The organism is Streptomyces sp. NBC_01003 (assembly GCF_045162695.1).
GTDB lineage: Bacteria > Actinomycetota > Actinomycetes > Streptomycetales > Streptomycetaceae > Streptomyces.
Map to the genome: position 1 here is coordinate 6,195,343 of NZ_CP108707.1, position 457,773 is coordinate 6,653,115.

402 protein-coding genes, 11 tRNA genes, 4 pseudogenes and 1 riboswitch (2 of these 418 cut by a window edge) are annotated in these 457,773 nt (G+C 70.0%); of the genes and pseudogenes, 223 read left to right on the forward strand and 194 right to left on the reverse strand.

The window, feature by feature from the left end; translation table 11 throughout:
* The 5 genes from OG698_RS28270 to mycP (OG698_RS28290) all read left to right on the forward strand — a co-directional run.
* A protein-coding gene (locus OG698_RS28270) for a xanthine dehydrogenase family protein molybdopterin-binding subunit (protein ID WP_406106271.1) crosses the window boundary here: on the forward strand, positions 1-995 show its final stretch. The gene continues 1,336 nt to the left of window position 1, outside the view; 995 of the gene's 2,331 nt are visible here — the last part of the coding sequence; the start codon falls outside the window, past its left edge; its stop codon occupies positions 993-995.
* 270 nt (positions 996-1,265) lie between these two features.
* On the forward strand, positions 1,266-1,835 hold the full coding sequence (locus OG698_RS28275) for a hypothetical protein (RefSeq protein WP_406106273.1): 570 nt from the start codon (positions 1,266-1,268) through the stop codon (positions 1,833-1,835).
* A complete protein-coding gene (locus tag OG698_RS28280; protein ID WP_406106275.1) occupies positions 1,835-3,478 on the forward strand; it encodes a hypothetical protein in 1,644 nt (547 codons plus the stop codon). The genes OG698_RS28275 and OG698_RS28280 overlap by 1 nt, the downstream gene beginning before the upstream one ends.
* A 3-nt stretch (positions 3,479-3,481) precedes the next feature.
* Positions 3,482-4,861: a type VII secretion-associated serine protease mycosin gene (gene mycP, locus OG698_RS28285; RefSeq protein ID WP_406106277.1), complete on the forward strand. Its 1,380-nt coding sequence runs from the start codon at positions 3,482-3,484 to the stop codon at positions 4,859-4,861.
* Positions 4,862-4,872: 11 nt separating this feature from the next.
* Positions 4,873-6,192, forward strand: coding sequence for a type VII secretion-associated serine protease mycosin (gene mycP, locus OG698_RS28290; RefSeq protein ID WP_406111326.1), 1,320 nt, complete (start codon positions 4,873-4,875; stop codon positions 6,190-6,192).
* 10 nt (positions 6,193-6,202) lie between these two features.
* On the opposite strand, the gene OG698_RS28295 is transcribed toward mycP (OG698_RS28290), so the two are convergent.
* From OG698_RS28295 to OG698_RS28310, 4 genes are all read right to left on the reverse strand, one after another.
* The gene (locus tag OG698_RS28295) at positions 6,203-8,281 is read right to left on the reverse strand and encodes a protein kinase domain-containing protein (RefSeq protein ID WP_406106279.1); all 2,079 of its coding nucleotides are present in this window, start codon (positions 8,279-8,281) and stop codon (positions 6,203-6,205) included.
* Positions 8,282-8,325: 44 nt separating this feature from the next.
* The gene (locus OG698_RS28300; protein WP_406106281.1) at positions 8,326-10,545 is read right to left on the reverse strand and encodes a protein kinase domain-containing protein; all 2,220 of its coding nucleotides are present in this window, start codon (positions 10,543-10,545) and stop codon (positions 8,326-8,328) included.
* A 9-nt stretch (positions 10,546-10,554) separates the two neighbouring features.
* Positions 10,555-11,493, reverse strand: coding sequence for a serine/threonine protein kinase (locus OG698_RS28305; protein WP_406106283.1), 939 nt, complete (start codon positions 11,491-11,493; stop codon positions 10,555-10,557).
* Between the two features lie 166 nt (positions 11,494-11,659).
* Positions 11,660-12,334: a hypothetical protein gene (locus OG698_RS28310; protein WP_406106285.1), complete on the reverse strand. Its 675-nt coding sequence runs from the start codon at positions 12,332-12,334 to the stop codon at positions 11,660-11,662.
* Between the two features lie 159 nt (positions 12,335-12,493).
* Between OG698_RS28310 and OG698_RS28315 the strand changes: the two genes are divergently transcribed.
* From OG698_RS28315 to OG698_RS28330, 4 genes are all read left to right on the forward strand, one after another.
* Positions 12,494-12,664, forward strand: a complete 171-nt coding sequence (locus OG698_RS28315; protein ID WP_406106287.1) for a hypothetical protein — start codon at positions 12,494-12,496, stop codon at positions 12,662-12,664.
* A 72-nt stretch (positions 12,665-12,736) separates the two neighbouring features.
* Positions 12,737-13,207: a hypothetical protein gene (locus tag OG698_RS28320; RefSeq protein WP_406106289.1), complete on the forward strand. Its 471-nt coding sequence runs from the start codon at positions 12,737-12,739 to the stop codon at positions 13,205-13,207.
* A 26-nt stretch (positions 13,208-13,233) separates the two neighbouring features.
* Complete coding sequence (locus tag OG698_RS28325; RefSeq protein WP_406106291.1) at positions 13,234-15,489, forward strand: hypothetical protein; 2,256 nt, start codon at positions 13,234-13,236, stop codon at positions 15,487-15,489.
* Entirely contained in the window at positions 15,490-16,155 is a 666-nt protein-coding gene (locus OG698_RS28330) for a hypothetical protein (protein ID WP_406106293.1), read from the forward strand. It begins immediately after the preceding gene.
* A 127-nt stretch (positions 16,156-16,282) separates the two neighbouring features.
* Here the strand turns inward: OG698_RS28330 and OG698_RS28335 are convergent, their stop codons facing one another.
* The 10 genes and pseudogenes from OG698_RS28335 to OG698_RS28380 all read right to left on the reverse strand — a co-directional run bounded on the left by OG698_RS28335 (position 16,283) and on the right by OG698_RS28380 (position 27,902).
* Complete coding sequence (locus tag OG698_RS28335) at positions 16,283-16,801, reverse strand: hypothetical protein (RefSeq protein ID WP_406106295.1); 519 nt, start codon at positions 16,799-16,801, stop codon at positions 16,283-16,285.
* A gap of 104 nt (positions 16,802-16,905) precedes the next feature.
* Positions 16,906-19,182, reverse strand: a complete 2,277-nt coding sequence (locus OG698_RS28340; protein ID WP_406106297.1) for a hypothetical protein — start codon at positions 19,180-19,182, stop codon at positions 16,906-16,908.
* Between the two features lie 5 nt (positions 19,183-19,187).
* Positions 19,188-19,622 carry a hypothetical protein gene (locus tag OG698_RS28345; RefSeq protein ID WP_406106299.1) on the reverse strand — a complete coding sequence of 145 codons (435 nt, stop codon included), beginning with the start codon at positions 19,620-19,622 and terminating at the stop codon, positions 19,188-19,190.
* A 238-nt stretch (positions 19,623-19,860) separates the two neighbouring features.
* Positions 19,861-20,224: pseudogene (locus OG698_RS28350) on the reverse strand (Uma2 family endonuclease); the annotation flags it as partial.
* A 280-nt stretch (positions 20,225-20,504) separates the two neighbouring features.
* A complete protein-coding gene (locus tag OG698_RS28355) occupies positions 20,505-21,062 on the reverse strand; it encodes a hypothetical protein (protein WP_406106301.1) in 558 nt (185 codons plus the stop codon).
* A 177-nt stretch (positions 21,063-21,239) separates the two neighbouring features.
* Positions 21,240-22,334, reverse strand: a complete 1,095-nt coding sequence (locus OG698_RS28360) for a hypothetical protein (protein WP_406106302.1) — start codon at positions 22,332-22,334, stop codon at positions 21,240-21,242.
* Positions 22,335-22,395: 61 nt separating this feature from the next.
* Positions 22,396-24,666, reverse strand: a complete 2,271-nt coding sequence (locus OG698_RS28365) for a hypothetical protein (RefSeq protein WP_406106304.1) — start codon at positions 24,664-24,666, stop codon at positions 22,396-22,398.
* Positions 24,667-24,713: 47 nt separating this feature from the next.
* The gene (locus OG698_RS28370; protein WP_406106306.1) at positions 24,714-25,178 is read right to left on the reverse strand and encodes a hypothetical protein; all 465 of its coding nucleotides are present in this window, start codon (positions 25,176-25,178) and stop codon (positions 24,714-24,716) included.
* A gap of 276 nt (positions 25,179-25,454) precedes the next feature.
* Complete coding sequence (locus OG698_RS28375; RefSeq protein ID WP_406106308.1) at positions 25,455-26,030, reverse strand: Uma2 family endonuclease; 576 nt, start codon at positions 26,028-26,030, stop codon at positions 25,455-25,457.
* 1,356 nt (positions 26,031-27,386) lie between these two features.
* Positions 27,387-27,902 carry an ATP-binding protein gene (locus tag OG698_RS28380; protein WP_406106310.1) on the reverse strand — a complete coding sequence of 172 codons (516 nt, stop codon included), beginning with the start codon at positions 27,900-27,902 and terminating at the stop codon, positions 27,387-27,389.
* A gap of 22 nt (positions 27,903-27,924) precedes the next feature.
* On the opposite strand from OG698_RS28380, the pseudogene OG698_RS28385 reads away from it, so the two are divergent.
* Together OG698_RS28385 and OG698_RS28390 are read left to right on the forward strand one after the other, a co-directional pair.
* Positions 27,925-28,320 (forward strand): annotated as a pseudogene (locus tag OG698_RS28385) (helix-turn-helix domain-containing protein); the annotation flags it as partial.
* Entirely contained in the window at positions 28,312-28,449 is a 138-nt protein-coding gene (locus OG698_RS28390) for a DUF397 domain-containing protein (protein WP_406111328.1), read from the forward strand. The pseudogene OG698_RS28385 and the gene OG698_RS28390, both read left to right, overlap by 9 nt.
* A 4-nt stretch (positions 28,450-28,453) precedes the next feature.
* Here OG698_RS28390 and OG698_RS28395 read toward each other — a convergent pair whose 3' ends face one another.
* The gene (locus tag OG698_RS28395; protein WP_406106312.1) at positions 28,454-28,963 is read right to left on the reverse strand and encodes a hypothetical protein; all 510 of its coding nucleotides are present in this window, start codon (positions 28,961-28,963) and stop codon (positions 28,454-28,456) included.
* Between the two features lie 353 nt (positions 28,964-29,316).
* Entirely contained in the window at positions 29,317-29,532 is a 216-nt protein-coding gene (locus tag OG698_RS28400) for a hypothetical protein (protein WP_406106314.1), read from the reverse strand.
* Positions 29,533-29,881: 349 nt separating this feature from the next.
* Here OG698_RS28400 and OG698_RS28405 point away from each other — a divergent pair, with 349 nt between their 5' ends.
* Complete coding sequence (locus OG698_RS28405; RefSeq protein ID WP_406106316.1) at positions 29,882-30,511, forward strand: TetR-like C-terminal domain-containing protein; 630 nt, start codon at positions 29,882-29,884, stop codon at positions 30,509-30,511.
* Positions 30,512-31,897: 1,386 nt separating this feature from the next.
* Here OG698_RS28405 and OG698_RS28410 read toward each other — a convergent pair.
* The 3 genes from OG698_RS28410 to OG698_RS28420 all read right to left on the reverse strand — a co-directional run bounded on the left by OG698_RS28410 (position 31,898) and on the right by OG698_RS28420 (position 34,764).
* Positions 31,898-33,970, reverse strand: a complete 2,073-nt coding sequence (locus tag OG698_RS28410; protein ID WP_406106318.1) for a hypothetical protein — start codon at positions 33,968-33,970, stop codon at positions 31,898-31,900.
* Positions 33,971-34,033: 63 nt separating this feature from the next.
* The gene (locus tag OG698_RS28415) at positions 34,034-34,390 is read right to left on the reverse strand and encodes a hypothetical protein (RefSeq protein ID WP_406106320.1); all 357 of its coding nucleotides are present in this window, start codon (positions 34,388-34,390) and stop codon (positions 34,034-34,036) included.
* A gap of 302 nt (positions 34,391-34,692) precedes the next feature.
* Positions 34,693-34,764: transfer RNA gene (locus tag OG698_RS28420), tRNA-Cys, on the reverse strand.
* A 192-nt stretch (positions 34,765-34,956) separates the two neighbouring features.
* On the opposite strand from OG698_RS28420, the gene OG698_RS28425 reads away from it, so the two are divergent.
* The 4 genes from OG698_RS28425 to OG698_RS28440 all read left to right on the forward strand — a co-directional run bounded on the left by OG698_RS28425 (position 34,957) and on the right by OG698_RS28440 (position 40,904).
* Positions 34,957-36,462 carry an MFS transporter gene (locus tag OG698_RS28425; protein WP_406106322.1) on the forward strand — a complete coding sequence of 502 codons (1,506 nt, stop codon included), beginning with the start codon at positions 34,957-34,959 and terminating at the stop codon, positions 36,460-36,462.
* Positions 36,463-37,068: 606 nt separating this feature from the next.
* A complete protein-coding gene (locus OG698_RS28430; protein WP_406106324.1) occupies positions 37,069-38,877 on the forward strand; it encodes a DEAD/DEAH box helicase in 1,809 nt (602 codons plus the stop codon).
* 410 nt (positions 38,878-39,287) lie between these two features.
* A complete protein-coding gene (locus tag OG698_RS28435) occupies positions 39,288-39,929 on the forward strand; it encodes an IclR family transcriptional regulator (RefSeq protein WP_406106326.1) in 642 nt (213 codons plus the stop codon).
* Between the two features lie 177 nt (positions 39,930-40,106).
* Positions 40,107-40,904 (forward strand): S16 family serine protease, encoded by a 798-nt coding sequence (locus OG698_RS28440; protein ID WP_406106328.1) that lies wholly within the window; start codon positions 40,107-40,109, stop codon positions 40,902-40,904.
* Positions 40,905-40,917: 13 nt separating this feature from the next.
* Here OG698_RS28440 and OG698_RS28445 read toward each other — a convergent pair whose 3' ends face one another.
* From OG698_RS28445 to OG698_RS28465, 5 genes are all read right to left on the reverse strand, one after another.
* Entirely contained in the window at positions 40,918-41,886 is a 969-nt protein-coding gene (locus tag OG698_RS28445) for a glycine betaine ABC transporter substrate-binding protein (RefSeq protein ID WP_406106330.1), read from the reverse strand.
* Positions 41,883-42,746, reverse strand: a complete 864-nt coding sequence (locus OG698_RS28450) for an ABC transporter permease (RefSeq protein WP_406106332.1) — start codon at positions 42,744-42,746, stop codon at positions 41,883-41,885. Before OG698_RS28450 ends, OG698_RS28445 begins: the two co-directional genes overlap by 4 nt.
* A complete protein-coding gene (locus tag OG698_RS28455) occupies positions 42,743-44,035 on the reverse strand; it encodes a betaine/proline/choline family ABC transporter ATP-binding protein (protein WP_406111330.1) in 1,293 nt (430 codons plus the stop codon). Before OG698_RS28455 ends, OG698_RS28450 begins: the two co-directional genes overlap by 4 nt.
* 4 nt (positions 44,036-44,039) lie before the next feature.
* Positions 44,040-44,687, reverse strand: coding sequence for an ABC transporter permease (locus tag OG698_RS28460; RefSeq protein WP_406106334.1), 648 nt, complete (start codon positions 44,685-44,687; stop codon positions 44,040-44,042).
* 131 nt (positions 44,688-44,818) lie between these two features.
* A complete protein-coding gene (locus OG698_RS28465; RefSeq protein ID WP_100594293.1) occupies positions 44,819-45,289 on the reverse strand; it encodes an Lrp/AsnC family transcriptional regulator in 471 nt (156 codons plus the stop codon).
* Between the two features lie 122 nt (positions 45,290-45,411).
* Between OG698_RS28465 and hppD the strand changes: the two genes are divergently transcribed.
* From hppD to nthA, 4 genes are read left to right on the forward strand one after another with little or no spacing between them, the layout of a single operon-like run.
* Positions 45,412-46,566, forward strand: a complete 1,155-nt coding sequence (gene hppD / locus OG698_RS28470) for a 4-hydroxyphenylpyruvate dioxygenase (protein ID WP_399973420.1) — start codon at positions 45,412-45,414, stop codon at positions 46,564-46,566.
* Positions 46,567-46,601: 35 nt separating this feature from the next.
* Positions 46,602-46,886: an SH3-like domain-containing protein gene (locus tag OG698_RS28475; RefSeq protein ID WP_100593958.1), complete on the forward strand. Its 285-nt coding sequence runs from the start codon at positions 46,602-46,604 to the stop codon at positions 46,884-46,886.
* Positions 46,879-47,154 (forward strand): SH3-like domain-containing protein, encoded by a 276-nt coding sequence (locus OG698_RS28480; RefSeq protein ID WP_100593959.1) that lies wholly within the window; start codon positions 46,879-46,881, stop codon positions 47,152-47,154. Before OG698_RS28475 ends, OG698_RS28480 begins: the two co-directional genes overlap by 8 nt.
* A complete protein-coding gene (gene nthA, locus OG698_RS28485) occupies positions 47,154-47,741 on the forward strand; it encodes a nitrile hydratase subunit alpha (protein ID WP_399973426.1) in 588 nt (195 codons plus the stop codon). Before OG698_RS28480 ends, nthA begins: the two co-directional genes overlap by 1 nt.
* A gap of 25 nt (positions 47,742-47,766) precedes the next feature.
* Here the strand turns inward: nthA and OG698_RS28490 are convergent, their stop codons facing one another.
* On the reverse strand, positions 47,767-49,443 hold the full coding sequence (locus OG698_RS28490; RefSeq protein WP_406106338.1) for a tetratricopeptide repeat protein: 1,677 nt from the start codon (positions 49,441-49,443) through the stop codon (positions 47,767-47,769).
* A 108-nt stretch (positions 49,444-49,551) separates the two neighbouring features.
* Between OG698_RS28490 and OG698_RS28495 the strand changes: the two genes are divergently transcribed.
* Positions 49,552-50,922: an FAD-binding oxidoreductase gene (locus OG698_RS28495; protein WP_399973430.1), complete on the forward strand. Its 1,371-nt coding sequence runs from the start codon at positions 49,552-49,554 to the stop codon at positions 50,920-50,922.
* A gap of 56 nt (positions 50,923-50,978) precedes the next feature.
* Here OG698_RS28495 and OG698_RS28500 read toward each other — a convergent pair whose 3' ends face one another.
* A complete protein-coding gene (locus OG698_RS28500; protein ID WP_406106341.1) occupies positions 50,979-51,458 on the reverse strand; it encodes an SsgA family sporulation/cell division regulator in 480 nt (159 codons plus the stop codon).
* A 221-nt stretch (positions 51,459-51,679) separates the two neighbouring features.
* On the opposite strand from OG698_RS28500, the gene OG698_RS28505 reads away from it, so the two are divergent.
* Positions 51,680-53,251, forward strand: a complete 1,572-nt coding sequence (locus OG698_RS28505) for an RDD family protein (protein ID WP_406106343.1) — start codon at positions 51,680-51,682, stop codon at positions 53,249-53,251.
* Positions 53,252-53,349: 98 nt separating this feature from the next.
* Positions 53,350-54,090, forward strand: coding sequence for an RDD family protein (locus OG698_RS28510; protein WP_406106345.1), 741 nt, complete (start codon positions 53,350-53,352; stop codon positions 54,088-54,090).
* A gap of 36 nt (positions 54,091-54,126) precedes the next feature.
* Here OG698_RS28510 and OG698_RS28515 read toward each other — a convergent pair whose 3' ends face one another.
* On the reverse strand, positions 54,127-54,462 hold the full coding sequence (locus OG698_RS28515; protein WP_406106347.1) for a hypothetical protein: 336 nt from the start codon (positions 54,460-54,462) through the stop codon (positions 54,127-54,129).
* Between the two features lie 396 nt (positions 54,463-54,858).
* Here OG698_RS28515 and OG698_RS28520 point away from each other — a divergent pair, with 396 nt between their 5' ends.
* Both OG698_RS28520 and OG698_RS28525 read left to right on the forward strand, forming a co-directional pair.
* Positions 54,859-57,255: an immune inhibitor A domain-containing protein gene (locus tag OG698_RS28520; RefSeq protein WP_406106349.1), complete on the forward strand. Its 2,397-nt coding sequence runs from the start codon at positions 54,859-54,861 to the stop codon at positions 57,253-57,255.
* 122 nt (positions 57,256-57,377) lie between these two features.
* Entirely contained in the window at positions 57,378-57,749 is a 372-nt protein-coding gene (locus OG698_RS28525; protein ID WP_383084586.1) for a hypothetical protein, read from the forward strand.
* A gap of 124 nt (positions 57,750-57,873) precedes the next feature.
* Here OG698_RS28525 and OG698_RS28530 read toward each other — a convergent pair whose 3' ends face one another.
* A complete protein-coding gene (locus OG698_RS28530) occupies positions 57,874-58,458 on the reverse strand; it encodes an isochorismatase family protein (RefSeq protein ID WP_406106351.1) in 585 nt (194 codons plus the stop codon).
* Between the two features lie 73 nt (positions 58,459-58,531).
* Complete coding sequence (locus OG698_RS28535; protein WP_406106353.1) at positions 58,532-59,875, reverse strand: nicotinate phosphoribosyltransferase; 1,344 nt, start codon at positions 59,873-59,875, stop codon at positions 58,532-58,534.
* Between the two features lie 81 nt (positions 59,876-59,956).
* Here OG698_RS28535 and clpS point away from each other — a divergent pair, with 81 nt between their 5' ends.
* The 7 genes from clpS to OG698_RS28570 all read left to right on the forward strand — a co-directional run bounded on the left by clpS (position 59,957) and on the right by OG698_RS28570 (position 64,877).
* Positions 59,957-60,274, forward strand: a complete 318-nt coding sequence (gene clpS, locus OG698_RS28540) for an ATP-dependent Clp protease adapter ClpS (RefSeq protein ID WP_100593970.1) — start codon at positions 59,957-59,959, stop codon at positions 60,272-60,274.
* A gap of 35 nt (positions 60,275-60,309) precedes the next feature.
* Positions 60,310-60,915, forward strand: a complete 606-nt coding sequence (locus OG698_RS28545) for a DUF2017 domain-containing protein (RefSeq protein ID WP_406106355.1) — start codon at positions 60,310-60,312, stop codon at positions 60,913-60,915.
* 358 nt (positions 60,916-61,273) lie between these two features.
* Entirely contained in the window at positions 61,274-62,749 is a 1,476-nt protein-coding gene (locus tag OG698_RS28550) for an amino acid permease (protein WP_406106357.1), read from the forward strand.
* A 119-nt stretch (positions 62,750-62,868) separates the two neighbouring features.
* On the forward strand, positions 62,869-63,285 hold the full coding sequence (locus tag OG698_RS28555) for a M67 family metallopeptidase (RefSeq protein ID WP_326775551.1): 417 nt from the start codon (positions 62,869-62,871) through the stop codon (positions 63,283-63,285).
* A 115-nt stretch (positions 63,286-63,400) separates the two neighbouring features.
* The gene (locus tag OG698_RS28560) at positions 63,401-63,505 is read left to right on the forward strand and encodes a putative leader peptide (protein WP_324903250.1); all 105 of its coding nucleotides are present in this window, start codon (positions 63,401-63,403) and stop codon (positions 63,503-63,505) included.
* A gap of 137 nt (positions 63,506-63,642) precedes the next feature.
* A complete protein-coding gene (locus tag OG698_RS28565; RefSeq protein ID WP_116512756.1) occupies positions 63,643-63,921 on the forward strand; it encodes a MoaD/ThiS family protein in 279 nt (92 codons plus the stop codon).
* Between the two features lie 5 nt (positions 63,922-63,926).
* Positions 63,927-64,877, forward strand: a complete 951-nt coding sequence (locus OG698_RS28570; RefSeq protein ID WP_390012461.1) for a PLP-dependent cysteine synthase family protein — start codon at positions 63,927-63,929, stop codon at positions 64,875-64,877.
* Positions 64,878-64,968: 91 nt separating this feature from the next.
* Here OG698_RS28570 and OG698_RS28575 read toward each other — a convergent pair whose 3' ends face one another.
* Positions 64,969-65,421, reverse strand: coding sequence for a type II toxin-antitoxin system PemK/MazF family toxin (locus OG698_RS28575; RefSeq protein WP_399973459.1), 453 nt, complete (start codon positions 65,419-65,421; stop codon positions 64,969-64,971).
* A gap of 208 nt (positions 65,422-65,629) precedes the next feature.
* Between OG698_RS28575 and OG698_RS28580 the strand changes: the two genes are divergently transcribed.
* Entirely contained in the window at positions 65,630-66,382 is a 753-nt protein-coding gene (locus OG698_RS28580) for an MBL fold metallo-hydrolase (protein ID WP_406106361.1), read from the forward strand.
* 65 nt (positions 66,383-66,447) lie between these two features.
* On the opposite strand, the gene OG698_RS28585 is transcribed toward OG698_RS28580, so the two are convergent.
* Positions 66,448-67,713, reverse strand: coding sequence for a PTS transporter subunit EIIC (locus tag OG698_RS28585; RefSeq protein ID WP_406106363.1), 1,266 nt, complete (start codon positions 67,711-67,713; stop codon positions 66,448-66,450).
* Positions 67,714-67,962: 249 nt separating this feature from the next.
* Positions 67,963-69,249 (reverse strand): PTS transporter subunit EIIC, encoded by a 1,287-nt coding sequence (locus OG698_RS28590; protein WP_406106365.1) that lies wholly within the window; start codon positions 69,247-69,249, stop codon positions 67,963-67,965.
* A gap of 141 nt (positions 69,250-69,390) precedes the next feature.
* Between OG698_RS28590 and OG698_RS28595 the strand changes: the two genes are divergently transcribed.
* The 4 genes from OG698_RS28595 to rdgB all read left to right on the forward strand — a co-directional run bounded on the left by OG698_RS28595 (position 69,391) and on the right by rdgB (position 71,675).
* Positions 69,391-69,711: a PTS glucose/sucrose transporter subunit IIB gene (locus OG698_RS28595; RefSeq protein ID WP_264484677.1), complete on the forward strand. Its 321-nt coding sequence runs from the start codon at positions 69,391-69,393 to the stop codon at positions 69,709-69,711.
* Between the two features lie 90 nt (positions 69,712-69,801).
* Positions 69,802-70,539 carry a ribonuclease PH gene (gene rph / locus OG698_RS28600; RefSeq protein WP_329573197.1) on the forward strand — a complete coding sequence of 246 codons (738 nt, stop codon included), beginning with the start codon at positions 69,802-69,804 and terminating at the stop codon, positions 70,537-70,539.
* A 109-nt stretch (positions 70,540-70,648) separates the two neighbouring features.
* Positions 70,649-71,047, forward strand: coding sequence for a hypothetical protein (locus tag OG698_RS28605; protein WP_399973471.1), 399 nt, complete (start codon positions 70,649-70,651; stop codon positions 71,045-71,047).
* 22 nt (positions 71,048-71,069) lie between these two features.
* The gene (gene rdgB / locus OG698_RS28610) at positions 71,070-71,675 is read left to right on the forward strand and encodes an RdgB/HAM1 family non-canonical purine NTP pyrophosphatase (RefSeq protein WP_406106368.1); all 606 of its coding nucleotides are present in this window, start codon (positions 71,070-71,072) and stop codon (positions 71,673-71,675) included.
* A gap of 53 nt (positions 71,676-71,728) precedes the next feature.
* On the opposite strand, the gene OG698_RS28615 is transcribed toward rdgB, so the two are convergent.
* From OG698_RS28615 to bcp, 5 genes are all read right to left on the reverse strand, one after another.
* A tRNA-Leu gene (locus OG698_RS28615) sits at positions 71,729-71,801 on the reverse strand.
* Positions 71,802-71,853: 52 nt separating this feature from the next.
* Positions 71,854-72,516, reverse strand: coding sequence for an HNH endonuclease (locus OG698_RS28620; RefSeq protein WP_406106370.1), 663 nt, complete (start codon positions 72,514-72,516; stop codon positions 71,854-71,856).
* On the reverse strand, positions 72,513-73,166 hold the full coding sequence (locus tag OG698_RS28625) for an HNH endonuclease (RefSeq protein WP_406106371.1): 654 nt from the start codon (positions 73,164-73,166) through the stop codon (positions 72,513-72,515). Before OG698_RS28625 ends, OG698_RS28620 begins: the two co-directional genes overlap by 4 nt.
* Positions 73,167-73,316: 150 nt before the next feature.
* Positions 73,317-74,828 carry a glycine betaine/L-proline transporter ProP gene (gene proP / locus OG698_RS28630; protein WP_406106373.1) on the reverse strand — a complete coding sequence of 504 codons (1,512 nt, stop codon included), beginning with the start codon at positions 74,826-74,828 and terminating at the stop codon, positions 73,317-73,319.
* Positions 74,829-74,970: 142 nt separating this feature from the next.
* A complete protein-coding gene (gene bcp / locus OG698_RS28635) occupies positions 74,971-75,438 on the reverse strand; it encodes a thioredoxin-dependent thiol peroxidase (protein WP_406106375.1) in 468 nt (155 codons plus the stop codon).
* Positions 75,439-75,567: 129 nt separating this feature from the next.
* Between bcp and OG698_RS28640 the strand changes: the two genes are divergently transcribed.
* From OG698_RS28640 to OG698_RS28650, 3 genes are all read left to right on the forward strand, one after another.
* On the forward strand, positions 75,568-75,906 hold the full coding sequence (locus OG698_RS28640; protein ID WP_100593986.1) for a DUF3618 domain-containing protein: 339 nt from the start codon (positions 75,568-75,570) through the stop codon (positions 75,904-75,906).
* A gap of 99 nt (positions 75,907-76,005) precedes the next feature.
* Positions 76,006-76,308 carry a co-chaperone GroES gene (locus tag OG698_RS28645; RefSeq protein WP_199841797.1) on the forward strand — a complete coding sequence of 101 codons (303 nt, stop codon included), beginning with the start codon at positions 76,006-76,008 and terminating at the stop codon, positions 76,306-76,308.
* A 73-nt stretch (positions 76,309-76,381) separates the two neighbouring features.
* Positions 76,382-76,442: riboswitch (guanidine-III (ykkC-III) riboswitch) on the forward strand.
* Between the two features lie 31 nt (positions 76,443-76,473).
* Positions 76,474-76,794 carry a DMT family transporter gene (locus OG698_RS28650; RefSeq protein ID WP_406106377.1) on the forward strand — a complete coding sequence of 107 codons (321 nt, stop codon included), beginning with the start codon at positions 76,474-76,476 and terminating at the stop codon, positions 76,792-76,794.
* Between the two features lie 59 nt (positions 76,795-76,853).
* On the opposite strand, the gene OG698_RS28655 is transcribed toward OG698_RS28650, so the two are convergent.
* Positions 76,854-79,103: a transglycosylase domain-containing protein gene (locus tag OG698_RS28655; RefSeq protein ID WP_406106379.1), complete on the reverse strand. Its 2,250-nt coding sequence runs from the start codon at positions 79,101-79,103 to the stop codon at positions 76,854-76,856.
* A gap of 207 nt (positions 79,104-79,310) precedes the next feature.
* On the opposite strand from OG698_RS28655, the gene OG698_RS28660 reads away from it, so the two are divergent.
* The 4 genes from OG698_RS28660 to OG698_RS28675 are packed head-to-tail and all read left to right on the forward strand — an operon-like array spanning position 79,311 to position 82,776.
* Complete coding sequence (locus OG698_RS28660) at positions 79,311-80,123, forward strand: ABC transporter permease (protein WP_406106381.1); 813 nt, start codon at positions 79,311-79,313, stop codon at positions 80,121-80,123.
* 10 nt (positions 80,124-80,133) lie between these two features.
* A complete protein-coding gene (locus OG698_RS28665) occupies positions 80,134-80,934 on the forward strand; it encodes an ABC transporter permease (protein WP_399973876.1) in 801 nt (266 codons plus the stop codon).
* A 6-nt stretch (positions 80,935-80,940) separates the two neighbouring features.
* Positions 80,941-81,930 carry an ATP-binding cassette domain-containing protein gene (locus OG698_RS28670; protein ID WP_406106383.1) on the forward strand — a complete coding sequence of 330 codons (990 nt, stop codon included), beginning with the start codon at positions 80,941-80,943 and terminating at the stop codon, positions 81,928-81,930.
* A gap of 9 nt (positions 81,931-81,939) precedes the next feature.
* On the forward strand, positions 81,940-82,776 hold the full coding sequence (locus OG698_RS28675; RefSeq protein ID WP_406106385.1) for a DUF1707 domain-containing protein: 837 nt from the start codon (positions 81,940-81,942) through the stop codon (positions 82,774-82,776).
* Between the two features lie 40 nt (positions 82,777-82,816).
* Here the strand turns inward: OG698_RS28675 and OG698_RS28680 are convergent, their stop codons facing one another.
* Positions 82,817-84,139, reverse strand: a complete 1,323-nt coding sequence (locus OG698_RS28680) for an SGNH/GDSL hydrolase family protein (protein WP_406106387.1) — start codon at positions 84,137-84,139, stop codon at positions 82,817-82,819.
* Between the two features lie 299 nt (positions 84,140-84,438).
* Here OG698_RS28680 and OG698_RS28685 point away from each other — a divergent pair, with 299 nt between their 5' ends.
* Positions 84,439-85,767 carry a DUF445 domain-containing protein gene (locus OG698_RS28685; protein WP_406111333.1) on the forward strand — a complete coding sequence of 443 codons (1,329 nt, stop codon included), beginning with the start codon at positions 84,439-84,441 and terminating at the stop codon, positions 85,765-85,767.
* Here the strand turns inward: OG698_RS28685 and OG698_RS28690 are convergent.
* A complete protein-coding gene (locus tag OG698_RS28690; protein WP_406106389.1) occupies positions 85,697-87,013 on the reverse strand; it encodes an MFS transporter in 1,317 nt (438 codons plus the stop codon). The genes OG698_RS28685 and OG698_RS28690 overlap by 71 nt on opposite strands.
* 71 nt (positions 87,014-87,084) lie before the next feature.
* Here OG698_RS28690 and OG698_RS28695 point away from each other — a divergent pair, with 71 nt between their 5' ends.
* The 3 genes from OG698_RS28695 to OG698_RS28705 all read left to right on the forward strand — a co-directional run bounded on the left by OG698_RS28695 (position 87,085) and on the right by OG698_RS28705 (position 89,134).
* Positions 87,085-88,143 (forward strand): GlxA family transcriptional regulator, encoded by a 1,059-nt coding sequence (locus OG698_RS28695; protein ID WP_406106391.1) that lies wholly within the window; start codon positions 87,085-87,087, stop codon positions 88,141-88,143.
* Between the two features lie 105 nt (positions 88,144-88,248).
* Positions 88,249-88,692: a hypothetical protein gene (locus OG698_RS28700; RefSeq protein ID WP_399973501.1), complete on the forward strand. Its 444-nt coding sequence runs from the start codon at positions 88,249-88,251 to the stop codon at positions 88,690-88,692.
* Positions 88,693-88,735: 43 nt separating this feature from the next.
* Positions 88,736-89,134 carry a VOC family protein gene (locus OG698_RS28705; protein WP_406106393.1) on the forward strand — a complete coding sequence of 133 codons (399 nt, stop codon included), beginning with the start codon at positions 88,736-88,738 and terminating at the stop codon, positions 89,132-89,134.
* A 19-nt stretch (positions 89,135-89,153) separates the two neighbouring features.
* Here OG698_RS28705 and OG698_RS28710 read toward each other — a convergent pair whose 3' ends face one another.
* On the reverse strand, positions 89,154-89,459 hold the full coding sequence (locus OG698_RS28710) for a hypothetical protein (protein WP_399973503.1): 306 nt from the start codon (positions 89,457-89,459) through the stop codon (positions 89,154-89,156).
* Positions 89,460-89,674: 215 nt separating this feature from the next.
* On the opposite strand from OG698_RS28710, the gene OG698_RS28715 reads away from it, so the two are divergent.
* From OG698_RS28715 to OG698_RS28740, 6 genes are all read left to right on the forward strand, one after another.
* Positions 89,675-90,079: a WXG100 family type VII secretion target gene (locus tag OG698_RS28715; protein ID WP_406106395.1), complete on the forward strand. Its 405-nt coding sequence runs from the start codon at positions 89,675-89,677 to the stop codon at positions 90,077-90,079.
* Between the two features lie 187 nt (positions 90,080-90,266).
* Entirely contained in the window at positions 90,267-90,578 is a 312-nt protein-coding gene (locus OG698_RS28720) for a WXG100 family type VII secretion target (protein ID WP_406106397.1), read from the forward strand.
* Positions 90,578-92,293, forward strand: a complete 1,716-nt coding sequence (locus OG698_RS28725; RefSeq protein WP_406106399.1) for an RNase A-like domain-containing protein — start codon at positions 90,578-90,580, stop codon at positions 92,291-92,293. The genes OG698_RS28720 and OG698_RS28725 overlap by 1 nt, the downstream gene beginning before the upstream one ends.
* Before the next feature lie 14 nt (positions 92,294-92,307).
* Positions 92,308-92,961 carry a hypothetical protein gene (locus tag OG698_RS28730; RefSeq protein WP_406106401.1) on the forward strand — a complete coding sequence of 218 codons (654 nt, stop codon included), beginning with the start codon at positions 92,308-92,310 and terminating at the stop codon, positions 92,959-92,961.
* Complete coding sequence (locus OG698_RS28735) at positions 92,958-93,266, forward strand: RNase A-like domain-containing protein (RefSeq protein ID WP_406106402.1); 309 nt, start codon at positions 92,958-92,960, stop codon at positions 93,264-93,266. Before OG698_RS28730 ends, OG698_RS28735 begins: the two co-directional genes overlap by 4 nt.
* A 34-nt stretch (positions 93,267-93,300) precedes the next feature.
* Complete coding sequence (locus OG698_RS28740) at positions 93,301-94,002, forward strand: contact-dependent growth inhibition system immunity protein (protein WP_406106404.1); 702 nt, start codon at positions 93,301-93,303, stop codon at positions 94,000-94,002.
* A gap of 14 nt (positions 94,003-94,016) precedes the next feature.
* Here the strand turns inward: OG698_RS28740 and OG698_RS28745 are convergent, their stop codons facing one another.
* A complete protein-coding gene (locus tag OG698_RS28745; protein WP_406106405.1) occupies positions 94,017-94,640 on the reverse strand; it encodes a hypothetical protein in 624 nt (207 codons plus the stop codon).
* A gap of 183 nt (positions 94,641-94,823) precedes the next feature.
* Between OG698_RS28745 and OG698_RS28750 the strand changes: the two genes are divergently transcribed.
* A complete protein-coding gene (locus tag OG698_RS28750; RefSeq protein ID WP_406106406.1) occupies positions 94,824-95,240 on the forward strand; it encodes a DUF4440 domain-containing protein in 417 nt (138 codons plus the stop codon).
* A 143-nt stretch (positions 95,241-95,383) separates the two neighbouring features.
* On the opposite strand, the gene OG698_RS28755 is transcribed toward OG698_RS28750, so the two are convergent.
* Together OG698_RS28755 and OG698_RS28760 are read right to left on the reverse strand one after the other, a co-directional pair.
* Positions 95,384-95,602: a DUF397 domain-containing protein gene (locus tag OG698_RS28755; protein ID WP_406106408.1), complete on the reverse strand. Its 219-nt coding sequence runs from the start codon at positions 95,600-95,602 to the stop codon at positions 95,384-95,386.
* Positions 95,602-96,450: a helix-turn-helix domain-containing protein gene (locus OG698_RS28760; protein ID WP_406106409.1), complete on the reverse strand. Its 849-nt coding sequence runs from the start codon at positions 96,448-96,450 to the stop codon at positions 95,602-95,604. The genes OG698_RS28755 and OG698_RS28760 overlap by 1 nt, the downstream gene beginning before the upstream one ends.
* Positions 96,451-96,656: 206 nt before the next feature.
* Between OG698_RS28760 and OG698_RS28765 the strand changes: the two genes are divergently transcribed.
* Positions 96,657-97,415: an ATP-binding protein gene (locus OG698_RS28765; RefSeq protein ID WP_406106411.1), complete on the forward strand. Its 759-nt coding sequence runs from the start codon at positions 96,657-96,659 to the stop codon at positions 97,413-97,415.
* Here OG698_RS28765 and OG698_RS28770 read toward each other — a convergent pair.
* From OG698_RS28770 to OG698_RS28785, 4 genes are read right to left on the reverse strand one after another with little or no spacing between them, the layout of a single operon-like run.
* A complete protein-coding gene (locus OG698_RS28770) occupies positions 97,332-98,435 on the reverse strand; it encodes an AAA family ATPase (protein WP_406106413.1) in 1,104 nt (367 codons plus the stop codon). The genes OG698_RS28765 and OG698_RS28770 overlap by 84 nt on opposite strands.
* Positions 98,432-100,306 (reverse strand): DrmB family protein, encoded by a 1,875-nt coding sequence (drmB, locus tag OG698_RS28775; protein WP_406106415.1) that lies wholly within the window; start codon positions 100,304-100,306, stop codon positions 98,432-98,434. The genes OG698_RS28770 and drmB overlap by 4 nt, the downstream gene beginning before the upstream one ends.
* Positions 100,303-103,467 carry a helicase-related protein gene (locus OG698_RS28780; RefSeq protein ID WP_406106417.1) on the reverse strand — a complete coding sequence of 1,055 codons (3,165 nt, stop codon included), beginning with the start codon at positions 103,465-103,467 and terminating at the stop codon, positions 100,303-100,305. Before OG698_RS28780 ends, drmB begins: the two co-directional genes overlap by 4 nt.
* The gene (locus OG698_RS28785) at positions 103,464-105,089 is read right to left on the reverse strand and encodes an NERD domain-containing protein (protein WP_406106419.1); all 1,626 of its coding nucleotides are present in this window, start codon (positions 105,087-105,089) and stop codon (positions 103,464-103,466) included. Before OG698_RS28785 ends, OG698_RS28780 begins: the two co-directional genes overlap by 4 nt.
* 560 nt (positions 105,090-105,649) lie before the next feature.
* Here OG698_RS28785 and OG698_RS28790 point away from each other — a divergent pair.
* The 4 genes and pseudogenes from OG698_RS28790 to OG698_RS28805 form a co-directional block, all read left to right on the forward strand.
* A pseudogene (locus OG698_RS28790) lies at positions 105,650-106,381 on the forward strand (sigma-70 family RNA polymerase sigma factor); the annotation flags it as partial.
* 252 nt (positions 106,382-106,633) lie between these two features.
* Positions 106,634-108,709, forward strand: a complete 2,076-nt coding sequence (locus OG698_RS28795) for a transcriptional regulator (protein WP_406111335.1) — start codon at positions 106,634-106,636, stop codon at positions 108,707-108,709.
* Positions 108,706-109,704, forward strand: a complete 999-nt coding sequence (locus tag OG698_RS28800; protein ID WP_406106420.1) for a hypothetical protein — start codon at positions 108,706-108,708, stop codon at positions 109,702-109,704. Before OG698_RS28795 ends, OG698_RS28800 begins: the two co-directional genes overlap by 4 nt.
* Positions 109,701-110,633 (forward strand): DUF6339 family protein, encoded by a 933-nt coding sequence (locus OG698_RS28805; RefSeq protein WP_406106421.1) that lies wholly within the window; start codon positions 109,701-109,703, stop codon positions 110,631-110,633. The genes OG698_RS28800 and OG698_RS28805 overlap by 4 nt, the downstream gene beginning before the upstream one ends.
* Here OG698_RS28805 and OG698_RS28810 read toward each other — a convergent pair.
* From OG698_RS28810 to OG698_RS28850, 9 genes are all read right to left on the reverse strand, one after another.
* Positions 110,626-111,723 (reverse strand): DNA cytosine methyltransferase, encoded by a 1,098-nt coding sequence (locus OG698_RS28810; RefSeq protein ID WP_406106422.1) that lies wholly within the window; start codon positions 111,721-111,723, stop codon positions 110,626-110,628. The two genes, OG698_RS28805 and OG698_RS28810, sit on opposite strands and share 8 nt — an antisense overlap.
* A gap of 70 nt (positions 111,724-111,793) precedes the next feature.
* On the reverse strand, positions 111,794-112,474 hold the full coding sequence (locus tag OG698_RS28815; protein WP_406106423.1) for a DNA cytosine methyltransferase: 681 nt from the start codon (positions 112,472-112,474) through the stop codon (positions 111,794-111,796).
* Entirely contained in the window at positions 112,471-112,719 is a 249-nt protein-coding gene (locus OG698_RS28820) for a hypothetical protein (RefSeq protein ID WP_406106424.1), read from the reverse strand. The genes OG698_RS28815 and OG698_RS28820 overlap by 4 nt, the downstream gene beginning before the upstream one ends.
* Positions 112,720-112,832: 113 nt before the next feature.
* Positions 112,833-115,787 (reverse strand): Z1 domain-containing protein, encoded by a 2,955-nt coding sequence (locus tag OG698_RS28825; RefSeq protein ID WP_406106426.1) that lies wholly within the window; start codon positions 115,785-115,787, stop codon positions 112,833-112,835.
* A 16-nt stretch (positions 115,788-115,803) separates the two neighbouring features.
* Entirely contained in the window at positions 115,804-116,709 is a 906-nt protein-coding gene (locus tag OG698_RS28830; protein WP_406106428.1) for a PD-(D/E)XK motif protein, read from the reverse strand.
* 67 nt (positions 116,710-116,776) lie between these two features.
* Positions 116,777-118,309 carry an ATP-binding protein gene (locus tag OG698_RS28835; RefSeq protein WP_406106430.1) on the reverse strand — a complete coding sequence of 511 codons (1,533 nt, stop codon included), beginning with the start codon at positions 118,307-118,309 and terminating at the stop codon, positions 116,777-116,779.
* A 109-nt stretch (positions 118,310-118,418) separates the two neighbouring features.
* The gene (locus tag OG698_RS28840; RefSeq protein WP_406106432.1) at positions 118,419-118,865 is read right to left on the reverse strand and encodes a very short patch repair endonuclease; all 447 of its coding nucleotides are present in this window, start codon (positions 118,863-118,865) and stop codon (positions 118,419-118,421) included.
* Positions 118,866-119,241: 376 nt separating this feature from the next.
* Entirely contained in the window at positions 119,242-120,282 is a 1,041-nt protein-coding gene (locus tag OG698_RS28845) for an SEC-C metal-binding domain-containing protein (protein WP_406106433.1), read from the reverse strand.
* Positions 120,283-120,322: 40 nt separating this feature from the next.
* Positions 120,323-120,772, reverse strand: a complete 450-nt coding sequence (locus OG698_RS28850) for a DUF3592 domain-containing protein (RefSeq protein ID WP_406106435.1) — start codon at positions 120,770-120,772, stop codon at positions 120,323-120,325.
* 247 nt (positions 120,773-121,019) lie between these two features.
* Here OG698_RS28850 and OG698_RS28855 point away from each other — a divergent pair, with 247 nt between their 5' ends.
* The 4 genes from OG698_RS28855 to OG698_RS28870 all read left to right on the forward strand — a co-directional run bounded on the left by OG698_RS28855 (position 121,020) and on the right by OG698_RS28870 (position 124,151).
* Positions 121,020-121,814 carry a class E sortase gene (locus OG698_RS28855; protein WP_406111337.1) on the forward strand — a complete coding sequence of 265 codons (795 nt, stop codon included), beginning with the start codon at positions 121,020-121,022 and terminating at the stop codon, positions 121,812-121,814.
* Between the two features lie 112 nt (positions 121,815-121,926).
* Positions 121,927-122,238, forward strand: a complete 312-nt coding sequence (locus tag OG698_RS28860; RefSeq protein ID WP_100594022.1) for a DUF6412 domain-containing protein — start codon at positions 121,927-121,929, stop codon at positions 122,236-122,238.
* A 134-nt stretch (positions 122,239-122,372) separates the two neighbouring features.
* Positions 122,373-123,167 carry a YidC/Oxa1 family membrane protein insertase gene (locus tag OG698_RS28865; protein WP_406106436.1) on the forward strand — a complete coding sequence of 265 codons (795 nt, stop codon included), beginning with the start codon at positions 122,373-122,375 and terminating at the stop codon, positions 123,165-123,167.
* A 126-nt stretch (positions 123,168-123,293) separates the two neighbouring features.
* Positions 123,294-124,151 carry a fumarylacetoacetate hydrolase family protein gene (locus OG698_RS28870; protein ID WP_406106437.1) on the forward strand — a complete coding sequence of 286 codons (858 nt, stop codon included), beginning with the start codon at positions 123,294-123,296 and terminating at the stop codon, positions 124,149-124,151.
* A gap of 111 nt (positions 124,152-124,262) precedes the next feature.
* Here OG698_RS28870 and OG698_RS28875 read toward each other — a convergent pair whose 3' ends face one another.
* Positions 124,263-124,727 carry a heme-degrading domain-containing protein gene (locus OG698_RS28875; protein ID WP_406106438.1) on the reverse strand — a complete coding sequence of 155 codons (465 nt, stop codon included), beginning with the start codon at positions 124,725-124,727 and terminating at the stop codon, positions 124,263-124,265.
* Positions 124,724-125,833, reverse strand: a complete 1,110-nt coding sequence (locus tag OG698_RS28880; RefSeq protein WP_406106440.1) for a Gfo/Idh/MocA family oxidoreductase — start codon at positions 125,831-125,833, stop codon at positions 124,724-124,726. Before OG698_RS28880 ends, OG698_RS28875 begins: the two co-directional genes overlap by 4 nt.
* A 40-nt stretch (positions 125,834-125,873) precedes the next feature.
* Here OG698_RS28880 and OG698_RS28885 point away from each other — a divergent pair, with 40 nt between their 5' ends.
* The 11 genes from OG698_RS28885 to OG698_RS28935 all read left to right on the forward strand — a co-directional run bounded on the left by OG698_RS28885 (position 125,874) and on the right by OG698_RS28935 (position 136,813).
* On the forward strand, positions 125,874-127,145 hold the full coding sequence (locus OG698_RS28885) for an ROK family protein (protein ID WP_406106442.1): 1,272 nt from the start codon (positions 125,874-125,876) through the stop codon (positions 127,143-127,145).
* A 122-nt stretch (positions 127,146-127,267) separates the two neighbouring features.
* Positions 127,268-128,260, forward strand: a complete 993-nt coding sequence (locus OG698_RS28890) for a hypothetical protein (protein WP_406106443.1) — start codon at positions 127,268-127,270, stop codon at positions 128,258-128,260.
* A gap of 91 nt (positions 128,261-128,351) precedes the next feature.
* Complete coding sequence (locus OG698_RS28895) at positions 128,352-129,110, forward strand: GntR family transcriptional regulator (RefSeq protein ID WP_356273168.1); 759 nt, start codon at positions 128,352-128,354, stop codon at positions 129,108-129,110.
* A 186-nt stretch (positions 129,111-129,296) separates the two neighbouring features.
* A complete protein-coding gene (locus tag OG698_RS28900; RefSeq protein ID WP_266563860.1) occupies positions 129,297-130,352 on the forward strand; it encodes an ABC transporter ATP-binding protein in 1,056 nt (351 codons plus the stop codon).
* Positions 130,345-131,217 (forward strand): 2-aminoethylphosphonate ABC transporter permease subunit, encoded by an 873-nt coding sequence (locus OG698_RS28905; RefSeq protein ID WP_406106445.1) that lies wholly within the window; start codon positions 130,345-130,347, stop codon positions 131,215-131,217. The genes OG698_RS28900 and OG698_RS28905 overlap by 8 nt, the downstream gene beginning before the upstream one ends.
* A complete protein-coding gene (locus OG698_RS28910; protein ID WP_406106447.1) occupies positions 131,204-132,001 on the forward strand; it encodes an ABC transporter permease in 798 nt (265 codons plus the stop codon). Before OG698_RS28905 ends, OG698_RS28910 begins: the two co-directional genes overlap by 14 nt.
* Before the next feature lie 38 nt (positions 132,002-132,039).
* Positions 132,040-133,101 carry a 2-aminoethylphosphonate ABC transporter substrate-binding protein gene (locus OG698_RS28915; protein WP_406106448.1) on the forward strand — a complete coding sequence of 354 codons (1,062 nt, stop codon included), beginning with the start codon at positions 132,040-132,042 and terminating at the stop codon, positions 133,099-133,101.
* A 139-nt stretch (positions 133,102-133,240) separates the two neighbouring features.
* Positions 133,241-134,020 (forward strand): HAD-IIA family hydrolase, encoded by a 780-nt coding sequence (locus OG698_RS28920; protein ID WP_406106449.1) that lies wholly within the window; start codon positions 133,241-133,243, stop codon positions 134,018-134,020.
* Between the two features lie 98 nt (positions 134,021-134,118).
* Positions 134,119-134,682, forward strand: a complete 564-nt coding sequence (locus OG698_RS28925; protein ID WP_406106450.1) for a hypothetical protein — start codon at positions 134,119-134,121, stop codon at positions 134,680-134,682.
* Positions 134,683-134,694: 12 nt separating this feature from the next.
* The gene (locus OG698_RS28930; RefSeq protein ID WP_406106451.1) at positions 134,695-135,381 is read left to right on the forward strand and encodes a class F sortase; all 687 of its coding nucleotides are present in this window, start codon (positions 134,695-134,697) and stop codon (positions 135,379-135,381) included.
* Positions 135,382-135,775: 394 nt separating this feature from the next.
* The gene (locus tag OG698_RS28935; protein WP_406106453.1) at positions 135,776-136,813 is read left to right on the forward strand and encodes a glycoside hydrolase family 6 protein; all 1,038 of its coding nucleotides are present in this window, start codon (positions 135,776-135,778) and stop codon (positions 136,811-136,813) included.
* Positions 136,814-136,876: 63 nt separating this feature from the next.
* On the opposite strand, the gene OG698_RS28940 is transcribed toward OG698_RS28935, so the two are convergent.
* The 4 genes from OG698_RS28940 to OG698_RS28955 form a co-directional block, all read right to left on the reverse strand.
* Positions 136,877-138,814 (reverse strand): galactose oxidase-like domain-containing protein, encoded by a 1,938-nt coding sequence (locus tag OG698_RS28940; protein WP_406106455.1) that lies wholly within the window; start codon positions 138,812-138,814, stop codon positions 136,877-136,879.
* Positions 138,811-140,736 (reverse strand): glycosyltransferase family 2 protein, encoded by a 1,926-nt coding sequence (locus OG698_RS28945; protein WP_406106457.1) that lies wholly within the window; start codon positions 140,734-140,736, stop codon positions 138,811-138,813. Before OG698_RS28945 ends, OG698_RS28940 begins: the two co-directional genes overlap by 4 nt.
* A gap of 510 nt (positions 140,737-141,246) precedes the next feature.
* Complete coding sequence (locus tag OG698_RS28950; RefSeq protein ID WP_406106458.1) at positions 141,247-141,957, reverse strand: FadR/GntR family transcriptional regulator; 711 nt, start codon at positions 141,955-141,957, stop codon at positions 141,247-141,249.
* A gap of 277 nt (positions 141,958-142,234) precedes the next feature.
* Positions 142,235-142,308, reverse strand: a tRNA-Lys gene (locus OG698_RS28955).
* Positions 142,309-142,494: 186 nt separating this feature from the next.
* Here OG698_RS28955 and OG698_RS28960 point away from each other — a divergent pair.
* From OG698_RS28960 to OG698_RS28990, 7 genes are all read left to right on the forward strand, one after another.
* The gene (locus OG698_RS28960; protein WP_406106460.1) at positions 142,495-143,814 is read left to right on the forward strand and encodes a peptidoglycan-binding protein; all 1,320 of its coding nucleotides are present in this window, start codon (positions 142,495-142,497) and stop codon (positions 143,812-143,814) included.
* A 156-nt stretch (positions 143,815-143,970) separates the two neighbouring features.
* The gene (locus OG698_RS28965; RefSeq protein ID WP_406106462.1) at positions 143,971-145,215 is read left to right on the forward strand and encodes an SPFH domain-containing protein; all 1,245 of its coding nucleotides are present in this window, start codon (positions 143,971-143,973) and stop codon (positions 145,213-145,215) included.
* An 11-nt stretch (positions 145,216-145,226) separates the two neighbouring features.
* Positions 145,227-145,868 carry a nucleoside/nucleotide kinase family protein gene (locus OG698_RS28970; protein ID WP_406106463.1) on the forward strand — a complete coding sequence of 214 codons (642 nt, stop codon included), beginning with the start codon at positions 145,227-145,229 and terminating at the stop codon, positions 145,866-145,868.
* An 80-nt stretch (positions 145,869-145,948) separates the two neighbouring features.
* Positions 145,949-146,545: a lytic polysaccharide monooxygenase gene (locus OG698_RS28975; RefSeq protein ID WP_406106465.1), complete on the forward strand. Its 597-nt coding sequence runs from the start codon at positions 145,949-145,951 to the stop codon at positions 146,543-146,545.
* Between the two features lie 98 nt (positions 146,546-146,643).
* Positions 146,644-147,084: a DUF3592 domain-containing protein gene (locus OG698_RS28980; protein WP_399973613.1), complete on the forward strand. Its 441-nt coding sequence runs from the start codon at positions 146,644-146,646 to the stop codon at positions 147,082-147,084.
* 12 nt (positions 147,085-147,096) lie between these two features.
* Positions 147,097-147,522, forward strand: a complete 426-nt coding sequence (locus OG698_RS28985) for a DUF3592 domain-containing protein (protein WP_406106467.1) — start codon at positions 147,097-147,099, stop codon at positions 147,520-147,522.
* A gap of 52 nt (positions 147,523-147,574) precedes the next feature.
* Positions 147,575-149,242, forward strand: coding sequence for a long-chain-fatty-acid--CoA ligase (locus tag OG698_RS28990; RefSeq protein WP_406106469.1), 1,668 nt, complete (start codon positions 147,575-147,577; stop codon positions 149,240-149,242).
* A gap of 37 nt (positions 149,243-149,279) precedes the next feature.
* Here OG698_RS28990 and OG698_RS28995 read toward each other — a convergent pair whose 3' ends face one another.
* Entirely contained in the window at positions 149,280-150,116 is an 837-nt protein-coding gene (locus OG698_RS28995) for an SDR family oxidoreductase (protein WP_406106471.1), read from the reverse strand.
* Between the two features lie 109 nt (positions 150,117-150,225).
* Between OG698_RS28995 and OG698_RS29000 the strand changes: the two genes are divergently transcribed.
* The 3 genes from OG698_RS29000 to OG698_RS29010 are packed head-to-tail and all read left to right on the forward strand — an operon-like array spanning position 150,226 to position 152,563.
* Complete coding sequence (locus OG698_RS29000; protein WP_383084726.1) at positions 150,226-150,657, forward strand: winged helix-turn-helix transcriptional regulator; 432 nt, start codon at positions 150,226-150,228, stop codon at positions 150,655-150,657.
* Complete coding sequence (locus tag OG698_RS29005) at positions 150,654-151,919, forward strand: sensor domain-containing protein (protein WP_406106472.1); 1,266 nt, start codon at positions 150,654-150,656, stop codon at positions 151,917-151,919. The genes OG698_RS29000 and OG698_RS29005 overlap by 4 nt, the downstream gene beginning before the upstream one ends.
* Positions 151,904-152,563 (forward strand): response regulator, encoded by a 660-nt coding sequence (locus OG698_RS29010; RefSeq protein WP_399973629.1) that lies wholly within the window; start codon positions 151,904-151,906, stop codon positions 152,561-152,563. The genes OG698_RS29005 and OG698_RS29010 overlap by 16 nt, the downstream gene beginning before the upstream one ends.
* Positions 152,564-152,725: 162 nt before the next feature.
* On the opposite strand, the gene OG698_RS29015 is transcribed toward OG698_RS29010, so the two are convergent.
* The 6 genes from OG698_RS29015 to ehuB all read right to left on the reverse strand — a co-directional run bounded on the left by OG698_RS29015 (position 152,726) and on the right by ehuB (position 156,947).
* Positions 152,726-152,799 (reverse strand) — tRNA-Lys (locus OG698_RS29015).
* A gap of 61 nt (positions 152,800-152,860) precedes the next feature.
* Positions 152,861-153,619, reverse strand: coding sequence for an IclR family transcriptional regulator (locus tag OG698_RS29020; protein ID WP_406106474.1), 759 nt, complete (start codon positions 153,617-153,619; stop codon positions 152,861-152,863).
* A gap of 197 nt (positions 153,620-153,816) precedes the next feature.
* Entirely contained in the window at positions 153,817-154,587 is a 771-nt protein-coding gene (gene ehuA, locus OG698_RS29025) for an ectoine/hydroxyectoine ABC transporter ATP-binding protein EhuA (RefSeq protein ID WP_406111339.1), read from the reverse strand.
* A gap of 34 nt (positions 154,588-154,621) precedes the next feature.
* Positions 154,622-155,239 carry an ectoine/hydroxyectoine ABC transporter permease subunit EhuD gene (ehuD, locus tag OG698_RS29030; RefSeq protein ID WP_406111341.1) on the reverse strand — a complete coding sequence of 206 codons (618 nt, stop codon included), beginning with the start codon at positions 155,237-155,239 and terminating at the stop codon, positions 154,622-154,624.
* A 47-nt stretch (positions 155,240-155,286) separates the two neighbouring features.
* The gene (gene ehuC, locus OG698_RS29035; protein ID WP_406106476.1) at positions 155,287-156,033 is read right to left on the reverse strand and encodes an ectoine/hydroxyectoine ABC transporter permease subunit EhuC; all 747 of its coding nucleotides are present in this window, start codon (positions 156,031-156,033) and stop codon (positions 155,287-155,289) included.
* Positions 156,030-156,947, reverse strand: a complete 918-nt coding sequence (gene ehuB / locus OG698_RS29040) for an ectoine/hydroxyectoine ABC transporter substrate-binding protein EhuB (protein ID WP_406106478.1) — start codon at positions 156,945-156,947, stop codon at positions 156,030-156,032. Before ehuB ends, ehuC begins: the two co-directional genes overlap by 4 nt.
* Before the next feature lie 109 nt (positions 156,948-157,056).
* Here ehuB and OG698_RS29045 point away from each other — a divergent pair, with 109 nt between their 5' ends.
* On the forward strand, positions 157,057-157,557 hold the full coding sequence (locus OG698_RS29045; RefSeq protein ID WP_372562648.1) for a DUF3830 family protein: 501 nt from the start codon (positions 157,057-157,059) through the stop codon (positions 157,555-157,557).
* Here OG698_RS29045 and OG698_RS29050 read toward each other — a convergent pair.
* The 3 genes from OG698_RS29050 to OG698_RS29060 are packed head-to-tail and all read right to left on the reverse strand — an operon-like array spanning position 157,544 to position 160,232.
* Positions 157,544-158,947, reverse strand: a complete 1,404-nt coding sequence (locus OG698_RS29050; RefSeq protein WP_406106479.1) for an amidase — start codon at positions 158,945-158,947, stop codon at positions 157,544-157,546. The genes OG698_RS29045 and OG698_RS29050 overlap by 14 nt on opposite strands.
* A gap of 57 nt (positions 158,948-159,004) precedes the next feature.
* Positions 159,005-159,892 carry a D-2-hydroxyacid dehydrogenase gene (locus OG698_RS29055; protein WP_406111343.1) on the reverse strand — a complete coding sequence of 296 codons (888 nt, stop codon included), beginning with the start codon at positions 159,890-159,892 and terminating at the stop codon, positions 159,005-159,007.
* 52 nt (positions 159,893-159,944) lie between these two features.
* Complete coding sequence (locus OG698_RS29060; protein WP_406106481.1) at positions 159,945-160,232, reverse strand: hypothetical protein; 288 nt, start codon at positions 160,230-160,232, stop codon at positions 159,945-159,947.
* Here OG698_RS29060 and OG698_RS29065 point away from each other — a divergent pair.
* The 3 genes from OG698_RS29065 to OG698_RS29075 all read left to right on the forward strand — a co-directional run bounded on the left by OG698_RS29065 (position 160,231) and on the right by OG698_RS29075 (position 162,966).
* Positions 160,231-161,049: an aspartate/glutamate racemase family protein gene (locus OG698_RS29065; RefSeq protein WP_406106483.1), complete on the forward strand. Its 819-nt coding sequence runs from the start codon at positions 160,231-160,233 to the stop codon at positions 161,047-161,049. The two genes, OG698_RS29060 and OG698_RS29065, sit on opposite strands and share 2 nt — an antisense overlap.
* Entirely contained in the window at positions 161,046-161,777 is a 732-nt protein-coding gene (locus tag OG698_RS29070) for a decarboxylase (protein WP_399973646.1), read from the forward strand. The genes OG698_RS29065 and OG698_RS29070 overlap by 4 nt, the downstream gene beginning before the upstream one ends.
* A 97-nt stretch (positions 161,778-161,874) precedes the next feature.
* Positions 161,875-162,966 carry an LLM class flavin-dependent oxidoreductase gene (locus OG698_RS29075; protein ID WP_100594058.1) on the forward strand — a complete coding sequence of 364 codons (1,092 nt, stop codon included), beginning with the start codon at positions 161,875-161,877 and terminating at the stop codon, positions 162,964-162,966.
* A 73-nt stretch (positions 162,967-163,039) separates the two neighbouring features.
* Here OG698_RS29075 and OG698_RS29080 read toward each other — a convergent pair whose 3' ends face one another.
* A complete protein-coding gene (locus OG698_RS29080; RefSeq protein WP_406111345.1) occupies positions 163,040-164,938 on the reverse strand; it encodes a putative bifunctional diguanylate cyclase/phosphodiesterase in 1,899 nt (632 codons plus the stop codon).
* Between the two features lie 346 nt (positions 164,939-165,284).
* Here OG698_RS29080 and OG698_RS29085 point away from each other — a divergent pair, with 346 nt between their 5' ends.
* Positions 165,285-166,592 (forward strand): M6 family metalloprotease domain-containing protein, encoded by a 1,308-nt coding sequence (locus tag OG698_RS29085; RefSeq protein ID WP_406106485.1) that lies wholly within the window; start codon positions 165,285-165,287, stop codon positions 166,590-166,592.
* A 365-nt stretch (positions 166,593-166,957) separates the two neighbouring features.
* Here the strand turns inward: OG698_RS29085 and OG698_RS29090 are convergent.
* From OG698_RS29090 to OG698_RS29120, 7 genes are all read right to left on the reverse strand, one after another.
* Positions 166,958-167,031: transfer RNA gene (locus OG698_RS29090), tRNA-Lys, on the reverse strand.
* Positions 167,022-167,648 (reverse strand): bifunctional DNA primase/polymerase, encoded by a 627-nt coding sequence (locus tag OG698_RS29095; protein WP_406106487.1) that lies wholly within the window; start codon positions 167,646-167,648, stop codon positions 167,022-167,024. Before OG698_RS29095 ends, OG698_RS29090 begins: the two co-directional genes overlap by 10 nt.
* A 143-nt stretch (positions 167,649-167,791) precedes the next feature.
* Positions 167,792-168,145, reverse strand: a complete 354-nt coding sequence (locus OG698_RS29100; RefSeq protein ID WP_329573260.1) for a hypothetical protein — start codon at positions 168,143-168,145, stop codon at positions 167,792-167,794.
* Between the two features lie 88 nt (positions 168,146-168,233).
* The gene (locus OG698_RS29105) at positions 168,234-169,610 is read right to left on the reverse strand and encodes an AAA domain-containing protein (protein WP_406106489.1); all 1,377 of its coding nucleotides are present in this window, start codon (positions 169,608-169,610) and stop codon (positions 168,234-168,236) included.
* Positions 169,607-171,205 (reverse strand): hypothetical protein, encoded by a 1,599-nt coding sequence (locus OG698_RS29110; RefSeq protein ID WP_406106491.1) that lies wholly within the window; start codon positions 171,203-171,205, stop codon positions 169,607-169,609. Before OG698_RS29110 ends, OG698_RS29105 begins: the two co-directional genes overlap by 4 nt.
* Positions 171,196-172,386 (reverse strand): hypothetical protein, encoded by a 1,191-nt coding sequence (locus OG698_RS29115; RefSeq protein ID WP_406106493.1) that lies wholly within the window; start codon positions 172,384-172,386, stop codon positions 171,196-171,198. Before OG698_RS29115 ends, OG698_RS29110 begins: the two co-directional genes overlap by 10 nt.
* Entirely contained in the window at positions 172,298-173,314 is a 1,017-nt protein-coding gene (locus tag OG698_RS29120; RefSeq protein WP_406106495.1) for a phosphatase PAP2 family protein, read from the reverse strand. Before OG698_RS29120 ends, OG698_RS29115 begins: the two co-directional genes overlap by 89 nt.
* A 224-nt stretch (positions 173,315-173,538) precedes the next feature.
* On the opposite strand from OG698_RS29120, the gene OG698_RS29125 reads away from it, so the two are divergent.
* Positions 173,539-174,144, forward strand: coding sequence for a histidine phosphatase family protein (locus OG698_RS29125; RefSeq protein ID WP_399973664.1), 606 nt, complete (start codon positions 173,539-173,541; stop codon positions 174,142-174,144).
* Positions 174,145-174,381: 237 nt separating this feature from the next.
* Here OG698_RS29125 and OG698_RS29130 read toward each other — a convergent pair whose 3' ends face one another.
* The gene (locus tag OG698_RS29130) at positions 174,382-175,779 is read right to left on the reverse strand and encodes a tetratricopeptide repeat protein (RefSeq protein ID WP_406106497.1); all 1,398 of its coding nucleotides are present in this window, start codon (positions 175,777-175,779) and stop codon (positions 174,382-174,384) included.
* Between the two features lie 288 nt (positions 175,780-176,067).
* Here OG698_RS29130 and OG698_RS29135 point away from each other — a divergent pair, with 288 nt between their 5' ends.
* Both OG698_RS29135 and OG698_RS29140 read left to right on the forward strand, forming a co-directional pair.
* Entirely contained in the window at positions 176,068-176,505 is a 438-nt protein-coding gene (locus OG698_RS29135) for a hypothetical protein (RefSeq protein ID WP_406106499.1), read from the forward strand.
* A gap of 78 nt (positions 176,506-176,583) precedes the next feature.
* Positions 176,584-177,465: a spermidine synthase gene (locus OG698_RS29140; RefSeq protein ID WP_406106501.1), complete on the forward strand. Its 882-nt coding sequence runs from the start codon at positions 176,584-176,586 to the stop codon at positions 177,463-177,465.
* A 4-nt stretch (positions 177,466-177,469) separates the two neighbouring features.
* On the opposite strand, the gene OG698_RS29145 is transcribed toward OG698_RS29140, so the two are convergent.
* Complete coding sequence (locus OG698_RS29145; RefSeq protein WP_406106503.1) at positions 177,470-178,003, reverse strand: hypothetical protein; 534 nt, start codon at positions 178,001-178,003, stop codon at positions 177,470-177,472.
* 119 nt (positions 178,004-178,122) lie between these two features.
* Here OG698_RS29145 and OG698_RS29150 point away from each other — a divergent pair, with 119 nt between their 5' ends.
* From OG698_RS29150 to OG698_RS29160, 3 genes are all read left to right on the forward strand, one after another.
* On the forward strand, positions 178,123-178,830 hold the full coding sequence (locus OG698_RS29150; protein ID WP_326775632.1) for a response regulator transcription factor: 708 nt from the start codon (positions 178,123-178,125) through the stop codon (positions 178,828-178,830).
* Positions 178,827-180,227 carry a sensor histidine kinase gene (locus OG698_RS29155; RefSeq protein WP_406106505.1) on the forward strand — a complete coding sequence of 467 codons (1,401 nt, stop codon included), beginning with the start codon at positions 178,827-178,829 and terminating at the stop codon, positions 180,225-180,227. The genes OG698_RS29150 and OG698_RS29155 overlap by 4 nt, the downstream gene beginning before the upstream one ends.
* A 173-nt stretch (positions 180,228-180,400) precedes the next feature.
* Entirely contained in the window at positions 180,401-181,876 is a 1,476-nt protein-coding gene (locus OG698_RS29160) for a cellulose binding domain-containing protein (RefSeq protein WP_406106507.1), read from the forward strand.
* Positions 181,877-182,072: 196 nt separating this feature from the next.
* Here OG698_RS29160 and OG698_RS29165 read toward each other — a convergent pair whose 3' ends face one another.
* The 4 genes from OG698_RS29165 to OG698_RS29180 form a co-directional block, all read right to left on the reverse strand.
* Positions 182,073-183,548: a GH1 family beta-glucosidase gene (locus OG698_RS29165; RefSeq protein ID WP_406106509.1), complete on the reverse strand. Its 1,476-nt coding sequence runs from the start codon at positions 183,546-183,548 to the stop codon at positions 182,073-182,075.
* A gap of 64 nt (positions 183,549-183,612) precedes the next feature.
* On the reverse strand, positions 183,613-184,518 hold the full coding sequence (locus tag OG698_RS29170; protein WP_406106511.1) for a carbohydrate ABC transporter permease: 906 nt from the start codon (positions 184,516-184,518) through the stop codon (positions 183,613-183,615).
* The gene (locus OG698_RS29175; protein WP_406106513.1) at positions 184,515-185,546 is read right to left on the reverse strand and encodes a carbohydrate ABC transporter permease; all 1,032 of its coding nucleotides are present in this window, start codon (positions 185,544-185,546) and stop codon (positions 184,515-184,517) included. The genes OG698_RS29170 and OG698_RS29175 overlap by 4 nt, the downstream gene beginning before the upstream one ends.
* Positions 185,543-186,871, reverse strand: coding sequence for an ABC transporter substrate-binding protein (locus tag OG698_RS29180; RefSeq protein ID WP_406106515.1), 1,329 nt, complete (start codon positions 186,869-186,871; stop codon positions 185,543-185,545). Before OG698_RS29180 ends, OG698_RS29175 begins: the two co-directional genes overlap by 4 nt.
* Before the next feature lie 254 nt (positions 186,872-187,125).
* Here OG698_RS29180 and OG698_RS29185 point away from each other — a divergent pair, with 254 nt between their 5' ends.
* Positions 187,126-188,172: a LacI family DNA-binding transcriptional regulator gene (locus tag OG698_RS29185; RefSeq protein WP_383084790.1), complete on the forward strand. Its 1,047-nt coding sequence runs from the start codon at positions 187,126-187,128 to the stop codon at positions 188,170-188,172.
* A 102-nt stretch (positions 188,173-188,274) separates the two neighbouring features.
* Here OG698_RS29185 and OG698_RS29190 read toward each other — a convergent pair.
* From OG698_RS29190 to OG698_RS29205, 4 genes are all read right to left on the reverse strand, one after another.
* Positions 188,275-188,347, reverse strand: a tRNA-His gene (locus OG698_RS29190).
* 121 nt (positions 188,348-188,468) lie between these two features.
* Positions 188,469-189,071 (reverse strand): oligoribonuclease, encoded by a 603-nt coding sequence (orn, locus tag OG698_RS29195; RefSeq protein WP_266670785.1) that lies wholly within the window; start codon positions 189,069-189,071, stop codon positions 188,469-188,471.
* A 10-nt stretch (positions 189,072-189,081) separates the two neighbouring features.
* The gene (locus tag OG698_RS29200) at positions 189,082-190,293 is read right to left on the reverse strand and encodes a helix-turn-helix domain-containing protein (protein WP_399973700.1); all 1,212 of its coding nucleotides are present in this window, start codon (positions 190,291-190,293) and stop codon (positions 189,082-189,084) included.
* A 407-nt stretch (positions 190,294-190,700) separates the two neighbouring features.
* Entirely contained in the window at positions 190,701-191,006 is a 306-nt protein-coding gene (locus OG698_RS29205; protein WP_406111347.1) for a hypothetical protein, read from the reverse strand.
* Between the two features lie 381 nt (positions 191,007-191,387).
* Here OG698_RS29205 and OG698_RS29210 point away from each other — a divergent pair, with 381 nt between their 5' ends.
* Positions 191,388-191,912, forward strand: a complete 525-nt coding sequence (locus tag OG698_RS29210) for a universal stress protein (RefSeq protein WP_326775641.1) — start codon at positions 191,388-191,390, stop codon at positions 191,910-191,912.
* A 148-nt stretch (positions 191,913-192,060) separates the two neighbouring features.
* On the forward strand, positions 192,061-192,630 hold the full coding sequence (locus OG698_RS29215; RefSeq protein WP_406106519.1) for a GPR1/FUN34/YaaH family transporter: 570 nt from the start codon (positions 192,061-192,063) through the stop codon (positions 192,628-192,630).
* 128 nt (positions 192,631-192,758) lie between these two features.
* Here OG698_RS29215 and glmS read toward each other — a convergent pair whose 3' ends face one another.
* Positions 192,759-194,576, reverse strand: a complete 1,818-nt coding sequence (gene glmS / locus OG698_RS29220) for a glutamine--fructose-6-phosphate transaminase (isomerizing) (RefSeq protein WP_406106521.1) — start codon at positions 194,574-194,576, stop codon at positions 192,759-192,761.
* A 17-nt stretch (positions 194,577-194,593) separates the two neighbouring features.
* Positions 194,594-194,851 (reverse strand): hypothetical protein, encoded by a 258-nt coding sequence (locus OG698_RS29225; RefSeq protein WP_399973705.1) that lies wholly within the window; start codon positions 194,849-194,851, stop codon positions 194,594-194,596.
* Between the two features lie 212 nt (positions 194,852-195,063).
* On the opposite strand from OG698_RS29225, the gene OG698_RS29230 reads away from it, so the two are divergent.
* Positions 195,064-196,644, forward strand: coding sequence for a purple acid phosphatase family protein (locus OG698_RS29230; protein WP_406111349.1), 1,581 nt, complete (start codon positions 195,064-195,066; stop codon positions 196,642-196,644).
* A gap of 47 nt (positions 196,645-196,691) precedes the next feature.
* On the opposite strand, the pseudogene OG698_RS29235 reads toward OG698_RS29230, so the two are convergent.
* A pseudogene (locus OG698_RS29235) lies at positions 196,692-196,784 on the reverse strand (Tat pathway signal sequence domain protein); the annotation flags it as partial.
* Between the two features lie 103 nt (positions 196,785-196,887).
* On the opposite strand from OG698_RS29235, the gene OG698_RS29240 reads away from it, so the two are divergent.
* On the forward strand, positions 196,888-198,582 hold the full coding sequence (locus tag OG698_RS29240; protein ID WP_406106523.1) for a beta-N-acetylhexosaminidase: 1,695 nt from the start codon (positions 196,888-196,890) through the stop codon (positions 198,580-198,582).
* A gap of 84 nt (positions 198,583-198,666) precedes the next feature.
* Here the strand turns inward: OG698_RS29240 and OG698_RS29245 are convergent, their stop codons facing one another.
* The 10 genes from OG698_RS29245 to OG698_RS29290 all read right to left on the reverse strand — a co-directional run bounded on the left by OG698_RS29245 (position 198,667) and on the right by OG698_RS29290 (position 211,652).
* Complete coding sequence (locus OG698_RS29245) at positions 198,667-200,439, reverse strand: IucA/IucC family protein (protein WP_406106525.1); 1,773 nt, start codon at positions 200,437-200,439, stop codon at positions 198,667-198,669.
* Positions 200,436-200,996: a GNAT family N-acetyltransferase gene (locus OG698_RS29250; RefSeq protein WP_406106527.1), complete on the reverse strand. Its 561-nt coding sequence runs from the start codon at positions 200,994-200,996 to the stop codon at positions 200,436-200,438. Before OG698_RS29250 ends, OG698_RS29245 begins: the two co-directional genes overlap by 4 nt.
* Entirely contained in the window at positions 200,993-202,273 is a 1,281-nt protein-coding gene (locus tag OG698_RS29255) for a lysine N(6)-hydroxylase/L-ornithine N(5)-oxygenase family protein (RefSeq protein WP_406106529.1), read from the reverse strand. The genes OG698_RS29250 and OG698_RS29255 overlap by 4 nt, the downstream gene beginning before the upstream one ends.
* On the reverse strand, positions 202,257-203,708 hold the full coding sequence (gene desA, locus OG698_RS29260; protein WP_406106530.1) for a lysine decarboxylase DesA: 1,452 nt from the start codon (positions 203,706-203,708) through the stop codon (positions 202,257-202,259). The genes OG698_RS29255 and desA overlap by 17 nt, the downstream gene beginning before the upstream one ends.
* 154 nt (positions 203,709-203,862) lie before the next feature.
* Positions 203,863-204,750, reverse strand: coding sequence for a siderophore-interacting protein (locus OG698_RS29265; RefSeq protein WP_406106532.1), 888 nt, complete (start codon positions 204,748-204,750; stop codon positions 203,863-203,865).
* Positions 204,751-204,755: 5 nt separating this feature from the next.
* Positions 204,756-205,805, reverse strand: coding sequence for an ABC transporter substrate-binding protein (locus OG698_RS29270; protein ID WP_406106534.1), 1,050 nt, complete (start codon positions 205,803-205,805; stop codon positions 204,756-204,758).
* 109 nt (positions 205,806-205,914) lie between these two features.
* On the reverse strand, positions 205,915-207,075 hold the full coding sequence (locus tag OG698_RS29275; protein ID WP_406106536.1) for an acyl-CoA dehydrogenase family protein: 1,161 nt from the start codon (positions 207,073-207,075) through the stop codon (positions 205,915-205,917).
* Positions 207,076-207,080: 5 nt separating this feature from the next.
* On the reverse strand, positions 207,081-208,076 hold the full coding sequence (locus OG698_RS29280; protein WP_406106538.1) for a hydroxymethylglutaryl-CoA lyase: 996 nt from the start codon (positions 208,074-208,076) through the stop codon (positions 207,081-207,083).
* Complete coding sequence (locus tag OG698_RS29285) at positions 208,073-210,010, reverse strand: acetyl-CoA carboxylase biotin carboxylase subunit (protein WP_406111351.1); 1,938 nt, start codon at positions 210,008-210,010, stop codon at positions 208,073-208,075. The genes OG698_RS29280 and OG698_RS29285 overlap by 4 nt, the downstream gene beginning before the upstream one ends.
* 19 nt (positions 210,011-210,029) lie before the next feature.
* On the reverse strand, positions 210,030-211,652 hold the full coding sequence (locus tag OG698_RS29290) for a carboxyl transferase domain-containing protein (protein ID WP_406106540.1): 1,623 nt from the start codon (positions 211,650-211,652) through the stop codon (positions 210,030-210,032).
* A gap of 97 nt (positions 211,653-211,749) precedes the next feature.
* Here OG698_RS29290 and OG698_RS29295 point away from each other — a divergent pair, with 97 nt between their 5' ends.
* From OG698_RS29295 to OG698_RS29310, 4 genes are all read left to right on the forward strand, one after another.
* Positions 211,750-212,337, forward strand: coding sequence for a TetR/AcrR family transcriptional regulator (locus OG698_RS29295; RefSeq protein WP_100594093.1), 588 nt, complete (start codon positions 211,750-211,752; stop codon positions 212,335-212,337).
* Positions 212,338-212,482: 145 nt separating this feature from the next.
* Complete coding sequence (locus OG698_RS29300; RefSeq protein WP_100594312.1) at positions 212,483-213,640, forward strand: acyl-CoA dehydrogenase family protein; 1,158 nt, start codon at positions 212,483-212,485, stop codon at positions 213,638-213,640.
* Positions 213,641-213,676: 36 nt separating this feature from the next.
* Complete coding sequence (locus OG698_RS29305) at positions 213,677-214,558, forward strand: acyl-CoA thioesterase (protein ID WP_383885249.1); 882 nt, start codon at positions 213,677-213,679, stop codon at positions 214,556-214,558.
* A 66-nt stretch (positions 214,559-214,624) separates the two neighbouring features.
* Positions 214,625-215,623, forward strand: a complete 999-nt coding sequence (locus OG698_RS29310; protein ID WP_406106541.1) for a cation diffusion facilitator family transporter — start codon at positions 214,625-214,627, stop codon at positions 215,621-215,623.
* Here OG698_RS29310 and OG698_RS29315 read toward each other — a convergent pair.
* On the reverse strand, positions 215,607-216,404 hold the full coding sequence (locus tag OG698_RS29315; protein ID WP_406106543.1) for a phosphatase: 798 nt from the start codon (positions 216,402-216,404) through the stop codon (positions 215,607-215,609). The two genes, OG698_RS29310 and OG698_RS29315, sit on opposite strands and share 17 nt — an antisense overlap.
* A gap of 62 nt (positions 216,405-216,466) precedes the next feature.
* Entirely contained in the window at positions 216,467-217,966 is a 1,500-nt protein-coding gene (locus OG698_RS29320; RefSeq protein ID WP_406106544.1) for a helix-turn-helix domain-containing protein, read from the reverse strand.
* A 178-nt stretch (positions 217,967-218,144) separates the two neighbouring features.
* Here OG698_RS29320 and OG698_RS29325 point away from each other — a divergent pair, with 178 nt between their 5' ends.
* From OG698_RS29325 to OG698_RS29335, 3 genes are all read left to right on the forward strand, one after another.
* A complete protein-coding gene (locus OG698_RS29325; protein ID WP_406106546.1) occupies positions 218,145-219,623 on the forward strand; it encodes a sodium:solute symporter in 1,479 nt (492 codons plus the stop codon).
* Between the two features lie 72 nt (positions 219,624-219,695).
* Positions 219,696-220,667: an agmatinase gene (gene speB / locus OG698_RS29330; protein ID WP_406106547.1), complete on the forward strand. Its 972-nt coding sequence runs from the start codon at positions 219,696-219,698 to the stop codon at positions 220,665-220,667.
* A gap of 102 nt (positions 220,668-220,769) precedes the next feature.
* On the forward strand, positions 220,770-222,443 hold the full coding sequence (locus tag OG698_RS29335; protein WP_406106549.1) for a thiamine pyrophosphate-binding protein: 1,674 nt from the start codon (positions 220,770-220,772) through the stop codon (positions 222,441-222,443).
* Between the two features lie 97 nt (positions 222,444-222,540).
* Here OG698_RS29335 and OG698_RS29340 read toward each other — a convergent pair whose 3' ends face one another.
* Positions 222,541-222,855, reverse strand: a complete 315-nt coding sequence (locus tag OG698_RS29340; RefSeq protein WP_406106550.1) for a hypothetical protein — start codon at positions 222,853-222,855, stop codon at positions 222,541-222,543.
* Positions 222,856-222,997: 142 nt separating this feature from the next.
* Between OG698_RS29340 and OG698_RS29345 the strand changes: the two genes are divergently transcribed.
* From OG698_RS29345 to OG698_RS29360, 4 genes are all read left to right on the forward strand, one after another.
* Positions 222,998-223,921 (forward strand): serine hydrolase, encoded by a 924-nt coding sequence (locus tag OG698_RS29345; protein WP_406106552.1) that lies wholly within the window; start codon positions 222,998-223,000, stop codon positions 223,919-223,921.
* Positions 223,922-224,055: 134 nt separating this feature from the next.
* Positions 224,056-227,787 (forward strand): ABC transporter ATP-binding protein, encoded by a 3,732-nt coding sequence (locus tag OG698_RS29350; RefSeq protein WP_406106553.1) that lies wholly within the window; start codon positions 224,056-224,058, stop codon positions 227,785-227,787.
* 94 nt (positions 227,788-227,881) lie between these two features.
* Positions 227,882-228,274: a hypothetical protein gene (locus tag OG698_RS29355; RefSeq protein WP_406106555.1), complete on the forward strand. Its 393-nt coding sequence runs from the start codon at positions 227,882-227,884 to the stop codon at positions 228,272-228,274.
* Positions 228,275-228,375: 101 nt separating this feature from the next.
* A complete protein-coding gene (locus OG698_RS29360) occupies positions 228,376-229,803 on the forward strand; it encodes a S28 family serine protease (protein WP_406106556.1) in 1,428 nt (475 codons plus the stop codon).
* 15 nt (positions 229,804-229,818) lie between these two features.
* Here OG698_RS29360 and OG698_RS29365 read toward each other — a convergent pair whose 3' ends face one another.
* The 3 genes from OG698_RS29365 to OG698_RS29375 all read right to left on the reverse strand — a co-directional run bounded on the left by OG698_RS29365 (position 229,819) and on the right by OG698_RS29375 (position 233,691).
* The gene (locus OG698_RS29365; RefSeq protein ID WP_406106557.1) at positions 229,819-230,442 is read right to left on the reverse strand and encodes a hypothetical protein; all 624 of its coding nucleotides are present in this window, start codon (positions 230,440-230,442) and stop codon (positions 229,819-229,821) included.
* 111 nt (positions 230,443-230,553) lie between these two features.
* Positions 230,554-232,407, reverse strand: a complete 1,854-nt coding sequence (locus tag OG698_RS29370; RefSeq protein WP_406106558.1) for a glycoside hydrolase family 3 protein — start codon at positions 232,405-232,407, stop codon at positions 230,554-230,556.
* Between the two features lie 342 nt (positions 232,408-232,749).
* On the reverse strand, positions 232,750-233,691 hold the full coding sequence (locus OG698_RS29375; protein ID WP_406106560.1) for a LysR family transcriptional regulator: 942 nt from the start codon (positions 233,689-233,691) through the stop codon (positions 232,750-232,752).
* A gap of 157 nt (positions 233,692-233,848) precedes the next feature.
* Between OG698_RS29375 and OG698_RS29380 the strand changes: the two genes are divergently transcribed.
* Both OG698_RS29380 and aroA read left to right on the forward strand, forming a co-directional pair.
* Positions 233,849-234,823 (forward strand): EamA family transporter, encoded by a 975-nt coding sequence (locus OG698_RS29380; protein WP_406111353.1) that lies wholly within the window; start codon positions 233,849-233,851, stop codon positions 234,821-234,823.
* On the forward strand, positions 234,810-236,045 hold the full coding sequence (aroA, locus tag OG698_RS29385; protein ID WP_406106562.1) for a 3-phosphoshikimate 1-carboxyvinyltransferase: 1,236 nt from the start codon (positions 234,810-234,812) through the stop codon (positions 236,043-236,045). Before OG698_RS29380 ends, aroA begins: the two co-directional genes overlap by 14 nt.
* Before the next feature lie 24 nt (positions 236,046-236,069).
* Here aroA and OG698_RS29390 read toward each other — a convergent pair whose 3' ends face one another.
* Complete coding sequence (locus OG698_RS29390; RefSeq protein ID WP_406106564.1) at positions 236,070-236,870, reverse strand: sugar phosphate isomerase/epimerase family protein; 801 nt, start codon at positions 236,868-236,870, stop codon at positions 236,070-236,072.
* A gap of 357 nt (positions 236,871-237,227) precedes the next feature.
* On the opposite strand from OG698_RS29390, the gene OG698_RS29395 reads away from it, so the two are divergent.
* Entirely contained in the window at positions 237,228-238,658 is a 1,431-nt protein-coding gene (locus OG698_RS29395; RefSeq protein WP_406106566.1) for an alkaline phosphatase family protein, read from the forward strand.
* Between the two features lie 43 nt (positions 238,659-238,701).
* On the opposite strand, the gene OG698_RS29400 is transcribed toward OG698_RS29395, so the two are convergent.
* A complete protein-coding gene (locus tag OG698_RS29400) occupies positions 238,702-239,766 on the reverse strand; it encodes a LacI family DNA-binding transcriptional regulator (protein ID WP_399973791.1) in 1,065 nt (354 codons plus the stop codon).
* Positions 239,767-239,953: 187 nt separating this feature from the next.
* On the opposite strand from OG698_RS29400, the gene OG698_RS29405 reads away from it, so the two are divergent.
* The 3 genes from OG698_RS29405 to OG698_RS29415 are packed head-to-tail and all read left to right on the forward strand — an operon-like array spanning position 239,954 to position 243,077.
* Positions 239,954-241,111: a Gfo/Idh/MocA family protein gene (locus OG698_RS29405; RefSeq protein ID WP_406106568.1), complete on the forward strand. Its 1,158-nt coding sequence runs from the start codon at positions 239,954-239,956 to the stop codon at positions 241,109-241,111.
* Entirely contained in the window at positions 241,108-242,247 is a 1,140-nt protein-coding gene (locus tag OG698_RS29410) for a dihydrodipicolinate synthase family protein (RefSeq protein WP_406106570.1), read from the forward strand. Before OG698_RS29405 ends, OG698_RS29410 begins: the two co-directional genes overlap by 4 nt.
* 32 nt (positions 242,248-242,279) lie before the next feature.
* A complete protein-coding gene (locus tag OG698_RS29415; RefSeq protein WP_406111355.1) occupies positions 242,280-243,077 on the forward strand; it encodes a sugar phosphate isomerase/epimerase family protein in 798 nt (265 codons plus the stop codon).
* Positions 243,078-243,098: 21 nt separating this feature from the next.
* Here OG698_RS29415 and OG698_RS29420 read toward each other — a convergent pair whose 3' ends face one another.
* The 6 genes from OG698_RS29420 to OG698_RS29445 all read right to left on the reverse strand — a co-directional run bounded on the left by OG698_RS29420 (position 243,099) and on the right by OG698_RS29445 (position 249,751).
* Positions 243,099-243,563 carry a DUF937 domain-containing protein gene (locus OG698_RS29420; RefSeq protein ID WP_406106571.1) on the reverse strand — a complete coding sequence of 155 codons (465 nt, stop codon included), beginning with the start codon at positions 243,561-243,563 and terminating at the stop codon, positions 243,099-243,101.
* A gap of 247 nt (positions 243,564-243,810) precedes the next feature.
* Positions 243,811-244,200 (reverse strand): D-ribose pyranase, encoded by a 390-nt coding sequence (gene rbsD / locus OG698_RS29425; RefSeq protein ID WP_406106572.1) that lies wholly within the window; start codon positions 244,198-244,200, stop codon positions 243,811-243,813.
* Entirely contained in the window at positions 244,197-245,096 is a 900-nt protein-coding gene (locus tag OG698_RS29430) for a ribokinase (RefSeq protein ID WP_406111357.1), read from the reverse strand. The genes rbsD and OG698_RS29430 overlap by 4 nt, the downstream gene beginning before the upstream one ends.
* A 59-nt stretch (positions 245,097-245,155) precedes the next feature.
* Positions 245,156-247,102 carry a substrate-binding domain-containing protein gene (locus OG698_RS29435; RefSeq protein WP_406106573.1) on the reverse strand — a complete coding sequence of 649 codons (1,947 nt, stop codon included), beginning with the start codon at positions 247,100-247,102 and terminating at the stop codon, positions 245,156-245,158.
* Entirely contained in the window at positions 247,092-248,681 is a 1,590-nt protein-coding gene (locus OG698_RS29440; RefSeq protein WP_406106574.1) for a sugar ABC transporter ATP-binding protein, read from the reverse strand. The genes OG698_RS29435 and OG698_RS29440 overlap by 11 nt, the downstream gene beginning before the upstream one ends.
* The gene (locus tag OG698_RS29445; RefSeq protein ID WP_406106575.1) at positions 248,678-249,751 is read right to left on the reverse strand and encodes a LacI family DNA-binding transcriptional regulator; all 1,074 of its coding nucleotides are present in this window, start codon (positions 249,749-249,751) and stop codon (positions 248,678-248,680) included. Before OG698_RS29445 ends, OG698_RS29440 begins: the two co-directional genes overlap by 4 nt.
* Before the next feature lie 284 nt (positions 249,752-250,035).
* Between OG698_RS29445 and OG698_RS29450 the strand changes: the two genes are divergently transcribed.
* The 3 genes from OG698_RS29450 (at position 250,036) to OG698_RS29460 (ending at position 254,402) form a co-directional block, all read left to right on the forward strand.
* Positions 250,036-250,620, forward strand: a complete 585-nt coding sequence (locus OG698_RS29450; RefSeq protein ID WP_406106576.1) for a hypothetical protein — start codon at positions 250,036-250,038, stop codon at positions 250,618-250,620.
* 55 nt (positions 250,621-250,675) lie between these two features.
* The gene (locus tag OG698_RS29455) at positions 250,676-252,979 is read left to right on the forward strand and encodes an ATP-dependent RecD-like DNA helicase (RefSeq protein ID WP_406106578.1); all 2,304 of its coding nucleotides are present in this window, start codon (positions 250,676-250,678) and stop codon (positions 252,977-252,979) included.
* Between the two features lie 133 nt (positions 252,980-253,112).
* Positions 253,113-254,402 carry a citrate synthase gene (locus OG698_RS29460; RefSeq protein WP_326712911.1) on the forward strand — a complete coding sequence of 430 codons (1,290 nt, stop codon included), beginning with the start codon at positions 253,113-253,115 and terminating at the stop codon, positions 254,400-254,402.
* A gap of 656 nt (positions 254,403-255,058) precedes the next feature.
* Here OG698_RS29460 and OG698_RS29465 read toward each other — a convergent pair.
* The 3 genes from OG698_RS29465 to OG698_RS29475 form a co-directional block, all read right to left on the reverse strand.
* Positions 255,059-257,419, reverse strand: a complete 2,361-nt coding sequence (locus OG698_RS29465) for a heavy metal translocating P-type ATPase (RefSeq protein ID WP_406106580.1) — start codon at positions 257,417-257,419, stop codon at positions 255,059-255,061.
* 91 nt (positions 257,420-257,510) lie between these two features.
* Positions 257,511-257,828, reverse strand: a complete 318-nt coding sequence (locus OG698_RS29470) for a heavy-metal-associated domain-containing protein (protein ID WP_399973821.1) — start codon at positions 257,826-257,828, stop codon at positions 257,511-257,513.
* Between the two features lie 116 nt (positions 257,829-257,944).
* Positions 257,945-258,895, reverse strand: coding sequence for a PrsW family intramembrane metalloprotease (locus OG698_RS29475; protein WP_406106582.1), 951 nt, complete (start codon positions 258,893-258,895; stop codon positions 257,945-257,947).
* Positions 258,896-259,054: 159 nt separating this feature from the next.
* Here OG698_RS29475 and OG698_RS29480 point away from each other — a divergent pair, with 159 nt between their 5' ends.
* Entirely contained in the window at positions 259,055-260,089 is a 1,035-nt protein-coding gene (locus tag OG698_RS29480) for a zinc-dependent alcohol dehydrogenase family protein (protein WP_406106584.1), read from the forward strand.
* A 16-nt stretch (positions 260,090-260,105) separates the two neighbouring features.
* Here OG698_RS29480 and OG698_RS29485 read toward each other — a convergent pair whose 3' ends face one another.
* The 3 genes from OG698_RS29485 to OG698_RS29495 form a co-directional block, all read right to left on the reverse strand.
* Entirely contained in the window at positions 260,106-260,687 is a 582-nt protein-coding gene (locus OG698_RS29485) for a GNAT family N-acetyltransferase (RefSeq protein WP_406106586.1), read from the reverse strand.
* Between the two features lie 98 nt (positions 260,688-260,785).
* Positions 260,786-260,983 carry an AlpA family transcriptional regulator gene (locus tag OG698_RS29490; protein WP_100594124.1) on the reverse strand — a complete coding sequence of 66 codons (198 nt, stop codon included), beginning with the start codon at positions 260,981-260,983 and terminating at the stop codon, positions 260,786-260,788.
* A 262-nt stretch (positions 260,984-261,245) separates the two neighbouring features.
* A complete protein-coding gene (locus OG698_RS29495) occupies positions 261,246-262,148 on the reverse strand; it encodes a sugar phosphate isomerase/epimerase family protein (protein ID WP_406106588.1) in 903 nt (300 codons plus the stop codon).
* A 142-nt stretch (positions 262,149-262,290) separates the two neighbouring features.
* Between OG698_RS29495 and iolC the strand changes: the two genes are divergently transcribed.
* From iolC to OG698_RS29525, 6 genes are all read left to right on the forward strand, one after another.
* Positions 262,291-263,274: a 5-dehydro-2-deoxygluconokinase gene (gene iolC, locus OG698_RS29500; protein ID WP_406106590.1), complete on the forward strand. Its 984-nt coding sequence runs from the start codon at positions 262,291-262,293 to the stop codon at positions 263,272-263,274.
* Complete coding sequence (locus OG698_RS29505) at positions 263,271-264,224, forward strand: deoxyribose-phosphate aldolase (protein WP_406106591.1); 954 nt, start codon at positions 263,271-263,273, stop codon at positions 264,222-264,224. Before iolC ends, OG698_RS29505 begins: the two co-directional genes overlap by 4 nt.
* 30 nt (positions 264,225-264,254) lie before the next feature.
* Positions 264,255-265,064 (forward strand): 5-deoxy-glucuronate isomerase, encoded by an 810-nt coding sequence (iolB, locus tag OG698_RS29510; protein WP_383084975.1) that lies wholly within the window; start codon positions 264,255-264,257, stop codon positions 265,062-265,064.
* Complete coding sequence (gene iolD / locus OG698_RS29515) at positions 265,061-266,926, forward strand: 3D-(3,5/4)-trihydroxycyclohexane-1,2-dione acylhydrolase (decyclizing) (protein WP_406106593.1); 1,866 nt, start codon at positions 265,061-265,063, stop codon at positions 266,924-266,926. Before iolB ends, iolD begins: the two co-directional genes overlap by 4 nt.
* A 42-nt stretch (positions 266,927-266,968) precedes the next feature.
* Complete coding sequence (gene mmsA / locus OG698_RS29520; protein ID WP_406106595.1) at positions 266,969-268,480, forward strand: CoA-acylating methylmalonate-semialdehyde dehydrogenase; 1,512 nt, start codon at positions 266,969-266,971, stop codon at positions 268,478-268,480.
* A gap of 460 nt (positions 268,481-268,940) precedes the next feature.
* The gene (locus OG698_RS29525; RefSeq protein WP_100594129.1) at positions 268,941-270,359 is read left to right on the forward strand and encodes an APC family permease; all 1,419 of its coding nucleotides are present in this window, start codon (positions 268,941-268,943) and stop codon (positions 270,357-270,359) included.
* 3 nt (positions 270,360-270,362) lie between these two features.
* On the opposite strand, the gene OG698_RS29530 is transcribed toward OG698_RS29525, so the two are convergent.
* Positions 270,363-270,797 carry a GNAT family N-acetyltransferase gene (locus tag OG698_RS29530; RefSeq protein ID WP_406106598.1) on the reverse strand — a complete coding sequence of 145 codons (435 nt, stop codon included), beginning with the start codon at positions 270,795-270,797 and terminating at the stop codon, positions 270,363-270,365.
* Between the two features lie 115 nt (positions 270,798-270,912).
* On the opposite strand from OG698_RS29530, the gene OG698_RS29535 reads away from it, so the two are divergent.
* The 5 genes from OG698_RS29535 (at position 270,913) to OG698_RS29555 (ending at position 278,576) form a co-directional block, all read left to right on the forward strand.
* Positions 270,913-273,687 carry an alpha/beta fold hydrolase gene (locus tag OG698_RS29535; RefSeq protein WP_406106600.1) on the forward strand — a complete coding sequence of 925 codons (2,775 nt, stop codon included), beginning with the start codon at positions 270,913-270,915 and terminating at the stop codon, positions 273,685-273,687.
* Entirely contained in the window at positions 273,684-274,547 is an 864-nt protein-coding gene (locus OG698_RS29540; protein ID WP_326775685.1) for an ABC transporter permease, read from the forward strand. Before OG698_RS29535 ends, OG698_RS29540 begins: the two co-directional genes overlap by 4 nt.
* Before the next feature lie 149 nt (positions 274,548-274,696).
* A complete protein-coding gene (locus OG698_RS29545; protein WP_406106601.1) occupies positions 274,697-276,322 on the forward strand; it encodes a von Willebrand factor type A domain-containing protein in 1,626 nt (541 codons plus the stop codon).
* Positions 276,323-276,608: 286 nt separating this feature from the next.
* Positions 276,609-276,749 (forward strand): hypothetical protein, encoded by a 141-nt coding sequence (locus tag OG698_RS29550; RefSeq protein WP_199841787.1) that lies wholly within the window; start codon positions 276,609-276,611, stop codon positions 276,747-276,749.
* Between the two features lie 90 nt (positions 276,750-276,839).
* A complete protein-coding gene (locus OG698_RS29555; RefSeq protein ID WP_406106602.1) occupies positions 276,840-278,576 on the forward strand; it encodes an ABC transporter ATP-binding protein in 1,737 nt (578 codons plus the stop codon).
* Here the strand turns inward: OG698_RS29555 and OG698_RS29560 are convergent.
* On the reverse strand, positions 278,573-279,535 hold the full coding sequence (locus tag OG698_RS29560; protein WP_406106604.1) for an aldo/keto reductase family oxidoreductase: 963 nt from the start codon (positions 279,533-279,535) through the stop codon (positions 278,573-278,575). The genes OG698_RS29555 and OG698_RS29560 overlap by 4 nt on opposite strands.
* A 22-nt stretch (positions 279,536-279,557) precedes the next feature.
* The gene (locus OG698_RS29565; protein WP_406106606.1) at positions 279,558-280,037 is read right to left on the reverse strand and encodes an SCP2 sterol-binding domain-containing protein; all 480 of its coding nucleotides are present in this window, start codon (positions 280,035-280,037) and stop codon (positions 279,558-279,560) included.
* Between the two features lie 218 nt (positions 280,038-280,255).
* On the opposite strand from OG698_RS29565, the gene OG698_RS29570 reads away from it, so the two are divergent.
* The 3 genes from OG698_RS29570 to OG698_RS29580 all read left to right on the forward strand — a co-directional run bounded on the left by OG698_RS29570 (position 280,256) and on the right by OG698_RS29580 (position 283,983).
* On the forward strand, positions 280,256-280,849 hold the full coding sequence (locus OG698_RS29570; protein WP_406111359.1) for a TetR/AcrR family transcriptional regulator: 594 nt from the start codon (positions 280,256-280,258) through the stop codon (positions 280,847-280,849).
* Positions 280,850-281,005: 156 nt separating this feature from the next.
* Positions 281,006-282,979, forward strand: a complete 1,974-nt coding sequence (locus OG698_RS29575; protein WP_406106607.1) for an AMP-dependent synthetase/ligase — start codon at positions 281,006-281,008, stop codon at positions 282,977-282,979.
* 359 nt (positions 282,980-283,338) lie between these two features.
* Positions 283,339-283,983: a MerR family transcriptional regulator gene (locus OG698_RS29580; protein ID WP_406106609.1), complete on the forward strand. Its 645-nt coding sequence runs from the start codon at positions 283,339-283,341 to the stop codon at positions 283,981-283,983.
* Between the two features lie 11 nt (positions 283,984-283,994).
* Here the strand turns inward: OG698_RS29580 and OG698_RS29585 are convergent, their stop codons facing one another.
* Positions 283,995-284,627, reverse strand: coding sequence for a class I SAM-dependent methyltransferase (locus OG698_RS29585; protein ID WP_406106611.1), 633 nt, complete (start codon positions 284,625-284,627; stop codon positions 283,995-283,997).
* A 178-nt stretch (positions 284,628-284,805) separates the two neighbouring features.
* On the opposite strand from OG698_RS29585, the gene OG698_RS29590 reads away from it, so the two are divergent.
* A complete protein-coding gene (locus OG698_RS29590; protein ID WP_406106612.1) occupies positions 284,806-285,438 on the forward strand; it encodes a DedA family protein in 633 nt (210 codons plus the stop codon).
* Between the two features lie 156 nt (positions 285,439-285,594).
* Positions 285,595-287,787, forward strand: coding sequence for an MMPL family transporter (locus OG698_RS29595; protein ID WP_406106614.1), 2,193 nt, complete (start codon positions 285,595-285,597; stop codon positions 287,785-287,787).
* Positions 287,788-288,119: 332 nt separating this feature from the next.
* Here the strand turns inward: OG698_RS29595 and OG698_RS29600 are convergent.
* Positions 288,120-288,192 (reverse strand) — tRNA-Arg (locus tag OG698_RS29600).
* A 277-nt stretch (positions 288,193-288,469) separates the two neighbouring features.
* Here OG698_RS29600 and OG698_RS29605 point away from each other — a divergent pair.
* The 4 genes from OG698_RS29605 (at position 288,470) to OG698_RS29620 (ending at position 294,570) form a co-directional block, all read left to right on the forward strand.
* A complete protein-coding gene (locus OG698_RS29605) occupies positions 288,470-290,119 on the forward strand; it encodes a dynamin family protein (RefSeq protein ID WP_406106615.1) in 1,650 nt (549 codons plus the stop codon).
* Positions 290,116-292,065: a GTPase gene (locus OG698_RS29610; protein ID WP_406106616.1), complete on the forward strand. Its 1,950-nt coding sequence runs from the start codon at positions 290,116-290,118 to the stop codon at positions 292,063-292,065. Before OG698_RS29605 ends, OG698_RS29610 begins: the two co-directional genes overlap by 4 nt.
* 198 nt (positions 292,066-292,263) lie before the next feature.
* The gene (locus tag OG698_RS29615; RefSeq protein ID WP_406106617.1) at positions 292,264-292,833 is read left to right on the forward strand and encodes a single-stranded DNA-binding protein; all 570 of its coding nucleotides are present in this window, start codon (positions 292,264-292,266) and stop codon (positions 292,831-292,833) included.
* A gap of 321 nt (positions 292,834-293,154) precedes the next feature.
* Positions 293,155-294,570 carry a Cys-Gln thioester bond-forming surface protein gene (locus tag OG698_RS29620; protein ID WP_406106619.1) on the forward strand — a complete coding sequence of 472 codons (1,416 nt, stop codon included), beginning with the start codon at positions 293,155-293,157 and terminating at the stop codon, positions 294,568-294,570.
* A gap of 210 nt (positions 294,571-294,780) precedes the next feature.
* Here the strand turns inward: OG698_RS29620 and OG698_RS29625 are convergent, their stop codons facing one another.
* The 11 genes from OG698_RS29625 to OG698_RS29675 form a co-directional block, all read right to left on the reverse strand.
* A complete protein-coding gene (locus OG698_RS29625; protein ID WP_406106620.1) occupies positions 294,781-296,043 on the reverse strand; it encodes a tyrosine-type recombinase/integrase in 1,263 nt (420 codons plus the stop codon).
* Complete coding sequence (locus tag OG698_RS29630) at positions 296,043-296,243, reverse strand: helix-turn-helix domain-containing protein (protein WP_393701838.1); 201 nt, start codon at positions 296,241-296,243, stop codon at positions 296,043-296,045. The genes OG698_RS29625 and OG698_RS29630 overlap by 1 nt, the downstream gene beginning before the upstream one ends.
* 2 nt (positions 296,244-296,245) lie before the next feature.
* Positions 296,246-297,619 (reverse strand): replication initiator protein RepSA, encoded by a 1,374-nt coding sequence (gene repSA, locus OG698_RS29635; protein WP_406111361.1) that lies wholly within the window; start codon positions 297,617-297,619, stop codon positions 296,246-296,248.
* A 133-nt stretch (positions 297,620-297,752) separates the two neighbouring features.
* On the reverse strand, positions 297,753-298,067 hold the full coding sequence (locus tag OG698_RS29640; protein ID WP_406111363.1) for a SpdD-like protein: 315 nt from the start codon (positions 298,065-298,067) through the stop codon (positions 297,753-297,755).
* Positions 298,068-298,096: 29 nt separating this feature from the next.
* The gene (locus tag OG698_RS29645; RefSeq protein WP_227295273.1) at positions 298,097-298,252 is read right to left on the reverse strand and encodes a hypothetical protein; all 156 of its coding nucleotides are present in this window, start codon (positions 298,250-298,252) and stop codon (positions 298,097-298,099) included.
* A gap of 10 nt (positions 298,253-298,262) precedes the next feature.
* The gene (locus OG698_RS29650) at positions 298,263-298,454 is read right to left on the reverse strand and encodes a mobile element transfer protein (RefSeq protein ID WP_406106622.1); all 192 of its coding nucleotides are present in this window, start codon (positions 298,452-298,454) and stop codon (positions 298,263-298,265) included.
* A gap of 18 nt (positions 298,455-298,472) precedes the next feature.
* Complete coding sequence (locus OG698_RS29655; protein ID WP_406106623.1) at positions 298,473-299,150, reverse strand: DUF2637 domain-containing protein; 678 nt, start codon at positions 299,148-299,150, stop codon at positions 298,473-298,475.
* 3 nt (positions 299,151-299,153) lie between these two features.
* Positions 299,154-299,339 (reverse strand): hypothetical protein, encoded by a 186-nt coding sequence (locus OG698_RS29660; RefSeq protein ID WP_406106624.1) that lies wholly within the window; start codon positions 299,337-299,339, stop codon positions 299,154-299,156.
* A 79-nt stretch (positions 299,340-299,418) separates the two neighbouring features.
* Positions 299,419-300,786, reverse strand: a complete 1,368-nt coding sequence (locus OG698_RS29665; RefSeq protein ID WP_406106625.1) for an FtsK/SpoIIIE domain-containing protein — start codon at positions 300,784-300,786, stop codon at positions 299,419-299,421.
* A gap of 2 nt (positions 300,787-300,788) precedes the next feature.
* Positions 300,789-301,145: a hypothetical protein gene (locus OG698_RS29670; RefSeq protein WP_406106626.1), complete on the reverse strand. Its 357-nt coding sequence runs from the start codon at positions 301,143-301,145 to the stop codon at positions 300,789-300,791.
* Positions 301,146-301,284: 139 nt separating this feature from the next.
* Entirely contained in the window at positions 301,285-302,064 is a 780-nt protein-coding gene (locus OG698_RS29675) for a GntR family transcriptional regulator (RefSeq protein ID WP_406106628.1), read from the reverse strand.
* 18 nt (positions 302,065-302,082) lie between these two features.
* Between OG698_RS29675 and OG698_RS29680 the strand changes: the two genes are divergently transcribed.
* Entirely contained in the window at positions 302,083-302,550 is a 468-nt protein-coding gene (locus tag OG698_RS29680; RefSeq protein ID WP_406106629.1) for an NUDIX hydrolase, read from the forward strand.
* A 480-nt stretch (positions 302,551-303,030) separates the two neighbouring features.
* On the opposite strand, the gene OG698_RS29685 is transcribed toward OG698_RS29680, so the two are convergent.
* Both OG698_RS29685 and OG698_RS29690 read right to left on the reverse strand, forming a co-directional pair.
* Positions 303,031-303,396, reverse strand: coding sequence for a hypothetical protein (locus OG698_RS29685; protein WP_406106631.1), 366 nt, complete (start codon positions 303,394-303,396; stop codon positions 303,031-303,033).
* Between the two features lie 474 nt (positions 303,397-303,870).
* Positions 303,871-304,176: a hypothetical protein gene (locus OG698_RS29690; RefSeq protein WP_406106632.1), complete on the reverse strand. Its 306-nt coding sequence runs from the start codon at positions 304,174-304,176 to the stop codon at positions 303,871-303,873.
* 308 nt (positions 304,177-304,484) lie between these two features.
* Between OG698_RS29690 and OG698_RS29695 the strand changes: the two genes are divergently transcribed.
* Together OG698_RS29695 and OG698_RS29700 are read left to right on the forward strand one after the other, a co-directional pair.
* On the forward strand, positions 304,485-304,853 hold the full coding sequence (locus OG698_RS29695) for a restriction endonuclease (protein ID WP_406106634.1): 369 nt from the start codon (positions 304,485-304,487) through the stop codon (positions 304,851-304,853).
* An 86-nt stretch (positions 304,854-304,939) separates the two neighbouring features.
* Positions 304,940-305,941, forward strand: a complete 1,002-nt coding sequence (locus OG698_RS29700) for a hypothetical protein (RefSeq protein ID WP_406106636.1) — start codon at positions 304,940-304,942, stop codon at positions 305,939-305,941.
* A gap of 1,526 nt (positions 305,942-307,467) precedes the next feature.
* Here the strand turns inward: OG698_RS29700 and OG698_RS29705 are convergent.
* The 4 genes from OG698_RS29705 to OG698_RS29720 all read right to left on the reverse strand — a co-directional run bounded on the left by OG698_RS29705 (position 307,468) and on the right by OG698_RS29720 (position 311,864).
* The gene (locus OG698_RS29705; protein WP_406106637.1) at positions 307,468-308,397 is read right to left on the reverse strand and encodes a hypothetical protein; all 930 of its coding nucleotides are present in this window, start codon (positions 308,395-308,397) and stop codon (positions 307,468-307,470) included.
* Positions 308,398-308,983: 586 nt separating this feature from the next.
* On the reverse strand, positions 308,984-309,667 hold the full coding sequence (locus OG698_RS29710; RefSeq protein ID WP_406106639.1) for a hypothetical protein: 684 nt from the start codon (positions 309,665-309,667) through the stop codon (positions 308,984-308,986).
* Between the two features lie 649 nt (positions 309,668-310,316).
* Positions 310,317-311,060, reverse strand: coding sequence for a GntR family transcriptional regulator (locus OG698_RS29715; protein WP_406106640.1), 744 nt, complete (start codon positions 311,058-311,060; stop codon positions 310,317-310,319).
* Between the two features lie 522 nt (positions 311,061-311,582).
* Complete coding sequence (locus tag OG698_RS29720) at positions 311,583-311,864, reverse strand: hypothetical protein (RefSeq protein WP_406106642.1); 282 nt, start codon at positions 311,862-311,864, stop codon at positions 311,583-311,585.
* 79 nt (positions 311,865-311,943) lie between these two features.
* On the opposite strand from OG698_RS29720, the gene OG698_RS29725 reads away from it, so the two are divergent.
* From OG698_RS29725 to OG698_RS29740, 4 genes are all read left to right on the forward strand, one after another.
* Positions 311,944-312,702, forward strand: a complete 759-nt coding sequence (locus tag OG698_RS29725) for a GntR family transcriptional regulator (RefSeq protein WP_406106644.1) — start codon at positions 311,944-311,946, stop codon at positions 312,700-312,702.
* Between the two features lie 200 nt (positions 312,703-312,902).
* Positions 312,903-314,567 (forward strand): energy-dependent translational throttle protein EttA, encoded by a 1,665-nt coding sequence (gene ettA / locus OG698_RS29730; protein ID WP_326712961.1) that lies wholly within the window; start codon positions 312,903-312,905, stop codon positions 314,565-314,567.
* On the forward strand, positions 314,567-315,007 hold the full coding sequence (locus OG698_RS29735) for an acyl-CoA thioesterase (protein ID WP_399978273.1): 441 nt from the start codon (positions 314,567-314,569) through the stop codon (positions 315,005-315,007). The genes ettA and OG698_RS29735 overlap by 1 nt, the downstream gene beginning before the upstream one ends.
* Positions 315,004-315,678, forward strand: a complete 675-nt coding sequence (locus tag OG698_RS29740) for a hypothetical protein (protein WP_406106645.1) — start codon at positions 315,004-315,006, stop codon at positions 315,676-315,678. Before OG698_RS29735 ends, OG698_RS29740 begins: the two co-directional genes overlap by 4 nt.
* 39 nt (positions 315,679-315,717) lie before the next feature.
* Here the strand turns inward: OG698_RS29740 and OG698_RS29745 are convergent, their stop codons facing one another.
* The 4 genes from OG698_RS29745 to OG698_RS29760 form a co-directional block, all read right to left on the reverse strand.
* Positions 315,718-316,674, reverse strand: a complete 957-nt coding sequence (locus OG698_RS29745) for an ABC transporter ATP-binding protein (protein WP_384244389.1) — start codon at positions 316,672-316,674, stop codon at positions 315,718-315,720.
* Between the two features lie 88 nt (positions 316,675-316,762).
* The gene (locus OG698_RS29750; RefSeq protein WP_406106648.1) at positions 316,763-319,537 is read right to left on the reverse strand and encodes an FtsX-like permease family protein; all 2,775 of its coding nucleotides are present in this window, start codon (positions 319,535-319,537) and stop codon (positions 316,763-316,765) included.
* Between the two features lies 1 nt (position 319,538).
* Entirely contained in the window at positions 319,539-322,898 is a 3,360-nt protein-coding gene (locus OG698_RS29755; RefSeq protein WP_406106650.1) for an ABC transporter permease, read from the reverse strand.
* 141 nt (positions 322,899-323,039) lie between these two features.
* Complete coding sequence (locus tag OG698_RS29760) at positions 323,040-323,444, reverse strand: globin (protein ID WP_406106652.1); 405 nt, start codon at positions 323,442-323,444, stop codon at positions 323,040-323,042.
* A gap of 220 nt (positions 323,445-323,664) precedes the next feature.
* Here OG698_RS29760 and OG698_RS29765 point away from each other — a divergent pair, with 220 nt between their 5' ends.
* Positions 323,665-324,651, forward strand: coding sequence for a methyltransferase domain-containing protein (locus OG698_RS29765; protein WP_406106654.1), 987 nt, complete (start codon positions 323,665-323,667; stop codon positions 324,649-324,651).
* Between the two features lie 11 nt (positions 324,652-324,662).
* On the opposite strand, the gene OG698_RS29770 is transcribed toward OG698_RS29765, so the two are convergent.
* The 16 genes from OG698_RS29770 to OG698_RS29845 all read right to left on the reverse strand — a co-directional run bounded on the left by OG698_RS29770 (position 324,663) and on the right by OG698_RS29845 (position 343,607).
* On the reverse strand, positions 324,663-325,931 hold the full coding sequence (locus tag OG698_RS29770) for an FHA domain-containing protein (protein ID WP_406106656.1): 1,269 nt from the start codon (positions 325,929-325,931) through the stop codon (positions 324,663-324,665).
* 35 nt (positions 325,932-325,966) lie between these two features.
* Positions 325,967-327,298 (reverse strand): vWA domain-containing protein, encoded by a 1,332-nt coding sequence (locus tag OG698_RS29775; protein WP_406106657.1) that lies wholly within the window; start codon positions 327,296-327,298, stop codon positions 325,967-325,969.
* Positions 327,299-327,378: 80 nt separating this feature from the next.
* Positions 327,379-328,704, reverse strand: coding sequence for a PP2C family serine/threonine-protein phosphatase (locus OG698_RS29780; RefSeq protein ID WP_406106659.1), 1,326 nt, complete (start codon positions 328,702-328,704; stop codon positions 327,379-327,381).
* A 4-nt stretch (positions 328,705-328,708) separates the two neighbouring features.
* Complete coding sequence (locus OG698_RS29785; protein WP_406106661.1) at positions 328,709-331,270, reverse strand: tetratricopeptide repeat protein; 2,562 nt, start codon at positions 331,268-331,270, stop codon at positions 328,709-328,711.
* Positions 331,267-332,583: a hypothetical protein gene (locus OG698_RS29790; protein WP_399977951.1), complete on the reverse strand. Its 1,317-nt coding sequence runs from the start codon at positions 332,581-332,583 to the stop codon at positions 331,267-331,269. The genes OG698_RS29785 and OG698_RS29790 overlap by 4 nt, the downstream gene beginning before the upstream one ends.
* An 84-nt stretch (positions 332,584-332,667) precedes the next feature.
* On the reverse strand, positions 332,668-333,672 hold the full coding sequence (locus tag OG698_RS29795; RefSeq protein WP_406106663.1) for a glutamate ABC transporter substrate-binding protein: 1,005 nt from the start codon (positions 333,670-333,672) through the stop codon (positions 332,668-332,670).
* 17 nt (positions 333,673-333,689) lie between these two features.
* Positions 333,690-335,075 carry a hypothetical protein gene (locus OG698_RS29800; protein WP_406111365.1) on the reverse strand — a complete coding sequence of 462 codons (1,386 nt, stop codon included), beginning with the start codon at positions 335,073-335,075 and terminating at the stop codon, positions 333,690-333,692.
* Positions 335,076-335,364: 289 nt separating this feature from the next.
* On the reverse strand, positions 335,365-335,841 hold the full coding sequence (locus OG698_RS29805) for a hypothetical protein (protein ID WP_406106664.1): 477 nt from the start codon (positions 335,839-335,841) through the stop codon (positions 335,365-335,367).
* A complete protein-coding gene (locus OG698_RS29810) occupies positions 335,838-336,350 on the reverse strand; it encodes an RNA polymerase sigma factor (RefSeq protein ID WP_406106665.1) in 513 nt (170 codons plus the stop codon). The genes OG698_RS29805 and OG698_RS29810 overlap by 4 nt, the downstream gene beginning before the upstream one ends.
* The gene (locus OG698_RS29815; RefSeq protein WP_406106666.1) at positions 336,340-336,804 is read right to left on the reverse strand and encodes a DUF3995 domain-containing protein; all 465 of its coding nucleotides are present in this window, start codon (positions 336,802-336,804) and stop codon (positions 336,340-336,342) included. Before OG698_RS29815 ends, OG698_RS29810 begins: the two co-directional genes overlap by 11 nt.
* Positions 336,805-336,886: 82 nt before the next feature.
* Positions 336,887-337,879 (reverse strand): N-acetylglucosamine kinase, encoded by a 993-nt coding sequence (locus OG698_RS29820; RefSeq protein ID WP_406106668.1) that lies wholly within the window; start codon positions 337,877-337,879, stop codon positions 336,887-336,889.
* The gene (locus OG698_RS29825) at positions 337,870-339,135 is read right to left on the reverse strand and encodes a 6-phospho-beta-glucosidase (RefSeq protein ID WP_406106669.1); all 1,266 of its coding nucleotides are present in this window, start codon (positions 339,133-339,135) and stop codon (positions 337,870-337,872) included. The genes OG698_RS29820 and OG698_RS29825 overlap by 10 nt, the downstream gene beginning before the upstream one ends.
* 8 nt (positions 339,136-339,143) lie before the next feature.
* Positions 339,144-340,061 (reverse strand): carbohydrate ABC transporter permease, encoded by a 918-nt coding sequence (locus OG698_RS29830; protein ID WP_406106671.1) that lies wholly within the window; start codon positions 340,059-340,061, stop codon positions 339,144-339,146.
* Positions 340,062-340,066: 5 nt separating this feature from the next.
* Positions 340,067-341,002, reverse strand: coding sequence for a carbohydrate ABC transporter permease (locus tag OG698_RS29835; protein WP_406106672.1), 936 nt, complete (start codon positions 341,000-341,002; stop codon positions 340,067-340,069).
* A gap of 17 nt (positions 341,003-341,019) precedes the next feature.
* Positions 341,020-342,357 (reverse strand): ABC transporter substrate-binding protein, encoded by a 1,338-nt coding sequence (locus tag OG698_RS29840; RefSeq protein ID WP_406106673.1) that lies wholly within the window; start codon positions 342,355-342,357, stop codon positions 341,020-341,022.
* A 71-nt stretch (positions 342,358-342,428) separates the two neighbouring features.
* A complete protein-coding gene (locus OG698_RS29845) occupies positions 342,429-343,607 on the reverse strand; it encodes an ROK family transcriptional regulator (RefSeq protein ID WP_356081464.1) in 1,179 nt (392 codons plus the stop codon).
* Positions 343,608-343,793: 186 nt separating this feature from the next.
* Between OG698_RS29845 and OG698_RS29850 the strand changes: the two genes are divergently transcribed.
* The 5 genes from OG698_RS29850 to OG698_RS29870 are packed head-to-tail and all read left to right on the forward strand — an operon-like array spanning position 343,794 to position 348,040.
* Positions 343,794-344,354 (forward strand): RNA polymerase sigma factor, encoded by a 561-nt coding sequence (locus OG698_RS29850; protein ID WP_327577648.1) that lies wholly within the window; start codon positions 343,794-343,796, stop codon positions 344,352-344,354.
* Positions 344,351-345,310 carry a zf-HC2 domain-containing protein gene (locus OG698_RS29855; RefSeq protein WP_406106675.1) on the forward strand — a complete coding sequence of 320 codons (960 nt, stop codon included), beginning with the start codon at positions 344,351-344,353 and terminating at the stop codon, positions 345,308-345,310. The genes OG698_RS29850 and OG698_RS29855 overlap by 4 nt, the downstream gene beginning before the upstream one ends.
* Positions 345,307-346,083, forward strand: coding sequence for an ABC transporter ATP-binding protein (locus OG698_RS29860; RefSeq protein ID WP_406106676.1), 777 nt, complete (start codon positions 345,307-345,309; stop codon positions 346,081-346,083). Before OG698_RS29855 ends, OG698_RS29860 begins: the two co-directional genes overlap by 4 nt.
* Positions 346,080-347,447, forward strand: a complete 1,368-nt coding sequence (locus tag OG698_RS29865) for a hypothetical protein (RefSeq protein WP_406106678.1) — start codon at positions 346,080-346,082, stop codon at positions 347,445-347,447. The genes OG698_RS29860 and OG698_RS29865 overlap by 4 nt, the downstream gene beginning before the upstream one ends.
* Positions 347,444-348,040, forward strand: coding sequence for a hypothetical protein (locus OG698_RS29870; RefSeq protein WP_406106679.1), 597 nt, complete (start codon positions 347,444-347,446; stop codon positions 348,038-348,040). The genes OG698_RS29865 and OG698_RS29870 overlap by 4 nt, the downstream gene beginning before the upstream one ends.
* A 77-nt stretch (positions 348,041-348,117) precedes the next feature.
* Here the strand turns inward: OG698_RS29870 and OG698_RS29875 are convergent, their stop codons facing one another.
* Positions 348,118-348,654, reverse strand: a complete 537-nt coding sequence (locus OG698_RS29875; protein WP_100594167.1) for an HNH endonuclease — start codon at positions 348,652-348,654, stop codon at positions 348,118-348,120.
* A gap of 259 nt (positions 348,655-348,913) precedes the next feature.
* On the opposite strand from OG698_RS29875, the gene OG698_RS29880 reads away from it, so the two are divergent.
* A complete protein-coding gene (locus OG698_RS29880; RefSeq protein WP_406106681.1) occupies positions 348,914-349,975 on the forward strand; it encodes a mechanosensitive ion channel family protein in 1,062 nt (353 codons plus the stop codon).
* A 30-nt stretch (positions 349,976-350,005) separates the two neighbouring features.
* Here the strand turns inward: OG698_RS29880 and OG698_RS29885 are convergent, their stop codons facing one another.
* Positions 350,006-352,981 (reverse strand): beta-N-acetylglucosaminidase domain-containing protein, encoded by a 2,976-nt coding sequence (locus tag OG698_RS29885; RefSeq protein WP_406106683.1) that lies wholly within the window; start codon positions 352,979-352,981, stop codon positions 350,006-350,008.
* A gap of 320 nt (positions 352,982-353,301) precedes the next feature.
* Between OG698_RS29885 and OG698_RS29890 the strand changes: the two genes are divergently transcribed.
* The 3 genes from OG698_RS29890 to OG698_RS29900 are packed head-to-tail and all read left to right on the forward strand — an operon-like array spanning position 353,302 to position 355,907.
* Positions 353,302-353,547: a hypothetical protein gene (locus OG698_RS29890; RefSeq protein WP_406106684.1), complete on the forward strand. Its 246-nt coding sequence runs from the start codon at positions 353,302-353,304 to the stop codon at positions 353,545-353,547.
* Entirely contained in the window at positions 353,548-355,647 is a 2,100-nt protein-coding gene (gene malQ / locus OG698_RS29895) for a 4-alpha-glucanotransferase (RefSeq protein ID WP_406106685.1), read from the forward strand.
* Positions 355,648-355,667: 20 nt separating this feature from the next.
* Positions 355,668-355,907, forward strand: coding sequence for a hypothetical protein (locus OG698_RS29900; RefSeq protein WP_100594172.1), 240 nt, complete (start codon positions 355,668-355,670; stop codon positions 355,905-355,907).
* Between the two features lie 152 nt (positions 355,908-356,059).
* On the opposite strand, the gene OG698_RS29905 is transcribed toward OG698_RS29900, so the two are convergent.
* Entirely contained in the window at positions 356,060-356,632 is a 573-nt protein-coding gene (locus OG698_RS29905; protein WP_406106687.1) for a TetR family transcriptional regulator, read from the reverse strand.
* A gap of 151 nt (positions 356,633-356,783) precedes the next feature.
* On the opposite strand from OG698_RS29905, the gene OG698_RS29910 reads away from it, so the two are divergent.
* Positions 356,784-358,244 carry an FAD-dependent monooxygenase gene (locus OG698_RS29910; protein ID WP_406106689.1) on the forward strand — a complete coding sequence of 487 codons (1,461 nt, stop codon included), beginning with the start codon at positions 356,784-356,786 and terminating at the stop codon, positions 358,242-358,244.
* Between the two features lie 39 nt (positions 358,245-358,283).
* On the opposite strand, the gene OG698_RS29915 is transcribed toward OG698_RS29910, so the two are convergent.
* The gene (locus OG698_RS29915; protein ID WP_406106691.1) at positions 358,284-358,784 is read right to left on the reverse strand and encodes a MarR family winged helix-turn-helix transcriptional regulator; all 501 of its coding nucleotides are present in this window, start codon (positions 358,782-358,784) and stop codon (positions 358,284-358,286) included.
* A gap of 155 nt (positions 358,785-358,939) precedes the next feature.
* Between OG698_RS29915 and OG698_RS29920 the strand changes: the two genes are divergently transcribed.
* The 5 genes from OG698_RS29920 (at position 358,940) to OG698_RS29940 (ending at position 363,313) form a co-directional block, all read left to right on the forward strand.
* Complete coding sequence (locus tag OG698_RS29920; protein ID WP_406106693.1) at positions 358,940-359,926, forward strand: EamA family transporter; 987 nt, start codon at positions 358,940-358,942, stop codon at positions 359,924-359,926.
* A 40-nt stretch (positions 359,927-359,966) separates the two neighbouring features.
* Entirely contained in the window at positions 359,967-360,932 is a 966-nt protein-coding gene (locus OG698_RS29925; protein WP_406106694.1) for a DMT family transporter, read from the forward strand.
* A gap of 4 nt (positions 360,933-360,936) precedes the next feature.
* On the forward strand, positions 360,937-361,842 hold the full coding sequence (locus tag OG698_RS29930; protein WP_326775737.1) for a LysR family transcriptional regulator: 906 nt from the start codon (positions 360,937-360,939) through the stop codon (positions 361,840-361,842).
* A gap of 89 nt (positions 361,843-361,931) precedes the next feature.
* Positions 361,932-363,080 carry an allantoicase gene (gene alc / locus OG698_RS29935; protein ID WP_406106695.1) on the forward strand — a complete coding sequence of 383 codons (1,149 nt, stop codon included), beginning with the start codon at positions 361,932-361,934 and terminating at the stop codon, positions 363,078-363,080.
* A gap of 86 nt (positions 363,081-363,166) precedes the next feature.
* Positions 363,167-363,313, forward strand: coding sequence for a hypothetical protein (locus tag OG698_RS29940; protein ID WP_406106696.1), 147 nt, complete (start codon positions 363,167-363,169; stop codon positions 363,311-363,313).
* Positions 363,314-363,400: 87 nt separating this feature from the next.
* Here OG698_RS29940 and pepN (OG698_RS29945) read toward each other — a convergent pair whose 3' ends face one another.
* The gene (pepN, locus tag OG698_RS29945) at positions 363,401-365,971 is read right to left on the reverse strand and encodes an aminopeptidase N (RefSeq protein ID WP_406106697.1); all 2,571 of its coding nucleotides are present in this window, start codon (positions 365,969-365,971) and stop codon (positions 363,401-363,403) included.
* Between the two features lie 124 nt (positions 365,972-366,095).
* On the opposite strand from pepN (OG698_RS29945), the gene OG698_RS29950 reads away from it, so the two are divergent.
* A complete protein-coding gene (locus OG698_RS29950; protein WP_406106698.1) occupies positions 366,096-366,611 on the forward strand; it encodes a DUF1203 domain-containing protein in 516 nt (171 codons plus the stop codon).
* Positions 366,612-366,658: 47 nt separating this feature from the next.
* Here OG698_RS29950 and OG698_RS29955 read toward each other — a convergent pair whose 3' ends face one another.
* The gene (locus OG698_RS29955; RefSeq protein WP_406106701.1) at positions 366,659-367,675 is read right to left on the reverse strand and encodes an aspartate-semialdehyde dehydrogenase; all 1,017 of its coding nucleotides are present in this window, start codon (positions 367,673-367,675) and stop codon (positions 366,659-366,661) included.
* A gap of 195 nt (positions 367,676-367,870) precedes the next feature.
* Here OG698_RS29955 and OG698_RS29960 point away from each other — a divergent pair, with 195 nt between their 5' ends.
* The gene (locus OG698_RS29960; RefSeq protein WP_399978023.1) at positions 367,871-368,392 is read left to right on the forward strand and encodes a sigma-70 family RNA polymerase sigma factor; all 522 of its coding nucleotides are present in this window, start codon (positions 367,871-367,873) and stop codon (positions 368,390-368,392) included.
* A 1-nt stretch (position 368,393) separates the two neighbouring features.
* Positions 368,394-369,113, forward strand: a complete 720-nt coding sequence (locus OG698_RS29965; RefSeq protein WP_406106703.1) for a hypothetical protein — start codon at positions 368,394-368,396, stop codon at positions 369,111-369,113.
* 132 nt (positions 369,114-369,245) lie between these two features.
* On the opposite strand, the gene OG698_RS29970 is transcribed toward OG698_RS29965, so the two are convergent.
* Positions 369,246-372,560, reverse strand: a complete 3,315-nt coding sequence (locus tag OG698_RS29970) for a S8 family serine peptidase (protein ID WP_406106705.1) — start codon at positions 372,558-372,560, stop codon at positions 369,246-369,248.
* A 276-nt stretch (positions 372,561-372,836) separates the two neighbouring features.
* Between OG698_RS29970 and OG698_RS29975 the strand changes: the two genes are divergently transcribed.
* The 3 genes from OG698_RS29975 (at position 372,837) to OG698_RS29985 (ending at position 376,598) form a co-directional block, all read left to right on the forward strand.
* Positions 372,837-373,292 carry an NUDIX hydrolase gene (locus OG698_RS29975; RefSeq protein WP_406106707.1) on the forward strand — a complete coding sequence of 152 codons (456 nt, stop codon included), beginning with the start codon at positions 372,837-372,839 and terminating at the stop codon, positions 373,290-373,292.
* A gap of 213 nt (positions 373,293-373,505) precedes the next feature.
* The gene (locus OG698_RS29980; RefSeq protein ID WP_406106708.1) at positions 373,506-375,308 is read left to right on the forward strand and encodes a TIGR03767 family metallophosphoesterase; all 1,803 of its coding nucleotides are present in this window, start codon (positions 373,506-373,508) and stop codon (positions 375,306-375,308) included.
* A gap of 135 nt (positions 375,309-375,443) precedes the next feature.
* Positions 375,444-376,598, forward strand: a complete 1,155-nt coding sequence (locus tag OG698_RS29985) for a serine hydrolase domain-containing protein (protein WP_406106710.1) — start codon at positions 375,444-375,446, stop codon at positions 376,596-376,598.
* Positions 376,599-376,640: 42 nt separating this feature from the next.
* On the opposite strand, the gene OG698_RS29990 is transcribed toward OG698_RS29985, so the two are convergent.
* Positions 376,641-377,732 carry a hypothetical protein gene (locus tag OG698_RS29990; RefSeq protein WP_406106712.1) on the reverse strand — a complete coding sequence of 364 codons (1,092 nt, stop codon included), beginning with the start codon at positions 377,730-377,732 and terminating at the stop codon, positions 376,641-376,643.
* A 189-nt stretch (positions 377,733-377,921) separates the two neighbouring features.
* Entirely contained in the window at positions 377,922-380,501 is a 2,580-nt protein-coding gene (pepN, locus tag OG698_RS29995; protein WP_406106713.1) for an aminopeptidase N, read from the reverse strand.
* A gap of 153 nt (positions 380,502-380,654) precedes the next feature.
* Here pepN (OG698_RS29995) and OG698_RS30000 point away from each other — a divergent pair, with 153 nt between their 5' ends.
* Positions 380,655-381,287 carry a DsbA family protein gene (locus OG698_RS30000; RefSeq protein WP_389477433.1) on the forward strand — a complete coding sequence of 211 codons (633 nt, stop codon included), beginning with the start codon at positions 380,655-380,657 and terminating at the stop codon, positions 381,285-381,287.
* Positions 381,288-381,290: 3 nt separating this feature from the next.
* On the opposite strand, the gene OG698_RS30005 is transcribed toward OG698_RS30000, so the two are convergent.
* From OG698_RS30005 to OG698_RS30020, 4 genes are all read right to left on the reverse strand, one after another.
* Positions 381,291-381,509: a hypothetical protein gene (locus OG698_RS30005; RefSeq protein ID WP_399978045.1), complete on the reverse strand. Its 219-nt coding sequence runs from the start codon at positions 381,507-381,509 to the stop codon at positions 381,291-381,293.
* A gap of 132 nt (positions 381,510-381,641) precedes the next feature.
* Positions 381,642-382,283 (reverse strand): superoxide dismutase, encoded by a 642-nt coding sequence (locus OG698_RS30010; RefSeq protein ID WP_406106715.1) that lies wholly within the window; start codon positions 382,281-382,283, stop codon positions 381,642-381,644.
* Positions 382,284-382,421: 138 nt separating this feature from the next.
* Positions 382,422-383,846, reverse strand: coding sequence for an amino acid permease (locus OG698_RS30015; RefSeq protein ID WP_406106717.1), 1,425 nt, complete (start codon positions 383,844-383,846; stop codon positions 382,422-382,424).
* Positions 383,847-383,962: 116 nt separating this feature from the next.
* Complete coding sequence (locus tag OG698_RS30020) at positions 383,963-385,336, reverse strand: amino acid permease (RefSeq protein WP_406106719.1); 1,374 nt, start codon at positions 385,334-385,336, stop codon at positions 383,963-383,965.
* A gap of 265 nt (positions 385,337-385,601) precedes the next feature.
* Here OG698_RS30020 and OG698_RS30025 point away from each other — a divergent pair, with 265 nt between their 5' ends.
* Entirely contained in the window at positions 385,602-386,180 is a 579-nt protein-coding gene (locus tag OG698_RS30025) for a biotin transporter BioY (RefSeq protein ID WP_326775755.1), read from the forward strand.
* Here the strand turns inward: OG698_RS30025 and OG698_RS30030 are convergent.
* The 3 genes from OG698_RS30030 to OG698_RS30040 all read right to left on the reverse strand — a co-directional run bounded on the left by OG698_RS30030 (position 386,107) and on the right by OG698_RS30040 (position 388,226).
* Positions 386,107-386,337 carry a BBE domain-containing protein gene (locus OG698_RS30030; RefSeq protein ID WP_406106721.1) on the reverse strand — a complete coding sequence of 77 codons (231 nt, stop codon included), beginning with the start codon at positions 386,335-386,337 and terminating at the stop codon, positions 386,107-386,109. The two genes, OG698_RS30025 and OG698_RS30030, sit on opposite strands and share 74 nt — an antisense overlap.
* Positions 386,322-386,684, reverse strand: coding sequence for a hypothetical protein (locus OG698_RS30035; RefSeq protein ID WP_406106722.1), 363 nt, complete (start codon positions 386,682-386,684; stop codon positions 386,322-386,324). Before OG698_RS30035 ends, OG698_RS30030 begins: the two co-directional genes overlap by 16 nt.
* A 78-nt stretch (positions 386,685-386,762) precedes the next feature.
* Positions 386,763-388,226 carry an amino acid permease gene (locus OG698_RS30040; protein ID WP_406106723.1) on the reverse strand — a complete coding sequence of 488 codons (1,464 nt, stop codon included), beginning with the start codon at positions 388,224-388,226 and terminating at the stop codon, positions 386,763-386,765.
* 174 nt (positions 388,227-388,400) lie between these two features.
* Between OG698_RS30040 and OG698_RS30045 the strand changes: the two genes are divergently transcribed.
* Entirely contained in the window at positions 388,401-388,886 is a 486-nt protein-coding gene (locus OG698_RS30045) for a ribose-5-phosphate isomerase (RefSeq protein ID WP_329573388.1), read from the forward strand.
* A gap of 152 nt (positions 388,887-389,038) precedes the next feature.
* Positions 389,039-389,851: an Fpg/Nei family DNA glycosylase gene (locus OG698_RS30050; protein ID WP_406106725.1), complete on the forward strand. Its 813-nt coding sequence runs from the start codon at positions 389,039-389,041 to the stop codon at positions 389,849-389,851.
* Positions 389,852-389,876: 25 nt separating this feature from the next.
* Here OG698_RS30050 and OG698_RS30055 read toward each other — a convergent pair whose 3' ends face one another.
* Entirely contained in the window at positions 389,877-391,106 is a 1,230-nt protein-coding gene (locus OG698_RS30055) for a GNAT family N-acetyltransferase (protein ID WP_406106727.1), read from the reverse strand.
* 148 nt (positions 391,107-391,254) lie between these two features.
* Here OG698_RS30055 and OG698_RS30060 point away from each other — a divergent pair, with 148 nt between their 5' ends.
* The gene (locus tag OG698_RS30060) at positions 391,255-392,403 is read left to right on the forward strand and encodes a PP2C family protein-serine/threonine phosphatase (RefSeq protein WP_406106728.1); all 1,149 of its coding nucleotides are present in this window, start codon (positions 391,255-391,257) and stop codon (positions 392,401-392,403) included.
* A 131-nt stretch (positions 392,404-392,534) separates the two neighbouring features.
* Here OG698_RS30060 and OG698_RS30065 read toward each other — a convergent pair whose 3' ends face one another.
* The gene (locus OG698_RS30065) at positions 392,535-393,716 is read right to left on the reverse strand and encodes a cation:proton antiporter (RefSeq protein WP_406106729.1); all 1,182 of its coding nucleotides are present in this window, start codon (positions 393,714-393,716) and stop codon (positions 392,535-392,537) included.
* Between the two features lie 239 nt (positions 393,717-393,955).
* On the opposite strand from OG698_RS30065, the gene OG698_RS30070 reads away from it, so the two are divergent.
* The 3 genes from OG698_RS30070 to OG698_RS30080 all read left to right on the forward strand — a co-directional run bounded on the left by OG698_RS30070 (position 393,956) and on the right by OG698_RS30080 (position 395,608).
* Positions 393,956-394,747 (forward strand): ABC transporter ATP-binding protein, encoded by a 792-nt coding sequence (locus OG698_RS30070; protein WP_406106730.1) that lies wholly within the window; start codon positions 393,956-393,958, stop codon positions 394,745-394,747.
* 187 nt (positions 394,748-394,934) lie between these two features.
* Positions 394,935-395,168, forward strand: a complete 234-nt coding sequence (locus OG698_RS30075; protein ID WP_406106732.1) for a hypothetical protein — start codon at positions 394,935-394,937, stop codon at positions 395,166-395,168.
* Complete coding sequence (locus tag OG698_RS30080) at positions 395,162-395,608, forward strand: HD domain-containing protein (protein ID WP_406106733.1); 447 nt, start codon at positions 395,162-395,164, stop codon at positions 395,606-395,608. Before OG698_RS30075 ends, OG698_RS30080 begins: the two co-directional genes overlap by 7 nt.
* A 90-nt stretch (positions 395,609-395,698) precedes the next feature.
* On the opposite strand, the gene OG698_RS30085 is transcribed toward OG698_RS30080, so the two are convergent.
* Positions 395,699-396,847 (reverse strand): acyltransferase family protein, encoded by a 1,149-nt coding sequence (locus OG698_RS30085; RefSeq protein WP_406106735.1) that lies wholly within the window; start codon positions 396,845-396,847, stop codon positions 395,699-395,701.
* A gap of 535 nt (positions 396,848-397,382) precedes the next feature.
* On the opposite strand from OG698_RS30085, the gene OG698_RS30090 reads away from it, so the two are divergent.
* Positions 397,383-397,577, forward strand: a complete 195-nt coding sequence (locus OG698_RS30090) for a hypothetical protein (RefSeq protein WP_100594330.1) — start codon at positions 397,383-397,385, stop codon at positions 397,575-397,577.
* A 77-nt stretch (positions 397,578-397,654) separates the two neighbouring features.
* On the opposite strand, the gene OG698_RS30095 is transcribed toward OG698_RS30090, so the two are convergent.
* A tRNA-Gly gene (locus OG698_RS30095) sits at positions 397,655-397,725 on the reverse strand.
* Positions 397,726-397,866: 141 nt separating this feature from the next.
* Between OG698_RS30095 and OG698_RS30100 the strand changes: the two genes are divergently transcribed.
* From OG698_RS30100 to clpX, 5 genes are all read left to right on the forward strand, one after another.
* Positions 397,867-397,943, forward strand: a tRNA-Pro gene (locus OG698_RS30100).
* A 151-nt stretch (positions 397,944-398,094) separates the two neighbouring features.
* Positions 398,095-399,483 (forward strand): trigger factor, encoded by a 1,389-nt coding sequence (gene tig / locus OG698_RS30105; RefSeq protein WP_399978079.1) that lies wholly within the window; start codon positions 398,095-398,097, stop codon positions 399,481-399,483.
* A 341-nt stretch (positions 399,484-399,824) separates the two neighbouring features.
* The gene (locus tag OG698_RS30110; RefSeq protein WP_399978278.1) at positions 399,825-400,433 is read left to right on the forward strand and encodes an ATP-dependent Clp protease proteolytic subunit; all 609 of its coding nucleotides are present in this window, start codon (positions 399,825-399,827) and stop codon (positions 400,431-400,433) included.
* A gap of 53 nt (positions 400,434-400,486) precedes the next feature.
* The gene (locus tag OG698_RS30115) at positions 400,487-401,146 is read left to right on the forward strand and encodes an ATP-dependent Clp protease proteolytic subunit (protein WP_100594205.1); all 660 of its coding nucleotides are present in this window, start codon (positions 400,487-400,489) and stop codon (positions 401,144-401,146) included.
* Between the two features lie 155 nt (positions 401,147-401,301).
* A complete protein-coding gene (gene clpX / locus OG698_RS30120) occupies positions 401,302-402,588 on the forward strand; it encodes an ATP-dependent Clp protease ATP-binding subunit ClpX (protein WP_326775765.1) in 1,287 nt (428 codons plus the stop codon).
* A gap of 82 nt (positions 402,589-402,670) precedes the next feature.
* Here clpX and OG698_RS30125 read toward each other — a convergent pair whose 3' ends face one another.
* Positions 402,671-403,642: a hypothetical protein gene (locus OG698_RS30125; protein WP_406106738.1), complete on the reverse strand. Its 972-nt coding sequence runs from the start codon at positions 403,640-403,642 to the stop codon at positions 402,671-402,673.
* 185 nt (positions 403,643-403,827) lie between these two features.
* On the opposite strand from OG698_RS30125, the gene OG698_RS30130 reads away from it, so the two are divergent.
* Positions 403,828-406,458, forward strand: coding sequence for a valine--tRNA ligase (locus OG698_RS30130; RefSeq protein ID WP_406106740.1), 2,631 nt, complete (start codon positions 403,828-403,830; stop codon positions 406,456-406,458).
* Between the two features lie 110 nt (positions 406,459-406,568).
* On the opposite strand, the gene OG698_RS30135 is transcribed toward OG698_RS30130, so the two are convergent.
* Positions 406,569-407,237: a hypothetical protein gene (locus tag OG698_RS30135; RefSeq protein WP_406106741.1), complete on the reverse strand. Its 669-nt coding sequence runs from the start codon at positions 407,235-407,237 to the stop codon at positions 406,569-406,571.
* A 117-nt stretch (positions 407,238-407,354) separates the two neighbouring features.
* A complete protein-coding gene (locus OG698_RS30140) occupies positions 407,355-408,353 on the reverse strand; it encodes a rod shape-determining protein (RefSeq protein ID WP_406111367.1) in 999 nt (332 codons plus the stop codon).
* 133 nt (positions 408,354-408,486) lie between these two features.
* Here OG698_RS30140 and OG698_RS30145 point away from each other — a divergent pair, with 133 nt between their 5' ends.
* The 10 genes from OG698_RS30145 (at position 408,487) to OG698_RS30190 (ending at position 420,915) form a co-directional block, all read left to right on the forward strand.
* A complete protein-coding gene (locus tag OG698_RS30145) occupies positions 408,487-409,998 on the forward strand; it encodes a bifunctional folylpolyglutamate synthase/dihydrofolate synthase (RefSeq protein WP_399978091.1) in 1,512 nt (503 codons plus the stop codon).
* Positions 409,999-410,004: 6 nt separating this feature from the next.
* Positions 410,005-410,358, forward strand: coding sequence for a DUF4233 domain-containing protein (locus tag OG698_RS30150; protein WP_329573401.1), 354 nt, complete (start codon positions 410,005-410,007; stop codon positions 410,356-410,358).
* 49 nt (positions 410,359-410,407) lie between these two features.
* Positions 410,408-410,821 carry a nucleoside-diphosphate kinase gene (ndk, locus tag OG698_RS30155; RefSeq protein WP_100594213.1) on the forward strand — a complete coding sequence of 138 codons (414 nt, stop codon included), beginning with the start codon at positions 410,408-410,410 and terminating at the stop codon, positions 410,819-410,821.
* A gap of 315 nt (positions 410,822-411,136) precedes the next feature.
* Positions 411,137-412,156: a rod shape-determining protein gene (locus tag OG698_RS30160; protein ID WP_059131610.1), complete on the forward strand. Its 1,020-nt coding sequence runs from the start codon at positions 411,137-411,139 to the stop codon at positions 412,154-412,156.
* 144 nt (positions 412,157-412,300) lie between these two features.
* Complete coding sequence (gene mreC, locus OG698_RS30165; protein ID WP_406106744.1) at positions 412,301-413,251, forward strand: rod shape-determining protein MreC; 951 nt, start codon at positions 412,301-412,303, stop codon at positions 413,249-413,251.
* Positions 413,252-413,263: 12 nt separating this feature from the next.
* On the forward strand, positions 413,264-413,938 hold the full coding sequence (mreD, locus tag OG698_RS30170) for a rod shape-determining protein MreD (protein WP_406106746.1): 675 nt from the start codon (positions 413,264-413,266) through the stop codon (positions 413,936-413,938).
* A 46-nt stretch (positions 413,939-413,984) separates the two neighbouring features.
* Positions 413,985-416,165 (forward strand): penicillin-binding protein 2, encoded by a 2,181-nt coding sequence (mrdA, locus tag OG698_RS30175; protein WP_406106748.1) that lies wholly within the window; start codon positions 413,985-413,987, stop codon positions 416,163-416,165.
* Between the two features lie 6 nt (positions 416,166-416,171).
* Entirely contained in the window at positions 416,172-417,368 is a 1,197-nt protein-coding gene (gene rodA / locus OG698_RS30180; protein WP_406106749.1) for a rod shape-determining protein RodA, read from the forward strand.
* Positions 417,369-417,440: 72 nt separating this feature from the next.
* Positions 417,441-418,952 (forward strand): CHAD domain-containing protein, encoded by a 1,512-nt coding sequence (locus tag OG698_RS30185; RefSeq protein ID WP_406106750.1) that lies wholly within the window; start codon positions 417,441-417,443, stop codon positions 418,950-418,952.
* A gap of 31 nt (positions 418,953-418,983) precedes the next feature.
* On the forward strand, positions 418,984-420,915 hold the full coding sequence (locus OG698_RS30190; RefSeq protein WP_326775774.1) for a TIGR03960 family B12-binding radical SAM protein: 1,932 nt from the start codon (positions 418,984-418,986) through the stop codon (positions 420,913-420,915).
* A 64-nt stretch (positions 420,916-420,979) separates the two neighbouring features.
* Here the strand turns inward: OG698_RS30190 and OG698_RS30195 are convergent, their stop codons facing one another.
* Positions 420,980-424,111, reverse strand: coding sequence for a phosphocholine-specific phospholipase C (locus OG698_RS30195; protein WP_406106752.1), 3,132 nt, complete (start codon positions 424,109-424,111; stop codon positions 420,980-420,982).
* Between the two features lie 146 nt (positions 424,112-424,257).
* Between OG698_RS30195 and OG698_RS30200 the strand changes: the two genes are divergently transcribed.
* From OG698_RS30200 to OG698_RS30235, 8 genes are all read left to right on the forward strand, one after another.
* Complete coding sequence (locus OG698_RS30200) at positions 424,258-425,751, forward strand: hypothetical protein (protein WP_406106754.1); 1,494 nt, start codon at positions 424,258-424,260, stop codon at positions 425,749-425,751.
* A 46-nt stretch (positions 425,752-425,797) separates the two neighbouring features.
* A complete protein-coding gene (locus OG698_RS30205) occupies positions 425,798-426,604 on the forward strand; it encodes a TIGR03936 family radical SAM-associated protein (protein ID WP_406106756.1) in 807 nt (268 codons plus the stop codon).
* Between the two features lie 237 nt (positions 426,605-426,841).
* A complete protein-coding gene (locus OG698_RS30210) occupies positions 426,842-430,723 on the forward strand; it encodes a ribonuclease E/G (RefSeq protein ID WP_406106758.1) in 3,882 nt (1,293 codons plus the stop codon).
* A 218-nt stretch (positions 430,724-430,941) separates the two neighbouring features.
* Positions 430,942-432,294 carry a phospholipase D-like domain-containing protein gene (locus OG698_RS30215; protein ID WP_406106760.1) on the forward strand — a complete coding sequence of 451 codons (1,353 nt, stop codon included), beginning with the start codon at positions 430,942-430,944 and terminating at the stop codon, positions 432,292-432,294.
* Positions 432,295-432,509: 215 nt separating this feature from the next.
* Positions 432,510-432,830 carry a 50S ribosomal protein L21 gene (gene rplU / locus OG698_RS30220; RefSeq protein ID WP_055566950.1) on the forward strand — a complete coding sequence of 107 codons (321 nt, stop codon included), beginning with the start codon at positions 432,510-432,512 and terminating at the stop codon, positions 432,828-432,830.
* 14 nt (positions 432,831-432,844) lie between these two features.
* Positions 432,845-433,099, forward strand: coding sequence for a 50S ribosomal protein L27 (rpmA, locus tag OG698_RS30225; protein WP_100594223.1), 255 nt, complete (start codon positions 432,845-432,847; stop codon positions 433,097-433,099).
* Positions 433,100-433,291: 192 nt separating this feature from the next.
* Positions 433,292-434,728: a GTPase ObgE gene (gene obgE, locus OG698_RS30230; protein ID WP_100594224.1), complete on the forward strand. Its 1,437-nt coding sequence runs from the start codon at positions 433,292-433,294 to the stop codon at positions 434,726-434,728.
* A gap of 26 nt (positions 434,729-434,754) precedes the next feature.
* Complete coding sequence (locus tag OG698_RS30235; protein WP_406106762.1) at positions 434,755-434,901, forward strand: hypothetical protein; 147 nt, start codon at positions 434,755-434,757, stop codon at positions 434,899-434,901.
* A gap of 66 nt (positions 434,902-434,967) precedes the next feature.
* On the opposite strand, the gene OG698_RS30240 is transcribed toward OG698_RS30235, so the two are convergent.
* On the reverse strand, positions 434,968-437,055 hold the full coding sequence (locus OG698_RS30240; protein WP_406106764.1) for a hypothetical protein: 2,088 nt from the start codon (positions 437,053-437,055) through the stop codon (positions 434,968-434,970).
* A 369-nt stretch (positions 437,056-437,424) separates the two neighbouring features.
* Here OG698_RS30240 and proB point away from each other — a divergent pair, with 369 nt between their 5' ends.
* From proB to OG698_RS30265, 5 genes are all read left to right on the forward strand, one after another.
* Positions 437,425-438,531, forward strand: coding sequence for a glutamate 5-kinase (gene proB, locus OG698_RS30245; protein WP_406111369.1), 1,107 nt, complete (start codon positions 437,425-437,427; stop codon positions 438,529-438,531).
* A gap of 174 nt (positions 438,532-438,705) precedes the next feature.
* Positions 438,706-439,167: a hypothetical protein gene (locus OG698_RS30250; RefSeq protein WP_399978132.1), complete on the forward strand. Its 462-nt coding sequence runs from the start codon at positions 438,706-438,708 to the stop codon at positions 439,165-439,167.
* A gap of 62 nt (positions 439,168-439,229) precedes the next feature.
* Entirely contained in the window at positions 439,230-440,513 is a 1,284-nt protein-coding gene (locus OG698_RS30255) for a glutamate-5-semialdehyde dehydrogenase (protein WP_406106765.1), read from the forward strand.
* Between the two features lie 78 nt (positions 440,514-440,591).
* Positions 440,592-441,179, forward strand: a complete 588-nt coding sequence (locus tag OG698_RS30260; RefSeq protein ID WP_406106767.1) for a hypothetical protein — start codon at positions 440,592-440,594, stop codon at positions 441,177-441,179.
* A 101-nt stretch (positions 441,180-441,280) separates the two neighbouring features.
* The gene (locus OG698_RS30265; protein ID WP_406106768.1) at positions 441,281-442,354 is read left to right on the forward strand and encodes a hypothetical protein; all 1,074 of its coding nucleotides are present in this window, start codon (positions 441,281-441,283) and stop codon (positions 442,352-442,354) included.
* A gap of 12 nt (positions 442,355-442,366) precedes the next feature.
* Here the strand turns inward: OG698_RS30265 and OG698_RS30270 are convergent, their stop codons facing one another.
* On the reverse strand, positions 442,367-443,455 hold the full coding sequence (locus OG698_RS30270; RefSeq protein WP_406106769.1) for a M48 family metallopeptidase: 1,089 nt from the start codon (positions 443,453-443,455) through the stop codon (positions 442,367-442,369).
* Between the two features lie 107 nt (positions 443,456-443,562).
* On the opposite strand from OG698_RS30270, the gene OG698_RS30275 reads away from it, so the two are divergent.
* From OG698_RS30275 to OG698_RS30320, 10 genes are all read left to right on the forward strand, one after another.
* Positions 443,563-443,727, forward strand: coding sequence for a hypothetical protein (locus OG698_RS30275; RefSeq protein WP_199841791.1), 165 nt, complete (start codon positions 443,563-443,565; stop codon positions 443,725-443,727).
* Positions 443,728-443,880: 153 nt separating this feature from the next.
* Positions 443,881-444,045, forward strand: coding sequence for a hypothetical protein (locus OG698_RS30280; protein WP_199841792.1), 165 nt, complete (start codon positions 443,881-443,883; stop codon positions 444,043-444,045).
* A 47-nt stretch (positions 444,046-444,092) separates the two neighbouring features.
* Positions 444,093-444,755: a nicotinate-nucleotide adenylyltransferase gene (gene nadD / locus OG698_RS30285; RefSeq protein WP_399978140.1), complete on the forward strand. Its 663-nt coding sequence runs from the start codon at positions 444,093-444,095 to the stop codon at positions 444,753-444,755.
* 16 nt (positions 444,756-444,771) lie between these two features.
* Positions 444,772-446,478 (forward strand): LytR C-terminal domain-containing protein, encoded by a 1,707-nt coding sequence (locus tag OG698_RS30290; RefSeq protein ID WP_406106771.1) that lies wholly within the window; start codon positions 444,772-444,774, stop codon positions 446,476-446,478.
* 124 nt (positions 446,479-446,602) lie between these two features.
* Positions 446,603-447,061, forward strand: a complete 459-nt coding sequence (gene rsfS / locus OG698_RS30295; RefSeq protein WP_406106773.1) for a ribosome silencing factor — start codon at positions 446,603-446,605, stop codon at positions 447,059-447,061.
* On the forward strand, positions 447,058-447,735 hold the full coding sequence (locus OG698_RS30300; protein ID WP_406106774.1) for a histidine phosphatase family protein: 678 nt from the start codon (positions 447,058-447,060) through the stop codon (positions 447,733-447,735). Before rsfS ends, OG698_RS30300 begins: the two co-directional genes overlap by 4 nt.
* A gap of 97 nt (positions 447,736-447,832) precedes the next feature.
* Positions 447,833-447,905, forward strand: a tRNA-Ala gene (locus OG698_RS30305).
* Positions 447,906-448,205: 300 nt separating this feature from the next.
* Positions 448,206-448,430 carry a hypothetical protein gene (locus OG698_RS30310; RefSeq protein WP_406106776.1) on the forward strand — a complete coding sequence of 75 codons (225 nt, stop codon included), beginning with the start codon at positions 448,206-448,208 and terminating at the stop codon, positions 448,428-448,430.
* A 3-nt stretch (positions 448,431-448,433) separates the two neighbouring features.
* The gene (locus tag OG698_RS30315; RefSeq protein WP_016643127.1) at positions 448,434-448,667 is read left to right on the forward strand and encodes a hypothetical protein; all 234 of its coding nucleotides are present in this window, start codon (positions 448,434-448,436) and stop codon (positions 448,665-448,667) included.
* 135 nt (positions 448,668-448,802) lie between these two features.
* Positions 448,803-448,875: transfer RNA gene (locus OG698_RS30320), tRNA-Ala, on the forward strand.
* Between the two features lie 77 nt (positions 448,876-448,952).
* Here the strand turns inward: OG698_RS30320 and OG698_RS30325 are convergent.
* Together OG698_RS30325 and OG698_RS30330 are read right to left on the reverse strand one after the other, a co-directional pair.
* The gene (locus tag OG698_RS30325; RefSeq protein WP_406106778.1) at positions 448,953-450,542 is read right to left on the reverse strand and encodes an NADH-ubiquinone oxidoreductase-F iron-sulfur binding region domain-containing protein; all 1,590 of its coding nucleotides are present in this window, start codon (positions 450,540-450,542) and stop codon (positions 448,953-448,955) included.
* Positions 450,539-451,678: a cytochrome b/b6 domain-containing protein gene (locus OG698_RS30330; protein WP_406106780.1), complete on the reverse strand. Its 1,140-nt coding sequence runs from the start codon at positions 451,676-451,678 to the stop codon at positions 450,539-450,541. Before OG698_RS30330 ends, OG698_RS30325 begins: the two co-directional genes overlap by 4 nt.
* 603 nt (positions 451,679-452,281) lie before the next feature.
* Here OG698_RS30330 and leuS point away from each other — a divergent pair.
* The 4 genes from leuS to OG698_RS30350 all read left to right on the forward strand — a co-directional run.
* Entirely contained in the window at positions 452,282-455,182 is a 2,901-nt protein-coding gene (leuS, locus tag OG698_RS30335; protein WP_406106782.1) for a leucine--tRNA ligase, read from the forward strand.
* A 137-nt stretch (positions 455,183-455,319) separates the two neighbouring features.
* Positions 455,320-456,066, forward strand: coding sequence for a hypothetical protein (locus OG698_RS30340; RefSeq protein ID WP_406106784.1), 747 nt, complete (start codon positions 455,320-455,322; stop codon positions 456,064-456,066).
* A 63-nt stretch (positions 456,067-456,129) separates the two neighbouring features.
* Positions 456,130-456,975 (forward strand): DegV family protein, encoded by an 846-nt coding sequence (locus tag OG698_RS30345; protein ID WP_326775791.1) that lies wholly within the window; start codon positions 456,130-456,132, stop codon positions 456,973-456,975.
* 526 nt (positions 456,976-457,501) lie between these two features.
* Positions 457,502-457,773 carry the beginning of a helix-hairpin-helix domain-containing protein gene (locus OG698_RS30350; protein WP_406106787.1) on the forward strand. It continues 574 nt past the right edge of the window, so the window shows 272 of its 846 coding nt (coding positions 1-272); it begins with the start codon at positions 457,502-457,504; its stop codon lies off the right edge, out of view.

Sequence of the window (457,773 nt, forward strand, 5' to 3'; positions counted from 1 at the left end):
CGGGCGAACCGGGCGCGGTGCGCCGCGGCGTCGGCTACGGCCTCGGCATGGTGCACATGCTCGGCGCGGAAGGCACCGACGAGGTGTCGACGGCGACGGTGAAGGTCCACGACGGCGTGGCGACGGTCATCTGCGCCGCCGTGGAAACCGGCCAGGGTTTTACTACTTTGGCGAGGCAGATCGTCCAGGACACCCTCGGCATCGACGAGGTCCAGGTCGCCCCGGTCGACACGGACCAGCCGCCGGCCGGCCCCGGCTGCCGCGGCCGCCACACGTGGGTCTCCGGCGGAGCGGTCGAGCGCGCCGCGAAGATGGTCCGCACCCAGCTTCTCCAGCCCCTGGCGCACAAGTTCGGCATGTCCACGGAGCTGCTCCAGATCGCCGACGGCAAGATCACGTCGTACGACGGAGTCCTGTCGACGACGGTCACCGAGGCGATGGACGGCAAGGAACTGTGGGCCACGGCCCAGTGCCGCCCGCACCCCACCGAACCCCTCGACGCCGACGGCCAGGGCGACGCCTTCGTGGGCCTCGCGTTCTGCGCGATCCGCGCGGTGGTCGACGTGGACATCGAACTCGGTTCGGTGCGGGTCGTGGAGCTTGCGGTCGCCCAGGACGTAGGCAGAGTGTTGAACCCGGCCCAGCTGGCGGCCCGTATCGAAGCGGGCGTCACGCAGGGCGTGGGCGCGGCCCTCACGGAGAACCTCCGCACCCCGCGCGGCCTGGTCCGCCACCCCGACTTCACGGGCTACGCACTCCCCACGTCCCTGGACGCCCCCGACATCCGCATCGTCAAACTGGTCGAGGAACGGGACGTGGTGGCCCCCTTCGGAGCGAAGGCGGCAAGCGCGGTCCCGGTGGTCGCATCCCCGGCGGCAGTGGCCTCAGCGGTCCGCGCGGCCACGGGCCGTCCCGTCAACCGCCTGCCGATCCGCCCGCAGGCGGCGGTGGTGACGTCGACGGCGACCCCGGCCATGGCGACGTCAACGGAGTGAAGCTCCAAGCCCCCATTACCCATTGCCCGTTGCAACTTGTGACGTGACGTGTCGTTGTGTGACGCGATGTCGATGGACTCTGCAACGGGCGGCGTGTGAACTGACAGTGCGTTTGGCTAGAGTTGTTGTCGAGACTTCGTAGACGAGGGCGCCGGCCGATGACCTTCGGCGGGCGACGCGACGGGGCGAGCGGTCTGAACGACGCCGGCCACCGCCGCTCGACGAGCGGTCTGTACGGGACACGGGGACGCGGGGAACGGGGAGGACGCGATGGCAGAGGCAGCGGACAAGGGCGGCGGCAGCGACGGCTCGCCGTGGGCCTTCTTCGGCGTACTCGGAGCGGTGGGGGCGGCTCAGGCGGCGGTGGGCGAGGTCGTCACCGAGCTGGAGTCGTTCACTAAGTTCCAGCAGCGGGTGGATGAGCTGATCAAGGATTTGAAGGAATCCCCTGCCGGTCCCAGGAAGGTCGGCCAGGAGGCCCTGGCGCGAGCGAAGTTCGGTGGCGGGCCGAAGGGTTGGCACGAAGCGGATGGCGTGTCCTCTCAGTACGACACGGTGATCACAGATCTGGAAAACCTCTCGAAGCTTCTCTCGGACTCGATAGAGGCCATGGGTATCGCCGTCCTGGCCTCCCACAAGGGTTACAACAACGTGGACATGGACGTACGGCGGCGGATGGCCGCGATCAGCGCCGAGGCCACCCACCACTGGGGTGGTGAGTACAACCCGGAGAAGGAGAAGCAGGAGTCGGAAGGAAAGTCCAAGGGGGCGGCTCACGCCGACGGGTCGGACAAGCCCGAGAAGGACACCAATAAGGGCTACAAAGCGGGGAATGCGTAATGGCCGGACAGGGCAAGAAGACTCGGTTCGACGGCATGACGCACGAGCAGATGCTGGCCTGGCTGGATGAGGCGGACGCCGGCACGGTCCAGGCAGCGGCGGACAAGCTTGCCTCCGCAGCCAAGGAGATCCACAGCATCGCTGAGGAGCTCAAGATCCGTCCCCAGTGGGTGAAGTGGAAGGGCGAAGGCGCCGATTCGTTCCGTGTGTGGGCGGGCAAACTGGCCAACGCCACCGTGGCGTTGGGCGACTACAGCCAAGACTCGTCGAAGTGGCTCGGACACGCGGCCGAGGCGATCGGCAAGGCCAAGACGTCGGTCCCGCGTGACAAGAACGTCGACGCCAACATTGACTCGGCCCGCTCCGCGCACAACGACCCGGACGCGCAGACGATCCTGTCGAAGAATATGGCGGTTCGTCAGCAGACCGCAGACGAAATGGAGAAGCTGGGGCAGGCGTACTCGCTCTCCACCTCGCAGATGGCTGCGGCGAGGAAGCCGGACCAACTCAAGTTCCCGCCTCCGCCGACGGACATCCAGGACCCGGACCGCGCGAAGCTGGACGGGGGCGGTTACCGACAGCGACCGGGAACCGGCGCTCAAGGAGCAACTGACGGGGGTGCTTTCGCCTCGGGTGGCGCCCACAGCAGCGGTGCGAGCCCGGCAAGCCACGCCACCGCGACGGGTAGCACGGGAGTCGATCGCGGGGGTCTGGAGAACGCGCCGTTGCCCGCTGCGCATGGGAGCGTCGCACCTCCCGCACGCATGGGCGTCGACTCTGTCGGTGTTCTTCCTGAAACTTCGCATACGCCCTCACCGACGACGAGCGGCCCACCTGTAGGTCCGAACCCGGTCAACCCCGGGCCGAGCGGAAATCCCGCTCCGGGTCTCATCCCGCCCGTCGCCTACGGAAATGGCGCAGGCCGTGGGCCAGGCCCTGCTGTCGGTTCTGCACGCGGGCTCTCCCCTACAGCCGGTGGCGGCAGTACGCAACGACCGACCAGTCCGACGGCGTCCGGCGCCACAGGCCGCCCGTCGAACACCGGTGGGCGCGGACCGATGATGCCTGGCCAGAACCAGACAGCCGCAGGGCGTCCCGGCACGCCTGGACGTTTGCCGACCACCAATGGAGTGGCGGGCGGCCGCCCGCAGCCCGCAACGGGCAGACCCACTACAAGCATTCCGCGCGGCAAAGTCATGGGCGGCGAAAGCGCCACTGGCGGGCGCAACGCTACGACAGGTCAGGGTCCGGTAGGCGGCAGCAGGCCCAGTACGACGGGAGCGGGCCCTCGCGGGGGCACGGGTCGGCGAGTCGGCGGAGCGACTGGAGACAACGGCGGAATCGTCGGCGGCCGGGCGCAGCAGCAGAGTCGTGCCAATGCCCGCACCTTCAGTTCGGGTGGCTCCGGCTTGGTACGCGGTCAGGGCGGACCGAACAGCACATCGTCCGACGAGTCACAACGCTCAGGCCAGACAGGGCGCAGCGGGGTGCCACCGCATGGCTCCCGTCCTGGACCCGGCCGCGACGAGAAGCCGGAGGAGCGTCCTGGCTACGTCACGGAGGACGAGCAGACCTGGACGCCGGACGACCGGCGTAACGTGCCCTCGGTAGTCGACGATCCCGCGAAGAACAGCGAAAGGTAGCGCATGACCACCACCAGCTCACGTCGCAGACGCCGCAGCACAGGCGCTTCGGCCTTCCTGGGCCTGCTGTTGGTGGGTACCGCGACAGGTCCCGCTCACGCGGACACCACTCGGTCCGAGCAGTGGTTCCTCGACACCATGCATGCCGAGAGCATGTGGAAGACGAGTACCGGCGTGGGCATCACCGTCGCGGTGATCGATACAGGCGTGGACCCCCAGAATCCGGACCTCAAGGGCCGGGTTCTGCAGGGCAAGGATCTCGCCGAGGGGCTGTCGGGAGACGCACACACCGACTACGACGGCCACGGTACGGGTATGGCCGGTCTGATCGCGGGCACCGGAGCGTACAGTGGTGGCCAGGGTGCCTTCGGGCTGGCGCCGGGCGCCAAGATCTTGCCGATCCGACTGCCCGACGGCTCGAAGGCCAACAACGGAGCCGCCGCGGACGCCCAGTTCCTTAAGGCCACCTCTACCGGCATTCGCTATGCCGCGGACCACGGTGCGAAGGTCATCAACGTCTCGCAGGGTGTCGAGGATGATTCGGAGCAGCTGACGGAGGCCGTCGAATACGCCCTGAACAAAGGCTCGTTGGTCTTCGCCGCGGTAGGGAATACCGGAGACGCGGGCAACGATGTCCAGTTCCCTGCGGGTACGCCGGGCGTTGTGGGCGTGGGCGCGGTGGGCAAGGACTTGAGCAAGACAACGGAATCGCAGCACGGCACGCAGGTGGACATGTCGGCTCCGGGCGACAAGATGCTGCATGCCTGCGGTGGCGGGACCGGGTTGTGCGAGACACACGGCAGCAGTGACGCCAGCGCATTGGCGTCCGCGAGCGCGGCCCTGATCTGGTCCAAGCACCCGGACTGGACGAACAACCAGGTTCTCCGGGTCATGCTCAACACCATCGGTGGCCCCGTGGACGGCGCGAAGCGCAACGACGGCATCGGTTATGGAATCGTCCGCCCCCGCATCGCCCTGAAGACCCCCGGCGACCCCGGCCCGGCCGGCAAGTACCCGCTGCCGGACTACCCGGTCGTGGCATCCAAGCCACCCGCTGCCAAGCCCTCCAAGGGCGCCCAGGCCCCGGACGACACCAACTCCGCCGCGCCGGCCGCCGCGTCCCAGGGCGACGACAGCAACACCCCGCTCTGGATCGGCATCGGCGTGGGTGCCGCCACCCTGGTCGCCGCGGGAATTGCCATCCCGGTCCTCCGTAACCGCAGGCGCCGCAGCGCCCCACAGCCGCCCGCATACCCGCACGCCCAGGCTCCCGGTTCCGGGCAGCCGCCGTATCAGGCGTACAGCGCGCCCCAGAATCACGCCGGCAGTCACGACCCGAACTCGTTGTACGGCGGCCCGCAAGGACCGGGCCCCTCTGCGTGACAGCGACATTGATGGACGGGCACCGGACACGTTCCGGCAGGCTCCAGCGCGTAGCGGCAACCGCGGCCCTCGGCCTGTTGCTGGCGGGTGTCGCCGCCGCCCCCGCTCACGCGGAATCGATCCGATCCCAGCAGTGGTACCTGGACCGAATGCACGCCGAAGAGATGTGGAAGGTCAGCACGGGTAAGGGCGTTACCGTCGCCGTCATCGACACCGGGGTGGACTCCACAAACCCGGACCTCGTCGGCAGAGTTGTGCCGGGTTTGGACCTCGCGCCCCGTTCGCCTGGCGACGAGCGGACCGACTACGACGGGCACGGAACCGGAATGGCCGGTCTGATCGCGGGGACCGGCGCGTACGGCGGTGGGCGAGGGGGGTTCGGACTGGCACCGGGCGCCGAGATCATGCCCATTCGCATTCCTGATATCAATGACGCGAACAGCCGGGGTGAGCTGGCGACGAAGGACAACCCTGTCTTCGCGAAGGCCATTCGCTACGCGGCCGATCACCACGCCCAGGTCATCAACGTTTCCCAGGAGTTGATTGAAGGCTCGTCCGAGTTGACCGCGGCGGTGAAGTACGCCATGGGCAAGGGGTCCCTGATCTTCGCGTCGGTGGGCGAGGGCGGTGACGTCGGCAGCACCCTGAACTACCCGAGTGCAACGTCTGGCGTAGTGGGCGTCGGTGCTGTGAATAAGGAAATTTTCGCGACCGCCACGTCTCAGAAAGGCGAACAGGTCGACGTATCCGCCCCCGGTGTCGACATGGTTCACGCGTGCGGGACCAAGATGAGCAAGACCGGCTTCTGTAAAACGGCCGGGACGGGAGACGCCACTGCCCTTGCTTCCGCCAGCGCGGCCCTGATCTGGGCCAAGCACCCGAACTGGACCAACAACCAGGTGCTTCGGGTCCTGGTCAACACCAGTGGCGGTCCGACGGACGGCTCGAAGCGTAACCACGCCATCGGATACGGAGTCGTACGCCCGCGCATTGCCCTGCCCCAGCCCGGCAACCCCGGTCCGGCCGGCAAGTATCCGCTGCCGGACTTCCCGGTTCCCGAGGTGATCACGTATCCGTCACCGAAGGCATCGGGCGCTGCGGCGCAGACCGCCGCCGAGGAGAGCGACAGCGACGCTTCGCTGGGGATCGGAATCGGCGTAGGCGCTGCTGTGCTGATCGGCGCGGGCGTCGCCATTCCGTTGGTTCGACGTCGTCAGCTGCGTGCGTCGCCGCCCCCGCCACATGTGCCCAGCCCGCCGCAGTCTCCCCAGTACACCCCGTGGCCCGCCCCGAACCACCCCGGCGGCGGGACCCCGTCCAGCGGACAGTAGGAGCCCGAGATCAGAAGACCGACAGAGCCGTGACCGAGTTGCCGTGTTGCACGAAGACGCGATTGCCGCCCGCCGCCACGTCGAGGTAGTCCGTCTTGGGCAGGTCGTACGCCCACCTGGCCTTGCCGTCCTCGATGTTCATGGTGCTGACCTGCGCAGAGTCTTCCCTGTACAAGTAAGCCCACAGGCCGCTTCCTTGACGTAGTACAGGGCTGAAGTAGCTCGCTTCACCCAGCGTCGACCAGACCTCGGATCCGTCCTTCATGAGGATGCGCCGGGTGTGGTCCCCGTCGTTGGCGTAGATCGAGTCCCCGTACACCAAGGGCGGCCCCCACGCCCTCGCGCCGAGGCGATACGGGGGCTGGGACTCCCACAGCTTCTTCCCGTCCCGCAGGCGACGCGCCGTCAGGGGCTCGCCGTTGAGGTAGACGACTCCCTTGTGGACGGCCGGAGCGATGTCCAGATCCGTCGTCTGCGGGAACGACCACACCGGATGGCCGTCGCCGGTGGCCATGGTGAGGATGCCGCCGTCGTCCCCCACGAACACCAGTAGCCCGTCACCGATGACCGCCCGGTACTGGACCTTTCCGCGGTATTCGGCCGGGAACTTCGACGTCCAACGGATCTTTGCGTCGGAACGGCTGATACTGCGCAGCTGGTCGTCATCGGTGAGTACGTACACGGCTTCGTCGTCCGCGGCGACGAGCGCTTTCGCCCCCGCCGACCGGCACGTCCACTTGGGTCGGCCGGTGGAGGCGACGAACGTGTGGAGCGTTCCCTGCCCGTCGGCCATCGCCACCAGCTGGTCCGACAGAGAGAGGCACCCGGCCTTGACCTGCGCCTCGGGCACCGTCCACCGCCGCTTTCCGTTCCTGACGTCGTGCGCGCTGTATCCGCCGCTCACGGACGCGAAGACGATGACGTCCCGTACGGCAAGCAGGCCCCCGTGTGCGGCGTCCATCACGTCGGCTGCGTTCCACAGGCTTGTGGGCTTGCCGCCCGCCCCGGTGTCGAGCGTGGCCTTGGGCGTGCGCACCGGCGGCGGAGCGTAGAAGGGATCCTTGCTTTGCTGTGCTTCCTTCTTCCTCCGCGCGCCCAGCCACCAGGCGGTCCCGCCGCCTCCTGCTGCCAGTACCGCGCCGCCTGCGGCGAAGCCGGTGATCAGCCGCCGCCGGGTCAGGTTCGGGGCGTCCTCCGGCGAGACCTGAGTGGTCAACTGCCGTGCGTCGGCCTCGCGTCCCTTGATCGTCTCGGCGAGTGGCCCGTGCCGCCAGACCCGACGGGCCTTCCCGGGCTCTTCGAATGCGGTCGTGATCTGGCCCGGCGTGGGCCGTGCCGCCGGATCCTTGGCCAGGCACGGAGCGATCAGCGTTGTCAACTGCGGTGAGATTCCGTCGAGGTGGGGCTCTCCGTGCACCACCTCGTACTGGACGGTGGCGACATGCCCGCCGCCGTACGCCGGCCTGCCCCCGGCCGCGTAGACCAGGACCGCGCCCAGCGAGAACACGTCCGCTGGGGGCGAGACGCGCTGTCCGAGGACCTGCTCGGGCGCGCCGTAGCCGGGGGTGACCGGGACCTGGCCGGTGGTGGTGAGGGTGAGGCCGTGCTCGGGGCGGGCGATTCCGAAGTCGATGACGCGCGGTCCGCTCGACGTCATGACGATGTTCGGCGGCTTGAGGTCGCGGTGGATGAACCCGGCCGCGTGGATGTCCGCGAGGGTGCGGGCCAGCGAAGCCGCGAGGGCCCGTACAGCGGATTCGTCGAGCGGGCCGTGAGAGGCAACGGCCCGGTCGAGGGTCGGCCCGGCGAGGAACTCAGTGGCGATCCACGGGCGCCCACCCTCGGTCTGCGCCCCCAGCACCGCGGCGATTCCCGGACTCCGTACGGCGTGCGCGGCCTGTGCCTCGCGGACGAAACGATGTGCCAGATGGGTGTCATGGGCGAGTTCGGGACGTAGCACCTTCACGGCCGCGAGCGTCCCGGCGTCGTCCCGGCCGACGTAGACCTTGCCCATTCCGCCCTCGCCCAGGACGCCGAGCAGACGGTACGGGCCGAGGCGGAGGGGGTCGCCGGTGCCGAGGGGATTCATGAGGGCTGGCTTTCTGGCGTAGGGGAGAGGGCGTTATGGACGGGTCATGTGAGTGGGTACGCGGCCACGGAGTTGGCTGCGACCGCGATGATGACGCCGTTCTGCTCGTCACCGAAGAACCGCTCGCCGGAAGTGACATAGGTCCGAGCGACGGTGTGTGAGGTGAGGCTGATGGCTCTGAGCGTCACCCCGTTCTTGTAATACGCGTACCGGGTGCCGATCACGGGACGGCAGGTCGTGAAGGCATTGCCCGCGAGTTCGCTCTTCTCCGCCCATCGCTGCTTTCCGGTGCGCGGGTCCACGGCGACCAGGCCGGCCCCGTCCACGGCTGCGTACAGGACACCCGATTTGAGGGCCGGGGGGCTGTAAGTCTCTCCGTACCCGTGGGCAGGCCGGGAGTTCCAGACCTGCCGACCGTCACGCAGGCGCAGGGCCCGCAACTGCCCGGCGCCCAGGTAGACGAGAGAGTCGTCCGCCGCGATGCTCTCGCGTACGGTCTCGGGGTCGTCGACGGGATAAGGCTCGTCCCAACTGACCACACCTGTACGGGAGTTTCGTATCACGACCCGTACGGAACCCTCCTCGCGCTCCTGAAACGTAATCAGGCGGTTGCCGACGACCTGCGCCGAGAGGAAGTGCAGTCGCTTGCTGTCGTCGGGCCGCGACGGCAGAGGCCGCGCCCACAAGGTCTTGCCGGTGTGGCCGTCCACGGCCCGAAGGGTCCATTTCTGGCTCGCGCGGAACTCGCCCGCGCCACTGGGCGGGTCCGCGCCGTCCCCAACCGCCAGGTAGAGGACCTCGTCGGAGACGCACAGAAGCTGGTTGCCCCTGAGACGGCCGTTGCTGTCGGAGAGGCGGGCGACCGTGGCGAGCACTCCGCCGCCGTCGCTGCTCACGCTGTGAATCTCGAGTGGGGGTTGCTTCTGCTTCGAGTCCGGGTCGGGCTCCTCGATGCGGTACACCTTGCCGTCGGCCACGGCGTACTGCCAACTCCCCGCTCCGCTGATGACGCTCCACTTCGCGACGCCGGTGCGCGGTGCAAGCCCGGCGAGGCCTCCGCGGTCCATGAGGACGGTGCCCGGAACGGGATGAGGAACGAGCGGGCCGAGTTCATGCTGGCGGTCGCGGTCCGAAACCTTCCACAAGGGGGCGAGCCCTGTCGTCCGCTTGGCGGTCGCGCCGTCATTGGCCTGCGCACCGTGAGGCCCGGGGCTGGCTTCCGCCCCGGACTGGCCACGCCAGTACCAGAACCCTCCTGCTGCCGCGGCGACGCCTGTTACGCCACCACCTCCGAGGGCCAGGAACCGACGCCGCGAGACGGCGGCCGGCTTCGTAGGCACCAGTGGGGGAGTTCCCTCAGCAGGCGCCGCCATCCTTCGCGCCACCACCCCCCACACCTCACTCGCCCGACGCCCGATCTCCGCTAGGAGCGTGTCCGGGAGATAGTCGGCGAATTCGCCGCTGCCGTCGTGGAGGTGGGTCGCGATCTCGGCCGTGGTGGGGCGCAGGCCCGGGTCCTTGGCGAGGCAGCGTGTCAGCAGGGGGACGAGCGCGGGCGGTACGTCGCCGAGATCCGGCTCCGCGTACCGCACCCGGTACAGCAGGTCCGCCGGCTGGCCCTGCCCGAACGGGCCGTGGCCGGTCGCCGCGAAGACCAGGACTCCCGCGAGTGCGAACACGTCGCCGGCCGCGTCGTGTTCCTGCCCGGTCGCCTGCTCGGGGGACATGAAGGCGGGCGTGCCGACGGCGGCGCCGGTCCGCGTGAGCCGGGCGTCCCCGATCGCCCGGGCGATTCCGAAGTCGATGACCTTCGGCCCGTACGCGGTGACCATGATGTTGGACGGCTTGAGGTCGCGGTGGACGACATCGGAGCGGTGCAGCTGCCCGAGGGCGTTGGCGAGCGCGGCTCCCAGAGCCCGGACCGACGCCTCCGGCAGGGGGCCGCTCCACTGGACGGCGTCGTCAAGCGGCGGGCCGAGCACGTACTCGGTGGCGAGCCACGGCGTCTCCGCGTGCGGATCGGCGTCCACAACCTGAGCCCCGTACCGGCCGCCGATGACGCGCGCGGCATCGACCTCCAGACGGAAGCGGGTACGGGAATCCGGATCGGCGGCGATGCGCGCGTGCATGGTCTTGAGCGCGACGGTACGGCCGCGGGCCGTGCGCCCGAGATAGACGGTGCCCATGCCGCCGCTGCCGAGGCGGGCCAGGAGCCGGTACGTGCCGAGGGCGACGGGGTCGTCGTGCGTGAGAGGGGAGGGCATCGGTCGCTGTCAGTCCTGAGGGCGGGCGGTCGGGGCGAGCGCGTCGGGCTCCGACGCGAGCAGCGCCGCCGACTGATGCGCGATGGCGGCGATGACGCGGGCCGGCAGCCAGCCGGGCCCCAGGAGGGCGGTGGCGCGTGACCCGGTCTGCGTGGCGACGGGTGATGTGGAGGCCGGGGTGAACGCCTCCTGCAATTCCGCGAGTTGAGGCCGCTCGCCCGGGTCGCGTGCGAGGCACCGTCCGATGACAGTCCGTAGCGCCGGCGGCAGCTCGTCCCGTTCCGGGGCTGTGGTGCCGGTTGCGGCGTACGCGAGGGTCGCGCCGAGCGCGTATACGTCGCCCATGGGGCGTGGCCGCCCGCCCGCGGTCTGCTCCGGCGGCAGGCTTCCCGGGTCGAGTCCGGGGAGACCGGAACGCGCGGTGCCGTCGGGAGCGGCAGCCCGTACGGCTCCGAAGCAGGTCAGACGGGGGCCGTCGGCAGCGAGGAGTACGGCGGCGGGGGAGACGCCCGCGTACGTCAGGTTCTGTCCGTGCGCGATGGCGAGGGCCTCGGCGAGAGCGGCACCGACGGCGCGGACGGTGCGCTCGGGGAGCGGGCCGCCGTGCACGGCGAGCGCCGTGGGCAGAGGCAGCGCGGGCACGTACGGGCGGGCGTGCCATGGAGCGTCCCCGGGCTGGGTCAACTCCGTGGCGGGCGAGACCCATGGCCCCACTAGGTACCGGGAGGCGTTGGCTTCGACCATGAAGCGTTGGGCGTCGGCGCCGGCGAGCGGAACGCTGAGGAGAACGGTCCGGTCACCGTCCGCGCTACGGGCGATGTAGCGGGTCTCGGGGACGGGGGCGGCGCCGCGGGAGGAGGGGGCGTCGAGGCGGGTGATGACGGTGTAGGGACCTGTACGCCGAAGGGCCTGACCGCCGCTCCTCACCCCTACCTCTGGCGTGCGCATATGCAACTGTCCCCCCGTCCGTTTCAACTGCTCGGCGAGACTACTAGAGGGGCGGAAGGGGGCTGAACGGGCAGCTGGTGGGGTGGTTGGGCTGCGGTGTACAGAACGATCGCACCGGCACCGCAACCCTCCTCGACCGGCCGCCGCGAGACCGGAGGCGGCGCCCTCACCCGACGTCAGGCGCCGCCTCCGGCAGGTTCTCCGCGTCGGCGCACTGCCGGATGTCCTGGGCGGCGTGCCGGGCGGTGTCGGCGGCGAGCGCCGCCGCGCTGGCGCGTACGGCGCCGTCCTTCATGTCTGTTCCGCTGCCGCCTACGCCGACCGTGACTGACAGAAGTTCGTCGCCGCCCGAACGGACCGGGCAGTTGACGAAGAGGTGGGCGCCAGAGCCGTTCAAGTACCCGATCGCGTCCCCGAGCATCAGCGGCGTATGGCCGGACTTGCGGGCATCGCGCTCGGCGTCGGCGCGGGTGTAGTCGCCACCCTGGAGCAGCCGGTACTCGACGTCTACCTTCGCCCCTCCGCCGCTCAGCAAGCACTGTCCAAGTGCCCAGCCCCGCATGGCGTCCTGACTGTGCCCGGCGGAGGCGAACTTGTAGGCGTTCCGCTCCTGGAACTTCTCGCCGTGCTCAGGCATGAGGTCCTTCACGGCCGCGCCGGGCAGCGACTTTTCGCACACCTTCCCGGGTACCGCCACGGCGGGCTCCTCGTCGGGCCACAGCAGCCAGACGCCTGCCCCAGCCGCCAGAACCAGCAGAACGCCCACGACGACGGCGGTGACCCTCCAGGGGCGGCCGCGCGCCGGGAGGGAAGCCGTCGCGGTGGGGGCTGTTTCCGTCATGTCCTCATCCTGTGGACCTGTACCTGGCGTGCGCACGCGAAACCGATCCCCCTGCTTGCTTCAAGAATCCTGCGAGCGTGATGGTTATGAGCGTTGGTGAAGAGTACGCATCCCAGAATGGTTCAACTTCGAGTCATCTATCGCACGCTGCTCCAGCCCATGGTGCCCACCACCGCTCCAGCCAACCCGCCTCTTACCATGATCGGCATGGCAGGGGCTGATTTTTATGAAGATTCGCACAGTATCTATGCAATTGAATTGCGAATAAAAGCACTCAACTCGAATCACGGGCAATATCGGACATTGCTCAATCGTTGGCAATGCTTGTGAGCGAGTGTGGTGGCTCGCTAGGTTGGCGTGGAGTGTGACTGGTCCTAGTACTCGGCACGGGGGAGCGTCCGGGTGGCATGGGAAGAGTGGGAGCAGCTCAAGGCGCAGGCTACTGACCGGAGTTCAGCCCATATGCGGCTGAATCAACTGGCAGACGTGGGCGGTAGCGGTGAGCAAGGCCTGATGGTCTATCAAGATGATCTGGGGGCTGTCGGGCATGAGGCTCACGAGCTTCATGGTGATCTCCATGCGCAGGCGGACATCGACGGCATGGGTGCGGACAAGCACGGCAACGGTTCCACGACGCGGGCCGCGGCCGAACTCAAGGCGCAGAATTTCGCGATGGGTGGAGCGCTGTCGCAGACCGTCAAGACGTGGGGCAGCCAGGTGGAGTCGCTGCTGCAAGCCTGCGCCCATATTTCGAACCACCTGAACTACTCCAAGAAGGCTCATGCTCACGACGACGCGATGATCGCGGCGTCAGTGAGGCACGCTGACGGTTCGACCATGTCAGTGTCGGAGCTCAACAAGTACTTCAAGTAGCGGGGGCTGCTGTGTCAGGCGTCACGATGACGGACCTTGCGGAAGTTGATCTCAGCAAGCTGGAGGCCAGCGTCGCCGACTGGAAGACAGTAGTAGGCAGACTGAAGGATCTGGCGGACAGAGCCGAGAGGGGCCTGCAGGCCAAGGCGGAATCCGCACGATGGACCGGAGTGAACTCGGATGTCACGCGGGCCTTCGTGGGGAAGACGGCCAAAGAGTTCCGGGATGCTCATGCCGAGGCAGACAGCATTTTCAAGGTTCTTGACGACGCCCACACCGAACTTGTGGGTATCCAAAAGAAATTGAAAACGGCCATCGGGAGCGAGGCGACGGAACTTGGCGTCAAGGTCGAGGACTACGGAAATCAAGACGGCGCCGCGACGATCCACGTCTTCTTCCCGCATGATCGCACCACGGATGACAGCCACACTCAGGATGAGCTCGACAAGGCCCACGGTTTGGCGACCCATATCGCCAACCTCGTAGCTCACGCCCAAGAAATCGACGCCTCTGTTACTCGGGCGCTGCAGAAGAGCTACGGAAAGGACAAGCACGACTTCGGGCATGAGACGTACGCATCCCTGGATGACGCTGAGCAGCAGCGCGCCACGGAGTTGGCCAAGCTCGGCCCGAAGATGAGCGACAAGCAGTTCACCGAGTTCAACTCCATCATGAAGTGGAACGCGACCGACGCAGACTTCACCACCGCCTTCTACAAGTCCCTGGGTGGGCCTGAGAAGACCCTTGAGTTCTACGGGCGCATGTCCCTCGATGGCACCGACGGGGACGACAAGAGCCGGCTGGCCTTGACCCGGCAGCTCCAGCACAACATGGGAACTGCGCTCGCCACTGCGACTGACTCTCACAACAAGCCGCATCTGTCGGACAGTTGGAGGTCTCAGTTCATGCGTCTGGGCACCAAGTCGATAGAGCTTGAGCCCGGCGCCATGAATCAGCCGTACGGCTATCAGATCCTCGGCGGTCTCCTGCGATACGGAGAATACGACCCAAAGTTCATCAATCCCATTGCGGAACACGTGGTTCAGCTGCATCACAAGGACCCGAACTTCTTCATGATGAACAAGCCGGAGAGCAGGGCTGACCTCGACTATGGGTTCAATCCTTCCGGAAAGGACGGGGCGGGTTACGACCCGTTGGGCAGCGTGCTGGAGGGTCTCGGGCACAGTCCGGCAGCGGCAGAGCAGTTCTTCTCGGACTCGTACACACCTACGGTCTACAACGAGGACGGCACTGTCGCGCACGGAAAGAGCCTTGGCTACACGTACTTCGACGAGCTGACCAAAAAGGACTTCAAGTGGCCGGCCGACACACTGGAAGGGCCGGGCGCCGCTGGTGACGAAGACATGAAGCGGGTCCACGGGTACGGAAAGGACGCATTGGGGCACGCGCTGGAGGCTGCAACGACAGGCGTTCCCTACGGAAGCGACGGCCCGACTCCGCCGCACTCCGAGAAGGGCGCGGCGATCTTCCACAACATCGTCGAACGCTACGGGACCAGTCCAGCAGATCTCGATGACTCTCCGATGCGGGACAGTCTGGGGAACATCACTGCCGACTACATGCGGGACGTCCAGGGTGGTTTCAAGGGCGATCCCTCCACCGTGGCCACGCATGGCGCGAGCGCTAATCTTGGAGCGGCTGTCGGAAATAACACTGGTGGGCTCCCTCCCGAAGCTCTCAAAAACTTCCTGACTGCAGTTGGGAAGGACCCTGATGCCAATGGCGCTATCCTCGCTTCGCAGCAAGCTGTCACAGCTGAGTTGGTGAATGGAGCGATCAAGGATGGGCAGGGCTACGGCTATGTCTCCGACAACGTCGGAAATGAGACCCAGCCGGGCGCGCGTATTGCCGGAATAATGGCGCAATCCCGCGGTGACGCGATCTACGACGACAAGATCGCCGACGACGCAAAGTTCAACGAAGGGCTGGGCACGGCGGATAAGTGGGTCGGGCGGATCATCGGGATGGGGGTGGGCAAGATCCCCGTTGCGGGTGATGCCGTGGGTTGGGTCACCGAAGACATCCAGGAGTCCGTGGTGTCGAACTACACCAGGGATTCCAGTGCCCAGGCCAGCATGGACAAGGACACCTACATCGAAGGGCAGCAGGCGTCGTCAGCGCAGGCCATTTATGACGCTACGAAGAGTGGTGCCCTCGAGGCGGGATACTCCGCAGACCGGGCTGACACGCTTGCCGAGCATGCGAAGAACGAGGCCCTTGCCAGCTACGGGCTCGGGATGCAGGGGGCGGGGAGAAAGTAGATGAATACGGTCCCGAAGGTTCGGCGATTCCGTAAGTCGTGGCTGCTTGCCGGGCTCTCGGTATTGGTCATCATTGTGGGGGTGCTTGTCTGGTCCTCCCGGTCTTCCGGCAAGAAGGTAGTGGCGATCCCTGGCAGCGTGTGCCAACAGGCATTGCCGAGTAGTGACATTAAGGCGCTCTTGCCCAAGGAGGGGGAGGAGTTCAAAGAGGTTCCGATAACTACAGGATTCGCGCTCCCGGCGGAACCCTCCGTGCATGGGGGTGGAGGGAGTTGTGACCTGTCTGGGGGCGGACAGGCGATCGGGATTCAATACAATCTCCTCCTCGATGGATATCCGGACGAAAAGATTCAGAAGGATGCGGCACGAGCGGGCTTGAGGGCCCTCAGTCTCGGTGAGGCGAAGGGGTACGTGGGGCAGGTCAAAAGGCACCCGAAGGATCTAACGACTGCCTCTCTGTACATGGACTGTCCGAAGCCGGAGGTCCGCGACAGTAAATACGTGCTCAATGTAGCCGTCACGAGGACGGGAAACCGTGCCGATGCAACCACGCGTCAGCACGTGGTGTCCCTGATTTCGGAAGCCACACGCGTCGTTGCCCGGGAAATCCTTGGCTGTAAGGACGCGGGGAGGTTGCCCAATGGCCCTGCCAAGGTCGAGCGGTGAGCTTCCCTCCATGAGGGTCCCCCCACCAATTTCCGCCGACAGTTCGGGTCCACAGTTGGTCTGGCTGGCGGGAGTGAGTTGACGTCCCCATGTTGGCAGCGGAGGCCCACGCGTCGTTGCCCAGACGTCACTTGCAGTCGGACGAAGCGCGAACGGCCTGTGTGTACGAGGCGATGAGTCGCTTCATGGCAGCTGCGTCACCATCAACATCGGACGCGAAGACTTGGATGACAGAGAAGAGAGCCTGTTCGGGATGTATCGGGTCGGCGCAGCCTTCAATGCGTCCCACTGCGCCCGTGCGCGAGTACATGTAGCGACTGTCATCCGTCAGGGTCCCGTCGTCCGTTTTGGCGTTAGAGTTGGCCATTTGGGCGACGCTATCCTTCTGTCCTGCCCAGATCCGACTTGAGACAAGGGCGACTTTTCCGTCAACCGAGACTCGGCAGCGATTGGTTCCACCGTTCGGAGTCGCCTGTTGCACAGTGACTTCCTTTCCGGCTGGAAGGAATGAGGACCAGTCTCCCTTCCCTGTGGGGATGCCGCACAGTGAACTCGGGAGCGTGTATTCCTTTTCCTTCTCGCCGGAACAGCCAGCCACTGTGATGGCTGCGGTGACGAAGACCGCCGGTAGGATGCGACGGTGCATCTTTGAATTCTCTCTGAGGTATAGACTGTGCAAGTCCTTTGAGCCCTTCGTGCTAGTCGCGTGAGAGGGGTGAGGTGTTAATTTCAGTATGAAGAATTAGTCGGCTAGATATCTGTTTGCAGATCCGCGCCCGTTGCTCGAACGTTTGTCTCGGCCATATTGAATCCGTCCCGGGCGCCAGTGCGCGCCCATTCACCGACATCGGGAAGGCTGCGGTGATTCGCCTTGGCTGCTTCTTCTGCCGCGAGCTCCGTGTAACGGAGGTTCCTGTCCATGCCATTCTCCCAATGCTCTCCCATGGCTTGGCCAGCATTGCTCTTTTCATCTCCCTCGGCATTCTTGAAGAGCTCTTCGAGAATCATGCTGCTGGCTGTTCCGGCAGCGCCGCCCACTGCGGCACCGGCGACAGGGCTGGCGATGAGGGCAGTTCCGACTCCGGTTACTGTACCGACGGTGCCGGAGGCCAGGTTTTTCCACTGAGCGACGGAGTGGTCGTACGCCTTGTCGCTCACGTCCGCGGGGCCAGCAACCGCTTCCTGGCGGCCGATAGCGAGAGTGCCCGATAGCTCTCCCGAACCGTAGGCGATTTGCTCAACCGTGAACTTCGGGTCCGTCGAGTAGCGCTGATCTGCGGGGAGGTCGGGGTTGAGGTGGTACTCCATAAGGTTGCCCATGTACTTCTTCTGGCCAACCTCGACAGCGGCGTATCCCTCGGGATTTTGTCCGACAGACATGAGGAATCGAGTCACATCGCGGTGATCCGGTGTGGCAGTTGTTCCCGAGATGGGGAATAGGCGATCCGTGTCCCCGTCCGGGTCGTCCGTCATGGCTCGATTCATGTCGGGGAGATATTCGGAGGCGATCTGCCCCATGCTGTCCGACATGTAACTGTGTTCCGTCAGACGCGTGTTGTCGTCCGAGATGGATGAAACAATGCTCTCGAACAACTTCGCCTGCCCTGCGTTGTGAGCAGGTGTGTCCAGCGTCGGAATTTCACCAGCTGGATGTCCAGTCGTGGCGGCTTCCAACGCCAGTGCCAGATTGTTCCGCCCGGTATTGATCTCGTCGCCGTGGGAGTCGGTTTCTTCCGGCCACTCCCGCTCCTCGAACAGGTACTGGAAGTTGGACAGTTCCTTCTTGCCCATCTTTCCGTCGCCGTCCGTGTCGTGCTCGAACGGGTTGCCCGGGTCATTCTTCGAAATGTACTGCTCGTTGAAGAAGTCCGCAGCCGCGTCAGGGCTGTTGGAAATACCCTTCAGGTAACCCGTGAGTGGATCCGACCCGCTGTCCTCGCCGATCCGGTTGAGCATCTGGCCGGTGCCGAGTTGTTGCCATGCCGTGTTGTCGTGTTCGCCATTGCCGGTGAGCTTGCGCTCGGTGGCCATGAGTTTGGTGCCGTAGTCCTTCATGAACTGGTCGTCGTAGTCACCAGTTCGCATCAGGTTGCTCATGACCTGGAAGCCCATGGGGCCGCCTCGGTCGCCGTGGATGGGCTTGTCGCCGAGAGCGATGACGTTCCGCCGCCAGTCGTCCATCGCGGTCGAGTCGCTCTGCGAGGCGTGGGCGAGAGTCATGCCCAAGTTGCGCTGCATGTCGTCGAGTTGGTTGAGACGATCGCGCCCGATTTCCCAGTTCACGTTGGGGTCGTTGATGCCGGCCCAGAACTCCATGGTCTTCTGTGGGCCGAGCGTGGTGGCGAACCGCTCTGAGAACAGTTCGTCGTTCTTGTACTTCTTCAACCCGGCGTTGATCCGGTCGAAGTCCTTGACCGTGAGGTCCTCGGGGTTCTTCCTGGCGATCTTGGCCAGCTCTTCGGCCGCCTTGATGGCCGCCGCAGCCTCGTCCCGGTTCTTGTATTTCGCGTCGGAGAATCCAAGCTCACTCTGATCGGCGATCGCCGTCAGTACCTTGCTGGCCGAACTGTCGCTTTCAGCCGCCTGGTTGAGGATCTTCTGGACCTCGTCCCGGAGCGCGGTGACCTCGCTCTGGTCAGGTTCGGGCGGCGTGTGTCCCTTCGCGGCGCGGACCGTGAACCCGCCGTCGCCGGTGGAGGTGACCGTCAGGTGCTTCTTCTGGCCCCGGCCGATGGCGTTCTTCAGATCCTCCTGGTACCCCTTCAGCTCACCTACGGTGTCGGCGAGGATGCTGTGGATCGTCTTGGCCTGGGTGTGAGCATCAGCGAACTCGCCGGCAGTCTTACCGACGAACTCCTTGGTCATCTGGGCGTTCATGCCCGCCCAGATGGCCTTGTTGGCGGCTTTGTGCAGTCCGTCTTCAGCCTGAGTCTCCAGCTTCTCCAGGTTGCCGACGAGCAGGTTCCAGTCCCCTACGGCGTCATCCAGCATCTTGAAGTTGGCGTGGTAGAGCGCGTCGAAGTCCATCAGGCTCAGTCGTCCTTCTTCTCGCTCGGCTTGCCGTAGTACGCGGGGTTCGGTTTCCCGGCCTTCCCCACGCGCTCGTCGAAGCCCTGGTCGAGCGTGTCGATGCTGCTCATCGTGCGGCGGATGTAGTCCTCGTCCCCGTTGTGGATGGACTGCGTCCTGTGGAGATGGTTCGAGATCTGTGCGCAGGCGTCCAGGAGTGATCCGAGTTGCTTCTCCCAGCGGTTCGATACGTGCTGAAGCCCCGCTGCGAGGTCGAAACCTTGCTGCTTGAGGTTGCTCGCAGCCGAGTTGCTACTGGAGTTGGCCACCTTGCCTTCACGGCCGAGGTGCTCGAAGAGGGAGTGCGCCTCCCTGCCGATCTTCTCCAGGTCGGCGTTCTTGACCTTCAGGTCCCCGAACGTGCCGGCGCCTTCGGGGGCCACGTGATTGATCTGCATCTGCGTAGACCGCCGGGCCTCCGCGTCGGTCTTGAGTTACTCCCACTCTTCCCATGCCATGGGTGAGTACCTTCCCCCGTGCGCGCTGTGCGTCCCGTGCGTCTGGTTGCTTTCGCGACTGCCGAATGTGCCGACTGCGATCAACCTAGCAACGGAACTATCAAGATCACATTGTGCGATCGTGATCTGGCGGGAACTGTGTGTGAGCGCGCGGGGTGTGGCGTGAGTGGTGCGTGGGTCAGTGGTAGCGGGGGAGCGTGTCTGTGGGGATTGTCCAGTCGGCGATGGTGACGGTCTCGCCGTAGACGAAGTCCTTGCGGGTCGCGTAGCGGGGGCCCTCGAGGGTGGGGTGGATGTCCGTCATTACGGCGCCGGTGCCCGTTCGGGGATCGAAGATCACGTAGGCGGGATGCCCAGGAGTGGGTAGTCCCTCACCTTGCTGCCCCAGTCGTTGTCCGGGTTGGAGCGTGAGACGACCTCGATGAGGCGAGCAGCGTGCGTGGATCGAATGCGCCCTCGCCCTCCATGTCGGCCTCGGCGATCACGATGACGTCCGGGCGGCGCAGGATCTGGTGGGGCTCGTCCTCTACGTCGGGGATTCCTATGTATAGGGCAAGTGGCCGACCGTCAAGAATGCTCCAGCCGGCCGAAGGGGCGTCGGCGGCTGAGTGAGGAAGGCGTACGGCCTCCGCTGAGCACTCGCCGTCCAGTGGTCACTGCTGAAGCCGTATCTGTCTGAGGCCATGAAGAAAACAGGGTTGCAATTGAGATTGAGCGCAGTGAGGTTCCGGCTCGTATGGCGGCAGCGGAACGTGGTTCGTTTGGCTGCCCGTAGCGTTTCCGCAGAGCGTCGCCTCGGATGGCTGGTGAGGTTGAGGACCGTCAACTACCGACCCTGGATCGGAATGCGTCCAGCGTCATGGTTTTGTCCGCGCTCGGCAGTGTGATGGTCCTCCTCTTGCCGAAGTCCAGATAGGTCGTGCTGCTAGTGCGGCCGTTGCGGTTCGACTTCTGCTTCAGCAGATACGCGGGGTCCTTGGTGCTGACGTAGTACGTGTCCGCAGCCGATGCCGACGCGGACACCTTGACGGCACGGGTCGGGGTGCCATTCACCGTGGCGTCATCGGACGGGGCATAGTGTCCGGTGGGGGACAGCGCGAAGTACGCGTCGCAGCCCTGCCCCGACTTCGTGGTGACATATACGTCGTCCAGGTCGGCGGGGACGGTGATCTCCTGGCCCTGCTGCTTCAGGCTCGCGGCGAACAGGTTGGAGCTGATGTAGGTCACGCCGCCCTGGCAGTACATGTTGCCGCCGATGGTGCCGCTGACCTGGATACGGAGACCCTGCTGCGGGTTCCACGTCATGCGCTGGAGGGCTCCGTCGTACGCAGTCGACGTCCCGATCGCGCTGAAGGGCGTGGTGCGCATCGTCTCGTTCACGGCCTCAATTCGCGCGGCGGCCGAACCGCCTGTCGCATCCTCGGCGGCAGACGAAGCCGATGGGGACGAGGAAGTGGACGTCGCACCGGAGTTGCCGCTGCAGGCGACCGCCCCCGCCAGGAGCAGGGCGGCCACGGCTGCTGTACGCAAGGGGGAAGCCACAAACGGTCCCTTCTGTTAGGGGAGTGTGACGCGCGGGCACGAGTGGGTGTCGGCCGTTGCGTCGAGGAAGTTCTGGAACGTGGCCTTCTTGATCTCCGCGTATGCGACCCCGGCGTGGTCGACGCTGTCGAGCAAGGCTCCTTCGTACGCGACGTTCCAGTGCGCGGCGAAGTACACGTCACTACTGCCACAGTGCAGTACGGCCTCGTCGATCGTGGCAACCCCCTGGTCGCCAGGGAGCGTTTCGAAGCTGTCCGCATCCTTCCGGGCCGCCTCGACGAGATTCTTGTCCGACGTCGCGGCAAAGGACACGGCCGCCTTGGCCGAGCCCGACATGGGCAGGTCACACGCCCAGGTGTGGGCACTTGCGTTGTTCACCCGCTCCCGGTCCGGTTCGGCCCGGGAGACGAGCACGGCCTTCTTGGGCAGGGCGAAGCCCTGCACTCCACACACGTTCTGGACATCTGTCGTCCGCGAGGCGGACGGGGCGGCGAGATCAGGTGTGGCCGAGAGCGCCGACGTGCTGCAGCCAGCCTTTTCGGCGACCTGTCGGGCCGAGCGGTTCAGCAGCCGGGCCAGGCCGGCCGGGTCCGCCGCCCCCTTCCCCACCTTGGCCTCAACAGTCGCCACCGCGCCGTCCCCGGCACGTATGACCTGGCTGCCCTGGAGGCCGCCGACCTTGTCCCAGCAGGACTTCGGCAGGACGACGTACCCGCCGTCCTGCGACACGGCACCGGTCACCCCGTCCCTGAAGTAGGACCGGGCGGCAGGGTTCTTCCAGACCCCGGTCGTGAAGGGGAACACCCCTTGCTCACTGGCCGTCCTGAGGGTCACCTGCTGGTCGTCGCCTCCGATGAAGCGGCTGGTGCGTTCGATCGTGCACGTGAACTCAGCCCGTTGCGTGTCGTCTTGCGCGTGTACCTGCGACAGGCGGCCGGTGGAGTCCAGAACGGCCTGCATCTCCCCGCTACCCAGCTGGCCGCCACAGAACGAGTCCGCGCCGAGAAGATTCGTGTTCCACCAGCAGTACGAGGAGGTGAGCGCGGCCACCAAGGCCAAGGCGCTCGCCGCGACGAGTACCGGCTTCTTCTTCCGCGTCTGGGCTGTCATGGTGCTGTCTACCGGTTCCTTGCGTCGGGCCGTGCGGAGGTCGGTGTTCCACATATGTTGATCAGGTACGGGACCGCAGAGCCTCGTACGCTATCTGCCTGCCGTCGACATAGCTCTGCCGGGCCTCTCCGGCCGCAGCCTCGGTGGTGGTGTGGTCCATGTGGCGCTCGCTGCCCCACTTGTCGAAGTAGCGGTCGAGTTGGTCCTGCGCGACGTCGTTGCCCCGGCTCAGCTCCTCCTTGGACAGTGAGCCTTCCTCTGCCTGGACACCGGCGAGATAGTTGTTGAGACCGACGTCGACGAGGCGCTGGGCTCCGTCGCCGATGACAGGGATGCCGGTGATCATGCCGCCGCCGATGTGGTAGCCGTAGAAACGGTTGTCCGTGGCAGCGCCGATCTTGTCGTCGTGGACGTCCATTTTGACGTCTCCGCCGACCGCGTTGAGCGCGCCGGTGACCTCGCCGAACTTGCGGGCCTCGTTGGTGGCGGCTGTCGCGCTCGGGAAGTCCTTGTCCATCAACTCTTCAGACATGTAGCCCTGTTGAGCGTGATAGATGCGCTCGAAGTTGGTGGTGTCGTCGGCTTCGGAGACGCCGCGCATCATGCGGATCAGGCTGCTGCGGCTGTTCTGGATCTGAGAGTCGTCGCCATGTCCGTAGATGCCTTCCTGGCCGGCCCGTCCGCCGGGCGCGTCGCCGTCGATGATGTCGACGGCATCCGGTGAGTAGTCGGCCAGGGCCTGGGACAGCGGGTCACGCATGGCCGCGTAGTCGTCCTGGCCCAGCACCTCGTCGGCTTTGCCGATCCGCGGGTGCTTGGGGTCCTCGCCGTACTTGCCGTCGGCATCGCCGTAGTCGATGAGGTTGATCGCGTCGTGCATGACGCGGGTCTGCGCGGCGGTGTGCCGGCCGAGTTCGTCGCCGTCCCCGCCCGGTACGTTGCCGGTGGCGCCGGCCGACAGGGCGAGGCCGAGGCCGGTGCGCACGTCCTTGTCGAACGTGTCCCTACCGGTGGTTTCCGTATTGCCGGTCCAGTTCGAGGTGTCGACGTGGTCCCAGTCCCGCTCCTTGAGCAGGTACTCGAGGTTGTCGTTCTTCCCGTCCGGGCCCGGGTCGAGGAAGCTCGTGGTCGTGGCCGGGTCCTTGGACATGACGCCGAGGACACCGTCTAGCGGGTCGTTGGCGAACCAGCCGTCGTCCTTGCCGCTGAAGTCGCCGCGCAGATCCCAGACATCGGGGTTGCCGCCCTGACTCTTGTCCTCGGCGGCCCGGATGTCGGTGGCCATGTCCTTGAGGAACTGCCCGGAGTAGCCGTCGCCCTGTTCCATGAGTGTCACGAGGCTCTGATATCCGCGCACCTGCTGCCCGTGTCCGGTGCCGACCTTGATCTCGTCAGCCGCGACGTCGAGGTCGAATTTCTGGACACCGGCCTTCTGCAGGTCGGAACGGAATTTCTTGTAGAACGCCGAGTTGGTGTCCTTCGTCCCCACGGCAAGGGAGTTGGCCAGGTCGTCCTGGAGCCCTGCGTACGTCCCCTTGTCCTTGCCCCCGTGACTGAGGTCGCTGAGTTTGTTGGCGAACTTGATGGTTCCCGACGCTCCCAGGTTGTCCAGGAACATCTGGTTGAACTCTTTGTTCTTGGCGTTGTCGCGGAAGGCGCGCTGCGCCTCCTTGATCTCCTGCGGGCTGGCGTCGCCGGAGTTGATGCGCGTGGTGATGTCGGCGAGCTCGTCGGCCTCGTATTTCTCGATGTCGCCGCTGGCTTTGCCGTTGAAGCCGTTCATGGTGCCGTCGGTGACGTCCGAGTCGAGCACGACCCCCTGGAAGGCGATCTCGACGCCTTTGTCCGCGTCGTTGACGGCTTTGACCGCGTTGTCGATGCGGTCCTGCCAGGAGCCGACCGCCTTCTGCACGCTCTGCTGGTAGTCGGGGTCATGGTGGATCGCGTTGCGTTCGCCCTCGGTCAGTTTCTCGTAGTCGTACGTGACCACGCCCTGATCCGAGACCTTCATCCCGGCCTTGACCGCCTCGTCATGGGCGGCCTTCAATTTCCCTTTGAGATCCACGTATTGGCCGTGCGCGTCGCGCAGAATCGAGGCGACGGCCTTCGCCTCGGTCTGTGCGTACTGGAACTCGCGCAAAGTGACGTCGAACCGCTCGCGGGCCGTCACGGCGCTGAACCCCTGCCAGCCGTCGCCCATGGAGATGCCGTGCACATCCCGCTTGTAGGCGACCTCCTGGTCATGGAACTTCTTGGCCATGCCGTCCCAGCTGGTGGCGGCCGTGGTGAGCGTGCCGAGATCCGTGGTCATGATCTCGTGGTACGTAGGCATGTCTGGTCCCCCGTGGAGTGAGCGTTATGCGAGCGGGCGGCGCTCTGTCAGTACCGGTCGAAGGCTGACGGCGTGGGCACGCCCTGCACTCCCGACCGCACGCCGAAGTCCTTGTTCGTCAGCAAGATGTTCGTGCTGCGCAGCGAGGCTTTCTCCGATCCGAGCCGGTTCATCAGCGTCTGCACCTGCTCGCCCCATGTTTTGTGGGCCTTCTTGAGCGAGGACGACATGAGCCAGCCGTGCCCATCCTTGGCGTCGAACGCCTTCACCACCCCGGACGTCTCCTCGTCCGAGTAGTCGCCGGCCTTCTTCGTGTCCGGCTCGATGTGATCCTCGATGGCCTTCGCCGCGGCCTTCTTCTGCGCGGGGCTCGATACCAGATTCTGCTGACCGCTCGGGGGGCCGTAGAAGGTGGGGCCGGGAGGGCCGGTCGTGCTGCTCGGGTCGGCGGGTATCTGGTTGAGCTGCATTCCGGTGGAGGCGTCTGACTGCCCTGGTCCAGTCCCTGCCATGTCCGAACTCCCCCTTAGTGGACGGTTTTTCAATTGATAGCGAGGCTAACAAGTGGCCTTCGGTTGGGGAGCTCAGGTTACGGTTGTTGACGGGATCCATACAGCGCGACGCTCTGGAACGCGTGGCGTACGACGGCGAGTCAGCCGTCCAGGCATATCGAGTCGCCGCTCGGCGCTCCTTGCCGACCTCAAAGTGGCGACGTTGGTGGTGATGCGCGAGGAACTCACAGGAAGATTTCGGGCGGCGGTCGCGCGTAACGCCGGAGGTGTCTGACCTCAGGCGTAGCGCGGAAGGTTGTCAGTCGGAATTGTCCAGTCGGCGATGGTGACGGTCTCGCCGTAGACGAAGTCCTTGCGGGTCGCGTAGCGGGGGCCGGTCGGGGTTGTGTGGATGTCGGTCAGGACCGAGCCCGAGCCTGTGCGTGGGTCGACGATTACGTAGACCGGGATGCCCATCGCGGGGTAGTCCCGCATCTTGCTCACCCAGTCGTTCTCGGGGTTGGAGATTGAGACGACCTCGATGGCAGCCAGCAGCGAGCGCGGATCGAATGCACCCTCGCCCTCCGTGTCGGCCTCGGCGATCACCATGACGTCCGGGCGGCGCAGGATCTGCTTGGGCTCGTCCTCCACATCGGGGACTCCTGTGTGAGCCACCAGGTTGTTTGGCGTGGCCTGTTCGAGGCGTTTCCTGATGCGGAGCACTGTCAGCTCGTGGGGACCGTTGGGAGTCGCAGCGTCGTGAGTGATCCCCTCCTTTGTGATCTCCCACTTGCCGGGAATCGCGGCGTCCAGCCTGGGGAGCAGCTCCCGCATCGCCAAGTAGGCCTCAAAGTCCCGTTGTTCGTCAGACATGGTTACGCGGCCTCTGCCTGGCAGGTGCGGCACGCGGCGCACTTACCTGGCTCTGGGGAGCGGAATGCGCGGTCGCAGCCGTCGCAGTTCTGGAGTGGGGCCGGGCGGGGTGGGGGTGGCGTCGTTGGCAAGCGGGACGGTAGGGGTGGTGGGAGGAGCTCTGTCAGGCGGTGGGACAGGAGGGCTGCCGGGTTGCGGAGGGGTTCCGGTGGGAGGCCGGCTGTGAGGGTTCGGCGGATCGCCTCCGGCGTGATGCCGCGGTCCATCCATGTCGTCACCGCGGGCGCCAGGCGGTGTACGTCGCGAGTTGCGAGCAGGAGACGGGGGTCGTACCGGCGTAGGTCCGCGAGGAGTGACACGGCCGGGTCGGAGGAGGTGGAGGGCGTTGAGTGCTTGGGGGTCGCGACCGGTGGTGTTGAGGGGGTGATTGGCAGATTTGGGCGCGGGGGAGTTGCCGGAGTGTGGGGCTTCCGCGAGGGCTTTGGCCTTGAACTGCCAATCATTGCTGGTGGGTTGTTGTACGACGTCGTGCGCGTGATCACTTGGCCTGAGGCCAGGCGTTCGCGGGTTCGGGTCAGGTAGCCGTGTGCTTCCAGTTCGCGTAACGCCGCTGCGATGCGGACCTCGCCCTCCGGGAAGCGGGCCGCCAACGTCTTGATCGTGGCGCTGGCTCCGCGTGGGAGTGACTGGATGTGGGCCGCCAAGCCGATGGCTGTGAGGGAGAGTTGGCGGTGCTGGACCAGGTGGTTGCCGACGATCGTGTAGCGGTCGACATGGCGGCGGTTGATGTGGTGGATTCCGCCGGCGGGGGTTGTCCCTGAGGGAACATCCGGCTCGGCGCACGGGGGCGCGTTAAGCTGCTGAACAGCCATCGGGAAGGTCTCTGCTTCCTGCGTGGTCAGGCCCTCGCACTGGGATTGCCGTCCCGGCGAGGGCCGATGCATGTGTGGGGTTGTTTCGCTGAGACTGGTGCGTGAAGCAGCCTGTACGCAAGCCGAGTTGGGCGTGATCACCCTTGTGGGTGAGGTGCGGGTTCGGGGTTCTTGGATTGCGTGCTTGCTCTCCGGGGGTGGTTGCTGATGCCTCCATCTCTTTCGTTGTTCTGCTTCTGTGCGTGGGGGCTGGCTTTCGTGGGCTGAGGTTCGGGGCGGTGAGGCGTCCGCGTATGCGGCGGGGTGCAACCTATCCAGGGCCGTGGTCGGGCTTCAGTCTGTGAACGTCAGGCTCAGTCAGGCTTCGGTCGAGCGGCAGCGGGGGTTGGGGGAGGTTGGGGAGGGTTCTCTCCCCGGGTTCTTTGTCTTTGATCGCGTGACTGGCCGCGTATTGGGCCACCGCGTCGTGAAGATCTCGATGTGGTCAGGACGGCTTCGATGCTGCCAATTCGGCCCATACCGTCTTAGTTGGGGGTGGGCCCAGCTTCGTACCCCAGGCGTCTGCCAGTGCCTCGACCAGGAGCAGGCCGTAGCCCGGATCGCGCGGTGTTGTGTCTCCTCGTGCGTCCGTCACCTCGATACGCAGCGTGTCCGTCGGCGTGAGCGTGAGTGTCAGGCGGAAGTCTCTGCCCGGTACGCGTCCGTGAGTGATTGCGCTGTTCGCCAGTTCGGTCACCAGTTGCTCCGCTGTCTCGAACGGGCAGGTCCAGTCGGGGAGTTGCTGGACTGTGAGGCGGCGGGCGAGGCGTGCGCCACGGGGCGTTGCCGACAGGCGGATCGTGAAGGTGAGTTCGCCGTTCATGTCACTCAGCGTGATCAGCCACACCTGCTCTGAACAGTGATTCCGTCGATGCGTACGGTGACTGTCCAGTGGCTGTGCGGGCTTGTACAGGGCGTCAATCGTGACGTGTTGGGCATCGGGGTCGTTGGGGGTCGGCACCTCGGAGGAGGGCGTAGGGCGCATGAGGGCGACTGCGGACAGTGGCGATGGGTCGGAGGGCGCGGCCGGGTGGGACGTTGATCCGGACAACGATTCCGTAGCGTTGGCCGAGGCCCTCGGACGGCAGCTTCGGATGTGACGGGAGGCCGCGGGGCTGCGCGCTGCCGAGTTCGGGGCTCGGGTGGGGTACGGGGAGAACCAGGTCTACAAGTTGGAGAGCGGGAGGCGAATTCCGCGTCTCGAGTTCCTGGTGAAGGCCGATGAGGTGCTGGGTGCCGGCGGGAAGATCGCGGCCATGGCGGACGACGTTGCCCAGGTTCGGTACCCGAAGAGGGGCAGGGAGCTGGCGAAGCTTGAGGCGCGGGCGGTTGAGCTGGCTCTGTGCAGCAACCACAACGTCCATGGGCTGTTGAGTAGTGAGCCCAGCGACTGCGTCGAAGTCTCCACCACCTCGATAGCCGTCCATATCTGTGACTCCAAGGACGCCCAGCACCCGCACCTCTCGGTCCCCCGGGTTGTCCGGGCGGCGTTCGTCGCCTCCTGCTGAACCGTCACCAGCCCGGCTCGCCGTCCCCGTCGTAGTCGTAGCCGTACTCGTCGTGGTGGCGCGTGCATGTGCCTTCCGCGCGGATGACCGGCTTGCCTGAGTAGTAGTCGGGGGCGAGGGACAGCTTTGTGCCGTGCTCGTCGGTTGTGCTGATGCCGGGGAGGCCGTGGCCCGGTTCGTCTTCGGCGGGGGATGCGATGTTCTTCACCGTGCGGCCCTGCTTCACCCATTCGGCCGTGAGGTTCGCGAGCGCTGTGAGGTAGCCGGTGCGGTCGCCGAACTCGACCCTCCAGGTGTAGATCGGCTGGCCCCGGGTGACGCCGGTGTCGTCGAAACCGAAGTCGTCCACGCAGGACGTGCTGCCTTCCTTTTCCGCGTACGGCTCTGTCAACGATGCGGGTGACAGCTGCGCGTATGCGTCTTCGCCTGCCTGCTTCGTGTCCTGGACGTGCCGGCCGAAGGCGGAAGCCGATCTGACGGGGCCGCCCTCGAGCGACTCGCATGCCTTGGCCATAAAGCCGATGAGGGCGACGAACACGAGGGCTGTCGCGATTGATGCCCACTGCCCTCGGCTGATGGTGGCGCCGGTCCCAGCCCGCTTCGCGCGGCTCGGGGAAGGGGGCTGGGGCGGCGGCATCGTCTGCATGGAGACGATCAAAGTCGTCGGAGGGACGTGGCGGCACCGTCGAGGTACTCAGACGTGGCGCGTGCGGGTGCTCATGAGCGCTGGTGCCGGGTGCCGGGTGCCGGGTGCCGGGTGCCGGGTGCCGGAGTGCCGGAGTGCCGGGATTCCGCGGCCCGGGCGTCAGGAGTGGACGTAGTACTCGGTCGAGCAGGCGCGTACGTAGTGGTTTTCCAGGCAGGCCTTCAGGCCGTAGTCCCGGTCCTCGGGGGGCCTCCCTGGCGGTCCGAGCCCGGTGACGGCTTGCCGTTCGTGCTGACCGTGCGGCCGGTGGTGAGGATGCCCTTGACGTAATAGCCGTCCGACCGGTCGTCGACCGCGCACAGTGTGTCGCCGTGGAGATCACCACCGGTGGGAGGTGGCTCCGGCGAGAGGGAGAGGTGCCGCTGGCGTGGCTGCACGGCGCGGTGAGGTCTTTGGCGCGGCCGTGGCGCCACCACTGCCGCGCGACGTTGGCCGGCGCGGCAGCGGTGACAATATCCCCCGATATCCCCCGTTGTGTGAGCCGGTTCGACCCGGCTCACGCCCCCGTACACCCATGCGCGACGCACTAATGCTCCTTGTCGCGCATTAAGGTGTGGCCACGCTATCCGGAGCCGGTCGGCCGCGCAAAGCGAATCCGGCAGGAATCGTCCTGACCGCACGTGAAGATCTGGTGACCGTCGGATCGGTCTCCGGTGGGGGTCCGGCTTGGGGTCTGCCCGGCGGCTCGGCGTTTGCCTTGGTGCCGCGGCGTCTAGATTGGCGTCGATGACTGAGCGACCACAGCACGGCTCCGCCCGCCCCGGCGGACGCACGGCCCGCACCCGCGCGGCCGTCCTCGCGGCCGCGCTGCACGAACTCGACGAGACCGGGTTCGGCGCGCTCAACCTCGACAAGCTCGCGGCGCGTTCCGGTGTGCACGTCTCGACGATCAGGCGCCGCTGGCGCAGCGTCGAGGGGGTCGTCGTCGATCTGATGGCCCAGCACAGCAAAACGATCGCCACGCCGGACTCCGGTGAGTTCCGTCAGGACCTGTACGAGCTGGCCGAGGCCATCGCCGGGTTCCACGCCCTGCCGCGCAGTCGCAACCTCGTCGAGGCGATGGTGGCGGCCGCCGCGTACGACCCTCACATCGCGGATCTTGTCCGCGGCGCTTTCGTCGCGCGCACCGAGGTCGTGACGCAGTTGGTGCGTCGCGCCGTCGATCGGGGCGAGGTTCCTCCGGATACGGATGCGTACGAAGTCATCGCGGCGCTGAGCGCACCGTTCTACTACCGGTTGCTCATCATGCGCGGGGACATCGATGAGCGGCTCGTTGCTGCGAGCGCCGAGGCGGCATATCGGTCGGCTTGTGGTGGGGTGTTCGGTGGGGTGGATGGCGAGGAGGGGACTGAGTAGGCCGGAGGTGCCGTTGCTGGCGACCGAACGACTCCGGCCGAACCGGTGCGGCCTCGCGGCGCCGCCCGCACGGCTCATTCATGGCGATGACCAGCGCAGACGTGTGTGTGACGGTCGCGCGCCGGGCGTGCAGATCGAGCGAACTTCGGCCATCTGAGGGCCCGCGTCCGCTCCTGTGTACTTACTGTTGAGTACGAGGGCCGCCCGGCTTCCCCCGTGGTTGGGCGGCCCTCATCCGCGACTTGGCGACTCTCATTCCGTTTGCGTAAGGCCCGTGATCATCCGGCGGCCGCCTGGTGGAGTTGCAATGGTCCACGCCTATGGTGAGGCGGCACTGCCGCGTCACGGGGGTGGCAGGAGCGGTCGGTGGGGCCCCGTATCTGACACGGGGCCCTGTACGACCGACGTGATGTTCGCTCTTTGGGCTCGATGACGGTGAATGCCCAGCCCCACATTTGCAGCCGGCGTCATGGCTGCCTGACTCGTGCGACCGGCGTCATGACCGCGTTCGCCTGCGAGTCGCCCCTCGTCCAAGCCCTCGCCGACCGCCTTCCGCATGCCACGCACCCTCGCTTCGGCCCCTGTGCCCGTACCGGCTTGGGCGGGGTGGTGATTGCGGGCCCGTGCGGGGTCGTACTTTGGGGGAGCGAACTTTGCGGAGAGAGGACGGCAGCGGTGACGACAGGTGAGTCTTCAGGTCGCCAGGATCCGGCGGATGGGCCCGAGCCCCGTTCTTACGAGCCCGGACCTTCCGCCGGGAAGCTGATTCTCTTCGTGGCGGTGTTTGTTGCGTTTGCGGTGATTGTTGTGGGCGGTGGCGTGATTCTTACGGCTGGGGGTTAAGGAGTCAGGGTGGTGTGCAGCCCACGGTCTTCATTGTGGTCGGCATGTAATTTCGCATGAACTTTTCAATATCGCTCCTAAGGTGTGGAACTGATCCTTCTTGGGTCAACCTTAGTGCGATGGTGAAATGATCTCCCTTGCCTCTTTCGCATCGAGTGGTGGCGATTGCTCCGTTATCGCCGATGGCTGCGGACTCGGCCAAGCGCATCCGAGTGGGGTCCCACAGGCCGGTGATAGAGTCATCGGGTGAGGCGAACTTCAGTGGGTCGATGGAATCCGGGTGCCAGGAGAACTGGAACCTGAGAGCCCTGTCCTTTCCGACACTCACGATGCACCATGCTGACCCGGATTCCCCCCAACCGGAACTGCGCCATTCAGACACCTTTTCGGTGGGATCCAACAGTGGTTCGATAAGGTCCTTGGTGACCTCTGTGCCACAGATGGATTTTGGGGGATCGACGTGTTTTGCGCTGCAGGAAGTCAATGTGGCGACGGACGAGAGAGTGGCCAGCGCGAGTGGTCCAGTCAGTTTTCGATTGAAGCTCACTTGCTTGCCTTCCCCGAAACGCCACGCGCGCGCTCGATTCCTGCGCTCGCAGCCTGCTCCGTGTAGTGGCGTAGTTCGTAGGGGGCCTCCCCGCCGTTGCCGTGCACTTTCCACCACTCTTCAGTGATAGCCATCAGCTGCTTGTTCCTGTTTCCGTATTCCGCGATTGCGGCGTCGGAAGATTTTTCGTCCAGCTTCTCTTGCTCGTCAGCAAGCCACTTCTCTGTCACGTAGTCGACCCCCGCCTGAACTTCATCGCCACCCACGGGGATGTATCCGATAGCTTGGTCGACCACCCACTTGTGCTTGAACTCGGCAACCTTTGGGTCGCCCTTCGCCTCAACGCTGGCTTGCTCTAGGAACCCCATGGTTCGACCCGCTTGAATCAGAGAGTCCTTTGGGTGTTCTTGGTTGGAGGCGTGAATATCTGAGACGATGGAGTGGTTAATTCCGCTGTTGAGCGTCGCGTATGAGCCCTGATCTTTGGAGATCTGCTTGACGACTTCATAGAGTTCATCTTGCTTCAGTCCGGGTTCCGCCATATCGACGTTGCTCGCCGCCGCATGCACCGTATCCCCGTGATTGACCAGAATCTTCGCCATGGGCTCTCGTAGTGACGGCGGGAACTTGTCTCCCTCGTCCGACAGGTACTTCAGCGACGACTTGAACACCTTGTTGTTGTCCGCGGAGTGCTCGACGTACTTCGCGTTCGGGTCCGATGGGTCCAGGCCCGTCGCTCCCGCCTGTAGCGCCGCCGCGAAGCCGGCACGGGTGTCCGTGTCCAGGGACGGGGTGTAGACCGTCGCCTTCGGCGTCTCGTTCGTGTGCAACGCGATCTTCCAGTCGCGGTCGTGCATCAGGTACTTCATGCGGTCGTCGTCATTGAGGTAATGCGCGGCCGTGGCCGGCTCGTGGCTCATGATGCCGAGTACGCCGTCGACCGGGTCATTGGCGAACCAGCCGTTCCGCTTTCCGCTGTATTCGCCCTTCAGGTCCCAGATTTCCGGGTTCTTCTTCTCGGCCTTGATCATGTCGTCGCCGAGGTCCTCGAGGAAGTCGCGCCCGTACCCGTCACCGTGCTGCATGAGCGTGACCAGCGACTGGTATCCGTGGACCTTGTCCAGCCTGGCTGCCTGGAATTCGGTCTCGTAGCGCGCGACTCCCGCCTTCCGCATTTCCGTCCGCCAGTCCTTGTACCACTTGGAGTGGGAGTTCTTGGTGGCTGTCGCGAGGGAGTTGGCGAGGCCGGTTTCCAGGGAGTTGTATTCGGCGGCGTGCCGGGGGTCGGTGACGTGGGCGAGGTCGCCCAGGTTGTTGGTCAGGCGGATCGTGCCGCTCGGGCCCAGGCTGTCCAGGAGGGTGCGGCTGAATACCGGATCGTGGCTGTTGTCGCGGAACGAGCGTTGGAGTTCCGCGAGTTGGTTCGGCGTGAGTCGTTCGCCGTTGGCGAGTTTGTGGGCGGATTCCTTGGCCGCTTCCACCTCGTACTTTTCGATGTCGCCCTTGGCGCGGGCGTTGAAGCCGTTTCCCGTGCCGTCGGTGAGGACGGAGTCGAAGACCGCCGCGCTCAGGGCGATCTCGACGCCCGTATCGGCGTCTCCGACCGCACGCACCGCCTTGTCGATGCGTCCCTGCCAGGACGCGACCGCCCTGTGAACCTCGGCCCTGCTACCGGGGTCGTGCAGCGCAGAGCCCGACTCGCTCGCCGCCGCGCGCTCCTCGTCGTACGCCACCACGCCGCGATCCGAGACCCTTATCCCGGCTTTGACGGCTGCCTCACGCTCGGACCTGAGTTGGCCGCGCAAGGTGGTGAACTGCGCGTGAGCGTCTCGGAGGAGTGAGGCGATCGCCTTGGCCTCTGTCTGGGCGTTCTGGAATTCGTGGAGCGTTACGTCGAAGCGCTTGCCGGCCGCGTCGGCGCTCAGGCCGGTCCAGGTCGAGGGGGATGGCGGGCCGGGCGTGATGCCGTGCACGTCCCGCTTGTAGTCCGTCTCCCGCTTTCCGAATTCCTTCGCCATACCGTCCCAGCGGTCGGCCGCCGTGGTGAGCGTGGCGAGGTCGGTGGTCATGATCTCGTGGTACGTGGGCATGGGTCGGTCCTCGTGCGTCGGTCGGGTCTGGCCGTACGGCGGTCAGTAGCGGTCGAGCGATGACGTCGTCCGGACCTGCGCCCCTACACCGAAGTCCGTTCCCTGGAGGAGTGCCGTGGTGGCGCGCAGGGACACCTTCTCCGAACTCAGCCTGTTCATGAGGGACTTCACCTGATCCCCCCAAGCCTTGTGTGCCTTCTTCAGGGACGACGACGTGACCCAGCCGTGCCCGTCCTTCGCGTCGAACGCCCGGACGGCGGCGCCCGTGTCCTCGTCCGCCCACTCGCCCGAGCGGCGCGTGTCGGGCTCGATGTGGTTCTCGATCGCCCGTGCTGCGGCGCGCTTCCGCGCGGGCGACGAAGCGAGGTTCTGCTGCCCCTGGGCAGGTCCGATGACCATGATGTTGATGTCCTCCCCGTGTGTCCGTGCTCGCATCCCGCGTTTCGCCCAACTGCCTTGCGGCGAGGCGGGATTCTGGGAAACGACGGACCGGACGCGCTGGTCACCCCACGTCCGGGTGATCAGTGGCGCAGCCCGGCAGCGGGCGGGTTGGAGGGGTGTCCGTCTCGGGTGACGCACTTCGTCCGGCTTGACGGAGCACCGCGATGCCGTGCCCTCTTCTGTGGTCCACGAGGCCCCTGGCGCAACGCCGAAGGGGCGCCCCGCCGAAGCCGGGCGCCCCTTCATGAGCGTGCTGGTCGAGGCCGTGACCGGAATCGAACCGGTGTGCTTCGCTTTGCAGGCGAATCCCTAAACCACTCGGGCACACGGCCGAACTGAGTTCGGAACAAGCTCCGTTGAACTCGATGTCTTGACCGTATGGCCCCTGGGTCGCCGCGCCAAGAGGGGCGCGTGGGTCGCAATGCGACTGCCATACGGCGTTCATGGTCGTACGACCAAGGGACCAGGCGAAGGGCGACTCCCGACAGGGGTCAGTGGCCCTTGAGCCCCTTACTCTGAGCCGTATGACCGCCCTGGAACCGCGTGACGACGCCGATGTCGTCGCCACCTCGACCCCGCCCCCGACCGCTCCGACCACCCCGACCGCTCCGACCACCCCGCCCGGCGTCGGCGTCCTCAGCCGTTCCTACCGGTCCCTCAGTGTCGGCATCGTCTCCGTCGTCCTGCTGATCGCCTTCGAGGCCACCGCCGTCGGGACCGCCATGCCCGTCGCCGCGCGTGAGCTGGACGGGGTGTCGCTGTACGCGTTCGCGTTCTCCGGGTACTTCACGACGAGTCTGTTCGGGATGGTGTTCTCGGGGCAGTGGGCGGACCGGCGCGGTCCGCTCGGGCCGCTGGGGGCGGGGATCGCCGCGTTCGCGGTGGGGCTGCTGCTCGCCGGGACCGCGGGGTCGATGTGGATGTTCATCGCCGGGCGGGCCGTGCAGGGGCTCGGGGGCGGGCTCGTCATCGTGGCGTTGTACGTCGTTGTCAGCCGGGCCTATCCGGAGCGGCTGCGGCCCGCGATCATGGCCGCCTTTGCCGCGAGCTGGGTGGTTCCGTCCGTCGTCGGGCCGCTCGCGTCAGGCGCCGTGACCGAGCACCTCGGGTGGCGGTGGGTGTTCATCGGGATCCCGGTTCTCGTCGTGTTCCCGCTGGCGCTCGCGCTGCCGCAGATCCGGCGGCGCGCGTCGGGGCCCGCGGAGGGAGCGGCGCGCGGAGCAGCCGACGGCCGTCGCATCCGGCTCGCCCTCGGGATCTCGCTCGGGGCAGGTCTGCTTCAGTACGCCGCCCAGGACCTGCGGTGGATCTCGCTCCTGCCCGGCGCGGTGGGCGTGGCCCTGCTCGTGCCGGCGGTGCTCGGGCTGCTGCCCCGCGGGACGTACCGGGCCGCCCGCGGGCTGCCCGCCGTGGTTCTCCTGCGCGGTGTCGCCGCCGGGTCCTTCATCGCGGCCGAGTCGTTCGTGCCGCTGATGCTCGTCACGCAGCGCGGGCTCTCGCCGATGATGGCCGGGCTCTCGCTGGCGGTGGGCGGGGCCACGTGGGCGTTCGGGTCGTTCCTGCAGTCGCGGCCGCGCTTCGAGCCGTATCGGGAGCGGCTGATGGCGGGCGGGATGGTGCTGGTGGCGGCGGCCGTCGCCACGGCGCCGAGCGTGCTCATCGAGGCCGTGCCGGTGTGGATCGTCGCCGTGGCGTGGGGCTTCGGGTGCCTCGGGATGGGGCTGGTCATCTCGTCGACGAGTGTGCTGCTGCTGGAGCTGTCGGCGCCCGAGGAGGCGGGGGCCAACTCGGCCGCCCTCCAGATCTCGGACGGGCTGTCCAACGTGGTGCTGCTGGCCGTGGGGGGAGCGGCGTTCGCTGCGCTCGGCGGCGGTGCGGTGGGCTCCGCCCACGAGGTGGCCTCGGCCGGCGGCGGCGGATCCCATCCGGCCGCCTTCGTCGCGGTGTTCCTGCCGATGGCGGCGGTCGCCCTGGTGGGGGCCTGGGTGGCTACGCGCGTGAGGTCCGCGTCCCGGCCTCCGGCCTGCTGAAGTAAACGGGTGCCTGACGTCGGGTGCCTGAAGTCGAGCGTCTGAAGCCGGGCGTCTGAAGCCGGCCGCCTGAAACCCGGCCCTGAATCCAGTCGCCCGAAACCGGCCCCGAAACCCGTCGGACGCCCGGCCGGACGCGCTCGCTCCGCACGGCCCCCCGGACATACGCCCCGTGTCGCTCCTGGACGCGCTCTGTACGGCCCCCGGACGCACCCCGTACGGCCCCCCCGGACGTGCGCCGTGCGGCCCCCGGACGTGCGCCCCGTGTCACTCCTAGACGCACTCCGCGCGGCCCCCGGACGCACCCCGTACGGCCCCCCGGACGTGCCCCGGACGAGCGCCTCGTGTCGCTCCCGGACGCGCTCCGTGCGGCACGCGAACGCGCTCCGTGAGACCGACTGTGAAACGGGTCGCATCGCGCGGCGCCCCGGTGCCGTTCCCCCGCTGACCCGACCACCCCACCGGTAGGGTGGCCCGGTTGTCGTACGTACCCCGAGCGTCAAAGTGCGTACCTCCAGCGTCAGAAGCCTGCGTCAGTACTCCGCAGCCTGCGTCAGCATCGCGCAGCCCGCACCCGCGCCCGTACCTGCGTCAAAACCGGAGACCGTGACTACCACCGCCGCCGCCACCGCCTCTTCCGCCTCCTCCCACCACCTCTCACCCGCCTTCCCCGGCCGCGCCCCCTGGGGCACCGCGGGCAAGCTGCGTGCCTGGCAGCAAGGGGCCATGGAGAGGTACCTCCAGGAGCAGCCGCGAGACTTTCTCGCCGTCGCCACCCCGGGCGCCGGCAAGACGACGTTCGCGCTCACCCTCGCTTCCTGGCTGCTGCACCACCATGTCGTGCAGCAGGTGACCGTGGTCGCGCCGACCGAGCACCTGAAGAAGCAGTGGGCCGAAGCCGCCGCGCGCATAGGGATCAAGCTGGACCCGGAGTACAGCGCGGGGCCGCTCAACAAGGAGTACCAGGGCGTCGCCGTCACGTACGCGGGTGTGGGCGTGCGGCCGATGCTGCACCGCAACCGCAGTGAGCAGCGCAAGACCCTCGTCATCCTCGACGAGATCCACCACGCCGGTGACAGCAAGTCGTGGGGTGAGGCGTGCCTGGAGGCCTTCGAGCCGGCCACCCGCCGCCTCGCCCTCACCGGTACGCCGTTCCGCTCCGACACCAACCCCATCCCCTTCGTCCAGTACGAAGAGGGCAAGGACGGCATCCGGCGGTCCTCCGCCGACTACACGTACGGCTACGGCAGCGCGCTCGGCGACGGCGTCGTGCGGCCCGTCATCTTCCTCTCCTACAGCGGCAACATGCGGTGGCGCACGAAGGCCGGCGACGAGATCGCCGCCCGGCTCGGCGAACCCATGACCAAGGACGCCATCAGCCAGGCCTGGCGTACGGCCCTCGACCCGCGCGGCGAGTGGATGCCGAGCGTGCTGCGCGCGGCCGACCAGCGGCTCACCGAGGTCCGCAAGGGCATCCCGGACGCCGGCGGTCTCGTCATCGCCGCCGACCAGGACTCCGCCCGCGCCTACGCCAAGCTGATCCGGGAGATCACCGGCACGAAGCCCACCACCGTCCTTTCCGACGACACGGGCGCGTCGAAACGGATCGACGACTTCTCGGCGAGCAACGACCGCTGGATGGTCGCCGTCCGCATGGTGTCCGAGGGCGTCGACGTGCCCCGCCTCGCCGTGGGCGTCTACGCGACGACCATCTCGACCCCGCTCTTCTTCGCGCAGGCCGTGGGCCGCTTCGTACGTTCGCGGCGGCGCGGCGAGACCGCGTCCGTCTTCCTGCCCACCGTCCCCGACCTCCTCGGCTTCGCCAACGAGATGGAGGTCGAGCGCGACCACGTGCTCGACAAGCCGAAGAAGGACGGGGAGGAGGACCCCTACGCCGAGTCCGAGAAGGAGATGGACGAGGCGAACAAGCAGGAGGACGAGGACACGGGGGAGCAGGAGCAGTTCTCCTTCGAGGCGCTCGAGTCCGAGGCCACGTTCGACCGGGTCCTCTACGACGGTGCCGAGTTCGGCATGCAGGCGCACCCGGGCAGCGAGGAGGAGCAGGACTACCTCGGCATTCCCGGGCTCCTCGAACCCGACCAGGTGCAGATGCTGCTCCAGAAGCGGCAGGCCCGGCAGATCGCGCACAGCAAGAAGAGGCCCGACAGCGAGGCCGATCTCCTCGAGATGCCGGCCGAGCGGCGGCCCGTCGTCTCGCACAAGGAGCTCCTCGAACTCCGCAAGTCGCTCAACACGATGGTCGGCGCGTACGTGCATCAGAGCGGGAAGCCGCACGGCGTCATCCACACCGAGCTGCGGCGGGTGTGCGGGGGGCCGCCGAGCGCGGAGGCCACGGCCGGGCAGTTGAGGCAGCGCATCGCGAAGGTCCAGGAGTGGGCCACCCGGATGAAGTGACGTCCCTCAAGGGGCGTTGCGCGGGCGTCTGTCACCCCTGGGGTTCATGGGGCTCGCGCCGGGCCGGGTCGCGCGCGCCGGGAAGCGTGTGCGCTACGTGCAGAGGTGGTGCACGCTCCGTTGATCGTGCCCCGCGTAACGGGGCAATCGGTACAGGTCAGGATAGTTACTGCCCGGATTCTGGACGGAGTCTTCCGCTGAGCGGGACGACCTCGCTACATTCCCGGCAACGCACACGCCCCGTGGCAGAGCCGCCGCGGAGCGCAGCCGGTGCGCCATGCGCCTCCGCCCGGGACCATCCGAACCGGGTCGATTGCCGACCGGCGGCCTCTGACGCGCGTCGCCCACGGGACCGGCGTCGCAACCGCCGCGGAGGGGGCCGCCGCCTTCACCACTAAGGAGTGGGCGTCGTGACCGCGGAGACCTCCCAGACGCTCGACCGGGGACTGCGTGTCCTCAAGCTGCTCGCCGACACCGACCACGGGCTGACGGTCACCGAGCTGTCCAACAAGCTCGGCGTGAACCGCACCGTCGTGTACCGCCTGCTCGCCACGCTCGAACAGCACGCCCTGGTCCGCCGTGACCTCGGCGGCCGGGCGCGGGTGGGGCTAGGCGTGCTGCGCCTGGGCCGCCAGGTGCATCCGCTGGTACGGGAGGCTGCGCTGCCGGCGCTGCGATCCCTTGCCGAGGACATCGGGGCCACCGCGCATCTGACGCTGGTCGATGGCTCGGAGGCGCTCGCCGTGGCCGTCGTCGAGCCGACCTGGACGGACTATCACGTGGCGTACCGGGCCGGTTTTCGGCATCCGCTCGACCGGGGGGCCGCGGGCCGCGCCATACTCGCTGCGCGGCAGGGGCTGGTGCCTGAGCCTGGTTACACGCTGACCCATGGGGAGCTTGAGGCCGGCGCCTGTGGCGCTGCGGCGCCGTTGGTGGGGGTGAGCGGGGTTGAGGGAAGTGTGGGGGTTGTGATGCTTTCGGACTCCGTCCCTGAGCGGGTGGGGCCGCGGGTTCTTGATGCGGCGCGGGAGGTTGCCGACGCGTTGCGCTAAGCGCGCTGCGTGCCGGTTATTTGTGCGGGGTATCAGTGCCGGGGGTTTTGCGCAGTTCCCCGCGCCCCCTATCGGCGGTCCGTTGTCTTCTGCGGGTTCGTATCGGCTATGTGCGCAGTTCCCCGCACCCCTCTGGGGCGCCCTCGTCCCGCCTGGCCCTCGCGTTAGATTGGGCCCGTGCTTCTCTCTCGGATTTCTCGGACCAGGGCCCTTGCCGTTTGTGCTCTGCCTGTGGTGGCTCTGCTTGGTGTGGCGGGGTTTGCGCCGTTGCCGTTCGCCATCGCTCAGCCGGGGCCGACCACCGATGTGCTCGGGGATTCGAAGGGGAAGCCCGTCATCGAGATCTCCGGGGCGCCCACCCGTGACACCTCGGGGAAGCTGCGGATGGTGACGATCGTGGCTACGGGGCCCGACGCGGACGTGAGCCTGGGCGACGTCGTCGACAGCTGGTTCCGTACGGACCGTGCCGTCATGCCCCGCGACGCCGTATACCCCTCGGGCGACTCCACCAAGGAGATCGAGCAGCACAACCTCGGCGAGATGAAGAAGTCGCAGGACTCCGCGACCGAGGCCGCGCTCGGCTTTCTGGGCAAGTCCCCGAACGAGGTGAAGGTGGACCTCCAGCTCGCCGACGTCGGCGGGCCGAGCGCGGGGCTCTTCTTCTCCCTCGGCATCGTTGACAAGCTGGACGGCAACGGCAGCGGGGGCGATCTCACGGGCGGCCGTTCCATCGCCGGTACGGGCACCATCACCTCCGGCGGGAAGGTCGGCGCCGTCGGCGGGGTGTCGCTCAAGACGCAGGCCGCCTGGCGCGACGGAGCCAAGGTGTTCCTGGTGCCGAGGGCGGAGTGCGGCGACGCCAAGGCCGAGGCGCCCAAGGGCATGCGGCTGATCCCCGTGACGACGCTCCAGGGCGCGGTCTCGGCGCTGACGGCTCTGGACAAGGGTGACGGGAGCAAGGTCCCCAGCTGTTAGACCCGGGGCCGGCTCACTCCGTCACGAACCCCTCCTTCACCAGCCAGTCCTTCGCCACGCTGTGCGGGTCCTGGCCGTCGACGTCGACCCTCGCGTTCAGCTCCTGCGCGACCGTGTTGTTGAGCTTCTTCGTGATCGGCTCGATGACCTTCGCCATCGCCGGATACTTCTCCAGGGACTTGGTGTTCATCTCCGGGGCCGCGTTGTAGTTCGGGAAGAAGTGCTTGTCGTCCGCCATCACCCTGAGCTTCATCGCCCTGATGCGGCCGTCGGTCGTGAAGACCTCGCCGAAGGTGCAGGTGCCCTTCGCGGCCTGCGTGTAGATGATCCCGGTGTCCATCTGCGTGACGTTCGCGGTCGGGATCTTCATGCCGTACGCCTTCTCCATGCCATGCAGCCCGTCCGCACGGTTGGCGAACTCGCTCTCCACGCACAGCGTTACGGCCTTGGGGTTCTTCTTGGCGAGGGCGGCCACGTCCGAGAGGGTCTTCGTGCCGTACTTCTTGAAGTTGGCCTCGTTCATGGCCAGCGCGTACGTGTTGTTGAGCTCGGACGGCGGCAGCCAGGTGATGCCGTTCTTGAGGTCGGCGTCGTGGACGGCCTGCCACTGGGCCTGCGGGTCGGCGATGGGGTGGGAGTTGCCCAGGTAGGTGATCCAGGCCGTGCCCGTGTACTCGTACATCCCGTCCGCGTCACCGCTCTTGATGGCCTCGCGGGCGCCGATGGAGCCCTGGATGCCGGTGCGGTCGAGGACGTCGGCACCGGCCGCCTTGAAGGCGATGCCCATCATGGCGCCGAGGATCAGCTGTTCGGTGAACTCCTTGGACGTGACGGTGATATTGGCGCCCTTGAGCGGCTCGCCCTTGCCGATCGAGCCCGGTTTCACGTCGTCGACCAGCGGGCTGCCGCTGGTCAGTCCGCAGCCTGCGAGCAGGGACGCGACGAGGCCCGCTGCCGCCGCCGCACGGTACGTACGCCTCATGTCCGCACCTCCAGTCCGCGTGGCCGCAAAAGGAGTTCGGCGAGCGATGCCAGCCAGTCCACGAGCAGGGCCAGCGCGACGGTCAGGATCGAGCCGAGTACCAGGACCGGCATGCGTTGGTTGGTGATGCCGGTGGTGATCAGGACGCCGAGGCCGCCACCGCCGCCGAACGTGGCGAGGGTCGCCGTGCCGACGTTCAGGACGAGCGCCGTGCGCACGCCCGCGAGGATCAACGGCACGGCCAGCGGGAGTTCGACCTTGGTGAGGACGCCCAACGGTGACATGCCGATACCGCGCGCCGCTTCGAGGAGTGTGGGGTCGTTCGCCTTCAGGCCCGCGATGGTGTTGGAGAGCACGGGCAGGATCGCGTAGATGATGATGCCGATCAGGGCCGACCGCCGGCCGATGCCCAGCCAGATCACCAGCAGGGCGAGCAGGCCGATCGCGGGGGTGGCCTGGCCCATGTTGGCGAAGGCGAGGGCGACCGGGGTCGCCTTGCGGAACATCTTGCGGGTCAGCAGGATGCCCAGCGGGATCGCGATGATCAGCACGAAGAACGTGGAGACCACCGTCAGGTAGATGTGCTGCTTGACGAGCTTCCACACCTGACCGCCGGAGATGGCGTTCTCGGTGATCGTGTCCAGGGTGGCCTGCTGGAACCAGATCCAGGTGGCCAGCAGCACGACTGCGATCACGGCCGGCAGGAACGTGAGCTTCTGCCAGGAGATCCGGCGCTTCTCGCGGACCGGCGGCGGTGGTGGCGCCTCCTGCTCGGCCTCGCCCTCGTCGCGGAACGCGACGCCCTTCACCTCGTGCTCGCCCTCCGGACGCTTGTCCGGAGGCGACTTGGGGGTGTTCACGCCTTCAGTCCCCCCTCGCCTTCCTGTTCCTGATGGGTCTGCTGGGCCCGCAGCTCCTCCAGTTCGTGCTGGTGCTCCACGGCTTCGAGCCGGTCGGCGTCCAGGAGTTCGTGCACGGAGTTCATCAGCGTCTCCATGTCGACGACGCCCTCGTACTCACCGCGCCGGCCGGTGACCGCGACGCGTCCGGCGTTGTCGGTCAGGACCGCTTCGAGCGCGTCGCGCAGGGTCGCGTCCCGGGTCACCGTGTCGTGCACGAGGGTGCCCGCGCGGGCCAGCGACCCCTTGGCGCGCATCAGGTCGCCGCGCCGCAGCCACTTGTAGGGGCGGCGTCGCTTGTCGAGCAGGAGCAGTTCGTTGGTGCCCGCGTCGCGCAGCTTGTCGAAGATGGTCTGGAGGGGGTCGTCGACCTGGACCGTCGGGTAGTCGGTGATCTCCACGTCCCGTACGCGGGTGAGGTTGAGGCGCTTGAGGGCGGCGCCCGCGCCGACGAAGCCGGACACGAAGTCGTCGACGGGGTTGGTGAGGATGGCCTCGGGGGTGTCGAACTGGGCGATGTGCGAGCGCTCGCGCAGGACCACGATGCGGTCGCCGATCTTGATCGCCTCGTCGAAGTCGTGGGTGACGAAGACGATCGTCTTGTGCAGCTCGCGCTGGAGGCGGATCAGCTCGTCCTGGAGGTGGTCGCGGGTGATCGGGTCGACCGCGCCGAACGGCTCGTCCATCAGGAGTACGGGCGGGTCGGCCGCCAACGCCCGTGCCACGCCCACGCGCTGCTGCTGACCTCCGGAGAGCTGGCGTGGATAGCGGCCGCGGAACTCGGCAGGATCGAGACCGACCAGGTCCAGCATCTCCTCGACGCGCGCCTTGATCTTCGACTTGGACCAGCCGGTCATCTTCGGGACCAGGGCGATGTTCTGCGCGACCGTCATGTGCGGGAAGAGGCCCGAGGACTGGATCGCGTAGCCGACCTTGCGCCGGAGCTTCACCGGGTCCATGTCCGTGACGTCCTCGCCACCGATCCTGATACGGCCGCTGGTCGGCTCGATGAGCCGGTTGATCATCTTGAGGAGGGTGGTCTTGCCGCCACCCGAGGGTCCTACGAAGACGACGGTCTCGCCCGCCTTGATCTCCAGGCTGACGTTGTCCACGGCGGGCGCGGCGGATCCGGGGTAGCGCTTGGTGAGGTTCTCCAGCTCGATCGTCGCCCCGGTCGTGGAGCCGGGCTCCCCGGCGCCGCCCTCGGCGGTGGCGGTCGCCGTGGCGGCGGCCGTGGGGGTCTCGGGCAAGGAATCAGACACGGATCCCCCTCGGGATGGTCATGCGGCCGATGAGGACGTACGCGGCGTCGAAGAGGAGCGCGAGGATGATGATGCCGACCGTGCCCGCGAGCACCTGGTTCAGTGCGTTCTTGCTGCCCAGGGACGCGATGCCGCGGAAGATCTCGTTGCCGAGCCCGGGTCCGGACGCGTAGGCCGCGATGGCGGCGATGCCCATCAGCATCTGGGTGGAGACCCGGATCCCGGTGAGGATCGGCGGCCAGGCGAGCGGCAGCTCCACCTTGGCGAGCCGGGCCATGCGGGACATGCCGATGCCGCGCGCCGCGTCGATCAGGGAGGGGTCCACGCCCCGCAGGCCCACGATCGAGTTCCGCACGATGGGCAGCAGCCCGTACAGGGTGAGCGAGATGACCGTCGGCGGGACGCCGAGGCCGACGATCGGGATGAGGAGACCGATCATGGCGAGCGAGGGGATCGTCAGGATGGTCGAGGTCGTCGTGGTGGCGAGGTTGCCCGCCCACTCGCTGCGGTAGGTGACCACACCGATCACCACGCCGATGACGGTCGCGACGACCATGCACTGGAAGACCACGCTGGCGTGCTGGTAGGCGTCCGCCAGCAGCTGCTGATGAGCCGCGCTGATGTAGTCCCAGAAGTTCACGGGCCGCACCTCCTTGCGCCGGGCTGTCGTCCGGCCGGCTTCAGCCGGTGGTCCGGGGTTGTCCCCGGGAAGACGCAGCGCCGGCACTCACCTCGTCCGGGCGGACGCCGCGAGCGTCGAGGACGTGCGCGTCAGGAATCCGACGAGGCCTGCTCCACGAGCGGGATGATCCGCAGCGGAACGGGGTTCTCCATGACGATCGCGGTGGAAGCCCGGACGATGCCATCAAAACCCACGACCCGGTCGATCACCCGCTGGAGATCGGCGTTCGAGCGGGCCACGAGACGGCACAGCATGTCGCCGGTGCCGGTCGTCGTGTGGAGTTCGAGGACCTCGGGGACGGTCGTCAAGTGCGCCCTGACGTCGGGGCCTTGGCCCTGCCGGATCTGCAGCGTGGCGAACGCCGTGACCGGATAGCCGAGGGCCGCCGGGTCCACCTGAGGTCCGAAGCCGCGGATGACTCCGTTCGACTGAAGCCGGTCGAGGCGCGCCTGAACGGTGCCGCGCGCGACCCCCAGGCGCCGGGACGCCTCCAGCACCCCGATACGGGGCTCGCGCGCGAGGAGCAGGATCAGCTGCCCGTCCAGATGATCGATCGCCATGCGGGCCTCCGGGGTGGTCATCCTGTACAGATCGCCCGCCCATATTGACGATCCGCTGAGCAGATTGACCACCGGAATCACAAACTATTGCGCACCTTGTGGTTCGGAGGGAGCCTCGGGCCATGGCAGCTACTTCTGCGAACATCCAGACCACCCCCGACACCGCGCGCGAGGCCGACCCCTTCCCGGTGAAGGGAATGGACGCGGTCGTCTTCGCCGTGGGCAACGCCAAACAGGCCGCCCACTACTACTCGACCGCCTTCGGCATGAAGCTCGTGGCCTACTCGGGCCCGGAGAACGGCAGCCGTGAGACGGCCTCCTACGTGCTCACGAACGGCTCCGCCCGCTTCGTGTTCACCTCCGTCATCAAGGTCTCCACCGACTGGGGCCACTTCCTCGCCGACCATGTGGCCGAGCACGGCGACGGCGTCGTCGACCTCGCCATCGAGGTCCCGGACGCCCGCGCCGCGTACGCGTACGCCGTCGAGCACGGCGCCCGCGGCATCACGGAGCCGTACGAGTCCAAGGACGAGCACGGCACCGTCGTGCGCGCCGCGATCGCCACGTACGGCAAGACCCGCCACACGCTCGTCGAGCGCACCGGGTACGACGGCCCGTACCTGCCCGGCTTCGCGGCGGCCGAGCCCGTCGTCGCGCCGCCGGCCAAGCGGACCTTCCAGGCCATCGACCACTGCGTCGGCAACGTCGAGCTCGGCCGGATGAACGAGTGGGTGGCGTTCTACAACAAGGTCATGGGCTTCACGAACATGAAGGAGTTCGTGGGCGACGACATCGCGACCGAGTACAGCGCCCTGATGTCGAAGGTCGTCGCCGACGGCACGCTCAAGGTCAAGTTCCCGATCAACGAGCCCGCCATCGCCAAGAAGAAGTCCCAGATCGACGAGTACCTGGAGTTCTACGGCGGCGCCGGCGTCCAGCACATCGCGCTCGCCACGAACGACATCGTCGAGTCCGTACGCACCATGCGCGCCGCGGGCGTCCAGTTCCTCGACACCCCCGACTCGTACTACGACACCCTCGGCGAGTGGGCGGGCGAGACGCGCGTGCCCGTCGAGACCCTGCGCGAGCAGAAGATCCTCGTCGACCGCGACGAGGACGGCTACCTGCTGCAGATCTTCACGAAGCCGGTCCAGGACAAGCCGACCGTCTTCTTCGAGATGATTGAGCGGCACGGCTCGATGGGCTTCGGAAAGGGCAACTTCAAGGCGCTCTTCGAGGCGATCGAGCGCGAGCAGGACAAGCGCGGCAATCTCTAGGGGCACTCCGTAGGTACACGTCCTAGGCTGGTCCCATGGCCAGGATCAATGACGTGGGCGGCATGACAGGGTTCGGCGCCATCGACACCAGCGACGACGCCGAGCCCTTTCACGCGGACTGGGAGGCGCGCGTCTTCGCCCTCCAGCGCGCGCTCCTCGTCAAAGGGGTCTTCAACCTCGACGAGTTCAGGGACGCCATCGAGACGATGCCGCCGGGCGAGTACCTCGCGGCCTCGTACTACGAGCGCTGGTTCCACGCGATCCGCACGCTCCTCGAACGCAAGGGCGTCATCGAGGAAGGGGCGCTGCGCGATGACTGACCGGTTCGCGGCCGGCGCCCACGTCCGCACGTACCCGCACGACCCGCCGCACCACACGCGCCTGCCGCGGTACGCCCGTGGCAAGCGCGGCGTCGTGGTCGAGCCGGAGGGCCGGGCGCCGCTCGCCGACGTGCGTGCGCAGGGGCGGGACGACGCCCCCGTCGAGATGATCTACGCGGTCCGGTTCGCGGCGCGCGAGCTGTGGGGCGAGGGCGACCACCACGTCGTACTCGACCTGTCGGAGAGCTATCTGAGGGAGGCCGAGTGATGTCCGGTACGCACGAGGACGCGGTGATCTCCCGTCAGGTTCGGCGACTGGAAAGCCTGTTGGAGGCACAGGGCATCGTCGGGGGCGACACCGTCGACGAGGTCATCGACGGGTTCCTGGCGGGCGCCTCGCCCGTGAACGGCGCGAAGGTCGTGGCCCGCGCGTGGACCGACCCGGCCTACCGCGAGCGGCTCCTCGCCGACGGCACCGCGGCGGTGGGTGAACTGGGCTTCGCCGCCGGGGGAGTTCAGAAGCAGCGGCTGCGCGTCGTCGAGAACACCGCCGACACCCACAACGTCATCGTCTGCACGCTGTGCTCCTGCTATCCGCTGCGCCTGCTCGGGCCCTCGCCCGGCTGGTACAAGAGCGAGGCGTACCGCTCCCGCGTCGTGCGGGACCCGCGCGGCGTCCTCGCCGAGTTCGGCGTGACACTTCCGGAGACCGTGGACATCACGGTCTGGGACTCCAGCGCGGAGACGCGGTACATGGTCCTGCCGAGGCGCCCCGCGGGAACGGACCGCCTGAGCGAGGCGGAACTGGCGTCCCTGATCACGCGGAACGGGCTCATCGGGACTGGTGTGATTTAGCCGGGTGTGCTTCAGGGAGCCGGGGTTACGCGCCTGGGGACTTGGGCGCCGGAGGTGCCTGCCGGGACGACGGCTTGGCCGGGGCCGGGGCTGCCGGAGGCGTGGCCGGCGGGGCCGCGGACCTGGGCGGCGCGACAGGGGCGGCCGGGCGCGTCGCGGGGCTTTTGCTCGCCGGGCGCCGGGCTGCGGGGCGCTCGGGGGCCGAGCTCCGGGGCGCCGCATGGGGAGACGGAGCCGGGTTCGCCTCCGTCTCGGGCCCGTCGGCCGACGGCTCGCCCAGCGCGGTCAGCGCCTCCTTCGCGAGCGGGGCCAGGAGCGGCGAGAACGCCGGGTTGATGCGCAGTGCCTCGCCGATGTGCCGGCGGGCGGGCCCGTCCAGCTCCAATTCCCTCTCCACTTCCCCCCGGTGGTAGGCGATCAGCGCACTGCGTACGGTGCCCCCGTGCTCCGGGTCCGTCGCGCGCTTCGCGTACTTCAGCGCCTCCTTGTCGTCGCCCGCCTTGTGCAGCGCCCAGCCCAGCGCGTCCGCGGTCTGCACGCTCGGCGCCCGCTCCCACTCGGCCCGCAGCCGGGTCACGGCCGCCCGCGGGTCCCCGTGGTCCGATTCGAACCGGCCGAGGAGGAGCGAGTCGTCGACCCCGTTCGCCCCGTCCGCTTCCACCCGCTTCCGCAGCAGGTCGTACTGTGCCTTCGCCGCGTCGCTGAACCCGATCGACTGGTACAACTCGCCCATTTCCAGGGCGTATTCGGGCCGCGGGCGCTTGGTGAGCGCGCTCCGGTACGCCTGGACCGCCTCCGTCGTACGGCCCAGCGACGCCAGGGCGCGGCCCTTCCCGGCGAGCGAGGCGTCGTGGTCGGGGTCTGCCGCGAGGGCCTGGGCGAAGTAGTTCAGCGCCTCCGCGGGCTTGCCCCGCTCCCACGCGAGCTCACCCACCCGGTGCAGACACGCGGCCTGCTCGGACGGCGTCGAGGCGAGTGCCGCCGCGTCGGTCAGCGTCGCGAGCGCGTCGTCACGCCAGCCGCGGTCCCGGTAGACCTGCCCCTCGCGTGCCATCACGGCCGCGCCCGAGCGCAGCTCCGTCAGCTTCTTCAGGGTCCGGTCCACTGCCTTGTAGTCCCCGAGCTGCCCGTAGGTGTCGATGAGCAGCGGATACGTCGTCCACCGCTTCGGCGCCAGCTTCACAGACGCCTCGCCCCACTTCTTCGCGGCGCGGTAGTCGTGCCGCGCGTTGGCGAGCGCGGCGAGCCCGTTCAGGGCGTCCACGTTTCCGGAGGGCCGCGTCTTCAGCGAGGTCCGCAGGGCGCGCTCCGCCTTCGGGTAGTACGCCGAGTCGGCCGTCCGCAGCCCCCGCTCCACGTAGGCGGCCCCGAGCACCGCCCACGAGCGGTCGTCACGCGGATGGGCCCGCAGATACGACTCGCGCTCCCCGATGAGCGCCGTCAGATCGGGCAGCGACGCGGTGGCCCCCGCGGCCGCCGCGTCCATCGCCCGCCCGGCGGACCCCGGCGCGGGCGGCGTGGCGCGCTCCGGCGAGGCGGGCAGCACCAGCAGGACGCCGCCGAGCACCACGGACCCCGCGACGGTGCCGATCAGCACGCGCTTCACCAGCGGGGACAGTCGGCGCCCCGGCTCGGGACCAGTGGCCGTAGCCGGCCGTTCCGCTTCGGTCTCCTCGGTCTCCTCGGTCTCCTCGGTCTTCATGGCGCACACTGTGCGTGAATACGAAGAGCACATCACGGCAACATCCCGGCACGTGAAGGCCGTCTCAGACGGGTTCACACCGATGGCCCCGAGTGCGACGCTGTGATCATGAGCCGCACACTCACCGAACGACTTCAGGAAGGCCTCCCGTCCGGGGCGGTCCTCACCGACCCCGACGTCACGGCCTCGTACGCCAACGACATGGCCAGCTTCTGCGACGCGGGCGCGCCCGCCGTCGTGGTGCTGCCCCGCACCGTCGAGCAGGTCCAGCACGTGATGCGCACGGCGACCGAGCTCCGCGTGCCGGTCGTCCCGCAGGGCGCCCGCACGGGCCTGTCCGGCGCGGCCAACGCGTCCGAGGGCTGCATCGTGCTGTCCCTGGTCAAGATGGACCGCATCCTGGAGATCAGCACCGTCGACAGGATCGCGGTCGTCGAGCCGGGCGTCATCAACGCCACGCTCTCCCGCGCTGTCAACGAAAAGGGCCTCTACTACCCGCCGGACCCGTCCAGTTGGGAAATGTGCACCATCGGCGGGAACATCGGCACGGCATCGGGCGGCCTGTGCTGCGTGAAGTACGGGGTGACGGCGGAGTACGTCCTCGGGCTCGACGTGGTCCTCGCCGACGGCCGGCTCCTGTCCACGGGACGCCGCACCGCCAAGGGCGTCGCGGGCTACGACCTCACGCGTCTGTTCGTCGGCTCCGAGGGCAGCCTCGGCATCGTCGTACGGGCCACGCTCGCGCTCAGGCCCGAGCCGCCGCAGCAGCTGGTCCTGGCCGCAGAATTCGCCTCCACGGACGCCGCCTGCGACGCGGTCTGCAAGATCATGGAGGGCGGTCACGTTCCGTCACTGCTCGAACTCATGGACCGTACGACCGTGAAGGCCGTCAACGCGATGGCGAACATGGGGCTGCCCGAGACCACGGAGGCGCTGCTCCTCGCGGCCTTCGACACCCTCGACCCGGCCGCCGACCTCGACGCCGTCGGCGCCCTGTGCGAAGCCGCGGGCGCGACCCAGGTCGTCCCCGCCGAGGACGCAGCCGAGTCCGAACTCCTGCTCCAGGCCCGGCGCCTCTCCCTCACCGCGCTCGAAGCGGTCAAGGGCACGACGATGATCGACGACGTGTGCGTGCCGCGCTCGAGGCTCGCCGAGATGCTCAGTGGCGTCGACCGTATCGCCGAGAAGTACGGCCTGACGATCGGCGTCTGCTGCCACGCGGGCGACGGCAACACGCACCCCACCGTCTGCTTCGACGCCCAGGACGCCGACGAGGGCCGGCGGGCCCGCGAGTCCTTCGACGAGATCATGGCGCTCGGTCTCGAACTCGGCGGGACCATCACCGGCGAGCATGGCGTCGGCGTCCTCAAGAAGGAGTGGCTGGCGCGCGAGCTCGGCCCGGTCGGCATCGAGATGCAGCGCGCCGTCAAGGCGGCCTTCGACCCGCTCGGCCTGCTCAACCCGGGCAAGCTCTTCTGACGCCCGCCACTCCTGGTTCGTCCCTCTGCTCGCGTCCACCCCCGTGGGACGCGTGCTCACTCACCGTCCTTCGACTCGTCCGAGGGCCACGGGTCGCGCAGCCACAGCTCGTCGACGCGGCCCGGGGTGGGGGCGAGCAGCTCGGCGAGGCCGTCGTCGATGCCGAGCCGCTCGGACTCAGAGCCCGGAGGGACCACCCGCAGCGTCCGCTCCAGCCACGAGGACACAGCGGCGGCGGGCGCCTCCAGGAGCGCGTCGCCGTCCGGTGAGCTCAGCGCCATGAGCACGACGCTGCGGCGGTCGACCTTCGTCGGCCACACGCGCACGTCCCCGTGCCCGCACGGCCGGAACACCCCCTCCACCAGCAGCTCGCGCGCGAACGTCCAGTTGACCGGGTTCTCGGAGCCGATGTGAAAGGCGATGTGGACGGCGTACGGGTCGTCGGTCCGGTAGGTGAGCCGGGCAGGGACGGGGATGCTGCGATCGGGCGACAGGACGAGCCTCAGCTCGAGTTCACGTTCCACCACGGTGTGCATGTCGTGCGTTTCCTCTCCTCGTACGGGTCGTGCGGGGGCCCGCGAGAGCGGGCCCGTGCAAGGAGAGAGGGCGAAGGGCGCGGAGCATTACGCGAGTTCCGGAAAGTTTTTCCGGCGTCCCCGGAAAGTGGTCCGTACGGGCGGACCCGCCCGGTGGCGGGCGGTGGTCTGATAGATGTGGACCCCCAACAAAACCCCCGAGCAGATACGGGACGACGGACATGAGCGCCCCAACTCCGGCCCCCGGCGACGACAGGCCCCGCGACGGGTACTACCCCGACCCGTCCATTCCCGGATATGTCCGGTACTGGAACGGTGCTGCGTGGGTGCCGGGCACGAGCCGCCCGGCCCCGTCCGACGGCGAATCCCTCGCCGCCCCCGCCGGGGTGACCCCGGCCCCCACCCCTTCGCCTTCTCCTTCTCCTTCTCCTGCGCCTCTGCCCGTCGAGGAGACCGGCCCGGTCTTCCTCGACGAGGAGCCGGAGCGGTACTCGGACGAGCCGGCCGCACCCGAACCCGCCACGGCGTGGCAGGCGGACGCGTCCCGCCAGACCGGCTTCGGCGGCGAGCAGGACCGCCGCGTGTCCTGGGGCGCCGACCCGCGCGTGCCTGCTCCGCCGCAGGAGGAGCGCACGGACGGCGCGCTCACGGCCCGCCCCGCACAGCCGGAGCCCCCAACGGCGCCCACGGACGGGACGGTCACGTTCCGCCGACCCACCTCGCCTGTGGACCGCCCCGAGGGCACGATGACGATGCGAGCGCTGTCAGCTCCGCAGGTGCCGGGCCGGCAGCTGCCTGCGGCGCAAGGGCCTGTGGTGCAGGGTCAGGGGCCGGCATCCCAGGAGGCGGCCGGTCGGCACGCGCAGGGCCACCAGGGTCAGCAGGTTGAGGGCCACCAGGCCCAGCAGCCCGCGCCCCAGCAGGCCAACTCCCAGCCTCAGCCCCAGCCCCATCAGGGCTTCGCCCCGCAGGGGCCGGCTCAGCAACCCCCGGCCCACCAGGCGCAGGCTCCACAAGCCGCCCCGCTCCAGCCCCACGCGCCCCAGCCCCACGCGCCCCAGGCCGGTCGCCCGGGTACGGTCCCGCCGCAGGCCGCTGCCGCCTCCGCCACCCCCATGACCTCCGGTCCCGGCGGCGGTTCGCCGTCCTGGGCGCAGCAGGTGCACCAGCTCGCCCAACCCGGTCGGTCCGGGCAGCTCGGCCAGTCCGCTCAGCCCGCCGCAGGCGAACCCGCGGAGCCGGAAGGCCCCGTCACGCCGTGGAAGCCCGTGGCCAACGACCCGTTCCTGGCGGCAGCCCAGGCGCAGGCGTCGGCGCGGCCCGCCGGGCCCGGCAAGCGTCTCGCGGCACGGCTCATCGACACGGTGGTGCTCGGCGCGGTCACCGCGGTGGCGGCCGTCCCGCTCGGCACCAAGGCCGTCGACCACATCGACGGGAAGATCGACGCGGCGAAGGCGTCGGGCCGCCAGGCCACGGTCTGGCTGCTGGACGGCACGACCGGCGCCTACCTCGGCATCGTCCTCGCCGTCCTCCTCGTCGCCGGTGTCCTCTACGAGGCACTGCCGACCGCCAAGTGGGGCCGCACCCTGGGCAAGAAGGTGTGCGGGCTCCAGGTGCGGGACATCGAGGAGCACGCGGCGCCGACGTTCGGCGCCGCGCTGCGGCGCTGGCTGGTGTACAGCGTGACGGGCCTGCTGGCCATCGGGGTCGTCGGCGTGCTGTGGTGCCTGTTCGACCGGCCGTGGCGCCAGTGCTGGCACGACAAGGCGGCCCGTACGTTCGTCGCGGGCTGACCCCGGCCGTCCCGCCGGCCACCGCACGGGCGAGCCGTCGTACCCCGGACGGCGGCTCGCCGGATGCGGAATCGGGGGGTTCGCGGTCGACTCGGGCCATGAGCACCGAACCGCCGCCCCCCGGATCAGGCCAGCCCCCGGAAGACGACCCGTTCAGAAAGCCGCCGCCGTCCCAGAGCGGCGGTGGCTCACCGTACGACGGCCCGCAGGACCCGTACGGGACTCCCCAGGACCCGCAGAACCCCCAGGGCCCCCAGAACCCCCCGGGCCCGGGGAACCCGTACGACTCCGCGCCGCCCCCGCCCGGCGGCACCCCACCGCCCCCGTACGGCGGCGGTGGTGGAGGAGGCCCCTACGGGGGTGACCCCTACGGGAGTGACCCGCTGGCCGGGATGCCGCCCCTGGCGGACAGCGGCAAGCGCGTGCTCGCGCGGATCATCGACATCATCCTGGTCAGCATCGTCGTGGGGCTGCTGTCCTGGGCGTTCGGGGTCGCCGAGTACCAGACGAACCCCGACAAGATCGAGTACGGCAAGCAGTTCGGCCAGTCCGTCCTCGCCGCGGTCCTCTACATCGGGTACGACACGTTCATGACGGCGAGGACCGGCCAGACCCTGGGCAAGCGGCTGCTCAAGCTGCGCGTGGCGAACCTCAACGACGGGGCCACGCCCAGCGTCCAGACCAACCTGGTGCGCGCCGCGGTCCTGTGGCTGCCGGCGGTGTTCTGCTGCGCCTGCATCTGGACCGCGATCTGCGGCGGCTGGAGCTTCTTCGACAAGCCCTACAAGCAGGGCCTGCACGACAAGGCCGCGAAGACGGTGGTGGTCAGCACCGGCTGAGCAGACGCGGGGCGGTGTTTCCGGCGGGTCCGTGGATCACGGGCCCGCCGGTCCGCGTGTGCCGGACGGCGCGACCTCGTACACGGACTCGGGGGCGGCCTGCGGGGCGGCCGCGGGCACGACGGCCCGCTGCACGGGCACCCGCTCCTCCGTGACAACCCCGGCGTCGGCGGCCCCGGGTGCCGGCGCGGCGGCGGGCCGCTTCGGCAGGGGGACCGTCAGCGCCACGAGGAGACCGAGGCCGAGTGCGGCCAGGGCGATGACCGCGACGCCGAGACCCGAACTCGTCTGCGACAACAGCAGCATGGCGAGTGTCGAGAAGATCACGGTCGCGGAACCGTAGGCGAGCTGTGCGGCAGTCGGACGCGGCATGGCGTTATCCGTCCTCGGGACAGCGGATGCTTGCTTCACTGGCGTATAGCAGGAGCCATTGGCAGCTGCATATGTAAGGGGTGCGGAGCCGGGTCGACTTGGCCGTGGCGCGCCGTCAAATGACTCTAATCCGACGCATGCCCGAGGAGAACGGGCGGTAAGCGTGACCTAACCCACGGTGCCGGTGCACGGGGGGCGCACGGAGTCATCGAGTCCACGAAGTGGACAGTTCGGCGCGCCCGTTGGGGGAAGTCCGCGTCCGGATATCGGTGCCGCGCCACTGCATAGTGCACTTCGGTTGCCCCAGTCAAGGTCTGTTATTTCTCCTTCACCTCCGGTCAAATAGCGTCACTTGTGATACGTGGCTGATAGGCCACGGAGGAGGGGAACCATCAAGTGACCACCAAGAGACGGGCGTTGAGATCCGCCGCCGTGCTCGTGACGCTGGCCGCGACCGCGGCTGCCGGATCGGTCCTCGCGACGGGCGCCCAGGCCGACACCCCGGCCGTAGGAAGCTCCACGTCGCACGGCAAGACGTACGGGGGCAAGGGGCACGTCATCGGCGGCCCCTTCAGCCAGCGGATGGAGCAGCAGCGCAAGACGGCGCTGGAGCAGGTGCTCTCCGGGAAGTCCAAGGTCGTCAAGCGCGACGGCTCGCAGGTCGTGCGCCTCGGCAAGGACAAGTACGTCGAGCTGGGCCGGGAGCGGACCGACAAGATCTTCACGATCCTGACGGAGTTCGGCGACAAGGTCGACAACACGACGCTGGTCGACCGCGCCGACGACGACACGCCTGACCTGAAGCCCAAGTACGGGGGCACGCCGGGCCCGCTGCACAACCAGATAGCGGAGCCGGACCGTGCCAAGAACAACAGCACGGCCTGGCAGAAGGACTACAGCAGCAAGCACTTCCAGGACCTGTACTTCGGTACGGGCAAGGGAGTCGACTCGCTGAAGACCTACTACGAGAAGACGTCGTCGGGCCGGTACTCGGTCGACGGTGAGGTCTCGGACTGGGTCAAGGTCCCCTACAACGAGGCCCGTTACGGCTCCAACTACTGCGGCGCCGACAACTGCCCGAACGTCGAGGACCTGGTCCGCGACGGCGTGACCGCGTGGGTCGAGGAGCAGAAGGCGGCCGGCAAGTCCGACGCCGACATCAAGACGGACCTCGCCCAGTACGACCAGTGGGACCGCACGGACCACGACAACGACGGCAACTTCAACGAGCCCGACGGCTACATCGACCACTTCCAGATCGTCCACGCGGGCGAGGACGGGTCGGCCGGCGGCGGCGCACAGGGCGGCGACTCCCTGTGGGCGCACCGCGGTTACGCCTACGGCCGTGACGACGGCGACACCGGCCCGACGGGCTTCAAGGCGGGCGGCACCCCGGTCGGCGACACCGGCATCTGGGTCGGCGACTACACGATGCAGCCGGAGAACGGCGGCCTCGGCGTCTTCGCCCACGAGTACGGCCACGACCTCGGCCTGCCCGACCTGTACGACACCACGTACAGCGGCGAGAACTCGGTCGGCTTCTGGTCTCTGATGTCGGCGGGCTCCTGGCTCGGCACCGGCAAGGACTCCATCGGCGACATGCCGGGCGACATGACCGCCTGGGACAAGCTGCAGCTGGGCTGGCTCAACTACGACAAGGCCAAGGCGGCGACCAAGTCGACGCACACGCTGGGTGTTTCGGAGTACAACACCAAGCGCAAGCAGGCCCTCGTCGTCGAGCTGCCCGAGAAGAAGAACGTCACCACCGAGATCGTGAAGCCCACCGAGGGCGCGAAGCAGTGGTGGTCGGACTACGGTGACGACCTCTCCAACACCCTGACGCGCCCGGTCGATCTGACCGGCAAGTCGAAGGCGGCCCTCGAACTCGACGGCTGGTACGACATCGAGAAGGACTACGACTACCTGTACACGCAGGTGTCCACGGACGACGGCGCCAGCTGGAAGACGATCGACGGCACCGCCGACGGCGTCACCATCCCGCGCGACGGCGGCGACAAGCCGGCCCTGACCGGCGTCTCCGGCAAGTTCCAGCACCTGGTGTTCCCCCTGGACGCCTACGCGGGCCAGAAGATCAGCGTCCGCTTCCGCTACAAGACGGACGGCGGCGCCGGCGGCATGGGCTTCACCGCCGACAACCTCACCGTCAAGGCGGACGGCCAGGCGCTGTTCACCGACAACGCCGAGGGCGACGACAACGGCTGGACCGCGCGCGGCTTCTCGCGCGTCGGCGCCTCCGTGACGGGCGACTTCCCGCAGTTCTACCTCGCGGAGAACCGCCAGTACGTCTCCTACGACAAGACCCTCAAGGTCGGCCCGTACAACTTCGGTTGGCGCGACGGCGGTGCGAAGAACGACTGGGTCGAGCACCTCGCGTACCGCCCCGGCCTGATGATCTGGCAGTGGGACACCTCGCAGCGCAACAACAACGTCGGCCAGCACCCCGGCAAGGGCCTGATCCTTCCGGTCGACTCCCACGCCAAGCCGCTCAAGTGGGCCGACGGCAAATACATCACCAACAAGCTCCAGCCGTACGACGCCCCGTTCAGCTGGTTCCCGAACAAGGGCTTCTCGCTGCACAAGCTCGGCGTCGAGACCAAGATCCCGGCACAGCTGGGCGTCCCGGTCTTCGACGACCACAAGGGCACGTACTGGTACAAGGAGAACCCGACCGGCAGTGTCCAGACAACTGACACCAACACCCGGATCTCGATCGTCGGGCAGCCGCTCGACGGCTCGTCGATCACGGTGAAGGTCGGCCCCTCGGCGAAGTAGTCCACATCGCCGCAGGTCAGAGCATGATCGGCCGTCGCCCTCTAGCGGGCGACGGCCGATCGTGTTTAGGTGCGTCCTGTGGGTTTCTTATTGACACTACGTCTCACGGGGGTGTGACAGTCATGTCCGCAGGAGGGTTCTGCAAGCTGCCGAACGGCACCGTGGTGGTGGCGCTGACCGTGCCAAGCCCGTCGCCGGACGACGGCGCGGTACGGGTCCTGGTGCACGCGGCGAACCGCGCCCGCGCCCTGACCCGGCTGCGCAACCTGGGCCTGCGGGCGATCTACCTGAGGGGCAACGCGGAGCCCCCCACACCGGACGAGATCACGGCGGTCCTGCACCACCCGGACGGGCTCCTCTGGCGAGCCGCCCCCCACTGCACGGCAGGCGAACTCTGGCACCCGATCAGAGCCCTCCTGAGACCGAGACAGCCCGGCCGGGCCGGCTACTCCAGCTCAGCCTCCACCCCGGCACCCAGCCCCTCCGGCGTTTGAGAGCGGCCTCCACCATCCAGCTCCTCGGGCGTTCGAGGAGCGGGGTCTGGGGCAGAGCCCCAGGCCACGCGGCGGAGCCGCATATTGATACGGCCGGGAAGGGGCGGGCTGGGGGAGAAAAAGCTCAGACGACAGGCTTACCTCTGAGCTCGACCCCGGCGCCCCGCATCTCATCCAGCGCCGCCGCGGTGGTCCCCGCAGCAACCCCCGCCGTCAGATCGAGCAACACCTGAGCCCGAAACCCCTCCCGCACCGCATCCAGCGCGGTAGCGCGAACGCAGTGGTCCGTGGCGATTCCGACGATATCCACATCGGTGATCCCCCGCGCACGGAGCCAGTCCGCCAAGGACACCCCGTTCTCGTCGAGCCCTTCGAACCCGCTGTACGCGGCCGCGTACGCCCCCTTGTCGAAGACCGCGTCGATCGCGCCGGACGCGACGACGGGCGCGAAGTTCGGATGGAACCCGATCCCCTCCGTGCCCGCCACGCAGTGCGCGGGCCAGGAGTGGACGTAGTCCGGGGACTCGGAGAAGTGGTCACCGGGCGCGATGTGGTGGTCGCGGGTGGCCACGACGTGCCGGTACCCGGCGGGCGCCTGCCCGATCAGCTCGGTGACGGCCGCGGCCACGTCGGCCCCGCCCGCCACCGCGAGGCTGCCGCCCTCACAAAAGTCGTTCTGCACATCTGCGACGATCAAGGCGCGGCGCATAGCAGGTGTCCTTCGGCTGGGAGACTTCGAGCGTAGAGACTTGAAGTCCGTTGCGGGAGGGGGCATTTGAGTGTCAGAGGGGCGTGTTCACCAGATACTCCGTAGGGATCACCGCTTCTCCGCGTGACAGCTGGGTCGCGGACAGCGGCAGCCCGCCGAGCGCCTCGACGTGCCGCTCGCGTACCGAGTCCAGCGGCTCGCGCGCGACGACCGTGCCGCCCTTGACCAGCTCGACCAGGAGCTGCCGGTCGACGAGCTCGGCCGGGACGGGACCCGTGCCGATCACCTCGGCCTCGGCGGCACCCTGGTCGTCGCGCCGCCGTGCGGCCCACTTGCGCCCGCCCACGGACGTCTTCGCGCCCATGGACTTCTTCGCCACGGGCAGCAGCTGCGCCTTCGGGTCGGCGGACTCGGCGCGCGCGACGAGCTTGTAGACCATGGAGCACGTCGGGTGCCCCGAGCCGGTGACCAGCTGTGTTCCCACGCCGTACGCGTCAACGGGCGCGGCCGCGAGCGAGGCGATGGCGTACTCGTCGAGGTCCGAGGTGACGACGATCTTCGTCTCGGTGGCGCCGAGTTCGTCGAGCTGCCCGCGCACGCGGTGCGCGACGAGCAGCAGGTCCCCGGAGTCGATGCGCACGGCGCCGAGCCCGGGCCCGGCGATCTCCACGGCGAGGCGCACGGCCTCCGTGACGTCGTACGTGTCCACGAGCAGGGTCGTGCCCTCGCCGAGGGAGTCGACCTGGGCGCGGAACGCGTCGCGCTCGGTGTCGTGCAGCAGCGTGAAGGCGTGCGCGGACGTGCCGACCGTCGGGATCCCGTACCGGAAGCCGGCCGCGAGGTCCGAGGTGGTGGCGAAGCCGCCCACGTACGCGGCGCGGGACGCGGCGACGGCGGCCAGCTCGTGCGTGCGGCGCGCGCCCATCTCGATCAGCGGCCGGCCGGCCGCGGCGGAGGCCATGCGGGAGGCGGCGGCGGCGATCGCCGAGTCGTGGTTGAGGATGGAGAGGACCACCGTCTCAAGGAGGACGCACTCCGCGAAGGAGCCCTCGACCCGCAGGATGGGGGAGCCGGGGAAGTACACCTCGCCCTCGGGGTAGCCCCAGATGTCGCCGCTGAAGCGGTAGGCGGCCAGCCGTTCGAGAGTGGGCTCGTCGATGATGCCGCGCTCGCGCAGGAAGCCCAGTTCGCCGGCGTCGAACCGGAAGTTCTCGACGGCGTCCAGCACCCGGCCGGTGCCCGCCACGACGCCGTAGCGGCGGCCCTCGGGCAGCCTGCGCGTGAAGACCTCGAAGACCGAGCGCCGGTCGGCCGTGCCCGCCTTGAGCGCGGCCTGGAGCATCGTGAGCTCGTAGTGATCGGTGAAGAGCGCTGTCGACGGAACATCCACCGGCAGGCCAAGGTCCGCTGTGTTCATAGCCGGGATGCTACCCCCAATTAGCGTCAGTGTGACGATTTCCGGTGCCCATTTGTGCGGTCGCCGCCCCCTAGTGGCAGCATGGGCTGTGTGACGGCTCCTGCACCCCTAGAGATCGAACGCACCGAGTCGGCGGAGGAGACCTTCGCCGTGCCCGAGCCGGACGTTCCCTGGATCACGCTCGTACACAACGACCCGGTCAACCTCATGAGTTACGTGACGTATGTCTTCCAGACGTACTTCGGGTACTCGAAGGACAAGGCCACCAAGCTGATGCTCGACGTGCACCAGAAGGGCCGTGCGGTCGTCTCCAGCGGGTCCCGCGAGGAGATGGAACGCGACGTTCAGGCCATGCACGGCTACGGTCTGTGGGCCACCCTTCAGCAGGACCGCAAGTAGCGCACGCAAGCAGCGACGGAGTAGCGACGCACCTGATGCCAGGACACTTCGAACCGATTCCCGGCGGCGGCGCTGCCGTCGCGCTCGACGAGGTCGAGATCTCGATCATCCGCTCCCTGGCGGTCCAGCTCCTGGAGCTGATCGGCCCCGGGCCCGGCGGGGACGCGTCCGGCGACCCGCTCGCCGAGCTCTTCGCGGAGGGCCCGAGCGAGCCGCCGTCCGACCCGGTGCTCCAGCGCCTCTTCCCCGACGCCTACGGCGGCCCGGGCAACGAGGAGGCGACGGTGGACAAGGCGGACGAACAGCGCGCGCACTCCGCCGAGTTCAGGCGCTTCACCGAGAACGACCTGCGGGCCGGCAAGCGCGAGGACGCGCTCGCGGTGATCCGCTCGCTGGACGCGCTGACGTCCGCGGGTGAGGGGGGAGCGGTCCTCAAGCTCTCGCCCGAGGAGTCCGTGCGCTGGATGCGCGCGCTCAACGATCTGCGCCTCGCGATCGGCACCCGCCTCGACATCACCGACGAGGAGGACTCGGATCTCCTCTACCGGCTCCCCGACGAGGACCCGCGCAAGCCGATGGTGATGGCCTACCTGTGGCTGGGCGGCCTCCAGGAGACTCTGGTCGAAACCCTTATGGCCTGATCTGTCGGGATATATCGAGCGGACTCCAAGAGTCCGTATGTAAGCGCGTTCGCTCAGCGGTTGCTCAATTCCGGATAACGATCCTGTCACTTGAGCGGTCGCGTATGCCATACGAGGGGCTTTTTGTCCGGTTTTTCCAGTGGTGTGTGCCACACGTGGCTTTCTCGATCAGTGTTGCCGCCGTGATAAATCTTCACGACCGCCCGACGGACGCCACCCCTGTCTCGTCGGGTGCGCCCCGACCGGCAGACCGCCGGTAGGCACAGCTCCATCCATCCAGGGGCCCAGAACCCCGAGGATCGTCACAGTCGATCCGAGCCACAGCGGCACGGATCGGCATGGAGAAAGGCGCAACACCATGACCTCAGTGCAGGTCGGCAAGCAACACGACGGCAATGAGGCCGTGCAGGCCCCCGGCGAGTCCGGTGAGGGCGAGGGTTACCAGCGCGGTCTCGGTGCCCGCCAGATCCAGATGATCGCCATCGGCGGCGCCATCGGGACCGGCCTCTTCCTCGGCGCGGGCAAGGGCATCTCGAAGGCGGGCCCCAGCCTGATCCTCGCGTACGCCATCGCGGGCCTCGTCATCTTCTTCATCATGCGGGCGCTCGGCGAGCTCCTCATGTACCGACCCGTCTCGGGCTCCTTCTCGGAGTACGCGCGTGAGTTCATCGGCCCCTTCGCGGGCTTCGTGACCGGCTGGACGTACTGGCTCTTCTGGGTCGTCACCGGCATCACCGAGGTCACCGCGGCCGCCCAGTACATGAAGTACTGGACCCACGACAGCGTCCCGCAATGGCTCACCGCGCTCGTCTTCACCCTCATCCTCTACGCCGTGAACCTGATCTCCGTGAAGCTCTTCGGTGAGCTGGAGTTCTGGTTCTCGATGGTGAAGGTCACCGCGATCGTCGGCATGATCCTCATCTGCGCCGGCATCCTGACGGTCGGCTTCTCCGACGCGGGCGACACCGCCTCCGTCACGCACCTGTGGTCCGACGGCGGCTTCTTCCCGAACGGCATCGGCTCCACCCTCATGACCCTCCAGATGGTCATGTTCGCCTTCCTCGCCGTCGAGCTCGTCGGCGTCACCGCGGGCGAGTCCAAGGACCCGAAGACCGTCCTGCCCAAGGCCATCAACACCGTGCCGTGGCGCATCGCCGTCTTCTACGTCGGCGCACTGATCATGATCCTCTCGGTCGTGCCGTGGACGAACTTCCAGCCGGGCGTCTCCCCGTTCGTCGCCGCCTTCGAGAAGATGGGCCTCGGCGTCGGCGCCGCCATCGTCAACTTCGTCGTCCTGACCGCGGCTCTTTCGTCCTGCAACTCCGGCATGTACTCCACCGGCCGCATGCTGCGTGACCTCGCGCTCAACGGCCAGGGCCCGAAGTTCTTCACCAAGCTCACCAAGTCCGGCACGCCCCTCATCGGCACGACGGTCTCCGCCGCGATGATGCTGGTCGGCGTCTGGATCAACTACCAGTGGCCCGGCGAGGCGTTCAACTACGTCGTCTCCTTCGCCACCATCTCCGGCATGTGGGCCTGGATCGTCATCCTGATCTGCCAGATCCGCTACCGCATCAAGGCCGACCGCGGCGAGCTGCCCCAGTCCTCCTTCAAGGCTCCCGGCGGCATCATCCCCAGCATCCTGGCGCTCGGCTTCATCGGCATGGTGATCGTGCTGATGGGCATCGACAAGGACGCCCGCGTCTCGCTCTACTGCGCGCCGCTGTGGGCCGTCATCCTCGGCATCTCGTACGTCGTCCTGCGCAGCCGCAACCCGCAGAGCGCGGCGTTCGCGAAGCGCAAGCAGCCGGAGCACTCCGAGCAGTCCAAGTAGTTCAGTAATCCAGCAGTCCAGCAGTCCAACAGTCCGGGGCAACCCCCCGCGTCTCAGCATCCGGGCCCTCCCGTACCGCACTCCGGTACGGGAGGGCCCGTCTGCTTATCCTGAGCCCCATGCTGACCCTGACCCAGGCCCTCCACGACCAGATCGTCGCCCACGCGCGCGCCGACCACCCCGACGAGGCGTGCGGCGTCGTCGCGGGACCGGTGGGCACCGGCCGGCCCGAGCGCTTCATCCCGATGCTCAATGCCGCCCGCTCACCCACGTTCTACGAGTTCGACTCGGGCGACCTGCTGAAGCTGTACCGCGAGATGGACGACCGGGACGAGGAGCCCGTGATCATCTACCACTCGCACACCGCGACCGAGGCCCACCCCTCCCGCACCGACATCACGTATGCGAACGAGCCGGGCGCCCACTACGTCCTCGTCTCCACCGCGGACACCGACGACGCGGGACCCTTCCAGTTCCGCTCGTTCCGGATCGTCGAGGGCGTCGTGACCGAGGAAGAGGTCGAGGTCACCCCGTAACCCGGCCTCCCCGATCCCGTACCTGCCCCAGCCGCGTCCCAGCCATCGGACGGATATCGACCACATGGTGAGATCACACTCGGGGGTCCCGGGCGGGAATCGATACGATGACCCCATGGTTCTTCACGACGTGAGCGACAAGACGCCGGGCATGCTGCTCGTGGCGCGCCTTCACGTCGATCTGTGCCGCCTCGCCAGCGCCATCTGTCCCAACCCCTGACGCGTCCCCCGCACTGCTTCGCAGGTTCCGGGACCGCTGCGGCGGACTCCGTCCGCCGGTCCGACGAGTCGTGGGCACCGCTGTTTCAGCGCACGCCAAAGCCCTTCCGTACCCTCCCCTGTTACTGGAGTCCAGCCATGGCCATCGAGGTCCGCATCCCGACCATCCTCCGCACCTACACCGACGGCCAGAAGTCCGTCGAGGGCAGCGGGGACACGCTCGCCGAGCTCTTCGCCGACCTCGAGACCCGCCACACGGGCATCCAGGCGCGCATCGTGGACGGCGAGCAGCTGCGCCGCTTCGTGAACGTCTACCTGAACGACGAGGACGTCCGCTTCCTGGACGGCATCACCACCAAGCTCGCCGACGGCGACAACGTCACGATCCTGCCGGCCGTGGCCGGCGGCATGGCCTGATCGGGATGCGGTACGACTCCCCGCTCGCCGCGGTCGGCAACACGCCCCTGGTGCGGCTGCCGCGGCTCTCGCCGTCCGAGGATGTACGGATCTGGGCGAAGCTCGAGGACCGCAACCCGACCGGCTCGGTCAAGGACCGCCCCGCGCTCCACATGATCGAGCAGGCCGAGAAGGACGGCCGGCTCACCCCCGGCTGCACCATCCTCGAGCCGACCTCGGGCAACACCGGCATCTCCCTTGCCATGGCGGCCCGCCTCAAGGGCTACCGCATGGTGTGCGTCATGCCGGAGAACACCTCGCAGGAGCGCAGGGACCTGCTCGCGATGTGGGGCGCCGAGATCATCCCGTCGCCCGCTGCGGGCGGCTCCAACACGGCCGTCCGCATGGCCAAGGAACTGAGCGCGCAGCACCCGGCCTGGGTGATGCTCTACCAGTACGGCAACCCGGACAACGCGGGCGCCCACTACGCGACGACCGGCCCCGAGATCCTCGCCGACCTGCCGTCCGTCACCCACTTCGTCGCGGGCCTCGGCACGACGGGCACCCTCATGGGCGTCGGCCGCTACCTGCGCGAACACAAGCCGGACGTCAAGATCGTCGCCGCGGAGCCGCGCTACGACGACCTGGTCTACGGGCTGCGCAACCTCGACGAGGGCTTCGTACCCGAGCTGTACGACGCCTCCGTCCTGACCACCCGCTTCTCGGTGGGCTCCGCGGACGCGGTGACCCGCACCCGTGAACTCCTCCAGCAGGAGGGCATCTTCGCGGGCGTCTCCACCGGAGCGGCCCTGCACGCGGCGATCGGCGTCGGCCGCAAGGCGGTCGCGGCCGGGGAGTCCGCCGACATCGTCTTCGTGGTCGCCGACGGCGGCTGGAAGTACCTGTCGACCGGCGTCTACACGGCGGCCACGACGGAAGAGGCGATCGAGACGCTGCACGGCCAGCTCTGGGCGTAAGCACGAATCGTCGAAGCGGGGGCCGGGCCGGCAGCAATGCGGCCCGGCCCCCGCTCTCACGTCAGCCCGCGTTCACGTCAGCCGGCCGCCGTCACCGCGCCAGATACCGGACCTGATCCCACACCACCGGATCCAGCACCCCGGCCCTGCGACGGAAGTCCCCCTCGGGAACCTCACGGAGCTCATCCGTCTCCAGGAAACTCGGCCTGCCCTGCGCGTCGCCGACCGACCCGGGCGGCAGCGCGATCACCCCGGCCCGCTCGTCGTGATACTTGCTGGTGATCTTCGCAACGCGTACTCGCCGCCGGTGCACGGCCAGCACGAGGCACGGCCTGTCCTTGCCGCCCGGCCCGTCCTCGTACGGCACCTGCGCCCACCAGATCTCGCCCGGCTGCGGCCGCGTGGCGCGAGCGCGCGGTCCCCGCGGCGGGCGGGTCCGGCCGCCGGGCCGACGACGGTGCCCGCGACCCCACCCGTCGACGAGCGTCGCGACGAGCGCGAGCAGCAGCACCGCGGCGAGCGCGAGCCACCATGACGTGTCCATACGGACGACGGTACCGGTGGCACCCGCGCGACGCCGCACCCGACGCACGCCCCCCGAACCGGTGACAGCACAGGTGAGTTCTCCCACAACGGCCCACGACTGAGGAGCGATCGGCCCTTTTGCGCCTTACGCTCGACGGACCGCTCGACCCCTCTTCCTTCTGTTCCCATCCCGCTCTCTGACTGCCAGCGCGGAGGTTCCGGCTCTTATGAAGCTCACCGTCGTCGGCTGCTCGGGGTCGTTCCCGTCCGCGGATTCGGCCTGCTCGAGCTACCTCGTCGAGGCCGACGGCTTCCGGCTGCTACTCGACATGGGCAACGGCGCCCTGGGCGAGCTGCAGCGCCACTGCGGTCTCTACGACCTCGACGCGATCTTCCTCAGCCATCTGCATGCCGACCACTGCATCGACATGTGCGGCTACTTCGTGGCGCGCTACTACCGCCACGACGGCGGCCGCTGCGCCCCGATACCGGTCTACGGCCCCGAGGGCACGGAACAGCGCCTGACCACGGCGTACGCGGACACGCCCTCCGCCTCCTCGATGAGCGAGGTCTTCGACTTCCACACCGTGAAGCCGGGCTGGCACGAGATCGGCCCGTTCACCGTGCGCACGGAGAAGGTGTGCCACCCCGTCGAGGCGTACGGCATCCGCGTCGAGCACGGCGGCAGGTCGCTCACGTACTCCGGCGACACGGGCGCGTGCGTCGCGCTCGAGGAACTCGCCGCGGACAGCGACCTGTTCCTGTGCGAGGCGGCGTTCACGCACGGCAAGGAAAACATCCCCGACCTCCACCTCAACGGCCGCGAGGCGGGCGAGTCCGCGGCCCGGGCCGGTGCCCGCCGCCTCGTCCTCACCCACATCCCGCCGTGGACGGACCCGCAGGCCAACCTCGCGGACGCCCGCGCCGTGTACACCGGACCGGCCGAACTGGCCGCGCCCGGGCGGGTGTACGAGATCTGAGCCCGGCATGACGAAGGCCCCCGGAACCGATTCGGTTCCGGGGGCCTTCGCCGTAGTGCGGAGGGCTACTTGCTCTCGGCCTTGAGGATCTCGGCCAGTTCCTCGTCGGACTCACGGCCCGGCGTAGGAATGTTGAACTTGGTGATCGCGAACCGGAAGATCACGTAGTAGACCACCGCGAAGCAGAGGCCGACCAGCGCGAGACCCCACGGGTTGGTCGCGATGCCGAGGTTGAGGAAGTAGTCGACCGCGCCGGCGGAGAAGCCGAAGCCGTCCTTCATGCCGAGCCCCCAGGTCAGCGCCATCGAGACACCGGTGAGCACCGCGTGGATCGCGTAGAGGGCCGGGGCGATGAACATGAAGGTGAACTCGATCGGCTCGGTCACACCAGTGACGAACGCGGTGGCGGCGAGCGAGAACATCATGCCGCCGACGACCTTGCGGCGCTCGGGGCGGGCGCAGTGGACGATCGCGAGGCAGGCCGCCGGGAGGGCGAACATCATGATCGGGAAGAAGCCGGTCATGAACTGGCCGGCGCTCGGGTCGCCCTGGAGGAAGCGCGCGATGTCGCCGCTCTTGCCCTCGTACGTACCGGCCTGGAACCACGGGAACGAGTTGAGGAGGTGGTGCATGCCGATCGGGATCAGCGCACGGTTGGCGACACCGAAGATGCCGGCGCCGACCGCGCCCGAGCCGACCAGCCACTCACCGAAGTTGTGCAGACCGGCGCCGAGCACGGGCCAGATGAGACCGAAGACGATGCCGATGACCAGGCCCGCGAAGGCGGAGAGGATCGGGACGAGGCGGCGGCCGCCGAAGAAGCCCGCCCAGTCGGGCAGCTTGGTCCGGTAGAACTTCTGGTAGAGCAGGGCCACGACGACGCCCATGACCACACCGCCGAGCACACCGGCGTTGACCGGCGCCTCGTTCATGACGATCTTGCCGTCGACGACGGCGGCGACCTTCGGCAGGTTGCTGTCCGTGAAGGTGGCGAGCACCTTCTGGAAGACCAGGTAGCCGGTGACGGCCGCGAGCGCGGTGGAGCCGTCGGACTTCTTGGCGAAGCCGATGGCGATGCCGACGCAGAACAGCAGCGGCATATTGTCGAGCAGCGCACCGCCGCCGGCCGACATGTACGACGCCAGCTTGGTGATGAAGGTGGGGAACGAGTCCTTGCCGAGCATGTCGGGGTGCCCGAACCGGACCAGGAGCGCGGCGGCGGGCAGCACCGCGACCGGCAGCATGAGGCTGCGGCCGATGCGCTGCATGACAGCCATCGCGCCCGCGCCCTTCTTCTTGGCGGCCGCGGGGGCGGCACTGGCCGTGGTCACAACATCCTCCAGTAGGCAAGGCGCCGCCCGGGGGACAGTTGGGGACGGCGGCGTCTCGGGAACCCGGCCCTGCGGCCGCGTGGTCTACACCACTCAGTGGTGTAGACCTGTTGTAGCACGGTGAAGGTCGTATAAGGAACCCGCTCCTTCCCGGGATCCATGTGCGCTCAGTCATATGCGGCAGCGCGGAACAAAACCCCCGGACCAGGAGGTCCGGGGGTCTTGGTGGCGTGGAGGGGGAGTGGGACGTCAGGCCTTCGTGACGTCCTCGACCTGATCCTCGGGCTCGCGGCCCGGCGTCTTCAGGTTGAACTTGGTGATCGCGAACCTGAAGATCGCGTAGTAGACCACCCCGAAGGCCAGCCCGATCGGGATGATCAGCCATGGCTTGGTCGCCAGGCTCCAGTTGATGACGTAGTCGATCAGCCCCGCCGAGAAACTGAAGCCGTCGTGCACACCGAGCGCCCACGTCACCGCCATCGACACGCCGGTGAGTACCGCGTGGATCGCGTAGAGCACCGGCGCCACGAAGAGGAACGAGTACTCGATCGGCTCGGTGATGCCGGTGACGAACGAGGTCAGGGCGACCGACAGCATCAGGCCGCCGACCACCTTGCGGCGCTCCGGGCGCGCGCAGTGCGTCATCGCCAGGCACGCGGCCGGCAGCGCGAACATCATGATGGGGAAGAAGCCCGAGGTGAACTGGCCCGCGTTCGGGTCGCCCGCCAGGAACATGTTGATGTCACCGTGCACCTCGGTGCCGTCCGGCTTCGTGTACGTGCCGAACTGGAACCAGATGGGCACGTTCAGGAACTGGTGCAGGCCGATCACCAGCAGCGCGCGGTTGGCGACACCGAAGATGCCTGCACCGAGCCAGTCCAGACCCACGAGCCAGTCGCTGAAGCTCTCCAGGGCGTCGCCGATCGGCGGCCAGATCCACAGACAGGTCGCGGCGACGGCGATGGCCACGAACGCCATGATGATCGGGACGAGCCGGCGGCCGTTGAAGAAGCCCAGCCAGTCGACCAGCTTCGTGCGGTGGAAGCGCTGCCAGAAGAACGCGGCGAGCAGGCCCATGACGATGCCGCCGAAGACACCCGGGTTCTGGTAACCGAACGGCACCACCGCGCCGTCCGGCCCCGCGCAGCCGGTGACGACCGCCTTCGCGCCGGGGCCGCAGTCCACGGGGAACTGGTGCAGGACGTTGTAGTAGACGAGGAAGCCGACGACCGCCGCGAGCGCCGTCGAACCGTCCGACTTCTTGGCCATGCCGATCGCCACACCGATGCAGAACAGCAGCGGAAGACCGAGCGCGCCGTCGAGCAGGGCGCCACCGGCGCCGACCATCACCTTGGAGACATCGGTCCACCCCAGGCCCTCGTCGCCGAAGACGTCCGGCTGGCCGAGCCGGTTGAGGATGCCCGCCGCGGGCAGCACGGCGATGGGGAGCTGGAGGCTGCGACCCATCTTCTGCAGACCCTGGAAGAGGTTGCTCCACGGGCTCGGTCTGTAGACGGCCGCGCTGTCGGCGCTCATGGGCGTCCTCCCGGAACAAGCCGCTGTGGCAGTACGTTTGGCGGTCGTGGGAAACTGGTGTAGACCAGTTGCGGGACGGGTCGGCCGGCGCCGGCCTGTGAGGGCATGGCGCCGTGATCGTCATCATTCGTCACGGGCTGCATGACCGCTCGTGAAGATGGTCCAACCGTGGGTTACCGTGACAAAGCGGGCCCATGGCGGGCCAAGAGAGAAGTCAGGGAGAACCACATGGCCACCAAGGCTGAGAAGATCGTCGCCGGGCTCGGCGGGCTCGACAACATCGAAGAGGTCGAGGGCTGCATCACCCGCCTGCGCACCGAGGTCATCGACCCGAGCAAGGTCGACGAAGCCGCCCTGAAGGCCGCCGGCGCCCACGGAGTCGTCAAGATGGGCACCGCCATCCAGGTCGTCATCGGCACCGACGCCGACCCCATCGCCGCCGACATCGAAGACATGATGTGAGAGCCCGGCAACCCGCCTAGGCACCACGACGAAGGCCCCGCACCGGACACCCGGAACGGGGCCTTCGGCGTTTTCGCTAGGCTCCCTCCCATGTCTCGTATCGACGGCCGCACCCCCGAACAGCTCCGCCCCATCACCATCGAACGCGGGTGGAGCAAGCACGCAGAAGGCTCCGTCCTCGTCTCCTTCGGCGACACCAAGGTCTTCTGCACCGCCTCCGTCACCGAAGGCGTCCCCCGCTGGCGCAAGGGCAGCGGCGAAGGCTGGGTCACCGCCGAGTACTCGATGCTCCCGCGCGCCACCAACACCCGCGGCGACCGCGAATCCGTCCGCGGCAAGATCGGCGGCCGCACCCACGAGATCAGCCGCCTCATCGGCCGCTCGCTGCGCGCCGTCATCGACTACAAGGCCCTCGGCGAGAACACCATCGTCCTCGACTGCGATGTCCTCCAGGCCGACGGAGGCACCCGCACCGCCGCCATCACCGGCGCCTACGTCGCCCTCGCCGACGCCATCACCTGGGCCCAGGGCAAGAAGCTCATCAAGGCCGGCCGCCAGCCCCTCACCGGCACCGTCTCCGCCGTCTCCGTCGGCATCGTCGGCGGCATCCCCCTCCTCGACCTCTGCTACGAGGAAGACGTACGCGCCGACACCGACATGAACGTCGTCTGCACCGGCGACGGCCGCTTCGTCGAGGTCCAAGGCACCGCCGAGGCCGAGCCGTTCGCCCGCGACGAACTCAACTCCCTCCTCGACCTTGCCGTTTCCGGCTGCGCCGACCTCGCCACCGCCCAGCGCGCGGCACTCGAGGCCACCCTGGAAAGGTAAAGAGCACGCCAAGTAGGGTGGCAACCCGAAAGACGTCAACTGCGTCACTACGGACGGGCGCACGGCATCTCGCCGTGCGCCCGTCCGTACACAAGGGGAGGACCGTTCCATGGCCGCGCGCCCGCGACACCGTCGCCGCATCGCCGTACTCGCCGCCACCGCGGCACTCATCGCCGTACCGGCCGCCGCCGGCTGCGGCGCGCTCGACAAGGCGCTCGACTGCGTCCAGACCGCCGACTCCATCGCCGACAGCGTCAGCGACCTCCAGCAGGCCGTCGAGAACGCGACGAACGACCCCGCGCAGGCCGACAAGGCGCTCGACTCCATCGACAAGAACCTCGACAAGATCGGCGACAAGACCGACAACGCCGACGTCTCCAAGGCCGTCGACGACCTCAACACCGCGGTGGGCAACGTCCGTACGGCCATCAAGAACGGCGACGAAACCCCCGACATCACCCCCGTCACCGACGCCGCCGGCGAACTGACCAAGGTCTGCACGCCGTAACACCGGCGCGATACTGGTCCCCATGACCCGCCTCATCCTCGCCACCCGCAACGCCGGCAAGATCACCGAGCTCAGGGCGATCCTCGCCGACGCAGGCCTGCCCCACGACCTCGTCGGCGCGGACGCCTACCCCGACGTCCCCGACGTCAGGGAAACCGGCGTCACCTTCGCCGAGAACGCCCTCCTCAAGGCCCACGCCCTCGCCCAGGCCACCGGCCTGCCCGCCGTCGCCGACGACTCGGGCCTGTGCGTCGACGTACTCGGCGGAGCGCCCGGCATCTTCTCCGCCCGCTGGGCCGGCCGCCACGGCGACGACAAGGCCAACCTCGACCTCCTCCTCGCCCAGCTCGGCGACATCGACTCCGACACCCACCGAGGCGCCCACTTCGCCTGCGCCGCGGCGCTGGCCATGCCGGACGGCACGGAGCGGGTGGTCGAGGGTCAGCTGCGGGGAGTGCTGCGGCACGCGCCGGCGGGTTCGGGGGGCTTCGGGTATGACCCGATCCTGCAGCCGGACGGGGAGACGCGGACGTGCGCGGAGCTCAGCGCCGCCGAGAAGAACGCGATCTCGCACCGGGGGAAGGCGTTTCGGGCGTTGGTGCCGGTGGTGCGGGAGCTGTTGGGCTGAACGCAAGCAGGCCCCGCACCTACGAATCAAAGGTGCGGGGCCTGCTTTTCCTGTGCGCCCGGTCGGATTCGAACCGACAAACACGACCACCTAAAGATCGCCGCTCAGCCCTTGGCGTACGGGCGCTCATGCCGCGGCCTACTTTACTGGGCCGAGCCGCCGGTCGGTACGGAGCTCTCTATTGCGAAGCTCGCCGTCGGCCGCCTCTGCACCAGGTGCTGGTGATTGCATGGCAGTTGGGGCAGAGCAACCGCAGGTTCTCTCGCCGGTCGTCGCTCCAGTCGCCGCTGATGTGATCGATCTCCAGCGTCATGGGCTTGCCGAGCCACTCAGCCCCGACCCCGCACTCGGTGCACTCCTCGGGTACGCCGATTTCGCGGAGCGCCCGACGGAGCAGCAAGGTTCGGGCTCGGCGCTTGCCCTCATGGCGGACCAACACATCCTCCGCTCGCTTGAAGGGGGTCGGTCCTGGCTTCCCGCGCTGATGACCTTGGCCCAGGAAGTGTGAGGTATCGATGCCGTACTCGCCGGTCAGCTGAGGGAACAGCGCGCGCAGGCGCGTGTTGTCCGGGCGTTGTAGCAGTCGAAGAGTTCCCGCGACCGAAGTGGACCGAGCGACGGCCAGTCGTAACTCGTTCTCGCTGGGTAGGCCTCCATGCCGGCGGCCTACTTGAGGGAAGTGCGAGACGTCGATGCCGAAGTGCTCGAAGCGCTTGTACAAGTGGCGCTTGAGATTGGCGTACGGCTGAGTGCCGAAGAAGGTGATGACCTCGTCGAGGCTTGAGCACTGCTCGGCCGCTTGAGCCAGCCGCTCGCGGGTGTACTGCACGCCAGTGCTCATGACGCGTCGCTTCTGACGCGTCCCTTGCCGCGTCCCCGGTAAGTGTCCGTCGTCGAATGGCAGTTGGGGCAGAGAAATCGAAGGTTCTCAAGGCGGTTGTTGCGCCAGTTGCCGTCGACGTGATCGACCTCCGGAGGGAGCGGATGGCCTCGCCACACGGGCGGCGTACCGCAGAGCGCGCATTCCTCGGGTACTCCCGACTCCGTCATCGCCTTTCTGAGCCGATCGCTCGGGATGCGCCGGGCCTGAGTGGCCGACTGCTCGACGAGCAGACCCTCCGGCGTTCGAGGGTGCCACGGCTTCCCGCGCCGGGTCGGTACCCGGAAGTGCGAGGTGTCAATGTCGTACGCCTTGATCCGGCGGCTGATGTGCGTGTGGTGACCGCCGACCACCTCAAGTCCGAGATGACGCAGCACCTCGCACATGTTCGTCGAGGCCGAGACCGCTGCCTGGAGGATCTCTCGCGTCCACCGAACCCCCTCGCGCTCGAAGTGCGAGATGTCCACGCCGAGCTTCTTCATCCGCTTAAGGACATGCCTTCGCGCCGAACTCCTCGGGTCCACCCCCAGCCTCTCCAGCGCCTCCGACAGTGTCCGTGCCCCCTGGGCCGCCACTTCCAGGCGTTCCTTCGTGTACACACTGGTCCCCACTGGACCCCTCCGCTCTGGTCACGCGTTCGTGACCTCGCACGGACTAACGATCCGAAAATCGGACTGTCACGCACGGAATGCGGAACGACCCGGTCCGGTGCCCGGGGAAGGGGCAGCGGAGCAGGCCGTCCGGAGGGGCAGGTCAGCGGGTCAGAACTTCGGTGCCCGCGCCTGGGACTCCACCAGTTCTGCCGCCTCTTCCTGTGTCTCCACCGACGGCGGGGAGCCCGCCAGGGGCTGCTGGGCCGTTTCCTTCATGCAGGCCACCGCGATGACGCCGACCAGGGCCGCCGCCATGGCGTAGTACGCGGGCATCATGTCCGAGCCCGTGACGCTGATCAGGGCCGTGATGACCAGCGGGGTCGTGCCGCCGAAGAGGGATGCCGAGAGGTTGTAGCCCACGGAGAGTGAGCCGTAGCGGACCTGGGTGGGGAAGAGGGCCGGGAGCGCCGCCGACATCGTGCCGAGCATGCAGACCAGGGACAGGCCCAGGAGCAGCATGCCGAGCGAGACCGCCCACAGGGCGCCGTTCTTGACCAGCAGGAACGAGGGGATGGAGAGGAAGAAGAAGCCCAGCATCCCGGCCATGAGGAGCGGCTTGCGGCCGAAGCGGTCGGAGAGTTTGCCGACCTGGCTGATGACCAGCATGAGGACGAGCATCGTGGCGATGAGGATGAGCAGTCCGTGGGACTCCTTGTAGCCCATCTCGTCGGACAGGTACGTCGGCATGTACGACAGGAGCATGTAGTCGGTGATGTTGTAGGCGCCGACCAGGCAGATGCACAGGATCAGCGTCGGCCAGTAGTCGCGGAAGATCTTGGCCAGGTCGCCCTTCGCGGTGGTCTCGACGTTCGACGCGGCGTCCGAGGCCCGGTGCGAGGACTCGTCCTCCAGTTTCTGGAAGGCGGGCGTCTCGTCGAGGCGCAGCCGCAGATAGAGGCCGACGAGGCCGATGGGGCCGGCGACCAGGAACGGGACGCGCCAGCCCCAGGACTCCATGCCTCCGCTGCCGAGGAGGGTGGTGAGGATGGTGACCAGGCCCGCCGCGCCGACGTAGCCGGCGAGGGTGCCGAACTCCAGGAAGCTGCCGAAGAATCCGCGGCGTTTGTCGGGCGCGTACTCGGCGATGAACGTCGAGGCGCCGCCGTACTCGCCGCCCGTGGAGAAGCCCTGGACGAGGCGGAAGAAGATCAGCAGGACGGGTGCCCAGAAGCCGATGGTGGCGTACGACGGGATCAGTCCGATGGCGAACGTGCCGATCGCCATCAGGATCATCGTCGTCGCGAGGACCTTCTTGCGGCCGATCTTGTCACCCATGGGGCCGAACACCATGCCGCCGATGGGCCGCACCAGGAACGAGACGGCGAAGGTCGCGAAGGAGGAGATCAGCTGGACCGTCGCGTTCCCGGAGGGGAAGAAGACGTGGCCGATGGTGACGGCGAGGTAGCTGTAGATGCCGAAGTCGAACCACTCCATGGCATTGCCCAGCGAGGCGGCCTTGACGGCCCGCTTCACCGCGGCCTCGTCCGTGACGGTGATGTCCGTGCGGCGGAGAGGCGGATTCTTCCTGCGCTTCACCGCGCGGAAGAGGGCGCGGTGGCGTTTGACCGCCGCTGGGTCGGCGGCGGACCCGGTCTGTTCGGGGTCGAGTACGCCCGACATGGAGTGTTCCCTTCTCTGGACGCGAAGTTCCACGGGATCACTTGCTCGAAGGTGGCGATCGCAAACGGAAGTCCCCTTCGAAGGGGACTTCCGTCACATCTGCGCGTACCCGGAAGGCCTGCGGTGATCCGCGGCCGACGGGTCAGATTCCGAGATCCTTGATGATCTTCGCGACGTGGCCGGTGGCCTTCACGTTGTAGAGGGCCCGCTCGACCTTGCCGTCCTCGTCCACGATGATCGTGGAGCGGATCACGCCCGTCACCGTTTTGCCGTAGAGCTTCTTCTCGCCATAGGCGCCGTAAGCCTCGAGGGTCTCCTTCGAGGGGTCGGCGAGGAGCGTGACCTTGAGGTTCTCCTTCTCGCGGAACTTGGCGAGCTTCTCCGGCTTGTCCGGGGAGATGCCGATCACGTCGTAGCCCGCGCCCGCGAGGACGTCGAGGTTGTCCGTGAAGTCGCAGGCCTGCTTCGTGCAGCCGGGGGTCAGGGCGGCCGGGTAGAAGTAGACGATCGTCCTGCGGCCCTTGTGGTCGGCGAGGGAGACCTCGTTGCCGTCCGCGTCGGGCAGCGTGAAGGCGGGGGCGGTGTCGCCGGTCGTCAGTCGCTCGCTCATGGTGGGACTCCTCGTACGGGATACGGGTACGGGACCCGAGCGTAATGGGGGTGCCGTGGGGTGCGACGTCCGCCGAGCTGACAGACTGTCCACGACCAGTGCCATAACAGCGACCATGGAGGCAGCGCGGTGTCGGACACGTCGAGAACGTCGGATGCGCGGACCCCGGCGCAGATCGAGGCGGACATAAAGCGCCGTCGCGAGGCGCTGGCCGAGACGCTCGACGAGATCGGGGTGCGGGTGCACCCGAAGACGATCGTCGGCGACGCGAAGGCCAAGTTCGTCTCGAGTGTCGACCACTCCGTCGGGCGTGCCTATGTGGGTGCGAACCGGCTGGTGTCGGATGTGAAGGCGCAGTTCGTCTCCGAGGAAGGTGCGCCGCGCGTGGAGCGCATCCTCCCGGTGGCTGTCGTCGTGGTCGGTCTCGTGGGGCTGCTCGCCGTGACCGCGCGGCGCCGCAAGCGCTGACCCTTCCTGCGTACGGGCGTGGCCGCGGCAGGTAGGTTTCGGGGCGTGAGCGCCAACAGCGAGAAGAACAGCACCCAGCACGACAAGCTGCCCATCCGCATGCTGCACGACCGTGTGCTCGTACGGCAGGACACCGCCGAGGGTGAGCGGCGCAGCGGCGGCGGCATCCTGATTCCGGCGACCGCGGCGGTCGGGCGGCGCCTGGCCTGGGCCGTCGTGGTGGCCGTCGGGCAGAACGTGCGGACGGTGGAGCCGGGTGACCGGGTGCTGTACGACCCGGAGGACCTGGCCGAGGTCGAGGTGCGGGGCGTCGCGTACGTGCTGATGCGTGAGCGCGATCTGCACGCGGTGGCCGCGGACCGCTTCGAGGGTTCCCAGGACTCGACGGGGCTGTACCTCTAGACCCGCGCGGCTCGTACTCATTGCGTCGCTCAAGGGCTGGTGACCGTTGTCACCAGCCCTTTTGCACGTTCTTTGCTACCTTTGAGGGACCCCGACGAGACGCGCCGTACCGGGTATCGCAAAGACGACGCACCCCTGTTGATCCAACTGACGGAGGTGCCTGTCATGGCCTGGGTTCTTATCGTGATCGCCGGTTTTCTCGAGGTCGGCTGGTCGATCGGCATGAAGTTCACGGACGGGTTCACCCGGCTGTGGCCGAGCGTGTTCACCGGCGCGGGCATCGTCGCCAGCATGGTGCTGCTCTCCTACGCCGCCAAGACCCTGCCGATCGGTACGGCCTACGGCGTGTGGGTGGGCATCGGTGCGGCCGGTGCGACCGTCGTCGGCATGCTGGCGCTCGGTGAGCCGGCGACGGCCGCGCGGATCTTCTTCATCGTGCTGCTGATCGTGGCGATCGTGGGTCTCAAGGCGACGTCGGGCCACTAATGGGTCTCAAGGCGACGTCGGGCCACTGAGGGGCGCTGTCGGTCGTCCAAGGGGCACCGTCACTCGTCGGAGTCGGGACCGCGGGTGAAGTCCGAGTCACCGAAGAGTTCGTTCACCGGTCCTGACGGTGGGTTCGGTTCCTCTGACGGAGTCTCGAGGGTGGGCTCCGCCGGCGTGGACGGTTCGGTCGGGGGGCCGGACGACGCCGGTTCGGACGGCGGTTCGCTGGAGGGCTCGCCGGTGGTCGGTTCGGTGGACGGTTCGTCCGGTGCGGCCGAGGGGATCTCGGGCTGTTCGGCGCCGGACTCCAGGTCCAGGTCGAAGTCCTTGGCGGGGCTGCCGTTGAGCGCGGCCTTGGTGAACTGGGCCCAGATCTGTGCCGGGAAGCCGCCGCCGTTGATGCGGGACAGGCCGAGCGCCCCGTACAGCGGGGTGTGGGCGCCGGTTGAGGGGTTCTGGCCCATGACGGCGACGACGGTGGCGAGGTCGGGGGTGTAGCCCGCGAACCAGGCCGCCGTGTCCTCCTCGGCGGTGCCGGTCTTGCCGGCGGCGGGCCGGTCCGCGGCGAGGGCGGCGGTGCCGGTGCCGCCCTCGACGACGCTCTGCAGGACGGACGTGGTCGTGTCGGCGGACTCGCGGGTGACGGCGCGCTCGGTGGTGTGCTCGGGCAGGTCGATGCTCTCGCCGTCCTTGGTGACCTCGGCGACGATCGTGTACGTGGCGCGCCTGCCGTGGTTGGCGAGGGTGGCGTACGCCTCGGTCATGTCGAGGACGCTGGCCGTGGACGGGCCGAGCGCGATCGAGGGGGACTCGGTCAGGTCGGGGGTGTTCTTGGGGAGGCCGAGGGCGATCGCGGTCTGCTTGACCTTGTCGGGGCCGACGTCGACGGCCATCTGCGCGTAGACCGCGTTGACGGACTTGTCGGTGGCGGTGCGGACGGTGATGGGGCCGTAGTCGACGGTGTCCTCGTTCTCGGGGGCGTAGTAGCCGCCGCTCCAGCCTTCTACGGGGCGTGCGTTGGTGCCGTCGTAGACGGTGTTCGGGGTGATGGTGCGGCCGTCCTGGGTGGTGGAGGCGTTCTCCACGGCCGAGGTGAAGACGAACGGCTTGAACGTGGAGCCGACCTGGTAGTCGCGGCGCGTGGCGTTGTTGACGTACTGCTTCGTGTAGTCGATGCCGCCGTACATCGCGAGGACCTTGCCGGTCGCGGGGTCGATGGCGGCGCCGCCGGCGCGGACGTTGCGGTCGGCGGCGCGGTTCTCCTTGTCGAGCTGGGACATCAGCTTGTCGTCGACGGCCTTGACGAAGGCGTCCTGTTTCTTCTTCTGGAGCGTGGTGGTGATGCGGTAGCCGCCGACGGCCAGGGTGTCCTCGTCGATGATGCCCTTGTCCGTGAGGTAGTCCTTGACGGCCTGGACGAGGTAGCCGCGCTGGCCGGACATCCCGGCGGGGCCCTTGGCGTCGTCGGGCATGGGGAACGTCATCTTCTGGCGGTCGGCCGCGCTGAGCCAGCGCTCCTTGACCATGCCGTCGAGGACGTAGTTCCAGCGGGCGACGGCCTGCGCCTTGTTCTCGGGGTGGGCGATGACGTCGTACGAGCTGGGGGCGTTGAGGAGGGCCGCGAGGTAGGCGCCCTGTGCGGTGGTGAGGTCCTCGACGTCGACGCCGTAGTAGGCCTGGGCGGCGGCCTGGATGCCGTAGGCGTTGCGGCCGAAGTAGCTGGTGTTGAGGTAGCCCTCGAGGATGTGGTCCTTGCTCTCCTCGCGGTCCAGCTTGATCGAGATGAAGAACTCCTTCACCTTGCGGGTGATGGTCTGTTCCTGGCCCAGGTAGTAGTTCTTCACGTACTGCTGGGTGATCGTCGAGCCGGACTGCTTGCCCTTGCCGGTGAGGGTGTTCCAGGCGGCGCGGACCATCGCCTTGGGGTCGATGGCGGACTCGTTGTAGAAGTCGCGGTCCTCGGCGGCGAGTACGCCGTGCTGGACGGCTTTGGGGATCTGGGAGAGGGAGACGTTCTCGCGGTTGATCTCGCCGTCGCGGGCGAGCTGGCTGCCGTCGGCGTACAGGTAGACGTTGCTCTGCGCGGTGGCGGTGGCGTTGGCGGGCGGGATCTTGACGAGGACGTAGCCGAGGGCGAACAGGCCGATGCACAGGAGCAGGAAGCCGAGGATCGTGCCGAGGGCCATGCGCCAGGTGGGGATCAGGCGGCGCCAGCCCGTGCGGCGGGGGCGTTTGGGTCTCGCCGGCTTCCCGGCCTTCCCGGCGTTCCCGGACTCTGCGGCCTTCGGCTGCTGCGGCTCGTCGCTCATGCCCTGTGGAACTCCTGTTTCCCTCCGTACGTCACGTACGCCTCGTACGGCTCTTTACTTCCTGCCGGACACTCTGGCATCGATGGGTGGTGCGGCCGGGGCGTGGCACGCGCCGAGGGAGCCGAAAATGCGTGGCACGGTACACCCTGCTCCCACTAGGCTCCTGCGCTTTGGTCCAGAACGGAAGACGAGGGCGGGAGTTTGTCCGTGGGGACTTTCCGGCTGTACGCGGCCGTCGCCGCCGGAGGGTTCCGGCGCTACGCGACGTACCGCTCGGCCACCGCGGCGGGCGTGTTCACGAACACCGTCTTCGGGTTCATCGTGGCGTACACGTACATGGCGCTGTGGGACGAGCGGCCGGGGCTCGGCGGGTACGACCAGGCGCAGGCGCTGACGTATGTGTGGATCGGGCAGGCGCTCGCGCAGGCCCTGTCGATGTTCAACGCGGGGTTCGCCGTCGACATGGTGGCGCGGATCCGCAACGGCGACATCGCCGTGGATCTGTACCGGCCCGTGGACCTCCAACTGTGGTGGCTGGCCGGGGACTTGGGGCGGGCTGCGTTCCAGTTGTTCAGCCGGGGTCTGGTGCCGCTGACGGTGGGCGCGCTCGCGTTTCCGCTCGCGCTGCCGGGCGATCCGGTGGTGTGGCTGGAGTTCCTGGGGGCGGTGGTGCTGGCCGTGGTGGTGAGCTTCGCGATCCGCTATGTGCTGGCGCTGAGCGCGTTCTGGCTGCTCGACGGGTCGGGTGTCCTGCAGTTCGGGGGTCTGGTGGGGATGTTCTTCACGGGGCTGCTGCTGCCGCTGAACGCGATGCCCGGCGCGCTCGGCGACATCGCGCGGGTGCTGCCGTGGGCGTCGCTCCTCCAGATGCCCGCCGACATCCTCCTCGGCGCCCGCTCCGGCGCGGCCGAAGTCCTCATGGCGTACGCCTTCCAGGCCGGGTGGGCGGTCGTCCTGCTCGCCGCGGGCCGCCTCCTCCAGTCCTCCGCGACACGCAAGGTGGTGCTTCAAGGTGGCTGACACCGGCGGCATGGGGAGCGTACGGGTCTACGGCCTGATCGCCGCGATGTGGATCCGCTCGACCCTGGTCTACCGCACGTCGTTCGCGGCCGCGGTCCTCACCAACTTCCTTGTCACGGCGCTCGATTTCGTCGTGATCTGGATGATGTTCTCGCAGGCGACCTCGATCGGCGGCTACAGCTTCGCGGAGACCGCCTTCCTGTACGGGACCGCCTCCGTCTCCTTCGGGATCACCGCCCTCCTGCTCGGGAGCGTCGACGATCTCGGGCTGCGGGTGCGCGACGGCTCTCTCGACGCGTTCCTGGTGCGCCCCGCCCCGGTGCTCGTCCAGGTCGCCGCGGACCGTTTCGGCCTGCGCCGCCTCGGCCGTTTCCTCCAGGGCGCCCTGGTCCTCGGCTGGTCCCTGACGCGCCTCGACGTCGACTGGACGCCCGCCAAGCTGCTCCTGCTGCCGGTGATGCTGCTGAGCGGCGCGGCGATCTTCGGCGCGGTGTACGTGGCGGGGGCGGCGTTCCAGTTCTGGGCGCAGGACGCGGCCGAGGCGCAGAGCGCGTTCACGTTCGGCGGGCTGACGCTGCTCCAGTACCCGCCGACGGTGTTCGCCAGGGACTTCGTGATCGGCGTGACGTTCGTCGTGCCGCTGGCCTTCGTCAACTGGCTGCCCGCGCTGTACGTGCTCGGCCGCCCCTATCCCATCGGCCTGCCCTGGTGGCTCGCCTTCACGCCGCCGCTGGTGGCCGCCGGGAGCTGCGCGCTCGCGGGTCTGGCCTGGCGCGCGGGTGTCCGTTCGTACCGCAGCACCGGGAGCTGAAGGCGTATGACTGAGAACTTCATCGAGGTCGACGGCGTGGAGAAGGTCTTCGACGTGCGCAGGAAGACGGGCCTGCTGCGGCGCGAGCGCCATCAGGTGCGGGCCGTCGACTCGCTCACCTTCAGCGTGCCGCGCGGCGAGATGGTCGGCTACATCGGGCCGAACGGCGCGGGCAAGTCCACCACGATCAAGATGCTGACCGGCATCCTCACGCCCAGCGCGGGCCGGCTGCGGGTCGCGGGCATCGAGCCGTCCCGGGAACGGACGCGGCTCGCGCGGCGGATCGGCGTGGTGTTCGGGCAGCGCACGACGCTGTGGTGGGACCTGCCGCTGATCGACTCGTACCGGCTGATGCACCGCATGTACCGCATCCCGGACGCCCGCTACCGGGCAAACCTCGACCGGTGCGTCGAACTCCTTGAACTGGGCGGCCTGTTGGACACGCCGGTACGGCAGCTCTCCCTCGGGCAGCGCATGCGTGGCGACATCGCGGCGGCCCTGCTGCACGACCCCGAGGTGCTCTACCTCGACGAGCCGACCATCGGTCTCGATGTCGTCTCCAAGGTAAAAGTGCGGGGATTCCTGCGGGAGTTGAACGAGGAGCGCGGTACGACGGTGCTGCTGACCACGCACGACCTGACCGACATCGAGCAGCTGTGCAAACGCGTCATGGTCATCGACCACGGCCGCCTGATGTACGACGGGCAGCTCGCCGGCCTGCACCAGGTGGGGGAGAGCGAGCGGACCCTCGTGGTCGACCTGGAGCGTGAACTGCCGCCGCTGGAAGTGGAGTTCGCGCGGGTGGTGAAAGTGGACGGGCCGCGCCAGTGGCTGGCGTTCCCGGCCGCGCAGTCGGCGGCGCCGCTGGTCGCGCAGATCGCGGCTCAGTACCCGCTGGCGGATCTGTCGGTGCGGGAGCCGGACATCGAGTCCGTGATCGCCCGGATGTACGCCCGTGAGGAACCATCCCTGGGAGGAACGGCCGCGCCCTCGTAGGCTGGTCCCATGACGGACGAACGCCCTGAGCGCCCCGAGCCGAACGACCTGCCCGAGCTGCGGGCCTCCGACGCCGACCGGGACCGGGTCGCGGAGGTCCTGCGGGACGCCCTCGCCGAGGGGCGCCTGGACATGGAGGAGTTCGACGAGCGGCTCGAGGCCGTGTACAAGGCGCGTACGTACGGCGAGCTGGCGCCCCTCACGCGTGATCTGCCGGGGGCGGGCGCGGCGGCGCCGGAGACCCCGGTGAGCTTTGTGAAGGAGCCGCAGCCCGAGGGCGCGCTCGACTGGCGGACGCGGATCGGCGGGGAGGCCACGTCCACGTGGGCGCTCGCGTTCTTCGGCGGGTTCGGCCGCAAGGGGCGCTGGACGGTGGGCGAGAGGTTCACCTCGTTCGCGATGTTCGGCGGGGGCGAGATCGATCTGCGGGAGGCGCGGTTCGCGTCCCGCGACGTGGTCATCAACTGCTTCACGATCATGGGCGGGATCCAGATCAAGGTGCCGCCGGAGCTGGATGTCACGGTCAAGGGCTTCGGCATCATGGGCGGCGTAGACGACCGGGCGTCGGGCGAGGGCACGCCGGGCTCCCCGCGGGTCGTCGTGCGGGGGTTCGCCCTGATGGGCGGCGTCGGCGTGGACCGCAAGGCGAGGCGCGAGGAGCGTCTTCGCTTCAAGGAGGAGCGCCGCCAGGACAAGCTGGACCGCATGGCCGCGCACCTCGAGGCGCTGGAGGGGCACCGCGAGCGGCACGCCGAACGCCATCAGCTGCGGCACGAGCGCCACGAGGAGCGGCGCCAGCGCCAGTGGGAGCGGGCGGAGGAGCGCCGCGACAGGCGTGAGCGGTAGCGCACCCGCGCCGTGAGCGGTGGTGCAGCCGGGCCGGGCACTACAGCTCGGCCGGCGTCGACCCCTTCAGCGTCGTCAGGTTGAACGTGTCCGCCATCCTGCGGAAGCCGGAGTCGCTCGGGTGCAGGTGGTCACCGGAGTCGTACGCGGGCAGGAGCTTGCGCGGGTTGTACGGGTCGCGCAGCGCCTTGTCGAAGTCGACGAACTCGTCGAAGACCTTGCCGGAGCGGATCTGCGCGTTCACGGCCTGGCGCACGCCTTCGAGGCGGGGCTCGTAGCCGCGGTGGCCCTGGAACGGCATGAGCGTCGCGCCGACCACGCGCAGGCCGCGCGTGTGCGCCTGCCGGGTCAGCTCCCGCAGACCCTCGACGATCTTGTCGGGGTCGTTCTGGTGCGGGTTGCGGAGGATGTCGTTGACGCCGAGCGCGATCACGACGGCCTTGACGCCTGATCGGTCGAGGACGTCCCGGTCGAAGCGGGAGAGGCCGCTCGGGTTGTTCGCGGGGCGGCCGAGGCCGTCGGACAGGATGCGGTTGCCGCTGATGCCCTGGTTGACCACGCCGTAGCGGGCCGCGCCGTTCTCGTCGCGCAGCCGGTCGGCGAGGTCGTCCGTCCAGCGCCGGTTGGCGCCCACCGTCGAGGTGACGCCGTCGGTCAGGGAGTCGCCGATCACGACGACGGTGCCGTCCGACTCGTTGCTCAGCACGTCGAGCGCGGTGACGTAGCGCCAGAAGGGGGTCTGCTGGGTGAACGGGGCGCCGGTCGCGTCCTCCGCGCGGTCGCCCTGGGCGACGTACGACATCTGGCGGGCCTGCGGGTGGTAGGTGACCGGGCCCGACGGGGTGGGCGAGTAGGTCGTGACGAGCATGTCCGCGTCGTGCGGGACGTGCAGTCGAACGGCGTCGCTCATGGCCTGGGAGCCGGCCGGGATCACGACCGAGGTGTTGCCGCCGAAGGTGAGGCGGCGCAGGGTGCCCGCCGCGGCGGCCGGGGTGTTGGGCGCGGCCGCGACGGCGATCGAGGCGTGCGTGATGCTGAGCGGCTGCTGCCCGAAGAGGTTGGAGAACGTGATGCGGGCACTGGTGCCGCCGATGCTGGTGTGCACGACGTTGCGCACGGTGCGGCCCGCGAGGCCGTCGGTCTCTGTGCCGGGCTCGCCGCCCGCGGGGGAGGCCGACCAACTGCCCGACCAGGTGCCGGTGGAGGCGGGGGCCGCCGAGTTCTGCGGGTGCCGGGGGCCCGCGCTGACCGTGCTGTCCGAGCCGTCGAAGGCGCCGGAGACGCCCAGGTATATGGCGGCCGAAATCACGACGACCAGGGCCGCGACCGCGGCCAACAGGGCATAACCGTGGCGCTTGGTCATGCGGGGGTGTCTCCTCGGGCAGCGGGAGCCCCGAGGCTCCGGTGTGATGATCCCATGATGCGTCATGGGTCGGGAGGAAGCCGACACTGCCCCCCTCCGCCTTTTGAGACGCCGGGAACTTGTCGTCCGTTCCGGGAGTCGGTCAGGTAGGGACAATGTGTGAGAGGGATGACACGGGGGACTTCCGGGTGAGCGGACGTGTGACGGGCGGAGTGAGCTGAGTGGACGAAGTGGAGGACGCGAAGCGCGCGGCGGCCGCGCGCGGCACGCAGGACTTGGAGGAAACGGGCGAAGCGGGCATGAGTGAGCATGCCCGCGCGGGCGGCTCCTCATTCGGTACGCGGCCGGCCCCGTTCAGCGCGGGCCCCGGCTCGTTCAGCCCCGCCGACGTGGAGAAGCAGCGCGGCGTACGCCGGATGAAGACCACCGCCACGGGCCTGCTCCTGCTCGTCGCCGTCATCTACGTACTCGCCAAATGGGGGCAGAACTCCGGCGCCGGCGCCTGGGCGGGCTATGTCGCCGCGGCCGCCGAAGCGGGCATGGTCGGCGCCCTCGCCGACTGGTTCGCGGTCACCGCGCTCTTCCGCCGCCCCCTCGGCCTGCCCATCCCGCACACGGCGATCATCCCCACCAAGAAGGACCAGCTGGGCGTCTCGCTCGGCGAGTTCGTCGGGGAGAACTTCCTCTCCTCCGACGTCGTACGGCAGCGGCTGCGCGCCGTCGGCATCGGCAGCAGGTTCGGCACCTGGCTGGCCGAACCGGAGCACGCCGACCGGGTGACGGCCGAGCTCGCCACCGCCCTGCGCGGCGCCCTCACCGTGCTGCGCGACTCGGACGTCCAGGCCGTCGTCGGCGAGGCCATCACGCGCCGCGCCGACGCCCAGGAGGTCGCGCCCGGCATAGGCAAACTGCTGGAGAGGGTCGTCGCCGACGGCGGCCACAAGCGGGCCGTGGACCTCGTCTGCGCACGCGCCCACGACTGGCTGGTGCGGCACGGGGACTCCGTGATGGACGCGGTGCAGGGCGGCGCCCCCGGCTGGACCCCACGGTTCGTCGACAAGAAGATCGGCGACCGCGTCTACAAGGAACTCCTGCGCTTCGTCACCGAGATGCGCGACATGCCCGGGCACCCGGCCCGCGGCGCCCTCGACCGCTTCCTCGGCGACTTCGCCTCCGACCTCCAGTCCGACACGGACACGCGGGCGCGCGTCGAGCGCCTGAAGTCCGAGGTCATCGCCCGTCCCGAGGTCCAGGACCTGATCGCCTCCGCCTGGTCCGCGGTGCGCGCCATGATCGTCGCGGCGGCGGAGGACGAGCGCAGCCAGCTGCGGCTGCGGGTACGGGCCTCGCTGCTCTCCCTCGGCTCCCGGATGGCGACGGACGAGCGCCTCCAGGACAAGGTCGACGGCTGGGTCGAGGGCGCGGCCACGTACGTCGTGACGACGTACCGCAAGGAGATCACCTCCCTCATCACGGACACCGTGGCGGGCTGGGACGCCGAGCACACCTCGAAGAAGATCGAGGCGCACATCGGCCGTGACCTGCAATTCATCCGGATCAACGGCACGGTGGTGGGCTCGCTGGCAGGGCTCGCGATCTACGCGGTGTCGCGGGCACTGGGGGCGTGACCGCTTCGCTGCCCGCCTGGGTGGAGCGGCGCACCGTCAGCGCCAGCAGCGCCGCCCCCGCGCACAGCGCGCCCGCGCCCACCCACACCGGGTCGTACGAGCCGAAGGTGTCCCGTGCCATCCCGCCCGCGAACGCCACGGCCCCGGCCCCGACCTGGTGCGCGGCGCTCACCCAGCCGAACACGACCGGCGCGTTCGCCCCGTAGTGGGCGCGGCACAGCGCGATCGTCGGCGGCACGGTCGCCACGTCGAGCAGCCCGAAGACGACGGTGAACGCGACGAGCGGCGCGTCCACGGCCGACGTCAGGAGCAGCGGCAGAGCGAGGAGAGTGAGGCCGCGCAGGGCGTAGTACACGGCGAGCAGGCGGCGCGGATCGGCGCGGTCCGTCAGCCATCCGGACGCCACCGTCCCCGCGACATTGAAGATCCCGATCAGGGAGAGCAGCGACGCGGCGACCGTCACCGGCATCCCGTGGTCGTGGGCGGCGGGCGCGAAGTGCGTCCACATCACCCCGTTCGTCGAGGCGCCGCAGACGGCGAAGGTCCCGGCGAGCAGCCAGAACGGGCCGGTGCGGGCGGCGCGGCCGAGAGTGCGCAGGGCGTGCCGGGCGGCGCCCTCGGTACGGCCGGCGGGGCGAGCGGTGCCTTCGGTTCGGCCCAGGTCCTTCCGCGACTCGCGCACCGCGGCCCACACCACCGGCAGCGCGCCGGCCGCCGCGAGCGCGAGTGCCGCGGCGGCGGCCCGCCACGAGTACGTGTCGATCACCCACGACAGCGCGGGCAGGAACACGAACTGCCCCACCACGCTCGCCGCCGTGAGCAGCCCGGTGACGAGCCCGCGCCGCGCGACGAACCACCGCTCGGTGACCGTCGCTGCGAACGTCGTCGCGGTCGCCCCCGTCCCCAGGCCCACCAGCACGCCCCAGTACATGACGAACTGCCAGGGCGCGGTCATCGTCGTCGCGAGCCCGGCCCCGGCCCCGACGAGGCACAGGGCGCCGACGGCGACGCGCCGCATCCCGAGCCGGTCCATGAGCGCCGCCGCGAAGGGGGCACTCCCCCCGTACACGACCATGTTCACGAGCGAGCCGAGCCCGACGGACGCCCGTGACCAGCCGAGATCCTCGTGCAACGGCCCGACGAGCAGACCGGCGAGCGTGCTGAACGCCCCGGCCGTGACGATGGCGAGCGCGGCACCGGCGGCGACGGTCCAGGGGGACCGGGGAATCTTGCGATACGGCCTCATGACTTCACCCTGCGACGGAGGCGCCCGGCGCCACGACTGGCCAGATGGCCATGACATGAAAGAATCCGGCCATGCCTCCCGTAAGGCCCGCAAGGCCCGCGACCCCGGCGCCAGACGGTCGCCGAACCGTCGCCGTCCTCGTCCGCGACGGCGTCCTGCCCATGGAACTCGGCCTGGTCCACCAGCTGTTCGGCACGGCGCGCTCCGCGACGGGCGAGCCGCTCTACGACGTCCGCACCTGCGCCCCGCGCCCCGGCAGGATCCGTACGGACGCGGACTTCCCGATCTACGCGGAGCACGGCCTGGCGACGGTGGCGGCCGCGGACACGGTCCTCGTACCGGCGTCGCACGAGACGGACGAGGGCCTCGGGCCGGACGGCCTGCCCGAGGAACTGGCTGCGGCGCTGATCGGGGATGCGGCCCTGCGTGGGGCGGAGGAAGCGCCAGGACCCGGCCCGCACTCCCACGCCGGCCCCCGCCGCATCGCCTCCATCTGCACCGGCTCGTTCGTCCTCGCCGCGGCCGGACTCCTGGACGGCCGGCGCGCGACGACGCACTGGATGTCGGCCGATCTCTTCGCGCGTACGTTCCCGTCCGTGACGGTGGACCCCGGCGTCCTGTACGTCGACGAGGGCCGGATCCTCACGTCCGCGGGCGAGGCGGCGGGCATCGACCTGTGCCTCCACATGATCCGCCGCGACCACGGCGCGGCCGTCGCCGCGGAGGTGGCGCGCCGCACGGTGGTGCCGCCGCACCGGGAGGGCGGCCAGGCGCAGTTCATCCAACGCCCCGTGGAATCAGAGGGGTTGACGTCCACGTCCGCGTCGCGCGCGTGGGCCCTCGCCCGCCTCGCCGAGCCCCTCACCCTCGCCGAGCTGGCCGCGCGCGACGCCATGTCCGTCCGCACGTACAGCCGCCGCTTCCGGGAGGAGACCGGCCTCACCCCGATCCAGTGGCTGACGCAGCGCCGCGTGGACCGCGCGCGCGAACTCCTGGAACAGACCGACCACACCGTCGACCGCATCGCGACGGATGCGGGCTTCGGCACGGGCACGTCGCTCAGACAGCACTTCCAGGCGGGCCTGGGGGTGTCGCCGGGCGCGTACAGGTCGACGTTCAGGGGGAGGTGAGGGGCAGGCGAGGGGGGGAAGTGAGGCGGTCGGCGGGAGAGCGGGTAGGGACATGAGTATGCGTACTCTGTCGCCCCCCGCGGCCCGTCCCGGAACCTCGTAGCCATGACCGCCGGAACCGCAGCAGCACGTCTCCTGAGGCCTCTGCCCCGCAGCCCATGGCCGGAGCGCTGGCTGACCCGCCTGCTCCTCCTGGGCCTGTCCACAGCGGCGTACGTCCTGTGCATGCCCTGGGACCTGCGCAACCGTCCGGAGACCCCCGGCTCGATCAACGAGACCACCCCGGTGACGAACCTGGGTGTCACGATCCTCGCCGTGGCCCTCCTGGCCCTCGGTGCGTACGCCGGCCGTCGCGACCGCCTTCCGCTGGCGGTCCTGCTGGTGGCGGCCCCGCCGATCGTGCTCCTCTACGCGTCGTTCGCCTCCCACCCCGACCCGGGAGGCATCTTCCCGTGGCAGCTGGTGTGGTGCTTCTTCTCGCTCGTGATGGCGGGGGCGGTGCTCATCGCGGCGGCGGTCGGACGCACGTTCCGCGAGGATGACCGGTAGTCCGCGTACCGCCCCGACACGACCTCATCGCCCGGGAGCCCCGATGACCATCCGCAGGATCGTCCCGAACCTCACGACGAAGTCGCCGGAGTCGATGGCCGAGAACCGCGGCTTCTACGGCCTGCTCGGCTTCGAGGAGGTCATGCGCCTGTCTACCGGGGGAGCGGGAGACCCCCGGACCCCCGAGGCCTGGGTGATGACCCTCGCGTCCCCCTCCAACCCGACCGCCCAGGTCAGCTTCCTCACCCACGACGAGACCGCGCCCGTGATCCCGGACCTCAGCGTGGAGGTCGAGGACGTGGACGCGGTCTACGAGCAGGTACGGGCATCCGGCGCGAAGATCGTCCACGACCTCCGCGACGAGGAGTGGGGCGTGCGCCGCTTCTTCGTACGGGACCCGGAGGGGCGAGTGGTGAACGTGCTGGGGCACCGGGGCGCGTAGCCCCCCGTAGGGGTCCGGCCTAAGCGGTGTGGCGGTCGGCGAGTGCCCAGGACGCGGCGGCGACACCCCCGGCGACCGTGAACACGGCGGGCCAGGCGCCGAGCTTCTTGGCGAGCGGGTGCGACCCGGCGAAGGCGGCGACGTAGGCACCACCGAGCACGGCAGCCACCTTGCCCCCGGCGGCCTGCCGCCACTGGGCTCCGGCCGCGACTCCCGCGGCGGCCAGCACGACGCCGCCGAGCTGCCGCTTCTTGGTGAACCGGGCCACGGCGTACCCGCCGACAATCCCGCTCGCGGCCACTGCTGCCGCCGGTACCTTCGCCATCGCTGCCTCGCTTCTCCGTCATGTGCGGCCCGGGTGGACGTGGACCGATTCGAGGCTAACGCGCGGGATTGCGGCGCCTGCGGGCAGGCCGGTCCTCGGCCGGTCCTCCGTGAATGCGGGGGGCGAGGGGGCCGTCGCGAATGGCCCGCGGTGCTCTAGAATTCCTGTGCGATCAACGGGGGTTGAGCGCCACATGTGACCGGGGGAGCGGTGTGATGGGCGATCCAAAAGATCTACGGGTTCCGCCGGAGAAGCTGACCAAGCTCGCGGACGACCTGGACGGCATGCAGGACCACCTGGACAAGCAGGTGAAGCGCATGGACACGATCGTCGACAGCATCGAGGCGGGCTGGAGCGGCCCGGCGTCGACGGCGTACCGGGGATTTCACCGGGCGGCGGCCGAGGACGCCGTACGGATCCGCGAGGTGATGAAGGTCCTGGAGCAGGCGGTCCGCATGAGCCGCGACGGCTTCACGGAACTCGAACTGGACAAGCTCGACCAGTTCCGCCGGATCCAGGTCAACGTCGATGTGGCGGGCGAGGCCGACAAGCTGTCCACGCCGAACGTCGAGGCGCCCGCGCCGCCCTCACGGCCGCGCAGCGGCCTGGACAGCTTCTGATCCGGCGGGTCCACGCACTCGCCTTCGCCATTCGCCATTCGTCATTCACCACTCGCCGCCGCATCCGTACGCAGCCGTGGACCGGAAGCCCGTACGCGGATGGGGCCGAAGCAGTAGCCGTAGCCACAACTCGTAGCCGTACGCCACAACTCGTAGCCGCAGACGTGCACAGCGACAAGGGGGATCCGTGCCGCCCAGCGACGCCGACGACCACATATCGGTCGCCTTCACCACCCTCCACCACCTCGCGGTGGAGCTCGAGGACATCCTCAAACAGCTCAACGGGCGGATCGACGACCTCTACGAGCGCGTAGAGCCGGTCGTCCTGTCCTGGCAGGGCGAGGCCCGGGAGATGTTCATCGACAAGCTCGACGAATGGGACCACTCGGCGCAGGATCTCCAGGCGGCCCAGAAGTGGCTGCACGAGATCGTGACGACGGGCCACATCAACTACGCGGCGGCGCACCGGGCGGTCCTGCGCGGCTGGGGCGTGGCCTGATGGGGACGCCGGCGCCGAGCAGCGGCACCATCGACGTCAAGCCGTCCACGCTGCACCAGGTCGCGGGCGGGTTCGCGGGCGAGCAGACACCGTTCGACAAGGCCGCCAAGAACCTGATCAAGGAGCTCAAGGAGTACCCCGACGCGGGCGGTTACGGCACGGCCCCGCAGGCCTTCGCCGCCTCCTACCTCAAGGCGGCCAACCGCTACCTCGAGGTGTGGGCCAAGGCCGTGGTCAGTATCGGGGGCGCCGCGGTCGGCTTCGCCACCACCGCGAACAACTACTCCAAGGCGGAGGCCGCCAACGACGCCTCGGGCAAGACCAAGCCCCAGACGCAGCCCCCGCCCGTCGTCATCGACAAGGTCCCGAACTACGGGTCGGTCCCCGACCTGAAGTGGGGCGACGACGACGGCGGAGACGACTTCATCCGCTCGCTCCTGGAGTGCATTCCCGACGTCGTCTGGCACCTCATCCGCCCGCTGCTCGAACATGCCTTCCGCTGGGGCAAGGTCGCCGAGGTCTACCCGTATCCGCAGCAGCACTACCTCAACTCGCTGTCGCAGTCCTGGGCGGACATGACGAAGGCGCTGTCGTGGGCCGAGGGCAATCTGACGGGCCAGATGTACGGCATCACCCAGCAGAGCAACAGCGAATGGCACGACGCCATGCGCCAGTTCTGCAGCTCGCTGTGGGGCACCACGGCGTGGGGCAAGCAGACGGCGAGCTACGAGTGGAAGCACGACTCGGCCGCCAATCAGAAGCCGAGCCACCCGGTCATGTCCGTCCTGTTCGACACCGCGATGAAGATCAGCGACTTGCTGCGCGAGTTCGCCGAGGCGGCGGTGTACGTGAACGGCGAGGTGTGGGACATCTACTTCGACGCGGTCAAGAAGGCCGTCGGCGACATCGACCTCAGTGACGGCGTCGACCTCAAGGACCTCAAGGAGGGCGCGAAGGGTGTAGGCCGTTTCCTCAAGGGCCTCGCCAAGGGCGGCGCGGAGCTGAGCGTCGAGATCACGCTCAACATCGACACGGCCGCGCTCAACCGCGTCGTGGAGGAGTACAACCGCCGCGTGAACGCGCTCTGGCCCCGACTCGACGCGCTCATGGAGGCGTTGGACGAGGCGCACCGAGCCGCTCCGACGTACGCGGCGGAGGAGGCCCGTGCGGAAGCCTTCGGTGCGCGCTCGCTGAACGACTACAAAAAGGAGCACCACTTCACCGTTCCGGGGCAGGACCCGGACAACATGTTCTACCCGCTGGACCTGGCGAATCAGGAAGGTCTGTACGACAGCCATCCCATCGACAAGCATGTAGGTCTCACCGACGATCAGCTGAGAATGCGGTTGCGCGACCAAACCGGCGCACCGGCCGCGTCGACGTTCAAAGATCTCGCGTCCGCCCAGAAATTCACCACCGCGGCGATCGAGGACATCAACAACGCCGACCGCATCGCCAAATGGATCGAGAGCGTCGAGAAGAAGATCCAGAACAACCCGAACTACGACCCGAACAAATCGGAGATCCAGCCTCCGATCTACAAGGAATTCGCGGGTCAGTCCACGGGCCGCAGCGTCTCGCGTGACAACTATGATACTGACGGCATGAGTGCCAAAGCCGACGACAAGAGCTGGGTTCAGGTCCGCCTGATCTACAAGGAAGGCCTTCACCCGCCCTTCATCGTGCTCACTGCCATGCCGCACAAGGGACCCTAGGAGAGGTGGTCAACGTGCAGCCCTTCCCTGCCTCATTGTTCTCGGACGGCCCGGCGCCGCGACTCCTCGGCCTCGCCATCAAGGCGCAGGAGTCCAAAGGCGAGCTGTCACTGGACGACGAGATCCGGCGCTACATCCGCACCGTCCGCGGCAACTGGATCGCGAACTGGAACTGTTCCGTGTACACGGCTTCCGGAGTTCTTGAATTCACGGCGGATTCCGTGGAGCGCTGTGAAGGGCTGGCCCCCTTCCCGCCGGAGTTCCGGGAAAAGACGGAGCGAGCCGCCGGCGACGTGAACCCGGCGGAGTATCTGCGTATGCTCGCCGAGATCGTACGAATCCTCGACCGCGAGCCCTCGCCCGAATACAGTGAACTTCCCATGGCGGGCTGGGAGTTCCAACTGACCTTCCCCTATCTCTTCGGGTTCGACGCGATCCTCATGGACGAAGGGGATCAGGAATTCGCGGAGACGGTCCGGGCAGCGGTGACGAACGAGCACCCCTATTGCGCTGAGGGCGCCGCGGCCTACACCACCGAGGCGCAGCGCGCGCTGGTCCTCTTCCCGGGCCCGGACGCGCTCAAGTCGCGCCTTTACTGGGCGACCCGCGACCGGCTCCAGGAACTCATCGCCACCGTCAACGACCACATGCAGCGGGAGCACTCATGACCGCACACCCGACCCGCTCCGCCACCTACCCCGACCGCGAGACCGCGCAATGGGCGACCCAGCAAGTGGTCACAGCCAACGAGCAGCACATCCACCGCTGGCTCGCGCAGTCGACCCGCTCCCGCCTCGCCATCGAGGCCGCGTGGCCGTCCCGCCCGGACCCGGTCGGCCGGGTCCTGCTCCAGGCGATGATGCTGGCGGGCCGCGAGCCGGTCGACGTACGGGCCGCGCGCGTGATCCTCAAGCGGGACGACGCGAGTCGGCACGGCTTCGTCGTGCACGCCACGTTCCCTGTCTACCTGTAACCACTTGTCACCACCCGTAGAGGATGCCGCAGCCGTGCCCATGAATCCCCTCGAACACGACCGCCGATACGGCGAGTTGGACCAGGTGATGCGCGCGTACGTCGGCCAGCCGGCTGACGACACCGAGGACAAGCCGGGCGTCGCCCTCACGGCCTACCTGCGCCACACCTGGCACACGCGCCCCTGGGCCCTGGCCGCCGCCGAAACGCAGCTGCGCGAGTACTCCCGTAACCCTCCGGGCCGAGTGCGCCTGCGCCTGGGCGAGTTCTACTCGGTCCCCGACGTAGGCCTGCCCGAGGGCGACCTCCAGGGCTGGCTGACCATCCTCGCCGACCACATCAAGCAGAGCATCGAAGAAGGCGAAGTCCCGCCCCCTTCAGCCCCCTTGACCCACTGGGAGTGGCGCGCCCGCTTCCCGGAGGCGGCGCAGTTCCTCGGCGGCTGGTTCTCCCAGGACATGCCGGACGAGTTCGCCGACCATGACGCGGCGACCACGGACTACATCACCACCACCGACCCCCACCTCAAGGCGCGCCTGGCAGGAGAGCTCAACGAACTGCTGGCCCTGCCCCTGGACGAATCGGACTACGCGCTGGCGCTGGCGGAACTGGGCATGGAGGTCGACCCCCCGTCGCCGTACTCCCCGAGCGGCTGGTTGGCGCGGGTGGCGGAGCAGGTGGGCGGGGGAGGGTTCGTGGCGGATTACGGGGAGGGGAGGGGGCAGGACGGAGAGTAGGGCCTCGCCCGCACTCAGCCGCCGCTGTAGCCAGGGTTCCGCAAGCAGTCGGTGACGACGCCGACGTCGAGAACGGTGAAGTCCCTGTTGCTTTCGGGGTGTTCACGGTGCGCGGAGACATGGGCGCTGCCGGAACCGGGCCGGGTCACGCGGACGGCGACCTCGTCGTCCCGCTTCTCCTTGTTGCCCGACCGCTTCCACCCTTTTCCCTCAAGCCGCGTGACGACTTCGCGAACGAGCTGGTCGGGGGAGCGCGAATCGGAGGCGCTGAGGATCACGCTGACGTCGGCAGAAGCCACGACCTGAGCGTCATCCATGGAGTCCCCGACGAAGTCCTGAGGGTGGCAAGCACTGCTGCCGCCACCGAACTCCTCGGGCTTACTGCCGGGATCGACGGCCTTGGCCGCGTCGTAGACGTCCGGGTACATGGAGTCCATGGCTTGCCGGTACGTGCGCTGGGCCGGGTCGACCTGAGTCGAGCAGGCGGTCATCGCGCCGGCGAGGGCGAGGAGAGCGGCGACGCGGAGCCCCCGGCGGTGCGTGGGGATACGGCTACGGGTACGGGCATAGGCACGGGAGGGAGCCATGCCCCAATCCCAGCGCAGGGCCGCGGCCGGGACACGGGGACGGGTACTCATCTCACCCTGAGTAGGGGCGGCCGGAGCATCGCCGACAGGAGCTTCAGTCGTCAGTCCGGATTGGTCGCCGACGGACGTCAAAGCCCAGGCAAGTTACGGGAGTTCGGCGCCCCCACCAGGCACGGAGCGCGACCGAACCGGCGCCCGGACAGGTCCGTCCGGCTGGGTGCTACTGTCCCCGCCATGTCCGAGACCATAAGCACCACCAAGACCGAAATAGACGCGATCACGGCCGAGTTCTTCGGCGCGTTCGACAACCGGGGCGGCAGTGAGGCGGACGTCGACCGGATCCGCCGGCTCACGATCCCGGGCGCCGTGATCGTGAGCACCGGCCCGGCGACCACGGCCTACACGGTGGACGAGTTCATCGAGCCGCGCCGGAAGCTCCTGTCGGACGGCCGGCTGGTCGAGTTCTCCGAGTGGGAGACCTCCGAACACACCGAGATCGCGGGCGACATCGCAGCGCGCTTCGGCGAGTACCGCAAGTCAGGCGTCATGAACGGCGAACCGTTCGAGGGCGGCGGCACGAAGTCCATCCAGTTCGTCCGCACGCCGGAGGGCTGGCGCATCGCGTCGTTCACTTGGTACGACCAGCCTTGACGGACGCTGGGCGGGAACCGGGCGTCAGCTGGTCGCCGATGGAGACGTGCGGCCGCAGGGTCCGATCGACGAACTACTCAGACACCCGCCCCAGTTGTTGCTAACTCGAACACGCCACGTCGGGTGGCCGATGAGTGGTCGATTCACCGAGTGAGGGCGCGCGGACGTACCTCTGTTGGCAGCCCGTGAACGAAGGCGCTCCAAGCAGAGCCCTCGACCGCGATGCAGCCATGGCCTATGCGTGCGGAATCTCGTACCAGGATGCCGCCGCTCACGCAGGCCGCCTCGACGCACTCGTTGCCGCTGCCGCCGCTGTACGTGGACTTGAACCAGCGAAGCTGCTGCTGCGGATACGAGTTCATCAACTCTCCTTGAAGGCCTGCCGGATGAGGGCGCGAGACGCCTCCACGTCGAGGGCCTGTGCGCTGAGGTACTGGAATGCCAACCTATAGCGGGCCAGCTCTTCAGGCTTCTCCATGAACAGACCGCCTCCGGCAAGGATGTCCAGGAAGACGACGTCGAGTTCGGGGGTCGGTCCGCCGAGAACGACGAAACTGCCTACGGCTGCGGCGTGCGCGCCGGTGGAGAAAGGCAGGATCTGAAGCGTGACGTGGGGGAGTTCCCCGACCGACAGCAGATGTTCGAGCTGGCTGCACATGACGCCCGCGCCTCCGACACGACGACGGACGGCTGCTTCGTCGATCACGGCCCAGATGTGGGGCGGATCCTCACGGCGCAGGAGTTCTTGGCGCTTCATGCGGATGTCGACCATGTGCCGTACTTCCTTGTCGGAACGCCGCATCTCCGATGCCCTGTGGACCGCTTCTGCATAGTCCCGGGTCTGGAGGAGTCCGGGGATGTACATGCAGGCGTAGTGGTCCTCGTGCGTCACCTCGTCCTCGAGAGTGAGCATCAGGTTCATGGACTCCGGCACGGGGTCCGCGAGAGACCTCCACCATCCCTGGATCCTGGCGCCCTTGGCGAGATCGACCAGCGCTTCACGCTCGGCGTCCGTGGCGTCGTACTGCCGGCAGAGCGCGTCCACGGCCGGCCATTTGACGGCCCCCTCCTTCCGTTCGTACCGACTGAGGGTGGCTTTGGAGATGCCGACCAGAGCGCCTGCCTCCTCCAGGGTGAGGCCTTTGCGCTCCCGAAGGCGGCGCAGGTCCGCGCCGAGCTGACGCCTGCGCGTGGTGGGGCCAACTGCCATGTTTTCAGCCCTTCATGTGGATCTCCCCGCCGAGCGTGCCCCGCTCACGGGCGTGACGGCAAGAGGGCGCGTGCTGAGCATGATGTGCGCTGTCGTGCCCCGCGCGCCCCTTTGGTGAGAGTTCCATTTCGGAAGTTGCGCTGAAACCCTGGAGGCAGCTGGAACGCGACAGGCGAACCAGGTTTCTCTGGCGAGGAGTTGATGGCATGGGTGGCTGCCGCTGCGAGGTCGAGCGCAAGAGCTGGGAGCTTGCCTTCCTGGCCGAGCCGGAGGAAGTGGCCGGTATCCGGAACATCACGCGGATACACCTGGAGGCCTGGGGTCTTCCCGATCAGATCGAGGCGGCCCAGCTGTGTGTCAGTGAGCTGACGGCGAACGTCATCACTCATGTCGGTCCGGGTACGCCGACGACCCTCGCCGTCTCCATGAACGGCACATACCTGCGCATCGAGGTTCACGACCCGGACGCACGGGCGCTGCCCACGCTCCTGTCGTCGGATGCCGACGCCGAGTCCGGCAGGGGGATGGCACTGGTGGACGCGTTCGCCGATCGTTGGGGCGTCGTACCGCGCGCAGACTCGAAGATCACGTGGTGCGAACTGGCCACTGATCTGTCTGCCCCGAAGGGCCATGCCGGCGGGCTGCGTGTGACCCGGGCCGAATCACTGATCGCTCTGTACGGGGAGGCCGGCGTACCAAGAGAAGCCCCACGCACTCGCCTGGGCATCGCCCTCGCGGAGGAGACCGTGATCGACGTGATCACGGACCTCCTCCACTGGTTACGAGCCCACGGCCGCGACCCGGACGAGGTGTTGGACCGGGCTCAGGGGCACTTTGACCCTGAGGTCCTCGGAGGGGGATCTAACCGAGTAACTCGAGACCTACATTGCGCGCCGCTCCAGCAGGTGGGGGGCGATTTCGTCGACGATCTCGGGGGGATGTTGGGCGTAATGAATGAGGAATAGCTCGTCGCGCGCTCGGGTGCAGAGCACGTGGAACTGACTGCGAGTGGAGGCGCTGCTCGGGTCCTCGGCATAGGCATCTAGATCGGGAACGAAGAGAATGTCGAACTCCATCCCCTTCATGCTCGCCGCATGGATGACGTGGACCCGGTGCGAGGAGAAGTCGACGACGGATCGATTGATGTCGCCGGATACGTAGGACTCGACGGAGGTGGCGAGGCCGTGAAGGGCCAAGTCTCGGTGGATCTCGCGTTGCAGTTGCGTGCTCCTGCAGACGATCCCGATGGTGCGGTCCTGGTGGGCGGTGATGAACTGCGCCAGTTGTGCCAGAAAGGCTGGCTCGTGCGGGCACTGCAGAAGCACAGGTCTTTCACCAGAGCGCTCTGGAGGGGCCCCGAGGGCTGATGCGGGACCGACGTGAAAGGTGTTCGCGAGGAGCGCGATCTCTCGGGTCGTCCGCAGATTCACCGGGAGTGTGATGACACCGTCCATGGTCTTGAGCGCTCGATCGATGGCATCGAGACCTGTCTGCTCCTCGCCGATGCCCAGGCTTTCGTCCGCGAAGACCGTGATCTGGTTGGGGAGAAAGCGACAGAGCCGGTAGAAGCCCGGAGGGAGTTCCTGTCCTTCGTCGATGACCAGATCGTCGATCCTCCTCGGGGGCCTGTCGAGACACTCGTCTCGCATCGACTCCCAGTCGTAGCTCCATTCGCCACTCCCGTCGCTGGGCGGATCGCATGCAAAGTTGTCATTCCAGAAAGTGCGCAACCAGCGATGGAAAGTGGTGACGCGAATGCCTTCGCCGAGGCGTGCCGAGGCGTGTGCAGTGTGCTGACTCAGCAGATTGGAGTGGGTGACGAGGGCGGTGGGCCTGCCAACGGTTGCCAGGGCCCAGGCCCGATATACGGCGGCGACCGTCTTGCCGGAACCCGCGGGCCCGGTGATCAGGTGGCGCCCGTCGAAGGGAAGGGTGACGGCAGCTTCCTGTTCGGGTGTCAGGTCCAGAAGCGGTGGCAGGGTCACGGTGTGCCAATCGCCGCAGCCGACTCCTCGAAGGCCGCCTGGATCACCGGTCGGAAGAAGCCCTCGACCTGGCCGTCGCCGATGAGCAAGGTGCGATCCAGCAGAGTGTTCCCGATCTCGCACGAAGTCTCGGGAAGCAGCGTGCACGCATGGCAGGCCGCTCTGTTGAGATTGGCGAGAGACCGCCCCGTGGAGTCGGAACAGAGCGGGTCCTGCGAGCACCATTGCGCCGACTCCAGCAGGCGTACCACGGTGTCCGTCAGGTGTGGAGGCTTCCCTTGTCGGACCAAACCGCCCAGTGTCCCCTCCGAGTCGCCGGCCGCCGTGTAGACGAAGACGCCTGCTTGTGCGGGGTGTCGACTTCCTCGCGCATGGCTCCTCGCATAGATCCGCTCGCGGAGTGACGCGGCGTTGTATCCGCTGTCATAGGACAGCTGGCGGATGAGTTGGTGGGCCAGCGTGTGCAGCATCACGTACCGAGGGAGGAGCCGCGGTCCAGTTCGCTCCCGGCAGCGATCCTGTTGGAATGACGCCTCGAGATTGTTCCCCATCTGACCGACCCAGTCATGGACGCTCGCCAGGTTTTCCCACTCGCACAGGGCATCCTCGTCGAGTGAGACGAAGAGCCCCTCGCCGTACGACTCCACAGCGGGCAGCCATTGCGCTCTGGCCACGGGATTGACGGAAACCAGTCGATCGCGGTCGTCCGACTCGATGCGAGTGAAGCCTTCGAGCGCTCGGACCTCCCGGATGCGTGTCGCGGCGACGACGCGATCGATCCGTTGGTGGAGAAGTGCAATGGAGGGAGGATCGTCCGCTCGCGAACCCAGGTCCACTCGCGCGACCTCGAACTCCCGCGACGAGACAGACCTCGGGTCGGTGCTGGTGAAGGCTGCCCATTCGCCGATGCTGAGGTCGTCCTGGGCATCGTTGCTTGTCTGTCCTGCGGATCTGTCGGCAGCATCGTCCTGGAGGAGTCCACGGACAAACTCTTCGTCGACATCGCAGTCCTCGGAAATAACTTCGACGAAGGCGCTGGCGGCGGGGCCGTCCGGTGCGCTCACGAGTCTGGGCCACAGGCGATGGGTTGTCGCTCTCAGAGCGTCGGCCTCGTCATCGTCACTGTCCTCCGGCAAGGGTATTTCGATGGCAGAGTGCACGACCGGGAAGTAGACGTTTGAAGCGCCACGCTGGATAACCCGCGGGGTCTCCTCGCATTCAACCTGCTCATCCCCCTCGACCTGCCACGGGTGAACTCCAGGGCAGACCACGCCGAGGCGATTCAGAATGCCCTTCTGAGTGATCCCTTCGAGATTTCGATCGGCGCCGCACGCGAGGCACTTGATGCGCAGCGAGTCGAGGCCGGAGGAGTCCGGAGAGGCGACGAAGGAGAGCTGTCTGACCTGGCACTGCCTGCGATCGTGGCCTTCGGCCTGCCAGTGCGCCCAGCGCCGCCAGTCGATGTCCGCCATGTGCCCGTCACGGCAGACCTGGACGAAACGCATGGGTGCGAGCTGCGGGGAGTCGGAACACCGCGCGCAGCGCGGCGCCTTGTTCCTCTCCTCCCTTTCGGCGACCCAGTAGTTCATCCTTCGGCACTTGGGACAGAACAGCCATCGGGGAAAGCGCACGTACACCGGGCCGACTCGCGAGACGTACTGCGCTTTGCCCGCTGGGATCACCGGGGCTGAGCGAAAGCCGCTGACGCCGAGCTTTCGGGCGAGGCGGGGCGACTCCACCGGCTCGCCCTTCCTGCCCCAGCTCCGGGCGTCGGCCGCGACGAAGGATTCGCCTCGGAGGTCAACGATGCCGCCAACTCCGAAGGGGGTGACCGTCTGCGTACGCCGGATTCTGCGCCTGTTGTCCTTCACTGTGCCCCCTTGACTTCCACCAGGCAGTCCCTGTCGACGTTTCGCATGGACTGCGCTGTTTCCCAGAGACCTTCATTCGGCTTTCCGAAGTCCGTCAGCAGTGCATCGTGGCCCTGTCCCTGGGGTCGGTAGTAGAGCCGCCCCCCGTTGCCCAGCGCAGAGCGGGCCTCCTGAAGCCATTCGTCGATCAAGGAGTTGAGGTCCTCCTCGGTGGCGTCGGCCTCGCCAGGGTCGGAATCACGTACGTGACGCAGGATGCGGTTCCGTATCGCGTCGAGGTCGTCGCGGTGATCCACGATGTCTCCAGCCCTGTCCTCGGCGCTGAGGCCGAGGCCGTGGCGGACGAGGATCGTGAGTACGGCGTGCAGGGCGCGTTGCCTGGACGGCGGTGACCACGGGGTGACGCTTGTGGGTTCCACGTGCCGATAGAGAGAGGAGTGGTAAGCCCCGAACGACTCGTAGTGGGATCGATCTCGGGGCTTGGAAGACCGGAAGAGCGTCACGATCAGACCGGGAACCAGCCGTCGTCCTACACGGCTGGTCGCCTGGATGTACTCGGACGTGGTTTTGGGCTGCCCATTCATGATCATGAGCCCGAGTCGGGGTACGTCGACACCGACGGAGAGCATATTGGTGGTCGCAAGGAAGGAGATGCTGTCCTTCTCGGTGAAGGGTCGGCCGAGTCGGTCGAGCAGCCCAGGCTGGGCGGCACGAGGGATGTTGCTGGTCAGTTCGACCACACTGTTGTCCGGCAGATCACGACGGGACGATTCGTCACGGGTGAGGTGGGAGAGTCGGGCTGGGATGTCGTCGCGGGCGATGGTGACCGTACGGCCCAGCTCGCGAAGGCTGTTGTGGTATGCGACAACAGTCCAATACGCGTCACACAGTTCGGTCCGGTCGGTGACGGACCTAGGAGCCTGGAGCGTCGCGGCCCCGGTGTGGACCGTCGCAGTTGCTGGAGTGTGCCCCTGGGCCATGACACCTACGTACAGTCGTCCCGGCCGCGTTTCGTCCGGCGAGGCAAAGTAGGAGTGGCGGGCGTCGAGACCGGCCGGTGGGAATAGTTGGGTCTTTCGGCCGAACAGATTGCGGACCTGCTCTTGTGACCGTCGGATGGTGGCCGTCGACGCGATGACCTTTGGCTTGACCCCCTCCCAACCGCACAGTTCCAGGACGGCCGACTCGTACAAGCCAACCGTGGTCCCCAGCGGACCGGCCAGGAGGTGCAGCTCGTCCTGGATCACCAAGGAGGGCCTGAGACGACCCCGGGCGCCGAAGATGCGCCCGGCCTTGGGCTCCCAGGCGAGGCGGGCGAACTTGTCCACCGTCCCGAGGAGAAATGTGGGTGGATGCTCGTAGATGTGCTGGTCCACGACTGCGACTGGAAGCCGTTCGTGAAAGACGCAGGTGTCGCGGGGGCAGTTGAATGAGAAGGAGAGGTTGTCTGCCTTGATGCCGTAGTCACTGTCGCGGGTGTAGCGCTCCGGGACGATCTCGGTGCCGCACCATGGACAACGTTCGAGCAAGAAACGGTCGTCGGGCTCGTTGAGCTGCTTCAATTCGCCCAGTTCGCCGGCGGCCCTCGCGTAGGAGTTCGGAGTTGTCTCCTGGCCGACCCAGAGGCCAACGGTGATGGGTTCGCGGCCCAACCGGCGGGCCTCGGTTCCGTCATGGCCGAGCCTCATGTACTCAAGGGCGCAGATCGCTGTGGCTGTTCGCTGGAACTGCTGAGTGGTGAGGAGGCTGAGCGTGTATCGGCTGATGACGGCGGTTCCACCACCTGCGGCCCCGTAGTGCAGTCGACGCCATGCAATCTCGAAGCAGGCAGTCAGCAGGTATGCCTCGGTTTTGCCACCACCAGTGGGAAACCAGATCAGGTCGACGGTCTCGCGGTCGTCGTGGTTCGGGTTCATCAAGCCATCGACGACGAGTAAGAAGAACGCGAGCTGAAACGGGTGCCAGGCCGCGGTGCCGTCAGGCTCGGAGACTTCTACCACGTCCTCGTTCCGACGTCGGCGGGTGCCCGCCAACTCACGCCGGGAGTGCAGCATTTGGAGAGCCATGGCGCGATTTGCCAACCGGAACGCTTCGCGCGCATGCTCGCCCTCGCGGGAGTCTTCGGTGAGGGCGATTACCCCCGACTCCATGCGCTCGACCGCGGTCAGAACGCGGTTCAGAACACGTGCGGCTGGGGGCTGTGCCCAGTTGAGGAGCTTGGACGCATCGACGACGCGTTCCTCGTACCAATCGCGGTAGCCGGCGACGAATGATTCCAGCTCGACTCGGAGGTCCTCCGGCGCGAGATCGGGTTCGGACAGCCGGGACAGCTTCAGGACCGGCAGGTCGGACGGGCCGTCCGGACGAATGTGTGGGACCGTCTTCTGCGGCATGACCTCGGCGCGAAGCGATGTGACCGGGACGCGGCTGTCGTCCCACTCCACGGCGCACCCGTGACCCACGGCCCGCGTCACAACATGCCGATATTGGACGCGTAGTTCCTGCTCTTCGGGGTCGCGGCTGTTGAGCCGAGTGCTCGGGTACTCGAGTACTTCCCCGTTGACCGTCGTGGCCTCCAGGCCGGCCTGGAAGAGCATCAGGCTCCAGGAGTCCCGAGGCTCTTCCTCTTCGTGATGTGCATTGGACAGCACGCAGGTCACCAAGTGGCCGGAGCCGTGTGGGCGCCAGCGGACAAAGAGTTGGGCGTGACCGTTGAGGACGGGTGTGCCGGTGGAGGAGCCCACGGAGACCGCAACGGTCTCGGTCTGCTGCGGTAGCCGGTTCCACTCTCTGCGGCGCCCAGTGCGTACGGTCTCGTAGCGAGCGGCTGAGCATTCCACCTCGATGCTTGTGGCATCGGTGAAGAACGAGAATCCCATCGACGACGGCAGCCATGCGTTCGCCTCGGCAACCGGGTCGTCGGCGAACCCGTCCTCTTCGCCGAGCCCGACCGCGCTCTCCGCATCCTCCTGCTCACCGGCGGCCGAGGTGTGGGTGTGCAGGTCGGTACCGCGTGGATACAGCGTCCCCATGAGGTAGCGACGATCCGGGGGGTCGACCAGGGTTTCGTCCTGGCCCGCCGAGGGTCCCACCAACTGGCGCCGCAGATAGGCCACGAAGTCGTCGCGGTGATTGGCGAGTTCCTCCTCCGTCGCCCTCACTTCACGCCACCGTCCTTCTTCAACACGGCGATCCCAATCTCCCGCAGACGGCGCCCCACTCCGGGCCGTGTTGCGATCCACAGCTGTGCGCGGGCCCGCGTCCAGGCGACATAGACCGCGTCGAGCCGTCCTTCCAGCGCATCGGGTTCCATGTCGATCACACAGACAGCGCGGTTCTCAAGCCCCTTGAAATCGGCCACCGACGACCAAGTGATCCGTGCGCGCGGTGCCCCTGTAGCGATGGTGTCGGCGTAACGCTCAATCTTCCCGATCCGGCGAGACTGGCGGGCCGAGGTGTTCTCCCAGTCGCCGGTCGACGACAGGAGGGTGATATCTCCAGGGGCCAGGCCCTCGTCGATGAGCCGATCCAGGTAGGCGTCCAGTGCCTCGGCCTCGTGCTCCTTCGAACGGACATCGGCGAACAGCACGTGTTCCCCCTGACCAGCTTTGGCGACCCCAAGGTCGGCACCGGTGTAGGTCTGCACCTGCGTCACGATCTGCTCGGTGTTACGACAGTTCCGGCCGAGAGAGGAGGTCGTGGCTCCCAAACCGCGGAGATAGGTCCACGCCTCGTGGTCGTATCTCTCCGGTGTCAGGACTTGGTTGTTCTGGTCGAGCATGAAGATCCAATGTCCTTGCTCGAGTCCTCCTTCGGCCAATTCGTCGAGCTTCCCCAGGCCTTCGAAGTTCATCAGATCCTGTGCCTCGTCCACGATCAGCTGGTCGAAGGAACGCCCGTGCACCTCGTGGAGCCGCTCGTAGGGCAGGACCGTGACGGACTCGTCGGACAACACGTGAGCCACATGCTTGGCCAGAGGAGGGCTGGCGCAGGTGAACAGGACGCTGCTGTGAGTCGACTTGCGGCGGGCGGCCTCCACGGCCAGGAAGGTTTTGCCGGTACCCGCCCCGCCCTTCCAGATGAGCCGTGGATTTTCGGCCAACTCGTCGATCTTGTCGAACTGCTCCTCCGTCAAACGCTCGAACTCGACTTCCAGGTCTGTGATGCGCGAGCGCAGGTTTGGTACAAGGTCGAAATCCGGCCGTACGGCACGCACGATTTCCTTGCGTAGAGCCGCAGGAAGCGGGGAGATGGCCGACCGGTTCCGCCCCTTGTTGCGCCAGTACTTGCCAGCCCGCCGGATCGCCGATTCAAGGCCTCGCCCTCCGTCGTACGCCGTCTGACCCAAGTACTGCTCCGGGTCGTACGAGGTCATCGGCGGCAGGTCGACATTCGGGGTGATGACCAGATAGCCACCGACGGCGTCCCGTGCGCGAAGGCCGCCGACGGACTCTCTCAACTCCCGTTCCAGCTCGTGCATACCCGAATTAGCCTGCTCGAAGGGGCCTTCGGGACGCAGGTCCACGCGCCCGTCGCGTCGCTCGTAGCGCCAACTGCCCTCATGGTGGGCGATGCGCCCGCCCTTCACTTCGATGAACAGGATGAGCTGCGGCGTGACCACCACGAAGTCGATCTCGCCAACGCGCTTGTAGCGGTGCGAAGGCAGGTGGACGGAGTACAGCGCCACGCTCTCCTGGTCGGGGATGGCTTTGAGGGCAGCGAAGACGCTGCGCTCGGCGTGGCTCCCGGTCCTGTTCGAGATCCCGCTCGGAATGGTTCTCATCAACTCTCCCCGTGGCCGCGTCAACAAGGTCAAGATAGCGATATGAACTGAGCAGGAACACAGTGGTCGTTGTGGGGGGCGAGATGGGTACCGAAGGTCGGCGCCGCATCAATGGCGGTGACCGTACCGGTGGTTGGGATCGAACCGTTCGACTGTTGCGGCGCTTCCGGGCCGAGGGCGCGGCACTGGACGTAGCCGTATCGCGGGTGGCTGTTGCCGCGCTTCTCGATGAGTGGAGCGAGAGCGCGCTCGCCGAGGCGATGCGGTCCGAGGGCTGGACGTCGACTCCCACGCAGTTGCCCGTACAGAGGCGCGGCCAGGAACAGGAGCCTCTCGACGAGCCGGCGTCATTGGCCGGAGAGGAGGACGCCGACGGCGTAGATGTCGAACTCCTCGAGGAACCCGATTGCGTCGGAGAGGAGCGCGCGGAGGTCGACCACGCGAGCGCCCGCGTTGCCGCGCGAGAGCTTCTGGCCAACGACCGCTGGGACCGGAGACCGCACAAGCGGATCCTCACCGCGGAGGAGGAGGTGGGTCTCTTCCTCCTCGTTCGCCAGGGGATGCCGCTCACCGGAGATCTCCCCAAGGGACATCTGCGTGACCTTCCGCGAGCCGGCGAGGCGAGACGGGCATACGAGTCGTTGGTGGCGCACAACATGGGGCTCGTGTACTCCGTGGCGAAGGGAATGGATCCCGGCGACGACCTCGACAGGGACGACGTGGCGCAATTCGGAGTCTTCGGGTTGATCAGGGCGGTGGAGAAGTTTGACGTCACGCGGGGCTTCAAGTTCTCCACCTACGCGACGAGTTGGATCAGGCAGTCGTCAGATCGAGGAGTTGTCGACAACGGGTTCGTGATGCGACTGCCCGTGCATGTGCGCGACTCGATCAGGAAGATAGCCCGAGCGCAGCGGCAGTTGCGACATGAAGGGGCGGAGCCTGATGTCGTCGACATTCAGAAGGCGACAGGCCTACCCCACGACAAGATCGTCTCGTACTTGAAGCTGGCGCAACGCACCAAGTCGCTTGACGCCCTCATCGAAGTGGGATTCCCCGAGTCCGCCGTAGTCGGCCATGAGGCAGCGTCGGCCACACCGTATGTCGCGTTGCGTCAGCATTTTGCATTGGAGGAACTTCGGCCCCTGCTTGCGGTGTTGAGCGAACGGACCCTGTCGGTGATCATGCACCGGTATGGGCTGGTCGATGGCGAGCGGTGGACTCTCGAAGAGGTGGGGCAGCTCTTCGGAGTCACGCGCGAACGGGCGCGCCAATTGGAGTCGCAAGGCTTGCAGGACATGCGGATTGCCCTGGGTGTCGAGCCGGACACCTCCGCAGCGGCGAAACGGCGCGAGAGAGCGCGTCGGGCATGGGAGGCGGCGGGTCGTGAGATCGCGCCGCGTAGAACTAGGCACGGTCGTCGCGCCTGCCATCACATCAATGCAGGTCCGGAACGTAGTGTGATGACGGGAGTTGGGGATGCGCAAGGAGCGGAGCACGTGGTGACTGTGGAACCGGAATCATTCGGTCATTGGCTCAGGGCACGAATGGACAGCCGGGACATCGGCGAGGTCGAGCTCGCCGGACGGCTCGGAGTCACGCTCTCCCTAGTCGCCTCCTGGTTGGATGGTCGGTCAATTCCGGACGACGGCATGCGAGCGGAGGTTGATTCGCTGCTGAACGTCGTCGATGGTCCCACCCGAAATCCGGACGAGCGAGGAGACCTGGAGAAGGTTGGCTGGTACCACCGGCCCGGTCACCTGGACGGTGGTCGGGAATATGGAAATGCCGCAGCGTTCGCCTTCGATGCCGATGTCGAGGTACTGGCCCGAGAGGCCACCCAGAACAGCCTCGACGAGCGCCTTCCCAACGCGCGACCGGTTCGAGTCCGCTATACGTTGCACGAGCTGACCGGGGAAGCACTCGCGCGCTTCCGAGAGGCCCTCCACTGGGACGACCTCATTCCGCACTATCAGACCGCGGCCACGCAGGATCAGAAGGTCGGGCGGGTCATCGCGGCCGGGCTGCGCGATATGTCCGAGCGTGATCGTCTGGTCCTGTTGAGGGTCGATGACTACAACGCCTCCGGCCTGACGGGCGACGACTACGCGACGGGACGCTTTGCCGCCGTAGTGCGACGCCAGTTGGACAGTCACAAGTCGGGGAGCGGAGCCGGAGGTTCATATGGCCTCGGCAAGGCGACGCTATGGGCGACCAGCCGACTTGGCCTTGTCCTCATGAACTCCACTCTGTCGGAGCCGCACGAAGGCCGCACCGAACGACGGCTCGTTGGGCGACTGGATCTACCATGGCGTGAGGTCGACGGCAGGCCGTGCGCCGGGCCCGCTTGGTTCGGACGGCCGGACCCCGGTTTGGGCGAGGCGAGCGTTGCGCGCTCATGGTGGGCCGACGAAGAGATGACCGAACGCCTTCACCTCACACGGGAAGGTACTGAGCCGGGCACGTCCTTCCTGATCGTCGGAGCTCACGATGTGGCGAGCCTCGTCGAGGCCACCGGGGCGTCGGACGACGAGTCGCTTGAGGACGACGAGAGCGTGCATCTCATGCACAAGCGCCTCGTTCTGGCCCTCGGACGTAACTTCTGGGCTGCGATGACCCCAGGTGCGAACAAACAGCCACTGCTGGAGGCATCGGTTCGGACGCTGCGCAACGGTGTGGAGATCATCGAGGAGGAGCAGGTCGATCCCAGCGTTGCCCAACCATCCCGTACTCGTGCGCTCCGGGCCTACCTGGACGGTACGACTGTGGAGCGCCTGACCGAATCCGGTCAGGTCGCCATGGTCAGTGTTCCGTTGAAGGTTCCGGATCTGGTGGGACAAAAGAGTGGTGGCGAGCACCGGGCCGTGCTCCTCGTGACCGCGGCAGATGACGCCGACGGCAAGCCGAATACCGTGGTGGCTATGCGGGGCAACCGCATGACAGTCAAGACCAGCAGGGTCCCTGAACTGGCTGTGGGCACGAATTTGTTTCAGGCGGTGTTGCTTGTCGGACACGCCGCAGGGGACGAGGCGCCGTTCAGTGACGAAGCGGAGGCGTTCCTCCGTACGTCGGAGCCGCCGGAGCACAACAAGTGGGGGCAGACGGAAGAACTACGGCTGCGCTATTCGCCTTCTGCGTACCGCCGCATCGCGGCCCTGACCCGTGACACGAACAGGGCTGTGCGTGAGCTGATTGTTCTGCCCAAGGCGAAGCGGGGAGCCGGCACCGATCGATTGCGCAAACGCCTCGCCGTGGGTGGCAAAAAGGTCGCTCGCGTCAGTGTGGAGGCCGGCCTGCCGACGCTGGACGACATGGACGCCAGGATCGGCGACGACGGCGCATGGTGTGTCACGGCCGAGGTCAGAGTCCCTGCCGGAGGCGAGTCCTGGCAACTCATTCCGGTGGCCAAGCTGGACGTGAGGTCGGGGCCTCGGCCAGTGGTGTCGTGGTCCGAGCTGGTGGCCGTGGACGGCTGTGAACTGGTCGACGGAGCCCTGCACTTCACACCCGGAGCGCGCCGGGCCACCTTCCGAGGGACGACAGACGTGTCCACGCATCCGGTGCGGACATCCCTCACGGGCCTTGTCGTCGAACTCAGAGCGGGCATGGGAGAGAAGGCATGAGGGCCTATCCGTACAAGAGGCTCTCGGGCGTTGTCGCTCTGCGGGTTACGGCCGTGTCCTTGCGAGGGCCCGGCGACAGCCGAGAACAGCTCGATACGAGCGCCTTTTCGGTGGTGGAGAGAGTGGTTGCCCTGGGGTTGGCCGAGCAGGACGACTGGGAGACTGCTCGCCTGAAGCTGTCTGCCACCGTTCCTTCCAAGGCGACTGAGACCAACGGACATTGGTCCGACGTATCGGTGGTAGCCGTGCTGACGGAGAAGGCCACCAACACGCGGACGACGGTACAGCTGGATTCCGGGACCGAGAGCGGGCGTGAGTGGACGGGTTCGTTGGAGTTGTGTCGCGCCGACCATCTGGAACGTGCCACTCTGTCCGTCCATGTGGTCGCCACGGTCGACGGCGTTCCGGGGCGAGTGATTGCTTCGTCGGAGCCGGAGAAGGAGTGGGCCGTCGACATGACGGCCGAGGCGCCCGTGCGGCAGCGTGAACTAGATGTCGTAGAGGTCGGTTTCCGCGAGGGACCTGCTTGGCTGCGGCCCTTCCGGGATGTGCCCTGGATCGTGGACACGTCCGGTGAACTTCCTGCCGTGCGAGTGAACACCGACTTCGACGGCATCACGGAACTGGTTGGAGGAGACGGCACCTCGGTCGAGGGCATGGTCAGGGACCTGCTGCTAGCGCAGATGTGCACGGACGTATGGACTGCCGTGTTTCACACGGCAATCGGTGACCTCGAGATCGAAGACGACGGCACACCTCTCTTCCCGGACGATTGGCGAGGGGAAGTGCTCCGCGAGATGCTGCCGGACGTCGTACCGGGCCGTTCTGTGGAGGAGGCGCTGCGGGACGTCCATCGGCGCCGCACCGGAACCTCTGGGTGGGTCGATTTGCAACCCCGTATCCACTTCGCCGCCACCCGTAGGGCGGAAGTGCCCAAGGCCTTGTCCACCACCATTCGTGGTCTGGACCGACTCCACCAGGGGAACGACACATGACCGACCGCCCAGCTCACTTGCCCGAGCGTCTCGCGTGGCTCTCCGATCTCAACGCTGCCCAACACCTCACCGAGGGCTTGCTCACGGGCAAGGAAGACGTTCCCGCAATAGCCCTGAACAAGAGCGCCGAACGGCTGCCCGGTGATGAGGCTCGCACCGAACTGGCCCCGGTGCGCGACTTGGTCGACGACGCGATGCGAATGTGCTCGGACGGCAGGCCGACCCAGGCCGACGCCTGGCTCGCCCCCCGGCTCCACGCGACCCTGCGACTCAGCCGCCGAGAAGCCGCCGATCGCAGGTTGTGGAACTACCTCGCGTTGGGCGTGGCCCCTGACTATGTCGTCTGGCGTCACATGCCGGAGCCGAAACAGGACGGGAAGCTGCCGAGCGTCGCGGCCTCCCGGTTTCGCGGCGCCCACTACACCCAGGCGTTCGCCCGACTGTGGTGGGCGGCGGAGCTGTTTCGGAATGGACCCGACTACGGGCCTGCGGTTGTCGCCTGCAGCCATCAGGACATGCTCAACACAGCGCTGAGGCTCGATGCCATTGACCATCGGCCGACGGCTCAGGCGATGGTGCGTCTCATCGAACGGGGCACCGTGAGGATCGGGCGGGAGATCAACGCACTGGCCGGCGTGGTCAACACCTCCGCGGCCACCCTGATGTACGACGTCATCGCGCCGGACGTCGAAAAGGGAGCAGCGCCGCTGCAGTACTGGATCGAGGCTGCGGAATCGGCTGGGGTGACGAGTCGCACGCTGCTTCCCGAAGGTCCGGAGGAGGTGCCCGCACCGGAGCAATCGGTGGATCGACTCGTCGACTACTTCTCGGAGCTCTTCCAGGATGCCCCGGTTCGTGGACGGCCGTTTCCTGAGGCGCAGCTCGACAGATTCGAGGGTGTGTCGCTCGACAAGAAGGAGATCAGCTGAGAAGCGTTTCCTTGCGGGGCTGCCACGCGGCGAGTTCCTCGATCGTTGCCTGCGACGGCGCTCCCCAACCGAGCGCCGTACTCAGGACGTGCAGGGCGAGCCGCGGGGGAACGGCATTGCCGATCTGTTGTGCGGTGTCCGTGCCCGACCAGGGATAGGTGACTGGGAACGACTGCAGGAGGCCTGCTTCGGTGAGCGAGAAGCGTCCGAGATCGGTCCCGTCCTCCGACACGAGACGATTACGGGAGACCTTGCCTGTGACCGTGGCCGACGGCTGGCTGGAGTGCCGCCTGCCACGGGCCTTGGGGTCACCACCGGTGCCGTAGTTGGAGACCACCACGAATGGTTCGGTACGTCTGGGTAGCACGTCGCGCATGGCCACCCATGGGGCGAGGTCCGGATTCCCGAGGGTCGGCGCGACGCCTTTGCGATAGGGCTGATGGGTCGGCGTCGGCAGTTCGGCACGGCCCGTCCTGCGCGCCACCAACACTGCTCGCCTGCGCGTCTGCGGCACCCCGAACTCCTCGGTGCGCAGGACGCCACAGGTCGCTTCGTACCCTTCGCCGCGGAGCGCCTCGGCAAATGCCTCCCACACCGGGAGTACTGCGGGGACCTGCTCCAGGACCACTGCCTCATAGGGGCGCAGGCCCGGGTCGTCAATGGCTTCCAGCGCCCAGCGAAGCGGCTCCAGAACAAGTCCGGTTCGCACATCCTTGAGCTTCTCAAGATCGGTGTCGATCTTGGCAGCCTTATCGCGATCGACTACCCGCTGAACGAATTCGAGAACTGCGTCCAGGGCACGACGACCACTTCCGGAGCCGGCTACGGTGAAAGTCTGGCAGGGAGGGCCACCGGTCAGGACATTTGCCATCGGAAAATCGCTGGGCCTGGACTTTCGCACGTCGCCCTGGACGGTTTCCATCCCGGCACTGAGTCGTGTGGCGCACGCGCCTGGGTCCCACTCGATGCCGGTGGCCTTGACTCCGAGAACATCAGCCGCAACATCCAAGCCTCCCGGACCGGCAAATAGATCCACGATGCGGAAATCCGAATCTGCAGGCTGGGGAGATTGTGATGGTGCGCTGGTCATGGGATTGAAGTGTAGCCGGCAGAGGGCCATGCTCCACCCGCCCGTCGCTGCCTGGGATGCGGCCCGGTCGTCAGGCATCAAGGGTCTGGGCGCTGGCGGCGCCGAGTGCCCTGCCGACGGGTGGGGGCGAAGCGTGGCCGATCTGCCGGTAGCGGGATGTCTTCCGGTCGATGACCTGCCAGTCCGGGGGAAAGCCTTGGAGCGGTGCCGCCTGTGGGGACGTGATCCGGACCACGCCTGTGGGGCCGGCCGGCACCCAAGTTCCGGACGAAGTCGGGGTTGGGTACGCCGTCGGCGAGCGAAATGGCATTGGCTCCCATCCGGGCCCATGCGCTCCGGGTGCCGGTCGGCCCGAGATCGCGCCGTCTCTGTTGGCTGAGATACCCACGAGCGTCGGTGCCACGCATGCAGCCTTGGTCGCCCAGGCGTCGACGTCGGGCCAGCCGCCTGCCGTCATCGACTGCCGTAGGGCGGAACCGACGAAGACGTGTTCAGTGACGTTCGGCACCGGAGGTCGGAACAGGGCAAAGTTCGGCTCGTGCAGGGCGAAGAGAACCCCTTGTCTGCGGATCTGCGGCATGCCGCATTCGGCGGCGTTCAGAACAAACCATCGGAATTGATAGCCGAGGTGCTCCAATTGTTTGCGTATAAATTCGCAGAGATCGTCGAATTGTGGATCACCGGCGAGACCAGGGACGTTTTCGAGGGCGCTCGGATGCACCTCGCTCGCCAGCCACAGAGTGGCCTTCAATAGCCGCGCTCGTACTGGTCCCCGGCTCGCTCGACCGAAGCCGCCGATTTCACGCGGGGCAGCCCGACGGCCAACAGGCCGACGTCATAGGAATATGGATGATCCCGAGCGAGGAAATCCAGGAAGTCCTCCAGTACGTTCCAGGCGGGCCGGTTGGTGCAGGCATCCGCGTCTCGCTCTATCAGGCCCACCGGCAGGAAGTCGTCCTGTTCGAGCCCCAGAGCCTGCCCGTCCGGACCGGGCACAGACCTCGAGCAGGGACAGCGACGCCTTGGACACCCACCTATACGGCCCTCCAGTCCGTCCTGCGGTCGTGGACGTACCACTGGGGAAGGTGCCCGTCTGAGGCTGGCGCATGCTACTTGGCATCGATGATGGCCATGCCTTCGCGGGATTTGTCGATCGTGGTGAAACGAACCACCCTGCTGTCGTCGCCGCGCGCCGTCTTGGGTGCGATGAAGCAGAAGGACATCACGACCTTGCTGGGATCGGCGACTGCCCCTTCGCCGATCGACTCCGCGTTGACCGCCTCCACGATGGGATAGATGGCGATCACGCCGCGACGTTCGGTCGCCCAGCGCTCAGTCGTGGGGTCGTCGCACGAGGGAAGGGCACCCGCGACCCGAAGAAGCGCCGCGCGATGGCGCGGGTTGCTGATCGCGCCGAACAGGGGATCGCGGCGTCGTTCCAGCCCAAAGCAGGAGTACTCCCGTCCATCGCTGGCGAGTGCCAAACGCCCTCCGGACCGAGTGTGTTGAGGTGCCACCACGAACCAGTCCTTGAGCTGCTCGGGAGATTTGCTGATCTCCTTGAGGTAGGCCAGATGCGGGTCGAATTCGCTGCTGCCGGGGAGCCATCGTGCGGAATCCAGTACGTCGACCATCTCGTCGGCGGGGAGCACTCCGGAGAACGCGTCGAAGCGGTGGACGCGCCCGAGCTCGGGAAAGTGATAGGCGAAGGTGCCGGTGTCCGTCAGGCGGTCGAGCACAGGCTTCCACAGCTGTGTGTTGTGGCGCAGATCGACGGACTTCTTGGGGAACGCCGTCGGTTCCTCCCAGCGCCCTGCCGAACGGACCTCCACAAGCTTCGTGTTGTACATCTTGTTCGTGCTGGCGGGCTTGAGCCAGCTCAAGTGCTGTGAGACCAAGGGCGGAACCTGAGCTGGCGTCACCTGAGGCCTGCCATCCACCAAATCGGCGTACTGGTGCAGTTCTGCACGGAACGTCTCCTCGTCCCGACAGATCGCCTCGAAGGCCTCGTACAAGTCGATTTCCTTCTTGCCCATCGTTTCCTCGCGCCCGAGGTAAAGGCGAACCAGATCGCGATAGCCGTTGCGGAAACCGAACCAGCGACCCATCTGCATCAGCGTGGAGGCATTGTTGGTGCGGCGTCGGTAGTAAGTGATCGTGAGCCCCTCGACGGTGAAGCCGCGGGCGAGCTTCTGGCCACCGATGAGGATTTTCCAGATGGCGCGCTTGTCGAAATCGGCCTCGCCAGTCTCGATGTCGCTGTCGCCGTTGACGACGATGATCGGTTGGTCGTCTCCGCCGATGCGGATGGCCGCCGCGCCGATGTAGGGGGTGAGGTCCTCGAACGTCGACGGCACCGCGTAGCCATCGGCGCGAACATGCGAGACAGGTAGGAGATCGGTTTCGAAGAGCTCGCGCAGCCTCTCGCGGCCGGACGGGCCTGTGTAACCCGAGTTCCACCACAACTTAGTGACTCTGCCGAGGAGTTCACGGTGCTCCGCAGTGCGGACCGACTCGTGGATCAGCATGGTGTGGTGCTGGAAATGACGGTCCCCGAGCCCGCCCTTGTCCTCACGGTAGAGCTTCATGGCGGCGGTGAGCACGAACATGTCCACCGCACGTTGCAGTGCGGAGTTGTCGTCTTCGGACGACAGGGCGATGTCGCGAACGTGTGCCTTCTCATTGGAGTTGGCGAAGGTGCGCTCGTCGGCCGGGACTGGTGAGTCGAGGTCGTGGAAGTCCTGGACGCCCATGTATCCGTCGGGACGCGGCAGGGAGACGATGAAGTCCTTGGGGAAGATGTCCTCGGTGTCACTGGGGTCGACGAAGACGTTGGCGAAGGGCGTCGCCGTGTAGCCGACGTACTGGGCGCGCGGGAGTATCCGCAGAAGTTCGGAGATCTTTTCGTTGATGGCGGTTCGGTCGGCATCGGGCTTGTTCGGGTTGGCCGTGTTGACCGATGCCTCGTCGGACTCGTCGTCGATGATCAGTACGGGGATTTCCGAGAGCGGAGTCTTGATCTTGTTGAGATCCTTCACCAGCCTCGCCAGGACGGATTTGTTCTTCTTGGCGACCATGAGCCGGGCCGAGGCTCGGTGCAGGTTGCGCGGGTTGTGGAGTGGGAGCGCCGGTTCCTGCTTTTCGAACTCGAGGGCCACGATGCCCTGAAGGAGGCTCTTGTAGTCGTTATCCCGCGTTGTCATCCGAACGATGTCGAACCCACCCAAAGCGGATGGCAGGCCACCGTGGGTCAGGAACTTTCCCTTGGACCAGGCGGGGTCATCGGCATAGTCGGACTCGTACTCGGCTGCTCCACGCAGGATGTTCTCGCGACCGACAAGCTCCATGTCCAGGCGTCGCTGAGTCTGGGCACGCAGGAGATTGAGAGTGCCGCCGAGCACGATCACGAGGCGGTATCCGGCGTCCACTGCCTTGGCGATGACACCGGTGAAGTTGGCGGTCTTGCCGGACTGCACGTATCCGACGACCAGGCCCTTGGACTGATATGCCTCTTCGGAGGTCGGGTCGGCCAGACGCTCGACAACTCGGTCGGAGGCGGCATCCAGGTTCGCGACCGCTGTCTCCGGCCAACCCTTCGATGACAACAGGCGGCGGTATGCGGGCCAGTACCAGCTGTAGCTCTGCTGCGACTGGGGCTTGTACCAGGGGGTGAAATCCTCGCTGATGACTACGGGGCCCGCTGCTTTGAACACCGGGACGAGTGTGTTGAGGAGCTTGCTTGTTTCCTCGCTGACCCCCAGCAGGCCGAGCACTGCGGCGCGCCGCTCGTCGGTGCGCGGCTCAGTATCCGACCAGGGCGGGTTTTCAGCGTAGTCCCACTGCGTGAGCTGCTTGCGCCACAACTCGACGAGTTGGTCCGTGGCATGAGACGTGTAGAGGATGTTTTGGAAGTCCTCTTCGTTAGCCTGAACCTCCCCCTCGGGGCCCACGTCCTCTGCCTCGTATGCGAGCGCGCGGGCGAGATTCTTCGGACGGCTTGCCTGCATGCTTGCAAGGGCCGACCTATGCAGGGTGAGCCGGACAGTGGCTGCGGTGTTGCTCATCGGAGGTTCCTCGAGCCTAGGGGAGCCGGAAGTCGGCGAAGGATGAAGGGGGTTGGGGCGATGCGGGCAGGTCTGTGACATCGATCGTGTACTGCACCGAGGAGATCCGCTCACGTGCGGCCTCGGGGAGTACTGACATGTCCAGCCGTGGCAGTCCGGCCGCATTGAGCAACAGAAGCGGCGAGCGAGGCGTCCACCGCTCGTCGTCCGGCGCATCATCGGACCATCCGGCCAGGGACAGTTGGCGGTCCAGCTCGCTCAACGAGGCCGGAGCATGTTCGGCGACTTCCGCACGGACAGCTCTTACGCATGCGGCCAGCGTCCGGCCGCTCGTGCCGCCACGGGTGAGATGCAACGAGGCGAGCCACAAAGGGCGTTCCGAAGTCGGAGTGAGCTGGCCGACTCCGTGGATGGTGTGCCGTCGATGCTCGGAGGCGGTGGTCTTCACCTCGAGGTCGTGTCCAGGGAGGCCGAAGTCATGCTCCTCTCCACTGGGCCCGGTCCAGGACTCGATGGCAGGTGCCCAGCCGTATTCGGTGGAGAGGGAGCGGAGCACAGCAAGTTCGCCGATGAGGCCGATACGTTTCTCCACGCCGAGGCCCCGAGGTTTGTCGAGTAGTGCCTGCCATGCCCGCACTGTCTCCGCGTATGCCTGATCGAGACTCCGGTCGTGGGTCACGATCCGATCCGACACCGCGCAGAGGAAGTCGTGGAAGTCCCGGATCAGCTCCGATTGAGTGGTGCGGATACGGGCGTAGCGCTTTGCCCGGTCGGCGAGCTGATCGATCCGAATTGTGGGGAGAGAGCCACGCGGCGGACGGTCGTGCCTGCCCAACTCGACGTGTAGCGCGATGTCCTGGCCACCGTGCTCTATGACGTACGAGACCTGGGGATGCGCATCTGCCGGCGAGAGCGGGAACACCGCCGCCTGTCCCGTGCCGAGATAGTGCTCGACGTCCGACCACAGCACGTGCGGAGCCGTTGCACGATCAGTCATCGTCGCCCACCCGATCGAGCTCCGCGCGTGCGGCGGACACCAGAATCGACTGCCACAGTTGCAGGTTGTCCTTCTCCCGGCTGCCGCTGTATTCCTTCTCGAAGACTTGGTGCAGCAGGACGTACATCAGGGACTTGAGCAGGGGCGCATCGTTGAGTCCGCCGCGTCGACCACCGAGGATCGCCGGGCGGTAGTGCTGGTTCAGAGCGATAGTGCGGTTTTCGCGGTCGATGTCGAAAAAGACGCTTGTGTCGAGCTTCTGCCAGCGGACCGCGATCGGGTCCTCGTAGGGGATGGCCGGCAACTCTTCGGCGATCGTCTCGCGCACTGCCGGATCAAATCCCTTGCCCGCCGGGACGACCGGCTTCCGCGTGGTGCCTGACCGCTTGCGTGCATCGCGGTATGTGGTATCCGCCTGGGTCAAGTACTCGAGAAAGCTGTGTCCTTCGGAGTCGGTCGACTTCTCCAGCGCTGAGGTGAATTCCGGCGAAGTTTCGACTCCGGCCTTCTTCACGGTGAGCCGGAAGACGTCACTGCGTGACGGGGGCAGATCGACGGCCACCCGCGCGAGGGAGAGGTGCTGTTCGGGCTGCCGGAAGTTGTTCCAGCCACCGGCCTGCACCAGGCGGTCGTTGCGATAGAAGTAGAAGCCTTGGCGGTCGATGACGGAACCGACGGCCTTGTATTCGTCGATGTTGGACTTTGGAGTCCAGACATGGGCTTCCAGATCGACGTCGCCGATCGAGGGCACGGACGCGGTGTACCGGCGGGGGTAGTCGGGATGGCCGCTCACCGGGTAGCCGAATGGATTCAGGGGCTCGACGCCGAAGTCCAGATAGACGGTGCCGGTGCGGACGTCCTCGACGGCGATCGTGATGTTGAAGTTGTCGCGTGACAGGAACCGGTGCAGATAGAGGCCGAGGTGCAGGCCGAGCTTGTTGATGGTGCGGTGAAGGTAGCGGTCCGTCTGCCCACCGCCTCCGTGCTTGGGAAAGTCCTTCACGCCGTCCCACCGGATGACGGTGCCCTGCCAGACGATGGGACGGTCCGCGTACCGGTCGAGGAGAGTCTGGGCGTAGTTCGGTTCGACGATGTCGCACTGGAACCCGGAGACCGCACGTTCCATCAGCCAGCGGCGGCCCGCGGTACGGGTGCGCTTGGTGGTGCTGACGACGGTTACGGATGCGGCATGGCTGAGCGAGGCGGACTTCAGCCCCGTGCCGAACATCCCGAGAGCGTTGGCTGCGTAGTCGCGGCGGCCACCGACGGTCATCGCGACATCCAGATCCTCGTCGCTCATCCCCCTCCCGTCGTCCACGACCAGGAGGCTGACGAGCTCGTCGCCGTCCCTGAGGAAGTGGATCACAACATCCTTCGCGCCAGCATCGATGGAGTTGTCGACGAGGTCGGCGATGGCTACCTCGAATCGGTAGCCCTGGCTGCTGAGCGCCTCCATGTACCGCGCATCAGGCGGGAGGTGCTTACTCCCTGCGGTGGGGACGTCGAACTGCCAGTCGGTGGTCATTGCCTCGCCTCGGGAAGTCCTAGAAAATTGTACGATCAATGGTGACCGTAGTGCACAGGTCGGACAACCAGATAGAAGTCCCGAATGATGAACCTTGCCGAATCGCGCTCTAGGAGCGGACGCGCGGATGGCGCGGCGAATCGTCCGAGGCTCCTTTGGCTTCGGCCACGATCCGGGCAACGACGCTTGGGTCTTCGTGTTCCCAGAAACGCAGCACCGTCCAGCCTGCTTCCCTCAGGAGCCGGGTCGTCTCGAGGTCACGCGCCATGTTCTTGTCCAGCTTGGCTCGCCACCACTCGGCGTTGGCCTTGGGCTGAGTTGCGTGTTCGGGGCACCCGTGCCAAAAGCAGCCATCCATGAAGACCGCGATCCTGGCCTTCCCGAAGACGATGTCGATGGTGCGGCGCGGCATCCCGGGCACAGGCACATTGACTCGATAGCGCAGCCCTGAGGCGTGCAGGAGGCGCCGCACCGCGAGCTCAGGAGCTGTGTCGCGGGAACCCTGACGGCTCATGCGGGCCGAGACGGAGGGGGAAGATGGGGCTGCGTTGGGCATACCTCCAATTATCCGACCAGACACGATGTATGGCCGCGTGGCCAGAGTGAGGCCCTCACGAGAAGCCCCAACCCAACCCAGCCCACACCGCTGGCTACGTCTGCAGTTGGGCGGTACGTGCGTGGCGCGGCCATCCTCCGGGTTGCTCAGCTCGTAGCTGGCTATGCCCTTGAGGCCGAGAGGTGCGGTGAATGCCAGCGTTCAAGGGTGCCCGGCGGTATGTCTCAGCCTCGGATGCAGTGGTGAAGCCCATCGGTGGGCCTCGTGCCGGATTTGGGGTGGGTGGGGTGTCGTATGGCACCTAGGGCGACAGCAGCTCGAGCGTCAGCCCGCGCTGGCCGTCGGCCTCAGCTGCCCCCGGGGCCACACCCCGGCTCTACTCCACCCCATGACACTCCCCATACATCCGCCCCGACCCGCACCAGCACTCCGCCCCCCGCTCCGGCGGCCACGGGATCGCGCGGCCTCGGGCCGCCAGCGTCGTGGCGTACTGCGGTAGCAGCGACGCGTCTGTGGGGGACGAGGACTCCGACGCTGCGAACGCCTCGTACGACGGGACCGTGCCCGCGACGATGCCCAGGTTCGGTGTGCCCGAGGCCGCGAGTTCGCGGAGGGAGGACTCTATGGTCGACAAGTGCTCTTCGTAGGACGGGTATTCGGAGGTAAGGGTCGGGTACGCGGCCAGTAGTTCCGTCAGCTCCGTCGACGGCCAGTGCAGTACCGCCACCGGGAACGGGCGGGACAGGGCCTGCCGGTACGAGCCCAACTCCGCGCGCAGGCGCAGGATTTCGGCCTTCAGCTCCGCCGGGTTGTTCGAACCCAGCGCCCACGTCCGCTTCGGGTCGTGGAGTTCGTCCAGGGACACCGCGGCCCGGTGGACCCGGTCGGCGAGGGCGTCCCACTCGTCGTGATCCGCGCCGATCAGGCGGCGTACGCGGTGGCGGCCCAGCAGGAGCGGATGCGTCTCGTACGGCGGGTTCGTGCGCTCCGCCTCCGGCAGGAGCAGCGTCAGGGCCTCCGTGAAGGACTCGTGCGCCGCTTCGAGTTCGTCGTGCGACTCCAGGGCCTCCGCCACGATCACGTACGCGGCCGGGTCTCGCGGGGCCGCCGTCCGGATGCCCGCGATGATCGCGCGGGCCTCCGCCTCGTGGCCGTACTCCCACAGATTCGCGGCCATCAGGGCCTTCACCAGATGCGGCTGCTCCAGCTCGGACGGCGGTCCGGCAATGAGGCCGTCGTACAGCGAGGCCGCGCGCTGGCGGGCGTCCGCCAGTTCGTAGTGCGCCGCGGCCTGGAGGAGCAGCTGCTCGGCGTCCTCCGGGTACAGGCCGGCGATGCGCTCCAGGCGCTCGGCTTCGGCGATGTGGTTGACAGGGTCTACAGGCTCGGCGGGCGTAGCAGGCGTGTCGGGGCGCATGGGTGACACCGTACTGCCGACCACCGTCAGTGGCGCCAGGTCACCACAGGCTCGCGTAGCCGTTGCTTTCGTTCAATACGTACGCCATACGCCCGACCACCACGGCCAGCGTGCCCGCCCACAGCGCCGTCCCCGTCCACAGCCAGGCCACGCACGAGCGGTAGCGGCCGTCGGTGTCCAGGGCCGCGAGAGCGGGGTGCGCCGGGTCGAAGCGGACGCGTACGCGGCGGCCCTCGGGGAGCGCGTGGGCGCCCACCTCGTCGGGGAGTGCCTGTTCGTGTGCCGTGCCGTCGGGCGCCGTCCAGCTGACCACCGGATGCAGCACCGCGTACGACGCCTCGTTCGACGCGACATGGCCCGTCACGATCGCGTCGACCACCGTGCCGGTGCTGCGCCGGAGCGTCTCGGTGACGAGTTGCAGCACCTGTGAGACGGCCAGGACGAGTCCTGCGATGAAGGGGATCAGTGCGAGCAGCCAGAGGGGACCCATGGGGCGCGAGCTTAGGGTGCCGGTCCTTTCACTGGTGACTTCCCTGGTGAGTTACGGAGGCAGGGCCTATCTTGCGGCCGTGCGCGAGCGGAAGTGGGAGTGGCGACGGAAGCGGGACGGGGAGCGGGACCGGGAGCGTCGGCCGGTCGTCGTGCGGCAGGGGCTGCACGCTGGACGCCGTGCGTCCGGGCGGCGCCCCTCGGTTCTGCGCGCGGGACGCCGCGCGTTCGGTCGCCGCCCCTCGGCCCTGCGCCCCCCGCAGGGTCGCCGCCCCTCGGCCCTGCGCCGCACCTTGTGGACCGGCGCCGAGGTCACCGTCACCCTCGGGGTCGTCCTTCTCCTTCTCGTCGTCCATCAGCTGTGGTGGACGAATCGCGAGGCCAGAGCCGGCGCCGAGCGCAAGGTGCAGGCGCTGGAGCACGAGTGGGCGGCCACCCCCGCGGACGGGCGGGGTGACGGGGGCGAGGGCAACGCCTCGGATCCGGCCGGTGACGACACCGCGGCCGGCTCGTCGGGCGAGGGGGACGGTGGCGGGTCCGGGGGCCGGACATCCGTCGACTCCACGTCCTCCTCCCGGGAAGCGCCCCGCTGGGACCAGGCCTACGCCGTCCTCACCATCCCCCGCCTCGGCCTCACCGTTCCCGTCGCCGAGGGCGTCGGGAAGCAGAACGTCCTCAACAAGGGCTATGTCGGCCACTATCCGGCCACCGCCCAGCCCGGCCGTGCCGGGAACTTCGCGCTCGCCGGGCACCGCAACACCCACGGGGAGCCCTTCCGGTACATCAACCGGCTGCGCAAGGGCGACGAGGTCCGGGTCCGTACCCGCAGCGCCGAGTACACGTACGTCGTCGACAAGACCCTCGCCCAGACCTCCGCGCGCGACGGCGGCGTCATCGCGGGCGTGCCGCGCAGCGAGGTCGTGCGCGGTGCCGGGTACAGCGAGCCGGGGTACTACATCACGCTCACCACCTGCACGCCCGAGTACACATCCAGGTACCGGCTCGCGGTGTGGGGGAAACTGCGGTCGATGCGGCCCCGGTGAGCGGGTGGCCGAGAAGGCGCCCCTTCATCCGACCGGGACCCATCCTGTATAACGGGCAGAACGCCACAACACGTGGGCACGGACCGAACAGCGGGAAGGAGGGACGCCGGACATGACGCGCACCTGGGGCACGGCCCTGCGGCCCGCCGCCCTGTTGCTGTTCCTCCTCGTCGAGACCGTTCTCGTCGACACCGGCAGCCTCACCGCCGCCGTCGCGCTCGCCGCGACCGCCGCCGCGGGCTCCGCGCTCGCCGTCTGCTCCCTGCTCTCCGCGCGCTGCGCCCCCGCCGTGCCCCGCACCCGGGTCCGCACCACGATGCGCGACCGTGAGCAACGCACCGCGTTCCTGCCGCAGCGCGATCCCGACGCCCGCGGGCGCAGCCGACCCCGAGCACCCGGCCGTCTCCTCCTGACGGCCGCGTAGGGGACCCGCTCCACCCGCTCCACCCGCAGTCCCCCAAGGGGACCGCAGTCCCCCTGCGGGCCGTCACGCCGATCGGCCGCCCTTCCCGGCGGTCTTCCGATTCCGGCACGACGGGACCCCCGGAGGGCTCACCCATGTCGACGTTCATGTCTGTCTTCGCCAGCCTGGTCGAGCACATCGCCGACCTGCTCGACCCGCTCTTCCACGCCTCGGCGACCGCAGCGGCGATCGTCCTTTTCACCGCGTTCGTACGCCTTCTCGTGCACCCCCTGTCCCGGGCCTCGGCCCGCGGGCAGCGCCAGCGCGCCAAGCTCCAGCCGCGCATCGCCGAGCTGCGCAAGAAGCACAAGAAGAACCCCGAGAAGCTCCAGAAGGCGATCATGGAGCTGCACAAGGAGGAGAAGGTCTCGCCGCTGTCCGGCTGCCTGCCGAGCCTCTTCCAGCTCCCCGCCTTCTTCCTGCTCTACCACCTGTTCTCGAACGGCAGCATCGGCGGCGAGCCCAACGCCCTGCTCGGCCACACCCTCGGCGCCGCGCCGCTCGGCGGGCGCTTCAAGGACGCGCTCGCGGACGGCGGGCTCTTCGGCGCGCAGGGCGTCGTCTATCTGGTCCTGTTCGCGATCGTCGCGGCGGTGGCGAGCTTCAACTACGGCCGTACGAAGCGTCAGATGGCGGCCCAGCCGATGCTGCCGGCCGCCGCGGACGGGCCGCAGGCGCCGGGCGCGGGCGCGATGGCCTCGATGACGAAGATCATGCCGCTGATGTCGTTCATGACGCTGTTCACGGTGGGCTTCGTGCCGCTCGCGGCCGCCCTGTACGTGGTGACGAGCACGACGTGGAGCGCCGTCGAGCGGGCCGTCCTGTACCGCGACATGCCCTCTGCCGCGGCGCTTGCTACTGCCGCGGTGGGGGTCCCCCCTGCTCTTTAAGAGTTTGGGGGAGGTCCAGTCCGTGAACGAGGTATTGCGGACTGGACGAGGACCTTGGACGATCGACCAGTCCTCCGATGGCTGCACCCGTCGCGAGGTCCCTCCTCGATCAAGGGAGTCTCAACCATGAAGCTGCTGCGAGTCGGTACCGCTGGGGCGGAGCGCCCGGCCCTGCTCGATGCCGAAGGTGTCCTGCGTGACCTGGGCGGAGTCGTCCCCGACATCGACGGGGAGCTGCTCGCCGACGACGCGGCGCTGGGGCGCGTACGGGCCGCCGCCGAGTCCGGCGAGCTGCCCGTGCTCGACGCGGACGGCCTGCGGGTCGGCCCGCCGGTCGCGCGGATCGGCAAGGTCGTGTGCATCGGCCTGAACTACCACGACCACGCCGCCGAGACCGGCGCCGAGCCGCCGTCGGAGCCCGTCGTCTTCTTCAAGGCGGCGGACACGGTCGTCGGCCCCGACGACACCGTGCTCGTACCGCGCAAGTCCGTGAAGACGGACTGGGAGGTCGAGCTGGCGATCGTCATCGGGCGTACGGCGCGCTACCTGGAGTCGCACGAGGAGGCCCTCGCGCACATCGCCGGGTACGCGGTGGCGCACGACGTGTCCGAGCGCGAGTTCCAGATCGAGCGCGGCGGCACGTGGGACAAGGGCAAGAACTGCGAGACGTTCAACCCGCTGGGCCCCTGGCTCGTGACGGCGGACGAGGTCGCGGACCCGCAGGCGCTCGGCCTGAAACTGTGGGTGAACGGCGAGCTGAAGCAGGACGGCTCGACGGCCGATCAGATCTTCCCGGTCGCCGAGGTGGTCCGGTACGTCAGCCAGTTCATGACCCTGTACCCGGGCGACGTGATCAACACGGGGACGCCGGCGGGCGTGGCGATGGGGCAGCCCGAGCCGAAGCCGTACCTGCGGGCCGGGGACGTGGTGGAGCTGGAGATCGAAGGTCTGGGGCGGCAGCGCCAGGAACTCAAGGACGCGTAAGCGCTCCGCTGGGTCAGGTGGGGAACTGCGGGGACCCTCGGTCGTTTGTCGGCCGCGGGTTCGTCGTGGCTGAGCGCGCAGTTCCCCGCGCCCCTTATGGGGGGCGCCTGTCTAGCCTGTGATGAAGAGGTCCAGGGCCTTGACCACCAGTGCGTGGTCCTCCAGCTGGGGGAGGCCGGAGACCACCACCGCTCCGATGACTCCCGCGCCCTCGACGGCCAGCGGGAACGCGCCGCCGTGCGCCGCGTACGTGTCCAGGTCGAGCCTGGACGAGTCCTCGAACGTCGTGCCCTTCGCCCGGAAACGGGTTCCGACCAGCAGCGACGAGCAGGCATAGCGCTCGACGACGCGGCGCTTGCGGGCGATCCACGCGTCGTTGTCCGGGGTCGAGCCCGGCAGCGCCGCGTGGAAGAGCTGCTGGCCGCCGCGCGTGATGTCGATCGCCACCGGCGCCTTGCGCTCCCTGGCCAGCTCGACGAGCAGCGAGCCCAGCTCCCAGGCGTCCTCGTAACCGAACTTGGGCAGAACCAGGCGGCGCTCCTGCTCCTCGATCTCCTCGGCCGTCGGCGCGTTCACAGCGTCACCGTCACACCGTCGCGGGCCGAGCGGCGGGCCGCCTCCAGGACGTCGAGCGCGGACGCTGCCTGCTCGGCGGTGACCGGGTTCTCGCCGGTGCCGCGCAGGGCGGCGGCGACGGCCGCGTAGTACGCGGGGTAGGCGCCGGGGAGCGTCTCGACGGGGCGTCCGCCGCCGGTCAGCGGGGATTCTCCGGAACCGATCCGGCCCCACATCGACTCGGGCTCCACACCCCAGGGCTCGCCGGCCGCCGGGATCGTGCCCTCGCGAAGCACTGCCTCCTGCGGGTCGAGGCCGTACTTCACATAGCCGGCCTGCGAGCCGAGGACGCGGAAGCGCGGGCCGAGCTGGGCCGCGGTCGCGGAGACGTACAGGTGGGAGCGGACGCCGTTCGCGTGCGTGATCGCGATGAACGTGTCGTCGTCGGCCGCCGCGCCCGCGCGCCGCACGTCGGACTCCGCGTAGACCGAGACGGCCGGGCCGAACAGGACCAGGGCCTGGTCGACGACGTGGCTGCCGAGATCGTAGAGGAGACCTCCGATCTCTTCCGGGTCGCCGGACTCGCGCCAGCCGCCCTTGGGCTGCGGCCGCCAGCGCTCGAAGCGCGACTCGAAGCGCCAGACGTCGCCGAGCTCGCCGTCCGCGATCAGGCCCTGCAGAGTCAGGAAGTCGTTGTCCCAGCGGCGGTTCTGGAAGACCGAGAGGAGCAGGCCGCGCTCCTCGGCGAGGGCCGCGAGGTCGCGCGCCTCGGCCGCGGTGCCGGCGATCGGCTTGTCGACGACGACCGGGAGGCCCGCCTTGAGTGCGGCCGTCGCGATCGGTACGTGCGTCTTGTTCGGTGAGGCGATGACGATCAGGTCGAGCTCGTCGGCCAGGGGCCACAGCTCGTCGGGCGTCGCCACGAAGCGGATGCCGTCACCGAAGGAGGCGCGGGCCTGCGCCTGCCGTTCCGGGTTCGAGGTGACGACCGTGTCGAGTACGAGGCCGTCGGTCGCGGCGATCAGCGGGGCGTGGAAGACGGAACCCGCCAGGCCGTAGCCGACGAGACCGACGCGGAGGGGGGAGCCGGTGGCCCCAGCCGTACCTGATGTCATGCCTTCAGTCATGCATCCACTTAAGCAACGGTGTTGCCAAAGTGCAAGCGGAATGGACAATGGGGGAGTGAACAGGGCTAACTCCGGGGTCAATCTGGCGGTGCTGCGAGGCCATAACGCCGCACTCGTACTCGATCTGCTGCGCACGGCGGGCGACGAGGGCATCAGCAGGCTCGAACTGGCCGAGCGCACGGGCCTCACCCCGCAGGGCGTCAGCAAGATCACGGCGCGGCTCCGGGAGCAGGGCCTGGCGACGGACACCGGCCGCCGCGCCTCGACGGGCGGCAAGCCCCGCACCGTCCTGCGCCTCGTGCCGGACGCGGGGCACGCGGTCGGGCTCCACCTGGACCGCGACGAACTGACGGCGGTCCTGGTCGACCTCGCGGGCACGGTCGTCGCCGAACGCCGCTCCCCGCTCGCCTTCGGCGCGGGCGGCGACGCGGTGGTGGGGGCGGCGGCGAGCGAGGTGGAGGCGCTGCTCGCGGACGCGGACGCGGATGCGGACGCGGGCGGAGGGGACGCGGATGCCGGAGATCCGGGCCGCCCCTACGCACAGGACCCCTACGCACAGGACCCTGGCGCGCAGGACCCTGGCGCGCAGGACCCCGTACATCCAGAACCCCCCACCCCCCGAGTCCTCGGCGTGGGCGTCGCGCTGCCCGGGCCCCTCGACCACTCCTCCGGCGTGCTGCACCGCGTCACCGGGTTCCCCGAGTGGGACGGGTTCCCGCTGCGGGACGCGCTCGCGGAGCGGCTCGGGCTTCCCGTGGTCGTGGACAAGGACACCAACGCGGCCGCGCTCGGCCTCGCGCTCGCCGGGTGCGGCGACGCGTTCGCGTACCTCCACCTCGGTACGGGGCTCGGCGCCGGACTCGTCCTGGGTGGCGCGCCGTATCGCGGGCCGCACACGGGAGCGGGCGAATTCGGTCACCAGGTGATCCAGCTGGACGGCCCGCTCTGCGGCTGCGGCAACCGCGGCTGCATCGAGGCACTCTGCCTCGCGGCGGTCGCCGCCGGATCCTTCGACGAGGCCGCGCGCGTGCTCGGCGAGGGCGCGGCGAACATGGTCGGCCTCCTCGACATCGACCTCGTCCTGCTCGGCGGGCGCACGGTCGCAGCCGCCGAGGAGCGCTTCGTCGAAGGGGTGCGGGCGGTGCTCGGCGAGCGGGCGCGGCGCGGCGGCACGGTCGAGGTCCCGGTCCTGCGCGCGCCCGGCGCCGCGACCGCGGTCGTCGAGGGCGCCGCCCAGCTGGTCCTCGCACCCCTGTACGGCCGGGCGCACGGTCACTTCCCGGCCAACCGGAATGACAGAAATCTGAGCTGATCGAGCGGAATCGCTCGTGCATCGGGCCGTACGGGGCCCTGCCGGCCCGGCACGCGGCGCGTCGCGCGTGACACGGTCGCGGTGGCAGTACCCTTCCCGCCCCGCGATCACAAAGGCTCCTCATGCGACCGCGTATCCCGCTCGCCGTCACTGCCGTGGCCCTGACCTCCGTGGTGACGGGCGGCCCCGCCCTCGCGGCCGACCCGGTCCCGGCCGGCTCCGCCCCGCTCGAGCCCACCTGCGCCGGCCAGTACCCCGCCGACTTCCCGATCGGCACCCGGATCCGCGGCGGCCCCACGACGTACCACCCCGGCGGCGGCTTCCGCACCTGGTCCCTCGACCTCACGAACAGGACCGATGCCGAGTGCGCCGGCATCCACCCCGTCCTCGTGCTCATCGACAAGAAGCGGACGCTGGCGACGCGGCAGATCCAGCTGGAGTTCTCCGACGGCAAGCGCCACCACCCCGTGCACTTCGAGCGGACCGAGTGGGACGAGAACGTCGGCGTCTTCGACGACGGCTTCCCCGGCTTCCGGGTGGGCCCGGGCAAGACCGTCACCGTCCGGGCCCGGCTCACGTTCACCTCCGACGCCGAGCCGAACAGCGTCGTCGCCAACGCGGCCGTCGTGCAGCGCCGGGACGACGACGGCGACTGGGTGGGGGAGTCGGGCGACTACCGGTTCACGCTCACCGACGACAAGGAGGGCGAGCAGTCCGGAAGGCGCCCCGGCGAGCAGCGCGACGAACCTGACGCCGGGGACGACGGCCTGCTGGAGCCCGGCCGCGACAGCGGCACCGCGAGCGCCCGTCCCACGCACGGGACCGGCCCCACGGACGGCCCAACCCACGGACCCACCACAGGCCCTACCACCGGCTCTACCACCGGCCCCCCGACCGGCAGCGACCCAGGCGCCGGCACCGGCACCGATGCAGACACGGGCGCAGACGCAGACAACGGGGCCGACCCGGGCGACCTCCCCCTCGCGCCCGACGAGCTCGCGCGGACCGGGCCGCCGCGTTCCCTGCGCGGAATCGGCCTCGCGTCCGGCGCCCTGCTCATCGGCGGCGCGGCCCTCGTGGCGGGCTCCCGGTGGCTGCGCACCGACCGCGGGTGAGGGCGGATTCCGGCCACGCCGCCCGCCGCGCGCACCGCGCTCCCGGACGGCCCCCGACACCCCGTTAACAAATGTCTGCGAACATCCCTGGGTGGATTACCCGAACGACCAGGCACCTGGCGCACCCGTACGCGCCGGCATCCCCGAGCACGGCCGCATCCCGAAGTACTACGCGGTCAAGGCCCATGTCTCCGCGCTCCTCGACGAGCTGGGCGAGGGCGAGCCGCTGCCCACGGAGCGGGATCTGGCCCTGCGCTTCGAGGTGGCGCGCGAGACCGTGCGCCAGGCGCTGCGCGAGCTGCTGCTCGAAGGGCGCCTGCGCCGCCAGGGCCGGGCGACGGTCGTGGCCGGGCCCAAGCTGGAGCAGCCGCTGTCGATGGCCAGCTACACCGAGGGCGTGCGCCGCCAGGGCCGCCGCCCGGGACGTACGCTCATCGGCCTCGACCGCTTCCCGTGCCCGCCCGCCCTCGCCGACGAGATCGAGGTCGAGCGGGGCGAGCCGGTGTGGCACATGGAGCGTGTGCTGCTCGCCGACGACGAGCGCGTCGGCCTGGAGAGCACCTATGTCGCCGTGGCGCGGATGCCCCGCCTCGACGTCGACTTCGACCCGGACTCGTCCTTCTACACGTATGTGCACGAGCGGCTCGGGATCGAGTTCGGGTCCGCCGACGAGCGCATCGAGACCGTGCTGGCCACCCCGCGCGAGGCTCTCCTGATCGGCACGCCGCCCGCGCTGCCGATGCTTCTCATTCACCGGGTGTCGTCCGACACGAGCGGCCGGCCCACGGAAAGGGTGCGGACGCTTTACCGGGGGGACCGGTTCTCGTTCACCACGCGTTTGGGCAACTGACCGCCGGGGGGCGGCAGTTGACCCACTTCAGTAACGAAAGCGTAACGGGTCTAGGCCAACCTTGGGTGGCCGTTCACCGTCCCGTTGCCGTGCGGACCGGTACGGGTCATCCGCCCCGAGGAGCGTGGCCGCCGTGAGAGAGAAGACCGACCCCATACCCGCCGTGCCCCTGGGAGCTGAGAGCTGATGGCCAGCGGCATCCGCTTCGACAAGGTGTCCGTCGCCTACGGCGCGAACACCGTCCTCCACTCCCTCGACCTGACGGTCGAGCCCGGCGAGGTCATGGCGCTGCTCGGCCCGTCGGGCTCCGGCAAGACGACGGCCCTGCGTGCCGTCGCCGGATTCGTGCGGCCCGCGTCGGGCCGCGTCCTGATCGGCGACCGCGACGTCACGGACCTGCCGCCCCACCGGCGCGGCATCGGCATGGTCGTCCAGCAGTACGCCCTGTTCCCGCACCTGCGCGTGGAGGACAACGTCGCCTTCGGCCTGAAGGCCCAGAAGGTCGCCAAGGCCGAGATCCCCGCCCGGGTCACCGAGGCCCTCGAGATGACCGGCATGGCGTCCTACGCGAAGCGCTACCCGCGCGAGCTGTCCGGCGGACAGCAGCAGCGGGTGGCCATCGCGCGGGCCCTCGCCATCCGGCCCGGGGTGCTCCTGCTCGACGAGCCGCTGTCCGCGCTCGACGCGCAGCTGCGCTCCGGCATGCTGGCCGAACTGGCCAGACTCCACCGCGAGCTGCCCGACGTGTCGATCCTCTACGTCACCCACGACCAGGTCGAGGCGCTCACCCTCGCCGACCGGATCGCGGTCATGGACAAGGCGCGGCTCCAGGACTGCGGGACGCCGCAGGAGCTGTACCGCAGGCCCCGCACCGAGTTCACCGCGTCCTTCGTGGGCAACGCCAACCTCCTTCCCGTACAGGTGGGTTCGGGGTCGGTGTCCTTCGCCGGCGCCCAGCTGAAGGTGCCCACCGGCGACGTCGCCTCCGGGGTGTCCGCCACGCTGTGCGTGCGCCCCCACCTCGTCGGACTCGGCGACGGGCCCAACGCCCTCACCGGCTCCGTGTCCGAGGTCCAGTGGCGCGGCTCCACCCACCGCCTGTACGTCGACGTGGACGGGCACCGGCTCAAGGCCGACCTGCGCGAACTGCGCACCCCGCCCGCGCTCGGCGACGAGGTCACCGTGCACTTCGCACCCGAGGACGCGGTGCTGCTCTCGGCCGGGGTGAGCAAGGATGGCTAGCGCCACGCTGAGCACGCCGGTGAGCAAGGCCACGAAGCCCCGCAGGGGGACGCCGAAGTGGGTGTGGGCGCTGCCGCCCGTCGCCGTACTCGCCCTCGTGTTCCTCTACCCGCTCGCCCTCGTCGTGCAGCAGTCCGTGCAGCCCGACACCGGCGGCACCTCCCTCAAGCCGTACGCCGACGTCTTCGCGTCGTCCGCGTTCCGGGAGGCACTCGGGACGACGGTGTGGCTGGCGGTCGGGGCGACCGTCGGATGCCTCGTGCTCGGGTTCGCGCTCGCGCTCGTCATCGCGTTCGTCCCGTTCCCCGGCGGGAAGGCCGTCGCCAAGTTCATCGACGTGTTCCTCTCCTTCCCGTCCTTCCTCATCACCCTCGCGCTGCTCTTCGTGTACGGCTCCGTGGGCATGGCCAACGGACTGTGGACGGACGTCACGGGCGCCGCCTCCGGGCCCTTCCAGTTCCTCACCACCCCGTGGGGCGTGCTCCTCGCCGAGATCACGTACTTCACACCGTTCGTGATGCGGCCCCTGCTCGCCGCGTTCTCGCAGATCGAGACGGCGCAGCTGGAGGTGGCGTCCTCCCTGGGCGCGAAGCCCGCCCGCATCGTGCGGCAGGTCATCCTGCCCGAGGCGCTGCCCGCGCTCGCCGCCGGCGGCAGCCTCGTCCTCGTCATGTGCCTCAACGAGTTCGGCATCGTGCTCTTCACCGGCGCCAAGGGCGTCACCACGCTCCCGATGCTCGTGTACAGCAAGGCGATCCTCGAGTCCGACTACCCGGGCGCGTGCGTGGTCGCCGTCGTCAACGTCCTGATCTCCGTGGGCCTCTACGGCCTCTACCGGGTGGTGAGCCGCCGTGCTGGTGCATAGCCGTAAGGGCAAGTGGGCCACCTGGGTCCTCTTCTTCGCCCTCTTCCTGCCTCTGTTCGCGCTGCCGCTGCTCGTCATCGTCGCCGCGTCGTTCGCCACGAACTGGTCGAGCGCGTTTCCGACCGGATTCACCGGTGGCCACTACCAGGCCGCCACCAGCGGCGCGTCCCTCCAGGCGCTGACCACCAGCCTGGTCACCGCCGTCAGCGCCAGCCTCCTCGCCCTCCTGATCGGCACCTGGGCCGCGCTCGCGGCCGCCGCGCTGAAGAAGGGCGGGCGCAGGGTCCTCGACGCCCTGTTCATGCTGCCGGTCGCCGTACCGTCCGTCGTGGTCGGCCTCGCCGTGCTCGTCGCGTTCTCCAAGCCGCCGATGGTGCTCAACGGCACCCGCTGGATCGTCATCCTGGCGCACACGATTCTTGTCACGGCGTTCGCCTATCAGTCGGTTTCGGCCGCGATCGTACGACTTGACCCCGCGTACGAACAGGCCGCAGCGTCACTCGGCGCCCGCCCCTCGTACGTCCTGTGGAAGGTCAAGCTGCCCCTCCTGCTGCCGTCGCTGAACGCGGCCGCGGGACTCTGCTTCGCCCTGTCCATGGGCGAGCTGAGCGCCACGATGATGCTCTACCCGCCCGACTGGATGCCGCTGCCCGTGCAGATCTACGCGATCACCGACCGCGGCTCCCTGTTCACCGGATCGGCGATCTCCGTGATCCTCATGGCGACGACGCTGCTCGTCCTGCTGCTCGTCTCGCGGATCCGCACCAAAGCCTCTTACCGCTGACCCCAATACCCACATCGCTGCAAGGAGTTCACCTCGCCATGCGCAGAAACATGCTCAAGCCGATCGCCGCCGTCACCGGAAGCCTCGCCCTCGCCGCCACCCTCTCCGCCTGCGGCGGCAACTCCGCCGCCTCCGACGAGAAGTCCGTCACCGTGTACAGCGCGGACGGCCTCAAGGGCGAGAACGGCGACGGCTGGTACGACCAGGTCTTCAAGGACTTCACGAAGAAGACCGGCATCAAGGTCGAGTACGTCGAGGGCGGCTCCGGCGAGATGGTGCAGCGCGCCGCCCGCGAGAAGTCGAACACCCAGGCCGACGTCATCGTGACGCTCCCGCCGTTCATCCAGCAGGCCGACGGCAAGGGCCTCCTGGAGAAGTACACGCCCCAGGGCGCCGACCAGGTCGACGGGGCCGACAAGGCCGCCGACGGCACCTGGACCTCCGTCGTCAACAACTACTTCGGCTTCATCTACAACAAGAAGGACCTGAAGACGGCGCCCACCACGTGGGACGAGCTGCTCGACGGCAAGTACAAGAACAAGCTCCAGTACTCCACGCCCGGCGTCGCCGGCGACGGCACCGCTGTTGTCGTCAAGGCCATGCACGACTTCGGCGGCAAGAAGCCCGCCATGGACTACCTGAAGAAGCTCCAGGCCAACAACGTCGGTCCGTCCGCCTCCACCGGCAAGCTCGCCCCCAAGGTCGACAAGGGTGAACTCCTCGTCGCCAACGGCGATGTGCAGATGAGCTTCGCGCAGTCCAAGACCATGCCGAACCTCGGCCTGTGGTTCCCGAAGAAGGCCGGCGGCAAGCCGACCTCGTTCGCCCTGCCCTACGCCGGCGGCCTCGTGAAGAACGCCCCGCACAGCGAGAACGGCAAGAAGCTCCTCGACTTCATGCTGTCCACCAAGGCGCAGCAGCAGGTCAGCTCCATCGGCGGCGGCTTCTCCGCGCGCAAGGACGTCAAGGCCACCGACGAGAACGCCATCGCCCTCTCCAAGGTGATGGACGGCGTCGAGATCTTCGAGCCCGACTGGAACGACATCGACAAGAACCTCCAGACGTACGTGGAGGACTGGAAGTCGGCGACCGGCAGCTGACCTGCCGCCGCTCACGCAGGCTCGACGGGGTCAAGATCAGCACGTCCTGATTAGGCTGGGGGCCGTCGGCACAGAGTGGTCCCGGCGCCCCAGCTATTTCTTGACCCCAGTGTTTTCTTGTATGGCAGGAGACCGGCACATGGCAGAGCGCAAGCCCATCGAATCGTGGCTCACCGACATGGACGGTGTGCTCATCCACGAGGGCGTGCCGATCCCCGGCGCCGATGCCTTCGTCAAGAAGCTCCGTGAGTCGGGCAAGCCCTTCCTGGTGCTGACGAACAACTCGATCTACACCGCCCGCGACCTCCAGGCCCGGCTGACCCGCATGGGCCTGGAGGTGCCGGTCGAGAACATCTGGACGTCGGCGCTGGCCACCGCCAAGTTCCTCGACGACCAGCGCCCCGGCGGCACGGCGTACGTCATCGGCGAGGCCGGCCTGACGACGGCGCTGCACGACATCGGGTACGTCCTCACCGACCACGACCCGGACTACGTGGTTCTCGGAGAAACGCGCACCTACTCGTTCGAGGCCATGACGAAGGCCGTCCGCCTGATCAACAACGGCGCCCGCTTCATCTGCACCAACCCGGACGAGACCGGCCCCTCCACCGAGGGCCCGCTGCCCGCCACCGGCGCCGTCGCCGCGCTGATCACCAAGGCGACCGGCAAGCAGCCCTACTTCGCCGGCAAGCCGAACCCGCTGATGATGCGCACCGGCCTGAACGCGATCGGAGCGCACTCGGAGAGCAGCGCCATGATCGGCGACCGCATGGACACCGACGTCCTCGCGGGCCTGGAGGCCGGGATGAAGACCTTCCTCGTCCTGACCGGGCTGACCGGCAGGGCCGACGTCGACCGTTATCCCTTCCGGCCTTCCGAGGTCGTCGATTCCATCGCTGACCTGGTCGAACTCGTCTGATTCCGCTCCCGGGGCGGCCTTTTCCGGCGGCCCCGGGATGCGGATCGGGCCTGCGCGCGTGACCCTTCCAATACAGGAGGTTCACAATGCGTAGAGAGATGTTCGCTCTCCGTGCCATAGGGGCGGCAGCCGTTCTGGTGACACTGCCCGTCGCCGCCGCCCACGCGGAGGGCGGGGAATCCGACGGATCCACCGGTTCCATAACCGTCACCCCGTACGCCCCCGCCCCGGGGACCCAGGTCGACCTCAGGGTCTCCGGTTGCAATGATTCCAAGGGCAAGGTCTACTCGGACGCCTTCGAGACGCCCGGCGACCTCGCCCGGTCCGCCGACCGGCCCGCCCTGACGACGCGGGCACGCATCCGCTCGTCAGCGACGCCCGGGGTCTACGAGGTCAAAGTCACCTGCGACGGCGCCGACGGCAAGGTCAGGGGCAGCGTCCAGGTCCTGCAGCCGGGCCGGCCCACACCGACCCCCACCGCGCCCGTGCACGCGGGCGGCGGCGGGACCGCGCAGCTCACCGCGGCCCACACCACCGAGATCGCCTACGGTGCGCGCGGGGAGGGCCCCAGCACCCGGCACGTGGTGATCGGCCTGGTGCTCGCGGCGGTCGCGGCTGTGGCCGTGGCCTTCCGCAGCGCCCGCCGGCGCCGCTCCGAGTGAGCGGGGCCGATCATGGCTGACGGCGAACGACCTCATGGCAACGGGCGGCTCGTGACCGGAGTGGCCTGGGCCGTACTGTTGCTCGGCCTGTGGGTGTGGGGCCGCGAAGTCACCGATTTCCACGGCCTGTCCGCGCCCACGACCGGCGACGCGGCGGCAGTGGGACGGCCGCTCGGCATCGAACTGCCGCCCGCGCACAAGCCGATGTCGATGTCCGGCGCGAAGCCGCAGAGCATCGACGTCTCCGCACTGAAGATCGAGGCGCCGGTGACGGTCAGCGGCCTCGACGGGGCCGGCGCGATAGACCCGCCGCCTTTCTCCGAGGCAGGCGTCGTCGGCTGGTACGGCGGCGGCGCGAAGCCGGGCGAGCGCGGCACGGCCCTGCTCGTCGGGCACGTCGACACGGACACCCGGCCCGCCGTTTTCTACCACCTCAGCTCGGCCAAGCCGGGCGACAAGGTGCGCGTAGGGCGGGACGACGGCTCCGTCGCCGAGTTCACCGTCGACGACGTGCAGGTCTTCAGCCGCGCGCGGTTCGACGCGAAAAAGGCGTACGGGCAGCGGCAGTCCGGCCGGGCCGAGCTGCGGCTGATCACGTGCGGCGGCTCCTTCGACCGGGCGTCGCACACCTATACCGCCAACGTGGTCGTGTCCGCGTACCTCACCGGAGTGACCAACGCGCCCGCGGCCGCGAGCTGACAACGACAACAACGACAACAACGCCGGCAGCGCTGACAACCTGGCCCGGCCGGCGACCCGCTCCCCCCGGGGGAGCCGCCGGCCGGGCTGGTCCTCGACCGCGCGCGCTCGGGCTGCGGGAGTAACCCGGCGTCGGCGCGGGAGGTCGGGAGAGAGACCTGCCCTCTCGGAGAGGTGGTGCCGGCGGGGGCTCGGGCCGCTCACGACGACTGTAGAGCGGATGGGCGACGTGGCCTAGAGGCTGTTTGATGCCAAGTCCGGATGCGCTCGCTCACCTGGTGAACACCGAACGCGGGGGCTGTAACAGGTATTTGACGAACCCTGTCCGCCCTCGTGGTCGCGGTGGCCCGTATGCCAGGATTGAGAGTCGTACAGGGCACCCAAGGGGGAGTGGATGTACCGCAAGGACGCAGGCCGCGTACGCGGTGTCGGCGCCTGGGGGGTGAGGGCGGGAGCGGCGGCCGTGGGGGCGGCGCTGCTGGTGTCCGGTTGTTCCTCCGGGGACGGCAAGGACAAGAACGGCTCACCGTCACCCGTGAAACAGCAGCCGAAGGGGTCCGACCCGTACTGGGTCAACCCGGACGGCAGCGCAGCCAAGCAGGTCGCCGCCTACGAGAAGTCCGGCAAGAAGGACGACGCCGAGCAGATCCGGAAGATAGCCGAGCAGCCGAGCGGCGAGTGGATCCTCCCGGAGAACGCGGAGGACCAGGCCCGGGGCTACACCGAGGCGGCCGACAAGGCGGACCGGGACGCCCTGCTCGTGCTCTACAACATCCCGCACCGCGACTGCGGCCAGTTCTCCAAGGGCGGCGCGGCCGACGGGAACCAGTACCGGGCGTTCATCGACAGTGTCGCCAAGGGCATCGGCGACCGGCACGCGACGGTGATCCTGGAGCCGGACGCCGTGCAGCACATGGTGGACAACTGCACGCCGGAGGAGTTCCACGAGGAGCGGTACGACCTCCTCAAGGGCGCCGTCGGCAAGCTCAAGTCCCTGAAGAACACGACGGTTTACCTCGACGCGGGGAACGCCGGCTGGGGCAAGCCGGACCAGATCTTCCAGCCGCTCCAGTGGTCCGGCATCGACCAGGCCGACGGCTTCTCGGTCAACGTGTCGAACTTCTACACCACCGAGGACTCCGTGAAGTACGGCAAGGAGCTCTCGGCGAAGGTCGGCAACAAGCCGTTCGTCATCGACACCAGCCGCAACGGGAACGGGCCCTACACGGGCGGCGATCCGGACCAGCGCTGGTGCAACCCGCCCGGCCGTGCGCTGGGCGAGGAGCCCGGCACCAAGACCGGCGACCCCCTGGTCAAGGCGTACCTGTGGGTCAAGCGGCCCGGCGAGTCGGACGGCGACTGCAAGGGCGGTCCGAAGGCGGGCGCCTGGTGGCCGGAGTACGCGATCGGGCTCGCCAAGGCCAGTAAGTAGGGCCGGCGGGAAAGCAGAAAGGGGGTGCGGGGCTTCGGCCCGCACCCCCTTACGTACGTTCCCCTACGGCACGTGCACCCACTGCGCCTTGCTGGGCGTGCCCTGATCGTCCGTCACGAACAGCATGTACCAGCCCGACTCGACCAGGCTGCTGTCATTGGGGACGGTCACCGTGACGCTGTCCTTCGACTTCTTCAGGTCGAGGGCGATCGACGTCTGGTCGACGTCCGTGACGTGCGTGGACGCGCTCGGCCTGATCAGCCGGGCCGTCCTGATCGCCGTCGCGTGGTCCGACCTGTACGTCGCCGTGCCGCCGCGCGCGACGGTCTTCGTGCCGCCGCTGAGCGTCGGCCGCGAGTCCTGGTAGAGATACGGCGGCGTGTAGATCTCGATGCGCTGCTCGAAGACGCCGGGCTTGGTGTTCGCCTTGTCGGCGTAGAGCGAGTCCGAGCCGAAGAACATCACGCGGCCGTCGGGCAGCAGGATCGAGCCCGAGTGGTAGTTGCGGCCGACGAGCGGGTCGGCGACGCGCTTGAACGTGTTGGTCTTCACGTCGTACAGCCGCGCCTGGTGAATGTTCGAGTCGCCTCGGCCGCGGTAGTCCTCCGAGCCGCCGGACACCAGGACCGTGTCGTCGGGGAGGGTGGAGGACTGCGGGTAGCGCGTGCCCTTCTCCAGCTCGGGGCCGTCGACGAACTTCGGGTCCTTGGCCTTCAGGTCGACGATCCGCGTCCTGCGGCTCGACTCCTTGGACTCGCCGACCCCGCCACCGCCGACCACCATGTAGCGCTGGTCCTGCGCGGGGGGCAGCTCGACCGTGCCGGCGGTCTCCATCAGCTTCGGGTCGCTCAGCCCGGGGATCTTCCGGAACTTGTTGGTCTCGAGGTCCCAGATGCCGGGCGTGCGGCCGACGTTGTCGGGCCCGTAGCCCGCGTTGGCGCCCGAGTAGAAGATCTTCCCGTTCTCCATCTGGAAGAGGGCCGGGTAGGTCGGGAACTGGCGGATCCCCTTGGTGTACGTCCACTTCCTGGTCTTCGGGTCGTACGTCTCGTTCTTGCCGGGGACGAGCTGGCCGATGTCGTCGAGCCCGGAGACCGAGAGGACCTTGCCGTCCGAGAGCGTGGTCAGCGTCGGGTACCAGCGCGCCTCGTTCATCGGGTCGACCTTGATGTACTTCTCGGCGACCGGGTCGAACTCGTAGCTGTCCCTGATCCCCTGGAAGTCCTTCTTGTCGAGGGCGAGCTTCTGCGCGATGCCGTAGACGTTGCGCGCGTCGGCGCCCTTGAGGCCCTGCACGCGGTAGTTGTCCTGCGTGCCCGTCTCGTACTTCGTGCCGCTCTTCTGCGCCTCGACGTAGACCCGGCGGATGCCCGGGTCGTTGCGCAGGAACTTGCCCGTATTGGGGTCGAAGACCTTCTTCGCCCGCTCGATGGTGATGTTCTCGCTGGTGACGAAGGTCTTGCCGTTCTCCTTGCCGGTGAATCTGGATCCCTTGGGGATCGTCTTCGGCTCGTCCGGGTCCTCGTTGTGGACGATCATCAGGCCGCCGGCCTTGGTGACGTCGCCCTTGAGCTTCTCGTAGCTCTTGGTGCCGCCCGCGATGAGCAGATTGCCGTTGGCCAGCTGGGTGTGGCCCGTGCAGAACAGGTCGGTGGGCGTGGGGATCTTCTTGATCGTCCCCTTCACCGGGTCCCACAGCCGGGTGTCGAACTTCTTCGCGTCGAAGTTGTCCTGGTTGTTCCCGGAGCCGGCCACGAGCAGGATCTTGCCCGTGTGCAGCAGGGCGGCGTGGATGGTGTTCTGCCGGTACTCCTCGGGGAACTCGACGATGTCCCACTTGCCGTTCTCGGCCTTGTACTCGGGCTTGTTGATCTTGTAGTCGTGGTACTTGGCCGACCCGAACCGGTAGAGCCACGGCCCGTTCATCCCGGCAAGCGCTAGCACCACCACCGAGCCGATGGCTATGCGTCGGGCACGGCGGCGGCTGGCACCGTCTTTCACTTGTTACGTCCCCCCAGGGAAATCTGCATGGTCTGGTCGTTGCCCCCGCCTGCGGCCCATGCGGGCTTCTGCTGCGGCACGCTGTGCGGCTGCGGATGCGGCGGCTCGGACGTCTCGGCGGCGGGCGGCTTCGGCTTCTTCCTGTCCTGGCGCAGCATGTACCGCCAGGCGAACATCGGCAGCGCCGTGATCAGCAGGGCGAAGCAGGCCCAAGTGATCATCGCCGGGTGCGAGTGCCCGTACACGAAGCCGGCGGCGATCGACCCGGCGAAGACGAGGATGAAGTACCAGTGGTACCGGAAGGTGCCGAACCACCGGTCGGGGCTGGCCGAGTCGCCCTTGGGCGTGACGACGAACTTGCTCTTGCGGCGCAGCACCGCGTCGAACAGGGCCTTCGCGTACAGCGGCGCGGACAGCGCGGACATCACCATGCCGGCCACACCGCCGGAGCCCTCGGGCTCGTGCGGCGAGACGTTGTGCCGGCGGTTCCAGATGTAGAGGCCGATCTGCAGCGCCGATGCGTTGCCGTACAGCATCAGCCAGATCGTCGGGTCGATGTTCACGCCGGACGCGCCGAGACCGAGGAACAGGGCGCAACTCAGCGCCGCCAGAATCCAGTTCATGGCGGACATCGGGTAGAAGATGATCATCATCGTGTAGTTGAAGAGCTTGCTCGGCGGGAGCGAGAAGAAGCCCTTCCAGTACTGCTTGAGGATGGTCTCGTACGTGCCACGCGACCAGCGCATCTGCTGCGTGAAGAAGTCCGTCCAGGCGCTCGGGCCCTCACCGACGGCGAGCACGTCCGGCGTGTACACGGACCGCCACTTCCTGCCGGTGGCCGGGTTCTTGGCGCGGTGGATCTCGAAACCGGTCGCCATGTCCTCGGTGATCGAGTCGTACAGACCGCCGATCTGCTTGAGGGTCTTGATACGGACCGCGTTCGACGTGCCGACGAACATCGGGGCGCCGTAGGCGTTGCCCGCGCGCTGGATCAGAGCGTGGAAGAGGAACTGCTGCGACTCGGCGGCCTTGGTGACGAAGTTGTCGTAGTTGCCGTACACCTGGGGGCCGATGACGAAGCCGACGTCCGGGTCGCGGAAGAAGCCGAGCATCCGCTCCAGGTAGTTGGGCAGCGGCACATGGTCGGTGTCGACGGAGGCGAAGTAGTCGTAGTCGTCGCCGTGCGCGTCCAGCCAGGCGTTGTAGTTGCCGTGCTTGGTCTTGGCGCGGTGCGGGCCCTTGGCCTGGTTCCACCGCGCGACGCCCTTGCGGGAGAAGTGGTGCACGCCGAGGCGCTCGCAGACCGCCTTCACCTCGGGGTCGTCGCCCTCGTCGAGGAGCCAGATGTGCAGCAGGCCCCGGTGGCGCAGCTTGACCGCCGCCTCCAGGGTCTTCGTGACCATCTCGATCGGCTCCTTGCCGGGCACGAACGAGGTCAGGAACGCGACTCTCGTGCCGGTCTCGGGCACCACCGGGATCGGGTCACGGGCGACGAGCGTGGCGTGCGCGTTCGACAGCACGTTCATGCAGCGGAAGAACTCGATCAGGCCGATCGACACCAGCATCACGACGTCGAGCGCGGGCAGGAAGTCGTACGCCGGGTAGTCCCGCTGTGTCCAGTGCTCGGGCTGGAGCAGCCAGAAGAGCAGCACGAGGGAGAGCAGCGGCGCGGCGCCCAGCATCAGCGCGGCCCGCAGCCGGTGCGGCTCCTGCGAGAGCAGCGAGCGGTACTGCACCTTGTACGGCTTGCCGGGTTCGGGCTGGGTCAGCGGGCCCGCGAGCCGGCTGTAGTGCTCGTAGTCGTAGCGCGGCAGTGTCTTCTTGATGCGCCGGAAGCCGCCGGTGCGATGCGGCGGCACGCGTAGCTGGGTGGTCTGGGACGGATCGAAGTTCTGCCGGGCGCCCGTCGGCGTCGACGTCATGAGTCATTCCCCCCGCACGCAAGTCACTGCGTGGTCGTCGGTCATCCGTCCGGTTCGGTCCCCCTCGACCTTGCCGGACGTGTCAGTGGCAGGCCACCATCCCCCGTCTAAGACTGAGACGACGACCTTCCGGTTGCATGATGCCCCCCTCGGCATCGCTTCATGAACGGGGCCCCCACCCCTGAATCGAGCGCAACCGGCGCCGGCCGAGTGCCGGCCCCAACTGCCGTGTACCGCCTGCCTCATCGGAGCCAATTGCTCCAGGACAGGGTTCTACGCACCTCATCATGATCGCAAGGGCGATACGAAGCGAAACAAGCTGTTTACCGGTCATACGCGAGATTTGGTGCGCCTGTTGGGGCGGATGGGGCGCGCCGACGTTGCCCACGGGGCGCGCGCCGGGGGCTCAGGTGTTACGCATCGGGCGCGCGCCGGAGCGTTCGCCGGGGGTGCCCGCGGGGCTGCTTGCCGGGGTGCTCAGGTGTTGCTCGCCGGGGGTGCCCGGGGTGCTCAGGTGTTGCTCGCGGGGCGGTCGCCGCGGGTGTCCGCCGGGGTGCTCAGCCGGGCGCGGATGTCGCCGAAGTGCTCCCTTATGGCGCGCTCCGCCCGCAGCGGGTCGCCGGAGCGCACCGCGTCGACGATCTCGCGGTGCTGGAGTCCGGTGACCTTCGGGTCGTGCGGGATGGCGACGAGGTCGGTGCGCACGCGGTGGAAGGCGTCCCAGAACGCCTCCATGACCTCGCCGAGCAGCGGGTTCCCGAGGCCGCGGTAGAGCGTTGCGTGGAAGGCGCGGTCGGTGCCCGGGCTCACGGCGCCGTCGGCTGCGGCCTCGGTGTCCATGCGGTCGACGAGGGCGTCCAGTTCGGCGAGGTCGGTGTCGGGGACGCGGCCGGCGAGGCGCGCGATGAGGCCGGTCTCGACGGCCTCGCGCAGTTCGAGGAGCTGGAGCAGGCTGTCCTCGCCGCGGTAGTGCCCGGCGACGGTGCGGAAGGTGAGCCCCTCGATCATGGGGGCCATGGACATCGGCCCGACGTACGTGCCGAAGCCGTGCCGGATCTCCACGATGCCCATCGCCTGGAGAGCCTTGAGCGCCTCGCGCACGGAGTTCCGGCTGACGCCGAGGAGCTCCATCAACTCGGGCTCGGTGGGCAGGGAGGCACCGGAGGGAAGCCGCCGGTCGATGATGAGCTTTTTGATCCGCTCCTGGAGGTCGCGCGCCATGGCCCCACGTTATCGGCAGGAACGGCGTCCGTACGCCCCCCGAACAGCAGAAAGACTCCCGCTTACGCGGAGGGTCCGGCAATGAGTGAATGCCCCCCCACTCGCGTGGAGGGCATTCGCTGTGTCTGTGCGCCGTCGGGGACTCGAACCCCGGACCCGCTGATGCTGTGTCTTCTCGGGGGGTGCCCCCCGGACCCCCAGCCGCCTTCGCTGAGTCGGGGCGGGCCGGTAAATAGCGAATGCCCCCCACTCGCGTGGAGGGCATTCACCGTGTCTGTGCGCCGCCAGGGACTCGAACCCCGGACCCGCTGATTAAGAGTCAGCTGCTCTAACCAACTGAGCTAGCGGCGCCTGCTGACCTGGAGAACTCTACCCGAATCCCTGAGGTGCTCCGGACCACCACGCCCGTCCCTATCACCCCATTTGTCCGTTAAGTGCATCATTTGGATCGTCAACATGCGATATCACCGGAGAGTTGAGAGGCTTCCGTTTGTACTGATAGTTGGACATTTCATTCTGGAGTGTGAGGGGAATCGCATGGAAGCTCCGGTGTTCGAGGAATTCGATCCTGTGAGCGACTGTGACTGCCCGGGGTGCCTTCACTGGCGGCGTGCCGCCGGGAGCTCCGCGTCGTCGCTGACGATCGGGCTCGGCGGCCACCCCGCCGCCCACGGCGCCCGGCGCGCCCTCGTCCTCGCCGCCGCGGCCGGCACGGTCATCGGCGGCGCGCACACGGTGCCCGCCGTCGCGGCCGCCCACGGACCGGCCAGGCCGGGGCTGCCGTCCTCGGACGAGCCCCCGACCCCGCAGGGCGGTACGGGCCCGCTGCACGGACCGGCGGGCAGCCCGGCCGCGCCTCCGGGGCAGGTGACCGGACTGCCGGCCACGACCCGCGCGGCGATCATCAACCGGGCCAAGCTCTGGATCACCGCCAAGGTGCCGTACAGCATGGTCAAGTTCTGGAGCGACGGCTACCGGCAGGACTGCTCCGGCTTCGTCTCCATGGTGTGGAAGCTCGGCAGCAACGAATGGACCGGGAGTCTCAACAAATTCGGGACGCGCATCACGCGCGAGCAGCTCCAGCCCGGTGACATGCTGCTCTTCCATAATCCGTCGGACCCTCAGAAGGGCTCGCACGTCGTCATCTTCGGCGGCTGGACCGACTACACGCACACCTACTACATCGCGTACGAGCAGACGCCGCCCCGCACCCGCAAGCAGTCCACGCCCTATGCCTACTGGAGCAACTCGTCCCGCTATGTGCCCTATCGCTACAAGGGGCTGAAGCAGGAGAAGATCGCGGTCGGCGGTTCGGCGTCGACGGAGTTCCCGGGCCTCAAGTCGTTCGGTCCCGGGACGGACAGCGCGAACGTCACGCGGCTCGGGAAGATGCTTGTCGACCGGGGCGGCAGCCGGTTCTACAGGACCGGGCCCGGGCCGCGCTGGGGTGAGGCCGACCGGCTCGCCACGCAGGCGTTCCAGCGCGCGCAGGGCTGGACCGGCACGGAAGCCGACGGCCTGCCCGGCCCCAAGACCTGGGCCTATCTCGTCGGCGGCAAGGGCAAGGACATCCCGCCCACCACCGGCGCTTCCGGCCTCGGCTCCGCCCCGTCCAAGGTGCCGCACTATCCCGGGCGCGGCATGTTCCGGCCGGGCGCGAGCAACGCATACGTCACCCAGCTCGGCAGGCAACTCGTGAAGAAGGGGTTCGGCAAGAACTACACGAAGGGCCCGGGGCCCCGCTGGGGCGAGGGCGACCGGCGGGGCGTCGAGGCGTTCCAGCGGTCCCAGGGCTGGCGCGGCGGCGCGGCCGACGGCTACCCGGGGCCCGAGACCTGGCGACGGCTCTTCTCGTGATCGCCCACCGGCCGGCCGCCGGCGGGGCGTGAGGCACCGCCGGCCGCACGCGGCCCCGGGGGTGCGCGGCGACTCGCCTCGCCGCATGCCCCGAACCCTCCGGCCCCGCCAGGCCGGAGGTCATCGCGGATGTACGGATCCAGCACGGAGGCAAGGATGAGTACGACGACGGAGCGGCCGGAGGGGCCCGAGCTGCCCGCGGAGGCCGACGGCGGCGATGCGCGGGACGGTCACGGGGTGCCCGAGGGCTTCCCCGCCGCGGGTTTCGACGAGCCGGGGACCGAGACGTCCGGCGGCCACCCCACCCGGCTGATCCACAGCGAGTCCACCACGGAGATCCCGGTCCATCTGCTCTACCGGGACGGGTCCGAGGCCGTCTCGGTGCCGCTGCCGCCGGCCATTGTCGCGCGCAGGCAGAGCAGCGGCAAGGAGCCGCGCGTACCGCGCCGGATGCCGCCGCGACCGCCCTCGCGCCCGGAGCCGGTCGTCGACCCGGAGCTCGTCGAGCGCCCCGGACGCACGCTGCCCGGATCGCTCGGAGTCCTCGGCGGCCTGGTGGGCGCGGCGGGCGGCGGAGTGTCGCTGTGGTGGGGCGGGGTGCTGCCGCACATCACGGCGCTGCCCGCTCCCGCGGGCGCGCCGCCCGGGCCCGTCCAGTGGGCGGCGGTCGCGGGCTTCGCTCTCGCCCTGTTCGGGTTCGGCGGTCTCGCGCGCGGCCAGACCGGCACGGCGTGGGTGCTCACCCTCTTCGGCCGCTACCGCGGAACCGTCCGCCGCACCGGCCTGATGTGGGTGAACCCCCTGCTCCAGTGCCGTCGTACCGACGTACGCCTGCGGCACTGGCGCAGTGAGGCGATGTCCGCGGTCGACGCGAACGGGGTCGCCCTGCGCGTCGTCGTCCTCGTCGTGTGGCGCATCAAGGACGCCGCGCGCGCCGCGCTCGCCGTCGAGAACCACCAGGAGTATCTGCGCGAGTGCGTGGAGGCGGCGATGGCACGGGTGCTCTCGCAGTTCCCTGTCGACGCTCCCCCGGCCAACGCCGGGGGGACCCCCATCCACCAGGACGCCCCGACCCTGCGCAACGCCGAGGCCGTCGGCGACGCGCTCACCCGGCAGCTCGCCGCAGACGCGGCGCCCGTCGGCATCGAGGTGTTCTCGGCGCAGCCGACCAGGATCGAATACGCGCCCGAGGTCGCCGCCGCGATGCAGCGCCGCCGGATCGCGGCGCTCGACGCGCAGCACCGCGACAGCGTGCTCACGTCCGTGGTCGACTCCGTCGAGGACACGGTGACGCGGCTGACGACGCGCGGTCTGGTCGAGTTGGACGACTACGAACGCAAGGCGCTGGTCAAGGATCTGACGGTGGCCTTCTACACCGGCCGGGGCGGCGACGGGTCGTAGAGTCCCCGCCCATGGGGATCTCGAGACTGACGGCCGAAGCCTGGAAGCTCACCGCGTCGGGCCCGCGTGTCCTGCTGGGGATCGCGGGCCCGCCCGGCGCCGGGAAGTCCACGCTCGCGCGGGCCCTCGTGGAGCGGATCGGCGAGCAGGCCGCGTATTTGCCGCTCGACGGATTCCATCTGGCCAACGCCCAGTTGGAGCGCCTCGGGCTGACCGACCGCAAGGGCTCCGAGCCGAGCTTCGACGTGCGGGGGTACGTGGCGCTGCTGCGCCGGGTCCTCGACGACACCGCCGCGGACATCTACGTACCCGATTACGACCGCACGCTGCACGAGCCCGTCGCGGCGCGGCACGTGGTGTCGCCGGCGGCGCGGCTCGTCGTGACCGAGGGGAACTATCTGGCGTGCGACCTGCCGGGCTGGCGGGAGGCGCGGGAGCTGATGGCGCGGTGCTGGTATGTCGAGGCTCCGCCAAGAGTGCGTCAAGTGCGGCTTGTGGAGCGGCAGTTGGCGGGCGGGCGGGGCGCGGAGGGGGCCCACGCGTGGGTGGCCGGAAATGACACGCCGAACGGGGAGCTGGTCGAGACCTCCCGGGGGAGATGCGACAGGATCCTCTCCACTATTGGTATGGACATGTTCAACTCCCGGCAATAATCTGGGGTCTGGTCTAGACCTGATCTAGCGCTGTGCGCACGGCTCACCGGAACTCCCCCACGTTCTCCAGGAGCGGCAGCATGCGAAAGAAGATGTACGCGGCCCTGCTCGGCCTCACCACCGCCGGGGCCTTCGTGCTCTCGTCGGGCGGCGCGAGCAGCCACGGCTACACCGACCTCCCCATCAGCCGGCAGAAACTCTGCGCCGACGGCACCGTCACCGGATGCGGCAACATCCAGTGGGAGCCGCAGAGCGTCGAGGGCCCCAAGGGCTTCCCTGCCGCAGGCCCCGCCGACGGGACGATCTGCTCCGCCAACCACGGAGAGTTCGGCGCCCTCAACGGCGCGAAGGCCCCCAATGGCACCGCCTGGCCGACGACCAAGGTCACCGCGGGGGCAAGTCAGACCTTCCGCTGGCAGTTCACCGCGCGGCACTCCACCACGGACTTCCGCTACTACATCACCAAGAACGGCTGGGACGACAGCAAGCCGCTGACCAGGGCCGACCTGGACACCGCGCCGTTCCTGACCGTGCCGTTCAGCGGGCAGCCCCCGGCCACGCTCTCGCACACCGGCACCCTGCCCTCCGGCAAGAGCGGCCACCACGTGGTCCTCGCGGTGTGGACGATCGCGGACACGGCCAACGCGTTCTACGCGTGCTCGGACGTTCAGTTCTGAGCCTGTCTTGAGGCTCCCGGGACCCTCGCGCGGGTACGTTCCGTGCACGCCGTTCCGACCGGGGCGGCGTGCACGGAACGTGGTATCGGGGGATGGCCATGCAGGTGTTGTTCTTGATCGTGCCCGTGTTCATCGCGTCGGTGGCGATCTTCATGGCGGTCGCGCTGACGCGCCGCTCGATGCAGATCAGAAGGGCATGGGCGAGCGGCCTGACCGCAGAGGCCCGCTGCCTGCGCGCGTTCACCTCGACGAGGCGTGACGACGACGGCTTCCGGAGCACCACACAGCACCACGTCTACGAGTTCACGGCCGGTGACGGACGCCCCGTCAGATTCGAGGAGGCCAACGGACCCGCGACCACCGTGCAGGGCGATGTCGTGATGGTGTACTACACCGCCGACCGCCCCGACCGTGCCACGGCGCAGGCACCGGCCCCGGTGCGAGCCGCGGCGGGCATGGTGTTCCTGCTGGGCTTCCTCGGTCTCGTCGTCGCCTTCTGCGTATTCTTCGTGGTCGTCGCCGCCGAGATGCCCTTCTGACCCGAGGCCCCCATGGATGCCGTCTTCCACATACTCTTCCCGGTCCTGATCCTCGTCCTGATCTGGGCCGGCTACGCGATCGTCCGCAGGAGCAACGAGCGCCAGGCCGCCTGGCAGAGTGGGCTGACCGCGCGGGCGCGGGTCGTCCGGGCCTATGTGACGGTCCAGGTGGTCAACAACATCGCCCGGCGGATCCAGTGGCACGAGTACGACTTCACCACCGCCGACCGGCGCGCGATCCGGTTCAAGGAGTCCGGTGGGCCGCCGAGCCGGGCCGTCGGTGACGAGGCGGTCGTCTACTACACGGTCCAGCAGCCCGACAAGGCCACCGCGTCGGAGCCGAGTCCCGGCAAGGACGCGTTCGGCATGATCTTCGGCCTCGTCGTCATCGTCGTGACCATCGGCATACTCATCAACGTCATGGCCCAGTACGGCTGATCCGCCGCCGAGGTCTCCACTTCTGACGATGCGTCAATTATGGTGCCCGGTCATGGGTCCCATGAGGCGTACCGTCGCGGAACTCGTACAGGAGCGTTGGGGTGACCACCGCCCCGGACTGTGGTGCGGGGACCAGGTCCTCAGTCATCACGAGGTGGCTGCGGGCGCCGCCGCCCGGGCCGCGCTCCTCGCCGACCTGCTGCCCAGGGGAGCGGAGCCGCACATCGGCGTACTCCTCGACAACACCCCGGAGTTCCCGCTCTGGCTGAGTGCCGCGGCCCTCGCGGGCGCAGCCGTCGCCGGCGTCAACCCGACTCGGCGCGGCCCCGAACTCGCCCGCGACATCCTCCACACCGACTGTCGCGTCCTCGTCACCGAGCGGTCTCATCTGCCACTGCTCGACGGGCTCCGACTCCCGGGCGTACGCATCCTGGTGACGGACTCCGACGCCTACGGTGAACTGCTCGCGCCGTACGAGGGAGCCAAGCCCGACCCTGTGCGCGCCACACCCGAAACCCGCATGCTGCTCTACTTCACCTCCGGCTCCACGGGCGCGCCCAAGGCCGCGATCTGCTCGCAGGGGCGCCTTGCGGCGGCCGGACAGTCGCTCGTCGGCCAGTTCGGCGTGCGCCGCGACGACGTCCACTACATCTGCATGCCGCTGTTCCACGGCAACGCGGTGATCGCCGACTGGGCGCCGGCCGTCGCGGCGGGCGCGGGCGTGGCGCTGCGGCGCCGGTTCTCGGCGTCCCGCTTCCTGGGCGACGTACGGGCGTACGGGGCCACGTACTTCACGTATGTCGGGCGGGCCGTGCAGTACATCCTGGCCACCGACGAGCGGCCCGACGACCGGGACAACCCGCTGCGGATGGGCTTCGGCACGGAGGCGGGGGCGGTGGACGCGGCGCGGTTCGCCGAGCGGTTCGGGGCGCGGCTGGTGGAGGGGTACGGGTCGTCCGAGGGCGGCGCCGCCATCCAGCGCTCGGCGGGGACGCCGGCCGGGGCGATAGGGCGGGCGACACCGGGGGACGACCTGGCCGTCGTCGACGCGGCCACCCGTCGGGAGTGCCCGCCCGCGGAGTTCGACGCGGACGGCCGTCTCCTCAACGGGGCGGCCGCGATAGGGGAGTTGGTCAACCGGGGCCGCACGCCCTTCGAGGGGTACTGGCGCAACGAGGACGCGCACGCACAGCGCGTACGGGACGGCTGGTACTGGACGGGGGACCTCTTCTACCGCGACCGCGAGGGGTTCCTGTACTTCGCGGGCCGCACCGACGACCGGCTCCGGGTCGACAGCGAGAACCTGGCGCCCGCGATGATCGAGAACATCCTCGCCCGGTACGAACACGCTGCCGCGGTCGCCGTGTACGGCGTGCCCGACCCGGTGGCCGGCGACCAGGTGATGGCGACGCTCGCCCTGCGCGGGACCGACCCGGCCGAACCCTTCGACCCGCTCGGCTTCGCCGAATTCCTGCTCTACCAGGCTGACTTGGGGACGAAGATGGCGCCTCGCTTCGTCCGGATCGTGGGGCGGATGCCGGTCACCGCGACGAACAAGGTGCACCGGGTGGGGCTGCGCCGCGAGGGGTTCCGGTGCGCGGACCCCGTGTGGTGGCGGCCGCCGGGGGAGAGCGGGTACCGGAGCCTCACCGATGCCGACGTCACGGCGCTCTCGGAGGAGTACGCGGCACACGGGAGATCGGAGCTCCTGGACCGGTGAGGCGTGTGCGCCTCGGCGTGTGCCCCTTTGGGGCTGCTCAGGCGAAGGCCGCCGCGTTGCGGGCCGCCCACTGTGCGAACGTGCCGGGCTCGCGGCCGAGCAGGGTGCGGACGTCCGGGCTCACCCGCTGCTCGGTGGGGAGCGGCGAGCCGAGGATGTCGAGCGTGCCGTCCACCACCGGCTCCGGCATGAACCGCGTCATGAAGGCGCGGGCCTCCGCGCGGCTCAGTTCGGTGAACCGCACCTCGGCTCCGATCGCCTCGCCGAGCGCCGCGGCCTGCTCGCGCGGTGAGACCGCCACCGGTCCCGTCAGCTCGTAGGCCCGGCCCGCGTGACCGTCCTCGCGCAGCGCGACGGACGCGACCGCCGCGATGTCCGCCGGGTCGACGACCGGCAGCGCCACATCGGCGAAGGGGGCGGCGACGGTGCGGTCGGCGCGGATGGAGTCGGCCCACGCGAAGGCGTTCGAGGCGAAACCACCGGGGCGCAGCAGCGTCCAGTCCAGACCCGACTGTCGCACGGCCTCCTCGAATGCGTGCAGCCTGGCGTGCGAGACGGCGTCGGGCCGCGTCACCGCTCCCTGCGAGGAGAGCAGGACCACACGGCGTACACCGGCCGCCTTCGCCACGGCGAGCACGGCGGCCGGCGGCTCCCCGGCCTGGTGCAGCTCCGCCCCGATCAGCAGGAACAGCGCGTCGGCCCCCTCCAGCGCGGGCCGCAGGCTGTCCGCGTCGCCGACGTCCGCCTGTACGTGGTGTACGGGCAGGTCGGGCGCGGGGCGGCGGGACACGGCGGTGACCTGCTCGCCGGCGGCGGTCAGGGCGGCGACGAGCGGACGGCCGACGTTCCCGGTGGCACCCGTGACAACGATCATCTTCAACTCCCTTGTACTGAGGGGGCTTTGGTGCCCCGCTCTGTTCTCGAAAGCTAGCATCCTGAGTAAAGTAGGTACCTAGAGGAAAGTGACTTTCCGGGAGGGCTGTATGAGCGGCAGTGCATGGCGGAAGGACGGGGGGCCCGAGCAGGCCTGCCCGATCTCGCCGGTTCTCGACATCGTCTTCAGCCGCTGGACCACGCCGATCCTGTGGGCGCTCAACGAGTACGGCACCCAGCGCTTCGTGCAGCTCCAGCGCGCCATCGGCACCATCACGCCGAAGGTGCTCACGCAGCGCCTGCGGCAGATGGAGCGCGACGGACTCGTCGTGCGCACGTACTACCCGGAGGTGCCGCCGCGGGTCGAGTACGAGATCAGCGACCTGGGCCGCAGCCTCGCCCCGCTGTTCGCGACGCTGGCCGAGTGGTCGTCCGGGCATCTGCCCCTGGTCGAGGAGGCGCGGGAGAGGTTCGACGCGGGGGAGGGGGCGGGGCCGGCCCCGGTCACCGGGCCGTCCCCAGCCGCTGGGCCCGCCCGGTGACCTCCCTCGCCGCCTCCCTGCGCGATCCCTCCTACCTGCGCGGCAGCGCCCCGTGGCGTGCCGCCGGATATCTCGCGGGAGGGGTGCTCGTCGGGGCGCCGCTCCTGGTCACGTTCGTGACGCTCGGAGTCGCGGGCGCCGTGCTCTCCCTCGTCCTCGTGGGGCTGCCGCTGCTCGCCCTGCTCGCGCTCGCCGGGGTCCCGGTCGGGGCGCTGGAGCGGCGCCGACTGCGGCCCGTGACCGGCGATGCGGCGCCCAGCCCGCACCGCACACCGGCCGAGCCCGGCGCCACGGCCTGGCTGCGGCTGCGCCTCGGCGAACAGGCGACCTGGCGCGAACTCGCTTACGCCGCACTCCTCGCGCTCGTCCTGTGGCCGCTCGACCTGCTGGTCCTGCTCTGCACGATCGGCCTCGCGGGGGCGGTGGCGGCGGCACCGGTCCAGCTGGTGAGCGCCGGGCACGACACCCGGGTCGTGAAGCTGTGGCTCATCGACTCCTACTGGCAGGCCGGCCTGTGCACCGTCGCCGGGCTCGCCCTGCTGGCGGTGCTCCTCTACCCGCTCGGCGCCTACGCCGCCGCGCGGGCGGCGCTCGCCCGGCTGCTGCTCGCGCCCCGCGAGACGGAGGAGGAGGCGCGGCTCGCGGAGGTCACCAGGTCGCGAGCGCGCCTGGTCGCCGCGTTCGAGGCCGAGCGGCGCCGCATCGAGCGCGACCTGCACGACGGCGCCCAACAGCGCCTGGTCGCCCTCACGATGAGCCTCGGACTCGCCCGCCTCGACGCCCCCGCGACGGGACCGCTCGCCGAACGCATCGCCACCGCGCACGACGAGGCGGGCCAAGTGCTCGTGGAGCTACGGGAGTTGATCCACGGAATCCACCCTCAGGTCCTCGCCGACTACGGGCTCGCGGCCGCCCTCGACGACGCCGCCGACCGCTCGGCCGTCCCCGTCGACACCCGCATCGACCTGCCCCGACTGCCCGGACCCGTCGAATCCGCCGCCTACTTCGCGGTGAGCGAGGCCCTCGCCAACACCGCCAAGCACAGCGGCGCCGGCCGCGTCCTCCTCACCGCACGCCACGAGCGCGGCCGGCTCGTCATCGACGTACAGGACGACGGACGCGGCGGCGCCGATCCCGCGCGCGGCAGCGGGCTCACCGGACTCGCCGACCGGCTCGCCGTCCTCGATGGCACACTGACGATCACCAGCCCGGCCGGCGGGCCGACCGCCCTGTCCCTGGAGATCCCGTGCCCAGCGCTCTGAGAGTGGTCCTCGCCGAGGACGCCGTGCTGCTGCGCGAGGGTCTGGTCGGCCTGCTCGCCCGGTTCGGGCACGAGGTGGTCGCCGCGGTCGGTGACGCGGACGCGCTGCGCGCCGCCGTCGCCGAGCACACGCCGGACCTCGTGCTCACCGACGTACGGATGCCGCCCGGCTTCCAGGACGAGGGCCTGCGCGCCGCGCTCGCCCTGCGCGCGGACCGCCCCGGCCTGCCGGTCCTGGTCCTCAGCCAGTACGTGCAGCGCTCGTACGCGGCCGAGCTCCTCGACACGGGCGACGGCACCGGCGTCGGCTATCTGCTCAAGGACCGCGTGGGCCAGGTCGAGCAGTTCGTCGAGGCGGTGGAACGGGTCGCCTCCGGCGGCACGGTGGTCGACCCCGAAGTCGTACGCCGGCTGCTGCGCCGCCGCCGCGACCCGCTGGAGCGCCTCACCCCACGGGAACGCGAGGTCCTCGCCCTGGTCGCCGAGGGCAGGTCGAACGGAGCGATCGCCCGGGACCTGGTGGTGAGCGAGGCGGCCGTCGGCAAGCACATCGGCAACATCCTGGGAAAACTGGACCTGCCCCCGGCGGACGATACGGACACTCATCGCAGGGTGCTGGCCGTGCTGGCTTACCTGCGGGCTTGAGGGGCGGTGACCCGAACCCTGGGGGTGTGGGTGGCAGAGCCCCCACAACGCGCGGCGCAGCCGCGCGGAAACAACCGGATCCCCGGCCGCCTTCGCTGAGTCGGGGCGGGCCGGTGAATAGCGAATGCCCCCCACTCGCGTGGAGGGCATTCACCGTGTCTGTGCGCCGCCAGGGACTCGAACCCCGGACCCGCTGATTAAGAGTCAGCTGCTCTAACCAACTGAGCTAGCGGCGCCTGCTGACTCGAAAATAATACCTGGTTCTGAGGGGTGCTCCTGACACGCCCGGGCGGGTGCCTAGATCGCCAGGGAGAGCAGGACCGGGGCCGCTCCGCGGTTCAGTGTGTTTGCCGCGTGGTGCAGGCGGTGGGCGTGCTCGATGGGGAGCGAGAGGGCCAGTGCGCCCACTGAGGAGCCGGCCGTGAGCGGGACGGCGGCGCACACCGTGCCCACCGCGTACTCCTGGAGGTCGAGGACCGGCACCGTCGCCGGCTGGGCGTCGAGCTTGGAGAGCAGGACGCGCTCGTTCGTGATCGTGCGCGAGGTGAGGCGGGCCATCTTGTGGCGGGAGAGGTGGTCGCGCCGCGCGTTGAGGTCGAGCTGGCCGAGGAGGCTCTTGCCGATCGCGCAGGCGTGCGCCGCGGAGCGGAAGTCCACCCACTCGTTGACCGCGGGGGTCGTGGGGCCCTGGGCGAGCTGGGTGATGCGGATCTCGCCGTCCACGTACCGGCTGAGGTAGACCGCCGCGCCCAAGGTCTCGCGCAGCCGGTCGAGGGTGTGCTGGAGGCTCGTGGTGAGCGCGTCCTCGCGGCCCTGCGCCGAGCCGAGGCCGGTCAGCGTCTCGCCCGTGACGTACGCGCCGTCGGAGGTCTGCTCCACGTACCCCTCGCGGCGCAGCATGCGCAGCAGTGGGGCGAGCCGGCCGGCGGGCAGTCCGGTCTCGTTGCTGAGCTCGGTGTCGGTGACGCCGGCGCCGCGTCGTGCGACGGTTTCGAGCACACGAAGGGCGTGCTGCACCGACTGGTGCTGCGCGATCGGCTCGTGCTTCAGCGCCACGGCATCCCCCTGCAAGGACCGGTTCCGGACAGCTGGCCTCGGTCCACGATAGCTGTCAAGGGGCCTTTGTGGGGCGCCCGTTGGCGACTTTGGTGGCGCGCTCCGGGCCTGTCAGCAGGAGCGCGCCACCCTGGCATATGCCAAAGTCATGCCCCAGGTTCGGGACCACGGGACTTAGCGGACCTCACCGGTCGTGGTCACAGAACCGCGCTGAGAAATTCCCGCGTCCGCTCGTGCTCCGGATCGCTGAAGATCTTCTCCGGCGGCCCCGACTCGATGACCCGGCCTGCGTCGAACATCAGGACCTGGTCCGAGATGTCCCGGGCGAAATTCATCTCGTGAGTCACGCAGAGCATCGTGATGTCCGTGGTGTGTGCGATGTCGCGCAGCACGTCCAGGACGCCGGCGACGAGCTCCGGGTCGAGCGCGGAGGTGACCTCGTCGAGGAGCAGTACCTGCGGGCGCATCGCGAGGGCGCGGGCGATGGCGACGCGCTGCTGCTGGCCGCCGGAGAGCTGCGTCGGGTACGCGTCGCAGCGGTCACCGAGACCGACCATGTCGAGCAGCTCGCGGGCGCGCTGCTCCGCCTCGTCCTTGGAGAGGCCGAGCACGGTGACCGGCGCCTCCATGATGTTGCGCAGGACCTTCATGTTCGGGAAGAGGTTGAACTGCTGGAAGACCATCCCGATGTTCTTGCGGACCTCGCGGATGTGCTTCTCGCCGGCCGGGACGAGTTTGCCGCCCCGGTCCTCGTGCGTGAGGAACTCGCCGTTGACCTTGATCGTGCCCTCGTCGGGCTTGATCAGGGTCATCAGGAGCCGCAGGATCGTCGTCTTGCCGGAGCCGGACGGGCCGATCAGCGTGACGTGCTTGCCGGAGTCGACGGAGAAGTCGAGCTCGTCGAGGACGGTGTTCCCGCCGAAGCGCTTGACGACCTTGTCGAAGCGGATCAGCTCGCTGCCGTCCACCTTGGGGTTGGCCTGGTCTACGGGGAGGTTCGGGTCAGCGGACAAGACGTCGCTCCAGGGCTCGGAGGAGGAGGGAGGAGGGGTAGGCGATGACGATGAAGGCGACACCCACGACCGTGAGGGCCTCCGTGTACTGGAAGGTCTGGGCCGCTTCCAGGCGGGACCGCTGCAGCAGTTCGAGCACGCCGATCCCGGCGAGCAGCGGGGTGTCCTTCAGCATCGCGATCACGTAGTTGCCGAGCGCCGGGATCACGCGGCGGATCGCCTGCGGCAGGATCACCGCCGTCCACGTCCTGCCGTACGGCAGGCTCAGCGCCCGTGCCGCCTCCCACTGGCCGACGGGCACGGCCTCGATGCCCGCGCGGTAGACCTGCGCGGTGTACGTCGAGTAGTGCAGGCCGATGGCGACGATGCCGGTGGTCAGGGCGGAGAACTGGATGCCCCACTCCGGCAGCACGAAGTACAGGAAGAAGAGCTGCACGAGCAGCGGGGTGTTGCGGACGAACTCGGTGACGATGCCCACCGGCCAGCGAACGAAGCGCGTCGGTGCGCGGAGGGCGAGCGCCCAGATCAGGCCGACGCTGAAGGAGATCAGCGAGCCGAGGACGAGGGCCTGAAGCGTGACGAGCACGCCGTCCCAGAAGTGCGGCATGAAGTCGGCGACGGCCGACCAGTCCCAGGTGTCGGAAGCGGTGGTGATCACGCGCCGCCACCTCCCGCGCTCGTGGGAACGGGTGCGGTCTCCGTCGTCTGACGGATGTTGAGCTTGCGCATGATGCCGATTCCCGGGTCAGGGCGCTGGCCGATACCGGCCTTGGTCTTGCGCTCGAGCGCGCGCATCCCGCGCGTGAGCAGGAAGGCGATCACGAAGTAGATGACGAGGGTGATCGCGTAGATCTGGGCGCTCTCCTGGGTGGCGAGGCGTACCAGGTACGCGGCGAAGGACACGTCACCGATGCCGAGCAGCGAGACCAGAGCGGTGCCCTTGAGGAGTTCGATCAGCAGGTTCGAGAACGGCGGGATCATCTCCGGCACGGCCTGCGGCAGCATGATCAGCCGCATCCGCTGCCAGGGGGTGAAGCTCAGCGCGACCCCCGCTTCGCGCTGGGCGGGCGTCACCGAGTTCAGCGCGCCGCGCACCACCTCGGCGCCGTACGCGCCGTAGGACAGGCCGAGCGCCAGGACCGCGGCCCACATCGGGACCAGCGACCAGCCGGCGAGCTGCGGCAGTACGAAGAAGATCCAGAACATCAGGATCAGCGCCGACGTGCCGCGGAAGACCTCGGTGTAGAAGCCCGCGACGAAGCGCACGATCCACAGCCTGTGGGTGCGGGCCGTGCCCACACCGAAGGCGACGACGGTCGCGAGGGCCGCGCTGTACACGGTCAGCTGGATCGTGATCCAGATGCCCGGAAGGACCCAGTGTTCCCACAGTCCCGCTGTCATTTGCACAGCTCCTCTGCGGTCAGCTTCGTCATCTCGGCATGCGTGAAACCGAACGGCCGCAGGATGCGGAAGAGTTCGCCGTTCGCCTTCATCTTGTGGATCTCCTTGTTGAAGGCGTCGCGCATCGCGGTGTCGTTCGAGCGGAACGTGAACCCGCCGCCGTCGACGTGCTTCTTGCCTCCGACCAGGGGCGCGAACGGCTCGGTGTGCTCGGCCTTGCGGCTCTTCTTCGTCACCTCACGCGTGGTGAGGGCGGTGCCGGCGAACACGTCGATGCGTCCCGCCTCCACGGCGTTCAGGCCGGCGACCTGGTCCTGGAGGATGACGATGTCGCTCTCCTTGTAGCCCGCCTCGACCGCGTAGGCGATCTCCGCGTAGCCGGTGCCCGTGCCGAGCTTCGCCTTCGCCTTCACGCAGTCCGCGTAGTCGTGCAGGTCCTTCGGGTTGCCCTTGCGGACGATGAAGGAGTCGAGCATCTGGTACTCGGGGTCGGAGAAGATGACCTGCTGGCAGCGCTCCTTGTTGATGTACATCCCGGCCGACACCACATCGAACTGCTGGGTCTGCAGGCCGGGTATCAGGGAGCTGAAGTCGGTGGCGACGGGCTGGACATGGCCGACACCGAGCCGTTTGAAGATGACCTTGGCGAGTTCGACTGCCTCACCGGTGAACTCGCCGTTGTCGTCGATGTAGCCGTACGGCACCTCGCCGGCGATCCCGAGACGCACCGTGCCCTGCCCCTGGAGCCGCGCGAGCGTGTCGCCGTTCGGGACGCGGCTGCAACCAGCGGCCCCGAGGGCGCCGGCCGCGCCGAGAGCGGTGGCACCGATGAGCAGAGATCGTCGGCCTATGCCCTTTCTGTTGCTTCCTAGGCTTCTTGTTCCTTCTGTGACATTCCAAATAGGTGGAGCCATGGGCGCGCGGCTACCCGACTCGACACGACCTATGCGTATCAATTCAAGCCCCTGATGCGAGCGGGGCGCCCTTGACCCAGGGGGGACCATGGGGCTGAACATGGAGGGCATGGCCGACCGATACATCGAAGTCTCCCTCGCCAAGCGGGGAGTTCAGTGCACGGCAAAGCTGCTCGACGACCGCGCTCCGCTGACCTGCGCGGCGGTGTGGGACGCGCTTCCACTGGGCTCCGACGTCTACCACGCGAAATACGCGCGCAACGAGATCTACGCCCTTTTCCCGGCATTCGCGGACCGGGAACCACCCCTGGAGAACCCGACCATCACCCCCATTCCGGGGGACCTCTGCTATTTCTCCTTTTCTGGTACGGAACTGGGGACCCAGGCATACGGCTATGAATCCGGCGCCGAGCTGAAGCCCGGCGCCGCCGTCGTCGACCTCGCCCTCTTCTACGAGCGCAACAACCTGCTGATCAACGGCGACGTCGGCTGGGTCCCCGGCATCGTCTGGGGCCAGGTCGTGGAAGGCCTCGACCGGATGGCCGAGGCCTGCCAGGACCTGTGGCGCGGTGGCGCGCTGGGCGAGACCCTTGCCTTCAGGCGAGCGTAGGCGCCGGAATTCCGGCGATCCCCGCCTCGTACAGGCTGTGCGCGGCACGCAGGACCAGCGCGTCCGCGTGCCGCGCGCCCACGATCTGCAGCCCCACCGGCAGCCCGTCCGCGTCCACCCCCACCGGGACGGTCGCGGCCGGCTGCTGCGTCAGGTTGAACGGGTACGTGAACGGCGTCCACCCCGTCCAGCGCCGCAGCCCCGAGCCCTTGGGCACCTCGACGCCCGCCTCGAACGCCGTCAGTGGCAGCGTCGGCGTCACCAGCAGGTCGTACGTCGAGTGGAACCGGCCCATCCGCCGCCCGAGCTCGGCCCGCACGTCGACCGCCGCGAGATAGGCGAGCGCGCTGTACCCGGACCCCTGCGCACAGATCTCGCGCAGGCCGGGATCGAGCAGCGCGCGCTGCGCGGGCGAGAGGTTCTGTGTCACGCGCGCCGCCCCGCTGAACCACAGCGTGTGGAAGGCCTCCACCGGGTCCGTGACGTCCGGATCGGCCTCCTCGACGTACGCCCCGAGCCCCGCGAGTCCCTCAACGGCCTTGCGGACCGCCGCCGCGACCGCGGGCCGCACCGCGACCTGCCCGCCGAACGACGGTGAGAACGCGACGCGCAGTCCCCGCACCCCGCCGCTCAGCCCGTCGCGGAAACCGCCCTCCACCGGGCCGAGCTGCGACCAGTCACGCCAGTCCGCCCCGGTGATCACGTCCATCATCAGCGCCGCGTCGGCCACGTCCCGCGTCATCGGCCCCACGTGCGAGAGCGTCCCGAACGCGGACGCGGGATAGAGCGGCACCCGCCCGTACGTCGGCTTCAGGCCGAAGATCCCGCAGAACGCCGCCGGGATCCGCACCGAGCCGCCGCCGTCGGTGCCCAGGGACAGCGGCCCCGCCCCGAGCGCCACCGCCGCGGCGCTGCCGCCGCTCGATCCGCCCGAGGTGCGCGAGAGGTCGTACGGGTTGCGGGTCACGCCCGACAGCGGCGAGTCCGTGACGCCCTTCCAGCCGAACTCCGGCGTGGTCGTACGGCCCACGAACACCGCGCCGTGCTCGCGCAGCCGCGCCACGGACGGCGCGTCCTCGTCCCACGCGCCCTCGGCCCGCACCGTGCGCGAGCCGCGCAGCGTCGGCCCGCCGCGCATCAGCAGGATGTCCTTCACCGACACCGGGACCCCGTCCACCAGGCCCTGTGGCTCACCTCTGCGCCAGCGCTCCGCGCTCGCCTCCGCCTGCGCGAGGGCGGTCTCCGCGTCGAGCCGCACGAAGGCGTTGACCGCGGGATCCACCTCCTCGATGCGGCGCAGGACGGCCCGCGTGGCATCGACGGGGCTGAACCCGCCCTTGCGGTAGCCGTCGACGAGCGCTTCCGCGGTCAGCTCGGTGAGCTCGGTCATCCGCTCTCCTCAGGTCGGTCCGGGAGTGCCGATCCAGGACGTGATCATTCAGATCGGTCAGTGTCCGGGGACATACCCACGTTTCTTGTCGACCACGTTCGGAAGCGGCTCCCCGGACGCCCATTTCTCGTAGAACTCCACGAACTGGCGCGACAGTTCGTCCCGCCAGCCGACGATGTCGCCGCTCATGTGCGGGGAGACGATCAGGCCGGGCTCCGTCCACAGGGCGCTGTCCCGCGGCAGCGGCTCGTGCTCGAAGACATCGAGCGCCGCGCCCGCGATCCACCGCTTGGCCAGCGCGTCCGCGAGGTCGTCCTCGACCACGAGCTGTCCGCGGCCCACGTTGATGAAGCGGGCGGACGGCTGCATCATCCCGAAGAGCCGCGCGTCGAACATGCCGCGCGTGTCGTCGGTCAGCGGCGCCGCGCACACCACCCAGTCCGCGCGGGCCATCAGCCGCCCGAGGTCCGCCGGCCCGTGCACTCCGGCCCGCGCGGTGCGCCCGACCAGCGCCGTCGTGATCCCGAGCGCCTTCAGCGTCGCGACGATCGCCCGGCCGATCGGCCCTGAACCCACCACGCAGGCCCGGGTGCCCGAGACGCGCTGCGTCTCACGGTGGCGCCACTCGCGCTCGCCCTGGAGAGCGAGGGTGCGCGGAAGGTCCTTCGCCATGGCCAGGACGAGCGCGCCCACGTACTCGGCGATCGGCTGGTCGAAGACGCCGCGCGCGTTCGTCACGACCGTGTCCGAGGCGGCGAGTTCCGGGCACATCAGCCGGTCGACGCCCGCGCTCGCGGTGTGCACCCAGCGCGGGCGAGGGCCCTCGCCCGGCCAGGCGCGGCGCACCGCGTCGGACAGGAAGTCCCAGACCAGCAGCACGTCGGCCGAGGGGAGTTGGGCGGCGAGCGTCGACTCGTCGGCGTGCACGACGTGCGCCCGGCCCATGAGCCGGCCCAGGCGCGGCGGGGGGTCGTCGTCGAGCACCAGCAAAGTCACTTCAGACACGTTCGCTCCGGTCGTCGGGCCGCGCACTGGGGGTCATCGGGCCGGGAATCTGGCTGGTCGTCGAGCCGGTCATCGGGCCGGTCATCGGCAGAAACCGTTTCGCAACGAGGGTCCGCTTCATTGGTAGGAAAAAGTGCGGATTGACCACGCTGGCACCCGAACCTACCTTCGTCAACAGAGGCACTTTTCCGTTGCCCCCGCCCTGTCCCGACGTCCCGGCCCGCCGGCCGGCTCTCCGCAGCATCGTCTCGAACGTCTCAAGAGACTTGGGGCCTGTCATGGACGTCTCCTTCCTCGGCGGACCGCACCCGCAACGCGGTGTCGGTGTCGTCGCACCCTTCGACTTCGCCCTCGACCGCGAGCTGTGGCGCTGGGTTCCAGACGAGGTGTCACTGCACCTCACCCGTACCCCGTACGTGCCCGTCGAGGTCAGCCTCGACCTGGCACGTCTGGTCAGTGAGCACGAGACCCTCGGCGAGGCGGTGCGCGCGCTGAGCGCCGCCGAACCAGAGGTTCTCGCGTACGCCTGTACGTCGGGCAGCTTCGTCGGCGGCATCGCGGGCGAACGCGCCATGTGCGAGGCGATGTTCCGGTCGGGCGAACGCCCCTCCGTCACCACGTCGGGAGCGCTCCTCGAAGCGCTCACCGAGCTGGGCGCCCGCCGAATCGCCCTGGTCACCCCGTACACGCGGTCGGTGACCGAGTCGCTCGAGGAGTATCTGGCCGAGGCCGGCATCACCGTCACGGGCCGCGCCTTCCTCGGCCTGACCCGGCACATCTGGAAGGTGCCGTACCGGGACGTGGCCGACATGGCCAGGGGCGCCGCCCGCCAGGACGCCGACGCGCTGTTCATCAGCTGCACGAACCTGCCGACGTACGACGTCATCCCGCAGTTGGAGGCCGAGCTGCGGATCCCGGTGATCTCAGCCAATCAGGTCACGGTGTGGGCAGCGCTGCGCAGGCTGGGTACCCGTGCCGTGGGGCCGTATCAGGCGCTGCTCGACGAGTCGGCGCGCCACTGGCCGGCCCCCGAGCTGCCGCAGATGCCGCAGGAACCGGCCCATGAGCTGCCGGAAGAACAGGAAGGGTGGGCATGACCGCAGTCGGATTTCTCTACCCGGGACACTCGGCCGAGGACGACTATCCGCGAATCGAAATGCTGATCGACAGCGATGTGAGGCTGTCGGTCGTCCACACGGACATCGGTGAGGACGCGCACCGCGTCGACGCGCTGATCGAGATGGGCTCCCCGCAGCGGCTCGCCGCCGGTGTCGAGGAGCTGCGCCTGTCCGGCGCCGAGGCGGTCGTCTGGGCGTGCACCAGCGGCAGCTTCGTCCGCGGCTGGGAGGGCGCGCACGAACAGGTGCGGGACCTGGCCAGGGCCGCGGGCCTGCCCGCCTCCAGTACGTCGTTCGCGTTCGCCCACGCCGTACCGGAGGTCGGCGCGCGCAGCGTCGCCATCGCGGCGACGTACCCGGAGGACGTGGCGGAGCACTTCCGTACGTTCCTGAAGGCGGGCGGCATCGAGGTCGTCTCGGTGCGCGGCAGCGGCATCATCACGGCGGCCGAGGTCGGCACCTGGGGCTGGCCGGAGGTCAGGGCGATGGCGAAGGCGGGCGATCACGCGGACGCGCAGGCGCTGCTCCTGCCGGACACGGCCCTGCACACAGCGGCCTACGTCCGTGACCTGGAGCAGGAGCTGGGCAAGCCGGTCCTGACGGCCAACCAGGTCACCGTGTGGGAGGCACTGCGGCTTGCGGGGCGGCGGGTGAACGCGCCGGCGCTCGGCGCGCTCTTCACGAAGGAGCCGCTGGTGCAGGTCTGAGGCTTGTCCGGCGTCCGGATCAAGGTGTCCGGAATAAACCGGAGCCATCCTCCGTTAAGTCCGGGCGCAGACAGCACCGTACTTACAGGAGGACTCAGTGGCCGGAAACGACGAGATCCGGGCAACCGCCCAGGGCGCCGCCCCCGTGCCCCTTTCGGTCCTCGATCTGGTGACCGTCGGCGCCGGCCGCACCGCCACCGACGCCCTCCGCACCAGCGTGAAGATCGCCAAGCTGGCCGAGAACCGCGGCTTCAACCGCTACTGGGTCGCAGAACACCACTCCATGCCCGGAGTGGCGTCCTCGTCCCCGGCCGTGATCCTGGCCCATCTCGCCGCCCACACCGAGCGCATCCGCCTCGGTTCGGGCGGCGTCATGCTGCCCAACCACGCGCCCCTGGTCATCGCCGAGCAGTTCGGCACCCTGGAGGCGATGGCCCCGGGCCGTATCGACCTCGGCCTCGGCCGCGCCCCCGGCACCGACGGCGCGACGGCCGCCGCCCTGCGCCGCACGGACCGGCTCAACGAGGGCGCCGACGACTTCCCCCAGCAGCTCGCCGAGCTGACCCGCTTCCTCGACGACGACTTCCCGGACGGCCATCCCTACGCCCGCATCCACGCGGTCCCGGGCCCGGTCCAGGCGACGTCCCCCGGCGGCGTGCAGTCCCCGCACCGCCCGCCCATCTGGCTGCTCGGCTCCTCCGGCTTCAGCGCCCGTCTCGCCGGCGTCCTCGGCCTGCCCTTCGCGTTCGCGCACCACTTCTCCGCGCAGAACACGGTCCCGGCCCTCGACCTCTACCGCGAGTCCTTCAAGCCGTCGGCGGTCCTGTCCTCCCCGTACGCCCTCATCGGCGTCTCCGCGCTCGCCGCGGACGAGGAGAAGGAGGCCCGCCGCCAGGTCCTCGCGGCCGCCCTCAACATGGTCCGTCTGCGCACCGGCCGCCCCGGCCTCGTACCGACCCCCGAGGAGGCCGAGCGTTACGAATTCAGCCCGATGGAGCGGGAGTTCGTCGACAGCTGGAACTCGAACGTCATCCACGGCACCGCCGACGAGGTCCGCGCCGGCCTCGACGACCTGCAGAAGCGCACCGGAGCCGACGAGCTGATGCTCACCGCCAACGCCCACACCGCCGAGATCCGCCTGCGCAGTTACGAACTCGTCGCCGACGCGTACGGGCTGCCGCAGGCCTGACCCGGCCGACCGGGTGCCGCCTCGCACGGGGGGAGGCGGCACCCCGCGTTCCTTCCCGACCCGTCGGGAGGCGTCAGGAAGCCGTCAGCAGCGCGGAGATACGATCCGGCGCCACCGGGCGCGAGTACAGCCAGCCCTGGCCCGTGTCGCAGCCGATCTGGCGCAGGCGCGCGGCCTGCGCCGCCGTCTCCACGCACTCGGCGGTGACCGTGAGGCCGAGCCGGTGCGCGAGCTGCACCATGGCCTCGACGATCACGGCGTCCGCGGGGGTCGCGTGCTCGCCCCCTTCGTCGTACTGGAATCCGCGCACGAACGAGCCGTCCAGCTTCAGGACCGACACCGGGAGCCTGCTCAGGTATGCGAGGTTCGAGTAGCCGGTGCCGAAGTCGTCGATGGCGATGTGCACGCCCATGTCGCTGAGCGACTGCAGGGTCTGGAGGGGGCGGCCCGCCGAGCCCATCACCGCCGACTCGGTCAGCTCCAACTGCAGCAGTTCCGGGGCGAGTCCGGTCTCCGCGAGGACCTCGGCGACATCCGCCACCAGGTCCGAGTCCCACACCTGACGCACCGCCACGTTCACGCTCACATAGACCGGCGGAGTCCGGGGGTGCTCCAGCTGCCAGCTGCGCGCCTGCCGGCACGCCGTACGCAGGATCCACCGGCCCAGCTGCACGATCGAGCCGTCCTCCTCGGCCAGTCCGATGAACCGATTCGGCGTGAGCATTCCGAACTGGGGGTGATCCCAGCGCACGAGCGCCTCGACGCCGCGCAGCACCCCGTCGCCCAGATTCACCAGCGGCTGGTACTCGAGGACGAACTCGCCGCGCTCCACCGCGGGGCGCAGGCTCGACGACAGGGCCTGTCGGGTCATCCGGTGCGCGTTGCGCTCCGGGTCGAAGAGCGTCCAGCGCGCCTTGCCGTCGGCCTTCGCCCAGTACAGCGTGGTGTCCGCGGCCTGCATCAGGCCCGTCGCCGTCGTGCCCTCCATGCGCCGCTCCACGACCCCGATCGAGGCCGACACGGCGAGCCGCTGCCCCGACAGGTCGAACGGTTCCTGGATCGCCCGGAGCACCGATTCGGCGAGCGCCGAGAGCTGTTCCGTGCCGGCCGAGTCCTCGACGAGCAGCGCGAACTCGTCGCCGCCGAGCCGCGCGACCAGCGGGGCCGCCGCCCCACGGCCGTAGCCGATCCGGTCGGCGCAGCGCGTGAGGCGCTCGGCGACGGCGGCGAGCAGCCGGTCCCCGACGCCGTGCCCGAGTGAGTCGTTGACCGCCTTGAACCCGTCGAGGTCGAGGTAACACAGCCCGATCCGTCCGCTGCCCGCCCCGTCGTACGCGCCCGCCTCCAGCGCGGCGGAGAGCCGCTCGAAGAACAGCGTGCGGTTCGGCAGCCGGGTCACCGGGTCGTGCATCTGCAAGTGCCGCAGCCGCGCCTGGAGTTCACGGCGGGCGCTGATGTCGGCGAGGGAGAGCAGCACCGTACGGCCGCCCGGCACCGGCGAGACGGTGACCTGGACCCACACGGAGTGCCCGTCGGGGTGCTTGATCCTGCGGGTGCACGTCAGCCGCGCCTGCCGCCCGCGCAGCACCTCGCGGTACGTGTGCCAGGTGCGGGAGTCGGACGCCAGGTCCACGAGCTCCGCCGCCGTGCGTCCGGTGAGCCCGCCGGGGTCCTCCACGCCGAGGATCGCGGCGAGCGCGGCGTTGGCGGTGACCACCTGGCCCTGGCGGTCCACGACGGCCAGGGCCAGGGGTGCGGCGAGGAAGGCCGAGAGGTACGGGGCGGGCGGGGACGCCGGCGGGGGAGGGGGTTCGAGGCCGAGCGCCTCGTGGGCCCGGGCGTCCTGGCCCGCGCGTACGGAGTCGGGGGCAGGGGCGTGCGAGGGCGCCGCCACCGCTGCGGAACTCTCCGTGACGGCGCGGCGGGTGGAGTCGGGTGCCGCGTCGGCCGCGGTCGTCGGCCCTTCGGACATTCCGCTCACCGCTAGCTCCCGCAGTGCAGTCGTTCCGGGGGTCCGGGAGGGTTGCTCCCGGGTCATCACAGCCTGAGTGGCGAACGGCCTTCGCAGCCGGGCCCGCGCAGGAAAGTGTGCCGATCATAGAGGCAGCCCCGAGGCGCGAGCCAGCCTTGCCCGCCCGATCCGCCGGTTCGGCGGCATCCCGGGGTAGCCGGCAGATCGTTTCTGCTCGTGCCCGGCACAGCTTCTGGCCTCCCGCGATCGCGCGTGACGTTCTGTGACCGCCCGGGGTGTCGCCTCCTCACCCGACCGGGCCAGATAAACAGGGCGTAGTAGTACAAATCCCCACACTCTGGGTTGGGTGTCCCGCTTTCCCGATCCGGAGGTCGACTTGCCGCGTCCGCTGCCACCCGGGGGAGTGGAGAGACCGCGCCTGCGCACCGTCGGTGCGGCCCTCACCGCGCTCACCGCCATGGCCGCCACGTCACTGGTCGCGGGTCCCGCGATTTCCGCCCCCTACGCGGGGCCCTGCAAGCTGGAGCGCACGGCGGCCCACCACTCGGAGGGCCTCGACACCTGGAACAGCGCCTATCCGCGCCCGGTCAGGACCCTCGACGCGGTGATGGTCTTCCTCTCCTTCCCCGACGCCCGGCCGACGACGACCCCCAAGGAACTCACGGCCGACTACTTCCCCGCCACCAGCGACTTCTACGACCGGGCCTCCTACGGGAAGTTCCACCTGGTCCCGCACCCGCAGCGCCGCTGGCTCCGCATGCCGCACAGCTCGACCTCGTACGCCATAGAGCGCGACTGGGACGCCGCGCACCGCGGCGCCTATCTGCGCGACGCCCTCGCCACGGCCGACCGGCACACCGACTTCAGGAAGTTCGACGTCGTCTACTTCATCGCCGACCCCGACGCCCCGGGCGTCGACTCGGACGCCACGAAGGTCGTCAACTTCGACAAGCCGATGCGGGCCGACGGTACGGACATCAAGCGCATCGTCACCGTCTTCGAGCAGCACCCGCCCGACCGCAACGTCCTCGCCCATGAGACGGGCCACGTCTTCGACCTGCCGGACCTCTACCATCGGCCGACCGACGGCAAGGGTGACTGGGACACGTATGTCGGTGACTGGGACGTCATGGGCAGTCAGTTCGGGCTCGCGCCCGACTTCCTCGGCTGGCACAAGTGGAAGCTGGGGTGGCTGGACCGGCGGCAGGTGGTGTGCGTGACCAGCAGCCGGCGGGTCACCCTCGAACCCCTGACGTCCGCGCCCGCGCGGCCGGGCGCGGCGCCCGGAACCAACGGGGCGCCGTTCGGCGCGGGCTACGGGACGAAGCTGGCCGTCGTGCGCACCGGGGAGGACAGCGCGATCGCCCTGGAGGCCCGCAGCGCCGACGGCAACGACGCGGCGACGTGTTCCGAGGGCATCCTCGTCTACCGGGTGCGCAGCGAGACCGCCTCCGGCAGCGGCCCGGTCGAGGTGCTCGACGCACACCCCGACACGGACGCGTGCTTCGGCGACTCGGTGTACCCGGCGCTCGCGGACGCACCGGTACGGGTGGGCGAGAGCTACAGGGTGCCGGGCGAGAACGTACGGATCAAGGTCGAGGGGCGTACGCGGTCGGGGTCTTGGACGGTGAAGGTGGGTGTGGGCAAGGGCTGAACGCCTTCCGGGAAGGCACCGGCATACGCAAGACGCCCCTCGCTCTCGCGAGGGCCTTCGCTGTGTCTGTGCGCCGTCGGGGACTCGAACCCCGGACCCGCTGATGCTGTGTCTTCTCGGGGGGTGCCCCCCGGATCCCCGGCCGCCTTCGCTGAGTCGGGGCGGGCTCGGCAACAGCGAAGGCCCCCACTCTCGCGAGGGGCTTCTTACCTTCTGTGCGCCACCGGGGACTCGAACCCCGGACCCGCTGATGCTGTGTCTTCCCGGGGGATGACCCCCGGACCCCCAGCCGCCTTCGCTGAGTCGGGGCGGGCCGGTAAATAGCGAATGCCCCCCACTCGCGTGGAGGGCATTCACCGTGTCTGTGCGCCGCCAGGGACTCGAACCCCGGACCCGCTGATTAAGAGTCAGCTGCTCTAACCAACTGAGCTAGCGGCGCCTGCTGACGTCGTAGACCTTAGCATCCTGATCCGGGCCAGGAAAAATCGATATCCGCACTGAAGGTTTGGCGCTCGCGCGGGCCGCGCGGACGCAGGCCCAGAGGAGTACCTCGGGTCCCGGCAGCCATGGGTGGCGGGTGTCGGGGGCGACCACCCAGCGCGAGTCGGCGCGTGGTCCCCCGGCGTGGCCGGTGCCCCCGGCCGGCGCCGGGACGGTCACCGCGTCGCCGCTTCCGTGGCACAGCAGCGGCGGCACCGCCGGGCCCCACTCCTCCCACTCCAGGAGCGAGGGCAGCCGCTGAGCGGTGCCGGGGGCCGTGAACAGGAGCATGCGTCCGCGGTGCGCGGCGACCGGGCCGGAGCCGGGGCCGTCCTCCCAGAGCGCGTCCAGCATCCGGCGCCCGAACATCGACGGCACGTTCACCACGTCGAAGGCGGTACCGCAGGGCAGCACCACGGGGGCGTCCGGCCGTGACTCCCAGAACGCGAGGGTGCTGCGCGGATACGTTCCCGCCGAGGCCAGCCAGGCGGCACCCTCCCGGGTTGCGCCCGCGATGTCGAATCGGTCGGACCGGGTCAGCCGGCCGGCGCTGTTCTGAGAGTGTGTGGCGCTCATAGCACTTACATCTACCTGCCGTGACCGCGCGACTTCCCAGGGTTGCCGGAAATGGGGACAGGAGGGGGCGGGGTGGAGTATCTTGCCCCCTGGCATATGCCAAATGATCTTTACGGGTGCGGTTGCATTGCTCCCGCGTTCCGCTACGGCCGGTTCTCGGCCGGCCCGCGCATCAGGTCGCGGCCGAACTCGACCATCTTCTTCGCGTAGTCCTCGGTCCACTGCGCCCGCTCGGCGATCGCCGCGGGCGTCAGGCGGTCGAAGCGGCGCGGGTCGGCGAGCTGGGCCGCCGCCAGGGCCTGGAACTCCACGGACCGGTCGGTCGCGGCGCGGAACGCGAGCGTCAGCTCCGTCGCGCGGGCAAGCAGCTCGCGCGGGTCCTCGATCGCCTCCAGGTCGAAGAAGTGCTCCGGGTCCGCGGCGGCCTCGGCCGGCTCGAAGAGCAGCGGGGCCGGACGCATCCGCCTCTCGGTACGGGCCCGCTCGGGCTCGGCCATGATGTTCCTCCTCGTACGGTGTGCAGCCCCACGTCGCCGCCGGGGCCACCTTCTATTCTCCGCAGGCCCGCAAGAGCGCCCTCCCACCTCAAGGCGTCCACCCCACCCGGTGTTCCGCGAGGCGGGCCAGTACCGCGTGATTTGCCTCCCAGCCATCCGGGAATTTCACCGTGACTCCCAGCTGGACCGGTTCCGTCGACGGGTGGTCGTCCAGTAGGGCCGGGACGCCCGCGCGGCAGACCACGATGCACGCGTGGCGGTGGCGGGAGGCCAGGACGCAGAGGCGGCCCGTTTCCAGGTGGAACGCCGTCGCGTCGGGGCGGCCCGAGAGCGGGTGCAGGACGACCGTGACGTCGAACTCGCGGCCCTGCAGCCGGTTCGCCGTGTCCACGGTGACGTCCGTGACGCCGAGGTCCGCGAGCGCCGAGCGCACCGCCGCGGCCTGGTCGCGATGCGCCGTGCCGACCGCGATGCGGTCCGCCGTGAGGGGGGACGGGTCGGGGCCGCGCTCCGAGATCGTGGCCCCGCCGCGGTCCAGCAGGCGCCGTACCACCTGAGCCAGGGCCCGTACGGCCTCGGGGTCGGTGCGGGGCGTGTGCCTCGCCGGGAGTTCGAGCAGGCCCCAGCCCGACTCCGCCGCCTCGTCGATCACCCGGTCCGGGCCCGAGCCGTCGGACGCGACCTCGAACCCCAGGCTGCGGTCGCCGTGGTCCGTGCCGCTGCGGAACGGCGTGTACGGGTAGAACGCGCCGGAGACCAGCGGCGCGGCGGACGCCGGGAGGCGCCAGGAGACCGGGAGCCGGTGCTGCGGCAGCTCGGGATTGTGCGCCAGGAGCGTCGTCACGGCGGACGCCGACGGGTCGTACGACAGGCCCGCCCACTGCTCGGCCCCGACGATCGCGAACGGGTCCAGCTGGCCCGGGTCGCCCACGAAAAGCGCCCGCTCGAACAGGCCCGCCACGGCGAGCAGCGCGTCCGAGCGCATCTGGTACGCCTCGTCGACGATGGCGTGCTGCCAGGGGGCGATGTCCTTGACGTGCGCCCACTTCGCGGCCGTCGAGATGACGACCGGCAACGGCGCGAGATCACCGGCCTTGGTCGACTTGCGCACGTTCGCCAGGTCGTCGAGCGCCTTGTCGTACGGGTCGGGGTCGCTGCTGTGCAGGCGCCCGACGGGCAGCTCGGGGTTCTTCTCGGCGAGGCGCAGGACGAGGTCGTCGACCTGCGCGTTCGTCTGCGCGATGACCATCAACGGGCGGCCCGCCTCGGCCAGTTCGAGCGCGGCCCGGACCACGAGCGTCGACTTCCCGGCGCCGGGCGGGGAGTCCACGACGATGCCGCGGGCCGTGCCGTGCAGGGTGTCGCGGAGGATGTCGTCGGTGGCGCGGCCGGCCGCCGCCCCCGGGTCGAACGGGGTGTCGCCGCTCGTGCCGGAGCGGCCGAGCGCATGCGGTGCGGCCGTCACAGCAGATCCTCCGTGGTCACGGCGTCCGGCGCCTCAGGCACCGGCACACCCGAACTGTCCGTACGCGGCGGGCCGCCGTGCGTCCACGGCGTCTCCTCCGGGTCCGGCAGCTTCGGACCGCCCCGCTGCTCGTGCTCGAAGAGCGTGAAGCACACCTGGTCACCCTTCTCCGGGACGGATCCCGGCTCCGGCTCCTTGCCGCGGCCCATCTTGTCCAGGACGCGCAGGACGACCCCGCCCTCGGCGTCGTACGACACGAACTCCGCGGACTGAGGCTTGCCGTCGAGCGAGCGGTACACCTTCGTGCGCTCGCCGAGATGCGGCACGTCGTCGGTGCGGACGGTGATCAGGGGGCGCGGCCGGTTCTTCTCGTTGTACGCCGGGACCGACTCCGTCACCTCGCCCGCGAACGCCTCCCCGGTGAGCCGGCGGCCCGCCATGACCAGCGGGTCGTCGAGCGCCTCCTGCGCATCCAGCCTGGCCTGCTCGCGCTCGCGCGTCGCCAGCTTGTTGGCCGCCGTCACCGCGTCGTCGCGTCGCGGCTGCGGCGGCTCGCCCGCGGCGACGCGGTCCCGGTGGCCGGTGAACGACCAGCGGTCGCGCGTCCAGCGCTCCGCGGCGCGCGGCCCCTCGGGGAGCGTGCACAGCGCGTCCAGGCCGCGCCACACCGCGTCCCACGTGGGCCGGGTGCGGCTCTCGACGAGTGCGTGGATGTCGCGCTCGGCCGCCGTCAGAGCGGCGAGCCTCGCGTCCGCCTCGATGCCGTCCTCGGCGGCGGCCAGCAGTGTGCGGGCCTTGTCGTAGCGCTCGATCGCGGGCGCCAGCAGCTTGTTGTCGAACGCGGGGTCGGTGGCCGGGCCCGCGGGCGGGCAGACGAGCTGGCCGTCCTTGTCCCGGGCCAGCTCGGCGCGGAGCGCGGCCTCGGCGCCCGACGTGCCCTCCGGGGCCTCGATCCAGGCGAGCAGCGCGCCCAGATGCTGGTCCTCCAGAGTGGACTGGCCCGTCGCCCAGTGCCGGGACAGCAGGTCCGTCATGGCGAGCAGGAGCGCGGAACCGGGAACTCTGGCCCGCTCCCCGAAGTGCGTCAGCCAGCGGCCAAGGAGCGGGACGTGCGGCGGGGCGGGATAGGGCGCCTCGGGCTCCTGCTCGGCGGTGCGGCGGAACCGCATCGAGCGCCCGAGCAGCCGCACGAACTCGATGCCGGACCGGCTCGGCAGGATCAGCTGGGGCGCGTCCGCGCACAGCTCGACCTCCACCTTGACCCGTTTTCCGGTCGTCGGGTCCGTCTCGGCGCGCTCGGCGGCCTCGACGTCGGCCGCGAACCCGTCGACGTACGGCAGGACGATCCCCGCCAGCTCGGCGAGGAACGCGAAGCGCAGGTCGCGGTCGCGGGGCTGCGGCACCACGAGGAGCCGGGGCGAGGTGCGCTCCGTGCCGACGAGCGCGCCGAGCGGAGCACCCGCCTCACCGGCCGTGATGAGCGGGACCAGGACTAGGGGCCGCTGCGACAGATGGCGGTGCCGCACGGTCGCGACCGGCTGGGCGCGCCCGCTCCGCACGGCCTCGAGACGGGCCAGATCGTTGATCAGCGGCATGCCGGCGCCGCCTCTCCGCGCGTGCCGAGCGCCTCGGCCCGCAGCCGCGCTGCCCGGCGCAGCGCGGCGACCGCCGGGTCCAGCGGATCGCCGGAGTGGCCGTGGGCCGCCGAGAGGACCTCGTCGACCGTGGTCAGACCGCCCAGCTCGGCGCGGAGGCCGCGGCCGAGCGCGGTGACCGCGCCCTCCTCACGGGCCCGGTCGCGGCAGTGGAACGCCAGCTCGCACGCGGCCAGGCACTCCGGCGCGTACGTCGCGGGCACCGACTCGACCGCTGCCGTCAGTTCCTCCGCGGGCCGCGTGACGTCGAAGCAGGTTCCCTCGGGCAGCGCGTCCGCGATGTCCTCGATGCGGGTGAGCCGCTCCAGCTGCCGCCGCGTCACCGACAGCTGCTTGCGTACGTCGACGGCGGACGCCGCCGGAAGGTTGCTGAAGTCCTTGGGGCAGACGAGCAGGATCCGGTGCCTGACCTCGGGCGCCGGGTCCAGGTGCCCGGCTACCCGCTCGAGCGCCAGCACGTACACCGCGGCCTGGCGGGCCGCGGCGCCGACCTTCGCCGCGTCCGCGCTGCCGTCGATCATCGGGAAGGACTTGATCTCGACGACCGTCCACGTCCCGTCGGGGTGCACGACCACCGCGTCCGGTTCGAGGAAGGCCGGGGTGCCCGCGACGTCGAGCGCGAGCATCGGGTGCTCGAGGAACGTCCAGGCGCCGGAACCGGCCGCCTCCGCCGTCGCCTCGCGCAGCGCGAGCGCCGTACGGGCCGTGCGGCCCTCGGGTCCGACCGCCGTCAGATCCGGCGTACGGGCCTCGCCCGGCACCGGCGCGGGCCCGCCGCCCATGCGCTCGTGCACGAGCCGGAGCAGCTCCGCGCCCCCGTCGGCCTTGACCTTCGCCTCGAACGCGTTCCCCCGCATGAACGCGAACTGCGACTGGCCGAATCCGGACGGCGCCCCGAGCGCGTCCGCGAGCCGCGCCTTGTCGACGCCCGCCCCGTCGAGCAGCGCGCGCCGCCGGCACCCGGGGTTCGCCGCGAGCGCGGCCAGCGCCCGCGCGTCGAGCGCCCGTGGCGGTATGTCGGCGCCACGCAGCTCAGCGAGCTTTCCCCAAACTCTCGGCTTCGCTCGAGCAGGGGAGGCCCCAATCCGCAGTGCCGTCCCCCGCGTCGGAGGAGCGGGCACCCGGGCCGCCGCCCGGTCCTGCACTGACCTTGCGCTGTCGGGGAATTCGCTCACCCGCCGAAGTCTGGCACTCCCCACTGACAATCGAGGACGCCGCCGTGGAGGCCGGGGCGGGAGAAGTGTGGCCGGGCCGTGCGGAACCGGCCACGGGCGCGCTGCGCACCCGGGCCCGCACGAGGTCCGCGGCCCGCGTCACGCGCCGGCTCACCAGGAAGCCGAGGCCCATCACGGCGACCCCGGCGAGCGCGTCGAAGAAGTAGTGGTTCGCGGTGCCCATCACCACGAAGGCGGTGATCAGCGGATAGGCGACACCGGCCGCCCTGACCAGCGGCGTACGGCCGTGGCGCCACAGCATGACCCCGCACCACACCGCCCAGCCGACGTGCAGGCTGGGCATCGCCGCGTACTGGTTGGTCATGCTGCCGAGCCCGCGCGGGGCGCTCGCCTGGCCGCCCCACCAGCCCCACGAGCTGTACTGGGCCATGGTGTCGACGAAGCCGTGGCCGGGGGAGAGCAGGCGCGGCGGGCAGGTCGGTACGAGGGCGAAGCCGATCAGGCCGATCAGGGTGGACGTCATCAACCAGGTCCGGGCGGCGCGGAAGTGGACGGCGCGGCGGCGGAAGAGCCAGATCAGGATGCCCGGCGTGACGAGGTAGTGCAGTGAGGCGTACCAGAAGTCGGCGGGGACACCGATCCAGGCCTCGGAGGTGAAGAGACGGTTCAGCGGGTGTTCGAGGTTGAGATGGAGTGCCTTCTCGGCCCGGAGTATCGCGAGGCCGTGGTCCACGGCGTTCGACACCTCCCCGCGCACCATGAGCCGGCCCGCCGAATAGGCGGCGTACACCAGCAATATCACCGGCAGTTCGGTCCACCAGCGCAGCCGGTCGCCCTCCGTCGCCGCAGTGGGCGGTGCCTCGGTCTGCGACATCCGGCCGCTCCCCCTTAACTCCGTGTACGGCGGCCCGTGGCCATGTGGCTCACTTTACGGTGTATGTGTCCGCCTGAAAGGGGCGCCTCCGACCCACGAAGACGCAACGATCACCCGGGAGGTTGCCTGAATCCCGGGTGAGCGATGATGGAACGAACGGGCGCGCCTGGCCTGACTTATCGGTACATGGCAGCCCTTTTCACCCGCCCTCGGAAAGGTCACCCATGGCACCGCGCATCCTGTTGGCCCGGCATGGACAGACGGAATGGTCACTGTCCGGGCGGCACACCGGCAGGACCGACATCCCCCTCCTCGAAGAGGGACGGCGCGGCGCGAAACTCCTCGGTGAACGGCTGCACCGGTCGCCCCTCGACGGACTCCCCGGGGCCGAGGTGCGCACCAGCCCGCTCTCCCGCGCGCGCGAGACCTGCGACCTCGCCGGCTTCGGCGACCGGGCCACCGAGTGGGACACGCTCATGGAGTGGGACTACGGCGCGTACGAGGGGCTGACCCCCGCCCAGATCCAGGAGCGGCGCCCCGGCTGGTTCATCTGGCGCGACGGAGTCCCCGAGGGCGAGACCTTGGAGCAGATGACCGCGCGCGCCGACGAGGTCGTCGCCTGGGCCAGATCCGAGAACCGCGACGCCCTGGTGTTCGCGCACGGCCACATGCTGCGCTCCATCGGTGCGCGCTGGCTGGGCCTCCCGCTCGACTTCGCGGCCCGCATCCGCCTCAACCCGACGTCCCTGTCGGTCCTCGGCTGGGCCTACGGGGATCCGGCGATCGAGTCGTGGAACGACATCGGCCACCTCGCGGGCCACGAGGGCTAGGGGGTGTCCGGCGGATCATGGCCGGGGTCGCGCCTGACCGCCGGACACTCCCTAGGGCCTCTCGTTCGGATCACGCCGGGCTCGCGGGGTCTGGTGCCGTACCTCGCGGCGTTGTCGTCAGTCGCCGACTCCCCCAAGCTCTCGGCTGCGCTCGAGCAGGGGGGACCCCCATGACCCCGCTCCCTGATCCGGCCTGATCCAAACCAAGACCCTAGGCGGCAGCGGCGTCGGTAGGGCTCACGCCGTGCGCGGTGCCGAGGCGTGCTGCTCCAGGAACGCCGAGACGCCCGACGCCCTGCGGTGCGGAAGGAGCACGCGCGCGGTGGTCGCCAGCATCGACTGGATGCGCGACGACTGGACCTCGGTCAGCAGGTGCAGGACCCGCATCCCCGCGGACGCGGCCTCGTCGGGCTGTCCGGCGCGCGCGAGGTCGTCGGCCAGCTCCGCCGTGTACAGGGCGATGTTCCGGGTGAAGTGCGGGTCCTGGAGGGCGGCTGCGCGGCGCGCGTGCCGGGCGGCGCGGGTCCAGTCGCCCAGCGCCGAGTAGCACTGCGCCTCCAGGCCCTCCAGCTCGGCCTCGCCGTAGAACGTCATCCACTCCGGGTCGTCGTCCGACCGCCCGCGCGCGAAGAGGGCCTGCGCCCGGGCCAGCGCCCGCTCACACCCCGTACGGTCCCCGAGCCCCGCCCAGCCGCCGGCCTCGCGCAGCGCGAGCAGCGAGAGCAGTCTCGGCGAGGCCAGCTGGGCCGCGACGCGCGTGGCCGCCTGCGCCGCCCGCACCGCCTCCCTCGGCCGCCCGGCGTCCCGCGCCAGGAACGCCGTGTTGCAGAACGCGTGCGCCTCAAGAGCCGGGTCGCCCGCCACGCGCGCGGTGGCCAGCGCCTCCGCATAGTGCGAGCGCGCGTCGTCGAAGCGGCCCGAGTCGTGCGCCAACCAGCCGACGGAGATGGCCAGTTCACCCGCCCCGGCCTGGAGCCGCTCGGCCGTGCCGGGCGCCGCCGTCCCCGCGTCGAGCAGCGCGAACGCCGTACGCAGCGGGGCCGCGGCCCTCTTGTAGAGCCCGTCGGCGCCGTGCCGGTCGTCGAGCAGCCGGATCCGGCGGATGGCCTCCTCGACCGCGCCGACACCGGCCTGGGGCGCCGCACGCCCGCCGTGGCCCGCCGCGGTCGACTTCGCCGCGTGGGCTGCCGTGCCGTCGGCCGCGATGCCCAGGGGCGCCAGGGAGGCGATGGCCACGGTGGCCGTCCCTCCGGTCATGAATGCGCGACGCCGCACGTCGCTCTCCTCGTCGTGGTGCGGGTACTCGAACTCGGTGTGCGCGAGGGGTACGGGATCTGCGGGGCGCGCCGCCCGGCCGCGTACGGCCGAGCGGGGCGCGAACCCCATGTCCGTGAGTGAGCGCCCGGGGAACATGTGCAGGAACACCCGCTCGTACGCGTAGTTGGGACAGCGGATCTCGCCGGCCTCCACCCGCCCGATGTAGCGCGCGTCGCAGCTGACCCGCTCGCCGATCTCCCGGGCGGCCCTTCGCACCGCGGCCGCGAACTCGCCGGGAGAGCGCTGCCCACGCAGCCGCCTGAAGGCGAGATTCGGCCGCGGGGACTGCGCTGACGATGCCACCGGTGACGGCGTCATGACCGGGCCCTCTCGTGCGAACCGTGCCGGATCACCGGGGAGTTGGGTCTCTGTGGGCCCTGGTGCAACCCCTGTTCCGACGGGGCACGAAGGTACCTGCTGTAACGACCCCGACACGCAGTGTTTGGCTACAAACCGGATATCTCACCCCGCATCCGCCATGAAGTGCCATCCTTTGCGGCGGCGTACCGCCGTAGCTGTTGACGCTTACGGGCGTTGAACCTTGCGGGGCCGGAGCGGTCGCGTTCCGGTCGTGCAACCCGTACGCGAGAGCGAGGAGGGGCTGACGTGTTGGAGGCATCACTTTCGACGGCGCGGCACCGGCCGACCCAGGACCACAGCGCGCCACCCCGCGACAGCACGTCCTGCGACGTGGTGACCGTCCCGGCCCGGCAGGGCCTCGAAGCGGTCGACATCCTGCGCCGCGGCGCCACCGAGGCCGTCGGCCCGGTCCTGCACGACGGGGACTGCGACACCCTCGGGTTCCTCGTGCCGCCCGGCACCGCCGACGGCTGGGACGTCCCCGGCAGCGCCTGCACCCACACCCCCGCGTCGCCCTCGCTGGAGCGCGACCTCGGTGCGGGCCCCGTGCCGCCCGCCCCCGTGGAGGGCGGCGGCTGGCTGCTCCCGCCCGGCGAGGCCGAGCTCGTCACCGACCCGACGGTCCTGAGGGCGGCGCTCGGCGAGGCGGCCCGCATGATCGAAGCCGCGGACAACTGCCGCTGAGGCCGCCTGCCGGGCGCCTGTGGACCCTGGCTCGGCGGCCGCTGGGCCGACTGGCCGCCGCCCGTCGATAATGGACGGATGGCAAGGTCAAGGGCAAAGAACAAGCAGGCCGGAGCGGCCCGTGGCGGCCGGGAGGCCGTCGTCGAGGCCGTCGACGGCGGGCTCGCCGAGCTGATGCCCGACCGGGACCGGCCGCGCGGCTGGACGCTGCTCGTGGACGGTGCCCCTCAGTCGCATGTCGATCTCGGCGATCCCGGGCATCTCGAATTCGAGTACCAGCGCAGGATCGGCCATGTCATCGACCTCGCCGTGGACAAGGGCCGCCCCGTGCACGCCGTGCACCTGGGAGGCGGCGCCTTCACCCTCGCCCGCTACATCGCCGCGACCCGCCCCCGCTCCACCCAGCAAGTGGTCGAGCGCGACGAGGCGCTCATCCAACTGGTGCGCCGCGAACTGCCGTTGGACCCCGGCTCCCGGATACGCGTCCGCGCCGGTGACGCCCGCGAGGGTCTCGCGAAACTCCCCGACGGCTGGGCCGACCTCCTGATAGCCGACGTGTTCAGCGGAGCGCGTACGCCCGCGCACCTCACCAGCACCGAGTTCCTCACCGAGGTACGCCGTGTGGTCAAGCCCGACGGTTGCTACATCGCCAACCTCGCCGACGGGCCGCCCCTCGCGCATCTGCGCGGTCAGATCGCCACCGCCGCGGCCGTCTTCCCCGAGCTCGCTCTCGTCGCCGACCCGGCCGTCCTGCGCGGCAAGCGTTTCGGCAACGCCGTGCTTGTCGCCTCCGGCCGGGTGCTGCCCGTTGCCGAACTGACCCGGCGCGCGGCCGGTGATCCGCACCCCGCCCGCGTCGAACACGGCAGGTCCCTCTCGGACTTCACCGGGGGAGCCGGTGCCGTCAGCGACTCGGATGCCGTCGCTTCGCCCGCTCCTCCGCCTTCCGTTTTCCGGTAGACGTTCAGTACTTGGCGACTTCCACACTCGGCGCGTGGTCGTGCCACGTACAGAACACCGAGACCTTGTCCGTGCCCGAGGTGAACTCCACCCTGATCCACGTCGAGTCCTTCCACACCTGCACCGACCAGCCGGCCGCGGGTGTCGCAGACACCAGCGTCGCCGAATCCTTGCCCAGGTCGAACACGGCACGGCCGCCCTCCGTCGCGTAGCCCTTCACCGTGCCGGACGCCGACGGAGACGCGGGCGGCTTCGCGGAGGTGCTCGGATTCGCCGGGCGGCTCGGGGACGGGGTGGCCGAGCCAGGGGAGTGTGACGGCTTCTGCGATGCGGAGCGGGACGGAGACCCTGACGGTGACGGCTCCGGGCGGTGCGTCGACGACGACCGCGCCTCCACCGCTCCCGCGGCGATCGGCACCGCACGCGGCGGGTCGTACGCCGTGCCCGCCATCACCGTGTGCACGCCCCACCACGACAGCGTGACGGCCGCGCCGGTGGCCAGCAGCCAGGCCGCCGTGTGAACAAGTCCTCTGCGCATGGGGTGCATCGCGGCCATACTGCCGCACCCGCCCCACACGTGTCCCGGGGGGACCGGGGTTGCCCCGGACCTGGGCGGAAGGAGGACCGGGGTCCACCGTATGGCGTACGGTGCCGCCCATGGCAAGTGTGCTCGTGGTCGAGGACGACCAGTTCGTGCGCTCGGCCCTCATCCGGCACCTGACCGAGGCCTCCCACACCGTACGGAGCGTCGGCACGGCCCTGGAGGCGCTGCGCGAGGTCGCCCATTTCCGTTTCGACGTCGTCATTCTCGACCTCGGTCTGCCCGATCTGGACGGATCCGAGGCATTGAAGATGCTGCGCGGCATCACCGACGTACCCGTGATCATCGCCACGGCCCGCGACGACGAGACCGAGATCGTCCGGCTCCTCAACGACGGCGCCGACGACTACCTCACCAAGCCGTTCTCGCCCGAGCACCTGTCCGCCCGCATGGCCGCCGTGCTGCGCCGCGCGCGCTCCAGCGCCGCCGCCGAGCCGCCCTCGCGCCTCCTTCAGGTCGGCGGCCTCGCGATAGACCCGCTGCGGCGCCAGGCCGAGCTGGACGGGGCGCGGCTCGATCTCACCCGGCGCGAGTTCGACCTGCTCACCTTCCTCGCGGGCCGGCCCGGCGTCGTCGTACCCCGCAAGGAACTCCTCGCCGAGGTGTGGCAGCAGTCGTACGGCGACGATCAGACCATCGACGTGCATCTGTCGTGGCTGCGCAGGAAACTGGGCGAAACGGCCGCCCGGCCGCGCTATCTGCACACCCTGCGGGGCGTCGGCGTGAAGCTGGAGCCGCCGCGGCCGGAGGGCGGGCCGGCATGAGGTGGGCCCTGGTCAAGGTGTGCCTCGCCGTCACGGCCATGGTTGTCGTCGCTTTCGCGGTTCCTCTCGGCCTCGTCATCAAGGAGATGGCCAGGGACCGCGCCTTCTCGAACGCCGAGCGGACCGCCGCCGCGATCGGGCCCACCCTCTCCATCACCACCGACCGTGACGAACTGACCCGCGCCGTCGCCTCCACCGAGGCCGGCGCCGACGGCCGCATGGCCGTGTACATCCCGGCCTCCGGTGGCGCCCCGGCGATCCAGGTCGGCACGTCCCGCGCCGGTGACGGGCACGTCGGCCTCCGGCAGGCCACCGTCGCCGATGTGCCCGGCGGGTCCGTGTGGCTCCAGCCCATCGCCGTCAGCGCCGGCATCGCCGTCGTCGAGGTGTTCGTGCCGGAGTCCGAGGTCACCAACGGCGTCGCCACCGCGTGGCTCGTCCTGGCCGGCGTCGGCATCGCCCTCGTCATAGGGTCCGTCGCCGTCGCCGACCGGCTCGGCGTACGCATGGTGCAGCCCGCCCGGCGGCTCGTCTCCGCCGCGCACGATCTGGGCGAGGGGAAGCTCGGGGCGCGTGTTCCGGAGGACGGGCCCACGGAACTTCGGCTGGCGGCCGTCGCGTTCAACTCCATGGCCGATCAGGTCGTTCAACTGCTCGCCAACGAGCGGGAGCTGGCGGCCGACCTCTCCCATCGGCTGCGTACGCCCCTCACCGTTCTGCGGCTCAACGCCGTCTCGCTGGGGGAGGGCGCCGCCGCCGAGCAGACCCGTGCCGCCGTCGAGCAACTGGAGCGCGAGGTCGACACCATCATCCGTACCGCCCGCGACGCCAAGCCGCAGACCGCCGCCGCGGGGCCGGGTGCCGGGTGCGATGCCGCCGAGGTCATCCGTGAGCGCATGGACTTCTGGTCCGCGCTCGCCGAGGACGAGGGGCGCAAGGTGCGCGTTGCCGGCGTCGACCGGCCTGTGCGTATCCCCGTGGCCCGGGGGGAGCTGGCTGCCGCGCTCGATGCGCTGCTCGGAAATGTCTTTCGGCATACGCCCGAAGGCACCGCCTTCGCCGTCGACGTGCACAGCGGCGAGGACGCCGTGATCGTGCTCGTATCGGATGCGGGGCCCGGGATTCTGGACCCGGACGCCGCGATGGCCCGTGGGCGGGGCTCCGGCAGCGACGGGTCCACCGGGCTCGGGCTCGACATCGTCCGTCGGCTCGCCGAGTCGACCGGCGGTGATGTGCGCATCGGGTCCTCCGTGCTCGGGGGGACCGAGGTGCGGATCTGGGTGCAGCTGGACGGGCGGGGGCCCGGGTCCGGTGGGGCTGTGCGGCGCGGGCACCGGGGCGGGGTGCGGCGTGGTCGGAAGCGGGGGGCCGACGCCGGGTCCGGTGCCGCTGTGTAGTCGGGTGGGACCTCATCGTTTCGGGATTGGTCTCTACCTTTAATCCGTTCCGATGGCTTCCTTAAGCCCTCCATAAGAACCTCAACCGCCGGTACTGGTGCCCCATTTGCCGGGTTCCGGATCGCTAGCGTGCTGCCGCACCCCCACCCCCGTACAGCTAAGGCAGGCACGCGATGAGCAGCACGCACCGGCGCAGGGTCAGCGGCAGGAACAAGGCGATAGGCGGGCTCGTCGCCGCGGCCGTCGTGGGCGGCGGCGCCTTCCTGTTCTCCGGTACGGCGCAGGCCGCGGGCGTCGGCGCCGCCTACACCAAGACCAGTGAGTGGTCCGGCGGGTACACCGCCCAGTACGTCGTCAAGAACGACTCGGACAAGGCCCAGTCGGACTGGAAGCTGGAGTTCGACCTGCCGTCCGGCACCAAGCTCGGCTCCCTCTGGAACGCCGAGTCGTCCGTCTCCGGCTCGCACGTCACCGTGAAGCCCGCCTCCTGGGACAAGGAAGGCATCGCCGCCGGGAAGTCCGTGACCGTCGGGTTCGTCGTCACCGGTGACTCCGATCCGGCCGGGTGCCTCATCAACGGGGCCAAGTGCTCCGTCGACGACGGTGCGACCCCCGAGCCGAGCGGTCGCCCCACGGAGTCCGCGACGCCCACCCCGAGCGCCTCCGCCTCGGCCACCGCCGAGCCCACCGAGACCTCCACGTCGACCGCCGGCCCCTCGCCGTCCTCGTCCTCCGGTACCGGGTCGGGCTCCGCGGCCGCCGGTGGGTTCGCCCCGTACGTCGACACCTCGCTCTACCCGAAGTTCGACCTGGTCGCCTCCTCCAAGGCCACCGGCGTCAAGGAGTTCAACCTCGCCTTCATCACCTCCGGCGGCTCCTGCACCCCGAAGTGGGGCGGCGTCACCGACCTCGGCAGTGACGAAGTCGCCGCCCAGATCGGCGACTTGAGGGCCGCAGGCGGCGATGTGCGAGTCTCCTTCGGCGGCGCATCCGGCACCGAGCTGGCGCAGGCATGCTCCTCGGCCTCCGACCTCGCGGCGGCGTACCAGAAGGTCATCGACCAGTTCAAGCTCACCAAGGTCGACTTCGACATCGAGGGCGGCGCCCTGCCGGACACCGCCGCCAACACCGAGCGCGCCCAGGCCATCGCCACGCTGCAGAAGAACAACCCGGACCTGAACGTCTCCTTCACGCTCCCGGTGATGCCCGAGGGCCTCACGTCCGACGGCGTGAACTTCCTGAAGAACGCCAAGTCCAACGGCGTCTCGACCGACCTCGTCAACATCATGGCGATGGACTACGGCGCCTCGTACAGCGGCGACATGGGCACGTACGCCGAGCAGGCCGCTACCGCCACGCAGGCGCAGATCAAGAGCGCGCTCGGGCTGTCCGACGCGGCTGCCTGGAAGGCCGTCGCGGTCACCCCGATGATCGGTGTCAACGACGTCTCGTCCGAGATCTTCAAGGTCGACGACGCCACGCAGCTGGTCGCCTTCGCCAAGGAGAAGGGCCTGGGCGGTCTGTCGATGTGGTCCGCCACCCGCGACAAGGCGTGCGAGGGCGGGGCGTCCAACTCGGCCCAGCCGACCTGCTCTTCGATCGAGCAGTCGGCCAACGCCTTCCAGAAGGCCTTCGCCTCCTTCAAGTAGCCCCCCGCGGGAAGCTGCGCGCCCCGGCCGGATCCTTCTCCCCCCACTCGGCCGGGGCGCGCGTTCGTGCGTCGGTTCGCTTCGGGTGGTGCCCCGCTTCGGTGCAGTTCGCTTTTCGGGTGCGCCGCTGCTGTGCCGGGTTGTCCTTCGGGTGCGGGGCGTCCCCTCCCGTTCCGTACGCGGCTGACCGCCGGTGCTACTTCTGCGGTGGGGGCGGGAGCGTGTTGCTGCGTGACGCTTGTGCGTACCAGTGCGCGCTCGACTTCGGCGTACGTTTCTGGGTCGCGTAGTCCACGTGGACCGCCCCGAAGCGCTTCTCGTAGCCGTACGCCCACTCGAAGTTGTCCATCAGCGACCAGAGGTAGTAGCCGCGGACGTCCGCGCCGTCCTTGATCGCGCGGTGTACGGCTGACAGGTGGCCGTGGAGGTACGCGATGCGCTCCGGGTCGTGGACCCGGCCGTCCGGGTCCGGCTTGTCGTCGTACGCCGCGCCGTTCTCCGTGATGTACAGCGGCAGGCCCGGTGCCTCCCTGGTGTAACGCATGATCAGGTCGTGCAGGCCCGTCGGGTCGATCGTCCAGCCCATCTCCGTGCGCTCGCCCGGGGACTGGTGGAACGCGATGTCATCCGCTCCCGGCCAGGGGGAGTGGTCGCTCGCCCCGTGGCCGTCGGATCGGGTTGTGGGTGCCGACGGGGCCGCGGAGACGAGGGACGGGGTGTAGTAGTTCAGGCCCAGCGCGTCCAGCGGCTGGTGGATCGTTGCCAGGTCTGTGCTTTCCACGAAGGACCAGTCCGTGATGCGTGTGGTGTCCGTGATCAGGTCCGCCGGGTACTCCCCGTGCAGCATCGGGCCGTGGAACACGCCGTTGGCCAGGTTGTCGATGCGTCGGCGGGCGTCGTTGTCGGCGGCGCTGGTGGGTGAAAGGGGCCTGACGGTGGAGGAGTTGAGGCTCACTGCTACTTCTGCTCGGGGTGGCAGCGTCTGGCGCAGGGCCTGTGTCGCCAGGCCGTGGGCCAGGTTGAGGTGGTGGGCCGCTCGGAGTGTTGCCGCCGGTTCCGTCCTGCCCGGGGCGTGCACGCCCGAGCCGTAGCCCAGGAACGCGCTGCACCAGGGCTCGTTGAGCGTGATCCAGAAGTCCACCCGGTCGCCCAGTGCCTCCCCGACCATGCCCGCGTACTCCGCGAAGCGGTACGCCGTGTCGCGTGCCGGCCAGCCGCCCGCGTCCTCCAGCTCCTGCGGCAGGTCCCAGTGGTAGAGGGTCAGGGCCGGCTTGATGCCCTGGGAGAGGAGTTCGTCCGTCAGGCGTCGGTAGAAATCCAGGCCCCGCTGTACCGCGGGGCCCCGGCCCGTGGGCTGCACCCTCGGCCACGAGACCGAGAAGCGGTACGTGGCCAGGTCCAGGTCCTTCATGAGGGCCACGTCATCCCGGTAGCGGTGGTAGTGGTCCACCGCCATGTCGCCCGTGTCACCACCCGCCGTCCTGCCCGGCGTATGGCTGAACGTGTCCCAGATCGACGGCGTCCTGCCGTCCTCCCTCACCGCCCCCTCGATCTGGTACGCCGAGGTCGCCGCTCCCCAGAGGAAGTTCGGCGGGAAGGCGGGGGAGGGGGTGGATGTGGGGGCTGAGGTGGTGGGGGTTGCTGTGGGTGTGTTTGTAATGGGCCTAGGCATGGAAGCGCTCCCATCGGTAGGAAGGTGTGGGGTGGGGCCGCCGCTCGCGGCGACCCCACAGAAGTCAGCCCTTTACCGCGCCCTGCATGATGCCGCCCACGATCTGCTTGCCGAACAGCAGGAACGCGATCAGCAGTGGCAGCGTGCCGAGCAGGGCGCCGGCCATGATCACCGAGTCGTCGGGGATGTAGCCGGTGCCCAGTTGGTTGAGGGCCACCTGGACCGTCGGGTTCTCTCCGTTGAGCGCGATGATCGGCCACAGGAAGTCGTTCCACGCCATCACGAACGTCAGCAGCCCGAGCACCGCCATCGCCGGGCGCGCCGCCGGGAAGACCACGTGCCAGACGACCCGCAGACTGCTCGCCCCGTCGACCCGGGCGGCCTCGATGAGTTCGGTGGGCAGCGCCTGGACCAGGTACTGGCGCATGAAGAACGTGCCGAAGGCGCTGACCAGGGTCGGCAGGATGACCGTCTGCAGATGGTTGGCCCAGCCCAGGTCCGTCATCCACAGGTAGAGGGGGACCACGGCCAGTTGGGGCGGGACCATCATCGTGCCGATTGTCATCAGCAGGAGCGCCGTGGAGAAGCGGAAGCGAAGTTTCGCGAAGGCGAAACCGGCGAGTGTGGAGAAGAGGACCGTCCCGATGGTGATGGTGCCGGCCACCAGGATCGTGTTGAACATCGCCGCGCCCATGCCCGCTTGGTTCCAGGCTGTTTCCAGGTTCTTGAACAGGTTGCCGCCGAACCAGAACGGCGGTGGCGTCTGCGCGAGGCGGGCATTGGTGCGTGAGGCCGCGATCGTCGTCCAGAGCAGGGGGGCCAGTGACAGTGCGGCGAACAGGGTGAGGATCACGTAGGTGAGGGGTCCCGCGTGCAGTTGTCTGCCCGCGCCCGTCATGCGTGTTCGGCGCCGGCCCGAGGTGTCCCCCTGCTTCGCAACCTGAGGGAGCGTCACATCAGTGGTGGTCATTGGGACTTCCTCAGCCGTCGGGAGATCAGCAGGTTGACCGCGGCGATGACCAGGAGGATCAGGAACATCGACCAGGCGATCGCGGACGCCTTGCCGAGGTTGCCGATGATCCAGCCCTGGTCGTACATGTACAGGCCGAGGGTCTGGTACTGGTGCTCCGAGCCGCCCTTCGTGCCGCTGACCCCGCCGAACAGCAGAGGTTCGCCGAAGAGCTGGGTCGCGCCGATCGTGGAGACGACCACGGTGAACAGGATCGTCGGGCGCAGCATCGGAACCGTCACATGCCGGAACTGCTGCCAGCGGCTCGCGCCGTCCAGGGCCGCCGACTCGTAGAGGTCCGCCGGGATCGCCTGCATCGCCGCCAGGTAGATCAGCGAGTTGTAGCCCGTCCACCGCCAGATCACGATCGAGGAGACCGCGAGCTGCGAACCCCAGTCGGACTCCCGCCAGTTGACCGGGTCCATGCCGAGCAGGTCCAGGAACCAGTTGATCATTCCGCTGTCCGGTGCGAACAGCAGGACGAAGACGAGCGTCGCCGCCGCCACCGACGTGGCGTACGGGGTGAGCATGACGACGCGCCACACGGTCGAGCCGCGCAGCCGGTAATGGAGCATGTGCGCCAGCCAGATCGCCGCGATCAGCTGGGGAACCGTCGAGATCAGGCCGATGGTGAACGTGTTCTTCAGGGCGTTCCAGAAGAAGTCCGAGGCGAACAGGTTCTTGTAGTTGTCGAGGCCCGCCCAGGTCTGCGTGTCCAGCGAGGAGAGCTGGACGTGGTGCAGCGAGTACCACGCGGTGTAGAGCAGCGGTACGAGGGAGAAGGCGCCGAAGATGATGAAGAAGGGGGAGATGAACGCGTACGGCGACGCCTTCATGTCCCAGCGGTACAGGCGGCTGCGCCAGGAGTCGACGCCCGCCGGGCCCTTACCGCGACCCCGAGCGTCCCGCGCCGCGCCCGGCTCCTGCGAGCCGGGCGCGGCGTCGGCACTCGGCGCGGACTGCGCGAGAGCCTCGTCGGAGCTGGTCACTGGCCGAGCACGTCCTTGACCTCCTTGGTCGCGGCGTCCCAGCCCTGCTTCGGGGACTTGCCCTTCTGCTCGACCTGGAGGATGCCGACGTCGGTGATCGCGGTGCCGATCGGCTGGTCCTTGATGCCGAAGACCTGGACCGGGATGGTCTTCGCCGAGTCGGAGAAGATCTGTGTCAGGGGCGCGTCCGAGAAGAACGTCGTCGTCGCGGCCTGCGGCTTCAGGCTGCCGTACGCCGACGGCGTGGACGGGAAGCTGGCCTGCTTGGCGAAGACCTTGGCCTGCTGCTCGGGCGCGGTCAGCCACTTCGCGAAGGCGATGGCCTCCTTCTGGTGCTTGCTCGCCGTCGGCACGCCGATGAACGAGCCGCCCCAGTTGGCCGCGGTCGGCGCGGCCGCCACGTCCCACTTGCCCTTGCCGGCGTCACCGGACTTCTCCTGGATGTAGCCGAGCATCCACGCGGGGCAGGCCACCGTGGCGAAGGTGCCGTTGGCGAAGCCCTGGTTCCAGGTCTGGTCGAACTGCTTCAGCTTGGCCGACATGTTGCTGGTCGCTACCTCCATGGCGGCGTTCCAGGACTTCTTCACCCCCGTGGACTTGTCCCAGATGACGCTGCCGTCCTTGTCGTAGTACCGCTGCTCCTCGCCGCCGAGCGCCGCGTTGTACACGGAGGACGCGGAGTCCACGTACTTGGTCTTGCCCGGCGCCTTCTTCATGTACTGCTTGCCGAGGTCGACGTACTTGTTCCAGTCGCCCTTCCACTGCGCGGCGAGCTTGGTGCGGTCGGTCTCCAGACCGGCCTTCTCGAACAGGTCCTTGCGGTAGCAGATCGCCATCGGGCCGACGTCCGTGCCGAGCCCGATGAGCTTGCCGTCCTTGGTGGTGGCCTGGGCGTTCTTCCAGTCCAGCCACTGCGACTTGTCGACCTCCTTGCCGAGGTCGACGAACTTGTCGGCCTGTGTCTGGACGGCCTCCGTGATGTTGCCGACCTCGATGGCCTGGACGTCGTCGGTGCCGGATCCGGCCTGCAGCCTGGTGAGGGTCTTCGGCCAGTAGACGTCGGTGCGGGTGGTGACGTTCTCCTTGATCGTGATGTTCGGGTGCAGCTTCATGTACTCGTCGTAGAGCCCGGCCTGCTTGTAGCCGAAGACGCCGAACGTGCCGATCGTGACCGTGGTTCCGCCCTTGCCGTCGGCGCCCCCGCTCGAACCGCCGTCGGATCCTGCGTCGTCATCGCTCGCGCACCCGGCGAGCAGCCCTGTGGCCAGGGCGGCGACGACCGCAAAGGTCATCGCGCGTCGGGACGTACGGGCAGTCGTGCGCATTGCATCCTCCAAAGAACTCACTTGCTCTGAAGTGCCAACCCCGGCCAACTGCCTTGCTGGACCCGTTCGTTCACGTGCGGCTCGGGCGGGGAACGTGCGGCTTCTGTATACGTCCAGTAGAGTGGGAGCGCTCCCACCGGTGATGTGTTGAAGAGTCGTCGCTCGGCCCGGGGGTGTCAAGACACCCGGCAGCGACAACTTGGCGCGGTTATAGGGCTGTTAGATTCCGCGTGAGACTTGGGGAGGCAGAAGTCATGGCGGCTCGCGGCACACACAGCAGGCGTCCGACTCTTGAGGAGGTCGCCGCCCGCGCGGGTGTGGGCCGGGGCACGGTCTCCCGGGTGATCAACGGATCGCCCCGGGTGAGCGACGCGACCCGCGCCGCGGTCGAGGCCGCCGTCGCCGAGCTCGGCTACGTACCGAACACGGCGGCCCGCGCCCTCGCCGCCAACCGCACCGACGCCATCGCCCTCGTCGTGCCCGAACCGGAGACACGTTTCTTCGCCGAGCCCTACTTCTCCGACATGCTGCGCGGTGTCGGCGCCCAGCTCGCCGAGACCGAGATGCAGCTCCTGCTGATCTTCGCGGGCAACGACCGGGAGCGGCAGCGCCTCGCCCAGTACCTCGCGGCCCACCGCGTCGACGGCGTCCTGCTGGTGTCCGTCCACGCCGACGACCCGCTGCCCGATCTGCTCAGCCAGCTGGAGATCCCCGCCGTCATCAGCGGCCGCCGCTCCGCCGCCGAGACGCTGCCCTCGGTGGACTCCGACAACTTCGCGGGCGCGTACTCGGCCGTCGAACACCTCCTGAGCCGCGGCCGCACCGCCATCGCCACGATCACGGGCCGGCTCGACGTGTACGGCGCCCAGCGCCGCGTCGACGGCTACCGCGCCGCTCTCGGCGCGGCCGGCCGCGAGGTGGACGAGCGGCTCATCGTGCCGGGGGACTTCACTGAGGAGGGCGGCCGGCGCGCGATGACCGAGCTGTTGGAGCGCTGCCCCGAAGTGGACGCGGTGTTCGCCGGGTCGGACGTGATGGCGGCGGGCGCCCGCCAGGTGCTGCGCGAGGCGGGGCGTCGTATCCCCGACGACGTCGCCCTGGTCGGCTACGACGACTCGGCGATCGCCCGGCACATGGACCCGCCCCTGACCAGCGTCCGCCAGCCGATCGAGGAGATGGGCCGCGCCATGATCGACCTGCTCCTCGCCGAGATCGCCGACCGCCGCCCGGTCGCGTCCCGCGCACTCGACGGCCGCCGGCTGGTCCTTCCGAACGAGCTGGTGGAGCGCGCTTCGTCCTGAGGGGTGCGCGTCGGGCTCAGGCGTGCGTGTCGTCCTGAGCGGCGCGGGGCGCCACAACGATCAAGGCCCCGGTTCTTTCGAACCGGGGCCTTGATCGTTCAGGGTGAGTGACGGGACTTGAACCCGCGGCCACCTGGACCACAACCAGGTGCTCTACCAACTGAGCTACACCCACCATGTCCGGTCGTTTGTGTTTCTTCCGACCGGCCGAGAAAAAGTGTACAGGGTCCGAAGGGGTGCTCGCGCACGCCTTTTCCGGACCCCGTACACAGGGGACGGAAACGCGGTGCGAGGTGCTATTCCGCAGGCGGCGCGTGCTTGGCCGCGATCTTCTTCGCGGTGTCGGAGTCGGGTCCCGGCTGCGGGACGAAGACCGCCTCGCGGTAGTAGCGCAGCTCGACGATGGAGTCGCGGATGTCGGCGAGCGCGCGGTGGTTGCCGTTCTTTTCCGGACTGTTGAAGTACGCCCTCGGGTACCAGCGGCGCGCCAGTTCCTTGACCGAGGACACATCGACGATCCGGTAGTGGAGGTAGTCCTCCAGCGTCGGCATGTCCCGGAGCAGGAAGCCGCGGTCGGTGCCGACCGAGTTCCCGCACAGGGGCGCCTTGCCCGGTTCCTTGACGTGCTCGCGTACGTACGCGAGGACCTGCTCCTCGGCGTCGGCGAGCGTCGTGCCGCCCGCGAGCTCGTCGAGGAGGCCCGAGGCGGTGTGCATCTGCCGCACCACCTCGGGCATGGTCTCCAGGGCCTCGGCGGGCGGGCGGATCACGATGTCCACGCCGTCGCCGAGTACGTTCAGCTCAGAGTCGGTGACCAGTGCGGCCACCTCGATGAGCGCGTCATTCGCCAGCGAGAGCCCGGTCATCTCGCAGTCGATCCACACCATGCGATCGTTCATGCGCCTTACCCTACGGCGCACTCCTCTGCCCGGGCAGACTCGCGCGCCCCGCCGCATACGCGTCCGAGCTGGGTTTGCCCGGATCTGTCGGCAGTGAGGCGGTGGGTCCCGGGTAGGTTCCGGCCGCCGCGGTGCGCCGTGACTGGGCCGGGACCGGGGTCTCCGGTCCCAGCGCCGCCGCGATCTCCACCGGCTTCTCCGGCTGTGGTCTGCGGGCCCGGTAGGCCGCGCGGTACGCGGCCGGGGATGAGCCGAGCTGGCGCCGGAAGTGCCCGCGCAGGGCGACCGGCGAACGGAAGCCGCAGCGACCGGCGACCTCGTCGACCGAGTAGTCGGAGGTCTCCAGGAGCCGCTGGGCCTGCAGCACCCGCTGGGTGATCAGCCACTGCAGGGGGGCGCTCCCGGTGAGGGAGCGGAACCGGCGGTCGAAGGTGCGGCGGCTCATATAGGCGCGCGCGGCGAGGGTCTCCACGTCGAACTGCTCGTGGAGGTGCTCCAGCGCCCAGGCGACGACCTCGGCCAGCGGGTCGGCGCCGATCTCCTCAGGTAAAGACCTGTCGAGGTAGCGCTCCTGGCCGCCGCTGCGGCGCGGCGGGACCACGAGTCTGCGGGCGAGCGCTCCGGCCGCCTCGTTGCCGTGGTCCGTGCGCACGATGTGCAGACACAGGTCGATGCCGGCCGCGGTTCCGGCGCTCGTCAGGACGTCACCGTCGTCCACGAAGAGCTCGCGCGGGTCCACGTGGACCGACGGGTAGCGCTTGGCCAGCGTCGGCGCGTACATCCAGTGGGTGGTCGCCGGTCGGCCGTCGAGCAGGCCGGCCGCGGCGAGCACGAAGGCTCCGGTGCACAGTCCGACGATGCGCGCGCCTTCCTCGTGCGCGCGGCGCAGCGCGTCGAGGGCCTCCTCCGGTGGCGGCGAGGTGATCGACCGCCACGCGGGCACGACGACGGTGCCCGCCCGCGAGATCGCGTCGAGCCCGTGGGGCGCGGTGAGTTCGAGGCCGCCCGTCGTGCGGAGCGGGCCCTCCTCACCGGCGGACACCAGCAGCCGGTAACGCGGTACCCCGGCGTCCTGGCGGTCGATGCCGAACACGGAGAGCGGAATGGAACTTTCGAAGATGGGTCCGCCGCTGAACAGCAGCACCGCGACTATTTCCCGGCGGCGTCGCCCGGAAAGCTTCCGAGCTGCGGCCTCCGGCGCAGCAGTGGAGTCGTGGCTCATCCCGCTAAGCCCCCCTCGGTGGTCGCGGCGCCCTTTGTAGTGTGACGGGCTTGTCGCTCCAGCACGTTTCCCCTCGGTCCTGCAGAGTCCCCCGCCGATGGACAGTCATGATCGAATCTACTGTGTCCGGTGGTCCCGTCGTGACCAGTTGAGGATCCGGCAGATTGTCGACATGGCAACTTGGCGTGAAGCATTCGATCACGAAGCGTGGCACTCAGGGGCGTTGCAGGGAAGTGCGCCTCAACTCAGTGGCCGGTCCCCGTAGGGTGCAAGCGCCTTCTACGGTCCTTTCATGCCTGGTGGCACGGGGGTTGGAGGCGGGTGACGGCAAGAAATGCATGGCCGGGCGAAGTTGGCTGAAAATATACGTGGTAGTGCGCGGGAACCAGTCAGCCCTCCGGCGCACATCATCCCGTGCGGCGACCGCCCTTGCGCGCCCCCGGCACCGTTCCGCCGCGCCGGCCCCTGTGGTCGCAGGACCGTACCGGAGCCGGCCGCGCCGCGCCCCGTTCGGACTGGCGCAGCAGCACCCGGCAGACCCCGGTCACCGCGGCGAGCCCGAGGGCCGCGCCCATCGCCCCGGCCAGTGAGATCCCGTATCCCACCAGGACGACCGGGACCAGGACGCAGCTGAACGCCGCCCAGCGGACGACGTCGCTCACCGTGTCCGTGCCGGACGTCTGCGTCGCCTCCCGCCGGCCCTCGGGCGGCAGCTCCTCGCATGGGGCGTCGGCGGACGGGTACACGATGGACGGTCCGGGCACGGCGCGCTCCCTGTTGCTGTGGGTACGCACGTTCAACGCGTGGTCGTGCGACCGGTCACTCGGCCGAACCGGGGGTGCCGGTACCGTACCCAAACCGTCTGTACGGGGCAGCAACCATTGCCATACGGGCGCGGCCTCGTGCATGCTCCCCTGAACGCCGCGGAGCGTGCGCTTAACCGGGCAGACGACTCTGGGCAGAGGAGGAGTGTCGCCGTACCCTTGGGGGTATGGGCTTGGGAAGATGATTCCCGGACACAGCTCCGCCGCTCCCTGTCGTCCCTCCACCGAGGATCCGTCGAGGATCCAGAGGACCTAATCGCCGAGATACCCATGGCCGGTCACGAATTCCCTGAACCCGCGGACCGCAAGCGGCAGGTCGCCGATCCCACGGCGACCCCCCAGGCGGCGGAAGAAACACGTCAGTCCTGCGATCCCGCCTTCAAGCACGGAGTGGTCGTCGGCTTCGACGGCTCGACCTCCAGCGAGCGGGCCCTCGCCTACGCCATCGGCATGGCGCACCGTTCGGGCTCCGGCCTGATCATCGTCCACGTCGCCAACCGGCTGCCCACCACGGTGTGGGCGGGCTGCGAGCCGCCGGTCTTCGTCGATGTGCCGGACCACCGCACCGAGGTGCTCGGGCTCGAGCTCGCGTGTGCGGAGTATCTGTCCGAGGTGCCCTGGATTCTCGTCGAGCGCGGTGGCGACATCTGCCACGAACTCGAAGAGGTGGGCCGGGAGTACGAGGCCGACGCGATCGTCGTCGGCTCCACGCACGGGATCGTCGGCCGGATCTTCGGCTCGGTCGCGGGACGGCTCGCGCGGCGCGCCAGGCGCCCGGTCATAGTCATCCCGTAACTCCCTTGAGCCCGAGGTGAGATGGGCGAATCCTACTCGCGCGTAGAGGTGCTTTGTGCCTTTGTGAAGGGTACATACCGGTCGCTGGACCATCGCAGGGCCCAGTACCGCGCGCAGCACAACTGCACCCGCACGAAGGGAGCCCGCCGTGGACAAAGACGTCTCCGCGGGAAGCACGACCTCCACTCTCGGCCATCTCGCCCTGGGACTCACCCTGTTGGCCTTCGGCCTCGGTCATACCGAAGTGATCGACGGCGTGACGGCCGCGAACGCCGTATCCCTCGCGACGTACGTCAGTGGCATCGCCCTGTTCGTCGCCGGCCTGCTCGCCTACCGAGCCAGTGACGCCTCGACGGGTACGGCCTTCGCCGCGCTCGGCGCGTTCTGGTTCACCTGGGGCGTCACGGCCGGCGATCCCATGTCGGCCAACGCGCAAGGGCTGTTCCTGCTTCTCTTCGCGCTGCTCGCCCTGAGCCTGACCCTCGGGGCCGCCGGCTCCGGGACTCTCGTGCGCGCGGCGTACGGGGCGCTGTGCGTGGCCCTGCTGCTGCTCGCCGTGGCCGCGTTCGGTGACACGGCCGGGCTCGCCAAGGTCGGCGGCTGGTTCGCCGCGGTGGGCGGGCTGCTCGCCTGGTACGCGGCGACGGCCGCGCTGGGCGGGCTGCCCACGGCCCTGCCGGGGCGTGCTGCCGGCCGGGGGGTGACGGCCACCGGCTGACAGCTGCGGGCCGGGGGAATGGGCGCCCCCGGCCCTCCGTAAAGAACGGGTCCCTGTGCGCTTGGTGGCGCGTATGGGGACCCGTTCTTCTTTACTCGCAGCTTCTGTACTCGTACTGCGGGGGCTGCCTACTCGACCGTGACGGACTTCGCCAGGTTGCGGGGCTTGTCGATGTCGCGGCCCAGGGCCAACGCCGTGTGGTAGGCGAGGAGTTGGAGCGGGATGCCCATGAGGATCGGGTCGAGCTCGTCCTCGTTCTTCGGGACGACGATCGTGCGGTCGGCCTTCTCCTGCTCCTGGTGCGCGACCGCGAGGATGCGGCCCGAGCGGGCCTTGATCTCCTCGAGGGCGGCGCGGTTCTTCTCCAGGAGGTCGTCGTCCGGGACGATCGCGACCGTGGGGAGCGCCGGCTCGATCAGGGCGAGCGGGCCGTGCTTCAGCTCGGAGGCGGGATAGGCCTCGGCGTGGATGTACGAGACCTCCTTGAGCTTGAGCGAGGCCTCGCGGGCGACGGGGTAGCCACGGACCCGGCCGATGAACATCATCGAGCGGGCGTCGGCGTACTCGTCGGCGATCTTCTTGATCTGCTCCTCCTGCTCCAGGATCTGCGTGATCTGCCCGGGCAGCTTGCGCAGGCCCTCGATGATCCGCTTGCCGTCGGCGACGGACAGGTCGCGGATGCGGCCGAGGTGGAGGGCGAGGAGCGCGAACGCGACCGTGGTGTTGGTGAAGCACTTGGTCGACACGACGCAGACCTCGGGGCCCGCGTGGACGTACACACCGGCGTCCGACTCGCGGGCGATCGCCGAGCCGACGACGTTGACGACGCCGAAGACGCGGGCGCCCTTGCGCTTCAGCTCCTGCACGGCGGCGAGGACGTCGTACGTCTCACCGGACTGGGAGACGGCGATGTACAGGGTGTCGGGGTCGACGACCGGGTTGCGGTAGCGGAACTCGGAGGCCGGCTCGGCGTCCGCGGGGATGCGCGCCAGCTCCTCGATCATCTGCGCGCCGATCAGGCCCGCGTGGTACGAGGTGCCGCAGCCGAGGATCTTCACGCGGCGCACGCTGCGCGCCTCGCGGGCGTCGAGGTTGAGGCCGCCCAGGTGCACGGCGGAGAAGCGCTCGTCGATGCGGCCGCGCAGGACGCGGTCGACGGCCTCCGGCTGCTCGAAGATCTCCTTGTGCATGTACGTGTCGTGACCGCCCATGTCGTACGAGGCGGCCTCCCACTCGACGGTGGTCGGGGACGCGGTCGTGCGCGTGCCCTCCGTCGTGTAGGTGCGGAAGTCGTCGGCCTTGAGGGTGGCCATCTCGCCGTCGTCGAGGGTGACGATCTGGCGCGTGTGGGTGACCAGGGCGGCGATGTCCGAGGCGACGAACATCTCCTTCTCGCCGATGCCGAGGACGACCGGGGAGCCGTTGCGGGCCACCACGATGCGGTCGGGGAAGTCGGCGTGCAGCACGGCGATGCCGTACGTGCCCTCGATCAGCCGGAGCGCCTCGCGGACCTTGTCCTCGAGCTTCTCGGCGGGGGAGCGGGCGATGAGGTGGGTGAGGACCTCGGTGTCCGTCTCGGAGAGGAAGGTGACGCCCTCGGCGGTCAGCTTCGCGCGCAGGTCGGAGGCGTTGTCGACGATGCCGTTGTGGACGACGGCGACCTTGTTGTCCGCGGACATGTGGGGGTGCGCGTTCTCGTCGGACGGTGCGCCGTGAGTGGCCCAGCGGGTGTGGGCGATGCCCGTGGTGCCCTTGAAGCGGGCGGGCACCTTGGCCTCCAGGTCGCGCACGCGGCCCTTGGCCTTCACCATTTTCAGGCCACTGGCCTTCGGGCTGGTGATGACGACGCCCGCGGAGTCGTAGCCGCGGTACTCCAGGCGCTGCAGTCCCTCGAGCAGCAGTGGTGCCACGTCACGCTTACCGATGTAACCGACAATTCCGCACATATGTGTACTGATCCCCTCTAGCCGTAGACGATGCGCCGAAGCTGCCGCAGGGACAGCTCGGGCGGCGCGACCGCGCGGTACTTCAGGTCCGCCGAGATCCGTTCGAAGATCTCCGCGTTCACCAGGCCCTGACCCTGGAGTTCGCGGTGGCGGCGACGGACGAACATCTCGGTCGTCTCGTCGAAGTAGGCGAGCACGTCCTGGATCACCCGCAGTGCCTCGCCCCGGTTCAGGGGCGAACTGCGCGTCAGGTGATCAACAAGTTCGTCGTGCACTCGGATGATCCTGGAGGAAGAGGGGGCCGTTCGCAAGAATTCTGCCCGATTTCGGGCAGGGGTGCGTCGTCCGGCATGGGTGCTGGGGTTCTTGGGACAGCTGTGGTCAAGGCTTGAAGGGCGCCATGCCGCTTGTTCGGCGTGCGTTCACATGCCGTATCCGGCCGGGATGAGTGACCCGAGCAACTTTTCTGGTCATGGACATTCCCCGCATGGGCGTACCCGAGCAGCTCGCCGACCGGAGCCTGGCCGAGCAGCACGAGTACCTGCGCAGCAAGTTCTCCCGCCGCACGATGATGCGCGGCGGCGCCGTCACCCTGGGCGCGATCGCGGGCGGCGCCTTCGTACCGGGCGCTGCGAGCGCCTCCGTTCCCACCCAGGCCGGGCGGACCCCCGGCCACGTACCCGCCGCCCAGAAGGTCGACGGCGCGCTCGTCGCGCCCTTCGCCCGCCACCTCGCCTACGGCACGGACGCCCGTACCGAGATGACCGTCTCCTGGCAGGTCCCGGTCGCCGTCAAGAACCCGTACATCCGCGTCGGCGTCCACCCCTGGGACCTCTCGCGGAAGATCGAGGCCGAGGTCCGGCCCCTCTACACCCCGGCCGGGGTCGGCACCGGCGCCGACCACACCCAGTACTACCTCCACGCCCAGCTGACCCGGCTGCGCCCCGGCACCACCTACTACTACGGCGTCGGCCACGACGGCTTCGACCCGGCCGCCGCGCACCTGGCCGGCACGCTCGGCACCTTCAGGACGGCGCCCTCGCACGGCGAGCCGTTCACCTTCACGGCCTTCGGCGACCAGGGCGTCAGCTACCACGCGCTGGCCAACGACAGCCTGATCCTGGCGCAGAACCCGGCGTTCCACCTGCACGCCGGAGACATCGCCTACGCCGACCCGTCGGGTTCGGGCCAGACCGGCGACACGTTCGACGCCCGCACCTGGGACCAGTTCCTCGCCCAGACGGAGTCCGTCGCCAAGCAGGTGCCGTGGATGGTCGCGTACGGCAACCACGACATGGAGGCCTGGTACGCGCCGCACGGGTACGGCAGCCAGCAGGCCCGCTTCACCCTGCCGGACAACGGCCCCGACGCGAAGAACCTGCCCGGCGTCTACTCCTTCGTGCACGGCAACACGGCGGTCATCTCGCTCGACGCCAACGACGTGTCCTGGGAGATCCCGGCCAACCTCGGCCTGTCCGGCGGCACGCAGACCTCGTGGTTCGAGCGGCAGCTGAAGAAGTTCCGCGCCGACCGCGACGTCGACTTCATCGTGGTCTTCTTCCACCACTGCGCGTACTGCACCGCCACGAGCCACGCCTCCGAGGGCGGCGTGCGCAAGGAGTGGGTGCCGCTGTTCGAGAAGTACACCGTCGACCTCGTCATCAACGGGCACAACCACGTCTACGAGCGCACCGACGTGCTCAAGGGCGACCGGGTCACCAAGGAGCTGCCGATCGGCGGCACGGCGTACCCCGAGACCGACGGCGTCGTGTACGTCACCGCGGGCGCTGCGGGACGCAGCCTGTACGCGTTCCCGGTCGACGACACGTACGAGGGGCACGAGAAGGAGGTCGACCCGTTCGCGTCGTTCGTGGTCCAGCCCGACGGCAGCAAGAAGGACATCACCGTCGACTGGTCGCGCGTGCGCTACACGAACTACTCGTTCCTGCGCGTCGACGTGGAGCCGGCGCCGGCGGGCCACACGGCGAAGCTGACGGTGCGCGGCCTCGCGGAGACCGGTGAGGAGATCGACCGCTTCGTCATCGCGCGCAAGGTGCGGCGGGGCTGAGGCCACGGCAGGGCCCGCCCCTTCGGGAAGGGGCGGGCCCTGCGCCACATCCTCCTCGGTGCCGCGCGCTTCGCCGCGCTGAACTCCTCGTCCGTCAGCACCCCGGCCCGGCGCGGCTCGCCCAGCGCACGCAGGCGCCGCCAACACGGCTGACGGAACGGCCAGTTCACCCAGGGTTTCTGTCGTCCACCCCGGTAAGAATTGGTCTACACCCTTGACCCGCTCATGGGGCGGACGGTACCCATGGTGACTGTTCGGCTGCACAGATGTGAAACCCCCCGCGATCCACGACCCAGTCGCTCGTCGAAGGGACCGTTTGTGAGACAGCAACAGAAGCAGCGCCGCAGGACCGCCCGGCTGTTCGGGTCGCTGCTGCTCGTCGCGGCCGCGGGGGTGTCCGCCGTCGGCGCCGCCCCGTCACCGGGTGCGGGATCCGCCGCCGCGACCCCGCTGGGCCAGGTCGTGCCCGCTCCGGCCTCGGTGGCCGCGGGCGGACCCGCGTACGAGATCACCTCGAAGACGCGGATCCGCGTCGAGAAGGACTCGAAGGAGGCGCGGCGCGTCGCGGGCTATCTCGCGGACGTCCTCCGGCCCTCCACCGGCTATCGGCTGCCGGTCACGGGTGACGGCGGACGCGATGGCATCCGGCTCGAACTGAGCAGCAGGGCGCAGGACTTGGGAGCGGAGGGATACCGGCTCGTGTCCGGTCGCGGCTCCGTCACCATCACCGCCCACAAGGCCGCCGGTCTCTTCCACGGCGTGCAGACCCTGCGCCAGCAGCTGCCCGCCAAGGTGGAGAAGAGCAGCAAGCAGACCGGGCCGTGGCTCGTCGCGGGCGGCACCATCGAGGACAGCCCCCGGTACGGCTACCGCGGCGCCATGCTCGACGTCTCCCGCCACTTCTTCGGCGTGGACAAGGTCAAGCGCTACATCGACGAACTCGCCCTGTACAAGGTCAACAAGCTGCATCTGCACCTGAGCGACGACCAGGGGTGGCGCATCGCCATCGACTCCTGGCCGAAGCTCGCCACATACGGCGGGTCCACGCAGGTCGGCGGCGGGCAGGGCGGTTACTACACCAAGGCCCAGTACAAGGAGATCGTCCAGTACGCCGCCTCGCGGTATCTGGAGGTCATACCCGAGATCGACATGCCGGGCCACACGAACGCGGCGCTCGCCTCGTACGCGGAGCTGAACTGCGACGGTGTCGCGCCGCCGCTCTACACCGGCACGAACGTCGGCTTCAGCTCGCTGTGCGTCAACAAGGACCGCACCTACGACTTCGTCGACGACGTGATCCGTGAGCTCGCCGCCATCACGCCCGGCAAGTACATCCACATCGGCGGCGACGAGGCGCACTCCACCAGCCATGAGGACTACGTCACGTTCATGGACAAGGTGCAGCCGATCGTCGCCAAGTACGGGAAGACCGTGATCGGCTGGCACCAGCTGACCGGCGCCACCCCGGCGAAGGGCGCCCTCGCCCAGTACTGGGGTCTCGACGGGACCAGCGCGGCCGAGAAGGCGCAGGTCGCGGCGGCGGCGCAGAAGGGGACGGGGATCGTCATGTCGCCGGCCGACCGTCTCTACCTCGACATGAAGTACAACAAGGACACCCCGCTCGGTCTCGCCTGGGCCGGGTACGTCGAGGTGCAGCGCTCGTACGACTGGAACCCGGGCAGCTACCTTCCGGGCGTTCCGGCATCGGCTGTTCAGGGCGTCGAGGCGCCGCTGTGGTCGGAGACCCTGTCGACCTCGGCGCAGGTCGAGTACATGGCCTTCCCGAGGCTGCCGGGTGTCGCCGAACTCGGCTGGTCGCCTGAGGCCACGCACGACTGGAACACGTACAAGGTGCGGCTCGCGGCGCAGGGCCCGCGCTGGGACGCGCTCGGCATCGGCTACTACAAGTCGGCGCAGGTGCCCTGGCCCGCCGGGTAGGTGACAGCAGGCAGGTGAGTGGGGCTCCCCGACCCGCGACGCGGTCGCTATGGACTGCAGCGTCTCGGGGAGCCCCGCTCACGTCTACGCGATCGGGTTCGGCAGTGTCCCGATCAGCTGCAGGGCCCCCGCCGGGTCCGCGAGGTCCACCATCTGCTCGTTGTTACGCAGCTGGAGCCGGTTGAGGCAGGACAGCGTGAACTCCGGGGCGAACATGTCGTACTGCCGGAATTTGTCGGCCAGTTGGGGCGCCGACTCCTGGTAGTCGCGGACGCAGTCGGCGACCGCCCGCCAGAACGTGTCCTCGTCGAGCACGCCCTCCGTGACCAGGTTCGCCGCGAGGAAGCGGAAGAAGCAGTCGAAGACGTCCGTGAAGACGGACAGAAGCTTCTGGTCGTCGGGGACCTCGACCCGGATGCGGTCGACGCCCGGCGGGAGGACCGCGTCGGGGTCCATGACCGCGATCTCCTCGGCGATGTCCTTGAAGATCGCCCGCTGGACGGTGCCGTCCTCGCTGAGCACGAGGATGACGTTCTCGCCGTGCGGCATGTACACGAGGTCGTACGCGTAGAAGCTGTGCAGCAGCGGCGTGAGGTACGACCGCAGGTAGGGGCGCAGCCACTCGGCGGGGGACAGGCCCGAGCGCTCGACGAGGGCCGCGGCGAACGAGCGGCCGTCGGCGTCGACATGGAGCAGCGACGCCATCGTGGTGAGGCGCTCGCCTTCGGCCAGGGACGCGACGGGCGACTCGCGCCACAGGGCGGCGAGCATTTTGCGGTACGGGGAGTAGCGGTCGGTCGCGGCCTCGTACTCCAGGTGCCGGTAGCCGACGGCGGCGCGCTCGCGGATGATCGTCAGGCCGGTCGCCTTGAGGACCTCGTCGTTCTCGATGAGCTGCGCGAGCCAGTCGTTGATGGCGGGCGTGGCCTCCATGTACGAGGCCGAAAGGCCGCGCATGAAGCCCATGTTGATGACGGACAGGGCCGTCTTCACGTAGTGCCGGTCCGGGTGCGAGGTGTTGAAGAACGTGCGGATCGACTGCTGGGCGAGGTACTCGTCGTCGCCCTCGCCCAGGAGCACCAGGCGGCGCTGGGCGACCTCGGCCGCGAAGGTGACGGACAGCTTGTTCCACCACTGCCAGGGGTGGACGGGGATGAGCAGGTAGTCGTCCGGGTCCAGGCCCTGGGCGGTGAGCGTGGCGGCGAACCGGGCCAGGGTCTCCTCCCCGAGCTCGGCGCGCAGGTGGGACTCGTAGTCGAGCCCGACACCGGCCGTGAACGCGGCCCGCTCCCGCGTCGCCGCCAGCCAGATGAGCCGGATGGGGCTCGCGGTCTCCGGGGCGTACGAGAGGTACTCGTGGACGCCGAAGCCGAGCCGGCCGTTGTTGGCGACGAAGCAGGGGTGGCCCTCGGTCATGCCCGTCTCGATCTCCTGGAAGGAGCCGTCGCGGGCGAGGGAGGCCGCGGTGACGGGGGTTTTGGCGAGCTTGTAGCAGGTGCCGGAGAGGGTGGAGGAGATCTCCTCCAGGTAGACCGGCAGGATCGCGTCGCTCAGGCCGAGCGAGGTCTTCAGCTCGATGAAGAACTCCAGGGCGCTGAGCGGGAGTTCGGAGCCGTCGCGGTGGCGCGAGACGGAGTCCGCGGACACCTGCCAGTGGTCGAGGCGCAGGCGGCGGGCGGTGAAGCGGTACTCGGTCGCGCCGTCGTCGGAGCGCACGGCGTACCTGTCGTCGCCGAGGGGCTCGGGCGACAGGAGGCGCTCGTGGGCGAACTCGGCGAGTGCCTTGCGGATGAGGAGGCGGTTGGCCTCGGCCCAGCGCTCGGGGGAGAGGTGGGTGACGGCGTCGGAGAGCGTCATACGGCGGCCACCCCCGCGGCGGCGAGGAACTGCTCGCGTGTGCAGAAGCTCAGCAGCGCCTGCTTCTCCGGCTTCTGGATGACGCGGTCGGGGACGAAGCCGACGGCCTCGTTCAGGGCGTGCACGGCCTTGTTGCGCACGTCGGGCTCGACGACGACGCGCCGGGCCGCCGGGTCGGCGAACAGGTACTCCATCACCGTGGTGATCACGGCGCGGGTGAAGCCGGGGATGCGGACGTCGCTGGGCGCCGTCAGGAAGTGCATGCCGACGTCGCCGGGATCGGGCTCGTACAGGCCGACGAGTTCGACGTGCGCCGGGTCGTAGCGCTCCATGAGGAAGGCGGGCTCGCCGTCGTGGAGGCCTATGAACGCGTCGTGGTGCTCGGCGGCGGCTATCGCCATGTACTCGCGCTCCACGTCCTGCAGTTTCGCGTCCTGCATCAGCCAGAACGCGGCCTTGGGGTCGGTGACCCAGCGGTGCAGCAGCTCGGCGTCCGCGACGGGGTCGAGGGGGCGGATACGGAAGGTGCCGGTGGGGGAGCCGGTGGGGGTGCTCATGCGGCGAACTCCTGGAACGCGATGGTCTTCTCTACGGGGTAGTACTCGGTGCCGAGCAGCTCACGGATGATGTACGCGTTGCGGTACGCGCCCATGCCCAGGTCGGGCGAGGTGATCGAGTGCGTGTGCACGCCGGCGTTCTGGACGAACACGCCGCGGCCCGTGGTGTCGACGGAGTAGTTGCGGGCGAGGTCGAAGCGGCCCCGGCTGTCCCAGTTGAGCCGGTCGCGGACCGGCTCGAGGAAGGCGGGCGTCTCGTACCTGTAGCCCGTGGCCAGGATCAGGCCGTCGGTGCGCAGCTCGAAGTCCTTTCCCTGCTCCTCCTGGCGCAGGCCGAGCGTGTACGTGCCGTTCTCGTAACTCGCGCTATGAAGCGACGAGTTGGTGAGCAGTCTGGTGGGGACGGGCCCGGCCAGGTTCTTCTGGTAGAGCAGGTCGAAGATCTCGTTGATGAGGTCGCCGTCGATGCCCTTGAAGAGGTTCTTCTGCTGGGTCTCCAGGCGGTAGCGGGTCTCCTCGGGCAGCGCGTGGAAGTAGTCCACGTATTCGGGGGAGGTCATCTCCAGCGTCAGCTTCGTGTATTCGAGGGGGAAGAAGCGCGGGGAGCGGGTGACCCAGTTGAGGCGGTAGCCGTGGACGTCGATCTCGCTGAGGAGGTCGTAGTAGATCTCCGCGGCGGACTGGCCGCTGCCGACGAGGGTGATCGAGTCCTTCTGCTGGAGCTCCTGCTTGTGGTGCAGATAGCGGGAGTTGTGGATCGCGTCGCCGCCGAGGCCCCGGCAGGGCTCGGGGATGTGCGGCGGGGTGCCGGTGCCGAGGACGAGGCGCGGCGCGCGGTACGTCTCGCCGCCCTCGGTGCTCACGACGTACACCTCGGCGCTCTCGTCGTACGAGACCTGCGTGACGGTCGTGCCGAAGCGGATGCTGGTGAGTTTCGCGGCGGCCCAGCGGCAGTAGTCGTTGTACTCGGTCCGCAGGGGATAGAAGTTCTCGCGGATGTAGAAGGAGTACAGCCGCCCCGATTCCTTGAGGTAGTTCAGGAAGGAGTACGGGGAGGTCGGGTCGGCGAGCGTGACCAGGTCCGACATGAACGGGGTCTGGAGGTGGGCGCCTTCGAGGAACATCCCCGAGTGCCATTCGAAGTCCGGCTTGGACTCCAGGAAGACACCGTTCAGTTCGGCTATCGGCTCGGTGAGGGCGGCCAGGCCGAGGTTGAAGGGGCCGAGGCCGATCCCGATGAAGTCGAGGGGATCAGGGGACTCAGGAAGCTTCGACAAGGTTCTCTCCCAGGTACTGCTCGGCGTGGCCGACGATCAGATCGAGGACCGCGACGATGTCGTCGACGGTGGTCTCGGGGTTGAGCAGGGTGAACTTCAGGTAGTGGCGACCGCCCACCTTGGTGCCCGCCACGATGGCGTCGCCGGAGGCGAACAGGGCCTTGCGGGCGTACAGGTTGGCGCGGTCGATCTCGGCGGGGTCGGTGACGCCGGCCGGGATGTGGCGGAAGACGAGGGTGGACAGCCGCGGCTCGACGACGACGTCGAACCGGGGGTCCGCGGCGAGCAGCTCCCAGGCCTTGCCCGCCAGGTCGCACACCTCGTCGAAGAGCTGCCCGACACCGTCGGCGCCCATCACGCGCAGCGTCATCCACAGCTTGAGCGCGTCGAAGCGGCGGGTCGTCTGGAGGGACTTGTCGACCTGGTTGGGGATGCGCTCGGTGACCATGCGGCGCGGGTTGAGGTAGTCGGCGTGGTACGTGGCGTGCCGCAGGGTGGCCGCGTCCCGGACGAGGACCGCGCTCGAACTCACGGGCTGGAAGAACGACTTGTGGTAGTCGACGGTGACGGAGTCGGCGCGCTCGATGCCGTCGAGGAGGTGCCGGTTCCTGACGGAGGCGAGGAGTCCGCAGCCGTACGCGGCGTCGACGTGCATCCAGGTGCCGTACCGGTCGCAGAGCTCGGCGATCTCGGGGAGCGGGTCGATGGAGCCGAAGTCGGTGGTCCCGGCGGTGGCGACGACCGCCATGGGCACGAGGCCCTCCTCGCGGCAGCGCTCCAGCTCACGCGCGAGGGCGACGGTCTGCATCCGCTTGTCGCGGTCCACGGGGATGGTGACCACGGCGTCGGGCCCGAGGCCGAGGAGTGTGGCGGACTTCTTGACGCTGAAGTGGCTGACCTCGGAGGCGAACACCCGCATTTTCGTGGGGTGTTCGGCGTTCTCGGACTTGGTCTCGTCGCGGGCGAGGAGCAGCGCCTGGAGGTTGGACTGGGAGCCGCCGGAGGTGAAGACGCCGTCGGCGGCGGGGCCGAGGCCGATGCGGCTCGTGGTCCAGTCGATGAGCTTGCGCTCGATCAGGGTGCCGCCGGCGGACTGGTCCCAGGTGTCGAGGGAGGAGTTGACCGCGGAGAGGACGGCCTCGCCGACCACGGCCGGGATGACGACCGGGCAGTTGAGGTGGGCGAGGTAGCGCGGGTGGTGGAAGTAGACGGCGTCGCGGAGGTAGACCTCTTCGAGCTCGTCCAGGGCGGCGGTCGTGTCGAGGAGGGGCGTGTCCAGGTCGACGGCGTCGATCCGGGGCGAGAGCTCGTCGACCGTGACCCCGGTGAACGGCCGGTCCGTGGTGGCGAGTTTGGCCGCCACCCGCTCGATTCCCTCGGTCACGGAACGGCGGTAGTGCTCCGCGGTCGTGTCGTTGAGCAGGTGCGAGCGCATGGACGGTCCTCCGGGTGGGGGGCAGGAATGCGGGTGAGCGGGAAGACGGGCGGCATGGGAAGAGGGGCGAGGCCCCAGCACCCAATTTAGGTTAGCCTAACCTAAGTTGTACTGGCGACCCCGCCCCTCTTCAGTGGCCGGAACCTGCTGCCGGTCAGCCCTCGGCGGCCGCCTCCTGAGCCTCGGCGACGCGCAGCCCGTCCTCGCTGAGCCCCTTGCGCCAGTAGCCGACGAACGTCACCGACCGCTTGTCGTAGGCGCGTTCGCGCACGAGATGGCGGCGCAGCTCCTTCATCGTTCCGGACTCGCCCGCGAGCCAGGCGTACGGACTCGACGCGTCCGGCAGTTCGGTGGCGCGGATCGCCTCCAGTGCGGACGGCGCTTTCTCGTCACGCACGAGCCAGGTGAGGGTGACGTCGCCCGCGGTCTCGACGGCCGGGATGTCCTCGCGGTGCGGGACCTCGAGCCAGACGTGCGCGCGCAACCCCGGAGGCAGCCAGGCGAGGATGCCGAGGGCGGCGGGCAGGGCGGTCTCGTCGCCCCACATCAGGACGTGGTCGGCGCCCTCTTGGGGGCGGCAGCGTACGGCCGTGTTGTCGGCGACGGCCGGGCCGAGGACCGTCACGCGGTCACCGGGCTTCGCCGCCTCGGCCCAGACGCAGGCGGGACCCGCGCCGCCGGGGCCGTCGTGGTGGAGCACGAAGTCGATGTCGATTTCGCCGGGTTCACCGGGCGCGCGGCGCTGCCCGCTGACCGTGTAAGAACGCATCACGGCGCGCACGTCGTCCGGGAGCGCCCGGTACGCGGCGTGCCAGGCGCGGCCGTCGTCACCCGGCTCGGCGGCCGGCAGGACGGGGGCCTCCTGGCCCGGCTGCGGCAGGAACAGCGACAGGCTCTGGTCGCGGCCTCCGGCGTGGAAGTCCACGAGGTCGGGACCCGTGAACGTGACGCGCTGCAGCGACGGACCGAGCCGCCGCGTCCGCGCTACCTGGAGGTCGAAGAATCGGAAAGGTGCGATCGCGGGCGACTCGGTCGTCGTCATCTGTGTCAGCCGACCTTCTTCGCCTTCTCGATGGCCTCGGCGAGGTCCTCGAGGATCGGGGCGCACTTGGCGTACGAGTAGATGGGCTCGGTGACGCGCGGGATGACCTGGCCGGCCTTGACGGCGGGCAGCTTCTTCCAGGTGGCCTTGTCGCGGTCGAGGTCCGCGGGCTGGATGGTGGCCGTGCGGTTGTCCATCATGATGATGTCGGCCGGGTACTTGTCGATGTTCTCCCAGCTCAGGTTCTCGAACCAGCCGCCGGACGCCTTCTTCGCCTTCTCCGACGGCTCGACGAAGTTCACGCCGAGCGACTTGAGGTACTCCAGGTCGGCGGAGAGGTTCGTGCCGGAGACGTAGAAGATGTCCTGGCTCGCGGAACCGACGAGGACCCTGATCTCGGGGTGTGCCTTGGCGGCCTTGCGCAGGCGCGCGGCCGCGGTCTCGAAGCGCTGCTTGGCCTTGACGACCTTGTCGGCCTTCACGTCGGCGCCGAGCGACTCGGCGAGGGCGAGCAGGCGCTGCAGCGGCTGCGTCATCTGGCGGTCGTAGACGGAGATGCCGACGCTCGGGGCCAGCTTGAGGATCTTGTCCTTCGACTCCAGCGGGACGGACCAGAGGGTGCCGGCGGTGTCGTACACGGTGGTGACGAGGAGGTCCGGGGCGAGGCCCGCGTACTTCTCGATGTCGAAGCGGCCCCACTCGTTGCCGATGATCGTCACCTTGTCGACGTCTATGTCGCCGGCCTGGACGTCGGCCTTGCCGGCCGAGGTCTTCGTCGGGCCGAAGACGCCCTTGCACTCGATTCCGTAGTCCCACAGGGCGGCGGCGACGCTGGTGAACGCGACGACGTTCGCCGGGACCTTGTCGGCCTTCGCCGTCGTGCCGCGGTCGTCCTTGAAGGACCAGGGGCCGGACTTGGCGCTGCCCGACTTGGCGCCCGAGCCGCTGTCCTTGGAATCGCTGCCGCAGGCGGCGAGCGCGGCTCCGAGACCGAGGGCGCCGCCCGCGGCGAGGATGCCGCGACGGGTAGGGGTGGTGAGACGGGCATGGGGCATGACAGTGGCTGCTTTCGTGACGAACGGAGGGCCGCTGGCCGGATTCTGGCTTAGGTTAACCTAACCTAACCTAAGCTGTTGTCCAGAGGGCCCCCTCGCCGCCGCCCTCTCAGCCCGTCAGGCCCAGCTCCCTCGCGATCAGCATCCGCTGCACCTCGCTCGTGCCCTCGCCGATCTCGAGGATCTTGGAGTCGCGCCACATGCGGGCCACCGGGTACTCGTTCATGAAGCCGTAGCCCCCGTGGATCTGCGTGGCCTCGCGCGCGTTGTCGACCGCGATCGTCGACGAGTAGAGCTTGGCGAGCGCCGCCTCCTTCTTGAACGGCTCCCCGCTCACCAGCCGCGAGGCCGCGTCACGCCACGCGAGGCGGGACGTGTGCGCCTTCATCTCCATGTCGGCGATCTTGAACTGGATCGCCTGGTACGAGCCGATGTTGCGGCCGAACGCGTGCCGCTCCTTGGCGTACTTCACCGACTCGTCCACGCAGCCCTGCGCCAGACCCGTCGCCAGCGCGGCGATCGCGATACGGCCCTCGTCCAGGATCCGCAGGAACTGGGCGAATCCGCGGCCCTGTTCGCCGAGCAGGTTCACCGCCGGGACCCGCACGTCGTCGAAGTGCAGCTCACGCGTGTCCGACGCGTTCCAGCCGACCTTCGAGTACGGCGCCGCGACCGTGAAGCCCGGCGTCCCGGACGGCACGATGATCGAGGAGATCTGCGGCTTGCCCTCGGGGGAGCGGCCGGTGACCGCCGTGACGGTGACCAGACCGGTGATGTCCGTACCGGAGTTGGTGATGAAGCACTTCGTGCCGTTGATCACCCACTCGCCGGTCGCCTCGTCGACCCTCGCCGTCGTACGGGTCGCGCCCGCGTCCGAGCCGCCGTCGGGCTCGGTCAGGCCGAACGCGCCGAGGATCTCGCCGGAGCACAGCCGCGGCAGCCACTCGGCCTTCTGCTCCTCGGTCCCGAACAAATGGAGGGGCATCGCACCGAGCGAGACGCCCGCCTCCAGCGTGATCGCCACGGACGAGTCGACGCGCGCCAGCTCCTCAAGGGCGATCCCGAGGGCCAGATAGTCGCCTCCCATCCCGCCGTACTCCTCCGGGAAGGGCAGCCCGAACAGGCCCATGCGTCCCATCTCCCGCACGATCTCGTACGGGAACTCGTGCCGCTCGTAGAAGTCGCCGATCTTCGGGGCGACGACGTCGTGCGCGAACTCCTCGACGGTGCGGCGGAGTTCTTCGTGCTCGCTGCTCAGGCGGTGGTCCATCTTGTTCACTGCTCCTGTAGGGGCTGTGCCGTCTTCACGAGGGCGCGGACGGTGCGGGACGGGCTGGGCCGGCCCAGCTGCTCGGCCATCCACGCGCTGGTGGCGGTGAGACGGCCGAGGTCGACCCCGGTCTCGATACCGAGGCCCTGAAGCATCCACACGAGGTCTTCGGTGGCGAGATTTCCGGTGGCGCTCTTCGCGTACGGGCAGCCGCCGAGGCCGCCCGCGGAGGCGTCCACGGTGGTCACTCCGTGCTGGAGCGCCGCAAGGGTGTTGGACAGGGCCTGGCCGTACGTGTCGTGGAAGTGCACGCCGATCGCGTTCGTTGGCACGCCCTCCTCGTTGAGCTCGGCCAGGAGCGTCTGGACGTGGCCCGGCGTCGCGACGCCGATCGTGTCGCCGAGACTCAGCTCGTCGCACCCCATGTCCATCAGGGCCTTGGCGACCCGGACGACCTGGTGGACCGGGACGGCGCCCTCCCAGGGGTCCCCGAAGCACATGGAGAGATAGCCGCGCACATGTGCCCGGCTCTCCTTGGCGCGGGTCACGACCGGCTCGAACATGGCGAGCGCCTCGTCCACCGTCCGGTTCAGATTGGCCTTGGCGAACGACTCCGTGGCGCTGGCGAACACGGCTACGCGACGCGCCCCGAGCGCGAGGGCCCGGTCCAGACCCCGCTCGTTCGGCACGAGGACGGGCAGGTGCGGGCGGGCCGCGCCTTCGAAGTTCCGGAGCATCGGGAACAGGGCTTCTGCGTCGGCCAGTTGGGGCACCCACTTGGGGTGCACGAAGCTGGTCGCCTCGATGGTGGTCAGGCCCGCGGCCGCGAGGCGGTGGATGAACTCCGCCTTCACCTCCGTGGGCACGGTCGCCTTCTCGTTCTGCAGTCCGTCGCGCGCGCCGACCTCGTGGATCCGCACGCGCGCGGGCAGATCCTGGGAGGCCACGACCATGGGCAGGGCGGTGGGCGTGGGGGAGGCGGGGGATGCGGGGGTGCTCATGCCGTCGTCTCCTCGTGCGGTGCGACGACCGCGAGGATCTGGTCCATCGCGACGGTCGTGCCCGGTGTGACGTCCAGTTCGGCCACAGTGCCGGCGTGCGGGGCGGAGACGACGTGCTCCATCTTCATCGCCTCGACCACCAACAGGCTCTGCCCGGCGACCACTTCGTCCCCTACGGCCACCTTTACGACGGTGACCGTGCCGGGCATCGGGGCGGTGAGGGAGTCGGCGCCGGAGTGCCCGGCGCCGGTCAGCGAGGCCGCCACCGGGTCGAAGTCCTGCACGTGCCAGGCGTCGCCGTCCCGGCCCAGCCAGTCGCCGGCGCGGTGGAAGGTGTGGGTGAGGCCGTCGAGGTGGACCGTGACGCTGTCGGCGCCGACCGTGCCCGTGCCCTGCGCCCGGCGAGTGACGGGCTCAAGTCCCGCGACTCGCAGGTGCAGGTCGAGCGGTGCCGGTTCGCCTCCCAGGCGCCATCCGCTGGGGACGGAGAAGGGGTCCGTCCAGCCGTCTCCCGAAGGGGCGAGGCGTGCCGCGCGTACCGCGGCCGCCGCCTCGTACACCTCCTCCGGCACCTCCCCGGAGACCAGGCCGTCGGCCTCCCGCTCCACGAGTCCCGTGTCCAGCTCGCCCGCCACCACCGCCGGGTGCGCGAGCAGCCGCCGCAGGAACCCGGCGTTCGTCGGCACGCCCAGCGTGACCGTCTCCGCGAGGGCGGCGCGCAGCTTGCGCAGGGCGGTCGCCCGGTCCGGGCCGTACGCGATGACCTTCGACAGCATCGGGTCGTACAGGCTCCCGACCTCCGTGCCCTCGCTGAGCCCCGAGTCGGTGCGCACCCCGTCGCCCTGCGGCTCGCGCAGCGAGACGACCGTGCCGCCCGACGGCAGGAAGCCGCGCGAAGGGTCCTCGGCGCAGATCCGGGCCTCGACCGCGTGCCCGGTCAGCGCGATGTCGCCCTGCGCGTACGGGAGTTGCTCACCGGCCGCGACCCGCAGCTGCCACTCCACCAGGTCGACGCCCGTGATCAGCTCCGTGACCGGGTGCTCCACCTGGAGGCGGGTGTTCATCTCCATGAAGTAGTACGAGGACGGGTCGTTGCCCGGCACGATGAACTCCACCGTGCCCGCGCCGCGGTACCCGCACGAGCGGGCCGCCTGCACCGCCGCCTCGCCCATCGCCGCGCGCGTCGCCTCGTCGAGCAGGACGCTCGGCGCCTCCTCGATGATCTTCTGGTGGCGGCGCTGGAGGGAGCACTCGCGCTCGCCCAGGTGGATCACGTGCCCGTGGCCGTCGGCCAGGACCTGGATCTCGATGTGCCGGGGGCGGTCGACCCAGCGCTCCACGAGGAGCGTGTCGTCGCCGAAGGAGGCACGGGCCTCGCGGCGGGCGGCCGCGATCTCGTCGCCGAGCAGCGCCTCGTCACGGACCAGGCGCATGCCCTTGCCGCCGCCGCCCGCGGACGGCTTGAGCAGTACGGGCATGCCGATCTCCCGTGCCGCGTCGGCCAGTTGGGCGTCGGTCAGGCCGCTGCCGGACGAGCCGGGCACGACCGGGACCCCGGCCGCCTGCACGGTCTCCTTGGCGCGGATCTTGTCGCCCATGAGGGAGATCGCGTCGGCGGAAGGGCCGATGAAGACGAGGCCCGCGTCGGCGCAGGCCCGTGCGAAGGCGGCGTTCTCCGCCAGGAATCCGTAGCCCGGGTGGACGGCCTGCGCGCCCGTGCGCGCCGCCGCTTCGAGGAGCCGGTCCACGCGGAGATAGCTCTCGCCCGCGGGCGGCGGCCCGATGCGGACCGCCGTGTCGGCCTCGCGCACATGGCGGGCGTCGGCGTCCGCGTCGCTGTACACGGCCACCGAGCGGATGCCGAGCGCCCGCAGCGTACGGATGACGCGGACGGCGATCTCGCCGCGGTTGGCCACAAGAACGGTGTCGAACATGCTCATGGGGTCCCTCCCCTCACATCCGGAAGACGCCGAAGCCGCCGGACTTCTCCGGCAGCGGCGCGTGGGCACAGGCGGTCAGGGCGAGGCCGAGGACCTGCCGGGTCTCCAGCGGGTCGATCACGCCGTCGTCCCAGAGCCGGGCCGTCGCGTAGTAGGCGTTCCCCTGCTCCTCGTACTGGGCGCGGATCGGCGCCTTGAAGGCGTCCTCGTCCTCGGCGGGCCACTGCTCGCCGCGCGCCTCCAGCTGGTCGCGCTTGACGGTCGCGAGGACCGAGGCGGCCTGCTCGCCGCCCATCACGGAGATCTTGGCGTTCGGCCACATCCACAGGAAGCGCGGCGAGTAGGCCCGGCCGCACATCGAGTAGTTGCCCGCCCCGTACGACCCGCCGACGACGACGGTCAGCTTCGGCACGCGGGTGCTGGCGACGGCCGTGACCATCTTGGCGCCGTGCTTGGCGATGCCGCCCGCCTCGTAGTCCCGCCCCACCATGAAGCCCGAGATGTTCTGCAGGAACACCAGCGGGATGCCGCGCTGGTCGCACAGCTCGATGAAGTGCGCGCCCTTCTGGGCGGACTCGGAGAACAGGATGCCGTTGTTCGCGACGATCCCGACCGGGTGACCGTGGATGCGGGCGAAGCCGGTGACGAGGGTCTGCCCGAACTCCGCCTTGAACTCGGCGAACCGCGAGCCGTCCACCACACGCGCGATGACCTCCCGCACGTCGTACGGGGTGCGGGAGTCGACCGGCACCGCGCCGTACAGCCCCGCCGGGTCGACCTTCGGCTCGCTCGCCGGGGTGACCGACCAGGGCAGCTCGCCGCGCTCCGGGAGCGTCGAGACGATCGTCCGCACGATCCGCAGCGCGTGCGCGTCGTCCTCCGCGAGATGGTCCGTGACGCCCGAGACCCGGGAGTGCACCTCGCCGCCGCCCAGCTCCTCGGCGGTGACGACCTCGCCGGTGGCGGCCTTCACCAGGGGCGGGCCGCCCAGGAAGATCGTGCCCTGATTGCGCACGATCACGGCCTCGTCGCTCATCGCCGGGACGTACGCCCCGCCCGCCGTGCACGAGCCGAGGACCGCGGCGATCTGGGGGATGCCGGCGCCCGACATCCGCGCCTGGTTGTAGAAGATCCGCCCGAAGTGCTCGCGGTCGGGGAAGACCTCGTCCTGCATCGGCAGGAAGGCGCCGCCCGAGTCCACCAGGTAGACGCACGGCAGCCTGTTCTCCAGGGCCACCTCCTGGGCGCGCAGGTGCTTCTTCACCGTCATCGGGTAGTACGTGCCGCCCTTGACCGTCGCGTCATTGGCGACGATCACGCACGCGCGGCCGCTGACCCGCCCGATCCCGGCGATCACCCCGGCGGCCGGGGCCTGGTCCCCGTACATCCCGTCGGCCGCCAGCGGCGCCAGCTCCAGGAACGGGGAGCCCGGGTCGAGCAGTGTGTCCACGCGGTCGCGCGGCAGCAGCTTGCCGCGCGCGGTGTGCCGGGCGCGGGCCCGCTCGCCGCCGCCGAGCCGGGCCGCGGCCAGCTTGCCGCGCAGCTCGTCGGCCAGCGCCTCGTGCGCCGCCTCGTTGGCCTTCCAGGCCTCCGACGCGGGATCCGCCGCGCTCGTCAGCTCCGGTGCCTCCTGCATTGCGCAGTCCCCTCGATCGGCTCTCGCTCGGTTAGTGAGCGTTAACGCGTTTCCCTCAGGTTAACGACCGCTAACGTCGCTGTCTAGAATTACCTTCATGGCCACCAGAACCGACGCCCCCACCCGCCGCGAGCAGATCCTCAAGGAGGCCGCGCGGCTCTTCGCCGAGCGCGGGTTCCACGGAGTCGGCGTCGACGAGATAGGCGCCGCGGTCGGGATCAGCGGCCCCGGGCTCTACCGCCACTTCGCGGGCAAGGACGCGATGCTCGCCGAGCTGCTCGTCGGCATCAGCGGACGGCTCCTGACCGGCGGCAAGCGCCGGCTCGCCGAGTCCGACGGCGGCGACCCCGAGGCGCTGCTCGACTCCCTCATCGAGGGGCACATCGACTTCGCCCTCGACGACCGCCCCCTGATCACCCTGCACGACCGTGAGCTGGACCGCCTGCGCGACAGCGACCGCAAGCTGGTGCGCCAGCTCCAGCGCCAGTACGTCGAGCTGTGGGTCGAGGCGGTGCGCGAGGTCTATCCGGGCCTGGTCGAGCAGCCCGCGCGTGCCGCCGTGCACGCCGTCTTCGGCCTGCTCAACTCGACCCCGCACCTCGGCAGGTCCGGCGGACTGCCCGGCCGCGAGGCGACGGCGGGCCTGCTGCACCGCATGGCGCGCGGGGCGTTCGAGGCCGCCTAGGGGCCTGTCGTCAAGTTCCCGTCGTCCGCCCGCGCGGGCGGGCCGGGCGTGATGTGCGTCTCTGGACGCTCCAGAAACTGGCGGGTAACGTACGTCTGAGCAAGCGCTTAGTCGTGCAGTGATGCCGTTTCCGAAGGAGCAGGTCGTGCGCCGTACCGTTTACAACGAGGACCACGAGGCGTTCCGGGACACCATCCGCGCCTTCATCGAGGCCGAGGTCGTGCCCGTCTACGACGAGTGGTTCGCGGCCGGGCAGGCCCCGCGCGACTTCTACTACAAGCTCGCCGAGCTGGGCGTCTTCGGCATCCGCGTGCCCGAGGAGTTCGGCGGCGCCGGCATCGACTCGTACAAGTTCGAGGCCGTGATGTACGAGGAGACCTCGCGCGCGGGTGTCCAGTTCGGCGGCTCCGGCGTGCACGTGCTGCTCGGCCTGCCGTACATCAAGATGCTCGCCACCGACGAGCAGAAGAAGCGCTTCCTGCCGAAGTTCGTCTCCGGCGAGGAGATGTGGGCCCTCGCGATGACCGAGCCGGGCACCGGCTCCGACCTCGCGGGCATGAAGACCACCGCCAAGCTCTCCGAGGACGGCACGCACTACGTCCTCAACGGCGCCAAGACCTTCATCACCGGCGGCGTCCACGCCGACAAGGTGATCGTCTGCGCCCGCACCGACGCGCCCACCGCCGAGGACCGCCGCCACGGCATCTCCCTCTTCGCGGTGGACACCAAGTCCGAGGGCTACTCGATAGGCCGCAAGCTCGACAAGCTCGGCCTGAAGACCTCCGACACCGCCGAGCTGGCGTTCGTCGACGTGAAGGTCCCCGTCGAGGACCTCCTCGGCGAGGAGAACAAGGGCTTCTACTACCTCGGCCACAACCTCGCCTCCGAGCGCTGGGGCATCGCTTTCGGCGCCTACGCGCAGGCCAAGGCCGCCGTCCGGTTCGCCAAGGAGTACGTCCAGGAGCGCGCCGTCTTCGGCAAGCCCGTCGCGTCCTTCCAGAACACCAAGTTCGAACTGGCCGCCTGCCAGGCCGAGGTGGACGCCGCCGAGGCCGTCGCCGACCGTGCTCTCGAGGCCCTCGACGCGGGCGAGCTGACCCCCGCCGAGGCCGCCAGCGCCAAGCTGTTCTGCACCGAGGTCGCGCACCGCGTCATCGACCGCTGCCTCCAGCTGCACGGCGGCTACGGCTTCATGAACGAGTACCCGATCGCCCGCCTGTACGCGGACAACCGCGTCAACCGCATCTACGGCGGCACCAGCGAGATCATGAAGACGATCATCGCGAAGGACATGGGCCTGTAACCCACCCGTCCATCCGCCTTCTGTAGAACTGGCTGTATGAATCAGGCACTGGAGTCCCTGCTCGATCTGCTCGACCTCGAGCGGATCGAGCAGGACATCTTCCGCGGGCAGTCCCGCTCCGCCGTCGTCCCCCGGGTCTTCGGCGGACAGGTGGCGGCCCAGGCGCTCGTCGCCGCCGGGCGCACCGTCCCCGGCGACCGGCACGCCCACTCGCTGCACGCGTACTTCCTCGTGGCCGGCGACCCGGGCGCGCCCATCGTCTACACCGTCGACCGGATCCGCGACGGGCGCTCCTTCACCACGCGCCGCGTCGTCGCCGTCCAGCACGGGCAGCCGATCTTCCATCTCTCGGCGTCCTTCCAGACGTACGAGGACGGGCTCGAGCACCAGGCGGCCATGCCGCCCGCGCCCGACCCGGAGACGCTGCCCACCGCCGCCGAGATGCTGCCGCGCTACGCCGACGCGTTCGTCGAGCCCGGCGTCGCCGAGCGGCTCCTCGAAGCGCGCGAGGCCGTCGACCTGCGGTACGTGGACGCGCCGCCGTTCGGCAGTGTCGGCACCCCGCAGGAGCCGCGCTCGCAGGTCTGGTTCCGTACGAACGGCAAGCTCGACGGCGTCATCGACGAGCCGCTGCTGCACGTCTGCCTCGCCACGTACGTCTCCGACATGACGCTCCTGGACTCCGTGCTGCTCGCGCACGGGCGCGGGGGATGGGCCGTGGGCGACGTGGTCGGCGCCTCGCTCGACCACGCGATGTGGTTCCACCGGCCGTTCCGCGCGGACGAATGGCTCCTGTACGACCAGGAGTCGCCGTCGGCCTCGGGCGGGCGCGGCCTCGGCCAGGCCCGCATCTACACCCGCGACGGACAGCTCGCCATCTCCGTGATCCAGGAGGGCGTCGTCCGCGTCCCGCGCTAGGGCCTCGCGTTCGGATCAGGCCCGCGTGGTTCGCGGCGCGTGGCGAACGGACATACCGTCACCTGCATGGGCACGAGCGCTGAGCAGAGTGGGACGGCCGGGGACACGGAGGAGAACGGCGGGGGCGAGAGCGTCGTCACCGTTCTCGTCGCGGCCGCGGCCAACCTCGGGATCGCCCTAGCCAAGGCCGTCGCCGGCATCATCAGCGGGTCGAGCGCCATGCTCTCGGAGGCCGCCCACTCGGTCGCCGACACGGTCACCGAGGTGCTGCTGCTCACCGCGCTGAAGCGGAGTGAGAAGCCCGCGGACGAGGAACACCCCCTCGGCTACGGTCCCGAGCGCTACATCTGGGCCATGCTCGCCGCCGTCGCCACCTTCGTCGGCGGCGCCGTCTTCTCGATCTACGACGGCATCCACACCCTGATCGCCGGCGAGGAGCTCGGCAACCCGCTCATCTCGTACATCGTCCTCGCCCTCGCCTTCCTCCTGGAGGGCTTCTCGCTGCGTACGGGCATCAAGCAGGCCCGGGGCGAGGCCGAGCGCATGGGGGCGCCCGTGGGCCGGTATCTGCAGCGCACGCCCGACACCGCCGTCAAGGCCGTCGTCATGGAGGACTCGGCCGCGCTCGTGGGCCTGGTCCTTGCCGCGGGCGGACTGCTCGGCGGTCAGCTCACCGGCTCCGGCGTCTGGGACGCCATCGCCTCCCTGTGCATCGGCGCCCTGCTCCTGTACGTCGCCTGGGTCCTCGGACGGTCCAACGCCGAACTCCTCATCGGGCGCCCGCTGCCCAAGCCGGCCCGCCTGGAGATCCGCGAAATCCTCGCGGGCGTCGAGCACATCGAGGCCGTACTCGAACTGACCACCCTGGTCCAGGGGCCGCGCGAGGCGCTCGTCGCGGCGAAGGTCGATCTGCGCGACACCTCCACCGCCGCGCAGATCGAGTGGGCCTGCGAGGAGGCGGCCCGCCGGCTGCGCGAGCGGTTCCCGAACGTGACCCGGGTCTACCTCGACCCGACGCCCGGCTTCGCGCAGCGGCGCGAGGAGAGGCTCAACCCGTGGGGCTGAGGCCCGCCGCGTCGAGGAGGTACGCCGTCATCGGGTCGTAGTGGCGCGGGCTCGTGACGTGGTCGTCGAGCGGCACCGTCACCTGAAGGGTGCCCTCTGCCTCGCCGATGAACAGCGCCGGGTCGTTGCAGTCCGCGTAACCGATGGAGTCGATCCCGCGCTGGCCCGCGCAGCCCGCCCAGCCGTGGTCGGCGACGACCAGGTTCGGCAGGGGGCGCTCCTCGCGCTCCAGGCCGTCGAGGATCCGCGCCATGGGGTCCGGGGAATGCGTGTGCCACAGCGTCGCGCCGCGCTCCAGCATCGCCACGTCCGCGAACTGGAAGACCATGCCCTCGTCCGTGGAGAGGCCCTCGGGGATCACGAGGATCTCGCAGCCCGCCGCGCGCAGCGCCGCGGCCGTCGCGCGGTGCACGTCGAGGAGGCCGCCCGGGTGCCCGGTCGCGAACAGGACGCGCTCCTTGCCGGCCGCCGCCTTGCGCAGCCGGGCGCCCATGCGCTCCAGGGCGTCGACCGTGAGCTGCGGGTCGATGGTGTCCTGGCCGAAGCGGTACTCGGGATCGTCGTTCACGCCGCAGCGCTCCGCCATCACCGCGAGGACGTCCTGCTCGTCGGTCCAGCGGTCGCCGAGCTCCAGGCCGAGCCAGTAGTGGCGGTCGCCGTTCGCGAGCCTGCGGTAGTGGGAGAGGTTGTTGTCGCGGGGTGTGGCCACGTCGCCCGCGATGCGGGTCCGGATCAGATGGTCGACGAGCGCGGCGCGGCTGGGGGTCCCGGGTATCGGCATGCACCCCATTGTGCCGTCGGGCGCGGTGACGGGCCCCGATGTCCCGGGGGGTGGGACGGGCGTCACTCTGCGTGGCGCAGAGCGAACCACAGCTCCATGCGCACATCGGGGTCGTCCAGGTCGGTGTCCAGGAGCGTCGCGCACTTCGCGATGCGCTGACGCACGGTGTTGCGGTGGACGCCGAGCGCGGTGGCCGTACGGTCCCAACTCCCGTGCAGGGAAAGCCAGGTACGCAGCGTCTCGGTCAGCGCGGGCGTGTGGGAGATCGGGGCGAGGAGCGTCCGGGCGTGGGCCGTCGCCTCCCCGGGGTCGAGGAGCGAGGCGAGTCCCCGCGCGTCCGCGTGGTGGTGGACGAGCGGGGCATGGGTCGCCCTCGCCCGGGTCAGGGCGCGGGACGCCTGCGCGTCGGCCGCCGACAGGTCGTCCGTGGGAGCCGCGCCGCTCACCCCCATCACCCAGCCCTCCTGGGCGACGACCTCCTGGTCCGCGGGGAGCAGGGCGCGTACGAGGGAGTCGGTGGTGTCGACCAGGGGCGTGCCGAGGGAGACGGGCGGCGGCGACGGACGGTCCGGCGCGGCGTGGACCACCCGCCACGTGCCGTCGCCGAGCAGCGCCGCGACGCCGGCCGGCTCCTCGCCGAGCAGGAGCCGGACCAGGGCCGCCGAGCGCGCCGCCTCGGCCGTCGTCTGGTGTTCGCCCGTGAGCAGGGAGAGCAGGACCACCGCGACCCCCGCGATCGTGTGGTCGCCGGGGTCGCGCCGCCCCACCGCCGTCCCCAGCGCGTAGCCCTGGCCGCCGCCCAGCGCGTACGCCGCCAGATGCGCGCCGCCCACCGTGTCCGCCGCCGACGTGGGGGCGGGGAAGAGGCGCGTCTCGCCGGGGCGCACGATCCGCATCAGCTGGGCCATCGCCGCGCTCACCTCGGCCGTCGGCTCGGGGCCCGCCCGGCCGACCTCCGAGCCGTCCGGCGCGGTGAGCACCGCCCAGCCGCCGGTGCGCTGCGCCAGCTGCCGCAGCACCGCGGGCACCGGGTAGGGGCGCGCCGCCGCCGTTGCGAGGCCCTGCTGCGCCTCGCTGACGCGGCGCAGTTCCGCGTGGCGGGCCTGGGCCATCAGCTGCCACACCGCGCGCGTCACCCCGCTGAAGGTGGAGTGCGGCGGCACCTCCAGGAGCGGCAGGCCGTGCCGCTCGCAGGCCTCGACCAGGGCGCGCGGCACCGTGTCGTGCACCGGCGCGACCCCGAAGCCGAGCGCCGCCCCGCCCGCCGCGACGATCCGCGCCACGTAGTCGTCGTAATAGGGACCCGTGCCCGCCGACTCCGTCGCGTGCACCCCGGCGGTCAGCAGCAGCTCACCGCCGAGCAGGTACGGGTACGGGTCGGCCATCTCGGACGTGTGCGCCCAGTGGATCACCGTGTCGGGGCCGACGGGCGGGCCCGCGATCTGGCGCAGGCCCAGGTCCTCGCGGGCGAGCAGCGCGGTGAGCGGCACCGGCGGGGTGGGCGGAACGGCCGGTGCGGGGGGTCCTGAGGGGCCCGCCGGCGGCCGGGTTGCGTCCGGCATGGTGGATGTTTTCTCCATCCAGTCGCGGGAGAGTGGATAAAAAGTACACTTCAGCGTTGCTTTCAGGCCACCTAAGGTCGTGCCGACCGCAGGCCTCGGGTACGGGCGGATGTCCCCACGGCCGGTCAACCACCCCCATCTGCACGACACGCCACCGAGGTGCGCGAAGGAGGGCCCTATGGCCGTCGACTACACAGTGATCGTCGTCTATCTCGCCGGCATGCTGGCCATGGGCTGGTGGGGCATGCGCCGCGCCAAGTCCAAGAGCGAGTTCCTCGTGGCGGGCCGCAGGCTCGGCCCGATGATGTACTCCGGCACCATGGCCGCGATCGTCCTCGGCGGCGCCTCCACCATCGGCGGCGTGGGCCTCGGCTACCAGTACGGTCTGTCCGGCGCGTGGATGGTCTTCACCATCGGCCTCGGCCTGCTGGCGCTGTCCGTGTTCTTCTCGGCGCGCATCGCCCGCCTGAAGGTCTACACCGTCTCCGAGATGCTCGACCTGCGCTACGGCGGCCGGTCCGGGCTCATCTCCGGCATCGTGATGTGGGCGTACACGCTGATGCTCGCCGTCACCTCGACCATCGCCTACGCCACGATCTTCGACGTGCTGTTCGACATGAACCGCACCATCGCGATCATCCTCGGCGGCTCGATCGTCGTCGCGTACTCGACGCTCGGCGGCATGTGGTCCATCACCCTCACCGACATGGTGCAGTTCGTGGTGAAGACCATCGGCGTGCTGCTCCTGCTGCTGCCGATCGCCGTCATCAAGGCCGGCGGCTTCAGCGAGATGAAGGCCAAGCTGCCCACCGAGTACTTCGACCCGCTGGGCATCGGCGGCGAGACGATCTTCACGTACGTGCTGATCTACACGTTCGGCATGCTGATCGGCCAGGACATCTGGCAGCGCGTGTTCACCGCCCGCAGCGACAAGGTCGCCCGCGTCGGCGGCACCGTCGCCGGCACCTACTGCCTGGTCTACGCCGTCGCCGGCGCCGTCATCGGCACCGCCGCGAAGGTCATGTACCCGAAGCTGCCCAGCGCCGACGCCGCGTTCGCGACCATCGTCAAGGACGAGCTCCCCATCGGTGTGCGCGGCCTGGTGCTCGCCGCCGCGCTCGCCGCCGTCATGTCGACCTCGTCCGGCGCGCTGATCGCCTGCGCGACCGTCGCCAACAACGACATCTGGTCGCGGCTGCGGGGCGCCATCAAGCCCTCCGGCGGCGACAAGGACGCGGCGCACGACGAGGTGAAGGGCAACCGCCTCTTCATCCTGATCATGGGCGTCGCGGTGATCTGCATCGCCATCGCGCTCAACAACGTCGTCGAGGCGCTGACCGTCGCCTACAACCTGCTCGTCGCCGGGCTCCTCGTGCCGATCCTCGGCGGCCTGCTGTGGAAGCGCGGCACCGTGACCGGCGCCCTCGCCGCCGTCTCCGTCGGCGGACTCTCCGTCATCGGCCTGATGTGGGGCTACGGAATCCTCGCCAACGAACCCGTCTACTACGGCCTCCTGCTGTCCCTCGCCGCTTACGTCATCGTCTCCCTCGCCACCAAGCCGACCGACGCAGCGGTGCTCGCCGCCTGGCGCGAGCGGCTCGCCGGGCGCGGGGCCGAGGCGCAGACGGACGCGGAGCCGGTCACCGCCACTCAGTAAAGTCGCAAAGTGCTGCGTAGCCCCGTCAAGGGCTACGCAGCGCCAAGAAGCGTAGGAAAGAAGGCAATGCCCATGAGCAGCAACGAGACGCCCCGCGGTCCGGTCGACTCCTCCCGCGTGCCGCGGTACGCCGGTCCCGCCACCTTCGCCCGGCTGCCCCGCCTCGACGAGGTGGGCACCACGGACGTGGCCGTCGTCGGCGTGCCCTTCGACACGGGCGTCTCGTACCGGCCGGGCGCCCGCTTCGGCGGCAACGCGATCCGCGAGGCGTCCCGGCTGCTGCGCCCCTACAACCCGGCGCAGGACGCCTCCCCGTTCGCCCTCGCGCAGGTCGCGGACGCCGGTGACATCGCGGCCAACCCGTTCAACATCAACGAGGCCGTCGAGACGATCGAGGCCGCGGCGGACGACCTGCTCGGCACGGGCGCCCGCATGATGACGCTCGGCGGCGACCACACGATCGCGCTGCCGCTCCTTCGCTCGGTCGCCAAGAAGCACGGCCCGGTCGCGCTGCTCCACTTCGACGCGCACCTCGACACGTGGGACACGTACTTCGGCGCCGAGTACACGCACGGCACGCCGTTCCGCCGGGCCGTCGAGGAGGGCATCCTCGACACCTCCGCCCTCTCCCACGTCGGTACGCGCGGTCCGCTCTACGGCAAGCAGGATCTGACCGACGACGAGAAGATGGGCTTCGGCATCGTCACCTCGGCGGACATCTACCGCCGCGGCGCCGACGAGGTGGCCGACCAGCTGCGTCAGCGCATCGGGAACCGACCCCTCTACATCTCCATCGACATCGACTGCCTCGACCCGGCGCACGCGCCCGGCACCGGCACCCCCGAGGCCGGCGGCATGACCTCGCGCGAGCTCCTGGAGATCCTGCGCGGCCTGTCGTCCTGCAACCTCGTCTCCGCCGACGTCGTCGAGGTCGCCCCGGCCTACGACCACGCGGAGATCACGGCCGTCGCCGCCTCGCACACCGCCTACGAGCTGACGACGATCATGTCCCGTCAGATCGCGCAGAGCCGCGCGGCGAAGTAGTCCCGGTCGGGTTGTGGGCATTCGTTCCGCAGGGCGGGACGGGTGGGCACAACCCGACCATCGGGCCGCACCCGACCGACCACGCCACGCCCCGAGGGACCCATGACCCACGACCACGACCTGGAACTGCTGCCCACCGAGGCGCAGACCGCAGCCGCGCTGAACCCGCCGCCCGGCCGCAACGGCGGCGACCTCGTCGTCGAGACCCTGCACGGCCTCGGCGCCTCCACCGTCTTCGGGCTCCCCGGCCAGCACGCGCTCGGCATGTTCGACGCGCTGCGCCGCTCGGACCTGCGGTACGTCGGCCTGCGCGTGGAGAACAACGCGGGCTTCGCGGCCGACGCGTACGGGCGCGTGACCGGTGAGGTCGCGCCGCTCCTGCTCTCCACCGGCCCCGGCGCGCTGATGTCGCTCGCCGCGCTCCAGGAGGCGGCGGCCGCGTCGGCGCCGGTCCTGGCCATCGGCAGCCAGATCCCGGTCGCCGGGCTCGGCGGCGGACGCCACGGCTATCTGCACGAACTCCGGGACCAGCAGGCCTCGTTCCGGGACGTGGTCAAGTCCGTCCACACCGTGCGGACGCAGTCGCAGATCCCCTCCGCGATCGCCGCCGCCTGGGAGTCCGCCCTCACCGCGCCGCACGGCCCGGTCTGGGTGGAGATCCCGCAGGACGTACTCCTGGCCGCCACCACCCTGCCGGTGGTGACGGCGATGGACGCGACCCCGCGCGACCTCGTGCCCCGCCCCGAACTGACCGCTGTGGCAGCCGACTTGCTGTCGCGCGCCGAACGTCCCGTGATCATCGCGGGCGGCGGCGTCGTACGGTCGGACGCGAGCGGCAAGCTGGTCGCGCTCGCGGAGAAGATCAACGCCCCGGTCGTGTGCACCTTCGGCGGCAAGGGCGCGTTCCCCTGGGAACACCCGCTCTCGCTCCAGTCGTGGATGGAGGACCGCCACACGACGGACCTCCTGGAAGACGCGGACGTCCTGCTGGTCATCGGCTCAGGCCTGGGCGAACTCTCGTCCAATTACCACACGTTCGCGCCGCGCGGCCGGGTGATCCAGATCGAGGCGGACGCCGGAAAGCTGGAGTCCAACCACCCGGCGCTCGGCATCCACGCCGATGCGCGCCTGGCGCTCTCGGCGCTCCTGGAGACGGTCGCGGAGCGGCACGACCCTTCGGTTCCCGAGCGGGTCGCGGCCCTTCTCTCCGCGGTCCGCGAACGCCTGGACGGCCAGGACCTGGCCGTCGAGCGCGAGATCCTGGGTTCTGTGAGGGCTGCACTCCCGGCCTCCTCCCCCTCCTTCTGGGACATGACGATCCTCGCCTACTGGGCCTGGTCGGCGTGGCCGGGAGCGCTGCACTCGGCGCAGGGCGCGGGCGGCCTCGGCTACGGCTTCCCGGCCGCGCTCGGCGCAGCCGCGGCCGACCCGTCGAAGCCGGTCCTCGCGGTCTCGGGCGACGGCGGCGCGATGTACTCGATCGCGGAACTGGCCACGGCGAAGCAGTACAACCTGCCGGTGACCTGGCTGATCGTCGACGACGGCGGTTACGGCATCCTGCGCGAATACATGACGGACGCGTTCGGCGAGGCGACGGCGACGGAGCTGTCCCGCCCGGACTTCGTGGCGCTGGCCGAGTCCTTCGGGGTCCCGGGCGTACGAACGTCCCCGGAGACGCTGCGCGCCGACCTGGAGAAGGCACTCGCGGAACCGGGCCCGTCGGTCGTGGTGCTTCCCGCACTGCTGAAGATGTTCGCGCCTACGCATCTGGGCTGAGGCGATCAGCCGATCGGTCGTTCACGCGGCGGCCCCCGGGAGATGTCTTTCCGGGGGCCGTCGGCGTTTTTGGTCCCTGGTCCGCCAGGGGTTGCGTCTACGGGGTGCCGAGCAGTTCCATGACGCGTTCACGGATCTTGTCGGAGAAGTTCGAGGCTTCCTGCGCGTTGCCTCCATGTTCGGCGACCCTCGGGATCTGCCATTCCGAGAAGAGCGGGGCGAACCAAATGAGGCGGACGAAGTCGGCGTGCAGGGCCACGCCTTCCTCGATCTCGATGCCATGCAGCAGCCGCACATAGCCCTCTGCGAGGGCGGCGTCGAACTGCCCGTCACGCAGCTTGCCGAGCACTCCGTCCTCGTCGTCCCAGGCGAGGTCCAGTGCTTCCAGTACGGCCGGGTCTGAGTGCTTCATGATGGTGGCCAGTATTCAGTGATCGCCGCCGGTGTTCTGCGCCGAGATGTGTCGCGATTCGTACAACCCTTCGCCCCGACCCAAGAGTCATGTGAGGCGAGTGCGCCGGAGGCGTGCTCGTTCAGTTCCAGGGGGGACCCACATGACTCACCGAATATCCCTGCGCACCCGCGCGCTCCCGGCGGTGCTCGCCGCCGGCGTCCTCGTGCCGCTCGTCGCCGGCGTCGCGCCCGCTGCCGCAGCGACGACCCCGCAGGTCACCTGTACCTCCGGCAAGGCAGGCCTCGCCGCGAAGCTCCAGAAGGACATCACGGCCGCCCTCGCGACCCGTAAGGGGACCGTCGCCGTCGGGCTCCACGACCGGACCACGAACACCACGTGCTCGCTTCGGGCCACGTCCTCGTACGACTCCGCCAGTGTCGTGAAGGTGACCGTTCTCGCCACGCTGCTCTGGGACGCCAAGAAGACCAACCGGTATCTGACGACGCGCGAGGCGAACCTCGCCACCGCCATGATCACCAAGTCGGACAACGCGGCCACCACATCGCTGTGGAAGCAGCTCGGCACCACCAAGGTGAAGGGCTTCCTCAAGGCCGCCGGGATGACGCGGACCGTGCCGGGGTCCGGCGGCTACTGGGGGCTGACCCAGATCAACGTCCAGGACGAGCAGAAGCTGCTCTCGCTGGTCACCGCCAAGAACTCCGTCCTCAGTGACAACTCCCGCGCCTACATCCTCAAGCTCATGGGGAAGGTCGTGTCCTCGCAGCGGTGGGGGACCCCGGCCGGCGCGCCCTCGTCCGTCGCCGTGCACGTCAAGAACGGCTGGCTGCAGCGCTCCACGTACGGCTGGCGCGTGCACAGCATCGGGGCCTTTCAGGGCGGCGGTCATGACTACACGATCTCTGTCCTGACGCATGGCAACAGCACTATGAGTTATGGCGTGGACACGATTCAGGGGGTCGCGCGGGTCATACACAAGGACCTGACGCCGACTGCGCCCGCGGCGTCCCGCTACACCCCGACCAGCACGCCCAAGGAGGCCTTCGTCGCCGTACCGCAGGGCTGACCGGCCGAGGACCAAAGGACGGGGGGAACTCCGTCCTTGGTCCCGGTCCGCTCCCCGATTTGTTGCGGCGGGATGAAATCCGCCGTTCTCCGCGTTGGGCCTCTCGGCAGGTCAGGACAACAGGAGGCGGACACGTGGCGGAGCAACGGGGCTGGGGTCGGCGTCTCGCCGGGTACGCGTGGCGGTACCCGAAGGACGTCGTGCTCGCGCTCGGGGCGTCCCTGGGCGGCATGGCCGTCATGGCGCTGGTGCCCCTGATCACCAAGGTGATCATCGACGACGTGGTCCAGGACCACACCCGCTCAATGGCCCCGTGGGCGGGCGCCCTGATCGGCGCCGCCCTCGTCGTCTACGTCTTCACCTACATCCGCCGCTACTACGGCGGCCGCCTCGCACTCGACGTCCAGCACGACCTGCGCAACGAGATGTACGGGACGATCACCCGCCTCGACGGCCGGCGCCAGGACGAGCTGTCCACCGGCCAGGTCGTCGGCCGGGCGACCAGCGACCTCCAGCTCATCCAGGGCCTGCTCTTCATGCTCCCGATGACCATCGGGAACGTACTGCTCTTCCTGATCTCCCTCGTGATCATGGCGTGGCTGTCCCTGCCGCTCACCCTCGTCGCGCTCGCCGTCGCCCCCGCCCTCTGGTTCATCGCCAAGCGCAGCCGCTCCCGCCTCCACCCCGCCACCTGGTACGCGCAGGCGCAGGCCGCCGCCGTCGCCGGGGTCGTGGACGGGGCCGTCTCCGGCGTGCGCGTGGTGAAGGGCTTCGGGCAGGAGGACCAGGAGACCGGGAAGCTCAGGGAGGTCGGGCGGCGGCTGTTCGCCGGACGCCTGCGCACCATCCGCCTGAACTCCAAGTTCACCCCCGCACTCCAGGCGGTGCCCGCGCTCGGCCAGGTCGCGATGCTCGCCCTCGGCGGCTGGCTCGCCGTCCGCGGCCAGATCACGCTCGGCACGTTCGTCGCGTTCTCCAGCTATCTCGCCCAGCTCGTCGGCCCCGTCCGCATGCTCGCCATGGTCCTGACCGTCGGCCAGCAGGCCCGCGCCGGCGTCGAGCGCGTCCTCGAACTGATCGACACGGAGCCGTCCATCGAGGACGGCAAGAAGGAACTGCCCGCCGACGCCCCCGCGACCGTCGAGTTCGACGATGTCTCCTTCTCCTACGAAGGTGCCGACCGGGCCGTCCTGGACGGGCTCTCCTTCGAGATCCCGGCCGGCCAGACCCTCGCCGTCGTCGGCTCCTCCGGCTCCGGCAAGTCCACCGTCTCGCTGCTCCTGCCGCGCTTCTACGACGTCACGCACGGTGCCGTCCTCGTGGGCGGCCACGACGTGCGCGAACTGACCCTCGACTCGCTGCGGGCCGCCATCGGGCTCGTGCCCGAGGACTCCTTCCTCTTCTCCGACACCATCCGCGCGAACATCGCGTACGGCGCCCCCGACGCGAGCGACGAGCAGATCGAGACCGCGGCCCGCGCCGCCCAGGCCGACCGCTTCATCGCCGAGCTCCCCGACGGCTACGACACGACCGTCGGCGAGCACGGCCTCACGCTCTCCGGCGGCCAGCGCCAGCGCATCGCGCTCGCCCGCGCCATCCTCACCGACCCCCGCCTCCTCGTCCTCGACGACGCCACGTCCGCCGTCGACGCGCGGGTGGAGCACGAGATCCACGAGGCGCTGCGCGGCGTCATGGCCGGCCGCACCACCCTCCTCATCGCCCACCGCCGCTCCACCCTCGGCCTCGCCGACCGCATCGCCGTCCTCGACGGCGGGCGCCTCGCCGCGATCGGCACCCACGAGGAGCTGGAGGCCGGATCGGCCCTCTACCGGCGCCTGCTCACCGACCCCGACGAGCTCGGCGGGGTCTCGCCGGGTCACGTCGCGCCCGCGCTCCCCGACGAGGACACCTCGGTGCGCGACGAGCTGGACGCCGAGTTCGACGCCGAGCGCGGGATCACGCCCATCCTGTGGACGGGCGACCGAGAGCCCAAGGACACCGCGCTCTCCGGGATGCCCGCGACGCCCGAACTGCTCGCCCAGGTCGACGCCCTGCCCGCCGCGACCGACGTCCCGGACATCGACGAGGCGCGCGCGGTGACGCCCGAGGAGTCGTACGGGCTGAGGCGCCTGCTGCGCGGATTCGGCGCGCCCCTGCTGATCAGCCTCGCCCTCGTCGCCCTCGACGCCGGCATGGGCCTGCTGCTCCCCGTACTGATCCGGCACGGCATCGACGAGGGCGTCTCGCAGCTCGCGCTCGGCGCCGTATGGGCGGCCGCCGCGCTCGGCCTCGTCACCGTCCTCGTCCAGTGGTGCGCGCAGATCGGCGAGACCCGCATGACGGGACGCACCGGCGAGCGGGTCCTCTACTCGCTCCGACTGAAGATCTTCTCCCAGCTCCAGCGGCTCGGACTCGACTACTACGAGCGGGAGTTGACCGGGCGCATCATGACCCGCATGACGACCGACGTGGACGCCCTGTCGACGTTCCTCCAGACCGGCCTGGTCACCGCCTTCGTCTCCGTCGTCACGTTCTTCGGCATCATGGGCGCCCTCCTCGTCATCGACGTCCAGCTCGCCCTGGTCGTCTTCGCGACGCTCCCGCCGCTGATCGTCGGCACGTTCTTCTTCCGCCGCTCCAGCGTCAAGGCGTACGAACTCGCCCGCGAGCGTGTCTCGGTGGTCAACGCCGACCTCCAGGAGTCCGTCGCCGGGCTGCGCATCGTGCAGGCGTTCCGGCGCGAGCGCTCGGGCGCCGCACGGTTCGCCGAGCGCAGCGGCGCCTACCGCAGCGCCCGTATCCGCGGCCAGTGGCTGATCTCGGTGTACTTCCCGTTCGTTCAGTTCCTGTCGTCCGTCGCCGCCGCCGCGGTGCTGATGGTGGGCGCGGGCCGGGTCGAGGCGGGCACCCTGACGACCGGTGCGCTCGTCGCGTACCTCCTCTACATCGACCTGTTCTTCGCGCCCGTGCAGCAGCTCTCCCAGGTGTTCGACGGCTACCAGCAGGCCACCGTCTCGCTCGGCCGCATCCAGGAGCTGCTCCAGGAGCCGACGTCCACGAAGGACGCCGACGAACCCCTCGACGTCCTCTCCCTGCGCGGTGACATCGCCTTCGAGGACGTGGACTTCGCGTACGGGGCCGCGGACGAACAGGAGGCGGCACTCAGCGACGTGGCCCTGCGCATCCCCGCCGGGCAGACCGTCGCCTTCGTCGGCGAGACCGGTGCGGGCAAGTCGACCCTCGTCAAGCTCGTCGCCCGCTTCTACGACCCGACGGCGGGCCGCGTCACCGTCGACGGCACCGACCTGCGCGACCTCGACCTGACGAGCTACCGCCACCGCCTCGGCGTCGTGCCGCAGGAGGCCTACCTCTTCCAGGGCACCGTGCGTGACGCCATCGCCTACGGACGCCCCGACGCGACCGACGCCCAGGTGGAGGCGGCGGCCCGCTCGGTCGGCGCGCACGAGATGATCGCCACCCTCGAAGGCGGCTACCTCCACGGGGTCGCCGAGCGCGGCCGCAACCTGTCGGCAGGGCAGCGGCAGCTCATCGCCCTGGCCCGCGCCGAGCTCGTCGACCCCGACATCCTGCTGCTCGACGAGGCGACCGCCGCGCTCGACCTCGCCACGGAGGCCCAGGTCAACCAGGCCACAGACCGCATAGCGGGCAAGCGCACCACCCTCGTCGTCGCGCACCGGCTCACCACCGCGGCCCGCGCCGACCGGGTCGTCGTGATGGCGGACGGGCGCGTCGCGGAGGACGGCACGCACACCGAGCTCCTCGCACTCGGCGGACGGTACGCCGAGCTGTGGCGGACCTTCGCCGGCGAGCCCGAGCCCGAGGCCGAGATCAGCTCTTCGCTGTGACGGGGGATCGGTGCAACCACCGGCCCTGTGTGCTGCGTCCGTTCATCAGTACGCTGTGGCACACGTGACTGGAGGGGCGACGGTGGGTGGAGGCATGAGCGAGGGCGGCATACGCAGACGGCTGGCGGCCGCGGCAGCAGTACTGATCTCCTCGGCGCTGCTGGCCCTCGCGGGGCCGGCCGTCGGCACGGCGCAGGCCGCGGCGATCTGCCCCGGCCACAAGGTGCGCACCCTGCCGTTCTCCACCGGCAGGACGGTCCTCTACCGCAGCGGCAACTACCTCTGCGCGTACACCCTCACCAAGCGCGACGGCGTACGGCAGAAGATGTCCGTCAGCGTGCAGGCGCGCGGCAGCAGGCCGGTTCAGGACAGCGGGCGCTACATGCACCACGCGGGCCCGGTGACCGTCCACACGGGCCACCGCTGCGTGTGGGTGAGGGGCACGGTCGGCAGGGCCTCGGTGAGCTCGGGCTGGATCCTCTGCTGAACGCGCGCCCCGTGCGCTGACAGAACACCAAGAACCCCTGACAGAACAGATGTTCCTCCGCTAGGTTCCGGTGCGCATCTGTGTTCTACAGGGGAGTATGCATGCGCAACGCGCTGAGATGGCTGCTCGCGCTCGTGGTGCTGATAGGCACCGTGAGTACGGCCACAGCGGCCACCGCCGCTCAGGCCCGGCCGGCGGCCGCCGACACCAGTACCGATATCAAGGACCGGCTCCTCGCCATACCCGGCATGAGCCTGGTGGAGGAGAAGCCCTACACGGGCTACCGCTACTTCGTCCTCAACTTCACCCAGCCGGTCGACCACCGGCACCCGTCCAAGGGCACCTTCCAGCAGCGCATCACCGTGCTGCACAAGGACGTCAGCCGCCCGACGGTCATGTTCACCAGCGGCTACAACGTCTCCACGACGCCCAGCCGCAGCGAGCCGACCCGCATCGTCGACGGCAACCAGATCTCCGTGGAGTACCGCTTCTTCACCCCGTCCCGGCCCGCGCCGGCCGACTGGTCCAAGCTCGACATCTGGCAGGCGGCCAGCGACCAGCACGGCATCTACCAGGCCCTCAAGCCGATCTACGGCAAGAACTGGCTGACCACCGGCGGTTCCAAGGGCGGCATGACGGCCACGTACTACGAGCGCTTCTACCCGCGCGACATGGACGGCGTCGTCGCGTACGTCGCGCCGAACGACGTCGTGAACAAGGAGGACTCGGCCTACGACGACTTCTTCAAGACGGTCGGCCCGAAGGACTGCCGCGTGGCGCTGCAGAACGTGCAGCGCGAGACGCTGGTGCGCCGTGACGCCCTGGAGAAGAAGTACGCGGACTACCTGAAGGCCAACAACTACACCGTGGACACGGTCGGTTCGCTGGACAAGGCCTACGAGGCCACGGTCCTCGACCTGGTGTGGGGCTTCTGGCAGTACCAGCCGTCGCAGACGGCGTGCGCCGAGGTGCCCGACGCCGCGACGGTCACGGACCAGGCGCTCTTCGACTACGTCGACGCGGTCGGCGGCTGGTCCTCCTACGCGGACCAGGGCCTCACCCAGTACACGCCGTACTACTACCAGGCGGGTACGCAGCTCGGCTCGCCCGACATCAAGCAGCCCTGGCTGGGCAACCTGTCGCGCTACGGCTACCAGCCGCCGCGCAACTTCGTGCCGAGCTCCATCCCGATGAAGTTCCAGCCGTCGGCTATGCGCGACGTGGACTCCTGGGTGCGTCACCACGCGACGCGGATGCTGTACGTCTACGGCTCCAACGACCCGTGGGGCGCCGAGCGGTTCCGCCCCGGCAAGGGCTCGACGGACTCGTACGTGCTCACCGCCCCCGGCGCCAACCACGGGGCGAACGTCGCCGGTCTGAACGCCGACGACAAGACGTTCGCCACGGAGCGGATCCTGAAGTGGGCCGGCGTCTCCGCCCCCGCCGCGCAGGCCGCCAAGCCGCTGGCCCCGTACGACGCCAGGCTCGACAAGCGTGACGTCCAGCGCGAGCTGACCCTGCGGCCCTAGCCGCAACCGTCGGGTCTACACCCGGACCGCGCATCCCACCGGTTCGGACCCGCCCAGCGTCACGTACAACGCCGTGAGCGCAGGGCACTTGGCGCGGTCGGCCGCCGCGGCGGCCACCCGGTACTGGGGTTTCTCGGTGCCGGAGCCGTCGCAGGCGGTCTCGCGGACCTGGCCGCGGCCCGCCGAGTACACGCAGTCCCCGACGATCGTGCGGGGCCCGCCGCCGCCCCCCGGATCGCCGGGGTGCGGCGGCTCCAGGTTGCGCATGCAGGCGTGGCCCTGCGGGATCTCCCCATCGCCGTTCTCGTCCAGCGCGGGCCGGTTCTCGCTGATGTGGAGGACGAAGTCGGTGTGGGCCGGGCACATGGGCCCGGCCGCCACCTTTCCGTCGTAGCGGGCGGTGACCCGCGCCACCGCCCGCTCGCTTCTGCACGGCACCTCGGTGAACGTGTCGAGCCCCCGCGAGCTGCACTCGTCCACGGCGAGGAACACCGCCCCGTACCCCGACGGTGACCGGCTCGCCCCCGGCGAAGGTCCGCCGGACCTCGCGTCCGGCGACCCCTGACACCCCACGAGCGTCGCGGCGAGCAACGCCGCGCACACCGCCCCCACCCACCGCGCCCAGTTCCACGCAAGCATGGCAATCCCCCCGATACACACCTCAGCGTGACCCGCCGGGGCGGGCGCACGCCAGGTGTGCAGGGTGGTTTGGGTCACTTGGGGGTGGTGCGCCGGGTGTGCGGCGTACGTCTAGTACGACAACCCGTAGCCGATCGGATACAGCACCTGCGTCGGATCGTCGGCCCGCTGGACGGGCACGGGCAGCTTGCCCCGCGGCCTGGCCCGGCCCGCGATGACCCGGACCGCGGCCCGCAGTTCGACGTCGGTCCACGAGTACGCGGCGAGCGAGGCCCCGACGCCGGGCACCTGCGCGATGTCGTACGGGTTGCGGATCGCGACCGCGACGACGGGGACGCCGGTGGCGGCCAGGGCGTTCACGAGCCGCTGCTGACCGCTGCCCGCAGTGACGTTGTACGTGCCCACCAGTACCGCGTCCTTGCCCTTGGCGGCGGCCACCGCCTCGTCGATCTTCGCCTGGTTCGGCGCGGTCCCGGTCGACAACACCGTTGCGGTGAAGCCGAGTTCGGTCAGTGCCTGGCCGAGTGTCGTCGTGGGCGGGCCCGTCGTGCCGGAGGGCGAGGCCGGGTCGGCACCGACGACCAGGATGTTCCTGTGGGTGCGCCGCGACAGCGGGAGCAGCCTGTTCTTGTTGAGCAGGAGCGTCGTGGTGGCCTCGGCGATGCGGTCGGCGGCGGCCAGGTGGTCGCGGGTGCCGACGGTCTTGTCGACGCCGCGGCCGGTGACGTACGGCTCGTCGAAGAGGCCCAGCTTCTCCTTGAGGCGCAGGACGCGCAGGATCGACTCGTCGAGACGCGCCTCCGTCAGCTCGCCGTTCTTCACGGCGTCGAGGACGGCGTTCCAGGACACCTCCAGGGAGGGCGGGTTGAGGAGCTGGTCCACGCCCGCCTTCAGGGCGAGCACCGGCACGCGGTCGTCGCCGTACTTGTCGCGTACGCCCTGCATGCCGAGGGAGTCGGTCACGATGAGGCCCTCGAAGCCGAGTTCCTGGCGCAGGATGCCCGTCATGATCGGGTGCGAGAGCGTCGCCGGGTCGCCCGAGCCGTCGAGGTCGGGGACCATGATGTGCGCGGTCATGATCGAGTCGATGCCCGCGGCGATCGCGGCCTTGAACGGCGGGGCGTCGATCTGCTGCCACTGCTCGCGCGTGTGCGTGATGATCGGGAAGCCGAAGTGGCTGTCGGTGGCGGTGTCGCCATGGCCGGGGAAGTGCTTGGCCGTGGAGGCGATGTCGCTGCTCTGGTAGCCCTTGACCTCGGCGGCGACCAGGCCCGCGACGGCCTCGGGGTCGGCGCCGAAGGAGCGCACGCCGATGACCGGGTTGGCCGGGTTGATGTTCACGTCGGCGTCGGGCGCGTAGTTCTGGCGGATGCCGACCGCGCGCAGTTCGGCGCCGGCGATCCGGCCCAGGGTCCGGGCGTCGGAGCGGGAGCCGCCCGCGCCGATGGCCATGGCACCGGGGAAGAGCGTCGCGGGCTCGCCGACGCGACAGACGATGCCGTGTTCCTGGTCGGTGGAGATGAGCAGCGGGATGCGGCTCGGCTGGGCGAGGCCCGCGCGCTGGATGCCGTTCGAGAGGTCGGCGATCTGGTGCGGGTCCCGGGTGTTGTGCGCCCAGGTGAAGTAGATGATGCCGCCGAGCTTGTACTTGTCGATCAGTTCGGCCGCGGTGCGGACGCCGATCTCGGCGAGGTTGGCGTCGATGTCGGCCTGGTCGGGGTCGGTGGCGGAGTGGCCGTAGACCCGCATCACGAAGAGCTGGCCGACCTTCTCCTCGAGGCTCATCCGGGAGATGAGCTGCTTGAGTCGCGCGTCCTTGCCCTTGCGTGACGCGTCGTCGGCCTGGGCCGGGACGCCGGACAGGGTGACCGCGGCGGCGCCCGCGGTGGCGGCGGCGAGCAGGGTGCGTCTGGACAGGCTGTGGTGCACGTGCGCACTCCTTCCGGAGGAGAACTGGTGATCCATGCCCTGAAAGAAACTTCCGAGGGTCACGAATATCCGGAAAGTTTCTGCCAGTCAAGGGTGCGCGCAGCCGGGGTGGCAGAAGGGTGAGGACAGGGGCCGTCACCGGCGCAAGGGAGGGGGCGCGCCGGTGACGGCGTGCTGTCGGCCGCAGGCGGCGGAGAGGGTGGTCGGCGTTCGCAGCCGGCAGCGAGGCCGACACCGCTGTGCGGAGACTCTCCGGCAGCACGCCGTTCTGACGGAGCGGTGCGCGGGCGGGTTCCCCACTTCCCGGGGATTGACGGAAAGTGGTGCGCCGGTGAAACCAGGGGATCGGCAGTGCTGCTGAGTGCCGGTCAGCGGGCGTCAGCGGGCCTTGTCCGGCTGGTCCGGCTGATCCGCCACCCGGGTGGCTTCCCCCCACCGTTCCCGCAACGTCCGCACCGCCTCCGCGATGGCCGGCCTGCGCGACGCCCCCGTCCGCCACAGCGCGTACAAGTGCCTTACGGGCATGGGGTCCAGGGCCACCGCGACGACGCCGTCCGGCAGCGGGCCGCGGCCGAGCCGGGGGATCAGCGCCACGCCGAGGCCGGCCGCGACGAGCGCCGTCAGTGTCGGGTTCTCCTCGGCCTGGTGCCTGATGTCGGGCTCGAATCCGGCCGCCCGCAGCGTCCGCACCAGCCAGTCGTGGCAGACCCGCCCCGGCGGCTGCGACACCCACCGCTCGCCGCCGAGCTCCTCGCGGCGCACCGCGGCACGTCCCGCGAGCGGATGCACGGCCGGCACGAGGAGATCGCACAGGTCGTCCCCGATGGCGGCCTGCTCCACCCCGGCCGGTGCCGGCAGCGGGGCGATGTCCCAGTCGTGCGCCACGGCCATGTCGACGGCCCCCTTGGCGACCAGGTCGACCGACAGGTGCGGGTCGACCTCCGTGAGCCGCGCATCGAGCGCGGGATGCCGTACGGCGAGATCCGCGAGGACGGACGGCAGCAGGCCGCGGGCCGCCGAGGCGAACGCGGCGATCGTCAGGCGTCCCGCGGGCAGCCCGCGGCGCTCCTCCAGATCCGTCTCGGCGCGCTCGACGATGACCATCAAGTCCTGTGCGGTGCGGGCGAGTTCGACGGCCTCGTCGGTGAGGCGCACGCCCCGCCCGTGCCGTTCGAGGAGTACGGTCCTCGTCTCCCGCTCCAGCTTGGAGATCTGCTGCGAGACCGCGGACGGCGTGTAGCCGAGCGCCGCCGCGGCGGCCCCGACGGTGCCGTGCACGGAGACGGCGTGCAGCGCGCGCAGCCGCTGGAGATCGAGCATGCCGGCCTCCCGGTGGGCCTCGGGCAGTCATGATGCCTCGGGCACTCATGACGCCTGGGACATTCATTAGCGTTACTGAATTCAACCATGCAGACATTCGCGCTGGTGCTACACGGTCGTTGCCGGTGATCCTCGACGCATGGCTCCCACGCTCCCTATGCGCCCGTCCCACATCGCGCTCGCCGTCCTGGTCACCGCCGTCTGGGGCGTCAACTTCGTCGTCATCGAGGTCGGCCTCGACCACTTCCCGCCGCTGCTCTTCTCGGCCCTGCGCTTCCTCGTCGCGGCGCTGCCCGCGGTGTTCTTCGTGGGGCGGCCGAAAGTGGCGTGGGATGGGGTCTCCCCTGCTCGAACGAAGTTGAGAGCTTGGGGATGGGTCGTCGGCGTCGGACTGGCGCTCGGCGTCATGAAGTTCGGGCTGCTCTTCGTCGGCATGAACCAGGGGATGCCCGCCGGGCTCTCTTCCCTCGTCCTGCAGATCCAGGCCGTGTTCACCGCCCTGTTCGCCTTCGTCGCGCTCGGCGAACGTCCCGGCCGGATCCGCCTGGCCGGCATGGTCGTCGCGCTCGCCGGGATCGGCGTCGCGGCCGTCGACGAGGGCGCGAGCGGCCCTTTGCTCGGCTTCACGCTCGTCGTCGTGGCCGCCGTCGGCTGGGGCGTCTCGAACGTCCTCACCCGCAAGGCGGCACCGTCCGCCCCCTTCACCTTCATGGTGTGGACCTCGGCCGTCCCCGTCCTGCCGCTGTTCGCGCTGTCCCTCGCCTTCGAGGGCTGGGATCGCGACAGCCGGGCGCTCGCGTCGCTCGACTGGACCGGCGTCGGCATCATCGCGTTCGTCGCGTGGGTCACCACGCTCTTCTGCTTCGGCGCCTGGAGCTTCCTGTTGCTCAGCTACCCCGCCTCGTCGGTCGCCCCGTTCACGATGCTCGTCCCGGTGTTCGGGATGTCGTCCGCCGCGCTCTTCCTCGGTGAGAGCGTCAGCCCACTGCGCTGGTGCGCCGCCGCGCTCCTCGTCGGCGGTGTCGCTCTCGCGTCGCTCGCGCCCGCTCCCCGGAACCGGGCCGTCCAGCGTGTGGACACTCCGGCGCCCGCGCTGCCCGTCGAGGACCATGAAGCGCATGCCAGTCGTTGAGATCCCCGGTTCCAAGTCCGTGACGGCGAGGGCGCTGTTCCTCGCGGCGGCCGCGCAGGGCACCACCACCCTCGTGCGCCCCCTCAGCTCCGACGACACCGAGGGCTTCGCCGAAGGGCTGCTCCGGCTCGGTTACGGCGTCGAACGCGGCCCGGACGCCTGGCACATCGAGGGCCGTCCGACCGGCCCCGCCACGACCGACGCCGACGTGTACTGCCGCGACGGCGCGACCACCGCCCGCTTCCTGCCCACGCTCACGTCGGCCGCCACGCACGGCACGTACCGCTTCGACGCCTCGCCCCAGATGCGCCGCCGTCCCCTCGCTCCGCTCAGCAGGGCCCTGCGCGACCTGGGTGTGGACCTCCGCCACGAGGAGGCCGAGGGGCACCACCCGCTCACGGTCACGGCGGGCGGGGTGGAGGGCGGTGACGTGACCCTGGACGCGGGCCAGTCGTCCCAGTACCTCACCGCGCTCCTGCTGCTCGGCCCGCTGACCAGGGCCGGCCTGCGCATCACGGTCACCGACCTGGTCTCGGCGCCGTACATCGAGATCACCCTGGCGATGATGCGCAGCTTCGGGGCCGAAGTCCGCCGCGACGGCAACGTGTTCGAGGTCGCGCCCGGCGGCTACCGCGCCACCACCTACGCGATCGAGCCCGACGCCTCGACCGCGAGCTACTTCTTCGCGGCGGCTGCCGTCACCGGCGGCGAGGTCACCGTCGAAGGACTCGGCAGGAACGCGCTCCAGGGCGACCTGGCGTTCGTCGACGTCCTGCGGCGCATGGGGGCCGGGGTGACGACGACGGCGGACCGCACCACGGTCACCGCGCCCGGCCCCGCGGGCCTGTCCGGCATCACGGTCAACATGCGGGACATCTCCGACACGATGCCGACCCTCGCGGCGATCGCGCCGTACGCGAGCGGCCCGGTCCGCATCGAGGACGTGCACAACACGCGCGTCAAGGAGTGCGACCGCCTGGAGGCCTGCGCGCAGAACCTGCGCGGGCTCGGGGTGACGGTCGCGACGGGACCCGACTGGATCGAGATCCAGCCGGGCACCCCCGCCCCGGCGGAGATCACCACGTACGGGGATCACCGCATCGCGATGTCCTTCGCGGTGACGGGCCTGCGGATCCCCGGCGGGGTCACGTTCGACGACCCGGGGTGCGTACGGAAGACGTTCCCCGACTTCCACGAGGCGTTCGCGAAGGTGTTCGGATAGTCGTTCGGATGGCCGCCCGGCGGGCTATGCCGACTCGTTGAGCAGCCGGGCGAGATGCTCACGCCCGGCCGTCAGGAGCCCGGGCAGCGGGGCGGCGTCCGGATACCAGCGCTTCTCGTACTCCCAGCACAGCCACCCGTCCCAGCCCTCGCGGCACAGCACGTCCACGACCTCGGTGAGCGGCAGCACGCCCGCGCCCAGCGCGAGCGGCGTCGTGTCGTCGGCGCCCGCGATGTCCTTCACCTGTACGTAGCCCAGGTGCGGGGACAGGGCGGCGTACGACGTCACGGGCTGCTCGCCGCCGAGCCACGTGTGCATGACGTCCCACAGGGCGCCGACCTGCCGGTGCCCGACGGGGCCGAGCACGCGCATCGCGTCGGCTCCCGTGCGGTGCGAGTCGTGGGTCTCCAGGAGGATGCGGACGCCGAGGTCCGCGGCGTACTCGGCGGCGGTGCCCAGGCGCCGGGCGGCCGTCGCGTCGGCCTCGGCGTGGCTCTGCTCCGTGCCGCCGCCGGGGAAGACGCGTACGTAGGGCGCGCCGACGTCGCGGGCGAGTTCGAGGAGTGACCTGATCTCCGCGATCACCGGTTCGTCCTCGCCGGGAGCGGCCACGCGCGCGTACCCGGCGAGCCCGAGGATGTCGACCCCGGAGGCCTTGAACTCGGCGGCGGCGTCGGCCCGTTCGGTGGGTCCGAGCCCCGGGTGTACGGGTTCCTCGGGATGGGCGCGCAGCTCGACACCGTGATACCCGTGCTCGCAGGCGAGCCGCACGACATCGGCGAGGGGAAGCCCGGGAACCCCGAGCGTGGAAAAGGCCAGTTTCATGGCGGGGACGCTACCGGGCCGCGGGGCGGGGTCAAGGGGGCGCTCGGCGCGGATGCGGCGGCCGGGTGAAGAGGCCGCGCGAGGAACCCGGTGACGGCGCGACACCTGACCGGCCCGGCCCAATCCCCCTGCCGCGCCAAGCTTCGGCAACGTCCCTGCCATGCGGGTCACGGCTTGGCCAAGCCGATTCCGTGCGTTGGCCACGTATTCATCGCCCGCCCCGTGCGGGCCTCACCTCGGCCCTGGACAGTGGCTCACCGGAACGCACGTGCCCCCGCACACCCGTGGACACATGGGGCCCCAACCGCCTCTCCGTCCAAGGGAGTTCATGGTCGTCCGTCGCATGAAGGGATCCCCATGCCCGAGGAGTTCACCCGTCGCAGGCTGCTGGGTTCGGCCGCCGGCGCGCTCGGAGGCGCCGCCGCCCTCTCGCTGCTGCCGCCGAGCGTCCAGAAGGCCGTCGCCGCGGGCCCGCCGCGGCGCGGCTCGCTGCGCGACATCGAGCATGTCGTCATGCTGATGCAGGAGAACCGGTCCTTCGACCACTACTTCGGTACCCTGTCCGGCGTCCGCGGCTTCAGCGACCCGCGGGCCCTCAAGCTGGACACCGGCCGTTCGGTCTTCTATCAGCCGGACGCGGTGAACCCGAAGGGGTACCTGCTCCCCTTCCACCTCGACACGCACAGCTCCAGCGCCCAGGCCATCCCTTCCACCAGCCACGCCTGGTCCGTCCAGCACGAGGCCTGGAACGGCGGCAGGATGGACCGCTGGCTGCCCGCCCACCGCAAGGCGGACGGCGCCAACGGCCCCTATGTCATGGGCTATTACACCCGCGAGGACATCCCCTTCCAGTTCGCCCTCGCCGAGGCCTTCACCATCTGCGACCACTACTTCTGCTCGGTCTTCGGCCCGACCTGGCCCAACCGGCTGTACTGGATGACCGGTTCGATCGACGCGGGCGGCACGCAGGGCGGCCCGGTCCTGTCCAACAAGGCGCCGACGCCGTACCGCTGGAAGACGTACGCCGAACGCCTCCAGGCCGCGGGGGTCAGCTGGAAGGTCTACCAGCAGGACGACGACTACGGCTGCAACATGCTCGAGCAGTTCCAGGCGTTCAAGGACGCGAAGCCCGGCTCCGACCTCTATGAGCGCGGGGTACGGCCGCAGCCCGAGGGCACGTTCGAGGACGACGCCCGGGGCGACCGGCTCCCCGCGGTCTCCTGGATCACGCCGACGAGCTATCAGTCCGAGCACCCGGACTACCTGCCGGCGGCCGGCGCGGACTTCGTCGCCTCGAAGATCGAGGCCATCGCGTCCAACCCGAAGGTCTGGGCGAAGACCGCCTTCATCCTCAACTACGACGAGAACGACGGCCTCTTCGACCACGTGCCGCCGCCGACGGCGCCCGCCGGGGCGGAGGGCGAGTACGTCCAAGGGCTGCCGGTCGGCGCCGGGTTCCGGGTGCCCGCCATCATCGTGTCGCCCTGGACGGTGGGCGGCTGGGTCGCGAGCGAGACCTTCGACCACACCTCCGCCCTGCAGTTCCTCGAGCGGTTCACCGGCGTCGAGGAACCCAACATCACCGACTGGCGCCGTGACGCGTTCGGCGACCTGACGTCGGCGTTCCGGTTCTCCGACAGCAGGCCGCACGCCCCGCGCCTGCCCGACGACACGGCGGAGCAGCTGGAGAAGGCGAAGCAGGAGGTCGCCACACTCCCGAAGCCGACGCTCCCGGGCGCGGACCAGCACTTCCCGCACCAGGAGAGGGGTCGTCGCCCGCAGGTGTGAGGGTCAGGGGAGATCCGGGTGGGTGAGCGGATGCAGGCCCCGCTTACCCGCCCGAGCCCGACGCCCTGGACGGCACCCCCGTAGACCCGCGCACCATCAACTCCCCCTGCACCACTGCCATCCCCCCGGCAGGAGCCGCCTCGCGGCCCATCGCGATGCGGCCGGCACGGGCTCCCGCCTCCGCCAGTGGCAGCCGGACCGTGGTCAGGGCCGGTACCGCGTCCACGCTGAACGGCAGGTCGTCGAAGCCGGCCACCGACACGTCCCCCGGAATGCTCAGGCCCGCCTCCCGCAGCGCGGCGCACGCGCCGAGCGCCACCGTGTCGTTCGCGGCGACCACCGCCGTCAACGACGGTTCGCGGCGCAGGAGTTCGACCGTCGCCTCGTAACCGGACCGCCGGTCGTACGGGCCGTGCACGGTCCACCCGGCGTCGTCGGGCACGCCCCGCGCCGCCAGCGCCGCGCGATGTCCCTCCAGGCGGTGGCGGGTCGTCGTCCGTTCCTCGGGGCCCGCGATGTAGCCGATCCTGCGGTGGCCGAGGTCGAGCAGGTGGTCCGTGAGCGCCCGGCCGCCGCCGCGGTTGTCGAAGGCGAGCGCCACCGCGTCCGCGTCCGGCACGGGTGGCCGCCCGCACAGGACGACCCGCGTCCCGGCGTCCGCGAGCCGCCGCAGCTTCCCGGAGATCGCCTTGGCGTGTTCGGGGTCCTCGACGGCGCCGCCCGTGAGGACGACGGCCGCCGCTCGCTGGCGCTGGAGGAGCGTCAGATAGGTGAGTTCGCGCTCGGGCGACCCGCCGGTGTTGCACACGACCGCGAGCCGCTCGCCACCCGCGCGCCCGCCGGGCCCCACGATCTCGGACTGCACGGCCCCCGCCATGATCCCGAAGAACGGGTCGGCGATGTCGTTCACGAGGATGCCGACCAGGTCGGAGGTGGCGGCGGCCAGGGCGCTGGCCGGCCCGTTCAGCACGTAGTCGAGGTCGTCCACCGCGCGCAGCACCCGCTCGCGCGTGGCCGCGGCCACGGGGTAGTTGCCGTTCAGCACGCGGGACACGGTGGCGGGGGAGACCTGGGCGCGTGCCGCCACGTCCGCCAGGGTCACGGTCATCGCATCATCCTCCGGTCGGCCGTCCGGTGCCCGTCCGGCCTCGCATCCCGTTTCATCAGCACCCGGTCTTGTCCGACCGGCTGTGCAGAGGCTAGCTTCTTCCCGTGTAGAAAGCGCTTGCTACGACGAGCGTGTTCTCCATCGGCGTCTCGGTCCGGTCAGTACGAATCTGTACGAAGGGAATCTCGTGACACGCAAGACGGTGCGCATCGCCATGAACGGGGTGACGGGGCGCATGGGCTACCGCCAGCACCTCGTCCGCTCCCTCCTCGCCCTGCGCGAACAGGGCGGCCTCGACCTCGGCGACGGCACGGTGCTGTGGCCCGAGCCGGTCCTCGTCGGCCGCCGTGAGCACGCGCTGCTCGCGCTCGCCGAGCAGCACGGCCTCGACCGGACGAACGTCTCCACCGACCTGGACGCCGTCCTCGCCGATGACACGGTCGACATCTACTTCGACGCGCAGGTCACCTCCGCCCGCGAGGAGGCGCTCAAGAAGGCCATCGCCGCCGGAAAGCACCTCTACACCGAGAAGCCCTCGGCGACGAGCCTCGAAGGCGCGCTCGAGCTGGCCCGCCTGGCCAAGGCGAAGGGCATCAAGCACGGCGTCGTCCAGGACAAGCTGTTCCTGCCGGGCCTGCTCAAGCTCAAGCGCCTCATCGACGGCGGCTTCTTCGGGCGGATCCTGTCCGTGCGCGGCGAGTTCGGCTACTGGGTCTTCGAGGGCGACTGGCAGGAGGCGCAGCGGCCGAGCTGGAACTACCGGTCGGAGGACGGCGGTGGCATCGTCGTCGACATGTTCCCGCACTGGGAGTACGTGCTCCACGAGCTGTTCGGCCGCGTGACCAGCGTGCAGGCGCTGGCCTCGACGCACATCCCGCAGCGCTGGGACGAGGGTGGCAAGCCCTACGACGCGACCGCCGACGACTCGGCGTACGGCATCTTCGAGCTCGACGGCGGCGCCGTCGCGCAGATCAACTCCTCCTGGTCGGTGCGGGTCAACCGGGACGAGCTCGTCGAGTTCCAGGTGGACGGCACGGAGGGTTCCGCGGTCGCCGGGCTGCGCAACTGCCGTGTCCAGCACCGTGCTTCGACCCCGAAGCCCGTATGGAACCCGGACCTGCCGGCCACGTACTCCTTCCGCGACCAGTGGCAGGAGGTCCCCGACAACCAGGAGTTCGACAACGGCTTCAAGGCGCAGTGGGAGCTGTTCCTCAAGCACGTGTACGCCGACGCGCCCTACCGCTGGGACCTGTTCGCCGGCGCCCGCGGCGTGCAGCTCGCCGAGCTCGGCCTGAAGTCGTCGGCGGAGGGCCGCCGCCTGGACGTTCCGGAGATCAGCCTGTGACGATCCGACTCCCCGGCCCCGGCGGTTCGCTGCGCGCCTACACCCCGCGCGCCGAGCCCGCCTCCTTCACCACGGGCGCCCCTCTCGTCTCGCGGACCGTCTTCTCGGCCGCGCACGTCGTCGCGGACCCGCTCGCCGATGCGGGCGCCGTCGACTGGGACGCCACGCTCGCCTTCCGCCGTCATCTGTGGGCGCACGGCCTGGGCGTGGCCGAGGCCATGGACACCGCCCAGCGCGGCATGGGCCTCGACTGGGCGGGCGCGGCCGAGCTGATCCGGCGCTCGACCGCCGAGGCGAAGTCGGCCGGCGGCGCCATCGCGTGCGGGGTGGGCACCGACCAGCTGTCCGGGCCCGCCACGCTCGCCGAGGTCCGCGCGGCCTACGAGGAGCAGCTCGCGCTCGTGGAGGGGACGGGCGCGCAGGCGATCCTCATGGCCTCGCGGGCCCTGGCGGCTGCGGCGTCCGGACCCGAGGACTACCTCGATGTCTACGGGCATCTGCTGCGCCAGGCCGCCGAGCCCGTCATCCTGCACTGGCTCGGCCCGATGTTCGACCCCGCCCTGGAGGGCTACTGGGGTTCGCCGGACCTCGACGCCGCCACCGAGACGTTCCTCGACGTCATCGCCGCGCACCCGGACAAGGTCGACGGCATCAAGGTCTCGCTCCTGGACGCCCGGCGCGAGGTCGAGCTGCGCCGCCGCCTCCCTCGGGGCGTGCGCTGCTACACGGGGGACGACTACAACTACCCCGAGCTGATCGCGGGCGACGAGCAGGGGTTCAGCCATGCGCTCCTCGGCATCTTCGACCCGCTGGGCCCGCTCGCGGCGGAGGCGGTGCGCGTCCTCGACACGGGGGACACCGCCAAGTTCCGTGAACTGCTCGACCCGACCGTCGAGTTGTCCCGGCACCTCTTCGAGACGCCGACCCGCTTCTACAAGACGGGCGTCGTCCTGCTCGCGTGGCTCGCGGGCCACCAGTCCCACTTCGCGATGGTCGGCGGCCTCCAGTCGGCCCGCCCGCTCCCGCACCTCGCCCGCGCCTACGAACTCGCCGACGGCCTGGGCCTGTTCCCGGATCCCGCCCTCGCCGAGACCCGGATGAAGTCCCTGCTCAGCGTGTACGGAGTCGACCAGTGAGCCACGCACTCGACCGCTTCTCCATCAACCAGATGACCGTCAAGCAGCTCGGCCTCGAAGAACTCGTCGCGGCCTGCGCCGAGTTGGACGTCCCGGGTGTCGGCCTGTGGCGCGAGCCCGTGCAGACGTACGGGGTCGAGGCCGCGGCGAAGCTCGTACGGGGCGCGGGGCTCGCCGTCACCACGCTGTGCCGGGGCGGCTTCCTCACCGCGATCGACCCGGACGCGCGCGTGCGGGCCCTCGACGACAACCGCGCGGCCGTCGACGAGGCGGCGGCCCTCGGCACGGACACCCTCGTCCTGGTCTCCGGCGGCCTCCCCGAAGGCAGCAAGGACCTGCACGGCGCGCGGGAGCGGATCGCCGACGCGCTCGCGGAGCTCGGCCCGTACGCCGCCGAGCGGGGCGTCCGGCTCGCGATCGAGCCGCTGCACCCGATGTACGCCTCCGACCGCTGCGTCGTGTCGACGCTGGCGCAGGCACTCGACCTGGCCGAGCGCTTCCCCGCCGAGCAGGTCGGCGTCTGCGTGGACACGTACCACATCTGGTGGGACGACCAGGCGCCCGCGCAGATCGCGCGCGCGGGGGCGGGCGGGCGGCTGCACGCCTTCCAGCTGGCCGACTGGACCACGCCGTTGCCCGAGGGCGTCCTCAACGGGCGGGGCCAGATCGGCGACGGCGCGATCGACATGCGCGCGTGGCGCGGCCTTGTCGAGGCCGCCGGATACACGGGGCCCATCGAGGTGGAGCTGTTCAACGACGGGCTGTGGGCGCGCGACGGGCGCGAGGTCCTCGCTCAGACGGCGGACCGCTTCGTGCGGCACGCCGGCTGAGTCTTCCGGGCGGGCGGCCTCCTACAGGGGGCCGCGGCCCGCCTTCCTGCCCGCGGCCCGCTTGGTGAAGACCGCGAGCACCACCGGGACCAGGAGCTCGATGACCCGTGTCGCCGTCGCGGGCGGCAGGCCCGTCTTCTTCGCGACGGCGGTCGCGACGGGCCGGCTCATCTTCGCCAGGATCCCGGCCATCAGGCCGCCGCCCGCGAGGCCGCCGAGCCCGCCGAAGGTGGCGACGCCCTGCAACGGCCGCTGCTCCTCGGTCTCGGCGAGCGCCTGCCGGACCTCCTCGGCCTGCTGGGGGTCGGCCGTGGCCTTCTCCCTGAGCCCTCCGGAGAGCTCGGAGACGGTGGTGCTCACGACGTCCTGCGCGCCCGCCGCGTCCGTACCGAGCAGCCCGGCGATCTCGCTCAGCCGGTCGTCGCCGAGCTCGTCGAGTACGTCCTTCTGCAGGGACGGTTCGGCAGATCCGGTGTTTTCACTCATGCCCGAAACGCTACGTCTGCCCCACTCTGTCGGCACCCCGAAAAGATTCCGGGCCGACAGTGCAACCCTTTCCGCGATTTGCGGGTCGTATGTGGCATCAGGACTTCTGGAGGGGGATCCGGGGGGATCGCGGGGGTTCTGATGGGGAGGGGAAGCGTCAGGGGGCCCGGTCCGCCGACCGGGCCCCCTTTTGCGCGCCTACAAGCAGGACCTGTTGCACGCCTACAAGCAGGACCTGCTGGCCTGCCTAGAAGAAGACCCCGCAGCGCAGCAGCACATTCGCGTACGGCCGCGCCTCTCCCGTACGGACGACGAGCCGCGCGCCCCGCGAGAGCTCCTTCAGCTCCTCGTGCGGGACGAAGGCGAGCGCGGGCAGCCGCTCCGCGAGCAGCCCCGCGGCATCGGGGTTCGCGGCCCGGATCTCGGCAGCGGCCGTCCCGCCCTCCACGACCAGCTCGTCCAGGAGCCCGTCGAGGACCTCGGCGAACGACGGGACACCGGCCTGGAACGCCAGGTCCACGACCCGCGGCCCCGCCGGGATCGGCATGCCCACGTCGCACACGAGCACGCCGTCGCCATGGCCCAGCTCGGCGAGCGCGCCGGCCAGGTGGCGGTTGAGTATTCCGGCCTTCCTCACAGCGCCGTGACCTCGGCGGTCGTCGGGTACGACGCCTGCGCGCCCTCCTTCGTGACCGCCGCGGCGCCGACGCGGGCCGCGAAGGCCGCTGCGTCAGCGAGGCTCTGGCCCGCGCCGAGGTGCCATGCCAGGGCCGCCGTGAAGGCGTCCCCCGCACCGGTCGTGTCCACGGCCGTCACCTTGACGGACGGCACGCGGCGCGTCCCCGTGCCGTCGGCCACCAGCGCGCCCTCGGCGCCCAGCGTGATCACGACGGAGCGCGGTCCGAGGGCGAGCAGCGCCGACGCCCAGTCCTCGGGTCCGCCGGTGACGTCCGCGCCGAGCACGACCCGCGCCTCGTGCTCGTTGACGATGAGCGGGTCGCAGGCCGCGAGGACCTCGGCCGGCAGGGGAGCGGGCGGGGACGGGTTGAGGACGAACCGGCTGCCCGGCGCCAGGGCCCGTACGACCTCCGCGACCGTGTCGAGCGGGATCTCCAGCTGCGCCGAGACAACCCGCGACGCCCGGAAGAGGCTGCCTGCGGCCTTGACGTCCTGCGGGGTGAGCCGGGCGTTGGCACCCGGTGACACCACGATGCTGTTGTCCCCGGACGGGTCCACCGTGATCAGGGCGACCCCGGTGGGCGCCCCGCCGACGAGGACGCCGACCGGGTCGACGCCCGCCGACTTCATCGAGTCGAGCAGCAGCCGCCCGTGCCCGTCGTCGCCGACCCGCGCGAGCAGCGCCGTACGGGCTCCGAGGCGCGCGGCGGCGACGGCCTGGTTGGCGCCCTTGCCGCCCGGGTGGACGGCGAGGTCCGAGCCGAGGACGGTCTCCCCGGCGCCGGGGCGGCGCTCGACGACGGTCACCAGGTCGGCGTTGGCCGACCCCACCACCAACAGGTCGTAGTCGTGCATCGCTGTCACTTTCTCCGTCTTCTCCGTGTTCTCCATGGGCGACGCGGAACTCGCGACGGTCACTTGAAGCTCGCGACGTTCTTCGAGGTGACGACCTTCACCGGCACCTTGACCATCTGTGCGACCTTCTTGTCCTTCGCCGCCCTGACCGCGTTCTGCACGGCGATCCGGCCGAGCTCCTTCGGCTGCTGCGCGACGGACGCGTACAGCGTGCCCGCCTCGACGGCCTTGAGGCCGTCCGGCGTGCCGTCGAAGCCGACGACGGCGACGGACTTGCCGGCCTTGGAGCCGAGCGCCTTGATCGCGCCGAGGGCCATCTCGTCGTTCTCGGCGAAGACGCCGTCGACGCCCGCGTTGGCCTGGAGCATGTTCGTCATGACGTCGAGGCCCTTGGTGCGGTCGAAGTCCGCGGGCTGCTTGGCGACGACCTTGATGCCGGGGTACGCCTTGATGCCCTCGGCGAAGCCCTGGCCGCGCTCCCGGCTGGCGGAGGTGCCGGCCGTGCCCTGGAGGATCACGATCTTCCCGCTGCCGCCGAGCTTGTCGGCGAGGGTCTTCGCCGCCTGGCGGCCGCCCGCGACGTTGTCGGAGGCGACAAGCGTGGCCGTCTTCGCCTTGTTGACGCCACGGTCGGCGGCGACGACGGGGATGTCGGCCTTGTTGGCGCCGCGCACGGCGGGACCGACGGCGTCGGAGTCGACAGGGTTCACGATGACCGAGCTCATGCCCTCACTGGTGAAGTTCTGGAGCTGGTTGGCCTGCTGGGACGCGTCGTTCTGGGCGTCGGTGACCGTGAGCTTGACGCCCTCCTTCTTCGCCTCGGCCTGCGCGCCCGCCTTCATCTGTACGAAGAAGGGGTTGTTCAGCGTCGAGACGGACAGGCCGAGCTTGGTCGACGTACCTGAAGAGCCGTTGTTCCAGAGGGAGATGCCGCCGATGACCGCCGCGGCGACGACGGCCGCGATGGTGTACTGGGCGGCCTGTTTGCGCTTGGAGCCGCCGGGCCCGGACGCGGCGCCGGTGGCCGTCGGGGTCGCGCCCGCCTTGCGGCGCACGGTGTCGAGGAGCACGGCGAGCGCGATGACGACGCCGATGACGACCTGCTGCCAGAACGCGGACACGGAAAGGAGGTTGAGGCCGTTCCTGAGCACGGCGAGGATCAGCGCGCCGATGAACGTGCCCGACGCCTTGCCGACGCCGCCGGACAGCGAGGCGCCGCCGATGACGACCGCGGCGATGGCGTCCAGCTCGTAACCCTGCGCGGCCTGCGGCTGCGCGGAGGTCAGACGCGAGGCGAGGACGATGCCCGCGACCGCGGCGAACAGGCCCGACAGGGCGTAGATGACGACCTTCTGCCGCTTGACGCGCAGACCCGACAGGCGCGCCGCTTCCTCGTTGCCGCCGATCGCGAACATGGACCGGCCGATGAACGTACGGCCAAGGATCAGCGCCGTGATCAGCCCCATGACGATCATCACGAGCACCGGCACCGGCAGCCAGCCGCCCAGGGTGTCCCCGACCCGCGAGACGGACGACGGGAACGGGATCGGGCTGCCCTGCGAGATGACGAGCGACAGACCACGCCCCACCGACAGCATCGCGAGCGTCGCGATGAACGGCGGGAGCTTGCCGTACGAGATCAGCGCGCCGTTGACGAATCCGCAGGCGATGCCGGTGACGACGGCGAGGATCACGGCGATCCACACCGGGACGCCCTCACTGGTCGCGGCCCACGCGAGGACCGTCGCCGACAGCGCCGCCACGGAGCCGACCGACAGGTCGATGCCCGCCGAGACGATGACGAAGGTGACGCCGAACGCGAGGATCGCGGTCACGGCGGCCTGCACGCCGACGTTGAGCAGGTTCTGCGTGGTCAGGAAGTCACCGGACAGCAGCGACATCGCGATGACCAGGACGACCAGGGCGCTCAGCGCGCCGTTGTCGAGCAGGACGCGGCGCAGGCCACCCGCGCCGGCCGTGCTGCTCTTGAGCGTGTCAGTGGCCACGGGAGCCCTCCACTTCATTGTGTTCGGGGGTGGTTGCCGGGGAGGCGGCGGTGCTGACGGCGAGCGCCATCACGGAGTCCTGGGTCGCCTCGCCGGCAGCGAGTTCGCCCGCGATCCGGCCCTGCGCCATGACGAGGACCCGGTCGCTCATCCCGAGGACCTCCGGCAGATCGCTGGAGATCATCAGGACGGCGTGCCCGGCCGCGGTGAGTTCGTTGACGAGCTGGTAGATCTCGACCTTCGCGCCGACGTCGATGCCGCGCGTCGGCTCGTCGAGGATGAGGACCTTGATGTCGGCGAGCAGCCACTTGCCGATGACGACCTTCTGCTGGTTGCCGCCGGACAGGGTCCGCACATGCTGGCCGAGCCCGGCCATGCGCACGCCGAGCTGCTCGGCCATGCGGGCGGCCGCGACGCGCTGCGACTTGCGGTCCACGAGGCCCGCGCGGGTCGCCGAACGCAGGGTGACCAGGCCCAGGTTCTCCTCGACGGAGGCGTCCAGGAGGAGGCCCTGCCCCTTGCGGTCCTCGGGCACGAGCCCGACGCCGGCGGCCATCGCCGCGTTCACGTCGTGCCGCGGCAGCCGCGCGCCCGCGACCTCGACCGTGCCCTTGTCGTACGGGTCGGCGCCGAACACGGCACGGACGACCTCGGTACGGCCCGCGCCCACGAGGCCCGCGATGCCGACGACCTCGCCGGCCCGCACCTCGAAGTGCACGTCGTGGAAGACCCCGTCGCGGGTCAGTCCCTCGACCCGCAGCAACGGGGCGTCCGTGGCGTCGAGTCGGGGCCGCTCGCGCGGGTACTGCTGCTCGATGCTGCGGCCCACCATGAGCCGTACGAGCTCGGCCTCGGGGGTGGACGCGGGGACCTGGCCGACGCTCCTGCCGTCGCGGATGACCGTGACGCGGTCGCCGAGCGCGGCGATCTCCTCCAGGTGGTGGGTGATGAAGACGACGCCGACGCCGTCCTCGCGCAGCGCGCGCACGATCCCGAAGAGCTTGTCCACCTCCTCCGAGGTGAGCACGGCCGTCGGCTCGTCCATGATCAGGACGCGGGCGTCCAGGCTCAGAGCCTTCGCGATCTCGACCATCTGGAGCCGGGCGATGCCCAGTTCGCGCACCCGGGCGCGGGGCGACACCGTCAGGCCGACGCGCCGGAGCAGCTTCTCGGCGTCGGCCTCCATCTTCTTGCGGTCGATCATCCCGAGGCGGCGCGGCTGGCGGCCCAGGAAGATGTTCTCGGCGACCGTCAGATCGGGGACGAGGTTGAACTCCTGGTAGATGGTGGCGATCCCGAGCCGCTCGGCGTCCTGCGCCCCGTGGATACGGGCCTCCTGGCCGTCGACGACGATCCGGCCCGCGTCGGGCCGGTAGGCGCCGGAGAGCATCTTGATGAGGGTGCTCTTGCCCGCGCCGTTCTCGCCGAGCAGTACGTGCACCTCGCCGCGGCGCAGATCGAAGTCGACGCTGTCGAGCGCGACGACGCCGGGAAACGTCTTGCGTATCCCCTCGATGCGCAGCAGCTCGTCGGCCGGCTCGGCCGGCTCCTGGCCGGGCCGCTCTTCCGGGTTGCTCACGGGTTCCTCCTCGTTGAGGTCGTGGCGGTGGGGGTGTCTGTGGGAGCCGTGGGGGCCGGGGTCCGGGCCTCAGAGGTCCCCGCCTCGCCGCAGGACCGGCGGACGACCAGACGCGCCGGCAGCGTCACCGACTGCGGGGGCCTGCCCTCGATGCGGTCGATCAGGGCCCGTACGGCGGCCCGGCCGAGGTCCTTGGTCGGCTGGGCGATCGCCGTCACGGGCGGGTCGGTGTGCACGAACCAGGGGATGTCGTCGAAGGCCGCGAGCCCGATGTCGTGCGGCACGCGCAGCCCGGCGGCCCTGATCGCGTCGAGCGCGCCGAGCGCCATCAGGTTGTCGGCGGCGAACACGACCTCGGGCGGCTCGGACAGGGCGAGGAAGCGCTCCGTCGCGCGCCGGCCGCTGTCCGCCTGGAAGTCGCCCTGCCCGATGTAGGCGTCCGGCAGTGCGATCCCGAACGCTGCGAGCGCCTCGCGGAACGCCTCGACGCGCTCGCTGCCCGTCGTGGTGGCGGCGGGCCCCGCGATGATGGCGAGGCGGCGGTGGCCGAGGGCGTGCAGATGGGCCACGAGGTCGCGCACGGCGGCGCGCCCGTCGGACCGGACCACGGGCACGTCCACGCCCGGGATCCAGCGGTCGACGAAGACCATCGGCGTACCGGCCCGAGCGGCCTCCAGCATCAGCGGCGAGCCGCCGTCGGTGGGGGAGACGAGGAGGCCGTCGATGCGCCGGTCGAGGAGCGTGCGTACGTGGTGGTCCTGGATGTCGGGCTGCTCGTCCGCGTTCCCGATGATGACGCTGTAGCCCAGCGCGCGGGCCTCCTCCTCCACGGAGCGGGCCAGCTCGGTGAAGTACGGGTTGAGTACGTCACTGATGACCAGGCCGAGCGTGCGGGTCTGGGCGGTGCGCAGGGAGCGGGCCACGGCGTTCGGGCGGTAGCCGAGCGACTCGACGGCGCCGAGCACGCGTGCGCGGGCGTCCGGACTCACGGACGGGTGGCTGTTCAGCACCCGCGAGACCGTGGCGACGGAGACACCCGCCGCCGCGGCGACGTCCTTGATGCTCGCCATCGCGGGACCACCTCCTTGTGGCTGCAGGGACCGGAACGGGTTCCGGACCCTGGTGCGCAACGGGGCCGACATCTGGTCCGAGACTTGGTCCGACACCGTCATGGAATCGATTACACGGAGGATTGGAATCGATTACACGGGCTCTTGGCAACCCCCGTTCCGCTTGTCGAGACCGGATCGTGATGTGCGCCGCCGTCGCGGCCGCTGCCGGACGGGCGTGTCAGTGGCGCGTGAGACGCTGGCGGAAGCCGGTCACGCAACCCGCACGGAAGGGGCACACGCCCGTGAACCACGCACAGCTCACCGCGCTCGGCCGGGCCCTGCGCCTCCTCGGCGAGCACGGCGAGGGCCTCAGCACCGACACGCCCGACAGCAAGCTGCACGAGATGCGCGCGGACGTGAAGCGCGCGCTGGACCTCGTCGAGGACTCCGTCACGGGCGACGCCCCCACCACCCGCTGCCCGGAGCACCCGACGGGCCCGGTCGACGAGAACGCGCAGGACCTGTGCCTCCTGTGCGAGACCCGCCGCCGCGTCGCCCGCCGCTCCGAGATCAACGGCGCGTACCCCGCCAGACCCCGGCAGGGCGAGGCCGCGGACGCCCCGTCGATGTCGCGGTACGGCATCCGGGAGGACCGCCCGCAGCCCCAGCAGCGCTGGCTCCCCGAGAAGTGGAACGGCCAGGTGTGGCAGCTGTGCGGCACCCCGCGGCACGACCGCAGGGAGGCCGAGCACTATCTCGCGGCCCAGCGCAGGGAGCCCCGCGCGGCCTCGGCGTACCGCCTGGTCCACGCCTTCACGGACTACGAGGTGGTGCGGGTCTGGGGCACGCCCGTCAAGGTGGACATCGAACCCATGGGCGGCCTGTAGTCCGTAATCGGGGCACCGCTCCCCGGGTGTCCGACCCCACCGGTACGGTCGCCTCATGCCGAACGCGGGGATGGCGGTGCTCGAGGGAGTCCTCGAGCGGATCACATACGCCAACGAGGAGAGCGGGTACACGGTCGCCCGCGTGGACACCGGCCGCGGTGGCGGCGATCTGCTCACCGTCGTCGGCGCGCTGCTCGGCGCGCAGGCCGGCGAGTCGCTGCGCATGGAGGGCCGCTGGGGCTCCCACCCGCAGTACGGCAAGCAGTTCACCGTGGAGAACTACACGACGGTCCTGCCCGCCACCATCCAGGGCATCCGCCGTTACCTCGGCTCCGGCCTGGTCAAGGGCATCGGCCCGGTCTTCGCAGACCGGATCACCCGTCACTTCGGCCTGGACACCCTCGACATCATCGAGCAGGCGCCGGCGCGCCTGATCGAGGTGCCGGGCCTCGGCCCCAAGCGCACGAAGAAGATCGCCGACGCCTGGGAGGAGCAGAAGGCCATCAAGGAAGTGATGGTCTTCCTCCAGAGCGTGGAGGTGTCCACGTCGATCGCGGTGCGCATCTACAAGAAGTACGGCGACGCGTCGATCTCCGTCGTCAAGAACCAGCCCTACCGGCTCGCCTCCGACGTCTGGGGCATCGGCTTCCTCACCGCCGACCGCATCGCGCAGTCCGTCGGCATCCCGCACGACAGCCCGGAACGCGTCAAGGCGGGCCTGCAGTACGCCCTTTCGCAGTCCACCGACCAGGGCCACTGCTTCCTGCCGGAGGAGCAGCTGATCTCCGACGCGGTCAAGCTCCTCCAGGTCGACACGGGCCTGGTCATCGACTGCCTGGGCGAGCTGGCGGGCGAGGAGGAGGGCGTCGTGCGGGAGCGGGTGCCGGGCCCGGAAGGCGGGGAGGAGCTGGTGACCGCGGTCTATCTCGTCCCCTTCCACCGCGCCGAACTCTCCCTGTCCGCCCAGTTGTTGCGCCTCCTGCGCACCGACGAGGACCGGATGCCGGCGTTCCGGGACGTCGCGTGGGACAAGGCCCTGACCTGGCTCGCGGGGCGTACGGGGGCCGAGCTCGCGCCCGAGCAGGAGGAGGCGGTGAAGCTCGCCCTGACGCAGAAGGTCGCCGTCCTCACCGGAGGGCCCGGCTGCGGCAAGTCGTTCACGGTCCGCTCGATCGTCGAACTGGCCCGCGCCAAGCGGGCGAAGGTCGTCCTCGCCGCCCCCACGGGCCGCGCCGCCAAGCGCCTGGCCGAGCTGACCGGCGCGGAGGCGTCCACGGTCCACCGCTTGCTCGAACTCAAGCCCGGCGGTGACGCGGCCTACGACAGGGACCGGCCGCTCGACGCCGACCTCGTCGTGGTCGACGAGGCGTCGATGCTGGACCTCCTGCTGGCCAACAAGCTGGTCAAGGCCGTGCCGCCGGGCGCCCATCTGCTCTTCGTGGGCGACGTCGACCAGCTGCCGAGCGTCGGCGCGGGCGAAGTGCTGCGCGACCTGCTCGGTGACGGCAGCCCGGTCCCCGCGGTCCGCCTCACCCGCATCTTCCGCCAGGCCCAGGAGTCCGGCGTCGTCACGAACGCGCACCGCATCAACGCGGGTCAGCACCCGCTCACCCAGGGCCTCAAGGACTTCTTCCTGTTCGCGGAGGAGGACACGGAGGAGGCGGGCCGGCTCACCGTCGATGTCGCCGCCCGCCGCATCCCCGCCAAGTTCGGCCTCGACCCGCGGCGCGACGTCCAGGTCCTCGCCCCGATGCACCGCGGGCCGGCCGGTGCCGGCACCCTCAACGGCCTGCTCCAGCAAGCCGTCACGCCCGCCCGCCCCGACCTCCCCGAGAAGCGCTTCGGCGGCCGGGTCTTCCGCGTGGGCGACAAAGTCACCCAGATCAGAAACAACTACGAGAAGGGGGCGAACGGCGTCTTCAACGGCACCGTCGGCGTCGTCACCTCCCTCGACGCGGACGAGCAGCGGCTGACCGTACTCACCGACGAGGACGAGGAAGTCGTATACGAATTCGATGAGCTGGACGAGCTGGCTCACGCGTATGCGGTGACGATCCACCGCTCCCAGGGAAGTGAGTACCCGTGCGTCGTGATCCCCGTCACGACCGGCGCCTGGATGATGCTGCAGAGGAATCTCCTCTATACGGCGGTCACTCGGGCCAAGAAGCTGGTGGTGCTCGTCGGTTCACGCAAAGCGCTCGGCCAGGCGGTGCGCACGGTCTCCGCGGGACGGCGTTGCACAGCGCTCCGTTTCCGGCTCTCCGGGGGCACATCCTTCGGTTTGGTAACTTTCGATCGATCAAATAAGTCGGAAACGTCACACGGGCTTTCCGGAAGCGGGGCGAAGGGGGCAGGATGAGCAGGTTCGCGGCACTCAGTGCCGCGAATAGGCCCAATGGTCGACCCCGAGTGCACTCTGCTGGGCCAAGTGGGGGATGGTAGAGACAGTCAGGGCACCTCGAAGAAGAGGCACTACGTCGGTGAGGGATGACGTGAGCGACAACTCTGTAGTACTGCGGTACGGCGATGGCGAGTACACCTACCCGGTGATCGACAGCACCGTCGGTGACAAGGGCTTCGACATCGGGAAGCTCCGGGCTCAGACCGGTCTGGTGACCCTCGACAGCGGATACGGCAACACCGCCGCCTATAAATCCGCGATCACCTATCTCGACGGTGAGCAGGGCATCCTCCGGTACCGCGGCTACCCGATCGAGCAGCTGGCGGAGCGTTCCACCTTCACCGAGGTGGCCTACCTGCTGATCAACGGCGAGCTTCCGACCGTCGACGAGCTCTCCACTTTCAAGAACGAGATCACCGGGCACACGCTGCTCCACGAGGACGTCAAGCGCTTCTTCGACGGCTTCCCGCGTGACGCCCACCCGATGGCGATGCTGTCCTCCGTGGTCAGTGCGCTGTCGACGTTCTACCAGGACAGCCACAACCCGTTCGACGAGCAGCAGCGCCACCTGTCGACGATCCGGCTGCTCGCCAAACTGCCGACGATCGCGGCGTACGCGTACAAGAAGTCGATCGGCCACCCGTTCGTCTACCCGCGCAACGACCTCGGCTACGTCGAGAACTTCCTGCGCATGACGTTCTCGGTGCCGGCGCAGGAGTACGACCTCGACCCGGTCGTCGTCGCCGCGCTCGAGAAGCTGCTCATCCTGCACGCGGACCACGAGCAGAACTGTTCGACGTCCACCGTGCGTCTGGTCGGCTCCTCGCAGGCGAACATGTTCGCCTCGATCTCCGCCGGTATCTCCGCGCTGTGGGGCCCGCTGCACGGCGGCGCCAACCAGTCGGTCCTGGAGATGCTCGAGGGCATCCAGGCCAACGGCGGCGATGTCGACTCCTTCATCCGCAAGGTGAAGAACAAGGAGGACGGCGTCCGCCTGATGGGCTTCGGCCACCGGGTGTACAAGTCCTTCGACCCGCGCGCCAAGATCATCAAGGCCGCGGCGCACGATGTCCTCTCGGCCCTCGGCAAGGACGACGCGCTCCTGGACATCGCGCTCAAGCTGGAGGAGCACGCGCTCTCCGACGAGTACTTCGTCTCGCGCAACCTCTACCCGAACGTCGACTTCTACACGGGCCTCATCTACCGGGCCATGGGCTTCCCGACCGAGATGTTCACGGTCCTGTTCGCCCTCGGCCGGCTGCCGGGCTGGATCGCCCAGTGGCACGAGATGATCAAGGAGCCGGGGTCGCGCATCGGCCGCCCGCGCCAGATCTACACCGGCGAGGTCCTGCGCGACTTCGTCCCCGTCGAGGCCCGCTGATCCTCGGCCGGGGGTCCGGGGGTTGCTCCCCGGGTCGGCACAGCACCGGCGAGGTCCTGCGCGACTTCGTCCCCGTCGAGGCTCGCTGATCCTCGGCCGGGGGTCCGGGGGTCGCCCCCGGGTGTGCACAGCCCGCGCTGCGTGACCGCACACCACGCAGCGCACCCCGCGTAGAGCGGGAGCGGAAGTGAAGAGAAAGCGGAAAGCGCCCCGCTGCCAGTCCCCCCACGGGCCGGCAGTCGGGGCGCTTTCCTTTGTCCCGGTGCGGATTCCCCCCACGGGATCCGTCCGGGCGTCTATGGCGCGGTCTGCCGGGACGCGTACACGGGAGGGCCGCTCAAGCTCTCCGTGGCACGTGTCCCGGCCAACGCAGTCGAGTCCGTCCCCCAAGACGGCCCCGGTCAACACAGAAACGCCCCCCAAGACGTTCCTGCATCGCCTCCTTAGACTCACGAGAACCTCAAATGGTTACGTTCAGATCACTGTGATCTGCGTCTCTCGCATATGTCCTGATCATGCGCAAGAGACCCCATATGTAGATCGAGGTTCGGACGTGAGAATGCTGCGGTTGTGATGTGAGGCGAATGTGAAGACCCCTTGATGATGGGCCAGAGCAGGGGCGATGTGAAGTCCTTCCAGAAAATGGGCCCTCACCTTCAGGAAAACGTCCGCAGCCGGAGGCTGTTCGTCACCACGAAGACCGACGAGAACGCCATCGCGGCGCCCGCGATCATCGGGTTCAGGAACCCCGCGGCGGCCAGCGGCAGCGCGGCCACGTTGTAGCCGAACGCCCAGAAGAGGTTGCCCTTGATCGTCGCGAGGGTGCGGCGGGAGAGCCGGATCGCGTCGGCGGCCACGCGCAGGTCCGCGCGCACCAGCGTCAGGTCGCTCGCCTCGATCGCGGCGTCCGTGCCGGTGCCCATCGCGAGCCCCAGGTCGGCGGTGGCGAGCGCCGCCGCGTCGTTGACGCCGTCACCGACCATGGCGACGGTGCGCCCCTCGGCCTTCAGACGCCGGACCACGTCGACCTTCTCCTGAGGCAGGACCTCCGCGTACACGGCGTCCTCGGCGATCCCGACGGCCCGCGCCACGGACTCGGCGACGATCCGGTTGTCGCCGGTCAGGAGCACCGGCGTGAGGCCCAGCGCGCGCAGCTCCGCGACGGCCTGGGCGCTCGTCGGGCGGACCGCGTCGGCGACCGTGATGACACCCCGTGCCACCCCGTCCCACCCGACGGCGACGGCGGTACGGCCCGCGGCCTCGGCAGCGGTCTTGGCGGCGGCGAGCGCGGGCGGCAGGGTGATCCCGTGCTCGGCGAGGAGCCGCTCCCGGCCGACGAGCACGTTGTGCCGGTCCACCACGCCGCGGACGCCGAGCCCGGCGAGCGCGGTGAAGCGGCTGACGGCGGGCAGCGTTCCGGCCCGGTCGGCGGCGCCTTCCGCGACGGCACGGGCGACGGGGTGCTCGGAGGCGTGCTCCACGGCCCCGGCCAGTCGCAGCAGCGTTTTCTCCTCGACGCCCTCGGCGGCGTACGCGTCCTGGAGCGTCATCCGGCCGGTCGTCACCGTGCCGGTCTTGTCGAGTACGACGGTGTCGACGCGGCGCGTGTTCTCCAGGACCTCGGGCCCCTTGATGAGGATGCCGAGCTGGGCGCCGCGGCCGGTGCCGACCATGAGCGCGGTCGGGGTCGCGAGGCCGAGCGAGCAGGGGCAGGCGATGATCAGGACGGCGACGGCCGAGGTGAACGCGGCGGTCACCTCACCGGTGGCGAGCAGCCACCCGGCGAACGTGCCGAGCGCGATGACGAACACCACCGGCACGAACACGCCGGCGATCCGGTCGGCGAGGCGCTGCACCTCGGCCTTGCCGGTCTGCGCGTCCTCGACGAGGCGCGCCATGCGGGCGAGCTGGGTGTCGGCGCCGACGCGGGTCGCCTCGACGACGAGCCGCCCGCCCGCGTTCACTGTCGCGCCGGTCACGGCGTCGCCGACGGTCACGTCCATGGGCACGGACTCGCCGGTGAGCAGAGCGGCGTCGACGGCTGAGGTGCCCTCGACGACCGTGCCGTCGGTCGCGATCTTCTCGCCGGGCCGCACGACGAACCGGTCGCCAGGCCCCAGCCGCCCGACCGGTACGCGCACTTCCGCGCCCGAGGCGTCCAGTACCGCGACGTCCTTGGCGCCGAGTTCGAGCAGGGCGCGCAGGGCGGTGCCGGCGCGGCGTTTGGAGCGGGCCTCCAGATAGCGGCCGAGCAGGATCAGGGTGACGACGCCCGCGGCGACTTCGAGGTAGATGGTGGAGGAGGTGTCGGTGCGGTCGACGGCGAACGTGAATCCGTGCCGCATCCCGCTCATCCCGGCGTCGCCGAGGAACAGGGCCCACAGCGACCAGCCGAACGCGGCGAGTGTCCCCACGGAGACGAGCGTGTCCATGGTGGCCGCGCCGTGCCGTGCGTTGGTCCAGGCGGCGTGGTGGAAGGGGAGCCCGCCCCAGACGGCGACCGGGGCCGAGAGGGTGAGGGAGAGCCACTGCCAGTTGTCGAACTGGAGGGCGGGCACCATCGCCAGCAGGACGACGGGCAGGGAGAGCAGCGCGCAGACGACGAGGCGCCGGCGCAGCGGGTCGGTGGGGTCGGGTTCGGCGCCCGTTCCGCTCCTGGTTTCCGTGCGGACCTCGACCGGGGTCACATCGCCGGCCCCGCCCGGATGACCGTCCGCAGTGGCTTCGACCGCCTCCTCACGGACGACCGCCTCCTCATGGACGACCGGCTCCTCCCGGACCACCGGCTCCGCCGTGTACCCGAGCTTCCGCACCGTCGCGACCAGGTCGGCGACCTCGACCCCGGGCGCGTACGCGACCCTCGCCTTCTCGGTCGCGAGATTGACCGTCGCCGTCACGCCGTCGAGGCGGTTGAGCTTCTTCTCGATACGGGCCGAGCAGGAGGCGCAGGTCATCCCGCCGACGGCGAGCTCCACCTCGGAGAGCGGCCCGGCCGTGGCGTCCGTGAGCGTGGTCATCGTGGTTCTTTCCAGGGGCGTACGGGACTACCGCCGAGCGTACGACCACGGGCGCCGGGCCGTGGTGGGCGGCCCGGCGCTCCCTGAAGTCTCAGGCCCTGCCGGCCAGCTCGTAGCCCGCCTCGTCGACGGCGGCCCGGACTTCCTCCTCGTCGAGGGGCGCCGCGGAGACTACGGTCACCTGTCCCGTGGAGGCCACGGCCTTCACCGACATGACGCCCGCCAGCCCCGAGACCTCGTCCGACACCGCGCCCTCGCAGTGGCCACAGGTCATGCCGGTCACCTGGTACACGGTGGTGACGGCTCCCTCGGCGCTCCCGGCGGCGTCCGAGTGGCACGAACCGCTGGGCGAGCAGCAGGAACCGGTCGACTCGGTGCCGATCTGGGGGAGCTCGGTCTGGGCGCTCATGTCGTTCTCCTTGTCGAAGGCCGCGTGCGTCCCGGTCTGCGCAGGCGTGCGGCGTACCGTGCGAGTGAGGCGCCGGGGCATCCCCGGGACCTCCTGACACTCACGACTGTATACCCCTAGGGGGTATTTCTCCAAGAGGGGCCGTGACGGGCGAGTGACCGTACCCAGGCGATCCCCGCGAGCGAGATGATCACGAGACCGCCCACCGAGAAGAGCGTGAACAGGTGCTTCTGGGTGCCGGTCGGCTGCGGGATGTAGCCCTCGGTGAAGAGCGTGAGGGGCAGGTCCGTGTCGGTGAGCCGGGCGACCGTCCAGATCGCGATGCCGTGCATGGAGTCCCACAGAGCGTGCAGCAAGGAGACGCCCAGATACGTGAGCACCACCGGCGCCGCGAAGCGACAGCGCCCGTTCGGCCTGCGGAAGGCCAGCAGGACGGCGCCGGAGATCGCCGTCCACAAGCCGTGCCCGAACGGTGCGAGCAGCCCGCGCAGCACCTCCGTCTCCAGGAGTGCACGCAGGTCGATGCCCTGCGTGCCGACAGCCGCGTCGAACGCGTGGCCCGCACTCTCGAAGGCCGCGAAGCCGAACCCGACGGACGCGCCGAGGACGAGCCCCGCCCGCAGCCCGCGCACCCGGGGCTGTGTGCGCAGCACGTACATCAGGGCGGCGAGCTTGACCGCCTCCTCGGTCAGGCCGACCCCGACGGACATCCATGGCGAGGGGTGCAGCAGGTAGTACTCCATGACCGAGGCGCCGAGCACCCCGAGGACGCCGCCGACGACGAAGCAGCCGAGCACCAGGCTCACGCCCAGGTCGCGCGCGTGGCGCTCGTACGCCCACAGCACGAAGGTGCCCGGGGCGAGGAAGCTGCCGAGCAGGATCAGCGTCGGCAGCAGCGTCGTGTTCCTGGTCGCGAACGTGACGACGGCGGTCAGGGTCCACAGGGCGAGTCCGCCCCACAGCCAGTGCTTCCACAGTCCCGCCCGGATCTGCGGCACGGACGACGGGGGCCGCTTGGGGCCGGGGATGCGGGCTCGGGGCGCGCCGGGCGGCTGTGCTTGAGTCACGGCAATTCCCTCTGAGTGGGGAAGATTTGTGACGGAGTTTACGTAGATGTGGGTTTTGTCGCACCGTGAGTTGGTGCGGGGGCGCAGGCGTGATGACCGGGCCGGGGGCTACGTTCGTCCGGTCGGGTGACGGCTGGTCGGAAGTGAGGCACGAGGGCGATGCGGGCTGTGGTGTTCGAGAAGTTCGGGGAGCGAGCCGAGGTCCGGGAGGTGCCCGATCCGGTGCCCGCGCCGCACGGCGTCGTCGTACGGGTCGAGGCGACGGGCCTGTGCCGCAGCGACTGGCACGGCTGGATGGGCCACGACCCCGACATCCGGCTGCCGCACGTCCCCGGGCACGAACTCGCCGGAGTGGTCGAGGCGGTGGGCGCCGACGTGCCGGACCGGCGGCCGGGCGACCGGGTCACCGTCCCGTTCGTGTGCGCCTGCGGCACCTGCGCGTCCTGCGCGGCCGGCGACCACCAGGTGTGCGAGCGCCAGACCCAGCCCGGCTTCACGCACTGGGGCTCCTTCGCCGAGTACGTCGCCCTGGACCACGCCGCCGTGAACCTGGTGGACGTACCGGACGAGCTGTCGTTCGCGACGGCGGCGGGGCTCGGCTGCCGCTTCGCGACCGCGTTCCGCGCCGTCGTCGCGCAGGGCCGGGTGGCCGCCGGTGAGTGGGTCGCCGTGCACGGGTGCGGAGGCGTCGGCCTGTCCGCCGTGATGATCGCGGCGGCGAGCGGGGCGCGGGTCGTCGCGGTCGACGTCTCGCCCGCCGCACTGGACCTCGCCCGCACCTTCGGCGCCGCCCACTGCCTGAACGCCTCCGAGGTGCCCGATGTGGCCGCGGCCGTAAGGGAGTTGACCGGCGGCGGCGCGCACCTGTCGCTCGACGCGCTCGGCTCACCCGTCACGTGCGCCGCCTCGGTGGGCAGCCTGCGGCGCCGGGGCCGCCATGTGCAGGTCGGCCTGCTGCCGCAGGACCCGGCCGTCCCCATGAGCCGGGTGATCGGCCTCGAACTCGAACTCCTCGGCAGCCACGGAATGGCCGCGCACGCCTATCCCCAGATGCTGGAGATGGTCCGCGCCGGGGTACTGCGCCCGGACCTCCTGGTCACCTCCACGATCACCCTGGACGCGGCACCCGCAGCGCTCGAAGCGATGGGCACGACGCCCGGCGCGGGCGTGACGATCATCGAGCCGTGGGCCTGAGCCCTCTGACTCCTGGTCAGGGCCGCCCGCCGTGCTCCGCCCACTCCGGGGCCAGTACCGACATCAGTGTCGAGTCGTACCACTGGCCGTCGCGCAGTACCGACTGCCGGGCCACGCCTTCCTCGACGAAGCCCGCCTTCTCGTAGACATGGCGGGCCCGTTGGTTGTGGCTGAAGAGGTCCAGGGCGATGCGGTGCAGGCCCAGACGCTCGAAGCCGTGGCCCACGATGAGGCGGACCGCCTCGGTGCCGAGGCCCCGGCCGCGTCCCGCGGGGCCGACGAGCGTGCGGAACGTGCAGCTGCGGTGGTCCGGGTCCCAGTCGTACAGGACGACCTCACCGACGAGTCGGCCCGTGGCGCGGTCGGTCACCGCGAGGTCGAGGCGGTCGGGCTGCGCGGAGCGTGAGCCGTACCAGGTGCGCAGGAAGTCCAGGGTGAGCTCGTTGGACGGGTCCCCGGTGAAGTGGCGTACCTCCGGGTCGTCGATGATCTCGGCCATCGTGTCCGCGTCCGCGGCGGTGAACGGCCGCAGGACGGTTTTCTCGCCGGTCAGCACCGGCTTGACGGAGAAGCCGGCGGCCAGGGGTTCTTGGGTCATGCGGGGATTGTCCGGAGCGCCGGCCGCGCGCGGCAATCGAATAACGCGGGCGCCGCCCCGCACGGTGGCATGCGTGTGGGGCGGCGCCGGTGCGGTGGTCACTGATTGAGGCCGCGGTTGCGGGGGCGGGAGGCAACCCAGGCGCGGACGGTGTCCACGTACCAGTACGGCTTTCCCGCCTCCACGTGGTCCGGCGGGGGCAGCAGACCGTGCTTGCGGTACGAGCGCACGGTGTCCGGCTGGACCCGGATGTGCGCGGCGATGTCCTTGTACGACCAGAGCCTTCGGTCGGTCATCTGTGGCTCCTTGCTGCGGGTGCCGCAGCGGCGGCTCGGGGTGGCCGTCGAGGGAGCTGCGGCGCGAACGCTGGCGATCAGTCAGCCTGTGCCCGGACAACGACCCGCCCCGAGCGGAGGCGAGGGGCTGTCGACGGGGTGTGACGCAAGACCCGCGTATACGAGACATGTGTGACAGGAAGCGGGTGTTTGTGACGCGAGTGACGCATTCGCGGCGCACGGAAGGTGCGCGCGCCCGGGTGATCGGCCCCCTGAGGAATCCCTACACCCCGCACGACCTCAGATATCCCCTGGTGCGGCGCGCGATGGGCAGCGGGCGGTCCGGCTCGCACGGGTACATGTCCTGCTCGACGATCGCGAAGAGATCGACGTCCAGACGCTGGGCCGCCGAGATGACGGGCTCCAACGCGGGCTCCCCGGCCGGGGGTTCGCACATCACGCCGCGCGCCACGGCGGGCCCGAACGGGATCCCGCCCGCGCGGACCTCGGCGAGCACGGCCGGGTCGACCTGCTTGAGGTGGAGGTAGCCGATGCGTTCGCCGTACGTCTCGATGAGCTTGACGCTGTCGCCCCCGCAGTACGCGTAGTGGCCCGTGTCGAGGCAGAGCGAGACGAGGTCCTGGTCCGTGGAGTCGAGGAAGCGGGCGACGTTCTCCTCGGAGTCGATGTGCGTGTCGGCGTGCGGGTGGACGACGGTCCGCAGGCCGTACCGCTCGCGGACCTCGTGGGCGAGCCGCTCGGTCTGCGTGGTCAGGTCGCGCCACTGCGCCGCGGTGAGCGAGGAGTCCTCGATGACCTCGCCCGTCTTGTCGTCGCGCCAGAACGCGGGGATGACGACGAGGTGCCCGGCGCCGGTCGCGCGCGTGAGGTCGGCGATGGCCGAGACGTGCTCCCATGTCGCGTCCCAGACGCCGGGGCCGCGGTGCAGGCCCGTGAAGACGGTGCCCGCCGAGACCTTCAGGCCGCGCCGTCCCGTCTCCTCGGCGAGCACGGCCGGGTCCGTGGGCAGATAGCCGTACGGGCCGAGCTCGATCCACTCGTAGCCCGCTTCGGCCACCTCGTCGAGAAAGCGCCGCCAGGGGACTTGGCGGGGGTCGTCGGGGAACCACACGCCCCAGGAGTCGGGTGCCGAGCCGATGCGGATACGGGGTGACATCGTCGTCATGGAGCCAGCCTTCAGGGCGCCGCGGACGAGTGTCAAGACGTGGTCCGAATGTCCGGACAAAATGTTGACAGGGTCTTGTGGCAGGGCTAGACCTGAGCCTGAGACCGCCGAAGGGGCGCGCGCCCCGCCGAAGGGAATCCGTATGCAGCCCAGTCCCGGCGAGCCGTACGACCTCATCACGATGGGCCGGATCGGCGTGGACCTCTATCCGTTGCGGACGGGCGTGCCGCTGGCGGAGGTGGACACGTTCGGCAAGTTCCTGGGCGGCTCCTCGTCGAACGTCGCGGTGGCGGCGGCCCGGCTCGGGCGCCGCACGGCGACGGTCACCCGCACCGGGGCGGACCCCTTCGGGGAGTATCTGCACCGCCGGCTGCGGGAGTTCGGCGTCGACGACCGCTGGGTCACGCCCGTGGCAGGCCTGCCGACGCCCGTCACCTTCTGCGAGGTCTTCCCGCCGGACGACTTCCCGCTCTACTTCTACCGCCTGCCGAAGGCGCCCGATCTGGAGATCCACACCGCCGAACTCGACCTGGACGCCCTCAGGGCGGCCCGGGTGTTCTGGATGACGGGGACCGGGCTGAGCGAGGAGCCGAGCCGCTCGGCGACGCTGGCCGCGCTGGCGCACCGGGCGAAGGCGGGCATCACCGTCTTCGACCTCGACTGGCGGCCGGCGCTCTGGGGAGATTCGGCCTGGGAGGACCCGGAACAGGCGAGGCCCCACTACGCCGAGGCCCTGCGCCACGCGACCGTCGCCGTGGGCAACGTCGACGAGGTCGAGATCGCCACCGGCGAGCGCGAACCGGCCGCTGCGGCCCGGGCGCTGCTCGACGCCGGGGTGCGCCTCGCCGTCGTCAAGCAAGGACCCAAGGGCGTACTCGCCATGAGTGAGGACGGCGCGTACGCGGAGGTGCCGCCGCTGCCCGTCGACGTCCTCAACGGGCTGGGCGCGGGCGACGCGTTCGGCGGCGCCCTGTGCCACGGACTGCTCGCCGGCTGGGAGTTGGAGAAGGTCATGCGGTACGCGAACGCGGCGGGCGCGATCGTCGCGTCCCGCCTCGAATGCTCGTCGGCGATGCCCACCCCCGAAGAGGTAGAGGCCGCACTCACGGCGGGAGAGGTCCGATGAGCCGGGCGGGCAAGGTCGGCGGAAGCAGCCCGGGACACGTTCCCGAGCGGAGCGGCCGGGGTGTGAGCGTCGATCCCCTGAAGCTGGTGCGGCTGCGGGCCCACCATCCCGAGGCCGTCGCCGAGGCGGCGGCGCGGCGGGCACGCAGGCCGCTGATCACGCACGACGCCGGGCGCCTCCTGATCGTCGCCGCCGACCACCCCGCGCGCGGCGCCCTCACCGTGGGGGAGCGGCCCTTCGCCATGGCCGACCGCGCCGACCTCCTCGGACGGCTCTGCCTCGCCCTGTCGCGGCCCCGCGTCGACGGGGTGCTCGCCACCGCCGACATCCTCGACGACCTGCTCCTGCTGGGCGCGCTCGACGGCAAGGTCGTCCTCGGCTCGATGAACCGCGGCGGGCTCGCCGGGGCCTCCTTCGAACTCGACGACCGGTTCACCGGACACCGGCCCGCGGACCTGCACCGGCTGCGGTTCGACGCCGGCAAGCTGCTCCTGCGTATCGACTACGACGACCCGGGCTCGCTGCGCACCATGGAGTCCGCGGCCCGCGCCGTCGACGAGATGGCGGAGCTTCGCCTGCCCGTGTTCGTCGAGCCGTTCCTGTGCCACCGCGACCCTGCGCGCGGGACCCTGCGCAGCGACCTGAGCGCGGAAGGCGTCACCACGTCCATCGCCATCGCCTCCGGCCTCGGCGGCAGCTCCGCGTACACCTGGCTCAAGGTGCCCGTCACCGACAACCCCGACGACATGGCGCGCGTCATGGAGACCTCGACGCTGCCCGCGGTGCTGCTCGGCGGCGATGTGGGGGACGACCAGGATGCGGCGTACGAGAAGTGGCGGCACGCGCTCCAACTGCCCACCGTGCAGGGCCTGGTGGTGGGGCGCTCGCTGCTCTACCCGGCCGACGGGGATGTGGCGGGCGCTGTCGACACCGCCGCGTCGCTGCTGTAGGAGGGGACGGTGACGAACGCGAAGGACCCCATGAACCCGTACCTGCCCCGGGGGAGCGCCGCCGACGGGCCCTACGCCCTGGCCGTCGGCCCCGAGCGGGCCGGCTGGTCCCGTGCGGGGCTGCGAGTGATCGAACTGGGACCCGGACAAACGCACGATCTGGACACCGGCGAGAGTGAATGGATCGTGCTGCCCCTGACAGGTGGTTGCACGGTGCGCACGGAAGGCCGGATCATCGAACTGCTGGGCCGGGAGAGCGTGTTCGGCGGGGTCAGCGACTTCGCGTACGTGCCCCGAGACGCCCATGCGCAGATCGCCTCCGGCGCGGGAGGCCGCTTCGCCCTGGCAGGAGCGAAGTGCGAGCGTCAGCTCCCCGCCCGCTACGGCCCCGCGCCGGAGGTTCCCGTCGAGCACCGAGGCTCCGGCACCAGCGCCCGCCAGGTGCGCAACTTCGCCTCCGCCGATGCCTTCGAGTGCGACCAGCTCATCGCCGTAGAGGTGATCACGCCCGGCGGCAACTGGTCCTCGTACCCGCCCCACAAGCACGACGAGCACCGGCCGGGCGTCGAGACCGAGCTGGAGGAGATCTACTACTTCGAGATCGAGGGGCCCGGCGGGTACGGGTACCAGCGCGTCTCGCCGTCCAGGCCCGGCGGCACCGACCTGCTCGCCGAGGTCCGTACGGGCGACGCGGTCCTCGTCCCCGACGGGTGGCACGGCCCGTCTATCGCGCAGCCGGGACACACGATGTACTACCTGAACGTGATGGCGGGACCGGGCGAGGAGCGGGAGTGGCGGATCTGCTTCCACCCCGATCACCTGACGGAGGGATACCGATGACGCGGCTCACCACAGCACAGGCGCTCGTACGGTTCCTGTCCCGGCAGTACACCGAGCGCGACGGCGAGCGGCGCCGCCTGATCGACGCGACCTGGGGCATCTTCGGACACGGGAACGTCGCCGGGATCGGCCAGGCCCTCCTGGAGTACGCCGACGACATGCCCTACCACCAGGGCCGCAACGAACAGGCCATGGTGCACGCGGCCGTCGGCTTCGCCCGGCAGAGCGGCCGGCTCTCGGCGCAGGCCGTGACCACGTCGATCGGGCCCGGCGCCACCAACCTCGTCACCGGCGCCGCGCTCGCCACGATCAACCACCTGCCCGTCCTGCTGCTGCCCGGCGACACCTTCGCGACCCGGCCCGCGGACCCCGTCCTCCAGCAGCTCGAAGTCCCTTACGCGGGCGACGTGTCCGTCAACGACTGCCTGCGCCCCGTCTCCCGCTACTTCGACCGGATCACCCGGCCCGAGGCACTGATCCCCGCGGCCCTCGCCGCGATGCGCGTCCTCGCCGACCCGGTCGACACGGGCGCGGTCACGCTCGCGCTGCCGCAGGACGTGCAGGCCGAGGCGTACGACTGGCCCGACGCGTTCTTCGACGAGCGGGTGTGGGGCGTGCGCAGGCCCGCGCCCGACCCGCGCGAGCTGGACGAGGCCGTCCGCGCGGTGCGCGGCGCGCGCAGGCCGCTGCTCGTCGCGGGCGGCGGCGTCCACCACAGCCGCGCCGAGGAGGCGCTGAAGGAGTTCGTCGGCGCGACCGGCATCCCCGTCGCGTCCACCCAGGCCGGCAAGGGCTCCCTGCGCTGGGACCACCCGTCGGACGTCGGCGGCATCGGCCACACCGGCACCGCGACCGCGAACGAACTCGCCCGCACCGCCGACCTCGTCATCGGCGTCGGCACCCGCTACACGGACTTCACGACCGCGTCCGGCACCCTCTTCGGCGGCCGCGTGCGCTTCCTCAACCTCAACATCGCGGCCTTCGACAGCCACAAGATGGCGGGCCTGCCCCTGGTCGCGGACGCCCGCACGGGCCTGGAGGAGCTCACGGCCGGGCTCCGCGGCCACCGCGCGGAGCCCTCCTACGTCATGGAGTACACCGACGACAAGGAGCGCTGGGAGTACCGCGTCGACGCCTGTTTCACGGTCGACGACGACCTGGTGCACCCGACCCAGCCGCAGGTGCTCGGCGCGCTCGACGAACTCGTCACCGAGGACGACATCCTGATCAACGCGGCCGGTTCGCTCCCCGGTGACCTGCACAAACTGTGGCGCGCCCGGTCCCGCGACCAGTACCACGTCGAGTACGGCTACTCCTGCATGGGCTACGAGATCCCGGCCGCGATCGGCGTGGCGCTCGCCGCGCCGGGCCGCCCGGTGTGGGCGCTCGTCGGCGACGGCACGTATCTGATGATGCCGACCGAGATCGTCACCGCCGTCCAGGAGGGCATTCCGGTCAAAGTGGTCCTCCTGCAGAACCACGGGTACGCGTCCATCGGCGGGCTCTCGGCCTCCGTGGGCGGCGAGGGGTTCGGTACGGGCTACCGCTTCCCGGCCGCCGACGGCACGTACACGGGCGCTCCGCTGCCCGTCGACCTCGCGGCCAACGCGGCCAGCCTCGGCATGACGGTGCTGCGCGCGAAAACCGTCCGTGATCTGCGGGAAGCCCTCGCGGCGGCGCGGGCGGCGGACGGTCCCACATGTGTCTACGTGGAGACCGAAACGGCAGACACAGTGTCGGGCGCGCCCCCCGCGCAGGCGTGGTGGGATGTGCCCGTGGCCGAGACAGCGACGCGACCGTCGGCGGTCAAGGCCCGCGAGGAGTACGACCGGCACGTCACCGCTCGGCGCCGCCGGCTGTGAAACACCCGAAACACCCGTAGGACCCCAAAGGAGCTTGCCCTCATGACGACCGACGTCAAGACCGTCAACCACTGGATCGGCGGGAAGACCGTCGAGGGTGTCTCGGGCAATTACGGCCCGGTCACCGACCCCGCGACCGGCGCTGTCACGACGCAGGTCGCCTTCGCCGGCGTCGACGACGTCGACGCCGCGGTCGCCTCGGCCAAGGCCGCGTACGCGACGTGGGGCACCTCGTCCCTCGCCAAGCGCACCGCGATCCTCTTCAAGTTCCGCGCGCTGCTCGACGCCAACCGCGACGCGATCGCCGAGCTGATCACCGCCGAGCACGGCAAGGTCCACTCGGACGCGCTCGGCGAGGTCGCCCGCGGCCTGGAGATCGTGGAGCTGGCCTGCGGCATCACCGTGCAGCTGAAGGGCGAGCTGTCCACCGAGGTCGCCTCGCGCGTCGACGTGTCGTCGATCCGTCAGCCGCTCGGCGTCGTCGCCGGCATCACGCCGTTCAACTTCCCGGCCATGGTGCCGATGTGGATGTTCCCGCTCGCCATCGCGTGCGGCAACACCTTCGTGCTGAAGCCGTCGGAGAAGGACCCGTCGGCGTCGATGAAGATCGCCGAGCTGCTCTCCGAGGCCGGTCTGCCCGACGGCGTCTTCAACGTCGTGCACGGTGACAAGGTCGCCGTGGACCGCCTCCTGGAGCACCCGGACGTCTCGGCCGTGTCCTTCGTGGGCTCGACCCCGATCGCCCGCCACATCCACACCACCGCCTCCGCCAACGGCAAGCGCGTGCAGGCGCTCGGCGGCGCCAAGAACCACATGCTGGTCCTGCCCGACGCCGACCTGGACGCCGCCGCCGACGCGGCGGTCTCCGCCGCGTACGGCTCCGCGGGTGAGCGCTGCATGGCCATCTCGGCCGTCGTGGCCGTGGGCTCCGTCGCCGACGAGCTCGTCGCGAAGATCAAGGACCGCGCCGAGAAGATCAAGATCGGCCCCGGCAACGACCCGACCTCGGAGATGGGCCCGCTCATCACCGCCGCGCACCGCGACAAGGTGGCGTCCTACGTCACCGGCGCCGCGGCCGATGGCTGCGAGGTCGTCCTCGACGGCACCGGCTTGCGCGTAGAGGGCCACGAGGACGGCCACTGGATCGGCCTCTCCCTGCTCGACCGCGTCCCCACGACCGCCAAGGCCTACCGGGACGAGATCTTCGGCCCGGTCCTGTGCGTGCTGCGCGTCGACACGTACGAGGAGGGCGTGGCGCTCATGAACGCCTCGCCGTTCGGCAACGGCACCGCGATCTTCACCCGGGACGGCGGCGCCGCCCGCCGCTTCCAGCTGGAGATCGAGGCGGGCATGGTCGGCGTGAACGTGCCGATCCCGGTGCCGGTGGGCTACCACTCCTTCGGTGGCTGGAAGGACTCGCTCTTCGGCGACCACCACATCTACGGCAACGACGGCACGCACTTCTACACCCGCGGCAAGGTCGTCACCACGCGCTGGCCCGACCCGTCCGACGCCCCCGCGGGCGTGGACCTGGGCTTCCCGCGCAACCACTGAGGTCCACCAGCACCAGGTGCCCCGGCCGCTGTGCAGCGCGGCCGGGGCACCTCTGTATGCGCCTCTGTATGTGCCCGGGGCGCCGGGAGAGTGTCCGGAGTGCGGACGGATTCGGACGGACTTCGGAGCGGGGGCTGCGGTTCCCGTACGTAGGGGATGTATCGGGTGTCCCAGTCGACACCATCCATTCACCTGGGAAAGCAAGGTCATTAATCCGGGCGACCTGATGGAATCCATCTGTTGCGTCGAACCGGCTTGGAAGTGGCCGTAGTTGGATCAAGAGCCCGGTGCGGAATCCGCAGCTAAACGGCCGTTGACGTTCCGGATTTCGCACGGTGCAATGACGCGCCGGGAGCGGATGAACAACCCCCCCCATCGCGACAGCCCTTCGGAGGCGATAGCGCTCCCGGCCCGAGTACCAGAAGCATCTGCACCACGAGTCGATCGGAACCGCTCCCCCATGTCCGACACGCTTCGCACCAGCCCCTCGACCGTCACCGAGGAGCCCCTCGCGCCCCTCGGCAACACGGCCAGTCCCCAGAAGCTCAAGCGTTCCATCGGCGTCGTCGGCGGCACCCTGCTCACGCTCTCGTGCGTGACGCCCGCCTCCACGCTCTTCGTGGTCGTCCCCGACCTGTTCTCCTCGCTCGGCACCGCCACCGCGCTCACCATCGGGATCGGCTCGCTGCTCTGCATAGCCGTCGCGTTCTGCTACTCGGAGCTGGGCACCCTCATCCCCAGCGCGGGCGGCGAGTACGCCATGGTGTCGACGCTCGCGGGCCGCCTCGCCGGCTGGCTCGTCTTCGTGCTCTCGCTGCTCGTGGTCATGATCGTGCCGCCCGTCATCGCCATGGGCACCGCGGACTACCTCGCCCCGCTCGTGCACCTGCCCGCCGCCGGCGCCGGAGCGGGCGTCATGCTCCTCGCCACCCTCGCGGGCCTGCTCGACCTGCGCGCCAACGCCTGGATCACCGGCATTTTCCTCGTCCTCGAGGTCATCGCCGCCGGAGTCGTCGCCGTCCTCGGCTTCTCGCACTCCGAGCGCGGCGCCGGATCCCTGGTCGACCTGCACGTCACCGGGGCGGGCGGCCACACCGACACCGTCACCGCGATGCTGATCATCTCCGGGCTCGCCATCGCCCTCTTCATCACGCAGGGCTTCTCGACCGCGGTCTACCTCTCCGAGGAGCTGGAGAACCCGCGCCGCAACGTGGCCCGCACGGTACTCCTGACCCTCGCCATCTCCACCGTGGTCATCCTGGTGCCGGTCGTCGCCATCACCATGGGCGCCCCCGACCTCGCCGCCCTCACCAGCGGCGACATCAGCGGCATGGTCGAGGCCTGGTCCAACTCCGCCGTCGGCACGTTCGTCAGCCTCTGCGTCGCCCTCGCGATCATCAACGCGGGCATCGTCATGGTCATCCAGAACTCCCGTGTCCTGTTCGCCTCCGCCCGCGACAAGTCCTGGCCCGAGCCGGTCAACAACGCGCTCTCCAAGCTCGGCCGCTTCGGCTCCCCATGGGTCGCGACCCTCGTCGTGGGCGTGCCCGGCGCGGCCCTGTGCTTCGTCAACCTCGACACCCTGTACGGCGTGACCGGCGTCTCCGTCACCGGCATGTACCTCCTGGTCGCCGTCGCCGCCCTGCTCGCCCGCCGCGGCTCCCACCGCGACCAGCCGGCCTGGCGCATGCCGCTGTGGCCCGCGGTGCCGGTGGTCCTGATCGCCGTACTGGCCTACATCCTCAGCCAGCAGGAGGTCTCCTACCTGCTGTGGACCGGCGGCATCACCGCCGTCGCCACCCTCTACTGGGCGCTCTACCTGCGGCCGCGCAAGGACACCCGCTGGCTGGTGTCGATCCCCGAGGACGCGCAGGCCTGAGCATCACCCGGGCTCGGCTCGCACGAACGACCACTCGATGACGGCGCACCCACCGCCGTCCTCGCCGCCCGCGCCGCGATACGTCGCGAGCGCGGGCTCGTTGTCGGTGTCCACGCCGACCCACATCCCGTAGCAGCCCCGCTCCCTGGCCAGCGTCGCCAGCGCCTCGACCAGGGAGCGGCCGATGCCGCGGCGCCGGTGCGCCTCGGCCACCGACAGCTCGTACAGGAACATCTCCACCCCCTTGTCCGGGTGGACCGTCTCGATCCCGCTGACGAAGCCCACGGGCTCGTCGCCCTCGTAGGCCAGGAAGAGATGATGGCCTGGGGCCCGAAGGAAGCGAGCCGACAACTCGGGAAGGGCGGGCCCGTCGAACAGGGGCCCGGCAGCGGTCAGTTCGTCGACGGTGCGCGCACGGCGGATGTCGGATTTCTGCATGACGCTTCGTACCACGAGCGGTGTACGCGGGGGCGGGACCCTACTCCTCAGGGAGGTCCGGCGGTTCAGCCCGGGGGCTGCCCCCGTTGTCGGCGGTCGCCCGTACCGTTGACGCATGGATCTACGACTGACCGGTCCGCGGGCCAGGCCGCGGCGGTGGGCGGCAGCCGCCGCGGCCGTCGTGGTGCTCGCGGGCGCCGGTACCTGGACGGCCGCGGCCGCCTCGGACGACGCGCCCCCCGTGCAGCGCCGCGACACGGTGATGGACACGGGCGGAGCCAGGATCGACACGTCGTACTTCACGACGCCCGGCTCCGAGCGCCGCCCCGCCGTCCTGCTCGCCCACGGCTTCGGCGGCAGCAAGGACGAGCTGCGCGCCCAGGCCGAGGGCCTCGCCCGCGACGGATACGCCGTGCTGACCTGGTCGGCGCGCGGCTTCGGCCGCTCCACCGGCAAGATCGGGCTCAACGACCCGAAGGGCGAGGTCGCCGACGCGTCCAGGCTCATCGACTGGCTGGCGAAGCGGCCCGAGGTCCAGCTCGACAAGAAGGGCGACCCGCGCGTCGGCGTCACCGGCGCCTCGTACGGCGGCGCGGTCTCGCTGCTCGCCGCCGGGTACGACGACCGGGTCGACGCCATCGCCCCGCAGATCACGTACTGGAATCTCGCCGACGCGCTGTTCCCCCAGGGCGTCTACAAGAAGCTCTGGGCCGGGCTCTTCATCAACACCGGCGGTGGCTGCGACCGGTTCGAGCCGCAGCTGTGCCGCATGTACGAGCGGGTCGCCGAGGCCGGGAAGCCGGACGCCGCGGCCCGCGCACTCCTCGAAGAGCGCTCGCCGATCGCCGTCGGCAAGCGCATCAAGGTGCCCACGCTCCTGATGCAGGGCCAGACCGACTCCCTGTTCCCGCTCGGCCAGGCCGACGCCGCCGCCAAGGCGATCCGGGCCAACGGCGCGCCCGTCGACGTCGACTGGATCGCGGGCGGGCACGACGGCGGTGACCGCGAGACCGGACGCGTCGAAGCCCGCGTCGACTCCTGGTTCGACCGCTATCTGAAGGACGACAAGGGCGCCGACACCGGCCCCGCCTTCCGCGTCACCCGCACCGGAGGCATCGACTCCACCGACGGCGCCGCCCAGCTGCGCGGCGCGAGCGGCGACACGTACCCGGGCCTCGCGAACGACCCCCGGCGCGTGCCCCTGACCGGGCGCGAGCAGCGCGTCACCAATCCCGCCGGCGCGAGCCCGCCCGCCATCTCGAACCTGCCGGGGCTCGGAGGTGGTGGCGGCGGACTCGGCCAGCTGTCCTCCCTCGGCGTCGGCCTCTCCCTCGACTTCCCCGGGCAGTTCGCCCGCTTCGACTCGGCGCCCCTGCGCGACGACCTGCGCATCACCGGGTCCCCGAAGGTGACGGTGCACGTCGCCTCCGACAGCGACGACGCGGTCCTGTTCGGCAAGGTGTACGACGTCGGGCCGGGCGGCGGGTCCCAGCCCGTGCTGCCCTCCCAACTCACCTCACCCATAAGGGTGGTGGGCTCCGGAGCCGACGGCGGCAAGGACGTCACCCTCACGCTCCCCGCCATCGACCACGAAGTGCAGAAGGGCCACCGGCTGCGCCTCGTCCTGTCCTCCACGGACCTCGGCTACGCGTCCCCGACGCACCCCGCCACGTACACCGTCTCTCTCAAGAGCGACCTTTCCGTGCCCACCGCGCCCGCCGTGCGCACGGCGGCATCGCCGCTGCCCGCCTGGGTGTGGTGGCTGCCTCTCGCCGGTGTCCTGGCGGCGCTGGCCCTGCTGCTCACCGGCCGCCGCCGCGCGAGCGCGGGAGCCCTCGACCCGGAGCTCGCCGAAGTCCCGCTCCAGATCACCGACCTGAGCAAGAAGTACGCGAAGTCCGCCGACCGGTACGCGGTCCGTGACCTGTCCTTCCGCGTGGAGAAGGGCCAGGTCCTCGGCCTCCTCGGGCCGAACGGCGCGGGCAAGACCACGACCCTGCGCATGCTCATGGGCCTCATCAGGCCCGACGGCGGCGAGATCCGCGTCTTCGGGCACGCCATCAGGCCGGGTGCGCCCGTCCTGTCGCGGGTCGGCGCGTTCGTCGAGGGCGCGGGCTTCCTGCCGCACCTGTCCGGCCGCGAGAACCTGGAGCTGTACTGGGCAGCCACGGGCCGCCCCGCGGAGGACGCCCACCTGGACGAGGCGCTGGAGATCGCCGGGCTCGGCGACGCCCTCGCCCGCGCGGTGCGCACCTACTCGCAGGGCATGCGCCAGCGGCTCGCCATCGCGCAGGCCATGCTGGGCATGCCCGACCTCCTCATCCTCGACGAGCCGACGAACGGCCTCGACCCGCCCCAGATCCGCGAGATGCGCGAGGTGATGATCCGGTACGCCGCCGCGGGCCGCACCGTCATCGTCTCCAGCCACCTCCTCGCCGAGGTCGAGCAGACCTGCACGCACCTGGTCGTGATGGACCGCGGGCGCCTGGTGCAGGCGGGACCGGTCGCCGGCATCATCGGCTCCGGCGACACCCTCCTCGTCGGGCTCGCGGCGGACATCTCCGACGCGCTGGTGGAGAAGGTGGAGGCGCTGCCCGACGTGGAGTCGGCGGCCCGCGCGGACGGCGGACTCCTGGTACGGCTCGCGGCTCCCGCGCACGCGGGCGTCCCGGCCACGGTTCCGGCGGCGGCCGCCACGGCGACCGCGGTGGCGACACCCGACGGTCCGGCACAGTCCGCGGCCCTCATGCCGCCCTCCGCCGACCGGGAGATGGCCGCCGCCAGACTCCTCACCGAGCTGGTCCGCCTGGACGTGCCGGTCGCATCCCTTGGCCCGCACCGCCGCCTCGAAGACGCGTTCCTGACCCTGATCGGAGGCGAAGCCGGATGACCGCGCTCGTCGAGTCCACCGAGGTGGCGCCCGGATACCGCGCGCGCCGGACCCTGCCCCTGCGGGTCGAGGCCGTACGCCAGCTGAAGCGGCGGCGCACGCTCGTCATGGGCGCCGTCCTCGCCCTGCTGCCGTTCGTCCTGGTCGTCGCGTTCGCCATCGGCGGCGACCCGGGCGCGCGCAACGGCCGGGTGACGCTGATGGACACGGCCACCGCGTCCGGCGCCAACTTCGCCGCGACGTGCCTGTTCGTCTCGGCCGGGTTCCTGCTCGTGATCCCCGTGGCCCTGTTCTGCGGGGACACGGTCGCCTCCGAGGCCGGCTGGTCCAGCCTGCGCTACCTCCTCGCGGCGCCCGTGCCCCGCGCCCGCCTCCTGTGGAGCAAGCTCACCGTCGCGCTCGCCCTCAGCCTGGCCGCGATGGTCCTGCTCCCCGTCGTCGCCCTCGCGGTCGGCACGGCCGCGTACGGCTGGGGCCCGCTGGAGATCCCGACCGGCGGCGCGCTCCCCGCGGGCACGGCGGCGCAGCGGCTGCTCGTCGTGATCGCGTACATCTTCGTGTCCCAACTGGTCACCGCGGGGCTCGCGTTCTGGCTGTCGACGAAGACGGACGCGCCGCTCGGCGCGGTCGGCGGCGCGGTCGGGCTCACCATCGTGGGCAATGTCCTCGACGCGGTGACGGCGCTCGGCGACTGGCGCGACTTCCTGCCCGCGCACTGGCAGTTCGCGTGGGCGGACGCCATCCAGCCGCGCCCGGAGTGGGGCGGCATGATCCAGGGGACGGCCGTCTCGGTAACGTACGCCGTCATCCTGTTCGCCCTGGCCTTCCGGGGATTTCGCCGCAAGGACATCGTCTCGTAGGTCTCCGGAGGATCACCTTCCGGCCTCGGCGGGCCCCCTCCGTAGCCGCATCGAGATTCATCCGCAACGCCTCCGACTGCTCGTTCCGGCCGTCTCGGACGTCACATTCACAAGTGCTGACGCACGATCGGCGAACCGAGGGGGCACGGATGAGGCCTGACAGCGAGCACCGGGCAGAGGACCGAGACCGTACGCGGGCATCGGCGCGGGCGCGAAGGCGGCCGAGGACGCGGGGTCGGGGGAGGGCGCGGGCCGCCGGGCTGGTCGCGGCGGCGCTCGTGGGCGGGCTCCTCGTCACCGGGTGCGGCGGCGGGAGCGACGGTTCCTCGGCGGAGCGCGGCAAGGCGCAGCGCACGGGCCCGCTGCCCGCGCCCGCCCCGGCCCGCCCGTCCGCACCGGCGACGCCCGCGCCGGGCACCGAGGCCGACGGCGAGCAGCGCGACATCGCGCCGACCCCGTCCCCGACGCCCGCGGACTACCTCTCCACGTTCGCCCTCGACGTCGACACCGCGTCGTACGGCTACGCCCGCCGCACCCTCGCCGACGGGCGCCTGCCCGACCCGAAGACCGTCCGGCCCGAGGAGTTCATCAACAGCTTCCGTCAGAGCTACCCGCGCCCCGAGGGCAACGGCTTCTCGGTGACGGCCGACGGAGCCCGCGCCGGCGACGAGGGCTGGTCCTTCCTCCGGGTCGGCCTCGCCACCGGCCCGGCGGCCCCGGCGTCCGAACGCCCGCCCGCCGCGCTCACCTTCGTCATCGACGTCTCCGGCTCCATGGCCGAACCCGGCAGGCTCGACCTGGTCAAGCAGTCCCTCGGCGTCATGACCGACCAGCTGCGCTCCGACGACTCCCTCGCACTCGTCACCTTCAGCGACACGGCCGAGACCGTACTGCCGATGACCCGCGTCGGCGGCGCCCGGGGACGGGTCCACGACGCGATCGACGGCCTGGAGCCGATGTCCTCCACGAACCTCGACGCGGGCGTACGCACGGGGTACGACACCGCGGTCGAGGGCGCGCGGCCCGGCGCCACCAACCGCGTCGTCCTGCTCTCCGACGCACTCGCCAACACCGGTGAAACCGACGCCGACGCGATCCTCGACCGCATTTCCGACGCCCGCCGCGAGCACGGCATCACACTGTTCGGCGTAGGCGTCGGCAGCGAGTACGGCGACGCCCTGATGGAGCGCCTCGCCGACAAGGGCGACGGCCACACGACCTACGTCTCCACGCCCGAGGAGGCCCGGAAGGTCTTCTGCGACGAGCTGCCGCAGAACATCGAGCTGCGCGCCCGCGAGGCCAAGGCGCAGGTCGCCTTCGACCCGGGGACCGTGCAGAGGTTCCGGCTCATCGGCTACGACGACCGCCAGGTCGCCGACGACGACTACCGCAACGACCGCGTGGACGGCGGTGAGGTCGGCCCCGGCCACACCGTGACGGCGCTGTACGCGGTACGGCTGCGCCCGGGCGCGAGCGGCCACGTCGCCACGGCGGGCGTGCGCTGGCTGGACCCCACCACGCGCGCCCCGCACGAGGAGACGACCCAGATCGAGGCCTCCGCACTGGACACGGACGTCTGGCGCTCCAACCCCGGCCTCCAACTCACAGCCACGGCAGCCTATTTCGCCGACTCCCTGCGCCAGGGGGCACTCCCCGGAGCCCCCACGCTTCCCCAACTGGCCTCACGCGCCGACAAGTTGGCCCGCTCGACGGAGGGCAAGGACGTGCGGCAGCTCGCGGAAGCGATACGCAGGGCCGACGAACTGCAGATCTGAGTCCGTGTCCGAGTTTCGTGCGGATTGGAGAAGCTGTCATTTCGCCCTGTAAGTTCTGGGTGAATATCGAGGCAGAGTAATTGGTCGTCGAATGGGTCGGCGTAAATTCTGTGTGAAGGGCGGTTCTGTTCCTGAAGGGTGATGAGAATCGAACTCAGACGTAACTGATCGAGTTCTCATCCAATGTGGCAATTCCGGGGCTGGGGCCCGCGTAATGTTTTCCGTGTCGAAGCCGAACAGGGCTTACGGCAAACGGAAAAGCGTCACCGAGAAAGGGACAATCCTCATGAGCTTCCACAAGGTCGCCCCCGTCAAGAAGACCCGCAAGCCCGGCGCGAAGCCGGCCGCTGCACACCAGGCCGCGCCCAAGCCGAAGCGCCAGCCCCGCCGCCGTCCGGTCGGCAACAAGGCCGGCAAGGACTGCTGAACCGTGCCGCCTCGGCCGTGTTCCCGGTTCGGACGGAGAGAGTTGAGAAAGTCGGAGGAGTCGGATGGGTCGGGGGAGTTGGTGGAGTTGGTGGAGAATAAGAGCACGGGTGCTCGTCAGGCGTTCCGGCGTTTCTGGCCGTTGACGCGTGGTGACCGCAGATGGCTGGTCCTGATCATTGTCTGCGTCGTGGTCGCCGCGCTTGCCGAGACAGCCTCGATCCTGATTTTCGCGAATCTCACCGACCATGCGCTGGCTGCGGGATCGCTCTCCGCATTCTGGGTGCCCGCCGCGCAGTGGCTCGGTGTTGCCGTGATCGGCGCAGCGGTCGGGTATGCCGGAAACTCGCTCGCCGTGTGGACCGCGGAGCGGTTCGTCCTGCGGCTGCGCGCCGGCGCGTTCCGTCATGTGCAGGGGCTGCCCCCGCACTTCTTCCAGAAGCACCGGCAGGGCGATCTCGTCGAGCGGCTGACCGGTGATGTCGAGGCCATCGAACAGATGGTGGTGTCCGGCGTGGTCGGCACCGTTTCCGCGTTGTTCTCCACCGTCTTCTACGCGGCCGCTGCCCTCTGGCTTCGCTGGGACCTTGCCCTCGTCACCTTCCTGCTCGCCCCCCTCTTCCTCATCGCCGCCCGCCGCTTCGCCGGCCGCATCAAGTCCGCGGCCCGTGACGAGCGCACCGCCGACGGCGCCATCACCTCGGTCGTCGAGGAGTCCCTCGGCAATGTCGTCCTCACCCAGGCCTACAACCTGCGCCGGGACGAGGAGCGCCGGCTCGACCGGGAGGCCCGTGCGTGGCTGCGCGCCTCCGTGCGCGGCGCCCGCGCGAGCGAGCTGTACGAGCAGTTCGTCGAGGTCGTCGAGACGCTGTGCGTGCTGGCCGTCATCGGATTCGGCGCCTGGGAGATCGCCGCGGGCCGTATGACGCTCGGCGATCTGCTCGCCTTCGCGGCCTTCATCGGCTACCTCTATCCGCCGATCCGCAACCTCGGTCAGCTGGGCCTCACGCTCACCGCCGCCACGGCCGGAGCGGAACGGATCCAGGAGGTCCTGGACGCCGAGCCCGCCGTGACCGACCCCGTCTCACCCCGCCCGGCCTGGCCCGTGCACGGCCGCATCACCCTTGAGGGCGTCTCCTTCCGCTACCCGGACGCTCCCGCGGAATCGCTGACCGACGTGTCACTGACCGCCGAGCCCGGCGAGCTCGTCCTGATCACAGGGGAGAGCGGAGCCGGCAAGTCGACCCTCTCCAAGCTGCTGCTGCGCTTCTACGACCCGACGGCGGGGACCGTACGCCTCGACGGGGTGCCGCTCGCCGACGTACCGCTGGAGTTCCTCCGCGAGAACGTGGCCCTGCTGCCCCAGGAGACTCTGATCCTGCACGGCACCATCCGCGAGAACATCGCCTGCGGCCTCCCGGGCGCCGGCGAGCGGGAGATCCGGCAGGCCGCACTGGACGCGGCCGCCCACGAGTTCATCACCGACCTGCCCGAGGGCTACGACACCCGGATCGCCCCGGGCACCGCCGCCCTCTCCGGCGGTCAGCTGCAGCGCATCGCGATCGCCCGTGCCATGCTGCGCGGCGCCCCCGTCCTCGTTCTCGACGAGCCGACCGCCGGACTCGACGCGCTGGCCGCACGACGCGTGGTGCAGCCGCTGCGCCGGCTGATGGCGGGCCGTACGACCATCGTGATCACCCACGATCTGGCGCTGGCGCCGGACGCGGACCGCATTCTCGTCGTGGACTGCGGCCGTCTCGTGGAGTGCGGTACGCACAGGGAACTCCTCGCCCGGGACGGGGCGTACGCGCGGCTGCGCAGCGCTTAGGGGAGCGCCGCCCCCCGGGCCGTCACCCACAGCTCGTACCACTCCTCGTGGGTGAGTTCGGGGGCGCGGCGGGCGGCGTCGGCGCAGGCTCGGATGCGGGACGGGTTCGCGGTGCCGATGACCGGGGCGATGCGGGACGGGTGGCGCTGGAGCCACCAGAGGATGATCGTCTCCGGGGTGGTGTTCTTCTTCTCGGCGAGGTCGGCGACCAGTCGTGCCGTGGCGTACTCGGCGGGCGTCGCCTCGCGGCCCGTGTAACTGCCCTGGGCGAGCGGGCCCCACGCCTGGAGGCGGATCCCGTGCTCGGCGCAGTGTTCCAGGGTGCCGAGCGGGAAGCCGTTCGAGGCGGCCTCGGGCGTGTTCACCAGCACCCCCGCCTCCACCCAGTCCCGGCTCTTGAGGCTCATCTCCAGCTGGTTGGCGACGAGAGGGAAGTCCAGGTGGGACTGGAGGTGCGCGATCTGATGGGCACTCATGTTGGAGACGCCGAAACTCCGTACGAGGCCCTGCTCCTGGAGCGAGGTGAGGGCCTTGGCGACATCGCCCGGGTCCGCCAGCGGGTCGGGGCGGTGCAGCAGCAGGACGTCGACGTGGTCGGTCCGCAGCCGGGTCAGGCTCTCCTCGACGCACCGCACGATGCGGGCGCCGCGCAGGTCGTACACCCCCGGACGGTCGCCGTCGGCGAGGCGGATCCCGCACTTCGTCTGTACGGTGATGCGCCCGCGCAGCCCGGGCGTCCGGGCGAGCACCTCGCCGAACACGGCCTCGGCCTTGCCGTCGCGGTAGATGTCGGCGTGGTCGAACGCGGTGATGCCGCTGTCCAGGGCCGCCTGTACGGCGGCCTCGGCGGCGTCGATGTCGGAGGGCCGGAAGGGCGCGGAATCCCAACTCCCGCCCAGCCCCATGCATCCGTAGATCAGCCGGTCCTGGTCGGTGTGCGCGTGCGGTGGTGTGGTCACACAGGCAGCGTAGGCCGCGGACTCACGGCTTGGGGATGTCGAAGTAGCGGTTGAGGCCCGCGGCGAGCCCGGCATCGCCGGTGATCCTGACCTTGCGCATCATGAACATCAGGACGGGGCTCTGATTGCCCGAGACCAGCTTCAGGAAGTCCGCGTCGCCCATGGTGAGCGTGACGCGGGGCGTGGCGTCCGAGCGGCCCTCGGTGACCGTGCAGGTCCCGTCCGCGATCGCCGTCTCGTACACGGCCTCTTCCTGGTCACCCGCGCTCGTGACCTTCCAGCGGATCAGCGCCTGGAGCGAGCCCGCCGTCTCCGGCCTGAACTGCCGCTCCATGCGTGCGAAGACCTCTTTCAGGATGCGTGCCCGCAGCTCGCCGTCCCGGGCGATCCCGTCGATCTCCTTGGCGGACAGGCCCTTCACGATCTTCGCGAACTGCTCGGGCGTTACCGCCGAGAAGTCGAGGTCGGCAATCCCGTCGCGCGTGCCGGTGCCCTCGCCCATGGAACCCTCCGTGTGCCGAAACTGCTTACCATTCAGTAAACTTACCAATCGGTAAGGTTACGGCCGGGGCAGATGGGCTGACAAGCGTGACGGGTATAACGGGCGATCCGCCAGAAGGCTACGGGGAGCTCGCGGAGCGTCCCGGGGCGCAGGGTGACGGTCCGGGCGCCCCCGCCGGACGCCGGCGCCGTGTCCCGCGCCGCGAGCGCGAGCAGCAGATGATCGACGTCGCCGTGCGTGTCTTCGCCAAGCGCGGCTACCACGCCGCGTCCGTCGACGAGATCGCCGAACTCGCGGGCGTTTCCAAGCCGATGGTCTATCTCTACCTCGACTCCAAGGAGGGTCTCTTCCTGGCGTGCCTGCGCCGGGAGTCGGACCGGCTCGTCGCCGCGTTCCAGGGGGCGGCGCGCGCGGGCGGCGAGCCCGAGGAGCGTCTGTACGCAGGCCTCGCCGCGTTCTTCGCGTTCGTCGCCGGACACCGTGACTCCTGGGTCGTCCTGCACCGGCAGGCCTCCGAGCTCGGCGCGGCCATCGCCGCCGGGGTCGCCGAGGCACGCCGGGCCGTCATGGCCGAGGTGGCCGGCCTGGTCGGGGACGGCATCGCGGACAGCGGCCGGGAAGCCCCGCTCGACGCCGAGGGCGCCGACTTCGTGGCGCACGCGCTCGTCGGGGCAGCGGACTCGCTCACCGACTGGATGGAGCGCCACCCCGGCCGGTCGCCGGACTCGATCGCGCTGCGGCTGATGAACATGGTGTGGGTGGGGATGCGGCACGTCCTCGACGGCGAGGTCTGGACCCCGCCCGACGCCTGACCTCTGGGGCCGTCCCTGGGTCGCTTGCGTCGGCTGATCGCGTCCGGCTCATTGAATTTCCTTTACGCGTGGGTAAGTTGACGCCCGGGTAAGTCTGCAAGTCTGCGTGGGACGAGCGAGACGCAGGGATCACGTCAGCCGCGACCTGGAGCCGTCATGGGCGTACGCAAGGATCTTCAACGGGCACAGCAGCGCAGCGACTTGACGGACCGGGCCACCGTCGAGACCGTCAAGGACGAGCACGGAACCGTGCGCGAGGTGCGCACGGCCGCCCTCGCCGCGGACCCCGGCGGGAGCACGCCCGCCGACATCCCCTTCACGAACGCCGTCGAGGCGCCCGATGCCGTGGTCCTGCGGCGCAGGGAGGGCGAGCACTGGCGTCCCGTCACGGCGGCGGCCTTCGCGCGTGAGGTGACCGCCGCGGCCAAGGGCCTGATCGCGGGCGGCCTCGAACCCGGCGGGCGAGTCGCCCTGATGTCCCGTACACGCTACGAGTGGACCGTCCTCGACTTTGCCATCTGGGCAGCCGGCGGGCAGACCGTGCCCGTCTACGCCACGTCGTCGGCCGAGCAGATCGAGTGGATCGTCCGGGACTCGGGCGCGCGCCATCTGATCACCGAGACCCCCGAGAACACAGCCACTGCGCGGGCCGCGCTCGCCGCGCTGCCCGAGGAGGAGCAGCCGCGCTGCTGGGAGCTGGACGCGGGAGCGGTGCTCGAACTCGCCACCCTGGGAAGGGAGATGGACGACGAGGAGGTGACCAAGCGGCGCGCCGCCCTCACCCCCGGCACCGTCGCGACCGTCTGCTACACCTCCGGGACCACCGGGAAGCCGAAGGGCTGCGTCCTCACCCACGCGAATCTGCACGCCGAGGCCGCGAACACGGTGGAGCTGCTGCACCCCATCTTCAAAGAGGTGACCGGACAGGTGGCCTCGACGCTGCTTTTCCTGCCACTGGCGCACATCCTCGGCCGCACCATCCAGATCTCCTGCATGCTCGCCCGTATCGAACTGGGCCACTGCCCCGGCATCAAGCCGGACGAGCTGCGGCCCCAACTTCGTTCGTTCCGGCCGACGTTCGTGGTCGGAGTGCCGTACCTCTTCGAGAAGATCCACGACACGGGCCGGGCCACCGCGGAGAAGCTCGGCCGCGGCGCGTCGTTCGACCGGGCCGACCGGATCGCGGTGAACTACGGCGAGGCGCACATGGCCCGCTTCCTCAGCCGCGGCAAGGGTCCCGACGGCATGGGCCCCGACGGCAAGGGCCCCGACGGCAAGGGCGGCCCGTCCCTCGGTCTCCGCCTCGCCCGCGGCCTCTACGACCTGCTGGTGTTCCGCCGTGTGCGCAAGGAGCTCGGCGGACGCCTGCGTTACGCGATCAGCGGCGGCTCCCCCCTCGACCGGCGCCTCAACCTCTTCTTCTACGCCGCCGGAATCCTCATCTACGAGGGGTACGGCCTGACGGAGACCAGCGCCGCCGCCACGATCACCCCGCCGCTCGCCCCGCGCCCCGGGACGGTCGGCCTCCCGGTGCCGGGCACGGCCGTGCGGATCGCCGACGACGGGGAGGTCCTCATCAAGGGCGGCATCGTGTTCGGCGCGTACCGGAACAACCCCGAGGCGACGGGGGAGGTGCTCGACGGGGGCTGGTTCGCCACCGGTGACCTGGGGGCCCTCGACGAGGACGGCTACCTCACCATCACCGGCCGCAAGAAGGACATCATCGTCACGTCCGGCGGCAAGAACGTCTCGCCGGCCGTCCTGGAGGACCGGCTCCGCAGCCGCCCGCCGGTCGGCCAGTGCATCGTCGTGGGCGACAACCGCTCCTACGTCGGCGCGCTGATCACGCTGGAACCGGAGGCGGTCGCGCACTGGCTGTCCGTACGGAAGATGCCCGCCGACACCCCGATGGCCGATGTCGTCCGTGATCCGCGGATGATCGCGGCGGTGCAGGAGGCCGTGGACTACGCGAACGAGGCCGTCTCGCGGGCCGAGTCGATCCGTAAGTTCGCTCTGGTGGAAGGCGAGTTCACCGAGGACAACGGGCTGCTCACGCCTTCCCTGAAGATCAAGCGGCATGCGGTCGCGGCCGCGTACGAGCGGGAGATCGAGGCCCTCTACCGGGGCTGATCGCCCGTCTCGGGGACCGGGACCGGGGGCGTTCGACGGTGCGCCCGCATATGAGTTCGGCGGGCGCCGAAGGAATTTCCGGAGCCACGTGTGTGGTCATGCCTGTTTCCTTTGGCTGGGGTCCTTCGAAGACTGCTCGCACAGAAATCTCGCGACGCCGTCTCACGAAGACATCCGGTGAGGCTTCTGGCTCATCAGGTGAGGCTTCCGGCTGAGGGCAGAGGGGTTCGTTGCCGAATGAGCGTCGCAGCGGCGCATGGAAGGGTGATGGTGCGGGAATTCAACGGCGATAAAAGCGCCTTCGTATTCCCGTGGGCGGCGGGGAGCGCGCCGCGGGGAAAGCGAAGTATCCTCGTGAAATGCGTATCGGAGAGCTGGCGCGGCGTACCGGAGTTCCGGTCCCCACCATCAAGTACTACTCGCGCGAGGGCCTGTTGCCCCCGGGCGAGCGCACCAGCCCGAACCAGGTCGCGTACGACGATTCCCATGTCCGCAGGCTCAAGCTGATCCGCGCCATGCTGGAGGTCGGCGGCCTGTCCATCGCGGCCGCGCGCGACGTCCTGTCCGAGGTCGACTCCCCGACCCGCACGGTCCACGGCATGCTCGGCGTCGCCCAGTCCGCGGTGACCAGGGCCGCCGTCGAGCGGGGCACCGACGAGGACCGGGAGCGGGCCGAGGGCGAGGTCCGTGAGCTGGTGATCCGGCACGGCTGGGTGGCGAAGCCGGAGAACCCGGGCTGGCAGGCGCTCGTCCAGATCGTGCTCACCTACCGCGACCTCGACCGGGGCGACCTGCTCACCCTGCTCGACAAGTACGCGGCCGCGGCAGGGGAGTTGGCGGTCGCCGAGCTCGGCGCGCTCGCCGATGTGCCGAGCGCCGACGGCAAGGTCGAGGGCGTCGTCCTCGGCACGGTCCTCGGCGACGCGGCCATGGCGGCGCTGCGCCGAATCGCCCAGGAGGACGCCTCCGGCCGGATCGGCGGCGGGCGCAAGCACAGCGCGTAGCCCCCGCAGGCTCACCCGGCGTACGCCGACAGCGGTGCCACCGGCGCGAGATGGTGCACATGGGCGGGCGGCAGATTCCCGAGCACCGTCTCCGTGCGGAACCGGTGCCGGTCCAGGGTCCGCCCGACGACGGCCTGCACCGCGAAGGTCCGCTCGCGCGCCGCGCCCGTCGTGAACACCCGGCGCAGCTGCGGCATCCCCGCGTACGCGAAGAACGACAGCGTGCCGCCGGGGCGTAGCGCAGCGAGCAGCCGGCCGAATATGTCCGCGACCGTGCCCGCGTCGAAATTGGCGAACGGCAGCCCGCACACGATGGTGTCGTAGCTCCCCAGATCGTGCTCTTGCACGAGCCCGGTGAGCAGCCGCACGCGCTCGTCGCCGCCGTGGTCGCGGTGCAGGAGTTCGGCGAAGCGGGGGTTGGCCTCGACCAGGTCGAGGGTGTCCAGGGCGCCCAGCGAGGCCCTGATGCGCCGGGTCACGGCGCCCGTGCCGGGGCCGACCTCGAGGACGGCGCGGGCGCGGCCCGGGCTGGGGATGACATGGCGGGTCAGGGCCCGCGCCAGCAGGGGGCTGCTGGGCGCGATGGCCCCGGTGTCCCGGCGGGTGCGGGCGAACTCTCGGAGGAACAGCGTCACATCGGTCATGGCCACCTGCGTCGTAGTGATAGTGAAACTATCGATAGCGTAAGTTACTGTTGAAGCCCAGGACAGGCCCAGCCGCTGCCCGCAGCGCCGCTAGTGGGCCTCTGACCTGGGAGCACGCCTCGCCAAAGAGCCGGCACATGCCTCCAAAGAGGCATCGGGCCCAGGGAAAGGGAGACCGATGGACTTCGCCTCACTCGTGTCGTGGGTCGACTTCACGTCCGGCCTGTCCACCCGGATGTCGGGCGCCGCCTGCTGGGCGTACGCGATCCTCGCGGTCACCACGCTGCCGCCCCTGCTGCCCAACGCGGTGCTCCTGATCACCGGTGGGATGCTCGCCGCGCGCGGCGAGATGTCCCTCGTCCTGGTCCTGCTCTCGGTGGCCGGCAGCGCGCTCGCCGGCGACGTCCTCATCCACCGCTTCGGCTGGTTCGCCGGCCGCAGGGTGCGCGGCGGCGGCGCGGGGCGCGGACGCAGGGGCGAGCTGTTCGACTGGGCCGCGGCGCGGGTGCGGCGCGGCGGCATCCCGTTCGTCGTCGGCGTCCGCTTCCTGCCCAGCGGGCGCCTCCTCGGCGGGCTCGCGGCCGGCGCGGCGCGCTACCCGGCCGGCAAGTTCGCGATCGGCGCCGCGCTCGCCGAAGTCGTCTGGGCCGCCTGTTCGGTGGGCGTGGGCTACTTCGGCGGGGCGGTCAGCGACGACCCCGTGCACTCCGTCGCGATAGGCCTCGGCCTGTCCGTCGCCGTCGGCGCCGTAGCGGCGCTCGCTCAGCGCAGGGCTACCGCACGGGCGGCGAATGTCTCGAAGGGGGCATAGCGCAGTCTCCGTAACGCGGATGTCGGACGCACACGTTTCCTGGAAAGTCTCATAAATCGTGCGCTGAAGGCCGAAATGTATTTTCGCCGACCACCGCAGACGTCACGCGGCATAGACGTTTGCCACACGCCATTTGATTTATTCAGGGAGACAGAAGTGTTTGCCGCTATCGGAAAGTTCACCGCGCGGCGCCGGAAATGGGTCGTCATCGCGGCAGCCGTCTTCACGCTGTTCGCCGGCGTGTGGGGCACCGGGGTCTTCGGCTCGTTCACCGGCGGAGCCGGCTTCGACGACCCGGCCGGCGAGTCCGTCCAGGCCGACAAGGTCCTCGACGGCTCGCTCGGCCGCGAGTCCAACGACCTCATCGTGCTGTACGAGTCGAAGGAAAAGGGCGCCACGGTCGATTCCTTCGGCACAGCAGTCCGTGCCGCGCTCGACGATGTCCCACGCGCCGACATCGCCCGCCTGGACTCGTTCTGGCACCCCGGCACCCAGAACCCGAGCTCCTACGTATCAGAGAACAACCAACAGACCTACGCCACCGTCCAGTTCACCAGTGGCGACGACCAGGAGCAGGTCGAGGCACTGGAGAAGATCAGGGACGACTTCGCGGCCGACGGAGTCACCGTCCGCTACGGCGGCGTCGCCGCGATGACCGACCAGGTCAACACCCTCACCGGCTCGGACATCGCGCGTGCCGAAATGCTCTCGGTCCCGATCCTGCTGATCCTCCTGGTCCTGATCTTCCGCAGCGCGATCGCGGCGCTCCTGCCGCTGGCCGTCGGCTCGTTCGTGGCGCTGGGCTCCTTCGTCGTGCTCCGCGTCCTGACGATGTTCACCGAGATCTCCAGCACGGTCATCAACGTCATCACGATCCTCGGCCTCGGCCTGGCGATCGACTACGCGCTCTTCCTCGTCAACCGCTTCCGCGAAGAACTCCACGCGGGCGCCGACGTCGACAGGGCCGTGGAGCGCGCCACCGCGACTGCGGGCCGCACGGTCGCGTTCTCCGGCATCGCCGTGGCGATCTCGTTTGCCGGACTGGCCTTCTTCCCCTCCCGCTTCCTCTCCTCGATGGGGTACGCGGCGGTCGCCGTAGTCGCGTTCGCGGTGGTCGGCTCCCTCACGCTGCTCCCCGCCCTCCTCCGCTACACCGGGCGCAGCATCGACAAGTGGCGCATCCCGCTGGGCAGGAACCGCGCCCCCAAGCCGGAGAACGAGGGCCGCTGGTACCGCACGGCGCACGCGGTCATGCGGAAGCCGCTGATCTCCTCCCTGGCGATCGTCGCCGTCCTCGTAGGACTGGGCGCACCGCTCCTGGGCGTCAACTGGGCACGCCCCGGCGAGTGGGTGCTGCCCTCCGACGCGGACGCGAAGGTGGTCGGCAAGACACTGGCGTCGGACTTCGGCACAAACCCCGCACAGATCATGACGTCGGTGGTCCAGGGCTCCACCGGCCCCGTGGACCGCGCCGAAGTAGCGACCTACGCAGCCGAGTTGGCCACCGTGGACGGCGTAGCCTCGGCGACCCCCACGGCGTTCGAGGGCAACGACGCGCGCATCACGCTCCGCTACACGCCGGACGCCATGTCCCACGCCGCGCAGAGCATGGTCCACGACCTGCGCGCCACGGCGCCCCCGGCCGGCGCGGACGCACTCCTGACGGGTATGCCGGCGTCCCGGGCCGACATCGTCGGCATGATCGGCGACCGCCTCCCGTGGATGGCCCTGTTCATAGCGGTCGTCTCGTTCCTGGTCCTCTTCATGGCCTTCGGATCCCTGCTCCTCCCGCTCAAGTCGGTGATCCTCAACCTCCTTTCGCTCCTGGCCGCGTTCGGGGCGATCAAGTGGATCTTCCAGGACGGCCACCTCTCGGGGCTCCTCGGCTTCGAGCCGATCGGCGCGGTGGACGCCAATTTCCCCGTCCTGGTGGTGGCGATCGCGTTCGGCCTCGCGATGGACTACGAGGTGTTCCTGCTCTCCCGCGTCCGCGAGGAGTGGGAGGTGAGCGGCGACCCGGTCGAATCCGTGGCGCTCGGCGTCCAGCGCACAGCCAAGATCATCACGAGCGCGGCGCTGCTACTCGTCGTGGTCGTCGGCGGCTTCATGGCCTCCTCGATCCTCTTCATGAAGATGATCGGGGTCGGCCTGGTCATCGCGGTCCTCGTGGACGCGACGATCGTACGAGGCCTGCTGGTGCCCGCGACGATGGCGCTCCTGGGCAAGTGGGCCTGGTGGGCACCGGCCCCGCTGGCCCGCTGGTGGGCGAAGTACGGCTTCCGTGAGTCCTCGGCCCCGCCGCCCCCGCCGGCGCCCGCACCGGCACCGCGCTCAGAGGCGCTGCGGTGACGTTGCACTCCGCAGGGCGGGCGGGTGAGGCGCCGAGCACGGAGGCGCCCGGCCCGGCCGCCCCCGAACCGGGATTTCGAACCCACGACTTCTTCTTCTCGAAGCAACGTGGGTGTGCCCGTCACATCGCCGAGTGGGCCGTCGGCAGCGTCCTCGTGCCGCTCGCCGCCTACGTCCGGTGCGTCGATCGGCAGATGCGGCACACCTGTGGCGGCTTGAAGTGGCCGGGGATCTCCCCAGTCCCGATCTCCGGGGGCGAGGCTTCTGCGTGTCGCGCCCGGTGCGCCCCCTGCGCAGCAGAAAGGCCCTACCGAAGTAGGGCCTCAGAGAGGCGCCCCCGGCAGGACTCGAACCTGCGGCCAAGCGCTTAGAAGGCGCCTGCTCTATCCACTGAGCTACGGGGGCCGGTGTGTGGCCGGTGGCTCGGGACGGATGTGGGGGAGATCCGTGACCTTGCCGGGACCAAGGATAGGGCTCCCGGATCCCTGTCCCTGCTGCTTCGCCTCCGTGGCACGATGTGGAGGTTCGGTGAAGCGGTCCTGATAATCGCAGGCAGGTACGAATCTTGCACCGCTTTTGGCGTCTCACGCCCCGGGTGTTGTGCACTCGTTATGCCTGCGCCCCAGTCGTCCCTTCCGTCCCATGGACCGGATGGGCCGCATCGGCGCGCAGAGACGTCCATATGCTTCAGAAAGCCGCCAAAATTGGGCATTCTTCGCATGTGGTGACCTTGGACGTACGGCCTCAGTTGCTCGACGCACTCTCCGCGCTGCGCGACCGCGTCGCCGCCGCGCGCTTTCCCCTCCCTCTCCCGGAAGCGCCGCGTGCGCGTGCCAACCGGGTGGAGCTCCTCGCGCAGCTCGACGACTATCTCGTGCCCCGGCTGAAAGATCCCGAAGCCCCGTTGCTCGCCGTCATCGGCGGGTCGACCGGGGCCGGGAAGTCGACCCTCGTCAATTCCCTCGTCGGGCGGAAGGTCAGCGAGGCCGGTGTGCTGCGGCCCACGACCCGTACCCCCGTACTCGTGTGCCACCCCGAGGACCACCGCTGGTTCTCCGGCGCCCGCGTCCTGCCCGACCTCACCCGCGTCTGGACGCCCCGCCGCCCCGACGACATCGAGCTCGGCGCCGCCGCCCCCGCCGACGACGAACACGTCCTGCGTGTCGAGACCTCCGGCAACCTGCCCCGCGGGCTCGCCCTCCTCGACGCGCCCGACGTCGACTCCCTCGTCGCCCGCAACCGCGTACTCGCCGCCCAGCTGATCAGCGCCGCCGACGTCTGGATCATGGTCACCACCGCCTCCCGCTACGCCGACGCCGTGCCCTGGCACCTGCTGCGCAGCGCCAAGGAGAACAACGCGACCCTCGTCACCGTCCTCGACCGCGTGCCGCACCAGATGGTCGCCGAGGTCTCCCGCCAGTACGGGGCCCTGCTCGCCAAGGCCGGACTCGGCGACGTACCGCGTTTCACCGTCCCCGAACTGCCCGAGTCCACCGGCGGCGGGGGCCTCCTGCCGGCCACCGCCGTCGCCCCGTTGCGCGCCTGGCTCAGCCACCGCGTCCAGGACCCCACCGCCCGCTGCACCGCCATCGCCCGCACCGCCAACGGAGTCATCGACTCCCTCCGGGTCCGCACCCCCGGACTCGCGGGGGCGGTCGCCTCCCAGTACGCCGCCGCCCTGCGCCTCACCGCCACCGTCGACGAGACGTACGCGAGGGAGCACGCGCGCGTGCTCACCCGGCTCCAGAGCGGCGGTGTGCTCGCTGGGGACGCCCTCAAGCGGTGGCGCAGCTACCCCCTCGACTGCGCGCCGGTCGAACTGCTCGACGCGCTCACCGAGAGCCTCGGCGCGCTCCTCCTGTGCGCCGTCACCGCCGCCGACGAACGCATCGACGAGGCCTGGCACCGCGACCCCGCGGGCGCCGCGGACGGACTCGCCGACCGCGACCCCGACCTGGAGACCGCGGAGCACCGCATCGGTATGGCCGTACGCCGCTGGCGCCGCATGCTCGAGGAGTACGCGGAGGAACAGGTACGCATCCTCGACACCACTCCGCCGCCCGACACCGAACTCGTCGCCGCCCTCCTTGCCACCGCACTCCTCGGCGGGAACCGCGCCCGCAGCGCCGGCGAGAGCCTCGCCGAACGCATCGGTGCCCAAGGGGCCCTGCGCCTGCGCGACCGGGGCGGGCGGCTGCTCACCGAATACCTGGACAAGGTGCTCGCCGTGGAGCGCGACCGCAGGCTCGCGCCGCTCGACGCACTCGACGTACATCCCGAGTCCCAGGCCGAACTGATCGCCGCGCTGTCCGTACTGCAGAAGGAGAGGTGACCGCGGTGACCGCCGTCACGGATCACACGGACCACACCGAGCACGCCGAGCACGCCGAGCGCACCGGGCACACCGAGCGCACCGGGCACGCGGAGCGCACCGGGCACGCCGGGCACGCCGAGCGCACCGAGCACGCCGAGCGCACCGAGCACGCCGGGCGCACCGAGCACGCCGGGCGCACCGAGCGCACCGAGCACGCCGATGGCACGGAACCGGCCGGGCGCGTGGATCCGCCCCGGGAGGACGTGGACGGCTCCGGCGGCGGCGCCTGGGACGACGGGCTCATCGCCCGGCGCGTCGCGGACTCCGGTGTCTTCGACGTGGAGGCCATGCCCGACTCGTACGCCCACGAGGACGAGCTCCAGGGCGCCGACGCGGTGCTCGTCGAGCGCCTCGACGCGCTGCGCGAACTCGTCGGGCTCTCCCGGGCCCGCGTCGACGGCGCGGCCCTCGCCGAGGCGGGCCACGTGCTCGACGAGGCGGCCGCCCGGCGCAGGCTCTCCGTCCGGCACACCGTCGTCGCCATCGCGGGCGCCACCGGCAGCGGCAAGTCGACTCTCTTCAACGCCCTCGCGGGCGTGCCCCTGTCCGAGACGGGACTGCGCAGGCCCACCACCTCCGCACCCATCGCGTGCAGTTGGACGGACGGCGCCGCGGGGCTCCTCGACCGGCTCGGGATCCCCGGCCGGCTGCGCCGCCGCCCGCTCCAGGGCCAGGGTCCCAAGGACGTGGACGCGCCGCTCAAGGGGCTTGTCCTGGTGGACCTGCCCGACCATGACTCGGCGGCCGTCGAGCACCGTCAGCAGGTCGACCGGATCCTCGCGCTCGTCGATGCCGTCATCTGGGTGGTCGACCCCGAGAAGTACGCCGACGCGATGCTGCACGAGCGCTATCTGCGGCCCCTCGCCGGCCACGCGGAGGTCACCTTCGTCGTTCTCAACCAGGTGGACCGGCTGCCCGGCGAGGCCGCCGACCTCGTACTCGACGATCTGCGGCGCCTCCTCGACGAGGACGGGATCGCGCTCGGCGAGCACGGCGAACCGGGCGCGACCGTACTCTCCCTTTCCGCGCTCACCGGCGACGGCGTCGATGAACTGCGCGAGTCCCTGGACCAGTTCACGCGCGAACAAGGCGCCGCCGCCCGCCGGATCGCGGCCGACATCGACGCTGCGGCGCTGCGGCTGCGGCCCGTCTACGCGACCGGACGCAAGAGCGGGCTCAGCGAGGACGCCCGCGAGGAGTTCACCGACCGGCTCGCCGACGCCGTGGGCGCCGAGGCCGCGGGACAGGCGGCCGAACGCGCCTGGCGCCGCAACGCCAACAAGGCGTGCGGCACCCCCTGGCTGCGGCTCTGGCGCTGGTACGAGTCCCAGCGCAGCCCGAGCGACACGCTGACGGTCAGGCCCTTGCCCTCCGACGACGAGGCGACGGCGCGCCAGCGCGTGGAGCACGCGGTGCGCATCGTGGGCGAGCGGGCGTCGGCGGGGCTGCCGGGGCCGTGGGGGCAGGCGGTGCGGGAGGCGGCGACGCGGGGGGCCGAGGGGCTCCCGGAGGCGCTCGACGACCTGGCGGTCTCGGCGGGGTCGCCGCCGCCTCGGCTGCCGAGGCCCGGCTGGTGGCCGGTCGCGGTCCTCGCACAGGTCTCCATGACGATCATTCAGGTCATCGGCGGGCTGTGGCTGTTGGGGCAGATCATCGGGGTTCTCGATCCGAATCTCGGAGTCCCGGTGCTGCTGATGCTGTGCGGCATCATCGGCGGACCGTGTGTGGAGTGGTCGTGCCGGATGGCGGCCAAGGGACCGGCGCGGCGCTACGGGCTCGACGCGGAACGGCGCCTTCGGGAGGCGGCGGCGGGGTGCGGGCGAGCCCGCGTCCTCGATCCGGTGGCCGCCGAGCTGCTGAGGTACCGGGAGGTCCGGGAGCAGTACGTGAAGGTGACGGGGTGACCCCCCGCGGACGTGAGTCGCCACCTGGACGGGTGACGGGGAATTCCACAACTGGCCGGTAGAACACAGGCACCAGCGGGCTCGTCCCGGTACAGGCACTCTGAGATCGCGGCCCGGCACCGACCGGGAACGCGGTACGGACGAGGCCGTGCGGGACGGGCCCGCACGCGTCCGTGCGCAGGGGAGGGGTGGACCGACATGAGCGAGACGACGGTGACGGTCGTGGGGAACGTCGCGACGACGCCGGTGTACCGGGAGCTGCCGAAGGGGCCGGTGGCGCGGTTCCGGCTCGCGGCGACGGCCCGGCACTTCGACCGGGTGCGCAACGAGTGGGTGGACGGGCACACGAACTTCTTCACGGTGTGGGCGTGGGGCACGCTCGGCACGAACGTGCAGGGTTCGCTGTCCATCGGCGAACCGGTGCTGGTCCAGGGGAGGTTGCGGGTGCGGGACGAAGAGCGGGGCGGGCAGCACTGGACGTCGGCGGACATCCAGGCGTCGGCCGTCGGGCACGACCTGTCGCGCGGGACGACCGCGTTCCGGCGGAGCCGGCAGACCCGGCCGGGGCGTCAACCGGACGGCGACGAGCCGTCGTTCGAGATCGAGCCGCAAGGGGAGGGCGAACCTCAGCAGGGCGAGCAGGGCGAGCAGGGCGAGCAGGGCGAGCAGGGCCAGCAGGGCCAGCAGGACCAGCAGGACCAGCAGGACCAGCAGGACCAGCAGGACCAGCAACAGAGCGAACGGCGAGAACCGGCCGTCGTCGGCTGAAAGAAGTCGCTGAGCCCTCGGATCGCGGCTCGGCCCGAATGCGGCCCGAAGTGCGGCTTATCTGCGAATGAACACCGGTTCCGTGCCGTTGATTTGTCGATAACCCGGGGCTGTAATCATTAGCGGCGATAACGATTCCGAGTCGGATCGCCTCGTACCGCTCTGACCTGGGGACTGTGGTGCGCGGCTTCCTTAGGATGCCGGGCGTAGCCCACGGGGCCATTGATTCGGATGTCTGCTCAAGCGTCTGATTCACACATCGTTCTGTCGGCGGGACGTCACCCCCCTCGTGCCAATGTCTCCCGCCTGAAGGGGAATTCTGTGTTCTCTGCGGTATCTGTGTTGTCGGCGGTCACCCCACGCGGGCGGGGCGCCGCCCGCCTCGCCGCGGCGGCCCTGGTCTCCGGACTCGTGGCCACCGCCGCGATATCCGGCGCTGGTGCGGCCTCTGCGGACGAGGTCCCCCAGCAGCAGGGCGGCGCGACCGCCACGATCGGCGGGCTCAAGACCTACGGTCAGGCCGTCATCCACGACAACGGCAAGGACCAGCCCGTCTCCGCCGGACTGTTCGAGATGTCCGTCGACAACGGCGGCACGCTGCAGACGTACTGCATCGACATCCACAACCCGACCCAGCGGGACGCCAAGTACCAGGAGACCCCCTGGAGCGGCACGTCGCTGAACGGGAACGCGGACGCGGGCAAGATCCGCTGGATCCTGCAGAACTCCTACCCCCAGGTCAACGACCTCGCCGCGCTGGCCCGCAAGGCCGGCGCCGGCAGCCTCACCGAGAAGGACGCCGCGGCCGGCACCCAGGTCGCCATCTGGCGCTACTCGGACGGCGCGGACGTGGACGCGGTCAGCCCCGCGGCCGAGAAGCTCGCCGACTACCTGCAGAAGAGCGCCCAGCCCCTCGCCGAGCCGAAGGCCTCGCTGAACCTGGAGCCCTCCGCCGTCTCCGGCCGCGCCGGTGACCGGCTCGGCCCGGTCACGGTCCGTACGAACGCCGACAGCGTGAGCGTGACGCCGCCCGCCGACGCGGCCGCCAGCGGGGTCAAGGTCGTCGACAAGGACGGCAAGCCCGTGACGTCCGCCGCCGACGGCGGGCAGCTGTTCTTCGACGTGCCCGAGGGCGCCGCCGACGGCACGGCCGCGCTGACGGTGCAGGCGTCGACGACCGTGCCGGTCGGCCGGGCCTTCGCCTCCGAGACCCGCAGCCAGACGCAGATCCTCGCCGGTTCCAGCGAGTCCACGGTCTCCGCGACCGCCACGGCGAACTGGGCGAAGAAGGGCGCGGCCCCCGCGTTGTCGGCGCAGAAGAACTGCGACAAGAGCGGCGTGGACATCACGGCGACCAACAAGGGTGACGAGGCGTTCAACTTCGAGCTGATGGGCCTTGAGCACACCATCGCGGCCGGCGCCTCGCAGACGGTGACGATCCCGTTGCAGGAGGACCAGGCGTACGACTTCACGATCAAGGGTCCGAACGGCTTCGAGAAGCGGTTCAAGGGCGTCCTCGACTGCAAGACCGAGAGCACCGCGGGCGGCAGTGAGCAGCCGTCGTCGCAGCCCAGCCCGGCCTCCGTGGGCGGCACCGGCACCAAGGCCGGCGACCTCGCCGAGACCGGCAGCTCGAACGCCACCCCGCTGATCGCGGGCATCGCCATCGCCCTCGTGGTGATCGGCGGCGGCGCGGTCTTCCTGGTCCGCAAGAAGAAGACCCCGACCCAGGACTGACCCCCACCACGCCTGACCCCGGCCCCGGCCCGCCTCCACGGCGGCCGGGGCCGTATGCGTTCCCGGCCGCACCCGGAGCGTCACGAAGAGTGACGCACACCACGCGGTTTCCCCCATGGGGTGGCGGTCAGGCAAGATGGGGTGTTACTTGCCGAACGAGGGCATGAAACAGCCCCTCACCAGCGGGTTTCCCGTCGATGAGGGGCCGTGTCAGGCGGCTTGGGCCGTCTCTGGGCCGTCATGGGCGTGACCGGCGGCCCGGTACATGGCGCTGATGGCTTTCCGGGTCCGGGTCTCGCTGCTCGGCATCAGGTGCGTGTACACGCGGAGCGTGAACCCCGGATCGCTGTGCCCGAGGTAGAGGCTCAGCGCCTTGATGTTCTCCCCGGCATCGAGGAGGACCGAGGCGTAGAAGTGCCGTAGGGCGTGCATGCCGTGTTCGCGGGCCGCCGCGTACCGCTGCCCTTTCTCGGGAACTGGGATGATCCCGGCGTGCGCCAGCGCGGGTTTCCACGATTGATCGTTGAACCCGTTGCTCCACAGTGCAGCGCCGATACCGCTCGTGAAGACGAGCCGATGCGTAACCCTCGGCCCGGTCGGCGTCAGCCAGGGCAAGGTCACTTCAACCGGCGGGAAGCGCTCCATGTGGCCGGCCAGCGCCGCCGACACCTCAGGGTCCAGCGGCACGTCACGGAGCTTGCCGCGCTTGGGCGGCGCGAAGACCAGCGAACCGCGGACCTTCTTGACCTGCTGCCGCACGTAGAGCCAGCCGAGATCACCGAGGTTGTCGACCGCCAGACCGAAGATCTCGCCTTGACGGAGTCCGCAACCCGCGCCGACATCCGCCACGGCCCGGTAGCGCTCAGGCAATCCGGTCCGCACGGCAAACACCTGCGAAGCCGACCATGGACGGACGCGTGTCGGCGCGGGACGCGGCGCCTTGACCGATCGAGCCCGACAGGGATTTGAGGCGAGCAGACGGTCATCTACGGCCGCCGTGAGCACGGAGGAGACCGCATCGAAGATCAGACGCCGGTACGAGGCTGACGTCACGGCATCTTCGAGCTGACGATTCCAGTCTCGGATGTGCTCCGGCTGGAACGAACCGATCGGGCGCGTTCCCAGGTAGGGCAGGGCATGAAGTCGTAGGCGGCCCTCGACTGCGGCCCGGCTAGTCAGGTCGGTGGTCAGTGCCGCGATCCATCGTTCGGTGTACTCGCGGAAGGTCGTCCGACCGGCACGCGGGTCGATGTACTGGCCGCGAGCCATGTCAGCCTCAATGTTCGTCAGCCACGCGTCGGCCAAGCGCTTCTGTTTGTCCGGGAAGCTCTTCGACTTCTCGGTGCCGTCCGGGCCGACGTAGCGGGCGCGGTAGCGGAGACCCATGCCGTACCGATCGCTCTTCACCTTGCGGGTCTTGCCGTCCGCTCCGGTCTCGACCTTGTACCAGCGGTCTTGGATGTGTCCGGCCATCAGGCGGCAGCCCCTTCCTGCAGGGATTCGACCCAGGTTCGGACGTCATCCGGGTCGTAGCGCAGGTGCCGGCCGACTCGGAAGCCGCGGGGACCGACGCGCTTGCGACGCCACTGGTAGACCGTTTCGACGCTGGGCAGGTCGAACATCTCCACCAGGTCGTCAGGCGTCAGGTAGCGGACGGGGAGCCGTGTTGCCATGGTCACCACTCCCTCTCGTCGGGGGCTGCTCGAAGTTCTTCCCGGGCGGTTTCGCGGTTGTGCTGGAGGTCTCGGGCGATGGTGGCGGCGAGGGCGGATTCGCCGGGTGTGTGGCCGTGGCCGGCGTATTGCCAGTCGGCCAGGACGAGGACGGTGTCCGGTTCGAAGTCGGGCGTGCCGAGCGCTTCGCGTTCTTGGGCGGCGCGGAAGTCGGCGCGGGCCTGGCGGAGTTCGCCGAGGGTGGTCGAGTAGCGGCGGGACTTGGAGGAGAAGTGGCCGCGGAAGCCGAGCATGTGGGCCCAGGCCCAGAGGCGGCGGTCCGGGTAGAGCGGGTCGAGGTGCTTGCAGGCTTCGATCAGGCGGCGGGCGTGGTCGGGGACCTGGTGGCGGTCGAGTTCGGAGAGTTCGCCGATGCGGCGGTCGAGGGTGCCCGTGTTCTCGGCGGCCTTGGTGGCGTATTTGGCGACGTAGGAGGCGACGGCCTGTTCAGTGATGTCGGAGCCGTCGCCGAAGGCCTTGACGGGGCGTACGTCGAGTTGCTTGCCCCAGCGGAAGGTGCGGGCCGGTTGGTCGTCGGCGGCCGGGACGGACACGGACGTGTAGCTGTGGGCTGCGGCTGCGTGGATCGCGTCGGTGAGGAGCGTGACCGTGGCCCAGGACGGCGGCGGGGTCTCGGGGCCTTCCGAGCCGTCGATGCGGATCACCGCGTGGAAGTGAAGGGCGCCGCGCTTCTGGAACTCGGCGACTTTTCCGTAAGAGAGGCGGGCCGACTCCTTCAGCTCCCGTTGGGAAAGGCCGGCGCGGGCCGCGATCTCGCGGCGTAGGCGGGTCGTGAAGCGCATCCACAGGTCGCCTGCGTGGTTGTTGAAGAGGACGGCGGCGGCGTAGTCATACGTCGCCGGGTCGAGGGCTGTGCCCAACGTTGAGGCGTCGGAGGCGTGGCGGGTGCCGCAGCGGCAGACGCCTCGGTCGGGGCGGTTGTGGACCGGGCCGAAGGAGGGGGCGGTGAGGGTGGTGAAGACGCGGGGGTGGTCGCGGACCGTGGAGGGGATGTCGCGGTCGTCGTCTCCGGCGAGGCCCGCGCGGATGAGGTGGTAGGTGTCACCCGCGTACGTCCAGGCGCAGGAGGGGCAACGGGAGGCGCGGCGGTTGCCGCAGGCGAGGCGGAGGCGGCTGCCGGGTTCGGTTTCGGTGGAGTAGTGGTGCAGCGTCTCGCCGGTGGTCTTGTCCTTGGTGAGGGTCCAGCCGGTGAGGTGGATGGGGTCGGAGCAGCCGCCGGTGCGGCGAATCTGGTCCTGCCAGCGGTCGAAGTCGGAGGCCGAAGCCACCCTCAGCAGGTCGCCGAGGGTGATCGGGTCGAGCAGGGCATCGGGCATGGGAGCCCTCTCGTGCCCGTGCGGAGAGCGGGTCCGGTGGGCCATGCTTGTGGTTCCTTCCGGTTCTTGGATCGGTGGGGGCACGGCTCCCGGGCGGTGGATGCTTGGCGGTATCAGGCCGCCCGGGGGCCGGTCAGCGGCGCTTGGTGTTGCTGTTCATGAGCGAGCGGATGACGAGCGCGGTGATGGCGGTCGATCCGGCGGTGATGGCGACCGCGAGGAGTAGCGAGACCAGGACGGCGCCGAGGACCAGGACGACGGTCGTGCCGCCGACGACGAGGGTGATCAGGCCGCCGGACGTGAGCTGAATCGTGGGGCGGGCCGAGGTCGGAGCCGGAGCGGTGGTCGTGGCCGGGGCGTGGCGCGTGATCGTTGTCGGCTCGACCACGGCTGGCGGGGTGACCTGACCGGTCGGGGCGGGCATGGCTGGGACGTTGGGGCGCAGCAGCATCGGAGCGTTCTCCCTTCGGTGTGCGGTTACTTGACGGCGGTGTCGATGGCCGGGGCCAGGAGGCTGTCGGCGAGGAGGTAGCCGCCGAGGAGCAGGAGGGCGACGAGCCACCAAGGCGGGCGGATGAGCTTGATGCCGACTACGCCGACGCAGGCGACGAAGAACCAGAGCGGGACGTCCATGGGTGTCTCCTCAGCGGACCTTGCAGCGGTGGGTGCGGGCGGCGAGCTGGGCGGCGGACTGGCTGGAGTAGTCCGAGGACCAGCCGCAGCGGTCGGCGGTGCACACGGCGGCGTGCTTGGTGTGGCCGTGGCGTTCGCGGTGGGTGCCGATCTGCACCGGGCCGATCTGCATCACCGAGTGGAAGTGGTCGTGAGCGGGCACGGTGGTTCTCCCTTCAGGTCAGGCGAGTTGGGCGGCGATGGCATCGGCCAGCTGGGGCGGGACACCGAGGCGGGACCGCAGGGTGTCGGTGTCGATTGCGGAACCGGTACGGGTCTGGTAGTCGTCGGCGACCTTGCGGGCGTGGGCGACGAGGGCTGCCGGGACGGCGGGGGCGGAATCCGCGGGTTCGGCGGCGGCCGGTAGGGCTGGGGCTTCCTCGCGGGCCGGGGTCTCGACGGCTTCCGGGGTGGGAGGAGTCGGCTCCTGGATCTCGGGTTCGGGGTGTGGGGCGGCCGTGGGTGCCGGCGGAACCGGCGCGGTCGGTGTCGGAGTGGTGGTGTGGGCGAGGAGCGTGCCGCCGAGGAAGGCGATCGCGGGCCATCCGGAGACTCCGATCCGGAGCCAGGCGGGCGGGTGCTGGATGTCGAGCAGTCCGGCGGTGGCGATGTTGGCGCCGAGCGAGGCGAACAGCGCGACGGCGAACCAGCACCAGGCGAGTCGGGAACGGCGGTCGGCGCGGAGTCGGCGCCAGGCGGCGACCAGGAGCAGGTCGACGCTGACCGGGTAGGCCCAGGCCTTCCAGCCGTCTTGTCCGGCAGCGGCGGCCAGGTCGTGGAGGTGGGCGAAGGAGAGGGCTCCGGCGATGACGGCCTGGACGAGGACGGCGTCCGGGCGGAGCACGGTGCGGGCCGCCATGGGTCAGTCCTCCGTGGGGTCGTCGCTGTCGCGGTACGGCATGGGTGGCAGGACCCCGATCGGGAGGGACAGGGCGAGCGCGGGGGCGAGGACCTGGACGAACGCGGCGTCGGTCTCGTAGCGCCGCTCGTAGAGGTCGAGCGCGCCGAGGAGGGCGGCTGTGCGGGCGAAGTCCTCGTTGGCGTCCATGGGTTGGCCTCCTGTTTTCGGCATGGGCGGGGTATGGAGCTGACGCGGGGCGGTCGCGCCGACCGTGGAGCGGAGGGGGTCAGGCCGTGACCGGGGCGGCCTTGGTGAGCGGCACGGTGGCCGGGGAGGACGCGGCGACGGCGGGCCGGAAGGCGGCGAGCGCGGGAAGGTCCGGGGCGCGGTCGGCGTGGGCGTTGCAGAGGTTCACGGCGTCGCGCAGCGAGGTGTGCGGGGCGCGGATGCGGGTCCAGCCGCCGGTCGAGTCACCGGCGACGGCGATGCCGGGGGTGTCGGGTGAGATCTGGATGGCGGCGATCACGGCGTCCGGGGAGATGTCTCCGAAGGCCATGTTGGCGCTGGTCTCGTCGTTGACGCGGTGGGCGGTGCGGCCGGTGAGCTGGGCGCGGAGCATGGTGATGCCCTTGCCGAGTTCAGAGCCGAAGCGCTGTCCGCAGATCTCCAGGTAGACGCCGGCCGCGCGGCCGAGCTGGGCGAGGCGGACCAGCGCGGTGATGATGCGGTCGCGGCGCTTCTCCTCGTCCCTGCTTGCGAAGAGGGCGAGTTCGGCGACCTCGTCGACCAGGACGACGACCGGGGTCGGGCGCAGGTCAGCGGGCAGGTCCCAGATGTCGGCGGCGATCTCCGCGTCCGGGACGCCGACGCTGACGCGCTGTTGGGCGCGTATGAGCTGGTAGACGTCGGCCATGTGGGCAACGAGCGCTTCGAGGAGGTCGAGCGCGGTATTCGGGTTGTCGGCCAGCGCCGAGAAGCGACGGGCGAGCGGGAAGAGTTCGACTCCCTGTTTGCAGTCGATGCCGACCAGGGCGACGTCGAGCGGGGCGAGGCCGCAGACGAGGTTGCGCTGGTAGACGGACTTGCCGGACTCGGTGGCGCCGAGGGTCAGGCCGTGCGGAACCGCGCGGTAGTCGCGGTAGTGGATCGCTCCGTCCTCGCGCAGGGCGACCGGGACGCGGAGCGGTGACGTGCTTCCGGAGGTGCTGGGGGCGGGCATTTGGACACGCTGGAGGACGTCGTAGCCGGTCATCCGCAACTCCACGACCCCGGAGCGGAGTTCACGAGAGCTGACACCGTGCATCCCGAAGGAGTGGCGGAGCCGGTCGGTGGCGGCGGAGAAGTCGAAGGCGTCCTGTCCGGGGCGGAGCTTGAGCCGTAAGACGAGGCCAGTCCGGGTGGGGCGTAGGCGCAGGATGCGCGGTGAACGCGACTCCGGAACCGGCCGGTTGGCCATCCGGGCGAATGCGAGGCGCCAGCGTGAAGGCGGGACCGTGAGCCCGCAGGCCTCCATCACAGAGGCATAGCGGACCAGGAGCCGCACCGACGCCAGTAAGGCGCCGAAGCAGAGCCAGTACCAGGCGGGGCGCCGCCACCGCAGAAGACCTGCGGCGACGGCCACCACCACGAGCATGATGACGAGGAACTCGCCCATGATCAGGCCACCTTGGCCTTGGCCGCACCGGCGATCAGTGAGGTGACGGCGACGGCACGGAAGGCGATGCCGTGCCGCTTCTGGCCGTTGAACTCGTTCTCCCACGGGCGGGCGATCAGGCCGGTGAGCGCGACCGGGGTGCCCATGGTCAGCTCGTCGGAGACGCCGGTCTCGGGGACGGTGACGGACAGGATCTCCACCTCGTCGTTGGCCGCGAACATCACGTCCACGGTCATCAACTTGCCGCCGGTCTCGGCATCCAGGGCGATCTCGCCGGTCCGGCGGTCCTTGATCTTGGTCTGCGGGGTCTTGGCGACCATCACGGTGGCGGTGGAGGTGTCGACGGGGATCTGACGCACAGCGGATCACTCCTATATAGAGGCTGGACTCCGTCACTCATGTACATGAGTGACATGAAGAAGAGTGCAACACTCCTATACATGAGTCAACCCGCCGCGACAGATAAGTCACGGCGGGCTGTGAGGAGTTGAGCGTGCGTCAGTCGGCTGCGGGGATCCGGTACTCGAAAACGAACTGGTCAGCGGCCATGAGGGTGTCGCACACCTCGACCACGCGACCTTCGGCCGTACGAGCCTCACGGATCAGGTGAACCACTGGCGCACCGGGGCTAAGCGCCAGTTCGGATGCCTCCGCCTTGGAGGCCGGCCGCGCTTGCAGCGTCTCGACGAACTCGGCGAACTCGTGCCCATGGTCTTCGAGTCGGGCGTAGATGCCGCCACCGCCGGGGTTCTCGGCGAACAGCTCGGGGATGTCCTTAACGACGTCCCACGGGAGGTAGGAGGAGGCAGTCTCGACCGGGGTGCCGTTGCGGAAGTAGAGGCGCCGACGCGCGAGGACCTGAGTGCCGGCCGAAACACCGAGGCGCTCGGCCGCATCCTCCGGGGCCTCCATGGGCCCGATGTAGAGCACGCTGACCTTTGCTGTTGCGCCGGACTGCGCGGACTCGGCGAGGTAGGCAGCCTTGCCGCCCTGGCGGTGCGCACGGCGGAAGCGATCCGAGGAGCGATGCCGCACCGGCGGCCGGTCCTTCACAATCGAGCCCTTGCCGTGCCGGGTCTCCACGAGCCCACTGGCCCGCACCTCGACCATGGCCTTACGAATCGTGCCGCCCGAGACCTCGTAGCGGTCGACCAGCTCCGACTCACTCGGCACCATGTCTCCGGGCTTGAGGACTCCGCCCCTGATCTGCTGAACGATGTCTTCAGCGATCTGCACGTACCGAGGTACGGCCCTCCCCTCTCCTGCTGCAGTTCCCATAGTCCTTCTCTTCCTCCTATGCTCCTGTACATGAGTAACAGCGCCAAGGAAGGCCAGTCAACGCCACTGCACTCCGTGTCCGTAGCCGGAGTGGTGGTCCGCGATGACGGCCGACTGCTGGCAATCCGCCGCGCGGACAATGGCACCTGGGAGCTCCCCGGCGGCGTACTCGAGCTCGACGAGACCCCGGAAGCAGGCGTACGCCGCGAGGTCTGGGAAGAAACGGGCATCCACGTCGAGGTTGACGAGCTGACCGGGGTCTACAAGAACACGACCCGAGGCATTGTGGCCCTGGTGTTCCGCTGCAAGCCCGCTGGCGGTGTCGAGCGAACGTCGAGTGAGTCGACGGCCGTTGAGTGGCTGACACCCGACGAGGTCACGCAGTACATGGCCGAGGTCTACTCGATCCGGCTCCTAGATGCCCTTGATGGTGCCGGCCCTCATGTGCGGAGCCATGACGGCAAGCGCCTGACCCCGGCGCGATAGAACTTTCCCTACTTCATCAAGGCCCGCGCACGGCGCGGGCGCGCGCCGCCTCTGCGGCGCGGCCTGCCTCCTGTCTTCGCCCCGGCTGGCCGCGCCCGGCGGCGCGCTGCGTGCATGCGGGCAAGGGCGGGATGTTCCTCGCGGGTCAAGAACGATGCCTCCGGCGGGGGATCGGCCGGCACCGGGTGGGAGGGGGCGCCGTTCCCGGCCGCGGGCACATCGTGGCGAGCGTGGGGGCTCCCATCCCGTCCACCGTCGACCCAGGCAGAGCCGAGCAGACGCGGCCCATGGCGTCCAGGTCGTTCGTACAGTGGCGCGCTCCACCTGGACGCCATGAACCACGCCCGCTCCACGGTGTGTGGGTCGACGGCGGACGGGATGGGAGCCGGGGTGAGTGGTGGGTAGAGACCAGCTTTCGGCGCACCTAATCTCACATTCGAACTTCAATGCAAAATGCCGATAGAGGCTTCCAGTATTCGATTACAGGAAGAGGATTAGGGCGACCACCACAATTAATAGAAGGAAAGGGCTAGCCACCGCCTTACGCAGTTCCCGTTCACCTTTCCCGGGGAACATAGGGTCGTCGCCCTCGTCAGTGAATTGGGCTGATGGAGCAGCGTCACTGGTCAGAATGCCACCTGCATCCCGAATCAGCGCCGCAGCCGCCTTCACGTCGCCCGATTCTTTTAGCATCTCATCTACTTTGGCCAACATCTCAGGTGATGAGACCGCCAACTTTCTTACGTTTCGCTTAGTCTCGTCGTCGATCGCTTCATTGTTGATGATCGTCTGAAATACGTTGCCATTATTGTGTTGAATGTACTGATCAATCGCCGTCTCGGCCACGGTCCCCTCCATCGCACTTAGTGTTGCTCGCCAGTGCGGGCGCATGGCCCAGGCTCAGGTGAAAAGATGAAGTGCACTCACCGTCGCTTCTGGATTGCCCGAGCGGGCCAGCCAGAATAAGCGCAATCAAGACGGCGGCGGCAGCCGAGACGGTGGCCACGCCGACCCGGGCAAATGGATTAAGAGCCTGGCCGATCGTCTTTACTAAGGTGGGCCATTTATGTGTGACCCATAGCACGAACACCACGCCAATTAGCGCGAACACGACAACTCTGTCTCGCACAAACGATCCGACATGCTCATCGGTGGATAGCCGTACTAGTCGCCCCAATAGCCATTCGAGGCTTGGTAACACATAAGGGAAATAGTGATTGATTAGGTCAACCCCAACCAATATAAAAAAGATGGCCAATATGGTGCCGAGTACATACTGGGCTATCCCAAGCCAACCTGTATTGCCGCCAGTCGGGAGTCTCACTTCTTACCGTCGCGGTAATTGTTCTGCGACACGGTCCCGTTGTTTGTTTCAATGAATTGTCCGTTGACGGTCACGCCGCCAGACCGTGCGCCACGAGGGGGCTGAGGCGCGTTGGCGGCGCCACCGTCCGGCTGCGACGAGCGCGGGGCGTTGGTGGTGCCGCCATCGTTCGTGTTGCTGGCAGGGGGCGAGGAGTCGGGCGCTCGGTTGTCAGTGGGGCGTGAACGTGTCCAGCGAGCGGTGATCACGGTACCGCCGACCACAGCCGCCCCTCCGATCAACGCGACAACGATTTCGACCATGGAGTCCCCCTGAGCGTCCGTGAAAGGTCGACAAAACTCTACCCAATAGAGGTAGTTGATGCCCTGGACATCCCGCAATGAGGCTGGACGGGCTGGCTAGCGAGAGTCCGACGGCCTGACAACCGCGACGCAAGACCGCAACGACTATGTGCGCCAGCGGGTCGTCACTGCAGGTGACAGGCAGGTCAAACCAAGGGCAGCGAGTGCATCGTGCACCCTTGCGGCCGATCGCCGTGGCGAGCCCCCATCCCTGGACCGGGCGCGAGCGCGATAGTTCTGGAAGCGCTGACCTGAGGTGGCGCGCCAGATTGCGGCGCTGCGCCGTCGCCGTCTGGCGTCTGATCGCACCGCGCACCGGTGCCTGCGACGTTACCCGCCCTAGCCGCGACGGCGTACGGGACGCCGTCGATCAGTACATCCTCGGGCCGGCGGCCAACACCATCACCATCGACTTCGCCCTCGAAGCCAAGTGCTACGCAGCCACCAACTCTGCAGGAGTCAGGGAAGTCTCCCGCCTCATCTCCCGCATACGCCACCGCAACTTCGGCGTCCTCATCACCACCTCCTACTTCCACAAACAGGTGCAGGAAGAGGTGCACGAAGACGGCCATCCCATCGCGCTCGTCTGCGGGAAGGACGTGGTGGACGTCCTCCGCCAGCACGGCCACACCACCTGATTGCGGTCCAGCGCTGGCTGGAGCAGAGCTTCCCCAAACTTCACATTCTATAAGCGGTACTGCTGGGCGGTAGCTATCATCTCGGCATGACGTCCTCTCGATTCAGGAATATCCTAAACGCGGCAAAAGAGTCTCCGGGCGATGCCGTCACGTTCCTCACGATCGCAGCAATTGCCGTGGTCACACTACTCGACATGTTTAATATTGTTTCTCTCGGCCAGGAATTCTTGTCTGCAGCGGCCATCGTAGTTTTGAGTTCATTTCTAGTAACGCTTCTAGCTAGCAAGAAGGCCGCTGTCGCACAAAAGGGAGCGCTGCAGAATGTCGTAACTGATCTAGGCGCTATCAAGCAAGATATTGAAATCCGAGGTGCGGGGGCTCATGTGATCGAGATCCCCCGGGAGGAAATCGGAAGGCGCCTTGATGAACTCCTGGAATCGGCAAGTTCATGGCACTTTCGCGGAGGCCTAGGGGGCTGGCAGCGAAGCACTGCCCTTCCTGCCCTAGCGAACGTAATGAATCAGGATATCTCGTACGTGATGCATATCCTAAACCCAGCCAACGAGGACTTGTGTAGTCGCTACGCTAATTATCGCGCGAGCGCGGGCCAACGGACCGGAACTACAGACCCCCAGAGTGTCCGTGACGAGCTGCTTGCACTTTTGTATGCAGCGGCCTGGTATCAGCAACGCACTCGTGTAAATCCTGAGATCTCATTCCTTTCTAATTACAGCCCGCTCCGCTACGACTTGAGCAACGCCGGACTGATTGTCACCGTACCGGACATGCAGGAGCGGGCCATTTACGCTCCGGCGGGGGGATGGTATTGCACTTCGGTCCGGGATGAGCTGGGACAAGCCGGCAAAGGGCTCCCTACTGTCGTACTGCCGTCCGACGAGGGCATGTTCCCGCATCAGTGGAGAGACGTCAGGGCACAGCACGTTATGGACGCGCTCGAAGCTGTACGAGTTCGACCCAGCAGAAGCTCAGATCAGCCAAGCCAACCCCTCCTAACCGGCTGGGCCGACAGCCAGAATCTCGATTTCGAGAAAATCGCGCAACTACCCTTCAAGGGGAGGTCAAATTAAAATGGACCCACTCCGGCATGCAGTCAATGTGATGCGATCAGGCTCAGAAGGTGAGCGTGTTTCGCTCGACGCTCGGGAGCTGCTTGGCTTTCTCGCCAATGGACCGGATAGCTTCAGTGCATTTCGACACCCTCTCGGATTTGTGCACGCCGAGCTCACCGGACTTGTTGGTGAAATGCCGAAGGGTGCACGGGTGCGCATGCATGTGTGGACGGAGTCCACTTCAGGCGGCGATGCACTCGGCCTAGTTCACGATCATATGTGGCACCTGGACAGTATGGTGCTAGCTGGCCAGCTGACTGATGTTGCAATTAGGGCAGTTCCTGACCCTCGTGGGACTCACGATGTAATTCGAGTATCGTACGGGGAGATAAATGACTTCACTTACGAAGGGAGAGCGCATCTACAAGAGGTCAATCGTCGCCACGTGACAGCCGGCCAGATTTATCGAATCCCATCCAGGTCAATTCATGAGACCCTAATTACCCAAGCACCTGTCGCCACACTACTCATTACGCAAGATGATTCTCTCGACGATCCTGGTCCGCTCATCTTCGCCCCTCATCCGGCTGAGCGCCTGGGGACGGCCACTCGGGAACCCGTTTCACCCAACGAAATTTCTGCGCTCTATAGGAGTGTGGCCGCCATTGGAGGAAAGCAATAATAGGCAGTATCGCCGAGGAGAAGCCTTATAGGCGCCTTCCAGCGATTGGGATACTGCGGGTGAGCTAGGCGGCTTGAGATATCAGCAGCTACGTCTTACGCGAGCGTTACGGCACGCGACGCGCCGCCAAAGCTATACACCCACCCGAGGTGCACTCCAGTGATGCCCTGCCTAACAACGGCCAGTTGGCAGGGCTCTCCTGAGCCGAACTGTGGTGGAGGGGGACGTCTGGAGGTGTCTTCCACTGCACCTCGCCGTGGATCGTGGATAACAAAGCCCGCACGGCGATTTCGTGCTTCTGCCGAACGCGGGTTGGCGGACAGCGGTACTCAGGGGTAGACCCGCAGGCGCCACAGACGGTGGACTGAGTCCGCTGTCTGTCAACCTCCCCCTTGCACTTCTGCTGATCCGTCTGGTGCCTCCCCGAGCACCTGTTGAGGCGCGGACTACCCGTGGACGAAATCCCCGGCGTCGACTCTCTACCAGCGGCTGACCAGCAGGAACGGTCGAAGCGCACGGGCCCTCCGGAGCTGTGACCCGGGGCGGTGGCGAGGTCCCGTTCGACAACGCTCGTTGGCGTCAGCGAGTGTCTCTACCAGGATTGGACAGCAGCAGGTCGACGCGTGGGCGGTGCCCGTAGGGGCGGTGATGAGGCCGTAGATAACCCGAACTCTCAAACTCATGGCCCTGGTTGCGGTCGGCGCTGTGTCTGAGCATTGCGGAATACCCTCGGTGCGGGCTCATGCTCTTCGTGAACTCACTGCGAGTGCGCGTTTCAGGTAGGAGAAACTTCTCAACTCGCCCGTCGATCAGAAGACCGGACAGAAGCAAACATCGATTTCGATCACGCGGGAGCCCAGGATCAGTAGATGGTATATCGGCCTTTTTGAAAGGGCAGAGGGGGGCACTCTGCAATCTTCCGCCAGGGGCGTCCGCCGCAGTCGGTGGCACTTTCAAGTGTCACGACGAAAATCTGTTCAGGATTGGCCGGGATTCCGCGAACCTCAAACTCTGATTTCCCGTTTCGGATCTCTTGGCGATACACCCCCTCCGCGTCTCGATACTCGGCTTCAAAAGCAAATCTGCAATCCTCGATACCGGAGGAAACTTCAGCATACAGCCCCCCGGGCGTTGCGCCGTTGCCTAGATCTATTTTTTTGTGTGAGAAATAAGGCTTACCCATGTACGGGCCCGGGGCTAGGGCAATAGGGGTTTCTGGCCTGGATAGGTTGAAATGCATTCCGTCGTAGGCGCCCCCACCTTCCAGTCGGACCAAGATCACCGTCTTCGCCGCGGCGGGGCTGCACTTCAGCTCCTTGGCCCGCAGGGCCGTGATCGCCAATCCTGCGGTCCTGTCGCTGAAGAAATCCATAAGCCAAGTCGTAGTGTACCCGTCGGACTCGGGTAGGCCGGGCATCTCCAGTCCTCGACCCTTGTGGGACGCTACGATTTTCTCAAGGTCCTTCGAATCTAGTGAGCCACTATTCCCTTTGAGTAAGAATTTCTTCTTTTCCGCCAGGGTTAGGGGTTGGTCCAAGATGTACGCGGAAGGGATCGCGTCTTTATCCTCACGGATGGATGATGTAAAAGCCGATCCTTCCCGGTCCACGCTGTCTTCGGCCTCCTTCGCGTGGCGGGTTGTCTGCTCGGCTGAAATGTAGTCGAGTCCATAAGAGAAAGCCCAGGCCGCAAGCGCAAGTAATAGAAGGGTCAGCAGAGTCCACAGCACCTTGCGTCTTCGCTGATCTGGTGAGATTTCCAGCGTTCCGGGAACTACTGCATCGATGATCACGTCCCGTCGACGCGGCGTATTCGCTGGTGGAACGGGTGAGGTAGGCGACGGCGTGGGTGACGGCGGCGCCGTTGAGGAGGGTGTCGAGGTGGACACCACCGTTGAACCAGTCGTAGTTGTGGTTGACGCAATGCTTGCGCTCTGTGGGGGCAAGTTTGCTGGGGTGGCTCCATCGCCTGAGGGTTGGCCTGCTGAAGCGTCCGAACTATGCATAATGCCCTCGCGAGTGGAGTGGCCGACGAACCGGGCGTACATGATGCATGAGGACGGTTGGTCGACTCAACGGCTACACAGTGAGGTGGATCGGTCACGGTGACCGTGTTCGCGTCATGGGCATGACGTGCTGGCGACGCTTTCTGGACTGCCACAGCCTTCAGGAGCGCACAGCAGGGGCACTCGCTGGACCGCTCCTTGGCGTTCATGAGCCGGCTGGCTAGGCGCCGCCCCTCCGTGGACCGACGGAGAACGGTAAGCCGTCGCCATGGTCCTGACCAGCTGGAAGACGTGGTATTCAAGCGCCCTCACGGAGCCGAGTGCTCATGGTCGGCCGGGTAGGTCTTTACCGGCGCGCACGCAATCGCCACGATCAGGGGTTCCGTTGGTGCGTCCAAATAGCGTGATCCAGCTCCCACGGCTTGCAACCCAGGCGTGCTGCTGCCTCAGTGAGCAGCCGGATCGCGTCAGACGAAGTCACCGTCCTTTGCAGCACCACTCGCAGCCATCCAAGAACCATGCGGTCCGGCTTGATCAGGCCGTCGTCTCCCAGGAGCATCCACAGGTAGGAGAGTCGCGCTCCGGAGCCGTGGCCGGCCACGCTCGCCATGGCTTGTTCCACGAGCTTCAGCCTGTTCGAGTCGACGAGTAGAGCGTTGGCGTTGGCGAGAGTTTCGATGCCGTTGGCGACCAGGATCTCGGCGTATCTGCGGGCGGCCTCCACCTTCAACGGAGCAGTCAGGTTTGCCCGTGTGCGCTGCTTGTTCTGCAAGACCTGTGCGGAGAAGGCCACTTCACCTTCGATCTGGACGTGCGTCACGAAGTCGCCGAGGGGTTGTTCGTCGAGGACCGGGAGATGCGCGCTGCTTACAAGCGGGTCTGATAGCCCTGCCCAGGTCACGTAGCGGTAGCAGGTTGGAACCGTGTGGCGCTCGTAGTGCGCGTTAATGGAGAAGACGGCGTCCAGGACGCACAGAGCGGTGTGGGCCCATCGTGGGCCTCGCGGCTCGATGGCAAGGTGCCCAGCACTGTCGGTGACGCGGCTTATCTCGTCCATCGATTCCCCCGGTGATGAAGCGGAGCGTCAGTGTTGCACGCGGCACTGACAGTGCTCCGAGGTTCGTTCGCATGCCGCGATTCGCTCGACACGCCTTGGATCCCTGTCGAATGCGTGTCGAGACTCCTCGCGAGTATTCGGTGGGCCAAACTGCCGCACAGGGCAGCACCCTGGTCACCGCAGAGCGCACCAGCCCCTTCTAAGCATTTGGTCGACGGCTTCCTTCGTCGACCGGAGGGCCAAAACAGCAGTGACGGAGAGCCCGGGCTGTTCCCGATGCTCTCCGTCGTCCGTGCGTGGGTTGGCTAGACGAATGCTGATGCCGGCAGTCTGGGGCCCTCATCGCCTCGTTCTGGGTCGGCGGAGTCTGGCTGCGACAAGCGCTGGCCCCGGCTTGCAGCGACTCTGAGAGTTGTCCTCAGAGCTCCCGCGAGGTCCGTCGCCACGGCGCGCAAGTCGCCCGATGCCACCTTCTCCGCGGTGAGTAAGTCTGATGCCTGGTCTAGGAGTTCGGCAGCCATCCCCAGTTGGATGGCTTCGGTGTTGTCGGCCAGGCGGGACAAGTAGCCGTTGGCGTCGTCAGTGCTCAAGTAGCAGGCCCTGCCCTCAGGGTCCGACCATGGGAGGAGCCGCAGTTCGTTGGGTGACGTCATCGTTCCCTCTTCCTCTCTTCGGGCACGGGGTGGGTGATGAAGTAAGCGTCTGCGCGGTGGCTGGGGAGGACCAGGAGTGCTGCCTCGACCACGCGACCCGTTCCGTCGATCGCTACGCGAGTGATGTCGAGGACGGCGAGGGTGGAACTGATCTGGAGGATTTCCACTTCCTCGGGCGTCGGCAGGCGTGCTGCCAGGCGTTCTCGGATCTCTGCCAGTGGTGGGCAGGGAGCCGCCGGTTTCGCCTCGAAGTTCGCGCACGAAGGCGGCTCACAGGGCAGGTTCCGCTCCTGCAGATCGCGCGGCACGTAGATCCGGGCAAGGCTGTGTGGGGAGGTCCCCTCATTGCGAACGCAGAGGAACAGAGTGAGTTCGGTGTTGGCCGGCACCCGCAGAAGAGGGATCAGATGTCCTTGCGCCTGGAGGTGGGTGGTGCGGACGGTCGCCCGAAGTACCGAGTCGATTGGGCTGGCCACAAGGGGTTTTAGACCCCCGCCGACGTACGTGAGACGGCGGGACGTGAGGGCGACGAAGTTCCCCTTGCCTTGGGTCTTCTCGATGAGGCCTTCGCTCTGCAGGAGTGCCAGAGCGTTCCGCAGCGTCGACGTACTCACTCCGTACCGGGAGGCGAGTCTTGTCTCGGACGGGAGGCGTTCGCCTGCTTTGAGCTGGCCGGTCGTGATCTGACTTCGCATGTCGTCGGCGATGACTTGGCGTCGGGAGGGCACGGTGTCAGTCACCGCCTTCCCAGCACTCGGAGGGCGATCAGCCGAGTCCGCGAGTGCATGGTCAGGAGCTCCCCGGAATCGAACCGGAGTTGTTTGGCTCCTCCGGGGAGTTGAACCAGATCGGCTACGCGGTGTGGACTGCCGCCGACTTCGATGACGTCACCGCGCCGGACGCTTGCCATCGTGATCTCGACAGGTGCAGCCACCACGCCGCTGAGCGCCCACCCCCTCATTGGGGCACCTCTTGCGCACTGCCTCCGTCGGTCATCAAATGGCAACCACAACTGCACGTCTCGTAGATCAGAGGTGCGTCGATCACGGGGGTGGCGGGGAATGGTTCAGCACACGCACCGTGGGTGCCGATCCAGCACGCGGTCGACCTGTAGGGAACGGTCGCTCCGTACGTGATGCCAGGGGGCTGGCCGGGCGGCATCAGAAGGTCCCTGCCAGTACGACGAAAGCCAAAGGCGGGATACGCCATGCGCCGGTGCGGTGACCGGTACGGCAGCTACGGTTGAACACGCTGATCAGCTCCTATCGCTGACTGCCAGGCCCCCGGACCTCACCCGTCGCGGGGGTCTCTGTATGTACGGCGGCCCATAACGTGCGGCCGTTGAGGCTGTTGGCCAGGAGCCCGAATCGGTCGGCCTCCGCCATTGCTTCCAGGGCCACCCGCCACTTCTCGGCGGGGAGCGAATCCGGTACCTCCGCTTCGATCACCAGGTGACGGGCGTGCTCTGTCACGCGGGGAGTAAGTCCGAGCGCGATCAGTCGGGCGGCGATGTCTTCGGCGCCTGCACCCGAAGCAGCAGACACAGCTCCGCCCCCGTCACTCGTCGATCACTCTCGGTCAAGCTAGTTAACTAGATTAGAGCTAGTGGACTAGATTTTCCATATGTCTGAGCAGCCGCCGTACCTCCGCATCGCTGACGTGCTCCGACGTCGGATCGCGGACCAGGAATGGGTGCCGGGGGACCGGCTTCCCTCCCGCGCCCAGATCGCCGAAGAGTGCGGCGTCGGTGAGAACGTGATCCGCCGGGCCCAGGAGTTGCTGATCTCCCAAGGCGTACTGGAAGGCCGTGCGGGATCCGGGACGTATGTCGCCGCACCACGTCAGCGCGTGCGCGTTGTCCGCTCCTCGGCGCGTGAGCAGCCCGACGGCTCCCCGTTCCGCGCGGACATGAAGGCCGCGGGTAAGCAGGGTGACTGGGAGAGTCGTACCGAAGCCAAGGTGCCGGCGCCTGCCGAGATCGCGGTGCGACTCGGCGTCTCTGAGGGCGATCTGTGCGTCCGTACTGTTTACGAGTTCCTGGCCGACGGCAGGCCTGTGCAGCTGTCCACGAGTTGGGAGCCGTACGACCTCACAGCCGGGACGCTCGTCGTTCTCCCCGAAGGTGGGCCGCATGCGGGGGCGGGAGTCGTGAATCGGATGGCGGCGATCGGCGTCACCGTCAGCCACGTCGTCGAGCAGCCGGAGCCGCGCCAGGCGAGCGCCGAGGAGGCGTCACTCCTCGGTATTCAGAAGTCCGCCCTCGTGACACACATTCGGCGCACCTACTACAGCGATCAAGGACGGCCCGTCGAGACAGCCGACATCGTCGTACCCGCTGCCCTCTGCGAGATCGTCTACGAGGTTCCCATCGGGCGTCAGTGAGATCGTTCCCGGGCCGTCACTGGGCCGTGCGAGGTTGCCCGAGGGTGACCAATGGCGACCAACAGTGACGGCTCTGCTGTGGTGGACTCGGGTCGAACGCCCAGTTCAGGGCCTCAGGCGCATACGGGTTTCCATCCAGGGATGGACGTCAGGCAAGATGGGGTGTATCTGCCCACACATCGATTGCCGGACGGTTTCTCTTGGCTGAGTTCATCTACACCATGCGCAAGACGCGCAAGGCGCACGGCGACAAGGTGATTCTGGATGACGTCACCCTGAACTTCCTGCCCGGCGCGAAGATCGGTGTCGTGGGTCCCAACGGTGCCGGTAAGTCCACGGTGCTGAAGATCATGGCGGGCCTCGAGCAGCCGTCGAACGGCGAGGCCTACCTCTCGCCCGGGTTCAGCGTCGGCATCCTCATGCAGGAGCCGCAGCTCGACGAGTCGAAGACGGTCCTGGAGAACGTGCAGGACGGCGCCGCCGACACCATGAAGAAGCTCCACCGCTTCAACGAGGTCGCGGAGCTCATGGCGACCGACTACTCGGACGCCCTCCTCGAGGAGATGGGCAAGCTCCAGGAGGACCTGGACCACGCCAACGCGTGGGACCTGGACGCGCAGCTCGAGCAGGCCATGGACGCCCTGGGCTGCCCGCCCGGCGACTGGCCCGTCAACAACCTCTCCGGTGGCGAGAAGCGCCGCGTGGCGCTGTGCAAGCTCCTCATCGAGGCCCCCGACCTGCTGCTCCTCGACGAGCCCACCAACCACCTCGACGCCGAGTCGGTGAACTGGCTGGAGCAGCACCTCTCCAAGTACGCGGGCGCCGTGGTCGCCGTGACCCACGACCGCTACTTCCTCAACAACGTCGCCGAGTGGATCCTCGAGCTGGACCGCGGCCGCGCGCTCCCCTACGAGGGCAACTACTCGACGTACCTCGACAAGAAGGCCACGCGCCTCAAGGTCGAGGGCCGCAAGGACGAGAAGCGCGCCAAGCGGCTCAAGGAAGAGCTCGAGTGGGTGCGGTCCAACGCCAAGGGCCGCCAGACCAAGTCCAAGGCCCGTCTCGCCCGCTACGAGGAGATGGCCGCCGAGGCGGACAAGATGCGGAAGCTGGACTTCGAGGAGATCCAGATCCCGCCGGGCCCGCGCCTGGGCAGCATCGTCGTCGAGGTCGAGAACCTCTCCAAGGCCTTCGGCGACAAGGTCCTCATCGACGACCTGTCGTTCACGCTGCCGCGCAACGGCATCGTCGGCGTCATCGGTCCGAACGGCGCGGGCAAGACCACGCTGTTCAAGATGATCCAGGGCCTCGAGACGCCGGACAACGGCTCGATCAAGGTCGGCGACACGGTCAAGATCTCCTACGTCGACCAGAGCCGCGCCAACATCGACGCCAAGAAGACCCTCTGGGCCGTCGTGTCGGACGAGCTCGACTACATCAACGTCGGCCAGGTCGAGATGCCGTCGCGCGCGTACGTCAGCGCCTTCGGCTTCAAGGGCCCGGACCAGCAGAAGCCGGCCGGCGTCCTGTCCGGCGGTGAGCGCAACCGCCTCAACCTCGCCCTGACGCTCAAGGAGGGCGGCAACCTGCTGCTCCTCGACGAACCGACGAACGACCTCGACGTCGAGACCCTGTCGTCGCTCGAGAACGCGCTCCTCGAGTTCCCGGGTGCGGCCGTGGTCATCTCCCACGACCGCTGGTTCCTGGACCGGGTCGCCACGCACATCCTCGCCTACGAGGGTGACTCCAAGTGGTACTGGTTCGAGGGCAACTTCGAGTCGTACGAGAAGAACAAGATCGAGCGCCTCGGCGCGGACGCCGCGCGCCCGCACCGTGCCACGTACAAGAAGCTGACGCGAGGCTGATCGTGCGTCACATCTACGCCTGCCCCCTGCGCTGGTCGGACATGGATGCCTTCGGGCATGTCAACAACGCTGTCTTCGTGCGGTACTTGGAAGAAGCGCGGATCGACTTCATGTTCCAGCTGGCGCCCGGGGACGGGTCGCCGTCGTTCTCCGGCGGGTCCGTCGTGGCCCGCCACGAGATCGACTACGTACGCCCGCTGGTGCACCGGCACACGCCGGTCACCATCGAGTCGTGGGTGACGAAGATCGGCGCCGCGTCGCTCACGATCGCGTACGAGATCAAGGACGAGGACCAGCTCTACGTGCGGGCCTCGACCGTGGTTGTGCCGTTCAACCTGGAGGCGCAGCGGCCCCGGCGGATCACCGCCGAGGAGAAGGCGTACCTCCAGGAGTACATGGACGACAGTGCCGACAGCGGCTCGGGGGCGCTGGCCGCATGACGGCACCCGTGCTGCACTTCGCCGACGCCGGGGAAGGGGCGGACCTCGCCGCCTTCCTCGGCCGGCTCGTGCACTACGACCGGGCCGCCGCCGTGCGGCTCCAGGCGGGCGGACAGGCGCTTGCCGTCTTCGGGCGGCCGCCGTCGTTCGAGGTGCTCGCGATCCGCACGGCCCGCCTCCTGAAGCCGTACGAGTACGGGCTCGACAGCTCGCTGGACGTGACCGTGTCGGCCGGTGAGCTGCTCGAGTCGATCGACGAGGCCGCCGGGACCGCGCGCGTGCCCACCGCGGTGACCGGTCCTCCGTGGGCCGGTGTCCTGCCCCCGCGCGGCGGCTGGGAGCTGGTTCCCGGCTTCCCGGACGTGGACGTCGTACGCGGGCTCGTACGGGCCGCTGTCGCCGAGTTCAAGGCGCGGGTCGACGAGTTGGCTCCCGATGCGCGCACGCGCGCCGAACTGGACCGGACCGGGCACGAGATCTGGTCACGGACCATCGGCGACACCGGGGTTCCGGTGCGGGCCGCCCACGCGGCCCAGTCCCTCGGATTCCTCCGCGGGGACGCGCTCGACCTTCTCAGCAGCGGCTCGTGGCTGCGGCTGCGCACGGCCTACGGCTCCGTGGCGCTGCGGCGCGGCAATGGGATCTCCGGCCTCTCCGTGTCGCCCGTCTGACGACCGCGCCGGACACCTGCCTCCCGGTACGGATCAGGATCAGCCCGGCTCGGTGTCGTCCGGCCACACCCCGATGTGGTCCTCCTCCAGCTCCAGGAGCACCCGGTCCCGCATCCCCAGCGCCCGCGTGTGGTCCGCGGGGAGCTGGAGCCGGCCCGCGCGGTCGAGCATGGCGTACTCCCGCGAGATCAGGGACTCCTGGCCCGTGGCCGCGTCGACCTCCGTGCGGCGCAGGACCTCCGTCGAGGTGCGGCCGTCGCGGATGGCGACGGTGCGGCGGACCTCGGAGGCGACGGCCTGGTCGTGCGTGACGATCACGATGGTCGTGCCCAGCTCCTCGTTCGCCGTGCGGAACGCGGCGAAGATCTGCTCGCCCGTGTGGGAGTCCAGCTCGCCGGTCGGTTCGTCGGCGAGCAGGACCGACGGCTCGTTCGCGAGCGCCACCGCGATGGCGACGCGCTGCTGCTGGCCGCCCGACAGCGCCTGCGGACGCCGGTCGCGACAGTCGCCGACGCCCAGCAGATCGAGGAGTTCCACGGCCCGCCGGGACTTGTGTGAGCGCTTGGTGCCGCCCCTCAACTGCATCGGGAGCGCCACATTCTGAGCTGCCGTCAGATAGGGGAGCAGATTGCGGGCCGTCTGCTGCCAGACGAAGCCGACGATGTCCCTGCGGTAGCGCAGGCGCTCCTTCGCGCCCATCGTGAGCAGGTCGCAGCCCGCGACCTTCGCCGCTCCCGCCGTCGGCTCGTCGAGCCCCGCGAGGATGTTCATCAGCGTCGACTTGCCGCTGCCCGACGCGCCGACCAGAGCCATCAACTCGCCCTCGCGCACCAGGAGATCGAGCCCCTGGAGCGCCTGCACCTCGACGCCGTCGGTGGAGAAGATCCGCACCAGCCGGTCGCAGGTGATCAGGGCGTCATGGCCGTACGCGGGCTGGTCGCGGCGGTCCGCGGCGCGCCGTTCGAGATCGGCGAGGGTGGGGTCGGTGGTGGTCATGAGGTCTCTCCCGGTGTCCCTTCGGCCCTCGCCGTGGCTGATCCTGTTGCTGCCGTGAGGTCGTGGTCGTATGCCTGCCCGCATCGGTTCATGACGTTTCCCCCGCTCTCAACTCCCGTACGAACCCCCGCCGTCCGGTCCACCAGGCCTGACCGGCCGCCACGGCCGTGGCGAGCAGAACGACGCCCAGCGCGGGCAGCAGGAGCGACAGGGCGTCGGTGCGCAGCTGCGCCACCGGGCCCCCGCCGCCCGCCGACGCCAGGGCCAGCCCCGTCAGGTCGAGGCCCGGCGCGAGGAGCCGGATCGCGGCCCACCCCGTGAGGGCGCCACCCGCCGCGGCCAGCACGGCCTGGGGGAGCGCTTCGAGGATCAGCAGGCGGCGGGCCTGGCGGCGGGTGAGGCCCATGGTGCGCAGGCGCGCGAGGAGCGCGGTGCGTTCGGGGGCAGCGCGTGCCAGGGCGAGAAGCAGGGTCAGGGCCGCGTAGCCCGCGCCGATGACGACGGCCGCCGAGTAGACGCGGGCGGCGCCGGTCTGGAGGGGCGAGTCGACGTACCGGGCGCGTTCGGTGGCGCGCAGCCGCACCGACACCTCGGAGCCCGCGGCCTTGCGAAGGGCGGGCCCGTCGATGTGGTCGCCGGTGACGAGGAGGGAGCTGGGGAGGTAGTGGGATGCGATGCCCTGGTTGGCCTTCTGGCCGACGCCGACCCGGCGGGCCAGGGCCGTCCGGTCGACCACCAGGAAGTCGTCGGACAGCGCGGGCGTGGTCGTACGGACCTCGGAGATGCGCAGCACGATGTCCTCGCCATCCATCAACAGCGAGAACGGCCCGGTCCCGAAGACGTCCCGCATCGAGGGGGAGGCCAGCGCGGGGAGCGGGGACGCGGCGGTGCCGGGCCGCGCGGCGTTCGTCGTCAGGGCTCCGGCGGGGAACGGCCCGAGGTCCGTACGGGCGGCCAGGCGCGCGTACGACGCAGTGTCCACGGCCGCGAGCGGCACCTGGCGCCGGCCGTCCTTCGGCGCGGCGTCGTACCGCAGCGTGAGTGGCGACACGTCCCGCACCCCGGGGATCTTCCTGACCTGTCCGGTGAGTGCGGTGGGCAGCGCGGAGCCGGACTCGACGCGGGCGTCCGCCCCGGTCGCGAGGACCGCCGCCCGGTCCCGTTCGTGATCGATCCCCGCGAGGACCGAACCGCCGAACGCGGCCGTCGTCAGCGCCGTGAGCAGCGCGAGCAGCGGGAGTACCGCCGTACCGGCACCGGCCGTCGCGCGGCCCGTCCTCGCGAGCGACAGATAGCCGACGACGCCGCGCAGCCGGCCTGCCGGGCGGGCCAGCCAGCGCAGCGGCAGCGGATACACGCGCACGAGGACGAACGCGGCGACGACCCCGACCAGGACCGGCGCGAGCGCGACCAGGCTGTCCCCGCCGTCTGCCGTCCCCCGGCGGCGCAGCGCCACGATGGACGCGACGGCCAGGACGAGCAGGGTGAGTTCGGCGACCGTGCGGCGGCGCGAGGGGCGGGCGTGGGCGAGGTCGTCGCGCGCGCCGCCCACCTGGACGCGGCGGTGCGCGGCGGCGGCCCGCAGGGGCAGCGCGAGGCACGTGAGCAGGACGACCCCGGCGGCCGCGAGCACGGCGGGCTGCCAGCGGCCGTGCCGGACCGCGACCAGCGCGAGCGCGAGTCCGGCGGCGCCCGCGGGCACCGCCACGACCGCCGTCTCGGCGAGCAGCCGCCCGGCGAGCCCGCGCACCGAACCGCCGCGCGCACGCAGGACGCTGAACTCGGCACGGCGCCGCTCGGCGGCCAGGCCCCCCGCCATCAGGAGCACGATGCAGGCCACCGTGCCGGTGCCGTACGCGGCGACGGAGACGACCGGGCCGATACGGGACCGCAGTTCCTGGTAGCCGGTGATGAACTCGTCGAGTCCCGTGGCGACCTCGGTGTCGCCGCCCGTGGCCACGCGCACCGCGAGCAGACCCGGGCCGTCCTCCGTATAGGCGAGAGCGGACTTGAGGGCGGGCATGGTGCGCGCATCGAGGGAGCCCAGGTCGGGCGCGAGCTGCCAGAATCGCTCGGGGTCGCCGGCCGTGCCGAGCAGCGCGGGCGCCGCGTCGGGCGCGAGGAGGAGCCCGCCGACCCAGTAATCCGACGGAGGTCTCCCGTGGGTCTGGTGCAGCGACGGGGCGGCGAGGACCGGAACGGCCGCCCAGTACGACGCCTTGGGGTCCCGCACCTTGAGGACACCGGTGATGCGCACGGACACGTAGCCCTTCATCAGGGCGGGCACATGGATGACCGAACCGGGCTTGATGTGCAGCGCCTTCGCGGTCGCGGTCGTCACCGCGCCCTCCACCTCGGTCGTCTCCCAGGTGACCTTGCCCGCCGCGCGCGGCAGCCGCCCCGCAGCGACCGTGCTGTGCCGGGCGAGGCCGCTCTGCGCGGAGAGGGTGAACTCGGCGGGCAGCCCGTCGGGCCGCGGCAGCCACATGTCGGTGGCCGCCTTCAGCAGCGTGGTGGTGCGCAGCCCGTACGAGGATTGCGCCCTGTCCACGGCGAGCGGCGCGCGCAGGGAGTCGAGGACGTCCTCGTACGCGGTGCTCATGGACTCGGAGCGCATCAGCTCGTCCCGAGCGACCGACTCCTGTCCGGAGCCGGCCTGCGCGGTGAGCGTGAGGACGGTGCGCGGGGGCGCCTCGGCCGAGACCGCGTGGCGCAGGCCCGCGTCCTCGTAGTCCTCGACGGCCCGCGGGAACACGGCGGCCAGGAAGGAGGTGAGGGCGACCAGGAGCGCGAGCGCCCAGGCGGCGCCGCGCGCGGTGCGCACACGGGTGCGCACCCAGGGGGCGACGGTCGGTGGCGTCATGTCACTCACTCCCCTGGCGGCGCAGTGTGACGGCGGCGTCCGGCGGCCGGCGCAGGGCGAGGCCCGCGGTGATCAGGACGGGCGTCACCGCGACGCCCGCGAGGAGCAACAGGACCTGCCCCCACGGCAGTTCGATCAGGACCCGGGGCATCGGCTGGACGGCCTGCCCGGTCAGTACGACGAGCGGTACGACGGCTCTCGTGAGAAACGTCCCGAGGGCCAGTCCCACCAGGAGGGCGAGCGCGACCAGGATGCCCTGCTCGGCGGCGACGAGGCGGGCGAGCTGACGCCGGGGCGCGCCGAGCGCCCGCAGGATCGCGAACTCGTTGCCGCGCTCGCGCATCGAACCGGCAGTGTTCACGGCGAACCCGATCGCGGCGAGGAGGGCGGCGGCGACGGCGGCCGCGGCGAGCGCCGACTGCGGTCCCGCGCCGAGCGGGTCGTCGCGCAGCGACTCGGCGATCTCGGACCGCACGACGACCTGCGCCGGCTCGGCGTCGGGGCGGGCGCGCAGCGCGGCGGCGGCCTCGGCACTGCGGCCGGGCTCGGTGCTCAGCCACCACTCGCCGGGCAGGGCGGGCTCCTTGTGCCGGTCGGTGAGCGCTCGGTTCAGGGCGCGCAGATCGAGCAACAGGGCGCCCCCGTCAGCGGACTTGGGGCCGGTGGCCGTCTCGGTGGTGGTGTCGGCCCCGGCCTCGGGTCCCGTGGTCGGCAGGGCGCGTACGCTCGCGGAGATCCGCACCTTGAGGGGCGAGCCGTTGACGGGGACCGCGACGGTGGACCCGACCTTCGCGCCGGACGAGCGCAGGAAGCGGTCGGTGGCCACGGCCGTGACCTCCTTGACCGCGGGTCGCTTCGCGGTGAGCCGGACGCTCATGCTGGGCGCCGCCCCGAACGGGATGTCCAGCGGATTGAGCTGCCCGGTGTCGAACCCGACGGACACCTGGCCGCCCGACAGACGTTCGAGCACCGGGGTGCCGGGCCGGGTGCCACCGTTTCCTTCCGAGCCCCCCTGCGCGGACGCCCGCCACCGCGTGCCCAGCTTCAGCGACTGCTGCACCCCTGCCGCGTTCACGGACCGCAGTCCCTCGAACGTCAGGCGGTGCTTCACGGTCTCGGTGACGGGCTGGTCGATGTCGAGGGCCAGGCCGGTCAGGGTCAGCGGCGTCGCGGGCCGGTCGAGGGAGAGGGAGCCGCCCCCGCCGAGGCTCATGGCGAGCCGGTGCGCGCGCCCGTCGGCGGGCAGGTCGTCCAGGAACAGCTGGTACGGGATTCCGTAGCGGTCCTCGACGGTCGCGGTGACGCTGCCCTTCACATCGGACGGCGAGGCGGCGTGCGGACGGGCGGGCGTGCTCAGCCGCAGGGTGAGGGAGGCGCCGGTCGCGTCGGCGGGCAGTACGACGCCGGGGGAGCGGTCGCGGCCGCCGGTGCGCAGCGACGACAGCAGCCGCGAAGGGGACTTCTCCGACAGGTCGTCGCGCAGCATCAAGTGGTCCGTGGCGTGCGCCGTGTCGAGGGCCAGGAGCGTCGTTTCCCGGCCTCCGCTCAGGGGCATCGTGGCGCGCACGGCGGGCGCCGCGTCCCGTACGCCGGGAGCCGCCGCGTAGACCCCGGCCTGGCCGAGCCCGCCTCCCGGTGCGAGGACGCGGAGGGAGGCGCCCGCCCGGAAGTCCGCCTGGTCCTCCTGCGAGCGGTTCCAGGACGCTCCCTGCCCGATCGCCAACATGCCCATGGCGACCGCGAGTACGAGGAGCAGGACGGGGCCCGCGCCGCGCAGCGGGCGGCGGCTGAACTGCCAGCCCGCGAGCGCCGCCGGCAGCCCGCGCCCGCCGGCCGCGCGCCGCTCCGCGAGCTTCGCGGCGGGCGGCAGCAGCCGCAGCGTCAGGACCGTACCGGCGAGCAGGGCCAGGGCGGGGGCCGTGACGAGGAGCGGGTCGATGCCGAGGGTGCCCGAGGTGTTGCTGCTCAGCGCGCCCGAACCGGACGTCTGCCGGTCCAACTGCCAGTACGCCACGGCCGCGATGACCAGGAGGCCCACGTCGGCGCCCGCCCGCAGCGGCGCCGGCAGCGACCTGGCGCGGCCGCGCTCGGGACCTGCGGCGCTCAGCGAGGGCACCGTCACGGCGAGCGCGCAGCCCACCGCGACGGCCACGGCGACGAGCCACACCCCGCGGCCGGCCCCGACGTCGAGCCGCAGCCCGATCCGCGACAGGGCACCCCAGGAGGACAGCAGCCGGATCAGCGGGCCTGCGAGGAGCGGTGCGCACACGGCCGCGGGCAGCGCGAGCAGCAGCGCCTCGATCGCCGCGAGCGAGGTCACCCGGGCCCGCGAACCGCCGCGCGCCCGCAGCATCCACGTCTCGCCCGCGCGCTCCGTGCTCAGCAGCCGGGCGACCAGGAGCAGCGTGTACGTGGCGAGCAGGACGAGCTGGAGCGCGACGATGAGGAGGGTGGAGCGGGAGACGAGCAGGGCGCGCTCCGCCCGGTCGAGGGTCTCCGGCAGCGACGTGTTCACCCCGGTCGTGCCCGCGAGCGCCTTCTCGCGCAGGAGCGCCTTGGTGCCTTCGCGGGCGCCGGTGCGCAGCGCGTCGATGTCCGCCGTCGTCACCGACGAGAAGTCGGCGGACGCCAGCCAGGCCGACTTCCCGGCGGAGACCCGGCCGGCCGCGAGGGCGGAGGGGGCGGCGAGCAGGGGCCCGTACGTCGTGAAGGAGATCTTCTGGATGCCGCGGCCGCCGAGGTCGTCGAGCTTCCAGTAGGGGGCGGTCGGCCTGACGGGCCGGTACACGCCGGTGAGCACGACCGACACCGTGGGGCCGCCGAGGCGGTCCTTCAGCGTGAGCTTGTCGCCGGGGTGCAGCTTCAGCTGCCGGGCGGCGGTCTCGGGGAGTGCAGCCTCGACGGGCGCCTCGGATCCGTGTGGCGCCTCGGATCCTTGCGCCGCCTTGGGGGCGCGGCCCTTCGTGATGCGGACCTCGCCGCGCTCCAGCGCCGCGAACTGGGTCAGGTCGGGGTTCCCGGAGCGGGCGGCCGGCGGCTGGAGCGAGCGCGGCAGCGCGTACGGGCCCGACCTCATCAGCGTCTGCACGCTCACCGGCAGCCCGCCGAAGATGTCCCGCGCCCCGGAGCGGACCGCGGCGTCCGCCGCCTCGCGGCCCTCGGCGGGCACATCGGCCTTGACCGTCAGCGCCGTGGTCGCGGCGTCGCGAGTGCGCAGGCTGTTCCGCAGAGCGGCGTCACCGATCGCGCCCGAGAAGGCGCTGAGCATCGCGAGAACGGACGTCGTCAGCAGGACCGCGAGAAGCGCAGCGGTCAGGAGCAACCGGTGCGCGCGCACCCTGAGTAGGACAAATCCCGACACCCCTGCCCCCGTACCCGCTCTGCGCCGCACATCCCCCGAAAGTCTGTCCGGATGCTTTCAGAGCGAACGGAGTTGGGGAAGGGGTTTGAACCGGATATCGGCGGTGCCACATCGGATAACGGCGTATCGGACAGCGGCGTATCAGCCCGCCGTGTTCACCATCGAAGCCGCGGCATACGTCAGGTAGTTCCAGAGCGTGTGTTCGTGCTCCTCGGGCAGGCCGAGCTCGTCGACCGCGGTCCGCATGTGCCGCAGCCACGCGTCGTGCGCCGCCCGGTCCACGGCGAACGGCGCGTGCCGCATCCGCAGACGCGGGTGGCCCCGGTTGTCGCTGTAGGTGCGGGGACCGCCCCAGTACTGCATCAGGAACAGCGTGAGGCGCTCCTCGGCCGGACCCAGATCCTCCTCCGGGTACATCGGCCGCAGCAGCGGGTCCTGTGCGACCCCCTCGTAGAAGCGGTGGACCAGGCGCCGGAAGGTCTCCTCCCCGCCGACCTGCTCGTAGAAGGTCTGCTCCTGAAGCGTGCCGCGCGGAATCTCGGTCACGTCGGTGGGCCTCACAACTCTCGCTCGGGTCACCCCGATGCCTTTCCGGCCGGGGGTCCCGGGGTGGTCCCCCGGGAAATGCAGCACGTGTCCATCGTCTCAGACGACCGGGACGAGGACTTGAGGCTTAGGCCCTGCCCGCCGGCCCTGCCCTTCCAGCACCGGAGTACACCCCGGACGGGGGCTCGCTCTTACGTCCCCGGCACAGCACAGTGGACGTATGGGCGCACAAGGCACGGACCCGGAGGCGGGAGCCGAGGCGGCGCGGGCCGCGCTCGTGCGGGAGATCGCCGTGAGCGGGGCCTTCGACGGCGACCCGGCCTGGCGCGAGGTGTTCGAGCAGGTCCCGCGCCATGTGTTCGTGCCCTTCTACTACCTTCCGGCGCCGACCGGCTATCGGCGGCTTTGGCGCGAGGACCCCGACCCGCGGCAGCGGGAGCGCTGGCTGCGCGGCGCCTACGTCGACGAGCCGCTCGCCACCCGGGTCCGCGACGGAGAACTGGTCTCGTCCAGCAGCCAGCCGTCCCTGATGGCGCGCATGCTCATCGAGCTGGACGTCCACGAAGGGGACCGCGTCCTGGAGATCGGCGCGGGCACCGGCTACAACGCCGCGCTGCTCGCCCGCCGCGCAGGCGACGAGAACGTCACCACGGTCGACCTGGACCCGGAGATCACCGAGACCGCGCGCCGGCACCTCGCCGCGGCGGGCTTCCGGCCGGCCGTCGTCACGGGCGACGGTGCGACCGGCTGCCCCGAGCACGCCCCGTACGACCGGATCATCGCGACCTGCGCGCTGCGGGCCGTGCCCAGTGCCTGGCCCGCGCAGTGCAGGCCAGGGGCGCGCATCCTGGCGCCCCTCGCGACCGGTCTGATCCTGCTCACGGTGCGCGAGGCCGGCCAGGCCGAGGGACGCTTCCTGCACACGCCCGCCTACTTCGTGCCCCTGCGCGGAGCGACGCAGGGCGAGGAACCGGTGCAGCACATCGGCGGGCTGCCCCGCAGGGTCCTCGCCGACGAACTGTTCCGGTTCCTGCTCTCGCTGACCGCGGGCCGGCTCGACCCGCACGAGGCCCTCGCCCTGTGGGAGCGGGAGGGACGGCCCGTGCGGGAACGGTTCGGCATCACGGTCAGCGGCGAGCACGAGTGGGCCTGGCTGGACGACCCCGAAGGGCCGTACGCCTGGTCACTGCGGCCGGACCGGATGTAGGCGCAGCGGGGCTAGCCCCGGTGGATCGTGATCGTCGTCCAGGCGCCCACGTGCACCCGGTCGCCGTCCTGGAGCGGCACGGGGACGAAGGGCTGGATGGGCTCGTCGCCGCCGTTGACCGTGGTGCCGTTCGTCGAGTTCTGGTCGACGACCGCCCATGATCCGTCCGGCTGCTGTACCAGCACCGCGTGCTGATGCGAGACGCCCGGGTCCTCCGGCGGCACCGACAGATCGATGTCGGGGGTGTCGCCCGTGGAGTGGCGGCGACGGCCGATCGTCAGCTGGTTCCCGGTGAGCCGGCGCTGCTGCTCGGGCGAGTACGCCGGCAGGTTCAGGCCCGAGGCCTCGGGCCCGCTGCGGTGCATCATCGCCATGAAGTACTCACGGTCCGGGCCGATCGTCGCGCTCCAGGAAACCGGCTGCTGCTGGAAACCCTGGGGCGCCTGAGGGGCCTGGGTCTGCTGCGGCGGCGGGAAGCCCTGCGGGCCGCCCGGCGCCTCGGTCGCACCGGGACCCGGACCCTGCTGCGCCGGGGCCGACGGGGGCGAGAGCACCCAGTCGTCACCGCCGCCGAAGGACGGACCCGATGGACCCGGGGGAGGCGGCGGACCCTGCGGGCGGCCGGTCTCCTGCGGGAACGCGGGCGGGGCGGGCGGACCCGGCTGCTGGAACGCCTGCGGGGCCGCCGGCGGACCTGGCTGCTGGAATGCCTGCGGGGCGCCACCCGTGCGGGGGCCCGGCGGGGGCGGCGGGCCCTGCGCCGGGTCGCCGCCGAACGGCGGGATCGGCTCGGCGGGCCGGTTCATCTGTGAGGGCCGCGAGCCCTGGTACTCGAACGAGTCACCGGGACCGGGCGGCTGCTGCTGGAAGCGGAGCGCCGGGTTCGGGCCGACGGGACCCTGACCGGGACCCTGACCAGGACCTTGGCCGGGGCCGGGCATCGGCGGGTTCGGCGCGGCCGGCGTGTAGGACGTGGCCGTGTTCGTCAGGAAGTTCCACCGGCACTCCTCGCAGAACGGCGCGCCGCCCTCACGGGGCGTGCGGCACTGCGGGCACAGCTCGGGGCCGGCGCCGGGCGGCGGCGGAGCGGGCTGCCCCGCGTTCCCCGGCGGCGGGTAGCCGTAGCCGGGAGGCGGGGTCTGACCGCCCGGGGGGTAGCCGTAACCGGCGGCCGGGGGCGGCGGCGGAGGGGGCGGGGGTACGGCACCGGCCATGCGGTGACCGCAGACCTCGCACCAGTCGTCGGAACCCGACTGGTGTCCGTTCGGGCAGGTCGGCATGTCGGCGCTTCCCCCTCCGTTACTTCGCTACGTCATCACTTCTTGACACGGACAGTCTTCGTGGACCGGGTCTCGAGGGTCATTTCGTCAGCCTCGGCGACCTTGGCCTTCAATCGAACAGTACCTTCCGCGGCGTCGACCACGTCCACCACCTTCGAGAGCAGTTTGGCCGTATCCGCGTTCCCGGAGGCCGCGGCGAGCTGCACCGCGCGTCCCAGCTTGGCCGTCGCCCCGTCCGCGTCGCCCGCTTTGCGGGCATCCAGACCCTGCTGGATGACCTGTGCCAGTTCCGCCTGACCCGTGTAGTGCGCGACCTGCGGATTGATCGACGTGGACGCCGTCATGTCGTCCGTCCACACGGCCCGTACGAGTCCCTGCGCCAGGTTCTGCACGCCGCCGTCGGCCCCCGGGATCACCAGCGAGACGCGGCCCGCCAGCATCTCCTGGCCGAGCTCGGCGTTCGGGACCTGTACGCAGACGTGGTAGTCGCGGGACTCGTCGCCCCACGAACCCGTCGGGTAGTCGCCCGCGCGGGGTCCCACCTCGACGCGACGGTCCGTCAACTCCTCGACGGTGGGCGCTACTTGCTTCACGAACTTGATCTCGGCGCCGAGCGGCGTCCACAGCCGCAGCGAGACGTCCGCGACCTCCTTGCCCATCGCCGTCTCCATCATCCGCGTGAAGTCGGCGGCCAGGCCCGCCGGGTCCGCGACGATGTCGGCGCTGCCGAGCATGGCCGAGGCGATCCCCGTGACCTCCTTGACCTCCCAGTCCGTCCCCACGCCGCGCGCGTCACACGTGAAGCGGCCCGCGCACGCGTCGAGCGCGGCCTTCAGGTCATCGGGCGACTCGTGCTCGTTGCGCCCGTCGGTCAGCAGGATGCCGTGCCGTATCGACACGTCGGCGGCGGACAGGAGCCGGTCGGCGAGGCGCAGCCAGGTGCCGATCGCGGTGCCGCCGCCCGCGGACAGCTTGCGCAGGGCCTGCTTGGCCTGGTCGCGGGTCTGCGCGTCGGCGACCGCGAGCCGGCCACCTCCAGGGAAGACCTCCTTCGCCACATGCGTCCCGCCGATCACGGCGAAGTGCACACCGTCGCGCAGGGTGTCGATCGCGGCGGCGGTGGCGTCACGGGCGTTGCGCATCTTCGTCGGCGGGTAGTCCATCGAGCCCGAGCAGTCGACCATCAGCGCGACCGCCGCGTCGGCCCCCCGGCCCGCGGCGTAGAACTGCGGAGCGGCCACCGCGCCGCCGCCCGTCGACGTCACGGTCACGATCGCGTTGACCTCGCGGCCGCCCTCCGGCAGGAACTCGTTCTGGTAGACGTCGACCGAGAACTGCGGAACGTTCGACTTAGAGAACTTGGCCATGGTTGTTGGTCCCCCCTGCACCTTCGTGCACCTACGTGGAACTTCCCCGACGACCCGGCGACTTCCCCGCGCCGCCCGGCCTACGCCGATCCTGCCCCCGCGGGCGGCACGGGGAACGGCAGCACGGCCACTGTTACGTTGTCGTGGCCGCCGCCGTCGAGCGCGTGGCCCACCAGGACCTGGGCGCTGTGCAGCGGACGGTGCGCCGCGTCGGCCGGGATGACGCCGGCCATCTCCTCCGCGGTCTCCGCGTAGTTCCACAGCCCGTCCGTGCACACCACGACCACACCGGGGCGGTCCGGCTTGAACGAGGCCGTGTGCGGCTCCAGTTCGTAGGCGTCCGCGCCGAGCCAGCCCGTGATCGCGTGGGCGCGCTCGTCCGCGTACGCCTCCGCCTCGTTCATCAGGCCCGCCGCGACCATCTGTGCCGCCCACGAGTCGTCCTCGGTGAGGCGGGCCGCGGGGGCCGTGCGGTCGTCGGGCACCCAGTAGGCGCGCGAGTCGCCGACCCAGCCGACGATCAGCAGGTCCTTGGCGACGATCGCGCCGACCAGCGTGCACGCGGGCGCGTTCTGGTGCGGGGCGTGCTCACGGGCCGAACCGGGCTCCTGCGCCAGGACGTTGACCGCCTCGGCCGCCACGACGATCGCGTCGTGCATGGCCTGCTGCGGATGCGTGCCGCGCGGCAGCGACTCCAGGAGCGCCTCGCTCGCGGCGCGCGACGCGGCGAGGGACGCCTCGTCGGGGCGGGTCGCCGAGGAGACGCCGTCGCAGACGATCGAGACGACGGACGGCGTCCCGTCGGGCAGTGCGGCCGACGTGATCGCGAACGCGTCCTCGTTGCGGTGGTGGCGCAGCCCCCGGTCGCTGACCGCGGCGACCGCGCCCAGCTCCTGCTCCATGTGATCGCGCTCGCGCGGCTGCGCGTGCCCGCAGTTCTCGCAGTAGCCGTCCCGGTCGACCTGCCCGGCGCGGCACGCCACGCAGAGCTTCGTGCCCGCGGGCGGGGTCGCGAGCGACTCGGGCGGCACGGTACGGGGATCGGGGGCGGGCAGCGTGTAGTCGCCGGCGGCGGACTCACCGGCCTGCTCGGGAACCCCGTCGAAGCGCACGGCCGACGGCAGTTCGGAGCCGCCCGAGTCGGTGCCCTGTAGGTCGGTGGGCAGATGCACGGGCGCCGGGGTGTCGGAGCTGTCGAGCTCGGGGGCGGAGGGCCAGTCCACGGCGGGATTCTCCGCCGGCACCGCGCCGTCCGCGGCCGGCGTGACCGCCGGCAGGCCGTCCGGCGGGGCCGGCACCGCCGACAGGTCGTACCCGCACGCGCCGCAGAAGCGGTCACCCGACTCGAGGGGCTCCTCGCAGCTGGGGCACGTCGACATGGCCGTCGGCCGAGGCATCTGCGACATCAACTCACACCCACGTCCGTGGACGGTAACGGTTCGCCCGCTCCACCAGTTCGATCCTCTCCTCGCCAACCTGAGCGAGCCTGGCCAATGTCCGGTACGAGCGCTCGAGGCCGAGACGCAGCCCCCGCTCGTCCAGATCGTTCCCCAGCACCAGTGTCCTCACGGGTCCCTGGCGCGGAGCGGAACCTTGACTACCGGAGAGTACCCAGTCGAGCGCCGTGCCGAGGACCTCGGTGGACAACCGCTCCCGGCGCACCGCGTCGAGGCCGAACCCGTCCAGCGCCTCGACCTGGCCCGCCGCGGCCGTCAGGTCGTCGAGCAGCGGCCCGTGCGCGGCGGCCGCCTCCGCCATCCGCCGCCGGAGTCTGGCCCGCACCGCGGCGACCCGGGCCGCCGTGTAGTGGATCGACGACTCCGGTACGGACTCCAGGGTGCGCACGGCGCCGTGCCGGTCGCCCGCGGCGAGCTGCACCCGGGCCAGGCCGAACGCGGCGCTCACATAGCTGGGGTCGGTGGCCCAGACGAGGCGGTAGTACTCCGCCGCGTTGTCCAGTTGGCCGAGCACCTCCGCGCACACGCCGAGCGCGAGCTTCGGGGCGGGCTCACCCGGGAACGCGTCGTAGATCGCGTCGAACGACAGGGCCGCGTTCGTGTGGTCGCCGGTCGCGAGCGCCGCGACCCCGCGGTACCAGACGACCCGCCAGTCGTCCGGGTGCTGTGCCTCCAGCTCCGCCAACGCATGGGCGGCGGAGACCAGTTCACCCATTTCGAGGCGGGCCCGCAGCTCGCGCAGGCGCAGCTCCAAGGAGGTGGCGGGCGCGGCGCGCAGCGCGGTGATGAGCTCGCCCGGCGCGGACGCCATGAGCCCCGCGAGGAACCCGGCGTTCGGGTCGCCGGGGTCGACCCTCGGCACGGGGAGGGCGAGCGCGGTGGCGGCGGCGTTGAGGGGCTTCACCAACGAGGCGGGGGCGCCAGGGGTACCCGGGGCGCCGGGGAGTGCGGCGGTCGCGCTGCCCGGCGCCCCGGCGGGTGCGAGGGCGCCCCGTCCCTTCCGTCGCACCGGCTCCGCCCGTACCCCGAACCGCGACACATCGCCCGTCAGCTGCGCGAACAACTCCGTGTCCGTGACCTTGACCTCGGGCCCGAACAGCGTCGAGAGCGCAGGCCGCGGACGGCCCGTCTGGAGGGCCACGACCTCGCGCAGTACGCCGGTGAGCTGCTCCGCCATCTCCTGCGCGGACGCGAACCGGCGGGCGGGGTCGGGGTCGGTGGCGCGTACGAGGAGCCGGTAGAACGACTCGTACGTGCGGAAGACCTCGATGCTGTCGGGGTCGGGCAGGGAGTCCGCGAAGACGTTCGTGTAGCCCTGGAAGTCGAAGGTCAGGACGGCCAGTGTGCGCGCCACCGTGTACAGGTCGGAGGCGACCGAGGGGCCGACGTCCGCGACCTCGGGCGCCTGGTAGCCCACGGTCCCGTAGATCGCCGACTCGTCGTCGTCCATCCGGCGGACCGCGCCCATGTCGATGAGCTTGAGCTGGTCCTCCGTCTGGATCGCGTTGTCGACCTTGAAGTCGCAGTACAGGAGGTTGCGGCTGTGCAGGTGCCCGAGCGCCTCCAGCGCCTCGATCCCGAACGCGCAGGCCTGCTCGACCGGGAGCGGGTCGCGCTTGCCGGTCGGGGTGCGGCGCCCGTTGGCGATCTCCTTGAGGGACTTGCCGCCTACGTACTCCATGACGATGTAGCCGTCCATGGAGCCGGTGCGCAGGTCGAGGTGCTCGACGAAGTTGTAGATGCGGACGATGTTCGCGTGCTCGATCTCGGCGAGGAAGCGCCGCTCCGAGATCGCCGCCGCCATGGCGTCCTGGTCACCCGTGTCGAGGAGGCCCTTGAGGACGACCCAGCGGTCGGAGACCGCGCGGTCCACGGCGAGATAGACCCAGCCGAGCCCGCCGTGCGCGAGGCAGCCCACCACCTCGTACTGGCCGTGCACGATGTCGCCCGTACGCAGCTTCGGCACGAACGAGTACGGGTGGCCGCACTTCGTGCAGAACCCCTCCGTGCGGCCCGGGCGTTCGCCGCGCGCGCGGCCCACCGGCGCCCCGCAGTCCGAGCGCGAGCAGAATCGCTTCCGCTCGGGAACCTCGGGGTTCTCCTGCACCATCGCCCGCGGGTCGGGCCGCGGCACGTCCGGCACCTGGACCAGGCCGACGCCGAGACGCCCGCGGCCCGACGACGCGGCCGAGGCGCCCGAACTGCGCACCGACACCGACCGCGACGTCGACTGTCCCGACAGGGAACGCGACAGCCGGCCCGAGACCGACCGGCGCGACTGCGAGGAGCGCGACGAGGAGCGCGAGCTGGCCCGCGACGACCGCGAACTGCTGCGCGCACTCGAGCTGTTGGAACCCCGGCCGCCGCCCGTGATGCCCGTCGGCGACGACCCCACCATGCCCGTCGGCGAGACCACCGGGGCCAGACCGCAGGTGTCGCAGTACAGCTCCCCGCCGCCCACGTCCTCGTACGAACCCACGCACCCGGGACGCTGGCACTGCCGCTGCTCGCTCATGATTCCCCCCTCCGGTCGGCGGGACCGCCCTGTTCGGGCACCCGCGGGACCAATACGTCGGCGGCCGCCCGCTGGTACCGCAGGACCGCGTCCTCGGCCGCGCGCAGATCGCAGGGCGCGCTCCACAGCATCCGCCGGGCCGCGTCGTAACGCTCCACGAGCAGCGGGTCCTCGGCGAACCCGAGCCGCGCCACCTTCGCCTTGTAGGCGTCGAGACGGCCGCGCAGCTCGGCACGGACCGCCAAAGGCTGTGTGACTTCCGTCAACGACTCGCGCGCCCGCAGGAGTTCGTCCTCGGCCTTCGTCTCCAGACTCTCCAGAAGCGGTGAGAGCCGGTGCCACTGGGCGGATCTGCGGTACTCGGCCGCCGTCGCCAGCTGCTCCTGGAGCGCCGTCGGCGGGCCGCTGACCGCGGGCACCTCGAACGCGGCGATCTTGGCGAGGACCTCGCCGCGCGCGGACCGCGCCTCGGCGAGCGTGCGGTCGGCGCGCGAGAGGACGTCCCGCAGCCTGCCGAGCCGGACCTCCGCGTCCTGCCGCACGGTCAGCACCGCGTCGATCTCGCGGCGCACCTCCTCCAGCGCCTGCGCCTCACGGTCGTACGCCGTCGTGTCGGGCCGGCCGCCGCCGGGCGCCGAACTGCCGGGTGCGGAACGCCAGTACGCCAGCGGATCGGACACGACGTCCTCCCGCAGCCGCGTCAGCGCGTGCGTGATCCGCTCCAGGTCGTCGCCCGAGGGGTGCTCACCCGGCCGTACGCCGACGGAGTGCGCGAGCTGACGCGTGCGGCCCAGCTCGGCGGCGAGGAGGTCTATACGGGCGGGCAGCGCCGACCAGACGGCGTCGGCGGCGACCACCATGTCGAGCGAGCTCGCGTACAGGTCGTTCATCCGCTCGACCAGGGCGGCGAGCGTGAACCGGTCGCTGAGCCGGGCGGGACCGGTGAGCGACGCGGGCGTCGAGGGTCCGCTTCCGGCGACGGTCACGCTCTCGCCGCGCAGCAGCTCGGTCAGCTCGACGAGGTCCTCACGGCTCGACCAGCGGCGCCGCGCCCGTATCTCACGGGCGGAGCGCAGGGCGGCCGTGTACGCGTCGAAGTACGTCCACAGCAGGGTGATCGCCTGGTCCGCGGCGGCCCAGCGCTCATGGGTGGTGCCGGTCAGCCGCGCGCCTTCGAGGAGTCTGCGGCCCGCGTGGTCCTGGAGGGCGAACAGCGACGTCTCGATCGCCTCGTGCTCCGCGCCGAGCCGCGCCAGCGCACGGTCCACCTCGTCCCGGTCCATCACCGGACCGGGGGGTCCCGTGACGCCCATCGATCACCTCTCCGTTCACATCGATGCCACCGGCTGCCGCCGGCCGCCGCTGTGCAAAGTGCCGCAAGCAGCGCCCGGCCGGGGCTACTTGTACTTCGGTGCGGGCGGCCCGGAGGCCGCGCCGAGACCGTCCTTGAGCCACGCGTCGTACGAGTCCTGCCAGCCGCCGTCCTTGCGGAAGTCCTCCAGGACCTGGTTGACCCGGCGTACCAGGTCGTCCGTGCCCCGCTTCATCGCCACGCCGTAGAACTCCTTGGTGAACGGCGTGCCCTTCAGCTCGACCGTGGGGTCCTGCGCGGCCTGGCCCGCGGCGAGCGCGCTGTCCGTGACCACGGCGTCCACCTCGCCGAGCTGCAGCCTGACGAGGCAGTCCAGCTGGTTCGGCACCGTCGTGGAGATGTCGGCGCCGGGGGCCAGCGTGCCCGCCTTCCGGTCCGCGTCGAGCCGGTCGAAGGCGGTCGAGCCGGCCGCCGTGCAGATCCGCCTGCCCGCGAGCGACTTGTCGTACCCCGTGATCGAGGAGGTCTTGGGCGCAAGGACCTGCTGCCCGGTCTGGAAGTACGCCGTGGAGAAGGCGACGTCCTTGAGCCGCTCGCAGCTGATCGTCATCGTGCGGACGACCATGTCGACGTTCCCGTGCTGTATCGCCGGGATGCGCTGGTTGGTCGGGATCGCGCGGAACCGGATCAGGTCGCGGTCGCCGAGGATCTTCTGGGCGATCTCGTGCGCCAGGTCGATGTCGAAGCCCTCGAGCTCGCTGGACTTCTTGTTCGGGTCGCGGTAGCCCCAGTGGTAGCTGTTCTGGTCGACGCCGACGATGAGGTAGCCGCGCTTCTTGATGGCCTTGACCGCCGCCCCCGACTCGCTCCCGGACGGCGAGAGGCTGCGCTCCGGTTCGGTGCAGTCGTCGGCTCTGGCCTGCACGCCCGTGGCCAGACCGGGGCCGCCGACGCCCGTGCTGCCGTCGCCGCCGGCGCCCCGGGTCAGGGGGAGCAGCAGCGCGAAGACCGCGGTCAGGGCGCAGGCGACCGCCATGGCCGCCACACCGCCCCAGCCGCGCAGGCTGATCCGCGTACGCCGTGCGCTCATCGCTGTCCCGCCCCCTCTCACCGGTACTCCGAAAGCCTGCGCCCGATGCCGAGCACGGCGCCCGCCGCGCCGAGGACGGCGAGCACGGCGGCGCCCACCGGGAGCCCCGTCATCGCGCCGCGCCCGTCGGTGGCCGCCTGCTTGAACTCCGCCTGCTCGTGCGTCAGGGCGGACTGCAGTTCCTTGTCGACGTTGTCGAAGCACTCGCGGGTCGGCTTGTCGTGCGCGGAGCCGATCACCTTGTCGAGCGCCCCCTGGTAGTTGCCCGCGTCGTCCTGCTCGCGGGCGTCCTTGTGGCGGTCCTGCCACACCCGCATGTTGTCACCCGCGGCCAGGACGGGCCGCTTGCCGTTGCTGTCGTCGGCGAGCTTCGTCGCGTCCCCGAGCTTCGTGGCGAGCGTCTTCATCTGGTTCTGGTAGTCCACGTCGAAGGCGTCCTTGGCCACGCCCTTCACCTCGACGGTCTCGGCGCCGCGGCTGACCAGCGTCAGATTCTCGTTGCCCCGCGCCTTGAGGGAGGCGATGCGGGCGTCGTGCAGCACGTTCAGCGAGCGGACCCCGTGGTCGTACGACTCGTGGAGACCCGCGCGGGCGACGCTGTGGCCGACGACGAGCCAGAGGAGGACGACCGTGGACGCGGCCGTCGCCGCGACCAGGCCGTGGTTGAGCACGCGGTTCGTGCGGCGGTAGTTGCGCCGCTGGGCCCAGGCGAGCGCGCCGAGCGCGACGACGCCGAGGCCGATCGCGGCCCAGGGGTAGGGCGTGGCGCTGTCGTAGTCCGAGCGGAGCCGCTCGTTCTCCTTCTTGTACAGGTCCTCGGCCGCGGGGAGCATCTGCTCCTGCATCGTCTCGTTCGCGTACCGCAGGTAGGCGCCGCCCAGCGGGAAGCCCTGCCGGTTGTTCGCCCGGGCGCGCTCGATGAGGCCCTTGTACTGCGGCAGCAGCTTGTTCAGCTTCGAAATGGCGGCCGTGGAGGGGGAGTCGGGGTCCGAGTTCGCCGCCGCCGTCACGAGCTTGTCCGCGGCCGTCCTGATGTCCTTCTCGTACCGGTCCCGCGTCTCGGCCGGCTCCTGGCCGCCCGCGAGGAACCCGCTGGACGCCGCCGTGTTGGCGTCGGCGAGCGAGCGGTAGATGTCCGCCGCGTCGGCGCTCAGGGGCTGGCTGCTGTGCAGGACGTCGTCCGCGGCGGCCGAGCGGTCGGTCATCTGCCAGGCCGTGACCGCGCCGAACGCGACGACGAGCAGCGCGAGCACGGCGCCGATGATGCGCAGGCGCCCCGGCTCCGTCGTCGCGGCGGCGCGCACCCGGTCGACGCCCTCCGCCCACGCGGTGCCGCGCGCGGGCGCGGCGGGCTCCGGGCCCTGCGCGTGCGGCGGCCGCACCTGCGGCGGCACGGACGGCATCGTGGGGGCGCCGACCGTCCCCGGCGGCGCCGCGCTGCCGTTCGGCGGTCTGTTCACTCGACCTCCCCCATGGTCATCGGTCCGTCACTTCCGTCCGGCGTGCGGGGAGCGCGGGCGAAGGTGCACGGCCGCAAGTATTGCCGCAGGGACCGGCATCCGCACAGCCATTGACTGGATCTTGTTCGGATCGACGTGTGAACACACCGGACCGCCCCCTCGCACGCTGTCGTGCAGCCCCTGCCCTTGAACACGTGAGACGAATCCGATCGGTTCCCTCCCCGCGCGCCGGTCACAGCAGGGCGGTGAGCCGCTCCAGGCTACGGCGGCCCTCACGGCGCACCCCCACCGGGACGAGCGCGGCCCGCCCCGGCACCCGTACCCCGCCGGTGAACGCGACCCGGGTCCCGTCCCCGTCGGGCGCCGCCGCGACGCCCAGCAGCAGGAACCGGCTCTGCAGCCAGCACCAGCCCGGACGGTGCACCCCGCGCAGCCGGGCCCGCATCCCGTACTTACTGATGGCCAGCGCCTCCACGCGCTCCCCGTCGCGGCGCAGCACACGCAGCCCCCGCATATCGGGTGCGATCCGCCCGAACTCTCCCTCCAGGTCGCTCAGAAGAGCCCACACGCGCGCGTACGGGGCGTCGACGCGCCCCTCGGTGACATGGGCGCCGCCGATGCCGGACGCGAGCGCGTGCAGTCTGCGTACGGGGTCGAGGTCCGCCCGGGGCCATTGCGGCCGCTGTGGTGGCTGAGGGGGCTGGGTCATGAGGTCCACGCCTTCCGGAAGGTGTCACGGGCCCGGGACAGCCGGGACTTGACGGTGCCCACGCGTACGCCCAGCAGCTCGGCGGCGGCGCGCTCGTCGAGACCCTCCACGTCGCGCAGGACGAGCACGGCGCGGTGCTCGGGGGAGAGCCGATCCAGTACATCCCGTATGTCTGCGGCGAGTTGGTGGTCGCCGCGCGCGGGCAGAGTGCTCAGGTCGGCCGGGACCGCGAGTGCCGAACGCCGCGCCATGCGGACCGCCTCGCGCACGGCGATGGCGCGGACCCAGCCGCGTACGGCCGCCGGGTCCTTGAGTGAGCGCAGTGAGCGGAACACGGCGACCAGCGCCTCCTGGGCCGCGTCGGCGCCCTGGTCGAGCGCGATCGGTCCGCAGATGCGCCCTACGTAGGGGGCGAGTTCGTCCAGGAGAGTGGCCATGGCGAGGGTGTCGCCGCGCTGGGCGGCCCGCACGAGGCGTACGGTCGCGGCCCTGTCATCGTCATCGGACACGTACGGCATCTTCCCCGTGCGTCACGGGCTCCGGCCGGGCGACCCTGACCGCGGCCGCCGCGAGACCCGCGCAAAGCGGCGTGTACGCGCCCAGGTTGAGCCAGTAGAACGCGGTCTCGGGGTCCTTGGTGAAGAGCCAGTAGACCCCCGCGAGGCCTCGCAGCGAGAGGCCGGCGGCGACGGCCCACGTGCCCAGGCGCAGCAGGGTGTGCGGGCGGTCCAGGCGCGCGCGGGCGACGACGACGCCGCTCGCCGTGAACAGGGCGGTGGCGAGCGGCAGCAGGACGGGCGGGGTGAAGGGCACGTCCGCGCCCAGGACGGCGTACGACAGGCTCTTCACGTCGTGCGCCGGCCAGGTCGACCCGGTGGACCAGCAGAGGTGCAGCAGGGCGTCGCAGCTCAGTACGGAGGCAATGAGAGTGGCGGCGCGGCGGGCGGTGCGGTCGGTGGGCATGGGTGCGTCCTCCGGAAGGTGCGATGAGTGACCGACACCCTCCAGAGGACGCGTCCCGGCGAAACGTTCCCGACGACTTCGGTCAGCTTTCGAAGTGCGCCCGCACGCGCGCGTGCACGTCCTCGTCCGCCCCCACGGCGTCGAGGCCGAGCAGTGCCGCGCCCAGGACGGGCCGGGCGGTGACCACGCGCGGGACCGCCTTGGGGGCGCGCGCGGTGAGCATCTCCCGTATCCGGTCGTCGAGTTGGGGATGGCGCGCGGCGAGCACCGAGCCGCCCAGGAGCACGGGGGTCTCCTCGTCGAGCAGGCCGAGCCGGTCCAGGGCCACCACGGACATGGCCACGACCTCGTCGCCCATGCGGTCGATCAGGGCGCGGGCCACCGGGTCGCCGTCCGCTGCCGTCGCGAAGAGCACCGGCGTCAGCTCGTGCCGTCGCTGCACCGGGATGCGGCCCAGGTGCAGCGCTTCGATCAGCGCGTACATGGAGGGCAGCCCGAAGTGCGCGGGCAGGGAGCGCATCAGGGCGGTCGCACCGCCGCGGCCGTCCTCGGCGCGGGCCGCGTACCAGAGGGCCTCCTCGGCGAGACCGCCGCCACCGCCCCAGTCGCCGGAGATCTTGCCGATCGCGGGGAAGCGGGCGGTGCGCCCGTCGGGCAGCATCCCGACGCAGTTGATGCCGGCGCCGCACACGACGGCGACGCCGCGCGGCTCGGAGTCCTTGAGGAGCCCGGCGCGCAGGACGGCGAAGGTGTCGTTGCGTACGTCGACGGAGGCGGCCCAGCCGCGAGTGCGCAGCTCCGCCGCCAACTCCCTTTCCTCGACCGGGAGATCGGCGTTGGCGAGACACGCCGAGACGTGTCCCACCGTGGTCGTGCCCGCCTCGGTGAGCGCACGGTCGACGGCCTCGGCGAGCACGTCGACGGCGGCCTCGATGCCCACCTTGGGCGGCTGGAACCCGCCGCCGCGGGCCGCGCCGACGACGGTGCCGTCGGCCGCGACCACCGCGACGTCGGTCTTGCTGTTGCCGGCGTCGATCGCCAGCACCCAGCCGTTCACAGAAGAGCTCAGGCCCACGCGAGGTGCTCCCGGTTGTGGGCGATCAGCTCGTCCGTGAGCTGCTCGGCGTAGTCGATCTGGCCCACCAGCGGGTGTGCGAGCAGCGCCTTGAAGACGCGGTCACGCCCGCCGCGCAGGGCGGCTTCGAGTGCCAGGTCCTCATAAGCGGTGACGTTCGCGATGAGGCCCGCGTACAGCGGGTCGAGCGCGGGCACGGCCAGTGGCGTCGCCCCCTTGCCGTCGACCGCCGCCTGCACCTCGATCACGGCGTCGTCGGGCAGGAACGGCAGCGTGCCGTTGTTGTACGTGTTGACGACCTGGTACGGGGAGCCTCCGCCGCCGAGCAGCGACGCCGCCAGGTCCACGGCCGCCTCGCTGTAGAAGGCGCCGCCCCGCTTGGCGAGCAGCTCCGGCTTCTCGTCGAGCGCCGGGTCGCCGTACATCTCCAGCAGCTCCCGCTCCATCGCGGCCACTTGGGAGGCGCGCGACGGCTTCGTGCGCATCTCCCGCACGACCGCGTCGTGCTGGTAGTAGTAGCGCAGGTAGTAGGAGGGCACGACCCCGAGGCGGTCCACGATCGCGCGCGGCATGTGCAGGTCCTCGGCGATGGCGTCGCCGTGCTCGCCGATCAGGCGCGGCAGCACGTTCTCGCCGTCCGGGCCGCCGAGGCGGACGCCCAGCTCCCAGGTGAGGTGGTTGAGGCCGACGTGGTCGAGGTGGACCTGTGACGGCGTCACGTCGAGCAGCCGCGCGAACTTCCGCTGGAAGCCGATCGCGACGTTGCACAGACCGACGGCCTTGTGCCCGGCCTGGAGCAGCGCGCGGGTCACGATGCCGACCGGGTTGGTGAAGTCGATGATCCAGGCGTTCGGGTTGGCGCGGCGCACCCGCTCGGCGATGTCGAGGACCACCGGCACCGTGCGGAGCGCCTTCGCGAGGCCGCCCGCGCCGGTCGTCTCCTGCCCGACGCAGCCGCACTCCAGCGGCCAGGTCTCGTCCTGGTTGCGGGCGGCCTGACCGCCGACGCGCAACTGGAGCAGGACCGCGTCGGCGTCGGCGACACCGGCGTCCACATCGCTCGTCGTACGGATGACGCCGGGGTGGCCCTGCTTGGCGAAGATGCGCCGCGCGAGGCCGCCGACCAGTTCCAGGCGGTCGGCCGCCGGGTCGACGAGCACGAGCTCCTCGATCGGCAGGGTGTCCCTCAGTCGCGCGAATCCGTCGATGAGTTCGGGTGTGTAGGTCGAGCCTCCGCCGACCACAGCGAGCTTCATATCGGTTCTCAGCCCTTTACTCCGGTGAGGGTGACGCCTTCGACGAAGGCCTTCTGTGCGAAGAAGAAGACGATGCAGACCGGCGCCATCACGAGGAGTGTCGCGGCCATCGTCAGGTTCCAGTTGACGCTGTGTGCGGACTTGAAGGATTCGAGGCCGTACGACAGCGTCCACGACGCCGGGTTCTGGGCCGCGTAGATCTGCGGCCCGAAGTAGTCGTTCCAGCAGTAGAAGAACTGGAACAGCGCGATCGCGGCGATGCCCGGCTTGGCCATCGGCACGATGATCTTCAGCAGGGTCCGCAGCTCACCGCAGCCGTCGACCTTCGCCGACTCGATGTACTCCTTCGGGATCGTCAGGAGGAACTGACGCAGCAGGAAGATCGAGTACGCGTCGCCGAACGCCATCGGGATGATCAGCGGCCACAGCGTGCCCGACAGATGGAACTGCTGGGCCCACACCAGATACATCGGGATCACGATGACCTGCGGCGGCAGCATCATCGTCGAGATGACGAGGATCATCGCCGTCCGGCGGCCGCGGAAGCGGAACTTGGCGAGCGCGTACGCGACGGGGATCGCCGAGCACACGGTGAACAGCGTCCCGAGGCCCGCGTAGAGCAGGGAGTTCTTCCACCAGTCGAGGAAGCCGTCGGTCTCGAAGACGGCCTTGTAGTTCTCCCAGTGCCAGGAGTCCGGCCACAGGTCGCCGCTCATCGCCTGGCTGTCGCTCATCACGGACGTCAGGAAGACGAACACGAACGGCAGGACGAACAGCAGCGCGACGGCGATCGCGACGCTGTGCACGGCGATCCAGTGCAGGACGCGCTTGCGGCGGGCGCGTGCGGCGGCGGGGCCGCGCTGACGCGAGACGCCCGCGGGAGCAGCGGTCGGAGTGGGGGTGGGGCTGAGTGTCGTAGACGTCATCTTGATCAGTCCTCCGCCGCGAGCAGGCCCGAGCGCTTGCGCATGAGCAGCATGGTCACGGCCATGGCGATGGCGAAGAGCACGAGCGAGAGGACGCACGCCGCGCCGGTGTTGAAGTTCTGGAAGCCCATCGAGTAGACGAGCTGCGGGACGGTGAGCGTCGAGTGGTCCGGGTAGCCGGGCTGGATGACGCTGCCGGGGCCGATGGAGACGCCGGAGGCGATCTTTCCGGCGACCAGGGCCTGCGTGTAGTACTGCATGGTCTGCACGACGCCGGTGACGACGGCGAACATGACGATCGGTGTGATCGACGGCCAGGTCACGTACCGGAACTTCGACCAGGCGCCCGCGCCGTCCAGCTCCGCGGCCTCGTACTGCTCCCTGGGTACGTCGAGCAGCGCGGCCATGAAGATCACCATCAGGTCGCCGATGCCCCAGAGCGAGAGCATCACCAGGGACGGCTTGGCCCAGGCGGCGTCGTTGAACCAGTTCGGTCCGGTGATGCCGATGTGCGCGAGAACCTCGTTGACCGGTCCTGTCGACGGGTTGAGCAGGAAGACGAAGGCGACGGTCGCGGCCACCGGCGGGGCCAGGTAAGGCAGGTAGAAGGCCGTACGGAAGAGGCCGGCGCCGGTCTTGATCTTCGTGATGAGCAGTCCGAGGGAGAGCCCGAAGACCACCCGCAGGGCCACCATCACGACGACCAGCCACAGCGTGTTCCACAGGGCGGGACCGAACAGCGGCATCTGCTCGAAGACGTACTTCCAGTTCCGCAGCCCCACGAAGTCGGGCTTCTGGATCTGGTTGTAGTGCATGAACGAGAAGTAGACGGTGGCGATCAGCGGGTACGCGAAGAAGACGCTGAAGCCGATCAGCCAGGGGGAGAGGAAGCCGAGCGTACGCAGTCTGCGTCGCGCGGGATTGGACAGTGTCAAGGCCATGATGGGACTCCCGCTCCTCAGCTCTTCGACTGAAGGGTGTCGGCGTCGATCTGCCGGTCGAGCTCGCGCAGACCCTTCTCGAGGTCGTGGACCTTGCCCGCCTCGACCGAGTACGAGAAGTCCTGCAGCGAGGTGACGTACATGCCGCCGTTGGTGGAGGGCGGCATGACCTGGCTGTACTTGTTCTGCGCGATGTCCAGGAAGGTGCGGAACGTCGGATCGGCGTCCAGCTTCGGCGACTTGAGGGCGGCGAACGTGGACGGCACGTTGTGGATCGCGTTGGCGAAGCTGACGACCTGATCGGTGTCGGCGGTCAGGAACTTCACCAGCTCCCAGGCCGCGTTCTGGTGCTTGCTGCTGTGCGCGATGCCCGCGACGGTGCCGGTGAGATAGCCGCGCCCGTACGTCTCGGCCTGGTCGTCGGGGACCGGCAGCGGTGCCACGCCCCAGTCGAAGCCGACCTTGGCCTCGTTCATCATCAGGCCGCGCCACTCACCGTCGAGATGCATCGCCAGCTTGCCGTTCATGAACGCGTTCTGTGTGGACATCTCGTCACCGAAGGACGTGCGGAAGCGCTCCAGGGCGTTGTAGCCGCCCTGCGCCTCGACGAGCTTGTGGGCGGTGTCGAAGAACTTGTACGTCGCCGGGTCCTTCGCGAGCCGCGAGTCGCCCTTGGCGTCGAAGTAGGTGGGGCCCCACTGGGCGAAGAGCCGGTCGGGACTGTTCTGGTAAAGGCGGAAGTTCGGCATGAAGCCGACGCGCTTGTAGGAGCTGCCGGCGCGCTTCGTGAGCTTCTTTGCGTCGGCCTCGAACTCGGACATGGTCCGCGGCGGCCGGCCGATGCCCGCCTCCTTGAACGCGTCCTTGTTGTAGTACATCCCGTAGGCGTCGGCGAGCAGCGGCAGGGCGCACTGGTTGCCGTCATAACTCGTGTAGTCCAGGAGGGTCTTGGGGAAGACCTTCGCCTTGTCGAGGCCGCTCTTCCTCATGAACGGGTCGAGGTCCGCCCACATGCCGGAGTCGCAGTACTGGCCCACGTTGTTGGTGGTGAACGAGGTCACCACGTCGGGTGCCTTGTCGCCACCGGCCCGCAGCGCCTGGTTGATGGTGGCGTCCGTGACGTTTTCGGTGGACTCCACCCTGATGTTCGGGTGGAGCTTCTCGAAGCGGGCGATCGAGTCGTTGATCGCCTTCACCTCGCCGGGGGCCGACCAGCCGTGCCAGAACTTCAGCGTCACGGGCTTCGTCGGGTCGTCGTCGGCGCTGCCGACACTCGGGTTGGCGCAGCCGGACAGCAGCAGTCCGGCCGCGGCGAGCGCTACGGGCGCGCGCAGGGGTATACGCCATCGCGGCATGGCGAACATCCTTTACCTGTACGGGAGTTGGAGGAAGTGACGAAAGGTGGGGGAGGGGGAGGGGAGCGGGGTCAGACGTTGCTGGTGTCGAAGACGATGTCGCGGGCCTGGGTCAGCGCCGAGCGCAGGGCGCCGGTGAGGATCGGGTCGTCGTCGAGATCGCTGATACGCAGCTGGGGCCGCGGCAGGGCGAGCCCGGTGAGTTCGTCTTCGACGCGGACGCGCAGCGCCTCGCCGCCGGCCTGGGCCACCTGTCCCGACAGGACGACGAGCTCGGGGTCGACGACGGCGACGACGGCGGCGAGCCCGGTGGCCAGGCGGCGGGCCACCTCGTCGAGCACGGCGGGGTCGGCGAGGGCCTCGCCGAGGTCCTTGGCGCCCCCGGCAAGCAGCCGCACGGCGGGCGCGGCGACCAGACTCTGGAAGCCGCCCCCCGCGTCCTCGCCGGCGATCTCCTCCTCGCCGCCGCGCGCCAGCGGGGCGCCGGGCAGCGGCATGTAGCCGATCTCGCCCGCGCCGCCGGTCGCGCCCCGCAGGAGCACGCCGCCGAGCACGATCGCCGCGCCGACACCCTCGTCGACATAGGCCAGCACGAAGTCGTCGTGGTCCTGCGCCGCGCCCTCGTACTGCTCGGCGATGGCGGCGAGATTGACGTCGTTCTCGATGGAGACCGGGGTGCCGAGGACCTCGGCGAGCTCGGCGAGCAGGGTGCGCGAGTGCCAGCCCGGCAGATGCGGGGCGTACCGGAGCTGGCCGGTGTGCGGGTCGATGGCGCCGGGGGTGCCGATCACGGTGGCCGTGATGTCGTCGTGGCCGAGCCCGGCCCGCCGCAGAGCGCCGTCGAAGGCCTCGGCGACGAGCTGGGCGGTGCGGTTGCGCACGTCGTCGGCGACGGCGACGGCCTCGATACGGCAGCGGCCGCGCTCGGCGCCGGCGATGTCGGCGACCACGGCGGTGATCCCGGTGGGGTCCGCGGAGACGGCCACGATGTGGGCGGCGCCGGGGTGGATCTCGTACAGCACGGCGTTCGGCCCGGGCCGGCCGGTCTGGCTGCCCGTGGTGCGCACCAGGCCCACCGCTTCCAGCCGGCTGAGCAACTGGGAGGTGGTGGGCTTGGACAGTCCGGTCAGCTCCCCGATCCGGGTGCGGGTCAGTGGGCCGTGCGCGACGAGGAGGTCGAGGGCCGCGCGGTCGTTCATGGCGCGCAGGACGCTCGGGGTACCGGGGGTTCCCGGGGCCGTACCGGCCATGACCTGTCTCCTCGCAGCACTGTTAGGAAGGTTTCCTATTGGGTGCGAGGAACGTAAGCCGTGGGTGAAGGCGGCGTCAATAGGGTGCGGCCGGGCGGTGGCCAAGTCGTTGTCCCGGTCGAGCCCGCCCCGTGAACCGAAGCGGCGCGCGCCGTCGATAGAGGGGTTGTGAGACTGTTCCGCCCCATGGGGGGCCAGGGAGACGACGACTCGGACGCGGCGTTGCTGCGCGCCGTCGCCGGCGGGGACTCCGCCGCGATGGCCGCGCTCTACGACCGGCACGCCGGATGGCTGCACGCGCGGCTCAGCCGGCGGTGCGCGGATCCCGAAGTCGTCCGCGAAGTACTGCAGGACACCTTCGTCACCGTGTGGCGCTCCGCCGCCTCGCACCGGGGCGCGGAGGCCGGTGGCTGGCTCTGGGTGATCGCCGCACGAAGGCTCGTCGACGCACGACGGGTTCAGGAGCGCACCGAGCAGATCGCGTACGCACCCACGGCCGACGTCCCTTCCGTCGAGGAGCACGTGCTCGACGGGCTTGAGTACGGCGATGTGGGCACCGCGCTCGGCCGTATCTCGCCCGAGTTGCGTGAAGTGCTGCGCGCCACGGTCGTCGACGGTCTGACGACCCGGGAGGCCGCCCGCCTGCTCGGCATACCGGAAGGCACCGTGAAGACCCGGGCGATGCGGGCACGGCGTGAACTGCGCATCGCACTCGGCCAGTTGACGCCGATGGGAGGCACCGCATGAGCGGCGAACGGCACGGATCGGCTTGGCACGTCGGCGAGGAACTCGCCGCGCGCTACGCGGACGGGCTCCTGACCGAGACGGACGACTGGTCCGTGGAGAAGCATCTGGAGAGCTGCGGGGCGTGCGCCACGCGGGTGTCCCGGGCGGTACGGGCCGGGACCGCCGGGACCGAACTGGCGGAGATCCGCGCGGCCGTACTCGCCGATATTCAGGCGGAGTTGCCGACCGCCGTCGAGGGGGCCGCGTCGCCGCAGGGCCACTCCATGCCGACGGGGCCGCACCGCCCGCGACGTGGGCGGCTCCTGTGGGCCGCGGGACCCGCGCTGCGCGGCCCCTGGGCCCTGGCCCTGCTGCTCGTCGCCGCGGGGGCCGTCGGGCTGGGGAAGGCCGGAGGGTACGAGGCCGCCCGGCCCCTGCTGCTCGCCCTGGCCCCCGTGCTGCCGGTCGCCGGGATCGCCCTGTCCTACGGGCGGCACGCGGACCCGGCGTACGAGCTCGCCGCCACCTCGCCCTCGGGCGGGCTGCGGCTGCTCCTGACGCGCGCGGCCGCCGTCCTCGCAGTCTGCGTCCCGCTGCTCACCGCTGCGGGGCTGCTGCTGCCCGGCACGATGAGCGCGGGCCACGGCGGGCCCGTCCCGTACGAGACACGGGTGCCCGGCGCCGCCGCCTGGCTGCTGCCGGGACTCGCCCTGACGCTCGCGTCGCTGGCGCTCACCGCGTTCCTCGGCTGCCGCACCGCGACCCTCCTCGTCGGCGGCGGCTGGCTGCTCGCACTCGTGGTGCCCACGGCCGCGCGCGGCGACAGCCCCGGCCGCCTCACGGAACGGCTCACCGAACAGATCTCCCTCTATTTCGACGGAGCGGCGGCACAAGCGGGCTGGGCGGCCGCCATAGCGCTGTCCGGCGCTGTCCTCGCCGTCTGCCGCTCCGCATACGACCACCTGGAGAAGGCGTGAGCACGATTCGAGTGACCGGACTGACCGTCCGGCACCGCAAGGCCCCCGCCCCCGCGCTCGACGGCGTCGACCTCGAGTTCGGCCCCGGCGTCCACGGCCTCCTCGGCCCGAACGGCGCGGGCAAGACCTCCCTCATCCGGGTGCTCGCCACCGTCGCCGAACCCACCGGCGGCCGGGTGGAGATGCTCGGCGGCGACCTGCGCAAGCCGCGCGAGCGCAGCACGGCCCGACGCCAACTCGGCTATCTGCCGCAGCACTTCGGCTACTACCCGGGCTTCACCGTGCGCGAGTTCGTCGCGTACGTCGCCTGGCTGAAGGAGATGCCCGCCGCGCTCACGCCCGACGCGGTCGAGCGGGCCGTCGAGCGCGTCGGCCTGACGGACCGTATCGACGCGAAGATCAAGAACCTGTCGGGCGGCATGGTGCGCCGCGTCGGGATCGCGCAGGCCATCGTGAACGACCCGTTGGTGCTCCTCCTCGACGAGCCGACCGCCGGCCTCGACCCCGAGCAGCGGGTCGAATTCCGTTCGCTGCTCCGCGAGTTGGGTCTGGGAGCCACCGTCATCGTCTCCACCCATCTCGTGGAGGACGTCGCGGCGGCCTGCACCCAGGTGACGCTGATCGAGACCGGCCGGATCGCCTACCGCGGCACCCCCGCGTCCCTCGCCGCCCTCGGCACGGACGGCGACGAAGCCGACGGCAACGCCACCGAACGCGGCTACACGGCCGCCCTCCGAGGCCATCGCGCGGCCACGGCCGGAGCGGGCCGATGACCACAGACGTCCAGGCACCCGCCACCGCCCCACCGGCGCCGAAAGCACCCGGCCGCACCCGCCACCCCCTGCGCGCCGAGCTGCTGCGCGGCTTCGCCCCGTGGTCCGGGCTCGCCGCACTGCTCAGCGTGGGCGGCCTCATGGCGTCCAAAGCAGCCCAGTGGCAGGGCAGCTGGCCCGAGACCATGAGCAACCTGCATCTCGCGGCCGCCGCCTTGACCGTCCCCCTCGCCCTCGCTGCGGGCGCCTGGCAGGGCGGGCGGGAGCGCCGGACGCGGATGGGCGAGCTGAGGGCGTCGATGCCGCGGGGCCCGCTGGCACAGTTCATGGTCTGCGCGCTGCCCGTCGCGCTGTGGGTGATGGGCGGATACGCCCTCGCGGCCGTCGGCTCGCTGCTGGCCAGCCTGCCCTACACGTCCGCCGGACACCCCCTGCCGCTCGTGCTCCTCGGCGACGCGCTGACGGTCGGCGCGTGCGCACTGCTCGGGCATGTGGCGGGCCGGACGGTGCCGTGGCGACTCGCGGCCCCGGTGCTCGCCCTGGGCGGCTACGTCCTGTTCGGCCTCGCCTCCACTGCCGACTCCGCCGTCCGCTTCGTCGGGCCCGCCGGAGGGTTCCCGCTCGGCAGCACCACGGTGCCCGTGTGGTGGCAGCCCCTCGTCTTCGCCCTGTGGGGGAGCGCACTCGCCCTGACGGCGGTCCTCGCGCACACGGCGCGCCGTCGCGCCACCGCTCTCGTCCCCCTGGTGGCCGCACTCGCCGCGGCCACCGTCCTCGTACAGAGCGGGGAATCCATGTGGCAGCGCAACCCCCTCACCCAGCGCCAGGTGTGCGACGACTCCACTCCGCGCCTCTGCGTCAGCGCCGCCTACCCGGGGATGCTGCCCAAGGTGTCGGACGCCCTTTCGGGGCTCATGGGCCGCCTCGACGGCGTACAGAACCTGCCGGTCCGTTTCGAGAACCTGCCGGGCAGGCCGCACGAGGACGAGGCCGAGCTGCCTGACCTCACACCGATCGGCTGGGGTGTGGTGCGCGGCGAGCTGACCGACCCGCAGCAGTACGCGTGGGAGGCCGCCCAGAAGCTCGTACGCGATGACTGCCCCATGCCGAAGAACCAGGACCCACGGATCGACCGGACCGACGGGGCGGTCCTGCGCTGGCTGGCCCCCAACCCGCTGTGGGAGCAGATCCACCTCGCCGAGTCTCGCGGCGACAAGCAGCGGCGCGCCGCGTACCGCGCCGACGAGGCGGCTCTGGACCACCTCAAGGCGATGTCCCCCGAGACGCGCCGCGCCTGGCTGAGCCGCTACTTCGCGACCGCCCGCGACTGCGCCCCCGATCCGAAGGAGGTCCCGTCACTGTGAGTGCACCCCTGGCTCTCTACGCCCGCTCGCGGGGCCTGCCCCTCACGCTCCTCATGTTCCTGTGCGCGGCGCTCTTCACCCTGTGGGCCGGGACCCGGCAGGACGCGTTCCTCGACCCGTACCGCCGCGTCCCCCTCCTCACCCTGGCCCCGCTGCTCACCTCCGCCGCGATCGGCACCAGCCTCCATCAGCACGCGGAAGAACTGGACCGCACGGCGGTACGGCCCTGGTGGCGACGGCGGCTTGGCCATCTGCTGGTCCTCACCGGCCTCGCGGCGGCCGTCCTCGCCCTCGCGGTGCCGGGAGACACACACGTCTACGGGGCCCCGGCGATGACCCGCAACGTCCTCGGAGCCACCGGCATCACGGCCCTCGCGGCGGTCGTCATCGGGGCGCGGCTCAGCTGGCTGCCCGCGATGCTGTACTTCTCGACCGTCTATCTGTCGTTCTCGTCACCCCGCATGCGGGAGGCGACGGTCCTGTCCTGGCCCATGCAGACGGGGCCGCAGCGCGGTGCCTGGGCCGCGGCGCTCACGCTCTTCGTGCTCGGCGGCGCGCTCTACGCCCGACGGGGCGCACGGGCCGGGCACTGAGGCGGGCAACAGCCAGGCCGGTACGTCCTGCGGAGCCCGCAGAACGTACCGGTGAAAACAAGGACCCGGATCGATGGTCAGGCGGAAATGCCTTCGATCCGGGCCAGTGCCTCGTCCGCGCCGAACGGCTGCAAGTACGGCAGCCAGCGCGGGTCCCTATGCCCGGTCCCGATGATGCGCCAGGCGAGCCCGGTCGGCGGGGCCGGCTTGTGCCGCAGGCGCCAGCCGATCTCGACCAGGTGACGGTCGGCCTTGACGTGGTTGCAGCGGCGGCAGGACGCGACCACGTTCTCCCACGCGTGCTGGCCGCCGCGGCTCTTGGGAATGACGTGGTCGACGCTGGTTGCGACGCCACCGCAGTACATGCACCGCCCGCCGTCCCTGGCGAACAGCGCCCGCCGGGTCAGAGGAACGGGCCCCCTGTAAGGGACCCGGACGAACCGCTTGAGGCGGACCACGCTGGGTGCAGGGACAGTACAGGTTGCGCTGTGCATATAGGCGCCGGACTCCTCGAGGCACATGGCCTTGTTCTCGAGGACCAGAACGAGCGCGCGGCGGAGCGGTACGACGCCGAGTGGCTCGTACGACGCGTTGAGGACCAGGACATGCGGCACGGATGCCTCCTTGTACGCCGGCGGCGCGTGGCTCGCGCCGGGACGATCTGTAGTCAGTTTCCCCTCATGGCCTGCTCAAGCGCCACCATGTCCCGGTAACGGGCTGGGAGTGTTTTCGACCACACCCCCTTCATCCCCAGGTGAGGACGGCCTCTCCCTCGAACAAGACAACGATCCACACACAATGCCCCGTTAGTGTGGTGGGTCTGCCCGTAACTTCGTCTTTCGCGGGCGGCCGCTATGCCTGGAGGTTTCAGCCGTGATCTTGTCCGTCCTGTCGGCGTCCGACCCATCCTCGGACCCGACCACACTCAAGGACGCCCAGGAACAGGCCACCAACGCCGCCAGCTGGGTCGGGCAGAACTGGTCCACCTGGCTGGGTATAGGCCTGCGCATCCTGCTCATCGTCGTCGTCGCCGCGGTCCTGAGAGTGGCCATCCGGCGCGCCATCACCAAGCTCATCGAGCGCATGAACCGCACGGCGCAGGCCGTCGACGGCACGGCGCTCGGGGGCCTGCTGGTCAATGTGGAGCGCCGTCGGCAGCGCTCGCAGGCCATCGGCAGCGTGCTGCGCTCGGTCGCCTCTTTCGTGATTCTCGGCACAGCCGCCCTGATGATCCTGGGCACGTTCCAGATCAATCTGGCCCCGCTGCTCGCCTCGGCGGGCGTCGCGGGTGTGGCGATCGGCTTCGGCGCCCGCAACCTCGTCACGGACTTCCTGTCCGGCGTCTTCATGATCCTCGAGGACCAGTACGGCGTCGGGGACAGCATCGACGCGGGCGTCGCCTCGGGCGAGGTGGTCGAGGTCGGCCTGCGCGTCACCAAGCTGCGGGGCGCCGACGGCGAGATCTGGTACGTCCGCAACGGCGAGGTCAAGCGCATCGGCAACCTGTCGCAGGGCTGGGCCACCGCGAGTGTCGACGTCACCGTCCGCTCGGACGAGGACCTGGTCAAGGTCAAGGAGACCCTGACCGAGGTCGGCGTCGCCATGAGCAAGGACGAGCCCTGGAACGAGATGCTGTGGGGCCCGGTCGAGGTCCTCGGCCTGGACAGCGTGCTTCTCGACTCCATGGTCGTGGGCGTCTCGGCGAAGACCATGCCCGGCAAGTCCCTCACCGTGCAGCGCGAGCTGCGCTGGCGCATCAAGCTGGCCTTCGACGAGGCCGGGATCCGCATCGTGGGCCGCCTGCCCCTGCAGGTCGCCGACGAGGCCACCGCCGACCCGACGGCCGGCGTCTCGGCCCCGTCCGCCTACGCGTCGAGCACGTCCCCGCAGTCCCTCGCGGCCTCCCCGATCACGCCGCCGAACCTGGCGAAGTAACGGCGGCAGGCGTACGCCGGCCCGCTCGCGTCAGTCCGCGACCGCGTACGCCTCCACCGACCACAGCGAATAGCCGTACCGCGTGGCCCGCTTGTCGCCCTGGACCCGGACGAAGCGGGTGTCGCGGGCGTCCATGCGGACCGACTCGCGGCCCCCGTGGCCGTCCTTCACGGTCGCCGCCGTGCGCCACGACCTGCCGTCGGCGGACGTCTGGATCCGGTAGCCCTTCGCGTACGCGTCCTGCCAGGTCAGCACGACCTGGCCGAGGCGTACCGGCTTCGCCAGTTCGACCTGCCACCAGGCGCCGTCCTCGGCGGGCGACGACCAGCGGGTCTCCGGGTCGCCGTCGCTCGCGGCCGACGCCGGGAAGTCCGTGGTCTCGTCGGCCGAGGACGAGGGCCTGCCCTCGCGGGCCAGGTCCGGGCCCGCCGTACGCGGGTACGCCCGCACCGACACCGTGCGCGTCGTGCCGTCGAAGCTGACCGGCACGTCGTACGTGCCCGCCGGAGTGCCCTCCGGGACCGTGATGTCGACCGGGGCGCTCACCTGCGTGCCGCGCGGGAGCGAGGCCTGCGCGGGCAGCGTCACCTCGATGCCGTGCGGGCCCTCCGCGCTGAGGCGCCCCTCCACGGAGCCGGGCCGCTGCGGTGTCAGGCGTGCCGTGACCCGCCGCGCGCCGCCGCCGATCTCCGCGTCCAGCTCCGTGCGGGCCAGCTCGAACGAGGCGTCGGGGGAGTCCGCGTACCAGGGGACGACATGGCGCACGGCACCCTTCGAGGCGCCGGACACCCGGATCCCGTCCGCCCTTACGTCCTTCGGCCTGCGTTCGGTGAACCCGCTGTCGGTGAGCGTGCCGACGGACTTCCAGCCCTCGCCCGGCACATGGACCTGCACGGTGCCCTGCGTGCCGGGGTCCGCCAGGACCGTCACCGCCGTGAGCCGCCGCGCCCGCGGCAGCTTCGCCTCCCCGTCACGCGTCGCGTCCGCGCGACCCGTCCCCGCCCACGCCGCGTACGCCTTCTGCGCCCGGTCCAGGAACGGGTCCAGCACGCCCTTGCCGACGGTGACCTGACGGGACTCCAGCCCGGCGCGCTGTCGCTCCAGGAGCCGCGCCGCCCGCCATGCCGCCGCCCCGTCACCGCGGGCCTGCGCATTCAGCATGTCGACGGCCGTCTCCCCGGCCTCCCCGTACCGCGCCAACTGGTCGCTCCAGGGCCGCACTTCGGCGTCCACCGGCGTCGACTTGAGCCGCTCCGGCGTTCGCCGCATCACGGTGAACGCGTCCCGCAGCTTCTTCGCCGCCGCCTCGTACCGCGCGCGGTCGGTGAGCACCTTCGTACGGGAGTCCCAGAAGCCGGAGAGCACCGGCTTCAGATACGCGGACTCGTCCTCGCCGAGCACGGACGACGCGTCGTTGCCCGCCAGCGCGGCGAGTGCCTCACGGGTGCGCGCGTCACCGCCCGCCAGGTCGTCGAGCGCGGCCTTCCAGGACTCCTGCGGGCGGTAGTCGCGCGGGTTCCACGCGTAGTCCGCCGTCGTGAACAGCGGGATGCGGGAGGCCGCGGGCTGCTCCATCGCGTTGGCGAGCAGCGCCGCCGAACCCGTCGCCACCGCGGGCTCGCGGCCCGTGTAGGGACCGAGGAAGATGCGGTCCTGCGCGTAGTCGTTGACCGGGTAGTTGTCCATCGTGACGAGGCTGTGTCCGGAGCCGAACGCGGCCCGCGCGTCCGCCAGTTCGCGCCCGGTGATCGTGCGCGGGACCACGCCGACGCCCGTCCACGCCACCTCGACCCGGTCGTCGAGCCCGCCCGCGAGCGCCTCGCGGTACTCCGTGGACCCGTCCTGGTAGAACTCCGTCGGCATCAGCGACAGCGGCCCCGCGCCCGGGTGCCGCGCGGCGAGGTGCCGCGCCACCGCGTTCGCCACGCGCGCCTGCGCCCGCGCCGCCGCCTTCGGCCCCGAGCCGAACGTCTTCGCGTCCGCCTCGCAGTGCCACTCGCTGTACGACACGTCCTGGAACTGCAGCTGGAACGCCCGCACGCCGAGCGCCCACATGGCGTCGAGCTTGCGGTTCAGGGCCCTGACGTCGTCGTCCGACGACATGCACATGGCCTGCCCGGGCGCCACGGCCCAGCTCAGCGTCACGTGGTTGGCGCGTGCCCGTTCGGCAAGGGCCCGGAAGTCCGCGCGCTGGTCGGCCGGATACGTCTCGCGCCACCGCGCCTGCCGGTACAGGTCGTCGCCCGGCGCGTACAGATAGCGGTTCTGCTTGGTGCGTCCCATGAAGTCCAGCTGGTCGAGCCGCTGTTCACGGGTCCACGGGGTTCCGTAGAAGCCCTCCGTCATGCCGCGCACGGCCGTCCCCGGCCAGTCGCGCACGACGACCCCGGCGACCTTCCGCCCGTTCACCAGCTGCCGGAACGTCTGCACGGCGTGGAACAGGCCGTCGTCGCCGACGCCTTCCATGGCGACGGTGTCCCTGCCGTCCGTCCGCCCGGCGGCGAGCCGGTACCCGCCGGACGGCAGGTCCTTGCGGGCCGATGCGCCGAGAGCGCCGAGCGCCGTCTCGAGGCCCTGTCCGCGGCCGGGGCGGGCGTCCGCCGCTCCCCAGCCGTCACCGGACGCGGTCCCGGCGGCCACGGAGCCGATCCGCACCACGAGCGCGGGACCGCCGGGCACGGCCTTCTCGTCGTCGACCTCGGTGATGTGCCGGGCGCCTGCCCCGCGCAGCACGGTGCGCAGCGCGTCCACCGCGTACCGGTCGGCGCCGCGGCCGGTGACGAGGACGACCTCGTCGGTCACGGTCACGGACTCCGCGCCGGAGGCGGTACGCAGCGACTGCGGCCGGGGCCACACCGCGGGCGTTCCCGTGTCGCTGTCCCGGTCACCCGTGGAGAGCGTGGGCCCGGGCGGGGCCGCCACCGCTCCGGAGGCTCCCCCGAGCGCACTGGCGATGACGGCGACAGCGATGGCCGCCGCCCCCTTCCTGTGGCGCCGGAGCTGCACGGCTCACTCCTCGTTGGTCTCGGCTCGGTGGTGGGACCGGTCATGGGTGTCCCAGGGTGGCAACCGAGCCCACCATTTGCCGGGTCGGAGTGTCAACGGGAGTGGCCGTTGTGCCGCAATTGCCCGGCCGGGAGTGGCGGGAGGGGGGTGATTCGCGCCGCTCACCGGCCGAGTCCCGCCCATGGAACAGAATGTGACCAGTAACACGTTGTCGGGCCGTTCATGTCTGCCGCCGCGTTCGCTGGGTAGAGCTGCCGAGACCGTCGCCCACGAAAAGATCGACGACAAGACCCGCGAAGAACCGCGAAAAGGAGGCCTTCATGGCCGCATCAGCGCACCTTCTGCTCTCGGCCCTGTCCAAACAGGCGGACGTCATCCTGCCCGCCCCCGCCCTGCCGCTGCCGGACGAGTTCGCGTTCGGCGCCGAACTGCCCCTCACCAGCGAGCCGCCCCTCGCCGACACGCAGCCGCTGACCAGCGAGCCCGCCCTCATCGACGTAGCGCCCCTCACGAGCGAGCCGACCCCCTCGGGTCCGGTCGCGGGCCTGGACGCCTCGGGGGTCTAGGTGACGCTGGCCCGGCTCGCCGCGCTGCACGGGGTCGCCCCGTCCTACTCTCCGTCCCCCGGCCGCACGGTCGAGGCCCCGGACGCCGCGCTCGTCGCCGTCCTCGCCGCCCTCGGTGTCGACGCGCGCACCCCGGAGTCCGTACGGGACGCGCTGGTCGCGCGCGAGGCGGAGGCCGCGGCGTGGCTGCTGCCGCCGACGGTCGTGCTGTGGGCCGGTGAGGCAGCCCCGGCCTGGGCGCGGGAATTACCCGAAGGCGTGACGCTCGAGCTGGCCACCGAGCAGGGTGAACGCGTCGACGACTGGCGGCCACCCGGACCGGTACCCCTCGGCGTCCACCGGTTGCGGGCCACCGCCCCCGACGGGGCAACGGCCGACGCCCACCTGATCGTCGCCCCGCCGCGCGTGCGCGCCCCGGGCGAACGCACGTACGGGCTGCTCGTGCAGCTCTACTCCCTCCTGTCGGCGAAATCCTGGGGCATGGGCGACCTCGGTGACCTGGCCGACCTCGCGGCCTGGGCGGGCCGCACCGCCGGCGCCGGGTTCGTGCAGGTCAACCCGCTGCACGCGGCCGTACCCCGCGGAGAAGGACCCACCGACCCCTCCCCGTACCGCCCGTCGTCCCGCCGCTTCCCCGACCCGGTCCACCTGCGCGTCGAGGACATCCCGGAGTACGCCTATCTGCCCGACGCCGACCGCGACCGCGTGCGCGAGCTGCTCGCCGAGGCCGCCCGGCTGCGCGACGGAGTCCTGCACAAGGGTGCCCTGATCGACCGCGACGCCGTCTGGGACCTCAAGCGCCGCGCCCTCGACCTCGTCGTGCGCGTCCCGCTCAGCCCCGGCCGCCGCGCCGCCTACTGGGACTTCCTCGCCGAGCAGGGCGCGGACCTGGACCACCACGCCACCTGGTGCGCGCTCGCCGAGCGGCACGGCCCCGACTGGCACACCTGGCCCGAGCCCCTGCGCGACCCCGGATCCAGCGAAACGGCCGACGCCCGCACCGAGTTGATGGACCGCGTCGACTTCCACAGCCACCTCGCCTGGCTCACCGACGCCCAACTCGCCACCGCCCAGCGCTCCGCGCGCGACGCGGGCATGCCCGTCGGACTCGTCCACGACCTGGCCGTGGGTGTGCACCCGGAGGGCGCCGATGCCTGGGCCCAGCAGCACATCTTCGCCGCGGGCATGTCCATCGGCGCGCCCCCGGACGCCTTCAACTCCCGTGGCCAGGACTGGGGCCTGCCGCCCTGGCGCCCCGACCGGCTCGCCGCCGCCGGCTACGCCCCCTACCGCGCGCTCCTGCGCGGCCTGCTCGCTCATGCGGGCGCGGTCCGCATCGACCACGTCATGGGCCTGTTCCGGCTGTGGTGGGTGCCGGCCGGACAGCCGCCGACCGAGGGGGCGTACGTCCGTTACGACGCGGAGGCGATGCTCGCCGTACTCGCCCTGGAGGCCGGCCGCGCCGATGCCCTGGTGATCGGCGAGGACCTCGGCACGGTCGAGCCCGGCGTCCGCGAGGCCCTGCATGCGCGCGGCGTGCTCGGCACCTCCGTGCTGTGGTTCGAGCGCGACTGGGACGGCACGGGCCGCCCGGTGCCGCCGGAGCGCTGGCGTACGGACTGCGTGGCCACCGCCACCACCCACGACCTGCCGTCCAGCGCGGCCCGGCTGACCGGCGACCATGTACGGCTGCGCGACAGCCTCGGCCTCCTCGGGCGGCCGCTCGCGCGGGAACAGGCCGAGGCCACGGCGGAAGTCGCCGAGTGGACCGCCCTGTTCGCGCGCCTCGGACTGCTGCCCGGCGGCGGGGGACAGGGCCTGTCCGAGGAGGAGGAGATCCGTGCCGTCCACCGTTTCCTGCTGCGCACCCCGGCCCGCATGGTCGGCGTCTGGCTGCCCGACGCGGTCGGCGACCGGCGCCCGCAGAACCTGCCGGGGACCTCGGACGAGTACCCGAACTGGCGGCTCCCGGTCGCCGACGCCACCGGCCGTCCGGTCACCTTCGAAGGGCTCACGGCCTCGCCGAGGGCGCACGCGCTGATCGAGGTCCTGCGGTCCGGACTGCCCCGTACGGCACCCCCGGGCGCGCGGCCCGTTTAGGTGTTCGCTACGTTGGCACCGTGGACAAGAAGAACGCCCTGCGCGCCGGCGCCCTGGCTGCCGGTACGACGCTGATGATGCTGCTCATGACGTCCCCCGCGCTCGCGCTGGCGCGCGACGACGGCGACGACCCCGGTAAGGGCCTCTCCGTCATCGAGACCCTTGGCCTCTATGTCGTGGCGCCGATCGTGCTGTTCCTGGTGATCGCCGGCCTCGTGATCGTCGGTGACAAGTCCCGCAAGCCGCAGAAGCAGGGCTGACCACCGCACCTCTCACTTACGTCTTTGTCGAGGGCGTCCTCGTGTGCACCGTGCACCGAGGGCGCCCTCGGTGCGTTCCCGGTCCGTTCCGCGGTCGCTCGGCCGGGGAGTTCAGACGACGTCCGGCCGGGGCGTCCTACGGTCAGGGCGTCCTACGGCCGCTCGGCCGTCAGATAGCGCTGGAGGGTCGGCGCCAGCCACTCCACCATCTCGTCGCGGCCGAGCCCGACGGCGGGGCCGAAGCGCAGCACGTAGCGGGTGAGCGCGAGACCGAGGACCTGTGACGCGCAGAGCGCGGCCCGCACCGGGGCCTCGGTGGGGTCGGGGCAGACGCGCAGGGCGAGCGGCAGCGTCTGCTTCCTGAAGATGTCCTGCATGCGCTCGGCGCCTGCGGTGTTGGTGACGCCCACCCGCAGCAGCGCGGTGAGCACCTCGTTCTCCTCCCACAGGTCGAGGAAGTGCCGTACGAGGGTGCGGCCCATGTCGTCGACCGCGATCTCCTCGGGGTCCGGAAGCCGCAGGTCGAGGTCGATGGCCGCGGCGAAGAGGCCCTCCTTGTTGCCGTAGTAGCGCATCACCATCGACGGGTCGATCGCCGCGTCCTTGGCGATGGCGCGGATCGTGGCCCGCTCGTACCCGTCGGCGGCGAAGCGCTCGCGGGCCGCCGCGAGGATCGCGGTGCGGGTGGCGTCCGAGCGGCGTGCCTGCTGGGTGGCTCCTGTCATGCCAACAAACGTAGGCCAACACCTGTTGACAGTCCAGAGCGGGGCGCCTAAGTTTGCCAACAGACGTTGACCAACACTTGTTGGCCAACAAGTGTTGGCGATGGGCTGCCGGACCTGACCGGACCGAGCTCGCAGGCACCAGGAGGCCACCATGAACGGCACCACTCCTCGCACCGTGATCGTCGTCGGCTCCGGCCCCACCGGCCTGCTCCTCGCCGGCGACCTCGCCGCCGCGGGCGTCCCCGTCACCGTCGTCGAGAAGCGCCCCCACAAGATCAGCAACCTCTCCCGGGCCTTCGTCCTGCACGCCCGCACCCTGGAGCAGCTCGACGCCCGCGGCCTCGCCGACGGCATCGAGGCCAAGGGGCAGGCCCTCGACAGGCTTCAGCTCTTCGGCCGCCTCGCCGTCGACCTGACCGTCCTCCCGTCGCGCTTCCGTCACCTCCTGGTCCTGCCGCAGTACGAGGTCGAGGCCGCCCTCCGGCAGCGCGCCATCGACGCGGGCGTGAAGTTCGCGTACGAGACCGAGGTCACCGGCCTCACCCAGGACGCGGACGGGGTGACGCTCCAAGTCCGCACAGGGGGTGGTGAGTCGACGGCGCTGCGGGCCGCGTACGTCGTCGGCGCCGACGGCATGCGCAGCGCCGTACGCGAGAGCGTCGGGCTCCCCTTCCCCGGCAAGTCCGTGATCCGCTCCGTCGTCCTCGCCGACGTGAAGCTCGCCGAGGAGCCCGAGAACGTCCTCACGGTCAACGCCGTCGGCGACGCCTTCGCCTTCATCGCACCCTTCGGCGACGGCTACTACCGTGTCATCGGCTGGAACCGCGCGCGCAACGTCCCCGAGTCCGCGCCCCTCGACCTCGACGAGATCAAGGAGGTCACCCGCCTCGCCCTCGGCCGCGACTACGGGATGTACGAGGCCCGCTGGATGTCCCGCTTCCACAGTGACGAGCGCCAGGCGCCCGCGTACCGGGTCGGCCGCGTCCTGCTCGCCGGGGACGCCGCGCACGTCCACACCCCGGCCGGCGGTCAGGGTATGAACACCGGCCTCCAGGACGCCGCCAACCTCGGCTGGAAGCTCGCCGCCGTCGTCAACGGGCGTGCGGGAGAAGCGCTGTTGGACACCTACGAGGCCGAGCGCCACCCCGTCGGGAAGGCCGTCCTGCGCAGCAGCGGCGGCATCGTCAGGCTCGCGATGGCCAACCGCCCCTGGACGCTTGCGGCTCGTGCCGCCCTCACCACGTTCCTCGGCCGCGTCCGCCCCGCCCGCACCCGCTTGCTCGGCCAGCTCACCGGCATCGGCGTCGCCTACCCGGCCCCGCGCGGCGCGCACCGCCTCGTCGGCACCCGCGTCCCCGATGTCGCGCTCAAGGAGGGTCGCCTCTACGAGGCCCTGCGTCAGGGCATGTTCGTCCTGATCGTTCCCGAGGGCGCCCACGACAAGGGCGACGACCGCTACACCGTCACCCACTGGGCGGACGACCGCCGCACGGCGCTCCTCGTGCGCCCCGACGGCTACGTGGCCTGGGCGTCGGACGACGAGCCGGTGGACGGCGGCGCCATCTCCGCCGGCATCCCGGACGGCATCGACTCGTACTCGTTCCGGGCGTAGGCAGTCGGCCGGCGCCGGGACATCGGGGGCGGTCCGGCTTCAGGAGGGCTGTGCGCCCGCCATCAACTGACGCAGCAGGTCGGCGAGTTGGCCGGCCTGCTCCTTGTCGAGTGAGGCGAGCGCCTCGGTCTGCACGGCGAGCCCGGCGCCGACCGCCTCGTCGACCAGCGCCCGGCCCTCGTCGGTGAGGGTCACCTGGAGGCCGCGGCGGTCGTGCGGGTCGGGCGAGCGGCGCAGCAGCCCGCGCCGCTCCAGCTTGTCGAGCCGCCCGGTCATGCCGCCGGTGGTCAGCATCAGTGTCGCCGAGAGCTGACGCGGCGAGAGCGTGTACGGGTCGCCGGAGCGGCGCAGCGTGGCGAGGACGTCGAACTCGCCCCGTGCGATACCGAAGCGGGCGTACGTCTTGTCGATGCGGTCGCCCATCGCGCGCGAGATCCGGTAGACGCGGCCGAAGACCTCCATCGCAGTGGTGTCGAGGTCGGGCCTGACCTCGGCCCACTGGTCGATGATCGCGTCGACGGCGTCCTTGCTGCTGCTCATGGGGCGAGTATGCGACCCAGATCGGTCGGTCGCAAGAAAGTAGCTCTGCGGAAAGTAACTTTGAAGGAAGTGACTTGACGGCAAGTAGCTTACGGCTAAGCTACTTGCCGCGAAGCTACTTCTTCTCCAACCCATTTCGCCGCGGGGGGCGCCCGATGAAGACGAACAAGCGCAGCGTTGAGAAGGCGAACAAGCGCAACGGCGCCGTGATCGCGCTGACCGCGCTGGCCCCGATCTCCTGGGGGTCGACCTACGCGGTCACCACGGAGTTCCTGCCACCTGACCGCCCGCTGTTCACCGGGCTGATGCGGGCGCTGCCCGCGGGCCTCCTTCTGCTGGCGCTGGCGCGCACGCTGCCGCGCGGCGCCTGGTGGTGGAAGTCCCTGGTCCTCGGTGCGCTGAACATCGGCGCGTTCTTCCCTCTCCTCTTCCTCTCCGCGTACCGGCTCCCCGGCGGCATGGCGGCGGTGGTCGGCTCGATCGGCCCCCTCTTCGTCGCGGGTCTCGCGACGCTGCTGCTCGGTGAACGCCCCACACGGCGCACGCTGTTGACCGGCATCGCGGCCGCGCTCGGCGTCAGCCTCGTCGTCCTCAAGGCGGCGGGCGCGCTCGACCCGGTCGGCGCGCTGGCGGCGCTGGCCTCCACGGCGTCGATGTCCACAGGAACGGTCCTCACCAAGCGGTGGGGCCGACCGGAAGGGGTGGGCCCCCTGGCGCTCACCGGCTGGCAGCTCACGGCCGGCGGCCTCCTCATCGCCCCGCTCGCCTTCCTCGTCGAGGGCGCGCCCCCGGCGCTGGACGGCCGGGCCGTCGCGGGTTACGTGTACCTGGCGCTCGCCAACACGGCGGTCGCGTACTGGCTGTGGTTCCGCGGCATCGGCCGCCTGACCGCGACGCAGGTCACGTTCCTCGGCCCGCTCTCGCCGCTGACGGCCGCGGTGATCGGCTGGGCGGCGCTCGGGCAGGCGCTGACGCCGGTGCAACTGGTGGGCATGGCGCTGGCGTTCGGCGCGACGCTGCTGGGCCAGCGTCCGTCCCGGGTCGCCGCTGACTCCCCCTCCCCCTCTCGACCTTTCAGTTCTGCTGAAGAGAATGACCGAAAAGTTTCGATGGACCTGACGGGTGGGGAGCTGCGACGGTAGTCGGGTCGTAGCGAGATCACAGCTCAGGAGGGGATACGGGATGGCGGTCCTGGACCGGACGACCACCAGCGCCGAGAAGGCCGCATCGGGAGTCGGAGGAGCAGGCGGGCGCCGCGCGGGCACCGGGCTCGGCACCGGCCTCGCGCTCGCGCTGCTCGCCACGGTGGTCTGGTCGGGCAGCTTCGTCACCTCCCGCGCGCTGCACGACAGCGTGCCCCCGATCCAGCACGCGTTCTGGCGCTGGATCATCGCGATCGCGGCGGTGGCGCCGTTCGCGGCGCGCTCCGCCTGGCGGCAGCGGACCCTGCTCCGCGCCCACCTGCGCTTCCTGCTGCTCGCCGCGCTGCTCGGTGTGACCGTCTACAACACGCTCGTCAACCAGGCGGCGATGACGACGTCCGCCGGGAACATGGGCATGATCATGGCCGCGTCGCCGGTCCTGATGGCGGCGTACGAACGCCTCGGCGGGGCGCGGCTCGGGGCCCGCCGGGTGACCGGCACGGTCATCGCGTGCGCGGGTGTCCTGCTTCTGGTCAGCAAGGGCTCCCTGGCGCCGGACTTCACGGCGGGCGACCTGTGGGTGGTCGCCGCGGCGGTCTGCTTCGGCTCGTACAGCGCGCTGCTGCGGCGCCGGCCGGAGGAGATGGACGGGCCCGCGTTCCTCTTCGCGACGTTTGTGCTCGGCGCGCTGATGCTGCTGCCGGTGTTCCTCGTCAGCCTCGCCGTCCAGGGCGGCTTCGAGCCGACGGCGGCGACGGTCTCGCCCCTCCTGTACGTGGGTGTGGTCTCGTCCGCCGTCGCGTTCTTCGCGTGGAACAAGGCGATCGCCCAGATCGGCGCGGCCCGCGCCGGCGTCATCTACTACCTTCAGCCGGTGTGCGTGGCCCTGCTGTCGTACGCGGTCCTCGGCGAGGCCATGGGCGGGCTGCAGATCGCGTGCATGGCGCTGATCCTGGCGGGGGTGGCCCTCGGCTCCGCGGCCCGGGGCGAGACCCGGATACGTTGACCCCATGCGCGCCACCGACTGGGACATCAAGAAGCTCGCGATCCTGCGGGCCCTGCGGGACCGGGGGACCGTCACGGCCACCGCGCAGGCGCTGCTCATGACCCCGTCGGCCGTGTCGCAGCAGCTGACCAACCTGGCCAAACAGCTCGGCGTGCCGCTCCTGGAGGCGCACGGGCGGCGCGTACGCCTCACCGACGCCGCCCACCTCGTCCTGCGGCACGCCGAAGCCGTGTTCGCCCAACTGGAGCGCGCCGACGCGGAGTTGGACGCGTATCTGCAGGGCGAGTCGGGGGAGGTGCGGGTCGCCGCGTTCTCCACGGCCGTGCCCGCCCTGGTGGTGCCCGCCGTACGCGCCCTGCGCACCGCCCACCCCGGGATCGCGGTCCGCGTGCGCGAGGCCGAGGCCGCGGAGGCGTACGAGCTGCTCTCGGCCGGTGACGTGGACCTGGCCCTGTCGCTCGCCGCGCACGCGCCCACCGCGCGGGACCCCAAGTTCACGCGGGTGCCGCTGCTCGCCGACCCGCTCGACGTGGCACTGCCCACCGGGCATCCGCTGGCGGGAGCGGCGGGCCCGCGCCTGGCCGAGCTGGCCGGCGAACACTGGATCTTCGGCGGTTCCGGACCCTGGTCGGAGATCACGCGGGCCGCGTGCGAGGCCGCCGGGTTCGTGCCCGAGCAGGCACACAGCGCGGCCGGCTGGACGGCCATCCTGGCGATGGTCGAGGCGGGGATGGGCATCGCCCTGGTCCCGCGCATGGCGGCGGCGGGCCGAGAGGGCGTCGTGATGTGCGCGCTGGGCGAGGACCGGCCGGTCAGGCACGTGGTGGCGGCGGTGCGCAGCGGGTCGGAGGAGGCGCCGGCGGTGTCGAGGGTGCTGGAAGCGTTGAGGGAAGCCGCGGCGGAACGCTGATGTCAGGGCCCGACCATTCAGCTCACCTGAACGTACTTGTCGAAAAGTTTCGATGGACCTAAGGGCTCGGCGGGTCTGACAGTGGAGGCATGACGACATCCGACGCCACGCCGCTCGAAGCCCCCGAGGACCCGCACGCCAACGACGCCGCCCCCTACTCCGGCGGCGACCCGTACGCCGACTACCGCCACTTCGGCGACACCGAGAGCTACGCGGAGCTGGTGGACCTCGCCGACCGGCGCCTGGGCGCGGGAGTCATCGCCGCGAACGACGAGTTCTTCGCCCAGCGCGAGAACCTCCTCGTCCGCGAGCCCGCGGTGTTCGACCCCGAGCACTTCGGGCACAAGGGCAAGATCATGGACGGCTGGGAGACCCGCCGCCGCCGCGGCACCGCCGAGTCCCCCTTCCCCGCACCCGGGGACCACGACTGGGCGATCGTCCGGCTCGGCGCGCCCGGCGTGATCCGCGGCATCGTCGTGGACACCGCGCACTTCCGCGGCAACTACCCGCAGCGCATCAGCGTCCAGGCGGCGTGCGTGGAAGGTTCCCCGAGCCCCGAGGATGTCACCGCGGCCGACGTGAAGTGGGAGGAGCTGATCGCCCCGACGCCGGTGCGCGGCCACGCGGCGAACGGCTTCACGATCACGTCGGAACGCCGCTACACGCACCTCCGCCTCTGCCAGCACCCCGACGGCGGTGTGGCCCGCCTGCGCGTGCACGGCGAGGTGGTCCCGGACCCCGAGTGGCTCGATCTACTCGGTACGTTCGACCTGCTCTCGGTCCTCAACGGCGGTACGTACGAGGACGCGTCCGACAAGTTCTACTCCTCGCCGACGCAGATCATCCTGCCCGGCACGTCCCGCAAGATGGACGACGGCTGGGAGAACCGCAGGCGCCGGGTGCACGGCACGAACGACTGGGTCCGCTTCCGCCTCGCCGCGCAGGGCGCGATCCGCGCGGTGGAGATCGACACGGCGTACCTGAAGGGGAACTCGGCCGGCTGGATCGCCCTGAGCGGCCGCAACGGCGACACGGGCGAATGGTTCGAAATCATCCCCCGCACCCGCCTCCAGCCCGACACCCTCCACCGCTTCAAACTCGCCGCCCAGGCCATAGCCACCCACGTACGCCTGGACGCCTTCCCGGACGGCGGCGTAGCCCGGATGCGCCTGCACGGCTCCCTGACCGAAACGGGCCGCGACGCCCTGCGGGACCGCTACGGCCGCACCGAGGCCTGACCGACGAAGCGCGGCGGGGCATCCACTCGGCCCCGCCGCGTCGCACGGCGCGGGGCGCCCTGGGCGAGCGGCCGGCGCCCGCGGACGTGGCCGTCGCGGCCCGGCTCGACGGCCTGGTCGGAGAGTGGTGCGAGGACATGGAGCGGCAGTACGAGCCCCGCTGGGTGCCGCTGACGGCGCAGACGAACCTGCACACGCAGACCATGCTCGCGATCGCCCGCGAACTGGCCTGAGGACGCGGCAGGACCTGAGGACGCGGCAAAAGGGGAGGGGCGCCCCGCACGCGGCGGGGCGCCCCTCGTGGACCAGGTGGTGACGGACTACGCGTCAGCCCCCTGCGCCCGAAGCGCACGCTCCACGCCCGCCCGCGATTCCGACACCAGGCGGCGCAGGGCCGCGTTGGGTTCGGCTGTGGTGAGCCAGGATTCCGTTGCGTCCAGGGTGGGCTGGGAGATCTGGATCGCCGGGTACAGGCCGATCGCCACCTGCTGGGCCATCTCGTGGGAGCGGGACTCCCAGACGTCCTTCACCGCGGCGAAGTACTTCTCCGTGTACGGGGCGAGAAGGTCGCGCTGGTCGGTCTGGACGAAGCCGGCGATGACCGCTTCCTGGACCGCGTTCGGGAGCTTGTCGGACTCGACGACCGACGCCCAGGCCTCCGCCTTCGCCTCGGCGGTGGGGCGCGCCGCGCGGGCCGTCGCCGCATGGCGCTCGCCCGCCGCGGTCCGGTCCCGCTCGTACTCCGCCGCGATCTCCGGCTCGTCGTAGCGGCCGACCGCAGCGAGCCGCTCCACGAACGCCCAGCGCAGCTCCGTGTCGACGGCCAGGCCCTCGATCGTCTGCGTGCCCTCGAGGAGCGCCTCGAGCAGGTCGAGCTGCTCCGGCGTGCGGGCCGTCGCCGCGAACGCGCGGGCCCACGCCAGCTGGTGGTCGCTGCCCGCCTCCGCCGCCCGCAGGTGCGCCAGCGTCGCCTCGGTCCAGCTCGCCAGCGCCCCGTCGCGTCCCACGGGGGCCGCGTACAGGTCGATGGCCAGCTTCACCTGGCGGTGCAGGGACTGCACGACGCCGATGTCGGTCTCCTTGCCGATGCCCGAGAGGACCAGCTCCAGGTAGGCGCTGGTGGGCAGTTCGGCGTCGCGCGTCATGTCCCAGGCGGAGGCCCAGCACAGGGCGCGCGGGAGGGACGACTCGAAGTCGCCGAGGTGCTCGGTGACGAACGCGAGCGACTCCTCGTCCAGGCGGACCTTCGCGTACGACAGGTCGTCGTCGTTGAGGAGGATCACGGCCGGGCGGCGCTTGCCGGCCAGCTGCGGGACCTGGGTCAGCTCGGTGGCCGTGACGTCCAGCTCGACGCGCTCCACGCGCACCAGCTTGCCGCTGTCGTCGTCGAGGTCGTAGAGGCCGATCGCGATGCGGTGCGGGCGCAGCGTCGGCTCGCCCTTGGCGCCCGCGGGGAGCGCGGGCGCCTCCTGCTGGATGGCGAAGGACGTGATGACGCCGTTCGCGTCCGTCTCGATCTGCGGGCGCAGGATGTTGATGCCGGCCGTCTGGAGCCAGGCCTTCGCCCACGCGGTCAGGTCGCGCCCGCTGGTCTCCTCCAGCGCGCCGAGCAGGTCGGACAGGCGCGTGTTCCCGTACGCGTGGCGCTTGAAGTACGCCTGCACGCCCTGGAAGAACTCGTCCATGCCGACGTACGCGACGAGCTGCTTGAGGACGCTGGCGCCCTTGGCGTACGTGATGCCGTCGAAGTTGACGAGGACGTCGTCGAGGTCGCGGATCTCGGCCATGATCGGGTGCGTGGAGGGCAGCTGGTCCTGCCGGTACGCCCATGTCTTCATGGAGTTGGCGAACGTCGTCCACGAGTGCGGCCAGCGGCTGTCCGGCGAGTACGCCTGGCAGGCGATCGACGTGTACGTGGCGAACGACTCGTTCAGCCAGAGGTCGTTCCACCACTCCATCGTCACGAGGTCGCCGAACCACATGTGGGCCAGCTCGTGCAGGATCGTCTCCGCACGCACCTCGTACGCCGCGTCCGTCACCTTCGAACGGAACACGTACTGGTCGCGGATGGTGACCGCGCCCGCGTTCTCCATCGCGCCCGCGTTGAACTCCGGCACGAAGAGCTGGTCGTACTTGGCGAACGGGTACGCGTAGTCGAACTTCTCCTGGAACCAGTCGAAGCCCTGCCGCGTGACCTCGAAGATCGCGTCCGAGTCGAGGAACTCGGCGAGCGAGGGACGGCAGTAGATGCCGAGCGGCACGGACTGCCCGCCCGGGCCCTCGTACGAGGAGTGCACCGAGTGGTACGGGCCGACGATCAGGGCCGTGATGTACGTGGAGATGCGCGGCGTCGGCTCGAAGTGCCAGACGTCGTCCTTCGGCTCCGGGGACGGGGAGTTGGAGATGACCGTCCAGCCCGTCGGCGCCTTCACGGTGAACTGGAATGTGGCCTTGAGGTCCGGCTGCTCGAAGGAGGCGAAGACGCGGCGCGCGTCCGGGACCTCGAACTGCGTGTACAGATAGGCCTGCTGGTCGACCGGGTCGACGAAGCGGTGCAGACCCTCACCCGTGTTGGTGTAGGCGCAGTCGGCGACGACCCGCAGCTCGTTCGGCCCCGCCTCCAGGTGCTTGAGCTCGATCCGCGAGTCGCGGAACACGGAGGCGACGTCCAGCGAATGCCCGTTCAGGACGACCTCGTGGACCGCCGGGGCGACCAGGTCGATGAACGTGTGGGCGCCCGCCTCGGCGCTCTCGAACCGCACGCTGGTCACGGACCGGTAGGTGCCGCCCTCCTGCGCTCCCGAGAGGTCAAGATCGATCTCGTACGACTCGACATCGAGCAGTTTCGCCCGCTGCTGCGCCTCTTCACGGGTCAGATTGGTGCCAGGCACGCGGTCATCTCCTAGATCCGGTCTACGTTTGTGACGTTCCGGTCATCCTTCCACGAGGGAAGCGGAGAGCGCGATGTCCGTTTTCCGCCGGTGAACCCGCGCGCGCGGGACGAGCCTTGAGTACATGACCACGTACACGGCACAGCCCATCGCACCGGCCACCCTCAAGGAACTGCGGGACACCGACGACGCGGGGCGCCCCTGCGTCGCGTTCACCGCCACCAACGACGCGGCCGTGGGGTCCCCGCTGCGCTGTTGTCTGCGCTCCGTCGAGCCCGGCGAGCGGGTCGCGCTCGTCTCGTACGCGCCGCTGCGGCGCTGGAGCGAGGCCACGGGCGCGCACCCGGGCGCGTACGACGAGCAGGGACCGGTCTTCATCCACGCCGACGACTGCGAAGGGCCGGCGCCGGATGCCGGCGGCTACCCCTTCGACCGGCCCGGCGCCCTGCGCACCGTGCGCCGCTACAACGCCGAGGGGCACATCATCGGCGGGCGCCTCCTGGAGATCCCACAGGATGCGACGGCCGGCTTCGACGCGGCGTTCGCCGACGCGTTCTCAGACCCGCACGTGGCGCTCGTCCACGTGCGGGCCCTGGAGTACGGCTGCTTCCAGTTCGAGGTGCGCAGGCCGCAGCCGTAGAACGGCCGCGGGTCCGTAAGGGGCGGGCGTCCGGAAGGGGGCGGCCGTCAGCCCTTGAGCTCGGCCGCCACCAGCTCCGCGATCTGCACCGCGTTCAGAGCGGCGCCCTTGCGGAGGTTGTCGTTCGAGACGAACAGCGACAGACCGTTCTCCACGGTCTCGTCACCGCGGATGCGGCCCACGAACGAGGCGTCCTGGCCCGCGGCCTGGAGCGGCGTCGGGATGTCGGAGAGCGCGACGCCGGGGGCGCCGGCCAGGAGCTCCGTGGCGCGCTCGACGGACAGGGGACGGGCGAAGCGGGCGTTGATCTGCAGCGAGTGCCCGGAGAAGACCGGGACGCGCACGCAGGTGCCGGAGACCTTGAGGCCCGGGATCTCGAGGATCTTGCGGGACTCGTTGCGGAGCTTCTGCTCCTCGTCCGTCTCGTTCAGGCCGTCGTCGACGATGGCGCCGGCCAGCGGCAGCACGTTGAACGCGATGGGCCGCTTGTAGACCTGCGGCTCGGGGAACTCGACGGCGGAGCCGTCGTGCGTGAGCTTGTCCGCCTCGGCGACGACCTTCTGTGCCTGGCCGTGCAGCTCGGCGACGCCCGCGAGGCCGGAGCCGGAGACCGCCTGGTAGGTGGCGACGACCAGCGCTTCGAGGCCGGCCTCCTCGTGCAGCGGACGCAGGACCGGCATCGCGGCCATCGTCGTGCAGTTCGGGTTGGCGATGATGCCCTTGGGGCGGTCCGCGATCGCGTGCGGGTTGACCTCGGAGACGACCAGGGGAACCTCGGGGTCCTTGCGCCAGGCCGACGAGTTGTCGATCACGACAGCGCCCTGGGCCGCGACCTTCTCGGCGAGCGCCTTGGAGGTGCTGCCGCCCGCGGAGAAGATGACGATGTCGAGGCCCGTGTAGTCGGCCGTCGAGGCGTCCTCCACCGTCACACCGTCGATGACCGTCCCGGCCGAGCGGGCCGAGGCGAACAGGCGCAGCTCGTCGACCGGGAAGTCCCGCTCGACGAGAATCTTGCGCACGACCGTGCCGACCTGACCGGTGGCTCCGACGATTCCGACCTTCACAGGGTTTTCCTCCGTACGTACACGAACAGAACAGCGGGGGTGCCGCTCCATGATGCGTCTGTCCCCGGCGGCCTTGTCCAATCCATTGTGCGAGGTGCGGGACGCCACATTCATCCCCGTCTCACGGTGCGAACGTTTCGACCGGTCCCGGCGTCCTAGGGGAAACGCGGGAAAGCCAGGGGGAGGGGAGGGGCATTGCTGCGCAGAAGAACGCGCCGCGCGGAGGCGGCCGATCCGCTGGACGCCGCGCAGGAGGACCGGGTGCGGGCCGTCCTGTCGCTCGGCGGGGTACCGCACGGCGACCTTCAGGACGGCGTGCAGCAGGTGCGCCTGCGGCTGCTCGAACGGGCCGCGCGGGGCGACGAGGCGCCGCGCGACGTGTCGGCGTGGGCCGCCGTCGTCGCCTCGAACCTCGCGATGGACTGGCACCGGGCCCGCCGCCGCCAGGAACGGCTCGGCGAGCGCCTCGCCTCCCTGCGCCAGGAGCAGCGCGCGGAGGACGGCGCCGAGTCGCGGGTCCTCTCGCTGGCCGTGGCGCAGGGACTGGACGAGCTACCGGACGCCCAGCGCCAGGTCGTCGTCCTGCGGTTCTACGCGGATCTCCCGGTGCGGGCGATAGCCGAGGAGCTGGGCATCCCGGAGGGCACGGTCAAGAGCAGGCTGCACACGGCGGTACGGATGCTGCGGGCGCGGCTGCGCGAAGGGGAGGTGGTGTGACATGGAGCACGAGGACCGCGCGCTGATGCAGGCGCTCACGGGGGAGCCGCTGCCCCAGGAGGACGCGGCCGACCCGGAGACGGTGGCCGCCCATGGCGCCGCCGTGGCCGACGTCGCGCTGCTCGCGGAGCAGGTGCGGGGGATCGGGGACGCGCTGGCCGCGCGGGAAAAGCCGCGCCCCGCGCCGGTGGTCGCCCCGCGGCCCCGCCGCCGGCCCCTCGCCGTCGCCTTCGGGGCGCTCGCCGCCGCGTGCGCGGCCTCGCTGCTCGGCGGGCTCGTGTGGCTGGGCGTCAACACACCCGGAGACGTCGCCGACGACAAGTCGGCGGCGGACCACCGTGGGGCCGCGGACAGCGGGAAGCAGGGCGCGGACGTGACGCCGGAGGGCTTCGTGGCCTGCTCGCGGCTCATCGTCGAGGGCACCGTGGTCCGGGTCGAGCCCGTGCCCGGCGCGGCACGCGACACGATCACGCTGACCGCGACCCGCTACTACAAGCCCGCCAAGGGACCGGAGAGGGTCACCTTCCGGATGGATCACGACGTCGACCCGCGCCTGAAGCCGGGCGACCGCACGCTGATCAGCATTCCCAAGGGCGAGGAGTACCCGGACAACTGGGCCACGAAGGCCGAGGACCGCGCGTCCCTGCGCGACATGGTCGTCAACGCGCTGCCCGGCTCCCGCGCCCTGAAGTGCTCGAAGGCCCCCGGCCCGGGCGCGTGAGGGCTCGTACGGACGGGAGGGCGAGGGGAAGGACGGAAGGGAACGGCAAAGGTTGGGACGGAAGGCAACGGCGAAGGGCGGGCGCCCCCAGGACGCCCGCCCCCGCCGTTACCGGACTACCGGCTCACACCGTTACGGCGTGACCTTCTCGATCTTCACGCTGCCGAGCCCGGCGACCGTGCCGCGCCCGTTCAGGAGCTGCACCTCGCCGAAGAACTCGCGGCCCTCCGGCGCGGCCGCCGCGGCGACGACCTCGGCGGTGACCTGGGTCGTGTCACCGTTGCCGAGCTTCACGGACTTCGCCTCGTCGACCTTGACCTGGCCGAGCGTCGGGGAGAAGAACACGTCGCGGTAGTCGTACTCCGTCGAACCGGACGGGACCGAGTAGCCCACGACCTCGACCGTGTACGTGCCGGCGGTCGGCTTGCTGATGCTGACGGCCTCCTCGGAGTCGCCGTCGGCCGACTGCCCGACCTGGTTCCCGTCCTGGTCGTAGACCGTCAGGTCCAGGTCGGCGGCGTTGTCGGAGACGCCGCCGATGGCGACGTCCAGACGCTCGGCGCCCGCGGGGACGACGACCGTGGAGGTCTGCGTCTCCCCCTCCTTGACGGACGGACGCGCCGTCTTCGACGAGCCGAGCGGACCGCCCTTCAGCTTGCCGTCGAGCGCGGCGAACTTGTTCGTCACCTTCCAGGAGACGGCGGCCGGGGTGCCGACCTTGGCCTCGGGGACGGTCTGCACGGCCGGGTCGAAGGCCGCGCCGAGCACGGCGACGTCCAGCTTGTACGGGTTGTCGAGCTGCGGCGACGTACGGCGCGCCTCGACCTCGATCTCCCAGACACCGGCCTGCGGGTCCGCGTACGAACGCAGATCCGGGCGGCAGACGTTGTCCGGGTTGTAGTTCGGGTAGCAGCTCGGCGTCGACGTGTCGTCGACCGGGACCCCGTACGGGTGGATCGAGATGAAGCGGGTCTGGCTCTTGTCCTTCAGACCGCCCATCGCGACCTCGAGGGACTTCGCGCCCTCGGGGACCGTCAGGAAGTACGACTTCGTGCTGTTGCGCTGCACGGAGCCGGAGTCCGAGAAGGTGTACGACGGCTTCGCCAGCGGCGTGGCGACGACGACGGTCGCCATGACCTGCTGGTCGACGCCCTCGGTGCGCGGGTCGTCCACCTCCAGGATGGCGCTGCGCAGACCGGCGCTCTTCGGCGCGGCCTGCACCTTGACGGTGACCGGCTTGTTCAGCGGCAGCGAGACGGTGTCGTCGCCGACGATGCGGAACGTGGAGCCCGAGTTGTTCTTGAGGGACAGCTCGTGGCGGACCGCGCGGTCCGGGCCCGACGTGCGCGTGACGGTGACGTCGTAGGTCTTCTTCTGGCCGGCCTTGAGGCCGCCCTCGCGGTCGTAGATGCCGGTGCCGAAGCCCGGGTCCAGGAGCGCGTAGTCGATCGCGGTGTCGACCGGGGCCTTCACCGTGTAGGTGTGGGCGTCCGCGCCGCTCTTGATGGACTTCCAGGCGTCGACGATGTCGATGAGGCCGGAGCCCTCGGCGTACGCCTGCTCGCCGCTGATGTGCTTCGCGGTCGAGGTGAGCGCCGTGCGCAGCTTCGCCGGGGTGAGCGCGATGTGCTTCTGCTTGGCGGCGGAGAGCAGCAGGGCCGAGGCGCCCGCGGCCTGCGGGGAGGCCATCGAGGTGCCCTGGAGCATCGAGTAGCCGGCCGGCAGGCTGTAGCCCGCCTCGGCGACCGGGGCGCCCGGCAGCCAGGTCTGCGTCGTGTTGATCGCGGCGCCGGGCGCGGTGATCGTCGGCGTGAAGCCGCCGTCCTCACGCGGGCCGCGCGACGAGAACGGCATCATGGCGTAGCGCTTGGTCACGCCGGAGCCGTAGTTGGCGGCCCAGGTCTCCTTGGAGATGGACGCGCCGACGGAGATGACCTTGTCGGCGAGGCCGGGGTCGCCGATGGTGTTCGCGCCGGGGCCGGAGTTGCCCGCGGAGATCACGAGCTGGACGCCGTAGTCGTCGATGAGGCGCTTGTAGAGCAGCGAGCGCGCGTTGTTGCCGTCGTTGAGGGCGGGCAGGCCGCCGATCGACATGTTGACGATGTCGACGCCGCGCTTGGTGACGAGGTCGACCATGCCCTCGGTGAGCGCGACGTTGGTGCAGCCGCCGGACCAGGTGCAGGCGCGCGAGGACACGATCTTCGCGCCGGGCGCGGCACCGCTCATCTTCCCGCCGAACAGGCCGTTGGCGGAGGTGATGCCCGCGACGTGCGTGCCGTGCTCGGACTCGATGACGCCGATGTTGACGAAGTCGGCCTTCTTGCCCGTCCAGTCGCCGCCCAGCGGGTCCATCGGGACGTCCTTGCGGATCTCCACGACGAACGGGATCCGCTCGACGACGTCGGTCGCCGGGTTGTCCTTGCCGAAGTACCCGATCTGGTAGCCGTCCTTGTACGGCTTCATCGGGGTGTCGTCGGTGAAGTCGGCGTTGTCGTTCAGGTCGACGGTGACCGTGCCGGCCTTGGCGTCGTAGAGGACGGCCCAGGAGTCGGTGGTGTCGCCGTCGCGGTTCAGGTCGCCCTTGGCGTCGCCGCCGGTGGTGGCGGACTCCTTGAACGTCGAGACCTGGTACGCGCCGGCCGCGGCCTTGAAGGTCCGGCTGCCGAACGTGAACGTCGGGCCGGACACGTTCGTGACCATCGCGCGCCAGGTGGCGTCGCCGTCGACGAGCGGGTCGGTCGAGGTGACCCAGTCGACGATCTTGCGCTCGCCGGTGGTGGTCTTCTGGAGCGCCGGGTGACCGAGGTCCACACCGGAGTCGAGGATGCCGATCGTGACGCCGCGGCCGTCGCCCTTCGGGTTGTCCTTCACGAAGTCGACGGCGCCTGTCTCGAAGGACGGGTTGTACGGGTTCTTCGCCGGGGTGGACCTACCGGGCGCGGCGTACGAGCCCTCGGCGCCCTGCGAGCCCTCGGCGGTGTCGCCGGCCGGGGTCGGGTCGTCGAGCTCGATCTCGTGGCGCAGGTCGATGCCCTGCACGGAGGAGAGCTTCTCGGCCGCCTTGATCGCGGCGTCCGCCTTGGCGGTCGGCACGGTGGCGCGAACGTAGCCGAGCTTGTCGTAGGTCCGGCCGACGGAGCCGCCCTTGACGGCGTCGAGCTGGTGCGCGACCTGCTCGGTCGCGCCGGGCGCGGTGGCGACCATCATGGTCACGTTCTTCTCGCCGGCCGCCTCGGCCTGGTCGAGGAGCTGGGCGTCGGACGAACCGAGCTTGTCGCCGGCCGCCTTGACGGGTGCGTCGGCCGACGGGGTGGCGTCCGTGTCCGCGGAGTAGGCCAGGGGTATCGGCCCGGCTGCGGTGAGCGCTGCGACGAGGCCGGCCGCGGCCGCGAGCCGGGCCGCCCGTCTCGCTCCGGATATCGGTGCGCGCTGGGGATCGAGGGTCATCAGCATCCCTGTACGTAAAGGTCGGAAAGGGTCCGGAATTCGGTGCCGGATGACCGGTCAGCTTTACGTAAGTGGCGCCTGTTTGGGGAGAGTTGCCCGTGACGTGATCAGGGCATGGCGTACTTCCGCCATACGTCATCGCGGACAAAGCGGTACGTACGGGGAATCGCGCACGGCGGGGTGTGGCACACGCGCCCCGCGAGCGGCGCCGCCCGCCGCGTCATCGACCCGCACGTTCACCACCCCGACCCGCCGTGGACCGCATAACGTCACCGTGTGCACAGGGAACTGAGGGTCGCGGCCTACGCAGTCTGCGTACGGGACGGGCAGGTGCTGCTCGCCCGCTGGGTGGCCGGCGACGGCACCAGACGCTGGACGCTGCCCGGAGGAGGCATGGACCACGGCGAGGACCCGTACGACACCGTGATCCGCGAACTCGACGAGGAGACCGGCTACGCGGTCGAACCCGGCACCCTCCTCGGCGTCCACTCCGTCCTGCGCCGCTACCCGCGCAAGCTCGGCGCCGTCGCCGACTTCCACGGCCTGCGCCTCGTCTACGAGGGCCGGATCACCGGCGGCGAACTGCGCCACGAAGTGAACGGCTCCACCGACATGGCCGCCTGGCACGCCCTCGACGACGTGCGCCGTCTCGCCCGCGTCGAACTCGTCGACGTGGGCCTCGAACTGTGGCGCGAGCGGCCCGCCGCAGGCCACGTCTTCCCCGAAAAGTGAACACGGAGTGACCGGCTCCCCTCCGGCACAAGAGGCGTTCATGACCGCGCAGGGTGGTCGGTGATCCACGTGGCGTGATCGGCGTTGCCCGTTGCCGCCGCGTTAACGCGCAGGTCATTCCCGATGCCAACGATCCAGTACGAGCGGGTAGTTCTGCCACGGCGAGCGCCCCGCGACCACTGCCGACGCGTTAGCACTCGGGGAGACCGCGCCATGCCGCGCATACGCTCTGTCGCCGACACCGCTGCTTCAGCCACCGCCGCCAAGGCCGCCTCCATCGCCTCGGCACTCGACCGCCGCACCTTCCTCGCCGCGTCCGGAGCCGTCTCCCTGACGGCCGGGATCGGCTACGCACTCGGCCCCGGCACGGGCAGCGCGGCCGCGGGCCCCGCGTCCTCGGGTCCGGTCCCGGCCGCGGTCTCCCGCCGGGCCCCGGCCGCCCCGCTCGCGCCCTACACGCGCGGCACCACTCTCGGATCCGTCGCAGCCGCCCCGGCCGGCGCGGGCTACCGGCGCCTCGGCGACGGCCCCGCCTGGCAGCGCGTCGTCCGAGGTGACCTCGCGTCCGCCAAGTCCGGGCGCGAGGGCCGGCGCACCGCGCTCGCCGCGTTCGTCCAGTTCACCGACCTCCACCTGGTCGACGTACAGCACCCCCTGCGCTACGAGTACCTGCGCTCGCAGACCGCAAGCGCCTGGCGCCCCCAGGAGTCCCTGTCCGTCGCCGGGGCGGTCTCCCTCGTGGAGCGGGTCAACGCGCTGCGCGGGGCGCCCGTCACCGCGTCGCCCCTGCACTTCGTCATGACGACCGGCGACAACACCGACAACAACGCCAAGTCGGAGCTGGACTGGTTCCTGAAGGCGATGAGCGGCGGGCGCATCACCCCGAACACCGGCGACCCGCGCCGCTACGAAGGCGTACAGGACAGCGGCCTCAAGCTGTACTGGCACCCGGACGCCGCCCTGCGCGACGCCGACAAGCAGCTCGGCTTCCCCCGCATCCACGGCTTCCTGGACGCCGCGATCGCCGAGCTGCGCAGCCCGGGTCTCAACCTGCCCTGGTACTCGACCGTCGGCAACCACGACGCGCTGCCCGGCGGCTGCTACGCGCCCGGCGACTCCTTCTTCGCCGAATTCGCGGTGGGCGGGCGCAAGCTCATGGAGCTGCCGGACTCCGCAGGCAAGGCGATCTGGGACAACGTGAAGAACGGTGGCGACCCCAAGGGCCACGGCTTCAAGGAACTCCTCAAGTCCCAGGCCCGCCACATGCGTTCGGTCACCCCGGACGAGTCCCGCGCCCCCTTCACCCCGGCCGAGTACCTCAAGGCCCACCTCGACCCCGCGCACCTGGGCCCGGGCCCGCACGGCCACGGCTACACGCAGGCCAACGTCGACGCGGGCACCCAGTACTACGCCTTCCGCGTCTCGGACGACATCCTCGGCATCAGCCTCGACACGACGGACCCCGGCGGCCACTACGAGGGCTCCATCGGCACGGCCCAGCTCAACTGGCTGGAGCGCACCCTCAAGGACAACGAGAAGAACGGGGACTCCCACGTCCTCGTCTTCAGCCACCACACCAGCAAGACCATGCGCAACCTCCGCCAGGACCCGCACCACCCCGGCGAGACCCGGCACGGCGGTGACGAGCTCCTCGCGCTCCTCGGCCGCCACCGGAGCGTCCTGGCCTGGGTCAACGGCCACAGCCACAAGAACGCCATCACCCCGCACGCGGGCCCCGAAGGCCGCTCCTTCTGGGAGATCTCGACCGCGTCCCACGTCGACTTCCCGCAGCTGGCCCGCATCATCGAGATCACCGACAACCACGACGGCACGGTCTCCCTGTTCACCACGCTCATCGAGTCCGCGGCCCCGCACCGCACCGACTTCACCGACCTCAGCCAGACCGGTCTCGCGGCCCTCTACCGCGAACTCTCCTTCAACGCCCCCGGATCCCGCGCCACCCTCTCCGGCACCCCCGGCGACCGCAACACGGAACTCGTCCTGCGCAAGGCCTGAGACGCAAGGCCTGAGAACGGCCTGATCCCGCCCAACCCGATCATGGTCCTCAACCCCTGCCCGTGACACCTGAGTCCCCCAGGTCGACCGCAGCGCACACAGCTGCAGAACATCGGCGAGCGAAGGAGACACGGGATGTCAGTGCGTACCGGCCTGGTGGGTGTGGCCGTAGTGGTGTCGGTGACGGCGGGGGCGCTCGCGACCCCCGCTCTCGCCGATGCGCCGGCCAAGGACGGACACGGGGCGACGCAGCAGGCCATGGACGCCGCCGTCGCGGCGGGCGTGCCCGGGGTGACGGGGCAGGCGACGGACAAGTACGGGACCTGGAAGGGCACTTCGGGCCTCGGCGACCTGCGGACGGACACCCCGCGCGGCGACCGGGACCGCTATCGCGTCGGCAGCATCACCAAGACGTTCGTCGCGACGGTCCTCCTCCAGCTGGAGGCCGAGGGCAGGCTGAGCCTGGACGACACCGTCGACCACTGGCTGCCCGGCGTCGTCACCGGGCACGGCCACGACGGCAGGAAGATCACCGTCCGCCAGCTGCTCAACCACACAAGCGGGATCTACAACGTCACGGCGGACAAGGGCTTTCAGCAGACCGTCTTCTCCCGCGACGGCTTCCTGAAGCACCGCTACGACACCTGGTCACCCGGCGAGCTCGTGCAGGTCGCCATGGCCCACAAGCCCGACTTCGCGCCCGGCACGTCCTGGAACTACTCCAACACCAACTACGTGCTGGCCGGCATGATCGTGAAGGAGGTCACCGGCCACTCCTACGCGGACGAGATCCGCCACCGCATCATCGAGCCCCTCCACCTGCGCGCCACCAGCCTGCCCGGCACCACCGTCACCGTGCCGCGCCCGGCGAGCCGCGCCTACTCCAAGTTCCCCGACGACCCGGACAAGAAGACGTACGACGTCACGGAGCTCAACCCGACCCTCGCCTCGTCGGCCGGCGAGATGATCTCCGACTCGGCGGACCTGAACCGCTTCTACTCGGCGCTCCTCCGGGGCCGGCTGCTGCCCGCCGCGCAGCTCGCCGAGATGAAGAAGACGGTCCCCGTGCCCACGGGGAAGGGCGAGCCCGAGGTCGGCTACGGTCTCGCCCTCATGCGGCAGAAGCTGAGCTGCGGCAAGGAGATCTGGGGCCACAGCGGCGGCATCCACGGCTCCAGCTCGGATGCCGTGACCACACCCGACGGCCGCCACACCCTCGCGTTCAACTTCAACGGCGACTGGACGGGCGACAGTCAGGCCGTCGTCGAGGCGGAGTTCTGTCCCAAGTAGCTGACCCGGCCGACTGGGTCAGGGGCCGTGGCCCGGCGGTGTTCAGTGAGGCAGCACCATCACATACGCCGCCGGTTCCCGGTCCGCGGACGCCATCAGCGCGGTCCGTACGACCGTCGCCTGCTGTTCGAGGGACTCGCGCAGCTTGCGCGGCGTGATGTGGACGACGGTGATCCCGAGGCGCTCCAGGTGCTCGCGCTTGCGGGCGTACTCGGACCACTCCAGGCCGTCGCTCTCCTCCTGGAGCTCCGGGCGCAGCCCGTGCCGGGGCGCCCGCACGTCCAGCTCCACGGCGACGGCCTGGTCGGGCCAGTACGCGTCGACGCCGCCGAGGTGCGGCCCGCCGGGCAGGCGCAGGTCCACGTTCCACAGCGGGTCGGGCAGGCCGTACTCGCGCACCATCTCGTACATCCGGTCCTCGGCGATGGTGCGCCCCTCGGCGAGCAGCGAGTCCACGGCGTCGACGATGTGCGGGCGGGTGAGGAGCCTGGCCTGGTTCAACTCCCGTACCACCGCGGCGGGTTCGCAGTGCCCGCCGCGGACGGCCTCGGTGAGCAGGCGGCGTACCGCCCCCGCCTCCGAGAGCTGGGCGACGGCGTCCGCGAGGGCGCGCGGCACCGGCGCCACCGGCACCCCCGAGATCCGCTGTGGTGTTGGCATCCCGTGACTGCGCACGAGGCGCGCGAAGCCGGTCGAGCGCAGCCGCCGAGTGCGCGGCACCATGACATCGACCCGGTCGAGGGAGAGCAGCGGGGGAGCGGACACGAAGCGGTGCAGGGCGAGCGCGGCAAGCCCCGTGATCATCGCGTTGGCGTACGGGGCCTGGGGCGTGGTCTGCGGGGGGTGCGGCTCGCCGGGGGTGGTCTGCGTGGGCACGGCGACAGCGGTACGGGTCTGGGGGCGGCCCGCGTACAGGAGGACGGCGTGCAGCCGCTCGTCGGCGGTGGGCGGGCCGGGGTGGAGCAGATATACGCCGGGCAGGAGCTGCTGCCAGGGGCCGCCCGGCCTGCACTGCTCGTTCAGGGCCGCGGAGTTGACCCCGTGCGCCCTGAGCTGGGCGGCGCTCAGCACGCGCTGCCGGCAGTCGTCGAGGTGCTGGAGGGGGCGGGGGGACAGCGGGGTGTTGTGGTTCATGACCCGGCCATTCCCGGCGCCGCCCGGGCTCCTAACCCCTGTTACACGCCCGTCGACAAAAAGGGACAAGCCTGCCCTAAAGTGCGGGCGTTCGACTGCCGAGAAGGGCAGGTTGGGCGACGGGTTACGGCCGGAAGTTTCCGCGTTCGGTAACTCCCGGCCGTAGCAAGCCTGTTGTTCCCTCCGGTGCTACATCCCGGCCGTCGCGTCACACGCCTGTGCGCGCAGGGCGCGGGCCAGGTCGTCGCGGGCCTCCAGGACGAGACGGCGCAGCGCGGGCGCCGCGTTCTCGTGCGCCGCCAGCCACGCGTCGGTCGCGTCGAGCGTGCCCTGGGAGTCCTGGAGCGAGGGGAAGAGGCCCTTCACCACATCCATGCCGATCTGGATGGACCGCTCCTCCCACACGCGCTCGATCGCCGCGAAGTACCGCTCCGCGTACGGCGCGGTCAGCTCGCGCTGCGCCGGCTGCTGGAAGCCCGCGATCGTCGCCTCGACGAGCGCGTTCGACAGCGCGTCCGACTCGACGACCTGCGCCCAGGCCTGCGCCTTCACCGCCGCGGACGGGCGCGCCGCCAGGCAGCGCACCTGGTGCCGCTTGCCGGACGCGGTGTCGTCACGCGCCAGCTCCGCGTCGATCACCGACTCGTCGGCCTCGCCCGTGGAGGCGAGCGCATTCACGAACGACCAGCGCAGCTCCTGGTCGACATCGAGCCCGTCGATCTTCGCGGTGCCTTCGAGCAGGCCGCGCAGCAGCTGGAGATCGGCCTCGGCGGACGCGACCGAGGCGAAGAACCGCGCCCACGTCAGCTGGTTCTGGCTGGCCGGCTCGGCGAACCGCAGCTCCCGCAGGGCGCCCTCGGCGAGCTGCCGGCTGCCCTCGGCGCGCCACTCGGGCGCCGCGTAGTGCGTGACCGCCGAGTTCGCCCAGGTGTGCAGCATCTGGAGAACGCCGATGTCGCTCTCGCGCCCGGCGAACCGCAGCACGAGGCCGATGAAGTCACGCGCGGGCATGAGCCCGTCCCGCGTCAGGCTCCACAGCGCCGACCAGCACAGGGCGCGCGCGAGGGGGTCCGTGATGTCACCGAGGTGCTCGCGCAGGGTGGCCAGCGAGTTCTCGTCGAAGCGGATCTTGCAGTAAGTGAGGTCGTCGTCGTTGACCAGGACCAGCTCGGGCGCCTCCTCGCCGGCCAGCTCGGACACCACCGTGCGCGGTCCTTCGACGTCCACCTCTGCCCGTGCGTACCGCGTCAGCTCTCCCTCGACGGAGCGGCGGTACAGGCCCACCGCCACGCGGTGCGGGCGCAGTTGGGGATGCGACTCGGCGGCCTCCTGGATCACGGCCAGCTCGGTGATCCGACCCTCGGCGCTCAACGTCACCTGCGGGGTGAGGGAGTTGACGCCCGCCGTCTGCAGCCACGCCCGCGACCACGTGGCCATGTCGCGCCCGCTGGTCTCCTCCAGGACGGACAGCAGATCGCCGAGCTGCGTGTTCCCGTACGCGTTCTGCTTGAAGTAGCGCCGCGCGCCTTCGAGGAACGCCTCGCGCCCCACGTAGGCGACGAGCTGCTTCAGGACGCTCGCGCCCTTCGCGTACGTGATCCCGTCGAAGTTGAGCTTGGCGTCCTCCAGGTCGCGGATGTCGGCCGTGACCGGGTGCGTGGAGGGCAGCTGGTCCGCGCGGTACGCCCATGCCTTGCGGTTGTTGGCGAAGGTGATCCATCCGTTGGTGAACCGCGTCGCCTCGACCATCGAGAACGTCCCCATGAAGTCCGCGAAGGACTCCTTGAGCCACAGGTCGTCCCACCACTGCATGGTGACGAGGTCGCCGAACCACATGTGCGCCATCTCGTGCAGGATGACGTTCGCGCGCCGCTCGTACGACGCCTGCGTCACCTTGCCGCGGAAGATGAACTCCTCGCGGAACGTGACACAGCCCGGGTTCTCCATCGCGCCGAGGTTGTACTCCGGCACGAACGCCTGGTCGTACTTCCCGAAGGGGTACGGGTAGTCGAAGTGGTCGTGGAAGAAGTCGAGCCCCTGCTTCGTCACCAGGAACACGTCGTCCGCGTCGAAGTGCTTCGCGAGCCCCTTGCGGCACATCGCGCCGAGCGGGATCTCCAGCTTCGTACCGTCCTCGAAGACGCGCTCGTAGGAGTCCGTCACATAGTGGTAGGGGCCCGCGACGATCGCCGTGATGTAGGTCGAGATCGGCTTCGTCTCGGCGAACTTCCATACCCCGTCCACGAGTTCGCCCGAGCCGTTCGACCAGACCGTCCAGGCCCCGGGAGCCTGCACGCTGAAGCGGTAGGGCGCCTTGAGGTCGGGCTGCTCGAAGTTGGCGTAGACGCGCCGCGAGTCGGCGGGCTCGTACTGCGTGTAGAGGTAGACCTCGCCGTCCTCGGGGTCGACGAAGCGGTGCATGCCCTCGCCGGTGCGGCTGTAGGCGCACTGGGCGTCGACCACCAGCTCGTTCTCTGCGGCCAGGCCGTCGAGCGCGATCCGCGTCCCGTCGAAGACGGCCGCCGTGTCGAGGTCCTCGCCGTTCAGCGTCACCGCGTTCACGGACGGCGCGATCAGGTCCACGAAGGTCGCGGCGCCGGGCTCGGTGGCCCGGAACCGGATCGTCGTCACCGAGCGGAACGTCCGGGGCCCCTCGCCCTCGGTCTCGCCGATCGCGGACCGCAGATCGAGCTGGACCTCGTACCCGTCGACGGACAGCAGGCCCGCCCGCTCGCGGGCCTCGTCGCGGGAAAGATTCTCTCCGGGCACGGGCGGCACTCCCTTGTGACTCGACTGGCTGCACTTGTGGTGCGAACAGGACCGATCCTGCCATGTGCCCCTGACAGCTGACATCCGGGAATGGGACGCCGGGGCGTGGCGTTGGCGAGGAGAGTCAACGCCACGGAATACATGAGGAGAACCATGTCCGAGAAGACCCCCGTCGACTTCTGGTTCGACCCCCTGTGCCCCTGGGCCTGGATGACCTCACGGTGGGTCCTCGAAGTGGAGAAGGTCCGCGACATAGAGGTCAGGTGGCACCTGATGAGCCTCGCCGTCCTGAACGAGGACAAGCTCGACGACCTGCCCGACGAGTACCGCGAGCTCCTTGAGACGAAGGCCTGGGGCCCGGTCCGTGTCGTCATCGCCGCGCAGGAGGAGCACGGCGCGGAGGTCCTCGGCGACCTCTACACCGCGCTCGGCACGCGCATCCACAACGGCGGCGAGGGCCCCACGAAGGAGGCCGTCGCCGCAGCCCTGGAGGAGGTCGGCCTGCCCGCCTCCCTCCTCGACCACTGGGACGGCACGAAGTACGAGCCCGAGCTGCGCGCCTCCCACAAGGAGGGCATCGACAAGGTCGGCCAGGACGTCGGCACGCCCGTCATCGCCGTACCCGGCGCGGACGGCGAGCAGATCGCGTTCTTCGGCCCGGTCGTCACGCCGGCCCCCAAGGGTGAGGAGGCCGCGAGGCTCTGGGACGGCACGCTCCTGGTCGCCTCGGTCCCCGGCTTCTACGAGATCAAGCGGACGCGGACGCAGGGGCCGGTCTTCGACTGAGGTTCAGTCGAGGTCGGGGATCCGGAAGTCGTCGGTGAACGGGTTCTTGTCGAACGCCTTCCGCGGATGCCTGCAGCCTTCCTCGGTGCACAGGAAGTAGCCGTCGGCGTTCCTCTGGCCTCTGGTCTTCTTGAGCCATTCCCGCTCGGCCTTGTTCAAAGGCCGGTGGGGTCGGTCCTTGCCTTTGCACGTGTGGCAGTACATCGGTGTCGGGTCAGCCATGACGACACCATCCACCGGAAGCGCCCGTACCGAAAGACCCCCGCGAGTCATGTCCTCGCGGGGGTCTTTCCTTTGTCCGCCCGCCGTCGCGAAGGTTGAGAAGACGATCACGAGGCGGGACGCTTCAGCGGCTCAGGGGGCGACCAGCAGGTTGAACGCCCGGTCCTTCGCGGCCGTGTACCGCTTGGCGACGTCCTGCCAGTTGACGACGCGCCACATGGCCTCGATGAAGTCGACCTTCTGGTTCTTGTACTGGAGATAGAACGCGTGCTCCCACGCGTCGAAGACCAGGATCGGGACCGAGCCCTGGCCGACGTTGCCCTGGTGGTCGTAGATCTGCTCGACGATCAGGCGCCCGCTCACCGGCTCGTACGCGAGGACGCCCCAGCCGGAGCCCTGCGTCGTCGCGGCGGCCTTGGTCAGCTGGGCCTTGAACCCGGCGAAGGAGCCGAAGGAGGCGGTGATGGCGTCGGCGAGGTCGCCGACGCCGTCCGTGGCCAGCGGCTCGCCGCCGCCGTCGCCGGTCATATTGTGCCAGTAGATGCTGTGCAGGATGTGGCCCGAGAGATGGAACGCGAGGTTCTTCTCCAGGCCGTTGATGGCGCCCCACGACTCCTTGTCGCGGGCCTCCTCCAGCTGCTCCAGGGTGTCGTTCGCCCCCTTCACGTACGCCGCGTGGTGCTTGTCGTGGTGGAGCTCGATGATCTGCGGGTTGATGACCGGTTCGAGCGCCGCGTAGTCGTACGGAAGTTCTGGGAGCGTGTAAATGGCCATGTCCGAGTCCTCCGAGCTGCGTACTGCAGAGCTTATTGCAAGCAATGTGCAAGTGCAGGCTAGCAGCAGTAGTGGGTGGCGCAACGCGAAGGACCCCCGGGCCGGACGGCCCGGGGGTCCTCGGTGAGCTGAGGGGAATTACGCGGTGGTCGCCGCCCGCGACTCCGCCCTCTTCTGGCGTACGTAGCCGACGATCGCGAGCACGATGGTCAGGCCGCCCGTGTAGAACAGCTGCACGCGCGTGTCGTGCTCACGGGCCATCAGCACGAAGACGACGACCATCGCGACGAGCGCCAGGACCGTGAGGTACGGGTACGCCCACATCTTCACGACGAGCTTCTCCGGGGCCTCGCGCTCCAGCTTGCGGCGCAGCAGCAGCTGCGAGACGGCGATGAAGAACCAGACGACGAGGATGATCGCGCCGATGGTGTTGAGCAACCAGGCGAAGACGTCGTCCGGGCGCCAGTAGCTGAGCAGGACGCAGACGAAGCCGAAGGCGGCGGAGATCAGGACCGCGACGCGCGGCACGCCGCCGGTGACCTTGCCGATCGCCTTCGGGCCCATGCCGCGGGCGACCAGCGAACTGGCCATGCGGGAGGCGCCGTAGATGTTGGCGTTCATGGCGGACAGCAGGGCGACGAGGACGACCACGTTCATGATCTGGCCGGCGCCGGGGATGCCCAGGTGGTCGAGCGTGGCGACGTACGGGCCCTTGGTCGGGATCTCCTTCGCCGTCCACGGCAGCAGGACCACGACGACGGCCATCGAGCCGACGTAGAAGAGCGCGATGCGCCACATCGCCGTGCGGACCGCCTTCGCGACACCCTGCACCGGGTGCTCGGACTCGGCCGCGGCGATGGTGACGGTCTCCAGACCGCCGTACGCGAAGACCGAGGCGAGCAGGCCGACGATCAGTCCCTCCGTGCCGTTGGGCATGAAGCCGCCGTGGCCTGTGAGGTTGTCCATGCCGGGCGCGGAGACGTCGGGCAGGACGCCGAGGATCGCCAGTACGCCGATGACGAGGAAGAGCACGATCGCGCCGACCTTGAGCGTCGCGAACCAGAACTCGAACTCGCCGAAGTTCTTCACGGCCGCGAGGTTCGTGCCGGTGAACAGCAGCATGAACAGCGCGACCAGCGCCCACTCGGGCACGCCCGGCAGCCACCCGTGCACGATGCCGGCCGCACCGATCCCCTCCAGCCCCACCGCCACGCAGAGCAGGAACCAGAACGCCCAGCCCGCCGTGAAGCCCGCCCAGGGGCCGATGGCCCGCTCGGAGTGCACGGAGAAGGAACCCGAGGCGGGATACGCGGCCGACATCTCGCCGAGCATGCGCATCACGAGCATCACGAGCGCGCCCGAGATCGCGTAGGCGAGGATGATCGACGGGCCGGCGGCTGCGATCGCGGTTCCGGAGCCCACGAAGAGGCCGGCGCCGATCACACCGCCGAGCGCGATCATGGAGAGATGGCGCTGCTTGAGACCGCGTGACAGCGACGGCTCGGCCGGCGACTGGTCGATCGGCTGCGCGTCGACGGGCGACTGCGCGGACGTCCGAGACATGGATGTGCCCTGTTCATTAGCTGAGACGGGGGAAAGGCCCACAGTCTGGGCAGCGGCACCGGGTACTGGGAACAGCTGACCGGTATACGGACACGACGCTCACACATTGTGAAGGTTCAGGCACGCCGCGCGCGCAGTTCCCGCACTCCCGCGACGGCCACGACGAGCGCGGTCGCGCCGGTCGACCACAGGAGCTGCGGACGGGCCGTGTCGTCGGTCAGCATCAGCCCGATGACGGCCGCCATCGCGGCGAGCGTCACCCACGTCAGCCACGGGAACCCCCACATCCGCAGCACGAGCCGCTCGGGCGCCTCCCGCTCGATGAGCCGCCGCATCCGCAGCTGCGACGCGGCGATCAGCGCCCACACGAACAGCAGCACCGCGCCGACCGAGTTGAGCATGTAGAGAAAGACGGACTCCGGCCACTCCAGATTGAGCAGCACCGACACGAAGCCGAACGCGACCGACGCGAGCACGGCCCGGCGCGGCACGCCCCCGCCGCTCACCTTCAGCAGCGCGCGGGGCGCCTCACCGCGCTCGGCCAGCGAGAAGACCATGCGCGAGGAGCCGTAGAGGTTCGCGTTGAGTGCCGAGAGCAGCGCCACGAACACCACGATGTTCATGATCTGGCCCGCGGACGGCACCCCGATCGCGTCGAGCACGGTGACGTACGGGCTGATGCCCGCCTTCTGCGCCGTCCACGGCAGCACCGCCACGATGACGAGCATCGAGCCGACGTAGAAGAACAGGATGCGGAAGACCGCGCTGCGCACCGCCCGCGAGACCGCGCGCACCGGGTCGTCGGACTCGGCGGCAGCGATCGTGACGACCTCCAGGCCGCCGAACGCGAACACGACGGCGAGCACACCGGAGATGACGCCCTGCCAGCCGTGCGGCAGGAAGCCGCCCTGTCCGGTGAGGTTGGTGAAGCCGACCGGGTCGGTGTCGGGCAGCAGACCGAAGACCGCGAGCGTGCCGAGGATCAGGAACGCGACGATCGCGAACACCTTCAGGGCGGCGAACCAGAACTCGAACTCGCCGAAGTTCTTCACGGCCGCCAGGTTCGCCCCGGTGAAGACCAGCATGAACACCAGCACCCAGGCCCACTGAGGCACGCCCGGCGCCCAGCCGTTGGCGATCTGCGCCGCGCCCGTCGCCTCCACGGCGAGGACGACGACGAGCAGGAACCAGTAGAGCCAGCCGACGCTGAACCCGGCCCAGCGGCCGAGCGCCCGCTCCGAGTGCACGGAGAACGAACCCGACGCCGGCATCGCCGCGGACATCTCGCCCAGCATCCGCATCACGCACATCGCGAGCGTGCCCGCGATCAGATACGAGACGACGATGCCGGGCCCCGCGACCGCGATCCCGGCGCCCGAGCCGACGAAGAGCCCCGCCCCGATCACGCCGCCGAGGCCCAGCATCGTCAGATGCCGCTGCTTGAGTCCGCCTCCGAGCGGTTCCGGTTCGGACGGGAGCTGGTCGTGCATCGGCGGTTCGGACTGCTTTCGGGGCTCGCGCGGGTTTGGCAGGAACCTACAGTCTCCCCGGCGGCCGACCCTGCGTGCAAAACGGCCCGTTTCGGTGCTGGCCTCAGTGACGAGCATCACGCCAAGTCGCGCATGAGTGAGGCCCTTTGTGAAGAGTCCACCAACACCCGCCGTCACCCTTTGTCGAGCAGTGACCGTGATCGGGGATCGGCCCCTGGGATAGCGTCACGGTGTCCCAACCTGCCCTCACCCCCGCGGAGTCCCGATGAGTACGGCTGCCGTCTCCACCCGCCCCGGCAAGGTCCTGGCCGACCTGCTCCCCGCTTCGCGCACCCGCGACATCGCGCTCGTGCTCGGCGGCGCCGCCCTCACCGGCGTAGCGGCCCAGATCGCCGTGCCCGTGCCGGGCTCCCCGGTCCCGGTCACCGGGCAGACCTTCGCCGCGCTCCTCGTCGGCACCGCGCTCGGCGCCCGCCGCGGCTTCCTCTCCCTCGCCGTGTACGCGCTCGTCGGCATGGCCGGCATGCCGTGGTTCGCCCAGGGCACCTCCGGTGCGGGCGGTGCCTCCTTCGGCTACGTCATAGGCATGCTGCTCGCCTCCACCGTCGTGGGCGCGCTCGCCCGGCGCGGCGGCGACCGCTCGGTCCTGCGCACCGCGGGCACGATGGTCCTCGGCTCCGCGATCATCTACGCGGTCGGCGTGCCCTACCTCGCCGCCGCCACCGGCATGACCCTCACGCAGGCCGTCGCCGCGGGCCTCACGCCGTTCCTCATCGGCGACGCGGTGAAGGCGGCCCTGGCGATGGGCGTGCTGCCCACCGCCTGGAAGTTCGCCAACAAGTAGTTCTCGCCACGGGCGCTCGGCGCACGTTGCAGTTCCTCCGGAAGAGGTTCGCCGGGTCGTACGCGGCCTTCACATCGGCGAGCCTCTTCCGCGTCTGTGCGTCGTACAGCCCCTCGGTACGGTCGCTGCCGAACGCGAAGTTCAGGGACCGGCCCATCCGCTGCTCCTCGACCTGCGTGAACGCGAGGGCGTGCTGAGCGCGGACGGCCTCGCGTGGTCCGTGCCGTCCAGCGGCGACAGGATCCGCGCCAGCCACTCCGCGTCCCGGTACGGCACCGCGTCCGCGGCGGGCCTCGACAGGGCACCGCCCAGGTGGTTGATCTGCGCGACGTGTATGGAAGCCGCGTACGCGACAGCGGCCACGACGTCATCGGCGGAGGTTGCCGCGAAGATGGCGTCGGGCCGCTGGGCGAAACCGGTCTGGAAACCGGCAAGTTCCTCGTCGTACCCGGCGTCGCCGGGCCGCAGGACGAGCTGCTGTGTACGGATGTCGTCGGAGGTCATGCGGGCAGACTCTGCCCGCATGACCTGACACCCGCCGTCAGCTTTCCGCTGACACCTTTCCGGGGGGACCCGGAAGGGTCAGGCGGAGACCTGCTTCCGCTTCTGCACCTGCTCACGCACGAGCGCGATACCGACCACCAGGGCCGCCACGAGCAGCGACAGGACGACCTGCTCGCGGCCCGCGTCGTCGGTGAGCATGTAGACGAGCACGAACGAGATCATCGCGATCGTGGCCCACGTCAGATACGGGAAGAGCCACATCTTCACGACGAGCTTCTCGGGCTGCTCGCGCAGGATCATGCCGCGCATCTTCAGCTGCGTGAAGCAGATGACGAGCCAGACGAAGAGGGCGACGGCGCCGGAGGAGTTCAGCAGGAAGTTGAAGACGGTGTCCGGCCACTGGTAGTTGAACCAGACGGCGACGAAGCCGAAGACGACGGATCCGAGGATCGCGGCCTGCGGCACACCGTTCTTGCTCGTCTTCGCGAACGCCTTGGGCGCGTCACCGCGCTGGCCGAGCGAGAACGCCATGCGGGAAGCGGTGTAGAGCCCGGAGTTCAGGCAGGACAGCACGGCCGTCAGCACGATGACGTTCATGACCTGACCGGCGTGGGGGATGCCGATCGAGTTCAGGGCCGCGACGTACGAGCCGTCCTTGGCGATCGACTTGTCGTTCCACGGCAGCAGCGTCAGGACGATGAAGATCGAGCCGAGGTAGAAGACGCCGATACGCCAGATCACGCTGTTCGTGGCCTTGGTGACGGCACGCTGCGGGTCCTCGGACTCGCCCGCGGCCAGCGTGACGATCTCGCTGCCCATGAAGGAGAAGACGACCATGAGGACGCCGGTGAGGATCGACCCGGCGCCGTTGGGCATGAACCCGCCCGCGTCCGTCAGGTGCGAGAACCCTGCACCCGGGTTGTCCGAGCCCGGCAGCACACCGAACACGGCGAGCATGCCGATGATCACGAACGCGCCGATCGCGACGACCTTGATCCCGGCGAACCAGAACTCGAACTCGCCGTACGAGGCGACCGAGGCCAGGTTCGTCGCGGTCAGGACGACCATCACGATCAGGGCCCAGCCCCACTGCGGCACGGCCGGTATCCAGCCGTTGAGGATCACCGCGCCGGCGGTGGCCTCGACCGCGAGGACGACGACCCAGAAGAACCAGTACAGCCAGCCGATGGAGAAGCCCGCCCAGCGGCCGAGCGCCTGGTCGGCGTAGGCGGAGAAGGAGCCGGACGACGGCCGTGCGGCGGCCATCTCGCCGAGCATCCGCATCACCATGACGACCATCAGGCCGACGAGGGCGTACGAGATGAGGATGGCGGGTCCGGCCTTGGCGATGCCCGAGCCGGAGCCGACGAAGAGGCCGGCGCCGATCACGCCGCCGATGGCGATCATCGACAGGTGCCGGTTCTTGAGGCCGGCCTTCAGTTGGTCGGGACCGTTATTTCCGGTCTGACCGTTGTCAGGCTGTGAATCTCCAGGATTGTGGGGCGCCTGGTCGGCCTTCGCAAGGGAGGGTTGCGAGGTCATGGACGAATCCTTAAGTCTCGGGTCACGAGCCCACGCATTCAAACCCAGGGACGTACCGGACGGAAGACCTGACTCCGTATCGTGATTTTCGACTCCGAGACGTTTGCGCGTAAACGAACGGTGACAACGACCCGACCGCGCCGTGCCCGGGTGGGACGTGCCACACTCGGACCCATGCGCGTGTACCTCGGCTCGGATCATGCCGGCTACGAACTCAAGAACCACCTCGTCGAATGGCTCAAGGCCCACGGCCACGAGCCCGTCGACTGCGGGCCCCACATCTATGACGCCCAGGACGACTACCCTCCGTTCTGCCTCCGCGCCGCGGAGCGCACGGCGGCGGACCCGGACGCCCTCGGCATCGTGATCGGCGGCTCGGGCAACGGCGAGCAGATCGCCGCGAACAAGGTGAAGGGCGTCCGTGCGGCCCTCGCCTGGAGCGAGCAGACCGCCGCGCTCGGCCGCGAGCACAACGACGCGAACGTGGTCTCCATCGGCGGCCGCATGCACACGCAGGAAGAGGCGACGAAGTTCGTCGAGATCTTCCTCTCCACCCCGTACTCGAACGAAGAACGCCACACGCGCCGCATCGAGATGCTGTCGCGCTACGAGGAGACGGGCGAGCTCCCCGCGATCCCGCCCCACCACCCGCAGGGCTAATAAATACAGCCCCTTGGGGGTCCCCCCGGACGGAGTCTGGGGGAGTTTGAGGAGCGGGTCCGGGGCGGAGCCCAGGTCTTTCGGGAAGGGGCGGGCTGGGGGAGAAAAAATCCCCAACGCCCGCCCCCACCCATCCCGAGGAGAAGGACGACGTGCCAGAGGGCCACACCATCCACCGCCTGGCCCAGGACCACGCGGAGCGCTTCGCAGGCCGCCCACTAGGCGTACGCAGCCCGCAGGGCAAGTTCTCCGACAGCGCCGCACTCCTGGACGGCCTGGTCCTCGACGAAGTGGACGCTCACGCCAAGCACCTCTTCCTGGGCTTCGCGGAAACCGGCTGGATCCACATCCACCTGGGCCTCTTCGGCAAGTACACCCTCGGAGAGACCCCGGCCCCGCCCCCCACGGACACCGTCCGGCTGCGCCTGCTGAGCGACACGCACTACTCCGACCTGCGCGGCCCCACGACCTGCGCCCTGATCACGGACGCCGAGAAGCAGGCGATACACGACCGCCTCGGCCCCGACCCGCTCAGGAACGGCGACGACCCGGACCGCGCCTGGCACCGTGTCTCCCGCAGCCGCACCACCGTCGCCGCACTGCTCATGGACCAGAAGGTGATCGGCGGCGTCGGCAACGTCTACCGCGCGGAGGTCCTCTTCCGGCACGGCATCGACCCTTACACCCCGGGCAAGGACCTCACGCCCGACGAGTGGACGGCGATCTGGACGGACCTGGTGGCGCTGATGCGCGAGGGCGTCCGGCACAACCGCATCGACACCGTCCGCCCGGAGCACACCCCCGAGGCGATGGGCCGCCCGCCGCGCGTGGACGACCACGGCGGCGAGGTGTACGTCTACCGGCGGGCCACGATGCCGTGCCATCTGTGCGGCACGGAGATCCGCACGGCGTCACTCGCGGCCCGCAACCTCTTCTGGTGCCCGAGGTGCCAGCCGCCCCGCTGACCGGCGCCCGCCACACCCCGCCCGCTCAGAATCCGTGCGGCAGCCAGGGCGCGACGACAGACCCGAACGCGAGCGCCGCCTCGTCGACCGCGCCAGGACGCAGCTCCCGCACCCGCCCGGCCGCCGCCAGCGCCGCCGGCGACGTGTCTCCGAGATAGGCCGCCGCCAACTCCCGTACGGACAGGGCAAGATCGGGTTCGTCGTCCGTGCGCTTGCAGGACGCCCCCTTGGCGTCCCCGGTCAGCCGCCACCGCCCCGCGTTCCACGGACAGAACTCGTCCGTCACGTCCAGGACGACGTCGACCGGCGCCTGATACGTGCGGGCCTCCAGCGCGGCACCGAGGTCCACGAGCCGTACGTGCATCGAGTCCCGCAGTCGCACCTGGCACCGCCGGATGTCGCTGACGAGGGAGAACAGCGGATCGTCCACCGGCCGGTTGCGCGCCTGGACGGTCGACGTCAGGTCGATGTCCAGGAGGAAGCGCCACAGCGCCGCGTACGCCGCCGGGTCGAGCGCGTCGATGTGCCGCAGCGTGATCCGGCCCTTGGGCCCGGCTGCGTCCCACTCGGGCTTGTTGTGGAAGCGGACGTAGCCGACCGTCTCGCCGTCACGCTCGGCCAGCACGCACTGCATCGGCGACGCGCCCTCGCGCTCCGACGGCGCGTCGAGCAGCGGCAGCCGCTCCCAGCCGGGCCTGCGGGCGAGCATGCCGGGCCGGGTGCCGATCGTCCGCACGTACACGGCCTCGCACGCGGCGGCGGCCTCGGCGACGTCGGCGAACCGCAGCCGTACGTCGTCCGTCCCCGCCGGGGCGTTGATCCGCACCCGCGTCGAGTCGATCTCCACGCTCGCCTGCCGCGTCCCGATCCCGTACCCGAACCGGCCGTAGATCGCGGGCTCGGACGCGGTGAGCACGGCGAGCGGCTCGCCCCAGGACCGTACGTCGTCGAGCTGGCGCCGCATCATCGACGTCAGGACCCCGCGCCGCCTGTCCGTCGCCGCGACGGACACCATCGTGACGCCCGCCGCCGGGACCTGGGCCCCGCCCGGCACCGTCACCCCGAACGTGAACGCCCCCGCCGTCCCCACGCACCGGTCGCCGTCCCAGACGCCGATGGACCGGTCGAACTCGGTGAGGTCGTCCCACAGCGCGCGTTCCTCGGGCGCTTCGGGGACCCCTCCGAAGGCCAGCTCCAGCTTCGCGTACCACTCGTGCCAGTCGTTCTGGCGCAGCACCCGTACGTCCATCGTCATAACGCATCCCTACCAGGACACCGTGGACGAAGCGAGAGATTTTCCGCGCCCGCGGGAGGTGCCGGAAGGTGCCGGAAGGTGACTGGAAGAGGGACAAGTGGGACCTCCCGTGCGAAGCCCCTGGCCCGATGGATAAGGTCCACGAGCAATGGCAGGACGACGCGCGCAAGCCGAGACGTTTCCGGCCCGGATGAAGATGAGACTGCACCGGGCCCGCATCGGCCTGCGCAAATCGGGTGTCGACTACTTCCGCGGCGACGGTTCCGACTGGGTCGCCCTGGCGGGCCTGCTCCTCATGGTCCCGGTCATCGCCTGCGGCACCCTCCTCAACTCGGTCTGGTGTTCCCCGACGGCGCTCGTCCTGCCGATCGTGGCGGGCGGGCTGCTGCTGCGCCCGGCCAGCCTCCTCGGCCTGTACGCGGCCGCCGCGGCGGCGCTCATCGTGGAGTCCGTCAGGCTCGGCCCGTACGCGGAGGGCGCCGCCCGGGTCACCCCGGGCACTGTCCTGGTCGTGGCGGCCTGCGGTTTCTTCGGGCTGCTCATCGCCCAGTTCCGCAGCCGGGTCGGCGTGCCCTGGCGGCGCGGCGGCACGATGCTGTTCGACCTGCGCGAACGCATCCGCGTACAGAGCAAGCTGCCGCAGCTGCCCAAGGCCTGGCACCGCGAGATGGCGCTGCGTCCGGCCGGCGGCCAGTCCTTCTCCGGCGACTTCGTGGTCGCGGCCCGTACGAACGGCGGCCGCACCCTGGAGGCGGTCCTCACCGACGTATCGGGCAAGGGCATGGACGCGGGGTCCAGGGCCCTGCTCCTGTCCGGAGCCTTCGGCGGGCTCCTCGGCTCCCTGCCGCCGCACGCCTTCCTGCCTGCCGCCAACGGCTATCTGCTCCGGCAGGACTGGGACGAGGGCTTCGCCACGTCCATCCACCTCGTCCTCGACCTGGAGTCGGGCGACTACGAACTCTTCTCCGCGGGGCACCCGCCGGGCCTCCAGCTCAGCGCGGGCAGCGGCCGCTGGGAGGAGAAGGCCGCCGAGGGCCCGCTCCTCGGCGTCTACGACGGCGCCCAGTTCGACTCCATAAAGGGCTCCCTGCGCCCCGGCGACGTCCTGATGCTCTTCACGGACGGCCTGGTCGAGACGTCCGACCGGGACATCGCCGAGGGCATCGACCGCCTCACCGGCGAGGCTGACCGCTATGTCTCGGGCGGGTTCCACGGCGCGGCCTGGCACCTCATCGAAGCGGTGGCCAAGGACGTCAACGACGACAGGGCGCTACTGCTGATCTGCCGAGACGCGTGACGGCTCCGCCTGTGCGTTGATGAGGCTGCGGCGAAGCCGCATGCCTTCAGGGGCGCGGGGAACTGCGCGACCAGCCACAGAAGACCCGCACCCGGCAACGAAAGCTCGCCCCTAGGGTGCGGACCCACCCGTCACACCCCGGCGCCCGCTCGCTCATCGAGGGGCGCCCCATCCGGCCGCCCCCCTGGAAGGACCCGCGCGAGCCACTCCGAGCGGCCCGCCGCCATGGGTCCGAGGACGGCGAGCAGCAGTACATAACCCGCGATGAACGGCGACAGCCGCTCGTCCAGGCCCGCGCCCGCCGCCATCGTGGCGAGGATCAGGGCGAACTCGCCCCGGGCGAGCAGCGTCGTGGAGATGTTCGCGGCGGGGCCGGGCCCGAACCCGTACACGCGCGCCGCCCCGAGTCCCGCGAGCACGTTCATCACCAGCGTCACCGCGACGGCCGCGAGGACCGGCCACAGCACCGTCGGCAGGTCGCCCGGGTCGATGGAGAGGCCGAACGCGAAGAAGAAGATCGCGCCGAACGCGTCCCGCAGGGGGTGCACGAGCTTGCGGATGCGCTCGCCCGACGTGGTGGAGCCGAGCATCAGGCCGACCATGAACGCGCCGATCGCGTCCGCGACCCCGAACCACTCGGAGACCCCGGCGACGAACACGGCCGCGCCGAGGAAGGAGATGACGAGGAGCTCGTCGTCCTTGGTGTTGAAGAGGTGGCCCACGATGCGGGTGCCGAAGCGCGCCGCGAGCGCGAGCAGCAGGAGGAAGCCGAACGCCTTGCCGCCGTCCATGACCGCCGACGCGAGGCTGTCCGCGCCGGACAGGATCGGCTGGAGCGCGGCGAGGTAGAGGGCCAGGAAGATGTCCTCGACGACGATGATCCCGAGGATCGGCTTGGTCTCCGGATTTCCGAGGCGGCCGGTGTCGACCAGGACCTTCGTGACGATCGCCGACGAGGAGATGCCGAGGACCCCGGCGAGGACCAGAGCCTCGGAGGTGCCCCAGCCGAGGGCGAATCCGAAGCCGAGGCCCGCGCCGACGTTCAGCGCGAGGTACGTCCCGCCGGCGATGGCCATCTTCCGGCCGCCGGTCTTGAGGTCGTCCAGATGGAATTCGAGGCCGAGGTAGAAGAGCAGCAGGACCAGGCCGAGTGCGGAGAGCATCTCCAGGTCGTGCGGGTCGGCGACGAGCACGATGCCGGGTGTGTGCGGGCCGAGGAGGATCCCGGCCAGGATGAACAGGGGGATGGTGGGGAGTCCGATGCGTCCGCCGAGGCGGGCGAGGACGGCGGCGGCGAGAAAGGCACCGCCCATGGCTATCAAGGTGTCTGCATGTCCGATGGGTCCGTTCCTTCCGTTCTTGGCTTGGTCGGATGGCCGGCTTAGGTCAAGAGCGAGTCAAGAACTCGTCAATAGTTAGCTTACCAAACCATTTCCGCGGTCCGGGGTGGGGTTCTCCCCACCCCCGTTTCGCCAGCGGCCCTCATGGTCGGCGAGGCCCCTCGATCCGTACGTTCGAGACATCGAATCCGGCACCGTACGAGAGGGCGCTCATGGGCCTGGGCAAGAAGCGGCACGACGAGGCACCGCGTGACGACAGGTGGGCCGTCGACCTGCGCGGCGTCCGCCGTCAGTACGGCCGCGGCGGCGGCGCCGTGCACGCCCTGCGCGGCATCGACCTCGCCCTGCCCCGCGGCAGCTTCACCGCGGTCATGGGGCCCTCCGGCTCCGGCAAGTCCACGTTCCTGCAGTGCGCGGCCGGCCTCGACCGCCCCACCGACGGCACCGTCCACCTCGGCGGCACCCTCATCACCGGCATGAGCGAGAACAGGCTCACCGCCCTGCGCCGCACCCGCCTCGGCTTCGTCTTCCAGGCGTTCAACCTGCTGCCCTCGCTCACCGTCGAGCAGAACGTCGTCCTGCCCATGCGCCTCGCGGGCCACCGCCCCGACCGCCGCCGCGCCGCCGAGGTCCTCGCCCAGGTCGGCCTCGGCGACAAGGGCAAGCGGCGGCCGGGCCAGCTCTCCGGCGGCCAGCAGCAGCGTGTCGCCATCGCCCGCGCCCTGATCACCCGCCCCGACGTCGTCTTCGCCGACGAGCCCACCGGGGCCCTCGACACGACAACGGCCGCCGACATCCTGGGACTTCTGCGCACGGCCGTCGACAGCATGGGCGCCACCGTCGTCATGGTCACCCACGACCCGGCCGCCGCGGCCTACGCCGACCGCGTCCTGTTCCTCGCCGACGGCCGGATCGTGGACCAGCTGCACGGGGCCTCCGCGCAGGCGATCGCCGCCCGCATGGCGACCCTGACGGCCTCCGCCTACGCGGGAGCGGCCGCCTGACGGTGCCCAACGGCCCTGCCCGCGTTCAAGCCCGCGGCGTTCGGCGGCACCTTCGTCGCCGTCTTCGTCGCCCTGCTGATGGCCGCGATGACCGTCTCGGCCTGCGGCATCCTCCTGGAGACCGGAGTACGCGCCTCCGTCCCGCCCGAACTCCCCCGGACCACTCGGCTCCACCCACCGCCAGGTCATGCGCATGATCCGATGGGAGGCGCTCCTGGTCGCCCTGGCCGGCATCGGGCTCGGCACGGGCATCACCGTCGCCACCCTGGTGCAGATGATGAACGGCCTGACGGGGCAGTCCCCGTACATCCCGCCGCTCGTGTACGGCTCCTTCGCCGGGTCCGTCCCGGTTCTCGGGCCGGCCGCGACCGCTTCCGGCCCGGGTGGCCCTGCGCAGGCCGTAGGGTCGGCCGCATGCTGACCCTCGCCGAGGTGGAGGCCCTGGCACGCGGGGCCCACGCCACCCAGACGGACAAGGCCGGACGCCCCTACGCGGAACACCTGGAGGCGGTCGCCGAAGGTGTACGCGCCCGGGGCGGCGACGACGAGCAGATCGCGGCGGCCTGGCTGCACGACGCGATCGAGGACGACGCGCTCTCACCGCAGTGGCTGGCCGCGGCGGACCTCACGGACCGCACGAAGGCCGTCGTCCTCGCCCTCACCAAGCGCCCCGGAGAGCCTCAAGAGGCCTACGCGCAACGAATTCTGGCCACTCCTGGCGCGCTGCTGGTGAAGCAGTCGGACCTGGCCCACAACGCCGACCCCAGCCGCCTGGCGGCTCTGGACGCACCGACGAGAGACCGCCTGACAAGGAAGTACGCGGGGATGAGGGCTCTGCTGGGTATCAACGAGACCCCGTAGGCAACGCGCCCCTCTTGAGGGGCGCGGGGAACCGCGCGACAAGCCCTCACGCACCCGCACCCGCGCACCCGACAAACGGCGACTGCACCCTCAGGAGCGGGCCCGCCCGCGATCCCGCGCCACCTCGGCCGCGTCCTTCTTGAACGCCCACTCCATCTTCGGCTCCATCGCGAACCGGAACATGCGCTGGACCGGGGGAGTGCACAGGACCGTGATCAGGGAGGCCGCGACGACCGTCACGAACACCTCGCCCAGCGGCTTGTGCAGCCAGGCGTAGTCGTCGAACCAGCCCCAGAACCGCGAGCCCTTCGCGATGAAGCCGTGCAGCAGGTAGCCGTACAGCGTCCCCGCGCCCAGCACGGTGAACCACATCTTCCGCCGCGGCACCCACGCGAAGAAGCACGCGGTGAGGACGACCGAGCAGCCGAAGAGCGCGAACGTCATGACGGCACCGGCCCACCACGGCGCGCCCAGCTCCTGCGCGCTGTCGCGGTGGTAGAACCACGCCGACGTCATCCGCGGAGCGGCCCAGTAGGCCAGCACCAGGGCCGTCGCGAAGATCGGCACGGACAGGATCCGCACCTCACGCCGGCGCACCAGCTGGAAGTGCTCGGGCTTCAGGAACAGGCCGAGCACGAAGAAGGGGAGGAACTGCAGTACGCGCTGGAGGTCGAGGTCGTCGCCGATGTCGGGGGAGACGGAGGCGAGTACGGCGATGGCGACCGCGAGCGGCACCGGCCAGCGGACGATCTTCCACAGCGGGGTGGTGAGCCGCCACACGAACAGGGCGACCAGGAACCAGGTCAGATACCAGGGGTCGAGCAGGCTGAAGGGCTGCGTCGGATCGTCGTCCGCCCAGCGCTTGAAGAAGGTGTACGCGACCTCGAAGATCACGTACGGCACCGCGACCCCGGTGACGAGCCGCCGGAGCCGGTCGGGCCGCATGTCGAAGCTGCGGGAGAAGTAGCCGGAGATCACGATGAACGCCGGCATGTGGAACGTGTAGACGGTCATGTAGAGCGCCTCGGCGACGCGGCTGTGATCCGTCAGCGGTTCCCAGGAGTGGCCCATCGCGACCAGCACGATGGCCAGGTACTTGGCGTTGTCGAAGAACGCGTCCCGCTGTTTCGCGGGCTTGGCGGCCGGTGTGGGGGGAGCGGCTGCCGTATTCGGTGGCTGATGGGCGGGGGCCGTCTGTGCCGCAGGGAGCGGGGCTCGGGTGGGGGCAGCGCGGAACATCTGAGGCACCTTAGCGGCGCCCGCGGTATTTCGTAAAACCCTCACGTCAAATCCTCCTTACCGCGCGAGTACCCCCGATTCGGAGAAGTTGGCATAGCGATGGCGAAGTTTTCGCAGGTCTTTCGGCGGGACTTCGGGAGGCATCCAGATGAGTCCGTTATGACCACTCTCATCCTGATTAAATAGTGCATATCGGCCGCACTCGACCACCTCGGATGTGGCCCCCGCGACAATTCGAATTAACGACGAACAACACATGCGTGACCCCGCGTGCCCACGATGTGGACGTGCTGTGTGTGCATGGAAACGATCAGGCCGAATTGCCGGCCACAGGAACCCACGAAATTGCCCGGGGAACACGCGCTGATCATGTGCCCCAAGGGTGCGGGGCCGGCGCGCCGCCGCAGGGGAGTGGCCGACGATGCGTCACCCGCCGCATACGGAGGCCGTGTTGGTGGCACGATGGTTCTGGCGGGGGTGTGCGGGGTCGTACCCCCCGGGCCGGGAGAGCGGACCGACCTAGGGTGTGATCAGTGTGGCCATTTCGCTGTCAGTGGTACTGCTGTTGGCGATCATTCTCGTGGTGCTGATCCGGGGAGGGTCGATCAAGGCCGGACCTGCCGTGGTGGCGGTCCTGTTCGGGTTCTTCCTGGCTTCGACCGGAATGGCCGACGACATCCAGAGGTTCCTGAACTCGATAGCGGACACGATCAACTCGATCCAGTTCTGACCGCTCGGGAGTCTGTCCGGCCCAGGATGTGAAAAACCCCGGGCCCGGTTCTTGAGAACCGGGCCCGGGGCCACAAGAGCGGGCGACGGGAATCGAACCCGCGTAGCTAGTTTGGAAGACTAGGGCTCTACCATTGAGCTACGCCCGCACAGTTCGCGCCGCAGGTCGGTGACCGCGGCAACGGGAAGCATCGTAGCGGGTCGCAGGCCCTCGTCGCACACCGCATTCACTCCGCTCGTAATGCGGGAGCCGCACCGGCCGCGTGCATGTACCCTACGTGTCGCACCGACGGGGTGTGGCGCAGCTTGGTAGCGCGTCCGCTTTGGGAGCGGAAGGCCGTGGGTTCAAATCCCGCCACCCCGACCAGCGTCGCAACAGCAGCGTCTCAAGCGGTTGAACGCCTCCTCAAGATCGCGTTGTGGGACGGCTCCGGCTTGCCGTTACTATGCAAGCTGCGTGCCCGTGTGTCTCTTAACCGGGCAGGAACCCAGAAGTCAGCCCCCAAGGAGACCGAACCGTGAAGAGCGCCGTGGAGACCCTGAACCCGACCCGGGTTCGGCTCAGCATCGAGGTGCCCTTCGAGGAGCTCAAGGACAGCCTCGACGCGGCGTACAAGAAGATCAACCAGCAGGTCACGGTGAAGGGCTTCCGTAAGGGCAAGATCCCTGCCCGCGTCATCGACCAGCGGTTCGGCCGCGGTGCGGTGCTTGAGGAGGCCGTCAACGACGCGCTTCCGAAGTTCTACACCGAAGCGGTCAACGAGGCCGAGCTCAACGTGCTGGGCCAGCCCGAGGTCGACATCACGGAGCTGAAGGACGGCGAGACGCTGAACTTCACCGCCGAGGTCGACATCCGTCCCGAGATCGTGATTCCGGACTACTCCGGCATCGAGGTCGAGGTCGACGCCATCGAGGTCAGCGACGAGGACGTCGACAAGTCGGTGGAGCAGCTCCGTGAGCGCTTCGCCTCCACCTCCCCGGTCGAGCGGGCCGCCGAGGACGGCGACGTCGTCACGATCGACCTCGAGGCCAAGGTCGACGGCGAGGTGCTCGAGGACGGCGTCGCGTCCGGCGTCTCGTACACGATCGGCTCGGGCGAGCTCCTCGAGGGCATCGACGAGGCCGTGAAGGGCCTGGAGGCCGGTGGCGAGGCCACCTTCACCTCCGAGCTCAAGGGCGGCTCCGCCGAGGGCAAGGAGGCCGAGGTCACCGTCAAGGTCACCCAGGTCGCCGCTCGTGAACTGCCGTCCCTGGACGACGAGTTCGCGCAGCTCTCCTCCGAGTTCGACACCCTCGACGAGCTGAAGGCCGACAGCCGCAAGCGCCTCGAGAACATGAAGCAGTACGACCAGGCCACGCAGGCCCAGGAGCGCGTCCTGGAGAAGCTGCTCGAGCTGGTCGAGGTCCCCGTTCCCGAGAAGCTGCTCGAGGACGAGGTCAAGACCCGCAAGCACAACCTCGAGCACCACCAGCTCGGCCAGATGGGCCTCGACCTCGAGAAGTACCTCGAGATCCAGGGCAAGACGGTCGAGGAGTTCGACGCCGAGACCGCCGAGCAGGCCGTCAAGGGCATCAAGACGCAGTTCGTCCTCGACGAGCTCGTCAACAAGGAGAAGCTGAACGTCAACCAGGAGGAGCTCACCGAGCACCTCATGCGGCGCGCGCAGTCCTCCGGCATGTCCCCCGACCAGTTCGCCCAGGCCGTCGTCGAAGGCGGCCAGGTCCCGATGCTGGTCGGCGAGGTCGCCCGCGGCAAGGCCCTCGCGGTCGTCGTCGAGGCCGCCACGGTCAAGGACACGAACGGCGAGATCGTCGACCTCGAGGACGACGAGGACGAGTCGGCCACCGCCGGCGAGACCGTCGAGGCGGACGCCTCCGCCGACGCCGAGGAGAAGAACGAGGCCTGAGCCGATCCCGGCTCCGCACGCTTCACGGGCCCCCAGGACGCCGCCTCGCGGCACCCTGGGGGCCCGCCCCTTTCCCGCTGTTCCCGGTGCTGCCCGGCGGGGGGCTGTCGCGCAGTTCCCCGCGCCCCTGACGGGGCGCGACATGCGCTCACAGCGAACAGTTCCCCTTGCGGGATTCACCGAAGGGACCCGCGCGTTAGGGTCCATGAATACGAGGGCAGATGAGTCCCCGCAGCCGCCGCCGAAGGGCGGTGCGCAGGTGTGGGTTTCCGGCCCTCCGGATAAGACGCGAGACGGCGCGTTGCCGTCAGAGACGAGCAGGTGGATACGTGACGAATCTGATGCCTTCCGCCGCCGGTGAGCCGTCCCTCGGTGGTGGCCTCGGCGACCAGGTCTACAGCCGACTGCTCAACGACCGCATCATCTTCCTAGGCCAGCAGGTCGACGACGAGATCGCCAACAAGATCACTGCCCAGATGCTCCTCCTGGCCGCTGCCGACCAGGTCAAGGACATCTACCTCTACATCAACAGCCCCGGCGGTTCTGTGACGGCCGGCATGGCGGTCTACGACACCATGCAGTACATCCAGAACGACGTCGTCACCATCGGCATGGGCATGGCCGCCTCCATGGGCCAGTTCCTGCTGACGGGCGGCACCCCGGGCAAGCGCTTCGCCCTTCCGAACACGGACATCCTGATGCACCAGGGTTCCGCCGGCATCGGCGGTACGGCTTCGGACGTCAAGATCCAGGCCGAGTACCTGCTGCGTACGAAGAAGCGCATGGCGGAGATCACGGCCCGGCACTCCGGGCAGACCGTCGAGACGATCATCCGTGACGGTGACCGCGACCGCTGGTACACCGCCGAAGAGGCCAAGGCGTACGGCCTCATCGACGAGATCATCAGTGCCGCTACGGGTGTTCCGGGCGGCGGCGGCACCGGGGCCTGAAACCCCGGTTACGCGGTCATCCAAGCCCACCTCACCAGGACGGAACACCGACCATGAACAACATCCCCGGCAGCGGTCTGTACACCGGCCCGCAGGTCGACAACCGCTACGTGATCCCGCGCTTCGTCGAGCGCACCTCGCAGGGCGTGCGTGAGTACGACCCGTACGCGAAGCTCTTCGAGGAGCGCGTGATCTTCCTCGGCGTGCAGATCGACGACGCGTCCGCCAACGACGTCATGGCGCAGCTCCTGTGCCTGGAGTCGATGGACCCGGACCGTGACATCTCCATCTACATCAACAGCCCCGGCGGCTCCTTCACGGCGCTCACGGCCATCTACGACACGATGCAGTTCGTGAAGCCGGACATCCAGACGGTCTGCATGGGCCAGGCGTCCTCCGCGGCCGCCGTGCTCCTCGCCGCCGGTACGCCGGGCAAGCGCATGGCCCTGCCGAACGCCCGCGTGCTGATCCACCAGCCCTCCGGTGGCACCGGCCGTGAGCAGCTCTCCGACCTGGAGATCGCTGCGAACGAGATCCTCCGGATGCGTGAGCAGCTCGAGGAGATGCTGGCCAAGCACTCCACGACGCCGATCGAGAAGATCCGCGACGACATCGAGCGCGACAAGATCCTCACGGCCGAGGACGCCCTGGCGTACGGCCTGATCGACCAGATCATCTCCACTCGGAAGATGAACAGCGACGCTATCGCGTGACGTTCCGCTGTATCGTCTGCCGCTCCTTGGCACGGTTCACGTCAAAGTGAACCGTGCCAAGGGGGGCCCGAACGGGGGGCCCGGCAAGGTACCGTCGGATACAGGCACCAGGAGTCGCTTACGCGAGCGTCTCCCAGGCGAAGGGGAAGCACCTCGTGGCACGCATCGGTGACGGCGGCGATCTGCTCAAGTGCTCGTTCTGCGGAAAGAGCCAGAAGCAGGTCAAGAAGCTCATCGCAGGCCCCGGTGTGTACATCTGCGACGAGTGCATCGACCTCTGCAACGAGATCATCGAGGAAGAGCTCGCGGAGACGAGCGAGGTCCGCTGGGAAGAACTTCCCAAGCCTCGCGAGATCTACGAGTTCCTCGAGGGCTATGTCGTCGGCCAGGAGGCCGCGAAGAAAGCCCTCTCGGTCGCTGTGTACAACCATTACAAGCGGGTCCAGGCCGGTGAGAACGGCGGAGCCCAGGGACGCGACGACGCGATCGAGCTGTCGAAGTCCAACATCCTGCTCCTGGGCCCCACGGGCTCGGGCAAGACCCTCCTGGCCCAGACCCTGGCCCGCATGCTGAACGTTCCGTTCGCCATCGCCGACGCGACGGCGCTCACGGAGGCCGGCTATGTGGGCGAGGACGTCGAGAACATCCTCCTGAAGCTGATCCAGGCGGCCGACTACGACGTCAAGAAGGCCGAGACCGGGATCATCTACATCGACGAGATCGACAAGGTCGCCCGTAAGAGCGAGAACCCGTCGATCACGCGCGATGTGTCCGGTGAGGGCGTCCAGCAGGCCCTGCTCAAGATCCTCGAAGGGACCACGGCTTCCGTCCCGCCCCAGGGCGGCCGCAAGCACCCCCATCAGGAGTTCATCCAGATCGACACGACGAACGTGCTGTTCATCGTGGGCGGCGCGTTCGCCGGCCTGGAGAAGATCATCGAGTCGCGGGCGGGTGCCAAGGGCATCGGCTTCGGCGCGACGATCCACTCCAAGCGCGAGCTGGAGGAGAAGGACCAGTTCCGGGAGGTCATGCCGGAGGACCTGGTGAAGTTCGGGATGATCCCCGAGTTCATCGGCCGTCTCCCCGTCATCACCTCGGTCCACAACCTGGACCGCGAGGCGCTCCTCCAGATCCTCCTGGAGCCGCGCAACGCCCTGGTGAAGCAGTACCAGCGCCTCTTCGAACTCGACGGCGTGGAGCTGGACTTCGAGCGCGAGGCCCTGGAGGCCATCGCCGACCAGGCCATCCTGCGCCGCACCGGCGCGCGCGGCCTGCGCGCGATCATGGAGGAAGTCCTCCAGTCCGTGATGTACGAGGTCCCCTCCCGCAAGGACGTGGCCCGCGTCGTCATCACGGCAGAGGCCGTTCACTCGAACGTGAACCCGACGCTGATCCCGCGGGATGCGCGGGGGAGCGGTAGCGGGGAGCAGAAGTCGGCGTAGGCGGCACGGCAGGACACGACTGAGGGGCGCCCGGCGAGCTGATCGCCGGGCGCCCCTCAGTTACCCCCGCAGGTACGGGCGGTTACTCGGCGACGCGGACTTCCTTGCGGAGGTCGGCGGTGATCTTCGCGGAGTCGTCGAGACCGACGCCCTTGCCGCCTGCTGCCGGGACGCCCATGCCGATCGTGCTGTAGTCCGCCCACAGGCACATGTACTGGGTGTCGACCTTGCCTGTCGCGATGTTCTTGGCCTGCGCCTGCTGGCACTTCATCACTGCGCCGTCGAGGCCGTCCGGCTCGACCGTCTTCGCGTCGCCGATGAAGGTCATGCTCGGCTCCGACTTCTTCGCCTGCTCCTTCTTCATGCCGGCGAACGTGGAGTCGATCGCCGCCTCGGGGTCCTTCACCTTGCCGTAGATGCCCATGAAGGACACCGCCTTCGACGTGGCGACATCCGCCGCCGACGGCTGTGCGGCAGGGTCGCTGACGTCGATCGTCGAGTAGATGGCGCTGACGGCCTTCGCGTTCGTGACCCCGCTCTGCGCGAGGACCTTGGCGTCGCCCGAGGTGGCGTCCTGGGCGCCCTTGTCCTCGCCCATGCGCTTGTAGTCGCCCATCACCGTCGCCGGCGTCGTCAGCTTGTGCGGGCCGTCGTCCGCCACGGACGAGCCGCCACCCCCGAACATGAAGTACGCGCCCACGCCGATCGCCGCGACCACGGCCACCGCGCCGATGATCAGGCCCGTCTTCTTCTTGCCGCCCTGGGGCGGGCCGGGGGGCGGGGGGACCTGGCCGTAGGGGGCCTGGGGCTGCTGGCCGTAGGGGCCCGGCTGCTGGGGCTGGCTGTAGCCGCCGGGCTGGCCGTACGGCTGCTGCGGCTGGCCGTACGGGGGCTGCTGCGGCGGCACGCCCTGCGGGGCCTGCTGCGGGTAGCCGTAGCCGGGCTGGGGCGCGGCCGGGGGCTGCTGGCCGTAGGGGCCCGGCTGCTGCTGGCCGTAGGGTCCGGGCTGCTGAGGCTGCTGCCCGCCGTACGGGCCCGGCTGGTTGTAGCTCATTTCTGGGGTTCCCTCCCGATGCTTATGCGTTCCGAACATCCTGGCGGAAGGTGACCGTGTGTGGGGAACCCGGGGGCGGATCGGTGCCATGTTGTTGAAAGGTTGTTCCAGACGGCCGGGGCGGCCGCCGCGTCGCACGGGAATCCGGTTTCGGGTCACCCCTGCCGCGCCTCTAAACTGACCCGGTGACCGAGAACACTCAGCAGCAGAATCCAGCGCCCACCACCGAACTGCCGACCCAGTACGCGCCGGCCGAGGTAGAGGGGGCGCTGTACGAGCGCTGGGTAGACCGGGGTTACTTCACCGCTGACGCGAACAGCGAGAAGGAGCCGTACACGATCGTCATCCCCCCGCCGAACGTCACGGGCGCGCTCCACCTGGGCCACGCCTTCCAGGTCACGCTCATGGACGCCCTCACGCGCCGCAAGCGCATGCAGGGCTACGAGACGCTGTGGCTGCCCGGCATGGACCACGCCGGCATCGCGACCCAGAACAAGGTCGAGCAGCAGCTCGCCGAGGAGGGCAAGTCCCGCCAGGACCTGGGCCGCGAGGCGTTCACCGACCGCGTGTGGCAGTGGAAGGACGAGTACGGCGGCCGGATCCTCGGCCAGCTGCGCCGCCTCGGCGCGGGCCTCGACTGGTCGCGTGAGCGCTTCACGATGGACGAGGGCCTGTCGAAGGCCGTCCAGACCATCTTCAAGAACCTGTACGACGACGGGCTCATCTACCGCGCCGAGCGCATCATCAACTGGTGCCCGCGCTGTCTGACGGCGATCTCGGACATCGAGGTCGACTACCAGGACGACGACGGCGAGCTCGTCTCGCTGAAGTACGGCGAGGGTGACGAGACGGTGGTCGTCGCCACGACCCGCGTCGAGACGATGCTCGGTGACACCGCCGTCGCCGTGCACCCCGACGACGAGCGGTACGCGCACCTGATCGGCCGGCGCATCAAGCTGCCGCTCACCGACCGGACCATCCCGGTCGTCGCCGACACGCACGTCGACCCCGAGTTCGGCACCGGTGCCGTCAAGGTGACGCCCGCGCACGACCCGAACGACTTCGCGATCGGCCAGCGGCACGGCCTCGAGTCCATGACGATCATGGACGAGCGCGGTGTCATCACCGTGCACGGTCCCTTCCAGGGCCTCGACCGCTTCGAGGCGCGCTCCGCGATCGTCGCCGCCCTGCGCGAGCAGGGCCGCGTCGTCGCCGAGAAGCGCCCGTACGTCCACTCCGTCGGCCACTGCTCGCGCTGCAAGACCACCGTCGAGCCGCGCCTGTCGCTGCAGTGGTGGGTCAAGGTCGACACGCTCGCCCAGGCCGCCGGTGACGCGGTCCGCGACGGTCGCGTCGCGCTCCACCCGAAGGACATGGAGAAGCGCTACTTCGACTGGGTCGACAACCTCAACGACTGGTGCATCTCACGCCAGTTGTGGTGGGGCCACCGGATCCCCGTCTGGTACGGGCCGAACGGCGAAGTCGTGTGCGTCGGCCCCGACGACCCGATCCCCGGTACGGAGGCCGAGGGCTGGACCCAGGACGAGGACGTCCTCGACACCTGGTTCTCGTCCGGCCTGTGGCCGTTCTCCACGCTCGGCTGGCCGGAGAAGACCCCGGACCTCGAGAAGTTCTACTCGACCGACGTCCTGGTGACCGGCCACGACATCATCTTCTTCTGGGTCGTCCGGATGATGATGTTCGGCCTGTACGCCATGGAGGACCAGGTCCCCTTCAAGACGGTCGCCCTGACCGGTCTCGTCCGCGACGAGTTCGGCAAGAAGATGTCGAAGTCGAACCCGAACGCCGTCGACCCGCTCGACTGGATGGACGCGTACGGCTCCGACGCCGTGCGCTTCACCCTGGCCACCGGCGCCAACCCGGGCGCCGACGTGCCGATCGGCGAGGACTGGGTCAAGGCCTCCCGTAACTTCGCCAACAAGATCTGGAACGCGACGCGCTTCGCGCTGATGAACGGCGCGACGGTCGAGGGGCCGCTGCCGGCGCCCGAGGCGATGACCGCGACGGACCGTTGGATCCTGTCCCGGCTCAACAAGACGGTCGCCGAAGTCGACGCGTTCTATGACGACTTCCAGTTCGCCAAGCTCTCCGACGCCCTCTACCACTTCGCGTGGGACGAGGTCTTCGACTGGTACGTCGAGCTGTCGAAGACGACGTTCTTCGAGGGCGGCGAGCAGGCGAAGGTCTCCGGCCGCGTGCTCGGCGAGGTCCTCGATGTGACGCTGCGTCTGCTGCACCCGATCGTCCCGTTCGTCACCGAGACGCTGTGGACGACGCTGACGGGTGGCGAGACGCTCGTGATCGCCGAGTGGCCCAAGGACAGCGGCTTCCGTGACGCCGCCGCCGAGAGCGAGATCGAGACGCTTCAGCAGGTCATCACCGAGGTCCGGCGCTTCCGTGCCGACCAGGGCCTGCAGCCCGGTCAGCGCGTGCCGGCCCGGCTCGACCTCGGCGGGACCGCGCTCGCCCCGCACGAGGCCGCCATCCGGCAGCTTCTGCGTCTGCAGCCCGAGGGCGACGCGTTCTCGGCCACCGCGACTCTGCCGGTCGCCGGTGCGCAGGTCGCGCTCGACCTGTCCGGCACGATCGATGTGGCGGCCGAGCGGAAGCGGCTCGCCAAGGATCTGGCCGCCGCCGAGAAGGAGAAGGCCCAGGCCACGGGCAAGCTCGGCAACGAGGCGTTCCTCGCCAAGGCGCCGGACGCCGTCGTCGACAAGATTCGCGGGCGCCTCGCCAAGGCGGACGAGGACATCGCCCGTATCCAGCAGCAGTTGGAGCGGTTGCCTCAGGCCTGACGCGTCCGACGTGCCCTGACGCGTCCGACGTGTGCCTGATGTGTGGTGAAGGCCCCCCGGGATCCTCTTGGTTCCGGGGGGCCTTCGCGTTTCTCCGGGTGCCAGGGGCTTTACGTACGCAGTCCCAGGCGTTGCAGCTCAGCCTCCGCCAACGCGTCCAGCACCACAGGGTCCGCCTCTCGCCAGCCCTTCGCGAGGGAGCCGGGGCCGGGATCCGGGGGGACGTCCAGGTCCAGGTCCGGATCCATGTCCGGGTCCATGTCCGGGTCCACGTCCGGGTCCTGGTCCTGGTCCTGGGTTGCGTCGGGGGCGGCCGGGAGTAGTTCCGCCGTCGCCGCCAGTTCGTCCAGCGGGCGCAACAGCGCTCTCAGCGCCAGCAGTTCACGGCCGTCCTCCGTCGAGGCCAGCTCCTGCGCTGCCGCAGCCTGGCGCGTCCAGCGGATGCGGCGGGGCAGCCACACCGTGAGCATCAGGCCCACCGGGATCACGAAGAGCGCCGCCGCGCCCAGGACCGCGAGCGCCTGTGCGGCGGCCGGGCTCTGCGGGGCCGGTGCCGCGCTCACGATCCTGTCGCCCGCGTGGGCCACGCCCCGCAGCGCTCCGTCCACCGAGCTGCCGAGGAGCGGGATACGGGGGCGGTGCTGGGCCGGCTGGGACGCCAGCTGTGCCAGCCGGTGCGCCGCCAGCGCCGCCGCTGCCCACAGCGCGATCCACAGCAGGGCGGCGCCGTCGCCCAGGAGTTGGCGTGCGCGGCGGCCGGGGTTGTGTGCGTACCACATGGTGCGATTGGACCTTCTCCGTACGGGGGCGGGGGCGCACCGCGCCGGGGGGTCTCCCGGCGTCCCCGGTTCGGGTCAGCCCATCGCGGCCCCCACGCGCCCTTCCGTTCGGGCCACTTACGCCGCCGTAAGCAGGCGCTGGAGCGAGTCGAAGTCCTCCACGCACTTGCCGCAGCCCAGCGCCACGCTGTCCAGCGGGGCCTCGGCCGGGAAGACCGGGATGCCTGTGGCCTCCGCCATGCGCAGGTCCAGGCCAGGAAGCAGCGCGCCGCCGCCCGTCAGCACGATGCCGTGCTCCATGACGTCACCGGAGAGCTCCGGCGGGCACTCCTCGAGGGTCGCCCTGAGTGCCGAGACGATCGCTTCGAGGGGGGAGTTGAGGGCTTCCCGGATCTCCTGGGTGGTGAGCGTCGCCGTGTGGGGGAGGCCTGCCAGTCGCTGGCGGCCTCGTACCGTGAAGGTGCCCGTTTCGGAGAGTTCCTCGGCCGGAGCCGCGGAGCCGATGGCCAGTTTGACCGCCTCCGCGGTGCGTTCGCCGATCAGCAGGCCGTGTTCCTTGCGCACGTGGTCCGTGATCGCGTCGTCCATGCGGTCGCCCCCGACACGTAGGGACTGTGCGGTGACGATGCCGCCCAGCGAGATCACCGCGACCTCCGTGGTGCCGCCGCCGATGTCCACCACCATCGAGCCGCGCGCCTCGGCCACCGGGAGGCCCGCGCCGATCGCCGCGGCCATGGGCTCCTCGATGACGTGGACCGCCCGGGCCCCGGCTCGCTGTGCCGCGTGGACGATCGCCCGGCGCTCCACCGGGGTGACTCCACTGGGGACACAGATGACCATGCGGGTCCTGGGGCGGCGGCCCGGGACCGCCTTGCGGACGAAGTGGCGGAGCATCTCCTCCGCCGCCTCGTAGTCGCTGATCACACCGTCGCGAAGGGGGCGGATCGCGGTGATGGAGCCCGGGGTCCGGCCGAGCGTCTCCTTGGCCTCCGTGCCCACGGCGACGGTCGTCTTGTTCTGTTTCAGCGCCAGTACTGAGGGCTCATTGAGCACGATCCCCTTGCCGCGTACGTAGAGAAGAGTGTTGGCGGTGCCGAGATCGATGCCTATGTCCATGATCGTCAAGTTTGCAGGGTGATGCCGTGGTCCGGATGGACCAAGGTCCCGAAACGGACGGGCCGAAAGTCCTTGACCTGCCGGGTGGGGTGCGGGCCGGGCCGTGCCGGAGGTTCTCCGTAGACTGGCTTGTGTGAGTGAGCTCCCCCCGCGCGACAGCGGCGAATCCGACGGCTTCGACGACATCGTGGACGCCGAGACCGAGCGTGACCCCGATCTGGCACTGATCGAGGCCGGCAGTCGTACCCTCCGCACGCAGGGGGGTGCTCCGCAGGGGGACGGCGTGCCCGCGCGGCCGCAGGACCCCGAGGTGGCCGAGGCCCTGCGAGAGGTCGAGACCGAGCTCGCGGGGCGGTGGGGCGAGACCAAGCTGGAGCCGTCCGTCTCGCGCATCGCCGCTCTGATGGACGTGCTCGGCGACCCGCAGCGCGCCTATCCCTCGATCCACATCACGGGGACGAACGGCAAGACGTCCACGGCCCGCATGATCGAGGCGCTTCTCGGCGCATTCGAGTTGCGTACGGGGCGTTATACGTCGCCGCACGTTCAGTCGATCACCGAGCGCATCAGTCTCGACGGCGCGCCGATCGACTACGAGCGGTTCATCGAGACCTATCGGGACATTGCCCCGTATGTGGAGATGGTCGACCAGAAAGAGGAATTCCGGCTTTCCTTTTTCGAGGTGCTCACGGGGATGGCGTACGCCGCCTTCGCCGACGCACCGGTCGATGCCGCCGTCGTCGAGGTCGGGATGGGCGGCAGCTGGGATGCCACCAATGTGATCGACGCGTCGGTGGCCGTCGTGACGCCCATCGATCTGGATCACACGGACCGGCTGGGCTCCACCCCGGGTGAGATCGCCCAGGAGAAGGCCGGGATCATCAAGCAGGGCGCCACGGTGATCATGGCGCAGCAGCCCGTCGACGCCGCTCAGGTGCTCCTGAAGAAGGCCGTCGACGTGGACGCGACCGTGGCCCGCGAAGGGCTCGAGTTCGGCGTCGTCTCCCGCCAGGTCGCCGTGGGCGGGCAGCTGCTGACCCTGCGCGGGCTCGGCGGCGAGTACGACGGGATCTTCCTTCCGCTGCACGGTGCCCACCAGGCGCACAACGCGGCCGTCGCGCTGGCCGCCGTCGAGGCCTTCTTCGGGATCGGCGCCGAGCAGGCCCGGCTCCTCGACCTGGACACCGTCCGCCAGGCCTTCGCCGGCGCCACCTCGCCCGGCCGGCTGGAGGTCGTGAGGCGTTCGCCCACCGTGGTGCTCGACGCCGCGCACAACCCCGCCGGTGCCCGCGTCGCCGCCGAAGCCATCAGCGAGGTCTTCGACTTCAGCCGGCTGGTGGGTGTCGTGGGAGCGAGCGGCGACAAGAACGTGCGCGGGGTGCTCGAGGCCTTCGAGCCGATCTTCGCCGAGGTCGTCGTCACCCAGAACTCCAGCCACCGCGCGATGGACGCCGACGAGCTAGCTGCCATCGCGGTCGAGGTTTTCGGGGACGAGCGCGTGCAGGTCGAGCCCCGCCTCGACGACGCTCTCGAGGCCGCCATCACGCTGGCCGAGGAAGAGGGCGAGTTCTCCGGCGGCGGCGTGCTCGTCACCGGCTCCGTGATCACTGTCGGCGAGGCCCGGCTGCTGTTGGGGAAGGGCTGATCCGCTGTGCGCGTGCTGTGTTCATCGACCCTGATCGGTGAGTTCTTCGTCATCGGCTTCGCCGGGCTCGTCGCCATGAAGGACCCCGATCTGTCGGGCGGCGTCGTGTGGGGCGTGTGCGGGGTCGCCATGCTGCTGTCCGTGCTGCTGTGCGGGGCGCTCGGGCGGCGCGGCGGCATCGAGCTGGGGTGGGTGCTTCAAGCGGCGCTCGTCGCCAGCGGGTTCGTCGTGCCGATGATGTTCATCCTGGGTCTCTGCTTCGCCGGGCTCTGGTGGGCCTCCGTTCACTTCGGCCGCAGGATCGACGAGGCCAAGGCGCGGTGGGCCGCCCAGGCCGAGGCCGGAAGTAACACCGCGTAGCCGTGCCCGGTATCGTGCGGGCATCCCACGAAGATTTTGGAGCCGCACCATGAGTCAGCGCACCCTTGTCCTTCTCAAGCCCGACGCCGTCCGCCGCGGACTCGTCGGCGAGATCATCGGCCGCATCGAGCGCAAGGCCGGCTGGACGATCAGCGCGCTGGAGCTGCGGAACCTGGACCAGGACACCCTGGAGCAGCACTACGGCGAGCACAAGGGCAAGCCCTTCTACGAGCCGCTGGTCGCCTTCATGGCGTCCGGGCCCGTGGTCGCTCTCGTCGTCGAGGGCGAGCGGGTCATCGAGGGTGTGCGTCAGCTGGCCGGTCCGACCGACCCGATCGCCGCCGCGCCCGGCTCCATCCGCGGCGACTTCGGCACCATCGTGCGTGAGAACCTGATCCACGCCTCGGACTCGGAGGAGTCGGCCGAGCGCGAGCTGAAGATCTTCTTCCCTGGACAGGTGTAGTCCGGTCCGTGAGACCGTAAAGTTCTTTTTCTGACACTGCGTCAGTCACGGAGCGCTGCTGAACAGGGGCGGCCGGAGAAATTCGGCCGCCTTTTGGCATATGCGCCCCCATTGGGGGAACGCAACACTCCGTCGGCACGTCCCCATTAGCGGAGCGGGGATTCATCTGCTGACAATGGCGAAGACCCTCGCGCCGTGTTCGTGCAGGCGAGACTACGATGTAAGCCTCCACGCCACTCGCACCCACCTCGCCTACCTAACAAGCCATCAAACGCTCCACTTGGGAAGGCCAGACGAATCCTGATGGGGAACTCAATGTCGTTCATCGGCCGTGACATGGCTGTCGACCTCGGGACCGCCAACACGCTGGTGTACGTCAGGGGTCGCGGGATCGTACTCAACGAGCCGTCCGTCGTCGCGATCAACACCAACACCGGCGGCATCCTCGCCGTCGGTGCCGAAGCCAAGAAGATGATCGGCCGCACGCCCGGCAACATCGTCGCCGTGCGACCGCTGAAGGACGGCGTGATCGCCGACTTCGAGATCACCGAGCGCATGCTCCGCTACTTCATCCTGAAGATCCACAAGCGGCGCTACCTCGCTCGTCCCCGTGTCGTGGTGTGTGTGCCCTCCGGCATCACCGGAGTCGAGCGCCGCGCGGTCATCGAGGCCTCCTCGCAGGCCGGTGCCCGCCAGGTGCACATCATCGAGGAGCCCATGGCCGCGGCCATCGGCTCCGGCCTCCCGGTCCACGAGGCCACGGGCAACATGGTGGTCGACATCGGCGGCGGCACCACCGAGGTCGCGGTGATCTCGCTCGGCGGAATCGTCACAGCACAGTCCATCCGGGTCGCCGGGGACGAGCTGGACAACGCGATCATCCAGCACATCAAGAAGGAGTACTCGCTGCTTCTTGGTGAGCGGACTGCCGAGCAGATCAAGATCACGATTGGCTCCGCGTACGACCTCGACTCCGACGAACACACCGAGATCCGCGGGCGCGACCTCGTGTCCGGACTTCCGAAGACCGTCGTCATCTCGGCCGCCGAGGTGCGCAAAGCGATCGAGGAGCCGGTCAACGCGATCGTCGACGCCGTCAAGACAACGCTGGACAAGTGCCCGCCCGAGCTGTCGGGCGACGTCATGGACCGGGGCATCGTGCTCACCGGCGGCGGCGCCCTGCTGCGCGGCCTCGACGAGCGGCTGCGCCGTGAGACCGGCATGCCGATCCACATCGCCGAGGACCCCCTCGACAGCGTGGCGCTCGGCTCCGGCAAGTGCGTCGAGGAGTTCGAGGCGCTCCAGCAGGTGTTGGACGCCCAGCCGCGCAGATGACCTGACGCGAGACGTCCGCCGTACGAGTGCCTGCCACTTCGTACGGCGGATCGTTGATATATAGGCAAGGCGTAAGAATTCCCCATAACCTGCGGTGCCTCAGGGTTCCGCAGAATCCGATTGAGGAAGGCACGGCCGCCGCACGTGAGGGACACACGAGAGAGCCGGCTGCTCCTGGTGCTGCTGATCGCCATCGCGTTCGCACTGATCACGGTGGACATCCGCGGTGGGGAGGACTCGCCGGTCGACGGTGCCCGCCGGGCCGCCGCCAGGGTCTTCGGCCCCGTGGAGAACGGCGTCTCCAGCGCAGTCGACCCGATCGGCAACGCCATAGCTGCCGTCAAGGACTCCGGTGAGCGGCACAACCGCGTCAGCGAACTGGAGCGCGAGAACGCCGCCTTGAAGGCGAAGCTCGGCAGCGACGACCGCAACCGAAGCAAGATCCGCCAGTTCGACTCCATGCTGAAGACGGCCGGCGCAGGGCAGTACGGCATCAAGGGGGCCCAGGTCATCGCCATAGGAGCAGCCCAGGGTTTCTCCTGGACCGTCACCATCGACGCCGGCGCCAACGACGGCCTCAAGCGCGACATGACCGTCCTGAACGGGGACGGGCTCGTGGGGCGCGTCACCACCGTCGGACCGAACACCGCGACCGTCCTGCTCGCCAACGACCCCGACTTCACCGTCGGCACCCGCATGGAGCGCACCGACGAGCTCGGCTTCGCCTCCGGACAGGGCGACCGGCCGCTGCGCGTACAACTCCTCAACGGCAAGGCCGAGATCAAGAAGGGCGACCGTCTGGTGACCTTCGGGTCCCAGGCCGACAAGCCGTTCGTGCCCGGCGTGCCGGTGGGGCGTGTGGTGCGCGTCGATCCGTCCGGCGGCGACCTGACCCGGACGATCTATGTGAAGCCGTACGTCGGATTCACCAAGCTCGACGTCGTCGGCGTGGTCGTGCAGGCACCGCGCACCGATCCGCGCGACGAGGTGCTGCCGCCCAAGCCGGCCAAGCCCAGGCCGACGCCCACCGTGACCGTCACGGCCACGCCGTCCGGGCCCCCGGCCGACGCCAGCGGCATCGACGACGAGCAGTAGGAGCTGGATCCCATGCGCTTCAACCGGTTGCTGCTCTCCGCCCCCCTGGTGATCGTCGCCCTGGTGGTCCAGGTGTGCGTACTCGCCCGTCTCCAACTGCCCGGCGCCGTGCCGGACCTCGTGCTCCTGACCGTCGTCGGCCTCGCCCTCGTGTACGGCCACGTCGGCGGCGCGTTCATCGGGTTCGGCGCGGGTCTGCTCGCGGACCTCGCGCCGCCCGCCGACCACGCCGCCGGGCGCTACGCCCTCGTGCTGTGCGTCGTCGGCTACCTCGTCGGCCTCGCCAAGCCGGACAACGGCCAGCTCAGGTCGGCCTTCGGCCCGATGGTCGTGGTCGTCGCCGCGGCCGTCGGCTCGACCCTGCTCTACGCGGGCGTCGGAGCCCTCGTCGGTGACACCGCCGCCCGCCATGTGGGCATCGGCAGCCTGCTGTTCACGGCCGCGCTCTACGATCTGCTCCTCGCGCCCTTCACCGTCCCGTTCATCATCGCCCTGGCCAGACGCGCCGAGAACGATCCGCTCGCCGATTCCTCGCCGGGCGCCGGCAAGGCCACCGACGTCACCGCCGGCTGGCTCTCCTCCGGCACGGGCCTGCGCATCGGCAACCAGCGCGGCGGAATCCGCCTGAAGGCCGCCAGGGCGCGCACCGCGCGGGCAGGCCGCATCAAGGGGGTCAAGCGCCTGTGACCGCCGCGCACATCACCGCGTACACGCACTGAGAGGGGGAGGCAGCATGACCAACATTCCCGAGACCGGGCGGACCCCACGTGTCCAGATCCGGCTCGTCATCCTCCAGATCCTGGTCCTGTCCCTCCTGCTCACCCTCGGCGGCCGCCTCTGGTACCTCCAGATCCGCAACGGCGCCGAGTACGCCAAGGAGGCCTCCGGCAACCACGTCCAGCAGGTCGTCAGCCCCGCCGTGCGCGGCTCGATCCTGGACGCCCGCGGTGTGCCGATCGCCGACAACGAGACCCGCCTGGTCGTCTCCGCGTCCCGCACGGACCTGATGAAGATGCCCGACGACGGCAAGGCCGTACTGGCCAAGCTCGCCGACGTGCTGGGGATGAAGCCCAAGGACGTCACGGAGAAGGTCCGCCTCTGCGACGCCAAGACGCCGCAGCCCTGCTGGAACGGCTCGCCCTACCAGCCCATCCCGATCACGGACGAGGCCACGCCCAAGCAGGCCCTCCAGATCCGCGAGCGCTCCGAGGACTTCCCCGGCATCACCGCCGAGCCCGAGGCCGTACGCCGCTACGCGGGGCCGGGTGGCTCCAACACCGCGCAGGTCCTCGGCTACCTCTCGCCCGTCACCGACGCCGAGATCGAGAAGGCCAAGGACACCTCGTCGCCGTACCTGCGCTCCGACCAGGTCGGCCGCTCCGGCCTCGAGCGCACCTACGACAAGGAGTTGCGCGGCAAGGCCGGCGTCACCCGCTACGAGGTCGACAACCTCGGCCGCGTCATCGGGCGCGCCAAGAGCGACCAGGCCGAGCCCGGCGCCAACGTCGTCACCTCGATCGACGCCCGCGTGCAGGGCGTCGCCGAGCGCGAGCTGAACGAGGCGATGAAGGTGGCCCGCCAGCAGTTCGACAAGATCACCGGCGAGAACTACAAGGCCGACTCCGGCGCGGTCGTCGTCATGGAGGCCAAGACCGGCCGGATCGTCTCCATGGCGTCCGCACCGTCGTACGACCCGAACGTCTGGATCGGCGGCATCTCCGCCAAGGACTACAAGAAGCTCACCGGCAAGGGCTCCGACTACCCGCTGCTCAACAGGGCCATTCAGGGTCAGTCCGCGCCCGGTTCGACGTTCAAGGTGATCTCCACGGCCGCCGCGGCCGAAGCCGGCTACAAGTGGGACGGCGACTACCCCTGCACCAGCTCCTACTCGGTCGGCGGCCAGGTTTTCAAGAACTTCGAGGGGGAGAGCTTCGGCCCCATCTCTCTCGGCCGCGCGCTGGAAGTCTCCTGCGACACCGTCTTCTACGGCCTCGCCGACCGGGAGTGGAAGAAGGACGGCGGCATCAACCCGAAGGGGACCCCCAAGGACTACTTCTACAAGGCCGCCCACCAGTTCGGCCTCGGCAAGACCACCGGCATCGACCTTCCCAACGAGGTCACGGGCCGCGTCCCCGACCGCCAGTGGAAGAAAGACTTCTGGAAGGCCAACAAGGACGGCTGGTGCAAGACCGGCAAGAAGGACGGCACCTACGTCGAGAAGATCGCCTACGAGAACTGCCTCGAGGGCAACAAGATGCGCGAGGGCGACTCGATCAACTACTCCATCGGCCAGGGCGACACCCTCCTCACGCCGATTCAGGAGGCCATGATCTACGGGGCCCTCGCCAACGGCGGCACCGAGTACGTCCCGACCATCGGCAAGGCGATCATCAGCGCCGACGGCAAGACGGTCAGGGAGATCAAGCCGCAGGTCAAGGCCAAGCTCCCGGTCACCAAGGCGACCCTCAAGGGCATGGACGACGCCCTCGCCGGCGTCGTCACCCGCGGTACCGCCGCCTGGAAGTTCGGCGGCTGGCCCCAGGACAAGATCCCGCTGCACGCCAAGACCGGCACCGCCGAGGTCTACGGCAAGCAGACCACGTCATGGCTGGCCACGTACTCCAAGGACTACTCGGTCATCATGACGATCTCCCAGGCCGGTACGGGCTCCGGAGCCTCCGGTGAGGCCGTCCGCAAGATCTACAACGCGCTGTACGGCGTCGCCGCCGACGGCACGATCGACAAGAAGAAGGCCCTGCTGCCCGAGCCGGAGAAGAACCTGCCGAAAATCCAGCGGGACGGCTCGATCGACGCACCGACCATCAAGCCCTACAAGCCCGCCGAGCCGAGCCCGTCCCCCGAGCAGGAACTGGCGGCGGTCATCGGCACCCCGGTCAGCGGAAGGCGGGACTGACGCACCATGGCTGGCACCAACGGCTTCTCCGTCTCCGGGTACGGCCCCGAGCGCTCCACCCTCGCCCGGCTCATGGCCAGGGACTCGGTGCTGCGCCGCCTCGACTGGCCGATCCTCCTGTCGTCGCTCGCCCTGTCCCTCATCGGCTCGGCGCTCGTCTACTCGGCGACCCGCAACCGCACCGTGATCAACCAGGGCGACCCGTACTTCTTCCTGTTCCGGCACCTCATGAACACCGGCATCGGCTTGGCCCTGATGATCGGCACGATCTGGCTCGGCCACCGCACCCTGCGCACGGCCGTGCCGATCCTCTACGGCGCCTCGGTCTTCCTGATGCTGCTGGTGCTGACCCCGCTCGGCGACACGATCAACGGACAGCGCAACTGGCTGTCCGCGGGCGGAGTGTCGCTCCAGCCCGCCGAGTTCGCCAAGATCACGATCATCCTGGGCATGGCGATGCTGCTGGCCTCACGGGTCGACGCGGGCGACAAGCAGTACCCCGACCACCGCACGGTAGTGCAGGCGCTGGGCCTCGCTGCCGTCCCGATGCTCGTCGTGCTGCTCATGCCCGACCTCGGCACGATCATGGTCGCGGCCATCATCGTGCTCGGTGTGCTGCTCGCCTCCGGCGCCTCCAACCGCTGGGTGTTCGGCCTGCTCGGCGCGGGTGTGCTCGGCGCGATCTCCGTCTGGCGGCTGCACATCCTCGACGAGTACCAGATCAACCGCTTCGCCGCGTTCGCCAACCCGGCGCTCGACCCGGCCGGCGTCGGCTACAACACCAACCAGGCCCGCATCGCGATCGGCTCGGGCGGCCTCACCGGCACCGGCCTCTTCCACGGCTCCCAGACCACCGGCCAGTTCGTCCCCGAGCAGCAGACCGACTTCGTCTTCACCGTCGCCGGCGAGGAACTCGGCTTCGCCGGAGCCGGGCTGATCCTGCTCCTGCTCGGCGTCGTCCTGTGGCGCGCCTGCCGCATCGCCCGCGAGACGACCGAGCTCTACGGCACGATCGTCGCCGCCGGGATCATCGCCTGGTTCGCCTTCCAGGCCTTCGAGAACGTCGGCATGACGCTCGGCATCATGCCGGTGGCGGGCCTGCCCCTGCCGTTCGTGTCGTACGGAGGATCGTCCATGTTCGCCGTCTGGGTGGCGATCGGGCTGCTCCAGTCGATCCGCGTCCAAAGGCCCATGTCGGCGTAGGGAAGAGCCCGGTTTGCCGGCGGTCTGCCACTGGGTCTGCCCAGAATCCGGATTCGAGACTAAATTCGGTTCATGGCGGAGACGAAGCGCGAGATCGAGCGTAAGTACGAGGCGCCTGTGGCCGACGAAGGCTTCGGGCTGCCGGATCTGAGCCGTGTCGCCGGGGTCTTCGCCGTCATCGGCAAAGGCGTCGTCGACCTCGACGCCGTCTACTACGACACGGCCGACCAGCGCCTCGCGGCCGCCGCGATCACCCTGCGGCGCCGCACCGGTGGCGCCGACGCGGGCTGGCACCTCAAACTCCCCGTCTCCCTCGCCGAGGGTGTACGTGACGAGATCCGGGCCCCGCTCTCCGACGACGTGCCCCGCGACCTCACCGGCCTCGTGCGCTCCCGGGTGCGCGAGGCCGATCTCGTACCCCTGATGCGGCTGCGCTCCTCGCGCGACGTCCACGATCTCACCGGCGCCGACGGCGCGCTCCTCGCCGAGGTCAGCATCGACGGCGTACGGGCCGAGCGGCTCACAGGCGGGGCAGGCACCACCGCCTGGACCGAGATCGAGGTCGAGCTGGCGGACGGCGGCGACCCGGCGTTCCTCGGCAAGGTCGAGAAGAAGCTCCGCAAGGCCGGGGCGAGCCGCTCGGCCTCCTCGTCGAAGCTCGCGCGGGCCCTCACGGAGACCGGCATCGGCCCGCGCCCTCCCCGGCCCGCAGACGACCCCGAGACCCCCGCCGACCACCTCCTCGCCTACCTCAGGGCCCAGCGCGACGCGATCGTCGACCTGGACCCCGCCGTCCGGCGCGACCTGCCCGATTCGGTGCACCAGATGCGCGTGGCCACGCGCCGGCTGCGCAGCGCGCTGCGCTCGTACGGCAAGATCCTCGACCGGGCCGTGACGGATCCGATCGGCGACGAGCTGAAGTGGCTCGCCGGTGAGCTCGGTCTCGACCGCGACCAGGAGGTCCTGACCGAGCGGCTGACCGCGGCCCTCGACGAACTGCCGGGCGAGCTGTCCACCGGCCCCGTCCGCGCCCGGCTGCGCACCTGGTCGCGGGCCCGGCGCTCCGGATCGCGCCGCCATCTGATCGCCGTACTCGACGGCAAGCGCTATCTCGCGCTCCTCGCCGTTCTCGACGCACTCGTGGACGCGCCCCCACTGCGGAGCAAGCAGTCGAAGAACGCCCTGGCCAAGGCCGTGAAGAAGGACTTCAAGCGGCTCGCGGGACGTGTCGATGAGGCGCTCGCCGAGGATCCCGGCCCGGCGCGCGACCACGCCCTGCACGACGCCCGCAAGGCCGCCAAGCGCACCCGGTACGCGGCCGAGGTCGCCGCGCCCGCGCTCGGCGACCAGGCGAAGGACGTCGGCAAGCACGCGAAGGCGATCCAGTCCCTGCTCGGCGAGCACCAGGACAGCGTGATGGCGCGCGAGGCGCTGCGCGACCTGGCGGCGCAGGCCCACGCGGCGGGGGAGAGCTCCTTCACGTACGGGCTGCTGTACGGGCGCGAGGAGGCGCGCGCCGAGCGGGCCGAGGCGGAGCTGCCGCCGCTGTGGGCGAAGGCTGTCTCCTGGCCGAGTTACGCTTGACAGTCCTTGTCAGCTCACGAAGGTCCCGGGTATGCCTGCCGAAGCCGCAGAGTCGGTTTTTCCACAGCTCGAAGCTTTGCTCCCGCATGTGCAGAAGCCGATCCAGTACGTGGGCGGTGAGCTCAATTCCACCGTCAAGCCGTGGGAGAGCTCCGACGTCCGCTGGGCGCTGATGTACCCGGACGCCTACGAGGTCGGGCTCCCGAACCAGGGCGTCATGATCCTCTACGAGGTGCTGAACGAGCGCGAGGGCGTTCTCGCCGAGCGCACGTACAGCGTGTGGCCGGACATGGAAGCGCTGATGCGCGAGCACAAGGTGCCGCAGTTCACCGTGGACTCGCACCGGCCGCTCAAGGCGTTCGACGTGTTCGGGCTCTCCTTCTCCACCGAGCTCGGCTATACGAACATGCTCACGGCCCTGGACCTCGCCGGCATCCCGCTGGCGGCCAAGGACCGCACGATCGACGACCCGATCGTCCTCGCGGGCGGCCACGCGGCCTTCAACCCCGAGCCGATCGCCGAGTTCATCGACTGCGCCGTCATCGGTGACGGCGAGCAGGCCGTCCTCGACATGACGGAGATCATCCGCGCCTGGAAGGCCGAGGGGTGCCCCGGCGGCCGCGAGGAGGTGCTGTTCCGCCTCGCGAGGACGGGCGGCGTCTACGTCCCCGGGTTCTACGACGTCGAGTACCTGCCGGACGGCCGCATCGGCCGCGTCGTGCCGAACAGGTCCGGCGTGCCGTGGCGCGTCAGCAAGCACACCGTCATGGACCTCGACGAGTGGCCGTACCCGAAGCAGCCCCTCGTCCCGCTCGCCGAGACCGTCCACGAGCGGATGTCCGTCGAGATCTTCCGCGGCTGCACCCGCGGCTGCCGTTTCTGCCAGGCCGGCATGATCACGCGCCCCGTGCGGGAGCGAAGCATCACCGGCATCGGCGACATGGTCGAGAAGGGTCTCAAGGCGACCGGCTTCGAGGAGGTCGGCCTGCTCTCGCTCTCCTCCGCGGACCACTCCGAGATCGGTGACATCGCGAAGGGCCTCGCCGACCGGTACACCGAGGACAAGATCGGCCTGTCGCTGCCGTCGACCCGCGTGGACGCGTTCAACGTCGACCTGGCGAACGAGCTCACGCGCAACGGCCGCCGCTCCGGCCTGACCTTCGCCCCCGAGGGCGGCTCCGAGCGCATGCGCAAGGTCATCAACAAGATGGTCTCGGAAGAGGACCTCATCCGGACCGTCGCGACGGCGTACGGCAACGGCTGGCGCCAGGTGAAGCTGTACTTCATGGTCGGCCTGCCCACCGAGACCGACGAGGACGTCCTGCAGATCGCGGAGATGGCGGCGAACGTCATCGCCAAGGGCCGTGAGGTCGCGGGCAACGACATCCGCTGCACGGTCTCCATCGGCGGCTTCGTGCCCAAGCCGCACACGCCGTTCCAGTGGGCCCCGCAGCTGTCGTCCGCCGAGACGGACGCCCGCCTGGAGAAGCTCCGCGACAAGATCCGCGGCGACAAGAAGTACGGCCGTTCCATCGGCTTCCGCTACCACGACGGCAAGCCCGGCATCGTCGAGGGCCTGCTCTCACGCGGTGACCGCCGCATCGGCTCCGTCATCCGCGCGGTCTACGAGGACGGCGGCCGCTTCGACGGCTGGCGCGAGCACTTCAGCTACGACCGCTGGATGGCCTGCGCCGAGAAGACGCTGCCCGAGTTCGGCGTGGACGTCGACTGGTACACGACGCGTGAGCGCACGTACGAGGAGGTCCTGCCCTGGGACCACCTGGACTCGGGCCTCGACAAGGACTGGCTCTGGGAGGACTGGCAGGACTCGCTCGACGAGACCGAGGTCGAGGACTGCCGCTGGACTCCGTGCTTCGATTGCGGCGTGTGCCCGCAGATGGACACGCACATCCAGGTCGGCCCGACGGGCAAGAAGCTGCTGCCGCTGACCGTGGTCAAGTAGCTTTCGAACAGCGGGAGTTGAGGGGCCGGGACGCCGATGACGGTGTCCCGGCCCCTCACTCATGTCACGCCGTGATCGGCTTGTCGTCCACGCGGACGTGGTCGACCGCCCAGTACCAGTTGTTGCCCGCGTCGTACATGCGGAACTTCAGGGTGACCGCCTTCGCGCCCGCCGGCACCGCGAGTTCCTTCGTCACGAAGGTGTTCTCGGCGTCGTGGCCCGCGTTGTCGTTGCCCGTCGCGTCGGCGCTGTAGTAGAGGAGACGCGTCTCCTCGCCCGTGTCGAAGACCGCCGTCACCGCCGCCTTCTGCGGGGCCTCCTGGCGGTAGTGCGAGTCGAAGGCGACGTACAGCTTCGACGTGCCGGACGGGACCGGGACCGCGGGGGAGACCAGCGTCGAGTCGAACGTGCCCTTCGTCGACGGCGATCCCGTGTCGTCCCAGTCGTCCGGGTCGGCGACCGCGACGACGCCGAGCGCACGGCCGAAGCCGCCCCGGTCCTGACCCCCGGGTGACCAGGCCCGCTTGGTGTGGAACGTCCAGCCCTGGAGACGGGCGGTGCCCTGCGGCATACCGGCCGCGTTCACCACGGACCAGCCCTTCGGGGCGTTCGCCGTCCAGCCGACGACGCCCGAGACCGGCTCCAGCGCATCCGCCACCGACTCGAAGTCCTCGCCGAGCAGATGGCCCGCCATGGACGGGGCGGTACGCGCCGAGACCTCGCCGTCGGCCAGGACGAACCGCTCGCCGGAGCGGGCCCGCGCCGTCACAAGCAGCCGGTACGCGGACGTGCCCGACAGCTCGTCCGGGACCTGCACCTCCCACTCGGCGGTCGCCGACGCGCCCGCCGCGAGCGAGGCGGGCGGCGCCGAAACCGCCTTCACCGCCCAGCCCTTGGGCACCACCGGGTGCGCCTCGATCGCGGACACGGCGGTCGTCGCGTCGAACCGTGCGCGCACGCGGGCGGCCTTGCCGGGGACCAGGATCGCCTCGTCGATCGTGGTCGACGCGGCCTCGAGCGACACCGTGACACCGAGCGCGTCGGGCAGCCCCATCGCGGGGTCGGTGACGCCCTCGAGCTTGCCGGGGACCCGGCCCGCGTACCGGCGCAGGAAGCCGGGCTCGTCGCGCACGGTGACGGCCACGTCGTACCAGCCCTCGCGCGGCACGCGGATCCGGACGGTGCGGTGCGCGCCCGCGCCGACGCGGAACTCGCGGGTGCCGCCGCCGTAGGCCAGGTCACCGACGAGGAACGTGCGGGCGGCGCGGGCGTGGTTGGTGAGCTCGACGTCGGCGTCGCGGCCGTCGTCGGCGAGGTCCAGGTGCGCCTCGTACGAGCCCGCCGCGTCGCCGCGCAGCTGCCACAGGGCGCCGTTCGGCCCGTGGACGCGCAGGTCGTAGCCGTTGTCGCCGGGGCTCCACACGTCGGACAGCTTCGACTTGGGGCTCAGCGTGTAGTGCCTGGGCGCGATGCCGGGCTCGGGGTACACCGCGAGGACGGCGCCCTGACGGCCGTGGTTGGCCAGGTCCAGGGCGACCTTGCCGCCGCGCACGCGGGGCGTGACCCGCAGGTCGTACGGGGTGGGGCGGGCGGTGCGGCTGCCGCGCTGCTGCTCGGGCAGGAGCTGCGGCTTGGGCACGGTGGGGGCGGGCAGCTTGCCGGTGTCGGTGACCTTCTGGCGGTTGCCGCTGGTGTCGGGCAGCGTGGGCCACGACGGGTTCTTGCCGGAGAAGTCGAAGACGTCGGTGAGGTCGCCGGTGACCTCGCGGCGCCAGGGACTGATGTTGGGCTCGTGCACCCCGAAGCGCTTCTCCAGGAACTGGATGACGGACGTGTGGTCACACACCGTCGACGCCACGGCTCCGCCGCGCGTCCACGGTGACACGACGATCATCGGTACGCGCATGCCGAGCCCGAGCGGGAAGGGCCCCGCCGCCTTCGTCTCATCGGCGGGCAGCGTGTCGGACCAGGTCAGCGACCCGTCGGCACCCTTCACGCGGTACTGGCCCTGCTGGTTGACGGGCCGGTAGAAGGAGGAGCTGCCCTTGCTGACCCGGACCACGACCTCGCCGTCGGGCGTCACGGTCGACCGGCCGCGGCCCTCGGCGACCGGCGGCACGGGCGCGACCAGGTGGTCGTAGAAGCCGCCGTGCTCGTCGTAGTTCAGGATGAACGCGGTCTTGGCGAAGACCTCGGGGTTGTCGGCGAGCGCGGACAGCAGACGCGCCGTCAGATCCTCCCCGTGCGGCGGCGCGTAGCTGGCGTGCTCGGACAGGGCGGCCGGCGCGACGAGCCAGGAGACCTGCGGCAGCGTGTCGTTCTTCACGTCCTCCGCGAACGCGGCGACCAGCGCGTCACCCATCGCCCACGGGTCGTTCGTCTGCGCCGGGTCGCCGACCTTCTTCATGCCCTTCTCGTACAGCGCCTCGCCGGGCTTGGCGGCGCGGAAGGTGTTGAACCAGGCGAGCGCGTTGTCGTCGAAGTTCTCCTGCGCCTGGTACGTCTTCCAGGAGATCCCCGCCGCCTCCAGCCGCTCCGCGTACGTCGTCCACTCGAAGCCGGGCTCCTGGTTGTCGACGACGGCGATGTCGCGCACCGTGCCGCCGCTGGTGCCGGTCATCAGGTGCTCGCGGTTGGGGTTGGTGCTGGTCTCGGTCGAGCAGTAGTAGTGGTCGCAGATGGTGAAGACCGAGGCGAGCGCGTTGTAGAAGGGCATGTCGGCGGGCTCGTAGTAGCCCTGGCCGAGCCAGCCGCCGCCGCGCCGGGTGACGTAGCCGTCGGCTATGCCGTCGTTGCGGGCGTTCATCGAGTCGCCGAACCCGAAGGCGGCGGCGCCCTGCTGGTACGCGCTGGTGTGCGCGGCGTTCATCGCGAACGGCGCGAGCCAGCCCTCCGCGCGTGACGGGTCGGGCTGGTGGAACACGGGCTTGCCGTTGATGCCGCGCACGGCGGCGCGGTCACCGAACCCCCGTATCCCCTGCATCGTGCCGAAGTAGTGGTCGAACGACCGGTTCTCCTGCATGAACACCACGACGTGCTGGATGTCCTCCAGCTTGCCGGGCCTGCCCGGCGCGGCGAGCGCGGTGCGCAGGCTCAGCGGCAGCGCGGCCAGCACACCGGCGGCCGCGGCGCCGCCGATGAGAGTGCGGCGGGAGAGTTCGGGTCTGTCCTCGGGGTGCGGCGAGCTCGTGCTCATCGGGGGTGTCCTCCAACGTCCTTCTGCAAGCGGCCTGTTTGGCCCAGACCCGTTATGAATACGAGACAGAAGTGGCCGTGGCCAGAGGTGTGCGTGAAGTTCCCATGACGCGCATCCGTATGCCGCGCTCGGGCGTCTGAGAAGGCATGGACTGGGAGAAGCACCCGACGCCCGCGGAGCACGCGACCGCCGAACGCCCGCCCGAGGGCTGCCTCGTGGCCGCGATCCGCATCCCGGTGCGCATCGTCGTCCTGGTCCTCGTCGTACCGATCCGCCTGGCTTGGGACGCGGTCGCCGCCGGCGGTCGTGTCGTCTGGCGTCGCGGCCTCGTCCCACTGGCCCGCGCGTTGTTCGTGGTCCCGTGGGTGTGGCTATGGCGACGCGTACTCGCCCCGGTCGGCCGGGTGGTCGCCGTCGCGCTGACGTGGCTCGGCAAGGCGCTGTTCGTGTGGCCGTGGGCGGCGCTGTGGAAGTACGTGCTGGCCCCGGTCGGCCGGGTGGTCGCCGTGTCGCTGACGTGGCTCGGCAAGGCGCTCTTCGTATGGCCGTGGATTGCTTTGTGGCGCTATGTCCTCGCGCCGGTCGGGCGCGGGGTGCGGGCCGTCGCCCTGTGGGTGTGGTGGAAGGGCGTCGTCGCCTCGGTCGCTTGGTGGTACCGGTGCGTGATGACACCAGCCGGGCACGGGATCGCGTGGCTGGGGAGGGGGGTTTGGGCGGGCCTCGCTCTCGTGGGCCGGGGGATCGGGCATCTCGCCTCTGCGGTCCGGTCCGGGGTTGTCGGGGTGGGGCGCGGGATCGCCTGGCTGGCGCGGGGCCTCGCGGCGGCGGGCCGCGCCCTGGGGGCAGGAGTCGCCGCCCTGCTGCGCGCCCTCGTCGTCGTCCCCGCGGTGTGGTTCTACGCACACGCCCTGGCCCCACTCGGGCGCGGCACGGCGACCGCCGTCATCTGGCTCTCCAAGGCCCTCTTCGTCTGGCCCTGGGTCTGGTTCCACGCCCGCGCGCTCGCACCCGTGGGACGCGCAACTGCCCTTCTGCTCAAGCTGGTTGGGGCCAATCTCGCCCTCGCCGGCCGAGCGCTCGGCGCGGGACTGACCTGGCTCGGCCGGGGCGTGTGGACCGGGCTCGCGTGGCTCGGGCGGGGGGTCTGGGCCGTCGTCGTCACCCTCGTACGGTGGATCTTCGTCGTGCCCGCCGTCGCTCTCTGGCGCTGGGTTCTCGTGCCCGTCGGGCGCGCCGTCGTCGTCCTCGTACGGGAGACCGGTGACGCGCTCGGGCACGCGTGGCGTGTCGCCGGACACGTCTCCCGGGCCGTCGGCCGGCTCCTCGGCCGGCTCCTGCGGTGGATCTTCGTCGACCCGGTGCGCTGGGCGTACCGCACTGTGTGCACCCCGCTGGGACACCTCGTACGGGACTCCGTATGGCGGCCCGCGGCCCGGGCGGTCAAGGACGCGGGAGCCGCCGCGCGCCAGGCCCTCACGGCGGCGCGGGAGAGCGTGCGCCGGGCCAGGGCCGACGTCCGCAGGGCGCTCTTCGGAGCGAAACGGGCGGAGCCTCCAGCGCTGGTCAAGGACCGGCGGGAACCTGGCGCGCCTCAGGCACGTACTCTAGGTAGCAGTACGACCCCACTCACGAAGGACTAGAACACTGGGCAAGCGACAGCCCGAAGGCCCGCCGCCCGCACCCGCGGTGCAGCGCATCCGACTGCGCTACACCAAGCGCGGCCGCCTCCGGTTCACCAGCCACCGTGACTTCCAGCGCGCCTTCGAGCGTGCGCTGCGCCGCGCCGAGGTGCCCATGGCGTACTCGGCGGGGTTCACGCCGCACCCGAAGGTGTCGTACGCCAATGCCGCACCCACCGGCACGGGCAGCGAAGCCGAGTATCTGGAGATCGCGCTCACCGAAGCGCGCGATCCGGGAAAGCTGCGCGAGCTTCTCGACGAGTCGCTCCCCACCGGGCTCGACATCATCGAGGCCGTCGAGTCCCGCACCTCGGGCCTCGCCGACCGGCTCACCGCATCCGTCTGGGAGCTGCGGCTCGACGGCGTCGAGGCCGCTGAGGCCAAGGCCGCCGCGGACGCGTTCGTCGCGGCGGAGGCCGTCGAGGTCCAGCGAAGGACCAAGAACGGGATGCGGACGTTCGACGCCCGCGCCGCCGTCGTGAGCCTCGAGGCCGCCGAGGCCCCGCAGGCGCACGAAGACCGGGCTGATAGGCCGACCGACAAGGCCTGTGCGATACTGCGCCTGGTTGTTCGGCACGTGACGCCTGCCGTTCGACCCGACGACGTTCTGTCCGGTCTCCGAGCTGTGGCCGACCTGGCGCCGCCGGTCCCCGCAGCGGTGACCAGGCTGGCGCAGGGGCTTTTCGATGAAGAGACCGGCACGGTGACCGACCCGCTCGCGCCCGACCGCGAGGCAGTCGAGGCCGCACCTCCCGCAAGCGGGGGGAGCGCCGCAGCTGCCGCCGCGACGGCGCCGGTGCCAGGTTCCGCGTAAGGACGGTCGTCGAAGCGCCGCCCTCGTACTCGGGAGCCACCTGGGTCGGGCAGCGCACGAACCCAAGGACTTTCGCCAGGCCGTACGCACACATGGCGTACGGAACCGGCGAGAACAGACAGAGAGCTCCCGTGCGGCGCCCGCGCCCCGGACGGCGGCACCGCGCATGAACGCGCGAGCCGCGGACGTCACCGGACCAGGCGCGGCGCCCGGGAGCCTGACGGGAGATCCACCCGCATGCTTGAGCCGACCGAACCCACTGACACGTCGTCGTCCGGGGGAACAGACAACAACAGCCCCAGCGACACCCTGCCGCCGCGCCGCCGGCGCCGTGCGGCCTCGCGTCCCGCGGGCCCGCCCACGGGTGCCGCCGCTGACACCACCCAGGCCGTGACGGCCGCCGCCGACCCCGTCGCCGACGAGGCCGAAGAGACCGAGGCAAGCGCGGCCGCCGAGGCCCCCGCGCAGGACGCCGCACCCGCCGGGCGCCCGCGCCGGCGCGCCACCTGCCGCGCCTCAGCGCCCGCCGGCGCACCCACGACTTCCGACGCAGCCGAGAGCGCCGAGGCCGAGCCCGCTGCCGCCGCCGCGCCCGCCGTCGCCGCAGAAGAGACCGCCCCCGAGCCGGAGGCCGCCCCCGCCGGGCGCACCCGTCGCCGCGCCACGCGCCGCGTCTCCGCCCCCGCCGGTACCCCCGAGCAGGCCGAGGCTCCCGCCGTGACCGAGCCCGCCGCCGCGCCCGCGCCCGCGGTGGCCGCGGAAGAGACCCCCGCCGAGCCGGAGGCCGCCCCCGCCGGGCGCAGCCGCCGCCGCGCCACGCGCCGCTCGACCGCCCCCGCCGGGGCGCCCGAGCAGGCCGAGCCCGTGGCCGCCGCCGAGCCCGCCGCGGCTGAGACTCCCAAGGCGGAGACCCCCGCCAAGGCCGAGGCTCCCAAGACGGAGGCCCCCGCCGCAGCCGAGGAGGACGCCGAAGGTGGGCGCCGCCCCCGTCGCCGCGCCACCCGCAAGGCCGCGGTCGGTTTCTCCGAGCCCGCGCAGCGCTCCGCCAGGAAGGCCGCCACGCGCGCCGCCGCCGAGCCCGCCGCCGACGAGACCAAGGGCACGAAGGGTTCGCGCCGTCCCGCGCGGCCGTCCGTCGCCGTCTTCCAGGCGCCGGTCTTCGCCGAGCCGATGTTCCAGACCCCGGAGCGCGCTGCCGCGGCGGCAGCCGCCGAGGCCGCGGTGGAGGAGGAGCCGGTCGAGGCCGAGGCTCCCGTCGAGGCCGTGACCGTGGCCGACGTGGTCGCGGAGGAGACGCCGCGCCGTCGCCGTCGCCGTGGCCGCGCCGCCGAGGAGCAGCCCGCCGCCCAGGCCGCCGAGCCGCAGCGGCCCGCCGCCGTCGAGGAGCCCGCCGAGGCCGAGGACGCCGAGGGCGCCGACGAGGGTGACCAGGACCACGAGGACCACGACGAGCAGGGCGACCGCCCCACGCGCCGCCGGCGCCGCGGTGGCCGCCGTCGCCGTCGTGGTGACTCCGCGGACGCCGAGTCCGACGAGCACAACGACGAAGAGGCCGAGCACACCGACGAGGGCGCCGAGCACACCGACGAGGGCGAAGAGGCCGACGAGGACGACGAGCGCGAGGAGTCCGGCCCGTCCGGCTCCAGCAGCAGCCGTCGCCGCCGTCGCCGTCGCCGTCGCGCGGGTGACTCCTCCACCGACAGCGAGCCGGGCGACAGCGACCCCGAGCGCACGGTCGTGAAGGTCCGCGAGCCCCGCAAGCAGGAGGAGCGCGGCACCGGCGCCGACGAGGTGCAGTCCATCAAGGGCTCGACGCGTCTCGAGGCGAAGAAGCAGCGCCGCCGCGAGGGCCGCGAGCAGGGCCGCCGTCGTGTGCCGATCATCACCGAGGCCGAGTTCCTGGCCCGCCGCGAGGCCGTCGAGCGTGTGATGGTCGTCCGCCAGCACGGCGAGCGCACCCAGATCGGCGTGCTCGAGGACGACATCCTCGTCGAGCACTACGTCAACAAGGAGCAGTCGACCTCGTACGTCGGCAACGTGTACCTGGGCAAGGTCCAGAACGTGCTGCCGTCCATGGAGGCCGCCTTCATCGACATCGGCAAGGGCCGCAACGCGGTGCTGTACGCCGGTGAGGTCAACTTCGAGGCGCTCGGCATGGCCAACGGGCCGCGCCGCATCGAGACCGCCCTCAAGTCCGGCCAGTCCGTCCTCGTACAGGTCACGAAGGACCCGATCGGCCACAAGGGCGCCCGCCTGACCAGCCAGGTCTCGCTGCCCGGCCGCTACCTGGTCTACGTCCCCGAGGGGTCGATGACCGGCATCAGCCGCAAGCTGCCCGACACCGAGCGCGCGCGTCTGAAGACCATCCTCAAGAAGATCGTCCCCGAGGACGCGGGCGTTATCGTGCGCACCGCCGCCGAGGGCGCTAGCGAGGAGGAGCTGAGCCGCGACGTCGAGCGTCTGCAGGCCCAGTGGGAGGAGATCCAGAAGAAGTCGAAGCAGATCTCGACGAGCTCGCCGAGCCTGCTGTACGGCGAGCCGGACATGACCGTCCGCGTCGTGCGCGACATCTTCAACGAGGACTTCTCCAAGGTCATCGTCAGCGGTGACGAGGCGTGGGAGACCATCCACGGCTACGTCAACCACGTGGCGCCCGACCTGTCCGACCGCCTCTCGAAGTGGACCTCCGAGGTCGACGTCTTCGCGACGTACCGGATCGACGAGCAGCTCGCCAAGGCGCTCGACCGCAAGGTCTGGCTGCCCAGCGGCGGCTCGCTGGTGATCGACAAGACCGAGGCGATGATCGTCGTCGACGTCAACACCGGCAAGTTCACCGGCCAGGGCGGCAACCTCGAAGAGACGGTGACGAGGAACAACCTCGAAGCGGCCGAGGAGATCGTGCGCCAGCTGCGCCTGCGCGACCTCGGCGGCATCGTCGTCATCGACTTCATCGACATGGTCCTGGAGTCCAACAGGGACCTGGTCCTGCGCCGGCTCCTCGAGTGCCTGGGCCGTGACCGGACCAAGCACCAGGTGGCCGAGGTCACCTCGCTGGGCCTGGTCCAGATGACCCGTAAGCGCGTGGGCCAGGGCCTCCTGGAGTCCTTCTCCGAGACCTGCGTCCACTGCAACGGCCGTGGCGTCATCGTCCACATGGAGCAGCCCACGTCCGCCGGTGGCGGCGGCAAGCGCAAGAAGCGCGGCCGTGGCGGCAACGGCGCGGAGCACACGCACGAGCACGACCACGAGCAGGCGGCGCTCGAGACGGAGGTGGAGACCGAGGAAGAGGTCGCCGCCGAGGTCGCGGCGCCGGTCGCCCTGGCCGAGCCCGAGTTCGTGCCCGACGAGGAGCTGTACAGCAGCCCCGCCGAGGCGGAGGCCGCGGCCCGTGGTGGCCGTTCGCGCCGTCGTGCGACCCGCAGGGCGTCGGCTCCGGCCGGCGCGCCCAAGGGCGAGGCCGCCGCGAAGGAGACCGCGAAGGTGGAGGCCCCGCAGTTCGAGGCCGAGCCCGTCGTGGTTGAGCCGGTCGTGGCGGCGCCGGTCGTGGCGGAGCCCGCCCCGGTCGAGGACGCCGCGTCCAAGGGCCGTACGCGCCGTCGGGCGACCCGTAAGGCGACGGCCCCGGCCGGTTCGCCGAACGCCGCCGCCGAGGCCGAGGTGACCGTCACGGCGCCGGCCAAGCCCGAGCCGGAGCCCGCCGTGGCCGAGGAGAAGGCCGAGGCCAAGGCCGCTGAGGCCGAGGCGCCCGTCGAGAGCGCGGCTCCGGCCCGCCCGCGTCGTCGCGCCGTCCGCAAGGCCACCGCGCCGACCGCGTCCGAGGAGACGGCCGTCATGGTCGTCCCGTCGGCCACGGAGGCGCAGGCCGAGCCGGAGCAGGCCGAGTCGGAGGCCGCCGAGGAGGCGCCCGCCGCCAAGAAGGCGGCCCGTAAGACGGCCAAGAAGGCGACGGCGAAGAAGGCCGCCACCAAGAAGACCGCGGCCAAGAAGACGGCCGCGAAGAAGACGACGGCCAAGAAGGCGGCGACCAAGACCGCCGCCAAGAAGGCGACCGCGAAGAAGACCGTGGCGGCCGAGCAGCAGGCTCAGCCGTCCGTCTCCGCCGCGGCCGACGAGGCCTGAGCAACGCGGTAGATCCGGATCCGACGCCCCCGTTCCGCACGTGCGGAACGGGGGCGTCGGCGTGTCACGGGTCACGTCACACCACTGAGCCGCACCCTGCCTCTTGGAGGCCGGCCAACTACCTGTAAAACTCATGGAGTCGCACGAGTGAACAAGAACGATCACGCGACCGCGCGTTGGGGAGAACACGCGGCCCGTGAAACAGGGGAGGGGTACCAATGGCGCACGCGCGCCTGAGAGGCACGGGCCGTCACCGTGCCGTGAAGCCGGTCAAGGGCGGCAGACAGGTCGTGGCGCTCGCCACGGTCCTCTCGGCGGCCGGGATCCAGGCCACCGCGTCCACGGGAACCGCCGCCGCGGACACCCCGACGTGGACCGAGGGGCCGATCTTCAACGACCCGCACGGCACGACGGACCAGCAGTACGCGATCCGCACCAGGCTGATCCAGCTGACGAACGCGGCGCTGCCGGGTTCGGTGATCAAGGTCGCGGTCTACCACGTATGGGAGCAGTCGGTCGTCGACGCGCTCGTCGCGGCCAAGAACCGCGGCGTCAACGTGCAGATACTGCTCGACGAGTCCAGCGTCAGCGACCGCCCCACCAACACGTCGTACGCCTCGCTGAAGGCCGCCCTGGGCACCAGCCGGACGAACCCGTCCTTCGTGACGCTCTGCCCGGCGCACAAGTCCTGCCTGGGCGACCCCAAGTACGGCCAGTCGATCATGCACAACAAGTTCTGGCTGTTCTCCGCGGTCGAGGGCGCCACGAACGTCGTCGTGCAGACCACGTCGAACTCGACGCCGTCGGCGCACACGAAGTTCTACAACGACGCCCTGATGCTGCCGAACAACGGCGTCATGTACGAGGCGTACTCGGACTACTTCACGGAAATGACCGGCAAGAGCTGGTCGACGTGGGACTACCGCACCGTCAGCAACGGCCTCTACAAGGCGTACTTCTTCCCGCGGGCCGGCACGGTCAACGAGTCCGACACGATGTACTCGGTCCTCAACAACGTCGCGTGCTCCTACAAGGACCCCGTGACCGGCGCCGCGAAGAAGACCGTCATCCGGGCCGCGATCTTCAAGGTCACCCGCAAGCAGATCGCCGACAAGCTGGTCTCGCTGAAGAAGCAGGGCTGCACCGTCAGCCTCATGTACGCGGAGACCGACAGCGCCAAGAGCCTGGGCGGCCCCAAGGGGACGTGGGAGGGGCTGCACACCAGCGGCGGGCCCTCGCTGCGCTGTTTCAACGACGACCGGGACCCGCTGAACCCCGGCAAGAAGCTCACGACGCCGTACATCATCCACTCGAAGTACCTGCTGGTGGACGGCATGTACGACGGCAAGCGGAACAAGATCACCTTCACCGGGTCGCAGAACTACACGGGCCCCGCGCTGCGCGAGAACGACGAGGCGATCGTCAAGGTCGACGACGACTCCGTGCACGACGCCTACCGCGACCACTTCAACCGCGTGTGGAACGTCGCCTGGCCCGGCACGGCCGACGCCACGGACCTGTGCAAGGGCGTGAAGCCGCTGCCGCAGGACGGTGAGAAGCCGCCCGCGTAGCCCGCGCGCACCCGGCGGAAGGGGGCTGGTTTGACCCTTTCGGCGGGTGACCCGTAACCTTGACCGTCGGCGTCTGTTGAGCGCCGCACCCCTGAGCACCTCACCTCCCGGTCCGCCGGGGGAGGCCGCTCGTCCAATCCGGAACATCATGAGCCCTCGGGCACGTGTGAGCGGCTGGCTTCAGGGGTTTCGTTCCGAGCGAAAGAGAGATCCGCGTGTACGCCATCGTGCGCAGCGGTGGTCGCCAGCACAAGGTTGCTGTCGACGACATCGTTGAGGTTGACAAGATTTCCACTGCCAAGGTTGGCGACACCGTAGAGCTCTCTACGCTGCTCGTTGTCGACGGCGACGCTGTGACCAGCGACCCGTGGGTGCTGGCCGGCATCAAGGTGCAGGCCGAGGTCGTTGACCACCACAAGGGTGCCAAGATCGACATCCTTCGGTACAAGAACAAGACCGGCTACCGCCGTCGTCAGGGTCACCGCCAGCAGTACACGGCGATCAAGATCACCGGCATCCCCACGGCTGCGAAGTAAGGGACTGAGACAAGATGGCACACAAGAAGGGCGCATCGTCCACTCGGAACGGGCGCGATTCCAATGCTCAGCGGCTCGGTGTGAAGCGCTTCGGCGGTCAGACCGTCAACGCCGGTGAGATCCTGGTCCGCCAGCGCGGCACCCACTTCCACCCCGGCACGGGCGTCGGTCGCGGTGGCGACGACACCCTGTTCGCGCTGAACGCCGGTGCGGTGGAGTTCGGTACGCACCGCGGCCGCAAGGTCGTGAACATCGTTCCGGTCGCCTGAAACCCCTAGTTCCTAGGACTCAGGCTCCGTAGAGCGTTTTCGCGAGGGCGGACCTTGCTTGCCCGGCCAGAAGCTTCGGCTTCCGGATCGGGAAGCAGGTCCGCCCTTCGTGTGTTTCCAATAAACGCAGAGCAAAGACATTTCGTACTCCTCCGGCCTTTCGCCGGGGGAACCCCCAGGAGGCACTGAACCATGACCACCTTCGTGGACCGCGTCGAACTGCATGTCGCCGCGGGTAGCGGAGGCCACGGCTGTGCCTCCGTTCACCGTGAGAAGTTCAAGCCGCTCGGCGGCCCGGACGGCGGCAACGGCGGCCGTGGCGGTGACGTCATCCTGGTCGTCGACCAGTCGGTGACGACGCTCCTCGACTACCACCACTCGCCCCACCGCAAGGCCACGAACGGCAAGCCCGGCGAGGGCGGCAACCGCTCCGGCAAGGACGGCCAGGACCTCGTCCTGCCCGTGCCGGACGGCACCGTCATCCTCGACAAGGCGGGCAACGTGCTGGCCGACCTCGTCGGCCAGGGCACCACGTACGTCGCCGCCCAGGGCGGCCGCGGCGGCCTCGGCAACGCGGCGCTGGCGTCGGCCCGCCGCAAGGCGCCCGGCTTCGCGCTCCTCGGTGTGGCCGGCGACCTCCAGGACATCGTCCTCGAGCTCAAGACGGTCGCGGACATCGCGCTCGTCGGCTACCCGAGCGCCGGAAAGTCGTCCCTCATCTCGGTCCTGTCGGCCGCGAAGCCGAAGATCGCCGACTACCCGTTCACGACGCTCGTCCCGAACCTCGGCGTGGTGACGGCCGGCTCGACCGTCTACACCATCGCCGACGTACCGGGCCTCATCCCGGGCGCCAGCCAGGGCAAGGGCCTCGGCCTGGAGTTCCTGCGCCATGTCGAGCGCTGCTCGGTCCTGGTCCACGTACTCGACACGGCCACCCTCGAATCGGATCGTGACCCGGTCTCCGACCTCGACATCATCGAGGCGGAGCTCAAGCAGTACGGCGGCCTCGACAACCGTCCGCGCCTCGTCGTCCTCAACAAGGTCGACGTGCCGGACGGCCAGGACCTCGCGGACCTGGTCCGCCCCGACCTGGAGGCCCGCGGCTACCGGGTCTACGAGGTGTCGGCCGTGGCCCACAAGGGCCTCAAGGAGCTGTCCTTCGCCCTCGCCGAGATGGTCGCCTCGGCGCGTGCCGCCAAGCCCAAGGAGGAGGCGACCCGCATCGTCATCCGTCCGAAGGCGGTCGACGACTCGGGCTTCACGGTCGTGCAGGAGGAGGACGGCCTCTTCCGCGTGCGCGGCGAGAAGCCGGAGCGCTGGGTGCGCCAGACCGACTTCAACAACGACGAGGCCGTCGGCTACCTCGCCGACCGCCTCAACCGCCTCGGCGTCGAGGATTCCCTGATGAAGGCCGGCGCGGTCGCGGGCGACGGCGTGGCCATCGGCCCCGAGGACAACGCGGTCGTCTTCGACTGGGAGCCCACGGTCATGGCAGGCGCCGAGATGCTCGGCCGCCGAGGCGAGGACCACCGCATGGAGGAGCCCCGCCCCGCCGCCCAGCGCCGCCGCGACAAGCAGGCGGAGCGGGACGACGCGGAGCAGGAGTACGACGAGTTCAAGCCGTTCTAGGTCGTCGGGCGGTGCGAGGGCTGCCGTTGGCAGGCTCGGCCGACCGCACGGAGGAGCCCCGCCCGGCTGCCCGGCGCCGCCGCGACAAGCAGGCGGAGCGGGTCGGCGCGGAGCAGGAGTACGACGAGCTCAAGCCGTTCGGGTCGCAGCAACACCTTGTGCCGAACAGCTGAGCATGGGGAAGGCCCCCGGGAGAATCTCCCGGGGGCCTTCCCCATGCTCAGCCTGCGCGCGGAGCGCTACGCAGTGACCGTGTCGCCCGAATCCGGCTCCGATTCCAGGGCCTCGGCGAACTCGTCGGCCGTGTCCGTGCCGCGCTGGCCGGGGATCTCCGCCGCGAGGCGGGACTCCATGCGCACGCGTCGCTCGTCGGCCCGGGCGCACAGCGCGCGCACCGCGTCGTTGAAGCGGTCCAGGGACGGCGGGTCCGAGGGGCCCAGGAGGTGCTCCTTGAGCTCCGCGCGGGCCTCCGCGTGGGAATCCGTCTCCGGGGCGCGTACGGCCGCGAGAAGGGCGGGTACCTCCGTTGCCGCGGGCGTCAGGATCGTCGCCGCGCTGACCGTCGGGAATCCGGCGCGGAAATCGCCCTCGGTCATGCCGGAGGTGTTCGCGACGGCGTACGGCTTCTCGCTCGTCAGCCAGTCCGAGACGACCGAGGAGACGTCGCTGATGAGGACGTCGGCCTGGTTGAAGCAGGTGAAGATCGCCGGGCGGGCGTCCGTGATGACCAGGTGCTCCCACTCCGGGAAGGACGCCCAGTACGCGGCCTCCCACGCGGCGGTCGCCTCGGCGACGGCGGCCTGCCGGCCCCCGTCGGGCGTGCCCTGGAGCAGCATCCGCTCCATCTCGTCCGCGCTGGAGCGGAACGCGGTCGACGTCAGCTTGTCCAGCTCCGCCGCGCGGCGCACCAGCTCGGCGGCGGCCTCGGGGCCGGGCCGCGCGCCGGAGCGCTTCGCGGCCGCCTCGCGGACCATCGCCTTGATGCGCTCGTTCGCGGCGCCCGCGCGCGGGTCGACCGAGCCGGTCATCGGGTGCGGCTTGTAGAGGAGGCGCACGGAGTCATCGGCGAGCAGGTGCTTGACGATGTTCTCGCCGGCGAGAACCACCGACGTGTTGCCCGGGTTGCCGTCCCAGCCCTCCCACGTGGGGGCGTAGAGGACCGTCGTGTACGTACCCTGCGGCGCGCCGGTGGAGCGCTTGATGGGCGACAGCTGCGGGCGGCCGACCTCCACGACGTCCTTGTCCTCGACGCCGATGTCGGCGAGCTGGTAGCGCTCGCGGGCCGCGGGCCCGGCCACCCACACCTCGTCGTACGCCTTCGCGTACGGATTGCAGGAGGACAGCTTGTCGCTCTCGCCGTGGTTGATGAACGCGTGCTTGATCGTCGGGATGCGCAGGACCTGGGAGGTCTTCGCGGCGTTCGCCGGGTGCAGCACCATCTTCAGTGTCGAGTTCTCCAGGGAGAACATCGTGGCGACCTTCGGGAAGCAGATGATCGGCACGTCGGTCGCGTCGATCTTCTGGACCATGAACCGCTCGCGCAGCACGATCAGCGGCTTGCCGTCGACGTCGGAGAGCGTGGAGAGCCACATGTTCGCCTGGTACGCGGACGACGTGCCGCCCGAGAAGTACATCGCGACGGTCGGCTTGTAGTCGGCCAGCCAGCGGTCGAGCCAGGCCATGACCTTCTGCTCGCTCAGGGCGCGCTTCTTCGGGAGCAGCCAGGTCGCGAGATAGGCCGTGCCGCCGCCGAGCAGCACGATCGAGACACCGAGGCCGATGACGCCCCAGAGCGCGTCGGTGGTGGCCGCCGTGATCAGCAGGCCGACGGTGCCGGGGGCGGCGAAGCCGAGCAGGCGGTGACCCTGGCGGCGGGCCAGGATGCGCGGCGGGGCCGCGGACAGCCGCAGCTCCGACGCGTCGATGTTCCGCGTCACGATGGGCAGCGCGCGCGTGCGGCGCACCAGGACGGCCACGGCCTGGCACACGAAGTGCAGGGCGTAGAAGGCGAGCAGCGCGATGGTGAGCGGGCTCTGCTCGGCCAGCGGCTCGATGCCGTCGATGCGCAGGAGACCGACCAGGATCAGCATGTCGCGCAGCAGCTGCCGGACGGTGACATCGAAGCGGATCTTGCCGAGGAGGGAGAGCAGGCCGGGCTGCTTGTACTGGAGATACGTGTCGAGCGCGAGACCCGCGGCGCTCGCGGCGACGAACACCGGGACGTACGGGATCAGCGCGCTGACGAGCTGGGCCGTGTAGAGCGCGAACATCGCGAAGAGCGCTGAGAGCTGCACGACGCGGCGGGAGGCAAGGCCGGCGGAGGGCACTGGGCGGGGCTCCTGGCAGGGGGGATCGGATGGCGGGGGGAAAAGATTTGCGGGGGGTGTGCGGCATTCTTCGACGAAGGCCGACCACTGACCGTATGACTTTCGCGCCCTCGCTAGCAATCCTTCGTGACAGCAATCACCGTATAAAGGGGCAAAGACCCCAGGGGCTCTGGGCAACGATTCCTTCCGCGGCCTCCGGCGGAATTCCTCTGGCGTGAGCCTGCCGTCCGCCCCTCGGAACCCGGAGGCGCCGCGCCGTGCCGCTCACGTAGATTGCGGACCAGGGCCGTGGCCGGGACGAGGCCCACGGCCGGTCAGCACTGATGGGGAACGCACGTGTCAGCGGCAGGGCAGGACATGAGGCAGGGCGTGGCGGAAGCCCGCAGGATCGTGGTCAAGGTCGGATCCTCCTCGCTCACCACCGCCGAGGGCGGCCTCGACGCCGACCGGGTCGACGCCCTCGTCGACGTGCTCGCCAAGTCCCGCAGCGGCGGCGAGAGGGAGATCGTGCTCGTCTCGTCCGGCGCCATCGCCGCCGGGCTCGCGCCGCTCGGCCTGCGCCGCCGCCCCAAGGACCTCGCCCGCCAGCAGGCGGCCGCCAGCGTCGGCCAGGGCCTCCTGGTGGCCCGCTACACCGCCTCCTTCGCGCGCTATGGCGTCCGCGTCGGCCAGGTCCTGCTCACCAGCGACGACATGGCCCGCCGCGCCCACCACCGCAACGCGTCGCGCACCCTCGACCAGCTCCTCGCGATGGGCGCTCTGCCCGTCGTGAACGAGAACGACACCGTGGCGACGGACGAGATCCGCTTCGGCGACAACGACCGGCTCGCCGCCCTCGTCGCCCACCTCGTCCACGCCGACCTCCTCGTCCTCCTCTCGGACGTCGACGGCCTCTACGACGGCGACCCCGCCAGGCCCGGCAGTTCGCGGATCTCCGAGGTCCGCGGCCCCGCCGACATCGCGCACGTCAAGATCGGCAGCGCGGGCAAGGCGGGCGTCGGCACCGGCGGCATGGTCACCAAGGTCGAGGCGGCCGGGATCGCCGCCGCCGCGGGCATCCCCGTCGTCCTCACCAGCGCGGTGCACGCCGCCGACGCGCTCGCCGCCCGCGACACCGGCACGTACTTCCACCGCACGGGCCGGCGCAGTGCCGACCGCCTCCTGTGGCTCCAGCACGCATCCACCCCGCAGGGCGCGCTCACGCTCGACGACGGGGCGGTGAAGGCCGTCGTCGAGGGCCGCAAGTCGCTCCTTCCCGCGGGCATCGCGGGCGTCGAGGGCGAGTTCGGCGCAGGCGACCCCGTCGAGCTGCGCGACGCCACGGGGCGGGCGGTCGCGCGCGGCCTGGTGAACTTCGACGCCAAGGAGATCCCGCAGCTCATCGGCCGCTCCACCCGCGAGCTGGCCCGCGAGCTCGGGCCCGCGTACGAGCGTGAGGTCGTCCACCGGGACGACCTGGTGCTGCTGCGCCCCTGACCGCCCCGGCGCATTCGTGAAGATCCGGCGTCCGCACCGGGCGTAAACCGTGTAGACGGCCGAAAGCCGGGCCTCCCGCGGGGGACCTTCCCCAAAACCGCCCCACGAGGGCGCTTGGCCTGCTCAACTTTGTTGCAGGAAGTTCCGCACGACCATTGCGCAAAGGAGGCCGTCGTGAGACGAGCGCGCCCGGGGGCGACGTCCCGAGGGTCGGCGGAGCGGGCACTGACCAGCGTCGCGGCCGGCGAGTCGTACCAGGGCAGCGGGCAGGAGGAGAGCGTCGTGACGGAGGAAGGCCCCCGCCTCTGGCATGTCACTCTCAGCGTCTCCGGCGCCGACGCGCCCCTCACCGAGGTTCGGCGGGGACTCGAACAACTGGCGCACGACCATCCCTTTCTGCTGACGAGCCGGTACGCCGTCGACCATGCCGAGATCCGCTACTGGGAAGAGGCCCGCGACCTGCACGACGCGGCCGCCGTGGCGCTGCGCCTGTGGGGCGAGCACCGCCAGAGTTCCCAGCTCCCGCCGTGGGAGATCGTCGGCCTCGAGGTCATCGACCGCGACACGTACCACCAGCGCATAGCCGAGGGCTACGGGCCCCTGCCGGCCACCCCGGTCGGCGTACACCCGTTTTAGGTCACATCTCAGGGTTCGGAACAGCCGCCGGACGGCCCCGGCGCGCCCACTACCCTGCAGATATGACCTCGCTCTCGCCGTACGACTCGATGACCCCCGTCACCCAGGCCGCCTACCGCGCCCGGTCCGCGGCCGGCGTGATCGCCCCGCTGCCGCGGGCCGCGAAGGACGACGCTCTCGCCGCGATCGCCGACGCCCTCGAAGTGCGCACGGCCGAGATCGTCGAGGCGAACGCCAAGGACATCGCCCGCGCCCGCGAGGCCGGCACCGGCGAGTCGGTCATCGACCGCCTCACGCTCACGCCCGAGCGGGTCCGCGCCATCGCCGCCGACGTGCGCGACGTCGTCGCCCTGCCCGACCCGGTCGGCACGGTCGTCCGCGGCAACACCCTCCCGAACGGCATCGACCTGCGCCAGGTCCGCGTCCCGCTCGGCGTCGTCGGCATCATCTACGAGGCCCGCCCGAACGTGACCGTGGACGCCGCCGCCCTCTGCCTCAAGTCGGGCAACGCCGTTCTCCTGCGCGGAAGTTCGTCCGCGTACGAGTCCAACACCGCCCTCGTGCGGGTGCTGCGCGACGCGGTCGGCGGCTCCGGGCTGCCCGCAGACGCCATCCAGCTCGTGCCCGGGGAGAGCCGCGACTCCGTCAACGAGCTGATGCGGGCGCGCGGCCTGGTCGACGTCCTCATCCCGCGCGGCGGCGCCTCCCTCATCAAGAACGTCGTCGAGAACTCGATCGTCCCCGTCATCGAGACCGGCACCGGCAACTGCCACGTCTACGTCGACGCCCACGCGGACCTCGACATGGCCGTCGACATCCTGATCAACTCCAAGGCGCAGCGCCCCAGCGTCTGCAACGCCGCCGAGACCCTCCTCGTCCACCAGGACATCGCCGACGCCTTCGTGCCCCGCGCCCTTGCGGCCCTCGCCGAGGCCGGCGTCACCGTGCACGCCGACGAGCGCGTCCTCGCGTACGCCGAGGGCTCCAAGGCCACCGTCGTCGAGGCGACCCCCGAGGACTGGGAGACCGAATACCTCTCGTACGACATCGCGGCCGCCGTCGTGCACTCCCTGGACGCCGCGGTGGAGCACATCCGCCTCTGGTCCTCCGGCCACACCGAGGCCATCGTCACCACCTCGCAGCAGGCGGCCCGCCGCTTCACCCAACTGGTCGACTCCACCACGGTCGCCGTGAACGCCTCGACGCGCTTCACCGACGGCGGCCAGTTCGGCTTCGGCGCCGAGATCGGCATCTCCACCCAGAAGCTCCACGCCCGGGGCCCCATGGGCCTTCCGGAGCTCACGAGCACCAAGTACATCGTGACCGGCGACGGCCACACCCGGTAGTCGCGGGCATGCGGACGGGAACAAAGGGAATTCCCGCACCGACTGCCCAAAACGACCCCCCAGGTCTACTCTGGACGCGTGCCGGAGGACGTGGGGGGCACGCCGTTCCCTGACGGCTGGGAGCCCGACGACGACCGCGACCGCGGGGGTGCGGACGAAGAGTTCGCCTCCGTGGTCTTCGACGAGGACTTCGTGAAAGCCGCCGAGGTCCATGAACCCACCGCGGTCGAGCGGCTGCTCGCCGCGGCGCAGGCGCGCGCCGAGGCCCAGGAAGCCGAGGCACGAAGGGCCCGCACGCGTGGCTCCGCGGTCGACGACGACCTCTACGACGACGGGTACGGCCCCGACCCGCGAGGCGGCTACGCCCACGGCCCGGACGTGGACGACCTCTACGACCCCGATGTCGACGAGGACGGCTACCCGCGCCCCGGCGCCGCGAAGGTGCGCTGGCGCCGCCCCGTCGCCTGGCTGCTCGCCCTCGTCATGGGCATCGGCATGGTCGCGCTCGCCTTCACCGCCGTCTACCGCGGCGCCTCGTCGGGCGGCCGCCAGGACCGGGTCCCGCCGCCCGCGACGACCGAGCTGGAGAAGGGCTTCCCGATCACCCCCAGCGCCTCGGCCGACTACTCCCGGCCACCGGTCCCCGCGACCCCGCGGACCCCCTGACCACGGACGGGTACACCCCGTGAGCACAGGGTTGAGAACCTGTCGGAAGTTGTCGTGTACCAGGGCGTTTACCGGACCCCCGGCAGACCTACTCTGAAGGTATGGGCGAGCCAGGAGACCCACCGGAGGGGACCCCCGAGAGCGCTCCCGGCGGTGGTGGCGAGGACGAGTACCGATCCGTCGTCTTCGACGAGTCGTTCATCCGCGCTGCCCGGCTCCAGGAGTTCTCCGCGCAGGAGCGCATCACCGACCACGCGCCCGCCGTACGCCGGCGCCCCGGACTGCGCCGCGGCTTCACCCGGCAGGCCGTCATCCTCGTCATCCTGATCGTTGTCGCGTTCGGCACCGCGATCTACATGGGCGTACGCAACCCGTACCAGAGCCCCGCCACCGCCCGCCGGCCCGAACCGCTGCGCATGACCGTCATCCCGCTCTCGCCGCAGGGCAAGGTGCCCGGCGCCGCCTCGGTGTCCCAGCTCTACGAGCACAGCCCCGCCGCCGAGTTCAGGACGGCCGCCGAAGGCATCAACCTGCCCCCGGAGCAGCACACTTCGCACTTCTCCGAGAGCCAGGTCTACGCCGCCCTGACCACCGTCAAGGACTATCTCGTCGAGTCCTCGCTCGACCCCGACGTGCTCACCGGGAAGGCCGTGCGGCCCGTGCGGATCCTGCTCGACCCGCAGCAGCTCGACCAGTTCGACCGGAGCTTCGACCGGCCCGCCGCCGACGGACGGCACGAGGCCACCGGCTGGCTCGTCCGCTTCGACCCGAAGCAGGCCGAGCTCGCCGACACCGGGATCCGCGTCCAGGGCACCCTGCGCGCCACGGAGTCCGACGCGGACATCCTCGAGGTCGTCTCCAACCACACCTTCGTCTACGCGCTGCGCCCGGCCGGCGCCGCTTCCGACGCGAAGGCGTCCCTGTTCACCGTCCGCCGCGAGCTGCACTTCCGCTTCGACCGTGACGACCTGCGCATGCACCAGGCCGAGGTGCTCGTCAGCTATACGCAGGCCGGGCCGCTGTCCTGCTCCGTCGACTCGGCCGCCCATCTGCACCCGCTGCTCGCGGGGCAGGCACCGAAGGAGGGCGGCCCGGCCGGCACCGACCCGTACGCCACGGGCGGCACCGCCTCGCTGTGCGGTGCTCTCTCGCCGGGCGCCCAGCCTTCGCTCTGAGCCGCGCGGGACCTACTTGCCGTCCTCCGGCGTCCCGTGGTTGCCCGTGTTCGCGCCGCCGTTGCCGCCGCCGAACTTCCCGCGCAGCTTGCCGCCCAGGTCGCCCGCGCCGCCCGCGATGTCCGTGACCAGCTTCATCAGCGGGTCCTTGGAGTTGCGCATGTTGTCCGCGTAGTGCGAGGCCGACTGGCGGAACGAGTCGGTGACCGAGGTGTCCTTGTCCTCGGTGCGGCGCGGGTAGTGGCCGTCCATGATCCGCTGGTAGTCGCGGGTCGCGGCCCACTTCTTCAGCTCGGCCGCGCGGACCGTGGTGAAGGGGTGCGTACGCGGCAGCACATTGAGGATCTTCAGCACGGAGTCGCGCAGGTCGCCCCCGGCCTCGTACTCCTCGGCCTGCTTGAGGAACGCGTCCACGTTCATCTCGTGCAGATGGTTGCCGCCCGCGATCTTCATCAGGCCGCGCATCGACGCGTTGAGGTCCTGGCCGACCAGCAGGCCGGCGCGGTCCGCCGACAGCTCCGACTTGCGGAACCACTCGCGCAGCGCGGTGACGATCGTCATGATCGCGAGGTTGCCGAGCGGGATCCACGCGACGCGGAGCGCCAGGCTGGTCAGGAACAGCAGTATCGTCCGGTAGACCGAGTGGCCGGACAGTGCGTGGCCCACCTCGTGGCCGACGACCGCCCGCATCTCCTCCTCGTCGAGCAGCTCCACCAGGCCGGTCGTGACGACGATGATCGGCTCGTCCAGGCCGATGCACATCGCGTTCGGCTGGGGGTCCTGGTTGACGTACATCGGCGGGACCTTCTCCAGGTCCAGGATGTAACAGGCGTCCCGCAGCATGTCGTTGAGGTGCGCGAACTGGTCGTCGGAGACCCGGACCGAGTCCGACAGGAACAGCAGGCGCAGACTGCGCTCGGGCAGCAGCCCGCTGAGCGCCTTGAACACCGTGTCGAAACCGGTGAGCTTGCGCAGCGCCACCAGGGCCGAACGGTCCGCCGGGTGCTCGTACGCCCGCGAGGAGATCCCCTCGAAGCGCCGCCGCTGCCTGCTCGGTACGTGCTCGCGCTGGTCGTCGTTGCCGTCGTTGACGTCGGGCATGCGTCCCCCATGTTCGTGTGCCGTCGTGTTCGGTTGTGCCCCCGAGGAGGTCTCCACAGTAGGCGGAGATACCGTGGCGGGGCAGCACACTGAAGGAGCGAAACGCCATGGAGCACACACCCGACGCAGCCTGGCTCACCCAGGCGGTCAGCGCCGCAGCCTCCGACCAGCAGGGCGCGGGCAATCTGCTGCGCATCGTCATCGTCGTGGGCTTCCTCGGCAGCGTGTTCCTGGGCTGGTTCCTGCTGCGCGGCTACAAGCGCGACGACTGACAGCGCTGCGGGACGGACGCGCGTACGGCAGAGTCGGCGTGATCGCCGAGGACACCCCCGCATACGATGAGCGGGAAGTCTTTATCCAGACCTCATGTCACCACCCAGATCCCGACTCCCCATCCCGTCTCACCCGGATAGGTCCTGCTGACGATGAGCCTCCACAGCACCGCTGCCCAGCTGGCCACCCTCGCCGCCGAGGGCGGCGAGCACGGCGGCAACCACCCGAGCCTCAGCCCCTACCTCACCGGCGGCGGCGCCCTGTTCCTGCTGCTGCTGATGCTGTGGATCGTCACCCGCTTCAACCGGGACCGCTAGACCCTGACGGCGAAGGCACCCCGACCGGGCCAGTAGGCTCTGCACGCATGGGAGAGCAGGACATGCCTACCGGCCCGGTGAACGGCCCGGCCGGCGGCCCGGATCGGGCCCGGATCAGCACCGCCAAGCGGCGTCTCGGCGTCATGGGCGGAACGTTTGACCCGATCCACCACGGACACCTGGTGGCGGCCAGCGAGGTCGCCGCGCAGTTCCACCTCGACGAGGTCGTGTTCGTACCCACCGGGCAGCCGTGGCAGAAGGCGGACCGCTCTGTCACTCCGGCCGAGGACCGCTATCTGATGACGGTCATCGCGACCGCCGAGAACCCGCAGTTCTCGGTGAGCCGTATCGACATCGACCGCGGCGGGCCGACGTACACCACGGACACACTGCGCGATCTGCGCGCGCTCAATCCGGACTCGGACCTCTTCTTCATCACCGGCGCCGACGCCCTGGGTCAGATCCTCACCTGGCGGTACACGGAAGAACTGTTCTCCCTGGCGCACTTCATCGGGGTCACCCGGCCGGGCCACCCGCTGACCGATCCCGGTCTGCCGGAAGGCGGCGTCTCGCTCGTCGAGGTGCCGGCCCTCGCCATCTCGTCCACGGACTGCCGTGCGAGGGTCGCCAAGGGTGCCCCCGTCTGGTACATGGTCCCGGACGGTGTGGTGCGCTACATCGACAAGCGCGAGCTGTACCGCGGCGAGTGAGCCGAGAGGGGCACCGGTGAACGACCGATACGACGGTTACTCGGGCAGTTACTCGGGGGACGCGTCCAACACGTCCGACCAGTACGAGCTCGTCGGCTACGACGAGTACGGGCAGCCCGTGTACCGGCAGGTGCCCCAGCAGCCTGCGCAGTACGAGTACCCGCAGCAGTCCCAGGACCAGGGCTACGGCTACGACCCGTACGCCACCGGCCAGCAGCCGCCGGTGCCCTCGTACGACACGTACGACCCCTACGGGGCGGGTGCGCCCGCGCAGCAGGGACCGCCCCCTTCCTACGACCCCTACGGGACCGCCGCGGGAACGGGGCAGCAGCAGCGGGTCGAGGAGCAGACCGCGACCGCCCACATCCCGGCGCAGGCCGCTCCCCGGACCGAGCCCGCCGCGCGCGATCGACGTGACGGGGCGCCCGAGTACCAGACCGAGCAGTTCTCCTTCGTCGAGGAGCCGGACGAGAACTCCGAAGACGTCATCGACTGGCTGAAGTTCACCGAGTCGCGCACCGAGCGCCGCGAGGAGGCCCGCCGCCGCGGCCGCAGCCGGATCGTCGCCCTCGTCGTCGTCCTCGTGCTCTGTGTGACCGGCGGCGTCGGCTACCTCTGGTACGCGGGCAAGCTGCCCGGCTTCGGCTCCAAGGACTCCGGCAAGGGTGCCGCCGACACCGCGGGCCCGCAGAACCGCGACGTGATCGTCGTCCACATGCACAACACCAAGGGCGGCGGCACCTCCACCGCGCTGCTCGTCAACAACACCACCACCAAGCAGGGCACCACCGTCCTGCTCCCCAACTCCCTTGCCCTGACGGACGACGAGGGCAGCGCGACGACGCTCGGCAAGTCCGTCGACGGCGACGGGTCCTCCGGTACGCGCGAAGCCATCGACACGGTCCTCGGCACGGACGTCGAGGGCACGTGGCGGCTCGACACCCCGTACCTCAACAACCTCGTCGAACTCGTCGGCAACATCGATATCGACACGAACGCCGACGTCCCCGACCCGGCCGCCAAGTCCGGGAAGGACGGGAAGAAGGCGACGTCGACGTCCCCGCTGGTCAAGAAGGGGAAGCAGCAGACGCTGAGCGGCCCCATGGCGGTCGCGTACGCCACCTACCGCGCGCCCGGCGAGTCCGACACCGCGCAGCTCATGCGGTTCGGCCAGGTCATGCAGGGCGTGCTGCGCAAGCTGTCGTCCGACCCGCACGCCGCCACGGTCACCGTCCAGTCCCTCGCCCAGATCCTCGACCCCTCGCTGGGCGAGAAGGACCTCGGCGCGTTCCTCGCCAAGCTCGCCGACCGGGCCAAGGGCGGCGACTACAAGACCGCGCTCCTGCCCGTGCAGCAGGACGGCACCCTCTCCGAGCAGGCCACCGGCAGCGTCGTCAAGGACGTCCTCGGCGGCACGGTGAAGAACCCCGGCAAGGACGCCTCCGTACGCGTCGGCATCAAGAACGCCACGGGCGTGAAGACCCGCACGGAGAAGGCCAGGGTCACGCTGGTCAACGGCGGCTACACCTTCGTCGACGCCGGGACGGGCACCCCGGCCCAGGCCGCGTCGCAGGTCACGTATCAGGACGACGACCGCAAGCAGGACGCCGTCGAGGTCGCCAAGACCCTGGGCCTGCCGACGAGCGCGGTGCGCAAGGGGAAGACCGTGGCGAACGCGGACGTGTCCGTGGTCCTCGGGCAGAACTACACGGGCGGACAGTAGGCGCGCGCCCGGCCGCGGGGGCGCGCCTGTCCGGCCGGGCAATCCAGTAAGGGCCGTCGGCGGTCCGTGAGACCCTTGGGGTATCCCTTCAAGGGATTACTGCCCGCCGACGGAAAGCCTTGTAGTGACCGCCACTGACCGCTCCATCGAGCTCATCACCGCCGCCGCACAGGCGGCTGCCGACAAGCTCGCGCACGACATCATCGCGTACGACGTCAGCGATGTGCTGTCGATCACCGACGCCTTCCTGCTGGCCTCCGCGCCCAACGACCGCCAGGTCAAGTCGATCGTCGACGAGATCGAGGAGCGCCTGAACAAGGAGCTCGGCGCCAAGCCGGTCCGCCGTGAGGGCGACCGCGACGCCCGCTGGATCCTCCTCGACTACGTCGACATCGTCGTCCACGTCCAGCACAGCGAGGAGCGCGTCTTCTACGCCCTCGAGCGCCTGTGGAAGGACTGCCCCGAGCTGGAGCTTCCCGCGGACGCCAAGGCCACCCGCGGCAAGGCGGCGGAGCACGCCCAGGCGACGCAGGCCGCGGAGGAGGCCGGGGAGCTTCGCGAGCTGGGCGGAGAGCTGCGTTGACCGCCGCGGGGGCCGGCACCGGACCGGCCGGGGGACCGGCCCGCGGACGGCGCGTCATCCTGTGGCGCCACGGCCAGACCGCCTGGAACCTGGAGCGCCGCTTCCAGGGCTCCACGGACATCGGCCTGACCGAGGCCGGCGTCGCCCAGGCCCGCCGGGCCGCCCGGCTGCTCGCCTCGCTGAAGCCGGACGCCATCGTCGCGTCCGACCTCAGCAGGGCCTCCGCCACGGCCGCCGAGCTGGCCGCGCTCACGGGCCTCGACGTCACGCACGACGAGGGCCTGCGCGAGACCTACGCCGGTGAGTGGCAGGGCCTCACGCACGACGAGATCATCGCCCGTTACGGCGACCAGTACGCCGCGTGGAAGCGCGGCGAGCCGGTGCGCCGCGGCGGCGGCGAGCTCGAGACGGAGGTAGCCGACCGGGCCGCTCCCATCGTGCTCGGTCACGCGGAGAAGCTGCCGCAGGACGGCACACTCGTCGTGGTCAGCCACGGCGGCACGATCCGCACCACCATCGGGCGCCTCCTCGGTCTCGAGTCCCACCACTGGGAAGGCCTCGGCGGCCTCTCCAACTGCTGCTGGTCCGTCCTCGGCCAGGGCGCACGCGGCTGGCGGCTGCTCGAGCACAACGCGGGCACGCTCCCGGAGCCGGTGCTCGGCGACGACGACTGAGCCCCCGACGGGGGCCGGACGGCCGGATTTCACTTTCCGGCAGGTCGCAGGCTAAAGTTCTTCTTGTTCGCAGCCGCGCAGAGCGGGGAGAACGCAAGGGGCTATAGCTCAGTTGGTAGAGCGCCTGCATGGCATGCAGGAGGTCAGGAGTTCAATTCTCCTTAGCTCCACAGTCGAAGCGTCCGCTTCACAAAGATCCCGTCCGGGTAAGGGCGGGATTTTTTGTTACCCGGCACACTCTTTCCAACTGCCTTGAGGCGCTTGGTGTCCCGGGGGCGTATAGGTCTGCGGATGTGGTCCTCGTGTGTCGGTGTGTGCGTAAGTGCTGGCCGGAGCGGGCGAACTCGGCGCCGTGTCCGGACCGGTACGCATGCGTCGCTGACCGTGATGCTCCGGCCGTGGCAGAATCGGACGGCCGGTAGAGGGCCGCGTCCGAACGACGAAGTCGGCCCGACGGGAGGGAGAACGCGATGCCCGCGCGCATCACCGAGGCGGCCGACCGCCCCCTCGGCGTGACAGTGAGACCGGCCGAAGCAGCCCATTCCGGGCAGCACGTTCCTTCCCCCTCCTCTTCTCCGTCTACTTTCTCTTTCCTCGACTGTCCGTCCTGCGGCTCCTTCCACGTCGCGCAGATGCTCGGCGACAACGGCGGGATCTCGTACGTGTGCACGGCCTGCGGCCACAGCTGGAGCTGATCGATGGGTGCACACAGGAGGAAGTGCGACTGGTGCGGCAGCGGCACGCCCATCGTCAGGGACATGGAGCCGGTCAACCCCGACTACCAGTACTGGTGCGAGGAGTGCGCGCGGGCGCTGATCATAAAAGGCGACCCGATCGAGACGTATCGGGAACTGGAGGGTGAGCCGATCTACGGCCGGCTGCTCGACGAGCACTGCACGCTCAAGCGGTTCTATTCGTTCGCCACGGCCTGAGGGTGCCTTAAATTCGGGCAAATCGGGCCAGGGTGGAAACGATTTGGTGATGCACCGGGTGCCCGGTAATGTTGGCGTCGCCGCCGGGGAAACCGGGCGACACAGTGAACATGCGGCTCCGCCGCATGGACGCGAGGGGCTATAGCTCAGTTGGTAGAGCGCCTGCATGGCATGCAGGAGGTCAGGAGTTCAATTCTCCTTAGCTCCACAGTAGATGGACATGAAGACGGGCCACCCGAACAGGGTGGCCCGCTTTCGTATGCCGTCACGCAGCGCCCGCGGGCGTCAGCCGCGCCCGCTGCCCAGGGCCCTGCGCCCGCGGCCCGGCGGGAGCGCGGGCGGCAGGGCCGGACGGGCCGGAGCCGCCGCCGGGTCCTCCTCGATACGCAGCGCCAGCGCGGGGCACCGGCGCACGGCTCGTACGGCGCGCGCCTCCGAATAGCGCGCCACCGGGGCCTCCGCCACCGAGGGATAGCCGTCCGGGCCCAGCTGGATCAGCTCCGGGATGATGTCCGCGCACAGGCCGTGGCCCTCGCACAGCGTCCAGTCCACGGCGAGCCGCCGGCCGCTGGGGGACTCGCCCTGCGGCGCCTCCGTGTGCAGCGGCAGCACGCCCTGCACGGGGCGCCCGCAGCCGCCGCCCAGGACGTGCGCGGCGAGATCGTCCGTGAACGCCGAGATCGTCGACTCCAGGAACGCCGCCGAACCGTCCGGGTGCTTGCACGCGCCGCGCCGCTTCACCGCCCTGGTGACCTGCTGGAGGGCTTCGAGGGCGGTGGGGCCGCCGCCGTTCAGTACGTCCTCCAGGCCGCGCGCCGCCGCCGGCAGACCCAGATAGCAGGGACCGCACTGGCCCGCGCTCTCCGAGGCCAGCCACTGCGCCACCCGGAGCGCCTCGCCGAGCGGGCAGGTGTCCGGGCCTATCGGCAGGATCGCGCCCGCGCCGAGCGCGCCACCGGCGGCCTCCAGGGAGGCGCGGGAGACCACCGCCTCCTGCGCAGTGAAGGCGTCGAGCCACTTGCCGTGGTAGCCGCCCGTGAGCACGCCCTGGGGCATCGGCGGGGCGCCCGCGAGCTGGAGCACGTAACTCAGGGGCACCCCCGCCGGGACTTCGAGGACCATCGGGCGGGCGACGGCTCCGGAGACGGTCAGCAGGATCGTGCCGGGCTCGTCGCGCAGGCCCGTGCGGCAGTAGCGCTCGGGTCCGGTGCGGGCCGCTACGGCGAGCTGGGCGAACGTCTCGGCGTTCGACAGCAGCGTGGGCGCGCCGCCCACCCCGGAGTCGGAGGCGCGCACCTTGCGGCCCGGAGGCACCGGGGGGCCGCCGTCCGCCGAGCGGATCAGCGCGGAGGACTCCCCGGTGACCATGCGTACGGGGTTGCGCTGCACGCGCGCGCGGAGCGGGGCGCCACGGCGGTTGGACAGGCCCCTTTCGAGGAGCGCGGCCTGCATGGACGCCTCGGTGGAGTCGCGGGTCACGCCCACCACGAGCGTGCGGGCGCCGAGCGCCTCGGCGACCAGGAGCGCGCCGTCGAGGATGAGGTGCGGGGCGCGGTTGATCAGGACCGTGTCCTTGCGGCAGGCGGGTTCGTCCTCGCTGCCGTTGACCACGACGACGGGGCGCACCCCGCGGCGGATCGCGGACTGGGCGACGGCGCGCAGCTTCTTGGCGAAGGGGAAGCCGGCGCCGCCGCGGCCGCGCAGGGATATCTGCTCGGCCAGCGCGGCCAGTTGCTCGCCGCCCATCGGTTCGAGCGGGCCGTGCACTTTCAGATGCATGTCGAGGTCGAGTCGCTCGACCAGGTCGAAGCCCGAGGTGAGCTGGGGGAGACCGACGACGCGGACTTCGGGGACGTCGGGCAGCGCGGTGTTCACTGAATGCCTCCGGGCGGCGTGTTCCAGGGCTCACCCGCGGCGGGGGCCTGGAACGGGCCGGGCAGCGTTTCGGTGGCGGACTCTTCCTCGAAGCTCGGGATGCCGCCGTAGGGGGTGTCGAGAGTGGGGTCGTACGCCGAGGGGGGTGCCGGGGCGGGCGGCGGCGGGGACGGGGCCGGCCAGCGCTCGGGGGGCTCGGGGTCGACGAACGGGAGGGACTCGGTGGGCTGGAGGTCCAGGAGGGTCAGGGGCTCCCCGGGGGGCGGGTCGCCGAAGAGCGGGTCCACCGGGGCCGAGACCGCGCGGTAGGCGGCCGAGAAGCCGATGCCCGCGGTGGCGGGGCGCGGCTCGAACGCGGGGCGCGCCGGAGCCTCGTGGAGCGGTGGAATGTCGGGGGACGGCATGGGGAGCGGATTTTCGCGCGGCCGCGGCGGAGGCTCGCGGTTCACGTCGAAGCGGGCGTCGGACGGTGCGGGGCGGCCGGAGCCGCCGGGCAGCGGGGATCGGGTGACGTCCCTGCGGCGGGTGCCCTGCGTTCTGCCGTCGCCGTCGAGGAGTGCGAGGACGCGGGCGGCGACCTTGCGCTTGACCGGTCCCGGCGCCGCGCGCAGGGCGACCGCACCGCCCACAGCGACCAGGCACAGGCAGTACAGGACCACCACGTAGGTCTTCGGCTGCCGGCCCGCGTACAGACCGTGGATCAGCGCGGAGCACCAGGCGGGGTAGGCCAGCATGTGCAGGGCGCGCCAGCGGGAGGCGATCTGGGCGGGGGACGCGAAGGCCTTGCGCAGGGCGCCGGTGACGCCGGTGGTGACCATCAGGAGCCCGGCGAGCGAGCCGAGGCCGATCAGGCCCGCGCTGCCGGTCACGCCGAGCCCGAAGGGGATCAGTGCGCCGACCACGGACACATGGTCGAGGGCCAGCTTGACGGTGACGTGCAGGAGCAGGAAGCCGATCGAGGCGACCGCCGTGGCCCGGTGCACGCCCTGGGAGAGCAGGCGCTGGCGCGAGGTCAGGAACAGCCGGTCGGAGGCGACCAGGCCCCAGACGACGGACGCCGTCAGGGAGACCAGGGACAGCACCCCGGTGGTGAAGTCGAGCGCGGCGCGGAAGGCGTCGCTCCCGACGAGGACCACGAGGGGTATCAGCAGCAGTGCCGCCGCGCACAGGGCCCCTCGTGCCGTCCGGCTGGGTGCGGGGGACGGACGGATCCTGCGCCGGGGGCGCCGGGTGTTTCGAAGCTGGGGGAACGGATTCAGCGGTTGCCCGTTCGTCGGGGAGTTCAACGGGGAGTTCAGTGGAGGGTTCATGGGGGCGACTCCGAATGGTTCGGCAAAGTGGTCCCGCTGCCGCACTCTAGGTCGACCCATACCAGCCAGTACGAGGTTTGAGTTATCTCGTTGTTATCTATCGGAGGTGTGGACTTTGTGTTGCCCCGATAGGGGTCGGTACGCGGAGTAACCCTTGGCCCATGCACCTTCCGAAGGCCTCCCGTGGCCCGCCCGCAGCCCTACGAGGGGCTCCCCGCAAAGCCCGTCGCGGCCCGTGTGGGCCCTGCGGTACCCTGACGCCATGCGTGCCGTACGCCTTCTGCTTAGTGAGCCGCGCTGATCAGTCCCGACCGCTGACGAATCGCGGATCGGAATCGGCGCGGCGCCCCCTCCTGTGCGAGGGGCATTTTTGTTTGGCCAGCGCGGTCAGTTCCGTAAGCAGAGACGATCGATGGAGCTTTGAGGATCATGAGCGAGACGAATTCCGCTGCCGCTTCCGAGGTGGCCGCGCCGCACCGCTACACGGCGGCGATGGCCGCCGACATCGAGGCACGCTGGCAGGACTTCTGGGACGCCGACGGCACGTACGAGGCGCCGAACCCGAGCGGTGACCTGGCGGGGGACACCGAGGCGGACCGGGCGATGGCCGCCCGGCCCAAGAAGTTCGTCATGGACATGTTCCCGTACCCCTCGGGCGCGGGCCTGCACGTCGGCCACCCGCTGGGCTACATCGCCACGGACGTCTTCGCGCGCTTCCAGCGCATGAACGGGCACAACGTCCTGCACACCCTGGGCTTCGACGCCTTCGGCCTGCCCGCCGAGCAGTACGCCGTGCAGACGGGCACCCATCCGCGCACGTCCACCGAAGCCAACATGGTCAACATGAAGTCCCAGCTGCGCCGGCTGGGCCTGGGCCACGACAAGCGCCGGTCGTTCGCCACGATCGACCCCGAGTACTACAAGTGGACCCAGTGGATCTTCGTTCAGATCTTCAACTCCTGGTACGACGACGAGGCGAAGAAGGCCCGTCCGATCGACCAGCTGATCGCGCAGTTCGAGAGCGGTGAGCGCGCCGTACCGGACTCCACGCGCGCGTGGCACGAGCTGAACGCGGCCGAGCGGGCCGACGTGCTGAGTGAGTACCGGCTGGCGTACGCCTCCGAGGCGCCCGTCAACTGGTGCCCCGGCCTGGGCACCGTCCTGGCCAACGAGGAGGTCACCGCCGACGGCCGCTCCGAGCGCGGCAACTACCCTGTCTTCAAGGCCAAGCTGCGCCAGTGGAACATGCGCATCACCGCCTACGCGGACCGCCTGCTGGACGACCTGGACGCCCTGGACTGGCCCGAGGCGATCAAGCTGCAGCAGCGGAACTGGATCGGCCGCTCCGAGGGCGCCCGCGTCGACTTCCCCGTCGGCGACGAGGCCATCACCGTCTTCACCACCCGTCAGGACACCCTGTTCGGCGCCACGTACATGGTCCTGGCGCCCGAGCACGACCTGGTGGACCGGATCGTCCCCGCCGCATGGCCCGAGGGCACGCACGACGTCTGGACGGGCGGCCACGCGACCCCCGCCGAGGCCGTCGCCGCCTACCGCAAGCAGGCCGCCTCGAAGTCCGACGTCGAGCGCCAGGCCGAGGCCAAGGACAAGACCGGCGTCTTCACCGGCGCGTACGCGGCCAACCCGGTCAGCGGCGAGCAGGTCCCCGTCTTCATCGCCGACTACGTCCTGATGGGCTACGGCACCGGCGCGATCATGGCCGTCCCCGCGCACGACACCCGCGACTTCGCGTTCGCGCGCGCCTTCGAGCTGCCGATGCGCTGCGTCGTGGAGCCCTCGGACGACCGCGGCACCGACACCTCCACGTGGGACGACGCGTTCGCCTCCTATGACGCGCGGCTGGTCAATTCCGCGAGCGACCAGATCTCCGTGGACGGCATGGGCGTCACCGACGCCAAGGCGCGCATGACGGAGTGGCTGGAGCGCACCGGCATCGGCCGCGGCACCGTCAACTTCCGCCTGCGCGACTGGCTGTTCAGCCGCCAGCGCTACTGGGGCGAGCCCTTCCCGATCGTCTACGACGAGGACGGCGTCGCCCACTCGCTGCCCGAGTCGATGCTGCCGCTGGAGCTGCCGGAGGTCGACGACTACAGCCCCCGCACGTTCGACGCGGACGACGCCGACACGCAGCCCGAGACCCCGCTGTCCCGCAACGACGACTGGGTCCACGTCACGCTGGACCTGGGCGACGGCGCTGGTCCGCGAAAGTACCGCCGCGAGACCAACACCATGCCCAACTGGGCGGGTTCCTGCTGGTACGAGCTGCGCTACCTGGACCCGCACAACAGCGAGAAGCTGGTCGACCCGGCCATCGAGCAGTACTGGATGGGCCCCCGCGAGGGCCAGCCGACCGGTGGCGTCGACCTGTACGTGGGCGGCGCCGAACACGCCGTGCTGCACCTGCTGTACGCCCGCTTCTGGTCGAAGATGCTGTTCGACCTGGGCCACATCTCGTCGGCCGAGCCGTTCCACAAGCTGTACAACCAGGGCATGATCCAGGCCTACGTGTACCGCGACAGCCGCGGCATCGCGGTGCCCGCCGCCGAGGTCGAGGAGCGCGACGGCGCGTACTACTTCGAGGGCGAGAAGGTCTCCCGCCTGCTGGGCAAGATGGGCAAGTCCCTGAAGAACGCCGTCACGCCGGACGAGATCTGCGCCGAGTACGGCGCGGACACCCTGCGCCTGTACGAGATGGCGATGGGCCCCCTGGACGTCTCGCGGCCGTGGGACACGCGCGCGGTGGTGGGTCAGTTCCGTCTGCTGCAGCGCCTGTGGCGCAACATCGTCGACGAGGCGAGCGGCGAGGCCACCGTCGTCGACAGCGAGGACTCCGCCATCGACGGGACCACGCTGCGCGCCCTGCACAAGGCGATCGACGGCGTCCGCCAGGACCTGGAGGGCATGCGGTTCAACACCGCCATCGCCAAGGTCACCGAGCTGAACAACCACCTGACCAAGGTGGGCGGCCCGCTGTCGCGCAGCGTGGCCGAGCGCCTGGTGCTGCTGGTCGCGCCGCTGGCCCCGCACATCGCCGAGGAGCTGTGGCGCAAGCTGGGCCACACCGACTCCGTCGTCCACCAGGACTTCCCCGTCGCCGACCCCGCGTACGTCGTGGACGAGTCCGTGACCTGCGTCGTGCAGATCAAGGGCAAGGTCAAGGCGCGCCTGGAGGTGTCCCCGTCGATCTCCGACGAGGAGCTGGAGAAGGTGGCCCTGGCCGACGAGCGCGTCGTCGCCGCGCTGGACGGCGCGGGCATCCGCAAGGTCATCGTGCGGGCGCCGAAGCTGGTGAACATCGTTCCTGCCTGAGCGACGACCACTCCGTTCAGCCGGATCAGGGTTGTTCCCTACGGGCAGGTTGGGGGTTCCGCTGGAACCTCCGGCCTGCCTTTTCCGTTTACCGTGGAAGAGGCGGACGGACCGCCGACCTTGTCGGGAGGAGCGTCATGGGAGAGGCCGTGATCGCGATCGTGGCGCTCATGTTCGTACTGTTCCTGGCCCTGGGCGCGTACGTGACGGTGAAGGTCGTCGGCGCCGCCAAGCGCGGAGTGGACCGCACGGTCGCGCAGGCCCGCCGGTCCGTGGAAGACACGACGCTCAAGGCGCGGACCTTCGTGCAGCCGGGCGCGGCCGGCGAGCTCGCGCAGCTGCGGCTCAAGCTGCGTACGTCGATGAGGTCGACGCAGGACGCTCTCCACGCGCGCGTGGCCGAGGACGCCTCGCTCAAGGAGTCGCTGGACCTCTTCGGCCGGCTCAGCGTGCACGGCCACGAGCTGGACGACGACCTCAAGCGTCTTGAGACCGAGCCGGACAAGGCGCATCTCGCCGAGCTTCTGCCCGATCTGCGCAAGCGGACGGAACAGATCACCGCGTCGTCCGACTCCCTGCGCCGGGCGGCCAGGGACCGCGCCCACCGGATCGCCGACGACGACCTGGAATCCCTCAGCGCCCAGATCGACATCGAGGCGGGAGCCCTGCGGCACTGGACGACCGAACCGTCGCCCGAGCCTGCGCAGACGCCGCCCCCGTGGCCCGAGGCCCCGGCCCCTGAGCGCGCTGCCGCGCATCAGACCTGGCCGGGGACTCAGCAGGACGGACAGGCCGAGGAGCCCGACCGGCCCGCGCTTTCCCCCACCGACCCGCGCCCCGCCTATCCTTGGCAGAAGAAAGCCCGCCCGGAGAGCACGACTTGACGCGCGCCCGGGCCACCGGGGCCGGGCTGCCGTCCACGGGCCCGGGCAGGTAATCTCCAGCTCATGTCCCGCCATGTCGCGATCGTCACGGATTCAACGGCCTACCTGCCGCAGCGGACGATGGAGCGCCACGGCATCATCGCGGTCCCCCTGACCGTGGTCCTTGGCGACCGGGCCCTCGAAGAGGGCGCCGAGATCTCCACCCGCTCACTCGCCGAAGCCCTGCAGAAACGCCGGCCGGTGACCACGTCCCGGCCGAGCCCCGAGATCTTCGCCGCCACCTATCGCAAGCTGGCCGAAGAGGGCGCGACCAGCGTCGTCTCGCTCCATCTCTCGTCCGAACTCTCCGGCACCTACGACGCCGCGGTACTCGCCGCGCGCGAGGCGCCGGTGCCGGTCAGAGTCGTGGACACCGGCATGGTCGCGATGGCCCTCGGATTCTGCGCGCTCACCGCCGCCGAGGTGGCCGACGGCGGCGGCACGGTCGACGAGGCCGTGACCGCGGCGGAGAAGCGGGCCGCCGCCACGTCCGCGTACTTCTACGTCGACACCCTGGACTACCTCCGCCGCGGTGGCCGTATCGGCGCCGCCCAGGCCCTCCTCGGCTCGGCGCTCGCCGTAAAACCGCTGTTGCAGCTCGAAGGCGGTCGTATCGAGCTGCTCGAGAAGGTGCGTACCTCGTCGAAGGCGATCGCCCGTCTCCAGGAGATCGTCGCCGAGCGCGCGGGCACGAGCGAGGTCGACATCGCGGTGCACCATCTCGCCGCGCCGGACAGGGCGGCGACGTTCGCGGACAAGCTGCGGGAGCGGGTGCCGGGGCTCTTGGACCTGCATGTCAGCGAGGTCGGCGCGGTGATCGGGGCGCACACGGGGCCGGGGTTGTTGGGGGCGGTTGTTTCGCCTCGGTGAGGTGCCTTGCGGTGCGGTGCCCTGAGCCTGGGGGTTCTTGTGGGTGATGGAGTTATCCACAACTAGCCGGTTGTCCCCGGGAATTGAGCAAGATCACCGCGGATTCGGCGGAGTGCCTAGCGTTCGTGGCATGGCACTTGGATCAGCACTTTCAGAGACAGCAGCACTTTCAGAGACAGCAGTACGTTCGGAGACGCTCGAGACGGCTGCCGGAGATGTGGCGCCGGGGGGAGTGTCGGGGACGTGGCAGCGGCGTAGGCGTGTGCGGCGGCGCTATCGGCAGGCGTCGGCCGAGGCGTTGAGGCTGCGGGCGGAGGCGTTATTCGCTCAGGGGCGGGGCGGGCCGCCGGGTTGGTCCGGCGCGCCGAGTCTTTCGCCCGGTCCACCGGGTGTGCCGAGTTCGCCGGATCCGCCTGAGTGGGCGCGGCAGCCTCTTCCACGGTGGGCCGGGACGGTGTCTTCACGTCCTCCTCGGTGGGCTCGGGCGGATGTCGATGCCGATTCCGACGACGGCGGGGTCCGGGTGGTGGGTGCGGCGCCGGGGGAGTTCACGGAGGAGCGGGACGAACCGGCGGGCGAGGCCGAGAGGGATACGCCCTCGTGGCGGGAGCGGGCTGGGCTTGCCGTGCGGGAGCGGCTGCCGCTGTGGATGCAGACGCGGTGCGGGCTCGAGCGGCGGAGCGTGATCGCTCTGGTCGTGGTCCTGGTCGCGGCGGCGGGCTTCGCCGTGCACCACTTCTGGACCGGACGGGCTCAGCCGGTGAGCGCGCCCGAGGTGGTGCGATCGGCGGCGCCCGA

Excerpts from the sequence above, each read along its gene's own strand:
- OG698_RS28915 (WP_406106448.1), top strand. The coding sequence starts at position 132,040 with ATGCGCAGAAACATGCTCAAGCCGATCGCCGCCGTCACCGGAAGCCTC.
- OG698_RS29785 (WP_406106661.1), bottom strand. The coding sequence starts at position 331,270 with ATGAGCGAGCAGCGGCAGTGCCAGCGTCCCGGGTGCGTGGGTTCGTAC.
- OG698_RS28835 (WP_406106430.1), bottom strand. The coding sequence starts at position 118,309 with ATGACCACCGACTGGCAGTTCGACGTCCCCACCGCAGGGAGTAAGCAC.
- proP (WP_406106373.1), bottom strand. The coding sequence starts at position 74,828 with ATGTCGGGCGTACTCGACCCCGAACAGACCGGGTCCGCCGCCGACCCA.
- OG698_RS30000 (WP_389477433.1), top strand. The coding sequence starts at position 380,655 with ATGTCCGAGAAGACCCCCGTCGACTTCTGGTTCGACCCCCTGTGCCCC.
- OG698_RS29230 (WP_406111349.1), top strand. The coding sequence starts at position 195,064 with ATGGGCGTACCCGAGCAGCTCGCCGACCGGAGCCTGGCCGAGCAGCAC.
- OG698_RS28500 (WP_406106341.1), bottom strand. The coding sequence starts at position 51,458 with ATGCACACCGTGGTGGAACGTGAACTCGAGCTGAGGCTCGTCCTGTCG.
- OG698_RS30340 (WP_406106784.1), top strand. The coding sequence starts at position 455,320 with ATGGGAGAGGCCGTGATCGCGATCGTGGCGCTCATGTTCGTACTGTTC.
- OG698_RS28490 (WP_406106338.1), bottom strand. The coding sequence starts at position 49,443 with ATGAAGACCGAGGAGACCGAGGAGACCGAGGAGACCGAAGCGGAACGG.
- OG698_RS29845 (WP_356081464.1), bottom strand. The coding sequence starts at position 343,607 with ATGGCCGGTACGGCCCCGGGAACCCCCGGTACCCCGAGCGTCCTGCGC.
- mycP (WP_406106277.1), top strand. The coding sequence starts at position 3,482 with ATGACCACCACCAGCTCACGTCGCAGACGCCGCAGCACAGGCGCTTCG.
- rodA (WP_406106749.1), top strand. The coding sequence starts at position 416,172 with ATGGCTGGCACCAACGGCTTCTCCGTCTCCGGGTACGGCCCCGAGCGC.
- OG698_RS29805 (WP_406106664.1), bottom strand. The coding sequence starts at position 335,841 with ATGACCCAGCCCCCTCAGCCACCACAGCGGCCGCAATGGCCCCGGGCG.
- OG698_RS30200 (WP_406106754.1), top strand. The coding sequence starts at position 424,258 with ATGGACTGGGAGAAGCACCCGACGCCCGCGGAGCACGCGACCGCCGAA.
- OG698_RS28705 (WP_406106393.1), top strand. The coding sequence starts at position 88,736 with ATGACCATCCGCAGGATCGTCCCGAACCTCACGACGAAGTCGCCGGAG.
- OG698_RS29290 (WP_406106540.1), bottom strand. The coding sequence starts at position 211,652 with ATGCAGGAGGCACCGGAGCTGACGAGCGCGGCGGATCCCGCGTCGGAG.
- OG698_RS30315 (WP_016643127.1), top strand. The coding sequence starts at position 448,434 with ATGGGTGCACACAGGAGGAAGTGCGACTGGTGCGGCAGCGGCACGCCC.
- mycP (WP_406111326.1), top strand. The coding sequence starts at position 4,873 with ATGGACGGGCACCGGACACGTTCCGGCAGGCTCCAGCGCGTAGCGGCA.
- OG698_RS29470 (WP_399973821.1), bottom strand. The coding sequence starts at position 257,828 with ATGAGCGCCCAGACCGAGCTCCCCCAGATCGGCACCGAGTCGACCGGT.
- OG698_RS28995 (WP_406106471.1), bottom strand. The coding sequence starts at position 150,116 with ATGATCGTTGTCACGGGTGCCACCGGGAACGTCGGCCGTCCGCTCGTC.
- OG698_RS29625 (WP_406106620.1), bottom strand. The coding sequence starts at position 296,043 with ATGGCCGGACACATCCAAGACCGCTGGTACAAGGTCGAGACCGGAGCG.
- OG698_RS28535 (WP_406106353.1), bottom strand. The coding sequence starts at position 59,875 with ATGAACACAGCGGACCTTGGCCTGCCGGTGGATGTTCCGTCGACAGCG.
- OG698_RS30215 (WP_406106760.1), top strand. The coding sequence starts at position 430,942 with ATGGCGCACGCGCGCCTGAGAGGCACGGGCCGTCACCGTGCCGTGAAG.
- OG698_RS29150 (WP_326775632.1), top strand. The coding sequence starts at position 178,123 with ATGGCAAGTGTGCTCGTGGTCGAGGACGACCAGTTCGTGCGCTCGGCC.
- mreD (WP_406106746.1), top strand. The coding sequence starts at position 413,264 with ATGCGCTTCAACCGGTTGCTGCTCTCCGCCCCCCTGGTGATCGTCGCC.
- OG698_RS29395 (WP_406106566.1), top strand. The coding sequence starts at position 237,228 with ATGCCCGAGGAGTTCACCCGTCGCAGGCTGCTGGGTTCGGCCGCCGGC.
- OG698_RS28965 (WP_406106462.1), top strand. The coding sequence starts at position 143,971 with ATGAGTACGACGACGGAGCGGCCGGAGGGGCCCGAGCTGCCCGCGGAG.
- OG698_RS28530 (WP_406106351.1), bottom strand. The coding sequence starts at position 58,458 with ATGCGCCGCGCCTTGATCGTCGCAGATGTGCAGAACGACTTTTGTGAG.
- OG698_RS29690 (WP_406106632.1), bottom strand. The coding sequence starts at position 304,176 with ATGGTCGAAATCGTTGTCGCGTTGATCGGAGGGGCGGCTGTGGTCGGC.
- OG698_RS29240 (WP_406106523.1), top strand. The coding sequence starts at position 196,888 with ATGGTGACTGTTCGGCTGCACAGATGTGAAACCCCCCGCGATCCACGA.
- desA (WP_406106530.1), bottom strand. The coding sequence starts at position 203,708 with ATGCGCTCGCACCTGCTCAACGACACGACCGCGGAGCACTACCGCCGT.
- OG698_RS29790 (WP_399977951.1), bottom strand. The coding sequence starts at position 332,583 with ATGGGCGTCACGGGACCCCCCGGTCCGGTGATGGACCGGGACGAGGTG.
- OG698_RS29160 (WP_406106507.1), top strand. The coding sequence starts at position 180,401 with ATGAGCAGCACGCACCGGCGCAGGGTCAGCGGCAGGAACAAGGCGATA.
- OG698_RS30310 (WP_406106776.1), top strand. The coding sequence starts at position 448,206 with ATGCCCGCGCGCATCACCGAGGCGGCCGACCGCCCCCTCGGCGTGACA.
- OG698_RS29725 (WP_406106644.1), top strand. The coding sequence starts at position 311,944 with ATGTCTGAGCAGCCGCCGTACCTCCGCATCGCTGACGTGCTCCGACGT.
- OG698_RS28760 (WP_406106409.1), bottom strand. The coding sequence starts at position 96,450 with ATGGCAGTTGGCCCCACCACGCGCAGGCGTCAGCTCGGCGCGGACCTG.
- OG698_RS28890 (WP_406106443.1), top strand. The coding sequence starts at position 127,268 with ATGCGACCGCGTATCCCGCTCGCCGTCACTGCCGTGGCCCTGACCTCC.
- nadD (WP_399978140.1), top strand. The coding sequence starts at position 444,093 with ATGGGAGAGCAGGACATGCCTACCGGCCCGGTGAACGGCCCGGCCGGC.
- OG698_RS29270 (WP_406106534.1), bottom strand. The coding sequence starts at position 205,805 with ATGCCCCATGCCCGTCTCACCACCCCTACCCGTCGCGGCATCCTCGCC.
- OG698_RS28395 (WP_406106312.1), bottom strand. The coding sequence starts at position 28,963 with ATGGCCAAGGCATGCGAGTCGCTCGAGGGCGGCCCCGTCAGATCGGCT.
- OG698_RS28310 (WP_406106285.1), bottom strand. The coding sequence starts at position 12,334 with ATGACGGAAACAGCCCCCACCGCGACGGCTTCCCTCCCGGCGCGCGGC.
- OG698_RS29710 (WP_406106639.1), bottom strand. The coding sequence starts at position 309,667 with ATGGACGAGATAAGCCGCGTCACCGACAGTGCTGGGCACCTTGCCATC.
- OG698_RS29655 (WP_406106623.1), bottom strand. The coding sequence starts at position 299,150 with ATGGCGGCCCGCACCGTGCTCCGCCCGGACGCCGTCCTCGTCCAGGCC.
- OG698_RS29000 (WP_383084726.1), top strand. The coding sequence starts at position 150,226 with ATGAGCGGCAGTGCATGGCGGAAGGACGGGGGGCCCGAGCAGGCCTGC.
- OG698_RS29375 (WP_406106560.1), bottom strand. The coding sequence starts at position 233,691 with ATGCTCGATCTCCAGCGGCTGCGCGCGCTGCACGCCGTCTCCGTGCAC.
- OG698_RS29815 (WP_406106666.1), bottom strand. The coding sequence starts at position 336,804 with ATGCCCACCGACCGCACCGCCCGCCGCGCCGCCACTCTCATTGCCTCC.
- OG698_RS28960 (WP_406106460.1), top strand. The coding sequence starts at position 142,495 with ATGGAAGCTCCGGTGTTCGAGGAATTCGATCCTGTGAGCGACTGTGAC.
- OG698_RS29745 (WP_384244389.1), bottom strand. The coding sequence starts at position 316,674 with ATGACCACCACCGACCCCACCCTCGCCGATCTCGAACGGCGCGCCGCG.
- OG698_RS29925 (WP_406106694.1), top strand. The coding sequence starts at position 359,967 with ATGGCGGTCCTGGACCGGACGACCACCAGCGCCGAGAAGGCCGCATCG.
- OG698_RS28605 (WP_399973471.1), top strand. The coding sequence starts at position 70,649 with ATGGCCGCGCGCCCGCGACACCGTCGCCGCATCGCCGTACTCGCCGCC.
- OG698_RS28795 (WP_406111335.1), top strand. The coding sequence starts at position 106,634 with ATGGACAGCCGGGACATCGGCGAGGTCGAGCTCGCCGGACGGCTCGGA.
- OG698_RS30190 (WP_326775774.1), top strand. The coding sequence starts at position 418,984 with ATGCCTGCCGAAGCCGCAGAGTCGGTTTTTCCACAGCTCGAAGCTTTG.
- OG698_RS29575 (WP_406106607.1), top strand. The coding sequence starts at position 281,006 with ATGGGCGTACGCAAGGATCTTCAACGGGCACAGCAGCGCAGCGACTTG.
- OG698_RS29890 (WP_406106684.1), top strand. The coding sequence starts at position 353,302 with ATGGCCGCATCAGCGCACCTTCTGCTCTCGGCCCTGTCCAAACAGGCG.
- OG698_RS28495 (WP_399973430.1), top strand. The coding sequence starts at position 49,552 with ATGAGCCGCACACTCACCGAACGACTTCAGGAAGGCCTCCCGTCCGGG.
- OG698_RS28650 (WP_406106377.1), top strand. The coding sequence starts at position 76,474 with ATGGCCTGGGTTCTTATCGTGATCGCCGGTTTTCTCGAGGTCGGCTGG.
- OG698_RS29965 (WP_406106703.1), top strand. The coding sequence starts at position 368,394 with ATGGAGCACGAGGACCGCGCGCTGATGCAGGCGCTCACGGGGGAGCCG.
- nthA (WP_399973426.1), top strand. The coding sequence starts at position 47,154 with ATGTCCGGTACGCACGAGGACGCGGTGATCTCCCGTCAGGTTCGGCGA.
- OG698_RS29495 (WP_406106588.1), bottom strand. The coding sequence starts at position 262,148 with ATGACGACGATGTCACCCCGTATCCGCATCGGCTCGGCACCCGACTCC.
- OG698_RS29155 (WP_406106505.1), top strand. The coding sequence starts at position 178,827 with ATGAGGTGGGCCCTGGTCAAGGTGTGCCTCGCCGTCACGGCCATGGTT.
- OG698_RS30135 (WP_406106741.1), bottom strand. The coding sequence starts at position 407,237 with ATGTGGTACGCACACAACCCCGGCCGCCGCGCACGCCAACTCCTGGGC.
- OG698_RS28580 (WP_406106361.1), top strand. The coding sequence starts at position 65,630 with ATGAAGCTCACCGTCGTCGGCTGCTCGGGGTCGTTCCCGTCCGCGGAT.
- hppD (WP_399973420.1), top strand. The coding sequence starts at position 45,412 with ATGGCAGCTACTTCTGCGAACATCCAGACCACCCCCGACACCGCGCGC.
- OG698_RS29535 (WP_406106600.1), top strand. The coding sequence starts at position 270,913 with ATGGATCTACGACTGACCGGTCCGCGGGCCAGGCCGCGGCGGTGGGCG.
- OG698_RS29855 (WP_406106675.1), top strand. The coding sequence starts at position 344,351 with ATGAGCGGCGAACGGCACGGATCGGCTTGGCACGTCGGCGAGGAACTC.
- OG698_RS29580 (WP_406106609.1), top strand. The coding sequence starts at position 283,339 with ATGCGTATCGGAGAGCTGGCGCGGCGTACCGGAGTTCCGGTCCCCACC.
- OG698_RS29400 (WP_399973791.1), bottom strand. The coding sequence starts at position 239,766 with ATGACCGTGACCCTGGCGGACGTGGCGGCACGCGCCCAGGTCTCCCCC.
- OG698_RS28950 (WP_406106458.1), bottom strand. The coding sequence starts at position 141,957 with ATGGCGCGCGACCTCCAGGAGCGGATCAAAAAGCTCATCATCGACCGG.
- OG698_RS29550 (WP_199841787.1), top strand. The coding sequence starts at position 276,609 with ATGAGCTTCCACAAGGTCGCCCCCGTCAAGAAGACCCGCAAGCCCGGC.
- OG698_RS29525 (WP_100594129.1), top strand. The coding sequence starts at position 268,941 with ATGTCCGACACGCTTCGCACCAGCCCCTCGACCGTCACCGAGGAGCCC.
- OG698_RS29295 (WP_100594093.1), top strand. The coding sequence starts at position 211,750 with ATGGCCACCAGAACCGACGCCCCCACCCGCCGCGAGCAGATCCTCAAG.
- OG698_RS29485 (WP_406106586.1), bottom strand. The coding sequence starts at position 260,687 with ATGACCCAAGAACCCCTGGCCGCCGGCTTCTCCGTCAAGCCGGTGCTG.
- bcp (WP_406106375.1), bottom strand. The coding sequence starts at position 75,438 with ATGAGCGAGCGACTGACGACCGGCGACACCGCCCCCGCCTTCACGCTG.
- OG698_RS29315 (WP_406106543.1), bottom strand. The coding sequence starts at position 216,404 with ATGCCGATACCCGGGACCCCCAGCCGCGCCGCGCTCGTCGACCATCTG.
- iolC (WP_406106590.1), top strand. The coding sequence starts at position 262,291 with ATGCAGCCCAGTCCCGGCGAGCCGTACGACCTCATCACGATGGGCCGG.
- OG698_RS28445 (WP_406106330.1), bottom strand. The coding sequence starts at position 41,886 with ATGAGGCGTACGTACCGTGCGGCGGCGGCAGCGGGCCTCGTCGCGTCC.
- OG698_RS29110 (WP_406106491.1), bottom strand. The coding sequence starts at position 171,205 with ATGCCGCTGATCAACGATCTGGCCCGTCTCGAGGCCGTGCGGAGCGGG.
- OG698_RS30265 (WP_406106768.1), top strand. The coding sequence starts at position 441,281 with ATGGGCGAGCCAGGAGACCCACCGGAGGGGACCCCCGAGAGCGCTCCC.
- OG698_RS28985 (WP_406106467.1), top strand. The coding sequence starts at position 147,097 with ATGGATGCCGTCTTCCACATACTCTTCCCGGTCCTGATCCTCGTCCTG.
- OG698_RS29065 (WP_406106483.1), top strand. The coding sequence starts at position 160,231 with ATGGACGTCTCCTTCCTCGGCGGACCGCACCCGCAACGCGGTGTCGGT.
- OG698_RS30055 (WP_406106727.1), bottom strand. The coding sequence starts at position 391,106 with ATGACGATGGACGTACGGGTGCTGCGCCAGAACGACTGGCACGAGTGG.
- OG698_RS29345 (WP_406106552.1), top strand. The coding sequence starts at position 222,998 with ATGACTCACCGAATATCCCTGCGCACCCGCGCGCTCCCGGCGGTGCTC.
- OG698_RS29540 (WP_326775685.1), top strand. The coding sequence starts at position 273,684 with ATGACCGCGCTCGTCGAGTCCACCGAGGTGGCGCCCGGATACCGCGCG.
- OG698_RS29645 (WP_227295273.1), bottom strand. The coding sequence starts at position 298,252 with ATGGACGTCCCGCTCTGGTTCTTCGTCGCCTGCGTCGGCGTAGTCGGC.
- OG698_RS28330 (WP_406106293.1), top strand. The coding sequence starts at position 15,490 with ATGAATACGGTCCCGAAGGTTCGGCGATTCCGTAAGTCGTGGCTGCTT.
- OG698_RS29590 (WP_406106612.1), top strand. The coding sequence starts at position 284,806 with ATGGACTTCGCCTCACTCGTGTCGTGGGTCGACTTCACGTCCGGCCTG.
- OG698_RS29200 (WP_399973700.1), bottom strand. The coding sequence starts at position 190,293 with ATGAGCCACGACTCCACTGCTGCGCCGGAGGCCGCAGCTCGGAAGCTT.
- iolD (WP_406106593.1), top strand. The coding sequence starts at position 265,061 with ATGACGCGGCTCACCACAGCACAGGCGCTCGTACGGTTCCTGTCCCGG.
- OG698_RS30060 (WP_406106728.1), top strand. The coding sequence starts at position 391,255 with ATGGCAGGACGACGCGCGCAAGCCGAGACGTTTCCGGCCCGGATGAAG.
- mmsA (WP_406106595.1), top strand. The coding sequence starts at position 266,969 with ATGACGACCGACGTCAAGACCGTCAACCACTGGATCGGCGGGAAGACC.
- OG698_RS28745 (WP_406106405.1), bottom strand. The coding sequence starts at position 94,640 with ATGAGTACCCGTCCCCGTGTCCCGGCCGCGGCCCTGCGCTGGGATTGG.
- OG698_RS30010 (WP_406106715.1), bottom strand. The coding sequence starts at position 382,283 with ATGGCCATTTACACGCTCCCAGAACTTCCGTACGACTACGCGGCGCTC.
- OG698_RS29370 (WP_406106558.1), bottom strand. The coding sequence starts at position 232,407 with ATGGATCACCAGTTCTCCTCCGGAAGGAGTGCGCACGTGCACCACAGC.
- OG698_RS29985 (WP_406106710.1), top strand. The coding sequence starts at position 375,444 with ATGTCAGTGCGTACCGGCCTGGTGGGTGTGGCCGTAGTGGTGTCGGTG.
- OG698_RS29565 (WP_406106606.1), bottom strand. The coding sequence starts at position 280,037 with ATGGGCGAGGGCACCGGCACGCGCGACGGGATTGCCGACCTCGACTTC.
- OG698_RS29505 (WP_406106591.1), top strand. The coding sequence starts at position 263,271 with ATGAGCCGGGCGGGCAAGGTCGGCGGAAGCAGCCCGGGACACGTTCCC.
- OG698_RS28695 (WP_406106391.1), top strand. The coding sequence starts at position 87,085 with ATGCCTCCCGTAAGGCCCGCAAGGCCCGCGACCCCGGCGCCAGACGGT.
- clpS (WP_100593970.1), top strand. The coding sequence starts at position 59,957 with ATGGGCTGTGTGACGGCTCCTGCACCCCTAGAGATCGAACGCACCGAG.
- OG698_RS28880 (WP_406106440.1), bottom strand. The coding sequence starts at position 125,833 with ATGACTGAAGGCATGACATCAGGTACGGCTGGGGCCACCGGCTCCCCC.
- OG698_RS30115 (WP_100594205.1), top strand. The coding sequence starts at position 400,487 with ATGAACAACATCCCCGGCAGCGGTCTGTACACCGGCCCGCAGGTCGAC.
- OG698_RS30015 (WP_406106717.1), bottom strand. The coding sequence starts at position 383,846 with ATGTCTCGGACGTCCGCGCAGTCGCCCGTCGACGCGCAGCCGATCGAC.
- OG698_RS29140 (WP_406106501.1), top strand. The coding sequence starts at position 176,584 with ATGGCAAGGTCAAGGGCAAAGAACAAGCAGGCCGGAGCGGCCCGTGGC.
- OG698_RS29305 (WP_383885249.1), top strand. The coding sequence starts at position 213,677 with ATGAATCAGGCACTGGAGTCCCTGCTCGATCTGCTCGACCTCGAGCGG.
- OG698_RS30280 (WP_199841792.1), top strand. The coding sequence starts at position 443,881 with ATGAGCCTCCACAGCACCGCTGCCCAGCTGGCCACCCTCGCCGCCGAG.
- OG698_RS29245 (WP_406106525.1), bottom strand. The coding sequence starts at position 200,439 with ATGACGCTCTCCGACGCCGTCACCCACCTCTCCCCCGAGCGCTGGGCC.
- OG698_RS29180 (WP_406106515.1), bottom strand. The coding sequence starts at position 186,871 with ATGCGCACGACTGCCCGTACGTCCCGACGCGCGATGACCTTTGCGGTC.
- ndk (WP_100594213.1), top strand. The coding sequence starts at position 410,408 with ATGAGTCAGCGCACCCTTGTCCTTCTCAAGCCCGACGCCGTCCGCCGC.
- ehuC (WP_406106476.1), bottom strand. The coding sequence starts at position 156,033 with ATGACAGCGGGACTGTGGGAACACTGGGTCCTTCCGGGCATCTGGATC.
- OG698_RS29080 (WP_406111345.1), bottom strand. The coding sequence starts at position 164,938 with ATGTCCGAAGGGCCGACGACCGCGGCCGACGCGGCACCCGACTCCACC.
- OG698_RS29355 (WP_406106555.1), top strand. The coding sequence starts at position 227,882 with ATGAGCGAGGGCGGCATACGCAGACGGCTGGCGGCCGCGGCAGCAGTA.
- OG698_RS29660 (WP_406106624.1), bottom strand. The coding sequence starts at position 299,339 with ATGGACGCCAACGAGGACTTCGCCCGCACAGCCGCCCTCCTCGGCGCG.
- OG698_RS29145 (WP_406106503.1), bottom strand. The coding sequence starts at position 178,003 with ATGCGCAGAGGACTTGTTCACACGGCGGCCTGGCTGCTGGCCACCGGC.
- OG698_RS29930 (WP_326775737.1), top strand. The coding sequence starts at position 360,937 with ATGCGCGCCACCGACTGGGACATCAAGAAGCTCGCGATCCTGCGGGCC.
- OG698_RS28845 (WP_406106433.1), bottom strand. The coding sequence starts at position 120,282 with ATGCGCCCCGACACGCCTGCTACGCCCGCCGAGCCTGTAGACCCTGTC.
- OG698_RS29910 (WP_406106689.1), top strand. The coding sequence starts at position 356,784 with ATGAACGGCACCACTCCTCGCACCGTGATCGTCGTCGGCTCCGGCCCC.
- OG698_RS29100 (WP_329573260.1), bottom strand. The coding sequence starts at position 168,145 with ATGGCCGAGCCCGAGCGGGCCCGTACCGAGAGGCGGATGCGTCCGGCC.
- OG698_RS30210 (WP_406106758.1), top strand. The coding sequence starts at position 426,842 with ATGCTTGAGCCGACCGAACCCACTGACACGTCGTCGTCCGGGGGAACA.
- OG698_RS28685 (WP_406111333.1), top strand. The coding sequence starts at position 84,439 with ATGAGTGAGCATGCCCGCGCGGGCGGCTCCTCATTCGGTACGCGGCCG.
- OG698_RS28710 (WP_399973503.1), bottom strand. The coding sequence starts at position 89,459 with ATGGCGAAGGTACCGGCGGCAGCAGTGGCCGCGAGCGGGATTGTCGGC.
- OG698_RS29380 (WP_406111353.1), top strand. The coding sequence starts at position 233,849 with ATGCGCCCGTCCCACATCGCGCTCGCCGTCCTGGTCACCGCCGTCTGG.
- OG698_RS28505 (WP_406106343.1), top strand. The coding sequence starts at position 51,680 with ATGAGCGCCCCAACTCCGGCCCCCGGCGACGACAGGCCCCGCGACGGG.
- OG698_RS28480 (WP_100593959.1), top strand. The coding sequence starts at position 46,879 with ATGACTGACCGGTTCGCGGCCGGCGCCCACGTCCGCACGTACCCGCAC.
- OG698_RS30020 (WP_406106719.1), bottom strand. The coding sequence starts at position 385,336 with ATGCACGACCAGCTCCCGTCCGAACCGGAACCGCTCGGAGGCGGACTC.
- alc (WP_406106695.1), top strand. The coding sequence starts at position 361,932 with ATGACGACATCCGACGCCACGCCGCTCGAAGCCCCCGAGGACCCGCAC.
- speB (WP_406106547.1), top strand. The coding sequence starts at position 219,696 with ATGAGCAGCAACGAGACGCCCCGCGGTCCGGTCGACTCCTCCCGCGTG.
- OG698_RS29185 (WP_383084790.1), top strand. The coding sequence starts at position 187,126 with ATGGCGGCTCGCGGCACACACAGCAGGCGTCCGACTCTTGAGGAGGTC.
- OG698_RS28550 (WP_406106357.1), top strand. The coding sequence starts at position 61,274 with ATGACCTCAGTGCAGGTCGGCAAGCAACACGACGGCAATGAGGCCGTG.
- repSA (WP_406111361.1), bottom strand. The coding sequence starts at position 297,619 with ATGCCCGATGCCCTGCTCGACCCGATCACCCTCGGCGACCTGCTGAGG.
- OG698_RS28360 (WP_406106302.1), bottom strand. The coding sequence starts at position 22,334 with ATGACAGCCCAGACGCGGAAGAAGAAGCCGGTACTCGTCGCGGCGAGC.
- OG698_RS28725 (WP_406106399.1), top strand. The coding sequence starts at position 90,578 with ATGGGGACGCCGGCGCCGAGCAGCGGCACCATCGACGTCAAGCCGTCC.
- OG698_RS29740 (WP_406106645.1), top strand. The coding sequence starts at position 315,004 with ATGACGGCACCCGTGCTGCACTTCGCCGACGCCGGGGAAGGGGCGGAC.
- OG698_RS29365 (WP_406106557.1), bottom strand. The coding sequence starts at position 230,442 with ATGCTTGCGTGGAACTGGGCGCGGTGGGTGGGGGCGGTGTGCGCGGCG.
- OG698_RS29990 (WP_406106712.1), bottom strand. The coding sequence starts at position 377,732 with ATGAACCACAACACCCCGCTGTCCCCCCGCCCCCTCCAGCACCTCGAC.
- OG698_RS30040 (WP_406106723.1), bottom strand. The coding sequence starts at position 388,226 with ATGACCTCGCAACCCTCCCTTGCGAAGGCCGACCAGGCGCCCCACAAT.
- OG698_RS30005 (WP_399978045.1), bottom strand. The coding sequence starts at position 381,509 with ATGGCTGACCCGACACCGATGTACTGCCACACGTGCAAAGGCAAGGAC.
- mrdA (WP_406106748.1), top strand. The coding sequence starts at position 413,985 with ATGACCAACATTCCCGAGACCGGGCGGACCCCACGTGTCCAGATCCGG.
- OG698_RS28865 (WP_406106436.1), top strand. The coding sequence starts at position 122,373 with ATGTCGACGTTCATGTCTGTCTTCGCCAGCCTGGTCGAGCACATCGCC.
- OG698_RS30195 (WP_406106752.1), bottom strand. The coding sequence starts at position 424,111 with ATGAGCACGAGCTCGCCGCACCCCGAGGACAGACCCGAACTCTCCCGC.
- OG698_RS29795 (WP_406106663.1), bottom strand. The coding sequence starts at position 333,672 with ATGAGCGCACGGCGTACGCGGATCAGCCTGCGCGGCTGGGGCGGTGTG.
- OG698_RS29340 (WP_406106550.1), bottom strand. The coding sequence starts at position 222,855 with ATGAAGCACTCAGACCCGGCCGTACTGGAAGCACTGGACCTCGCCTGG.
- OG698_RS28525 (WP_383084586.1), top strand. The coding sequence starts at position 57,378 with ATGTCCGCAGGAGGGTTCTGCAAGCTGCCGAACGGCACCGTGGTGGTG.
- OG698_RS29605 (WP_406106615.1), top strand. The coding sequence starts at position 288,470 with ATGCTTCAGAAAGCCGCCAAAATTGGGCATTCTTCGCATGTGGTGACC.
- OG698_RS29360 (WP_406106556.1), top strand. The coding sequence starts at position 228,376 with ATGCGCAACGCGCTGAGATGGCTGCTCGCGCTCGTGGTGCTGATAGGC.
- OG698_RS30025 (WP_326775755.1), top strand. The coding sequence starts at position 385,602 with ATGAGTACGGCTGCCGTCTCCACCCGCCCCGGCAAGGTCCTGGCCGAC.
- OG698_RS28785 (WP_406106419.1), bottom strand. The coding sequence starts at position 105,089 with ATGAGAACCATTCCGAGCGGGATCTCGAACAGGACCGGGAGCCACGCC.
- OG698_RS28810 (WP_406106422.1), bottom strand. The coding sequence starts at position 111,723 with ATGACCAGCGCACCATCACAATCTCCCCAGCCTGCAGATTCGGATTTC.
- OG698_RS30030 (WP_406106721.1), bottom strand. The coding sequence starts at position 386,337 with ATGGGCCGGTCCCTGAACTTCGCGTTCGGCAGCGACCGTACCGAGGGG.
- OG698_RS28990 (WP_406106469.1), top strand. The coding sequence starts at position 147,575 with ATGGGTCCCATGAGGCGTACCGTCGCGGAACTCGTACAGGAGCGTTGG.
- OG698_RS28945 (WP_406106457.1), bottom strand. The coding sequence starts at position 140,736 with ATGACGTCGACGCCGACGGGCGCCCGGCAGAACTTCGATCCGTCCCAG.
- OG698_RS29430 (WP_406111357.1), bottom strand. The coding sequence starts at position 245,096 with ATGCACGACTACGACCTGTTGGTGGTGGGGTCGGCCAACGCCGACCTG.
- ehuD (WP_406111341.1), bottom strand. The coding sequence starts at position 155,239 with ATGCCGCACTTCTGGGACGGCGTGCTCGTCACGCTTCAGGCCCTCGTC.
- OG698_RS30075 (WP_406106732.1), top strand. The coding sequence starts at position 394,935 with ATGCGCATGATCCGATGGGAGGCGCTCCTGGTCGCCCTGGCCGGCATC.
- OG698_RS28870 (WP_406106437.1), top strand. The coding sequence starts at position 123,294 with ATGAAGCTGCTGCGAGTCGGTACCGCTGGGGCGGAGCGCCCGGCCCTG.
- OG698_RS30080 (WP_406106733.1), top strand. The coding sequence starts at position 395,162 with ATGCTGACCCTCGCCGAGGTGGAGGCCCTGGCACGCGGGGCCCACGCC.
- OG698_RS28305 (WP_406106283.1), bottom strand. The coding sequence starts at position 11,493 with ATGCGCACGCCAGAGGTAGGGGTGAGGAGCGGCGGTCAGGCCCTTCGG.
- iolB (WP_383084975.1), top strand. The coding sequence starts at position 264,255 with ATGAACCCGTACCTGCCCCGGGGGAGCGCCGCCGACGGGCCCTACGCC.
- OG698_RS29865 (WP_406106678.1), top strand. The coding sequence starts at position 346,080 with ATGACCACAGACGTCCAGGCACCCGCCACCGCCCCACCGGCGCCGAAA.
- OG698_RS29335 (WP_406106549.1), top strand. The coding sequence starts at position 220,770 with ATGACCCACGACCACGACCTGGAACTGCTGCCCACCGAGGCGCAGACC.
- OG698_RS29585 (WP_406106611.1), bottom strand. The coding sequence starts at position 284,627 with ATGACCGATGTGACGCTGTTCCTCCGAGAGTTCGCCCGCACCCGCCGG.
- OG698_RS28935 (WP_406106453.1), top strand. The coding sequence starts at position 135,776 with ATGTACCGCAAGGACGCAGGCCGCGTACGCGGTGTCGGCGCCTGGGGG.
- OG698_RS29275 (WP_406106536.1), bottom strand. The coding sequence starts at position 207,075 with ATGGACCACCGCCTGAGCAGCGAGCACGAAGAACTCCGCCGCACCGTC.
- OG698_RS28860 (WP_100594022.1), top strand. The coding sequence starts at position 121,927 with ATGACGCGCACCTGGGGCACGGCCCTGCGGCCCGCCGCCCTGTTGCTG.
- OG698_RS28365 (WP_406106304.1), bottom strand. The coding sequence starts at position 24,666 with ATGCCTACGTACCACGAGATCATGACCACGGATCTCGGCACGCTCACC.
- OG698_RS30045 (WP_329573388.1), top strand. The coding sequence starts at position 388,401 with ATGCGCGTGTACCTCGGCTCGGATCATGCCGGCTACGAACTCAAGAAC.
- OG698_RS30160 (WP_059131610.1), top strand. The coding sequence starts at position 411,137 with ATGTCGTTCATCGGCCGTGACATGGCTGTCGACCTCGGGACCGCCAAC.
- OG698_RS28885 (WP_406106442.1), top strand. The coding sequence starts at position 125,874 with ATGGACAATGGGGGAGTGAACAGGGCTAACTCCGGGGTCAATCTGGCG.
- OG698_RS28515 (WP_406106347.1), bottom strand. The coding sequence starts at position 54,462 with ATGCCGCGTCCGACTGCCGCACAGCTCGCCTACGGTTCCGCGACCGTG.
- OG698_RS28850 (WP_406106435.1), bottom strand. The coding sequence starts at position 120,772 with ATGGGTCCCCTCTGGCTGCTCGCACTGATCCCCTTCATCGCAGGACTC.
- OG698_RS28920 (WP_406106449.1), top strand. The coding sequence starts at position 133,241 with ATGGCAGAGCGCAAGCCCATCGAATCGTGGCTCACCGACATGGACGGT.
- OG698_RS29325 (WP_406106546.1), top strand. The coding sequence starts at position 218,145 with ATGGCCGTCGACTACACAGTGATCGTCGTCTATCTCGCCGGCATGCTG.
- OG698_RS29830 (WP_406106671.1), bottom strand. The coding sequence starts at position 340,061 with ATGACGTCTACGACACTCAGCCCCACCCCCACTCCGACCGCTGCTCCC.
- OG698_RS29165 (WP_406106509.1), bottom strand. The coding sequence starts at position 183,548 with ATGCCTAGGCCCATTACAAACACACCCACAGCAACCCCCACCACCTCA.
- OG698_RS28575 (WP_399973459.1), bottom strand. The coding sequence starts at position 65,421 with ATGGACACGTCATGGTGGCTCGCGCTCGCCGCGGTGCTGCTGCTCGCG.
- OG698_RS28510 (WP_406106345.1), top strand. The coding sequence starts at position 53,350 with ATGAGCACCGAACCGCCGCCCCCCGGATCAGGCCAGCCCCCGGAAGAC.
- orn (WP_266670785.1), bottom strand. The coding sequence starts at position 189,071 with ATGAACGATCGCATGGTGTGGATCGACTGCGAGATGACCGGGCTCTCG.
- OG698_RS30070 (WP_406106730.1), top strand. The coding sequence starts at position 393,956 with ATGGGCCTGGGCAAGAAGCGGCACGACGAGGCACCGCGTGACGACAGG.
- OG698_RS29615 (WP_406106617.1), top strand. The coding sequence starts at position 292,264 with ATGAGCGAGACGACGGTGACGGTCGTGGGGAACGTCGCGACGACGCCG.
- obgE (WP_100594224.1), top strand. The coding sequence starts at position 433,292 with ATGACCACCTTCGTGGACCGCGTCGAACTGCATGTCGCCGCGGGTAGC.
- OG698_RS29680 (WP_406106629.1), top strand. The coding sequence starts at position 302,083 with ATGCTCCTGTACATGAGTAACAGCGCCAAGGAAGGCCAGTCAACGCCA.
- OG698_RS29445 (WP_406106575.1), bottom strand. The coding sequence starts at position 249,751 with ATGGCGAGCATCAAGGACGTCGCCGCGGCGGCGGGTGTCTCCGTCGCC.
- OG698_RS28620 (WP_406106370.1), bottom strand. The coding sequence starts at position 72,516 with ATGAGCACTGGCGTGCAGTACACCCGCGAGCGGCTGGCTCAAGCGGCC.
- OG698_RS30035 (WP_406106722.1), bottom strand. The coding sequence starts at position 386,684 with ATGACCTCCGACGACATCCGTACACAGCAGCTCGTCCTGCGGCCCGGC.
- OG698_RS28800 (WP_406106420.1), top strand. The coding sequence starts at position 108,706 with ATGAGGGCCTATCCGTACAAGAGGCTCTCGGGCGTTGTCGCTCTGCGG.
- OG698_RS28560 (WP_324903250.1), top strand. The coding sequence starts at position 63,401 with ATGGTTCTTCACGACGTGAGCGACAAGACGCCGGGCATGCTGCTCGTG.
- OG698_RS28570 (WP_390012461.1), top strand. The coding sequence starts at position 63,927 with ATGCGGTACGACTCCCCGCTCGCCGCGGTCGGCAACACGCCCCTGGTG.
- OG698_RS29700 (WP_406106636.1), top strand. The coding sequence starts at position 304,940 with ATGACGTCCTCTCGATTCAGGAATATCCTAAACGCGGCAAAAGAGTCT.
- OG698_RS29125 (WP_399973664.1), top strand. The coding sequence starts at position 173,539 with ATGGCACCGCGCATCCTGTTGGCCCGGCATGGACAGACGGAATGGTCA.
- OG698_RS29320 (WP_406106544.1), bottom strand. The coding sequence starts at position 217,966 with ATGCCGGACGCAACCCGGCCGCCGGCGGGCCCCTCAGGACCCCCCGCA.
- OG698_RS29455 (WP_406106578.1), top strand. The coding sequence starts at position 250,676 with ATGCCGAACGCGGGGATGGCGGTGCTCGAGGGAGTCCTCGAGCGGATC.
- OG698_RS29950 (WP_406106698.1), top strand. The coding sequence starts at position 366,096 with ATGACCACGTACACGGCACAGCCCATCGCACCGGCCACCCTCAAGGAA.
- OG698_RS28680 (WP_406106387.1), bottom strand. The coding sequence starts at position 84,139 with ATGACCAAGCGCCACGGTTATGCCCTGTTGGCCGCGGTCGCGGCCCTG.
- OG698_RS28655 (WP_406106379.1), bottom strand. The coding sequence starts at position 79,103 with ATGAGCGACGAGCCGCAGCAGCCGAAGGCCGCAGAGTCCGGGAACGCC.
- OG698_RS29825 (WP_406106669.1), bottom strand. The coding sequence starts at position 339,135 with ATGAAGCTCGCTGTGGTCGGCGGAGGCTCGACCTACACACCCGAACTC.
- OG698_RS28370 (WP_406106306.1), bottom strand. The coding sequence starts at position 25,178 with ATGGCAGGGACTGGACCAGGGCAGTCAGACGCCTCCACCGGAATGCAG.
- OG698_RS28295 (WP_406106279.1), bottom strand. The coding sequence starts at position 8,281 with ATGAATCCCCTCGGCACCGGCGACCCCCTCCGCCTCGGCCCGTACCGT.
- OG698_RS28750 (WP_406106406.1), top strand. The coding sequence starts at position 94,824 with ATGTCCGAGACCATAAGCACCACCAAGACCGAAATAGACGCGATCACG.
- OG698_RS28595 (WP_264484677.1), top strand. The coding sequence starts at position 69,391 with ATGACCGCTCGTGAAGATGGTCCAACCGTGGGTTACCGTGACAAAGCG.
- OG698_RS28825 (WP_406106426.1), bottom strand. The coding sequence starts at position 115,787 with ATGAGCAACACCGCAGCCACTGTCCGGCTCACCCTGCATAGGTCGGCC.
- OG698_RS29905 (WP_406106687.1), bottom strand. The coding sequence starts at position 356,632 with ATGACAGGAGCCACCCAGCAGGCACGCCGCTCGGACGCCACCCGCACC.
- OG698_RS29970 (WP_406106705.1), bottom strand. The coding sequence starts at position 372,560 with ATGACCCTCGATCCCCAGCGCGCACCGATATCCGGAGCGAGACGGGCG.
- OG698_RS29310 (WP_406106541.1), top strand. The coding sequence starts at position 214,625 with ATGGGCACGAGCGCTGAGCAGAGTGGGACGGCCGGGGACACGGAGGAG.
- OG698_RS28280 (WP_406106275.1), top strand. The coding sequence starts at position 1,835 with ATGGCCGGACAGGGCAAGAAGACTCGGTTCGACGGCATGACGCACGAG.
- OG698_RS28805 (WP_406106421.1), top strand. The coding sequence starts at position 109,701 with ATGACCGACCGCCCAGCTCACTTGCCCGAGCGTCTCGCGTGGCTCTCC.
- OG698_RS30125 (WP_406106738.1), bottom strand. The coding sequence starts at position 403,642 with ATGAGCTACAACCAGCCGGGCCCGTACGGCGGGCAGCAGCCTCAGCAG.
- OG698_RS29070 (WP_399973646.1), top strand. The coding sequence starts at position 161,046 with ATGACCGCAGTCGGATTTCTCTACCCGGGACACTCGGCCGAGGACGAC.
- OG698_RS28900 (WP_266563860.1), top strand. The coding sequence starts at position 129,297 with ATGGCCAGCGGCATCCGCTTCGACAAGGTGTCCGTCGCCTACGGCGCG.
- aroA (WP_406106562.1), top strand. The coding sequence starts at position 234,810 with ATGCCAGTCGTTGAGATCCCCGGTTCCAAGTCCGTGACGGCGAGGGCG.
- OG698_RS29285 (WP_406111351.1), bottom strand. The coding sequence starts at position 210,010 with ATGTTCGACACCGTTCTTGTGGCCAACCGCGGCGAGATCGCCGTCCGC.
- OG698_RS28335 (WP_406106295.1), bottom strand. The coding sequence starts at position 16,801 with ATGCACCGTCGCATCCTACCGGCGGTCTTCGTCACCGCAGCCATCACA.
- OG698_RS30185 (WP_406106750.1), top strand. The coding sequence starts at position 417,441 with ATGGCGGAGACGAAGCGCGAGATCGAGCGTAAGTACGAGGCGCCTGTG.
- OG698_RS28345 (WP_406106299.1), bottom strand. The coding sequence starts at position 19,622 with ATGCAGATCAATCACGTGGCCCCCGAAGGCGCCGGCACGTTCGGGGAC.
- OG698_RS28425 (WP_406106322.1), top strand. The coding sequence starts at position 34,957 with ATGACCGCCCTGGAACCGCGTGACGACGCCGATGTCGTCGCCACCTCG.
- OG698_RS28925 (WP_406106450.1), top strand. The coding sequence starts at position 134,119 with ATGTTCGCTCTCCGTGCCATAGGGGCGGCAGCCGTTCTGGTGACACTG.
- OG698_RS28930 (WP_406106451.1), top strand. The coding sequence starts at position 134,695 with ATGGCTGACGGCGAACGACCTCATGGCAACGGGCGGCTCGTGACCGGA.
- OG698_RS30345 (WP_326775791.1), top strand. The coding sequence starts at position 456,130 with ATGTCCCGCCATGTCGCGATCGTCACGGATTCAACGGCCTACCTGCCG.
- OG698_RS29060 (WP_406106481.1), bottom strand. The coding sequence starts at position 160,232 with ATGACAGGCCCCAAGTCTCTTGAGACGTTCGAGACGATGCTGCGGAGA.
- OG698_RS29170 (WP_406106511.1), bottom strand. The coding sequence starts at position 184,518 with ATGACCACCACTGATGTGACGCTCCCTCAGGTTGCGAAGCAGGGGGAC.
- OG698_RS29750 (WP_406106648.1), bottom strand. The coding sequence starts at position 319,537 with ATGACGCCACCGACCGTCGCCCCCTGGGTGCGCACCCGTGTGCGCACC.
- rpmA (WP_100594223.1), top strand. The coding sequence starts at position 432,845 with ATGGCACACAAGAAGGGCGCATCGTCCACTCGGAACGGGCGCGATTCC.
- OG698_RS29675 (WP_406106628.1), bottom strand. The coding sequence starts at position 302,064 with ATGGGAACTGCAGCAGGAGAGGGGAGGGCCGTACCTCGGTACGTGCAG.
- OG698_RS30110 (WP_399978278.1), top strand. The coding sequence starts at position 399,825 with ATGCCTTCCGCCGCCGGTGAGCCGTCCCTCGGTGGTGGCCTCGGCGAC.
- OG698_RS29050 (WP_406106479.1), bottom strand. The coding sequence starts at position 158,947 with ATGACCGAGCTCACCGAGCTGACCGCGGAAGCGCTCGTCGACGGCTAC.
- OG698_RS28980 (WP_399973613.1), top strand. The coding sequence starts at position 146,644 with ATGCAGGTGTTGTTCTTGATCGTGCCCGTGTTCATCGCGTCGGTGGCG.
- OG698_RS29840 (WP_406106673.1), bottom strand. The coding sequence starts at position 342,357 with ATGCCGCGATGGCGTATACCCCTGCGCGCGCCCGTAGCGCTCGCCGCG.
- OG698_RS28905 (WP_406106445.1), top strand. The coding sequence starts at position 130,345 with ATGGCTAGCGCCACGCTGAGCACGCCGGTGAGCAAGGCCACGAAGCCC.
- OG698_RS29980 (WP_406106708.1), top strand. The coding sequence starts at position 373,506 with ATGCCGCGCATACGCTCTGTCGCCGACACCGCTGCTTCAGCCACCGCC.
- OG698_RS28465 (WP_100594293.1), bottom strand. The coding sequence starts at position 45,289 with ATGGCGATCGATCATCTGGACGGGCAGCTGATCCTGCTCCTCGCGCGC.
- OG698_RS28410 (WP_406106318.1), bottom strand. The coding sequence starts at position 33,970 with ATGACCACCGACCTCGCCACGCTCACCACGGCGGCCGACCGCTGGGAC.
- rdgB (WP_406106368.1), top strand. The coding sequence starts at position 71,070 with ATGACCCGCCTCATCCTCGCCACCCGCAACGCCGGCAAGATCACCGAG.
- OG698_RS29775 (WP_406106657.1), bottom strand. The coding sequence starts at position 327,298 with ATGGCCAAGTTCTCTAAGTCGAACGTTCCGCAGTTCTCGGTCGACGTC.
- OG698_RS28555 (WP_326775551.1), top strand. The coding sequence starts at position 62,869 with ATGCTGACCCTGACCCAGGCCCTCCACGACCAGATCGTCGCCCACGCG.
- OG698_RS28715 (WP_406106395.1), top strand. The coding sequence starts at position 89,675 with ATGGGCGATCCAAAAGATCTACGGGTTCCGCCGGAGAAGCTGACCAAG.
- OG698_RS29770 (WP_406106656.1), bottom strand. The coding sequence starts at position 325,931 with ATGCCGACCTGCCCGAACGGACACCAGTCGGGTTCCGACGACTGGTGC.
- OG698_RS29800 (WP_406111365.1), bottom strand. The coding sequence starts at position 335,075 with ATGCCGTCCGTGCCGCCGCAGGTGCGGCCGCCGCACGCGCAGGGCCCG.
- OG698_RS29780 (WP_406106659.1), bottom strand. The coding sequence starts at position 328,704 with ATGTCGCAGATGCCTCGGCCGACGGCCATGTCGACGTGCCCCAGCTGC.
- OG698_RS28415 (WP_406106320.1), bottom strand. The coding sequence starts at position 34,390 with ATGGTCATCGGACCTGCCCAGGGGCAGCAGAACCTCGCTTCGTCGCCC.
- leuS (WP_406106782.1), top strand. The coding sequence starts at position 452,282 with ATGAGCGAGACGAATTCCGCTGCCGCTTCCGAGGTGGCCGCGCCGCAC.
- OG698_RS29130 (WP_406106497.1), bottom strand. The coding sequence starts at position 175,779 with ATGACGCCGTCACCGGTGGCATCGTCAGCGCAGTCCCCGCGGCCGAAT.
- OG698_RS30255 (WP_406106765.1), top strand. The coding sequence starts at position 439,230 with ATGACCTCGCTCTCGCCGTACGACTCGATGACCCCCGTCACCCAGGCC.
- OG698_RS28735 (WP_406106402.1), top strand. The coding sequence starts at position 92,958 with ATGACCGCACACCCGACCCGCTCCGCCACCTACCCCGACCGCGAGACC.
- OG698_RS28340 (WP_406106297.1), bottom strand. The coding sequence starts at position 19,182 with ATGGACTTCGACGCGCTCTACCACGCCAACTTCAAGATGCTGGATGAC.
- OG698_RS29045 (WP_372562648.1), top strand. The coding sequence starts at position 157,057 with ATGGCCGACCGATACATCGAAGTCTCCCTCGCCAAGCGGGGAGTTCAG.
- rph (WP_329573197.1), top strand. The coding sequence starts at position 69,802 with ATGTCTCGTATCGACGGCCGCACCCCCGAACAGCTCCGCCCCATCACC.
- OG698_RS29480 (WP_406106584.1), top strand. The coding sequence starts at position 259,055 with ATGCGGGCTGTGGTGTTCGAGAAGTTCGGGGAGCGAGCCGAGGTCCGG.
- OG698_RS28645 (WP_199841797.1), top strand. The coding sequence starts at position 76,006 with ATGCTGCACGACCGTGTGCTCGTACGGCAGGACACCGCCGAGGGTGAG.
- OG698_RS29570 (WP_406111359.1), top strand. The coding sequence starts at position 280,256 with ATGATCGACGTCGCCGTGCGTGTCTTCGCCAAGCGCGGCTACCACGCC.
- OG698_RS28665 (WP_399973876.1), top strand. The coding sequence starts at position 80,134 with ATGGGGAGCGTACGGGTCTACGGCCTGATCGCCGCGATGTGGATCCGC.
- OG698_RS29915 (WP_406106691.1), bottom strand. The coding sequence starts at position 358,784 with ATGAGCAGCAGCAAGGACGCCGTCGACGCGATCATCGACCAGTGGGCC.
- OG698_RS29280 (WP_406106538.1), bottom strand. The coding sequence starts at position 208,076 with ATGAGCACCCCCGCATCCCCCGCCTCCCCCACGCCCACCGCCCTGCCC.
- OG698_RS28755 (WP_406106408.1), bottom strand. The coding sequence starts at position 95,602 with ATGAACTCGTATCCGCAGCAGCAGCTTCGCTGGTTCAAGTCCACGTAC.
- OG698_RS29210 (WP_326775641.1), top strand. The coding sequence starts at position 191,388 with ATGGCCGGTCACGAATTCCCTGAACCCGCGGACCGCAAGCGGCAGGTC.
- OG698_RS29265 (WP_406106532.1), bottom strand. The coding sequence starts at position 204,750 with ATGACGACGACCGAGTCGCCCGCGATCGCACCTTTCCGATTCTTCGAC.
- OG698_RS29250 (WP_406106527.1), bottom strand. The coding sequence starts at position 200,996 with ATGAGCACCCCCACCGGCTCCCCCACCGGCACCTTCCGTATCCGCCCC.
- OG698_RS29095 (WP_406106487.1), bottom strand. The coding sequence starts at position 167,648 with ATGAGCGCCACACACTCTCAGAACAGCGCCGGCCGGCTGACCCGGTCC.
- OG698_RS28840 (WP_406106432.1), bottom strand. The coding sequence starts at position 118,865 with ATGCCCAACGCAGCCCCATCTTCCCCCTCCGTCTCGGCCCGCATGAGC.
- OG698_RS29545 (WP_406106601.1), top strand. The coding sequence starts at position 274,697 with ATGAGGCCTGACAGCGAGCACCGGGCAGAGGACCGAGACCGTACGCGG.
- OG698_RS29415 (WP_406111355.1), top strand. The coding sequence starts at position 242,280 with ATGACCGTCAAGCAGCTCGGCCTCGAAGAACTCGTCGCGGCCTGCGCC.
- OG698_RS29530 (WP_406106598.1), bottom strand. The coding sequence starts at position 270,797 with ATGCAGAAATCCGACATCCGCCGTGCGCGCACCGTCGACGAACTGACC.
- OG698_RS29835 (WP_406106672.1), bottom strand. The coding sequence starts at position 341,002 with ATGGCCTTGACACTGTCCAATCCCGCGCGACGCAGACTGCGTACGCTC.
- OG698_RS28475 (WP_100593958.1), top strand. The coding sequence starts at position 46,602 with ATGGCCAGGATCAATGACGTGGGCGGCATGACAGGGTTCGGCGCCATC.
- OG698_RS28275 (WP_406106273.1), top strand. The coding sequence starts at position 1,266 with ATGGCAGAGGCAGCGGACAAGGGCGGCGGCAGCGACGGCTCGCCGTGG.
- OG698_RS28675 (WP_406106385.1), top strand. The coding sequence starts at position 81,940 with ATGACGGACGAACGCCCTGAGCGCCCCGAGCCGAACGACCTGCCCGAG.
- OG698_RS29850 (WP_327577648.1), top strand. The coding sequence starts at position 343,794 with ATGGGGGGCCAGGGAGACGACGACTCGGACGCGGCGTTGCTGCGCGCC.
- OG698_RS30065 (WP_406106729.1), bottom strand. The coding sequence starts at position 393,716 with ATGGGCGGTGCCTTTCTCGCCGCCGCCGTCCTCGCCCGCCTCGGCGGA.
- OG698_RS28375 (WP_406106308.1), bottom strand. The coding sequence starts at position 26,030 with ATGTCTGACGAACAACGGGACTTTGAGGCCTACTTGGCGATGCGGGAG.
- OG698_RS28975 (WP_406106465.1), top strand. The coding sequence starts at position 145,949 with ATGCGAAAGAAGATGTACGCGGCCCTGCTCGGCCTCACCACCGCCGGG.
- OG698_RS28970 (WP_406106463.1), top strand. The coding sequence starts at position 145,227 with ATGGGGATCTCGAGACTGACGGCCGAAGCCTGGAAGCTCACCGCGTCG.
- glmS (WP_406106521.1), bottom strand. The coding sequence starts at position 194,576 with ATGTGCGGAATTGTCGGTTACATCGGTAAGCGTGACGTGGCACCACTG.
- OG698_RS29120 (WP_406106495.1), bottom strand. The coding sequence starts at position 173,314 with ATGTCGCAGACCGAGGCACCGCCCACTGCGGCGACGGAGGGCGACCGG.
- OG698_RS28315 (WP_406106287.1), top strand. The coding sequence starts at position 12,494 with ATGGTGCCCACCACCGCTCCAGCCAACCCGCCTCTTACCATGATCGGC.
- OG698_RS28565 (WP_116512756.1), top strand. The coding sequence starts at position 63,643 with ATGGCCATCGAGGTCCGCATCCCGACCATCCTCCGCACCTACACCGAC.
- OG698_RS30275 (WP_199841791.1), top strand. The coding sequence starts at position 443,563 with ATGGAGCACACACCCGACGCAGCCTGGCTCACCCAGGCGGTCAGCGCC.
- OG698_RS29665 (WP_406106625.1), bottom strand. The coding sequence starts at position 300,786 with ATGGGCGAGTTCCTCGTCATCATGCTCGTGGTGGTGGCCGTCGCCGCA.
- OG698_RS30270 (WP_406106769.1), bottom strand. The coding sequence starts at position 443,455 with ATGCCCGACGTCAACGACGGCAACGACGACCAGCGCGAGCACGTACCG.
- OG698_RS29055 (WP_406111343.1), bottom strand. The coding sequence starts at position 159,892 with ATGGGCCGGGCGCACGTCGTGCACGCCGACGAGTCGACGCTCGCCGCC.
- OG698_RS29630 (WP_393701838.1), bottom strand. The coding sequence starts at position 296,243 with ATGGCAACACGGCTCCCCGTCCGCTACCTGACGCCTGACGACCTGGTG.
- OG698_RS28325 (WP_406106291.1), top strand. The coding sequence starts at position 13,234 with ATGACGGACCTTGCGGAAGTTGATCTCAGCAAGCTGGAGGCCAGCGTC.
- OG698_RS29465 (WP_406106580.1), bottom strand. The coding sequence starts at position 257,419 with ATGACCACGCTCACGGACGCCACGGCCGGGCCGCTCTCCGAGGTGGAG.
- OG698_RS29420 (WP_406106571.1), bottom strand. The coding sequence starts at position 243,563 with ATGAGTGAAAACACCGGATCTGCCGAACCGTCCCTGCAGAAGGACGTA.
- OG698_RS28690 (WP_406106389.1), bottom strand. The coding sequence starts at position 87,013 with ATGAGGCCGTATCGCAAGATTCCCCGGTCCCCCTGGACCGTCGCCGCC.
- OG698_RS30140 (WP_406111367.1), bottom strand. The coding sequence starts at position 408,353 with ATGGACATAGGCATCGATCTCGGCACCGCCAACACTCTTCTCTACGTA.
- OG698_RS28545 (WP_406106355.1), top strand. The coding sequence starts at position 60,310 with ATGCCAGGACACTTCGAACCGATTCCCGGCGGCGGCGCTGCCGTCGCG.
- OG698_RS29920 (WP_406106693.1), top strand. The coding sequence starts at position 358,940 with ATGAAGACGAACAAGCGCAGCGTTGAGAAGGCGAACAAGCGCAACGGC.
- OG698_RS28670 (WP_406106383.1), top strand. The coding sequence starts at position 80,941 with ATGACTGAGAACTTCATCGAGGTCGACGGCGTGGAGAAGGTCTTCGAC.
- OG698_RS28700 (WP_399973501.1), top strand. The coding sequence starts at position 88,249 with ATGACCGCCGGAACCGCAGCAGCACGTCTCCTGAGGCCTCTGCCCCGC.
- OG698_RS28765 (WP_406106411.1), top strand. The coding sequence starts at position 96,657 with ATGGGTGGCTGCCGCTGCGAGGTCGAGCGCAAGAGCTGGGAGCTTGCC.
- OG698_RS29390 (WP_406106564.1), bottom strand. The coding sequence starts at position 236,870 with ATGAAACTGGCCTTTTCCACGCTCGGGGTTCCCGGGCTTCCCCTCGCC.
- ehuB (WP_406106478.1), bottom strand. The coding sequence starts at position 156,947 with ATGGCTCCACCTATTTGGAATGTCACAGAAGGAACAAGAAGCCTAGGA.
- OG698_RS28590 (WP_406106365.1), bottom strand. The coding sequence starts at position 69,249 with ATGAGCGCCGACAGCGCGGCCGTCTACAGACCGAGCCCGTGGAGCAAC.
- OG698_RS29765 (WP_406106654.1), top strand. The coding sequence starts at position 323,665 with ATGGGCGCACAAGGCACGGACCCGGAGGCGGGAGCCGAGGCGGCGCGG.
- OG698_RS30085 (WP_406106735.1), bottom strand. The coding sequence starts at position 396,847 with ATGTTCCGCGCTGCCCCCACCCGAGCCCCGCTCCCTGCGGCACAGACG.
- OG698_RS28300 (WP_406106281.1), bottom strand. The coding sequence starts at position 10,545 with ATGCCCTCCCCTCTCACGCACGACGACCCCGTCGCCCTCGGCACGTAC.
- OG698_RS28405 (WP_406106316.1), top strand. The coding sequence starts at position 29,882 with ATGACTGAGCGACCACAGCACGGCTCCGCCCGCCCCGGCGGACGCACG.
- OG698_RS29490 (WP_100594124.1), bottom strand. The coding sequence starts at position 260,983 with ATGACCGACCGAAGGCTCTGGTCGTACAAGGACATCGCCGCGCACATC.